Annotated in this window: 340 protein-coding genes, 4 tRNA genes, 4 pseudogenes and 1 riboswitch (1 of these 349 running past the window's edge); of the genes and pseudogenes, 129 read left to right on the top strand and 219 right to left on the bottom strand. The window is 29.3% G+C overall.

The window, feature by feature from the left end; genetic code table 11:
• Positions 1-174 precede the first annotated feature (174 nt).
• Positions 175-1113, bottom strand: a complete 939-nt coding sequence (locus MARPI_RS11210) for a GAF domain-containing protein (protein ID WP_014297563.1) — start codon at positions 1111-1113, stop codon at positions 175-177.
• Between the two features lie 129 nt (positions 1114-1242).
• On the opposite strand from MARPI_RS11210, the gene MARPI_RS10455 reads away from it, so the two are divergent.
• On the top strand, positions 1243-2013 hold the full coding sequence (locus MARPI_RS10455; protein WP_014297562.1) for a Rossmann-like domain-containing protein: 771 nt from the start codon (positions 1243-1245) through the stop codon (positions 2011-2013).
• Here MARPI_RS10455 and MARPI_RS10450 read toward each other — a convergent pair.
• Positions 2005-2661, bottom strand: a complete 657-nt coding sequence (locus MARPI_RS10450; RefSeq protein WP_014297561.1) for an HAD family hydrolase — start codon at positions 2659-2661, stop codon at positions 2005-2007. The genes MARPI_RS10455 and MARPI_RS10450 overlap by 9 nt on opposite strands.
• Positions 2662-2822: 161 nt before the next feature.
• On the opposite strand from MARPI_RS10450, the gene MARPI_RS10445 reads away from it, so the two are divergent.
• From MARPI_RS10445 to MARPI_RS10435, 3 genes are read left to right on the top strand one after another with little or no spacing between them, the layout of a single operon-like run.
• On the top strand, positions 2823-4031 hold the full coding sequence (locus tag MARPI_RS10445) for a 2,3-bisphosphoglycerate-independent phosphoglycerate mutase (protein WP_041639183.1): 1209 nt from the start codon (positions 2823-2825) through the stop codon (positions 4029-4031).
• Entirely contained in the window at positions 4031-5329 is a 1299-nt protein-coding gene (locus tag MARPI_RS10440; RefSeq protein ID WP_014297559.1) for a ComEC/Rec2 family competence protein, read from the top strand. The genes MARPI_RS10445 and MARPI_RS10440 overlap by 1 nt, the downstream gene beginning before the upstream one ends.
• A complete protein-coding gene (locus MARPI_RS10435) occupies positions 5329-5883 on the top strand; it encodes a thymidine kinase (protein ID WP_014297558.1) in 555 nt (184 codons plus the stop codon). The genes MARPI_RS10440 and MARPI_RS10435 overlap by 1 nt, the downstream gene beginning before the upstream one ends.
• A gap of 348 nt (positions 5884-6231) precedes the next feature.
• On the opposite strand, the gene MARPI_RS10430 is transcribed toward MARPI_RS10435, so the two are convergent.
• From MARPI_RS10430 to MARPI_RS10880, 3 genes are all read right to left on the bottom strand, one after another.
• Positions 6232-7188: an ABC transporter permease gene (locus MARPI_RS10430; RefSeq protein WP_014297557.1), complete on the bottom strand. Its 957-nt coding sequence runs from the start codon at positions 7186-7188 to the stop codon at positions 6232-6234.
• Positions 7160-7816, bottom strand: a complete 657-nt coding sequence (locus MARPI_RS10425) for an ATP-binding cassette domain-containing protein (RefSeq protein ID WP_014297556.1) — start codon at positions 7814-7816, stop codon at positions 7160-7162. The genes MARPI_RS10430 and MARPI_RS10425 overlap by 29 nt, the downstream gene beginning before the upstream one ends.
• Positions 7817-7892: 76 nt before the next feature.
• On the bottom strand, positions 7893-8441 hold the full coding sequence (locus MARPI_RS10880; protein ID WP_014297555.1) for a hypothetical protein: 549 nt from the start codon (positions 8439-8441) through the stop codon (positions 7893-7895).
• A gap of 1496 nt (positions 8442-9937) precedes the next feature.
• Here MARPI_RS10880 and MARPI_RS10410 point away from each other — a divergent pair.
• A pseudogene (locus MARPI_RS10410) lies at positions 9938-10381 on the top strand (hypothetical protein); the annotation flags it as partial.
• Between the two features lie 102 nt (positions 10382-10483).
• On the opposite strand, the gene MARPI_RS10405 reads toward MARPI_RS10410, so the two are convergent.
• The 5 genes from MARPI_RS10405 to MARPI_RS10385 form a co-directional block, all read right to left on the bottom strand.
• The gene (locus MARPI_RS10405) at positions 10484-11410 is read right to left on the bottom strand and encodes a magnesium transporter CorA family protein (protein WP_014297553.1); all 927 of its coding nucleotides are present in this window, start codon (positions 11408-11410) and stop codon (positions 10484-10486) included.
• Between the two features lie 141 nt (positions 11411-11551).
• Positions 11552-12376, bottom strand: coding sequence for a metal ABC transporter permease (locus MARPI_RS10400; RefSeq protein ID WP_014297552.1), 825 nt, complete (start codon positions 12374-12376; stop codon positions 11552-11554).
• Positions 12369-13115 carry a metal ABC transporter ATP-binding protein gene (locus tag MARPI_RS10395; protein ID WP_014297551.1) on the bottom strand — a complete coding sequence of 249 codons (747 nt, stop codon included), beginning with the start codon at positions 13113-13115 and terminating at the stop codon, positions 12369-12371. Before MARPI_RS10395 ends, MARPI_RS10400 begins: the two co-directional genes overlap by 8 nt.
• Positions 13112-13495 carry a Fur family transcriptional regulator gene (locus MARPI_RS10390; RefSeq protein ID WP_014297550.1) on the bottom strand — a complete coding sequence of 128 codons (384 nt, stop codon included), beginning with the start codon at positions 13493-13495 and terminating at the stop codon, positions 13112-13114. The genes MARPI_RS10395 and MARPI_RS10390 overlap by 4 nt, the downstream gene beginning before the upstream one ends.
• Positions 13496-13500: 5 nt before the next feature.
• Positions 13501-14331: a metal ABC transporter substrate-binding protein gene (locus tag MARPI_RS10385; RefSeq protein WP_014297549.1), complete on the bottom strand. Its 831-nt coding sequence runs from the start codon at positions 14329-14331 to the stop codon at positions 13501-13503.
• 154 nt (positions 14332-14485) lie between these two features.
• Here MARPI_RS10385 and MARPI_RS10380 point away from each other — a divergent pair, with 154 nt between their 5' ends.
• Together MARPI_RS10380 and MARPI_RS10375 are read left to right on the top strand one after the other, a co-directional pair.
• Positions 14486-15997 carry a YifB family Mg chelatase-like AAA ATPase gene (locus tag MARPI_RS10380; protein WP_014297548.1) on the top strand — a complete coding sequence of 504 codons (1512 nt, stop codon included), beginning with the start codon at positions 14486-14488 and terminating at the stop codon, positions 15995-15997.
• The gene (locus MARPI_RS10375) at positions 15981-17105 is read left to right on the top strand and encodes a GNAT family N-acetyltransferase (protein WP_014297547.1); all 1125 of its coding nucleotides are present in this window, start codon (positions 15981-15983) and stop codon (positions 17103-17105) included. The genes MARPI_RS10380 and MARPI_RS10375 overlap by 17 nt, the downstream gene beginning before the upstream one ends.
• Positions 17106-17127: 22 nt before the next feature.
• On the opposite strand, the gene MARPI_RS10370 is transcribed toward MARPI_RS10375, so the two are convergent.
• Genes MARPI_RS10370 through MARPI_RS10345 form a run of 6 tightly spaced genes read right to left on the bottom strand, consistent with a single transcriptional unit; the run spans position 17128 to position 23996 of the window.
• A complete protein-coding gene (locus tag MARPI_RS10370) occupies positions 17128-18108 on the bottom strand; it encodes a LacI family DNA-binding transcriptional regulator (RefSeq protein ID WP_014297546.1) in 981 nt (326 codons plus the stop codon).
• Between the two features lie 14 nt (positions 18109-18122).
• A complete protein-coding gene (gene mggS / locus MARPI_RS10365) occupies positions 18123-19421 on the bottom strand; it encodes a mannosylglucosylglycerate synthase (protein WP_014297545.1) in 1299 nt (432 codons plus the stop codon).
• A 4-nt stretch (positions 19422-19425) separates the two neighbouring features.
• Complete coding sequence (locus MARPI_RS10360; protein ID WP_014297544.1) at positions 19426-20517, bottom strand: ABC transporter ATP-binding protein; 1092 nt, start codon at positions 20515-20517, stop codon at positions 19426-19428.
• 26 nt (positions 20518-20543) lie between these two features.
• A complete protein-coding gene (locus MARPI_RS10355) occupies positions 20544-21851 on the bottom strand; it encodes a carbohydrate ABC transporter permease (protein ID WP_014297543.1) in 1308 nt (435 codons plus the stop codon).
• Positions 21852-22724, bottom strand: a complete 873-nt coding sequence (locus tag MARPI_RS10350; protein ID WP_014297542.1) for a carbohydrate ABC transporter permease — start codon at positions 22722-22724, stop codon at positions 21852-21854.
• Between the two features lie 60 nt (positions 22725-22784).
• Entirely contained in the window at positions 22785-23996 is a 1212-nt protein-coding gene (locus MARPI_RS10345; RefSeq protein ID WP_014297541.1) for an ABC transporter substrate-binding protein, read from the bottom strand.
• Between the two features lie 219 nt (positions 23997-24215).
• Between MARPI_RS10345 and MARPI_RS10340 the strand changes: the two genes are divergently transcribed.
• Positions 24216-24926 carry a hypothetical protein gene (locus tag MARPI_RS10340; protein ID WP_014297540.1) on the top strand — a complete coding sequence of 237 codons (711 nt, stop codon included), beginning with the start codon at positions 24216-24218 and terminating at the stop codon, positions 24924-24926.
• Positions 24927-24952: 26 nt separating this feature from the next.
• Complete coding sequence (locus tag MARPI_RS10335) at positions 24953-25927, top strand: dipeptidase (protein ID WP_014297539.1); 975 nt, start codon at positions 24953-24955, stop codon at positions 25925-25927.
• Between the two features lie 247 nt (positions 25928-26174).
• Here MARPI_RS10335 and MARPI_RS10325 read toward each other — a convergent pair whose 3' ends face one another.
• The 10 genes from MARPI_RS10325 to MARPI_RS10280 form a co-directional block, all read right to left on the bottom strand.
• Positions 26175-26531 (bottom strand): hypothetical protein, encoded by a 357-nt coding sequence (locus MARPI_RS10325; RefSeq protein WP_014297538.1) that lies wholly within the window; start codon positions 26529-26531, stop codon positions 26175-26177.
• Positions 26532-26625: 94 nt separating this feature from the next.
• Positions 26626-27120, bottom strand: a complete 495-nt coding sequence (locus MARPI_RS10320) for a hypothetical protein (protein WP_014297537.1) — start codon at positions 27118-27120, stop codon at positions 26626-26628.
• A 163-nt stretch (positions 27121-27283) separates the two neighbouring features.
• Positions 27284-28027 carry an ABC transporter permease gene (locus MARPI_RS10315; RefSeq protein ID WP_014297536.1) on the bottom strand — a complete coding sequence of 248 codons (744 nt, stop codon included), beginning with the start codon at positions 28025-28027 and terminating at the stop codon, positions 27284-27286.
• Positions 28020-28865: an ABC transporter ATP-binding protein gene (locus MARPI_RS10310; protein WP_014297535.1), complete on the bottom strand. Its 846-nt coding sequence runs from the start codon at positions 28863-28865 to the stop codon at positions 28020-28022. The genes MARPI_RS10315 and MARPI_RS10310 overlap by 8 nt, the downstream gene beginning before the upstream one ends.
• Before the next feature lie 17 nt (positions 28866-28882).
• Positions 28883-30163: a hypothetical protein gene (locus tag MARPI_RS10305; RefSeq protein WP_014297534.1), complete on the bottom strand. Its 1281-nt coding sequence runs from the start codon at positions 30161-30163 to the stop codon at positions 28883-28885.
• Positions 30164-30344: 181 nt separating this feature from the next.
• Positions 30345-30656, bottom strand: coding sequence for a hypothetical protein (locus tag MARPI_RS10300; protein ID WP_014297533.1), 312 nt, complete (start codon positions 30654-30656; stop codon positions 30345-30347).
• Between the two features lie 30 nt (positions 30657-30686).
• Positions 30687-31973, bottom strand: a complete 1287-nt coding sequence (locus MARPI_RS10295) for a hypothetical protein (protein ID WP_014297532.1) — start codon at positions 31971-31973, stop codon at positions 30687-30689.
• Between the two features lie 339 nt (positions 31974-32312).
• Entirely contained in the window at positions 32313-33209 is an 897-nt protein-coding gene (locus MARPI_RS10290; protein WP_014297531.1) for an ABC transporter transmembrane domain-containing protein, read from the bottom strand.
• Positions 33210-33233: 24 nt separating this feature from the next.
• Positions 33234-34160 (bottom strand): ABC transporter permease, encoded by a 927-nt coding sequence (locus MARPI_RS10285; protein ID WP_014297530.1) that lies wholly within the window; start codon positions 34158-34160, stop codon positions 33234-33236.
• Positions 34161-34283: 123 nt separating this feature from the next.
• Entirely contained in the window at positions 34284-35534 is a 1251-nt protein-coding gene (locus MARPI_RS10280; protein ID WP_014297529.1) for an MFS transporter, read from the bottom strand.
• Positions 35535-35966: 432 nt separating this feature from the next.
• Between MARPI_RS10280 and MARPI_RS11165 the strand changes: the two genes are divergently transcribed.
• Positions 35967-37406 carry a hypothetical protein gene (locus MARPI_RS11165; protein ID WP_014297528.1) on the top strand — a complete coding sequence of 480 codons (1440 nt, stop codon included), beginning with the start codon at positions 35967-35969 and terminating at the stop codon, positions 37404-37406.
• A 108-nt stretch (positions 37407-37514) separates the two neighbouring features.
• Here the strand turns inward: MARPI_RS11165 and MARPI_RS10270 are convergent, their stop codons facing one another.
• The 6 genes from MARPI_RS10270 to aroH all read right to left on the bottom strand — a co-directional run bounded on the left by MARPI_RS10270 (position 37515) and on the right by aroH (position 44735).
• Positions 37515-38657 carry a KAP family P-loop NTPase fold protein gene (locus MARPI_RS10270; RefSeq protein ID WP_014297527.1) on the bottom strand — a complete coding sequence of 381 codons (1143 nt, stop codon included), beginning with the start codon at positions 38655-38657 and terminating at the stop codon, positions 37515-37517.
• A 193-nt stretch (positions 38658-38850) separates the two neighbouring features.
• Positions 38851-39423, bottom strand: coding sequence for a TetR/AcrR family transcriptional regulator (locus MARPI_RS10875; protein WP_014297526.1), 573 nt, complete (start codon positions 39421-39423; stop codon positions 38851-38853).
• A 1-nt stretch (position 39424) separates the two neighbouring features.
• Positions 39425-39874 carry a flavodoxin domain-containing protein gene (locus MARPI_RS10260; RefSeq protein ID WP_014297525.1) on the bottom strand — a complete coding sequence of 150 codons (450 nt, stop codon included), beginning with the start codon at positions 39872-39874 and terminating at the stop codon, positions 39425-39427.
• Positions 39875-39876: 2 nt separating this feature from the next.
• Positions 39877-42426 carry an efflux RND transporter permease subunit gene (locus MARPI_RS10255; protein WP_014297524.1) on the bottom strand — a complete coding sequence of 850 codons (2550 nt, stop codon included), beginning with the start codon at positions 42424-42426 and terminating at the stop codon, positions 39877-39879.
• Positions 42427-42552: 126 nt separating this feature from the next.
• Complete coding sequence (gene hcp / locus MARPI_RS10250; protein WP_041639173.1) at positions 42553-44214, bottom strand: hydroxylamine reductase; 1662 nt, start codon at positions 44212-44214, stop codon at positions 42553-42555.
• A 176-nt stretch (positions 44215-44390) separates the two neighbouring features.
• Positions 44391-44735: a chorismate mutase gene (gene aroH / locus MARPI_RS10245; RefSeq protein WP_014297522.1), complete on the bottom strand. Its 345-nt coding sequence runs from the start codon at positions 44733-44735 to the stop codon at positions 44391-44393.
• Between the two features lie 44 nt (positions 44736-44779).
• On the opposite strand from aroH, the gene MARPI_RS10240 reads away from it, so the two are divergent.
• Positions 44780-45949 carry a hypothetical protein gene (locus MARPI_RS10240; protein ID WP_014297521.1) on the top strand — a complete coding sequence of 390 codons (1170 nt, stop codon included), beginning with the start codon at positions 44780-44782 and terminating at the stop codon, positions 45947-45949.
• Here the strand turns inward: MARPI_RS10240 and MARPI_RS10235 are convergent.
• From MARPI_RS10235 to MARPI_RS11340, 4 genes are all read right to left on the bottom strand, one after another.
• Positions 45946-46692 carry a TIGR03915 family putative DNA repair protein gene (locus MARPI_RS10235; protein WP_014297520.1) on the bottom strand — a complete coding sequence of 249 codons (747 nt, stop codon included), beginning with the start codon at positions 46690-46692 and terminating at the stop codon, positions 45946-45948. The two genes, MARPI_RS10240 and MARPI_RS10235, sit on opposite strands and share 4 nt — an antisense overlap.
• Before the next feature lie 4 nt (positions 46693-46696).
• Complete coding sequence (locus tag MARPI_RS10230; RefSeq protein WP_014297519.1) at positions 46697-47950, bottom strand: putative DNA modification/repair radical SAM protein; 1254 nt, start codon at positions 47948-47950, stop codon at positions 46697-46699.
• Between the two features lie 122 nt (positions 47951-48072).
• The gene (locus tag MARPI_RS10225; protein WP_014297518.1) at positions 48073-48729 is read right to left on the bottom strand and encodes a DUF2202 domain-containing protein; all 657 of its coding nucleotides are present in this window, start codon (positions 48727-48729) and stop codon (positions 48073-48075) included.
• 12 nt (positions 48730-48741) lie between these two features.
• A complete protein-coding gene (locus tag MARPI_RS11340) occupies positions 48742-49017 on the bottom strand; it encodes an SHOCT domain-containing protein (RefSeq protein WP_014297517.1) in 276 nt (91 codons plus the stop codon).
• Positions 49018-49195: 178 nt separating this feature from the next.
• On the opposite strand from MARPI_RS11340, the gene MARPI_RS10215 reads away from it, so the two are divergent.
• The 4 genes from MARPI_RS10215 (at position 49196) to MARPI_RS10200 (ending at position 53141) form a co-directional block, all read left to right on the top strand.
• Entirely contained in the window at positions 49196-50284 is a 1089-nt protein-coding gene (locus MARPI_RS10215) for a PfkB family carbohydrate kinase (RefSeq protein WP_014297516.1), read from the top strand.
• A complete protein-coding gene (locus MARPI_RS10210; RefSeq protein ID WP_014297515.1) occupies positions 50281-51189 on the top strand; it encodes a pseudouridine-5'-phosphate glycosidase in 909 nt (302 codons plus the stop codon). Before MARPI_RS10215 ends, MARPI_RS10210 begins: the two co-directional genes overlap by 4 nt.
• Positions 51190-51405: 216 nt before the next feature.
• Complete coding sequence (locus tag MARPI_RS10205) at positions 51406-52665, top strand: MFS transporter (protein WP_014297514.1); 1260 nt, start codon at positions 51406-51408, stop codon at positions 52663-52665.
• A 113-nt stretch (positions 52666-52778) separates the two neighbouring features.
• Positions 52779-53141, top strand: a complete 363-nt coding sequence (locus MARPI_RS10200; protein ID WP_014297513.1) for a NifB/NifX family molybdenum-iron cluster-binding protein — start codon at positions 52779-52781, stop codon at positions 53139-53141.
• 26 nt (positions 53142-53167) lie between these two features.
• Here the strand turns inward: MARPI_RS10200 and MARPI_RS10195 are convergent, their stop codons facing one another.
• Genes MARPI_RS10195 through MARPI_RS10175 form a run of 5 tightly spaced genes read right to left on the bottom strand, consistent with a single transcriptional unit; the run spans position 53168 to position 58003 of the window.
• Positions 53168-54052 (bottom strand): glycoside hydrolase family 130 protein, encoded by an 885-nt coding sequence (locus tag MARPI_RS10195; protein ID WP_014297512.1) that lies wholly within the window; start codon positions 54050-54052, stop codon positions 53168-53170.
• Between the two features lie 10 nt (positions 54053-54062).
• The gene (locus tag MARPI_RS10190) at positions 54063-54881 is read right to left on the bottom strand and encodes a carbohydrate ABC transporter permease (protein WP_014297511.1); all 819 of its coding nucleotides are present in this window, start codon (positions 54879-54881) and stop codon (positions 54063-54065) included.
• Positions 54878-55756: a carbohydrate ABC transporter permease gene (locus tag MARPI_RS10185; RefSeq protein WP_014297510.1), complete on the bottom strand. Its 879-nt coding sequence runs from the start codon at positions 55754-55756 to the stop codon at positions 54878-54880. The genes MARPI_RS10190 and MARPI_RS10185 overlap by 4 nt, the downstream gene beginning before the upstream one ends.
• A 4-nt stretch (positions 55757-55760) precedes the next feature.
• The gene (locus MARPI_RS10180) at positions 55761-57011 is read right to left on the bottom strand and encodes an ABC transporter substrate-binding protein (RefSeq protein WP_014297509.1); all 1251 of its coding nucleotides are present in this window, start codon (positions 57009-57011) and stop codon (positions 55761-55763) included.
• On the bottom strand, positions 57011-58003 hold the full coding sequence (locus MARPI_RS10175) for a LacI family DNA-binding transcriptional regulator (protein WP_014297508.1): 993 nt from the start codon (positions 58001-58003) through the stop codon (positions 57011-57013). Before MARPI_RS10175 ends, MARPI_RS10180 begins: the two co-directional genes overlap by 1 nt.
• A gap of 415 nt (positions 58004-58418) precedes the next feature.
• On the opposite strand from MARPI_RS10175, the gene MARPI_RS10170 reads away from it, so the two are divergent.
• On the top strand, positions 58419-59765 hold the full coding sequence (locus MARPI_RS10170; protein WP_014297507.1) for a hypothetical protein: 1347 nt from the start codon (positions 58419-58421) through the stop codon (positions 59763-59765).
• Positions 59766-59816: 51 nt separating this feature from the next.
• The gene (locus MARPI_RS10165; RefSeq protein WP_014297506.1) at positions 59817-62009 is read left to right on the top strand and encodes a glycoside hydrolase family protein; all 2193 of its coding nucleotides are present in this window, start codon (positions 59817-59819) and stop codon (positions 62007-62009) included.
• Here the strand turns inward: MARPI_RS10165 and MARPI_RS10160 are convergent, their stop codons facing one another.
• Both MARPI_RS10160 and MARPI_RS10155 read right to left on the bottom strand, forming a co-directional pair.
• Positions 62010-62315, bottom strand: a complete 306-nt coding sequence (locus MARPI_RS10160; RefSeq protein WP_014297505.1) for an AzlD domain-containing protein — start codon at positions 62313-62315, stop codon at positions 62010-62012.
• Positions 62308-62976 (bottom strand): AzlC family ABC transporter permease, encoded by a 669-nt coding sequence (locus MARPI_RS10155; protein ID WP_014297504.1) that lies wholly within the window; start codon positions 62974-62976, stop codon positions 62308-62310. The genes MARPI_RS10160 and MARPI_RS10155 overlap by 8 nt, the downstream gene beginning before the upstream one ends.
• 257 nt (positions 62977-63233) lie before the next feature.
• Between MARPI_RS10155 and MARPI_RS10150 the strand changes: the two genes are divergently transcribed.
• The 15 genes from MARPI_RS10150 to MARPI_RS10080 all read left to right on the top strand — a co-directional run bounded on the left by MARPI_RS10150 (position 63234) and on the right by MARPI_RS10080 (position 77247).
• Positions 63234-64238 carry a LacI family DNA-binding transcriptional regulator gene (locus MARPI_RS10150; protein WP_014297503.1) on the top strand — a complete coding sequence of 335 codons (1005 nt, stop codon included), beginning with the start codon at positions 63234-63236 and terminating at the stop codon, positions 64236-64238.
• A gap of 37 nt (positions 64239-64275) precedes the next feature.
• Entirely contained in the window at positions 64276-65526 is a 1251-nt protein-coding gene (locus MARPI_RS10145; protein ID WP_014297502.1) for an ABC transporter substrate-binding protein, read from the top strand.
• A gap of 49 nt (positions 65527-65575) precedes the next feature.
• Positions 65576-66502, top strand: a complete 927-nt coding sequence (locus tag MARPI_RS10140) for a carbohydrate ABC transporter permease (protein ID WP_014297501.1) — start codon at positions 65576-65578, stop codon at positions 66500-66502.
• Between the two features lies 1 nt (position 66503).
• Positions 66504-67319 (top strand): carbohydrate ABC transporter permease, encoded by an 816-nt coding sequence (locus tag MARPI_RS10135; RefSeq protein WP_014297500.1) that lies wholly within the window; start codon positions 66504-66506, stop codon positions 67317-67319.
• A 14-nt stretch (positions 67320-67333) separates the two neighbouring features.
• On the top strand, positions 67334-68920 hold the full coding sequence (locus MARPI_RS10130) for a glycoside hydrolase family 36 protein (protein ID WP_014297499.1): 1587 nt from the start codon (positions 67334-67336) through the stop codon (positions 68918-68920).
• A complete protein-coding gene (gene galT, locus MARPI_RS10125) occupies positions 68913-69875 on the top strand; it encodes a galactose-1-phosphate uridylyltransferase (RefSeq protein WP_014297498.1) in 963 nt (320 codons plus the stop codon). Before MARPI_RS10130 ends, galT begins: the two co-directional genes overlap by 8 nt.
• Positions 69871-70926 carry a galactokinase gene (locus tag MARPI_RS10120; RefSeq protein ID WP_041639164.1) on the top strand — a complete coding sequence of 352 codons (1056 nt, stop codon included), beginning with the start codon at positions 69871-69873 and terminating at the stop codon, positions 70924-70926. The genes galT and MARPI_RS10120 overlap by 5 nt, the downstream gene beginning before the upstream one ends.
• Positions 70926-71810 carry an aldose epimerase family protein gene (locus MARPI_RS10115; RefSeq protein WP_014297496.1) on the top strand — a complete coding sequence of 295 codons (885 nt, stop codon included), beginning with the start codon at positions 70926-70928 and terminating at the stop codon, positions 71808-71810. Before MARPI_RS10120 ends, MARPI_RS10115 begins: the two co-directional genes overlap by 1 nt.
• A gap of 92 nt (positions 71811-71902) precedes the next feature.
• Positions 71903-73618: a M3 family oligoendopeptidase gene (locus tag MARPI_RS10110; protein WP_014297495.1), complete on the top strand. Its 1716-nt coding sequence runs from the start codon at positions 71903-71905 to the stop codon at positions 73616-73618.
• A 58-nt stretch (positions 73619-73676) separates the two neighbouring features.
• Positions 73677-74825 carry an MFS transporter gene (locus tag MARPI_RS10105; RefSeq protein ID WP_014297494.1) on the top strand — a complete coding sequence of 383 codons (1149 nt, stop codon included), beginning with the start codon at positions 73677-73679 and terminating at the stop codon, positions 74823-74825.
• A gap of 95 nt (positions 74826-74920) precedes the next feature.
• Positions 74921-75622 carry an MBL fold metallo-hydrolase gene (locus tag MARPI_RS10100; RefSeq protein WP_014297493.1) on the top strand — a complete coding sequence of 234 codons (702 nt, stop codon included), beginning with the start codon at positions 74921-74923 and terminating at the stop codon, positions 75620-75622.
• 128 nt (positions 75623-75750) lie between these two features.
• Complete coding sequence (locus MARPI_RS10095; RefSeq protein ID WP_014297492.1) at positions 75751-76278, top strand: hypothetical protein; 528 nt, start codon at positions 75751-75753, stop codon at positions 76276-76278.
• A gap of 11 nt (positions 76279-76289) precedes the next feature.
• Complete coding sequence (locus MARPI_RS10090) at positions 76290-76691, top strand: DUF2089 domain-containing protein (RefSeq protein WP_014297491.1); 402 nt, start codon at positions 76290-76292, stop codon at positions 76689-76691.
• Between the two features lie 4 nt (positions 76692-76695).
• Positions 76696-77073 carry an SHOCT-like domain-containing protein gene (locus tag MARPI_RS10085; protein WP_014297490.1) on the top strand — a complete coding sequence of 126 codons (378 nt, stop codon included), beginning with the start codon at positions 76696-76698 and terminating at the stop codon, positions 77071-77073.
• Between the two features lie 85 nt (positions 77074-77158).
• Positions 77159-77247 (top strand) — tRNA-Leu (locus MARPI_RS10080).
• Positions 77248-77320: 73 nt separating this feature from the next.
• On the opposite strand, the gene MARPI_RS10075 is transcribed toward MARPI_RS10080, so the two are convergent.
• Positions 77321-78862, bottom strand: a complete 1542-nt coding sequence (locus tag MARPI_RS10075) for an ATP-binding protein (protein ID WP_014297489.1) — start codon at positions 78860-78862, stop codon at positions 77321-77323.
• A gap of 264 nt (positions 78863-79126) precedes the next feature.
• Here MARPI_RS10075 and MARPI_RS10070 point away from each other — a divergent pair, with 264 nt between their 5' ends.
• Both MARPI_RS10070 and MARPI_RS10065 read left to right on the top strand, forming a co-directional pair.
• Positions 79127-80089, top strand: coding sequence for a 2-hydroxyacid dehydrogenase (locus tag MARPI_RS10070; RefSeq protein ID WP_014297488.1), 963 nt, complete (start codon positions 79127-79129; stop codon positions 80087-80089).
• Positions 80079-80732: an endonuclease III domain-containing protein gene (locus tag MARPI_RS10065; protein WP_014297487.1), complete on the top strand. Its 654-nt coding sequence runs from the start codon at positions 80079-80081 to the stop codon at positions 80730-80732. The genes MARPI_RS10070 and MARPI_RS10065 overlap by 11 nt, the downstream gene beginning before the upstream one ends.
• A 16-nt stretch (positions 80733-80748) precedes the next feature.
• Here the strand turns inward: MARPI_RS10065 and MARPI_RS10060 are convergent, their stop codons facing one another.
• Positions 80749-81567 (bottom strand): M55 family metallopeptidase, encoded by an 819-nt coding sequence (locus MARPI_RS10060; RefSeq protein WP_014297486.1) that lies wholly within the window; start codon positions 81565-81567, stop codon positions 80749-80751.
• Between the two features lie 109 nt (positions 81568-81676).
• Here MARPI_RS10060 and MARPI_RS10055 point away from each other — a divergent pair, with 109 nt between their 5' ends.
• Positions 81677-82522, top strand: coding sequence for a DMT family transporter (locus tag MARPI_RS10055; protein ID WP_014297485.1), 846 nt, complete (start codon positions 81677-81679; stop codon positions 82520-82522).
• Complete coding sequence (locus tag MARPI_RS10050) at positions 82519-83475, top strand: MJ1477/TM1410 family putative glycoside hydrolase (protein ID WP_014297484.1); 957 nt, start codon at positions 82519-82521, stop codon at positions 83473-83475. The genes MARPI_RS10055 and MARPI_RS10050 overlap by 4 nt, the downstream gene beginning before the upstream one ends.
• Before the next feature lie 117 nt (positions 83476-83592).
• Here the strand turns inward: MARPI_RS10050 and MARPI_RS10045 are convergent, their stop codons facing one another.
• Positions 83593-85821: a fibronectin type III domain-containing protein gene (locus MARPI_RS10045; RefSeq protein ID WP_014297483.1), complete on the bottom strand. Its 2229-nt coding sequence runs from the start codon at positions 85819-85821 to the stop codon at positions 83593-83595.
• 297 nt (positions 85822-86118) lie between these two features.
• On the opposite strand from MARPI_RS10045, the gene MARPI_RS11160 reads away from it, so the two are divergent.
• The 3 genes from MARPI_RS11160 to MARPI_RS10035 are packed head-to-tail and all read left to right on the top strand — an operon-like array spanning position 86119 to position 89001.
• Positions 86119-86295, top strand: coding sequence for a hypothetical protein (locus MARPI_RS11160; RefSeq protein WP_014297482.1), 177 nt, complete (start codon positions 86119-86121; stop codon positions 86293-86295).
• Between the two features lie 47 nt (positions 86296-86342).
• Positions 86343-87071, top strand: coding sequence for a metallophosphoesterase family protein (locus tag MARPI_RS10040; protein ID WP_014297481.1), 729 nt, complete (start codon positions 86343-86345; stop codon positions 87069-87071).
• Between the two features lie 19 nt (positions 87072-87090).
• Positions 87091-89001 carry a BMP family ABC transporter substrate-binding protein gene (locus MARPI_RS10035; RefSeq protein ID WP_014297480.1) on the top strand — a complete coding sequence of 637 codons (1911 nt, stop codon included), beginning with the start codon at positions 87091-87093 and terminating at the stop codon, positions 88999-89001.
• Positions 89002-89055: 54 nt separating this feature from the next.
• Here MARPI_RS10035 and MARPI_RS10030 read toward each other — a convergent pair whose 3' ends face one another.
• From MARPI_RS10030 to MARPI_RS10020, 3 genes are read right to left on the bottom strand one after another with little or no spacing between them, the layout of a single operon-like run.
• Positions 89056-90654: a hypothetical protein gene (locus MARPI_RS10030; protein ID WP_014297479.1), complete on the bottom strand. Its 1599-nt coding sequence runs from the start codon at positions 90652-90654 to the stop codon at positions 89056-89058.
• 34 nt (positions 90655-90688) lie between these two features.
• Complete coding sequence (locus tag MARPI_RS10025) at positions 90689-91456, bottom strand: outer membrane lipoprotein-sorting protein (protein ID WP_014297478.1); 768 nt, start codon at positions 91454-91456, stop codon at positions 90689-90691.
• The gene (locus MARPI_RS10020) at positions 91453-94185 is read right to left on the bottom strand and encodes an efflux RND transporter permease subunit (RefSeq protein WP_014297477.1); all 2733 of its coding nucleotides are present in this window, start codon (positions 94183-94185) and stop codon (positions 91453-91455) included. The genes MARPI_RS10025 and MARPI_RS10020 overlap by 4 nt, the downstream gene beginning before the upstream one ends.
• 166 nt (positions 94186-94351) lie before the next feature.
• Here MARPI_RS10020 and MARPI_RS10015 point away from each other — a divergent pair, with 166 nt between their 5' ends.
• Positions 94352-95101 carry a transposase gene (locus MARPI_RS10015; protein ID WP_014297476.1) on the top strand — a complete coding sequence of 250 codons (750 nt, stop codon included), beginning with the start codon at positions 94352-94354 and terminating at the stop codon, positions 95099-95101.
• Positions 95102-95133: 32 nt separating this feature from the next.
• On the opposite strand, the gene MARPI_RS10010 is transcribed toward MARPI_RS10015, so the two are convergent.
• Positions 95134-96474: an NCS2 family permease gene (locus tag MARPI_RS10010; RefSeq protein ID WP_014297475.1), complete on the bottom strand. Its 1341-nt coding sequence runs from the start codon at positions 96472-96474 to the stop codon at positions 95134-95136.
• Positions 96475-96638: 164 nt separating this feature from the next.
• A riboswitch (purine riboswitch) is annotated at positions 96639-96740 on the bottom strand.
• A gap of 8 nt (positions 96741-96748) precedes the next feature.
• The gene (locus tag MARPI_RS11205) at positions 96749-98458 is read right to left on the bottom strand and encodes an HD-GYP domain-containing protein (protein WP_014297474.1); all 1710 of its coding nucleotides are present in this window, start codon (positions 98456-98458) and stop codon (positions 96749-96751) included.
• A gap of 225 nt (positions 98459-98683) precedes the next feature.
• On the opposite strand from MARPI_RS11205, the gene MARPI_RS10000 reads away from it, so the two are divergent.
• From MARPI_RS10000 to MARPI_RS09965, 8 genes are all read left to right on the top strand, one after another.
• Entirely contained in the window at positions 98684-99778 is a 1095-nt protein-coding gene (locus MARPI_RS10000; RefSeq protein ID WP_014297473.1) for a CheR family methyltransferase, read from the top strand.
• Between the two features lie 10 nt (positions 99779-99788).
• Positions 99789-100532 carry a hypothetical protein gene (locus MARPI_RS09995; protein WP_014297472.1) on the top strand — a complete coding sequence of 248 codons (744 nt, stop codon included), beginning with the start codon at positions 99789-99791 and terminating at the stop codon, positions 100530-100532.
• Between the two features lie 5 nt (positions 100533-100537).
• Positions 100538-102295: an ATP-binding response regulator gene (locus MARPI_RS09990; protein WP_014297471.1), complete on the top strand. Its 1758-nt coding sequence runs from the start codon at positions 100538-100540 to the stop codon at positions 102293-102295.
• On the top strand, positions 102296-102841 hold the full coding sequence (locus MARPI_RS09985) for a chemotaxis protein CheB (protein WP_014297470.1): 546 nt from the start codon (positions 102296-102298) through the stop codon (positions 102839-102841).
• 4 nt (positions 102842-102845) lie between these two features.
• On the top strand, positions 102846-104246 hold the full coding sequence (locus MARPI_RS09980) for a GGDEF domain-containing response regulator (protein WP_014297469.1): 1401 nt from the start codon (positions 102846-102848) through the stop codon (positions 104244-104246).
• Between the two features lie 2 nt (positions 104247-104248).
• Positions 104249-105538: a methyl-accepting chemotaxis protein gene (locus MARPI_RS09975; RefSeq protein ID WP_014297468.1), complete on the top strand. Its 1290-nt coding sequence runs from the start codon at positions 104249-104251 to the stop codon at positions 105536-105538.
• A gap of 125 nt (positions 105539-105663) precedes the next feature.
• Positions 105664-107325, top strand: a complete 1662-nt coding sequence (locus MARPI_RS09970) for a formate--tetrahydrofolate ligase (RefSeq protein WP_014297467.1) — start codon at positions 105664-105666, stop codon at positions 107323-107325.
• A gap of 18 nt (positions 107326-107343) precedes the next feature.
• The gene (locus MARPI_RS09965) at positions 107344-108156 is read left to right on the top strand and encodes a bifunctional 5,10-methylenetetrahydrofolate dehydrogenase/5,10-methenyltetrahydrofolate cyclohydrolase (protein WP_014297466.1); all 813 of its coding nucleotides are present in this window, start codon (positions 107344-107346) and stop codon (positions 108154-108156) included.
• A gap of 30 nt (positions 108157-108186) precedes the next feature.
• Here the strand turns inward: MARPI_RS09965 and MARPI_RS09960 are convergent, their stop codons facing one another.
• Together MARPI_RS09960 and MARPI_RS09955 are read right to left on the bottom strand one after the other, a co-directional pair.
• Positions 108187-109452, bottom strand: a complete 1266-nt coding sequence (locus MARPI_RS09960; RefSeq protein WP_014297465.1) for a hypothetical protein — start codon at positions 109450-109452, stop codon at positions 108187-108189.
• 1 nt (position 109453) lies between these two features.
• On the bottom strand, positions 109454-112591 hold the full coding sequence (locus MARPI_RS09955) for a hypothetical protein (RefSeq protein WP_014297464.1): 3138 nt from the start codon (positions 112589-112591) through the stop codon (positions 109454-109456).
• Between the two features lie 164 nt (positions 112592-112755).
• On the opposite strand from MARPI_RS09955, the gene MARPI_RS09950 reads away from it, so the two are divergent.
• Both MARPI_RS09950 and MARPI_RS09945 read left to right on the top strand, forming a co-directional pair.
• Positions 112756-115344, top strand: coding sequence for an ATP-binding protein (locus MARPI_RS09950; protein ID WP_014297463.1), 2589 nt, complete (start codon positions 112756-112758; stop codon positions 115342-115344).
• On the top strand, positions 115341-115697 hold the full coding sequence (locus MARPI_RS09945) for a response regulator (protein ID WP_014297462.1): 357 nt from the start codon (positions 115341-115343) through the stop codon (positions 115695-115697). The genes MARPI_RS09950 and MARPI_RS09945 overlap by 4 nt, the downstream gene beginning before the upstream one ends.
• 29 nt (positions 115698-115726) lie before the next feature.
• Here the strand turns inward: MARPI_RS09945 and glmM are convergent, their stop codons facing one another.
• Positions 115727-117043 (bottom strand): phosphoglucosamine mutase, encoded by a 1317-nt coding sequence (glmM, locus tag MARPI_RS09940; RefSeq protein WP_014297461.1) that lies wholly within the window; start codon positions 117041-117043, stop codon positions 115727-115729.
• 113 nt (positions 117044-117156) lie between these two features.
• Here glmM and MARPI_RS09935 point away from each other — a divergent pair, with 113 nt between their 5' ends.
• A complete protein-coding gene (locus tag MARPI_RS09935; RefSeq protein WP_014297460.1) occupies positions 117157-118644 on the top strand; it encodes a carboxypeptidase M32 in 1488 nt (495 codons plus the stop codon).
• A gap of 39 nt (positions 118645-118683) precedes the next feature.
• On the opposite strand, the gene fliD is transcribed toward MARPI_RS09935, so the two are convergent.
• The 9 genes from fliD to rsmH all read right to left on the bottom strand — a co-directional run bounded on the left by fliD (position 118684) and on the right by rsmH (position 130816).
• Positions 118684-120552 carry a flagellar filament capping protein FliD gene (gene fliD, locus MARPI_RS09930; RefSeq protein WP_014297459.1) on the bottom strand — a complete coding sequence of 623 codons (1869 nt, stop codon included), beginning with the start codon at positions 120550-120552 and terminating at the stop codon, positions 118684-118686.
• Between the two features lie 18 nt (positions 120553-120570).
• Positions 120571-120963 (bottom strand): flagellar protein FlaG, encoded by a 393-nt coding sequence (locus tag MARPI_RS10870; RefSeq protein WP_014297458.1) that lies wholly within the window; start codon positions 120961-120963, stop codon positions 120571-120573.
• A gap of 82 nt (positions 120964-121045) precedes the next feature.
• The gene (locus MARPI_RS09920; RefSeq protein ID WP_014297457.1) at positions 121046-121873 is read right to left on the bottom strand and encodes a PHP domain-containing protein; all 828 of its coding nucleotides are present in this window, start codon (positions 121871-121873) and stop codon (positions 121046-121048) included.
• A 2-nt stretch (positions 121874-121875) separates the two neighbouring features.
• Positions 121876-125877, bottom strand: a complete 4002-nt coding sequence (locus MARPI_RS09915) for a diguanylate cyclase (RefSeq protein WP_014297456.1) — start codon at positions 125875-125877, stop codon at positions 121876-121878.
• Between the two features lie 20 nt (positions 125878-125897).
• Positions 125898-126986 (bottom strand): HD domain-containing protein, encoded by a 1089-nt coding sequence (locus MARPI_RS09910; protein ID WP_014297455.1) that lies wholly within the window; start codon positions 126984-126986, stop codon positions 125898-125900.
• Between the two features lie 4 nt (positions 126987-126990).
• Positions 126991-127956 carry a DNA polymerase III subunit delta gene (locus MARPI_RS09905; protein ID WP_014297454.1) on the bottom strand — a complete coding sequence of 322 codons (966 nt, stop codon included), beginning with the start codon at positions 127954-127956 and terminating at the stop codon, positions 126991-126993.
• Entirely contained in the window at positions 127953-129632 is a 1680-nt protein-coding gene (locus MARPI_RS09900) for a penicillin-binding transpeptidase domain-containing protein (RefSeq protein ID WP_014297453.1), read from the bottom strand. The genes MARPI_RS09905 and MARPI_RS09900 overlap by 4 nt, the downstream gene beginning before the upstream one ends.
• A gap of 4 nt (positions 129633-129636) precedes the next feature.
• The gene (locus MARPI_RS09895) at positions 129637-129912 is read right to left on the bottom strand and encodes a hypothetical protein (protein WP_014297452.1); all 276 of its coding nucleotides are present in this window, start codon (positions 129910-129912) and stop codon (positions 129637-129639) included.
• 16 nt (positions 129913-129928) lie between these two features.
• On the bottom strand, positions 129929-130816 hold the full coding sequence (gene rsmH, locus MARPI_RS09890; protein ID WP_014297451.1) for a 16S rRNA (cytosine(1402)-N(4))-methyltransferase RsmH: 888 nt from the start codon (positions 130814-130816) through the stop codon (positions 129929-129931).
• A 264-nt stretch (positions 130817-131080) separates the two neighbouring features.
• Here rsmH and pulA point away from each other — a divergent pair, with 264 nt between their 5' ends.
• The gene (pulA, locus tag MARPI_RS09885) at positions 131081-133675 is read left to right on the top strand and encodes a type I pullulanase (protein WP_014297450.1); all 2595 of its coding nucleotides are present in this window, start codon (positions 131081-131083) and stop codon (positions 133673-133675) included.
• 41 nt (positions 133676-133716) lie between these two features.
• Here the strand turns inward: pulA and MARPI_RS09880 are convergent, their stop codons facing one another.
• The 6 genes from MARPI_RS09880 to MARPI_RS09855 all read right to left on the bottom strand — a co-directional run bounded on the left by MARPI_RS09880 (position 133717) and on the right by MARPI_RS09855 (position 139384).
• A complete protein-coding gene (locus MARPI_RS09880; RefSeq protein ID WP_014297449.1) occupies positions 133717-133992 on the bottom strand; it encodes a hypothetical protein in 276 nt (91 codons plus the stop codon).
• Between the two features lie 82 nt (positions 133993-134074).
• On the bottom strand, positions 134075-135226 hold the full coding sequence (gene rlmD, locus MARPI_RS09875) for a 23S rRNA (uracil(1939)-C(5))-methyltransferase RlmD (protein WP_014297448.1): 1152 nt from the start codon (positions 135224-135226) through the stop codon (positions 134075-134077).
• 15 nt (positions 135227-135241) lie between these two features.
• On the bottom strand, positions 135242-135718 hold the full coding sequence (bcp, locus tag MARPI_RS09870; protein ID WP_014297447.1) for a thioredoxin-dependent thiol peroxidase: 477 nt from the start codon (positions 135716-135718) through the stop codon (positions 135242-135244).
• 304 nt (positions 135719-136022) lie between these two features.
• On the bottom strand, positions 136023-137897 hold the full coding sequence (gene mnmG / locus MARPI_RS09865; protein WP_014297446.1) for a tRNA uridine-5-carboxymethylaminomethyl(34) synthesis enzyme MnmG: 1875 nt from the start codon (positions 137895-137897) through the stop codon (positions 136023-136025).
• A 41-nt stretch (positions 137898-137938) separates the two neighbouring features.
• Positions 137939-138634, bottom strand: a complete 696-nt coding sequence (locus MARPI_RS09860; RefSeq protein ID WP_014297445.1) for a rhomboid family intramembrane serine protease — start codon at positions 138632-138634, stop codon at positions 137939-137941.
• Between the two features lie 90 nt (positions 138635-138724).
• Positions 138725-139384, bottom strand: a complete 660-nt coding sequence (locus MARPI_RS09855; RefSeq protein WP_014297444.1) for a phosphatase PAP2 family protein — start codon at positions 139382-139384, stop codon at positions 138725-138727.
• 252 nt (positions 139385-139636) lie between these two features.
• On the opposite strand from MARPI_RS09855, the gene MARPI_RS10865 reads away from it, so the two are divergent.
• From MARPI_RS10865 to MARPI_RS09825, 6 genes are all read left to right on the top strand, one after another.
• Complete coding sequence (locus tag MARPI_RS10865; RefSeq protein WP_014297443.1) at positions 139637-140485, top strand: 50S ribosomal protein L11 methyltransferase; 849 nt, start codon at positions 139637-139639, stop codon at positions 140483-140485.
• Entirely contained in the window at positions 140452-140973 is a 522-nt protein-coding gene (locus MARPI_RS09845; protein WP_014297442.1) for a DUF501 domain-containing protein, read from the top strand. The genes MARPI_RS10865 and MARPI_RS09845 overlap by 34 nt, the downstream gene beginning before the upstream one ends.
• Positions 140927-141742 (top strand): GGDEF domain-containing protein, encoded by an 816-nt coding sequence (locus MARPI_RS09840; RefSeq protein WP_148265173.1) that lies wholly within the window; start codon positions 140927-140929, stop codon positions 141740-141742. Before MARPI_RS09845 ends, MARPI_RS09840 begins: the two co-directional genes overlap by 47 nt.
• Positions 141732-143465 (top strand): excinuclease ABC subunit UvrC, encoded by a 1734-nt coding sequence (gene uvrC, locus MARPI_RS09835; RefSeq protein ID WP_014297440.1) that lies wholly within the window; start codon positions 141732-141734, stop codon positions 143463-143465. Before MARPI_RS09840 ends, uvrC begins: the two co-directional genes overlap by 11 nt.
• 15 nt (positions 143466-143480) lie before the next feature.
• Positions 143481-144947, top strand: a complete 1467-nt coding sequence (locus tag MARPI_RS10860) for an ATP-binding cassette domain-containing protein (RefSeq protein WP_014297439.1) — start codon at positions 143481-143483, stop codon at positions 144945-144947.
• Positions 144948-145026: 79 nt separating this feature from the next.
• Positions 145027-146406, top strand: coding sequence for a Do family serine endopeptidase (locus MARPI_RS09825; RefSeq protein WP_014297438.1), 1380 nt, complete (start codon positions 145027-145029; stop codon positions 146404-146406).
• Between the two features lie 23 nt (positions 146407-146429).
• On the opposite strand, the gene MARPI_RS09820 is transcribed toward MARPI_RS09825, so the two are convergent.
• Positions 146430-147140, bottom strand: coding sequence for a tetratricopeptide repeat protein (locus MARPI_RS09820; protein WP_014297437.1), 711 nt, complete (start codon positions 147138-147140; stop codon positions 146430-146432).
• Between the two features lie 147 nt (positions 147141-147287).
• Between MARPI_RS09820 and MARPI_RS09815 the strand changes: the two genes are divergently transcribed.
• From MARPI_RS09815 to MARPI_RS09790, 6 genes are all read left to right on the top strand, one after another.
• Positions 147288-147728: a Fur family transcriptional regulator gene (locus MARPI_RS09815; RefSeq protein ID WP_014297436.1), complete on the top strand. Its 441-nt coding sequence runs from the start codon at positions 147288-147290 to the stop codon at positions 147726-147728.
• 321 nt (positions 147729-148049) lie between these two features.
• The gene (locus MARPI_RS09810; protein WP_014297435.1) at positions 148050-148826 is read left to right on the top strand and encodes a transporter substrate-binding domain-containing protein; all 777 of its coding nucleotides are present in this window, start codon (positions 148050-148052) and stop codon (positions 148824-148826) included.
• Positions 148827-148829: 3 nt separating this feature from the next.
• Positions 148830-149570, top strand: a complete 741-nt coding sequence (locus MARPI_RS09805) for an amino acid ABC transporter permease (protein ID WP_198029613.1) — start codon at positions 148830-148832, stop codon at positions 149568-149570.
• On the top strand, positions 149567-150265 hold the full coding sequence (locus MARPI_RS09800; protein ID WP_014297433.1) for an amino acid ABC transporter ATP-binding protein: 699 nt from the start codon (positions 149567-149569) through the stop codon (positions 150263-150265). Before MARPI_RS09805 ends, MARPI_RS09800 begins: the two co-directional genes overlap by 4 nt.
• 83 nt (positions 150266-150348) lie before the next feature.
• On the top strand, positions 150349-151614 hold the full coding sequence (locus MARPI_RS09795; protein ID WP_014297432.1) for an AAA family ATPase: 1266 nt from the start codon (positions 150349-150351) through the stop codon (positions 151612-151614).
• Positions 151615-151686: 72 nt separating this feature from the next.
• Complete coding sequence (locus MARPI_RS09790) at positions 151687-153096, top strand: RNA-binding domain-containing protein (protein WP_014297431.1); 1410 nt, start codon at positions 151687-151689, stop codon at positions 153094-153096.
• Positions 153097-153156: 60 nt separating this feature from the next.
• Here MARPI_RS09790 and MARPI_RS09785 read toward each other — a convergent pair whose 3' ends face one another.
• Both MARPI_RS09785 and MARPI_RS09780 read right to left on the bottom strand, forming a co-directional pair.
• A complete protein-coding gene (locus tag MARPI_RS09785; protein WP_014297430.1) occupies positions 153157-153912 on the bottom strand; it encodes a hypothetical protein in 756 nt (251 codons plus the stop codon).
• A gap of 4 nt (positions 153913-153916) precedes the next feature.
• Positions 153917-156304 carry an LVIVD repeat-containing protein gene (locus tag MARPI_RS09780; RefSeq protein WP_014297429.1) on the bottom strand — a complete coding sequence of 796 codons (2388 nt, stop codon included), beginning with the start codon at positions 156302-156304 and terminating at the stop codon, positions 153917-153919.
• A 263-nt stretch (positions 156305-156567) separates the two neighbouring features.
• On the opposite strand from MARPI_RS09780, the gene MARPI_RS09775 reads away from it, so the two are divergent.
• From MARPI_RS09775 to MARPI_RS09765, 3 genes and pseudogenes are all read left to right on the top strand, one after another.
• On the top strand, positions 156568-158325 hold the full coding sequence (locus MARPI_RS09775) for an AAA family ATPase (RefSeq protein WP_014297428.1): 1758 nt from the start codon (positions 156568-156570) through the stop codon (positions 158323-158325).
• Between the two features lie 11 nt (positions 158326-158336).
• Positions 158337-158786 (top strand): putative DNA binding domain-containing protein, encoded by a 450-nt coding sequence (locus MARPI_RS09770; protein ID WP_041638626.1) that lies wholly within the window; start codon positions 158337-158339, stop codon positions 158784-158786.
• 108 nt (positions 158787-158894) lie between these two features.
• Positions 158895-160159: pseudogene (locus MARPI_RS09765) on the top strand (IS256 family transposase).
• 380 nt (positions 160160-160539) lie between these two features.
• On the opposite strand, the gene MARPI_RS09760 reads toward MARPI_RS09765, so the two are convergent.
• Together MARPI_RS09760 and MARPI_RS09755 are read right to left on the bottom strand one after the other, a co-directional pair.
• Positions 160540-161295 carry a hypothetical protein gene (locus MARPI_RS09760; protein WP_014297427.1) on the bottom strand — a complete coding sequence of 252 codons (756 nt, stop codon included), beginning with the start codon at positions 161293-161295 and terminating at the stop codon, positions 160540-160542.
• 52 nt (positions 161296-161347) lie between these two features.
• On the bottom strand, positions 161348-163558 hold the full coding sequence (locus MARPI_RS09755) for an LVIVD repeat-containing protein (protein ID WP_014297426.1): 2211 nt from the start codon (positions 163556-163558) through the stop codon (positions 161348-161350).
• 528 nt (positions 163559-164086) lie between these two features.
• Between MARPI_RS09755 and MARPI_RS09750 the strand changes: the two genes are divergently transcribed.
• From MARPI_RS09750 to MARPI_RS09720, 7 genes are all read left to right on the top strand, one after another.
• Entirely contained in the window at positions 164087-165211 is a 1125-nt protein-coding gene (locus tag MARPI_RS09750) for a citrate/2-methylcitrate synthase (RefSeq protein WP_014297425.1), read from the top strand.
• The gene (locus MARPI_RS09745; protein ID WP_014297424.1) at positions 165204-166451 is read left to right on the top strand and encodes a 3-isopropylmalate dehydratase large subunit; all 1248 of its coding nucleotides are present in this window, start codon (positions 165204-165206) and stop codon (positions 166449-166451) included. The genes MARPI_RS09750 and MARPI_RS09745 overlap by 8 nt, the downstream gene beginning before the upstream one ends.
• A 2-nt stretch (positions 166452-166453) precedes the next feature.
• Positions 166454-166951 carry a 3-isopropylmalate dehydratase small subunit gene (locus MARPI_RS09740; protein WP_041639145.1) on the top strand — a complete coding sequence of 166 codons (498 nt, stop codon included), beginning with the start codon at positions 166454-166456 and terminating at the stop codon, positions 166949-166951.
• Positions 166952-166957: 6 nt separating this feature from the next.
• Positions 166958-167737: a pyrroline-5-carboxylate reductase gene (gene proC, locus MARPI_RS09735; RefSeq protein ID WP_014297422.1), complete on the top strand. Its 780-nt coding sequence runs from the start codon at positions 166958-166960 to the stop codon at positions 167735-167737.
• A 14-nt stretch (positions 167738-167751) separates the two neighbouring features.
• Complete coding sequence (locus MARPI_RS09730) at positions 167752-168996, top strand: glutamate-5-semialdehyde dehydrogenase (protein ID WP_014297421.1); 1245 nt, start codon at positions 167752-167754, stop codon at positions 168994-168996.
• A gap of 3 nt (positions 168997-168999) precedes the next feature.
• Entirely contained in the window at positions 169000-170049 is a 1050-nt protein-coding gene (gene proB, locus MARPI_RS09725) for a glutamate 5-kinase (protein ID WP_014297420.1), read from the top strand.
• A gap of 813 nt (positions 170050-170862) precedes the next feature.
• Positions 170863-171975 carry an NADP-dependent isocitrate dehydrogenase gene (locus tag MARPI_RS09720; RefSeq protein ID WP_014297419.1) on the top strand — a complete coding sequence of 371 codons (1113 nt, stop codon included), beginning with the start codon at positions 170863-170865 and terminating at the stop codon, positions 171973-171975.
• A gap of 39 nt (positions 171976-172014) precedes the next feature.
• On the opposite strand, the gene MARPI_RS09715 is transcribed toward MARPI_RS09720, so the two are convergent.
• From MARPI_RS09715 to MARPI_RS09675, 10 genes and pseudogenes are all read right to left on the bottom strand, one after another.
• The gene (locus MARPI_RS09715) at positions 172015-173199 is read right to left on the bottom strand and encodes an ABC transporter ATP-binding protein (protein ID WP_014297418.1); all 1185 of its coding nucleotides are present in this window, start codon (positions 173197-173199) and stop codon (positions 172015-172017) included.
• Positions 173199-174206, bottom strand: a complete 1008-nt coding sequence (locus MARPI_RS09710; RefSeq protein WP_014297417.1) for an ABC transporter ATP-binding protein — start codon at positions 174204-174206, stop codon at positions 173199-173201. The genes MARPI_RS09715 and MARPI_RS09710 overlap by 1 nt, the downstream gene beginning before the upstream one ends.
• 17 nt (positions 174207-174223) lie before the next feature.
• Positions 174224-174970, bottom strand: a pseudogene (locus tag MARPI_RS11410) (ABC transporter permease); the annotation flags it as partial.
• Positions 174971-175483: 513 nt separating this feature from the next.
• A pseudogene (locus tag MARPI_RS11405) lies at positions 175484-175594 on the bottom strand (ABC transporter permease); the annotation flags it as partial.
• A 10-nt stretch (positions 175595-175604) separates the two neighbouring features.
• Positions 175605-176642 (bottom strand): ABC transporter permease, encoded by a 1038-nt coding sequence (locus tag MARPI_RS09700; RefSeq protein ID WP_014297415.1) that lies wholly within the window; start codon positions 176640-176642, stop codon positions 175605-175607.
• A gap of 141 nt (positions 176643-176783) precedes the next feature.
• Positions 176784-178619, bottom strand: coding sequence for an ABC transporter substrate-binding protein (locus MARPI_RS09695; protein ID WP_014297414.1), 1836 nt, complete (start codon positions 178617-178619; stop codon positions 176784-176786).
• A gap of 235 nt (positions 178620-178854) precedes the next feature.
• On the bottom strand, positions 178855-180711 hold the full coding sequence (locus MARPI_RS09690) for an ABC transporter substrate-binding protein (RefSeq protein ID WP_014297413.1): 1857 nt from the start codon (positions 180709-180711) through the stop codon (positions 178855-178857).
• Between the two features lie 28 nt (positions 180712-180739).
• Positions 180740-181543 (bottom strand): L,D-transpeptidase, encoded by an 804-nt coding sequence (locus tag MARPI_RS09685; RefSeq protein ID WP_014297412.1) that lies wholly within the window; start codon positions 181541-181543, stop codon positions 180740-180742.
• Between the two features lie 14 nt (positions 181544-181557).
• Positions 181558-182718, bottom strand: a complete 1161-nt coding sequence (lysA, locus tag MARPI_RS09680) for a diaminopimelate decarboxylase (protein ID WP_014297411.1) — start codon at positions 182716-182718, stop codon at positions 181558-181560.
• A 17-nt stretch (positions 182719-182735) separates the two neighbouring features.
• Complete coding sequence (locus MARPI_RS09675; RefSeq protein WP_014297410.1) at positions 182736-183806, bottom strand: D-alanyl-D-alanine carboxypeptidase/D-alanyl-D-alanine-endopeptidase; 1071 nt, start codon at positions 183804-183806, stop codon at positions 182736-182738.
• A gap of 269 nt (positions 183807-184075) precedes the next feature.
• On the opposite strand from MARPI_RS09675, the gene MARPI_RS09670 reads away from it, so the two are divergent.
• Entirely contained in the window at positions 184076-184720 is a 645-nt protein-coding gene (locus MARPI_RS09670; protein ID WP_232223937.1) for a class II glutamine amidotransferase, read from the top strand.
• 41 nt (positions 184721-184761) lie between these two features.
• Here the strand turns inward: MARPI_RS09670 and MARPI_RS09665 are convergent, their stop codons facing one another.
• Genes MARPI_RS09665 through metG form a run of 20 tightly spaced genes read right to left on the bottom strand, consistent with a single transcriptional unit; the run spans position 184762 to position 203348 of the window.
• Positions 184762-187029: a BamA/OMP85 family outer membrane protein gene (locus MARPI_RS09665; RefSeq protein WP_014297408.1), complete on the bottom strand. Its 2268-nt coding sequence runs from the start codon at positions 187027-187029 to the stop codon at positions 184762-184764.
• Positions 187030-187578: an ATP-binding protein gene (locus tag MARPI_RS09660; protein WP_014297407.1), complete on the bottom strand. Its 549-nt coding sequence runs from the start codon at positions 187576-187578 to the stop codon at positions 187030-187032.
• Positions 187566-188291 (bottom strand): PHP domain-containing protein, encoded by a 726-nt coding sequence (locus tag MARPI_RS09655; protein ID WP_014297406.1) that lies wholly within the window; start codon positions 188289-188291, stop codon positions 187566-187568. The genes MARPI_RS09660 and MARPI_RS09655 overlap by 13 nt, the downstream gene beginning before the upstream one ends.
• A 4-nt stretch (positions 188292-188295) precedes the next feature.
• Entirely contained in the window at positions 188296-188628 is a 333-nt protein-coding gene (locus MARPI_RS09650) for a hypothetical protein (protein WP_014297405.1), read from the bottom strand.
• Positions 188629-188638: 10 nt separating this feature from the next.
• Positions 188639-189574 (bottom strand): CBS domain-containing protein, encoded by a 936-nt coding sequence (locus MARPI_RS09645; RefSeq protein WP_014297404.1) that lies wholly within the window; start codon positions 189572-189574, stop codon positions 188639-188641.
• The gene (locus MARPI_RS09640) at positions 189574-189942 is read right to left on the bottom strand and encodes a DRTGG domain-containing protein (protein WP_014297403.1); all 369 of its coding nucleotides are present in this window, start codon (positions 189940-189942) and stop codon (positions 189574-189576) included. Before MARPI_RS09640 ends, MARPI_RS09645 begins: the two co-directional genes overlap by 1 nt.
• Complete coding sequence (gene thyX / locus MARPI_RS09635; protein WP_014297402.1) at positions 189939-190622, bottom strand: FAD-dependent thymidylate synthase; 684 nt, start codon at positions 190620-190622, stop codon at positions 189939-189941. The genes MARPI_RS09640 and thyX overlap by 4 nt, the downstream gene beginning before the upstream one ends.
• Positions 190609-191811 (bottom strand): tetratricopeptide repeat protein, encoded by a 1203-nt coding sequence (locus MARPI_RS09630; protein ID WP_014297401.1) that lies wholly within the window; start codon positions 191809-191811, stop codon positions 190609-190611. The genes thyX and MARPI_RS09630 overlap by 14 nt, the downstream gene beginning before the upstream one ends.
• Positions 191812-191821: 10 nt before the next feature.
• Complete coding sequence (locus tag MARPI_RS09625; RefSeq protein WP_014297400.1) at positions 191822-193201, bottom strand: DUF342 domain-containing protein; 1380 nt, start codon at positions 193199-193201, stop codon at positions 191822-191824.
• Between the two features lie 3 nt (positions 193202-193204).
• On the bottom strand, positions 193205-193615 hold the full coding sequence (locus tag MARPI_RS09620; RefSeq protein WP_014297399.1) for an ATP-binding protein: 411 nt from the start codon (positions 193613-193615) through the stop codon (positions 193205-193207).
• Positions 193616-193626: 11 nt separating this feature from the next.
• On the bottom strand, positions 193627-194427 hold the full coding sequence (locus tag MARPI_RS09615; RefSeq protein ID WP_014297398.1) for an epoxyqueuosine reductase QueH: 801 nt from the start codon (positions 194425-194427) through the stop codon (positions 193627-193629).
• Positions 194420-194941, bottom strand: a complete 522-nt coding sequence (locus MARPI_RS10855) for a ComEA family DNA-binding protein (protein WP_050899167.1) — start codon at positions 194939-194941, stop codon at positions 194420-194422. Before MARPI_RS10855 ends, MARPI_RS09615 begins: the two co-directional genes overlap by 8 nt.
• The gene (locus MARPI_RS09605) at positions 194928-195710 is read right to left on the bottom strand and encodes a hypothetical protein (RefSeq protein ID WP_014297396.1); all 783 of its coding nucleotides are present in this window, start codon (positions 195708-195710) and stop codon (positions 194928-194930) included. The genes MARPI_RS10855 and MARPI_RS09605 overlap by 14 nt, the downstream gene beginning before the upstream one ends.
• A complete protein-coding gene (locus MARPI_RS09600; protein WP_014297395.1) occupies positions 195707-196705 on the bottom strand; it encodes a dehydroquinate synthase/iron-containing alcohol dehydrogenase family protein in 999 nt (332 codons plus the stop codon). The genes MARPI_RS09605 and MARPI_RS09600 overlap by 4 nt, the downstream gene beginning before the upstream one ends.
• 7 nt (positions 196706-196712) lie before the next feature.
• Positions 196713-197681, bottom strand: coding sequence for a histone deacetylase family protein (locus tag MARPI_RS09595; RefSeq protein ID WP_014297394.1), 969 nt, complete (start codon positions 197679-197681; stop codon positions 196713-196715).
• Positions 197678-198121: a ribose 5-phosphate isomerase B gene (gene rpiB, locus MARPI_RS09590; protein WP_014297393.1), complete on the bottom strand. Its 444-nt coding sequence runs from the start codon at positions 198119-198121 to the stop codon at positions 197678-197680. The genes MARPI_RS09595 and rpiB overlap by 4 nt, the downstream gene beginning before the upstream one ends.
• On the bottom strand, positions 198099-198563 hold the full coding sequence (locus MARPI_RS10975; RefSeq protein WP_075780755.1) for a LexA family protein: 465 nt from the start codon (positions 198561-198563) through the stop codon (positions 198099-198101). Before MARPI_RS10975 ends, rpiB begins: the two co-directional genes overlap by 23 nt.
• A gap of 2 nt (positions 198564-198565) precedes the next feature.
• Positions 198566-198940: an archease gene (locus MARPI_RS09580; RefSeq protein WP_014297391.1), complete on the bottom strand. Its 375-nt coding sequence runs from the start codon at positions 198938-198940 to the stop codon at positions 198566-198568.
• Positions 198933-201362, bottom strand: a complete 2430-nt coding sequence (gyrA, locus tag MARPI_RS09575; RefSeq protein ID WP_014297390.1) for a DNA gyrase subunit A — start codon at positions 201360-201362, stop codon at positions 198933-198935. The genes MARPI_RS09580 and gyrA overlap by 8 nt, the downstream gene beginning before the upstream one ends.
• Before the next feature lie 21 nt (positions 201363-201383).
• A complete protein-coding gene (gene metG, locus MARPI_RS09570) occupies positions 201384-203348 on the bottom strand; it encodes a methionine--tRNA ligase (RefSeq protein WP_014297389.1) in 1965 nt (654 codons plus the stop codon).
• Between the two features lie 187 nt (positions 203349-203535).
• Between metG and MARPI_RS09565 the strand changes: the two genes are divergently transcribed.
• The 3 genes from MARPI_RS09565 (at position 203536) to MARPI_RS09555 (ending at position 205516) form a co-directional block, all read left to right on the top strand.
• On the top strand, positions 203536-205287 hold the full coding sequence (locus tag MARPI_RS09565; protein WP_041639135.1) for a proline--tRNA ligase: 1752 nt from the start codon (positions 203536-203538) through the stop codon (positions 205285-205287).
• Between the two features lie 29 nt (positions 205288-205316).
• Positions 205317-205406 (top strand) — tRNA-Ser (locus tag MARPI_RS09560).
• A 33-nt stretch (positions 205407-205439) separates the two neighbouring features.
• Positions 205440-205516: transfer RNA gene (locus tag MARPI_RS09555), tRNA-Arg, on the top strand.
• Positions 205517-206118: 602 nt separating this feature from the next.
• Here the strand turns inward: MARPI_RS09555 and MARPI_RS09550 are convergent.
• Genes MARPI_RS09550 through MARPI_RS09515 form a run of 8 tightly spaced genes read right to left on the bottom strand, consistent with a single transcriptional unit; the run spans position 206119 to position 213862 of the window.
• Positions 206119-207540 (bottom strand): HD domain-containing phosphohydrolase, encoded by a 1422-nt coding sequence (locus tag MARPI_RS09550; RefSeq protein WP_014297387.1) that lies wholly within the window; start codon positions 207538-207540, stop codon positions 206119-206121.
• Between the two features lie 11 nt (positions 207541-207551).
• Positions 207552-208871, bottom strand: coding sequence for a sensor histidine kinase (locus MARPI_RS10850; RefSeq protein WP_014297386.1), 1320 nt, complete (start codon positions 208869-208871; stop codon positions 207552-207554).
• Positions 208872-208881: 10 nt separating this feature from the next.
• Positions 208882-210309 carry a substrate-binding periplasmic protein gene (locus tag MARPI_RS09540; RefSeq protein ID WP_014297385.1) on the bottom strand — a complete coding sequence of 476 codons (1428 nt, stop codon included), beginning with the start codon at positions 210307-210309 and terminating at the stop codon, positions 208882-208884.
• A gap of 45 nt (positions 210310-210354) precedes the next feature.
• The gene (gene prmC / locus MARPI_RS09535) at positions 210355-211140 is read right to left on the bottom strand and encodes a peptide chain release factor N(5)-glutamine methyltransferase (RefSeq protein WP_171814215.1); all 786 of its coding nucleotides are present in this window, start codon (positions 211138-211140) and stop codon (positions 210355-210357) included.
• Positions 211141-211175: 35 nt separating this feature from the next.
• Positions 211176-211481, bottom strand: a complete 306-nt coding sequence (locus MARPI_RS09530) for a metal-sulfur cluster assembly factor (RefSeq protein ID WP_014297383.1) — start codon at positions 211479-211481, stop codon at positions 211176-211178.
• A complete protein-coding gene (locus tag MARPI_RS09525; protein WP_014297382.1) occupies positions 211465-212505 on the bottom strand; it encodes a peptidyl-prolyl cis-trans isomerase in 1041 nt (346 codons plus the stop codon). The genes MARPI_RS09530 and MARPI_RS09525 overlap by 17 nt, the downstream gene beginning before the upstream one ends.
• Positions 212502-213200, bottom strand: a complete 699-nt coding sequence (locus MARPI_RS09520; RefSeq protein ID WP_014297381.1) for a MazG family protein — start codon at positions 213198-213200, stop codon at positions 212502-212504. Before MARPI_RS09520 ends, MARPI_RS09525 begins: the two co-directional genes overlap by 4 nt.
• Entirely contained in the window at positions 213200-213862 is a 663-nt protein-coding gene (locus MARPI_RS09515; protein ID WP_014297380.1) for a ribonuclease HII, read from the bottom strand. Before MARPI_RS09515 ends, MARPI_RS09520 begins: the two co-directional genes overlap by 1 nt.
• A 154-nt stretch (positions 213863-214016) precedes the next feature.
• On the opposite strand from MARPI_RS09515, the gene MARPI_RS09510 reads away from it, so the two are divergent.
• The 5 genes from MARPI_RS09510 to MARPI_RS09490 all read left to right on the top strand — a co-directional run bounded on the left by MARPI_RS09510 (position 214017) and on the right by MARPI_RS09490 (position 222504).
• On the top strand, positions 214017-215204 hold the full coding sequence (locus MARPI_RS09510) for a pyridoxal phosphate-dependent aminotransferase (RefSeq protein ID WP_014297379.1): 1188 nt from the start codon (positions 214017-214019) through the stop codon (positions 215202-215204).
• 11 nt (positions 215205-215215) lie between these two features.
• Positions 215216-215848: a class II aldolase/adducin family protein gene (locus tag MARPI_RS09505; RefSeq protein WP_014297378.1), complete on the top strand. Its 633-nt coding sequence runs from the start codon at positions 215216-215218 to the stop codon at positions 215846-215848.
• Positions 215849-215959: 111 nt separating this feature from the next.
• Positions 215960-217945: a methyl-accepting chemotaxis protein gene (locus MARPI_RS09500; RefSeq protein ID WP_014297377.1), complete on the top strand. Its 1986-nt coding sequence runs from the start codon at positions 215960-215962 to the stop codon at positions 217943-217945.
• 180 nt (positions 217946-218125) lie between these two features.
• Complete coding sequence (locus tag MARPI_RS10845; RefSeq protein WP_014297376.1) at positions 218126-220312, top strand: methyl-accepting chemotaxis protein; 2187 nt, start codon at positions 218126-218128, stop codon at positions 220310-220312.
• A gap of 206 nt (positions 220313-220518) precedes the next feature.
• Complete coding sequence (locus MARPI_RS09490) at positions 220519-222504, top strand: methyl-accepting chemotaxis protein (RefSeq protein ID WP_014297375.1); 1986 nt, start codon at positions 220519-220521, stop codon at positions 222502-222504.
• Between the two features lie 45 nt (positions 222505-222549).
• Here MARPI_RS09490 and MARPI_RS09485 read toward each other — a convergent pair whose 3' ends face one another.
• The 7 genes from MARPI_RS09485 to MARPI_RS09455 all read right to left on the bottom strand — a co-directional run bounded on the left by MARPI_RS09485 (position 222550) and on the right by MARPI_RS09455 (position 230153).
• Positions 222550-223542 carry an ABC transporter ATP-binding protein gene (locus MARPI_RS09485; protein ID WP_014297374.1) on the bottom strand — a complete coding sequence of 331 codons (993 nt, stop codon included), beginning with the start codon at positions 223540-223542 and terminating at the stop codon, positions 222550-222552.
• Positions 223539-224501: an ABC transporter ATP-binding protein gene (locus tag MARPI_RS09480; protein ID WP_041638620.1), complete on the bottom strand. Its 963-nt coding sequence runs from the start codon at positions 224499-224501 to the stop codon at positions 223539-223541. The genes MARPI_RS09485 and MARPI_RS09480 overlap by 4 nt, the downstream gene beginning before the upstream one ends.
• A gap of 3 nt (positions 224502-224504) precedes the next feature.
• Positions 224505-225377, bottom strand: coding sequence for an ABC transporter permease (locus MARPI_RS09475; protein ID WP_014297372.1), 873 nt, complete (start codon positions 225375-225377; stop codon positions 224505-224507).
• A gap of 9 nt (positions 225378-225386) precedes the next feature.
• The gene (locus MARPI_RS09470; protein ID WP_014297371.1) at positions 225387-226394 is read right to left on the bottom strand and encodes an ABC transporter permease; all 1008 of its coding nucleotides are present in this window, start codon (positions 226392-226394) and stop codon (positions 225387-225389) included.
• A 53-nt stretch (positions 226395-226447) separates the two neighbouring features.
• Entirely contained in the window at positions 226448-227950 is a 1503-nt protein-coding gene (locus MARPI_RS09465) for an ABC transporter substrate-binding protein (protein ID WP_014297370.1), read from the bottom strand.
• A 153-nt stretch (positions 227951-228103) separates the two neighbouring features.
• Positions 228104-228934: a DUF4382 domain-containing protein gene (locus MARPI_RS09460; protein WP_014297369.1), complete on the bottom strand. Its 831-nt coding sequence runs from the start codon at positions 228932-228934 to the stop codon at positions 228104-228106.
• 73 nt (positions 228935-229007) lie between these two features.
• Positions 229008-230153, bottom strand: a complete 1146-nt coding sequence (locus MARPI_RS09455; protein WP_014297368.1) for an MFS transporter — start codon at positions 230151-230153, stop codon at positions 229008-229010.
• 815 nt (positions 230154-230968) lie between these two features.
• Between MARPI_RS09455 and MARPI_RS09450 the strand changes: the two genes are divergently transcribed.
• Complete coding sequence (locus tag MARPI_RS09450; protein ID WP_014297367.1) at positions 230969-231670, top strand: class I SAM-dependent methyltransferase; 702 nt, start codon at positions 230969-230971, stop codon at positions 231668-231670.
• A 17-nt stretch (positions 231671-231687) separates the two neighbouring features.
• Here MARPI_RS09450 and MARPI_RS09445 read toward each other — a convergent pair whose 3' ends face one another.
• Positions 231688-233616 carry an ABC transporter ATP-binding protein gene (locus MARPI_RS09445; RefSeq protein ID WP_014297366.1) on the bottom strand — a complete coding sequence of 643 codons (1929 nt, stop codon included), beginning with the start codon at positions 233614-233616 and terminating at the stop codon, positions 231688-231690.
• A gap of 1 nt (position 233617) precedes the next feature.
• On the bottom strand, positions 233618-235330 hold the full coding sequence (locus MARPI_RS09440) for an ABC transporter ATP-binding protein (protein WP_255370598.1): 1713 nt from the start codon (positions 235328-235330) through the stop codon (positions 233618-233620).
• A 122-nt stretch (positions 235331-235452) separates the two neighbouring features.
• Here MARPI_RS09440 and MARPI_RS09435 point away from each other — a divergent pair, with 122 nt between their 5' ends.
• A complete protein-coding gene (locus tag MARPI_RS09435; protein WP_014297364.1) occupies positions 235453-236190 on the top strand; it encodes an MBL fold metallo-hydrolase in 738 nt (245 codons plus the stop codon).
• Here the strand turns inward: MARPI_RS09435 and MARPI_RS09430 are convergent.
• The 16 genes from MARPI_RS09430 to MARPI_RS09350 form a co-directional block, all read right to left on the bottom strand.
• Complete coding sequence (locus MARPI_RS09430) at positions 236173-236808, bottom strand: hypothetical protein (RefSeq protein WP_014297363.1); 636 nt, start codon at positions 236806-236808, stop codon at positions 236173-236175. The two genes, MARPI_RS09435 and MARPI_RS09430, sit on opposite strands and share 18 nt — an antisense overlap.
• Positions 236805-238181 (bottom strand): flagellar motor switch phosphatase FliY, encoded by a 1377-nt coding sequence (gene fliY, locus MARPI_RS09425; protein WP_014297362.1) that lies wholly within the window; start codon positions 238179-238181, stop codon positions 236805-236807. The genes MARPI_RS09430 and fliY overlap by 4 nt, the downstream gene beginning before the upstream one ends.
• Positions 238182-238195: 14 nt before the next feature.
• On the bottom strand, positions 238196-239224 hold the full coding sequence (gene fliM, locus MARPI_RS09420; RefSeq protein WP_014297361.1) for a flagellar motor switch protein FliM: 1029 nt from the start codon (positions 239222-239224) through the stop codon (positions 238196-238198).
• A gap of 23 nt (positions 239225-239247) precedes the next feature.
• The gene (locus MARPI_RS09415) at positions 239248-239796 is read right to left on the bottom strand and encodes a flagellar basal body-associated FliL family protein (RefSeq protein ID WP_014297360.1); all 549 of its coding nucleotides are present in this window, start codon (positions 239794-239796) and stop codon (positions 239248-239250) included.
• A gap of 14 nt (positions 239797-239810) precedes the next feature.
• Positions 239811-240692, bottom strand: coding sequence for an OmpA/MotB family protein (locus MARPI_RS09410; RefSeq protein WP_014296329.1), 882 nt, complete (start codon positions 240690-240692; stop codon positions 239811-239813).
• 5 nt (positions 240693-240697) lie between these two features.
• The gene (locus MARPI_RS09405; RefSeq protein WP_014297359.1) at positions 240698-241468 is read right to left on the bottom strand and encodes a motility protein A; all 771 of its coding nucleotides are present in this window, start codon (positions 241466-241468) and stop codon (positions 240698-240700) included.
• Entirely contained in the window at positions 241469-241672 is a 204-nt protein-coding gene (locus tag MARPI_RS09400; protein WP_014297358.1) for a flagellar FlbD family protein, read from the bottom strand. It abuts the gene before it with no gap.
• A gap of 13 nt (positions 241673-241685) precedes the next feature.
• Positions 241686-244310, bottom strand: a complete 2625-nt coding sequence (locus tag MARPI_RS10840) for a flagellar hook-basal body complex protein (protein WP_014297357.1) — start codon at positions 244308-244310, stop codon at positions 241686-241688.
• Between the two features lie 28 nt (positions 244311-244338).
• Positions 244339-245007: a flagellar hook assembly protein FlgD gene (locus MARPI_RS09385; RefSeq protein WP_014297356.1), complete on the bottom strand. Its 669-nt coding sequence runs from the start codon at positions 245005-245007 to the stop codon at positions 244339-244341.
• Positions 244997-248554, bottom strand: a complete 3558-nt coding sequence (locus MARPI_RS09380) for a flagellar hook-length control protein FliK (protein WP_014297355.1) — start codon at positions 248552-248554, stop codon at positions 244997-244999. Before MARPI_RS09380 ends, MARPI_RS09385 begins: the two co-directional genes overlap by 11 nt.
• Positions 248555-248564: 10 nt before the next feature.
• Positions 248565-249233: a hypothetical protein gene (locus MARPI_RS09375; protein ID WP_014297354.1), complete on the bottom strand. Its 669-nt coding sequence runs from the start codon at positions 249231-249233 to the stop codon at positions 248565-248567.
• A 138-nt stretch (positions 249234-249371) separates the two neighbouring features.
• On the bottom strand, positions 249372-250859 hold the full coding sequence (locus MARPI_RS09370) for a YfcC family protein (RefSeq protein ID WP_014297353.1): 1488 nt from the start codon (positions 250857-250859) through the stop codon (positions 249372-249374).
• Between the two features lies 1 nt (position 250860).
• The gene (locus MARPI_RS09365; protein WP_014297352.1) at positions 250861-252207 is read right to left on the bottom strand and encodes a M20 family metallopeptidase; all 1347 of its coding nucleotides are present in this window, start codon (positions 252205-252207) and stop codon (positions 250861-250863) included.
• Between the two features lie 321 nt (positions 252208-252528).
• Positions 252529-254148 carry a chaperonin GroEL gene (groL, locus tag MARPI_RS09360; protein ID WP_014297351.1) on the bottom strand — a complete coding sequence of 540 codons (1620 nt, stop codon included), beginning with the start codon at positions 254146-254148 and terminating at the stop codon, positions 252529-252531.
• 14 nt (positions 254149-254162) lie between these two features.
• Positions 254163-254432, bottom strand: coding sequence for a co-chaperone GroES (groES, locus tag MARPI_RS09355; RefSeq protein WP_014297350.1), 270 nt, complete (start codon positions 254430-254432; stop codon positions 254163-254165).
• A 166-nt stretch (positions 254433-254598) separates the two neighbouring features.
• Complete coding sequence (locus MARPI_RS09350) at positions 254599-254874, bottom strand: hypothetical protein (RefSeq protein WP_014297349.1); 276 nt, start codon at positions 254872-254874, stop codon at positions 254599-254601.
• A gap of 506 nt (positions 254875-255380) precedes the next feature.
• Between MARPI_RS09350 and MARPI_RS09345 the strand changes: the two genes are divergently transcribed.
• From MARPI_RS09345 to MARPI_RS09325, 5 genes are read left to right on the top strand one after another with little or no spacing between them, the layout of a single operon-like run.
• Positions 255381-255881: an NADH-quinone oxidoreductase subunit NuoE family protein gene (locus MARPI_RS09345; protein ID WP_014297348.1), complete on the top strand. Its 501-nt coding sequence runs from the start codon at positions 255381-255383 to the stop codon at positions 255879-255881.
• A gap of 12 nt (positions 255882-255893) precedes the next feature.
• Positions 255894-256292: a (2Fe-2S) ferredoxin domain-containing protein gene (locus MARPI_RS09340; RefSeq protein WP_014297347.1), complete on the top strand. Its 399-nt coding sequence runs from the start codon at positions 255894-255896 to the stop codon at positions 256290-256292.
• Positions 256293-256304: 12 nt separating this feature from the next.
• Positions 256305-258095 carry an NADH-quinone oxidoreductase subunit NuoF gene (nuoF, locus tag MARPI_RS09335; RefSeq protein ID WP_014297346.1) on the top strand — a complete coding sequence of 597 codons (1791 nt, stop codon included), beginning with the start codon at positions 256305-256307 and terminating at the stop codon, positions 258093-258095.
• Positions 258096-258111: 16 nt separating this feature from the next.
• Positions 258112-259845, top strand: coding sequence for an NADH-dependent [FeFe] hydrogenase, group A6 (locus MARPI_RS09330; RefSeq protein ID WP_014297345.1), 1734 nt, complete (start codon positions 258112-258114; stop codon positions 259843-259845).
• A 56-nt stretch (positions 259846-259901) separates the two neighbouring features.
• Positions 259902-260327 carry a hypothetical protein gene (locus tag MARPI_RS09325; RefSeq protein WP_014297344.1) on the top strand — a complete coding sequence of 142 codons (426 nt, stop codon included), beginning with the start codon at positions 259902-259904 and terminating at the stop codon, positions 260325-260327.
• A 34-nt stretch (positions 260328-260361) separates the two neighbouring features.
• On the opposite strand, the gene MARPI_RS09320 is transcribed toward MARPI_RS09325, so the two are convergent.
• The 3 genes from MARPI_RS09320 to dnaB all read right to left on the bottom strand — a co-directional run bounded on the left by MARPI_RS09320 (position 260362) and on the right by dnaB (position 264709).
• Positions 260362-260871 (bottom strand): ferritin, encoded by a 510-nt coding sequence (locus tag MARPI_RS09320; RefSeq protein WP_014297343.1) that lies wholly within the window; start codon positions 260869-260871, stop codon positions 260362-260364.
• A 221-nt stretch (positions 260872-261092) separates the two neighbouring features.
• Positions 261093-263297 carry a ribonuclease R gene (rnr, locus tag MARPI_RS09315; RefSeq protein ID WP_014297342.1) on the bottom strand — a complete coding sequence of 735 codons (2205 nt, stop codon included), beginning with the start codon at positions 263295-263297 and terminating at the stop codon, positions 261093-261095.
• A gap of 11 nt (positions 263298-263308) precedes the next feature.
• Positions 263309-264709 carry a replicative DNA helicase gene (gene dnaB, locus MARPI_RS09310; protein ID WP_014297341.1) on the bottom strand — a complete coding sequence of 467 codons (1401 nt, stop codon included), beginning with the start codon at positions 264707-264709 and terminating at the stop codon, positions 263309-263311.
• Between the two features lie 75 nt (positions 264710-264784).
• On the opposite strand from dnaB, the gene MARPI_RS09305 reads away from it, so the two are divergent.
• Positions 264785-264979 carry a hypothetical protein gene (locus tag MARPI_RS09305; protein ID WP_014297340.1) on the top strand — a complete coding sequence of 65 codons (195 nt, stop codon included), beginning with the start codon at positions 264785-264787 and terminating at the stop codon, positions 264977-264979.
• A gap of 92 nt (positions 264980-265071) precedes the next feature.
• Positions 265072-265545, top strand: coding sequence for a QueT transporter family protein (locus MARPI_RS09300; protein WP_014297339.1), 474 nt, complete (start codon positions 265072-265074; stop codon positions 265543-265545).
• Between the two features lie 78 nt (positions 265546-265623).
• On the opposite strand, the gene MARPI_RS09295 is transcribed toward MARPI_RS09300, so the two are convergent.
• The 5 genes from MARPI_RS09295 to MARPI_RS09275 form a co-directional block, all read right to left on the bottom strand.
• Positions 265624-266358 (bottom strand): ABC transporter ATP-binding protein, encoded by a 735-nt coding sequence (locus tag MARPI_RS09295; protein ID WP_014297338.1) that lies wholly within the window; start codon positions 266356-266358, stop codon positions 265624-265626.
• Positions 266342-267187 (bottom strand): ABC transporter ATP-binding protein, encoded by an 846-nt coding sequence (locus MARPI_RS09290; RefSeq protein WP_014297337.1) that lies wholly within the window; start codon positions 267185-267187, stop codon positions 266342-266344. Before MARPI_RS09290 ends, MARPI_RS09295 begins: the two co-directional genes overlap by 17 nt.
• Positions 267184-268275 carry a branched-chain amino acid ABC transporter permease gene (locus MARPI_RS09285; protein ID WP_014297336.1) on the bottom strand — a complete coding sequence of 364 codons (1092 nt, stop codon included), beginning with the start codon at positions 268273-268275 and terminating at the stop codon, positions 267184-267186. The genes MARPI_RS09290 and MARPI_RS09285 overlap by 4 nt, the downstream gene beginning before the upstream one ends.
• A 4-nt stretch (positions 268276-268279) precedes the next feature.
• Positions 268280-269188 carry a branched-chain amino acid ABC transporter permease gene (locus MARPI_RS09280; protein WP_014297335.1) on the bottom strand — a complete coding sequence of 303 codons (909 nt, stop codon included), beginning with the start codon at positions 269186-269188 and terminating at the stop codon, positions 268280-268282.
• 61 nt (positions 269189-269249) lie between these two features.
• A complete protein-coding gene (locus tag MARPI_RS09275; protein WP_014297334.1) occupies positions 269250-270356 on the bottom strand; it encodes an ABC transporter substrate-binding protein in 1107 nt (368 codons plus the stop codon).
• A 319-nt stretch (positions 270357-270675) separates the two neighbouring features.
• On the opposite strand from MARPI_RS09275, the gene MARPI_RS09270 reads away from it, so the two are divergent.
• The 4 genes from MARPI_RS09270 to MARPI_RS09255 all read left to right on the top strand — a co-directional run bounded on the left by MARPI_RS09270 (position 270676) and on the right by MARPI_RS09255 (position 276400).
• On the top strand, positions 270676-272478 hold the full coding sequence (locus MARPI_RS09270) for a TIGR03960 family B12-binding radical SAM protein (RefSeq protein ID WP_014297333.1): 1803 nt from the start codon (positions 270676-270678) through the stop codon (positions 272476-272478).
• Positions 272475-273239, top strand: coding sequence for an inositol monophosphatase family protein (locus MARPI_RS09265; protein WP_014297332.1), 765 nt, complete (start codon positions 272475-272477; stop codon positions 273237-273239). The genes MARPI_RS09270 and MARPI_RS09265 overlap by 4 nt, the downstream gene beginning before the upstream one ends.
• Positions 273236-274309, top strand: coding sequence for a glucose-1-phosphate thymidylyltransferase (locus tag MARPI_RS09260; protein ID WP_014297331.1), 1074 nt, complete (start codon positions 273236-273238; stop codon positions 274307-274309). The genes MARPI_RS09265 and MARPI_RS09260 overlap by 4 nt, the downstream gene beginning before the upstream one ends.
• Positions 274310-275047: 738 nt before the next feature.
• Positions 275048-276400: a glutamine synthetase family protein gene (locus MARPI_RS09255; RefSeq protein ID WP_014297330.1), complete on the top strand. Its 1353-nt coding sequence runs from the start codon at positions 275048-275050 to the stop codon at positions 276398-276400.
• Positions 276401-276430: 30 nt separating this feature from the next.
• Here the strand turns inward: MARPI_RS09255 and MARPI_RS09250 are convergent, their stop codons facing one another.
• The 3 genes from MARPI_RS09250 to lgt are packed head-to-tail and all read right to left on the bottom strand — an operon-like array spanning position 276431 to position 278441.
• A complete protein-coding gene (locus MARPI_RS09250) occupies positions 276431-277192 on the bottom strand; it encodes a TatD family hydrolase (protein WP_014297329.1) in 762 nt (253 codons plus the stop codon).
• Positions 277193-277195: 3 nt separating this feature from the next.
• Positions 277196-277555 carry a cupin domain-containing protein gene (locus MARPI_RS09245; RefSeq protein WP_014297328.1) on the bottom strand — a complete coding sequence of 120 codons (360 nt, stop codon included), beginning with the start codon at positions 277553-277555 and terminating at the stop codon, positions 277196-277198.
• A gap of 1 nt (position 277556) precedes the next feature.
• Positions 277557-278441, bottom strand: a complete 885-nt coding sequence (gene lgt, locus MARPI_RS09240) for a prolipoprotein diacylglyceryl transferase (protein WP_014297327.1) — start codon at positions 278439-278441, stop codon at positions 277557-277559.
• Positions 278442-278491: 50 nt separating this feature from the next.
• Between lgt and MARPI_RS09235 the strand changes: the two genes are divergently transcribed.
• Positions 278492-278567, top strand: a tRNA-Gly gene (locus MARPI_RS09235).
• 16 nt (positions 278568-278583) lie between these two features.
• Here MARPI_RS09235 and MARPI_RS09230 read toward each other — a convergent pair.
• From MARPI_RS09230 to MARPI_RS09200, 7 genes are read right to left on the bottom strand one after another with little or no spacing between them, the layout of a single operon-like run.
• A complete protein-coding gene (locus tag MARPI_RS09230) occupies positions 278584-279876 on the bottom strand; it encodes a tetratricopeptide repeat protein (RefSeq protein ID WP_014297326.1) in 1293 nt (430 codons plus the stop codon).
• A complete protein-coding gene (locus tag MARPI_RS09225) occupies positions 279852-282392 on the bottom strand; it encodes a hypothetical protein (RefSeq protein ID WP_014297325.1) in 2541 nt (846 codons plus the stop codon). Before MARPI_RS09225 ends, MARPI_RS09230 begins: the two co-directional genes overlap by 25 nt.
• A 2-nt stretch (positions 282393-282394) precedes the next feature.
• Positions 282395-283246, bottom strand: a complete 852-nt coding sequence (locus tag MARPI_RS09220) for a polyprenyl synthetase family protein (protein ID WP_014297324.1) — start codon at positions 283244-283246, stop codon at positions 282395-282397.
• Positions 283236-283784: a bifunctional nuclease family protein gene (locus tag MARPI_RS09215; RefSeq protein ID WP_014297323.1), complete on the bottom strand. Its 549-nt coding sequence runs from the start codon at positions 283782-283784 to the stop codon at positions 283236-283238. The genes MARPI_RS09220 and MARPI_RS09215 overlap by 11 nt, the downstream gene beginning before the upstream one ends.
• A complete protein-coding gene (locus MARPI_RS09210; RefSeq protein WP_014297322.1) occupies positions 283784-284557 on the bottom strand; it encodes a lysophospholipid acyltransferase family protein in 774 nt (257 codons plus the stop codon). The genes MARPI_RS09215 and MARPI_RS09210 overlap by 1 nt, the downstream gene beginning before the upstream one ends.
• Positions 284554-285777: a tRNA uracil 4-sulfurtransferase ThiI gene (thiI, locus tag MARPI_RS09205; protein ID WP_014297321.1), complete on the bottom strand. Its 1224-nt coding sequence runs from the start codon at positions 285775-285777 to the stop codon at positions 284554-284556. Before thiI ends, MARPI_RS09210 begins: the two co-directional genes overlap by 4 nt.
• 45 nt (positions 285778-285822) lie before the next feature.
• Positions 285823-286671: a YitT family protein gene (locus MARPI_RS09200; RefSeq protein ID WP_014297320.1), complete on the bottom strand. Its 849-nt coding sequence runs from the start codon at positions 286669-286671 to the stop codon at positions 285823-285825.
• Between the two features lie 149 nt (positions 286672-286820).
• Between MARPI_RS09200 and MARPI_RS09195 the strand changes: the two genes are divergently transcribed.
• From MARPI_RS09195 to ileS, 3 genes are read left to right on the top strand one after another with little or no spacing between them, the layout of a single operon-like run.
• Positions 286821-289574, top strand: coding sequence for an ATP-binding protein (locus MARPI_RS09195; RefSeq protein ID WP_014297319.1), 2754 nt, complete (start codon positions 286821-286823; stop codon positions 289572-289574).
• Between the two features lie 15 nt (positions 289575-289589).
• Positions 289590-289946 (top strand): response regulator, encoded by a 357-nt coding sequence (locus MARPI_RS09190; protein WP_014297318.1) that lies wholly within the window; start codon positions 289590-289592, stop codon positions 289944-289946.
• Between the two features lie 15 nt (positions 289947-289961).
• Positions 289962-292715 carry an isoleucine--tRNA ligase gene (ileS, locus tag MARPI_RS09185; protein ID WP_014297317.1) on the top strand — a complete coding sequence of 918 codons (2754 nt, stop codon included), beginning with the start codon at positions 289962-289964 and terminating at the stop codon, positions 292713-292715.
• A 40-nt stretch (positions 292716-292755) separates the two neighbouring features.
• Here ileS and MARPI_RS09180 read toward each other — a convergent pair whose 3' ends face one another.
• From MARPI_RS09180 to MARPI_RS09140, 9 genes are all read right to left on the bottom strand, one after another.
• The gene (locus MARPI_RS09180) at positions 292756-293487 is read right to left on the bottom strand and encodes an SDR family oxidoreductase (protein ID WP_014297316.1); all 732 of its coding nucleotides are present in this window, start codon (positions 293485-293487) and stop codon (positions 292756-292758) included.
• A gap of 36 nt (positions 293488-293523) precedes the next feature.
• Complete coding sequence (locus tag MARPI_RS09175; protein ID WP_014297315.1) at positions 293524-293856, bottom strand: hypothetical protein; 333 nt, start codon at positions 293854-293856, stop codon at positions 293524-293526.
• Between the two features lie 75 nt (positions 293857-293931).
• Entirely contained in the window at positions 293932-294348 is a 417-nt protein-coding gene (locus tag MARPI_RS09170; RefSeq protein ID WP_014297314.1) for a biotin/lipoyl-containing protein, read from the bottom strand.
• Positions 294349-294355: 7 nt separating this feature from the next.
• A complete protein-coding gene (locus tag MARPI_RS09165; protein ID WP_050899166.1) occupies positions 294356-294730 on the bottom strand; it encodes an OadG family transporter subunit in 375 nt (124 codons plus the stop codon).
• 12 nt (positions 294731-294742) lie between these two features.
• Entirely contained in the window at positions 294743-296293 is a 1551-nt protein-coding gene (locus MARPI_RS09160) for an acyl-CoA carboxylase subunit beta (protein ID WP_014297312.1), read from the bottom strand.
• Between the two features lie 24 nt (positions 296294-296317).
• On the bottom strand, positions 296318-296722 hold the full coding sequence (gene mce, locus MARPI_RS09155; RefSeq protein WP_041638618.1) for a methylmalonyl-CoA epimerase: 405 nt from the start codon (positions 296720-296722) through the stop codon (positions 296318-296320).
• Positions 296703-297635 (bottom strand): methylmalonyl Co-A mutase-associated GTPase MeaB, encoded by a 933-nt coding sequence (gene meaB, locus MARPI_RS09150; protein ID WP_014297310.1) that lies wholly within the window; start codon positions 297633-297635, stop codon positions 296703-296705. Before meaB ends, mce begins: the two co-directional genes overlap by 20 nt.
• Positions 297613-298011 (bottom strand): cobalamin B12-binding domain-containing protein, encoded by a 399-nt coding sequence (locus MARPI_RS09145; RefSeq protein ID WP_014297309.1) that lies wholly within the window; start codon positions 298009-298011, stop codon positions 297613-297615. The genes meaB and MARPI_RS09145 overlap by 23 nt, the downstream gene beginning before the upstream one ends.
• 31 nt (positions 298012-298042) lie before the next feature.
• Positions 298043-299725: an acyl-CoA mutase large subunit family protein gene (locus tag MARPI_RS09140; RefSeq protein WP_014297308.1), complete on the bottom strand. Its 1683-nt coding sequence runs from the start codon at positions 299723-299725 to the stop codon at positions 298043-298045.
• Positions 299726-299947: 222 nt separating this feature from the next.
• Between MARPI_RS09140 and MARPI_RS09135 the strand changes: the two genes are divergently transcribed.
• The 5 genes from MARPI_RS09135 to MARPI_RS09115 are packed head-to-tail and all read left to right on the top strand — an operon-like array spanning position 299948 to position 305363.
• Positions 299948-300559, top strand: coding sequence for a septum site-determining protein MinC (locus tag MARPI_RS09135; RefSeq protein WP_014297307.1), 612 nt, complete (start codon positions 299948-299950; stop codon positions 300557-300559).
• Between the two features lie 12 nt (positions 300560-300571).
• Positions 300572-301606: a M20/M25/M40 family metallo-hydrolase gene (locus MARPI_RS09130; protein WP_014297306.1), complete on the top strand. Its 1035-nt coding sequence runs from the start codon at positions 300572-300574 to the stop codon at positions 301604-301606.
• On the top strand, positions 301599-302633 hold the full coding sequence (locus tag MARPI_RS09125) for a M42 family metallopeptidase (protein ID WP_014297305.1): 1035 nt from the start codon (positions 301599-301601) through the stop codon (positions 302631-302633). The genes MARPI_RS09130 and MARPI_RS09125 overlap by 8 nt, the downstream gene beginning before the upstream one ends.
• Entirely contained in the window at positions 302633-303637 is a 1005-nt protein-coding gene (locus MARPI_RS09120; protein WP_014297304.1) for a M42 family metallopeptidase, read from the top strand. The genes MARPI_RS09125 and MARPI_RS09120 overlap by 1 nt, the downstream gene beginning before the upstream one ends.
• 25 nt (positions 303638-303662) lie before the next feature.
• Positions 303663-305363 carry a cache domain-containing protein gene (locus tag MARPI_RS09115; protein WP_014297303.1) on the top strand — a complete coding sequence of 567 codons (1701 nt, stop codon included), beginning with the start codon at positions 303663-303665 and terminating at the stop codon, positions 305361-305363.
• A 43-nt stretch (positions 305364-305406) separates the two neighbouring features.
• On the opposite strand, the gene eno is transcribed toward MARPI_RS09115, so the two are convergent.
• The 8 genes from eno to MARPI_RS09075 all read right to left on the bottom strand — a co-directional run bounded on the left by eno (position 305407) and on the right by MARPI_RS09075 (position 312925).
• A complete protein-coding gene (gene eno / locus MARPI_RS09110) occupies positions 305407-306699 on the bottom strand; it encodes a phosphopyruvate hydratase (RefSeq protein ID WP_014297302.1) in 1293 nt (430 codons plus the stop codon).
• Between the two features lie 41 nt (positions 306700-306740).
• Positions 306741-307439 (bottom strand): UMP kinase, encoded by a 699-nt coding sequence (gene pyrH, locus MARPI_RS09105; protein ID WP_014297301.1) that lies wholly within the window; start codon positions 307437-307439, stop codon positions 306741-306743.
• A 53-nt stretch (positions 307440-307492) separates the two neighbouring features.
• Entirely contained in the window at positions 307493-308092 is a 600-nt protein-coding gene (gene tsf / locus MARPI_RS09100) for a translation elongation factor Ts (protein ID WP_014297300.1), read from the bottom strand.
• A 64-nt stretch (positions 308093-308156) separates the two neighbouring features.
• Positions 308157-308645, bottom strand: a complete 489-nt coding sequence (gene coaD / locus MARPI_RS09095; RefSeq protein WP_014297299.1) for a pantetheine-phosphate adenylyltransferase — start codon at positions 308643-308645, stop codon at positions 308157-308159.
• A 1-nt stretch (position 308646) separates the two neighbouring features.
• Positions 308647-309738, bottom strand: coding sequence for a tRNA 2-thiouridine(34) synthase MnmA (gene mnmA, locus MARPI_RS09090; RefSeq protein ID WP_014297298.1), 1092 nt, complete (start codon positions 309736-309738; stop codon positions 308647-308649).
• Complete coding sequence (locus MARPI_RS09085) at positions 309698-310177, bottom strand: RrF2 family transcriptional regulator (RefSeq protein ID WP_014297297.1); 480 nt, start codon at positions 310175-310177, stop codon at positions 309698-309700. The genes mnmA and MARPI_RS09085 overlap by 41 nt, the downstream gene beginning before the upstream one ends.
• A gap of 4 nt (positions 310178-310181) precedes the next feature.
• Complete coding sequence (locus tag MARPI_RS10835) at positions 310182-312269, bottom strand: LysM peptidoglycan-binding domain-containing protein (RefSeq protein ID WP_014297296.1); 2088 nt, start codon at positions 312267-312269, stop codon at positions 310182-310184.
• Positions 312269-312925 carry a DUF2225 domain-containing protein gene (locus tag MARPI_RS09075; protein WP_014297295.1) on the bottom strand — a complete coding sequence of 219 codons (657 nt, stop codon included), beginning with the start codon at positions 312923-312925 and terminating at the stop codon, positions 312269-312271. Before MARPI_RS09075 ends, MARPI_RS10835 begins: the two co-directional genes overlap by 1 nt.
• Positions 312926-313074: 149 nt before the next feature.
• Between MARPI_RS09075 and ftsY the strand changes: the two genes are divergently transcribed.
• Positions 313075-313983: a signal recognition particle-docking protein FtsY gene (gene ftsY, locus MARPI_RS09070; RefSeq protein ID WP_014297294.1), complete on the top strand. Its 909-nt coding sequence runs from the start codon at positions 313075-313077 to the stop codon at positions 313981-313983.
• 28 nt (positions 313984-314011) lie between these two features.
• Here the strand turns inward: ftsY and MARPI_RS09065 are convergent, their stop codons facing one another.
• Genes MARPI_RS09065 through aroQ form a run of 4 tightly spaced genes read right to left on the bottom strand, consistent with a single transcriptional unit; the run spans position 314012 to position 317720 of the window.
• Positions 314012-315229, bottom strand: a complete 1218-nt coding sequence (locus MARPI_RS09065) for a peptidase U32 family protein (protein WP_014297293.1) — start codon at positions 315227-315229, stop codon at positions 314012-314014.
• A gap of 29 nt (positions 315230-315258) precedes the next feature.
• Complete coding sequence (locus tag MARPI_RS09060) at positions 315259-315684, bottom strand: FKBP-type peptidyl-prolyl cis-trans isomerase (protein WP_014297292.1); 426 nt, start codon at positions 315682-315684, stop codon at positions 315259-315261.
• 2 nt (positions 315685-315686) lie between these two features.
• On the bottom strand, positions 315687-317288 hold the full coding sequence (locus MARPI_RS09055; RefSeq protein ID WP_014297291.1) for a DEAD/DEAH box helicase: 1602 nt from the start codon (positions 317286-317288) through the stop codon (positions 315687-315689).
• Positions 317289-317291: 3 nt separating this feature from the next.
• Entirely contained in the window at positions 317292-317720 is a 429-nt protein-coding gene (gene aroQ, locus MARPI_RS09050) for a type II 3-dehydroquinate dehydratase (protein WP_014297290.1), read from the bottom strand.
• A 290-nt stretch (positions 317721-318010) separates the two neighbouring features.
• Between aroQ and MARPI_RS09045 the strand changes: the two genes are divergently transcribed.
• Together MARPI_RS09045 and MARPI_RS10830 are read left to right on the top strand one after the other, a co-directional pair.
• Positions 318011-319975 (top strand): methyl-accepting chemotaxis protein, encoded by a 1965-nt coding sequence (locus tag MARPI_RS09045; RefSeq protein ID WP_014297289.1) that lies wholly within the window; start codon positions 318011-318013, stop codon positions 319973-319975.
• A gap of 120 nt (positions 319976-320095) precedes the next feature.
• Positions 320096-320785, top strand: a complete 690-nt coding sequence (locus tag MARPI_RS10830; protein ID WP_014297288.1) for a hypothetical protein — start codon at positions 320096-320098, stop codon at positions 320783-320785.
• A gap of 11 nt (positions 320786-320796) precedes the next feature.
• Here the strand turns inward: MARPI_RS10830 and MARPI_RS09035 are convergent, their stop codons facing one another.
• The 3 genes from MARPI_RS09035 to MARPI_RS09025 all read right to left on the bottom strand — a co-directional run bounded on the left by MARPI_RS09035 (position 320797) and on the right by MARPI_RS09025 (position 323369).
• Complete coding sequence (locus MARPI_RS09035) at positions 320797-321165, bottom strand: VanZ family protein (RefSeq protein ID WP_014297287.1); 369 nt, start codon at positions 321163-321165, stop codon at positions 320797-320799.
• Between the two features lie 108 nt (positions 321166-321273).
• Entirely contained in the window at positions 321274-321669 is a 396-nt protein-coding gene (locus tag MARPI_RS09030) for a hypothetical protein (protein ID WP_014297286.1), read from the bottom strand.
• A 113-nt stretch (positions 321670-321782) separates the two neighbouring features.
• Complete coding sequence (locus tag MARPI_RS09025) at positions 321783-323369, bottom strand: Gldg family protein (protein ID WP_014297285.1); 1587 nt, start codon at positions 323367-323369, stop codon at positions 321783-321785.
• A 109-nt stretch (positions 323370-323478) separates the two neighbouring features.
• Between MARPI_RS09025 and MARPI_RS09020 the strand changes: the two genes are divergently transcribed.
• From MARPI_RS09020 to MARPI_RS09010, 3 genes are all read left to right on the top strand, one after another.
• Positions 323479-324255: a DUF368 domain-containing protein gene (locus tag MARPI_RS09020; RefSeq protein WP_014297284.1), complete on the top strand. Its 777-nt coding sequence runs from the start codon at positions 323479-323481 to the stop codon at positions 324253-324255.
• Between the two features lie 618 nt (positions 324256-324873).
• Positions 324874-325620, top strand: coding sequence for an undecaprenyl-diphosphate phosphatase (locus tag MARPI_RS09015; protein WP_014297283.1), 747 nt, complete (start codon positions 324874-324876; stop codon positions 325618-325620).
• A gap of 35 nt (positions 325621-325655) precedes the next feature.
• Complete coding sequence (locus MARPI_RS09010; protein WP_014297282.1) at positions 325656-326096, top strand: nucleoside-triphosphatase; 441 nt, start codon at positions 325656-325658, stop codon at positions 326094-326096.
• Positions 326097-326120: 24 nt separating this feature from the next.
• On the opposite strand, the gene MARPI_RS09005 is transcribed toward MARPI_RS09010, so the two are convergent.
• The 19 genes from MARPI_RS09005 to MARPI_RS08915 all read right to left on the bottom strand — a co-directional run bounded on the left by MARPI_RS09005 (position 326121) and on the right by MARPI_RS08915 (position 342996).
• Positions 326121-327038, bottom strand: coding sequence for an MJ1477/TM1410 family putative glycoside hydrolase (locus tag MARPI_RS09005; RefSeq protein WP_014297281.1), 918 nt, complete (start codon positions 327036-327038; stop codon positions 326121-326123).
• Complete coding sequence (locus MARPI_RS09000) at positions 327031-327819, bottom strand: nitrilase-related carbon-nitrogen hydrolase (protein ID WP_014297280.1); 789 nt, start codon at positions 327817-327819, stop codon at positions 327031-327033. The genes MARPI_RS09005 and MARPI_RS09000 overlap by 8 nt, the downstream gene beginning before the upstream one ends.
• Positions 327820-327823: 4 nt before the next feature.
• Positions 327824-328363 carry a 5-formyltetrahydrofolate cyclo-ligase gene (locus MARPI_RS08995; RefSeq protein WP_014297279.1) on the bottom strand — a complete coding sequence of 180 codons (540 nt, stop codon included), beginning with the start codon at positions 328361-328363 and terminating at the stop codon, positions 327824-327826.
• Entirely contained in the window at positions 328329-330665 is a 2337-nt protein-coding gene (locus tag MARPI_RS08990) for a DUF2194 domain-containing protein (RefSeq protein WP_014297278.1), read from the bottom strand. The genes MARPI_RS08995 and MARPI_RS08990 overlap by 35 nt, the downstream gene beginning before the upstream one ends.
• A gap of 1 nt (position 330666) precedes the next feature.
• Entirely contained in the window at positions 330667-332079 is a 1413-nt protein-coding gene (pelG, locus tag MARPI_RS08985) for an exopolysaccharide Pel transporter PelG (protein ID WP_014297277.1), read from the bottom strand.
• Positions 332079-333485, bottom strand: a complete 1407-nt coding sequence (pelF, locus tag MARPI_RS08980; protein WP_014297276.1) for a GT4 family glycosyltransferase PelF — start codon at positions 333483-333485, stop codon at positions 332079-332081. The genes pelG and pelF overlap by 1 nt, the downstream gene beginning before the upstream one ends.
• Before the next feature lie 14 nt (positions 333486-333499).
• Positions 333500-334003, bottom strand: coding sequence for a hypothetical protein (locus tag MARPI_RS08975; protein ID WP_014297275.1), 504 nt, complete (start codon positions 334001-334003; stop codon positions 333500-333502).
• Between the two features lie 6 nt (positions 334004-334009).
• Positions 334010-334948 carry a hypothetical protein gene (locus tag MARPI_RS08970; protein WP_014297274.1) on the bottom strand — a complete coding sequence of 313 codons (939 nt, stop codon included), beginning with the start codon at positions 334946-334948 and terminating at the stop codon, positions 334010-334012.
• Complete coding sequence (locus MARPI_RS08965) at positions 334945-336159, bottom strand: hypothetical protein (protein ID WP_014297273.1); 1215 nt, start codon at positions 336157-336159, stop codon at positions 334945-334947. Before MARPI_RS08965 ends, MARPI_RS08970 begins: the two co-directional genes overlap by 4 nt.
• Before the next feature lie 2 nt (positions 336160-336161).
• Positions 336162-336833, bottom strand: a complete 672-nt coding sequence (locus MARPI_RS08960) for a flagellar brake protein (protein WP_014297272.1) — start codon at positions 336831-336833, stop codon at positions 336162-336164.
• Between the two features lie 169 nt (positions 336834-337002).
• Complete coding sequence (gene rpmB / locus MARPI_RS08955; protein WP_014297271.1) at positions 337003-337197, bottom strand: 50S ribosomal protein L28; 195 nt, start codon at positions 337195-337197, stop codon at positions 337003-337005.
• 106 nt (positions 337198-337303) lie between these two features.
• Positions 337304-338818, bottom strand: coding sequence for a lysine--tRNA ligase (gene lysS / locus MARPI_RS08950; RefSeq protein WP_041638612.1), 1515 nt, complete (start codon positions 338816-338818; stop codon positions 337304-337306).
• On the bottom strand, positions 338805-339305 hold the full coding sequence (gene greA / locus MARPI_RS08945; RefSeq protein WP_014297269.1) for a transcription elongation factor GreA: 501 nt from the start codon (positions 339303-339305) through the stop codon (positions 338805-338807). The genes lysS and greA overlap by 14 nt, the downstream gene beginning before the upstream one ends.
• A gap of 16 nt (positions 339306-339321) precedes the next feature.
• Complete coding sequence (gene nrdR, locus MARPI_RS08940; RefSeq protein WP_014297268.1) at positions 339322-339786, bottom strand: transcriptional regulator NrdR; 465 nt, start codon at positions 339784-339786, stop codon at positions 339322-339324.
• Positions 339783-340676 (bottom strand): DNA-binding protein WhiA, encoded by an 894-nt coding sequence (whiA, locus tag MARPI_RS08935; RefSeq protein WP_014297267.1) that lies wholly within the window; start codon positions 340674-340676, stop codon positions 339783-339785. Before whiA ends, nrdR begins: the two co-directional genes overlap by 4 nt.
• Positions 340677-340708: 32 nt before the next feature.
• Positions 340709-341578 (bottom strand): RNase adapter RapZ, encoded by an 870-nt coding sequence (gene rapZ / locus MARPI_RS08930; protein ID WP_014297266.1) that lies wholly within the window; start codon positions 341576-341578, stop codon positions 340709-340711.
• The gene (murI, locus tag MARPI_RS08925) at positions 341575-342354 is read right to left on the bottom strand and encodes a glutamate racemase (protein WP_014297265.1); all 780 of its coding nucleotides are present in this window, start codon (positions 342352-342354) and stop codon (positions 341575-341577) included. The genes rapZ and murI overlap by 4 nt, the downstream gene beginning before the upstream one ends.
• Positions 342355-342367: 13 nt before the next feature.
• Positions 342368-342637 carry a hypothetical protein gene (locus tag MARPI_RS08920; protein WP_014297264.1) on the bottom strand — a complete coding sequence of 90 codons (270 nt, stop codon included), beginning with the start codon at positions 342635-342637 and terminating at the stop codon, positions 342368-342370.
• 20 nt (positions 342638-342657) lie between these two features.
• Positions 342658-342996, bottom strand: coding sequence for a hypothetical protein (locus tag MARPI_RS08915; RefSeq protein WP_014297263.1), 339 nt, complete (start codon positions 342994-342996; stop codon positions 342658-342660).
• A gap of 146 nt (positions 342997-343142) precedes the next feature.
• On the opposite strand from MARPI_RS08915, the gene yajC reads away from it, so the two are divergent.
• From yajC to secF, 3 genes are read left to right on the top strand one after another with little or no spacing between them, the layout of a single operon-like run.
• A complete protein-coding gene (gene yajC / locus MARPI_RS08910) occupies positions 343143-343526 on the top strand; it encodes a preprotein translocase subunit YajC (protein WP_014297262.1) in 384 nt (127 codons plus the stop codon).
• 18 nt (positions 343527-343544) lie between these two features.
• Positions 343545-344954: a protein translocase subunit SecD gene (gene secD / locus MARPI_RS08905; RefSeq protein WP_014297261.1), complete on the top strand. Its 1410-nt coding sequence runs from the start codon at positions 343545-343547 to the stop codon at positions 344952-344954.
• Entirely contained in the window at positions 344954-345862 is a 909-nt protein-coding gene (gene secF, locus MARPI_RS08900; protein ID WP_014297260.1) for a protein translocase subunit SecF, read from the top strand. Before secD ends, secF begins: the two co-directional genes overlap by 1 nt.
• Positions 345863-345981: 119 nt before the next feature.
• Here secF and MARPI_RS08895 read toward each other — a convergent pair whose 3' ends face one another.
• Both MARPI_RS08895 and MARPI_RS08890 read right to left on the bottom strand, forming a co-directional pair.
• Positions 345982-347169, bottom strand: coding sequence for a flagellin N-terminal helical domain-containing protein (locus MARPI_RS08895; RefSeq protein ID WP_014297259.1), 1188 nt, complete (start codon positions 347167-347169; stop codon positions 345982-345984).
• Positions 347170-347297: 128 nt separating this feature from the next.
• Positions 347298-348485 (bottom strand): flagellin N-terminal helical domain-containing protein, encoded by a 1188-nt coding sequence (locus tag MARPI_RS08890; RefSeq protein ID WP_014297258.1) that lies wholly within the window; start codon positions 348483-348485, stop codon positions 347298-347300.
• Between the two features lie 252 nt (positions 348486-348737).
• Here MARPI_RS08890 and MARPI_RS08885 point away from each other — a divergent pair, with 252 nt between their 5' ends.
• A complete protein-coding gene (locus tag MARPI_RS08885; RefSeq protein ID WP_014297257.1) occupies positions 348738-349511 on the top strand; it encodes an alpha/beta hydrolase in 774 nt (257 codons plus the stop codon).
• A gap of 15 nt (positions 349512-349526) precedes the next feature.
• On the opposite strand, the gene MARPI_RS08880 is transcribed toward MARPI_RS08885, so the two are convergent.
• Together MARPI_RS08880 and MARPI_RS08875 are read right to left on the bottom strand one after the other, a co-directional pair.
• Positions 349527-350402 (bottom strand): hypothetical protein, encoded by an 876-nt coding sequence (locus MARPI_RS08880; protein WP_014297256.1) that lies wholly within the window; start codon positions 350400-350402, stop codon positions 349527-349529.
• A 13-nt stretch (positions 350403-350415) separates the two neighbouring features.
• Positions 350416-351831 carry an Rne/Rng family ribonuclease gene (locus MARPI_RS08875; protein ID WP_014297255.1) on the bottom strand — a complete coding sequence of 472 codons (1416 nt, stop codon included), beginning with the start codon at positions 351829-351831 and terminating at the stop codon, positions 350416-350418.
• Between the two features lie 140 nt (positions 351832-351971).
• Between MARPI_RS08875 and MARPI_RS08870 the strand changes: the two genes are divergently transcribed.
• From MARPI_RS08870 to MARPI_RS08805, 13 genes are all read left to right on the top strand, one after another.
• On the top strand, positions 351972-352853 hold the full coding sequence (locus tag MARPI_RS08870) for a hypothetical protein (RefSeq protein ID WP_014297254.1): 882 nt from the start codon (positions 351972-351974) through the stop codon (positions 352851-352853).
• Positions 352854-352944: 91 nt separating this feature from the next.
• Positions 352945-353604 carry a fructose-6-phosphate aldolase gene (gene fsa / locus MARPI_RS08865; RefSeq protein WP_014297253.1) on the top strand — a complete coding sequence of 220 codons (660 nt, stop codon included), beginning with the start codon at positions 352945-352947 and terminating at the stop codon, positions 353602-353604.
• A 23-nt stretch (positions 353605-353627) separates the two neighbouring features.
• A complete protein-coding gene (locus MARPI_RS08860; protein ID WP_014297252.1) occupies positions 353628-354215 on the top strand; it encodes a hypothetical protein in 588 nt (195 codons plus the stop codon).
• A 2-nt stretch (positions 354216-354217) separates the two neighbouring features.
• Positions 354218-355045 carry a hypothetical protein gene (locus MARPI_RS08855; protein WP_014297251.1) on the top strand — a complete coding sequence of 276 codons (828 nt, stop codon included), beginning with the start codon at positions 354218-354220 and terminating at the stop codon, positions 355043-355045.
• A complete protein-coding gene (locus MARPI_RS08850) occupies positions 355032-356075 on the top strand; it encodes an Rpn family recombination-promoting nuclease/putative transposase (protein ID WP_014297250.1) in 1044 nt (347 codons plus the stop codon). The genes MARPI_RS08855 and MARPI_RS08850 overlap by 14 nt, the downstream gene beginning before the upstream one ends.
• Positions 356076-356099: 24 nt before the next feature.
• The gene (locus MARPI_RS08845; RefSeq protein ID WP_014297249.1) at positions 356100-357122 is read left to right on the top strand and encodes a phenylalanine--tRNA ligase subunit alpha; all 1023 of its coding nucleotides are present in this window, start codon (positions 356100-356102) and stop codon (positions 357120-357122) included.
• Between the two features lie 13 nt (positions 357123-357135).
• Entirely contained in the window at positions 357136-359496 is a 2361-nt protein-coding gene (gene pheT / locus MARPI_RS08840; RefSeq protein WP_014297248.1) for a phenylalanine--tRNA ligase subunit beta, read from the top strand.
• Positions 359497-359566: 70 nt separating this feature from the next.
• Positions 359567-359854 carry a flagellar biosynthesis anti-sigma factor FlgM gene (gene flgM / locus MARPI_RS10825; protein WP_014297247.1) on the top strand — a complete coding sequence of 96 codons (288 nt, stop codon included), beginning with the start codon at positions 359567-359569 and terminating at the stop codon, positions 359852-359854.
• Between the two features lies 1 nt (position 359855).
• Entirely contained in the window at positions 359856-360338 is a 483-nt protein-coding gene (gene flgN, locus MARPI_RS08830; protein WP_014297246.1) for a flagellar export chaperone FlgN, read from the top strand.
• A 10-nt stretch (positions 360339-360348) separates the two neighbouring features.
• Entirely contained in the window at positions 360349-363273 is a 2925-nt protein-coding gene (gene flgK / locus MARPI_RS08825) for a flagellar hook-associated protein FlgK (protein ID WP_014297245.1), read from the top strand.
• Positions 363274-363290: 17 nt separating this feature from the next.
• Entirely contained in the window at positions 363291-364196 is a 906-nt protein-coding gene (gene flgL, locus MARPI_RS08820; protein WP_014297244.1) for a flagellar hook-associated protein FlgL, read from the top strand.
• A gap of 14 nt (positions 364197-364210) precedes the next feature.
• On the top strand, positions 364211-365191 hold the full coding sequence (fliW, locus tag MARPI_RS11200; protein ID WP_014297243.1) for a flagellar assembly protein FliW: 981 nt from the start codon (positions 364211-364213) through the stop codon (positions 365189-365191).
• Between the two features lies 1 nt (position 365192).
• Positions 365193-365432, top strand: a complete 240-nt coding sequence (locus MARPI_RS08805; RefSeq protein ID WP_041638606.1) for a carbon storage regulator — start codon at positions 365193-365195, stop codon at positions 365430-365432.
• Between the two features lie 29 nt (positions 365433-365461).
• Here MARPI_RS08805 and MARPI_RS08800 read toward each other — a convergent pair whose 3' ends face one another.
• The 10 genes from MARPI_RS08800 to MARPI_RS08745 form a co-directional block, all read right to left on the bottom strand.
• Positions 365462-367633: a methyl-accepting chemotaxis protein gene (locus MARPI_RS08800; RefSeq protein ID WP_014297241.1), complete on the bottom strand. Its 2172-nt coding sequence runs from the start codon at positions 367631-367633 to the stop codon at positions 365462-365464.
• Positions 367634-367802: 169 nt separating this feature from the next.
• Positions 367803-368156 carry a PadR family transcriptional regulator gene (locus MARPI_RS08795; RefSeq protein ID WP_014297240.1) on the bottom strand — a complete coding sequence of 118 codons (354 nt, stop codon included), beginning with the start codon at positions 368154-368156 and terminating at the stop codon, positions 367803-367805.
• Positions 368157-368275: 119 nt separating this feature from the next.
• Positions 368276-369931 (bottom strand): nucleoside kinase, encoded by a 1656-nt coding sequence (locus MARPI_RS08790; RefSeq protein ID WP_014297239.1) that lies wholly within the window; start codon positions 369929-369931, stop codon positions 368276-368278.
• 834 nt (positions 369932-370765) lie between these two features.
• The gene (locus tag MARPI_RS08775) at positions 370766-371005 is read right to left on the bottom strand and encodes a glutaredoxin family protein (RefSeq protein ID WP_014297238.1); all 240 of its coding nucleotides are present in this window, start codon (positions 371003-371005) and stop codon (positions 370766-370768) included.
• 141 nt (positions 371006-371146) lie between these two features.
• Positions 371147-371461, bottom strand: a complete 315-nt coding sequence (locus tag MARPI_RS08770; RefSeq protein WP_014297237.1) for an STAS domain-containing protein — start codon at positions 371459-371461, stop codon at positions 371147-371149.
• 49 nt (positions 371462-371510) lie between these two features.
• Positions 371511-373505, bottom strand: coding sequence for a glycoside hydrolase family 13 protein (locus tag MARPI_RS08765; protein WP_014297236.1), 1995 nt, complete (start codon positions 373503-373505; stop codon positions 371511-371513).
• 4 nt (positions 373506-373509) lie between these two features.
• On the bottom strand, positions 373510-375306 hold the full coding sequence (gene abc-f / locus MARPI_RS08760) for a ribosomal protection-like ABC-F family protein (RefSeq protein ID WP_014297235.1): 1797 nt from the start codon (positions 375304-375306) through the stop codon (positions 373510-373512).
• 2 nt (positions 375307-375308) lie between these two features.
• Positions 375309-377381 (bottom strand): sensor domain-containing diguanylate cyclase, encoded by a 2073-nt coding sequence (locus tag MARPI_RS08755; RefSeq protein WP_014297234.1) that lies wholly within the window; start codon positions 377379-377381, stop codon positions 375309-375311.
• A 79-nt stretch (positions 377382-377460) separates the two neighbouring features.
• Positions 377461-378471, bottom strand: a complete 1011-nt coding sequence (locus tag MARPI_RS08750) for a 6-phosphofructokinase (RefSeq protein WP_014297233.1) — start codon at positions 378469-378471, stop codon at positions 377461-377463.
• Positions 378472-378488: 17 nt separating this feature from the next.
• Positions 378489-380468: a sodium-translocating pyrophosphatase gene (locus MARPI_RS08745; RefSeq protein WP_014297232.1), complete on the bottom strand. Its 1980-nt coding sequence runs from the start codon at positions 380466-380468 to the stop codon at positions 378489-378491.
• 132 nt (positions 380469-380600) lie between these two features.
• On the opposite strand from MARPI_RS08745, the gene MARPI_RS08740 reads away from it, so the two are divergent.
• Positions 380601-380951, top strand: coding sequence for an STAS domain-containing protein (locus MARPI_RS08740; protein WP_014297231.1), 351 nt, complete (start codon positions 380601-380603; stop codon positions 380949-380951).
• A gap of 52 nt (positions 380952-381003) precedes the next feature.
• Here MARPI_RS08740 and MARPI_RS08735 read toward each other — a convergent pair whose 3' ends face one another.
• The 7 genes in view from MARPI_RS08735 to MARPI_RS08705 are tightly spaced (at most 60 nt apart) and all read right to left on the bottom strand, a layout consistent with a single transcriptional unit that may run on beyond the window.
• Complete coding sequence (locus MARPI_RS08735) at positions 381004-381438, bottom strand: hypothetical protein (protein WP_014297230.1); 435 nt, start codon at positions 381436-381438, stop codon at positions 381004-381006.
• Position 381439: 1 nt separating this feature from the next.
• Complete coding sequence (gene pth / locus MARPI_RS08730; protein ID WP_014297229.1) at positions 381440-382015, bottom strand: aminoacyl-tRNA hydrolase; 576 nt, start codon at positions 382013-382015, stop codon at positions 381440-381442.
• A gap of 7 nt (positions 382016-382022) precedes the next feature.
• Positions 382023-382646 (bottom strand): 50S ribosomal protein L25, encoded by a 624-nt coding sequence (locus tag MARPI_RS08725; protein ID WP_014297228.1) that lies wholly within the window; start codon positions 382644-382646, stop codon positions 382023-382025.
• A 29-nt stretch (positions 382647-382675) separates the two neighbouring features.
• The gene (locus MARPI_RS08720) at positions 382676-383632 is read right to left on the bottom strand and encodes a ribose-phosphate pyrophosphokinase (protein WP_014297227.1); all 957 of its coding nucleotides are present in this window, start codon (positions 383630-383632) and stop codon (positions 382676-382678) included.
• A 5-nt stretch (positions 383633-383637) separates the two neighbouring features.
• The gene (glmU, locus tag MARPI_RS08715; protein WP_014297226.1) at positions 383638-384987 is read right to left on the bottom strand and encodes a bifunctional UDP-N-acetylglucosamine diphosphorylase/glucosamine-1-phosphate N-acetyltransferase GlmU; all 1350 of its coding nucleotides are present in this window, start codon (positions 384985-384987) and stop codon (positions 383638-383640) included.
• 60 nt (positions 384988-385047) lie between these two features.
• A complete protein-coding gene (ruvA, locus tag MARPI_RS08710) occupies positions 385048-385605 on the bottom strand; it encodes a Holliday junction branch migration protein RuvA (protein WP_014297225.1) in 558 nt (185 codons plus the stop codon).
• Positions 385605-385923: the 3' portion of a bifunctional folylpolyglutamate synthase/dihydrofolate synthase gene (locus MARPI_RS08705; RefSeq protein WP_014297224.1), read on the bottom strand. It continues 998 nt past the right edge of the window; 319 of the gene's 1317 nt are visible here — the last part of the coding sequence; its start codon lies beyond the right edge, outside the window — the gene reads right to left on this strand; the stop codon is at positions 385605-385607. The genes ruvA and MARPI_RS08705 overlap by 1 nt, the downstream gene beginning before the upstream one ends.

Below are 385923 nucleotides of genomic sequence, written 5' to 3'. Positions count from 1 at the left end.
AAACTTAGTGAACTTAGGAATTATCAAAAAGAAATATGCACCCCATGACAATTAGAAAAAAATCCTAAAAATTTACACTTTAATATTTTTTTACTTTCATTAAGAATTGTATCTATTAAATAAGCTTTTTTTCTCGATTTTGTGAATAGGTTAAAAAACTAAATATTAATTAAATTAAACATATTTTTTAACAAATAAATTAATAATTTCTTCTAAAAATTGGGAATCTTCAATAGTAAATGGTTCCAACTTATGACTGTCTATATCCAGCTCTCCATATACATTTCCGTTATTATCAATAATAGGAATAACTATTTCTGATTTTGTTTTTTCACTACATGAAAGATAATTTTCTGCTTTAGAAACATCCTGAACAACAAAGGTATTTTTTGTTGCAGCAGCCTGACCACAAATTCCTTCACCAAAAGGTATCTTTACATGTTCTGTTGGTTCGCCAAGATATGGACCAAGTTTTAATATATTTTTTTCATTTTTGTCAGTTAAATAAAAACCTACCCAATTATAATAATCCACATTATCATATAATACTTTTACAATTTTTTCCATAGCTTTATTAATGTCTTTTGTATCATATATAATCTTTTCTATTTGTGATAGCAATTTACCAAAAAGCGCTTTTTTAGTATCCACCGGCCTATTATTAATAAATTCTAAAATCGCCTTATCAACAGTTTCTCTAATATCTACGTTATTTAAAAAATGATAAAATGAATCAACCATAATAACAGTTCCATAGTAAGTATCGATATAATAATGAGAATTTAAACCCAACATTCCCATAATAAATACAACAAAATCACCACGTTTTAATTGATAATGTTCAGCGTTTCTCGAAAGTTTTTGAACCATTTCTTTTTTTACACTGAGAAAATTGTTCTCCCAATCCTGCTTAAATAAATCAAAATCTTTTCTTCTAATATCTTGTAATCTTTCTTTTATTTTTTCTTCGTTTAAATCTTCTTTCTTTTCATATTCACTAATTAATCTGGGATGTTTTTGTTTATATTCCTTCCATCCTTCATACCAATATATTTTATCCATATTTAATATTTTCAAAAATTCTGGTGTTAAATCTTGTAAAATACTTCTCATTTTTTCAACCTCCTTCCAGTTTATTTAATTTTACCATTTTTATCTTACAGAATTTTTGAGAAATAACATTTGATATTAAATGTTAAAAATAGTATAATAGTATCACATAAAATGGTAGGGGGGATAAAGTTGAGTATTGCAAAAAAACTTTATAACAAAGCTCTTGAAAATTTAACAGATGATGTTATTATTGAAGATTTTATTATTGGTATTGGAGAAACAGCTGTAAAATTAAGCGATGGTAGAGTAGGTTTTGTTGCTACAAATCGCGAAGATACTTTAGGTAAATGTGAAGAATTTTACAAATGTATGGGATTAGACGGAAAACCAGAGAGTAAAGCTAATATTGGAATGAAAGCAAAAGATTTATTAGAAGTAGGATTATTTTCTGGTGATCCATTATTAAGATCTGTATCTTACGCTGCATTAAATGCTGTCTTTAATAAAAATCCAGAACGATTTGTTGGTGGAGATACTTTAGAATTAATGGAATTTAAGAAAAACGATGTTGTTGGAATGATTGGCGAAATTACGCCCTTTGTTGAAATATTAAAACCCAAAGTCTGGGATGTTCTTGTTTTTGATAGACAAAGGAGAAGTGATGAAGTACTTCCAGATTGGGCAATTATAGAGATGCTCCCAAAATGCAGTGCTGTTATTATCACTGGAACTTCAATTGTGAATGGAACTATAGATTGGATATTAAATTATGTTAACACAGATAGAGTTGCAATAGCCGGACCATCAACTATGATGGTGGAAGATGTATTTCCTGTAAAGATTTTATCAGGTGCATATGTTGAAAATGGCGATTTATTGTTTGATCTGATAAAAAAAGGAGCAGGAACCAGAACGTTATTTAGATCTGGTGCTGCTCGCAAGGTAAATTTATTATTTTAAATATCTATCCAATTCATATAATGATTTTATAGTTTCTGAATATTCATATTGACGATTTAACCTATTTATAAGAATTGATTTTATCCCAAAATTATTGCCGCCGAGAATATCAACATTGTAATTATCTCCAACAAATATCACATCGTCTTTTGATAATCGCATTTCATTTAATGCATATTCAAATATTTTAGGATCCGGTTTATATAACTTCGTGGCATATGAGGTAATAAGATAATCAAATGGAAAAGGATTTTTGTTTAAAGTTGGAATTACAAAATCATCATCAGCATTTGAAAGTATTGCTATTTTCATGCCATTTTCTTTTAAATATTTTAAATAATCGACATCTTCGTATGGTGGCAGGTTAATAAATGTTTTATACATTTCATCTATATAATATTCTGGTGAATTTTTTAATTCAAAAACATCTATTATTTTTTCAAACATTATTTTATAATATTCCCTTTCAGGTTTAAACGGTTTTAAATGATAGTCCTTAAATATCTCTTTATATGTTTCATTAATCTTTTTTTCGATTATCTTTGATGGATAATTACATTCCTTTGAAATAATTTTAGCGATTGGTAAAAATAAGTGATTTGCATTTATAAGCGTTCCGTAGAGATCAAATATTATACCTTTTTTCATTTTAAAAACCTCCTTGTTAAATTTTCAAATTAATTATACCAGTGTATTATTATCAAAAAGATAACGTCTTTAAAATTTTACTCAAATATTATAATTGCCAAAAGAAAATATGCTATAATTTTTATGAAATCAATTATTTGTTGGGGAGGGAGTAACATATGATGGTAGATAGACAGGAATTTTTACAAAAGCTTATTACAAAAACAGATTCAAAAATAGTAATGCTTGTAATGGATGGAATAGGAGACACAGTTATTAATGGAAAAACTCCTTTACAGGCTGCAAAAACTCCAAATCTCGATAAAGTAGCAACAGAATCAGACCTTGGTCAAACAATACCTGTTTTACCAGGAATAACTCCAGGTTCAGGACCTGGACATCTTGGTATTTTCGGATATGATCCTATTAAATACCAAATTGGAAGAGGTATCCTCGAAGCACTTGGTATTAATGTTGAAGTAGGAGAAAAAGACGTTGTTGCAAGAGCTAATTTCGCAACATTAGACGGTGATATTGTTGTTGACAGAAGAGCTGGAAGACCTGCATCAGAAGAATCAGCAAGAGTAGTAAAAATCTTACAAGAACACATAAAAGAAATCGATGGTGTTAAAATCACTTTCTATCCTGGAAAAGAACATAGATTCGTTGTAAAACTAACAGGAGAAGGATTAGATGACAGAATTGAAGATGCTGACCCACAGAAGGAAGGATTGCCAATTAAATGGGCACACGCATATGATCCTGCTGCAGAAAAAACTGCAGAAATAGTTACAAAATTAATGAAGGAAATTAGAGAAGTATTAAAAGACGAACCAAAAATCAATTTTGCATTAATTAGAGGATTTTCAAAATACCCTGCAATTCCAAAATTTCCAGAAGTTTATAAAATGAGAGCAGCTGCTATTGCTGTTTACCCAATGTATAAAGGCTTAGCTAAGTTGGTTGGAATGGATATTTTAGATGTTGACGGAGAAACACCTGCAGATGAATTTGAAACTTTGAAAAAACACTGGGATGAATATGACTTCTTCTATGTACATATTAAGAAAACAGATTCATACGGAGAAGACGGAAACTTTGATGCTAAGGTTCACGTAATCGAAATGGTTGATGAAGCATTACCAAAATTACTTGAATTAAATCCTGATGTTTTAGTGGTAACAGGAGATCATTCAACACCTGTAGCAATGAGCGGACACAGCTGGCATCCAGTTCCATTTATGATAAAATCCCCATATACAAGAGCTGGCTTATCAAAAGCATTTGATGAATTTGAAGCAGCAAGGGGCTCTATGGGAACAATATATGCTGTTGATCTTATGGGATTGCTTCTCGGTAATGCAAGAAAATTAGAAAAATTTGGAGCATAATGCCATTTTTTGTAACACTTTTTTCAGTAGCAATTACAATAATCCTTTTAATAAAAGTAAAAATGATAACTACAGCCATAATATTTATGGCTGTAGTCTTTTTTATTAACAAATATTCCTTAAAAACTAAAGCTCTTTTTTTAATTATAATAGGATTAATCGTATTTAGGACACTTTTTATTACTAATGTTTTACCCGATAATCTTAATAACATTGACCTGGGAATTTTAGGATATATTACAGATAAAAACTATAATCAATTTAAAGTAAAAACAGAAAAAATTTTCTTTGAAAACAAATGGGTTGATTATAATAAAACATTATATTTTAACTATAATAAGTTTTCTGTTGATCCATTTGAAATTGGAAATAAAGTATATATCTATGGGAGTTACCTGAATGGAAGGTTTAATGCGGAGTATATGGCAAATTCAAATGAAGGAAGCATATACTCTATTAGAAATTATTTCAAAAAACGTATTTATAATCATTATGATTATTCAACAAATAATATTTTATTTTCCATTCTTTTTGGTGGCATAAGCCCTACATACTCTAAAATTTACAAGGAAGCTGGACTTTTGCATTTATTTGCTGTTTCTGGTTTTCACGTATATCTTCTTTATTTTGCCATATATTATATATTTTCAAAGACCTTAATTCATATACATTATAGGCGCATTTTTACTATAATAATATTGCTTTTTTATCTTGCAGCTTCAGGTTTTTCTCCTTCAGCAACAAGGGCTGTGCTTTTGCTAATTTTTGTTGAATTATCAAAAATCTTTGGCTTTAATATAGACACATTAAATCTCCTTGGAATAGTTGGAATAATAAATTTATTATATAATCCATATAGTATATTATCACCAGGATTTTTAATGAGTTACTTTGCTTCATTTTCAATATTATTTTCTCTAAAATATACTAAAAACCCGTTTATAATTACATTATCAGCATATCTTGCTGTTGCACCATGGAGTATTATATTTTTTAATGGAATTTCATTACTTGGAATCTTTTTATCGATAATTATTACACCGATAATATATGCAATAATGTTTTTTGGAGTTATAGCAATCTTATTCCCAATACCACATTTTTTAGGGATATGGATTGATTATTCATTAAAAGGATTCAATGAATTTTTGATTTTTCTAAATTCTAAAATCCCATATATTATCTTTAATGATAATTCTGCAAAATTCATTTCATATTTTATCAGTATAATAATACTGTTCTTGTTTCATATGATAAAACCCCAAATTTTCTCAAATAGATTACAGGAGGTAATATAATGTCAGGAAAATTCATTTTAATTGTAGGTCCTATGTATTCAGGAAAAACTTCAGAATTAATTTCATTTATAGAAATCTATACACTTGGAAAGAAAAAAATCAAAGTATTTAAACCTATTATAGATACAAGATATGCTTCAGAATATGTTGTTTCACATACCGGTACAAAAGTAGAAGCAATTCCTATTAAAGAATCAAAAGAAATGTATAATTATCTTGATTATGATGAAAAAGCAGTATTTGTTGATGAAGTTCAATTTTTTGATGAAGGCTTAAAGGATGTTATAAATGATTTATTAAAGAAAGGAATAAATGTTTATTGTTCTGGATTAGACCTTACATATAAAAACAACCCATTTCAGACTACAATTTTGCTTTCAGCATATGCTGATGAAATTATTAAAAAGAAGGCTGTATGTCATGAATGTGGAGAATACAACGGAACTATTTCATTTAAATTAGTTGGAAATGGTGATGAAATAGATGTTGGAGGATTTGAGAAGTATATTGCAGTATGTAGAGACTGTTATGAAAAACTAAATGCAGAGAAATAATTCTCTGCATTTAGTTTTTATGAATTTTATTTACTCAAAAATTTTTTAGTATCCTTATTTTAGAAAATATACAGATTTCATTCTTATAGCAAATAATGGATCTATAAAAAATTGTACAACCAGTAAATTAGTTCTAAATTTATTTCTGACTTACTTTTAGTATGCAATATACCATATCAAAACAAAATGAGGCTTTTGCCTCATTTGATTAATTCCAGCAATTTTTATCAATTTTTATAGGTTTGGAAGTTTTTTATAATATTTTAATAAAACTTTTTACTTCCTTCTTGCTTTTTAGTATAAAATCTTTATTAAAGGATGATGTTGTCATATTATTTACGTCGCTATTCAGTCTATATATTTACTTTGGTTTTTTACTATTATATAAGTAAATAATGTACTTATAATAATATATGTAACTAATAAAATTATAGATACGTTTAACGAAATTTTTTCAGGTTTAAATAATATAAAATTTCCGTAAAAATCAAAGACTTTATGTCCTAATATAGAGATTAAATTTTTTAAATCATATTTTCCAAAAGTGGGGAAAATAAAATTATAAAGAACTAAAATTAATATAGGATAAATAACTCCTCTAAATAATAACCCGAGATAAAATCCAAAAGTTGTAAAAATAAATGAAAGAAATACACTTAATACAAATTGTAAAATAATGTTTGTATCTGAAGGTTGAACTGATAATTTAAATTCATTAACAGGAATATCAAAAAAAAGACTATTATAAAATATAAAGCCTATTATACTTGACAGAAATAATACAATAATAATCATTAAGAATGATAATATATACATTGATAACTGTTTTGATAATAATATATGCATCCAGTTATTCTGAACAGCTTTTATCTTTAAGGTTTTATATTTTATATCATATGTTGCAATATATACACCATATACACCAAAGAAAAATGAATAAAAAATAAAAGATAAATATTTCAAGGTATTAGTTATAACGCGGTTAGGATTTTTTAAATCATAAATTGCCAGGGCTACGTTTTCATAATCAAATTTCAAAGGATTATTTATTTTTTTTACTCCATTTTTTTCTTCTATTTTTAAAGGTTTTTTTAAAATTTCTTCGACATCCATTCCCATTTTTTTTGTTTCGTTTAATGTATGTATAAATAAATTATAATTTTGTATAATTAACTTTTTTTGATTATACAAATTTAGTCCGGAAAATATTAACAGGGTTATAATCATTAAAATAAAGACACCAGAATATATTTGATATTTTACTTCTTTGCCGATATTACTTAATAAGATTTTTATATATTGCACTCAAATCACCACCATATTCATTAATTTTAATAATTGAATGATCTTTTAAAATAAACAACTCATCAATAATACCATCATAAAATTCAAATTGATGCCCCGTCATAATAATTGTCATTTTTTTTGACCATTTTTTTATGAAATTCTTCAATAAAAGTTTTGTATTATAATCCAGGCCATTTGCTATTTCATCCATAAATAAATATTTTGGACTTGTAAGCATTGCGATAATTAAACTTAATTTTTTTCGCTGGCCATGAGAATAATATTTTACTTTTAATTTCAAAATTTCATCTTTCAAAAACATGTATGAGATTTCTTTTATTTGTTGAATACTGATTTTTTTATTCAATAATAACTCGATATTTTTATAACCACTGAGATTATAATATAATGGAGTATCATCATAAATTACATATATAGTGTCTCTTATTTCATTTAAGCATTTACCATCATATAAAATCTTACCTCTATAATCTTCTAAATTTAATAAACATTTAAATAATGTAGTTTTTCCACTTCCATTTGCACCTATAAACAATGTTACTTTATTTTCTGGAATCAACATATTAACATTCTTAAAAATTAAATTATTTTTATAATACTTTGTTAGATTTTCTATTGTTATCAATATTAATCACCCCCTTATATTATTATTAGGAAGGTATTTTCATACCTTCCTAATTTTTAATATTATAAAAATTTCTTCAATACCATTCAGCATCACCATTTGCATAAACGACGACATAATCCGTAACATCCTGACTATAAATTTTTACATCTCCCCAGGGCGTCACTACTCCCGCTCCTATTGTTTTTGTAGCACGATATTTATGAAATGTTGATGTTTTATATATTAATACAATGCCTTTTGCATGAGCTATATTTGGAAATACATATCCAACTTCCTGCCATCCGCTACTAGATATGATTTTTGTTCCATTACTTTGCCATTCAACAACATCTCTTGACCAGAGCATAAAACTTCCTCTATACAAACTTGTGCGATATGTATAAATATTAAAAGAATAATTTGTAAATTTTTTTATATTTTTATTAAAAAGTAAAGAGTCGCTTTCAATTTTATGTGTTTCATAGACTTTTAAAGTTTCCAATTGTTTTTTTGTTGGTTGTTCGAAATTACGAGGTGATATTTTATGCATTTTTTGATTAATAGCTTTTTCGCCTGAAGATGCAAAAACCATAATCATCGAAAAAATTAAAATAAAAAAAACTAAATAAATCCTTTTTTTCATTTTAATTTACCTCCTCGTATAATAAGTTATAGTATCTTTCGAAATTCCTAAAATATATTGTTTACAGAATTTCATCTTATTCTTAAAAGAGGTTTACCTCTCTGTTTTATAATTTAACTGTATTAAATTTTTATTTAATATAGTTAATTAAAACTAAACTTCCTAGCTGAGAGATTAAACCATGAGTAAGAATCCTAAACAAATTTATCTTGATTTTGTTTATTCTGAATGTATGAAATCTCATTCCTCTTTTGCTTATATTCTCTCTCTTTTTGCAAGATTAGAATCTATCCTTTCTCATACCAAATTACGCTTTATCAATTCAGTTTCTCTTGATGCTAATCTTATTAATCTCTTTTTTATCGCCTCTGCTTTCTTAGCTCATTCTATGAAGCGGGATGATTTAATTTTTTCTATTAAACAAACTAAATCTTCTTTTGTTCAGTCTTAATTTTTTTATTCTTTTTTTTTTTCATTTTTTTGTTTCCTTACCTGACTTTTTCTTATTTTTCTTTCCATTTCTTTCTATTTTCTTCTTCATTTTCTTTGGTTTCACTTTTCGTAATATTTTTTACTTCCTTTTTACTTTATTTTTTTCTATTTTTGAAGACACTAATAAATTAATTTTGTTTATTGAACGATTGTACAGGCTTCGTAACAACCACCTGGACCATTACAAGTACACAACCACCAGCAATCTAAAAACATACAGCTCCTTTATACGGACACCAAAATTCATTTTTTTCTCTTCTTCGACTTTCTCTATCCAATTCCTACCACCCATCCTCTCTAAATAAATTATTAAATTTTTTATAAATTCTTGGTACCAGAACAACTCAGCCGGCTGAGAAATGAAAATTTTTTGATTATAGAATTTGCTCAGTTATATTTAAATAATATTTCTAACCATGCACAAGTGTAATTCAAAATTATTTTTGAAATTTATTTAGGCATTATGTGATTTATTTAATAATACTAAAGATAATATTGTGAATTTTATAGCTTAACAATTCAAGATAAAACCCAATAAATGGATAATTTTTATATTATATTATTGTATAATTAAAAGATATTATTTTCACTTATTTAATTCACAATAATTTTAGCAGAAAAAAAAAAAGATGTCAATATATAATGTAAAATTCCAGTAAAATTTCAATTAATTTTTATTTTGACAAATTCGATAAATTTACATAATTATTATATCATCTGATATATTTTTATTGTTATTTTTTTTGTTTAATTCAAAGGACAATAATCATTAATTTATTTTATGATTTTTATAAAAAATGCCCTGATTATTAGAAAATAAATTTTCTTCCGGGGTTCATTTCAAATTTCATTCTTTCATCTTATTTTTTTATTTTATCCTTTCCAACACGACTTGCAAGTGTTTTTTCAAAAATAAAAATTCGCTATTTATCAATATTTTAGAAGGTTTATTTTATGCAAATAAAGTTATTTCGACAACAACAATGTTAAGAGAATTAGCAAGGGAGGATAAGATTATTAAATTCTTCTCTGCTAATTATGAGAAGATGTATTTTTTTAATGTTATGATGAGTGATTTTGATTTGAAGAAAGCCGAAAGAAGATTATTGAATTCTGAAGATGGAAAAGACATGAATTATAATATTTCACCATTTTATTTAGCAAGAAAAAAACTCATCACTGAGCTTTTTAAGAAAACAAAGAACTTTAAGGAGTTTGTTTTTAATTATTTTAAGCTCAGTGATGAGGAAATGAAAATCTTTGATGTGTTTTTAAGAAATTGTGTTCGATACGATATTAAATGGCCCATTACTCCTTATCCAAAAGGGAAGGTTCGTGATTTTGCAATTAAATATGGTTTCGGGCAAAAGCATGTTGTTTTAGGCTATTACTCTTTTGAAGATGATGAAAGAATTTTGCTTGATGATATTATTGATAGATTTCTCTGAATTTGGTAACTATTTTCCTTAAAATTGTCTTTTACTTTAGAGTTATCTAGAGACTGCTATGAAAAATTAAATGCAGAGAAGTAATTCTCTGCATTTAATTTATTACATCCATTTTTTACTTTTAAATAATAAGGCTGTTAGAATCATTATTATTATAGAAGAAATAATTATATTTACATATGTTAATGGATTTTCCTGAAACGGCAACTTTACATTCATTCCATAAAAACTGGTAATAATAGTTGGTATTTGCATTAATATAGTAACAACAGTTAAGATTTTCATTACTATATTAAGGTTATTGGAAATAACAGAGGCATATGCATCCATCATTCCTGAAAGAATGTTACTATATATATTTGTAACTTCTATAGCCTGTCTGTTTTCAATTAATGTATCTTCAAGCAAATCTTCATCATCTTCATATAATTCCAGAATTTTACCTTTTAACAGTTTTTCCATCATTATTTCATTCGATCTCAAAGAAGTAGTGAAGTACACTAAACTTTTCTCAAGATACATCAGTGTTTCTAATTCGTTGTTTTTCATAGATCTGTGTAGTTCTTCCTCAATTAAATCTATAGTTTTATTTATTTCTTTTAGATAATCCAAAAATAGTTTTGCATTTTTAAAGAATATCTGAAAAATCATTCTGCTTTTTTTGTGTGGATTTAATAAATGTGTTTCTATCATTTTTTCAATAAATGCAATTTCCTGTTTCATTGCAAGCAATGTATAATTTTTTCCAATTATTATGCCTAAAGAAACAGTTTTATATGGTATTTTATCGTCTTCTTCATTTTTCATTGGAACTTTTAAGATAAGCAATATTGTATCTTCATCTATTTCAATACGTGCTCTTTCATCTTCGTCCATTGAATCGGTAATAAAATCAGGATCAAAGTTCAAAAGGCTGGATAACATGTGTATTTCATCCTGTGAAGGATTTACTACCTTAATTAATGCATCTTGAGAAAAGCTTTTTGCCTCCACTAATTTGTGCTCAATTCTTTTGTAAAATTTTACCATTTTTATCTCCTCCTTTTTTTATTTTGTTATGGCGGTCTAGATAAAGGATCTTCGCTACAACTAAGATAATCCATAAAATTCACCCCTTTCGATTTTTAAATTGAAATACATTTAATTATAACATATTTTCTTACTAAAAAACTATTTCTTTTGTATTATAATCCTTTCTGTTAATTTCTTCAATAAATAACTGATTACAAAAATGGTGAATAATGTTACAACTATTGATGGTCCTGGCGGAATATTCAAATAATATGCAATTACTATCCCAAAAAATCCAGAGAATATTCCGATTATAGAAGAAATAATTAACATCTGGTTTAGTGTTTTAGCAAAAAGTTTGGCAATTACGCCAGGTGTTATAAGCAATGAAGTCACAAGGATTATCCCTATAATTTTAACGGTAGTAACAACTACAATTGATACTGTTATTAAAAATATATAACCAATTAAGTCAATAGGCACTCCATATATCTTGGCAATCCTCGGATTAAACGCATAATATTTAAGTTCTTTATTAAACAATATTACAAGGGATAAAATCAATATAGCCACAACGGATAAAATAATTACATCTTTCTGGGTTACCATTAATATGTCTCCAAATAGATAACTGGTAATTTCAGGTGTATATCCTGGTTTTAAATATAAGAATATAACTCCCAATGCCATTGAAAATGAAAGAAGCATACCAATTACACTATTTTCATTTATTTTTCCTTTTTTACCAATAAAAAATATAGTCGTTCCAAAAAGAAGTGCTACAATTATATTCATAATATCAATATTAAATCCAATTAAAATAGCTAAAGCAATTCCTCCAAAGGCTGTATGAGCAGCACCTTCGCCTATAAACTCCATTTTTTTCAAAACAATATAATTCGATAATAATGATGCACTAAAACCTGCCAAAACTGCAGATAAAATTGCATATACCATAAAATCATAACTGAATAATTCAATCATTTTTGCTCACCACTTTCAACGGCTGATTAATATGTACAAGTATTTCCATCTCTTCAGCGTATATATTCTTTAAATCATCAGCAGTTACATCAATTGCATTCTTATGACAATGTAAGGTTCTATTTAAACACATAACTTTATTTGTCTTTTTTACAACCATTGAAATATCATGACTCACAAGTATTATCGTTAAGCCGAGTTCATCATTTAATCGTTCAAGAATATCATAAATCATATTTTGTCCTTTTTTATCTACTCCTGCTTCTGGTTCATCAAGTATTAATATATCTGGATCGCTTACCAGTGCTCTTGCAAGAGATACTTTTTGATATTCACCACCAGATAACTTTCCAACATTTCTATCAAAAAGATACTCTATATTTAACTTTTTCATGGTTTCTCTAACCTTTTCAATATCGCTTTTTTTGTATCTTTTTAATAATCCAACGCTTTTGTACATTCCCATTAATACAACTTCATATGCCTTTATTGGAAAAGTCCTATCAAATTCATCTTTTTGGGGAACATATCCAATTTTTCCATTAATCTCTACTTTACCCTGATAATTTTCAATTTCTCCAATTAAAATTTTTATGAGTGTAGATTTTCCTGCACCATTAGGACCTATAATTCCAACAAAATCTTTTTTATATATATCAAAGGTAATGAATTTTAGTATCTCATTATCTTCAACAGAATAATTAAGGTTATTAACGCTTATAACCTTTTCCTTTTTCATTGCTTACCCTCCCCCTCATGCTGGCAATTAGAACATATGCCTTCAAAATAAAGAATATGATCTGTGATTTTAAATTTCAGTATTTCTTCAATATATTTACTGTATTCTTTTTCAAAACACATATCAAGTTTTTCAAACTTTTTGCATTTTATGCAGTAAATATAGTGAATATGACCATTTGGACGATAATAATAGGTTATTTTATCGGAAAATACTATGGACTTTAAAATATGATTTTTTTCAAAAAAATTAAGGTTTCTATATATTGTTGAAAGATCATATTTTTTGTTGAGTAAATTATAAATTTCTTCTGCATTTAATGGATAATCTATATTTTCATATAATTTAAGTATATCTTTTCTGGGTTTTGTTAGTTTCATAAAAATCACCTAATAGTATTTAAGATATTTAAAAAGTTAATAAGATATAACTCATCTATGCTATTAAAGGAATTTCCCAAAGGATCGAGCATTCCTAAGTTTACTTTAAGTGTCCTGGCAACTTTTTCTGCAATTTTTTGATTTAATTGCGGTTCAGAAAAAACACCTTTTATATTGTTTTTTCTCGCAGAATCGTATAATTTTTTCATATCTGCAATCGATGGCTCTACACCTGGTGATTTTTCAATAACTCCAGCTATTTTTATATTATAATGTCTTGCAAAATATGGAAATGAATTATGGAATGTAATAATACTTCCGTTTATTTCAGAGGATTTAATCTTCAAGTATTCATCCATTAATTCTAATTTTTTTATAAGTTTTTTAGAATTTTCGGAATATAATTCCTTTTTTTCAGGATTTAACAAAATGAGTTTATTGGTAATCTCTGGAATTATATATTTATACATTAATTCTGGATCTAACCATATATGAGGGTTACTACCTATAATCATATCCTCTGGAATAACCTCACCAGCAAAAATATAGCTGATATTCTTCTTTTTGATATTAGTTATAACTTTATTTAAGAACACTTCTGAATTAAGTCCGTTAAAAATTACAAGATCACTTTTATATATCTTTATTAAATCCTTCGAGGAAACAGAATAAGTATGGGGACTTTTACCTGCTGGTACAATGATGTTAATTTGATCCTCATTGGATACAATATCTTTCAAAACAAGATAATATGGATATATTGAAACGGAAATATTTAAAGAATATCCTAAAACACCAATAATTAAAATAACTGCCAAAAATAGGCTTTTTTTCATTACTACACCACCTCCATATTTTGTAATTGCAAACCATTTGCAATTATACATTGAAAATGTTAAGCAAATATAAAAATAGAAGAACTTAATATATAGCAATTGTGAATATCTGGTATAATAATAGAGGCTATTATTTTTAAAAAGGAGGTAAGGGATGAAGTATTCAAGAGTTAAAAGTGCTTTTGTAAGCGGTTTTGAAGTAAAAACTATACTTGTAGAAGTGGATATTAACTCTCGTTCAACACAACAGGTTTTTAAAATAGTTGGAATGCCAAATACTGCCATTCTTGAAAGTCAAAAAAGAGTTTTTAGTGCTATTAGAAATTCCGGTTTTAATTTTCCAAATGGAAACGTAACAGTAAATCTGGCACCAAGTAATTTAAAAAAACAGGGAACGCATTTTGATTTACCTATTTCTGTTGGAATATTATTAGCCTCTAAACAAATTAATTTTGATATAGATGATTATTATATTTTTGGTGAAATCGGATTAAATGGGGAAATAAGAGGAATACCCGGAATTACTTTATTGTTACTTGAATTAGCTCAAAAAGAAAAAAACGCTAAATTCATCATCCCTAAAGAGAATGAAGAGGAAGCTTTATTTTTAGAGGAAAACAATGAAGTTTATGTTATATCTCATTTATCTGAAATAATCTATATTTTCGATAATGAAAAAAAAGAAAAATATAAGGCTGCACCTGGGGAAAAATTTTATGAAGAAAATGAAGAACAAATTGATTTTTCTGATATTAAAGGGCAATATTTTGCCAAAAGGGCTGCTGAAATTGCTGCAGCGGGATTTCACAACCTTTTAATGAAAGGAAGCCCAGGATCCGGAAAAACAATGATTGCAAGAAGAATCCCAACTATACTTCCAGAAATGACACGAGAAGAAATAATTGAATCAACAAAAATATATTCTATATATGGTTATCTCAATAAGATTATCAGGAAACGTCCATTTAGAGCGCCTCATCATTCGGCATCAACAGCCTCAATTATTGGTGGCGGTTCTGATTCCAAACCTGGTGAAATAAGTTTGGCACATAATGGTGTTTTGTTTTTAGATGAATTTCCAGAATTTAGAACAGATGTTATAGAAGCTTTAAGACAACCACTTGAAGATGGCATTGTCACTATCTCTCGTGCAAAGGTTGTCGCAACATATCCAGCGAAGTTTATGCTTGTCGCTGCCCAAAATCCATGCCCTTGTGGTTATTATGGCGATCCTGAACATGAATGTACATGTTCTATAAATCAAATAATAAATTATAATAGAAAGATTTCAGGACCAATTTCAGATAGAATTGACATAAAAATCACTGTTCCTCGTGTAAAAATAGACGAATTATTAAATGACTTTTCAGAAGAATCATCTGAAGCTATTAAAGAACGAGTAGAACGTGCAAGCAAAATCCAGATAAAGAGGCAAAACAAATTAAATGGAAAACTTACACAAAAAGAAGTTAAGAAATATATAAAACTTGATGAAAAAGCTGAAGAATTTTTAAAAGAAGGTGCAAAAGCCTTTAAAATGACTGGCAGAGGAATAAATAGAGTTTTAAAGGTTTCAAGAACTATAGCTGATTTAAATGATTCAAAATATGTAACTGTTGAACATGTATCAGAGGCATTTCAATATAGAGGTGAGGAAAATTTATAGAAATGATTATGGTGATTTTTTCTTCCATGTAAAGGATAATACAGAAATAATAAATATTTTAGAAAATACTATTAATATCCCTAAAAGAAATATCTACTTCTTTTCAGAAGTAAAAAATGACACATTGTATATTAACAATATTGGTAAATTTTCTGTTTTCAAAATGAAAAATAAATATGTTCAAGGTAATACACAGACATTCCTCGATTTTATTATTGAAAATGAAATAATATATTCTATTCTGAAATTACTTAAAAAAATAAATATTCCATTTACAGTATGGGATCTTATAAACTTTTATAAAAGCGGTTATACTTTTAGATTTTTAGGAAATGAAAATGAAATCCTGGCATTTTATATTGTAAAAAATAACAAAGTCGAATTAATGGAATTCTCAGTATATAATCCGTCTCTTATTCTTCAGGCTTTAAATGATATAAAAAATTATACAGCAGATGAATATCTTATAAGCTTATATCCTTCACAGGAAAAACTAAAAAATGCCTTAAAAAAATATGGTGCTATTTTACAAAAGGAATATTATGTTTTTGTAAAAGGTAATCATGGAATTCATATTGATTATCCAAATAAAAATGACTCAAAGAATTTATTGGATTTTTTCAACACAATATTTGAAAATTCTGAAACACTTTTAACAACAGCTGATGAATTTGATCTTTCGGAAAAAGAAATAAAAACCTTAATTGATTTTTCAAATAAAAATTTTGGATTTAGAACATTAATTGCAAGATATAATGAAAATATTATAGCTAATTGTGATATTCAATGGAATTTAAAAAGAAGAAGAATTCAAAAAACGGCAAAACTGGGAGTTTCTGTTTTAGAGCGGTTTAGGGGTATTGGAATTGGCAGATTATTAATAAAAAATCATATTACGTGGTGTTTGGAAAATCCAAAAATACACAGACTTGAATTGGAGGTTTTTTCCAACAATCCAAAAGCATATGAGTTATATAAAAAACTTGGTTTTATAGAAGAGGGAAAACGAAGAGAAGCAGTTTACATAAAAAATAAATATTATGATATTATTATGATGGGAATAATTACAGAACCTAAAAATATTTTTTTAGAAAATAAAAGGGGATAACCTTCTCAGTTATCCCTTTTTATTATCCACTTTTTCTTCTTATAAACTTAGTATAAACGGAAATTCGCGTAGGATGAATATTTTCATTTAACATTAATTCATATAACCTTTTAAATGCTATACTTCCCATCTCCTGTTTAAATACCTTTACTGTTGTAAGAGGGGGATTAAACTTTTTAGCCATAGGAATATCATCAAATCCTATTATTTTAACTTTATCTGGAATCCCTATTTTATATTTTTTTAATTCACTTATTATCCTCATTGCAGTTATATCATTAGAAGCAAAAATAGCTTCTGGTATTTTACCTTTTATGATTTTTTGTATTACAACGTCAATATTATTTTTCACATCATCATATTCATAACATTGACTTTTAAGTTTCGCGTTTTTCATTGCATCAATATATCCATCATGTCTTCGTTTAAAACTATAAGATGTTAATGGTCCATGAATATGTATAATATCTTTATATCCTTTATTAATCAAATAATTCACAGCACAGAAAGCTCCATTATAATTATCTGAAAGTACGCTATCTATTTCTTCACCTGTAATATAATGGTCCAATAACACGATAGGTTTTTCTGTATCCTTAAATTTTTTCAATATTTCCCTCGTTACATCAAGGCCTACAAGAATAAAGCCATCAAATTTTTCATACAAATCATCTTCCAACCATAACTCCTTTACAATTGCTCCATGCATCATTGCCAATGCTTTTATTTCTCTAACAATTATTCCATAAAATTGTCCTCCAAGTTCATCACTTTCATCTCTCAATAGTTGCATTCTTTTCCCAAGTCCTAATCCTATTTTAAATCTTTTTTTGCTTTTTGCCAGAGCCTTCGCAGAAAATTTTGGTTTAAAATTCAATTTTTCTATAGCATATAATACTTTTGCACGAGTTTCTTCACTAACATTAGCAGTATTATTTAATACCCTTGAAACTGTTGCCGTAGAAACACCGGCTAATTTGGCAACATCGTCAATAGTTGCCATATTTTTTGCCCCCCTCATTTAAGTAAATTACGAATAATATTTTCTAACGTATTAAAACTAAAATATTTTTTCCCTACTTCAAAGTTTCTTTCTATTATACCATAATATTTCTCTTTGTTAAATAGAATTTCTATTAATTCATCTGCTGCTTTTTCTAAAATCTCCCTATTTACTGTCACAAAACCATCAATCATTTCATATTCATTTCCAAGATTAATATATTCAAGCCCTGAATTTTTAATATCGCTTAAAAATATTTCATATTCAAAGAGAACAACAGGTTTTTTGGCAACAATTGCTTCTAACAACTGATTCCCCCAACCTTCAAGAATTGATGGATATGTAATTATATCAGAAATATTGTACAAATCCCAAAAGCTCCATATTCCTTTTTCAACTGCATTATACATATCAAGAATCTTTACATTAAGCTCTTTTGCCTTTTTTTTCAATTCGTCAAAATATACATCATCTTCACACATTCCTGAAAATGCAAGAAGTATTTCACCATTAAACCTTTCTCCATTATACAAAATTTCACCTTTTTTATCTTTAACCTTTTTATTGAACACTTCAATTAAATCTATTGCCAATTCAATTGCTTTTCTTCTTGTTACACGAGTTGCTTGCAAAAAGATAATGCTATTCTTTGGAATATCATAATATTCCCTAATTTTTTTATTCAATCCCTCTATAATAAATGATTTTTCTTCAAAATCCATCACATTAGGAACTACAGTTGCTTCAACATTTTTTCTCTTTTTTAATTCTTCTTTTGCAATTGAATTAATTACCATATGTTTGATATTTTTTCCAACGGGAGGGCAATAATATTCCAACAATTTTTCAATTTTTTTAGAGGTTGAATTGAGAAAATACTCTCTTTCCCACCAGAAATCATGATGGTGAGCTATAAATAATTTTTCAGGATGTAAATCTGCATATCTTTTTAAAGCAATTGCTGTTGGAAGGAATGCTCCTAAAGACCATATATTATTTGGAAAAATAACATCATATTTTTCAAGTCCTTTTTCAAAATTTTTTAATAACTTATCACTTTCTAATTCTATAGCTTTTACTAGTTCATCTTCTGTAAAATCTTCTAATTTCTCAAATGCATTTTTATTTATAATTCTATATAATTTATTTTCAAAACCTATATCTTCAATGTAATTATCAACACCTTCCTTTTTATTGCCAGCCACAATATCGGCATTATGCCCAAGTTTTTCCAATACCTTTTTCCATTTATCCATCTCCAAAGATACTCCATCCATTAATCCACCACGATAATGCAACAATGCCATATTCATTTTTTCACTCCCTTATTCTCTTTTCTGTTTCTATATCAAATAACATTACCCTTTCTTCATCAAATGAAATATGTATAGTTTCACCAGAACTATATTTTGGAAACGATGGTGAAACAATTTTTATTATTTGCTCTCCAATTTCAATCGCTATAATTTGATGGGAACCTTGTGGTTCCACAACAAGTATATCCCTGCTAAATATAGCCTCATCTTTTGAAACTATTTTAAAACTTTCTGGTCTTATTCCAAGAATAATTTCATCTTTATTATAATTTTTTAGTAATTGCTTAATCTTATCTGACAAACTAAATTTTAATTCTTCATTATAGAAAACTATTTTATCCCCTTCATTCTTAATATTCATTCTAAAGAAATTTGTAGGCGGAGTCCCTATAAATCCTGCCACAAAAACATTTTCACTATCAAAATAAACTTCATCAGGTGTTCCAACCTGCTCTATATTACCATCTTTCATAATAACTATTCTATCTGCCATTGAAAGAGCTTCTGATTGGTCATGAGTAACGAATATTGTTGTTGCACCGGTTTTATTATGTATAGCCTTTAATTCTGTTCTCATCTTTATTCTAAGTTTAGCATCTAAATTTGATAATGGTTCATCCATAAGGAATATCTTTGGTTTTACCGCCAATGCTCTGGCAAGAGCAACTCTTTGTCTTTGTCCTCCAGAAAGTTGTCTGGGATATCTTTTTAAATATTCCTGTATTTTCACCATTTCTGAAACTTCCTGAACTATATTATCTATCTCCTTTTCAGGCAACTTTCTTAATTTTAAAGGAAAAGCTATATTCTCATATACGGTCATATGAGGCCATACAGCATAACTCTGAAAAACCATACTTACTTCTCGTTTTCTTGGTTCTAAATAAGTTACATCATTATTATCAATTAAAATTGTTCCTTCTGTAACTTCTTCAAGACCTGCTATCATTCTTAAAGTGGTTGTTTTTCCACAACCTGAGGGACCTAAAAATACTATAAATTCACCGTTATCTACTTTTAAACTAATATCTTTTGCACCCCATACACTCTTTCCATAACGTTTTGATAAATTTATAAGTTCAAGTGTAGCCATATTAATCTCTCCTTATATTTAAGATTTTAAACTCTAACGCCACCCCACATTTGAAGTATATATCTTCTTATTATTAAGGTGAATATTATAGCTGGTAATGCTAATGAAACACCTCCTGCAGCACTTAAGTTTATCAATCCCTTAGCTCCTACAAGAGTTTGATAAACAACAACTGGAAATGTAGGGTTAAATTGTGTAAGAACTATAGCCTGTGCAGTTTCTGCCCAACTTCCTATAAAAGCATACATAGCGCTTGCGGCTAATCCAGGTAATGCCAGAGGCAGAGTTACTTTCATAAATGCACCAAATCTCGTAGTACCAAAAATCATAGCTGCTTCTTCCAACTCAACAGATATACCCATAAATATACTTGCGGTAATCCATATTGTCATTCCAATTTGACCAACCGAATATACAAGAGACAATCCAATAGGTTTATCATAAAAACCCATATTTATCAATATAATTACCATTGGCATTGCTATTGAAATACCAGGAAACATTCTAACAAACAATACGCTTAATTTAAGCCAATTTTTACCTTTAAATGTATATCTTGCAAAAGCATATCCTGCCATTCCACCAATAATTAAAGAAATAAAAACCGTTAAAAATGCAACTTCTATACTTCTCAGTAATGCTGGTAATGCATCACTTGTAACTCTAAAAAAGGTTACATAATTATCAAAAAGTTTTTTGGGCACACTAAAATGAACCGTAGCTATTTGATCGTATTTTTCTTCTATTTTAGACAATTCTGATTCTATTTCATTTATTCTAGTATTTTTATTATTTATCTCTTCCTTTATCTGAGATATTAAATCTTCCATACCTCCAATTTTTTCTGCCATCGATATTTTATCCATTAATCTTCCAACATCTACATTCAATTGATTTAATTCCCGTTCTAACAACTTCCTTTGTTGAACAAGACTATCTATTTCACTTTTATTTTTCTCTATAATTTCATTTAATTTAACTATTTGAGCATCAAACTTTTCTTTTTTTATTTCACTATTTGTTTTTCTTCTTATAAACGTTTTTATATCTTCAAACTTACTTTCTTCAATAATTGTAATATATCTTTTTTTTGCCGGACTATATACGCTAATAAGCAATTTATCAGGATTATCCCATGAACGTTCTATTCTAAAATGATTATAAAATGATGGAACCAGTCTTGTTGGCCAATCATAAGCTTCCTGATCTGACATAAGAGAAATAGTAACAAGAAAATAAATTGGAGTAAGTATTACAAGAATTATTCCCGCTACAACAATATAAAATAATGTTGAATAAAGAATTTTTTTATACGTGTATTTAGAGGATTTCATTTAGGATTCCTCCTTTTCAAAGGCACCGGAAACCTTCAAATATATTATTGAAACTATAGAAACTATAACCGAAACTATTACAGAATATGCAAGTGCTACTCTATAAAAACCAAGAATTTGTTCTTTATAAAATACAACCTCTTCCAATAATACTGGTATTCTTCTGTATCCATATATCATAACAACTATCAACCATACCTGAATAGCTGAAATTATTCTCAAAATTAATGCTGTTTGAATACTCGGTTTTAACATGGGAATTGTAATTTTTCTCAAAACAGTAAACTTTGTCCCGCCGAATATATATCCTGCTTCTATTGAATCCTTCGGTATCCCTTGAAGTCCTGCTAATAAAATAACCATCATAAAAGGAATAACCTGCCATGCATCAATTAATATTATTAACATAAGTGATTGAAAATCATTCCCTGCAAGAAATACAATTTTTTGATTTGCATCTATTATACCAAGATGATAAAGAATACTATTCATCCAACCATATGACGCAAATCCACTTGACCACATAGCTCCAACTGCAACAGCAGGTAAAGCCATAGGAATTAAAGCAATAGATAAAAGCACCTGCGAACCTCTAAATTTTTTATTTATTATTAATGCAAGCATTAATGCGATTACAAATTCTAAAGTAACTGACACTATTACAAAAAATGATGTGTTAAAAACTGCCTGTTTAAAATATGGATCTTTAAAAATGGTAATATAATTATTCAAGGTAAATATATTACTTTCATCAAAAAAACTATATATAATAGCGGTTATAACCGGTCTTACCCAGAAGATTAAATAATATATAATTGTTGGAGCAATTAAAATGTAAGGTATCCATCTTTTTTCAAGTCTTTGTGTACTCAAAGGTATCACTCCTTTACTAAAGGGGCGTCCTGAGAACGCCCCATCATCAATAAATAATATTTATTTTCTCATTGCATCAATCTTAAATTGATATAATTCCATTAAATCAGGCTCAAACTTTTTATCTTCAAGAATCATCTTTTTGAATAAATCATCATATACTAATTTTACCTGTCCCCAGTCTTTCCAGATAGGTGCAATGTATGATAATACACCTGTATTCATAACTGTTACAGCATTCTTGATAATTTCATCTTGTGCATCATTCCCAAGATATTTTATAGCTTCGTCAACTGGAGGTATAAATCCACCTGTACCTTTACTTGCTTTAAGCATTATATCTGGTCTTGTCATATATTCTAAGAATTTCAAAGCAAGATTAAAGTGTTTTGTTCCTTTTACAATTGCAAATCCGCTTGTACCTGCTACAGAACCTCTTCCTGCTGGTCCTTTTGGTGCAGGTGCAACTATAAACTGTGTAGGATTGCTGTTATATACCTCTCCAACCCTTGCACAATGTGCAACTGTCATCCATGTTTCTCCTCTTTTCATTGGAGGTCTTGTATCGTCATATGTTTTTATTGCTGGTGAAAATGCATCTTTCATCTTATAAATAAGATACCATGCTGCCATTGAACCTGGATTGTCTAAATTTGGCCAGTCTGCACCATAAGATAATGCAATAGCACCAATTTGATAAATCAATGATTTCATAGGAACACCAGTAACAGCAAATTTTCCTTCACCTTCTGCTTTTGCTACAAGATTAGCCCATTCTGCAAGTTGTTCCCATGTCATATTGTTAATATCAATATTCTCTGGTTTGTACTTTAATGCTTTTTTATTAATAAGTGTAAGATATACATCAGCTCCTACAGGTAAGAAATACCTTCTTCCATTAAACATGGTCATTGAATCAAAACCTTTAGAAAATGTTCTATCTGTCCATTTTTCAACATAAGGAGTTAAATCATATACATATCCTTTATCTACCATTTTAGGCATGTTTGAAGCATATAATATTATTACATCTGTAGTTACCTTATTTGTTCTAACCTGAACATCTACTTGATCCATTATACTCTGGTCATCCATTGTCTGGAATTTAACCTTACAATTATACATATCTTCAAATGGTTTAATAATCTCGTTAATAATAAACTCCTTTTCTGTTGGTGGAGTCCATAATCTTGAAGATACTACTAATGTTTCAATAGCAAAAGAAAAAACAACAATTGAAATAATCAAAGATACCAAAATAATCTTCTTCATGTCTAACCCTCCCCTAAAATTTTTAGGCATAAATGCCCACTATATAAAATAATATCACTTTATGTAAGCGGTTACAAATACCAAAAATAATGATTATATACAATTACAGTTGATAATCCATCTTAAATATTAATTATTCATATAATATTCATATTATCGTGTATAAGGTTTAATGGTTAAATATGATAATATTTAATTAGAGAGAATGGAGGCGATTTTATGGAATATAATGATTATATAAACGAGCTTAATAAGATAAAAAAAGATTCTATAAATGGTTTAAACAAAGATTGGAAAGTATTAGAAAGTGTTTATTTAAAAGTAAATGAAAATGGTGAATATAAAAAGTTTATAGGAAATACAGTTGTTATTCCATTGAATAATGAAGACAAAAAAAAGGTTCAAATTATTCAAAAATTATTATACAGCGAATTAAATGGAATATTGGCTAATGAACTACCTGAAGAAACCTTTCATTTAACCATTCATGATTTGTGTAATTATTTTACTGCTGATAATCTGGAAAAATGCATGAAAAATTCTGAAAATAAGGTAAAGGAAGTCTTCCGAGAATTAAAGGAGATATATGAAAATACAACAATAACATTAAATTCCAATGGATTATTCAATGGTGGTGCTGCAATAGGAATACAATTTTATCCAAAGGATTTCCCAGATTTTAATGCACTCATAAATATGTACAATATTTTTGAAAAGGTATTACCTTTGAAAAAAATACTCATTCCTCATGTTACTCTTGGCTATTATTTGCCCAAAGAATATACCTATGATGAAATTCAAACAATTAAAAAAGTTTTAAATGACATTGAGTTTTCATTTGAAATTACACTCAGTTTAAATGCCTTAACTTTCCAGAGGTTTGAAAATATGATAAAATATATTGATCTCTTTTCACTAAAAGATATTTAATAATTTTTATACAGGGGGATTTATATATGAATACAGACAATTATCTTATTATCGATGCACATTTTGATTTACTTACATATGTAACTGAGAGAAGGAAAGAAGGAAAAAAACAGGTAATAATGAATAGATTTTATGATGATTTTAAAAAAGGAAAGGTTAATATTATAGTGTCTTCATTATTTATTTCAGAAAAATACATTCCAGAAATGGCATTGAGAAACGCTTTGGACCAAATAGCATCTTTACATTATGAAATTGAGGAATCTGAAGGAAAAATAATGCTATGCAGAAATATGAAGGATATTCAATACGCAATTGATAATCAAAAGCTTGGAATATTACTTTCATTCGAAGGTTTAGATCCCATTGGAAATGATTTATATTTATTAAAAGTGTTCTATGAATTAGGAGTAAGATTTGCTGGTTTAGTCTGGAGTCGAAGAAATTACGTTGCAGATGGTGCTTTTTTCTCTGAAGTAGAAACTGGTACAGAAGGAGGATTAAGCAGTTTTGGAGTTAAAATTGTGAAAGAGGCAGAACGATTGGGAATGTTGATTGATGTAAGTCATTTAAACGATAGTGGCTTTTGGGATGTAATTAAATTTACTACAAAACCTATTATTGCATCACACTCCAATGTCAGAAAACTTTTTAATTCAAAAAGAAATTTAACAGATGAACAAATAAAGGCTATTGCAAATAACAGTGGAGTAATTGGAATAAATGCAAATGGTATGTTTGTAACAGATAATAACTCTGAAAATAATATTAATGGCTTAATTAAGCATATAGATTACATTGCAAACCTTGTAGGAGTAGAACATGTGGGATTTGGTTTTGATTTATGTGATATGTTTAGAGATGAGCAAGTAGATTCTTTAAACACTCATAAAGAAATACCTGTATTAATTGAGAAATTAAAAGAACATGGATATACTGAAACCGAAATAAAGAAAATAACAGGTGAGAATTTCTTACGTGTATATAAATCTATTTTATAAACTATTCTAAAGGGAGTGATAAAAATTAATTTAAAGCAAATATCCTTACTCTCCGGTATTTTGCTGATATTATTTTCAATTTTGATTTTGGTAAAAGTGTTATTAAATCCAATAAATGGAGGAGCACTTTATCTGAGTTTAATGATAGCTTTTACCTTTCTCGGAGTAGCTTCTTCATTAATATATTATTATATAAAAAAAGAAAAATAGATTTTTAACCTAAATTTATTTAATACTATATAATTAATTACTTTGAAAGATTTTTATCATCTTTTATCTTATAACACAGAAATAGATCACTAAAAGCTAAAATAAATGCTATATCAAATCTTACTTTCAAGGAAATGCCTATTATATATCCAAAACCAAAAACTATTATTGTAGTTATTAAAATTTTAAAAAAAGTAGTTTTCCATTGGAAATCAACTCTCCTTCCAATTTCAAAAATTATAATGAACATAAGATAGACCAAAATAAAATTGACAATATTATTGTTATTATTTTCTATTGAATTTTTTATAGAAAAAAACCAAAAAATACTACTTATAATCAATATATATAATAGACTTTCTATTGATTTTAACATTTTTCTCAAGTGTTTCACCTTTATTTCCTCCATAATCTTGAATATATAAAATTCATAAACAATTTTACTTTGTTCATATCTATCCCTTTTCAAAATAATAAAAAATAATCATTTATAATAATATCTTACTTATTTTCTCCACAGCATTTTTTTCTCTACCATATAAAATAACAAGTTTGTTCTTATTTTTGTATATATAAAAATAAAGACCTTTATATTTTTGAGTAATAAAATAATAGTCTATAACTCTTATTTCAAATTTAGTCTTTAATTTTAAAAAATCACCTGAATTTAAAATTGTTTTTATTTTATCAAATTTTATTTTTGCTATTTTATTATTAAAAAATTCATAATATTCTATATATATTTTTTTGTATTCAGAATTTTCATCTATATATAATACCAAATTATTTTTGGTATTTTCATCATTAAACACGTGAATAAAATAACTTTTATTTAATGGATAATATTGAAATCCTTGATTATCCAGATTCCTCTTGAATTCATTAAATTCTCTTATTCTAATTTTTTTTACTCCACCTATAGTAAATATTATAACAATGAATAATATAAAAAAGAAAAATGTAAATTTAAGATTTTTTCCCATTTTTTCACCTCTTTTAAACCAAAATACTTAAATTTAAGATTTTTACGAATGTTTATTTAAATCTTAACAACTAACCAAATGAGGCAAAAGCCTCATTTGGTTAAATACATCCCCATCACAATTAATACTTCCATACACTTCTTTCTGGTTTCGTATAGCCCCCTCAATACTTTGGTTCATATTTCCTGAAGAATCTATATCCTATTGTGAATATTAACATTGTGATTGCCATTGGTATTATTATTCTCCACAATCCCACGTATATTACAAACTCTATCCCTTTTGAGCTTATTAATTTTTTTGTCATTAAATATACGTAGTTTAATGGATGATATATTTTGTTGTATCTTGGCAATAGGAAATATGTGTATATTACAAATAACGATACCATTATTGAGAATAGGTTGTTTTTTACTATTGTATATATCATCATTCCCAGTATTGCTGTAAATAGTATCGCTATTTCATAGTTTATATATATTACTATTGTCATTATTAAATCTTTTATTTCCGGTTTTCCTATTATTGTTATATAATAGTAGCTGAAAATTATCAGGTTATATATACTGTATATTGTTGTTATCCACAGTAACGATATGGCTTTTTTGCTGTAGAATTTTAATCTGCTGTTTTTCATGAATATGTATGTGTATAATCTGCTTTCTGTTGTTTCATGCAATACTTTTATTCCAAATATTATTGTTATTAGCTGTATTAATCCTAAGAAGTTCCACATGCCTCCAAAGTATTTTGCTGCTATATATGACATTTCTGGTTGCCCATAATATGATCTTGCTATTAGATATACTATTCCTTTGGCTTTTATTGTTGAGAAGAAGTAATATATTATTAGCGATGATAGAAAGAATTTGTCTTTTTTTATTTTTTGTAGTTCTGCTTTAATCATTTTTCCCATCTCCCGAGGATATTTTTATGAATGTTTTTTCCAGTATTGATGTGTTTTTTTCTATGTCTTTTATTTTTATCCCTTCCTGTTTTAATTTTTCCAGCGTTTCCATTATGTTGTCGCTTTTTATTATCGCTTTTCCATCTTCTATTCGGTATTCCAGCCATTCTGGATATCTTTTTGCCTCTGCGTCTATTATATATTCATTCTGTTTATCAAAGTCTTCTCTTGACATTATTTTCTGTATTTTTCCATCGTATAATATTCCCACTCTATCAGCCATTTCTTTTGCTTCTGATAATACGTGTGTGCTTATTATTATCCCTTTTCCTCTTTCTTTTAATTCTTCCATTAATTTCATGAAGTTTTTTCTTTCTATTGGATCCAGTCCTTCTGTTGGTTCGTCGAATATGTATATATCCGGATCTATCATTAATAATAACGATACTGCCAGTCTTTTTTTCATTCCCGTGGAATATTTACCTACTTTTTTCTTTGCATGTTGCTGTATTCCTGTTATTTTTAAATATTTATCCATTTCTTCTTTTGTGACTTTCTTATATATGCTCGAGCTAATATATTTCATATTTTCATACGCATTCATGGTTTTTATAAACTGTGGTTCTTCTACGAAGCCCAATAAATATTTCCCTTCTTTTATTTTTATTTCTCCTTCATCGGGATTATATACTTTTGTTAATATATAAAACAGTGTGGATTTCCCTGCTCCATTTTCCCCTAATATTACAAACTTTTCCCCTTCTTTTACGTCAAAATCCACGCCTTTTAATACTTCTTTTTCTTTGAAGCTCTTTTTTATCCCTTTTACTTCTATCATTTTTTCACCACCGTTCTTTACTCAATTTTTAATTCATAAATTTCAAATACTGAATAGTTCTTCCCATCTTTCTTTTCTGTTTCGTTTAATACTCCATAATATTTATCTTTCATTTTGAAAAAGATTATTGGTTTGTCTGTAATTTTTGTAATTTCACCAGTTTCAAAATTAATTTTGTAATTTTTTCCTTTATATAAAACTTCTTCAATTTCTGTCGGTAAATCCGGAATTAATAAAAAAATACTTTTTGTTGTTCGTGGAAAGAATACTCCATTTTTTTCTAATTCTTTTTTCCAGATTACTTTGAATTTATTATTTATTATTTCACCCATTACCAATTTCATAATATCTTCTTCATTTATTTCTATTAATACTTTTTTATTCTTATATGCAAAATATGAATATTCAATCTTTCCCTCCTTTAATAATGGATATATCTCTTCCATGTTTATATCCTCTACTTTTCCATTTTCAAGATTATATCTTTTTATGTTTATCTTCCCTCCATAATTTCCAAAATATGCATATTTCCCATCCTGATATATATAAACATAATATTTCATATCTGAAAATGCCTTTTCATCTTTTTTTAGAAGTTTATATGTCTTTGCATCAAATGTATGTTTTAGTTTTATGTATTTACTATTTGATCCAAAGAATGACGATACGCTTTTTTCCCCTGTGCTCTCAAATATATATAATTTATCCTTATACTCTGCCGTTTCAAGATATCCCGAAAAATCATTTAATGTAATTAAATCTTTATGCCACTCAAGATTTTTATCAACTACCATTATTTTTCTTTCAGACTCATTTACTCCTAAACTTATTATTAATCTATCCTTTAGTTCTTTATCAATCATCACTGCCCATGATTTTATTTTTAAATTCAACTTTTTATTGAATATATATTCATTATCCTTTTTTATATATTCATTTATTTCCATATCTCCATTCTTCTCATTTCCACATATTATCCAGAATTTATCATCAAAATTAAAAATTGTTATTGCTGTCACACTTCTAAGATCGCCTAATTCATATAATGCCGGTGATTCCTTTTTTATTATTTGTTCTGTGTTATCTTTTAATGAATATATGCGTATTTCAAAATATTTTCCACTTGCTACCCATGGCACGAGTACTACTTCATTTTTTGTAAATGCCGTAACTATTTTTGGTGGTTTTTGGACATTTTCTATTTCCAGCTCTATTCTTTTTATCATTTTCAGATTATCAGCGAATAATGAGATTGTTAGTATCATCATTAATAAAACTATTAATCCCCTTCTTTTCATTTTTTTAATCCTCCTATCTTTATTAAATTCCATAAATCTTTAGCTTGTTATTTTTCAACTTTTATTTCATATATTTCTATTTTAGTATCGATTTTATCTTCCTTTTTTTCTGTGAGTTTTATTATTCCGTAATATTTATCATCAACCTTATAAAAGACATATGGTTTGTCTGTTTTATATATTATTTCACCTGAAAACCATAACTAAAAACCAAAACTACTCTTCTATTACCATTTATATCGTATAACGCCGGTATTTTTTCTTTTATTATTTGTTCATTTTTATTTTTTAAGGAATAAATATATATGCTGTACTTTTCACTTGTTGGAACACCTTTTGTAATTATCATTTCATTTGAGGTAAAGTTTATTACTAAATGCTTTGGTATTACATTTTCTATTTTATACTCACCTATTTTATTTATTTTCACAGTTTCTGAATAAATTGTAATTGTTAATAATATAATTAATAAAAAAATTAATATTTTTCGCATAAAACTCCTCCAAATATAAATATTTAACTTCTATTCGAATTTCAATTCATAAATTTCAAATACAGAATAGTTCTTTCCATCTTTCTTTTCCGTTTTGTTTAATGCTCCATAATAATATTTATCTCTCATTTTAAAGAACCATATTGGTTTATCTGTTATTTCTGTTATCTCTCCTGTTTCGAGATTAACTTTGTAATTTTTTCCTTCGTCTATAAATATTTCTGTATTATCCATTAAATCAGAATCCAGTAAAAGTGCATTTTTCACATTTTTTACAAGAAATGCTCCTTCTTTTCTTTCTAATTCTTTTTTCCAGATTATTTTAAAATTATTATCTATTATTTCACCCATTACCAATTTCATAATATCCTCTTCATCTATTTCTATTAATACTTTTTTATTCTTATATACAAAATATGAATATTCAATCTTTCCTTCTTTTAATAATGGATATATTTCTTCCATGTTTATATCCTCTACTTTTCCGCTTTCAAGATCATATCTTTTTATATTTATCTTTCCTCCGTAATTCCCAAAATATGTATATTTTCCATCCTGATATATATAAATATAATATTCCATATCTGAAAATGCCTTTTCATCTTTTTTTAGAAGTTTATATGTCTTTGCATCAAAGGTATGTTTTAGTTTTATGTATTTACTATTTGATCCAAAGAATGACGATACGCTTTTTTCTGGTATGCTTTCAAATATATATAATTTATCCTTATACTCTGCTATTTCAAGATCACCTGAAAAATCCCTTAATGTAATTAACTCCTTATACCATTTAAGATTTTTATCAACCACCATTATTTTTCTTTCAGACTCATTTACTCCTAAACTTATTATTAATCTATCCTTTAGTTCTTTATCAATTATTACTATTCCAGATTTTACTCCTAAATTTAATTTTTTGTTGAATATATATTCATTATCCTTTTTTATATATTCATTTATCTCCATATCTCCATTTTTTCCATTCCCACATATTATCCAGAATTTATCTTCAAAATTAAAGGTTGTTATAAATGTCACACTTGTAAGTTCTCCGATTTCGTATAATGCAGGAGCTTCTTTTTTTATTATTTGTTCTGTATTATCTCTTAATGAATATATTCGTATTTTAAAATCCTTTCCAATTGCTACAAACGGCGTGATTATTACTTCATTTTTTGCAAATGTTGTGAGAAATTTTGATGGTTTTTTGGTATTTTCTATTTCTATCTCTATTTTCTTTATCATTTTTAAACTATCAGAAAACAACGAGATCGTTAGTGTCAATATAAATAAAATGATTAATCCTCTTCTTTTCATTTTCTCATCCCCCTATTTTTAATTTTTCAACTTAAATTTTATCATTTCTAACATGACTTTCAAGGTCTATTTCCAAAATAAAAAGTCGCTATTTATCAGTGTTTCAGAAATCAAAAAATGTTACTGTTTAATTAACTCATGTAACACACGTTTTTTTCACATTCTTTCTTTGTTATTTATAATATGCTTGTATTAAACTTTTTAACCAATTCCAATTATAAATCTTATGTTACAATGTAATGTTAAATTCAATGTTTCCAAGGTTTGGATTTTTACCGGTAAAATTTTGGTTAAAAAATAATTAAATAAATAAAAATCCCCTTTCGGGGATTTTGAATGTCAAATTATATACTTTTTTAATCTATTCCATGAAATTAATGCTTCTCTTAAAGAGTTCCAGATTCCAAATATAGAATTATTCATTATATTTGCTACATCTTTTACATACATGTATAATGCAATTAATGAACCAACATCTTTTAAAAGTAATCCTCTATATATTAGATATGCATATATCGAATATTGAAAAAAATCATTTATTGTAAAAGATAAAAGCCAATCCAATATATTTATTTTTATTGAAAAATCTCTATATTTATTAATGTTATTTTCAAAACGTGATATTTCAGAATTTACAGTATTAAATAAATGTATCTCTTTCAATCCCTCTAATTGGTCCATTGCATCTGATATGTTATTAAGATTTATCTCAATTTGTTTATCATAATTTTCATAAAAATATTTATTTGAAATCCATATGCTAACGAACGATAATATCGTATATATTATTGTTGCAATACCAGATTTTATATCAAGGTTAAATATAAAAATTATGAGAAATATCATCTTAAATATTATAGTGAAATTTTCCATTCCTGAAGAGCTTACTGCTTCCATTATTTTTTCAGGTAATCTTAATAAACTTTCAGAATAATATATTTCATCATATTCCTTGAATTCTAAATAATCGAATTTTAAAATGTTTGATAAACCTTTTATAGTTATTAAATATGATGCTTTCTTCTTATAATATTCTAAAAAGATTTTTACCATGGTTTTTAATAAAAAAGATATTATAATTATCAAAGTCATATTTAATAAAACTTTATAATTAATTATTCCAGATGTCAAAAAATCTATGAAATCCTTTGTATAAAGTGGAATTGTAGTATAGAGATATTCTGAAATAATTGAAATAATAGAAAGAACTATGATAACAAATATTATTTTTTTCATAATATCACCATTTTATATCTTGGTTTATTGAAAATTTTTAGAATATTCCTCATATACACTTATAATCTCTGGTATTACGTTAGTATAATTGCTTATAAAAATAGAATAAGAAGTGATAATTTCAACCATTTGAATGATCTTAATTCCTTCACCAAGAGAAATGTTTTTTTCTATAATTGAAATTCCAACAATATACAAAATTGCTGGAAAAACCAAAAAATTCATAATTTCAAAACCTGAAATAAATAATTCTATTTTCTGTTTTCGCTTTATAATATTCAAAATCTCTTTGAAATGATTTGAAATTCTATTGACCTCATTTTTTAAAATATTAAATACTCTAATTTCCACAAAACCTCTTAAAATATCCTCAATTTCTTTTATTTTCTTCGCTTCTAATCTGATAATTTCCAAATTTTTTGAAGAAAGATATTTTATTTTTAATCTGGATACTATATATAAAACAATTGTATTAGCAATTAATAGTACTCCCACTATTAGGGATCTTTTCAATATATAAAAAAGCAATATAAAATAAAAAATTATATAAACCACAAAATTGACGTTTGATTCGTAAAATAAAGATGCTATACCCTCTTCAGAAAGATTAAATAGTAAATCTATCTTTTCTGAAAAATTATTTATCTCTTTATTGTTTCTCAATAAAAATTCAAAACCTCGTTTTTTATAATAAGATGAAATCTCGTATATATTTTTTGTATAAAATATTCCAAAAAAAATATTTAAAAGTAATTGAAGAAAATATACAAACAATAATATCTGAAAATATTGAAAGGCTTTTTCGCTACCAAAATTATCAGTCAATCTCTGAAATATAAACGGAACTGATATATTTCCAAATTGAATAAAAATGCTTATTATAAACACAAAAAATGTTTTTAGCTTATTAGATTTTGGTAATTCTTTTAAAATATTAAAAAAAACTTCCATTTTTATCACCTTATAAAAAATTTCGTTTTCTATTATATCATACAGATAGTCTCAAATGAGTTTTTATCTCATTTGAGACTATTATAATTAATCAAAATGTTGTATATAAATAATTATCAAATTTTATTCTTCATATTCTATACTCATTTTTTCTTCAAAACTATTTAAATAGAAATTGTTGTTCAATAAGATATTCACAACAACAATTAACATTAATCCTATTGCTGAAAAATAATATACATAATTTACTGAATACACGGAAATTATAAATGCTGCTATTAAATTGGCAATTGAACCTGAATATCTGGAAATTATTCCATTATATGCAAATAATATATGCTTTTTCTCTTTCTCAAAGTAATTGTTTATTAATATCCTATAGGTTGGTAGTATAAAACCAGCGCTTAAACCATAAAAAAACATTACTATAATAAATCCCAAATAATTATTTGAAAATACTACAGATAAATATGTACATGCAGCTGTAAAAATTAATATTATATTTCTCAATCGCAAAACATTTTTTGTATAATATTCTGCTATTCTTCTGGTCATTAATAAGGTTGAAGATAATAACATCCCACCATTAAAAGCTGTAAAAAATATACTTGTGCTCAATGAATCTATTTGTTCTGCCAAATTATTGTGTTTCCATAATACTATAGTTGTCATTGTTGTAAATGATGAAACTACATATACTGCAAAAACTTCTGTTAAAACTCTTAAAAATGGCTTTAAATCTTCTCTATTATTTCTTTTATTTTTCCTTGTAAATCTTGAAGAATATGTAATTTCTTTGAGCTCTGGAATTTTTTTCTCCAAATTCAATGTTACTACTATAAGAGGTATAAAAGTAATAAAGTCAAACGCTAATAACCACTTAACACCACCAAATTTATCAATAATACCCGCTAATGGCCAACCACTTAACAATGCTATTCTCATTAATGTTGCATTTAATGAAGAAAAGCGTGTAAATTCATTTTTATCTTTTAATATTGTTGAAATTATTGAATTTACTGTTCCCGCTATTATAGTTCCACTTACAGTCATAAGAAAATATAATACCACCGTCAACAAATAATTATACGGAGGTTTTATCTGAACAAAAAAAACTATATTTAAGAAAACAAGAATCGCTTTAAAAATATTGATTTTATAATAAAAGCTTATTATAGATGTATTTTTAAAAAATCTCTGAATAAAAATAAAACTCACTAACGAAGTAAAAAGCGTTAATGTTCCAAATGCTCCAAGTCCTATAACAGGATGGTCTTTTAAAATTGTATAATACCAGAAGAAATTGTACGACATATCCCCCAAAAAAGAAATGAATATTGAAATTATAAAACTCAAAATATATATATTGTTCATACATCTTCCCCCCTCTCATAAGATAAAAATTCTAAAATTTTTCAAATACCTTTGCTATTCATTTTATTTATGAAATTAAGATTTTTTGATATAATATTTTCTGTATCAAAAACATAATATATTTACGATGTATCTTAAATAGTATTTTCTTTTATTTTATCATTTCTAACATGACTTTCAAGTGTTTTTTCAAAAATAAAAATCCGCTTTTTATCAGTATTTCAGAAGTTGATTTTCGTTACACTTTGATTAACTCATGTAACATCAGAAAATTTGGAAATTCATTTCGTTTTTTAAAATACTTTTATATTCGTTATTTTGTCTTTTTCTTAATTCTTTATTATGTTACAAGAGAATGTTAATTTTAAAGTTTCTTACTTTCAAAAAAGATTAGTAAAAATACTTTTAATTTTTTGTAAGTTGGAGGTTAAAATGGGGATTTGTATAAAAGATATTTTAAATATAGTTGAGTATGGTTATTTTTCAAAACCAATTGTTAATTATATTTATCCAAAGATTAGTGATGTAGCATTGAAATATTATCTTCTGTTATTAAAATCAATATGGAATGAAGATTTAGATAAAGCTTTATTTTATGCAAATAAAGTTATTTCAACAACACCAACAATAATGTTAAGAGAATTAGCAAGATTTGAAAAAATAGATATATTATTAAAACAAAATAAATTTGAAGAATCAAAAAAAGAATTCATAATTCTTAGAAAAAACATTAAAACACTTTCTGAAGATGCACGAAATATTATTTTACCTGGATTAAAACATATCTCTTCGAAATATAAAGATAACTATGATTATATAAAAGTATATGGTAAAAACTACAATGAAAGTTATGCTCAAAAATCATTATTGAAATATTCTCAGGCAAGAAAAAACTTAAATGATAAAAATTACAAAAAAGCATTTGAGATTTTTATTGAAGGTTACTTTATTGCAAAAAAATTTCCACATCCAACAATGATGAATGCAGGTTTAAATAGTGCAGCCTGGTGGATTCGAAAGATTGATAAAGAGAAAGCTTTAATCACTGCTAATTTATTGGAATATTATATGGGATATTATTATGATAATTTAAATTATACTTATAACTGGTTTGATACGATTTTTGAGGTATACAAAATAAATAAGTATTTAAATTTATTTGATATTTCGGTTATTGTTTTGGATTATAAAAAAAATGTATCTTTCGAAATAAATCCTGAATTTGAAAATGTTTATAACAATAAAAGTAAATTCAGAAATAGACGTTTTAGAAAAAACACTTCTCTATATTTTAAAAATAATCTATTCAAAATTAAAAAAACTAATATTTCTAAAATCCCTGTATTATTTTTTTCAACATATACAACATTAATAGAAAAACCATTTTTTACAAAGAATCATATTTTGAAATTGATTTTTGAAGGAGATAAAAATAAAATCATTAAATTCTTCTCTGTTAATTATGAGAAGATGTATTTTTTTAATGTTATGATGAGTGATTTTGATTTGAAGAAAGTTGAAAGAAGATTATTGAATTCTGAAGATGTTGAAGATTCGGAATATAATATTTCACCATTTTATTTAGCAAGAAAAAAACTCATCACTGAGCTTTTTAAGAAACCAAAGAACTTTAAGGAATTTGTTTTTAATTATTTTAAGCTCAGTGATGAGGAGATGAGAATATTTGGTGTGTTTTTGAGAAATTGCGTTCGATACGATATTAAATGGCCCATTACTCCTTATCCAAAAGGGAAGGTTCGTGATTTTGCTATTAAATATGGTCTTGGTCAAAAGCATGTTGTTTTAGGCTATTACTCTTTTGAAGACGATGAAAGAGTTTTGATTGATGATATTATTGAAAGGTTTTTATAATAAAATAAAAAAATCAAGCTGAAAAAATCCAGCTTGATTTTTTATTGATTATTAACTTCGACTTGGTCGACAACGTCGACAATTTTCGACAACCTTCGACAGGATAATTTAAATATATAAATATTTTACTTTGCCTGAGAGTTTATAAGTTCCGTTTTGCTCTATAATTATTCCCAGTTCTAATAGTCTATCAAAAATTGAATATGCAGTTGATCGAGGTAATTTATTTTTTGAAATAGCTTTTTTTACAATCTCTTCTCTACTTCCAGGATATAAACTTTCATCAATAAATGTTTTTTGCTTTTCTGTTAGCGAAATTTCATTTAAATATTCTTTTACAATGTTTCTCATTAGAGTTCTTACCAATTTTTCGTCAATTCTTATAATCTTTTGAGACAACGCTTCAAAAATAATCTTTTGTGTAATCCAGAATGCATCTCGTGGATTACCATCTGAAAAATCAGCAATTAATTCCAATGATTTATCATCAAAAAAATCAATATGTTCTTTTAACCTTTTAATAAGAATTTCCTTGATTTCAGATGAGGTAAATTCTCTTAAAAAAATTATATCTTTTATTATATTTTCAAGGTTTCCACTTTCATTTCTATGCATTCTATCATTTTTATATTCTCTATATATAGAATACGGCAATGAAACAATTACAATAAGTCCTTCTTTTTGCAATTCCAATTTTAAACTATCCAATACGATTAATACATCACGTTTTTTTTCTTTATCCAATTCATCAATTATTATAATCACTTTATTATATTTTTTTATCAATTCATCAGTTAATTTATTTAAATATTCTTTTGCTTTAAAATAATTAAAACGTGGTGCTTTTTGATTTTGAGAACCAACTGATGCATTTCCAATAAAACTTATTCCTAATGAAAATCCCTTAATATATGAAATTTCTTCAAGAATCCATTCTTTAATTTCCTTTGCAATTTTTATATCTTTTTCAGATACCAAAGATAAATTATAAAGTATATCATAAAGAATTGTATCCTGATTTTCTCTTTGAGTTAATGTTATTTTTATTGTATGAAAAGGTATTTCAATATTATTTATTACAGTTGTTTTTCCAATACCAGTTTCTCCGCAAATACCATAAATTCCATATGGCTGATACTGCGTCAAAAGATTTATTAATTCAAATTCTTTTTCTCTATTCACAAGCAATTTTTTATCTGTTTTATTTAAAGGTTTATCAACTACTTTTTCAATTATCTTCCCTAATTCCATAATCTCACCCCAGATATTATTATATCACATTAGTTCGACTTAATCGACAACGTCGACAATTTTCGACAACCTTCGATAGGATATTTAATCAAGCTGCTTCCTATTCCAAAAAATTGCTTGACAAAATTATCTATCAAGGAGTTTTTATAACAAAATCCCTAGAATCTAGGGATTTTGTTAATTTTATGATTTTTCATTTTTTATAATACTGCGAAATGTAATCATCAATAAAATCATTCCATAATCTTCTTACATCGATATTTTTTATTCCATAAGATATATATAATCCCAATGTGTCCATAGTTACAAAAATTTTTTGAGCTAATAAATTTATATCTACATCTTCTTTTAACTTTCCATTTTCCGATATTTCCTGTAATTTTTCTCCGATTTTATTTAGAACCTTTGTTATATATTCTTCAAGCAATTCCTTTATTTCTTTGTTTTTTAGTGATTGTTGAAATAATACCATAGTAATATTTTGAGATTTTTGATCCTGTTCATATATATCTATAGCCATAAAACCAAATTCTTTTATTTTATCAAGAGAATCAAAGGAATATTGGTCAAAGATTTTTACAAACTCTTCAAAATATGATTTTATTACATGATAAAATAATTCATCCTTACTTTTAAAATAATGATAAATAGCTCCTTTAGAAACTCCTGCAGTTTCCTTAATTTTATTTAAACTCGCATTTTCATAACCATTTTCTGAAAAAACCAGATATGCTGCTTTTAAAATCTTTTCATAAGTATCTTCCATATTAATCACCAAGCTTTTTTACTATTTCATTTACCCATTTCTTTACTTTATCTCTATCTTTCTCATTAATTTTTCTTATCCATCCCCAAAAAACTCCACTCTCAACAACTAAATCTCCAACTTTTTCTTCAAGCGGTCTTAAATAGTGATTTTTTATATATTTCTCTGTAGCTTTCCCAAATAATTGAGCCATACAAACAATAAATACAGCTGTTTTTTTCTCTTTTAAGATAGAACTGTTTTCTTCTAAAAATTTCATAATTCCTTTTAGGGGTTTTTCATAATAAATGGGACTTCCTATTATAAACAAATCATAATCATATTTATTGTTAAATTCATTATATTTAAATATATCCACATCTATATTGTGTTGTTGGATATCTTCTTTAATCCATTCTGAAAAGACCTTTGTTGAATTCTTTTTGGTATCATATATTACACATATTTTCATTATTAATTCGACTCCTTATTATCTTTGCTTTCCATATAACTGATAATAGACGTAATTACATATGCTGTAATTAAAAAACTAAATATAACTCCCATTAACAATAATAGCCCAAATCCTACGAATCCTCTATATTTAGCCAGAACAAATGAACCAAAAGCTGCTCCTGTTGTTAATGTTGTCATTGTAATAGCTTTTCCTGTACTTCTTAACGCTTCTCTTAAATTCTTTTCTCTTCTATATCTGTGTATCAAATGAATTCCATCATCAACACCTATACCAATAATTAATGGTAAGGCAATAATATTTACTACATTAAATTTAATATCAAACCAACCCATTATTCCTAACATTAATACAATTGCAAGTAGCATTGGTAATAACGCTAAAATCGAGTATTTCAAACTTCTAAGATCTATTAACAGAACAACAAATATCAAAATTAATGTTAATATCAATAGATTTTTTCCTTCTTCAGCAGAGATTTTCACAACCTTATAGAATAATAAGGAAGTACCAGTAACATTATCAACATTCAAGCCATCTAAAATCTTAAAATATTCTTTTTGGAAGTCTGCATTCCATATATCTCCTGCTGGATATACTGTAGTTAAAACTTTTCCATCATCACTGACATAATTGGATTTTATTTCTTCTGGAATCTTATCAATAGTAATAAATTCAGAATCATTTAAATCCTTTTTTAGTGAATTTATCTGGCTAATAATAGTTTTTTGAATTGCCAAGTAATCTTCATAATTCTTATCCATTAATTTATTTATAATTCCAGACTTTACAATTTCATTTACTTTTTTCCCTAAATCTTTGTATCCAAAAGTATTTAAGGATAACGAAGCTTTTAGCATATTAAGATTTAACCTTCTCAATTCATTTTTTAATTTATTCATATCAAAATTAATAGGTTCTACATATAATGATTTTACCGTTTTTGCATTTTTTAACCTAACAACCTGTTTTTCTGTTTCGGGAATAAATGGAATTATACTATCTACTTCTGAAAATACTTTTACATTTTTAATCTTTTCATATAGCATCTTTGCTTCAGCCAGATTATTACTTATAAATATTGTATTATCAGGTGAAAGCTCAAATTCTTCAAGAATTTTGTTATTAATAGCTATACTTTCTAAACCTTTTGCTTCAATTTCAAGCATATTTTTTTCAAATTGCACCTTAGTTATTTTTACGGCAGAAAAAATAATTAATACAACAAGAAGAATTATACTAATCATTCTATATTTTTTTATATCATAATCAATTACAAATGTTTTTCCAGGATCTTTAAAACTCTTACCAAACCATTTTAATAATATAGGCAATATTGTTATTGCAGAAATCAATGTAAAAATAATACCTGCAGATAAAACAATACCAAATTCTCTAAATCCTGGAAATTCACTTATCATAAATATTCCCATTACTATAGCCGTTGTAACAGCACCGGCAACAATACCTCTAACGTTCTTTTCAAAAACACCATATAATGCATCTTTTACATTATTTCCTTTACTTCTCAATTCAAGATATAGGGATATAATGTGAATTGAATAATCAATTCCTAATCCTGCAAGTATTGCACCCATCATTACTGTCATAATATTTAATGAACCTATAGTTATTTTTGCATATCCTAAAGCAAGAATAATGCCTGTTATCAACGGAATAATTGAAAGTATCATAAACTTAAAACTTCTAAATCCAAGATAGAATATTATAAGTATCAATATAACGGACACAGTTGTTGTAATTGCCATATCCCTTTCTGTAGTAACCATTTCATCTCTTTCAATAACAGCCGTTCCTGTTAAACCGGCTTTTACATTATAATTTTTTGCTTCATCCTTTACAACCTTTTCAATTTTATTAACCAATTCAATAGTTCTATTTAAATCATTAAAGGATATACCAGGTCTAACAATAACTATTCCAAACTTTCCGTCATCAGAAATCATATATTCTTTGCCAAATAACATTCCCTGGAAATTTTGTTTAACTGCTTCTATATCATTATTATTTATTGAAACAAGTAAATTATTAAAAGAATCAAGAATATAGTTAAATTGCCTCTTTTCCTGTTCTGAAATATGATAACCGTTATCAGGAGTTTCAAACATCTGGTTTAAAGAATCAAAAAAATCAACAATATTTTCCGAAGAATATAATTTTAAAAGAAATTTTTGTTGTTCGTCTGGTGACAACAAAAATATATTTTTTTTCATAAAATCCATGGGATTCCTGGCATATATTGCATCAACCCCATCCATTGTTTTTAATTTAGATGAAATAGCATCTATATACTTTATGATATCTTCTTTATTTCCTTCAATACCAATCATAATATTATCTATACTTTTAAAGCTCTTAGACGCTTCTTTATAAACCTGAACATATGGATCATCTGCTGGCAATAAATCCAAAAAGCCAGGTTTAATATATAACTTTGTCGTAAAATATAAGGCTACAAGAGTTAAAACCATCATTAAAGCAAATACAACTTTAGAGTGTTCAATGATTATTTTTCCAAGCTTTTTCACAAAATATCCCTCCTTCTAGACCGGCTGGTCGGTATAAAAAATACTACACCTATTTCTTTACAAAAAGATAAACATAAAATAAAAAACAGAGCACTAAAAATTTAGTGCCCTGCATTAATAATTATCTTACTTATTCAAGAAAAATTTTAAATCTTCTTCTACTGTTGTAATTGGATTAATTCCAAAATTATCTACTAATACTTTTAATACATTTGGTGAAATAAATGCTGGAAGTTTTGGACCTAATTTTATTCCTTTTACTCCTAAATAAAGTAATGCAAGTAATACTGCTACTGCCTTTTGTTCATACCATGCAATATTATATTCAATTGGTAATTCATTTATATCTTCAAGGCCAAATGCTTCTTTTAACTTTAATGCTGTTACAACTAATGAGTATGAATCATTACATTGACCTGCATCCAATACTCTTGGAATACCATCTATATCTCCAAGATCAAGTTTGTTATATCTATATTTTGCACAACCTGCTGTTAAGATAACTGTATCTTTTGGCAAGTTAGCTGCAAATTCTGTATAGTATTCCCTTTCCTTATGTCTTCCGTCACAACCAGCCATTACAAAGAATTTCTTAATAGCTCCTGATTTTACGGCATCTATAACCTTATCTGCAACCTTTGCAACCTGTTCATGAGCAAAACCTATAATTATCTTTTTACCTTCTCTTTCTGGGATTGGACCCAATTCTAATGCTTTCTTGATTACTGGTGAGAAATCTTTTGGTTTTCCATCTGTTCTATTTGGAATATGAGTTAATTTATCAAAACCAACAAGTCCTGTTGTGAATACCCTATCTTTATATGATTCTTTTGGAGGTACTAAACAGTTAGTTGTCATTAAAATTGCTCCACCAAATTCAGCAAATTCTTTATTCTGTTGCCACCATGCTCCTCCAAAGTTTCCAGCTAAATGCTCGTATTTCTTTAATTCTGGATATGCATGGGCTGGTAACATTTCACCATGTGTATAAATCTTTATGCCTGTTCCTTCAGTTTGTTTTAATAATTCCTCTAAATCTAATAAGTCATGACCACTAATTAATATAGCTGGTGTATTATATGTTCCTGTATAAACTTCTGTAATTTCAGGATTTCCATATGTTGATGTATTTGCTTTATCGAGTAATGCCATAACTTCAACAGCGTATTTACCAGTTTCAAGTGTTAAATTAATTAATTCATCTGCTGTAATATCTTCTCTTAATGTTTCAGCCATTCCTTTTTGTAAGAAATATAAAATATCATCATTTGTATATTTTAAAACATAAGCATGATCAGCATAAGCTGCAATACCTTTTAATCCATATATTACTAATTGTTTTAAAGATCTGATATCTTCATCTTTATCAGCTAATACTCCTACTTCAAAACCTTTTTGTGCATATAAATTAGCGTCGCCTCTTTTATCCCATTCTGCTGCTTCTGGTACTTTTTCATCAAATGATTTGCCTTCTTCTTTAGCATAAGCTTCAAGAAATTTATGCTTTACTCTGTCTTTTAAATCTAAAGCTTTTTCTATAAATTCAACCATTCTTTCAACAGAAAAGTTTACATTTGTGATTGTAATAAATAATGCTTCTGCTACAAATAAATTAGCTTCATCGTCTTTAATTCCATATTCTTTTGCTTTTAATCCCCAATACGATAAACCCTTGGTAACCCAAAGCAACATATCCTGTAAATTAGCTACTTCTGGTGTCTTACCACAAACTCCCATTGCTGTACAGCCTACACCTCTTGCAGCTTCTTCACATTGATAACAAAACATTCCCATATTAACACCTCCGTGTTCATTTAAAAAAAATTTGATTTAATATATAAGTTTGTGAATTTTTTTATTTTATCTACATATTAATTATAACCTTTTTTGTCGGTTTTTGTCCGTAACCTATGTTACACTTTTTGAATCTTAACATTTTTTACACAGAATTAAATTTATAATATTTACTTTATTATATCTTTTCTTAAATCTTTTGCTTTATGCAAGTAAACAAAATTTTGTGTATCGCCCTCACAGTGAATTAGTAATCTAATAATTGCTTTTGGAGAATTTTCAAAAACGGCTTCTTGAAGTGTAAATAATGCTACATTATCCAATTTGAAGTTTTCTCTAATAGCAGTGATAGGATTATAAGCAGTTATATCAGGAGTTACTGAACAAAATATACTAATAATTCTCTTTATGTTGTTTTTTTCTATAATTTGGGTGTATAATTCTATTGTACGAGAGATTATTTCTTCTTTGGTATTATTTTCAATTGAAGTTGCGCCACGTATTCCTACTATCATCAGAATTCACCTCCAAATTATTGAAAAATGAAAGAAGGGGTATTATGAATTTTGCCATTGTAATTAATACATATATTCGTACTAATGATAATAAAAGAGATTTTTTTGATCATCCTACACCTTTAAATGATTTTGAAAACAAAAATACATTACATAAAACTATTGATAGCATCAATAAATTAAATGTTGGTAAAAACGACAATATTAGCGTCTATATTTTCGCAGTAGCTGCACATGAAGATGTTTCAAAAGATGGAATTATAATCGAAAAAATTGAAAAAATAATGGAAGGTTTTAAATATAACTTTTATATATATACTAACACAGATATTCAATGTTGTAAAGAAAAATACAATTCCCTTTTTTTCTCTTCAAAAGGATATCCTGAAATTAGAAATCAGGGCTTTATTTTCCCGATTATGAATTGTGAAGATGTGATTATACAAATTGACGATGATGAGCTTTTACGTGAAAATTATATTTTAAAAACAAAAGAATTATTAGAAAAAAATCCTGATAAATATGTTTTTACAGCACCATATGAAAAAAATGGAACTATACGAATTACTGGAGAAGATAAATTGAAAACCTGGAAGAAAACTACCTCTATGGATATGGATATTGTTAGGTTTATGAAAAGTCCCAAACCGCAGGAATCTATTTTTGGATTCGGTGGGAATATGATTATACGAAAGGAATTTGCAGAAAAAATGTATTATCCACTTGATGTTCCACGTGGTGAAGATTTTTCTTTATTACTTGCTTCAAGATTAATATATGAAAATGGGAATGAGTATGCTGAAATTAAAGAAAAAAACCCTATTTTCAAAAGCTATTTTATTTATGATAAGGATATTACTATTATTCATGAACCGCCATATGAAGCTAATGACGATTTTCTATTTTATGTTGAAAAGAATTTAAAGCGATTTATTCTTGAATGGCTTATGATAAAAGGACAAAGTAATTTTAAGTTCAATGATCTAAAAAAATATTCTTATTATCTGTATGAAATGATTGGTTATGATGATTATATTTCTAAAATTTATGAAATTCTGGAAGAATTAAAAGAATTTTATCCAAAAGAATCAATCGAAAATCTCAAAAAAGAATTAATAAGTTTTTATAATAAAAACTACAGTGAAAATAGATTTGAAAAATTTAAAAAACTACAAAAAGAATATATTTCTCTTATTAATCGAATAAAAGTTTAGAATTCCGTTAAATATTTCCAATAGCGTATAGGCATAAATTGTTTTTGAAGTTTAGAATTGTTTCTTTCTGTAATCGCTGCACTATTAAAATATGTTTTCCATAAACTCTGGTATTCAATTTCATCTTTTGATAAATTTTCCAAATCTTTAAAAAAATACTGATTTGAAATATTTATATTAATTAAATCCACCTTGCCCTTTGAATAAACAAGGGCAAGGTTTCTTTTTATATCATGAATAATCCAATTTTGATTTGAAAATCGGTTTATAAAATGCCGGGCAAGTAGAATAATAATATTATGGTCGGGTTCAAACGGTGCATAATAAAGTCCATTTGATAATTCTCTAAAACGTAATAACCCTATAAATTTATGCTTTTCATTTGACACTTTATATATTACCTTTTTTATTTTCAAAATATAGTCCTTTTCTATATAATTTATGGGGTCTTTTTTCAATTTCAAAGCGATATTGACATATTTTATAATATCAACTTCTATGTTTTCATATTCCGAAAGATAGGCTAAAAATATATTTTTCAAAATTCCATTATTTATTTTTCTTTTTATAAAATTACTCACATATTCAGCTTTTTTAAAGTCGGTTTTTATAATATTACCGTTGCCAAAAATCCCTTTATTTCCTTCTTTTAAAATTAAGTCAGGTAATTTCCTTTTTTCAAAACAATAATATGTAATAGTAAGTAATCCCTGAAATGTTCCATCATATGTAAGTATATTCATAATTTCAGCTCCTTGAAACTTCAATTGCCGTTGTGGGAAATAATGGTATTTTCATACTTAAGTTTTCAGTTAATTTTTCCCTTATTGCGTCAGGAGATAAAAAAATATTACTATAATATTTACCGTTACAGGTAATAAAATATTTTGCTCGTTTTAGAACAACACCTATTTTTTTCAAATCATCAAAGGTTATAGGTGAATATTTTCTTGCTTTAATTATAGTCAATGCTGATTTTATTCCTATCCCAGGCACTCTGATTAATTCATCATAAGATGCTCTATTAATTTCTATAGGGAAAAAATGAAAATTTCTTAATGCCCATGACGTTTTGGGATCAAGCTTTTCATCTAAAAATGGATTTTTCTCATTAAGAATTTCAGAAGCTGAAAACTTATAAAATCTCAATAACCAATCTGCCTGATATAATCTATGTTCTCTTTTCAATGGTGGTTTTATATTTATAGGAAGACGCTTATCTTTATTAACAGGTATAAATGCTGAATAATATACTCTTTTCATATTGAATTTTTTATACATACCTTCTGCCAATCTCAAAATTTGATAGTCGCTTTCAGGTGATGCTCCAACAATTAACTGTGTACTATGGCCGGCTGGAACAAATAGAGGAGTTTTTTTATATTTCTTTCTATCTTCAACATTAGCCAGAATATTTGTTCCCAAAAATTTCATGGGTTTAATTATATTTTCTTTTTTCTTTTGTGGGGCCAATAGTTTTAAACTTTTTTCACTTGGCAACTCAATATTAACGCTTAACCTATCCGCATAAAAACCTGCTTCACGTATAAGTTTCAAATCTGCTCCTGGAATAGCCTTCAAATGGATGTAACCATTAAAATTTTCTTCTTTTCTGAGCTTTTTTACTACTTTCAACATTTGCTCCATAGTATAATCAGGACTTTTTATTATTGCGGAACTTAAAAATAAACCTTCTATGTAATTTCTTCTATAAAAATTCATTGTTAACTGAACAACCTCATCAACAGTAAATGTTGCCCTTTTTACATCATTACTTGCTCTATTTATACAATAAGCACAATCGTAAATACAGGCATTTGAGAATAAAATCTTCAAAAGTGAGATGCATCTTCCATCTGATGTCCAGCTATGACATACACCACTGGTTACGGCATTTCCTATACCTTTTTTTTCATTATTTCTATCAGAACCGCTTGAAGCACATGAAACATCATATTTAGCTGATGAAGATAATATCCTCAATTTTTCATTTATATCCATATCATCACCCTATAATATAAACTTGTTTATAATCTTACTACATATAGTATACTACAAAATAGTTGCTGTGTCAAGTTTTTAATTAAAAATAAAAAGGCCCCTCTCGGGACCTTTGATATAAATTATTTTCTACCGCCTCTATAACCATTTCCTGGTTGAGCATTTTCTGAACCGTTTAAAATATCGCTAAGTTCATCTGGTGAAATATATTGTGCTGAATATGTTTCATTATATCTTTCTAATAACCCCACAAATGCTCTCATATGATTTTCAGAACCGAATTTAAGATTTTCATATACCACTTTTATATCTTCATTATCTGTTTCTTTTATTAACTCTTCAAGATCATATATATCTAAGTCTTCTATTGTTGCTCCAACTTTTAAGGCATCTATGATTGAAGTTTTTCCCTGTTCAACAAGTTGATCATATAATTTTTTTAATTCTTCATTTTTAAAAACACCGACTGTATAATCTGTAATTGGATCTTCAATATCATATTTATCTAAAATAGTTTTTACTGCATTCATATGTGTTTGTTCTGATTGAGCAATGTTATAAAACGTTTGAACTCCCCAGATATCATATAATGTTAAATAAACATCTCTTGCTAATTTTTCCTCTTCTCTCATTTGTAATAAACCATCAATTTCACTTGCTGATAATTCTTGAACTGGTAATGCTTCAACAGCTGCTGCTGGATTATTAAAAAAGCCTCCTGCAAATGACATTATTACTAATATTAAAATCATACTTCCTAATAACAAACCTTTTTTCATAATACCGCCTCCTTATTCCTCGATTAATTTTCTTTTTCTTAAAAATTCTTCTTCACTAATTTCGCCTCTCGCAAATTGTTCTTTTAAAATTTCAAGAGCCTTGTTTTTCTGAGTTCCACCTGAAACATAATAAGCATCTCTATAATTATCTTTTCTGGTTAACCCTTTTATTAATAAATAAATGACTGCAAAAATTACAACTCCTACCAGAATCATTTCTATCCAACCATACCATCCATAACCTAATCCAAAAAATCCTGTATGATAACCTGGATAATACCCTCTCATTTTATCAACCTCCTCTTAAAATTTGTTATTTCATCTTCGACATCTTTATAATACTCTATAAACCTTAGAGGAGACTTAGAAAAAACTTAAAGTTACCTTAGAAAAACTTGATTTTCTTTCTTATTTGTGATATTATAAACAATAGACTAATCAAATAAACAAAAGTTTAGGTGATAGAATGACAAATAGAGAAAAGGAAATTTTAGAACTAATAAAAGAAAATCCTTTCATAACCCAGGACGAATTGGCTAAGCAACTAAATATAGCCCGTTCTTCTGTTGCTGTACATATTGCCAATTTAATAAAAAAAGGATATATTTTAGGTAGAGGATATATAATAAATAAACTTGATTATGTAACGGTAATAGGCGGAGCAAATATTGATATCAACGGATTTCCAAATAAAAAACTAAAATTAAAAGATTCAAACCCCGGTAAATTAAAAATCTCACCTGGTGGTGTAGGAAGAAATATCGCAGAAAATCTTTCAAGATTAAATATAAACACTAAATTACTAACAGCTATTGGAAATGACATATATGGCAAAAAAATTATTGAACATTCTAAAAATATAGGAATTGACATTAGTGACTCATTAATACTAAGTGACTTCTCAACATCAACTTATCTTGCTATACTCGATGAAAAAGGAGATATGGCTGTTGGATTATCCGATATGGAGATATGCGAAAAAATAGATATAAATTATATTAAATCCAAAAAAAATATTATTGAAAAGTCTAAAGCTGTTATACTCGATACTAATTTACCTCAAAAAACAATAGAATATATTACAAAAAACATTAACAACACATTTATTGTAGATACAGTTTCTACCGCAAAAACCGTTAAAATATTAAATATACTCAATTATGTCCATTCCATCAAACCTAATATATATGAAGCTGAAATACTTTCTGGCATAAAAATCGAAAACAAAAAAGATGCTGAAAAAGCTGTTAGAAATATTATTAATAAAGGAGTTAAAAGAGTATTTTTAACAATGGGAAAAGATGGAATTTTATGTGCTGACAAAAATAAAACGATATATATAAAAACACCGAAAATTAAAGTAATAAATGCAACTGGTGCCGGAGACGCATTTACAGCAGGAATAGTATTAGGATATTTAAACAACTATTCTTTAGAAAAAACAGCGAAAATTTCCATAGCTGCCTCGGCAATTACATTAGAGTCAGAAGGGGCAAATTCAGAACAATTATCAAAAGAAAACATAGAAAATAAATTAAAGGAGATGAAACTATGATTGAAAAATACCTTGAAATTTCACCAGAAGTAAAAAAAGCTTTAGAAGAAGGAAAACCTGTTGTAGCTCTTGAATCAACAATAATATCCCACGGAATGCCATATCCACAAAATGTTGAAACAGCTTTAAACGTTGAAAAAGTAGTTAGAGACAATGGAGCAATCCCTGCCACTATAGCTATTATTAATGGAAAACTAAAAGCTGGATTATCCGAAGAAGAAATTGAATATTTAGGTAAAAAAGGATATTCAGTAATGAAAGTAAGTAGAAGAGATATTCCATATGTAATTTCCAAAAAAATAGATGGAGCAACAACTGTAGCTGGAACAATGATTATCGCCGAAATGGCTGGAATAAAAGTTTTTGCAACCGGTGGAATCGGAGGAGTTCATAGAAACGCCCAGGAAACCTTTGATATTTCTGCAGACCTTCAGGAATTAGCAAACACAAATGTTGCAGTGGTTTGTGCCGGTGCCAAATCCATACTCGATCTTGGATTAACTTTAGAATATCTTGAAACTTTTGGCGTTCCAGTTATTGGATACCAAACTGAAGAATTACCAGCATTTTATACACGAAAAAGCGGTTTTAATGTCAATTTCAGATTAGACACACCAGAAGAAATTGCAGAATTTTTAAAAGCAAAATGGGCATTAAACTTAAAAGGTGGAGCTGTTATTGCTAATCCTATCCCTGAAGAATATCAAATGGATTATGACACCATAACCAAAGCTATCGAAGATGCTTTAAAAGAAGCAGAAAAACTTGGAATAAAAGGTAAAGAAACTACGCCGTTTCTATTGGCAAAAATAAAAGAAATAACAGGCGGCGAAAGTTTAAAATCAAATATTCAACTTGTATACAATAATGCAAAACTTGCTGCATTAATTGCTAAATCATTATAAATTACCTTATTATATAAATTTTAAAAATAAAAGTGCTTAATTCCTTCTAAATTTTGGAATTAAGCACTTTTTTTATAAATAAATTCAAGTCCATCTTTAAATTTATTAATTAAATTAAATATTTTTAATAAAAATCTTGATTTTATTATAAAAATATGATATACTATTTTATGATTTCTAAAATATGTTTTAGTTTTTTGAAAGGAAGGGATTAAAATGAACGAATCTGAAAAAAGAAATTTTATTCTTTTTGTTGTTGGAAGAATGGTTTCTTTAATAGGAAGTGGTATTCAAATGGTTGCAATGCCGTTATTTATATTAGATTTAACCGGTTCAGGTACAAAAATGGGATTATTTGCAACTATAAATATGGTTCCCGCTCTTATCTTGGCACCTTTTGCTGGAGTAATAGGAGATAGATTCAATAGAAAAAAGATTATGGTACTTATGGATTATTTAAGAGGTTTTATAATTTTATCCCTTGCATATTTGACATATATAAACAAATTGAATTTATTTGTATTATTTTCATTTCAGGTTGTTATTTCTTTACTTGATAGTTTTTTCGGTGCAGCAACCAGCGCTATGATTCCTGATCTTGTCCCCGAAAAAGATTTAATGAAAGCAAATTCAATCACCGAGAGCATTAGTAGCGCTTCAATGATAATAGGTCCTGTATTAGGCGGAGTTATTTATGGATTCTGGGGAATGCAATGGATTTTTATATTAAATGGTATTTCCTTTATCCTTTCAGCCATTAGCGAAATGTTCATCCGATATGAAAAAACAAGCAAATTAAAATCTCACGTAAATGCTAAAATTATTTTAAATGATCTAAAAGAATCCATTCTTTTTATTTTTAATAATGACATTTTAAGAAATCTCATTTTATTGGCAATATCTTTAAATTTTTTATTCAACCCACTTTTTGTTGTTCTTCTTCCATATACATTTAGAGAAATTATTGGTTTTTCTGCACAACAATATGGCTTACTAGAAACATCATGGACTGTTGGAATTTTAGTAGGAAATATCTTTTTAGCTATTTTCTTTTCAAAAAGAAATCCTCAAAAATTATTTAAAAATGGCTTTTATGGTATGATTGTTCTAAATTTTTTAATAGCAATAATGGTATTTCCTGACATATTAGCATATTTTGGTAATATCTGGACAATTTTTATTATAGTTAGTATAATCTTAATCATGATGGGAATTACAAATGCATTTGTCAACACACCTATAAGCGTTTATTTCCAACAAATAATCCCAAACGAAAACAGATCAAAAATTTTCTCTGCACTTGGCGTAATCTTTCAAGCAGCAACACCAGTTGGAATGTTAATTCTTGGCATTTTAATAGATCACGTGGCAGTTCATTGGTTATTTTTAGCAATTGGTATCCTATTGTTTATAGATATATTCTTATTCTCTGGAAAAATTAGTCAAATATCCTTTGTATTACCAGAAGAAGAGTAGCACTCTTCTTCTTTTTTTATAAAGATATTGAAATATATCTGTTATTTTTTTCTCATATAAAATAGTTATAATATACGTGAAATATATATCAAATATATATAGGAGGCGATACAATGAAAATTGTAATTCCAGTATTAGAAGACAATGGGAAATCTTCCCCTATAAGCGAACATTTTGGACACGCACCATATTTTGCTTTTATTACATTAAACGACAATTCTTATGAAGTTGAAGTAATAAAAAATCCTCTTGAAGAACACGGACCTGGAGATATTCCAAATTATCTTAACGACAAAGGAGTTAATATGCTTGTAGTAAGAGGTATAGGCGGAAGAGCAATAGCATTTTTTGAGCAGTTTGGAATTCAGGTAATTAGAGGTGCTGATGGAACCGTCGAAGAAATCATCGAAGCTTTAAAAGAACATAAGCTTATAGATAGAGAATATGAAGTAAAAGAAAAATTCCATAATCATTAATAACACCAGGGATAATCCCTGGTGTTTTATTCTAATATCCATTTAAATACTTCATCTTTAGAAATTGTAGCCAGTGCAATATAGTTATCAGCTGCGCCATAATAAATATAATATTCATCCTTATACTCAACTATTGCATCAGAAAACACAACAGTTGGAACGCCACCAAACTTTTCCCATGTTTCTTCAGGTTCAAGAATTGGTTTTTCAGAACGTTTTAATACTTTCGTTGGATCATCAAGATCAAGCAACATAAATCCTAATCTATATATATTTCTCGAAGCCTCCTCAACCCCATGATATAACATTAACCAACCATATTTAGTTTTAATTGGTGGCCCTCCAAGACCTATTTTTAAATTATCCCAATACCCTTCCCGAGGACTGGCTATTTTTACATAATTTCCCCAATGAATTAAATCGTCAGAATACGCAAACCATATATCAGGTTCTAATCTATGAATCATAATATACTTTCCATTAACCTTTTCAGGAAATATACCTGCATCTTTGTTTGGACTTTCAGGCAAAACAATTCCATATCTTTCCCATATAAAAAAGTTCTTTGTAGAAGCCAAAGCAACACTAATATTATCAGGGGAATATGCAGTATAACACATATAATACTTTCCATTAATAAAGGTTAATCGAGGATCCTCTACACCATATAATTCATTTAATTCCTGGGGCTCAAATACAGGTTTTTCCATTCTATTAAAATGCACACCATCAACACTCACAGCATATCCAAGTCTTGAGACCATATCTTCTCCTTGAGCTCTATATAACATATGGAATAATTCCCCGTCATAAACCACAGCAGGATTAAAAACAAATCTCGATTCCCACAAATGATCGGGATTTGGGCCAAACAAAGGATTTAATGGATGTCTTTTAAGTTTTAGTTCCAATATAAACACCTCACTTTAGTGTAATTGATATACCCTGTAAGAAATATTTTCTAAACAACAGGAACAAAATTACCATTGGTATAGTTTGAATAACTGCACCTGCTAATATCGGACCAATATACGCACCATATTCATGGTTAAAGCTTGCCAGAAGCACTGATAAAGGCATTTTATTATAATCTTTCATAACAATTAAAGGCCACATAAAGTTATCCCAAATTCCAATAAACGTAAATAAAGAAACTATTGAAATTGCGGATTTATTTAACGGGATCATTATTTTAAAGATAATCCATAAATCTGAAGCTCCATCCATCTTTGCAGCCTCAATATAATCACTGGGAGTACTCCTATAGCTTTGTGTAATCATAAATATTCCCCATCCACTCATTAAACTTGGAAGTATTATAGCCGAATATGTGTTTAATAATCCCAAATTTCTAATAAGTATATAAAGCGGAATTGTAAACATAAATCCCGGAAAAACCATTTGAAAAATAAGAAAGTTAAATATTTTCTCTCTTCCCTTAAATTCTAATTTTGCAAGCGCATAAGATATTATAGATGAAGTTAATATAACCGAAAGGGTTACGGTAACAGATATAAAGACGCTATTTAAAAAAGCTCTTATAAATGGGCGTTGCATTTTTTCAGCACTTTCTAAAATAAATTTAAAATGTTCCAATGTAAAATGCGTTGGCCAAAACCTTGTATATATTTCAGATGATGGTTTTAACGAAGACATTAATAACCATATATAGGGATATAACCATAAAACAGCCAGACTAAACATTATAATATGAAAAAATATATTTATAATCTTTTTCATACAATACTCACTTCTCTTTCAAATAATCTTCTTGTTATCCAAATTATGCTAAAACTGAGTATTGCAGTAAATATAGACATTGTTGCTGCATATGTTGGATCCAATTTTTGAAATGCTGATGTATACATTACCATCATCGGCATAAGAGTGCTTCTCATTGGTCCTCCACCAGTAATCATATAAGGTTCTGTAAAAATACCAAAGGAAAGAGAAATGGCAAATACTAAAACCATAATTATTGATGGATTTAATAGAGGCAATGTTATTTTAAAAAACTTTACTAATTTATTAGCACCATCAAGTTCAGCAGCTTCATATATACTCTTTGGAATACTAATTATCCCCGCATATAATATTAAACCATAATAACCTATAAACTTCCATACAACAATTATTGATATTGAAAACATAGCCAATTGAGGGTTAGTAAACCATGGAATTGTAGTATGAAAATATTTATAAATCATCTGGTTTAACGGGCCATTTTCGGCAAATAATTTAGAAAACATTATTGAATATGCTACTCCTGAAGATACATTTGCAACAAGGAACGATAAAGCAACAAATGTCCTTCCATATTTTAATTTACTTAATGCTAATGCGAATAACATAGAAAAAACCAGAACAATAGGAATATAATACATTAAAAAATTCAAAACATTAAAAAATGATTTCCAGAATATTGGATCATACAACACTCTTATGAAATTTCTTAATCCGGCAAATCTTGGCGAACCAACATATCGCCATCTTGAAAACGCAAGAATAAGAAGCCATACAAATGGATATCCCCAAAATATAGCAGCATATATCAAGTATGTTGAGGATATAAGAAGCCCTTTTCGGGCTTCTCTTTTTTTGATTTTTGATGCCATAAAATCACCATATAATTCTATTTATTTTCTTTACAGAATTCTTTATAGCTGTTTCTGCAGATGCTTTACCATACATCAAAGGTTCTATCAAGCTAACAGTCATTTCATCCTGAACATCCACAGTTTTTGAAATTAATGCAGGTGGTACAGCATAGCCAACATATTCAGCATATTTAGCAGCTAATCTATTTTTAGCAAAGAAATCTTTAAATAAAGAATTTGTAAGCAAATCCGCTCTAGCCGGTGGCATTTTTGTCATTTCTAACCATAATTTATCGTTCTCAGGATTTGAAAATACCCATTTTACAAATTCCCATGCTTCCTTTTGATGTTTTGAACTTTTAAATATAACAAGCCCTTTTGTATCAGCAAATGTATAAATAGGCTTATCTTTTGGGTAATTATCAGGAACTATTGGTGGTGTAATAACAATATTTTTTATAACATCTGGAAATTGTTTTTCAGCATATGGTATTTCCCATGGACCTTTCAAGCTTCCTAATATCGCTCCGTGGTATAAAGGTGCATTCCCTAAATCTACAGCTGTCCAACCATTCTTAAACATTGTCTCAAAGAATTTTGCTACAGCTAATCCTGCATCATTGTTATAAACAGCTCTATATTTTTTCAAGTCGATATAAGGCTTTCCTTCACTTGCAGCATAATAATATGTAATATAATCAAACCATCTATCCCACCAGTTTCTTCCTGCAACAACACGCATTGTATATTGTTTTTTAGGAATTACAAATTTTTTTGATAATTCATAAACCTCAGAATATGTTCTTGGAGGTTTTGACCAACCATATTTTTCTAATAAATCAGCTCTCCACCATATTAAAATTGGATTTGAATATATTGGAAAAACATACGTTTTCCCCATGAAATTCCAACCTTTTATGATTTCTTCCATTTTACGCTTAGCAATTAAATCATTAAATCCTGGAAGCTTATTTAATTCCACAAGCTGATCTAATTCAATCAATTGAGCTGCAAAACCCGAAAAGATATTTGTACATATATCCGGTGTTCTTCCAGAAGCTATTGCACTTAAAATAGCTTCTTCAGAGCTTCCTGCAGCCGGAATTGTAGTCCATTCAATATCGATCTCAGGATGAAGCTTTTCATATTCTGCAACTAATTTTTTCCAATAGGCCTCTTGATTTGGATTTGGTGCTGTCCAAAATACTAATTTGGTTTTACCAAAACTCATGATAAAAATAAAAATAAACAAAAATACCATTAATTTCTTCATTATTTCGCCCCCTTTGTTGTTTCTCTCTCTATAAACTCCGTAAATAACGAAGTAACATATGGATGCAAATTTTTACCGTTAACAAGTTCTATAATTCTCTCTATGGCAACATTTCCCATTTCGTATTTAAATACTTTTACAGTTGAAAGTGCTGGTTCAATGGATGAAGAAAAAACAATATCATCAAAACCTATTATTTGTATTTCATCTGGAACTTTTATTTTTTTCTTCTTCAAAATATTTAAAACCATAACAGCAATAGGGTCGTTGGAAGTAAAAATAACTTCTGGATTTTTAGATAAAACAAGATCAATTATGTAATTTACGGATTCCTGAGTTTCTGAAACTTCATATGTAATAGGTAATAAATTATTATTTTTCATAGCTAATTCATAGCCTTCATATCGTCTTCTAAAACCATAGAATTCTAACGAACCATGAATATGAATAATTTTTTTGAAATTTCTTTTTATCATTTTATCTATTACATAGTACGCTCCATCAAAACCGTTAGAAATAATAGCATTTATTTTTTTACCAACGATATAATTATCCACTAAAACTTTAGGAATATCCAAATTAAGTATTTTTTCAGGAATTTCATCGGAGCCTATAATTAATATACCGTCACACCACTTTTCCTGAGGTAAAAATTCCTCAAAAGTCATAATTCTTAATTGTGATTTATTTTCTTTTGCTCCATCACAAATTCCTTTTAATACGGTTGAATAAAAATCCATTTCTCCAAATTCATTCTTTCTTTTTTCCAAAATTTGTTTTATTCTTTGACTGATTAAAACACCTATTTTAAATCCATACTTTGTTTTTGCAAGATGTTTTGCCTGACTTGACGGTTTATAATTTAGTTCTTCAACTGCTTTCAGTACTCTCAATCTTGTTTTTTCAGAAAATTTACCCTTATTATTTAATACTCGTGACACTGTTGCTATAGAAGTTCCTGCAAGTCTAGCTACATCTTCAATATTAGCCATACCATCACCTCTCGAGTAAGCGCTTAACCTATTCAAATAATAACATATTTTTCAAAAAATCTAAAAAGTTAAAAAAGTATATTTACACACTGTTATCTATAAATATTTTAAATTGTTTTACTATTTCTTGTATTTTTATATATTTCATTTAAATATCTTTTATACCATTTCAAGCTAAATTTTATAAAAACCTCTATATTAGCGTATAATCTAAATTCAATACATTATAGACAATTAATAATAGGTTAATATTTATATCAATCAATCGATTTTTAAACCTAATAAAAAATAATCATCTTATTTCTTTCTTAATAATGCAAAAACTCCTTTTTTGCATTTTGAAAGAATCATTATTATATTATATAATTGTTTTGAGTAAGCGCTTAACCTATAAAATAAAAAGGGGGGAATTTCTGTGAAAAAATGGTTTTTAATTAGTTTAGTAATGCTATTGGCTTTTTCTTTATTTGCAGCTGAAAAAACAATCAAGATTGAAACAACACAAATGACATGGGTAGATGTTCCATATTCCATATCATTTTCAAAAATTTTAGACATAATAGGTGATGATTTTGAAGCAAATTGGTATTCTATAAGAGTTATAGATGAAAATGGAAATAATATACCTTACCAAATAGAAGATATGGATAATAATAAAAGAATATCATCAAAAGATATATTGTTATTCACTTTTAAAAAATGTGCCAAAATAGTTATTTCAGATGATTCTAATATGGATTTATTAACTTTCAAACCATACTTCAAGCTTACTAAAAATAATGACGAATATCTTATTACATCAAAAGATTTCGATGTAACTGTAAACAAATACGGTCTTGTAAACTTTGTAAGGTACAAAGATATAAAAGGAAATCTTTATAATGAAATTGGTATTGCAAGAATTGCTGGATGGTCTGGAAGTACATATTATGTAAATGGAAAATTGGGAAAACATGTAGAAATGACATCAAATGGTTTAAGTATCGAAAACGTTCGTGTATTGGAACCTGGACCAGTAGGTGTAACAATTATAGCTGACTTATATTCAAGACTATTACCAGGTTTAAATCAACACATTGTAACTCATATATTTAAAACTGGAGATGTTTTAGTAAAAAATACTTTCACATTTACAAATTATGTTGATATTATGAAATTACAAGTAATGGCAACTGCTCCTATTACAAGTATAGACGATAATGCCTTACATATTTTACCTATGTTCAGAAGAATGGTATGGGCTGAACAATTAAATGAAACACCACTTGATTATTGGATGGAAAGGAATGCTGTTAAATATGTTGACGGAAAACCATATATAGAATTTTCTGCAATTGATTCAATGAAACCACTATGGTGGGGTGCAACATATGCATTTGTTTCACAGGAAAATTGGAGAGCTAATTTCTCACCAAAATACGGTATTGGTGCAGCAGAAATATTGCCTGAAAAACCTGTTTTATATTCTGATTTAAAAGATTTTGTATTCCATGATTTCTGGTTCTATGAGAGTAGAGAATTTAGAGATGGTATTTTTAGATGGTTACCAGGAGAAATGGATAATTATGAAGCAACAAAAGGAATATTCCCGCCATATTCAGAGGAAAATGTTGGAAAATATTGGATGGCAAGATTCAAAGCTGGTGATGTTGTAAAATATACACGATATTATTCTATTTTCCAATCAAGGGATACTGAAGAAGCTATTAATTATCTTGAAAAAAGAGCTAAAGAAATTCAAAGCATCTCAATTTCTGAATAATAATTTAAAATATTTGGGCACGTAAGTGTGCCCATTTTTTTGGAGGTGAATATGAAAAAATCCTTTATTTTACTATTACTAATATCTTCAATAACTGTATTTCCTATTGATATAAACTTATCACATTTAGAATTTCTTAGAGATACCTTTAATATAAATAAAAAAGAAGTTGTTGGATATTGGATTTATGCAGATAAAATTGGAAATAAATATATAAGAAAGTCAGCAAAAGAAGAAGGCGTAACCTGTGTTGATGATGTTGCAAGAGTAGCTGTACTGTATACAGAATTATATAAATTAGAGAAAAAAGAGCTCTATTATGAAAGAGCTAAAGAAGCTTTAGATTTTGTTATATCGATGCAGGATACAGATGGAGACTTTTATAATTTTATATTTGAAAATGGAAAGATTAACAAAATAGGAATTACAAGCAGAAAATCGGCTGGTTGGTGGGCTTCAAGAGCTTTTTGGGCGTTAAGCAATGCTATTAATACTTTTCCCGATGAGTCATTTAATAAAAAAATAATTGAAAGCTCAAAAAAAGCACGAAAAGTATTAATAAAAAATTTGGATAATGAGTATTTACTCAATAAAAGTACAGATCTAACCTCAATATTCTTATTAGGATTAACTAAATATTATAATTTTTCCAAAAGTTCTGAAGATATTGATTATATTACTAAAATCGCTAATTCAATTTTAAATTATCAGATAAAAGATGGTCCTTTTAAAGGTGCTTTTAATGAATCCCAAAACAAAAATAAATTTATATGGCATTCATGGGGTTCAAGACAAGGTGAAGCATTATTAGAAGTTTATAATATCACTAAAGACAAAAAATATTTGGAGTCTGTAAAAAAACTTGTTGATTTTTATGATATGTTACTTTCTATTGGTCCAGTATACGAAATAAATGATTATATAAAAAAATATCCTTATCTTTCATATGGTGTAGAAGTAATTGTATCAACGCTTTCCAAGTTGTATTTACTTACACAAAAGGATATATATGCAATAAAAGCATTTTTATTTGGTTCATTTTATAATGGAAATAATCATCTTAACTTTCCTATGTATGGAAAAAACGGCGAAGGTTATGATGGTATGCATTCGGTATATGTAAATCAAAATGCTGGTGCTGAATCAACTGTTTCAGCATTATTAGCATTAACCAATTTAAATAAATTACCACTTAGATTTCAAATCTATTATAATTCAAAGTTATTGGATAAAGGAAATAGAGCATTACTATTAGAAGCAGAAAAAATGGATACAGGAATTTACTATTATGAATTAGATAATAGAGGAAATATTCAAATAAAAACAAACGAAAAAATATCATTAAAAACACAAATCGATATCGAAGGAAAATATTATATTTATTTAATAGGAAATATACCTCCAGAAACCAAAATAAAAATTTATTCTGGAAATTCTAAAGTTTCAACTTCTCAACAATTTATATTAGCAAATTTATCAAAAGGAAAATTAACTATATCTCTTATTCCTGAAGATGATTACCTATATCTTGATCAAATACTTATTATTCCTGAAAACTATTCATTTCTTTTTTCAATCAATAATAATTTCTATAAAATATCAAATGATGAAATTTATAAAATCAAGAATAATAAACCTATTAATAATGAAAAAAAATATATGCAAAGCGCTGAAATTGCAATACTTGAAAAAGGAAACATAAAAATATTAGAGCTTAATAAAATATTTAATAATAACGGAATAGTTAAATTTTCAGAAAGAAAAGAAGGAAACTTCGATAATCCAGATGGTATATTTGGTGCAAAATATCCTGCTGAAGAAATAGGAAAAGTTTTAAAAAATGGGTATTTGGAATATGAAGATATTTTATTTAAAATTAATATTGATGGAAAAGATAATATCATTTGTTCAGGACAAGAACTAAAATTTGAAAACTTAAAAGGAAACAAAATCTATATATTAGGTTCATCAGAACATGGAAGCTATATTGGAAAAATTGTTATTGAATACAATGATGGTACTACTCAAATAGAAGAATTAAAATTTTCTGATTGGTGTCAACAACCTGTATTTAATGAAAAAATAGTAGTTGATACAATATACAGATATAATAGCCTTGGCATCAAGGAAAATATAAATCCTAAAATATTTTTAAATATATTTACTTTGAAAAATAAAGAAATAAAAAGTATTTATTTACCTAAGATTCCTACAATGCATATTTTTGCTATCACAATAAAATAATTATATTACAAATAAATTTAATACATAAACTATAAGAACAGTGGTTATAACAACCACAATAGAATTAAACCTAAAAAATGACAATATTACTGCAGCAAAAAAACCTATAATTCCTGTAATAACATTACCTGTTGAATAAAAAATATCCGGTATAATCAACATTCCGAGAATAGTATAAGGAATATACTTGAAAAACTTTTTTAACTTTTTATTCTTTCCTAATGTATCCGAAAATATAAATGGCAATATTCTTGGAATCATTGTAACCAGACTCATTACCAATATAATAATTACATATCTACTCATCTTCATCACCTTCTAAAATTGAAAAAACAAAAGAAACTAAAATTGATGTAATTATAATAGAATAGTATTTTGGTATAAAACTTTTTAAAAATATATAAATTATTATTGAAGATAATACACTTAAAGATGGAAGTAAAGACTTTTTCAAATTTGGAATTAATATACTTACAAACATTGCATATAAAGCTATACCAAGACTGTTTTGAAGATCAGTTGAAAATAAAGAATAAAACTCTGTCCCAATGATAGTTCCAATAATCCATCCAAAATAAGATATAAGAATAACACCAGATAAGTATTCAAAAGAAATTCTTTTAGGATTGTTAAAATATGAAACAGAAAAGGTTTCATCGGTGATGCCAAGGGATAATAAGATATTCTTTTTATCCTTTGGCATTTTTGTTGCAATAGTCGATGACATTAATATATGTCTTAAATTAAGAAAAAAAGTAGTTAGTCCTATTTCCAAAATAGAGGCATTTTTTATCATATCAATAGCCACAAATTGGCTTGCTCCCGCAAAAACAAAAATAGACATTAACCATCCAACATAGGATGGTATTTCATTTGATTTTACCAACAATCCAAAAGTAACAGCTATAGTAAAATAACCAAGACAAATTGGTATTCCGTCTTTTATTCCTCTATAAAATTCTTTCATAGTATCTCTCCAATTTTTTATAATTATAACATAAAATTATTCTGATTTTAACGAATTTTCATTAGTAAATATTATGTTAATTTCAAATTAATAAAAATTATGAAAAATTCTTTGATAATTAGATATAACCACATCTATTTTTATTTTATCCGGGTAAATTAACTCAAATACCATTTTGTCAAGAATGTAAAATGTGCTTTAATTAAATCGGTAACGTTACCGATAACGTTACCGAATAAAAATCCGAGGTGGTTTTTATGGGAAAAAGGTATGTAACAATAAAAGATATTGCAAAAGTTGCTAATGTTTCTATAAATACAGTTTCAAGAGCTTTAAATAATAAACCAGATATTAATGAAGAAACAAAAAAGAAGATCTTAAAGATAGCTGATGAATTAGGATATGTAAAAAATGCAACAGCATCATCTTTGAGAAATAGGAAAACAAAAACAATAGGAGTTATTTTCAAAGATATTACAAACCCTTTCTTTGTTGAGGTTTTAAAAGGAATTGAAAAAGCTACTAAAGAAAATGATTACAGTCTTATTTTAATAGATGTTGAAAAAAATTATGAAGTTGAAAAAAAAGCTCTAAAATTAATGTTCGAAAAACGTGTAGATGGAATATTAATTAGTCCTGTTAGAAATCAAAAACAAAAATCTGATAAATTTCAGGCATTGGTAAACCTCAATATTCCATACGTTATAGTTGGTGATCATTTTGAAGGAATGGATGCCGATGAAATATATGCTGATGATTTTAAAGGCGGATATTTGGCTACAAAACATTTAATAGAAAACGGAAAGAAAAAAATTCTTTTTCTGGACGTGTATAATCATAATTTTGTTTCATATTCAAGGTTTTCTGGTTATAAAAAAGCTTTAAAAGAATATAACATAAGATTCAGCAAAAAAATGGTCTATACAATAGAAGAAGATATGATTGCCGCATACGAAAAGATAAATGAATTAATAAAAGAAAAGGTGGATTTTGATGGAATATTCTGTTTTAACGATATTTTAGCTTATGGTGCATTAAAAGCCTTAAGAGAACATAATATTAATGTTCCAGAAAAAGTAGCTGTAGTGGGATATGACGATATTATTTACTCCTCAATTATAGATTTAACGACAATAAAAATACCAAAATTTGAGTTAGGTTTCAAAGCTTTCAATTTATTATTGGAAAAGATTAATAACAAAAGGCATAAACCGGAAAAAATTATATTAGATATTGACTTAATAAAAAGAAAAACCACATAGTGGTTAAATATCAATCCTAAACAGGGGGTGTGAAGGTATGAAGAAGTTTTTAGTAGGTTTCATTGCTGTATTATTATTGGTAAGTAGTGTATTTGCAGCATCTAATGATTTAGAGATTTTTAGTTGGTGGACCGGTGGAGGAGAAGAAGAAGGTTTATTAGCCTTGTTCCACAGATTTAATGAAATATATCCAAACATAAATATCATCAATGCAGCTGTAGCAGGTGGCGCAGGTACTAATGCAAAAGCAGTTTTAAAAACAAGAATGCTCGGTGGTAACCCTCCAGATTCATTCCAGGTACATGCTGGTATGGAATTAACAGATACATATGTAATTCCTGGATTAATGGAACCATTAACACAATATTTAAAAGACTGGGGCGTATATAATAAATTCCCAAAAGATGTTATGAATATTTGTAGCTATCAGGGAGAAGTATATTCTATACCTGTAAATGTTCATAGAGGAAATGTTGTATTCTATAACAAAAAAATATTCAGAAAATTAGGTTTGACAAAAGAACCAACAACATGGTCAGAATTTTTTGCAGCATTAAAAAAGGCTCAAGAAGCAGGATACATTCCTCTTGCCTTAGGAGATAAAAATAAATGGACAACAACACATTTATTTGAAAACATAATGCTTTCAACATTTGGACCTGAAGGATATAAAGGATTATTCACAGGAAAAACATCTTTCGATTCTCCAGAATTAGAAATGTCATTTGTTATCCTTGAAAGATTAATTCCATACTTCAATAGAGACCATTCAGCATTAACATGGCAGGATGCTTCAAGACTTGTATTTGAAGGAAAAGCTTTATTTAACGTAATGGGTGACTGGGCAGAAGGTTATTATAAAACATTAGGTTGGAAACCTGGCGTAGACTTTGGTTGGTTTGCAGTACCAGGTACAGCAGATGCATTTATGTTTATTTCAGATACATTTGGACTACCAAAGAATGCACCACATAGAGAAAATGCTTTAAAATGGTTAAAATTCATCTCAACAAAAGAAGCTCAGGATATCTTCAATCCAATTAAAGGTTCTATCCCTGCAAGAATTGATGCAGATAAATCAAAATATGATGTTTACTTAACATGGTCAATGAATGATTTCTCAAAAGTTGCAGTTGTTCCATCAATTATTCACGGTTCAGCAGCACCAGAAGGATTTGTAACTACATTAAACGATACATTAAACAGATTCCTTGTTAAAAAGAACGTATCTTCTGCTTTAAGAGATATTATGTGGGCTGCAGAAGACCAGGGATATCTCACTGAATAATAGACAAACCCGGCTTCACAGCCGGGTTTTATAAAAAAGAGGTGAAAAGATGAGCATTCAAAAAAGAAAATCGAGGATAGGTTTTTTAATAATTCTTCCATCATTGATTTTAATAGGTATATTTGTATACTATTTTATTTTCTGGACAATAAGGACCTCTTTTTCCAACTGGAATAGCTTCAGCAGTTTATTAAGAGGTGTATATAAATTCGTTGGATTTAGAAATTATCAAAGAATATTTATGGATGCAAGATTCCAGACCGATTTGTGGAATACATTGTTTTTTACAGTATTCTTTATAGCAGGTTCTGTTGGATTAGGCTTATTCTTAGCAAATATGATTGACAAAGGATTAAAAGGATCACGTTTTTTCCAAAATCTCTTTTTATTTCCAATGGCAATTTCATTTGTAGTTACAGGTACTGTATGGAGCTGGATTTTTGCACCTGGAAATATTCCTAATGACCCTCAGGGAATTAATTTGTTATTAAAAAAATTTGGTTTAGAAAATCTTCAATGGATGTGGTACACAAGCACAGAAAGTATAGGTCACTTTAATCTTGCTTTAATAGCAGTTATAATAGCTGCCATATGGCAAATGTCAGGATATATTATGGCAATGTATCTTGCAGGATTAAAAGCTATCCCTGAAGATATTCTCGAAGCTGCAAGAGTTGACGGTGCTGATGAAAGATATATATTCTGGAAGATAAAAATGCCTTTACTAAAACCTATTACTTTAAGTGCCATGATAGTTCTTGGCCATGTTTCATTAAAAATATTTGATTTGATATATGCAATGACTGGAAGCGGACCTAATAATGTTACGGACGTTCCTGCTATATATATGTTTGAACTTACCTTCAGATCAAACAGATATGCAATGGGTTCGGCAATTTCTGTAATAATGTTACTTATGGTTGCAGTAATAATTATACCTTATCTCTACTCTTCCCTGAGAAAGGGGGCTGAATAATATGACATTAAAAAAGATGTGGATATATTCATTGCTTATTCTGATTTCAGCATTTTTTATTTTACCTTTTTATGTAACGATAATTACCAGTTTTAAACCTCTTAGTGAAATTTCAATTGCCACAATGTGGGATTTTCCAAAACATTTTTCACTTGAAGGTTTTAAAGGAGCATTTGAAAAACTTGCTCCAAATATGAAAAATAGCTTTTATTTAACAATTCCTGCAACTATAATCTCAGCATTATTGGGTTCTATAAATGGGTTTGCTTTATCAAAATTAAGATTTAGATTTTCAAATTTAATATTTGCTTTAATATTATTCGGTATGTTTATTCCATATCAAAGTGTTTTATTTCCTTTAATTCAATTTTTTCAAAAAATAGGATTATATGGAACAATTCCGGCTTTAATTATAATTCACGTTATTTACGGTATTCCTATTACAACTTTAATGTTCAAAAATTATTATGAGGAAATTCCTGATGAATTAATTGAGGCTGCGTCGATAGATGGTGCTGGATTTAGAAAGATCTATACACAAATTCTTCTTCCAATATCTATCCCTGGATTTGTAGTTGTGGCAATATGGCAATTTACAAATATATGGAATGAATTTCTATTTGCAGTTACAGTAACAAATAATCCTTCAAAACAACCAATTACCGTTGCTCTTGTAAATCTGGCTGGTAGTCAGGTCGTAGAATGGAATATTCAAATGGCTGGTGCATTAATTGCTGCATTGCCAACATTAATAGTATATATACTCCTCGGAAAATATTTTATTAGAGGTTTATTGGCCGGTTCCGTAAAAGGATGATAGGAGGTCCCTATATGAAAATTTTTAATATGAGTTACGAAAATAATTATTTTGAAATTCAAAAAGATAATTATATGGTTTTATTAAAAATGGAAGAAATTCCTGAAGGATATATTCTCAGAGGAAAAATAAAAGGAAAAATTGACAAAATAAACATCTTTGAGGATATTATAGATGAAAATATTATCGTCAATGATTGGCATAGCTGGGGTGAAACAAAAAGTATAAACATAAAGGATTATCCGGAAATAAATTCAGATTATTTTATTCTTTCTGAAAAAAAATTAATAGGATTTTTATCCTCAAATATTTCTCATAATTACTTTGAGGTAAAAAATACAACTGTCTATGGATACATGAATTTCTTTGAAAAAAAATTAGATGATTATATTGATTTTGACCCTTTAATAATTATTGAAGGAAAAAATCCGGAAGATTTACTTGAAATATATGCTGATTATGTAAAGTTTGAAAATAATATAAAATTGAATAAAAAAAGACCTGTAGGATGGTCTTCATGGTATCAATATTTTGACAAATTAAACTGGGAGGATGTGAAAAAAAATCTTGAATTATCCCAAAAATATGGTTATGAAGTATTTCAAATAGATGATTCATGGCAAAAAGATATTGGCGACTGGGAATCAAAAAATAATTTCCCATCTTTAAAAGAAATGGCAGAAAAAATAAAATCACATAATATGACGCCTGGAATCTGGACCGCGCCATTCAATGTTTCTGAAACATCTCAAATATTTATAAATCACCAGGATTGGCTCATAAAAGATGAAAATGGAAATCCAAAGATAGCTTATAAAAACTGGAATAAAAACATCTATACACTTGATATAACAAATCCTGATGTACAAAAACATCTATATACATTATTTAAAAATATGTATAATGCCGGTTTCGAATACTTCAAAATAGACTTTCTCTATTCAGGTGCAATAGAAGGAAAAAGATTTGATAATAATATAACTCCAATTGAAAGCTACAGAAAAGGACTAGAGATAATAAGATATGCAGTAAAAGATTCTTTCATATTAGGTTGTGGTGCTCCATTATTACCTTCTCTTGGTTATGTAGATGGAATGAGGGTTAGTGAAGATACAGCGCCTATATATACCACAGATGAATCTGTAAAATTAAATGCATATATCGCTTTAAAAAACAGCATTAACAGGTTTTTCATGAATGAAAAATGGTGGTGGAATGATCCAGATTGTTTAATCTTAAGAAAAAAGGATACTCAATTGGATTCAATTGTTCGCCAGATGTATGGTTATGCCACAGGATTATTGAATTATATGATTATACAAAGCGATAATCTCTCTCTGGATATTGAAGAAGATATATACTTTAAAGTATTAGAGCTTCAAGGTGGAATAGTAAAAGTAAAAGGTATTATGGACGGAAATTATATTATAGAGTCAATTCATCCAAAATATGGAAAGATAACACTAAAAATGAACCTTGAAGAAAAAAGATATAATATAACATTTGAAGACAATATTATTTCATTAAACAAGAAAACAATAGTCAATGAGGATAAAAGACTGTTCCATTTTTATACATTAGAAGGTGAAAATAATGCTTGAAAGACGTTATAATCCTATAACAGATGAGTGGGTAATGATATCCTCTTCCAGGCAGAAAAGACCTAACCTTCCAAAAGACAGCTGTCCTATTTGCCCGGGAGTACTGGAATTACCTGAAGAATATGATTTAGTTAGTTTTGAAAATAGATTTCCTGCTTTAAAAAGAGATGCTGAAAGTGTGGAAAACAATAGTGAAATATTAAAAAAAGCGTCTTCACAGGGAATTTGCGAAGTGGTTGTATACACCAAAGAACATAATTCCGAATTATCAAAAATGCCATTAACTCAAATAGAAAAATTAACCTCAATGTGGGCTGATAGAACTTTAGAATTATCTAAATATGAATTCATAAAATACATTTATATATTTGAAAATAAAGGAAAAGAAGTGGGAGCAACATTACCTCATCCTCATGGTCAATTATATGCCTTTCCTTTTTTGCCTCCAAGAATAAAGGTAAAAATAAATGCATTAAAAAAGTGGTATTCCGAAAGGAAAACATGTTCAATATGTGAAATCATAAATGAAGAAAAAAAACTTAACGAAAGAATCATATACGAAAATGAAACAATGATAGCTATAGTCCCATTCTATGCAAGATATCCATATGAAGTCCATTTATATCCCAAAAGGCATATTAGTTCCATATATGAAATGACCGGAAAAGAAAAGAAGGATTTTTCTAAAGCTCTAAAAATCATTACTTCAAAATATAATGGCCTATTTAATATGCCATTTCCATATATGATGATGTTCTTTCAAAAACCCTTTAATCTACCTGAAAATATGCATTATTTCCATTTTCATGTAGAATTTATCTCACCAATGAGAGGACCAAATCTTATAAAATGGATAGCGAGTGTAGAAAGCGGCACCTGGGCTTTTATAAACCCCATTGAACCAGAAAAGGCTGCAGAACAACTGAGAAATATCGAGGTGAATATAAATGATTAAATACAGATCGCCGGGAAGAATTAATATAATTGGAGAACATACTGATTATAATGATGGATACGTATTTCCATTTGCAATAGATAAATACATATATATAAATTTAGAAAAAAGCGAAAAATTTGAATTTTATTCTGAAAGCGAAAATAAAATAATAATTCAGGAAAAACTCGAAAAAACAAATACATGGGCAGATTATATTATAGGTGTAATAAAAGAAATCGAAAAGATTCTTCATATAGGTATACCTCCTTTTAAGATTAACATATCTTCAACGCTTCCAATTGGCGCAGGGCTTTCAAGCTCTGCTGCTTTGGAAGTGGGAATTGCTTATGGAATAAACGACATTCTCAATTTAAATTTATCCCGGGTTGAAATTGCAGAAATTGGTTGGAAAGTTGAAAATGAATTTATTGGTTTAAGGTGTGGAATTATGGATCAATATGCCTGTTCCCTTTCAAAAAAAGACAATGCCATTTTGCTTGATACTTATACAAAACAATTCCAGCATATTCCTCTAAAACTTGGAGAATATAACTTTTTTATCATCAATTCAGGTGTAAAACATGAATTAGGGAATTCCGAATACAACAAAAGAAGGCAGGAATGCGAAGAAGTTTTAAATAAATTAAATAAAAAAACATTTAGAGATGTAAATAAAAATGATCTAGAAAAACTCAACGGAACATTATTTAAACGTGCAAAACACGTCGTTGAAGAAAATGAAAGAGTGTTAAAAACTGTAGAAGCTTTAAAAAACAGCAATATACAAGAGGTGGGGAAATACCTTTTTGAATCACATGAAAGCTTAAAAAATCTATATGAAGTTTCCTGTGAAGAAACGGATTTTATAGTTGATTTTCTAAAAAATAATGTTTTAGGTGCAAGAATGGTTGGAGGAGGATTTGGCGGAAGCATTCTTGTTTTAAGTAAAAAAAATGAATTTTATAATTTAATAGATGAACTAAATAAAAGATACCATGAAAAATTTGGTTTGAATATAGATTATTTTGAAGTTAATTCAGCTAATGGAGTAGAAAAGATAGGTGACTGATGTTGAAATATTTAAATATGGAAGCAATTGAATTGGAAAATGATTTTTTAAAAATTCATATATTGCCAGAATTGGGTGCTAAAATAGCTTCTATATTCTACAAGCCCCAAAACTTCGAGGTTTTATTTCAACCAATAAAGGGGTTTTATGAAAAAACAAAATATGGAGATAATTATGACAAATACGACACCTCAGGCATTGATGAAATGTTTCCAAATATTGATCCCGGAATATATTTAAATGGAAAAGAATTACCGGATCATGGCGAATTATGGTCAATTCCGTGGAAATGTAAAAAAGAGAATAATAAAATTTCCTGTTGCGTAAAAAGTCCTGAATTCAATTATATTTTTTGCAGAGAAATAATACTTTTTAATAATTCAATTAAATTATATTATTCAGTTAAAAATACCGGAAATGATATATTTTATGGTTTTTGGACTTTTCACGGATTACTTGCAATAGATGAAAAAAGTGAAATATTTCTGGAAAATGTGAATCAAGTTCTAAATGTCCATAACAGCAAATTCCTTGGAAAAATTGGAAATATATGTACATATCCAGAATATAATAACTACAAATTAAATAAATTTTTACCGCCATCAAGCCAAAATACAGAAAAGTTTTATATAATAAACAAAATCAATAAAGCAGAGATTACTTTAAACAATAATAAATTAAAATATACAATAGAATTTCCTGACATTCCCTATTTTGGAATCTGGAAAAACGAAGGCGGCTTCAAAAACGAATACAACTGCGCCCTTGAACCTTCAAACGGCTTTTACGATTCATTTGAGATTGCATATAAAAACAAGAAAATTCTAAAAATCCTGCCGAATCAAGTATTAAAATGGGATATAGTTATTAATCTTTCAGAATAAAAACAGATCTTCAAAAATCTGCTTTTATTTTTTAGATTTTATATGCTATAATTAGTATAGCTAACATTTACAAAAAACAAGGAGGCATATAGATGATAGTAACTGATGAAAAAATTACAAAAAAACCCAGAAAATACTTCAAAGAAGAAATAAATTTAAATGATTGGAATGAAGTAAAAAAGGTACTTGAAGATTTATTAAGCACAGAAATCAAATCTAAAGATGAATTAATTGAATTTTTAGAAAAATGGTCAGAACTTGAAAGTATTATATCAGAAGAAATGGCATGGCGATATATAAAAATGACATGTGATACAAAGGAAGAAAATTCAAAAGCTTTTAATGAATTTTATGCAAATATAGTATCACCAGCACAGGAATATGATTTCAAATTAAAAAAGAAATTCTATGACAGCCCATATAGAAATGAACTAACTGGTGAATCATTTGAACATATGAATAGATTAATATCCAGGGATATTGAATTATTTAGAAAAGAAAATCTGCCATTAATGGTAAAAGAACAGGAATTAGGTTCTAAATACGGTGAAATAATCTCAAAGATTACAGTTACATTTGACGGAGAAGAAAAAACATTATCACAGATGGGAGTTTACTTAAAAAATCCAGACAGAAAAGTAAGAGAAGAAGCATGGCGTTTAACAATGAATGCAGTTGCTGAACATCATGAAGAGCTCGAAAAGCTTTTTGATGAATTAAAAGAAATTAGAATTAAAATTGCCAAAAATGCAGGATATGATAATTATAGAGATTATATGCATGATGCTAAAAAACGATTTGATTTCACACCGGAAGATTTATATGAATTCCATAAATCTGTTGAAGAAGTTGTAGTACCAGCCTTAAAAAAATTAAATGAAGAAAGAAAAGAAAAACTCGGTGTTGAAAGCTTAAGACCCTGGGATACAGAAGTAGATGTTGATGGTAAAGTCTTAAAACCTTTTGACAACGTTGAAGAATTCATCGATAATGCAATTAAAATATTATCAAAAGTGGATATTGAATTTGCTAAAAATCTTGAAAAAATGAAAAATACAGGATTTTTGGATCTAGAAAACAGAAAAGGAAAAGCACCAGGTGGTTATAACTATCCTTTATCAGAAACAGGTGCAGCATTTATATTCATGAATGCTGTTGGACTAAGCGGTGATGTTCGAACATTATTACATGAATCAGGACATGCTCAACACACATTCAGGTCAAAAGATATAAGCATCTCCTTCTTAAAAGATTTTCCAAGCGAAATTGCCGAGCTTGCTTCAATGTCTATGGAATTATTAACCCTTGAATATCTTGATGAATATTATAAAAATGAAGAAGATTTAAAAAAAGCTAAAAGAGAACAATTGGAAAGCACGTTAAAGATTTTGCCATGGGTTATGATTGTTGATGCATTCCAGCACTGGATATACACAAACCCAGATCACACCATTGAAGAAAGAGATGAATATTTTGGCAGTTTAATGGATAGATTCAATACAGGAATAGACTGGAGCGGATTGGATAAAGAAAAAAGAATAAGATGGTTAAGACAATTACATATCTTTGAAGTGCCATTCTACTATATTGAATATGCAATGTCACAACTTGGAGCAATAGCGGTATATAAAAATTATAAAGAAAATGGACAAAAGGCTATTGAACAATACAAAGAATTCTTAAGTTCCGGTTATAAGTATCCTGTTAAAAAATTATATGAAATTGCTGGAATTAAATTTGATTTCTCAAAAGAATATATTAAGGAATTAACAGACTTTATAATCTCAGAAATTGAAAAAGTAAAATAATATTGAGGGCCTTTTTAAAGGCCCTCAAATAATAATTACAATCACAGGAGTTGATTTCATGAAAAAAGCGGAAACCTATTTTGGATTCAGCACATTTTACCTATTCGGTTTTTCATTAATTCTTGTCAGTACTTTAATTCCAATAATAGAAAAGAGCTATCATATCGATCATTCATTAATAGGACTTGCATTTTCAGTTGGTTCAATTGCATTTTTCTTCTCTTCTATAATTTTTGGATATATACTTGAAAAGTATAATATGTATTACACCATAATATTTACCTTATTGCTATTTATAATTGGAAATTTCTTTTTGTTTTCCATGACAGGTTATATACATCTTTTACTTGGAATATTTCTAACAAACTTTGCAGGTGGAGGCTTAGAATTATCAATTCCATTTTTAATAGGACTATCTCAAGAAGAAAAAAAGAGCAAAACCCTTAATTTATTACACTCTGCTTTTGCCCTTGGAGCCGTATCAAGTCCTATAGTATCCTCATTAATACTGAGATACACTAATCAATGGAAATTACCATTTTTAATTGCAATTATTCTAAACATAGTTCCATTTATACTTTTCTCATTATCAAAACATGATATTTCTAAAAAACATACTGAATATCTGGCAAATCCACACAAAAAAGAATCAAAATTTATTATCACCAAAACGCTTATAATATTAACGCTATCTCTTGGAATTTATGTAGCTTATGAGATGAACTTCACATCATGGCTTGCAACATTCTTATATGAATATAGAGGCTTTAAAGTATCAGATGCGGCCATGTATCCTTCATTTTTATGGATAGGCCTTTTCCTTGGAAGAACATTGCTTTCACACATGCCAGAAAAATATGGTTATAAAAACTGGCTCGTTATAGCTGTACTCATGTCATTAATCTTTTCAACATTTACGGTATTTCTTGGAAAAACACTTTTATTATCTTTAATTGGAACACTTTTAACAGGTATTGGGTATGCAACAACATATCCAACAATTCAGGCATTATTAATTGAAAAATTTAAAAACAATAAAGGTTTTGCTCTAAGTTTTGCTTCTGCTTCAACATCAGTAATTTCGGCTATAGGTTCGTCAAGTGTTGGATATATAGGAAAATTATTTGGTATTTTCTTTGGATTGCTCTTTTTAATCGGATTGAACTTTATTGAATTTCTGCTTATTTTTAGAATAGAAAAACAATAATTAATTTAGGTATTCAAATTATTTAAAAAGAAATATTATTCAAAGACCACTATATAATAAATATATTAGAAAAAGACAGTTAAAGGGGGAATACCATGAAGATAACAGGAATTGTAGATAATTACAAAGTACATCCTTTACTAAAACGCGACTGGGGGCTTTCCATACTCGTTGAAAATAACGGAAGTCTCACATTGTTCGACACAGGAAACGATTATAGAATCTTAGAACACAACATCACACATCTTGGTTTAAGATTCAAAACAATTGATAATCTTTTTTTGAGCCATTACCATGACGACCATACTGGTGGACTGGAATATATAATGGAAAACTATACTGTTAAGAGAAGCTTTATACCTTCGCGATTTCCTGAAAGAATGCTTAAATTACTCAGAGAAAAAAGTGAAGTAATAATTTGTGATTCACCAAAAGAAATTGAACCTAATATATATTCTACAGGAACTTTTGAAGGTGATATTCCAGAACATTCAATGGTTTTAAAAACTCCAAAAGGTCTTGTAGTCATAGTTGGATGTTCTCACCCAAAGGTTGAAAACATTCTTGAATTTGCTAAAAAAGAATTTAAAGATAAACTTCACGCAGTAATTGGCGGATTTCATTTTTATAAACTATACGAAGAAAAATTATTTGTTAGAATTGATAGAATTAAAAAAACAGAAGTAGAATATATTTTACCTTCACACTGTACTGGAACAGATGCATTAAATGTATTAAATGTAGAATTCAAAGGCAGGATTATGAAATTTGGTGCTGGAACAATTTTAGAAATATAATTTTTCAATAAAGGGCTTTTGCCCTTTATTTTTTTTTATAATTTATAATATAAATTTATAAAATTATAAAATATCACTTGACAATTTATAAATTTTGTTTTATAATTATAGTAGAAAGGGGGATGAAAATGTTTGGTGCAATTATTTTAATAATTATTGGATTGTCTCTAATCTTTGGTGGCGCAAAATTTTTCTGGGCTTCACTCTTTATTGGATTGGGTATTTATATAATCTACTCATACTATGAAATTTCAAAAAGAAAAAAAGAAAACAAAAAAATATTAACAAGAAATATTGAAAAGATCATTGAAACACATACACCTCAAGAAGCAGCTAAAATTATCTCTGAAAAAGTTAAAGATCCTGTTGGTTCAAAATTTGTTATTTTAGTGGATACAGAAGATGCTAAAGTTAGATTATTCTTCCCTTTTGGAATCCTTATGTCATTTAAACCCTTACTTATATTTACGAAAAAGATCATAAAAAAGAAAATAGAAGAGGAATTTTCAAAAAAAGACAAGAAAATACCTATTGATGTCGATGAAATAGTAGATTTAATCATGGAATCCATGGATTTGTTATATCAATATTATGGTGATTTTATCGATGTTGAAGCAGATAATGGAAAAACTAAAGTAAAAATATTTATTGCGTAGGAGTGATTAATATGTATAAAGCACCTGTTATATGTCCAGTATGTGGTAACAAATTACACATTGAAAAATTAAAATGTTCAAACTGTAATTCCAAAATAGAAGGTGAATTTGAATTAAATGAATTTGCAACTTTAAGTAATGAAAATATAGATTTTTTAAGGCTTTATCTTTTAAACAGAGGGAATTTATCAAAAGTCTCAGAAATACTCGGGATTTCATATCCAACTGCATTAAACAAATTCAACAAATTACTTAAAGATTTAGGTTATATTCAAAAAGAAACTTTCGAAGAACCAAATGAACAACCTCAAAATACAGAATTAGAAAAAAAGAAAATTATTGAAATGCTTGCTAACGGTGCAATTTCTTCAAAAGAAGCAATTGAAAAACTTAAAAAATTAAAGGGGGAATGAAAAAATGAAAGAAGAATTATTGAAAATCCTTAATATGGTTAAAGACGGTAGCATTGTAGTAGAGGAAGCTGCTGAATTAATAGAGGCATTTTATGATAATCCACAACCAAAAAGCACAAATCAAAATCCAAGAAAAAAACTTGTTATTAAGGTTAATTCATCAGATGGAGACAAAGTAAATGTAAAAATACCTATGGGATTAATAAAAATTGCGAAGGTTATGATACCTTTAGCATTAGCGAAAGAAGGAAAAATGAAGGATGAGGAAATAAACCAGATAATGCAATTTATCAACAATATAGATTTTGACCAATTTGAAGGAGAAGAATTAATAAATGTAGATTCTGCTGATGGTGATGTAGTAAAAATATATATAGAATAATAAATTACTATGGTTTTTAGAATACTTTAATTTTTCCATCTAGTCTTGACTAAATGTAATTTTAATGGTATAATATTTTTGCTGTGCCGAGATGGCGGAATTGGCAGACGCGGTAGACTCAAAATCTACTGAGGGTGAAACCTCGTGTGGGTTCAAGTCCCACTCTCGGCACCATGTAACCGGCTTATGCCGGTTTTTTTTATACCATAATAAAATCCCCATTAAAACGGGGATTTTATTATATCTATTAAATTTTTTCAATTATATAATCCTCAATATTCCTTTTTTCTGAATTTATATTTATTCCTATCAAATAGACTTCTTTTCCTGCATACTTTTCATAATACTTCATTTCTTTTATCTGTTTTAATGCTTCGTCGCTACTTTGATCCAGTTTTATCTCAAATAAATATATCCTATCTTCAAAATCTATTACTAAATCGCTTCTTCCTAAGTTTGTCAATTCTTCTGCTTTTACATCTATTCCTGCTGAGGCTATTATTGTGAACATCAATGAATGATAATACTTTTCTTCTTTTTTGTGTAGATTATACGGCACTGCACTTATTATTTTTTTTATTTCTTCTATTAATCCTTTTATGTCATTTTCTTCTATTTTTAAATATATCTCACTTACCCTGTTTATTTCTTCATCATTAAATCCATAATTGGCTTCTAATATTAGTGTTGAAAAACTGTTTTTTACTTCAAAATTTGGATAGTCCAGTATATATTTTTCTTTAAATCCATATTTTTTTATTCCTTTAAAGGTTAAATATCCTGCCTGCGTAAAGAAGATATTTGCTTTTGCATCTTCTATTTCTCGTGTTGAGAAGTCTTCTGCACTTACTGGTGTTTTTACTAAATCCTCATATTCTATTTTTTTGCCTTTTATGTATTCATACAGAAAACTCGGTGATCCACTTTCAAACCAAAAGTTCTGGAATTTTCCTTCGCTAAAAAATCTCAATATTGAATATGGATTATATACATAATGTTCTCCGTCAAATGAAAAGCCATTATAATATCTCTTCATTTCTTCAAGCAATTCTTTTTCTGTTATACCCATTTCTTCTGATAATTCTTTTATGTAATCTTTGAAATAATATTCCAATTCTTCCTGCGTATATCCAAACATCTGTCCATATTTCCTGTTTAATGATATATCGCTTAAATTGTTTAATGCTGAAAATACTCCTGTTTTGGTAAATTTTGTTATTCCGGTTATGAATACAAATTTTACATATGCATCCTTTGTTTTTATCTTTTTATAGAATTCCCTTAAAAATCCTCTGAATTTTTCAGCTTTTTTCTTATCATTTATATGTTCCAATATTGGTGATTCATATTCATCTATTAAAATGACAACTTTTTCTTGATATTTCTCATTTAACTTTTCTATTAAATTTCCAAACTTTGTTGGTATGTCATCTATATCAGGAATTATCCTATATGCTTTATAAATTTTATCAAGCATATTATCAAGAGATTTTTCAAATGATTCTATATTCCTCAATGTATTATCCGACATATCCAATTTTATTATTGGATACTCTTTAAATTCCCATTTGTCATATATATATGTATCCTTAAATAATTCCTTTTCCCCTTTGAACAAATAATAAAATGTTGATACTGTTAAGCTTTTTCCAAATCTTCGAGGTCTTGACATAAAATAAAACTTTCCACTATTTATTAAATCATATAAATATTTTGTTTTATCCACATATATATAATTTTCTTCTATTATTTCCTTATAATCTTGTATTCCTACTGGTAATTTCTTCATCGTTTCACCTCCATGGCTTTCCACATCTTTTTCTAAAAAATTTCTTCACGCTTTCACAAAGTAAGCTATTTTATATTATTCTTTCTATTTTAATTATATCATATTATATTAAGAGGTAATGTTTGGTAAAGGATAAATATCCATAATCAAAATTAAAAACAAACATAAAGAGTAAAGAAAAAATTATTTCAGTGTATAAGTCTTTTTATTATTATATAGTATAATAATTACGAATACAATTATAATAACTCTGGAGGTGGGAAAATGCCAAAGGTTTCATTTACATATGAAATTCCGGAAATCGCAGAAAAAAAATTAAAGGACGCTGGTTTCGATGTATGGGTTAACAGAGAAGAGAGAACATTAACCCATGAAGAAATAATAAACCTTGCAAAAGAATCAGATGCATTAATAACATTATTAAGCGATAATATTAACAAAGAAGTATTGGAAGCTGGAAAAGGAAAATTAAAAGTTGTTTCCAATTACGCTGTTGGATATAATAACATAGACGTGGAATCAGCTAAAGAATTTAGCATCTACGTTACCAACACACCAGGTGTATTAAGTGATGCTACTGCTGATTTAGCATGGGCTCTTTTATTTGCAGTTGCAAGAAAAATCGTCGAAAGCGATAAATTTGTAAGAGAAGGAAAATTCATAGGCTGGAGACCTCAATTATTTCTTGGCTATGACATAAAAGGAAAAACACTTGGAATAATTGGAATGGGAAGAATCGGAAAAGAAATGGCAAAACGTGCTTTAGGATTTGATATGAAGGTTTTATATTATAAAAGAAATAGATTAAGTGAAGCTGAAGAAAAAGAATTAAATGTCGAATATGCACCTTTAGAAGAATTAATTAAAAAATCAGATTATATATCATTACATACACCTTTAACTCCAGAAACACATCACTTATTAGATGAAAAAGAATTCTCAATGATGAAACCAAATGTTATAATCATAAATACTGCAAGAGGTCCTGTAATCAATGAAAAAGTTCTTATAAAATATTTAAAAGAAGGAAAAATAGCTGGTGCTGGATTAGATGTATATGAAGAAGAACCAAAAATTCCAGAAGAATTATTAAAATTGGATAATGTAGTTTTAACCCCGCATACTGGAAGCGCTACATTTGAAACAAGAGACAAAATGGCAGAAATGGTTGCCGATAATGTTATTGCAGCCTTAAAAGGAGAGGTTCCGCCAAACAATGTTTATTAATCTAATTGAAATATACGAAACTTTAAAAAAAGAATATACAATTCCTGAAGGTTGGTGGCCTGGCGAAAATCAATTTGAAATAATGCTCGGTGCATTATTGACACAAAATACAAATTGGAATAATGTAGTAAAATCCCTGGAAAACATTAAAAACAAAAACCTTTTATATCCAGAAAAATTATATGTTTTAGATATAGAAGAACTACAGAAATTAATAAAACCAAGCGGCTTTTTCAAGGTTAAAGCTAAATACGTGAAAAATCTATTAGAATGGTTCAAAAAATATGATTTTTCATTTGAAAAACTGGAAAAAATAGATAAAATCACCTTAAGAAACGAATTACTTTCTGTAAAAGGTATAGGGAAAGAAACTGCCGATTCTATACTATTATATTCACTCAACAAGCTAAGTTTTGTTATTGACGCATATACAAAAAGAATGTTTTCGAGATTAGGGTTAAATATAAAAAGCGATTATGATGCATACCAAAAATTTTTTGAAGAAAACCTTCCCGAAAATATAATGATATATAAAAATTATCATGGATTAATTGTAGAACATTCGAAAAATATCTGCAAAAAGAAACCTTTATGTGAAAATTGTATATTCAAAGATCTATGTAAATATAATAAAGGCGCTTAATTTAGCGCCTTTATTATTATATATACTTAGCTGCCATTGTTATATATGTCATTGCAAGTAATCCTTCAAAGATCGTACTATAATCTTCACTAACAAGCTTCACCTTTCTTCCGTCTATTCTCTCAACTAAAGGCATAGATTCCACCATATCTGCCCTTAACGTATCAGAAAATTCGACAATCATTTCAACTGGTGACTCAAACTTAAATAATTCAAAATCTTCCTTTTTCATGCTTAGCATCTTCCTCGTTGCATCCTTTATTTCTTCAATCAATTTTTTCATTGGCTTAAATTTTGCAGAAAATCTTCCGAGAGACTCTTTAGTTGAAACATATACAAGTTTATTATAATGCTCTTTTAATTCCTCACCAAGTTTATCATCACCAACAACCATTGCAAGCGGAACATTATACAAACTTCCATATGCAGCATTAATCAAAGTTTCATTCACTCTTACACCATTAATCCAGACATTGTGTATTGAAGAACTGGAATAAGTATGATCCATTGTGGCATATCTTGTTCCAACACCTGCATGATAACCAAAGAATATCATTCTATCAAACGTTGAATCCAATCCAGCCATCATATAATATTTCCTTATTCCTCCGCTAATTAATTCCACATTTGGAAATTCATCAGTAACACTCCATAAAATATTATCCCCCATTGCATGAGAATCTGAAATTACTACTTCATGTTCTTTTAATTCTTCAAGCATAGCTCGTAACTGTATCATTGCATAATTCTGCTTATAATCTCTTCCTTTTGAAACATCGTTCCAGTGATTAACACCAGCCAATCCTTCAAAATCAAATGAAATATAGATTTTCATTATATCCCTCCCAAATTTTATTAATACTACAATTAAATTATACTATATCTTATAACTTTTATGCATATTATCATGCTATAATATCAAAAACAGGTAACGGAGGTTAAAAATGAAAAAATCCATCTTTTATATAATACTTGCCGCATTATTAATGGGAAGCACATTTCCTATTCAAAAGCTTGGATTAAACAATATAAATCCTCTGGCATATACAACATTAAGATTTTTCATTGCTTTTATTTTTTCTTCGATAATATTTAAATTTGGTAATTTCTTTTATTCTTCGATATTGGGAATAGTTTTATCAATTGGTTATATTTCACAAATTGTAGGTATAAAATACACCACAGCAACCAAAGCAGGTTTTATTACCTCACAATATATAATTTTTATTCCTATATTTGCATATTTAATCAACAGAGAAAAAATCAACAAATTTCAAATAATCGGATTAACCTTTTCCATAGTGGGTTCTTACCTGTTATCTGGTGGAATTAATGGATTTAATATAGGAGATATGCTAATGATAATATGTGCTATCAGCTTCGCTTTGCATATAGTACTAATAACAAACTTCAGTCAAAAAGTGGAAGAAAAATCGCTTTTAACATTTCAGTTTTTAACTGTAACTATTATCAGTGGAATTTTCTCTTTAATTTTCAAAGCATCATACAATATAAATGCTATTTCATTATTAACAATATTTTATTCTGCAATAATTGGAAGTATAATCGTTATCTTTCTACAGCTAAAACATCAAAAAAATATAGGAAGTAACCTAACAGCTATTCTATTCCTTACCCAACCTATATTTTCAGCATTACTATCTTTTATTATTTTAAAAGAAACTTTAAATGCTACACAATTTTTAGGAGCTATTATATTGATATTAAGTATACTTACCGCTAATTCAAAATATATTTTTCAAAAAAATAACAAGGGGGAATTTCAATGAAAATAAAGGTTATAATTGTTATTATATCCACTTTAATTATTTTACTAAGTTGCTCTTTTTTAAAACCCAATTATGAAAATAGATACTTCGTATATCAATTACAGAATATAAACATTCAGGAAATAATCACATATCCTGTAAATTTTCTTGTAATGGACTATTCCAGAACTGGATTAGAAGATGGAAAATATACATATGATGAAATAAAAAAATTAAAAGGTGTTGGAATGGCACCAATCTGCTATCTTAGTATTGGTGAAGCTGAAGATTATAGATACTATTGGCATGATGAATGGAAAACTAATCCTCCTTCATGGCTTGGACCTGAAAACCCTGATTGGGAAGGGAATTATAAAGTAAAATACTGGAACGAAGACTGGAAAAAGATAATTTACGATTATCTTGATAAAATAATTGACATGGGCTTTTCAGGTGTATATCTCGATATAATCGATGCATATTATTATTGGTCAAATGAAGGTGAAGCACCACAAGTTGATCAAAGACCTATTGAAGAAACAGCAAAGGACATGATAGATTTTGTTGTGGAAATAGCAAATTATGCCAGAAGTAAAAAAGAAAACTTCTTGATTATACCTCAAAATGGTGAAGATATACTGGATTACGATAATAATGGAATATATTTAAAAACCATTTCTGGAATTGGAATTGAAGATTTATTTTATGATTCAGAACAACTCGACAACGGAAATTACTTAATACAAAAAAGCACTGAAACAGAATATAAGCTAAAATACATAAACAAAATCCTATCTTCTGGAAAAGTGGTATTGAGCGTAGATTATGTGGTCGATGAAGATAATATAAACATCGATATAATAGATGATTATATCAAAAATTGCAGAGATAGAGGAATAATCCCATATCCAGCATATGTTGATAGAGAATTAGACAGACTATCCACAATTATTTATGATATAGAAATACAATAAAAAACATTTATTATCTTTTTCTCATGTTTAGGCTTAAATACGGAAAAATACAAAAACATTCCCTGATAGAATTGTAATATAATTCTATCAGGGAATTAAAGAAATTAAAAATTATTTTTACCAGATTAAAATTGCCCCAAAATCTGACATTGGTATCTTCCAATTAATTCTTACAGAATCTGGCTTTAAAACATTTATCTGCATATATCCCATTGACCCTGCAACATAAACAACATTATTATTTGAATCAAATTTCACATCATAAATATAACCATAATCATAATTTTTAATTTTAACAGGCGATGTTATCTCAGAAATATTTTTTGTATCATAAGCTGCTATTTTTGTTGGATTTGTTTTGTCGCTTATATCTACTATTACAAACTCTGAATTTCCAGCTGCAAGATATGCGTAATTCCCATCTACATATACTTTCTCTACATTATAAAAATAACCTGGACTATACGCCCCCACCTTTACTGGATTTGTCTTATCACTTATATCCACTATTTCTAAGCCTTTATAACTATTTGCAACATATGCATAATCACCATCCACATATATTCCTATAGCAAAACCTAAACCAGTAGTATTATACTCCCCTATTTTTCTTGGATTTGTTTTATCACTTATATCCACTATTACCAGACCTTTATCAAAACCTGCTATATATGCATAATCACCGTCCACATATACTCCGTAAACCTTAGTAAAATTATTATAACTTCCTACCTTTTTGGGTTTTGTTTTATCACTTATATCTACTATTACAAGTCCAGAATCTCCAGCTGCAAGATATGCATAATTTCCTTCCACGTACACTCCCTCTACACTATAAAAATAACCGGGATCATAATCTCCTACTTTTTTAGGATTCGTTTTATCACTTATATCCACTATTTCCAAACCATGATAATAATTTGCTACATATGCATAATTATCATCTACAAAAACATCTCTTGCTGTACCTTCAAGATAAAGAGTATATGTTTTCCTTGTTGTTTCATTATATATAGCAAGTCCACTATCTCCCGCTGCAATAATATCATAATCATCCACATGAACACCGCTATATGCAGAAGGATTTGAATATTTATCTACATATTCATAAATTGGTTTATCAAAACTATATTGATTACTAATATCAACTACCGCATACCCATCCCCTGTTACATAAGCATAATCACCTGAGATCACGCCATGATGTACTGAAAAATCATCAAAATATGAATCAATAAGATACGCTTTGTTTAAATCAGTTATATCAACAGCTTTTAATCCTCCTTCAGTTCCAAGAAATATATTTTTTTGAACACCATATATTTTTATACCAATAATTTCATATGCAGAACCATTTGTTGAAACTGACGTTACCTTTATTGGATTTGTTTTATTTGTTATATCAACTATTACCAACCCATTATCATAATCTGCCACATATGCATAATTTCCATCTATATATACTCCATAAGCTGTCCCTGTATCATAATTTCCCACTTTTTTAGGATTTGCTTTATCGCTTATATCCACTATTTCCAGACCTGAAATACCAGCTGCAAGATATGCATAATTTCCATCTACATATACTCCATAAACATATCCTGTATTATACATCCCTATCTTTTTAGGATTCGTTTTATCGCTTATATCCACTATTTCCAGCTTATCAAAAGTTGCTATATACGCATAACCATTTGTTACTACAATATCTCGAGCATCCGATGGCATATACGCACCATCATGCTTTTCTATTAATTCTGGATTTTTTACATCGCTAAGATCAATTATATCAAGATCTTCGGTATACAAATATACACCGTCAAAACAGAAACTTGTAGATTCATGCGGCAAATCTATTGATGATACAAATACCGGATGTTCCGGATCTGAATTTACATCATATATTGCAAGCATACCATCACCATACACAAACATATAACCATTTTGAATCATTTTCTTTTCTGTTGTAAATGACCATACTTTACTTGATATTTCCTCTCCTTTACGATTTTTCGCAACCACTTTCCAATAGTATGTTTTACTTTTTTCAAGTTCAGGTATATTTACAGAAGTTTCATCTAAATCTTTATAAACTAGTTTCATCGAATTCTGTGATTCTCCAAAATACACATCATAACTTATAATATCTCCTTCTGAACCTATTGATCCTTTCCATTTCAAACATAGGTGATTTATACTTACATTTTTTGCTCCATCTACAGGCTCTGGAGTAGTTGGTGCTATTGTTTGAATATTTTCTTTTGCTTTTTCCGATTGGTGAAAACAGGATACCATAAAAAACAGCATAGTTATTGTCACCATCAAAAATACAATGACTCTTTTCATCATCCTGCCCCCTTATTTTCAATTGAATAAAATATTAAATTACCAACTATAATGTATCATTTTTTTTTTTTTTGTAATTTTTATTAACTAAATATTTTAATTTAGAAAATTTTTTGTTTTTATGATGATTTCACAAATACTAAATGGTTTCAATAATAATTGAAAGATTTCATTCAAAATTTAGAAGTATCATAATAAATATGGTATAATATTTGCAGAGTAAGTGAAATAACTTTATATTATATTGAAAATAATACTATTTCTATAAAACCACCAATTATACCAGGAGATGATTGTATGGAAAGAATAAAGGTTAAAAATTTTATAGTTCTTAAGGATATAGATATTGAGTTAAAACGGTTAAATGTTTTTATAGGAAAACAGGAAAATAGAATGAAAATATTAAAATATTTAAAATTTAGTAATTTTATAAGCGAAGCCTATTGGCTTCGTTTTTTTATTAGCATGTTATAATTAATTAAGTGGAAAAGTTATAGTTGACAGCAGGGAGACAGATATTGATGATAGAAATTGTAGCAGTTTCTGATGAAGAAAAGGGAAGTATTCATAAAATAATTAAAAAATGCGACATTTTGCTTGGTTGCGGTGATTTATCACCGGGATATTTTGATTTTTTATTGAATACATTAACCCCTAAAATTAGCCTAATGATTTATGGAAATCACGATAAAAAATATTTCAAAAAGTTTGAAGATATAAATTTAAATGATTTTTCTAATATTTATACAGGAATTAAAGTAATCCACAATGAAATTATAAATATCAAATCAGCTCTTAATATTTCTGAAGATGTGTATATCACCGGATTTTCCGGTGCATTATCTTATGGTAAAAAACCATTTCATTTTAAAGAAAAAGATGCAAGGGCTTTTTGCCACAAGTTAAATCGCAGCAAATTTTTAAATAGATTTAAAAAACTGGATGTGATTATCTCCCATTCGCCACCGGGAATTTCAAATATTTTTGATGATATGGATGATTATCACAAAGGTTCAAAACAATTAGCAAAAATTTATTTAAAATATTTTCCAAAAATCTGGTTTTATGGCCATATTCATCCAAGATATACCAGCAAACCTTTAAATTTCAAGATTTATTATAAAGGGAGAATTTCATATTTACTTAATACAGTTCCTTTTAAGTATGTATTATATGATGAAAATTTGCATGATATTGTAAAAATAAAAGGTGAAAATGGAAGGATTAAATTAAAGGAAATTTATTTATGATTTTCGGGGAGAGGATATAATGAATCGATTTGACAGCGCAAAGGAATACAAAAATGCAAAGAAAAAAGGGGAAAGGGAGTTATTATACTGGGAAGGTAGAGGGAAAGATGGATATTTACCTTCTTTAGAACATTTGCTTCAAAAATATGAAATTAGTGGAGAACAATATCTTGGAACAATAGAAATACCGCTAAAAAAGGTTAAAGGCACTTATTACGAATCCCGAAGAAGTGCATTTTCAAAAAACTTTCTTCCATTGTTAGAAGAAACAAGTGAATTTGCAATTAAATGGATGAATCTTTTTGAAGCACAGCAGGAAGAAGGCATAAGGGAACCTATAGTAGCTTATGAATTTTTAAATTATTTTTATGTTGTAGAAGGAAATAAACGAGCAAGTGTTTTAAAATATCTCGAAGCACCTTCAATTGTAGGAAATGTAAGAAGGATAATACCAAAATATGATGAACTGGACCCTAAAATCAGAATTTATTATGAGTTTCTTGATTTTTATGAAAAAACAAAAATAAATATGATATGGTTTAAAAGGGAAGGAAGCTTTAAAGAGCTTGAAGAAATCCTTTTAAAACATATAAAGGAAACCAATCAAAATCCAAATGAATTTTTCAAATATTTTGAAAAATTTATATACTGGAACTTTAGAAAGGTGTATCATTCTCTTGGTGGCGAAAGTCTTCCTTTGACTACCGGCGATGCCTTTCTTGAGTATATAAAAAAATATGGAATTGAAGATAATATTTTAGACAAAGAATTAAAAGCAAGAGTAAAAGAATTAATTAAGGAGCTTGAAACTGTTTATTTAGAAGAAAAAAAAGATTTACTACATGAAATGTTAGCTTCTTTTATTAAATTGTCAGCTGCACAGGAAAAGACTTTAAATATAGCTTTTGTGTATAGAAATACTATTAATGAAAGCACCTGGGTTCAGGCTCATGAAATTGGAAGAAATTATATTGAAGAAAAGTTTAAAGATAAAATTCATACTACATATATTGAGAATGTAAAAAAAGAAGATTCATATGAAGTTATTCAAGAATTGGTGGATAAGAATTATAATTTAATTATTACTACAAGTTTTGATTTTATGGATTCAACTTATAAAGCAGCTGTAAATAATTTGTCTGTAAAGTTCTTAAATTGTGCGGGATATAAGAGTTATAGAAATCTTTCTGTATATTTCGGAAGAATATATCAACCACAATTTTTAACAGGAATGATAGCGGGAATTATGACGAAATCAAATAAGATAGGGTTTATTGCGCCTTATCCATTACCTTTATTTGTAAGGAATTTAAATGCTTTTGCTATAGGAGTTAAAATGGTAAATCCATCAGCTGTTATTGACGTAAAATGGACAAAAGAATGGATAAACTATGAATTAGAAAAGGAATTAACGGTGAAACTTATAGAATCTGGAAATGATATAATAGCTTCTAATCTCGACACTCTTACTCCTCTGGAAATTGCCGATGAGCATAATGTATATAGCATAGGATATAATATAAAAAAAGATGAATTATTTCCAAAAACCAATATAGCAGCTGCAACATGGAATTGGGGACCTTTTTATGAAAAAATTGTAAAAAAACTTTTGAATGATGAGTGGGAAATTACCACTTCAAAACATCTAAAGGACTTAAGAAAGTACTGGTATGGAATGGATAGAAAAATTGTAAGATTATTTAAATCGAAGAATTTGCTTCCCGGACAAAGCGAGAATCTTATTGAATTAATGAAAAACGCAATAAAAAACAGGGAATACGATGTGTTTAGCGGTCCAATTATAGATGCAAATGGTAATATAGTAGCAACAAATGATGAAAGTATTACAGATGAAGAATTATTAAAGATTAATTGGTATCTTGATAATATAAAAGGAGAACTGGAAAAGATTATATTTACTACTGATTAAATTTAATAACAAAGTGCCGGAATTAATCCCGGCACTTTAATTTTATATTATTTATTAGAAATAAATTTTTATATTTAATGAGATTGAATTTAAATCTTCCATTGATTTTAATGAGTGTTGATCTGATTCGGCATATGCATATTTTAACTGTATTGACGGTTCGAAGTTATCAATCCCATTATATGCAATTTTCAATGTTCCCATATATCCAGGTTCATATTTATCATTGATTTTTGAAAACGCTGCTAATCCAAGACCTTCAAAGGATACATTGTTTATCTTTGCTTTTATATACATATCGCTTCCAAATGAAAGATGTCCTTTTAATTCCTCTGTTGGCAAGCCATTAAATCCTTCAATTCCCAATGTAAAGTCTTCTCCGTGTGTATATTCGATACCTCCTACAGCCTTTACATAATACTTTTCAAAAATGTCCACTTCTGTTGAATCTTTTGTCTGAACTGTTGTTGTTGGATTTTCAGGATTTGGAACATAATATGTTGTATCTACTTTTACATATGTTTTTTCTGGCATAATTAATGCTGCTTCGCCATGATAACCTATAGAATCAAAGAAATATGACACACCCTGGAAATCCAATGTTACTACATTTCTATATGGTCTGTATAATGTTGTTTTTGATGTTCCTGTTCCATCTTTTGAATAATTTATTTCTATTGTTTCTGGAACTGTAAAGTGATAATGGTCATGAGTATAGCCTAATTTAATATTGTAATTTGAAATATCCATTGAAACCTTTGCGCTATAATCGCTATTTACAGGCAATAATTCATCTATATCCTTTGTTTCTGTATAGGTATTCTTAACTTCATATGTATCTGGCAATGTCATTAATGTTTGACCTGCATATATTTCGCCAATTTGTTCCTGTGTAAAACCTAAATCAGTTAATGAAGCTGGATTTGATAAATAATATTTAACCTGAGCCTCTGTAAGTCCTTTAGATAATAATAACGCTACTAATTCTTCTGTTGCTTTTTCCACTTCTTCTTTTTTTGTTGTAAATGCATATGTAAGTGTTGCTGCGTTTTCAGAAATTATTGTTTCGTTTATTGTTTTTGGATATAGTATAAATGAAGGTATATCGTCATATGTTTTTGGTGTAAAGGTTAATTCATATGTATAGTCTGCAATGTAACCATTTAAATATATTCCATCTACAGGTAATGTTTTTAATGGTTCAAATGGATTAATTCCATCATGTGCTGGAATTGTTACTGAAGGGCTGTAAAATGTTGAACTGCCGCTATCAGGAATAAACCTTCCGACTCTTAATGTTGCTTCATCAAGATAAATATCTGCAAATGCTTCATTGAGTACATATAATGCCCATGGTAATGATGGAGATATTAAATATACTGATGATGGCATCAATGCTGCATACTGTGTTGTATCAATATCTGAGTTAACATTTAAATCAAAACCGTCTAATTTGAATAAATCTATTGAAAATCTATAATAAAGATTGTCGAGTTCATTTTCAAGTGTAATATTTGTTTTTAATCCACTAAATGTTGTTGATGCATTATTTGAGAAATTATAACCGTATATATAATTTAAATCACCAGAAAAGCCAAATAATGTCAATGATAGCAATGTAAGCAATATTATTGTTACTATGCTTTTTTTCATATTCTCGCCTCCAAAATCTTATTTTTTATTTTTATTATTGATACTTCAAAACAGGTTTTGAGATATTTCTCTTGTTAAAGAATTTCTTTGTAATTGGAATATCAAATTCAACATTTTTAATAATAAGTATTGTTGAGTGATTTTCTTCAATGTTGTTTAATTCTATTCTTGTTGCGAGAATATGACCCGAATAATCTTTTACATCGCTAAATGTCATTACCTTTATTAATTCTCCATTTTTGTTATAAAAATCTATTTTTTTAAAGAGCATGTTTTCTTTTTCTATTAACGCTACTATCTTTCCATAATCACTGTCCTTTTCATGTGGAATTATTTCTACTGTATATGATTTATCATCTTCATTTATAAGATTTGCATCGTAATCGCCGTTTTGTTCGTTGTATAATAATGAAATATCGTTGTATTTAAAGTCTGAACCTACAAATTTTCCATTTTTTGCACCGCCGGAAATCCTCTTTGTTTTTCTATATGCTGGCATATAAAGGTAAATTTCATCGTCTGATAATGTGAGCAATGTAATTCTTTTTACTTCTGATGGCTTATTAAATCTTACAAGCGCAAGTGTGTCGTCGCCATCATGCATAATATACATATCAAATTCCCTTTCCCTGATATTTCCATTAGCGTCTTTTAACTGCATGATCACAAGTGATTTTTCTGTTTTGAAATTATCGTGTGCATCTTTCAATTGATCCAATACTTCCTGCCCTGTAATTGCAAATGCGGAAACAACTGTTAAAATAATTACTGTGAGTAATACCAATCCCTTTTTGTAGTTCATGCTTTCTCCTCCTCCATTTTTAATTTTCTTTTTAGTAATGATTCTTTTGAGAATTTATTTAAAAGATTTTCATTAAGCATTGTCATTAATATAGGGAATATTGTTAAAGTCAATATAGGAGCCACTAACATAGCTGTTGCAGTTAAAATACCAAACTGACTTAACATACCTATTTCTGAGAATATAAATGTTGCAAATCCAAGAATAACTGCAAGAGAGTTAATTAATATAGCCCTTCCAGAGGTTGCTGATGTTCTTATTGCAGCCTTAAACTTATCCTTTGTAAGCCTATATTCTTTCTTAAATCTTGTTAAATAGTGTATTGTGTAATCTATACCTGTACCAATAGTAATTGATGCAATTGTTACTGTTGCTGCATTTAATGAAATACCTGTTAGCCCCATTATTCCAAAGTTGACAATTATAGTAAGAGTAATAGGAATTAATGCGAGTATTCCAAGAACCACAGAATGCATTTGAATTGCAAATAATATAAATACAAGTGCATAGGCAAGCATCATACTTTCTTTTTGATTGTCAAATACCATATCATTAACCTTGTTTGTTAATACCGGAATACCGGTAACCCTTACCAATAACTTCTTATTTCCCCCTGGAATTACAACTTCCTCATCATTTACATATTGTGAAAGTTCTTTTATATAATTTTCTTTTAATCCTGTATTTAATGATTTCAAAGTATTTTCCACATATAATGCCTTTAATGTTGGTTCGTAATCATATACAAAATATTCATAATATTCTGAAATATATTCATCCACTGATTTTGGATCTTTTAAATATGCATTGAATGTATTCATGTCAATTGTTTCTTCACCATATTCAGCAAGATAATTATTAAATAGATTTAATATCATTGTTTTATCCATTCCTGAAATTATCTCGTTTATATCAGCCTTTCTTGCTTTTAACATTGTATTTAAAACTTCTTCTGTATATTTTCCATTTCTTGCTACTATGAATTGTTTAAGTTCGTGTTCAAATGCTTTTATGTGTTCTGGATTTTCAACGTCAAATTCTTCTGTATTGTAATCTGTATAGATATAATCATTAATATATTTTCTTAAGTCATTTTCAAGGATTTTAACCTTGTTAAAACTCTTGGTGTTTACCATCATTTGAGAAATTCCCTCGTTCTTTTCAGCGGATAATATCTTATCTATTCCTTCACTACCTTCAATCATCATATAATCCTGTTCCATTGCTGCGTTTGAACCAGGAATGTACTTTACGCCTGTAAATCCTTCTGTTAGATTTGCAACAACATCACCTATATTTGAAATCTGTGAAATAACATCATAATTCTTTGCAAATAATGAAATATCTCTAATAGATCTATTAAAGTAGAAATCCCTGAATGTATTGTCTCCTTTAGCCACTAAATCAACGAATATATAATCATTTCCACCATAATTATTTCTTAAGAACTTAGAACTTTTAACCATTTGTGTTTTGTCGCTCATGAAATTTTCTATTTGCATATCAGATTTGATTTTTGGAATATAGAATGTTGTAAATAATACAAGAATTGCTATTATGGACAATGTAATGGCTCTATGATGTACAATCTTATCTGTAAAGTTTCTTAAAAACGGACTTTCTCCGTCTTCAGATAATGTTACCTTCGACTTTGGCTTGAAAATTAAAAGCATTGCTGGAACAAATATAGTTGCCATTAGTAATGCTAAAGCTATACCAAGTGAGGTAAATATTCCCAATTGCCACACAGGAGTAAGATCAGCTGTTAACAATGATAAGAATCCTGCGATAGTTGTTAATGCACTTAAAACAACTGCTGTTCCTACATGCTTCAATGTTTCATTTACAGCTTTTTCTGCTGAAATACCCTTATGCAATTCTTCATAATATTTACTGATAATATGAATTGAATATGCTGTTCCTATACCAACAACTGCAATTGGCACTGCTGATGTTGTTATGTTAAAGTCTATTCCCAACAATTCCATTATTCCAACTGTCCATATATCAGCAAGCAAAACTGAAATGATAGGCAATAACACACCTGCTATGTTCTTATAACTAAAATAAAGAACAGCCATAACGAGAATTAAAACAATAGGAATTAACTTTAATAAATTATCTTTTACTATTTCCTCTATTTCTCTATTCGCAATTGCTGTACCAAAGATATAATAATCAACACCTGCATCTTTAAATACATTTTCAACCTTTAAACCTGCTGATTTCTCTTCAACATCCTTTTTTAATCCAATTGCAAATAATACGCTTTTTTCGTTGTCTGATATAAATTTTCCTTTAATCATATCATCGTTTTTTAATTCATTTTTCAATTCTTCTGGACTATACGATTTAATACTTGAAAAATCAAATGTTGATTCAAGGTTTCCAACTGAAATATCTCCATCTTCTGTTGTGCTAATCCTTGGAGCATTAACAGGTGAAATAACATTATCAACTACATCAAGTTTCTTTAATTCTTCCGTGAGTTTATATATCTCTGGAAAGTGTTTATACACATCGTCATACTTTACAGCTGTTAAAATCATGCCGTTTAAACCAAATGTATCTGCCACTTCGTCATAAATCACCTTGTCAGGATCATCTTTTGGAACATAACTTGATATATTATCATGAACACTGACCTTTGCTGCATAGATACCAAACACAATTGTTAAAACCGCTACAAGAATAACTATAAATATAGAATTTTTACGGTTTAACTCCATCTTATCTCCTCCTCCTTTTGGTGGCAATTATTGAATACTTATCTTCACGTTTATAATATATACTCCTCAAATGTTTCAAAATTATTTAAGGATTAAGAATTTTTTGGTGGCAGATAATTAAGACTTAATTAATGTGATAAAATATAAAATGAAAGGAGAGATAAAAATGGATTTGATAAAAAAATTAAAAGATGATAGCAGCGCAGAAAGATTTTTAATAGAAGCTGGAATATTGAATATAAAAAGCGAATGTCCATATTGCGGAAGCAAAGAAGTTTATACAATAAGAAGAAATCATTTTAAATGCAAATCATGCAGGAGAGAATGGTCAAGATACAATGGTACTATTTTCAAGGATATAAGAATTAAACCTTTGAAGTTTGTAAGAATTGTTCATGAATTAGCCGAAGGAAAGATGATAAAAAAAATCTCTGAAGATTTAAATGTTTCCTATAATACCGTTTTAAAAATACGAAAGCTTATTTTAAAACGATTTATAAAAAGGATATTTGGTGTCGAAGATGTAGGAGATTTTTTTGCTGTTGGTATAAAATATAAAGATAATAATATAGATATGAAATATTTCGAGGAATGTAATATTGAAAACTTAAAAAATATTGAAAACGAAAAGCTTGGAAGGTTGTATATTTTTAAAGATATAAATAATTACGATGTTTTCATAATCTTTTCTGAAAAACCCATTAAAATACTCGAAAAAAATTCCAAAAAAATTAATTTACAGGAAGCTCGTAAAGAATTCCATGAGTTTATAAAACATTTCTCAGATAGCGTGGTAAAAGGAAAACTATCCAATGGTAATTCACTGTTGTTTGCACTGGCACAATCTCATGTTGTAAGCACTCATGGTAATGAACGCTTATTCTATATTTTTTTAGAATTATTAAAACAAAAATAAGGGCTGTTTCAAAAGAAACAGCCCTTGATTTATTAATGTTGTAAATATATAAGGTAATATACAAATGCAATTGCAAGTACCCAGTTTAACCAGTGAATTTCCTTACCTTTTCCTGATAATACCTTAACTAATGGATATGCTATTAAACCAAGAGCAATACCATTAGCAATAGAATATGTCAATGGCATCATTATAATTGTTATAAATGCTGGAACAGCTTCTGTTGTATCTTCCCATCTGATTTTTGTTAAGTTTTTCAACATTAAAGAACCAACAAAAATCAATGCTGGAGCTGTTGCTGCAGCTGGAATTGTTAATCCTAAAGGTGAGAAGAATAACATAAGAAGCATTAATACAGCTACAGTTACTGATGTTAAACCTGTTCTTCCACCCTGTGCAATACCTGTTTCACTTTCAATATATGTTGTAACTGTTGAAGTTCCAAATAATGCACCTACAGAAGTACCTATAGCATCAGCCATATATGCTCTATTTGATCTTGGGAAGTCTTCTCCATCTTTTATAAATCCAGCACTTTGAGCTAAACCTGTTAATGTACCAAGTGTATCAAAGAAGTCAACAAAGAAGAAGGTTAATACCACAACCCAGAATGAACCACTTACTAAATCACCCCATGAAAGTTGAAGTTTCATAAATGTTGGTGAAATATCAGGAATCTTTCCGATTATTCCCTGATAATGTGTAACTCCAAAAATTGGGAAAGCACCTATTATTGTTGATATAATAATACCAAGAAGAATCGATCCTGGAACTCTTAACGCAAATAAAACAGCTGTTATAATTAAACCAATTATTGCAACTAATGCATTTGGATCAGTTAAATCTCCCAATCCAACAAATGTTGCAGGATTAGCTACTATAATACTTGCATTTTTCATACCGATAAATGCGATAAATAAACCTATACCTGCACTTGTGGCAAATTTTATATTTTGAGGAATAGCTTTTACAACAAAACTTCTTGCCCCTGAAGCTGTTAATAAAATAAATACAAGACCTTCAACAAAAATTGCACCCAATGCAACCTGCCATGGAATCCCCATTTTCAAAACTACAGTATAGGTAAAATATGCATTTAAACCCATACCTGGAGCAAGAGCAAATGGATAATTAGCATATAATCCCATTACCAATGTTGCAGCTGCTGCACCAAAAATTGTAGCAACCATTACAGCACCAAAATACTGAGTATAAACATCGCTTCCAACTTCTGCACCTGGAGCCATAGCTGTTACCAGAATACTTGGATTAACAAATAAAATATAGGCCATACTTAAAAAAATAGTAATACCAGCAAGGATCTCAGTTGTTACAGTTGTACCGTTTTCTCTTAACTTAAAGAACTTTTCCACCCCATAACACCTCCTGAGTTTTAAAAAATATAATATACCTTTAACATTATTGTATAAGTAATAGTTTACAAAATTATTTCTAATTTATTTAAATTAAATAAAATTTAATATTTTAATCATAAAAAACAAAAGCATCCCCCAGGAAGAGAGATGCTTTATTACAATTATATTATCTCTCTTCCTGTAGTCAGACAGTTTACGGCTGTCTGGTAGAGACTCCCGAGCCATATTCCCGGGATTATACAGGAAGAATCCTTGTTCACCTATTTACTTTTCATACCTTACCATTTTCTGTTTCGCCATGATCTTTTATATCATTATTTTTTTCCTTTTTAACTTCATATTTTTCCTGATATTCTTCAAAAATTTTATTAAATTCTTCATGATACTTTTTAAACACTTCTAATACCTCTGGATCAAATATAGAAGGTTTGGTTTTAAAATCACCGTTAACTATAATATTATAAGCTTCTTCATGAGAGTATCCAGCTTTATACGGTCTATCGCTTCTCAATGCATCATAAATATCAGCAAGCGCAACAATACGAGCTTCAATAGGAATCTCCTCTCCTTTTAACCCAAAAGGATATCCAGAACCATCATATTTTTCGTGATGATATAATGCTATATTTTTAGCCATCTGGAAATATTCATCATTTCCAAATATTTCTTCAGCATATAATGTATGTTTTTTCATTTCCTCGTATTCTTCAGCCGTCAGCCCTCCAGGTTTATTCAATATATCATGATTTATCATCAATTTACCAATATCGTGTAAAGGTGCGTATGTTTCAATATCATTTACAAATTTCGCATCAAAACCCATTTTTTCTGCTATTAACCGCGAATATTTTGCAACCCTATCAATATGAAAACCTGTTATTTCATCATATTTTTCAGCTATTGCAGAAAGATGCGAAGAAAATTTTCTATAAGAAACCCCAAGATCATTATATGCATCTTCCACCTGATTATATAAATCTTCAAGTTCTTTATTTGTAGCTTCTAATTCTTCTGTTGATGCACTAATTTCATCAAATAATTCTATCATTTCTTTTATAGCTAAAAATTCAACTTCTTTTAATTCTTCTAATTCAGTAAAATGGAATTTTTCTTTTTTTATTGGTTCCAGAATATTCACAAAATCATTTTCAGACAAAATCATAAAACTCTGTCTATCCATAATTCTTAATTCTTTTAAGAAACTTTCCATGCTCTTTATTATTTTATTAAATTCCTGTTCAAAGGTTTCCATAAGACTTAAATTTCTTTTTTTGAACCACAGATTCACATAAATCAATAATAATATAATTATCGAAATAAAAATATTGTATATAACATATTTTGTAATATCAATAGAGGTCACAAGAGTTATATTTTTCCATTTCTTCTTTAAGTTAAGATATATCCTGAAGTTATCAGTTGTAATAAAATTAAATTTATTAATATTCAAATCAGATAAAATCAATTCTCCTGATTCATCAATTATCGAAAAATAGTATGTTGAATTATGCAGTAAATTTAAAGCATTTAATTCACCTATTAAATATAAGGAATTATATTTACTTACAATATATATTTTCTCAGGTTCATTTGAAAATAGCTCAGTTTTTAAAATTAATGTATCCATATTCTTCATATTTTGCAGTTTAAAAAGAAGTATCTGATTAATATATTTATCTTCAAACAATTCATCTGGTAGCGTTTTTCTAACCTTTCCTGTTTGTTCAACAGCATAAAATCTTTTAATGTTAATGTCTTTAAGCAACTTTTCATCATCAATAATACTAATATACTTTAAATGATAAAAATAATGATTCATAACATCTGAAAAAGCGTCATAATTATTCTGCGAGTAATTAGAAAGATTGCTATATGACATATAAAACGAAAAAGTCCAGATTAATATAATAATTGCGAAAAATACAACATTCTGGATAATAGATTTTTTAATATAACTATGCAAGATATCTCCAAACTTCATTCTTGAGCCCCTTTGATTTTTATATTAATATATCATTGATATATTAATTCAGTGTAAATTATAACAAAATCCCCCGCAAAAAAAATTACGGCATGGAAACAAAAAATTTAAATCTGTTCCAAAAATAGAAAATATTTTCTTTTTTATCTATTTGCAAAAATAATTTATTATTTTTAATATTCTTGGTATAATAGAAGTGGAGATGAATTTTTAGAGGGGGATAATATGATTGATACTAAATTAAAACATATAATAAATAAATATAGCTTAAGTTTTGATGAAAAAAAATTTCAAAATGTAAAAAAAATTATTCAATATTTAGGAGAATTGGACGAAGAAATACTGGAAAATATAATTCTTGAAAATTATACCATTGGAGAATCCTATTTTTTCAGAGATGAAAATCTATGGAATATATTAAAAAGAAAAATCCAGACAAAAAATAATTGGGATATTTTAAGCCTTGGTTGTTCAAGGGGAGAAGAGGTTTATACAATGTCTTTTATATTAAATGATTCTGGAATAAATTATTCCATAAAAGGTGTTGATTTATCTTATGAACGCATCCAACAGGCAATAAAAGGGGAATACAAATTCTGGAGTGTTAGATTTCTTAAAAAGGATTTAATTGAAAAATATTTTGAAAAAAAAGATAACTTTTTTTATGTAAAAAATAATTATAAAAGGGATATATCCTTTATGCAAAGAAATATAATATTGGAAGCAAAGGATAATTCGAAAACATATGACATTATATTTATTCGTCGAGTTTTAATATATTTTGAAGAATATCAAATTAGCAAAATTTTAAATGATTTAAAGTTACTATTAAAAAAAGATGGTTATTTAATTCTGGGTAAAGGGGAATTTTATCCAGAATTGTTGGAATTATTTGAACCGGAATTTTATGATGATATTGTTCTGTGGAAAAATTCAAAAAATAAAATATTAAAAAAGAATACTAAAACTTCGCTATTTAAAAATAAAATCAACTTAAAATATCCGGAAAAAAAGAATTTACAACCTTCAAAAAATAATATTGAAAAAAACATTTTAAAAGACAAAATATTAAAAACATATACTCATGTTACTTTAGAAGAAGAGCTTGAAATAATTGAAGAAATGCTTAATAAAGAAAATTTCATTATGGCCTATGAAAGAATCTCACATGCTATTGAAAAATATCCTTTAAATTATCTTTTATGGAAATACAAAGGTTTTGTAGAATTAAGGCTTGGAAAAAATTTTAAAGATTCAATATCAAAAGCTATATATTTAAATCCTGACGATCCAGAATTATGGCATTTAAAAAATAGTTGAGGTGTTATAGATGGAATATTATATATGTGAAATAAAGGATATTGAAAACAGAACACGAAAAATAGCTATCGAAAATAATATCATAGGGATTTCAACATCTTTTATCCCTGAGGATACAGGAAAACAGTTTATAGGTTTTTCAGAATTTAACGGGAATTTATACCCTGTTGTAACCCTTCCGCTGGAAGAAAAGCTCGTTTTAAAAATCTTTCTAATATATGAAAAAATGGCTTTTGGCGTAACCTCAATAATAAAAAAAACAAAAATCGACAAAGTGCACATTATTTCTGAAAAAATGCTTGAATTATTCCCTGAAATGAAAATATATTCCGGATATTTTGAAGACGAAGGGGAAGATATACTTGTATTTAATATTGAAAATGCATTAAAACAGGATATGCCAGACGTAATAGTAAAAAACAGAAAAATTAAAAGAGGGACACATCAAAAATTATTACAGGATTTCTTTATTATAGATGGCAAATATGCTGTTGAAAGATACAAAATACTTAATATTTCCGGTATTGAAAAATTTGCCCCTTTTTCATTTAAAGAATTTGACGGATTTGTTGAATATAAAAATGAAATTTTCCCTGTATTGAAAACTGACGAAGAATTTAAATGGCTCGTTATAAAAAAAGGTTTTAGCCTTTTATGTAAAAATATCCAGACAACAAATGGTGAAGTTATATCAGATGAAAAGAATAAAAAGTACTTAAAAGTTGGCAAAAATATATATGAAATTCTGGAGTGATATAAATGGAAATGGATTTTTCTCAGATATATTTTGATGAAATGGAAGAACGATTAAACGAAGCTATTGAATTATTGAAAAAATATCTTGAAACTCATGATCCCATTATAATAAAGGATTTACATAGAATCTTTCATACACTAAAAGGTTCTGCTGGGCTGGTGGGATTAAATAATATACAGAGCTTTATGCATGTTCTCGAAAGTGAATTTAAAAAACGTTTAGACAATGAATTGGAAGAAGATTTTGTTGCCAGGATAATGAAGATTTCAGCTGAGATTGTAAATAAAAAAAAGGATTTAACTCCAGATGAAGTTAAATATTTTTCTTCAATTCTTGAGGGTAAAGAAGATATTGATAGTTCATCTGGAAGAGTTTCCATTGACTCAGTTCACATAGATTACTTTGAAAAAATCTTCGAAGAAATACTTAAAGCAGAAAATCTATTAATTCAGGGAAATAAAAATAGCGCTTTAAAAAATTTAAAACAACTTAGAAAATCCATACAAAAAATTATAGAAGATTCGAAGTTCATTTCTTTAAACAAAGTACTTGAAGATTTTGAAAATCTTGTTTATCAGGAAGCAGTTTTTAATAAAAAGAAAGTCCGTTTAGAACTTTTTGTGGAAGATGAAAAAATAGGAAAAAAAGACGCAAAATTTTTAAGAAATATTCTTGTACATCTTGTAAAAAACGCAATTGCACATGGCATTGAATTACCCGAGGAAAGAATTAAAAATAATAAAAAAGAATACGGAAAAATAACCATAAAAAGCTATTCAAAAGGCGAATTTTTATATATAGAGGTCACAGATGATGGTAAAGGTATAGATATAGAAAAAGTCAAAGAAAAAGCAAAAGAAAAAGGAATTACTTATGAAGATCCATACGAAATAATTTTTGAATCTGGATTTTCAACAAAAGAAACTGCTGATTTGTCTTCTGGAAGAGGTGTTGGTCTTGATTCTGTAAAAGCTTTTGTAGAATCAAGAGAAGGATTTATAAAGGTAAAAAGCACTCCTCAAAAAGGAACAACATTTATAGTTTCATTTAAAACAGAATTAACTTCAAAAAAAGTTTTAATTGTAAAAAGGCAACATGAAATCTTTGCAATTTTTTCAAATGAAATCCAGGAAGTCCTTAAAGATGCCGAAATTATTAATGACGAAAAAATAAATTACAAAGGAAAAATTATGGATTTAATAGACTTTAAAGAAGGTGATTTTAAATTTATAATCGCCGGAAGAAATAAAGCTATTGCTGTAGATGAAATAATAGGTTATTTTGAAACATTTGTACTACCATATGAAAAAGATTACATTGTTGGGTTTGCCAAAAATATATTTTCTTATCCCGTTCCAATAATTTCAATTGAAGAAGTAAACATCAATAAAAAACGCATTTCAAACAAAGAAAAAACTATTCTTGTTTTAGACGACTCCACATTAACCAGATTTGTTATTTCAAAACTAATAAGAAACGCTGGATTCAGAGTAATTGAAGCAAAATCAGGGGAAGAAGCAATAGAGAAAAAAGGATATGATGCCGCAATATTAGATGTTGAACTTCCTGGAATTTCAGGTTATGAAGTTGCCAGAATATTGAGAAATAGAAATAAAGATTTACCAATTATTATGTTAAGTACAAAAGACTCACCAGAAGATATCAAAAAAGGTCTTGATTTAGGAATAAATGCATATCTATCAAAAAGCGATGATCCAGAAAAAATCGTAATATTATTAAAAAAATTTCTGGAGGTGTAAATTATAAAAAAAATTGTAATAGGTGCATCTGCAGGCGGACCAAATACATTAAAAAAGATATTTGATATAAAAGAAGAATTAAAAATACCTGTTGTACTTGCAATGCATAATCTTTCAAGTCAGGTGGAAAACTTTAAGGACTTTATTGAAGATTTCACCAAACAAAAAGTATATATTATAAATAACATAACCTCCTTAAATGCTGGAATATACATTCCAGAAGGCGGGAAAGACATTATTTTTGTAAATGAAAATACAATTTCCGCAGTTGATTCACAGGATATCATTGCACCTTCAATAAACCATCTATTCAAGAGTTGCGAAAGCTTTGTAAATGATGACTTTTATTTTATACTCCTTGGTGGATTGGGGCAGGATGGAACAAATGGCTTAAAAGTATTGGAAAAGAAAAATGCAAATATATATATTCAAAAGCGTGCGAAATTTCCATATATGACAAATGCCGCAATGAGAAGTCTCAAAAGATACAACAAATTAGATATAGAGGGTATTAAAAATCTTATTTTAAAAATAAACAGGGGTTGATTGTATGAAAAAAGTACTGGTTCTTGACGATAGTATTTCATGGCGTATTTTCTTAAAAAAAAGTCTGGAACAATATGGGTATGATGTTGAAGTAGCTGAAAATGGACTTGAAGGAATTAATAAATTTTTTGATTTTCTTCCTGATATTATAATTTCGGATTATGTAATGCCGCAAATGAACGGAGTTCATCTTTGTAGATTTATAAGAAGCTATGCTGCATTTTCCAATGTTGGAATTATAATTCTAACAGGAGCAAATGAATCAATTAATGAATTTTGGGCAAAAAAAAGCGGCGCAAACATGTTCTTAAGAAAAGACGCTGACCCAGAAGAACTTATGAATAAAATCAAAGAGTTCATTGAAGATGGGAATTATTCAATTGAGTGGACAAGAGAATTTCATAAATTTAGAATGGAACCGTTTAGAGAGTTAGTTGATATTCTTGAAGAATCCTTAAAAATGGAAGTAATAAAATCATCGATATTAAATTTAGTAGAAAAAATGGACGATGAAGAACATATAATGAGAGAGATTTATTTAATTCTTGAAGAATTTTTTAATTTTGAAAATGCCTTTTTTATGCTAATTTCTACAAGTTTTGGAAGAATGTATTCCTTTTCAAAAGATAAAAACTACTCATGCAGTGTTTTAAAAGATTTTCTATTTTCGAATTTTAAAAAACCTACCACACCATCTGAATGGATAATAAAAGGAATGTATGATGATGCCGTTTCAAAAGTGCCTGACAATTATTCAGTTTTTAACATTGAATACAACAAAATAGAACAGGGATTAATTCTCTTTGAAAATGTAAAAAATGAACATAATATGGTATATGTTATGAATATGATATCAGAAACGCTTGGTATATTATTCAAAACATTAAACAATTTCTATGATTACAAAACAGCAGCTGAAAATGATGGTTTAACAGGATTACTCAACAAAAAGAACATACTTGACAAATTAAAAGAATTTCTCATTACATTTAGAAGAAAGAATTATCCACTATCAATAGCAATGATCGACATTGATGATTTCAAAAAAATAAATGACACTTATGGGCATGTAACAGGAGATAAAGTTCTCAAAAATATTGCAACAATAATAAATTCAGAAATGAGGGAAAATGATTTTGCCGGTAGATTTGGCGGAGAAGAATTTTTAATACTAATGCCGGGAACCTCCTGCATCGAAGCCAAAAAAGCTCTGGAACGTATATTAGAATCTGTAAGAAATTATAATTGGAAAGATTTAGGTATAAATCTTCCTGTTACATTTAGTGCAGGTGTTGCCTGTAACTATCAAAATAAAAGTGCAACAATATTTATCAATACTGCCGATAAATTATTATACAGAGCCAAGAAAAAGGGTAAAAACAGAATAATTATTGAGGAGGAATAAATATGAAACTTGAACTAAAGTATTCTTTAGCCATTTTAGGGATTTTCGCCATATTCTTTGTTGCTTTTTTCATAATTAGCTGGGATTTATTCTCAAACAACTTAAGAACAGAAATTCTGGATTCGTTTTTGTATTCATTGAAAATTGAAAGATATTCAATAAAAGACATTTCAAAAATTACAGAAGATTATTTTATAGAAGAATTCACAAAAGAAAACTCCGGATATTATTATGTAATAGATGAAAAAGGATATGCAATACTACATACCGACCCGACAAAAGTAGGAATTCATATTGTCAAAGACGCAAAACTTGATGATTTATGGAAATATATGAGAGAAAATGATGCAGGAACATATGAATATATCTTTGAAGGTGAAAAAAGATATGTATCCTTTGTAAAAATCACCTCAGAAGGAAAAACATATTATCTTGCCCATGCAATAACATATGGCGAATTATTTGCTGACTTAATAAAAACCAGATATTATATACTAAACATATTTATAATCTTCATGGTAATATTCTTTATTATTTCATATTATCTTGGAAAATGGCTAACACTGGCAATAAAAAAACAGGTAAAGAGTATAGAAGAATTCTCTGCAAATGTTGCTTCATTTATAGCTGAAAACAGTGCAGCTGCAGCTGAAATGGAATCTGTTACTAAAAACACGCAAAAAAATATAAATGAACTTGACGAATTAATTCAAAACTTTGCATCTGCAATAGAAGAAGGAAGAAGCGAATTAAATTCTATTTTGAACAATGTAAAATCATTCTTCCTGAATATTCAGGACATGACTCAAATGACAATGAAAATAGCAGATTTCATAAATAATCTTTCAGATTTAAACTATAAAATCAAAGATATATCAGAAACAGTTTCAATACTTTCAATAAACTCATCAATCGAAACAAGTAAAGAAGAAATAGACAGAGAGGGTATTTCGAGAATCGCTGATATGATAAACGAACTTGCATATGACGCTAAAAAAACATCAAGAGAATCAGAAAAAGTTTTAAAAAACATTGAGAGCAGCATAACCTCAAGCGTATTGCTTTCAGAAAAAACATTAAAAGAATTATCAAACGTTGAAAATTCCTTAGATTCTATTGATCAGGTTGTCGAAAGCTTTGTAAACAACATCGATACATTATCTTCTTTCTCAAATTCAACAAAAACATTAATAAAAGGTGTTCTTGATGGAATAAAACAAACATTTGAAGCACTCGAAGAAATAAAAAATAACATTGATGAACTTGTTAATATGGCTAAAAAAATCGAATGAAGTGGATTTCCACTTCATTCTTTTTTTTAAATAAAAAACCGATAAAAATTATCTTTTTTAAAAAATTATGGTATAATAATATTAGAATGTGAAAAATTCACAAACTAACAGAAGGAGGCGGGAATATGTTAAGTGATATTGAAATCGCAAGAAAAGCAAAATTAAAAAAAATAACTGAAATTGCTAAAGACATCAATATTAAAGAGGATTATGTTCATCAATGTGGAAATTATATTGCAAAAATTTCTCATCACTACTTAAGGGAATTAAAAGACAAAAAAGATGGAAAATTAATACTTGTTACAGCAATTAACCCAACACCTGCCGGTGAAGGGAAAACCACAACAAGTATTGGATTATCAATGGCTATAAACAAATTAGGAAAAAAGTCAATAGTAACCTTAAGAGAACCTTCATTAGGGCCTGTAATGGGAGTAAAAGGCGGTGCAGCAGGTGGAGGATATTCTCAGGTATTACCTATGGAAGATATAAATTTACATTTTACAGGAGACATCCATGCAGTAACAACTGCTCATAATCTTGTTTCTGCTGTAATTGACGCTCATATAAAATATGGAAACGATCTCGATATAGATGAAACAAGAGTATTCTGGAAAAGAGCAATGGACATGAACGATAGAGCTTTAAGGCAAATAGTTATAGCCCTTGGCGGCCATGCAAACGGAAATCCAAGAGAAGACGGATTTATAATCACTGCAGCATCAGAAATAATGGCTGTATTATGTCTTGCTGAAGATATACCAGATTTAAAAAGAAGACTTCAAAATATTGTAGTTGCAAGAACAAGAAAAGGAAAACCTGTAACAATTGGCGATTTAAAAATTGAAGGTGCTTTGGCTGCGGTATTAAAAAATGCTATAGATCCAAACCTTGTTCAAACAATTGAAAATACGCCTGCATTTATTCATGGAGGTCCATTTGCAAATATTGCACACGGAACCAATTCATTAATAGCAACAAAAATGGCTTTAAAATTAACTGATTACGTTGTTACAGAAAGTGGTTTTGGAGCAGATTTAGGTGCAGAAAAATTCCTTGACTTTGTATCTCCAACCGCAGGATTTAAACCAGACGTTATTGTTTTAGTTGCTACAGTAAGAGCATTAAAATACAACGGAGGAACAAAGGATTTCGAACAGGAAAATATGGAAGCATTAAGAAACGGAATAGAAAATCTAAGAGTTCATATAGAAAACTTAAGAAAATTTGGTATTCCTGTTGTTGTTGCATTAAACAGATTCAGCACAGATACTGATAAAGAACTGGAATTTGTTATAAAATTCGTAGAAAATCTTGGAGTGAAAATCGCATTAAATGAAGCATTTGCAAAAGGTTCTGAAGGTGCCCTTGATTTAGCAAAAAAAGTTTTAGAAGAGTCAGAAAAAGAAAGCGAATTAAAACCTATATATAACTGGCATGACCCACTTGAAGTAAAAATCATGAAACTTGCAAAAGAAATATACAGAGCTTCACATGTAGATTATGAAATGGCAGCAAGAAATAAAATTAAATTCTTCAAAAAATATGGATATGATCATTTACCTGTTATAGTCGCAAAAACACAATATTCAATTTCAGATGACCCTAAAAAACTCGGAGCTCCTTCAAATTACAACTTTACAATCCGTGATTTTGAACTCTCAGCTGGAGCAGGATTTATCGTTGCACTTGCTGGAGAAATTATGAGAATGCCCGGATTACCAAAAGTCTCAAATGCAGTAAATCTTGATGTTGACGCAGATGGAAACATAACAGGATTATTCTAATAAAAGAGGTGATTAATTATGATAATAGATATTGAACCTCTTGCTGAATCCATAAGAAATAAAATATCTGAATTTACAAAAAATCATGAAGTAACTCTGGCAAGTATTTCATGTAATCCAGATCCTGCAACAAAAGCTTATTTAAAATCACAAAAACGTCTATCAAAAAAATTCCGTATTAATTACATATCAATTGAAACAAAAAATAAAGAGGAAATGATTAAATCTTTAAAAAATCTTTCTCAGGATAATAATATTGATGGTATATTTATTGCGCAACCTTTACCATTTGATATTAAGGAAATTATAGAATATCTCAATCCTCAAAAAGATGTGGAAGGAATACACCCATATAATCTTGGTAATTTAATATATGGCAATGCTTATTTCAAACCATGTACCGCTGACTCTGTTGTAAGGATAATAAATCATTTTACCAATCCTGATGGTAAAAAAATCACAGTAATAGGACGTAGTGTAATAGTTGGAACACCAGTTTCCATTATGTTGTCTGGTCATGAAAACAACGCCACTGTTTCTATATGCCATAGTCATACAAAAAATATTGAAGAATACACAAAAAAATCTGATATCATAGTTTCCGCAGTGGGAAAACCGGCATTTATAACAAAAGACCTGGTAAACGAAAAAAGCGTTGTAATAGATGTTGGAATAAATGTTGTTAATGATGAGATCGTTGGAGATGTTGATAAAAACTTATATGATTATATTTACGTTACCGAAGTGCCTGGTGGTGTTGGCGAAATAACCTCCTTAATACTCTTAGAAAATACAATAAAAGCTTATAAATTAAAAAGAAGAGATAGCTAAAAAGCTATCTCTTCTTTTTAATTAAACCCATTAAATTCCAGCTGCTACATTAACTTTAACTGTAAACCCTTCAAACTTCCACATTCCACCAAAAGTATCTGAAGCTGATCCTATTGTAAAATTAACATCTGCAAGATGAATATTTAGCCCAAATCCTGTATTTAACGACCATACATTCTGATTCTTGCTTATATCCATCCAGAATGGAATTATCCAGAGATTTCCATCAATTGAAACTCCATAATCAAGTCCTTTTCCCATATAATACTGAAAATGTGGTGTAAAATCAAATAACATATGCGTTGTAAAGAAATAACTAATGCTCATAGGCATATCTTCTGGTGAATTTGGATATTCCATAACCAATGCATCTTCATCCTCTTTAAGCATTGTACTTCCTTCTTCTGTTTCTATATTCATATTTTCTATTGTTATAGAAGATGTTGAAGAAAGGGTATATGCATAATCTGCCTGAGCTGGTTTTAAAACAATATCATTTATTGCTATTCCCCATTTTGCCTTTCTATTATAACCATTAACATATCCTATACTCATTTTAAATCCTGCGCTTTCACTCTTAAATGTTTCCATTAAATCCTCATTTAAATCTGGGCCATAATAATCTTCAGAATCTCCTAATAGTGAAGATAAAGATTGCAAAGAACTATTTACATTTCCAACAACAGCATAATCTATCTTCATAATTCCCTTATCTGCATCTGCAGTCTGCGAAAAATCTATACTGCTTCTCATAATCATAACTGGATAAAATTTAGATAACATTATTCCGTATGAATAATTCTTATTACCAAATGAATAATAATTACTTGACTGAGCTATAATATCAACATTAAATATTCCATCTTTACCTTCTAAATCCTTAAATTCTCCATCCTCAACATTTCCCTCTGCAAGAAATTCCACTATTGCATTTGGAATAGACACATCTATATTTCCATCAATTGAATATTCTTTGGCATATGAAAAAGACCATAAATGCAACTTTAAATACAATCCTGTATCAAGATCAAGGGTTATAGGCAATGGATTTCCATCTAAATTATCATATATTTCATTTAAATCTATAACTATCTCTTCTTTAAACAAATCACCCATGGAAATAACAGGATTTGCCAAATCAAGATTTGCGTTTACTCCTATATCTATAAAGTTTCTCGTGCCAAAATCCAATAAAGCTGGATTAAATTTATAATTCCATGGTTTATTTATATTGGGATTTGCAAACAATGAAATGGAAAATATAAAAATCAAAAGTAATATATATAATTTCTTCATATTATTCACCACCTTCCATAAGGTCCATATCTACATCTGTTTTTACTTCTAACCATATTTTTATATCTACTTTTCCATTATCAAGAAAACTCTGTAAATCACCTGGATTAATTTGAACTTTCGTATCGAGATAATACGGAATTGTATTCATAATAGTTTTTATATCTTCCGATTTAATTTCAATAACATCTTCATGAGAACCGTCCTTTAATGTAAATGTTTTTTTCATTAGCTGTTTATCAAATTTATTTCTTCCTATTAAAATAACTTCCGGTGAAAGACCTGATGTATTATTATATTTTATATGTATCTTAATTGATCCATCATCTCCTAATATAGAATTAATTAAAGTATCATCGCTTTCAGAATTTTCATCTCTGCCCAAAACATCATTTTCGCCTTTTATTTCCAAAAGTGTTAATGGCTCATTTCCTAAAATAGTAAAACTCAAAGGTACTGTCATATCAATTTTAAATGAGAATTTAAAATTATTCAGAGATGTAATATTTGCAGTAATATCATTTGATTTCATTGACATTACAACATCTTTTCCTTTTAAAACTTCCAGCAAGAAATCAGTAATATCTTTTTCTATATTAGTTTTATCCAATACAACATCAACTGATTTAACCTTTTTAACATTATCAACTGTGTATGTTGCTGTTAAGGTTATTTTATTATTTGCACTAACCAGATCCTGAGGAATATTTCCAAGTATCTTTGCTGAAAAACCATCTAATTCTATATCATTTAATGTGAGTGTAGTCTCTTCAGAAATTGGAATTTCAAAATTCAAAGGATTATCCTCTGTAATTATATTTGTATTAATTGGTTTTACACTTGCATTAAGATTATAATCAAGGGAAACTGTTGCTTCAAGTGTATATTTAGATCCCATTTCCAAATAATCATCTTCATTTGAAATATCTATTGTAAGAACTTCGCCATCGTAATTTTGCGGCGATGCTTCAAAGGTAAAGTTTAATCCGTTATCAAGATTTACTTCTCCACTAAAATTAATAACTTTACTTGATTCACCACTAATTACAAATTGATCGTTAACATTTAATTCAGGAATAGCTATTTTTGAATTAATATCAACTGGTAATTTATTATCCCATTCAATTAAAATTGTTGATGGATCCGTAAAGGTTATGGAATTTAAAACCTCTTTTAATCCTGCAAAATCTACAAATTGAGACTCTGAAATATCCATACTATCAGATGATTTTATTTCCACATGTTTTATTTTTGGTTCTTTTAATTCTACGTTTGCAGTAATGTTATCTCCAAGAGATATACCTGCATCTGACTCAATAGCAATTGAAGTAATGTTTATTTCGGCACTTGGTGCTCCTAATTCCAGATCTGTCATATCTATCGTTGCAGATCCTTCTGATGTAAGTTGAAGAGGTGTGCTATTAGTCTGATATATTAAATTACCACTAATACCTGTAAATTTAGCATTTAATAATGTTATTTCTATTGTACCAGAACCAAAAATAACGCTTTTAATATCCTCTGGAATTGGGATATCCTGTTTTATTTCTTTATTTACTGTTACTCTGGAAATTTTTGGCTCTGAAAAGTTTACCTCTGCATTTAATGTGTCTGAATTGCCTGAATCAAAATCAAGTGAAATTTTATCGATTAAAACTGTTGCATCAACTGATAAATTTCCAGACATGGTAATACCTGCTAAATTTAAAGTTGCTTCTCCAGTGTCTTCCACATTAAAATATACTTTATCTGTTGTTCCATCTCCTTTGTTGTATTCAAAGGAGGCTACTATAGAAGCAATCTTTGTATCAGTAATTTTCAATTCAAAACTTCCACTCATAAATGTAACAGATTCTATTTCATCTGGCAAATCCATAGTTTGTGTATTTTCAACCTCAAAGCCTTCTATTGAATTAATTGTTATATCTGGAGTAATTGTAAATGTTGGCGAATCTTCAAAATTTACATTGGCTTTTTGACCTGATTCATTTGTATATGTTGAATCTACTGTAAATTTAAAAACTCCATTTGCATCATATGGTATAGAAACATTATCAAAATTAAGAGGTCCATTTTCTGAAACATCTTTATGCGCAATTAAAATTTCCTTTGTATCATTTGAATATGAATATACTATTGTTGCTTCATATTCTGTTGAAATATTTTGCCATGTTGAAGGGAATTGAATTCCAACGTCAAAGCTACCGCTTATTGTAACTGTGGAAAATTTTGTACTTCCAAAACCGGGATTAATTTCCTGGGTTATTGATTTTCCAGTTTCAAACTCAATACCTTCTGCTGCTTTGATTTTAGTGTCTGGAGAAAAACCATTTAAAGTTACATCTAAAGTTTTAGTACCATCGTCATTTCCATCACCATAGGTTACACTAAGAGTAAGAGTTATACTTGAAGTAAGCATTTTATCAGTTAAGTCTATATCTATCTCCTGATCAGTTGTATTTGCAGCTACCTGAACCGATCCTGTTCTGAGTTTTGTTCCATCGCTATTTTCAACTATAATTTCTATTGTTGCATCAGTAGTAATTGAATTATTTGTAGCATGAAATACCAGATTACCCTGAGAAAAATAAAGCTTCGAAAATGTATCTGAAGTTAATGTAGTATTTGCTTCTCTACTTTCATTAGAAACCACCGGAACATATAACGTAGTTGATGGCAATGATACACCTTCTGGAATAGAAATAGCTCCAATATTTGCCTGGGTAGATTCAGGAGTTGAACCAAGATCGGGAAGATTCATAGTAATTGATTGAGGATCAAAATCCATGGAAGGAACTTCAATATTTATTGGATCTATATCATCAATAGAAGGAATGGAGATTTCCTGTATTATTGAAGTACTGAAAGAATCTATTTCTTTAAACGATTCTCCTCCATCTACAACCAATCCAGTTGCATAACGTATTGCCTTTGTTCCATCTACAGTAATTATTTCAGCACCTGGAAGAACGGATTTTATTCCATCTTCAATACCAACTGTAAAATCACTAACTGCTATACTTGTAGCCGAAACTGGAACACCTAAATCCGGTTTGGCTTTTACTTTTACATTTTGCACACATGACGCTAATAGTACCAGCATTAAAATCATAATTCCAATGATAATACTCTTTTTCATAAAATCACCTCTCTTTAAAATTTCTTTTTTTATATTATATCACATTTTCATTAAGTGTTCGCTTTATAACTTTAGACTTATTATATTTTACTAAGTTCTTAATATAGCCATATTTTATGGTATAATATTATATACAGATATAATATAGTAGTTAGGGGGATAATATGTTAAAAAAATATTCCTTATTTTTCTTTTTGTTTTTATTATTTTTCACTTCAGCTTTCTCATATATTAAGTTATATGATGGCTGGGAATATAAATGGGAATCCGAAAAAGAATGGCACAAATATGAAAATCCCGGTATCCCCATTGAAAATAAGGGCGAAGAACTTTTGCTTCGTTATAAGCTTCCAGATGTGACCTTCGAGGAACCTGCTATTTATATACGCGGAATCCTGAATTTTTTTACCCTTTATATTGGTGATAAGGTAATATATAGCAATATTTCTGAAGAAAGTTATTTTAGCCCTAAAAGCATTTTTAAAATCCCTGATAACTTCCAGAACAAATATCTTCTTTTAAAGATAACTTCTAAAAAAAGGGATGTTGGTTTTTTCGGAGAATTTTTACTTGGCAACGAAAAAGAATTATTAACTCATCAAATAGTTTATGAATCGGATAGATTGATTTTAATAGCATTTAATATCTTTATTGGATTTTTGGCTTTTATTTTTGCCATTTATTTCTGGACAATGAATAAAAGCTTAAATGAAGGAAAATTATTTTTATATCTTGGAATCTTTTCTATTTCTCTTTCAACATTTATTATGGGACAAAATCAAACCTTTAAATACTTTTATGATAATCCTGTTTTCTGGGCATATTTAATGGATATTGGAAAGTATTTATCTCCAATTGGCATTCTGGGATTTTTTTATAATATATTTGACTATTCATCAAAAAAATATATTCGAATTCTCATAAAGGCTCATCTTATTATTTTTGCAGGAATTACATTAATTCAGATTTTTACAGGAATAGAACCAAATTATTATGTAAAATATGTATTATTGCTATATTTATTGATGATTATTGATATAATGCTGATGATGTACTATATGTATATTGGAATTTCCAGATTTAAAGATAGAAAAGCTTATATTTTTTCTTTTTCAATTGTTACTGTTTCTATTTTTACCATTTATGAAATTTTAGGGGATTTTAGAATAATAAAATGGGAAAGGCCTTTAATACAGTGGTCCATTTTTATATTAATAAATTCAATGATTATTATGTCCTTGAAAAATATAAAGGATTTAAACCTTGAACTTTCTGTAAAAAACAAAATTCTTGAAATATGGAACGAAGAACTTGACAAAGAAGTATCAAAACGCACAAAAGAGATTAAGATGTTACTTGATAATTCTGGTGAAGGATTTCTGGCTTTTGACGAGAATTTTATAATTGATGATACATATAGTAAAGAGTGCCTTAAGATTTTTGATGGAGATATAGGAAAGAAAAATATTCTGGATTTATTGTTTTCTGAAGATAAGGATTTTGTAAAACGTATTTTTGAAGATATTTTTGCTGAAAATGATTCTTTAAGAAAAGAAGTTTATTTTTCATTTCTTCCTGAAGAAATATTATTTAAAGAAAAGTATTATAATCTAAGATTTAAAGAAATAGATTTTGATGATAAGAAAAAGATAATGCTTGTATTAAAAGATATTACAAACGAAAAAGCACTTGAACAGGCAATTCAAACAGAACGAGAAAATTTAAATAAAATTATAACTGTTATTCAAAATTACGATGCTTTTATGTATAACTTAAAGGATTTCAAATATTTTATATCACATGGTTATATTGAGATTTTTGAATCTAAAGATTCAAAAAATGAAAAGAATTTTGAAATACACAGAGCCATTCATACATATAAAGGAGTTTTTGCTCAATTTTATCTAACTCAAATCTCATATACTCTTCATTTAATCGAAAATGAGATTATAAAGGCTATTGAAAAGAAAACATTTTCTCAAAAATACTTTGAAAAACTATTATTTGAAAAATTCAACATTTATGAAAAGTTATCCTCTGAATTAGATATTTTGAAAGAGGCTCTGGGTGAGGAATTTTTAAATGACGAGGAAAAACTTAAAATACCAAAAAGCAAGATTATAGAATTAGAAAATAAAGTATTAAAATACTTTGAAAATGAAAAGGCTAAAAAAATATTAAAGGATATACGAAAATTAAGATACAAAAAAATCGATGATTTATTAAAACCTTATTTGCAATATTCTAAAGAATTAGCAACTCGCTTAGGTAAAGTTATAAACTATCCTCAAATTATACAGGATGAAGATGTATATATCGATCCGGATAAGTATTTTGAATTTATAAAATCACTTGTTCATGTTTTTAGAAATATTATAGATCATGGTATTGAAATACCCGAATTACGTATTGAAAAAGGGAAAACTGAATATGGAAATATTACAATACGTATTTTTAAAGAAGACGGACTATTGAAAATTGATATTGAAGATGATGGAAGCGGTATTGACAAAAACCAATTAATTGCTGTTGCCAATCGAAAAAATATCCCCTATGACAAAGAGAAAATTTTTGATATAATATTCCATGAAGGTTTTTCTACAAAGGTTGAAGTTACTGAAATCTCTGGAAGAGGTATTGGGTTAAATGTTGTAAAAAAAGAGGTTGAAAAACTCAACGGAAAGGTATATGTCGAAAGTGAAATAGACAAAGGAACAATATTCCATTTTGAAATACCGGAGGAAGATATATGAGAATACTTATTGTAGATGATGCACCATTTATAAGAAATCAATTAAAAATGATATTAGAACCTTTAAACTTTGAAATTATAGAAGCTTCTGATGGTGAAGAAGCTGTTGAAAAATATAAGCAATTCAGGCCAAATATAGTTACAATGGATATTACAATGCCTAAAGAAAACGGTTTAAAGGCTCTACAAAATATTTTAGCTTTTGATCCAAAAGCTAAAGTAATTATGGTGACCTCTTTGGGGCATAGAACAAGAGTTTTAGAAGCTATTGAAAAAGGTGCAAAATATTATATTGTAAAACCTTTTTCTCCAGATAAGGTTAGAGATGCAATTTTAAAGGTATTAAATTCGTAAGCCCCGAATTATCGGGGCTTACGTTTATTTTAATATTTTTCTATTTCTTCTATCATGGCATATAATTCATTAACAACATCATGCACTAATTTTTTATCTTCACCTTCAGCCATTATCCTAATTTTATGTTCTGTTCCAGATGGTCTTACTACAAGTCTGAAATTATCAAGTTTTGAAAATTTCTCTATTGCTTCTATTAAGTTTTTATTCCTCATAACAGCTTTCTTATCTTTCACAGAAACATTTTTTAATAATTGAGGATATTCTGGAATATCTTTAATAAGTTCATCGATATTTTTGTTATAATGAAGCATTGTTTCCAGAGTTTCAAGCGCTGTTATTATCCCATCTCCTGTTGTAGCTTTATCGAGGAAAATAATATGTCCCGATTGTTCCCCACCAAGATTCGCCTTTGAAGCCAACATTTCTTCCAATACATATTTATCCCCAACTGCTGTTCTCATTAATGAAATATCATGTTTTTCAAGAAACTTTTCTAAACCTAAATTACTCATTATTGTTGCAACAACGAGATTACCTGATAATCTTCCTTTTTCTTTTAATTTTAAAGCATTTATTGCCATTAATTTATCTCCATCAATTAATTTACCATTTTTATCAATGAATAAACATCTGTCACCATCACCATCAAATAATATTCCAAGATCATATTCTTTTTCTTTTACTATTCCTGCAAGAACTTCTGGATGCGTAGAACCACATTTTTCATTGATATTTAAACCGTCAGGTTCATTAAAATACAAATCATAATCAATATTAAATGCACCAAAAATCTTATCTATTACCGCACCTGTTGCACCATTTCCAACATCAACAGCAATTTTATAATTTAAATTATTTATTTCAAATAAAGATACTATATATCCTGTATATTTGTCCTTTAAATGCGATGACGTCATCTTCCCTATTTCGCCATATGGAACATAGTCAGGATGTTTTTCAAGAATAATATTTTCTATATCCACTTCATCTTCATCTGATATTTTAAATCCTTCTGCAAGAACCTTTATTCCATTATAATTTGCAGGATTATGTGACGCTGAAATCATAACTCCCAGACTTTTCTCGCTTTTGGTTAAATATGCCAAAGCCGGTGTTGTTATAACACCACAAAATTCAACATTTAAACCGGCAGATAATGCTCCAGCGGCTAAAGCTGCTTCAAACATTTCTCCTGAATTTCGTGTATCTCTTCCAATTAATAATTTTTCATATTTACCTGCATACATTCTTCCCAATGCATTTCCCACTTTATATGTTAAATCTACAGTTAACTCTTCATTTACCAAACCTCTAATACCATCAGTTCCAAATAATCTTTTCATAATCCACCTCCACATAATTTATATATATAATTATATCATATATTTATATTGACAAAGAAAATTTAATGTAGTAATATAATATTATATGAAATTTTTTTCAAGGGGGTATTTTAATGAGCGCATTAGAAGATTTAAAAAAACGATTAAGATTAATATCGAGGTATAACACAGCCGCTGCATTGCTTGAATGGGATTTTGAAACTATGATGCCAGAAAAAGCTGCTGAAGAAAGAGCTGAGGTAATTGGTGAAATTTCAGGTCATGCTTTTGAAATGTCTGTTTCTGATGAAACATGGAATCTTGTTTTAAATGCAGAGAAAGAACTTTTAGAAAGCGAAGTTGATAAAGCTATAGTCAGAGTTGCAAAAAAGGAACTTGAAAAGTCTAAAAAAATTCCTCCAGAACTATACAAAGAATTAAGTATTGAAACCTCAAAAGCTCAGGCTGCATGGGAAAAGGCAAAAACAAATAATGATTTCTCTATTTTCCAACCACATCTGGAAAAAATTGTTGAATTGACAAAACAAATTGCCGATAAATTAGGATATGAAGAAAATAGATACGATGCCTTATTGGATATGTATGAACCAGGACTTAAAACATCAGAACTTAAAAAGATTATTGAACCTTTAAGGGATTTTCTGGTAAATTATCTCGCTAAACTCGAAAAAGGCGAAAAACCAGATAATGAAATTTTAAAGCAATTTTTTCCTGTTGAAAAACAGAAAGAACTATCTATACGTGCTTTAAACTTAATGAATTATGACTTTAAAGCAGGAAGAATGGACGTGGCAATGCACCCATTTACAACAACAATAGGATTAAATGATGTAAGAATCACAACAAGATACAACGAACACGATTTAAATGATTCATTATATAGTACAATTCATGAAGGAGGACACGCATTATACGAACAGGGAATCCCTGCAGAATTTTCAGGATTACCTATTGGTGATGGTGCTTCAATGGGAATTCATGAAAGTCAATCAAGATTCTGGGAAAATATTGTAGGAAGAAGCCCGGAATTCTGGGAATATTTTTATAACGATCTTGTTGATGTATTTCCAGAATTAAAGAAATATACACCTGAAGATATTTTCAGAGCAACAAATTACGTTGAAAGATCATTAATAAGAACAGAAGCCGATGAAGTTACATATAATCTTCACATTATGTTGCGTTTTGAAATTGAGGAAGCTTTAATAAATGATAAGATTAAAGTAGCGGATTTACCAAAAATATGGAATGAAAAAATGGAAAAATATCTTGGCGTTGTTCCTGAAAAGGATAGCGAAGGGGTTTTACAGGATGTTCATTGGGCACATGGCTCTTTTGGATACTTCCCTTCATATATGTTAGGAAACCTTTATTCAGCACAATTATTATATACAATGAAAAAAGATATTCCAGATTATAATGAAGCTATTAGAAAAGGAGATTTTAAACCTCTTCTTAAATGGTTAAGAGATAAAATACATTCAAAAGGAAAGATGTATGAACCAGGAGAATTAATAAAAATGGCAACTGGGGAAGAATTAAATCCAGAATATTTCATGAAATATATAGAAGAAAAATTTAATAAAGTTTATAAAATCTAAAATAAAAAGGGCTGTTAAATTTAACAGCCCTTAATTTTATTATTTTGCAAATGCTCCTAATATCCATGAACCCTGTGATTGCATTTGAGATACAGATTGCTCCATAGCTGAGAATTTCTGCCAGTAATATGCTTCTTTTCTTTGAAGTTGATCTACAAGCGAAACCATTCTTTTTGCTATATCTCTCATTTCAAGTCCAATAGTGCCTGTGGTTCCAGAAATTTGATCTATAGTTCCACCAAACTTTGTTGTATCCCATACATAATCCTTAAACTGTATTGCTATCCCTTTATTATTATCATCTTCATATGCAAACAATTTCCATACTTCTTCTGCATTATCCTGTATAGCAGCCTTTAATTTATCCTCATCAATTGAAAGAACACCTTTCATTGTATTTTCATACGTCCCACCAGCATCACCAGAAGATATTCCTATATCATATAAAGAACTATATTTTCCTTTTACATCAGAAGTCCAATCAACAACTCCATATGCAATATCTCTTAATTTATAAAAGATATCTCTTAGATTTTGATCATCTTTTAAAACACCTTTCATTTTATCTTCTTCGCTTAATTCTTTCCCTCTTTCTGGTTTTACTGGCTCTTCATTTAATTTTTCATATACATAACCAATTACTTCATTGTATTTATCTACAAATTCTTTTATTTTATCATATGTAGCATCTGCATCCTGTGTAACCTGAACATTTACCCAATCTGTAGATGTTGATTTCAAATCAATGGTAACATTATTATATTCAACTGTATTACCCCATGTTGTTTTTGTAAGATCAGCTACACCATCGCCATCTATATCTATTTCAACATTTGCAGCAGTACCAGGAGTTACTTTTCCCATATAATTTCCTGTTGCATCTACCCAGGACAAATCATCTAAAACATTAGTTTTATTATTTCCATCTGCATCTCCATCCTCTATTGTAATAGACTGTGGACCGCCTTCTTTATTTCTTATCATTAATTTATCTTCATTCTCATCATACCATGCAATAACCCCTGCATTTGAAGCATTTATTCTTGAAATTAAACTTCCTATTGTATCATCTGCACTTACTGTAATTTCTGTTCCGTTTATTCTGATTATTCCAGAAGTTACATCAGAACTTATATCTGACAATGTTGTTCCGGTATTTACTGCACCTGCATGTACAGTACTTTCAATATAACCAGCACTTCCACCACTGCCAGCAACATAATCAGCACCCTCAAGATTGAATACTTCTGTAAAATTACTTGTATCAGAAGCATCGCCCAATAAAATATTTGCAACGGAACCTTCCTGTCCGGCCTTTTCATGTATTTTTAATTTCCCATCAACTAATTCAGCTGTAAAATATGTGGAATTTGAATCGATTTTATTTATTATATCCTGTATTGTATCTGTACCTGCAAAATCAATATTTACTGTTTCAAGTGTATTACCATTTGAATCTAAAGCTTTTAATGTAAATGTCCCTGCTACCGGTGTTGTCCTTCCAGTTAATTTATAATATTGCGTATTTAAATCAGGTACATCACCTAAAGTATTATCCGGAGTTAAAATTGTTGATGAGGATAATGAATTAACCTTAACTTTGAAACTTGAATTTGTGGCTGAAGTTGCAGCTGTGGCACTTAATACATTTTCATCACTTACACTTACACTTTTTGGAATAAGTTTGCTCTTTAATTTAAAAGTTGCAAGGAAATCCCAGAAGTCACTTAATTTTTCATCTAATTCCTTCCACGCCTTTTGCTTTAATTTTAAATTTTCATAATCATTTTGAAGCCTTTCTAACGGCTTTCTTTCAACTTCCATTAATTTATCTATCATACTTGCTGTATCAAGACCACTGGCAACACCGCCAAATTGAAATGATCCAAGATAACTATTTTCACTCATTTAAATCACCTCCGCGCTTTAAGCACGTTCATCTAATAATATTCCCTCCAACTTATCAAGCATTTCTGCAATTTTTACTGCAGTTTCCGGAGGAATCTGTCTTATAACCTTTTTGGAATCTTTATCTATTATTTTAACTATAACCATATCAACATCATTGTTTACTTCAAATTTTACTTCACCTTTAAAGATTTCTCTTAATTTATTTAACTTTTCTTCTATCATTTTTGATAAAACTTCCGGATCCTTAATTTCATTGTTCTTCTGTTGATTCTGATTACTCTGTACTCTTTGATGCTCTTCACCAATGTTATTATTGTTTTTCGATAATCTTCTGCTATTTTCGGCATCTCTTGTTATTGAATCTATAAAACTTCCAAAGTCCCCACTTATTCTGTTTAAGTCTCCCATAAAAACACCCCCACAGAGATTGAATATTTCTTCCCTACCATTTCTATTATCGGCTATTTTTATAATAACATAAGTTATTTTATTAATATTTTGTAATAAAATAGTTAATTGTATCTTGCAGAATAAAATCTTCAACAAAAACTCCAAGGGATACAAATGGTTTGTTAGTACCGTGAAAATCACTTCCAGCAGTTATTAAAAGCCCCAATTTTCTTGCTAAATCAATTAGAAAATTAGTATATTCTGGATCACTGGAATAATGAAATGCCTCTACTCCATCCAATCCATAATCTTTTAATTCATTTAAAAGCGTCTCAACCTGTATTTTTGATAATCTAAGTTTTCTTGGATGAGCTAAAACTGCAATTCCACCTGCTTTTTTTATAGCCTTTATGGTTTTTTTGGGAGAAAATTTAAATCGTTCAACATAGCATTTTTTTCCTCTTGTGAGATATGTATTAATTATCTGACTTACCGATGTTCCATAGCCTTTTTTTAATAGCATGCGTGCAATATGGGGACGACCTATTGTATGAAGAGAAACTCCTTCAAGATCTTCAATATCAATATTAAAACCTTCTTCTTTCAGCAGTTCTATCATTAACCTGTTTCTTTCTATTCTTTTTTCAAATATTGTGTTTAGTATATTTAACAAATAATCATTATTTATATCTATATTGTATCCAAGAATATCCATTAATGTAGGAAATTCTGCATTTATTTCAACACCTGGTATATAATTGAGATTGAGTTGCTTTGAATACTCAATTGCTTCCGGTTGAGCGTTTATTGTATCGTGATCAGTAATGGAAAAATATTTTAATCCAAGATTTTTGGCTTTTTTTATTAAAGATTTTGGAGAACATGTACCATCAGAATATGTGCTATGACAGTGTAGATCCAGTAACATCGCTAATCTCCTCTCGATATAACAACTTTATTTTTTCCAGTATTCTTAGCCTTATACAATGCATCATCTGCATTTTTTATAAGATGTTTTGCTTTTGGTTCTTTCATTATGTTTTCTATAGATGAAACTCCAAAACTGCATGTAATATCAAGACCTGTTACATCTAATAAATCTCTATTTACCTCTATTCTTAATCTTTCTGCTATTTTTCCGGCTGCATTTAAACTGGTATTTGGAAGAATAACTATAAACTCTTCTCCACCATATCTACATACTATATCAAAGTCCCTTAAATTATTTTTCAGACTTCTTACAAGTTCTATTAATACTTCATCACCTTTTTGATGCCCGTATGTATCGTTTATTCTTTTGAAATTATCAATATCAAGCATTATGATGGAGAATGTAAATTTGTATCTTTCATTTAATCCTATTAATTCATTTAATTTATTTTCAAGATATCTTCTTGAAAATGCAGATGTTAATGGATCAACTATACTGTTTTCATAATGTACTATTTTATCAAGTATAGAAGTTAACAATTGCTCAATTATAATTAATGAATCAAGTATATAATTAGCTTCACTTTTTTCTAATTCTATATTTTTATTGGCAAAATATATATAATAGGTAAAATCTTTATATTCAGCTTTAAATGAGACAGTCAATGGATTTAATAAAAATATATCGTTTTTATACATAACAGGTTCTCTTGCATTAAATGCATATTCAACGTCATATAAATCTGTTTTTAATTTTAAAAATACAGTATCTACAGGAAAATTATTCTTTAAAAAGTTCCCTATTTTATTTATTACGTATTTCGGAGAATTTGATTTTAACAGATTTAAAGAGAGTTCATTTATTTTTTCATAGAAGTTAATTTTATTCTGTAATTTTTCAAATATTTTTCTGTTAGTTTCATCTTCAATTTCAATATCTGAAAAATCAAAGGCAAAACTTGGCATATTAAATTTATTCGTTAAATAATCATTTATTTTATCAAACTTGTTTTTCATAAAGAACATTTCATAGTTCATTTGAGCTGTTCTTAAATATTTCAATGACTTGAGTTTTTTTCTTTTTATATCGTAAAAATATCCCAGACCTTCATAAATTAATGTTAAGGATAATTTTTTCTCTTTTAACTCTTCTTCAAGAGATAATGCCCATTTTTCAAATTCATCTGCAAATGAATAATGCGCAATCTTAGGAGCAAGTATATTTATTAATTCTTCTTTTAAATACAAAAATGGATTATTTTTGAAGAATAGCCAGTGTTTATATACTTTTTCTTCTTCATCTTCTTTTAGAAGATAATAAAAATGCCTATAAAAATCATCTTTTTCAATAAACTCCATTAATTTCTCATCTTTTAATGTATCAAAATCATGTTCATAAAAAGCCTTTAAGATTATTATATTATTAATAACGTTTTCTATTCTTTCTTTTAAATAATAATTTTTATTTAAAACATTCAATGATTTAATAAGTGTATTTAAATTTGAAAAATCTATTCCATATAAATAATATATATTTTTTAATTCATATATTGAAATAAGATTTTCATAATCATTGTTTATTCTTGAATATTCTTCCGCTTTATTAATTAAATAAAAGAAGTCTTTTACATTTCCTTTGTATAATTCGGTATTTGCAATACTTACCAATGTTCTATTATAACTTGAAAAATCCCCTATACTTTTTGAGATTTCAAGCACCTTTTTAAAATAATATTCATTTAAAGGTGAATTTAATACTTCATATAACGAAGCCATATTGCTATATAAAACCTGCAATAATCTATTATATTTAATTTCCTTAGCTATTCTCAATGCATCGTTGAAATAATTTAACGCCAGATCAGGTAAATCTTTCTGCATTTTTAACGCAAGTATATTTAATAATAATCCTTTTAATGTCTGAAATTTCCTTAAATTATGATGTTTTGAAAACACATAGCTTTCAAGATATAAATAATAATCATAAATTTCTTCTCTTTTTAGCTCATCAAATTTAAAATAAAAATAGAAATAAGTATATAGCGCTTTTTTATAATCCGCTATACCTTTTTTGTTAATTAAAAATTCAAAGTGTTCCTTTGCAACATCAGGATTTTTAAACTTAAAGAATATTATATATATATAATTATAAACCTTCGAATTTTTTAATTTGTCAAGATAAACTTCGAGTTCTTGAGAATACTCATTTAAAAAGAATTTCTTTGTTAAATAAAGGGCTATAGCTGAATTTGGTATATCTTCCACTAAATCTTTTAAGCGTTCAAACCATATCTCTATTAAATTTAAATCTTCCCAGTTAAAAATCTTCTTTTTCATTTCTTTTATTATAAGAGCTGCTGCATTCTTATTTTTTCCCATACTAACAAGATGGAATATCTTCTTATCTATGTCCTTTGTTTTACACAACAAATATCCATGTACATTCTCTATTTCTTCCTGAGAAAGCATTTGATGCAATCGTTCTTGATATACCAGATTAAAGAATTTATAATTTTTCCCTTCTACGAGAATAATTCCTTTTTCTATTGCAAAATCTATTACTTCTTTAAAATCTTTGTTCAGAAAATCAGAAAGAGTTTTTAATTCTTCGCTATTAAACATAAATCCCAGAGTAGAAATATATTTTAAGCAATTTATATATTTTTCGGGAATATGTTTTATCTGTTCGAGAATAAAATCATATATCTTCCTGTTTTTTATCTTTTCTATATTAAATACCCATTTTTCATTTTTATATTCCAGAATATTCTGTTCATAAAAGTTTTTTATTATATGGAACATATTCCCCGGTAATCCACGAGAATATGAATATACAATTTCCACAAAATCAGGATTTTCTTTTATAAATTCACTTGATAATATTGTTTTCAAAAATATAGTTGCAATTTCCTTTGAAAACGGTTTAATTTCTAAATATTTTATCTTGTCGTTATCAAAATCAAACTTTTCATGAGAAATTATAAATATAGAAAATGGGAAATCAAATTCTTTTAATATCAAGGTTTTTATAAAATTTTTAAATGTTGTGGATGTACTCTGATAATCATCTATTAATATTATCAGTTTAAAGTCTTCATTCTTACCTTTTAAAGCCTTAAGAAACTCTATAAAATGAAATATATTCATAGAATTTGTCATTGTTTCCGGTAAACCAGGAACAATATCCTTAAAGTTTTTAGCATATATAACTTCATACCCCAATTCTTTGAATTTTGGGGTCAGAAAATTTATAAGTTGTGTTTTTCCAACACGCTGTTTTCCATAGATATAAAAATGTGTATTTCCTTTTAAATTTTCAAGGATAAAATTTCTTTCTTCAACTCTATCCAGAAAATGTGGTATCTTTAATGGATGTATTTTTTTTGAAATATAATAATTAGATAATATAATATAAAAATCATGAACACATTCAAATTTATATTCTTTTATTTCCTTGATAAAGTCTTTAACTGTTTTATTTTTAGATTCCAGAAGATTATATATCTCAAGTGTAGCTTTTTTTAAAATGTCAATTACACCTGCTTCTGCATCTAATTCACTTGTTATAATATATTCATTTTCTTCTTCTGTTTCAAAAAAAGGTAAAATTATTGAGACATTTCCCAATTCATCTATAAATATATCTTCCAGATATATATAATCAACATACCATTTTGTTGCATGAGTAATTCGATCAAATAAATCGTATAATGTATATAAAACCTCAAAAAATTCATTTTCTGTTAGTTTTTTTCTTGTTATTGAAACTTCATTCCAGTAATTAAAATAAATCTCATATGTTCCATTTGTATTTTCTATTTTAACAGGCAGGTCAACACCAAAGTCTTTTAAGGAATATATATCATTATATATCTGATAATATAAAGTATTATCAAAATTATCGCTACTTGTTTTTCTAACGCGATATGTCTTATTTTCTATTATTTTTAAATAATCAATTCCAAAAGCATTTTTATTCAAATAAGTGGTAAGTTCATCCATAATATAATCACCTCAAAAGGTTAAAAAAAGGTTATTTTTTCTATTTCATCTATTAAGTCATACATAAAATCAAAATTAAATCTTTTTAATTCCTTTTTAATACTGAAAAATGCTTCTCTAAATAGATTCTGTGAGTTTCCTGTTTTTATTTCTATTGCACTTTCAAGAAATGCATTAAATAGATCTGCAGCTCTAACATATCTTCCATATTCCTTTTCAAATGGCATAATCATATAATCTTTTAGATTTTTAAATAACTCTTCTGTATCCTTTTCTTTCTTTAACCATTCTTCTATCATTTCATTTTCCACATCTGTAATTATTTCTTCAAGACCTTCTACTTTTTTCTTTGTAGGAGTTATAACATCTCCTGTAAACGCTTCTGGAAAATCATGCAAAATAGATGCAATTATTATTTCATTAAGCAGATTTTCATCTTTCTGATTATCAAGATAATAAAATACAATCGCAGTGGAAACAACCATAAATGTATGCGCAGAAACAGAACTTCTTACATTTCTATGATTTTTGTTCCATCTATACATAGTTGTCATTCGAGTTGATGTCGTTAAAACATAACTGAGTATATTTTCAAGTTCATCAATATATTCAAGGTTTCTTAATTCTTTTATTTTGTTTTCTGTTTCCGTTTTGGGTTCACTAAAATATTCAGGAAACACTCTATAATTCACTTCAATTTCTTTCAATGCAACCATTAAATCTATAAAACTTGAATACTTTTCAAATTTTTCATCATATTCTGATTTAAAAATATCAACCACAATGCCTTCTTTTAGTTCTTTATAACTTTTATCGAGTACTTTATCCCAGATACTTTTATCTTTTTTTAATATTCTTTTCTTTGTATCCAGCGAAACATCGGAGAGTATTATCTTCGGCAATTCCTTATAAAGTTTTGCCTTGATATTTTTTGATATGGATAATTTATACCCATGATTTTGATTTAAGTATTCAAGAGCAATTAATTCAAGCAACAAACTGTGAAAAACATTATCTGCCTCTGTAAATCTCACCAATGCCGGTCTATTATTCCACCTATATATAGTGAATAAATTAGTTAAATCAAATAAACTTTTACCTATTCCCATACTATCACCCACATATATAAGATATTAAATCAAATATTAATATTTCCTGTTTTTCCCCAAGCTTTGCTTTTCTATCCATCTCTTCAAGTTTTATAATGATATCCATAATATCTTTTTTTGTATACAATACGCTATGATTGGCATAAAACTGTGTTTCATTCTTAAACTTTACTCCTAAAAACTTTTTTACGCGCATTTTATTTACACCGGAAATTTGTGATATTTTTTGCACTTCAGGCCAGCTAAATCTTTTTTTAGGCTCTATATTTATTATAACACGATAAAGGTCAAAAAAGTATCTAAAAATATAACTTATAAAAGAAACTATATTAAAATCATGCATCTGTGAAAAATTTTTAGCCATATTTATAACTTCATCACATCTTTTTGTGGATAACATATAAGCAAACTCTTCAAAATTAACATTTACAGCTGCAAATCCTATTTCATTTATAGCTTCTTTCGTTATTATACCTTCAGAATAAATAGATATTTTTTTCATTTCTTCATATAAAATAGTATCTGTATATCCATAAATATCCAGAATGTATTTTATTGTTTCATCATTTTCAAATTTACACTTTAAGTCTTCTGCAAGTTCTTTTATAAATTCAATCCATTTATCTTCTTCCCAGGGTTTTGGTAAATTGCATTCTTTTTTTTCTTCAACTTCCACCTTAACTTTTGATGATGCTGTAATAATAATATTTTCTATACTTTCAGAAGATACCTGAGATAATAATTTTGTAATTTCAGTAAATTCTTTTTTCTTAAATTTATCTATATTATTTATAATTAATACTTTTTTTCCACCGAAAAGGGAATTTGAAAATAAATTATGTTTTAAAATTTCTACTGCATCCTGCACAGAATTATCTATTTTTACCACTTCTGCATCTTCTATCAAATAATTTTTTATCTCAATACTCTTTTTTATTTCCGAATCTCCATATATTAAAATTCTTCTCATTGTTTTTCATCTCCTAAATATAAAATTACTATATCTGTATCTTCAATTTTTTTTGCTTCTTTTGGATATTGCGAAATAATATATCTACCATTACCTTTTATAACTATCTTCCTACTGTCAACACCTATTGTTTCCAATTCAAATAAAGCTTCATAAAGAGACTTATTAACAAGGTTTGGAATATACCCTTCAACAATCTCAGGTTTATTATTATATTTGAAATTTTCAAGCCTATAAAAAATATTTGTAGCAATAGGAGCTGCAACTTCACCACCATAATACTCGTGTTTTGGATCATCAACAATAGAAACAATTGTATATTTGGGTTTTGATGCTGGATAAAACCCTACAAATAATGAATAATATTTTTCCGAGTATCCTTTTCCCGCTTCAGCTTTCTGTGCGGTTCCTGTCTTTCCGGCGATTAAAACTCCGGGTTTATATGCTTTTCTTGCAGTTCCTTTTACCATTGTATATCTCAACCAATCTTTCATCAAATCCGCCGTTTCAGGTGAAAATATTTGTATATCTTTTCCTTTTTTATTTTCAAGAAAGGTTGGCTTAATATATTTTCCTTCATTGGCAAGTATATTAAATATAGAAACAAGCTGTATTGGAGTTACACCTATTCCCTGCCCAATAGCTATCTGATATGGTGTAATTTTATACCATTTATCCGGCGGCATAAAAACCCCGGAAATCTCTTTTGAAAATTCAACCCCTGTTTTTTCACCCAATCCCATTCTTTTGAGTTTATCATATAACCATTCTTCTGAATAATTCTCAAGTATTTTCTTCATTACCATTGTAACTGCTACATTGGAAGAATAAGCAATTGCATCCTTTACATCAACGCTATTAAAATAATGACCTTCAACTTCAGAAATAGTAAAATTTACATCAGGAACAGGTTTTATTCTCGGCTTTAAATTAAATTTTTGATATGGAGATATAATATTTTCTTCAAGAGCTATTGAATAAATTATTGGTTTCATTGTAGAACCGGGTTCAACATAACCCATAAATGCCATATTATAAGGATAATTAGAAGCAACCGCTCTTATTTTCCCTGTTTTAGTCTCCATTATAATTACAGTTCCACCAACTGCATCCTGTTCTTTTATTGTTTTGGATAATTCTTCATAGGCTATCCTTTGCATTTTTAAATCTATTGTCAATTTAATTTCAGATTTATTTATCATATTATTATTTTTCAAATATGGCTCTATTCCATATTCTGTTTTATTTATTTCACCAATATTCTTTCTCATGCCATATGAAGTATTATATATTCGCTGATACGTCTTATAAATCCTTGAATATTTTAATATTTCAGCTGGAATATATGTTTTTACTTCCAGCATGTCTTCATATTGTCCAAGATCAACAAAATCTCGCTGTAAATCCTTTTCAGAAACATATCTTGAAAGAAGCATCTTCATTTTATCCATTTTTCCTCTTTTTCTAATAGTTTTTAAATCAAGCCACACTTCATAAATAGGTTTATCAATAGCAATAATGCGACCTTTACTATCCAGTAAGGTCGCTGTTTTTTTATTTTTTTCATTAATTACATATGAGCTTTTTGAATTTTCAACATTTAAAAACAAAACATAGGAAATTATAAAAACATACAGAATTATTATAACAAGAAAGGTTAATCGTATACGTGCCACAAGGTTATTCATCCTCCATTACAACAAGAGCCTGTTTATATATTTCTAACTCTGTAGAAACAGTTTGTATCTTGTTTTGATAATCAAGAATCCTTTGATTTAACGCATAAACGTTATTTTTAAGATTTTGAATTTTATTTCCAAAATTCAATGTAGTTGATACAAATAATACAGCCACAATTAATAAAGCTGAAAATGTAACAAAAGCTATAGATATATCCTTTGCCTGCTGTAACGTTCTTTCATTAACAGTTGAAAGATATTTAATTCTCTTTTCCATAAGCTATGGCCCCCTTTCAAATCCTTTCGGCCACCCTCAGTCGAGCACTCCTTGCTCTTGGGTTTTCATTCACCTCTTCTTCAGAAGGTAATATCGGCTTTTTTGTGACTAACTTTAATTTTTCATTATTTCTAAAGAAATTTTTTATTATTTTATCTTCCAATGAATGGAATGATATAACGCAAATTCGACCACCTGGATTAAGAAAATCAGGAAATTTTTCAAGTGCTGTTCTGATATTATCAAATTCCTTATTTGTTTCAATTCTGATTGCCTGAAATGTTTTAGTTGCAAAATGCCTTCTTTTATTATAAACAATCTTTGCTGGCAAAGCCTTTCTAATTGCTTCTACAAGCTCAAAAGTTGTGTTTATTGGTCTCGAATTAACAATGCTTCTGGCAATTCTTCGTGCAAACTTAAATTCTTCCCCATACTCAAAAATTATTTTCGAAAGCTGTTCTTCAGGATATTCATTTACAACATTCCATGCATTAAAATCAGAGTCAGGATCCATTCTCATATCAAGCGGTTCATCTTTTCTAAATGTAAAACCCCGATTTTCACCTTTTAACTGAAACGTTGAAACGCCTAAATCCATTAAAAAACCATCAACCTTTGGAATTCCCAATCCATGAAGAACAATATCAATATCTCTATAAGAAGCTTTAAAAAATTCTATATCATCAGTAATTTCTTTGAGACGAGTTTCAGCTATTTCAAGAACTTCATAATCCACATCAACACCTATTATTTTTGCTTTTCCATTAGTTTTTTCATAAATAGCTTTAATATGTCCTCCTTCACCTGCTGTACAGTCTACATATATACCATCGTCTTTAGTTACTAAAAACTTTAGTACTTCTTCCACCATTACACTTTTATGATAATCTTCATATTTTCTCATCTCTTCTCTCCCTTTCAAATCCTTTTATGCTCAAAAAGCTATAGTATACTTGATTATAACGTAAAATCGAAATAAAGTCAATTATATAACATCGAAAAATCAAAGTTTGTTCTTATTATAATAAAAGTCAATTATTTGCGTTTATTTCAGAATTATCATTAATTATCTCATTATTTCTTTATGTAATAACAGATATTACCGCTTTTTTCATTTATATTAATTGATATAATTTTTATATAAAAATTTAATTATAGGAGGGTTTTTATGAGAAAAAAAGCATTTTTAATCATTTCATTACTTATCTCTGTTTTTATTTTTGCTACATTTCCTTCTTATTCTCAGGGAAAAAGTGCTGAAGACTTCAATGCAAAAACAGTATTAATTATCCATTATCATCGTTTTGATAATAATTACAACGGATGGAATTTATGGATATGGCCACATAAACCACAATCACTTGAGGGACACGCCTATCAATTTACAGGAAAAGATGATTTTGGTCCATATGCAATTATAACTTTTGATGAAAAATATACAGAACTTGGATATATCATAAGATTAAATGAATGGCAGGCAAAAGATGTTGCAAAAGACAGATTTGTTAAAATTCCAGAATCTGGAATTGCCGAAATCTGGGTTGTTACCAGTGTAGAAGAACCGTATTTGAAAGCTTCTGACGTTGATATACGCCCAAGAGTATTAAGCGCAATAATGGATTCTTCAACTGAAATCAAAAGTGTATTAACCACTCCTTTTGATATAAAAAATTGGAAAGGGAAAATAAATGTAATTTCAAATGGAAAATCACTTGAAATAAAAAATGTTGAAAAATTGGATCCTACTGATATTTCAAAAACCAATAAAATAAAGATTATTTTGAAAAATCCTTTTAAAGAAGTAGATTCAAATATAGAAGTAAATATAAATGGATACGTTGGGAAAAATGTAATAATGAGAAATATATTAAATGATTTTTATTATGATGGAAATGATTTAGGAGTTACCTATACTCATGAAAAATCTGTATTTAAAGTCTGGTCTCCAGTTTCAAAAAGCGCTGAATTATTATTATATAAAAAGTATAATTCAAATACTCCTGATGAAAGATATAAAATGAAGAAAGACAAAAACGGAGTATGGAGCATCTCAATTAATAAAGATTTACAAGGCTGGTTCTATAAATATAGATTCTATTCATACGGAAAATATAGAGAAACTGTAGATCCTTATTCAAAAGCTGTTTCAATTAATTCTGAAAAGTCAGCAATAATCGATTTAAATGAAACTAATCCAGATAATTGGAATAAAGACATTAAACCTCCATTCGTAAACCCTGAAGATGCAATAGTATACGAAATACATGTAAAAGATTTTACAATCAATGAAAATTCAGGTGTCTCCGAAAAGCTAAGAGGCAAATACCTTGGACTTGTAGAAGAAAATACTAAAGGTCCCGATGGAGTAAAAACAGGTTTATCTCATTTAAAAGAATTAGGAATAACTCATGTCCATATTATGCCAATTCAGGATATATACTTTATCGATGAAACGAAATTCAGCGAACAATACGGTTGGGGATATGATCCAAAATTATATAACGTTCCTGACGGCTTTTATTCAGTAAATCCATTTGATCCAAAATCAAGAATATATGAAGTAAAGGAAATGGTTAAAAAATTCCATGAAAACGGTATAAGGGTTGTTCTTGATGTTGTATATAATCACACAGCAGTTGTAGGAGAAGGTTCTGCATTTGATCAAACTGTTCCTTACTATTATTATAGAACAGATGACATGGGACATTATACAAATGGATCAGGTGTTGGAAATGAAATTGCAACAGAAAGACCTATGGTCAGAAAATTCATTGTAGACTCAGTAAAATACTGGGCAAAAGAGTATCATATTGACGGTTTCAGATTTGATTTAATGGGATTAATAGATAAAAAAACTATGGCTAAAATTTCTGAAGAATTACATAAAATAGATCCTGATATTTTATTATATGGTGAACCATGGACAGGAGGAGGAAAATTATTATTTGGAAAAGGAGATCAAAAAAATCTTCATATAGCAGTATTCAACGATGACATAAGAAATGCTATTAGGGGTAGTGTTTTTGATGCAAAGAAAAAAGGTTTTGGATTAGGTTCTCTTGGAAAGGAAACAAAAATCAAAAGAGGTGTTGTAGGCTCTATAACTTATGATTCAAGAATTAGATTATGGGCTGCAGATCCAGAAGAAACAATAAATTATGTTTCAAACCATGATAATCACACATTATGGGATAAAAATGCAATTGCACTTGGATATGAGCCATGGAAGGAAAAAGTTCCTGAAAACATTGAAGAAAAACTTAAAAAATCACAGAAATTTTCAAATGCGATAATCTTAACTTCACAGGGAATTGCATTTTTACATGGCGGTGTTGATTTTGCAAGAACAAAAATGGGCGAACACAATCCTTATAACAAACAATTACCAAATGAATTTGACTGGTCACGCAAAGCAAAATATTATGATATTTTTGAATATTACAAAGGATTAATTCAATTGAGAAAAGAACATCCCGCATTTAGAATGACCAATGCAGAAATGATTAAACAACACCTTGAATTTTTAAAAACTCCAAAAAAGAGAATGGTTGCATTTATCTTAAAAAACAATGCAAATGGAGATAAATGGAAAAATATACTCGTAATCTACAACGCTAATTCTTCAAAGGTATCTTTTAATTTACCTGAAGGAAAATGGAATATAGTTGTAAACGGAGAAAAGGCTGGAACAGAAATAATCAATACCTCAGAAACCAAAATCACCTTAGAACCTTTATCAACATATGTTTTATATCAACAATAAAAAAATGGCAGGTCTAAAAACCTGCCATTTTTATTTATTATTTAATATATGTATTTTAATCTATAATAATTTTCACCACTTACGACATATAAGGTATCGTCTTTATTTAATTTATATGGATTCTCATTTACTTTAACTTCTGTTTCTAATAGTTCACTAATTTTTTTTGCACATTCTGCATCTCTTACGTGACTTTCAAAACCTTCTTTTATCCCGTGTTTTAATTCTTCAAGAGAAATTCTTTCAACCCTTAAATCTTCCACGGGCTTTACTAATATCAAATCTAAATCAACCCTATCAGCAACGTATTTAGCCATATATATCCCTCCCTGATTAATTTTGACATATATATTATACCACATTTTAATGAAAATGAAAAATTAAATTAAAAAAAGATTTCTAAGCTTTTTTCTTCAGGAGCGCTACTGATTCAAGATGTTTAGTGTGAGGGAACATATCTACAAAAACAAAATTTTCAATTTCATACAATTCTTTAAGCATAATCATATCCCTTACAAAGTTTTTGGGATTACATGAAACATATACGATATTTTCAAATTTATTGTCTAAAAGGAATTTAATAACGTTTTTATGCAATCCTGCCCTTGGCGGGTCAACAACCACACTATCAAATTTAATATCCAATTCCTTTACTACATCCTTTGCATCTCCAAGATAAAATTCAACATTTTCAACATTATTATTTTTCGCATTTTCCCATGCTGCATCAACAGCCTCTTTTATTATTTCCACGCCAACAACCTTTTTTAATGTTTTTGCCATTAACAATGTAATTGTTCCTGCACCACAATAAAGGTCTAATCCTGTTTCTGCAGTTTTGTTTAAATATTCCAGAACTTTTGAATATAACACTTCAGATCCCAATGTATTTGTTTGCAAGAAAGAAAAAGGACCTATTTTAAAGGTTAAATCAAGTACTTTTTCCTCAAAATAATCCTTTCCATAAAGTTTTCTTACTTCATCAGGTCTGACTACCGTTGATTTTGCATCTGTAATGGTATGATATATACTTACTATATTTCCTTCAAGTTCTATTTTTCTTACTTCTTCAGTCCATTTTTCAACATATGAATGAAAATCTTCTGAAGATGTTGCAATATTTAAAAGAATCTCATTGGTTTTAAATCCTTTTCTCATAACAAGATGTCTTAAATAACCAGTATGTTTTCTATAATTTCTAAATGGTATATCCTTAAAAAACTCTTCTGAAAATTCTATTATTTTCCCAAAGTCTTTTGGGGCTATTTTACAGTCTTTAGCAGAATAAACATCATAAAATCTCCCTTTACCTCTTAAACCTATTGTAAGGGGACCGTCTTTATATTCATTACCAAATGAATATTCCATTTTGTTTCTGTAATGATATTTAATAGGTGAAGTAATTACACCTTCATAATTTTTTATTTCCATTTTGCTTTCATTGAAAAGTTCTAAAATCTCTTCTGTTTTTTTCTTCAATTGCTCATTATAATCTATATCTAAATAAGTACATCCTCCACATTTACCAAATGCATTACATATATTTTCCATCAATAAACCTCCACTTTATTTTTGTAATTCTTTTAATTTGTTTAAAACATCTTCCACATGCCCTTTTACTCTAACCTTTTCCCAGACATGTGCAATTTTTCCTTCAGGATCTACTAAAACTGTTGTTCTTACAACACCATAATATTCCCTGCCATACATCTTTTTCAATTGCCACACACCAAAATCTTCTAAAACCTTTTTTTCTTCATCACTTAATAACTTAACCTTTAGATTATGCTTTGTTTTGAATTTTTGATGTTTATCTATACCATCAGGACTTATACCAACAATTTCTGCATTTAATTTCTTGAATTCATCAAGCATTTCTGTAAAATCTATTGCTTCTGTTGTACAGCCTTTTGTATTGTCTTTTGGATAAAAATACACAACAACCCATTTTCCTCTGTAATCGTTTAATTTAAATTCCTTTCCTTCATCATCCAATAATGTAAAATCAACAACATCACCTACATTGTATTTTAAATATTTCATGAAATCCCCCCTTTAAATTTTTACATGTTGATTTTTTTGAAAATGTGCAATTAAGTTATATATATCAGAAAACCTCATAAAAAGATTCACTCATGCAGCTTGATTGCTAATCCTCAAAAATTACTCGTTCTTGGGGGTCGTTGCAGACTCACATCCATGTTCGTCTTCACTCAAAATCACATCCATGTGATTTTGACCCCCGCCACTCGCAATTTTTTCGGGCAATCTTCGAGCATTCGTTCATCTTTTTATTCGGTTTTCTTCTCTGAATTAATAATTTTTTTGTTTACAGATATTTTTAATTTTATTTTGTCTTTAAGTACATGGTTAGGTTCATAATGTCTGATGGTGTGATGCCCGGTATCCTCATTGCCTGGCCTACAGATTTAGGCCTTACCCTGGATAATTTCTCAACAGCTTCAAATGCAAGGTTTGGCACCTTTGAAAAGTCTATATTCTCAGGTATTTTTTCCTTTTCCAACCTCTTCATTTTTTCCACATCTTCCATCATTCTCTTTATATATCCACCATATTTTATTGCAATCTCAACCTGTTCAAGTAATTCTTTGTCTTTTATTGGCTGTGGATCAAATTCCATAATGTCTGTATATAATACCTGCGGTCTTTTGAGAATATCGTATAAACTCATTCCCATTTTTATAGCCGATGTTCCTTTTGAAACAAGAATATCGTTTATTGTATTATTTGGTTTTACTTTTATATTTTTCAATCTTTCAATTTCTTCATCAATATTCCTTTCTAATTTCAATACCTTTTCATAGAATTCCTTTGGAATAAGACCGTACTTATATCCATACTTCGCCAATCTCAAATGTGCATTGTCATGTCTTAATAAAAGCCTGTATTCAGCACGTGAAGTAAGTAATCTATATGGCTCATTTGTTCCTTTGATTATCAAATCATCAATTAAAACTCCTATATAGGATTCGGCACGTGAAATAATAAACGGTTCTTCACCTCTTAATTTAAGCGCAGCATTTATACCTGCAATTAAGCCCTGCCCTGCAGCTTCTTCATATCCACTGGTTCCGTTAATCTGCCCGGCAAAATATAACCCTTCAATAATCTTTGATTCAAGCGTATGTTGAAGTTGATCTGGATATGCAAAATCATATTCAACAGCATATGCAGGTCTTACAATTATTGCATTTTCCAAACCAGGTACACTTCTCACCATTTGTATCTGAGCTTCATAAGGTAAAGAGGTACTTAAACCATTTATATAATATTCCTGTGTATTTCTTCCTTCCGGTTCTACAAATAATTGATGTGAATCCTTATTAAATTTTACAACCTTATCTTCAATTGATGGACAATAACGTGGCCCTATACTTTCAATTAATTTTACTTCACCATATAATGGAGAGAACATCAGATATTTTTTTATGATATCATGTGTTTCTTTTGTAGTTCTTGTAAGCCAGCATGGAAAATCTTTTTCAAGAACCTTCGGTTCACTGAAATATGAAAATGCCAATGGTTCGTCAGCAGTATCCTGTCTTTCCATTTTTTCAAAATTAATACTTTCTTTTAAAACTCTTGCTGGAGTTCCTGTTTTAAACCTACCGAGTTTTATGCCATGCTTTTTCAATGATTCGCTTAATCCATTAGCAGGAAAATCTCCCATTCTTCCTGATTCAAAAACACTTCTTCCAACAAAGATTTTCCCTCTTAAAAATGTCCCTGTTGTTAAAATTACAGCTTTTGCTTCGTACTTTGCGCCGAGTTCAGTTACAACACCTTTTATCTTTCCATTTTCCACAACCAATTCTTTTACAAGACCATATCTTAATAATAGATTAGGTGTTGTGTGAAGTATATTTTTCATTCTCTGTGAATAGTCATATTTATCTATCTGCGCTCTTAATGCTCTTACAGCAGGTCCTTTTTTGGTATTTAACATTCTGATATTAATCATACTCTGGTCAGTTACCTGCGCCTGTAATCCACCAAGCACATCTATTTCTCTTGTAACTATACCTTTAGCTGGACCACCAATTGCTGGATTACATGGTGCCCAACCAACATTATCAAGATTTATTGTTAGCAATAACGTTTTCATTCCCATTTTAGCGGAAATATATGCAGCCTCTATTCCAGCATGTCCGCCACCAACAACAATAACATCATAAATCAGGTCATCTTCAAACTTTCTCACAAAAGGTCCCTCCACTCTATAATTTTATTTTTAATCAATACCTATAAATTATCGTCAAAATAAATCTTCCATTTATATTTTTTAGCCAGATGTGCTCCATATACAAATCCACCTATATGAGCCCACCATGCTACTCCCGAACCATAATAAGGCCCTATTAGCGATAATACACCATTAAATATCTGGGACATAAACCAAATTCCAATAAATATAAATGCAGGAATATCTATAAAAAACGGAAATACAATTATTATGAATAACGTCTGTATTTTTGCAAATGGGAATAATACAAAATACAATCCTATTATTCCTGCAATTGCACCTGATGCACCTATGGTAACCACAGGAGAAGTTATATTAAAAATATAATGTGTAAATGCTGCTATATAACCACTTATAATATATACCATTAGAAATTTAAAATGTCCCAATGTATCTTCCACATTATCCCCAAATAACCACAACGACCACATATTTCCCAAAATATGCAAAAAACTTCCATGCAAAAACATACTTGTGAAAATCGAAAATAGGTTTAATATTATATATTGAATATTTCCTGTTACTATTCCTTTTGTTAATTCCCCAGGAATAAAACCATAATAGTTTATGAAATGCTCTCTTATTCCAGAAGGTAATGATAACTCTACAAAAAACACTATGGTATTTATGATAATCAAAGTTATAGTAACTACCGGGATTCTTTTACTGGGATTTATATCTCTTAGTGGAAACATTTTATTCTCCTTTCGTCATATCAGATTAATTTATTTTATTTCATTTACTTAATGATGTTTATTATAGGAAAAAGACTAATGCAAAAAGCATTAGTCTATATATTCTGAAGCGTATTTTTTACTTTTAATAATGCCAATAATATCAATCTCGTAGATTACAAAATATAATATAAAACTCAACGCTATTCCATAAATTATATCTATAATTGAATGCTGTTTAATCATAACCGTTGAAGCAATTATTAAAGACATTATTATAAAAGAAACGCTTCTCATTATCTTATTATCTTTAAATTCATTGCTTTTTATTATACTAAAATGCACTGCCAATGAATCCAGAACATGGATGCTTGGAGCTGTATTAGTTGGTGTATCATTTAGATAAATATTCTTTATTAAATTTGAAAAAAAATCATTTGATTGAATTACAGGTCTTAAATTTTGACCATTGGGATATATCATATAGATAAAATAACATGCTGTCATTCCCACAAACATAAAAGAAATCAATCTATAATAATCTTCTTTTGATTTAAAACCAAAATAAATTATTGCCATAAGTATATAGATATACCAGAATAAATAAGGAACTACCATTTCTTTAACAAAAGGAATATAATAATCTATTTTAGAGGATATTACATACTTTGGAACAGCATTTATTGTTTCTGTATATTTATACAAATGATAAATAACTATATAATATAATAAAAATAAGAAATGACCATATTTTCTTAGTTTATCTAGCAATGTGGTAATCCCTCCCATAACAGAAATTATAAAAATTTATTCATATATAAAAAAACTGCAATTTTTATTATACAACATTTTCTTTTCATTTCGTAATAATGTTTGTGAAAATTTATTTTTCACATATATTTAAACAAGCTTCTCAATAGAAATTCCATTAATAACAACAAATTTCATCTTATCTTCTGAAAAATTTTAAAAGATAATGATATACTATAATTGAAGAGATTTTAAAAATAGGGAGTTGATAATATGAATTTTATAGAATATATTTTCATTTTACCAGAAAATCAGGAGGAAGATGTAGAAACTTTCCTTGCAATTAATGAATTTCAAAATTACTATATAGACAAACCAACAAAAGGTCAGGAAGCTATAAAACTATATATAAATCCCAATTATCCAGAACAAGAAGTTTTAAACTTTTTTGAAGATAGATTTGAGCTCATTTCCAAAAAAGAAATTTCAGAGCAGGAATGGCTTAAACCCTGGGTTGAATCCTTAAAACCATTTGAATTTTTGGAAAATATCTGGATTTTACCTGATCCGGAAAAATCTGAAGGTGTTCCCAAAAATGCAAAAATAATAAAAATTATTCCCGGAACAGCTTTTGGAACCGGATTGCATCCTACAACAAAGCTAGCTGCAAAAAATTTACTAAAGGTTATAGGTGAAGGTGCAGAAGTATTGGATGTTGGCACAGGAACTGGAATATTGTCTATCATCGCATATTTATTTAACGCAAAAAACATTGTAGCAATTGATTACGATATTCTTGCTGTAGAAAAAGCTATAGAAACATTTAATTTAAACGGAATAGAAAATATAACAGTTAAGCAATCTGATTTACTTTCAAATATAGACAATTCCGAAAAATTCGATATTATAATTGCCAATATAGTTGTTCCAATTTTATTGAGATTATTAGATGACGAAAAGCTCGACAATATTTTAAATGACAATGGTTATTTAATTCTTTCTGGAATTAATGCAGAACGCGAGAATGAAATTCTTTCAAAAATAACAGAACACGAATATAATATAATTTCAAGAGAGGAAGATGCTGGATGGATATCAATTCTCCTACAGAAAAGGATTTAAATATAATAGAAAAACAGATAAACAGGAAACCTCATAAGGTTATTGACATACCTAAACGCTGTTCTTATGGTTATCCTATAGTTATAAAAAGTTATCCTGTTAAGGATAATGAACCATTTCCAACATTATACTGGCTTACATGTCCTCATTTAATTAAAGCTGTAGGAAAACTTGAATCGCTTGGTAAAATCAAAAAATGGGAAGAAGAATTAAAAAATAACGAAGAATTATTAAATTCTTATCTTAATGCCCATAAAGAAGAACAGGAAGAAAGACTCAAAATCCTGGATAATAGCACAGAAGAATGGATTAAAAATGCTTTAAAAAAGGTAGGAATAGGTGGCATTAGAAATTTTGAAACGATAAAATGTTTACATCTGCATCTTGCATCGTATTTAGGAGGAACACCAAATCCAATTGGCGAAAGGGTGTGGCGTGAAATTGAAAAAGAGGCGGAATGTCCGAACTGCATCTGTTGTTTATTATAGGGATTTTAGAACACATTTTGTAATCTTCATATTGATTTTATTTGGAATATTATCTATAGTTAGAAATATTCTATTAAATGACTATACAGCTGCTATGAATATTGGCATGAAATTCTTTGCCTTATTAGTAGCAAGATTTGGTTTGTATATAACTTCACCTATGACAGATTTTTCCATTTATACCTTTAGTATATTAAATCTATTTAATATCAACACATTATATCTTGGAGATATATCCTTTTTTATGGCTTTTGCATTTACACTTCATGACATGCTAAGGGCAAGAAGATATATATTCACAGATTCATTGACTGGACTTCTTAATAGGCGTTATTTTGTTGAAATTGTTCCAAAGGTTGTTAAATTAAAGGAATATATTGGAAAAGACTTTGGAATTATTGTTATTGACGTCAATAATTTTAAACCTGTAAACGATAAGTTTGGCCATAAAACAGGAGATTATGTCCTGAAAAAAATTGGTGAAATAATCGCTTCTTCTGTGAGAAAAAGCGATTTACCAATTAGATACGGCGGTGATGAATTTTTAATAATAGTATCTTCAGATAAAGAAGAAGTTCTTGATGAAATTATTGAAAGAATCAACAAAAAAATAAAAGATACTTTAAAAGCTTCCTTTAATGTATCAGTTGCCGCTGGAAAATACATAAAAACCAAAGACGATAATATTACTTTAGAAGAGATGTTTGAAACTGCTGATAAAAATATGTATATAGACAAAAGAAGGAGCAAAAGAGAAGATGCTCGATAGAAAGGTTTTGAAAGATATACCAAATGAACCTGGAGTATACATATTCAAAAACAAGGATTCAAAACCTATTTATATCGGAAAAGCAAAAAAATTAAAAAACAGGGTTTCATCATATTTCAATCCTTCAAATCAGGAAAAAAATGAAAAGATAAAATTAATTGTTGAAGAAGCCGAATTTCTTGATTATATTGTAGTTAGAAATGAAGATGAAGCCTTGATTTTAGAATCAAATTTAATATTCAACCATAAACCTAAATATAATATCTTATTAAAGGATACACGTGTTTATCCTTATATTGCTATTACAAAAGAGGATTTTCCCCTTATAAAACTGGTTCGTACCAAAAAAGGGGAAAATGCTTTTTTTTATGGACCATATTCAAATGTATCAATGGTCAGGGGGATAATTGAAATAATTCAATGGGTATATAAGGTAAGAACCTGCGAAAGAAATTTAAACAAAAAGTCCAAACCATGCTTTTTATATCATCTTGGAAAATGTTTTGCACCATGTTATGTTGACGTAGATAAAAAAGAGTATAATAAAGCCGTTAGGAAAGTTAAGAAATTCTTAAACGGAGACGTAAAATCAATAAGAAAATATATTGAAGATTCAATGAAACAATATGCCAAAATACTCAATTTTGAAAGAGCTGCCCAATTGCGAGATTTATTATTTAAACTCGATAAGCTTTTCATGCCTATAGGCGTTGAAATAGCCCATAACAAAGATGTTGATATAATAGCCATTGATAATGAATACCCTATTGCCGTTTTAATAATAATAAGGCATGGATATGTGATATCAAAACTGACCTTTACAATAGAAGGAAACATTAACGATTTTCTTCATCAGTATTATATCGTAAGAAAAAATATATTACCCGAAGAAATATGGATTAAAGACCTCAACATAGAAAAAATAGATGAGGACATAAAACATTTCTTTATTTCCAATGGAATTAAAGAACTTTCCAATCTTTCCGAAAAAAGCTCTGAATTACTTGAAATAATTAATAGAAACTTAGAGGAAGAAGTAAAAAAACAAACGGATTTAGGCAATACGTTAAAACAGGCAAAGGAAATTTTATCCCTTAAAAAAATCCCATATAGAATGGAAGGCATTGATATTTCACATTTACAGGGATTATATACCGTTGCGTCATTAATTACATTTGAAAACGGAAAGCCTAAAAAAGATGATTATAGAAGATACAGATTAGACGAATTCAAAGAACCAAACGATTTTGAGTCAATAAGAACAGTAATTAAAAGAAGATACACAAAACATCCTTTACCTGACTTATTATTTATAGACGGCGGAAAAGGCCAGGTAAATTCCGCAGTTGAAGCTTTAAAAGAAATTGGTTATACACTTGATGACGTTGATGTCGTTGGTATTGCAAAAGAAGATGAAAGAATAGTCTTTCCAGGAGACATTGAAGATTTACATTTGCCCTTAGACCATCCTGTACTAAGAATGCTTATATTCATGAGAGATGAAACACATAGATTTGCCATAACCTTTAATAGAAAACTCAGGGCAAAAAGATTTGAACGTTCAAAATTAGACGATATTCCAGGTATTGGTCCAAAAAGAAAGAAGGCTTTAATAAACCACTTTGGAAGTATTGAAAATATTTCCAAAGCTTCCTGGCAGGAAATAAACAAGGTTATAAACAATGAAAAGGTCGCAAAAAAAATAAAGGAATTCTTCGATTGAGGTTGGGGGGATATAATGAAAAAATATTCTATTTTAGGATTCTTAATTATTTATCTTGTCTGGCACATGGCTGCATATTATTTGCATAATGAATTACTCGTTCCATATCCTCATAATGTCTTTTTAAGATTATTATCTTTTTTCAAAACAAAAGATTTTTATATTGACTTATTCAGTACAATTTCAAAAATTATCCTTGGATTTATAATCTCAACAATAATAGGCATTCCATTTGGAATATTATCTGGTTTAAGTGAAAAATTCTTTAAAATCTTTCGACCAACGTTAATGATTATCCAAAGCTCTCCTGTTGTTTCATATATTGCCATAGCCATGTTATGGTTTGGAATAGGATTTTACACACCTGTTTTCGTTTCATTTATGGTAGTCTTCCCTATTGTAGTTTTAAACATATCAGAAGGCATAAAATCTACAGACAAAAAATTGCTCGAAATGGCAAAAGTTTTTGAAATTCCAGACAAAAAAATACTTACAAAAATCTACATTCCATCTCTCGTTCCTTTTCTAAAATCCACGTTAAACCTTATTTCGGGAAATCTCTGGAAAGCTGTTGTTATTGGTGAATTTTTAGCTGGTGAAAGAGGCATAGGTGTTGGTCTTTCTTTCAGTAAAATAGCCCTCGATACAGAAGGTGTCTTTGCCTATTCTGTATTACTCGCTATTTTAGGATTATCTTCAGAAAAACTACTTAAAAATCTCTCTCATCTTAAACGTAAAGATAGAGGGAAAATACCTCATATTAAGAATTCTATTAACATAAAAAAAGAAAGAAATTTACAAAATATTATCATAGAAGATTTGAACAAACAGTTTGATGGCAACGTCATATTGCAAGGATTCAACATTACTTTCTATCATAACAAAATAAACATAATGCTTGGTGAATCAGGAATTGGAAAAACAACTATTTTGAATCTCATAGCGGAACTTTTAAAACCCGATAAAGGAGTTATTATAAAAAAAGGAAAAATTGGATATATATTTCAGGACGATCGTCTAATTCCATGGCTTACAGTATATGAAAACCTTGAGTTGGTAAATGAAAAAATCGACACAGAAGAGCTGGAAAAACTGCTGGAATTTCTAAATCTATCAAAAGATGTATTGTTAATGTATCCCGATGAATTATCTGGAGGGATGAAAAAACGAATAAACATATTACGCGCTATAGTATATGAACCGGATATTATATTAATGGACGAGGCATTTTCTTCACTTGATATTTCAACAAAATACAAAGTAATGAATGAATTATTAAATATACAAAAAGAAAGATTATATACCATAGTAATGGTTACCCATGATCCATTTGAGGTTTCTGTTTTAGGTGAAATTGTATATATCTTAAAAGAAAAACCCATAAAAATACACAAAAAATTCGAATTCAGAGAAAGTTATAAAAGAAATTCCGAAGAAAATCATCACATTCTTTATGAAATCAACAAAATTTTGTTAGCGTAACTTAATCTGATTCTAAGTTTTTTTTAAGGAAACTGCGCAAAAATAATTATGGTAATGATTGCAACAGGAGGTGGTAGTGATGAAGAAATTAGTAATGGCATTGATGATGGTAGTTCTAACAGTATCAACTTTTGCATTTGTTAATCCAGATTATGTTTCACCAGTAGTAAAAGTTGTTAATGAGGCTGCACCTGCAGTGGTTAATATTGAGGCAGTTGGGCATAAAAAGGCTTCAATAGACCCTTTCTTTGAAGATTTTTATAAAAGATTCTTTGGAGAAACACCATGGACACAGGATAGGGAATTTAAAGCTTTGGGAACAGGTTTTATCTTTGACAAAAGAGGATATATATTAACAAATTTTCATGTTGTAGAAGATGCTGACGAAATCACAATTACAACACTTGAAGGGAAAAAATACAAAGCAAAATATGTTGGTGGAGACAAAGACCTTGATATCGCGGTATTACAGGTAAAAACAAATGATAAGCTTCCTGTAATTGAATTAGGTGATTCAGATAATATTCAAATTGGCGAATGGGCAATAGCAATTGGTAATCCTTTAGGATTTAAACATACAGTAACCTTAGGCGTTGTAAGTGCTGTTCATAGAAAATTGCCTAAACCAGATGGACAGGGCGCATATGCTGATTTAATCCAGACAGACGCAGCAATAAATCCTGGAAATAGTGGCGGACCATTATTAAATATTCACGCACAGGTAATTGGTATTAATACAGCTATAGTTAATCCACAGGAAGGACAAAACCTTGGTTTTGCAATCCCAATTAATTTTGCAAAAAGATTCGCTGAAGCTTTAATTAACAATGGTAAAGTTTCAAAAGCATATTTAGGCGTATATGTTCAGGACGTAACAGAATCACTTGCCAAAACATTTGGATTAAATACAACAAAAGGTGCTTTTGTTAGCGATGTTGTAAAGGACTCACCTGCTGAAAAGGCTGGTATAAAACCAGGAGATGTTATCTTAAAAATCGACAACAAAGAAATTGACAGTGCTGATGAATTGGTATATATTGTAAAAACATATCCAGCTGGAGAACATATCAAAGTTGTTGTAAACAGAAAAGGTAGAGAAATTGAATATGAGGTAATACTTGCTGAAAGAGAAGAATTTGCAAAGACAACAGATAAATACTATCTCGGTATAAAAGTAAGAGACTTAACACCAGAAGATATAAATGAATTAAACCTTCCAAAAGAAATGTACGGTGTAATGGTTGAAGATGTAGCAGACAACTCAGAAGCTCAATATATCAATATCAAAAAAGGCGATATTATCATGGAACTTTATATAAACGGAAAAGGTATAAAATTAAAATCAGTAAAAGACTTCCAGAAATATGCAGCAAAAATCAAAAAAGGCGATTATATTGGGTTCATCTTATATAGAGATGGATATAGAAGATCAATATACTTCAAATATATGGGCAAATAATAAAAGGGGCGTTCTGCCCCTTCTTATTTTAAAGAATCCAATTCTTTTTTAGCATCTATTTTTGCCTGTTTTCCCTGTTCAATCCAATCAGGATGTAATGGCATTTCAATAACCTTTTCAAACATTTCTCTTGCCCTGTCATATTTCTTCCATACCTTATACAATACACCTAATTCATAATAGGCATTTACATATCCTGGTTCTATTTCAGCAGCCTTCTTCAAATAATATTCCGACTTTTTATAATTATTCATTGGCCATGGAACATCTCTATATCTCATTCCCATTGCAATATATGCTGTATATAGAGATGGATCAAGTTCAATAGCTTTTGAAATATGTTTATCAAAATCCCCAAGCATAAATAAACTTTGAACTATCCCTTTAAACTGTGCCAACCTTCCAATAGCTGCTCCTAAAACATAATGCGCATAACCATTATCAGGATCAATTTCTACTGCCTTTTTACCAACTTCAACAGCCTGAGAATAAATTTTTTCCTTTTCTTCCTCTTTCACACCCCAATTAGCATATTCTGTTAAAGCATTACAGTAAACTGCTAAAACAGATGCATCAGATGTTTCTTTGCTTAATTCATCAATTAATATTTTTATCTTCTCTACATCATGCAAACTATTTGCATTTTTAAAATCAGTATAATATTCTGTAAAACTTTTACCAAAAAGGCTTGAAAAAAGAAAAAGTAGTAGTAAAATAAAAGTAGCTCTCTTCATAGTCCCCCTCCTTTTCAAAATATTTTATTAATACAATTATATCATAAATTTTAAGTTTTGATGACAGGACTTGATTTTTTAACGAAAATGGTATAAAATTAATATTGAAATAAAAACAAAATAAAAATCAAAAAAGGAAGTGGTTTTATGAGTGAACAGGAAAAAATTGAATATATCAGTGAAGTGTTAAGAAGCCACAAAATATCCCCTTCATTACAGAGAATTCAGGTTTATAAATTCTTAATGGAAAATCATATACACCCCAATGTTGACACTATTTACAAAGAACTTGTTGTGAAAATCCCAACATTATCAAAAACAACCGTTTATAACACATTAAAACTTTTCCAGAGCAAAGGGATTGTCTCTGCTATCACAATTGATGAAAATGAAGTTAGATATGATATTAACACACATCTTCATGGTCATTTTAAATGTATTAAATGTGGTAAAATTTTTGATTTTGATATCCACGAAATTAAAATTGACTCCAATTTGGAAAAAGAAAACAAAATCCTTGATCAACAATTGTACATTAAAGGCATTTGTAAAGAATGTCTTGCAAAAGAAGAAAATACAGATGAATAATATTATTAAGGCTCCCATTGGAGCCTTATTTTATTTAAGAAATTTATATTTCATTTTAATTACTATTATCTTAGTGTTGACAAACAGGAAAAATTATGTTATACTTACAAAAAATTCTGAAGGAGGATATTAACATGATGAATTTAATAAATACATTAAATATAAATTCAATAATATTAAGACATCACTCAAGGTGTGGCCTGAGGCTAACACCTTGAGTTGTCGTATTGACTCAAGGAATCCAAAGGGCCACACTTTAAAAAGTGTGGCCCTTTTTTATTATCAAAAATTCTAAATTTTTATATATGGGAGGGAGAGATTATGAAAAAGGTATTTGTTATGATGGTTGTTGTAATTTTAAGTATGGTGATATTCGGAGGAAAAATTGAGGAAATTCAAAAACGCGGTGTGTTACTAATTGGTCAGGATCCTGCTTATGCTCCATTTTACGGTGTAAACACAAAAGGCGAAAGAATTGGTTATGAAGTTGAACTGGCAAAAATGATGGCTGATGTTTTAGGTGTAAAAGTAAAATTTGTAATTACTAATTGGGACGGTATTATTCCTGCATTGTTAGCAGATAAATTTGATTTCATTTTAGCTGGAATGACAATAACACCTGAAAGGGCTTTAAAGGTTAATTTCACAACTTCTTATTATGAAACAGGTCAGATTATATTCTACAATAGCGATAAATATCCCAATGGTTTAACTGAAAACGATCTTAAGAAAATGGGAAACAAAGCAAAAATAGCTGTCCAGCTCGGTACAACAGGGGAATTTGCAGCAAGAAAGTTTTTCCCGGAAGCTAAAATTCTTACATTTGAAACTGTTGATGCTGCAGCATATCAAATAATCACCAAAAAAGCTGATGCTATGGTCTTTGATGAATTATACTACGGCTCTATATCAAAAAAATATCCTGCTATAAAAACAACAGAAAATCTTTTAAACAAAGAAAAATTAGGAATTGCTGTAAAAAAGGAAAATATTGATCTATTATTATGGTTAAACACATTTATAGAATGCGTAAAAACAGACGGAACATTAGATCAATTAAAACAAAAATGGATGATTGAATACGATTGGGGTGAATAAACTTTGGACAGAAGATATATGAAAAAAATATTCGCATATTTTATTATAATAATGATTTTCGCACTTTTCTATTTTCAGATGTCAAAAACCTATCCTTTTAATTGGAGCAAGGTGCCTTTTAAATATATGAATCTTTATTTAGACGGATTCTATATGACTTTAAAAATTTCAGTTTTCTCAATCTTTTTTGCATTGATAATAGGTGTAGTAGTGGGAATAATGAAAACATCAAAATTTGAACTCTTAGAAGATTTTGCGAATACATATACAACCATATTTAGAAATATTCCATTACTTGTAATAATCTTAATAACCTATTATGGCGTTGGTTCAATAATTGATATAAGTGCATACGTTGGAGCAATAGTATCTCTCGCATTATTTGAAGGTGCCTATATTTCCGAAATAATCCGTGGAGGTATAGAAGCCGTTCCAAAAGGACAGATAGAAGCAGCAAAAAGTATAGGACTAAACACATTCTTCTTATACATTGACGTATTATTGCCTCAGGCATTTCGAACAACATTACCTGCATTAACAGGACAATTTATCAGTCTTGTAAAAGACAGTTCTTTAGCATCTGTAATTGCTTTACAGGAATTAACGATGGTTGGTAGGCAAATTGCCACCTCCTCGTTTGCTTCCTTTGAATCATATATCACAATAGCCGCATTTTATTTCACGGTCACAGCCTTATTACAACTACTTGGAAAATATTTTGAAAGGAGGTTCGCAATTCCATGATAATAAAAATTAAAAAACTTGTCAAAAGCTTTGGAGATTTAGAAGTATTAAAAGGAGTGGATTTAACGGTATTAAAAGGTGAAGTTCTTGTAGTTATGGGACCTTCTGGCTCTGGAAAATCAACATTATTAAGATGTATTGCCGGTCTTGAACCATATCAAGATGGAATAATAACCCTGGAGGAAAAAAATATATTAAATTACGATAGAAAAAAACTTGTTCAAAAAATAGGTTTTGTATTTCAGCAACACAACCTATTTCCTCATTTAAAAATTATAGACAATATCTCATTGGGATTAATAAGAACAAAAAAAATGACAAAAAAAGACGCTTATGATATAGCTTTGAAAGTGTTGGAAGAAGTTCATTTAAAAGATAAAGCATATAATTTTCCTTCACAATTATCTGGCGGACAACAACAACGTGCAGGAATAGCAAGGGCTTTAGCAATGGATCCGGAAATTATATTATTTGATGAACCCACATCAGCACTTGACCCAAGTCTGGTATATGAAGTAAAAGAAACAATGGTAGAATTGGCAAAAATGGGAAAAACCATGATAGTTGTAACCCACGAAGTAGATTTTGCAAAAAAAGCAGGAAACAGAATTATATTTATGAAAGACGGAAAAATCCTTGAAAATATGGATCCTGAAACTTTTTTTAAAACAGAAATGAAATATGAAATTGCATGATACATAATCAATATCCCCTATATAAAGCAATTATGATATAATATAGATAAGTTATAATGTTCTTATTTTTGGAGGGGATTAAAATGAAGAAGAAAATACCATACGGAGAACAGAATTTTGAAAGATTAAGAAAAGATAATTATTATTATATAGACAGGACACAATATATAGAAAAATTAGAAAACTTAGATGAAAAATATATAGTATTTTTAAGACCAAGAAAGTTTGGAAAAACATTATTTTTAGATACACTTGGAAAATATTATGATATCAATTATAAAAATAAATTTGAAGAATTATTTGGAGATTTATATATTGGCAAAAATCCAACACCATTAAAAAATGAATATTATATTTTAAAAATGAACTTTTCTGGAGTTCAGACAGAAAATAAAGATATATTAGTAGAAAGCTTTAAAAATAAAGTTATAAGAGCGCTTAAAAATTTCAAAAATGATTATAATTTAAAAATAAAAATAGAAAAAGAGTTAACAGAACCGGCAGATATAATAGGTTCATTTTTAGATGATGTAAAGGAAGAAATAAACAAACCAATATACTTATTAATAGATGAATACGACCATTTTGCAAATGAGTTATTGAGTTTTAATCTCGATTTATTCAGAGATAGCGTAACAAAGCATGGATTTGTAAGGAAGTTCTACGAAGAAATAAAAAAAGGAACGCAAACAATAATAGAAAGAATATTTATGACAGGAGTAAGTCCAATAATGCTAGATTCATTAACCAGTGGGTTTAATATAACAATGAATATTACAATAGAAAAAGATTTCAATAGAATGTTGGGATTTACAAAAGAAGAAGTAATTCAATTACTTGAATATTATGAGATATATTCAGAAAAACTTTTTAAAATAATAAAAGAATATTATGGTGGATATAAATTCAGCTGGGATGCAACTGAAACAGTATATCATCCAAACATGATATTTTATTCTATTAAGGAGTATTTATCTAAAGGAAAAATACCAGAAAAAATAATTGATGATGATACAGAAAAATATTATGAAAGAATTAAAAATCTTTTTGAATTTGCAATATATTCAGATGATGAAGAAGAAAAATCTAATATTCCATTAAAAGAATATGGATTGAGAAGAATAATAGGAGATAAGTTAAAGGAAATATGTGAAAAAGAAGAAATTTTTACAAACGAGCTTGCAACAAAAATTTATTCTGATTATATGCCGAATGCAAAAGAAATAAAATCATTGTTGTTTTATGAAGGATTCCTGACTCTTGAAAAAGAGGGAATAAAAACGTATTTAAAAATACCAAATCATTCAATGAAAAATGTATTTTTAAAATTTAGTGAAAAATATTATTGAAAATTTAATCTTTGTTGGAAAAGAGGCTAAATTTGTTGAGGAAGTGAAATAAAATTACAGTGGGTGAGTCAAATGCTTTTAGATGAAATAAAAAAAGGTGAAAATAAGAGACTTGAACTGAAAGAAAAGCTTCCTTCAAACGAAGCTATCGCCAAAACTGTTGTTGCATTTAGCAATACCAGTGGCGGAAAATTAATTATTGGAGTAAATGATAACAGAGAAATAGTAGGGATTGAAGAAGACAAAATTTTTGAATATGAAGAAAAAATTTCATCTATCATTAATGATTTATGCTATCCGACTATTTTACCAGAAATTTACGCTCAAAATATTAATGGCAAAGTAGTTCTGGTTATAGAAGTTTTTCGCGGTTCATTATTGCCATATTATCTTAAAAATAAAGGAAAATTAAAAGGAACATATATAAGAATTGGCTCAACAAACAGAATCGCAGATGAAAATATGATAGCAGAACTCCAAAGACAAAGACTTAATAAAAGTTTTGATGAAGAAATAAATTTTGAATTTGAAATCAAAGATATTGATTTAAATATCATTTATAACGAATTCAAAAAAATAAATAAAAAATGTGATTATGACAAATTAAAAAATTTAAAACTCATAAAAAATATAAACGGTAAAGATATGCCCACAAATGCACTTTTAATAACTCTTGGAAAATTTGATAATACAATGATAAAATGTGCGAGATTTAAAGGGATCACAAAAGAAATATTTATAGATAAAAAAGAATTCGATGGAAATTTATTTTATAATCTGGAAAACACCATTAAATTTTTACAGAACCATCTTAATTTAAATGCAGAAGTTGAAGGATTACAATTAAAGGAAGAGCTTGAAATTCCACTTTTGGCTCTTAGAGAAGTGCTAATAAACGCAATAATTCATAGAGATTATTTAAGAAACAGTGATATTAAAGTAGCTATTTATGATGATATTGTGGAAATTGTTTCACCTGGAGGATTTCCAAATGGATTAACTTTAGAAGAAGTAATGAATGGAAGAAGTGAAATAAGAAATAAAGTTTTGGCTAATCTTTTTAGAGAATTAAATTATGTAGAAACCTGGGGAAGTGGAATTGGAAAGGTTAAAAAAATTTGCGAAGAAAAAAACATCAAATTTGAAATAAATGAAACAGGGAATTTTGTGAGTATTGTTTTTTACAGACCAAAAATAAATACCGTTGAAAAACCAGCGAATAACCAGCGAAAAACCGACGGAAAACCGACAGAAAACCGACGGAAAACCGGCGGAAAACCGACGGATTTAACAATTCAAGAAGAAATAATTTATGATTTTGTAATTAAAAACAAAAAAATTAATGTAAAAAATGCTGAAAATATATTAAATATAAAATCAACAAGAGCAAAGGAAATTCTTAAGAATTTAACTAAAAAAGGTATTTTAGAAAAAATCGGCAAAACAAAAGGTAGTTATTATATCTTAAAAAATCAACATTAAAAAATAAAATCCTCCTCTTCCTGGATAATAGAAACAACTCAGGAAGAGGAGGATTGTTTTTTAGTTTATACCAAAGAAATATTCAAGAATTAGGCTATATACCTTTTCTGCAGCATCTTCTCCAATTTTTCCTAAAATCTTTTTTCCACCCAATTTCAAAAGATCTTCCAGATATTCTTTTGGTTCCTTCTTTTCTAAAACCTTTTCTGCTTTAAACTTTGAATATATTTCCTTAAATTCAGAGTTTATATTCATCAAAGCTTTTTCAAAATCTTTTATTTTTATTTCTTCACCTTTAGAAAAGATTACTGTTAAATGATATAAGTCGATAACCATTAAGTCCCTATTAAATGAATAATCAGCATATATTCCATTTTCATAGAACAATTGTTCAAGTTGCTCCTTCAATAATTTATTATCTACAACAATTGTTATTTTTCCGCTTTCCAGAACCCTTTTCACATTATGTTTTGAATTTTTCAAACTATCAATCAATATTTCTTTTAATTCTTTTCTTCCGCTTTCTTCACCTGAATACCACATATTATATGACTTTTTTAAAAGGTTTTGCGCCGTGTTTTTATCTACTTTTAAATGCCTGGAAATCTCGCTTGCAAGAGCTCTTCCATCTCTTAAATATGCTCTTAAAACTTTTTCTTTATCTTCACTTTCAACTTTTCTTTTTACTATTTCATCTATTAGTATGAGATTTATTGTATTTTTTACAACACCGCTATAACCATATTGATTATATACTGCAAAAACCCTTTCTCCTATGTTTTTATAAAATTCACTATCCCGAGATCGATTGTTCATTCAATCATCTCCCAGTTACCGCATAAGAAATTGGAAGAGGCATAACTCTATTCACTTTATCATTATCTGTATCAAAATCTATTATTATATATGAATATTTTAAATAAATATATATTCCTGAATCTTCTTTTTCAAAAATACTGAAAAATGGTCTTATATATTTAGCTAATTCTATTTCTTTAATCTTTTTTATTTGAGTTATATCTGATATATCATAAATATCTATAAAAATATCAGCATAATCTCTATTAATAGATTTCATTAATTTTAATACATAAAATTTACTATCATTCATAAAATATTCATTGTCATCAGAACTGTATAAATTTTCTTCTCTTGTAAAAGTAAACTCTGATTCTTTTATATTATTTATATCACTAAAATCAATAAAATATTTTCTATTATTATTATATTTAAAATATACCATTTTATTTTCACTTATCTCCCAGTTTGAAAAGTCTCCTTTTAATTCTATTGTGTTTGCTATCTCAGGATTATTTTTATCTGATATATCTATAAATACTAATTTATCTGTAAGAGAAAATCTTCTTCCGCTTGAATCCTTTTTTCCTTCCTGAACTATTAAATAATTTCCGCCTTTTCCAAGAATATACCCAGGTGTATTAATTTTTCCTACAATAGATGGATTTTCTGATAATTCCACTATATATAAATTATCTGTTGTTGAAAGATATAAATATTTACCATCTGTGCACCTATTCCATTCACCATCTCTTATACCACCTTTTACATTTAAATCTCTAACCATAGGCCAATCATATCCATAAAATTTTTCATTTTCTATTTTCAATTCACCTACTACTTCTGGAAAATCTTTATCGCTAATATCAAGAACCTTTATCATAACAGGTTCTCTAAAAATTATATATACATAATCTTTATTCCTGTCCACCAAAACTCTATTTGTTTTCCCTGAATTTTTTAATTCGGGAATTTCAGAAAATTTAATAACAGTTCTTTTTATATTATTTTCATCTTTCATTTCATTAATAACAACTCTATCTTTACCAACATATATTATTTCATTATTTTTTCTTACAAAATATTTATAAAAAGCATAATTAGTTGGCCTAAGAATTTGGGGTATTGATGATAAACTTTTATTTTTCAAATCAACACGAGTACCTGTACTATAATCATCATTTTTATAAAAAACATACAAATTATTTTTATATATTTCAAAATTAAAATATTCAAAAGAAAAGGTTTTATATTCCAATTTATCAACATTTATGTTACTTATATTAAATATCTTCAGGAAACCAGAATTATCAACTAAATATAAACTATATAGATAATCTCCTATAATTATTTTCCTATTAGAATAAACAGTAAATGCTTTAATAATTTTCTTTTTATTTAAATCTATGAAAAAGAGATATTTAAAATCCCCTGCTACAATATAATTCTTATATTCATCAACAAATGCTTTTCCACTTTTTAGACTGCTATCATAAAAAGATCCACTATAACCACCTACATCAATATTCTTTACTGATCTTATATTGCTTTTACTGCTTATATCAACAATTTCTATTTTATCTGGTTCTAATATTATTGCATAATTATCTTTTATATATATATTATACCCCACTTGATCATAATCATGCTCTTCATGCTTATTCCTATATTTCCCAATTATTTTAGGATTTGTTTTGTCTTTAATGTCAACAATTAATAATAGGTATGCCTTATCATCAATTTCAAATTTTCCACTTATATACATATATCTATCTTTTATAAAATAGTTATAAATACCTTTTATATTAAATTTTCCCAATTTTTCAGGCTTATTTTTATTGCTTATGTCATATATTAAAATGCCTTTATCTTTGTGATATATATACGCATAATTTTTATCGATTTTTATTTTTGAAAATCCTGCAATATTATATCCTTTGTATGTAATTTCAGGTTTTTCGATATTATTCCAGTCAATAATTGTCAAATTAGGTGTATATGTGTATCTTCCATCATAAACTATATCTTCTGGCTGAAAACTGATTGGCAATTTTACAGATTGAATAAATTTAAGAGAATATTTTTCTGATATATCATATGCGCCTATATAATTTCCTTTTGCTACAAAAAAATATTTACCTTCATTTAATTTTTTTACATTTAAATTTTCTGTCTCTATTTTTTCATTTTCTGTTGTCTCTTCTTCATATGTTTCTTCATCAGTTTCCTCTTCTTCATAATTCAAATCTGTTTGTTCATCATTTGAAGTATCGTATGTTTCCTCCTGTGTAGAACTGCTTGTTGAACTAATTGAAGATTGTGTTGTTTCTTCATCATCGCCCGGAAGAATTGCAACAATAACCGCAAGTGCAATTACCACAAGTAAAAAAACTTTTAGCGCCTTCTTCATCACTCTGCCTCCTTTGTTTTTAGTTTAATAAAATATTAAATTACCGACTATAATGTATCTTATTTTTTTTTTTTTTTTGAATTTTTATTAACTAAATATTTCAATTTAGAAAACTTTTTGGTTTTATGCAGGTTTCAGGAATGCTAAATGGTTTCAATAATAATTGAAAGGTTTCATTTAAAACTCAGATGTATTATAATAGATATGGTATAATATCTGTATAAGAAATGAAAATAGGATTAATTACATATGAGGTGATTGAAATGAAAAAGAAAATACCATATGGAGAACAGGAATTTGAATTATTAATAAAAGATAATTATTATTATGTAGACAGAACAGAATATATAGAAAAATTAGAAAACTTAAATGAAAAATATATAGTTTTTTTAAGACCGAGGAAATTTGGAAAAACCCTTTTTATCAATACACTAATGGCATATTATGATGTAAATAATAAAGAAAAATTTGAAAATTTATTTGGAAAATTATACATAGGAAAAAATCTAACTCCATTGAAAAATAATTATTACATACTAAAAATGAATTTTTCCGGAATTCAAACAGAAAATAAAGACATATTAATAAAGAGCTTTAAAAATAATGTAATAGCCTCACTTGTAGATTTTAATAATAGATATAAATTAGAACTATCAATAAAAGAAGAATATAGCGAACCAGCAGATATAATAAGAGCGTTTTTAACTGATGCAAAAGATATTTTAAACAAACCAATATACCTATTAATAGACGAATACGATCATTTTGCAAATGAGTTATTGAGTTTTAATCTCGATTTATTTAGAGATAGCATAACAAAGCATGGATTTGTAAGAAAATTCTATGAAGAAATCAAAAAAGGAACAGAAACAATAATAAAAAGGATATTCATGACAGGAGTAAGTCCAATAATGCTTGACTCATTAACCAGTGGGTTTAATATAACAATGAATATTACAATAGAAAAAGATTTCAATAGAATGTTGGGATTTACAAAAGAAGAAGTAATTCAATTACTTGAATATTATGAGATATATTCTGATAAATTATTAAAGGAAATGGAAGAAAATTACAATGGATATAAATTCAATGAAAATGCTTCAAAAACAGTATATAATCCCGACATGGTATTTTATTTTATAATAAAATATCAAAAAGAGAAAAGACCTCCACAAAAAATAATAGATGATAACATATTAAGCGATTACAAAAAAGTTCAGAATCTATTTAATTTAGGAGAATTACTCGGAGTAACAATAGAAAAAGAGAATGGAAAGGAATTAACAAAAGAACAAAGAGAAAAAGAAAGCTCAAAAAGAACAATAGGGAATCTATTGAATGAAATACTATTAACAGGAAGAACGGAATTAACAGAATTAACCACCATATTCAATCCTGGAAAAAGGATAGACATAAAAGACATAAAATCATTATTATTCTATCTTGGATTTATGACATTTGAAATGGAAAACTTAAGAACATATTTAAAAATACCAAATTATTCAATGAGAAAGATATTCTCAGATTATTTCACAGAATATATAGAAGAAAAATTAACAGAATATATCGATTCAGAACCAATAGAAATAGCTGTAAGAAATATATTATTGGATGGAGAAATAAATACATTTGCAAAAGAAATAGAAAATCTATTAAGCAAACTGGATAACAGAATATTCATGGGATTTGATGAAAAATATATAAAAATACTGATGTATAGCTACTTAATATTAACACCATTTGCAATGGTAAAGATGGAGTATCCAGTAGAAGGCGGATATGTGGATATAGCAATGTTCAAAAGATATGAAGAAGTGCCATATGAAGCGATAATAGAAATAAAATACATAAAACAGAATGAATATACCGAAAGTAAATTCAAAGAAAAAATCGCTCAGGCAAGAGAACAGATAGAAAGATACAAAAAATCATACGAATTAAATTCAAAAAATGAGAGAATGAAAAAATTCATAATAATCTTTGTTGGGAAAGAAGCTAAGTTTGTTGAAGAAGTGAAATAAGAAATAAAGTTTTGGCTAATCTTTTTAGAGAATTAAATTATGTAGAAACCTGGGGAAGTGGAATTGGAAAGGTTAAAAAAATTTGCGAAGAAAAAAACATCAAATTTGAAATAAATGAAACAGGGAATTTTGTGAGTATTGTTTTTTACAGACCAAAAATAAATACCGTTGAAAAACCAGCGAATAACCAGCGAAAAACCGACGGAAAACCGACAGAAAACCGACGGAAAACCGGCGGAAAACCGGCGGATTTAACAATTCAAGAAGAAATAATTTATGATTTTGTAATTAAAAACAAAAAAATTAATGTAAAAAATGCTGAAAATATATTAAATATAAAATCAACAAGAGCAAAGGAAATTCTTAAGAATTTAACTAAAAAAGGTATTTTAGAAAAAATCGGCAAAACAAAAGGCAGTTATTATATCTTAAAAAATGGTAGTATAATAAAAAGTGTGTAAATAAAAAAATAGAAAAATAAAAAGAATGAATATGTGAAAAAAGGAAGCCCAGTAGTGTGGTGAAAGAGAAAGGGGATTTTGAAAAAAAGGTTACATGGGGGGATAGTAATGCCGAGAAAAAGAAAAGAGGAAAATGAACAGATTCTTGGCAATGTGGATAGGAATTTCATAAAACAATATATAAAAGAAAATGGAATTAAGGATTGGAATGATGTTGAGGATATAAGCAAAAAGCTTGTAAAAATAATGCTTGAAGAAATGTTGAAAGCAGAAATGGATTATGAACTTGGATATGAAAAGTATTCCAGAAAACCTGAGGATAACGATAATTATCGAAATGGTTATTCTAAAAAAACTGTAATAACTAAAAATGGTGAGATGGAATTAACAGTTCCAAGGGATAGGAATGGAGAATTTGAACCACAAATTGTTAAAAAGAGACAAAGACATATTTCTGTTATTGAGGATTTGGTATTATCGCTATATTCAAAAGGATTAAGTGTCAGGGATATTAGAGACCATATTAAAGAAATATATGATGTGGAAGTTTCTCCAGAGAAAATCAGTATGATTACTAATTCTGTAATGCCTTTAATAAATGATTGGAGAAATAGACCTTTGGAAGAGATATATGCTATTGTATATCTGGACGCTTCATTTTATTCAGTAAAAGAAGATGGTGTTGTTAAAAGAAAGGCTATATATAACGTCATAGGTATTAATCTTGATGGATATAAGGATATCCTTGGTATATACATAGAAAAAACTGAATCCTCAAGATTCTGGATGAATGTCTTGAATGATTTAAAAGCCAGAGGTGTTAAAGATATTTTAATCGCTTCTGTTGATGGGTTAAATGGTTTTGTTGATGCAATCCATACCGCTTTCCCTAATGCTGAAGTTCAAATGTGTATTGTCCATCAATTGAGGAATACATTTAAATATGTCCCTCATAAGCATAGAAAAGCTGTTGTTAAGGATTTAAAACCTATATATCAAGCTCCAAGTCTTGAAGCTGCTGAAGCTGCACTTGAAGATTTCGAAAAAAATGGGGCGAAACTCACCCCTTGGCAGTACAAATATGGAAAAATAATTGGGATAAATTATCAGCCTATTTTAAATATTCAGAACCAATAAGAAGGCTGATATACACAACCAATCCAATAGAAAATGTTCATAGACAATTTAGAAAAATAACCAAAAACAAAAGCGTATTTCCAACAGATGACTCATTGATAAAAGCAATATATTTTGCAGCAATGAGAATAACGGAAAAATGGACTACAAGAATTAGGGATTGGGGACAAATATTAAATGAGTTAAGAATATATTTTGGAGATGATAGAGTGCCTATTTACAGAACAAACGATTAAAAAGAAAATTCAAAATTCTGTATATATTAAACTTTGAAAAGTGAATATTTCTTAAAAGATTGCACTAAATTGTGCAAAAGGAGTGAAAACTCAAAAATTAGCTTCTTAAAAAACAAAAAGATTATTAAAAAAATTATTCAAACAATTTTTAATATCTCATTAAAAATTATAACTCTAATATTTTGATTTCACAAAGTATTGAATTTTCTTGAATTATTAAGAATAAACATCATATTTATTCCTAAACACAAATAATCTCTTATAACCAACTATAATTAATTTACACAGTATTTTGGATAGTCCCTAAAAAATCAACATTAAAAAATAAAATCCTCCTCTTCCTGGATAATAGAAACAACTCAGGAAGAGGAGGTTTGTTTTTAGTTTATACCAAAGAAATATTCAAGAATTAGGCTATATACCTTTTCTACAGCATCTTCTCCAATTTTTCCTAAAATCTTTTTTCCACCCAATTTCAAAAGATCTTCCAGATATTCTTTTGGTTCCTTCTTTTCTAAAACCTTTTCTGCTTTAAACTTTGAATATATTTCCTTAAATTCAGAGTTTATATTCATCAAAGCTTTTTCAAAATCTTTTATTTTTATTTCTTCACCTTTAGAAAAGATTACTGTTAAATGATATAAGTCGATAACCATTAAGTCCCTATTAAATGAATAATCAGCATATATTCCATTTTCATAGAACAATTGTTCAAGTTGCTCCTTCAATAATTTATTATCTACAACAATTGTTATTTTTCCGCTTTCCAGAACCCTTTTCACATTATGTTTTGAATTTTTCAAACTATCAATCAATATTTCTTTTAATTCTTTTCTTCCGCTTTCTTCACCTGAATACCACATATTATATGACTTTTTTAAAAGGTTTTGCGCCGTGTTTTTATCTACTTTTAAATGCCTGGAAATCTCACTCGCAAGAGCTCTTCCATCTCTTAAATATGCTCTTAAAACTTTTTCTTTATCTTCACTTTCAACTTTTCTTTTTACTATTTCATCTATTAGTATGAGATTTATTGTATTTTTTACAACACCGCTATAACCATATTGATTATATACTGCAAAAACCCTTTCTCCTATGTTTTTATAAAATTCATTATCCCGGGATTGATTGTTCATTTTATATTCCTCCAAAATAATCACCTATGTAAATTCAAATAAATATTAAAAATCAATATATTCTAATGTTTTCAATACGATTTGGCATTATATATTTTATTTTTTCATTTCCTGGATTGGATATATCTATTACAACTATACCTTTATATGAAAAACCATATGCCAATTTTTTGGATTCATCTATATTTACTGCAACAATACCAAAGTTACTTGGGATTTTTAGAGTTGATAATATTATAGGATATTTTGGATTATCAAATCTTAAAGTTATAATTCCTCCATTAGCAATATATGCATATTTTCCTGTTATATACATATCATAAATATTTTTTATATCTTCAATTGTTCTTATTTTCTCTGGATTTGAAATATCTGACATATCATAAATATATATTCCACCTCTTGATAATATATACATTATATTTTTTTCTTGATTTATTTTTATATATAATCCCTTTCCTCTATTATCAATATAAAAATTATCATTTAATTCGGAAATTTCTTTAAAATTTCTTTTATCTGAAATATCTATTATTTCAATATCTCCTTCATAAATTGATTTTTTTGATTTAAATAAATACATATAATTTTTATCAAATTTCAGTATTTTTATTCTTTGATTATATTTACTTGGAAATTCTGGTTTATATTCTGCAACCTTTACAGGACTTGCAATATTTGAAATATCATAAATTTCTAATTCTTTTTTATAGTTAATATATGCATAATTGTCGTATACATTAATGTCAAACGGAATATTTTCATTGTCAAATTCAAAAATTTTTTCTGGCATGAAATTTTTGACTTTATCCAGGTCATAAATTTCTATTTTTTTAGAGTTCTCATTATATTTCCATATATAATTTTTATCAAAATATTTTATAGAATCTCCAATATTTTTATCTAAATATAAAAATTTATGATTATTATTTTTTATATTGTATATTTCTATCATATCAACTCTTTTATGGGTATCGTTTATATATACACCTTCCTTTAAAATTATAAAATCATTTTTATAAGTTTTAATCATAGAAGCTCTTTTATTTGACCAAAAATTTATTATTTCAGGGTTATAGATATCATTAATTTTAAATATCATTAACCCGCTATTCCCATTTGTATATACATAATTATTATACACATCTATTCGAGAAAAACTATCTTTTATTTCTCCCAAAACAAATCCCATATCATAAATTGCCCCTGGATTATTTATATCTTCTATTTTTATAACCCTTATACCTTTATTAGTTGCAATCAACAAATAATCCTTAAATTTTGCCATATCTTTAGAAGTAGCATTAAATTTGAAACTTTTATATAATTCTATTTTATCGCTTTTCCAGTTTTTATATATATATAGCCCTCCATATTCAGCAACATACATATATTTATCATTTTCAGGTATTATAATCTTCTCAACAATATCTGTCCTCTTTTTATATAATAATTTTGGTTTTTTAGGGTTTGAAAGACTATATACAAAAAAGCCACTATTACCATTTTCGTTATTTCGATACAACCTTATTAAATATTTATCATAAATTATTAAATTATTTCCCCTATCCTGATGCCATATGTCTAAAGTATTATCTTCTAACACAGATATTAATTTTGGATTTTTCTTGTTTGATATATCATAAACTCTAAATTGATAAACAAATTCCTCTGTTTCAGGTATATAATCCCCAGAAACAGCATATAGGTATTTTCCATACACAGCTATATCTTTTATTGAATCCTTTGTCTTAGGATCCCCATATTTATATACCGGTTTTGGATTTTTCGGGTCTTTATAATCTATAATTTCAAATTTACTTGTATATAAATACCTTCCATCAAAATAAGAAATATTTCCATATGAATTACTATACCTTCCATCGCCAATAGAAGCTTTTAATTTTTCATCTGTAAAATATATTGTTGAAACAATTTCAGGATTTTCCGGATCTCTTTTTAAATTATATAAACTATACACCTGTTGATCATAGTATAGTTCAAAATCACCAAACATATATCCGCCCTCTAATTTATATTTTTCACCATCATCTGAAACTTCTTTTTTTGAGACAACTTTTTCTTCTTCATAACTCAAATCTGTTTGTTCATCATTTGAAGTATCGTATGTTTCCTCCTGTGTAGAACTGCTTGTTGAACTAATTGAAGATTGTGTTGTTTCTTCATCATCGCCTGGAAGAATTGCAACAATAACCGCAAGTGCAATTACCACAAGTAAAAAAACTTTTAGCGCCTTCTTCATCACTCTGCCTCCTTTGTTTTTTGTTTAATAAAATATTAAATTACCAACTATAATGTATCATTTTTATTTTTTTTTTTTTTTTGTAATTTTCGTTAACTAAATATTGCAATTTAGAAAACTTTTTGTTTTTATGAAGCTTTAAGGAAGGATAAATAGTTTCAACAATAATCGAAAGGTTTCATTTGAAATTTTGAATTTTATCATGGAGAGTTTTTTATAATACTTCTTTACAACATTATTGATTTTTATATACAGAAATATTATTGTAAAAAATCACTTGACAATTCATAATTTATATGTTAGAATTTATTCAAATAATAGTATGGAGGAGTTTAGTATGTTTTTGAGATCGCTATTAAACACAATAAATAACAATAAAACATTAAATAATCAGCCCGAACCCAAAGGTGTGGTCTTTACACAACACCTTAAGTTCGGTGTATAATGCTATTTGTATAACTTAAGGGATTAATGTAAAGGCCACACTATAAAAAGTGTGGCCTTTTTTCTATATCAGGAGGTGATTTGATGAAAAAAGAAGATTTAAAGCACGGTCTTGAGGGTGTTGCTGTTGCAATAAGTTCCATATCTTATGTAGACGGTGAAAAAGGTAAGCTCGTGTATAGAGGATTTGAAATAGAAGATCTCGTTGAAAACTCATATTTTGAAGAGGTAGCATATTTAATCTGGTTTGGCTCTTTGCCAAATGAAAATGAAGAGGATTTTATAAAATCAATGTTATCAAAAAAGAGAAATCTTCCAGAAAACATTGTGGAAATGATGAGGTTATTCCCGGAAAACGCTCATCCCATGGCTGTTTTACGAAGTGTTGTTTCAATGCTTGGAATGTATTCAAAAGAAGATAATTCAACGCTTGAAAATGCTATTAATTTAACGGCAAAGATTCCAACAATTATTGCATATTGGTATAGGATAAAAAATAATTTACCTATTATTTATCCTGAGGAACATCTCAATCATTCTGAGAATTTCCTGTATATGATGTTTGGTGAATTACCTGAATATTCAAAATGTTTTGATAAGGCTTTGATACTGCATATGGAACAGGGAATGAACGCATCAACCTTTGCTTCAACGGTAACCTCATCAACATTGTCTGATATTTATTCAGTTATCACAACTGCAATAGGCACATTAAAAGGACCATTACACGGCGGAGCAAATGAAAAGGTGCTTGAAATGCTGGAAGAAATAGGAGATATAGAAAAAGTTCCTGAATATATTGATAATCTCATTAGAAACAAGAAAAAGATAATGGGATTTGGACACAGAATTTATAAAACATATGATCCAAGGGCAAAAATTCTTAAAAAATGGGTTCAGGAAATTTCTGCTCATGAGAAGGTTGATTTTTTTGATATTGCCCTAAAGGTTGAAGACGTTGTAGTGGAAAGATTTAAGGATAAGAATATTTATCCAAATGTGGATTTTTATTCTGGTATTCTCTATAACCACTTTGGCATTCCAAAGGAATTTTTCACAACGATTTTTGCCATGGCAAGAATTGTAGGTTGGACTGCACATGCAATGGAATACAGAAAGAATAACAGAATTTTCAGACCGCGCTCTATTTATAATGGACCAAAAGATTTGAAATATAAGGATATGAAGGGAGTTGAAATAAATGGGTAAAACACTTGCAGAGAAAATACTCAGCATGCATGTAGGCAAAGATGTAATACCCGGCGAAATTATAATTGCCAATGTTGATCTTGCTTTTGTTCAGGATGGAACCGGGCCTTTAACTGTTGATCAATTTGAAAATATGAATTTTAAAAATGTAAGCACTAAATCTCTCGTTTTTATAGATCATGCTTCACCAAGTCCAAGAAAAGAACTTTCAAATACGCAGAAAAAATTAAGAAATTTTTGTAAAAAAACAGATGCGGAAATATATGATATTGGCGAAGGAATATCACATCAAATTGTAGCTGAGGAATATGCAAAACCAGGAGATTTAATTGTCGGTGCCGATTCACATTCATGTACCGCCGGGGCATTTGCTGCTTTTGCAACAGGAATGGGTTCAACAGATATTTCTCTTGCATATGGTCTTGGAAAGGTATGGCTAAAGGTTCCTGAAACATATAAGATTGTATTAAAGAATAAATTAAACAAAGGTGTATATGCCAAGGATATAATTCTTTATCTTATAGGCATGATAGGTGCTGATGGCGCCACTTATAAGGCTTTGGAATTTTCAGGCGATGGTATAAAAACATTATCAATGGAATCAAGACTAACCATTTCAAATATGGCAGTTGAAGCAGGTGCAAAGGTTGGATTGTTCCCTGCTGATGAAATTACAAAGGAATATATGAAAAATCAGGGAAGAGAAGATGAATTTAAGGAATTATTCCCCGATGAAGATGCAAGTTATGAAAAGGTTATTGAAATTGATCTGTCTGAAATAGAACCTCAGGTTTCATTCCCTCATACTGTAGATAATACAAGAAATATAAACGACGCAAAAAGTGTTAAAATTGATCAAATATATATTGGAACGTGTACAAATGGAAGGATGGAGGATTTGAGAATTGTTGCTTCAATATTAAAAGGAAAGAAAAAGGCTGAGGATATTAGATTAATAATCGCCCCTGCCTCAAAAAAGATTTATTTACAGGCATTACAAGAAGGTTTAATTTCCACATTTATTGAAACAGGAGCTACTATATTGCCTCCAGGTTGTGGCCCATGTGTTGGCGTTCATGCTGGCGTCCCGGCTGACGGTGAGAAAGTATTATCAACACAAAATAGAAATTTCCACGGAAGAGCGGGAAATCCTAATTCTGAAATATATCTTTGCTCTCCTGCCACGGCTGCTGCCAGCGCATTAACAGGATATATTACAGATCCAAGGGAGGTAATATAATGATTTTTAAAGGAAAAGTCTGGAAATTTGGCGATAATATTTCAACTGATCACATAGCACCGGGAAGATATTTCCATTTAAGATCAAATCTTCCGGAATTGGCAAAACATGTTTTAGAGGATGCAAGAGAAGACTTTGCAAAAAGTGTTGAAAAAGGAGACATTATTATTGGTGGAAATAATTTCGGGCTTGGTTCTTCAAGGGAACATGCACCAAGGATTATAAAAGTTGCAGGAGTTTCATGCGTTATTGCAAAATCATTTGCAAGGATTTTTTACAGAAATTCAATTAATATTGGACTGCCTGTTATTGAATTAAAGGAAGTCGATGAATTTAACGAAGGGGATATTATCAAGGTTGATACAAAGCTTGGAGTTATTGAAAATATTACTCAGGATAAAAAGTATCATTTTATTCCTTTTCCTGAATTTGTTAATAAAATACTCGAAATTGGTGGAATTGATGAATATATAAAAAAATATGGAGATTATGGAGTGTGATATGATATGAAGATTGGAATTATAGGCATTGGAAATATTGGAAGTATGCTTGTAAAAAGATTTTCAATTAATAAAGAATATGAATTGTATATCTATGATGTGAACAAAGATAGAATTAAAAAATATGAAGACGAAAATATCCATATAGAAGATGAAATTTCAAAGGTATACGAAAAGGCGATATTTACTTTTGTTTCTGTAAAGCCTAATCATCTAAATGACGTGTTTGATAAAATCAAGGATTTATCAGAAGAGAACAGATATATTATCAGCACCGCTGCTGGAAAGACTTTAGCTGATTTATATGAATTATCGGGCAAAAAGAATATTTTCAGAATAATGCCAACTGTTATTTCAAATTCCGGATTGGGCACTACTGCAATTGCATATAATCCTGCAATATCGGAAAATATAGTTAGCGATGTAAAATCAATACTTTCAAACCTCGGAGAAGTGCTTGAAATTGAGGAAAAGAAGTTTGATGCATTTACTGTTTTAAATAGCAGCGGTCCTGCTTTTGTTGCATATATAATAGAAAGTTTTCTTGAAAGCGGTATAAATATTGGATTGTCCCACGATGATTCATTAAAGATTGTAGCAAATACTTTTATGGGAACATTGGAATATTTAAAAAATGAAGAGTTAAAACTCTCGGAGTTGAAATATATGGTTTCTTCACCAGGTGGGGTAACCATAAAAGGATTATATGAAATGGATAAAGCGGCAGTAAAAGGTTCAATAATGAAGGCAATTGAAGAGGCGTATTTAAAAAACAAAAAATTGTAAGCGAGGTGATTATAATGAATGAATTAATAGAAAAAGCAAAAAAATTGAAATCTGCTTCTGATTTTTTAAAGAAAACAAAGGCAAAAGAAAAAAATGAAGCTATTCGCCAGATTGCTATAGCTCTTGAAAAAAATATGGATTATATATTGTCTGAAAATAAAAAAGATGTTGACATTGCAAGAAAAAATGGCGTTAAGGAAGCTTTAGTTGACAGGCTTGCCTTAAATGAAAAAAGGATAAAGGGCATGATTGATTCATGTAATACGGTTATTAATCTTAAGGATCCTGTTGGTGAAATATTTGATTCATTTTTAAGAGAAGATGGAATTAGAATAAGCAAGATGAGAGTTCCACTTGGAGTAATTGGAATAATATACGAGTCAAGACCTAACGTTACTGTAGATGCCACAATTCTTGCTTTAAAATCAGGAAATACAGTTTTGTTGCGTGGAGGTTCCGATGCAATTAATTCTAACAAGGCACTTGTTAAGGTTATTAAAGAGGGACTGAAAAATTCCGGCATTCCTGAAAATTCTGTTGAATTAATAGAAAATACAGACAGAGCATTGGTAAATGAAATGCTTAAATTAAATGAGTATCTTGACCTTGTTATTCCAAGAGGCGGAAAGGGGCTTATTAACTTTGTTGTAAAAAATTCTACAGTTCCTGTTCTGGAAACCGGCGTTGGAATATGCCATATTTTTGTTGATGAAAGCGCTGATGTTATGAAATCCATTGATATTATAGACAACGCAAAGACACAAAGACCTGGAACATGCAATACAGTTGAAACTGTGCTAATTCATAAAGATATTGCTTCAAAGATATTGCCTGATTTGAAGAAAAGGCTTGAAGAGAAGAATGTTGAAATAAGAGGATGTGAAGAGGTATTAAAACATATTGATGTAAAACCTGCAACAGAAGAAGATTGGGCTACGGAATATCTCGATTTGATTCTGTCAATTAAGGTTGTAAATGATTTAGATGAAGCTATATCGCATATCAAAACCTATTCAACTGGACATTCTGAGTCAATTCTTACAGAAGATTATTTAAATGCTATGAAATTTGTGGAAGAAATAGATTCTGCAGCTGTTTATATAAATGCTTCAACGAGATTTACAGATGGCGGTGAGTTCGGAATGGGTGCAGAAATGGGAATTAGCACTCAAAAAATGCATGCAAGAGGTCCTGTTGGATTAAAGGAACTTACAACATATAAGTTTGTTATACAGGGCAATTATGATGTGAGGGGTTAATATATGGAAAAGATTGTAATAAAGGTTGGAAGTAATTTATTAATAAAGAACAATGATATAAACAAAAAGTATATAATAAAACTCAGTTATATTATCTCAGAACTAATAGAAGAAGGCAAAAAGGTTGTGCTTGTTTCTTCAGGGGCCAATGCAGCGGGATTGCAGTATTTAAAGTTGCATCCTTTAAAAAGCCTTGCGCAAAAACAGGCTTTATGTGCTGTGGGGCAGGTACAATTAATGAAGATATATGAAAATGCTTTTGATTTTCATAATAAGAAAATCGCCCAAATTTTATTGACTGCAGATGATTTTTATAATAGAAAAAGATTTATAAACCTGAAAAATACGCTCATTGGATTAAATCAATTTGGGATTATTCCTATAATAAATGAAAATGATACTATTTCAACTGATGAGATTAAATTTGGCGATAATGACAGGCTTTCTTCACAATTTGCAATTGGCTGGGGCGCAGATGGATTAATGCTTTTAACCTCTGTTGATGGTGTTTTGGACGAAAATGGAGATGTAATTAAGGTTTATGATAAAAATATTCAGATAAAAGAGTTTAAAAAAACATCTTTGGGAACAGGAGGAATTTCAACAAAAATCGATGCTGGATTATCTGCAGCAGCTTCTGGAATAAAGACATGTATTTGTAATGGAAATAAACTGGAGAATATAAAGGAGTTTGTTTCAGGTAAAAATGTTGGTACTGTTTTTATGCCTGATAAAAAATTGAAAGGGAAAAAAGCATGGATTGCTTTTTTGTCAAAAAGCAGAGGAAAGGTGTTTATCAATAAGGGCGCAAGGGATGCGTTGATGAATAAGAAGAGTTTGTTGCCTGTTGGAATTGAAAAGATAGAAGGAAATTTTGAAAAGGGTGAGCCGGTGAATATTTATTTTAATAATAAGCTTATTGGGAAAGGGATTCCTAATTATTCGGCTGAGGATGCTGTTGTGATTTGTGGAAAAAAAAGCGGGGATATTGCTAAAATTGGAAATTTTGATTATGATGAGTTTATTCATGTTGATAATATGGTGATTTTTTGAAATTGTCAATGGTCGTTCTTTTATTTTCAAAAAGAAATAATAATATTCGTTCAGACAGGTGAAATTTTTTATCATTGTGAAAAATAAAAACTCTTTCAGACAGCTCGAACGCTGATCCTCAAAAACTGCTCATATACGCTGGGGCGCTCAGATTCCCCATCCCTGGGGAAGCTTCGCTCAAAAAAACATCCTGTTTTTTTGTCCCTCTTCATTCGCAGTTTTTTCGGGCGTTCTTCGAGTATTCATTCGTTTTTATTTTTCCCAATATTTTTGTTGTTCCGGCTCACGCAATATCTCCGTTCAGGAAATTTCAAGCCTTCACTCATATTATTATTTCTATTTTCTTATTATATAATTTTCCGCAGTGGAAATATACAAATAAGTTGAAAAAAATAAAAGTGAATGAATACTCGCAGAGCGCCCGATTGTATATATAAAGAAAAAAGAAAAATAATGTGAATGAAAACTAAGAATTTCCCGAAGCGGAATGCAGAAAATTCGGGTTGGAAAAACAGGAGGTTTTGGAAAGCGAAGCACTTCATGGACGAAGTGTCTGAGCGTGCCCGAATTTTCAAATGGAGCAAGGATCAGAAATTCTTGCCGTTTGAATGAACATTATTTTTCTTTTTTCAAAAATATTTTCAAAGATCAACACTCAAGTCGTATGAATGAACTTTTATTTTTTCAATCTACAACCAAAAGGGCGAACATGGAGGTGAGTCTGCAACGGCCAATAAGTTTTTATTTTTCTACTTTCAAAGAGCATCACAACTTTTTTTGGAAAAAATTTCCAATTTTAGGGAGGGAGAAATCATGGAGATAATTGATATTGTTTATATAGAAGGAGACGGTATTGGGCCGTTTGTTATGGAAGCGGCTATGAAGGTATGGAATGCCGCTGTTGGGTATGTTTATAATGGTTCTAAAAAGATTAACTGGATAGAGGCTTATGCCGGGAAAAAGTCTTTAGAAAAAAATGGTTCTTTGTTGCCAGATGAAACGCTTAAAAAATTAAAAGAGGTTAAGGTTGGAATAAAAGGACCGCTTGAAACACCTGTTGGAAGCGGTTATAGAAGTTTAAATGTGGCTTTAAGGCAAAAACTCGATTTATATGCATGTATTAGACCTGTGAAATATATTCCCGGTATAAAAGCTCCTGTTAAATCTCCAGAAAATGTGGATATTGTAATTTTCAGGGAGAACACAGAGGACGTTTATGCTGGAATAGAATGGGAAGAAAACAGCAAGGAGGCAATTGAGGTTATAGAATTTCTTAATGAAAAATTTAAGATTAATCTGCATAATGCCTCAATTGGAATAAAGCCAATAAGTGAGTTTAGAACAAAAAGACTTATGAAAATGGCAATTGATTATGCAGTAAAAAATAACAGAAAAAAAATAACTATTGTTCATAAAGGAAATATAATGAAATATACAGAAGGTAATTTCAGAAAATGGTGTTATGAGATTGCTGAAGAACATAAGGATTTAATAGATAAAAATTCAATTGAAATAAATGATGTAATTGCCGACAATATGTTCCAGCAATTATTGTTAAAACCCGAAAAATACGATATTTTAGTTACTCCAAACTTAAATGGTGATTATCTTTCTGATGCGGCAGCTGCTCAGGTAGGTGGAATTGGTATTGTTCCGGGAGGAAATATTGGCGATGAAATTGCCCTTTTTGAACCAACCCACGGCACTGCACCGGCAATTAAAGATCCAAAAATGGCTAATCCAACTTCATTAATATTATCAGGGGTTATGATGTTTGAATATCTTGAAATGAAAGAAGTTTCGAGTTTAATTGAAAATTCGTTGAAAAAATGTATAAAATCAGGTATTGCAACAAAGGATATTATGCCTGATAATCCTGTGTCTGCAGTTAAATTTGCTGCGAAGATTATAGAAAATTTTAATTAAAAAAATAACTCCCGATTTTTTCGGGAGTTATTTCTATTATTATCCTTTAAATTGTCCTGCGAAGTGACATGCAACCTGATGTCCATTTTCAAGTGTAACAAGTGGTGGTTCCTTTTTAGCACAGATATCCTTTGCAATTGGACATCTTGGATGGAATCTACATCCACTTGGTGGATTAATAGGACTTGGAACGTCCCCTTTAAGTATAATTCTCTTTTTCTTGTATTCAGGATCTGGAATTGGAATTGCTGACATAAGTGAAACTGTATATGGATGCATTGGATTGTCAAATAATTCCTTTTTATCAGCAAGTTCAACGATTTTACCGAGATACATAACTGCAATTCTGTCACTGATGTGTTTAACAACTGCTAAGTCGTGAGCAATAAATACATATGTTAATTTAAATTCTTTTTGTAAATCTTCTAATAGGTTTATAACCTGTGACTGAATTGAAACGTCAAGAGCTGAAACAGCTTCGTCAGCTACAATAAGTTTTGGATTTAATGCAAGTGCCCTTGCAATACCAATTCTCTGTCTTTGACCTCCTGAGAATTCGTGTGGGAATCTGTAAAGGTATTCTGAGGATAATCCAACCTTTTCAAGAAGGTCTTTTACTATTTCTGTTGCTTCTGCATTGCTGCTTACAAGACCGTGTGTGTGCAATCCTTCAGCAATTATATTTTTAATTCTCATTCTTGGGTTTAACGATGAATATGGATCCTGGAAGATGATTTGCATATTTCTTCTGAACCATTTTCTTTTATCTCCTAAATCTGAGAGCATTTCATGTCTTAATCCATGTGCTCCTTTATCAAAGTAAATCTTTGCATATTTTCTATCAAGTTCATCATCTAATGATTTAATTACTTCATCTTCTGTTTTCTTTTCGTGTAATAATTTATTGAATCTATCTACATACCATTCTTTGATGTATTTGTTTGCCCTTGATCTTGGTAAGAATAATGGTGTGGTATCAAGGCCATCAACTATTATTCTACCTGCTGTTGGGTTTAATAATCTTAAAATTGTCATACCAGTTGTACTTTTACCACAACCTGATTCACCAACGAGACCTATTGTTTCTCCTTCATATACTTTAAATGTAATATCATCAACAGCTTGAACATGTGCAACTACTCTTTTAAAAACACCTGCTCTTACAGGGAAGTATTTTTTTAGATTATCAACCTGTAATAATACTTTTTTATTTTCCTGAGACATTAATTTTCACCTGCCCTTGCTTTTTCCACTTCTTTAACCAATTCATCGATGTAGAAACATCTTGAATAATGGCCTGGTTCTACTTCTACTAATTCAGGCATTTCATCCTTACATCTTTCTTTAGCAAGGAAACATCTGTTTGAAAATCCACATCCTTTAGGGAATCTTCTTGGATTTGGAACTGTTCCCGGAATTGAAACCAATCTATCTACTTCTTCATTGATTTTTGGTATTGATCTCATTAATCCCCATGTGTATGGATTTCTTGGCTTTTTGAATATGGATACAATATCACCATATTCAACTATTTTACCTGCATACATAACTGCTGCTTTATCTGACATTTCAGCAACAACACCAAGGTCGTGTGTGATGAAGATAATAGCCATTCCATATTCTTTCTGTAATTCCTTCATTAATTCAAGAATTTGAGCCTGAATTGTAACGTCAAGCGCTGTTGTAGGTTCATCGGCAATTAATACCTTTGGATTACATGAAAGAGCCATAGCAATCATTGCCCTTTGTCTCATACCACCAGAAAGTTCATGTGGATATTGGTCAACACGTTTTTCTGGTTCAGGAATACCAACCTTTCTTAAAAGGTCAATTGCTCTTTCCCTTGCAGCCTTTTCGTCAAGGCCTAAATGCAACATAACCATTTCTATTATCTGATCACCAATTGTAAATACAGGGTTTAAAGCTGTCATTGGTTCCTGGAAGATCATTGCAATTTCTTTACCTCTAATATGTCTCATTTCTTCGTCTGAAAGCTTTGTTAAATCTGTACCTTTATATAATATCTGACCATCTGCAATTCTTCCATTTTCATCTAATAATCTCATTATACTCAATGAAGTTACAGATTTACCGGAACCTGATTCACCAACTATAGAAATTGTTTCTCCTTCATATACTTCAAAAGAAACGCCTCTTACTGCTCTTACTTCTCCGTCTTCTGTATCGAAATATGTATGTAAATTATCGACCTTTAAAATTGGGTCTTTCATTGTTTGCCTCCTTTCAATTATCCGCGTAATTTCGGATCAAAGATATCCCTTAATGCGTCACCAACAAGGTTCCATGCCAAAACGAATAATACCATTGCTGTACCTGGATATGTAACAGTATACCAGTACTGCAATGCACTATCAGAACCACCTAATATCCAGTTTCTTGCATAGTTAAGTATTGATCCCCAGTCAGCATATCCCTGTGGAGCACCAACACCCAAGAAACTCAATACAGCAGCTGTGATAACCATAGAACCAATTCTCATTGATGCCTGAATTACAACAGGGAATATTGTATTTGGAAGAATGTGTTTTATGATTATTTTCCAGTCAGGTACACCAAGTGCTTTTGCAGCTAAAACATATTGATCATTTTTAGCCTGAAGGATATTACCCCTTATAAGCCTTGCTGAACCCATCCATCCAAATACAATCATGGCAATCATAACTTTATCAAGACCTGTTCCAAGTATTGTTGTCAAAACCATAGCTGATAGCATAAATGGAACTGACATAAAAATATCTGTAATTCTCATTAATATTTCATCAACCCATCCACCGAAATATGCGGATACTGAACCTATAAACAAACCTATTATTGTTGCAATGGTAACAACTGTCAAACCAATTTTAAATCCTGTTCTTGTACCCCAAACAACACCATAATATATGTCCCTTCCATTACTTATACCAAATGGATGTTCTTTTGATGGTGGCACTGGAGCACTTTCATATGTAATAATAGGCATAATATATGGATCGTAATTAAGACTTTTTATATAGTCCTTTTTGAGTTTTTTAAAGTATGACTTAACTGCTGGAAGGAATTTATCAACTGATGATTTTTTTGTTTTTAATTCATCTAATTCTTCACTCATTTTTATTGCAATATCATATTTTTTCTCAAATGAAGTTATAGCTTTTTCAAGATCCTTTATTGCTGCATTTAATTCTTTTGGTTTATCAACATTTTTTTCAATATTTTCAATATATGATGTATCGAGAATATAATCTTCTGTTAAAGGTGTGAGTTGTTCTATAAGTTTATTATAATTCTTTTCGCTTTTTGTACTTTGATATGCTTTTAATGTTGATTTTAAGTTTTTAATATCATCTATATAATCTCTATAAAATCCATATGTAAATTCATAATAATCATCAAATGATGCAATTAAATCATCTATAATTGCAGGATCCTTTTTCTCTTCAAGCTGAGAAATCATGCTTTCCATATTTTCTATTTCAGGATCTATTGGTATTTGTGGTGGAGCCAATAATGGTGCAAATGCTGCAACAAGAATAAAGAATATTAATAATATTAATCCCAACATCGCTGAAGGGTTTCTATAGAACTTTCTTAACGATCTCTTGATTTCTTCATTCACTTCAATCACCTCACTCGTATCTAATTCTTGGATCGATTAATGCGTATGATATGTCGATTATCAAATTACCAAGAATCAAAATCAATGATGAGAATAACAACATACCCATTATAGATGCATAGTCAAGCTGTCCTGCTGCTTTTGCAGCAAAACTTCCTATACCAGGTCTTACAAAAATTGTTTCAACGATAATAACCCCCATTATAAGACCGATAATCATTGAACCTGCAACGGTTGCAACAGGGATTAATGCATTTCTTTTAGCATGTTTGTGAATAACAACCTTTTCTGGTAATCCTTTTGCCCTTGCAGTTCTTACATAATCTTTTCTTAATACTTCCATCATTGATGAACGAGTGATTCTAATAAGATATGCCCACCATAAATATGATAATGTGAGGATTGGGCCTATTAAATGTCTTAAGCCATCCCAGAATATATCAAATCTTCCATTTAATAATGCATCAATAGTTACAAGCTTTGTATATTGATGAAAGTCCGGGGAGTTAATAACTCTTTCTGCCCACAGACTAATTTTTCCAGGGGGGAACCATCCAAGAACACTATAAAATACGAGAATTATAAGCAAACCAAATACAAAGTCTGGAAATGACCACCCTACAATTGAGAAAATTCTTATAACGTGATCCTGCCATTTATTATGATGCAGTGCCGCCTGAACACCAAGCCATATACCAACTCCAATTATTGGGAATATTGCGTATAATGCTAATTCAACTGTAGATGGTAATCTGTGTAAAATAGCGTCTTTAACTGGTTCTTTACCAACTATTGACCAGCCAAGATCACCTTTTGCTACACTTTCCATCCATTTTAAATATCTTGTTACTGGATCCTGATCAAGCCCATATTTGTGTTTGATCAATTCCATTTCTTCAACAGACATTTTATCCAATGTATTTGGATCAACATATGCAGCAAGTAATTGGTCTTCACCAAGAAGCTGCATCATTCCGAAAACTATTAATGTTACCCCAAATACTATAAGAGGCAACAATAATAATCTCCTTATAATATACGCCGTCATAACTACACCTCCATCTTAATAAATTAAAAACCATTTTATTATATCATATAAACATAACATTAAAAATTCAAAAAAATAAGGAGAGGGTTCAACCCCTCCCCTTTATACGAATTTAATTATAAATAATGAAATATTTTTCAATTATTCGTCTGATTTGTAATATCTGTAATAATCGTCACCTGGTCTAATTGCGTTTGGATACCAACCTTTTAACCATTTTCTGTGTACCCTTACACCAATTGGCTGATAAAGAGGTACGCCTAATCCTTCTCTAATTACAAATTCCTGAATCTTAATGTATTTTTCTTCCCTAACTTTTGGATCTGTTGCAGATGCAGCATCGATAATCATCTGGTTCAATGATTTACCGCCAAAGAATGCCTGTGGTTTGTTTGCAAATTCTGCATATTTATCTCCAAAGTAGTAACCATAGTCACCATCACTGTGGTAGAATGTGTAAATAAAGTTGTTTGGATCTGGATAGTCAGCTAACCAACCAAGGATGTATAATGGCATTTTACCGTTCTTTCTTGCATCTAAGAATGTTGGCCACTGAACACCTCTTGCTTCAACCTGGAATTTAGGATTGATTTTCTTTAATGAGTCTGCTAATAATTCTGCTGATTTCTGTCTTGCTTCGTTACCTGTATTGTAAAGAATTGTCATTTTGAATCCTTTTCTCCAGAGTTGTCCTCTGAATGCTCTCTTGAAGTATCTTGTTGCTGCTGTTAAGTCATATTTTGGTTTTGGTAAGTTATCATCGTAACCCAAGAATCCTTTTGGTAATGCTGTAGGTACTAATTCACCAAATCCGTTTAATACTTCATCAATCATCTTCTGGTAATCAAATGAAGCAATGAAACCTAATCTTACGTTTTTGTCTGCAAAGAAGTCTACAGGAATACCCTGTCCGTCTAATTTTCCGCTTCCGATATATGGTGAATCTGGTTTTACCTGCCAGTTGAAGTTAAGTGTTGTAACTGATACGCTTGGTAATCCTTCAATAACTTCTAAATCAGGATTTCCTCTTACCTGATCTAAGTATTGTGTTGGAACTGCTGCGATATCTGCTTCACCTTTTTCTAACATAGCTTTTCTTGTTGACCATTCGTCAACACCCCAGATAACTACATTCTTTATCTTAGCTGGACCTCTCCAGTATTCATCGAATGCTTTTAAGATAACTTTCTGTTCTGCTCTGTTCCATTCAACTAATTCATATGGACCTGAACCGATTTCTTTTGCGTATAATGGTGAAGATTCTTTTTTCCAGTCGTGGAATTTCCACCATCCATCTGCTTTACCGTCCCATAATCCTAAGTCCTTAGCAGCTTTGCTGTCTAAAATTGCTCCCCATGATGAACCCTGAGCAATAACGTTTAAGAAGTAAGCTTTTGGTGCTGCTAAATGGAAAATTACATAATCTCCCTGAACTTCAACTTTTGAATCGATGTATTTTTTGTAGAAGTCTAATAAGATCTGTTTTGCTTCATCGTTAACAGGTTCTTTTGTTTCTGGATTTACTAATTCATTCCATGAGTGACCTGTTAAACCTTTAACTGCTGATTTTAAACTGAAGTAATCTCCAAAGAATACTTCGTAGAACATCCAGATAGGTCCTCCACCAGGATTTCCTATTAATGCTCTTTCGAATGTGTATTCAACATCGTATGGTGTTAATTCGTTTCCGCTGTGGAATTTAACACCTTTTCTAATTTTAAATTTAACTGTGTTTCCGTTTACTTCCCATGATTCAGCTATTCTTGGAGCAAATTCGCTCAAGCTTGAACCAACATATTCAATAAGGTTGTCATAAACGTTAAAAATAACTTCTCCACTAGCTGTATCATAAGCCTGATGTGGATCTAATGTACTTGGTTCCCCGATTGTTAAGTCAACGATTGTATCGGGGTTCATAACTGTAGCAAATGCAAACACTGAAACTACCACTAAAAGTGCCACTAAAAGTTTCTTCATACAGTCCCCTCCTTGTATAAAATTTATTCCGGATATATTTTACCACAAAAATTCAAAAATTACAAATACTTTATCAAAGTTTCTTATAGATTAAGAAGGGACAACATTATTTTCGTTCGTATTTCATTATAATAAATCTAAATAAATTAAAAAAACTTATTATAATGAAATTTCTTTCATATTCTCCTTATTTTATAAAAAGAGGCGGATTTTCCCGCCTCTTTTGCGTTAAAAATTATTTATCTGATTTCCACATTTTGTAATAATCGTCACCTGGTCTTATAGGATTTGGCACCCAACCTTTAACCCAAGATCTCTGAACTCTTACTCCTATTGTCTGGAATAATGGTGCTCCTATACCTTCTCTTATAACAAATTGCTGAATTTTTACATACATTTCCTGTCTTTTAGCCGGATTTGTTTCTGCAACTGCATCTTCTATCATTTGATTTAATGATTTTCCGCCAAAGAATGCCTGTGGTTTATTTGCAAATACCTTATATTTTTCTCCAAAGAAACTTCCATATGTTCCATTACTGTGATAGAATGTGTAAATAAAGTTGTTTGGATCTGGATAGTCTGCAACCCAACCACCTATATAAATAGGTATTTTACTGTTCTTTCTTGCATCAAGATATGTTGGCCATTGAACTCCTCTTGTCTCTATCTGGAATTTTGGATTTATCTGTTTTAATGTATCTGCTAATAATTCTGCTGTTTTCTGTCTTGTTTCGTTTCCTGTGTTATACAATACTATCATTTTAAATCCTTTTCTCCATAACTGACCTCTAAATGCTCTCTTGAAGTATTTTGTTGCTTCTTCAATGCTAAATCTTGGTTTTGGTAATGAATCATCATATCCCAAGAATCCTTTAGGCAATATTGCAGGTACAATCATACCATATCCATCCATAACATCATCTATTATCTTCTGATAATTTATTGACCTTAAGAATGCCAATCTTACATTTTTATCTGAGAAGAAATCAAGTGGTATACCTTTACCGTCAAGTTTTCCACTTCCTGCATATGGTGAACCTGCTTTTACCTGCCAGATAAAACTTATTGTATTCACTGTTGCTCTTGGTAAGTTATCTATTATTTCTATATCCGGATTATCCCTTAATTGTGACAAATACTGGGTTGGAGCTATAACAACATCTGCATCACCTTTTTCAAGCATTGCTTTTCTTGTTGACCATTCAGATACAACCCATATTACTATATTCTTTAATTTTGCTGGTCCTCTCCAGTAGTCTTCAAATGCTTTTAATATAACTTTACCTTCTGTTCTATCCCATCTGTCAAGAATATATGGTCCTGAACCTATTTCTGTTAAATGTAACGGTGAATCTTCTTTTTTCCAGTCATGATATTTCCACCATCCGTCTACCTTTCCATCCCATAATCCAATTTCTTTAGCCTTTTTACTATCTAAAATTGCACCCCAGGAAGAACCTGTAATAATGTTTAAAAAGTATGCTTTTGGTTCTGCTAAATGAAATACTACATAATCTCCATCAACTTCTACTACAGGATCGATATATTTTTTGTAGAAATCTTCAAGAATCTTTTTTGCTTCAGGACTTGTTGGTTCTCCGGTATCAATATTAACTAATTCTGACCAAGCATGACCTGTTAATCCCTTTACAGCATCTTTTAATCCAAAGTATTTACCAAAGAATACTTCATAGAACATCCAGATAGGTCCTCCCCCTGGATCACCTATTAATGCTCTTTCAAAGGTGTATTCAACATCATATGGTGTTAATTCGTTTCCACTGTGGAATTTAACACCTTTTCTAATTTTGAATTTGTATGTTTTTCCATCTGGTGAAATTAATCCATTTTCAACTGTTGGCACTTCTTCTGCTAATCTTGGCAAAAATTTGCTTAAACTGGATCCATCATATTCAAGAAGCATATCATAAACATTGTATATAACCTCTCCACTTGCAAGGTCATATGCCCTATGTGGGTCCAATGTACTTGGATCACCAATGGCTAAGCTTACTAATGTTTCTGGATCCTTTACTGCAGCAAAAGACAAAATAGCAATAATCAAAACCCCTACCAATAAAAACTTTCTCACTTTTACCCCTCCCTTTTTAATATGGCACTCAAGGTATCCTTCTTTTTATGAATACAATACCTGTATAAAACTCCACATATTTTGTTGGCATTATATATGGATGTTTTATTTTTTCTATCATTATTTTTTGCACTTTTAGTACATTATCGTTATGCATTACAACGCAACCATGAGATCTTCTTAAATCCTCATTTGTAGTTCCAGAATGTATTAATATCCCATCTCTATTTACTTTATAAATATCATAAGCATAGCCATATAATGGATACCATAATCTAAAAAGCCCTCCTGGACCATAATCTTTCACATTATTTTTTAATATCCCTGATTCATATGAAGCGATATATATACCTATTGGAGTGTCTCCATCTTCCATAGCCTGACTTTTCTGTGTTTCAACGTCATGTTGTCCATGCCCCCTAACCTTACATGAAAACAACATATTGCCTGTATTATCATATAATTTAAATATTCCTGGATTTTCTCTGTTATCAGGAAGTTCAACTTCAACGAAGAAATAAAATTCTTCGTTAACATTATCAAGGAGTTTTTTTATTGCCTCTCTGTTTATAATTTCTGAATTTATATTATTTTCTTTCATAAAATTTTTAAAACTACTAAAGAAATTTTCATCAAGCTCATTGTTTATAATGTAATCTGTCCCTTTTCCTTTATAGAATAGATATCGTGAATATAAATATTTTAACCTCCATACATCTGATCCTTTATCTTTTAAGTTTAGCTCACGATAGAAAGGTTCATATATATTAAATCCCGCTATTTCCTTTTTAAAACCAAATGTTTCTTTTTTATCATAAAAATATTCATTCATTGTAATCCCCTCTTTTAAAGTATTATATTTTTGTATAAATCTTCATAGCTTTCTCTTTTTCTTATTAATTTTATTTCTTCATTTTCGGTAATAAGAACTTCTGCAGGTTTTAAGGTTGAATTGTAGTTATTAGACATTGAAAAGCCATATGCACCTGCGTTTTTAAAGTAAACAAGAGAATTTTCTTCTGGTATTGGCAGCTCTTTATCCCATAATAACTTATCTCCACTTTCGCATAATGGTCCAACTATGTCTATTTTAGCTTTTTTGCCTGTTGGATTTAAGAATACCGGTTCATGATATGCATTGTATAACACCGGTCTTATTAATAGATTCATTCCACCGTTAGTTACAACAAATACCTTATCAATTCCCTGTTTCACGCGTGTAATATTGAGCAATAATATTCCTGATGGCCCCATTATATATCTTCCCAATTCCAGTATTACTTCATCATAATATTTTAAGATCGGAATAACTTTTTCTTTGTATTCATTTAAATTAATTTCTTTTCCATCATAATTTATTCCCCAGCCTCCGCCTATGTTTATTTTTTTGAAATTATATTTTTTTGAAATTTCCAATCCGATTTTAAACGCATCTATAAATGGTGAAATTTCAGTAATTTGAGATCCTATATGAAAATGTATTCCTTTTATTCTATTATCGTTATATTTGTTCATAAATTCTTCCAGTTTAACAGCTGGAATACCAAATTTATTTTTCTTTAAACCTGTGGAAATATGCGGATGTGTTTTGGCGTCAACATCTGGATTAACTCTTAAAAAGAATTCAATATTTTCTGTTTTAATGTTTTTCCATAATTCCATTTCTTCAAAGGAATCTATATTTACATACTTTATCTTATCTTTTAGAAATTTCATATCTTCTTTGCTTTTGCCATTTCCATTCCATACTATTTTTTCTTTTGGAACTCCTGCTATTTCTGCTCCTTTATATTCACCAACTGTAACTATATCTGCCCCAAAACCAGATTCGTACATAATTTTAATTAAAGCAGGATTATTGTTTGCTTTTAATGCAAATGTTGGTATAAGGTTTATTCCTTCAAAGATTTCCTTAACATTTTTAATGCGATTTTTTATTTCCTTTTCAAAATATACATAAACAGGCGTTCCATATTCACTTTCAATCTTTTTTAATATTTCTTCCATGTTAGCCCTCCCGAAATTTAAAAAGTATTATATAAATAGTTAATTATGTCATTCTCAAAAATTTTTCCATAAGTTTTTTCATAAACATAATTATTTTCAAATAATGAAAAAATAAATTTTCTCCCTTTTTTGGTAATCAGTAATCCAGTTAATCCTGAAACACCTGTTAAGGTCCCGGTTTTTCCCCATACATCAAAATTAAATCTATTTTCCAGTGTTCCATAACTTTTGGTATATGCAAGAATGTTTAAAAATCTATCCCCGTATTTTTCCAGCATATATTCAAATACTTTTACTGCTGTTAATGGTGAAATCAGATTGTATCTTGATAATCCTGCTCCATCTGTAATTACATAATCTTCTTCATATTCGAGACCAAGATTCTTATATAATTCTTCTTTTAAAACTTCTATACTTTTTTCAATTTCGCCCTTGCCATATTTTTTTACAGATAACATTCTAAAGAACATTTCTGCAATATAATTATCACTGTTTTTCATCATAATTTCTGTGATTTTATCTATTTCAGCAGATTTATGAATATAAAAAGGAGTTTCTTTTTCTTCTACATTACCACTGTTAATACACTCAATTGGAAATCTATGTTTTATAAACAACGGTTTTAATAATTCCAGTAATTCTGCATAATAGTTATTTTCCGGAACAAAGTCTTTTATATTAAATGGCTTTATATAAGGATTTTCTTCATCGTTATACATCCATCCATATCCAAAAAATTCATTGTTATTAAATAGTGAATCATCTATTACTAAGGTGTCAAAAAAAACCTTTCCTGATCTTTCTTTTATTTTGTTTAAAATCATATCAAATGTCTTTAAATCAATAGTTGGATCTCCACACCCCTTTACTATAAGATCGCCATTTGTGAAATAAAATTTTGTGCTAAATATATATTCTTTTTTAAAAATTTCAAATACCGCAAATGTGGTAAATAACTTTGTCACAGAAGCAGGTGTAAAGAATTTATTCTCATTATAAGAATAAATTATTTCATTCTTTTTTAAATCTTTTACTAAAATACCACAAAATCCCTTGAATTCTTTTATCTTCTTTTCAATATAAGTCATTTGAAACCCCCAAATAATATTAATAGTTATATGATAATTTTAATTTTTATTTAAAAGAAGGTTAATTAAATCTCCCTAAGATGATAATATCCTTATTTTATTTTTAATTCAACCTCAAAAATCTCTGAAATTTATCCAATATTTCCAATAAAAATTAAAATACTCTTACTTTCTTAAATTTTCGTATAATTTATTATTTTTTTACATTTTGTAAAGAGAAGATAAAGTTGTATAATTCAAAACTAAAAGGGGGGATTTTTTTGTGTAGAATGATTGGTTATTCATTTAAAAAAAATGAAAATATAAATTTTTTGTTTAATCATTTGAAGACTATGGCGAAGGATGGAATTAAAGCTCCTCATGATGATGGCTGGGGGATTGCAGCTTTTGTTTCTGATAAGGAAGTGGTTTTTCATAAATCCATGCAACCGGTTTTTAATGAAGATGATTTAAATATAGAATCATACCTTGGTATGATTCATGCAAGGAAAGCTTCTGATAATCTTGAAAAAACTTTTTTACAGTTGCATCCATATTTTATAAAAGATACCTTTTTTTCACATAACGGGACAATATATCTCGATAAGATAGATAATGTTTTTGGTACAGATAGCTTTGAATATTTTAAGGCTTTGTATGATTTTAACAATTTCAATGATTTAAAGGAAAAGATTAAGGAGTTTATTTCTAAAAATTCTTATTCGGGTATAAATTTCTTAATGATTAGAAATAATGAATTATATGTATTTTGTAATTATACACGCACAGAAGATTATTTTACTCTGTGGTATACAGAAAATGATACAGGGTTTATTGTTGCTTCTGAAAAAATGGATAATTCATTTATCCCTTTTGAAAATGGTATGCTGGCAAAAATAGTTAATGGAAAAATGGAAAATATTCTTTATATTTAATTAAAAAGGGTTGTTCTTTCGAACAACCCTTTTTCTTTTTATTAAAATACAGGACCAAATCCAAATGCCCATTTAAATTTATTCTCTTTATCAAATACACCTTCAAATCTAACTGGACCTATCATTGGTAAAGTAATTTTTATACCAGCGCCATATGCCCATAGAGGATCATAATTTAGATTGTCCCCAGCATTTCCTATATCAAAGAATATATATGCATCTACTGGAACTGCCTCTTTCTGTATTTGATATTGAATTTCAGCATTGTTTAAATACATGATATTTCCTTTTCTTTCTGAGAAATTATATCCTCTTACTGTATACATTCCGCCTATATAAAAATCGTATAGGTTAAAGTCATCTTTTACATATCCTGCTTTTAATCTGTCAGCAAATGTAAATTTGTATAATGTATAGAATTCTTTAAATTCTGTATATCCACCATAATAATATTCTTCTGTGTTTGATATATTTAAACCACCAAATGATTGTAATGTATAATATGTTCCATTATATGGTCTAAATGGATAGTCGAGACGTGAATATGTGTATCCCAGACCACCTGAAATCTCTTCTTTTTTGTCTATTATTAGTGAATTGTATTCTGTTTTACTATAACTTAAATTCATATTTAAATTATTAAAGCTATTAAAGCTATATGATGGAGAAAAGCCTATTGAAAATTTATTTGTTACTGTAGCTAATCCGCTTATATTCTCTTCGGGAATACCTGCATTTTCATCATATAAACCATAATTGAAGTTAACTTTCATGGATAAAGGTGTATTATTTATTTTGGTAATACCATAACCCAAATTGAATAAATATGTTTTTGAAAGAGGATTTATATTTGTTGTTATATTGTAAGATTGTCCATATCCAAGAGGATTTTTCCATTGTAATTCTAATTGACCAAAGAATCCCATATACCATGGTGCATTTTCAGGCATGGTATATGTAATACCACCTACAAATTTTCCAGGTTTGTTTTTTTCTGTAATATCAATTTTAAAGTCTATTTTGTCTTCGTGTTGAGCATACGGATATACATTTACTTTATCAAAAAACCCTGTTCCTGATAAAGCATAATATGTATCCTGAATTGCTTTTGTAGTAATAACTTTACCTGTTTTGAGTTTTATTCCTGAATTTATTAAATAGTCTTTTGTTTTCTTTTCTGGAGATACATTTATATCGATATTTCCAACTTTGTATTCCAATATTTTAATAATAAGCTCTCCATTTTCAAATGATGTATTTATATTAACAAATGGATATCCAGAATTTGTATAATATTCTTTTAATCTTTTTATTCCATTTAAAACTGTTATATTATCTACTGTTGCATTATTACTAATTCCAACTTTATTCAATTGTTCTAATAATTCAAATGTTTTTAAACTTTCATTATTTATAATTTTTATTTGTTTTATCTTTTCCGGTTTTTCTATGATTTTTTTTAATTCACCACCAATTACCAGTACAAGATCTCCTCCTGGAGTTTTTGAAATATTTGTGGCATTCATGGTTATTTGTGTTTTTTCAGAAAAGTATGGTAATTCTCTTAATTTCTGGAATATTTTTTGCATATCTTCCATTGAAGGATATGTTTCTTTTGAATCTTCCCTGAATAAGAAAAACTTATTTTCCCAATCTTTTCTAAATTCAAAACCAAATTCTTTTTTTAATTCTTTTTTATCAAGTTGAGAAATTTCATCCTTTAATTCTATATCCCAGAGATCATATTCTTTTATTACATATACCAATGTATTTTTATCTGTTTCTTTTTTGTCTATCATCGTTGATTCCAATGTCAACGAATCTGAGGAGATTTTTATATTACTTGATATCTCAATGTATGGATATCCCTGTTCATTATAATATTTCTGTATTTCTCCAAGCCCTTTTTTATATTCATTTAAATTTAAAGGTAATTCTTTTTCAGTATAAACTTTTGTGGCAATTTTGCTTAAATCCAATAATTTATCTCCAAGAACCTTAAATTCCACTTTTTTTACAACAGGATTTGTTTTGAAAGTAAAGGTTAATTCACCACTTTCTTCATCATATTTATAATTTATATATGAAAAATATGGATATTTTTTTTGAATACTTTCAATGGCCAATTTTAAGTCTATATCTCCCACTATAGAACCATCTTTAATATCATAATCACTTAATACTTTTTCAATATCTTTTTTGAGGAAATCAACATTTCCATCATATACAACTTTCTTTACATTCATAAGAGCAAAAACGTTTAAAGCTCCTATAAGAAACACAAGAATCAACAATAAGCTTTTCTTCATCTAAATACCTCCCTTTATTTCTTTTTCCAGTTCAATTATATATTTTTTTAATGTCATTATTTCTTGCGGTTTTGTTAAATCAAAGTTATCATTTATTATTTGAGAATTTAAATAATATCCTTTTTTTTCATAATATCTATAAATCTCCCAATTAAATTCATATGACATGGTTAATACATTAATCAGCATTGATGGGATATCACCTATTGGCTGGCAATCTATATTTTCGAGATTAAAATCCGCTATTACAGTTGTCCCAACGTCTTTTTTTGAGTTTATTATAAAAGTTCCATCTGTTTGTTCCAATGATTGTTTTAAAAATGCAAGTCCTAATCCAAATTTTTTCTTTCTCTGTTTTTTAGTAGTATAAAATGGATCAAGAGCCTTTTTTAATGTCTCCTGATCCATCCCTCTTCCATTATCTGAAATTGTAAATCGAAAATGATTTTTTGTTTCAATGATTATTAAATATCCTTTATTTCCTCCAGATTTAACTGCATTTTCACCAATATCCATAATATGATCTGCTATTGTTCTTAAGGTTGCCAAAGTGGTTCCACCTTTCCATTTAATAATGCTTTTTTAAATTCTTCATATGTTCTTCTTTCCGATTCTATTATACACGAAGGTATAAGCTGTTCTGGAAAATGTGCATCGGTGTTATGTATAAATCTATTAAATCCCAATTGTTTTGCCATCTGTTTTTCTTTTTCAGATTTTACTTCTACGATTTTTATATTTATATTCTCAGGAGGTAACCCAAGATTTGTTATCAAACCTGCATATCTAAATATATGCGCAGGAATAAACATACTTTCATATTTTTTAGATAGATTATAAACCTCTTCTATTGTTAAATCTGTTGAACTGCCTAAATACGGCGTCTTAATTATTTCTATTAACTCACCTTTTTCATTTGCCAATACCTGATACCCAAGTTTTTCAGGGTCATATTCTTTTATAATAAGTTTAGATTCTATTATTTTACCAAATTCTTCTGCATCATCAATTTTTTTAAAATAAACAAGTATGTGTATTTCTTCCCTGGTTGTAACTTCAATCCCGGGAATAACCTTAACATCTATTTTAGATAAAACGTTTTTATATGTTTTTATGTGTTTTGTTGTATTATGATCAGTAATTGCTATCCAGTTTAAGGTTGTTTCAGAAATTTTTTCAAGAAAAATGTCTGGAGTCATTGTAATATCAGCACATGGTGATAAAACTGTATGTATATGAAAGTTCCCATAAAATTTTGCCACTTTATCACCTGTTAATTAAGTTATATATTTCACCAGTTGTTTCGAAAATATTCTTTTTGCTTTTTAAAAGGGTTATTTGATTTTCTTTTGCCTTTTCAATTGTTTCTTCAGCAAAGTTAAATCCTTCTGGAATTATAATAACTTTCGCTCCAACAATAGAAGCAACAGCTATTATATTAGGATGTGTTTGATGGGTAAGCCATATGCTTTCTTCTGGCGCATTTCTCATTATTTCGCTTAATAAGTCACCTATATATCCATTCTTCACTTCTGTTTCTTCATCATGAACATATATTTTTTCTATATATTCTCTTTTTAATATATCTTTTATTTTCATAAAATCACCCCTATTTAAAGAATAACATTTCTATTATTACCCCTTTTCCACTTTCTGATATTATTGTCATTTTATCAGAAAATCTTTTCATGTTTGGAAGACCCATTCCTGCACCAAATCCCTGCGCTCTTACTTCTTCTGTTGCTGTTGAATATCCTTCTTGCATTGCCAGTTCAACATTTTCTATTCCTTTTCCATAATCTTTTATAAGCAATCTTATACTATCTTCAAGCTCCCAACAATATATTTCACCATATGATTCAGAATGTATTACAACATTTGCCTCTGCTTCATATGTAGCTATGGAAATTTTTCTCACTAATTTTTCATCTATTCCTTTTTTCTTTAAAAATGATTTAAGTCTTGTTGCTCCTATTCCTATTTTTGTGATATCATTATAATCTATTTTAAATTCAAAAGACGCCGTTTTATTCTGTAATATATCTCCTGTAAGTTTGGATATATATTCTTCCCTGTTAAGAACCTTTTCACGTCTCTGATCATGTACGTATATACTTCCTAACTTACCAAATAACCATGTTATTACATCATATTTGGTAATTATCCCAACAACCTTCCCTTCATTGTTTAAAACAGGATATCGACCATATTTATGGCTTTGTGATAATTCAACAAATTTTGATAATGTATCCTCTTCATTTATTGTTACTACACTTTTTGTCATCCATTTTAATACAAAATCTGATAAGTTTCCTTTTTCAAGAACTTTTATTATATCTTCAATGCTAATTATCCCAACAAGTTTTAACCCTTTTTTTACAACAGGTAATCCGGATATTTTCTTTATTTTCATAATATCCTTTACCTGTCTTATTGATGTTTCAGGAGTTACTACTATAGCCGGTGATGTCATTATTTCACCTATTTTGGTGTTTGAAAATATTTGCAATAATTTTTCAACTAATTCCGTTGGTTCGCCGGGCATTATAAACTCTCCTCATCTGTTTTCATTGCATCTTTTATTCCCAATTTGTATAATTTTACACAAGCATAAAACATTGAATAATCTGTTGTTAAGAGAGGTATTTCACAATCTTCTATATTTTCTAAAAATGTTTTAGGTATTGTTTTACCTCTTACAAATAATATAGCTCCTGCCTCTATTACAGAGGCAGTGGTTAATGTTTGTGGTGTTGTTAAACCAGTAACAAGCAGCATTCCCGGTGTTGAGAATGCTAAAAAGTCACTCATTAAATCTGATGCTCCTGCAAATTTTATATCTATATCTTTATAATTTTCAGGTATATGTATAAACTTCGCTTTTAGTTCTTTTGCAAGTTCTTTTAGTTTCATTTTAACAAATCCCCTCTATATTCAAATTTCATAAATGCCTCATATGTCCATGGAAGTTTTTCTTTAAATATTTTTGCAACAGCTATTGCGTATTGTTGTATTTCCCATTGAGCATGAGAATCTGCCCTTAAATTTAAGAAATTCATTAAACTTCTTGTATTTACTGTCCAGTAAAACTGCGTGTATTGTCCAACAGGCAAAACCATTCTTGCCATTTCCCTTGCAACACCTAATTCCATTAATTTATTATATGCATTATATGTTTCTTCATATATTTTTTGTATTATATCCAGAGCTTCTCTGGTTAAATTTTCATCTTCAATTTTATTTGAACCCTGTTTATTTTTTGTATCCTGAACTCTGATATGGTCAGGAATATAAAATTCTTCTGCATATTTTGTGGTATATCTTCTTGAGATTTCATTATAACTGCCTATTCTATGTCTCATCCATTGTCTTGCAATAAATATTGGTGTTTTTATATGAAATGTAAATACCTGATGTTCAAATGGACTGTGATGTTTGTGTTCCATTAAATAGAAAATAAGCTTTTTATCTCTTTCATCTGTAGATAACTCTTTTCCGTATGAAACACGTGCTGCTCTTACTGCAGCTCTATCGCTACCAAGCATATCAACAAGTTTTACCAATCCTTTATCTAAAATCTTAATTTCTTCCATCTTCGTTTTCCCCTTCTATTTCATTTTGAAGTTTTTCCATTTCTTTTTTTTCTTTCCATTTTTCATAGAATATTATTATCCCCAATGCCACTACAACAAAAAGAACAAGTGGCAGAACATAATTTAACATAACATGTATTTTAATTTCATTTCTCAAATCTTCTAACGCTTTTTCTGCTTCATCTGATAGTTTTCCATCTATTGTTAATGCTTTATTTAACGATATTCTTGCAAGTGTTTTGTATTTTTCTCTATCAACTTTTAACATTGCAAGAGCCCATTTTGACAATACCCTTCCATTATCAGGTATTATTTGAAGGGCTTTTTTATAATAATTCATTTTTTGTGTATATGTTTCTGATATATCACCCAGTAATTCATAACTTAAAGCAAGTATTTTGGAATTACGTGTATTTGGAATAATTATTTCTTTTAAGGTTTTTTCAGCTTTTTGTGTATCATTAAGGTAAATATAGTAATTAACTATTATAAGCATTAAATCCATTGAAGGTTCTGGCATGTCTATATATGTATGAGCTATTTCTCCAAATAATTCTTTATCTTCTTTATATTTTTCAAGATATCCAGCTATTTTTATATAAGTTTCTATTATTTTTCTATTATCCGGATATGTTTTTACACCGTTTTTTATAAGATTATATGCATCTTCTTTGTTTCCATATATTCTGGATTTAAATAAAAAATTCGATTTATAATAAATCGAAAATGGTGTGTTACCATATTTTTTTTCAATATATTCTATTTTATTTAATATTTCTTTTGCTAATTTTGGATCCCCTGTTATTTTCCATTGTTTATATTCAAATTCCAATAATAATATGTTTATAAGTGGATCATCTGGATATTTTTTTAATAATTCTTTAAATCGTTCTATTGGCTTTAATGTTGTTATTGGATTTACACCGGACATTATATCGAATATTTCTTTTTCTCTGTAGGTTAGAAGATTGTTGTATTTTGCTCTTAATTCATTTGCAGCTTTTAAATACCCGCTATAATTTTTTTCGTAATAGAGTTCAAAATATGCAAATGTTTTTACCGCTACATTTTCAGAATCCATTAATTTTGTTATATCAAATGTTTTTAAATATGTTTCAGCAATGTTTTCAGCATTTATCCCTATAACCACATACACCGTTATTAATAATAATAAGAACGCTTTTTTCATACCATCCCCCTTAACTCTCGCTGTATCCATACATTTGAATTTTATTGTCTATATTCATAAGTTTAACCTTACTAATAGGTTTTTCTGTTGTAAATTTCTTATTATTAATAGTAACTTCTACCCCAGGATATAACATCTTCCTTGCAATTACAACACCTGCATTTTTTGATTCCTCTATCGCCTTTTTTAATTCAAGAATTCTCTTTTTATTTCCTTCTATTTTTGCTTTTAATAATGTTGCTCTATCTATCATTTTTTTAGCATACATTATATTTTCATTTTTTACTTTCATCTTTTTTATTTTTGACATTATGCTGTTTAGTTGTGGAGTTATTGCTTTAAGTTCTTCAGCGTTTTTCTTTGTAATCTCAATAAGTTGTTTATATTCATTATATAATTTAGGATCAATCCCAACTTCTATTACTGTTCCAACACCCATAGGACTTCCTAAATAATATGCATCAACCATATTTAAAGCTTTTATTTCACCACCAACTATTTTGCTGTTGTAACCATCGAGTATAACCTCTTTTGCAGAAGTTACCTGACAATTTATAAGTGATTTATCTATTTCTATTTTTTCTTCAGCTTCTAAAATAGCATTTTCCGCAAATTTCGCTGTAATATTTTTTGCTTTTATAAAACCTTTATTTCCACCTTTTATTCCATTTATTTTTACATTTTTCTTAGATACAACTTTTGCAGCTTCTACTTCTCCATATATTTCTATATCTCCTTCAGCTTCAACAATAAACCCCGGTTTTACTGAGCCTCTGATTACAACTTTACCCGGGAAATTGATATTTCCTGTACTAAAATCAACATCACCATTAACTTCATATACTTCTTCTATTTCAATATGAACTGTTCCATCCATATCTTTGCTTATTCTTAATTCTCCTGATGCCATTGCTATAATATTTCCATCTTCATCTTTATCCACATTTTTTTCAAGAACGACTTTTGCTTTAGGTCCTGGTAATCCCGGTATTTCTTCGCCGGTTACATCTTTCCCGGGTTCTCCCAGCGTAGGTGGATGAATTACCCCTATCTTATCACCTAATTTTACTGTAATTATATTTTTTGCAAATTCCCTAAAGTCTATTTTTTTATTATGGGTTAAATCCTGTTTTTCCTCTGAGAGATCAAAGATTTCAACATATCCAGGTTTACCTTTTTTTGGGGGTATTGCTTCAGCAACAACTATGCTCTCGTTATAGGTTGGTTTGAGAGCCAGTTCTCTTAGAACATCATATTTAATACCATGCTTTATGCCTGCCTGTTGTAAAGCACGCAATAATTCGCCGTCTGATGAAATTCTTCCATCGTATATTAGAGTAAGATATGCTTTTAATCTGTCATCTGATATTTTTATTTTAGTTATAGCCATTTGTTAATCCCCCAGACTTTTTTCTAAAATTAGCAAATTCCCTTCCTCATTTATATCTTTCCACATCATATGGTCAAAAACCTGAGAAATTATGTGTACTCCCAATCCATGTTCCTTAATATCGTCTAAATCCCTTGATTTAACCTCTTCCAGATTTATTTTTTCTCCATAATCTCTAATATATACTTTAAAATTCTTATTTTCAATTTCAAATATTATATCGACTGTTTTTGTATTATCATAATTATAAGTATGTTCTATTACATTGGCTACAGCTTCATTTAAAGCCAATTCCATAAAGAATATCTGTTCTTCATCTTCATAATCATTAAACTTTAAAAAATACTTCATGGCTTCTCTTAAAATTTTTATATACTTCACATCGCTGTTTATAGTTATTTTCAATCTTTCCATACCTATCACCTTTAAATTACTATAAATTTTGATTTCCAATTTCCTATTTTATTTCTACCATTTTTGATCTTTAAATCTCTCGCTATATCCTTTTTTATAATGATTATTCTTGGTTTTAAATCCTTTATTATTTCAAGACCGTTTTCATATAAATATTTAGGATATAGTTCTTCAGGGATTTTCAGAAGTTCTTTGTTCATTAGATGCTCAAAATCAAAATCAAGCACTTTTTTGAGTCTTTCCTTTCTTTGTTCGTAAGACTTTTTTCTTAATTGTTCTGCTTCAATTAATGAAAATTCACATCCACAATATTGTTGCCTGTATATATTATTAGCCTTACAAAATTTTGCTCCCTCTGAAATAGCATTGTTTGATCTAAAATTATTGTAATAGAACATTATATTATACTTGTTGGCCAGTTCATTACCTATTCTTTTTATTTCATCATGGCTTTTTCGGGGGCTTGACAGCAATGTTGTGGAAAATATTTTATATCCTTTTTCTTTTGCAAGTTGAGCTGTTTTTTCCATCCTTTGATACATGCATTTATAGCATCTTTCTTTTTCATTTTTTACATCAACATTTTTCATTAATTCTAAAAATTCTTCATGATTATATTCGCTTTTTAATTCTTTAAATTTCCACATTTTTTTTAATTGTTTAAATGCTTCATATCTTTTTATGTATTCTTTTTCAGGATATATATTGGGATTATAAAAAAAAGTATCGTATTCGATATTTTCTTCTTTTAATCTTTTATGCGCAAGAACAAGATCCGGGGCACAACATACATGTAATAGAATTTTATTCAAACTCTACAACCCCCTTTAATTTGTTTATCTGGCTATTTGTAAGTCCTATATTTTTTAAGTCTTCTTCATTTCTTATTTTTGTGTATTTTCTGTATTCTATAATTTTTCCGGCACTTACCGGTCCTATTCCCGGTATTTCAATTAATTCTTCATATGTAATATTATTTATATTTTTTTTCTCTTTTTTCTTTAAAATGATTTTGCTTTTTGAAAGATATACGTATTTCCTTATTTTTTCATATGTTTTTTCACCTATTCCTTTTATTTTCATTAAATCTTTTACTGATGAAAAACCATATTTTTCTCTGTATTGAATTATTTTTTTTGCTGTTTTAGGACCTATTCCTGGAATTTTTGTTAATTGTGTTTCACTCGCTGTATATAAATCTATTTTTATTTCACCGTTTAATTCTTCTGTTCTTTTATTCCCAGTTTGAATATAAAATATTCCCCCAAATATTGTTAAAAAGAATATAAGACTTATGATAAAAATTGTTTTGCTATTCCTGAACACCATTCTCACCTATTAATGTAAAACTCTTTAAAAATCTATCTTTTACACTTATACCTGTTAATTGTTTTATTTTTTCATCATCTATGCTTTCAAGATAATTTTTGGCAAGGGTTATATCAGGAAATAATCCTGCACAAATTGCAAAATAACTTTTCCCACTGTTTTTAAAATGCCCTTTGTAAACAAAAACAGGAATTCCAGCATTCCTTAATGTTAATGTCGTGAAAAATGCATCTTCTTCTTTTAAATATAATCTCATTTGAACTGTAAATACTTTTTGAATATTATCGTTATTTTTGTTTTTTATGCTAAAATCTTCCGAATATACTGAATATAGGTTTGTTGCTATATTGGTGATAAAATATTCTTTATTGAATTCAAGGTTAGATACACTTTTTCTGAAAGCTTCTTCATAATTCATTAATTTTAATCCACCAAATGTATTATCTTCGAAACTACTTTTTGCTTTTTTTACAAGATAAAAATAATCTATTTTCTGATTTTCATAGATTCCTTTTGGTTTTATATTTAAAAATTTTTCTATTTCTTCTATATTTAATTCGTAGTTCATATTATTTTCTATTTTTTTATTTCTTCCATTACTGGAAATTATATCTTTATCTTTTAATTCATAAATTTTTAATTCGAGATTTTTTATTTTGTATTTTAGATATATTGTATACGAAGTAAGCAATGCGACAAATGTTGGTAATAATATAACCATTATTGTTATAAATATAAGAGCATAATTTTTTTGTTTTTTTATCACAAAAATCCACCTCTAAAATGGTTCTTGATTTCTTTTAAAACTATATTAAGTTCATCATATGTGGTTTTATAATTTATTATTCTTCCTGAGGATGTAAATAAAACAAACTCATTGTTGAAATTTGCTTCGTCAAAATTAAGATATTCTATATTTTTGTATTGTATATCAAAATTCTCTATTAATTCCTTTTTTATTTCTTCAAATAATTCATATTCTAAAAATCCAAAATACCATGACATGTATAACTCTATTAAAAAGCTCAATCCAAAAATATCAAGAAAATTTCTATTAATACCTGTTTTTTTATTATAAAATAATTTAATTATATTTTCCCCCGGAAAAACTTTTGACTCATTTTCTATATAATATACCCATTGTTTCAGAGAATAATATATAAACTCCTCCAGATCTATATCGGAAAAGTTTAATTTTGAATAATTTAGAGCTATTTTAGATATTCTGGAATTTAAAACCCTTCCCAATAGATAAGGAATAACAAATCCTTTTTTTAGTTCCTGCGGAGATAAGCTTTCAAAAAAGGTTGTATCTATTATTATTGCATCAGGATATCCTTTCTGCACTAAAAAATCCTTTTTCCAGTTAAAATTTAAATAATATTTTCCTCTTAACGGTGGCATTATTGCTGATTGTAATGTTGAAGGAAAATATATATATTCATTTCTTCTTTCAAAGCTTTCCATGGTATATCCAAGTAAATCTATTACGCTATATCCTCCTACTATCACAACATTTTTTATATTTTTATCAGATAATTTCATTATTAAAGACAGATATTTATCAAAACTCTTCAAATTTTCATTACCTATTACAGAAATGCTGTTAGAAAGATTTAATTCATCTATGAGTTTTATTTTTTTATCATATATAATGATATTACTTTTCTTGACGTTTATATATTCTTTGTATTTCCCCTTTTTTATTATTATTGGAATACTTTTTCCTGTGCCAGGGTTATAATAAATACTTTTCAACATTTCCACCTCATGTTTTTAATCCGTCCATAAATCTGGTTATAACTTTTTCATTTATATTTATATTAAAACCACCTTCGTGTACAATTAATTTTGGTACATTTAAATACGAGAGCATATTTCCCATTTCTTTATAATCCTCTTCTTTTAAGTTAAATGTGGTATCTGGATCTTCATAATGTGTATTTGTTCCAAAAGAGATTATAAGAAAATCTGGATCAAAATCATCTATTTCCAGCAATGCTTTTTCAAGCACTCTTAAATATACTCTTCCATTTATTTCATCTTTTAATGGAAAATTTATATTATATCCTTTTCCTTCACCTTCACCAATTTCCCATTCATAACCCGAAGTATACGGATAATGGTTTGAAGGATTTCCATGTATACTTATTGTTAATACAGTATTGTCTTCATAGAAGATTTCCTGAGTTCCATTGCCATGATAGAAATCCAGATCAAGTATTGCCACGTATATATCTCCGTTTTTTTGAAGATATCTTGCTGCCAATGCTGCATTATTGAAGTATGAATATCTTCCACAATGGGCAATACCTGCATGATGCCCCATTGGCCTTGAAAGTGTATATACAAGTTCTTCGTCTTCTAAAAGATAAGATGCGCCTGTTAGTGCACATTTTGCACTAATCCAGGCCATCTCAAATGTATTTTTGCTTATTGGTGTAATTGAATCCATACACATGTCATATCCAACTACTGTTGAAAAATATTCCTGATTTTCATTTAAAGTATATTGTTTTTCTTTAAGCCAGCTTACATAATCCGAAGAATGCACAAAGTATAAATAGGATCTTGAAAAATCCCTTGTACTTTTAATGATGTTGCCATATTTTAATTGAATTACTTCTTTTATTACTTCAACTCTTCCTGGTTTATCTTTATTATCTACTATTTCAAATCCATTAAATTCATTTTTGGGAGAATAAAATACATGACGGGGATCATAGATTACTTTCATAAGTTTTCCTCCATTTCGGATATAAGGTTTATCCTTCTTTCGTGTCTCCCTCCTTCAAAATCTGTTGATAAGAATGTATCTACTGTCCATTCTGCCAGTTCAAAACCCATTGTTCTTCCACCAAGAACCAATACGTTTGCATTATTATGTTGTCTTGCTAGTTCTGCCATTTTTGGATAGTATGCAAGTGTAGCTCTAATCCCTTTTACTTTGTTAGCTGCTATAGACATTCCTAAACCTGTTCCACACATTAGTATACCATAATCAACTTCATTATTTACAACCTTATCACAAACTTTTTTTGCATATACAGGATAATCCACTCTTTCTTCTGTTTCCGGTCCCATATCAATTACTTCAATACCTTTTTTTGATAAATATTCTTTTAAATGTTCTTTCATTTTAAATGCTGCATGATCAGAACCTATAGCTATTTTCATCTAAAATCACCTCACTAATTTTTATTGTTCCTATTATTTCAAGATTTTCATTTACAATTAGAATAAAATCGCTACTAAAATCTTTATATTTTTCAACTACAAAAACATTATAAAAATTATTGATTTTTCTTATTGTTAAACTACTTATAGTTTTAAGGTAAAATGGTGTGGAATAAAGTTTTAATTTATTTTCAGCAATTTCTCCATGAACTTCTATAAATCCACTTTTTTCGTTCTTTAATATATTTATTCCTCTTGATTTTCCTGATAATTCTATATATCCTTTTTTTTCAAGGGATTTTAATTGAGAATATACCGTCGATACGCTTTTTAAATTTAAATATTCCGCTATTTCCCTCATCGACGGTGGATATCCCTTTACATTAATATAAAAATTGATATATTCATATATTCTCTTCTGTTTCTCCGTTAATCCTTTCATAATCACACGTCAAATATTACCCTGATTTTTTTGCTTTCTTCATCAATTATTTTTGGATATGCTACAGCTTTAATTTCAATGTCAGAATTTATTTTATATATTTTTGAATATGAAATTTTTATAATTTCATTATCAGTTTCTATTTTTGAGGGAAATTCCCCTTCCATTATCGCTCTTAAAAATTCATTCCCAAGGTCAAATAATATATCATCTATTTCTTTTTCGCTGATAGTATATTCATTTTCTCTATTTATTCCTTCGACAACTGGACTATAGATTTTATTTAATACTTCAACGAAATCTTCTAATATTTCTTTTATATCTTCACCAGAAATTTCATACATAATATCTGCTGGATGTTCTAATTCTTTATTCATCTTCTATCACCACTGCTGCATCTGCTACTATATCTTCTTTGTCAAGCCTTATTGCTCTTACACCTATGGCATATCTACTTAATGAGGAAATTGTTGACACCTCTTCTCTTATAGCCTTTCCAAGCTTGGTAAATACTATTACATGACTTTCATCTGTAACTGCAAGTGCTTTTACTATATCACCTATTCTACTTGTTTCTTTCACACATTTTAATCCTACACCACCACGATTTTGAAGCCTGAAATCTTTAAAATCTACTCGTTTGGCAAATCCATATTTTGTAATTAGAAGAAGACTTTTTTCATTATCAACCATTACTGCATTTACCACTTCATCATTTTCCCTTAATTTTATGGATCTTACACCTGCAGCACTTCTTCCCATAGGTCTTACATCACTAACCCTGAATCTTAAACTCATCCCTTTTGCACTTATTACAAGAACTTCATCCTTTTCTTCTACAATAAGCGCATCTACCACTGTATCATCTTCTTTTATTGTAATTGCTTTTAATCCATTTCTTCTTATATTAGAAAATTCTTCAAGCGCTGTTCTTTTTACCGTTCCTTTTTTTGTAAAGAGCATTATATATTTATTTTCTATATCTTTTTTGTTTTCAATTGGAATTATTGTTTTTATCTTTTCATCATTTTCAAGATATAGATATGTGCTTATATGCTTTCCTTTTGTATCTTTGCTGCTTTTTTCTATTTTATATGCATTTAACTCAAAAGCCTTTCCTTTTGAGGTGATAAATAACAATTTTGAGAGACTATTTGTCTGTAATACCTGAATAATAAAATCATTATCTGATTTTTTTATAGCCTTAGCACCTTTTCCGCCACGATTTTGAACTTTATATTCACTGCTTTTCATTGCTTTTATGTATCCCCATTGGGTTAAGACAATTACAAGATCTTCTTCTTCAATGTTGTCTGATTCTTCTATTTTGGCCCCAGAATTTGTTATTACCGTTCTTCTTTCATCACCAAATTTTAGTTTTATTTCCTCTGTTTCTTCTTTTATTATTTCCATTAATTTTTCTCTGTTGTTTAATATTTCAAGTGCGATTTTTATTTTTTCTGTTAATTCAGCATATTCTTTTTCCAATTTCTGTCCTTCTAACTTAGAAAGGCTTATTAATCGCATATCAACAATAGCATTTGCCTGTTCTTTTGTTACATTAATTATTTCCATTAAGCTATTTATTGCTTCTTCTCTTCCTTCGGACTGTCTGATTATTTCAATTACCGCTTCAATTCCTTCTGAAGCTTTCATTAAACCTTCTACAATGTGTGATCTTTTTCTTGCTTTATCAAGTTCAAATTGAGTTCTTCTTGTAATTACATCTACCCTGTGATTAATAAATGCCTGAAGTATTTCCTTTAAATTCATTACCCTTGGTTTTCTGTTATCTATAACAGTCATCTGAACAGGGAATGAAATCTGCATTTGTGTATGCTTTAATAACTGATTTACAACTCTCTGTGGATTTACATTTTTCTTTAACTCTATTACAACTCTTATTCCTTCTTTATCTGATTCATCTCTAATATTTCTTATTCCTACATCTTTTTTATTTTCCTTTTGCTTTGTAACATAATTTGCTATTTGAGTTATAAGATCAGCTTTTGAAACACCATATGGTATTTCTTTTATAACTATGCTCATTCCATTTTTGTTTTCTTCAAATTCGTACTTTGATCTTATATGGAATGTTCCTCTTCCTGTTTCATATATATCTTTTAATTTATCTCCATCAACAATAATACCACCAGTAGGAAGATCAGGTCCTTTAATAAATTTCATAAGTTCTTCAACTGATGCATCTGGATTATCTATAAGATATTTAATTCCTTCTGCAAGCTCTGTAAGGTTATGTGAAGGGATATTAGTTGCCATTCCAACAGCAATACCGTTTACACCATTCATTAGCAAGTTTGGTAATCTTGTTGGCAATACCCATGGTTCCTTTAATGAACCATCAAAGTTGTCCATCATTTCAACGGTATTTTTATCTATATCCATTAACATATATTCTGCAAGTTCATGCATTTTAGCTTCGGTATACCTCATTGCTGCAGCAGGGTCTTTATCTATTGACCCAAAGTTTCCCTGCCCTATTACAAGCGGATATCTAAGGCTAAATGGCTGCGCCATTCTTACAAGAGCATCATATATTGCAGCATCACCATGTGGATGATATTTACCCATAACTTCTCCAACAATACGGGCACATTTTTTATATGCTGCATTATGTTTTAAATTCAATTCATCCATAGAATATAATATTCTTCTTTGAACAGGTTTAAGGCCATCCCTGACATCCGGGATAGCCCTGCTTGTAATAACACTGAGAGAGTATAACAAATATGACTCTTTTAACTCTTCTTCAAAGGATTTATTTAAAATTTCGCTCATTTATTGCTTACCTCCTGGTTTTTACGATATTTTTGCTCCCGGTTCTATATCTTCATCTGTTGTTAAGAGGGTTAATTTATCCCCTATTTTTGCTGCCAATAACATTCCATTTGATTCAATTCCCATTAATTTTGCTGGTTTTAAATTAGCAACAACTATTATTTTCTTTCCTACAAGATTTTCAGGTTCATAATAATTCGCAATACCTGCTACAATCTGCCTTTTACCTAATTCTCCAAGATCAAGCTGTAATTTTACAAGCTTTCTTGATTTTTTTACTTTTTCTGCTTCTAAAATTTTAGCTACCCTTAAATCAACCTGCGCAAAATGATTTATATCAATTAAAACATTTTCTGTTTTTTCTTCTTCTTTCTTTACTTCTTTTACTTCTGTTTTCTTTTCTTCCATTTTCTTCTCCTCCTTCATTTTTATAACTTTTTCCCATTTTTTTACATCTATTCTTTTGAATACTGGTTCTCCAATATTTACCTTTACACCGCTTTTTAATAATCCAATTTTTATATTTTCATCTTTTATGTATTCTTCTACATTTTCAATACCTAATTTACCAAGTATTTTCAATGCTGTATCTGGCATTACAGGTGAAATTAATAATGCAATTATTCTAATTGAATCCATGAGGTTATACATTACAGTACCAAGCCTTGATTTTTTGCTTTCGTCTTTTCCAAGTAACCATGGTTCTGTAAGATCTATGTATTTATTTGTAAATCTTACCAATTCCCATAAACTTTCAAGCGCATTGGTGAATAAGTATTTATCCATGTAATTTTCGTATTTTTCCACTGTTGAGTTAATGAGATCTTTAAGTTGATTGTCAACTTCCTCCGTTTCACCGATTTCCGGTATAACTCCATCAAAGTATTTATTAACCATGGATAATGTTCTATGAACAAGATTACTTAAATCATTTACAAGATCAGAATTGTATCTTGTAATTAAATTATCTTCTGAAAAATCTCCATCTTTTCCAAATACAATGTCTCTTAATAAATAGTATCTTATTACATCATTTCCATATGCTTCAACAAGAATTCTTGGATCAATTGCATTTCCAAGAGATTTTGATATTTTCTGTCCATTTACAGTAAGCCAGCCATGAGCAAATATTTTTTTAGGTAGAGGCAATCCTACTGACATTAACATTGCCGGCCAGATTAATGAATGGAATCTATTGATTTCTTTTCCAATTAAATGTAAATCAGCAGGCCAATATTTTTCAAATTTTTCCATATTTTCCGGATAGCCCAATGCACTTACATAATTAATTAATGCATCTACCCATACATAAATTACATGTTTTGGATCATCTGGCATTGGAACGCCCCAATTAAATGTGGTTCTTGTGATACTTAAATCTTTAAGACCGCTTTCAAGTATTTTAAGCATTTCATTTTTTCTAAATTCAGGTTCAAGAAAATCTGGATTCTCTTCAAAATGCTTTTTTAACGGTTCATTGTATTTTGATAATTTAAAGAAATAATTTTCTTCTTCAACCCAATTTACTTCTCTTCCACATGAAGGACATACTTTTTTGCCGTCTTTTTCTTCAATTTCATCTTCTGTCCAGTATGTTTCACATGGAACACAATACCAACCTTCGTATTTTCCTTTGTATATGTCACCATTTTCAAGCATTTTTTTCACAAAAAATTGAACTGTTTTCATATGTTGCTCGTCTGTTGTTCTTACAAAGTAATCATTGGTGATTTTTAAATCTTTCCATAATGTTTTAAATTTTCCCGATAATTCATCACATAATTCCTGTGGTGAAATCCCTTTAGCTCTTGCTGCCTGAAGGATTTTTTGACCGTGTTCATCTGTTCCTGTTAAATAAAATACATCGAATCCTCTCATTCTTTTATATCTTGAAATTATATCTCCTACTATTGTGGTATAACTTGATCCTATATGCGGTTCTGCATTTACATAATATATAGGCGTTGTTACATAGAATTTTTTCAATTTAATCCCTCCTAAAAAAGTTTTTTGTCAGTTATACGTATTATATCACTTTATAATTAAGAAGATTTTAAATTTTTCAGCAAATTATTTTTCGAATTTTCGTAATATAAACGTTATCTTTTTATTCAAGATTATATGTTAAAATTAAGGAAAATCAAAAATAATCGATTTAAGGAGGTTATACATGATGCGAATGTCAAAATATTACGCACCAACATTAAAAGAAGTTCCAAATGACGTTGAAATAAAAAGTCATGAATTGTTAATTAGAGGAGGTTTTATAAGAAAAACAGCTTCTGGGGTATATACATACTTACCTTTAGGAACAAAGGTATTGAAAAAGATAGAAAATATTGTAAGGGAAGAAATGGAAAAAATCGGCTCTCAGGAAATATTAATGCCTATAATACAACCTGCTGAAATATGGCAGCAAAGCGGAAGATGGGATGACTATGGACCAGAAATGATGAAGTTAAAAGATAGACATAATAGGGATTTTACATTAGGTCCTACACATGAAGAGATGATAACTACAATAGTAAAAAATGAATTGAGATCATATAAACAATTGCCAATTTCATTATTCCAGATTGCTAACAAATACAGAGATGAAATAAGACCACGTTTTGGAGTTTTAAGAGCAAGGGAATTTATAATGAAAGATGCATATTCTTTCCATAATTCAGAAGAATCACTCGATGAAACATACGAAGATTTTTACAGGGCCTATGAAAATATTTTAAAAAGACTTGGTGTGGATTATAGAGTAGTTGAAGCAGATACAGGTGCAATTGGTGGAAATAAATCCCACGAATTCCAGGTATTGGCAGAATACGGAGAAAGCACTATATATTATTGTGATTGCGGATATTACGCAACAGATGAAAAAGCAGAATCAAAACTTACATTTGAAGTAGAAAATGAAGAAGAAAAAGAAATTAAAAAGGTTTCAACACCTGATGTAAAAACAATTGATGATGTTGCAAACTTCCTTAACTCTTCAAAAGAGAAGATTATAAAATCCCTTTTATTTAAAGGAAGAGATGGTTGGGTACTCGCTTTGATTCGCGGCGATTATGATCTTAACATTGCAAAATTAAGAGGATTATTAAAGGATCAAACACTTGAAATGGGAGCACCTGAAGAAATAAAAGCGGAATTTGGTGTGGAAACTGGATTTATTGGTCCTGTTGGAATTAAAAAAGATAATTTGAAAATTGTTGGCGATTTAAGCATTAAAGGTATAAAAAATGGTATCACAGGTGGCATGGAAAAGGATACACATTATGTTAATGTGAATCTCAATAGAGATTTTAATGTGGACATTTTTGCTGATATTAGAATGGTTAAAAAAGGAGAACCTTGTCCAAAGTGCGGAAAACCTTTAAAAGAAGCAAAGGGAATTGAAGTTGGACAGGTATTTAAATTGGGAACAAAATATTCTGAAAAACTTAACGCCTATTATACAGATGAAGACGGTAGATCAAAACCATTTATTATGGGTTGTTACGGTTGGGGTGTTTCAAGAACTTTAGGTGCTATTGTTGAACAATTACACGACGATTATGGCATGTTATGGCCAAGAAGTATTGCTCCATTTGAAATTGTTATTATACCTGTTTCAATGAAAAAACCAGAGCTTGTAGAGAAAGCGGAAGAAATTTATAATCTTTTAAAGGATAAATACGATGTATTATACGACGATAGAGATGCATCACCAGGATTTAAATTTAAAGATGCAGACTTAATAGGTATTCCAATGAAGGTTGTATTGGGTAAAAAGATGAAAGACGGTAAGGTTGAAGTGAAGTTAAGATATGAAAAGAATGCTGAAGAGGTTGAAATTACAGAATCTTTCGATAAATTATTAGAAATCATTGATAAAAAATTAAAGGAATACGACCCAAAAATTTACCTTAACAGTATTGACAAAGAATAATCTTCATGTTATAATAATGATTGTGCGTCGGAGAGGTGGCCGAGCGGCCGAAGGCGCTTGCCTGCTAAGCAAGTGTGGGGGTAACTCCACCGTGGGTTCGAATCCCACCCTCTCCGCCATTTTTTTTACCAATTTTTATAGTTTTTACAAATGTGCCCGTAGCTCAATTGGATAGAGCATTGGACTGCGGATCCAAAGGTTGCTGGTTCAAATCCAGTCGGGCACGCCAAAACTCCCTCATTTTTGAGGGAGTTTTTATCTTTTATGATGAAAAAAAGTTTTCTCGAATACTTCGAACGTTTCTCTACAAAAGTCTTTTCGAAAAATAGAAATAATAACATTTGCTCAGGAAAGTGAAATTTTTTATAATTGAGAAAAATAATGTGAATGAAAACTAAGAATTTCCCGCAGCGGGGATTACAGGATAGTTGGAAAAAATAAAAGCGAGTGAAGGCTCGCAGAGTGTCCAAGGTAAAATTACAAACGATTGAAAAAATAAAAGTGAATGAATACTCGCAGAGCACCCGAAAAAAACTGCTAATGAAGAGATGTAAAAGAAAATAGAAATAATAATATGAGCGAAAACTTGAAAATTCCCGAAAAAATTCGAAGTGGAGCCGGACAAAATCACACGGATGTGATTTTGAGTGAAGACGAACAAGGACGTGAGTCTGCAACGGCCGGCGGGAACGAGAATTTTTGAGGATTAGAATTTTCTACCTGTTTGAGCGATTATTATTATTTCTATTTTTCATAAAACTTTCTAAGATCAGCTCTCAAGTCGTATGAATGAACTTTCTATAAAAAAAGACTCACCTAAGTGTGAGTCTTTTAAAATTTATCAACAATTTTACTTAAGAAAATATCCAGCAATTCGGGATCAAATTTTTTACCTTTCATATCCTTCATATACTTTATAACCTTTTCTTTTGGCCAGCCAGGTCTATATACCCTATCAGATACAAGCGCATCATAAACATCTGCTATAGCTGTAATTCTTGCTTCTATTGGTATTTCTTTTCCTTTTAATCCTTCAGGATAACCACTTCCGTCCCAATTTTCATGATGATATTTTGCAATTGATGCAGCTATTTTAAATATATCTTTATTTGAAGATGCAAGTATTCTATAACCTATAACTGTGTGTTCTTTCATTATTTCAAATTCAGAGTCTGTAAGCTTCCCTGGTTTATTTAGTATATAATCAGGTATTCCAATCTTTCCAATATCGTGTAACATAGAAGCTATTTTAAATTCAAATGCCTTATGTTCTTCTATTCCTGCAGCCTGTGCAATATCATATACAATATTTGAAACTCTTAAAACATGTTCACCTGTTTCTTCAGAACGTGATTCAAGTAATTCACCAAGGGTAAATATTATTTCATATAGCGTTTCATTTAATTCATTCGAAATTCTCATTTTTTCAACAGTAGTAATTATATGCAACAAGAAAAGGTTTAGCAGGTTTTTTAAATTTTCAGGAATTGGTTTTTCCGAACTTACACAAAATACTTTTTGCCTTTCTGTATCAGAATTAAATATAACAAAGAACTCCTTCTCATTTTCCCAGTGTATAAAATTCTTTTTATTACTATGAAACTCCGGATAATCTTCACATATTTTTGTATTTAATATAATATCATAGTTTTCTGCCATATTTCTTACCACTTTACATGAACTCTCTAAAAATATATCTTCATTGGTTTCACTGGTTGATTCTGTAGCAAATCCAAATATTGTTTTCAAAGATTCGGCTTCTTTTTCCAGATTTACTATATCTCTATATGACCTTAATCCGGAAAGGATTACTGTAATTAGTCGTTCTGATGTTAATTCTGTTTTTTCTCTATAATCGTTTATATCATAATTTAAAACAACTTCTTTGTTAGGGGCATATCCCGGCTGTCCTGTCCTGATTACAAGACGTGTTTTATGATTTTTTAAATTTTCACGAATATATTTTACAAGATCAAGACCTGCATGTTTATCTTCCATTACTACATCAATTATTGCAAGTGCAATATCTTTATCTTTCCTTAAAATTTCAAGCGCTTCTTCTTTAGAATATGCACTGATTAACTTTATAGGTCTTCCTTCAAAGGTTAGTCCTTTTAATACTATTCTTGTTACTCTATGAACATCTTTTTCATCATCAACAATAAGTATTTTCCATGGTTTTGATTCTATGACATTTTCAGCAGTTTCAGCATCATTATCTACGAATTTTATAAACTCTTCATTGAAGTCCATTGTATCACCCCCTATTTCGACTCAGAGACAACCTTTGGAAGAATAACTGTAAATTTCACACCTTTTCCCGGAGCGCTTTCTACATATATTTGGCCCTGCAACACAGTGTTTACAAGGTTATATACGACATTCATACCTATACCACTGCTTTCACCGGAATTGTCAGTGGTAAAGAATGGTTCAAATATGGCACTTTTAGTTTTTTCATCCATACCCCTACCATTATCTGAATATATAATTTTCACACTATCTTTTTCATTAAATACCTCTATATTTATTCTACCATTTTCTTTATAATTTTTAAAACCATGCTTTAAAGAATTATCAATAAAATTGGTTATTATTTGAGCAATAGCTCCAGGATATGTAACCATTTCTATATCATCAGGACATTTTAAACTTATTTTATGTGATGTTTTTCTGATAACAGGGTTTAATGATTTTAATATTGCTTCTAATTCCTCTTTTAGATTTACTTTTAATTTTATGTTGGAAACTTCCTGCGCTGATACTTTTTTAAGACTTTTTATTAAATCAGACATTCTCATTAAATTGGCAAGTATAATATCCAATAATTCGTTTCCTGAATTTAAATAATCTTCAAACAGTTTTTTAGATACCTGCCCGGATATATATCCTTCTTCAAGTTTTTTGAAATCTTTCATTAATTGTGTAACCGATGTATATGCAATTCCAAGAGGTGTATTTAAATCATGAGAAATATTCGCCACAAGTCTACCCAATGACGCCATTTTTTCTGAGTTTATAAGCAATTCCTGCGTTCTATTTAGATTTTCTATGGTATTTTCCAGTTCTTCAAGCGTATCTTCAAGCTCTCTATTGGATTTTTCAAGCTTTCTTTTTGTTTCATTTATAACAACCATCTGATTATATAAAAAGGCTAATAATACATAAATTAAAAACCCCAACAATTTTACATAAAAACTTCTATTGACCATTTTTACATACATTTCACCTATATATATTCCATTGTTGTCCAGTGATTTAGATAATGAAACTTCATGAATAAAATTCATTTTTTCAAAAAAAAGATCTATTTTATTTAATTTTTTGGGATTTTCCATTTTAAAGAATAAATTTCCTGACTCATCATAAACAGCTATTTCTCTATATTCAACATTCTTAAAAATTATATTAGATATATCTTCCATAGCCTTATCATTATATTCCCACAGATAATTTTTAAATAACAGGCTTATGTAATTATAAAAATCATTTATATAACTTTCTGTTCTCTGGGTATAATAAAGCATAAATATAATATATAGTAAAAATATCAGAAGATTTATAAATATTGTTTTTAACTTCATTAAATCACCTCTATTGCCATAAATCTTCATATGTAATGTTATATTTTTTCAATATTTCCCTGTATTCTTCTGTTTTCTTAAATCTTTTTAATTCTTCATTAAACATTTTTATTATTTCTTCAGAGAATTCATTCTTTCTGGAAAGCCCTATATAATACATATTTTTTTTACTAATTGGATAAAAATAAACCTGACCTTTATAATTAAATTTTTTCAAATAATATAAAGCCACATTTTTATCTATTACATATATATCAAATCGATCATTAATAAACCCCTTTATTCCAATTATATCATCTGATACAGCATAATATTGTAGATTAAAATCTTTTAATCTGTCATTATAATTAAATCCCTTTACATATCCACATTTATAATTGCTTATATCATCTTCAAAGTTTATATTTTTATTTTTATATATAAATACATCTGCACCTGTACTTAATGGTTCTTCTGAAAATAACATATACTTTCTTCTCTCATCTGTAACAGAAAGAGAAAAAGTTCCATCTATAATACCTTTTTTTATATAATCCAATACGCGCAACCAGTTTAAATAAATAATATCCACCTTAAATCCCATGTTTTCAAAAACTCTTTTTAAAACCTCGGTGTCTATTCCTTTCCATTCACCATTTTCATACCATTCATATGGCGGCCAATCAACATTGGCTAATTTAAGATAATTCCCGGGTTTTGCAAATTCCTTTAAACCATATTTTTCCAGTATTTTTTCAACAGTTCCATTAATTACTATTTCTTTTATTTCCTTATCTACAATATTTTTTATATCTTCGGAAACTTTCCTGGAAAATCCTATATAATGATAATATTTAGGCATCGGCATATTAACAATTTTCGAGATTTTTTTTAAAGATTTATTGTAATAATATCCAAGCGTAAGAGAGTTATAAAATACACCCTCTATTTTATTTTTCAAATACGGATTAATTGCTTCTTCTATATTTTCAAATTCAATAGCTTTATTTTTGTTTTTGGTTACCTCAAAAAACAGCTGTTCTGTCTTAGTTCCTTTAATTACACCAAGTTTTAATTCGTTTAGCGATTTATTAAAATCCTTATTTGTAAGAATCATATAGGTTACAGAATATAATGGAAAATCTGAAAAATTCATTATATTTTTCCTATAATCATTTTTTGCTATTCCAATAAAAATATCAATAAATCCTTTTGATAATTCTTCTGTGATATATGTCATGTTTTTAAATTTTCCATCCCATTGAATCTCTATATTATATTTTTCAAGTCTTTTATTAAGCTCTTCATATATTTCATAGCATATACCTTTTACTTCATTATCTTCAATATAATATTTTGGCGGGGCAATTTGAAAGGTGGTCTTTAAAATTATTTTATCTGAAAAAGCCATTATTACAGCTAAAAAAAATACAATTAATACATACACCTTTTTTTTCATATTGCCACCCCCAATATTTATATTGATAACATTATTTAAATTATATCACTTTTTTAATTTTTCAACAAATCTATTAATTTCAAATGAATCTCTGTAAATTTTTATAATTCCAAATTCAGACAAAATCTCTTTTGTTTTTTCTATATTAAATTCAGTTGTTTCAAATAAATAATGCTTTTCAAACAATAAATCTGGAAACTCATTTGATAATCGCAGAAAGAAATCCTGACCATCTTTACCTGCAACCAATGCATTTTCAGGTTCATACTTTAATGAATTTGAGTTTATATAAAATTTTTCCTCTACATACGGGGGATTGGAAACTATAAAATCTACTTTTTTTAAAACTTCTTCTGGAATGTTATAAAAAATATCACTTTCAAAAAATTCTATTTTCACATTAATTTTATCAGCATTTTTTTTAGCAACTTTTAAAGCCTTTTCAGAAATATCAGATGCATAAATATTAATTTCCGGAAAGCTTTTTTTTAATGCTATTGCAATTGCTCCACTACCGGTTCCAAGATCAAGTATATTTTTATATTTATTTTTTTCTATTATTTTCATTGCAATTTTAACAAGATCTTCTGTTTCTATCCTCGGAATTAATACATTTTCATCAACATATAATTCAAAATCCATAAATTCTGCAGATTTGGTGATATATTCCACAGGATAATCTTCAATAATTATCTTATTCAGGAGTAATAGCAATTTATCATCTATTTCAAAATCACGATCGAGGATAATCTTTGAAAATTCTATTTTTTTTATTTTTGAAATTAATTTTGCAACAAAAGAAAGGGGATTAAATATCCCCTTTTTTAACATTATTTCCCTATTATTTTTTATATATTCATTTAATCTCATATTCCAAGTATTGTTCTTACTTCATCTGAAGCTTTTGAAGGATCCCATGGAGGATCAAAGGTTAATTCTACTTTTACGCTTTTTACACCTTCAATTGATCCAACTTTATTTTTCGCATCTTCTGTAATCATCCCTGCGAGAGGACACATTGGTGTTGTTAATGTCATTAATACATGAACGTTATTTTCCTCATCAACATTTACGTCATATATAAGCCCTAATGAGACTACATCAAAACCTATTTCCATATCATATACATTTTTTAAAGCATTCATTACATCTTCTTTAGTTATTTTTGCCATTGCTTTCATCTCCTTTGAAATATTTTGAATTAATTATTACCGTTGAATTTGATTTAAATTTTTCAAATTCTTCAGCGACCAATTTATCAAATAATTTCTTTGCTTTTTCATCTTTTAATTTGTTTATTATTCTTTCCTTTGCCTCATCAATAGTTAAAGATCTTTTAGGATATTTCTTTTCAATCTTTATAAGAGAATAAATAGAGCCACTGTATTTCATTGGTTTTAATATTGCGCCTGGAAAGGAAGATTTTATTTGATTAACCAGATCATTTGTATTATCTTCAAGAGAAATAGTCAAAGACGTTGCTTCTGAACTTTCCAATTTTGTTTTATATACATCATCATATGTATAATACCCATCTATTATTTTCTGATATACAAGAGAAGCCTCTTCGCTTGTTTTAAAAAGAATCAAATCCAATGTTGCTCGTTGAGGACTATAATATGAATCTTTATTAGCTTCATACTCCGCTTTTATTTCCTCATCTGATACTTCTACATTTTCAAGAAGATATTGATAAATCGCTGATATTGCTTTTTTATATAACTTTTCATGATATATACTATAAATATATTGCTCTTTATTTTCGAAACCCTTTGATAATAAATAAAGCTTTATTTTATCTTCTGACAATCCTGAACTTTTAAATACATTATTTATATCATTTGAAATGCTATTAAAAAGTTCTTCTTTTTCAAGATTTATCCCTTTTTCTTTTTCTGTAAATTGAATAAATAATATTTCACCACTTAATTTATCCAATTTCATTTTTTCATATTTTTGAATTGTTTGGTTTCCTTCTTTGCTTCCAACGAGCACTTTGTAAAATTCACCATTTAAATTGTTTATTCCTCTTAATAATTCAAGCGTCTTTGCCTGTGATTGGAAATAATCGTAATTTACAGCTTCACCATTGATTTTCACAATGGTTTTATCCTCTAATTCCTGATAACTAACTACACCAAAAACAGATACAATAGCAAATACAATCATCATCAAAATCAACAAACCTTTTTTCATTCCTTATCCTCCCCGTTTTCAAATTTCTTATATTTTTCAAAATATTCCTTTGCAGCCTTTGATAACAGTGAATCTATATTTCTTTCTTTTTTTACAAAATAATAGATTAAATGCGTTAATAATTCTATTTCATTATTTTCGTTACCTTCATTTTCAAGACTTTCCAAATCTCTCTTTAATAATTCAAATATATTTTTTTCTTTATATGGGTCATAATCCACTGCAAATGAATTTTCTATTAATCTTCTTAAATTCATTAATGGTGGAAGTCCTTTATTTATCTCACCTATTTTTGAATATTGCTTTTTCCCTTTTTCTTTAGCCTTTATTTTTTCCCATTGTTCATATGAATATTCCCCTTCATTTTTAAAAACATGTGGATGACGACGTATCATTTTTGAATTAATTCTTTCAAGCACATCAACAATTGTAAATTCATTATTTTCTCTTGCAATTTGTGAATGAAATACAACCTGCAACATTACATCTCCTAATTCTTCAATTAATTCATCCATATTATTTTCGTCTATTGCATGCACCACTTCATATGCTTCTTCAATCATATATGGTTTTAAGCTTTCGTGAGTCTGTTTTCTATCCCACGGACAACCATGTTCAGAACGTAACTCTTCCATTATTTCAAGCAATTGTTCAAACTTTTCTCTGGCTTTATCCCTCATATTATCCCCTTTCATTAAAGTACTCCTATTCTCATTAAACGCATGGTGGAAAATTCTTTTTTATTAATTGAAACGTTTTTTTCAATAATCATTCTTTTTATTGGATTAAAGGTTATTCTATGAAATTCTTTTATTCCATTTTCTTCTATTAGTTTTATATGTTCTTTTGTTGGATATCCTTTATGTTTTTTCATGTTATACTCCGGATATTGTTTATCAAGTTCTACCATTAATCTATCCCTATAAACCTTGGCAAGTATTGAAGCAGCTCCTATTGTTTTAGACTTTGCATCTCCTTTAACAATACATTCATAATTTTCAATACTTAATTTGAAATTCTTGCCATCTATTATAACATAAGCATTTGAAAGATTATATTTTTTTAAATTCCTTTCAATTGCCAGTGTCGTTGCTGAAAATATGTTATAAATATCTATTTCTTCAGGTGTAGCAATTTCTATTGAATAATTAAAGTTTTTTATTAATATTTCATAAATCTCTTCTCTTTTCTTTTCTGATAATTTTTTTGAATCATTTGAAATCTCTTCAAGTATTTTAAGTTGATTCTCATTTTCCACTTCAATTGCAGCAGCAACAACAGGTCCTGCCAGCGGTCCTCGCCCAGCTTCATCAACCCCTATTATTTTACCATATTTTTTTAAATACTCAATATCCATTGCTCTCACTCTTTCATTCTTATATTATTATGTTTTAAGATTTAATAAATGCTACACTTAATTATTACAAATTTATATGAAAAAAAGCTTAACATTTATGGTAAAATTAGTTATGAAAAAAATATCAAAATTTTTAATACCGGGAGGGAAAAAAATGAATTTCTCACAAAGGGTTTTAAACATGCAGGCATCACCTATTAGAAAGCTTGTTCCATATGCAGAAGAAGCAAAAAAAGCTGGAAAAACTGTTTTGCATTTAAATATAGGACAACCAGATCTTGAAACTCCAAAAGCATTTTTTGATTACATTGAAAATTATAAACCTGAAGTTATTGCCTATACTCATTCAGCAGGATTAATGGAATTAAGGGAAGCATTTTCAAAATATTATAATAAGCATGACATTCCATTTACACCAGAAGAAATTATCGTTACTAATGGCGGAAGTGAAGCTATTGTATTTGCATTGGCTGCTATTGCTGATCCAGGAGATGAAGTAATTGTAATTGAACCATTTTATGCAAATTACAGAGGATTTGCCGAAATGATTAACGTAAAACTCGTTCCTGTAAGAGCTTTACCTGAAACAGGATATGCAGTTCCTTCCACAGAAGAATTTGAAAAAGCTTTATCTTCAAAAACAAGAGGCATTATTTTCTCAAATCCTTCAAACCCAACAGGAGCTGTATACTCAGAAGAAGAATTAAAAAGAATTGTAGATTTTGCTAAAAAACACGATTTGTTTATTATTTCTGATGAAGTTTATAGGGAATTTACATTTGACGGAACAAAACATATTTCTACAATGGCCTTTGAAGAATACGATAGAACAATTGTTGTAGACAGTATTTCAAAAAGATATAGCGCATGTGGTGCAAGAGTAGGTGTTTTCGCTACCAAAAACAAAGAATTATACAACCAGGTAATGAAAATGGCTCAATCAAGGCTCTGTCCTCCAATGACAGCTCAATTAGGAACTATAGGACTTCTTGAAATGGATGATTCATACATAAAAGAAGTTTACGAAGAATATGATAAAAGGAGATTAGCTGTTTATGAAGAGTTGTCAAAAATAGAAGGTGCTGTATTTAAAAAACCAAAAGGTGCATTTTATGTTTCTGTAAAGTTACCTATTGACGATAGCGAAGAATTTGTAAAATGGATGCTTACAGATTTTGCTATTGACAATACTACTGTAATGGTTGCACCACTTACAGGTTTTTATGCTACAGAAGGTTCTGGAAAACAGGAAATAAGAATTGCTTATGTTCTTGAAAGTGAAAAATTGAAAAAGGCAACATATATACTCGCTGAAGCTGTTAAGGCTTACAATAATAGGTAGGTGAAAATATATTGAAAAAAGAAATTATTTATGCAATTGAGTATCTGGAAAAAAAAGGGTTAATTAAAGGAACATGGGGAAATGTTAGTATTAGAGACGGAAACAGGATATATATTACTCCATCAGGTGTTCCATATGATGTTTTAAATGTGGATGATATATCTGTTCTTGATTTTGAAACAGAAAAACATATAGACGGTTTAAAACCATCAAGCGAAAAAGCTTTACATCTTGAAATCTATAAGAATTTTCCTGAAATAACAGCAGTAGTTCATACACACAGTCTTTATGCTTCAATTTTTTCAGCTTTGAGAAAACCTGTTCCATGTTATATTGAAGACCAGGCACAAATTATTGGCGGGGAAATACCAGTGGCTGAATATAAGCTTCCCGGAACAAAGGATCTTGCTATAGAAGCAGTTAAAAAGTTTAAGTTAGGAGTTTATGGAATTTTATTAGCAAATCACGGAATTGTGGCAATAGGAAGAACTTTAAAAGAAGCTTTAATAGCAGCTGAAATAACAGAAAAAAGCGCTAATATAGCTTTTAATGTTGAATTAATGGGCGGAGGACATAAATTATCAGAAGAAGATATTAAATGGATGAGAAATTTATACATTGCTTCTTATAGTAAGAACTTGTAAGGATAATTTTTATTATTTATCTTAGATATCCCAAAAAGCTTTTGCTTTTTGGGTAATTTTTTGGGATTAACTTAATTAAAAAAATAACAATCTAACAAAAGGAGGTTAAATATGAAATCATTAAAAGCTCAAATGATAGGTATTATTATCTTAATCTCTATTCTTCCAATGGCTATATTTACCGGAATTAGCACATATAACAACTATAACAAGAGCTTTGAAAATTATAAAAAACATCTTCGTTCAGTTACCGATACCAATGCAAAGTTATTAGAAACATATTTTGACCCAATTATAAACCTTTTAAATACATTATCCAATGACATTAATGTAAAGTCGGCATACAGCAATCAACATGATGAAAGAACCAATATACTTAAAATATTTAAAAATATTGTTGATAATTACCACTATGCAGCAGTATATATGGGATTAAAGGACAAAACTATGTTATCCATCCCAAGTGATGATTTGCCTGCTGATTATGATCCAACATCAAGGCCATGGTATAAGGCTTCAATGAAAACGCCGGGAAAAATCATAATTTCTGAACCATATGTTGATGCAGGAAATAATGACGTATTAATTACTGTATCAAAAACAGTTACAGATCCACAAACAAATGAGATTATTGGAGTAATTGCAATTGATTTATCAATAAAAGAACTGGTTGATACATTCTTTGGTGACGATAAAGTATTTAAGGAAGAATATTCTTACCTTGTAAACAGCGAAGGTATTACTTTAATGCACACAGATCCTGAAAAATGGGGAGTTAATGTTAAAGATTCGGAATTTTTCAGAAAATCCACAAACAATAGCGGTTTAATTGAGTATACTCAAAACGGAAAAAGAATATATACATTTTATTCGAAGGTTAAAGGTATAAACTGGATAATCTACACAGCAATACCTAAAAAAGCAATTACAGACGCAGTATGGAAGGAAACTTCAGTATTAATTGTTGTATTCCTTGTAATAATGATTGGTGCTTTTGTAATTGGTATTGTATTTGTTAATAAAGCAATTACAAAACCTATTTTAATTATGACAAAAGAAATGGAAGAGGTTGGAAAGGGTAATCTTAACGTTAAAGTTCATGTTGATGCAAATAATGAATTGGGTGTTCTTGCTAAAATTATGAACCAAACAATTGCTTCATTAAGAACACTTGTTGAAAAGGTTCAGGAATCTTCAAAAACATTAATTGAAACATCTTCAGAAGTTTCTAATTCTATTGATAAGAATTATGAATTAAACTTGAGAATATACGATGAAATTGAAGAAATTAACTCCAAGGTTCAGGACGCTTCTTCTTCACTTGAAGAAACAACTGCCGGTGTTGAAGAAATTGCTGCTGCAGCACAAAACGTTTCAAGATCAACTCAGGAAATAATGGAAAGATCAACTCAGGTTTCAGGACTTGCTAAAGAAGGTTCAAAGAACGTTGAAGAAGTTAAAACAAAAATGATTGACGTTAATGAAAAAGCAAAGGAAAACGCAAAAACAGTTAAGGTACTTGCAAGTGAAACTGCTAATATTCAGGAAATTGTTGAAACAATTAACTCAATTACAGAACAGACAAACCTCCTTGCATTAAATGCAGCTATTGAAGCAGCAAGAGCTGGAGAAGCAGGAAAAGGATTTGCTGTTGTTGCTGATGAAATTAGAAAACTTGCAGAAGAAAGTAAAAAAGCCACAGAAGAAATTGCAAATATACTTGGAAAAATACAAAACAGCGCTTCAGAAGTTGATAAAGAAACAGAAAATGTTGTTGAAAGTATAAATGAAGCAAACAAGATGGTATTTGAAATTGCAGAACAATTTGAAAGTATCACACAGGAAATTGAAGGTATTTCAATGATGATTGACAGCACTGCATCATCAGCAGAAGAGCAAACAGCATCAACAGAGGAAATTGCAGCTGCTGTAGATACTGCAAATAAAGCTGTTACAAGCGTTGCTGAAGATGTAATTAACTTCAAGAATGAAATAAAAGCACAGAACGAAGACTTTGCAAAGATTACAAAGGTTGCTAATAGACTTGAAGATTTAAGTGAAGAACTTAATACTCTTATTAAACAATTTAAAATCTAAAATCTAAAATTTAAAGCACTTCGGATTTCAATACCGAAGTGCTTTTTTTATTTAACTCAAAATCAAAAATATTTTTCGTTACGCAAATTTAAAGTTTTTCCATTGTATTTTTTTTAAAATTTAATGATATAATATTTACAAATATCTCTATATTAAAAAAAATTCAAAGGGGTGTGGAATATGAAAAAGGTAAATTTTCATCAAACGCTGGGGTTTAAGGTTATTTTATCTGTTTCAATTGTTATCATTGTCGGATTTTTGATAAACGGTATTGCAATGTATAAAAACCTTAAAAACTTGACAGATCAATATGTAAAAAACGGCGTATTAAAGCAAAGCGTGGAAAACATTGCTACAACAATGGAAACATATCGTACAGGAACAGAACAATTAAAAGAAGAGATGATGGATGCCTCTATTTTAAGGTTAAAAACCTTAAATGCTGTTGTGAAAGATATAATTAACAGCTATGTAGAAAAAGCAAAAAAAGGTGAAATGTCCTTTGAAGAAGCTCAAAATCTTGCAAAAGAAGCTGTTCGAAAAATAAGATATGACAATGGAACTGGATATTATTATATATACGATGAACACGGAGTAAATATTATGCATGCTGCTAAACCTTCTCTTGAAGGTAAAAATTTATATGATTTAAAAGATAAAACCGGAATATATATCCTTAGAGAATTAATAAACAGAGCCAAAGAGGCTTATAAAAATAATGATGATGGAATTTTGCTTTTCCACTGGTCAAAACCTGGAGAACCAGAAGATAAATTATTTCCAAAATTAGGTGTTGCTTTCTGGATTCCTGAATTTAAATGGATGGTTGGAACTGGAATTTATATTGATGATATAGATAAAAAATTAGATGAAAGAAAGAAAAAATTCCTTGATTCATTATATGAAAAATTATACTCAACATCATATATTGGAGATAATACATATCCTATAGTATATACAAAAGATGGAAAATATTTTATATATAAGGACAAATCTAAAATCGGAAAGGAAGCTACTGCTGTTGATCCAAAAAGTGGTAAAAAAATTGTTGATCTTGCCATTGAAAAGGAAAATGGTTTTTATGAATATTATTTTCCAAAATCTACAAATTCTGATAAATTATACAAAAAAATCGCTTATGTGAAAAAAATGAGCGGCGACTTATATGTTGTAATAACAGCCTATGAAGATGAGATTTATGAATCATTATATAACTCCACTATACAAAATATTCTTATTCTATTATTAATTCTTGTTATTATTGTATTTGTTATATTCTACATAATGAAAGTACTGGTTACAAAATCCATAAATAGACTTGTTGATAACATCAAAAAAATTGAAAACGGCATATTAAACGAAGAAATAAAAATTACATCAAAATCTGAAATTGGACATCTTGAACATTCACTTGAAAATATGAGAAAATCCTTAAGATTATTAATAAAATCAATAATCTCAGAAAATTCCAACTTGATTAAAGAAAAAAATAATCTTTTAAATGCCTCAAATAAACTAAAGGACGTTACACAAAAGGTCGAAGAAACCTTAAATATCGCTCTTACAGAATCTGATAACGCTGCATCATCAATTGAAGAAACAACATCTGGTGTTGAAGAAGTTGCTTCTGCGGCTCAAATGGTAAGTTCAGCAGCACAGGATTTAAGCGAAAAGAGTACAGATGTTGAAAATTCTGTAAAATCAGGAGAAAAGAGTATTGGAGAAATATTAGAAATAGCCACTGAAGCCAGAAATGCGGCAGTAGAAAATACAAAAAGCGTTAAAAATTTACAGGAAAAATCTGCAAATATCGGAGAAATAGTTGATACTATTATAAGTATCGCTGAACAAACAAATCTTCTTGCTTTAAACGCTGCAATAGAAGCAGCAAGAGCTGGAGAAGCAGGAAAAGGATTTGCCGTTGTTGCCGATGAAATTAGAAAACTTGCAGAAGAAACAAGAAACGCCACAGAGAATATTTCTGACTTATTAAAAGGCATAAAAGACGAAGCAGATGCTGTTAGCCAGAAATCATTAAATGTTTCAAAAATTATAGAAAGGGTTTCAGAAAAGAGTTCAGAGGTTTCAAAAGAATTTGAGGCAATTAAGAATTCTGTTGTAAATATTGTAAGTATGGTTGATAGCCTTGCTTCAAGTTCAGAAGAACAGAGCGCTTCTTCAGAAGAAATGGCAGCAGCTATGGATCAGGCGTCAAAAAATGTTCTTCATGTGAACGAGTATGTTAGAGAATCAAAAGACGAATTTGTTTATATAGAAAAAAGCAGCGAAGAACTGCTAAAAACATCTCAAATCTTAGAAGAATCTGTAAGGAAATTGGAAGATTTAATAAAAAAATTCAAGATATAAATGTACTGATATATATTTATATGTTAATACTTTTGCAAAACTCCCCTGTTTTTTTAAAAAAATAGGGGAGTTTTTTAAATTTATATTATTTCTTTTGATTTTTATTTTACCGGAAAATGTGATAAAATATTAATACATACACTCATATAAAGGCATCAATATTAATAATAAAAATCAATAAAAAATTTTTTAAAGGGGGAATCTTTATGAAGTCATTAAAAGCGCAGATGATTGCTATTATTATCCTAATTTCTGTTCTTCCAATGTTATTATTTACAGGTATCAGTACATATAATAATTACAACAAAAGTTTTGAAAATTACAAAAAACATCTTCGCTCGGTTACTGATACCAATGCAAAATTACTCGAAACATATTTTAAACCCATTATAAATCTTACCAACATGCTTTCAAACGATGCAAATGTAAGAGGTTCTTACAGCAATAAATATGACGAACGAAACTGGATGCTCAAAATGTTTGATAACATTGTTAATAATTATCATTATGCAGCGGTATATATTGGATTAAGGGATAAAACAATGCTTATGAAGCCAGACGCAGAATTGCCAGATGATTATGATCCAACATCAAGACCATGGTACAAAGCTGCAATGAAAACTCCCGGTAAAGTTGCTATTTCCGATCCATATGCAGATGCTTCAAGTGGAGATATATTAATTACCGTATCAAAAACAGTTACAGATCCACAAACAAACGAAATTATTGGTGTAATTGCAATTGATTTATCAATAAAAGAACTGGTTGATACATTCTTTGGCGATGATAAAGTATTTAAAGACGAATATTCATATCTTGTAAACAGCGAAGGTATTACTCTAATGCACACAGATCCTAAAAAATGGGGTGTAAGCGTTAAAGACATGGAATTTTTCAAGAAAGCAACGGATAAGAAAGGATTGGTTGAATATACTTATAATGGAAAAACTGTTTATGCATTTTATTCTAAAATTGCTGACACTGACTGGATGATTTACACAGCAATACCTAAAAAAGCAATTACAGACGCAGTATGGAAGGAAACTTCAGTATTAATTGTTGTATTCCTTGTAATAATGATTGGTGCTTTTGTAATTGGTATTGTATTTGTTAATAAAGCAATTACAAAACCTATTTTAATTATGACAAAAGAAATGGAAGAGGTTGGAAAGGGTAATCTTAACGTTAAAGTTCATGTTGATGCAAATAATGAATTGGGTGTTCTTGCTAAAATTATGAACCAAACAATTGCTTCATTAAGAACACTTGTTGAAAAGGTTCAGGAATCTTCAAAAACATTAATTGAAACATCTTCAGAAGTTTCTAATTCTATTGATAAGAATTATGAATTAAACTTGAGAATATACGATGAAATTGAAGAAATTAACTCCAAGGTTCAGGACGCTTCTTCTTCACTTGAAGAAACAACTGCCGGTGTTGAAGAAATTGCTGCTGCAGCACAAAACGTTTCAAGATCAACTCAGGAAATAATGGAAAGATCAACTCAGGTTTCAGGACTTGCTAAAGAAGGTTCAAAGAACGTCGAAGAAGTTAAAACAAAAATGATTGACGTTAATGAAAAGGCAAAGGAAAACGCAAAAACAGTTAAGGTACTTGCAAGTGAAACTGCTAATATTCAGGAAATTGTTGAAACAATTAATTCAATTACAGAACAGACAAACCTCCTTGCATTAAATGCAGCTATTGAAGCAGCAAGAGCTGGAGAAGCAGGAAAAGGATTTGCTGTTGTTGCTGATGAAATTAGAAAACTTGCAGAAGAAAGTAAAAAAGCCACAGAAGAAATTGCAAATATACTTGGAAAAATACAAAACAGCGCTTCAGAAGTTGATAAAGAAACAGAAAATGTTGTTGAAAGTATAAATGAAGCAAACAAGATGGTATTTGAAATTGCAGAACAATTTGAAAGTATCACACAGGAAATTGAAGGTATTTCAATGATGATTGACAGCACTGCATCATCAGCAGAAGAGCAAACAGCATCAACAGAGGAAATTGCAGCTGCTGTAGATACTGCAAATAAAGCTGTTACAAGCGTTGCTGAAGATGTAATTAACTTCAAGAATGAAATAAAAGCACAGAACGAAGACTTTGCAAAGATTACAAAGGTTGCTAATAGACTTGAAGATTTAAGTGAAGAACTTAATACTCTTATTAAACAATTTAAAATCTAAACGTTATAAAAATAAATCCCCTGTTTAACAGGGGATTTATTTTTATTATTTTGCGTATAAATGACAGCTTACTTCATGTTGATCATCAATCTTTATTACTGGTGGTTCTTCTGTTCTACATTTTTCTGTTGCATATGGGCATCTTGGATGAAATCTACAACCTTTTGGCGGATTTACAGCATTTGGCACTTCACCTTTTGGTATAATCTTTTCTTTGTTTAATTTTGGATCTGGTTCTGGCACCGCTGAAATTAACGCTTTTGTGTAAGGATGCGCAGGATTTCTATAAATATCCTCAAATGTTCCTATCTCTACGATTTTTCCAAGATACATAACAGCAATCCTATCACAAATATATTTTGTAGTTGCTAAATCATGTGTAATGAATAAATATGTGAGATTAAATTCTTCTTTAAGATCTATCATTAATTTTAAAAGCTGTGATCTAACAGAAACATCAAGCATGGCAATTGCTTCATCTGCAACAACAAATTCAGGCTTTAATGCCAATGCCCTTGCAATAACAACTCTCTGTCTTTGACCACCTGATAAATCACGAGGATATCTGTCATAATATTCCTCAGCTGGCTTTAAATTAACCCTTTCCATTATATTATATACAATTTCTTTCTGTTCTTTATATGTTTTTCCTATTTTATGTATTTGCAATCCATGCCGTATTGCTTCACCTATTTTCATATACGGATTTAATGCTGCCATTGGATCCTGAAAAATTATCTGAATTTTTTTTCTGAATTTTCTTAATTCTTCCTGAGATAATGATGTGATATCAACACCATCTATTTTTATTATTCCATCTGTTGGATCGAGCAATCTTAAAACTAAACGCCCTGTGGTTGTTTTTCCAGAACCGGACTCACCAACTAATCCCAATGTCTCTCCTTTATTTATAACAAAAGAAATATCATCAACAGCCTTTACAAATTTCTGCGGTTTTCTCGTTATAACCTCTGATATAGACCGTTTTAATGGAAAATATTTTTTTAAATTTTTTACTTCTATTAATGGAGTACTCATGCTTTCACCTTCTCATATAACCAACATTTTACTCTTGTTCCATCAACTTCAAAATCTGGTGGAACTTCATTATGACATTTTTCTGTAGCATATGGACATCTATTTGCAAATCTGCATCCTTTTGGTGGTTTAACAAGATTCGGTAAATCTCCAGGAATATACCTTAATTCTCTATCATCAATGTTAGTATTTGGAATTGATTTTAATAATGCCTGTGTATATGGATGTTTAGGCTCATAATATATCTTTTCTGCTGTGGATAATTCAACAAGATGACCTGCATACATTACACCTATTCTATCTGCCAGTTCAGCAACAACACCTAAATCATGTGTAATAAGAATCATGGACATATTGTGTTCATCTTTAAGCTTTTTTAAAACTTCCATAATTTGAGCCTGAACAATAACATCCAGAGATGTTGTAGGTTCATCTGCTATAACAAGATCTGGTTTTAAGACCAAAGACAATGCAATCATAACCCTTTGTCGCATACCACCAGAAAACTGGAATGAATATTCATTCATTCTTACAGGATCTATACCAACCTCTTCAAGTATTTTTGCTGACATTTTAAATGCTTCATCTTCCGGAATCTTAGGATAATGCGCCTTTATAGTTTCCAAAAATAAATCTTTTACCTTCATAATTGGATTTAATGAAGTCATTGGATCCTGAAAGATCATGGATATATTTTTCCCTCTTATTTTTCTCATCTGACGTTCATTATATGGAGCTATATTTTCTCCTTTAAATAAAATTTCACCATCAATTCTGGCATTTTTAGGCAATATTTTCAGTAAAGATTTACCCAATGTGGATTTTCCACAACCAGATTCTCCAACTAATCCTACAGTTTCATTTTCTTTAATAGATAAATTTACATTTTGAACGGCACTTACCCAGCCATTTCTTACTTCATAATTTATATTGAGATTTTTTATTTGTAATATCACAATGCTTCACCTTCTCTCACGAATAGTAGGATTGAGATATTCATTTAATCCTTCACTAAATAATGAGAATCCCAAAACTATTGTAATAATTGCCATACCGGGATATAATATTCCCCACCATGCTCTTGATAATACAAATCTCTGTCCATTACTTAAATCATAACCCCAATCTGGTGTTGGTGGAGCAATTCCCAACCCCAAAAAGCTCAATCCTGCTTCTGTCATTATTGCATCAGCAAGATTCATAGATAAAACAACTACAACAGATGGTAAAACATTAGGAAGTATATATTTAAACAATATTTCCCAATTTTTTGCTCCTAATGCTCTTGCTCCTTCTACATATAACTCATTTTTTATAGCTGTTACCTGATTCCTGATTACCCTATAATATGTTGGTGTATATACAACAGCTATGGATAACGCTATATTTATCATACCTGGTCCAAGCACTGCTGCTATTGCAATAGCAAGTATAAGTCCTGGAAATGAATATATTGCATCCATAATTAATGTTAAAACTCTGTCCAATGGCCCTCCTATATATCCTGATAATAACCCCAGAGGAATTCCAAATAATGATGCAAAACCAACAGAAATAAATGCTATGGATAATGCTATTCTTGCACCATATAATATTCTGCTGAATATATCTCTACCAAGATTATCTGTTCCAAATATAAATTGACTGTTTGGAGCGCTTAAAGCCCTTCCAACTCTTTGTATTGGATTATATGGAGCTAATTGAGGTGCAAAAATTGCCATTAAAATATAAAATATTAATATCATTGCACCTATAAATGTAATCCATCCTGTTCCACTTTTGAATAATTCCTTAAAAAAAGATGCTATTTTATGTGAATAAAATTCTTTATCCATATTATCACCTCAATATCTAACTCTTGGATCTATAAGTGCATTGATAATATCAACTATTATACTAATAATGACAACAAACAATGCAAAAAATGCTATTGTTCCCTGAATAGCAGGAAAATCTCTATACCTTATTTTCATTACCAGATAGCTTCCAAGTCCCGGCCATGAAAATGTTGTTTCTGTTAAAACAGCACCTGCTAATAATATAGCAAGCTGTAATCCCATAACTGTTAAAATAGGCACCATGGCATTTCTTAAAGCGTGTTTGTATAAAACCCTTCTCTGACTGATTCCTCTTGCTCTTGCCGCTGTTGAAAAATCCTGGGATAACATTAAAATTGTATTATTTCTAACCATTCTTAAAAATATACTTGAAATAACCAATCCTAACGTTATACCAGGCATTAATAAATGTTTTAATACATCTATTAATGCTTCCCAATTGCCTGTTATTATAGAATCTATTATAAAAAATCCTGTTTTGGTATCAAGAGATACTATTGGAGATAATCTACCGGCAACTGGTAACCATCTTAAGATCATTCCAAAATAATATTGCATCATTAAACCAAACCAGAAAACAGGAATGGCGTATATAAATACTGAATATACTCTTGCTGTAATATCTATAAATCCATCTCTATGTGCCGCCGCTTCACTTCCCCAGAATATACCTATTAACACTGCAATTAAAAAGGCAAATAAGGTTAACTCAACTGTTGCAGGAAATCTATCTTTTATTTCGTTCCATACCGGTCTTGAGGTTAATGTTGAAGTTCCTAAATCACCTCTCAATAATCCACCAAGATAATCAAAAAATTGTACTACAATGGGTTTATCAAGACCAAGTTCATGTCTTTTTTGATCAATTACGCTTTGGGGTGCTTTACCACCCATCATAGCCATAACTGGATCCCCCGGAATAATCCTCAAAACAAAAAAGATAACTGCAAGAAGTATAAAAATCATAGGTATTGCAAGTAATATTCTTGTAAGTATATAATCTTTTAAGGACAAAACTATCACCTCTCTAAAAACCCCGCCGCATGGCGGGGAGTTTTAATTAATGATTATTTTTTGTAGATTAAATAATATCTGAAGATCTGAGTTGGTTCAAGCAATACACCTTTTACATTCTTTTGTGATGCAACAACTGCTACTCCCTGCCATAATGGGATATTTGGAACATCAACAACAAGATGATTCTGTACCTGTTCATAAAGATCTGATCTTGTGTTTTGATCTACACAAACTCTTGCTGCTCTCATGAGATCTTCTGTTATTTTGCTTTCATAGAAACTACCCATTGATTTTGCACCGTTTATACTTAAGAATGGCCATAAGTAATCATCAGGATCAATATAATCTGGATACCAACCAAGTAAGAATAATCCCATTGCACCATTTAAGAAGTAATCAACATATGTTGACCATTCTGCATATTTAATATTTACCTTAATTATTCCTGTTTCTTCAAGAGCTTCTTTAAGAACCTGTGCAACATCTGCTTCTGTTGTACCATAATGTGTTGGTGAATACCATAAGTCTATTGTCAATGGTTTATCAAACCAATAACCAGCCTGCTGTAATAATCTCTTGGCTGCATTTAAATTTCTTTTTGGGAATATATCTTTATGACTCCACATTCCCATTGGAACCATTGAATATAATGGCTGTGCAAGTCCTACAAATACATCATCTACTAATCTTTCTCTATCAACAGCATACATTATAGCTTTTCTTACCAATGGATTATCAAATGGTTTTTGTTTTGTATTTAAAACAAGATATCTAATCTGTGGACTGCTACCTTTTAATACTGTGATATTTGGATTTGCTTCAAGATCACTAATATCCCTTGGATCAAGATGTCTAAATGCAATATCAATCTGTCCTGTTTCAAGAGCCAATCTTAATGTTGCTGCACTTTCATAGAATGTAATTATGATTTTATCTGTTTTTGGTGCTGGACCGTAATATTTGTCATTCTTTTCAAGAACAATTCTTACATCTCTAATCCATTCTGTTATCTTATATGGACCTGATGCTGATGGTGCTCCTTCATAGAATGAATTTTCTGGATACAATTTTGGATTTACCGGCCATGCTACTGTATATCCTAAAACTGATACAAATGCTGAGAATGGGTATTTTAATTTAATCTGGAATGTATAGTCATCAACAACCTTTGTGCTGTCAACTATATCTGTTAATAAGAATGCAGGATCACCATTTAATTTCATTGCCCTATCAATTGAGTATTTCATAACCTTTGCATCAATTGGTGTTCCATCTTCGAATTTTGCATCTTTTCTTAAATGGAATGTATAAGTAAGACTATCACTTGAAACTTCCCATTTTTCTGCAAGTGATGGAATAAGGTTTGAAGTATTCACTTCATAATCAACAAGACCTACCAATACATTTTGAAGAATGTTGCTTGAAAAATAATCATAACATTTTGCCGGATCAAGTGTTCTAATCTTATCAGTAGTTCCTACTACCACAACACTTTTAGCAAAAGTAAATACAACAAATAACGTAATCAAAACAAATAACAATACTTTCTTCATACTATCCCTCCCTTTAAAATATGATGAATTTAATCTTAAATAAAACAAATAGACATTTTTTGATAATATTATTATAACATAAAATAAAGAATATTTACAAGTTTTTATAAAAAAAATTTGCCCGCTTTTTAAAAAGCGGGCAAATTAAGTTTTTTACTGATTTGATATATCTATTTTTATATTTGTGATATCTTCACCGGATACGGTTATTTTTTCTGTTGCATCTGGAGTGTATTCACTAAGGTCTTTAGTTACATCAATATTTGAATATACTTCTATTGTATAGTTACCGTCTTCATATTTCCCAAGACAGAATACACCATTATCATCTGTTAATGTTGCTCTTAAAATTGTGGAATCATCACTAATTGTTACAACAGCCATAGAAACTGGATCTGTTCCATTAACAACTTCTCCTTTTATTAAATAATGATTGTCTGCTAAACCTCTTCTATATGTTGGTTTTAATACAGGGGATAATAAAATTTCTGGAGAAGTTAAATTTCCTTGCACATGTAATGATCTTACAACATCAAAATCAAGAACTAATTCTCCACCTTCTCCAATTTCAATGTCAACATTTTGAATTTTTATCTCGTTGAGTTTTAATTCAACAGGGTATTCCTGATCATTAATTGTTACTGTTGCATCTTTTACTGTCAATGTTATCTGAGAAAGTACTGCGCTTGCCGGTAATTCTATTGAAAATAATGATGTTTCAGTGCCTGCTAATGATAAAATGTCATATGCCTTATTAATTTCAACTGGTGTTCCATCATAACTTGTTCCATTTATTGAATATTTATAACCAAAACTTTCAATATAAACGTCTAATTTATCAATGGTGTTTAAAGGCATATCTGTTAATAATACTTTTACTGTAGATGTTTCTTCTGTTTTTAATTCTTCCTGTGTATTTACACATCCCACCAACGCAAAACTTAATATAAGCAATGCCACTAAAAGATATGATACTTTTCTCATATCAATCCCTCCTTCTGAATAAAATTCTTTTCAATTCTACTATACACCTCAAACCTTAAAAAAACCTTAGAATTTATCTGGAGGGATATCTTAACCCAAAGAAAGTTATTATTGAATTTGCAAATAAAACAATGAAAGATATTGTAAATACCATATCATATGAATATTGAGAAGCTATATACCCAGCTGCAACAGGTGTAAAGATTTTTGAAAATAATTGAATTCCATTAAAAAGACCTTCATATCTACCAAAATTAACAGGTGCATATTCCTGTTTTAACGGTTCTTTCGACGAAATCCATAATACAAAACCTATACCCAATAACACATGTGAGAAATAAAATGGTATCCATCCTTTTACCAGTAACATAGCATAAAACAATGACATTATAAATGTTCCAATTACAATGGCATCTTCATTTTTTAATTTTATATATTTTTTCCACAAAACAGATGTCAATACTGTGAGAGAAAATGCAACCTCATAAGTTAACATAACCTTTGCATCAGCATTTAGTATATCTTTGATATAATATGATATGATTAAGTAACTTCCAAAACCGAAATTTGCAAAAAAGATTATCTGGTTTAAAAGGACTGTTATATATTTTTTTATATTGGGTTTATGAATTTCCATATGTTCTTCGTGTAAATCACTTCCGCTTTTTACAAAAGGAAGATATTTAACCATTAAAACAGCATATAATATATTTAACGCCGAAACAGATAAAAAGACATTTCTATAAAAATTAAGAGATGTTTTATCGTAATCCATAAAGAATATTATTGGAACAAATAATAAAACCTTTACAAATTCTGATATAAGAGGCAATAGAAAATAGAATTTTTCTCTTTTATTTGGTGGAACAATAGCCCTTTCATACATGCTAACAAGAGGCCAGAATATATCTATACTTCCAATAACTATTTGTGCAATTAAATATATATAAGAATTAAATGCAAAAGCGAGAATTATATTACCAATTGCAAATAGTAGTCTTCCAGCTGCAAGACCATAATTAGGAGATTTTTTTTCAAAAAAATGTCCAAGAGCAAAGGTGAGTATTGCCTGTATTCCATATACTACAGAGAATACTATACTTGCTTCATATACGTTCAGGCCTATTTTGCTCGCATACATTGGCGAAAGCAATATTGTTATAAATGAAAATGCTGGTATTGAGTTTATTATGAGATATTTTCTTAAATTTGAATCCACAGGTATCACCTCATAAAAATTAGTTTTCCGAATTATTATATATTAAAAATTATTAAAAATCAAGGATTTTTTTATTATTTTCCTGGAAATAATAATATGTATGTTCGTCCTTTTGTGGTGTTGATTGAGAAAAATAAAAACAATGAAGACCAAAAATTTCTTATTAAGAAAACATTCATAAAAAGGTTCATTCAGGCGGTGAAATTTCTTATTCCTCACTCCAATATTGCTTGCCGCCGCCGCTCAGACATCACCTCCTGTGCTGCTTCGCTAAAAATCACATCCATGTGATTTTTACGGCTCACGCAATATCTCCGTTCGGGAAATTTCAAGCCTTCATTCACCTTTTTATTCATGTTTTCTTTCGAGTATATAAATGAAAGTAGAAAAATAATATGAACGAAGACTAAGAATTTTCCGAAATGGAGATTATAGGACAGTTGGAAAAAATAAAAGTAAATGAAGAGATGTAAAAGAAAATAGAAATAATAATATGAGCGAAAACTTGAAAATTCCCAAGGAGAAACAATGATGATTGAAAAAAATAAAAGTGAATGAATACTCGCAGAGCACCCGAAAAAAACTGCGAATGAAGAGAGTCAAAAAAACAGGATGTTTTTTTGAGCGAAGCTTCCCCAGGGATGGGGAATCTGAGCGACTCCGCGGATATGAGCAGTTTTTGAGGATTAGTGCTCAAGTCGTATGAATGAACTTTTATTTTTTTCAATCTACAACAGAAAGGACGAACATGGACGTGAGTCTGCAACGGCCGTAAAAATGAAAATTTTTTCTAATTTCGTTATGGAGGGAATTATATGAATATAGATAGAAGATTAAAAAATTCTTATGAGAAACTGGCAAATCATTATGAGAAGGATGTAGATACTAAAAGTTTTAATGCTTATTATGAAAGACCTGCTATGACCAGATTAATTGGTAATGTGAATGGGTTGAAGATTCTCGATGCCGGTTGCGGTGCAGGTTATTATATGGAATTAATGATAAATAAAGGTGCAAAAGAGGTTGTTGGGATTGATTTTTCAGAAAATATGGTTGCTGCTGCGAAAAGAAGGATTAAAGATAACGGAAAAGTATTTCTTCATAATTTAAACGAAGATTTACCTTTTGAAGATAGTTATTTTGATTTAATAATCTCATCACTTACTCTACACTATGTAAAGGATATAAATAAAGTTTTTAGAGAATTATCAAGGGTTTTGAAAAAAGATGGACATATTGTTATTTCTATACATCATCCTATGATGACTTACCTTTATTTTCAAATAGAAAATTATTTTGAAGAAGTTTTGCTGGAAGATAGGATTAATGGTATTCCTGTATTTTTTTATCATAGACCGCTTGAAATGATTATAAATGCTTTTGCTAAAAATAATTTATTTATTGAAAGAATTATTGAACCAAAACCCATAAAAAAATTCATGGAACAGGATGAAAAGAATTATAAAAAACTTATGAAAAAACCACAATTTATCCTTATTAAAGGAATAAAAAAATAGCCAGCTAAATTGCTGGCTTAATTTGTTTCGTACTGTAATCTATAAAGGTCATAATATATGCCTCTTTTTTCCATTAAATCATTATGTGTTCCTTCTTCAACTACTCTTCCTTTATGGACAACAAGTATTCTATTGGCTGTTTTTATTGTGGATAATCTATGCGCAATGGATAATATTGTAACTTTTCCTATGAGATTTTCCATGGCTTTTTGTATTAAATATTCCGTTTCAACGTCTATATTAGCTGTTGCTTCGTCTAAGATAATTATTTTTGATTTGAATATTACTGCTCTTGCAAGTGCTATTAATTGTCTTTCACCTGCTGATAATGTGCTACCTCTTTCAAGTATTTTTGTATAGTATTTATCCGGAAATTTTTCTATCATTTCATGAGCATGTACCTGTTTCGCTGCATTTATTACTTCTTCCTCACTAATACTTTCATCGAACATTCGTATGTTATCAAGTATTGTTCCTGTAAATAAAAATACATCCTGTGGAACAACAGCTATTTGCCTTCTTAATGCCTTTATATCGTAATCTTCAAGTTTTGTATTTCCTATGAATATATCTCCCATTTGCGGTCTGTATAGGCCATTTATTAATTTTATAATTGTTGTTTTTCCTGAACCTGTTTCACCAACTATTGCTATATTTTCATGTTCTTCAATTTCAAATGAAACATTTTTAAGTATATAATTGTCCTTTTCATATGCAAATGAGACATTGTGAAATTTTATACTGGCTTTATCAATCTCTTTTTTTAAACCTTTGCCATAATCCTCTTCTTCAAGTTCATTTAATTTGAATATTTTTTCTGCTGATGCAAATGCATTTTGCATAATATCGTATTTTTCTGCAATATCAAATAAAGGTCTAAAGAACATATCTATATATGAGGTAAATGCCACAAGAACACCAAATGAAACGAGATTTTGTTTAAATAATCCTGCACCAAACCAGAATAATAAAGATATGGTTATATAATACATAACGTTCATAAATGGTCTGAATAATCCGTTTAATATTATTTGCTGCATTCTTGCCTTATATAGTTTATGGCTTAAATCATAAAATTCCTTTCTTTTTCTTTCTTCCTGATTAAAGGCCTTGGTTACTGCTGCACCAGAAATATTTTCTGCAAGGAATGAGTTTGTAGCTGAAATCCTCGTTCTTGCTTTTACATATATCTTTTTATCCAGAACACCAAAAATCCATGTAACCAAAATTATAGCTGGAAACATTATGGTTACATATAAAGATAATCTAACATTCATTTTAAACATTACTATTATTACACCAATTATTATTGCAACGTCTTTTGTTAAACTGGTAAGAACGTCTGTGAAAAATTGCGATAGATTTTGAGTATCGTTTACAGTTCTAGTTGTTATTTTTCCTGTTGGATTTTTTGTAAAGAAGTCAAGAGGAACATGTAGCATATGTATATAGAGTTTTTCCCTGATATCATATATTACCTTTTGCCCCAGCAAATTGGAAAATATTACCTGCCCGTAATTAAAAAGGAATTGAAAAAAGAAAAGGGTTATTATTATTATAGAATATTTGGAAATTTCACTTAATGCACCTGTTTTAACGTTTTTTACAAATTCATCTTTAACGGGTATCTTTTCATTTGTTTTATCGTTTATCATGTAATATGAATCATTTTCATGTTTTAAAACATATTCACCGTTTGGTGTGCTTTTAAATGTATCATCGACTTTTTCAAATTTATATGCAGCATTTATAACATTATCAATTACATATCTCATTATTGTTGGTATGGTTAAATCAACTACTGTAGAGGCAACAAGAAAGATTAACGCAGCTATAAGTATTGCATAATATTTTCTTATATATTGCCATAAATCTTTGAATATTTTTCTATTTGAATAACTTCTTTGCTGTTCTTCTTTTAATATATCTGTATGAGCTGTTCGCATATTATTCCTCCTCTAACTTTTCTTCAATGAGCTGTTTCATATACATACCATAATATACGCCTTCAAGTGCCATTAATTCCTGATGAGTTCCTGATTCAATTATTTCACCATCATCAAATACAAATATTTTATCTGCGTTTCGAACAGCTTTTAGTCTATGGGATATAACTATCATTGTTTTGTTAATTACATTATTTCTTAAATTGTTTATTATTGCTTCTTCTGTTTCTGTATCAACAGCAGAAAGACAATCGTCCAGAATTATAAAGGAGGCATCTTTAGCCAATGCTCTTGCAATACTTACCCTTTGTTTCTGACCGCCGGATAATGTTACTCCTCTTTCGCCAACAAGCGTTTTATATTTTTCAGGTAATTCAAGTATATCTTCATGAACATTAGCTATTTTTGCAAATTCCGGCGCTTTTTCTACCTGTTCAGGATGGGCAAAACTTATATTATCTTCTATTGGCATTGAAAATAAAAATGATTCCTGAGGAACATATGCGATATTATCTCTTATTACCTTAGAATGTAATTTGTTAATGTCTATACCATCAATAAATATTTTCCCGTCTTCCACAGGATAGAATTTTAAAAGCAGTTTAGCTATTGTGGATTTTCCAGAACCTATCTTTCCAACAAAAGCTACCATTTCTCCCGGTTCTATATTCATATTTATATTTTTTAAGACTATTTTATCTGTTCCTGGATATTTAAAGTTTAAATTCTTTATTTCAATTTTCCCTTTAAATTTATAATTTTCATCTATTTTTTCTGGTTCAGGAACATTTGATTTTGATTTCATTATTTCCATTAATCGCTGGTAGGAAGCTTTACCTCTTTGTAATACATTTACTACCCATCCTATTGCCATCATAGGCCATACTAACATACCAATATATGAGTAAAACATTATTAACTGTCCAAATGTAATTTCTTCATTTATTACCATTTTCCCACCAAGATATATGGCAATTACACCTGACATTGAGGCTAAAAACTGAATTAATGGAAACATTAATCCCCATGTTTTTATTAAGCTCATCTGGGCATCATAGTATTTTTGAGATCTGTCATTAAATCTTTTTAACATTGTTTTTTCAAGAGAAAATACCTTTACAACATGAATACCCGCATAACTTTCTTCTGTATGGTCTGATAAATCAGAAATTGTTTTTTGTAAATGTTTAAATAATTTTCTTATTGTTTTTCCAAAGAATAGTGTAATTAAACCTATTATTGGCAATGGCAATAATGAATATATTGTAAGCTTTAAATTGACAAAGTTTATCATTGCATATATGGTTATAGAAGACATAAATAATGTGTCTATCATCATTACTATTGACGGCCCCATTGCCATTCTTACAGAATTTAAATCTTCTGTAAATCTGGTCATTAAATCTCCTGTTCTCCATTTGTCATAAAAGTCATATGACTGGTCCAATATATGACCAAACATTTTGTTTGCTGTTTTGAATTCAAATAATCTTGAAGTTCCAAATATAAAAAATCTCCATATAAATCTTCCTATCATTATTGAAACAGCAAGTGTAAGCATTGAAATAATATAGGTTTTAATGACATTCATATTTTCAATATTTTTCAGGTTGTCAATTATTCCACCTATTTTTTTAGGAATAAATATTTGAAAATAATCAATCATCAATAAAAAAATTATCCCTATTAAATAACGCCACCAATTTTTTTTCACAAATTCTTTGATTATAATATTCACCCCCTATTGTTTGTCTTACAAACAATTCTAACATTTTTAAGGAAAAAAATCAATATATAAAGAACTATTAAATGAAAATGATTAAGGAGGAGTCTATAATGCTGGAGGTAATTAATAATAAGGTTCTGGTGTTCTGGTTTGAAAATATGGCAAGTAATGTTACAGCTGTAGAATTAAATGAAGAGGTAATTTTAATCGATTCTTCACTTTATCCTGAAAAGTTAGAAAAAATTATAGAGTTAGTTGAATTGAGAACTAAAAAGAAGGTAAAAAAGGTATTTTTAACCCATTATCATCCTGATCATTCATTTGGAGCAATTTTTTATGGAAAATTAGAAATAATCCTATCAGAAAAGACTATGATAAAACTTTTTGATTATGACAATGAAATTCTTGAAAAAATTTCAAAGGAATCTGAATACGATTTTTCTGATTTACAGAAAAAACTTGCTAAATGCAAATTTAATATTTTCAGAAATGATACTTTAAATACCTCTTCAAAATCTGTAATTAGTGGTATTTCATTGGGAGGTCATACTGCAGATTCCACTATTTATAAGATTTATCCGGATAATATTCTTATTGCGGGGGATTTAATTGTTTCAGGAACCCATTCTGAACTTGATGATGGCAATATTGATAACTGGATAAAGATTTTAAATGAATTTAAATCACAGGATATAAATAAAATAATTCCCGGTCATGGAAAACCGGGAGGAAAAGAACTTATTGATTTTCAACTTGATTATCTTAATACATTTAAATCAGGTAATGTTGAAGAATTATTGAAAAAATTCAAAAAACTTAAATATCCTGAATTACTCAACAGAGAATGATAATAATTTTTCTTTTATGAAATCTGTATTCATAGGTGAGAAGTTGAAATATACTTCCACCTTTTTTTTATTATTTGAATTATAAAATTCCATCTTTTCAGCATAATATGTGTTATAAATTTTTTTCATATATATTTTTAACTGTGTATAATCAACACGCATTAATCTGAGAAGATTTTTTGTTTTAGGATAAAAATAATATATATTATAATTATCTGTCTCTATTTTTTTTATTATAAATTTTTCAGGTGTATAAGAAACAGAAAGCACTTTTATAAAATTAATAAATACTTTCAGGTTTTGTTTTATATTATCATAACTATCAGCCGGTTTACCGTTTAATTCTGTATAAAATTTATCTTTATGATAATCATAATAATAGCCTATTCCGGATAGTATTTCCGGTTCATGAATTTCAAAATAATAATATTTATAATTATCCACATATAAATCAAGAAAAATTGAGGTAGGTGTTGCATCTACCTCAAATTTCATTTTTATTGTAACTTTAAATTGCTGCAATTTTGAATATTCTGAAAATTCATCGTATATATTATCAGAAAACGATATTATAGAAATTATTATTATCAGAATTAAAAAGATGCTTTTTCTCATCATTTTAACGCTCTCAACCTTTCTTCTAAAGATACTATTTCTGTGATTCTAACACCAAAGTTTTCATCTATAACAACAACCTCTCCACGTGCAATTAATCTGCCATTTACATATATATCTACAGGTTCACCGGCCAATTTATCCAATTGAATCATTGATCCCTGATGGAAATTAAGAATATCTCTCAATGAATATTTCCTTCGACCAAGTTCAACAGATACATTTAATGGTACATCAAATAATAATTGTAATTTTTCATAGTCTATCTCTTCTGTTGGTTCAACTGTTTTTCCTGAAATATTCCCAAATGTTTTTGGTTGTACATTAACCTGTTGTTCCGGCGGGATATATCCCATTGGTTGTTGCATCGGCATTTGTTGTGGATATTGAGGATACATCATTGGCTGTTGCATTGGCATTTGTTGTTGTGGATATTGAGGATACATTGGTTGTTGCATCGGCATTTGTTGTTGTGGCATCATTGGTTGTTGCATTGGCATCTGTTGTTGCGGCATTGGTTGCTGCATCGGCATTTGTTGCTGCATTGGCATTTGTTGTTGCATTGGTTGTTGAGCTGGCATTTGAGCCGGAGCTCCTGCAGCCTGTTGTGCCTGTGCATTTTCTTCAAGATCAACCTGTTGTGCTGCAAGAACTTTTTCTTTTATATCATGTGCTATATCTATTGGAACAAATTGCCACATTTCCCCATCTTTCATTCCCTGAATCTTTAATATAAATTTAACAGCTATTATTGTATCTGCTGTTCCCTCAAAATCAGGTGGAAAGGTTAAATTGGGATCATCAAAATCCAGAACCTCTACCTGAGGTGGCGTTATATCAACTTTCGTTTGCAAAAAATCCGAAAGCGATGTAGCCGCTGCACCCATCATCTGGTTTATTGCTTCTGCTAATGCGCTTATTGATATTTCATCAAATGTTTCCGGTACATTTTCACCTGTACCACCCATCATTAAGTCTGCAATAATGGAGGAGATTTCAGCAGGGAATAAAAAGAAATTTGTACCCCGTAATCCATCTTTATAGTTTATGGATATCATTAAATATTTTCCACTAAATTGATTTTTTAATTCAGACTTTAATAATTTAAGCGGTGTTGGACTTGATATATCAACCTTTCTTTTTAATAAGGTTGATAATGTTGTTGCTCCAGCACCCATTGCAATATTTCCAACTTCTCCAACAAGGTCTAATAACACATCATCAACCTGTGCATTTTCACTTGAAGCAGTTGGTCCACTTGCTGATGCTGAAGCTGAACTTCCAGAATCAGCTGTATTTCCAGAACTATTTTCTTCCTGAGTTAATCCCTGTAAGAGCGCGTCTAACTCCTCTTGAGATAAAAATTCATCAGACATTTGTTACACCTCCATTATTGCAAACTCTCCAGATATCTTTCCACAAGCACTTTTTCAAGCAATTCAGGATCTTCTTTTTCTATTTTTATAGCATAATGTCCTTTATGTGTTCCAGGAGTTCCCTTGAATACAGGTGTATCCTGAATGGTTACATCAATTGGTTCATCATTAAATGAATCAAGTCTTATAACATCACCTATGTCTATATTTAAAAATTCACCTAACTGAAGCGTTGTTTTTCCCAATACAGCTTTAACATCTGCTTTAGCCATTAACACGGAATTTTTTAATTTTTCCATTTGTTTTGGTGATGTTTTTATATCTGGAGACCATAATCTTGTGGTCAATTTTTCATTTATTGGTTCTAATAACGAAGAAGGCCAACATACATTTATAAATCCCTGTATATCTCTGAAATTTATTGATAATGTAATTAACACTGTCATTTCGTTTGGAGCCGCAATTTGAACAAATTGCGGATTAAACTCTGTTTTTTCCAGAATAGTGTCAAATGGCACTATTGTGGCCCATGCCTTACTTAATGCTTTTATTAAAGATAATCCCTCTTTTCTTAAAATTGCAAGTTCTAATTCAGTAGGGGTTCTTAATGTTTCGAGAGGAATTCCAGGTCCTCCCAATAATTTATCGACTAAAACATAACCAATATCAAGCCCCATCTGAAATACTGCACTTCCTGGCAATATATCTGTTGAGAATACAGATATAAATGTTGGACTTGTTAGAGATTGCTGAAATTCACTAAATGTAATCTGGTCTACACTGGCAAAGGTAACATTTACATATGATCTTGCTCTTGAAGATAAATATGTTGAAACATCCCTTGCATAGTTTTCATGTATTAATTGCAATGTCCTTAGCTGTTCCTTGGAAAATTTCATTGGCCTTCGGAAGTTATACTCCCGAATATTGGCCATTATATCTTCTTCTTCATTTACATTTGAGACAGCTAAAGAACCCGCCTCCATCGCCTGCAATAACGCATCTATTTCCTCTTGTGACAACGTTTCATTTTCTGGAGGCATACTTTCACCACCTTTTTAATAAACTAATAGGCTGAAGTTATAACAACTATATCAATAATAACCTGTATCACTCCATATTTCTCTTTTTCTCCAACAAATCCTGTAATTTCATTTACAGCATTTTTTATCTGATTCTTTAAAATCTCTCTTCCTTCAACCGTAGTTAAATCTTCACGTGTTTTGGTAATAAAGATAAGGCCTATCGCTTCTAAAATTTCAACATTGTATTGGGCTACTGCCTCTCTACATTCATCACTTCCAACCTTTAATTGAAGTGCATTTACTATTGCTATTTCATTTCCACCTTTTAACATAAATTGTCTTTGATTACCAGGCCTTATTATTTCAGCTAATCCAACCTGTACAGCCTTTTCTTCAACTCCCTGAGCCTGCTGTTGTGCCTGTTGTTGTGCCTGCTGAGCAATATTCTTACCAAGCATATTTATTAAAACAAAAGCACCACCAACAGATAAAGCCACTGAAACAACTATTGCAATAATTAAAAGCAATATTATATTGGGACCTTTTTTACCACCCTGTTGCTCTTCTTCCTGGATTTCTTCTTCAGGCACTTAAATCACCTCTCTTATCTCAAGCGCTGTCTTAAAATCAATAAATCAATTCTTCTGTATAGATGTCTTAGTCTATCAAGATCATTTTTGTATTTTTCATCTAATTCTTTTTCTTTTGTTTTCAAGGTTGCAATATCTATTATACCTTTTTCAAATTCCTCTTTTAATTTCATCTTTTCTGCTTCGGTGTTTGATTTTAATTTTTGTATATCTTTTAATATGTCTTTATCTCCTTCTGAGATTGGATAGAATCTTTCAGGATTATAGTAATAATCAGGATCAAATTTCCCGGCTTTTACTTCTGCCAATCTTTCAAGTGTTCTTTTCTTTTTCATTTCTTCTGTAAAGAATTTTGCCACACTTGCTGCACGCGCGGCTCCTAAATGCCAGTTTGATGGATATATTAATTGTTCTTTTGGCGGTCTGTCATCTGTAAATCCATATATTTCTATTGCATTGTTTGAATGTTCTATTAGAATTATACCCAATTTATATAACAACTCTTTTGCATCTTTGGTTAATTGAGCGCTACCAGGCTCGAAAAATGCCATATCCTGCATTTTTATTATTGTTCCTTTGTCATTTTCTTCTATTGTTATTCTTCCTTTATACTTTGGATTGTCCTGTAGTCTGAAAAGTTCAACTCTAATTCCAGGATTTGATGTAATTAAGCTTTCTTCTGATAGACTTTTTCCACCCGTCAAAACACTTGGTGGCGTTCCGCTAAAGGGACTTCTAAAACTTACTGCTGCCTGCTGGAATTTACCGGGTGAAATTGTTGCCATGGAGAACAACATAACAAAGAATGTCATAAGCAACGAATTTAAATCACTGAATGTTGCCAGCCAACCAGGTGGTGGTGGTGGCCCTTCATCTTTTTTACATTTATCTGCCATTTATATCACCCTTCTTTTTCTGATTCATATTTTTTCTTTTCATCAGGGCTTAAAAATGCTTTTAGTTTTTCTTCCATTAATCTTGGGTTTTCACCTGAAACTATTGATAATATTCCTTCAGTTATCATCCTTAAAAGATTTACCTGTATTGATGTTCTTCTTCCTATTTTTTCTGCTATTGGCAAAGAGAATATATTTGCAACAAGAGCACCGTATAACGTTGTAATAAGAGCAATAGCCATTTTAGGACCTATAGTAGATGGATCGTTCAAACTACCAAGCATCAAAACGAGACCTATCAGCGTTCCAATCATTCCGTATGCTGGAGCTAATGTACCCCATGTGTTTAGGATACCCGACCATTTACTTTGTTCCGCTTCAAATAACTCCATTTTTATTTCAAGGATTTTCCTTATTTCTTCTGGATCAGTACCATCAACTGCAGCCCTTAAACCTTCTTTCATAAATTCGTTATCAAGGCCTTCAAGATCTGCTTCAAGGGATATTAAACCTTCTCTTCTTGCTTTTTCTGCAAATGAATATAATGTTTTTAAAATTTCGACCATATCCATTTTTGGTTCTTTTATTCCCATCATTATTGCACTAACTATTTTAAAGGAGATATCTTTTGGCGCGGCAATCATCATACCCCCAATAGAACCAATAACTGTAATAAAGAAGGAGTTTGTATCCCATAATTGTCCTAATCCTGATCCACCACCAATTAATATAGCAACAAAAGCCAAACCCAATCCTATTAAACTTGAGAGATCCATCTAATCACCCCTTGAGTATGTCCCGGAAAATATCCTGCTTTTAAAGTTTATTATTTCTTCTATTATTTTTTTTACATCTTCTTTTACTATATAGATATGACCATTGTTTAAAATTATTGTTGTATCTGGACGGGACTCTATCTTTTCTATCATATCAGGATTTATATAAAACTCTTTACCTCCAAGATTAGTTACTTTTATCAATTAAATCACCTCATTATCTCTTGAGGTTAACAAGCTCTGTTAAAATCTGATCTGATGTTGTTATTACCCTTGCTGCTGCCTGGAATCCTCTCTGGGCTGTAATCATTTTTGTAAATTCTTCTGATAAATCAACATTTGACATTTCTAACGCTCCTGATACAAGAGTTCCTGCACCTTCCTCACCAAAAGATCCTATTTTGGCAATTCCACTGTTATCACTTTGCATAAACATTGAGTTACCTACATCAAGCAATCCTCCAGGATTAGTGAATTTAGCAACAGCTACCTGAGCAATTAAATCTGATTTTCCATTTGAGAATATTCCCAACACTTCACCTAAATCATTAATTGTGAAATTCTGCAATACGCCTTTTGCATTTCCATCCTGATCTGCAATGTTTACTGAATTTGGTGCTGCAAATTGTGTTAAATCATACATGTTTAAAGATACTTTTACAGGTCCAGCCGCTGCAACTGATGATGGTGCAACCCTTTCATTTGGAGATTCACCTGTGCTTGCAGGATCAAACCAGAATCCAATAGCTCCATTGTTTCCATCTGATGTGTCATAATCAACATATCCAACTGAATCCAATCTCCATCTTGAACTTAAATATTGACCTTTTCCATCAAAGGCTATAACACCTTCTGCAGGGTCAGATGTTGTTGTACCATCTTCTGTTATTTTGTATAATGGCTGTCCGTCTACTGTTTCTGCTTTCCAGTACCATGTGTTGTCAGCAATTTTTGTGTATTTTATATTTATATCGTAATCATTTCCAAGTGAATCATATATTTTTGTTGAAATAACCACATTTGGATTTTCGTATTCTGCTATTTTATAATTCTGAGAATTTTCTGTATCTATTAATCTTAATTCACCTGAAACTGGAGTTTGAATTATTTTTCTTGCTGCAATATATCTAACTGTTCCATCTTCTGATGTTTCACCTGCTGTGTTTCCGGTTGTTGCAACAAATGTGTCTGTAGCATTTGCTTCTATTACTGATAATCCAGCTATTGTGTATTTTCCATCTGTTGATTTCCATCCACTTTCCATTTTTGCATTAAATTCTTCAACTGTATCTGCTGATGCGCTATCTCCATCTGCATCTGTAAAGGTTACTGTTTTTAATGAACCACTTTCTTCCACTTTTAATGTTATAGTTACATTTCCATTATTATCTACACTAAATGATATATCCCTTGGATCATAATATACTTCATTGTTCTGACTGTCTTTTAATGAAATACCGCCTAAGAATTTCACATTCCTTGTATTTGTACCATCTGTTAGTTGTAATCTATTATCTTCATCCTGATATTTTGGAATTAATTCTCCTTTTGTATCTGTCATGTATATACCATCAAGTCCCCACTCAGTGGCATCATCAGATGAAGATTGATATAATTCTATGGATAATGCGTTTGTAGAACCTACTGGTAATAATGCAACTGATTCTGAAACACCTGAATCTAAAATAAGATTTTTTAATGTTATTTCATTACCTCCACTATCGGTAAGAGTAACTCCCTGTGCAAAATTTCTGTTTAAATCATAAAATGTTCCGTCTGTAGAAATTGTTCCTGTATATTGTGTTCCTCCAGAATCTGTAACCTGGATTGTTACCTGATTTGGATTTGTTGCATCTCTATATATCGCTATATCAGGTCTGCTATCTCTTGTTGAATCCTGAGAACTTAATGTAACAGGATTACCGTTAGAATCTGTTACAGAAATATCTCCATATGCTCTTAATGGCCAATCTATTCCATTTTTACCTATATCTATTCTTGAATCTGCAGGATATGAAGAGTTAAAATCATTTGTTGCATTGGCTCTAACAACATGTCCTGGATAGTTAGACCATCTTAATACATTACCAACTTCATCAAGTTCAACTTCACCGTAATTACTTCCTCCAAGTAATGTATAGTTTTTATCTGGATCTATACTTTGAGCATGCCATCTATATACAATTCTATCTTTATATTGTTCTGACATTATTCTTTCAAAGGTAAATTTTACCGGAACAACATCACCTGATGAGGATTTTATTGTCATTGTTGTTTCTTTTATTCCAACATCAGAATTTAAATTGTCCGCTAAATTAAGGAATGTTGTTTCTCTTGCTTCCATAACAAGATTTGGAGAAATTGTTATATCCTGAATAGGTTCATTGGAATCTATATATCTTTTTCCTGTTTCTGTTATTTTTGCATTCCATCCCTGTAATTTCATACCACTTGATGGATTTACAAAATGCCCTTCTGAATCTAATGTAAAGTTACCTGCTCTTGAAAAGTATTTTGTTAATCCATCTGATAATACAAAAAATCCATCTCCTTTTATTGCCATATCTGTTTTATTTCCTGTATTCTGAAGTGACCCCTGTGTCATTATTTTATCTATTGATGCTATTTTTGATCCCAATCCAACCTGTGTAGGATTTATTCCACCAAATTGTCCACTTGCTCCTCTACTTTCAGATAATGTTTGTGAAAGTGTATTCTGAAATGTTACTCTTGAAGTTTTATAACCAACGGTGTTTACATTGGAGATATTATTACCTATAACGTCTAATTGTGTCTGAAAGTTTTTCAATCCACTCTGACCACTAAACATTGCTCTTAACATATAATCTCCTCCCAAATTTATTTTATTTTTATATTTCTGATATTTCCACTATTTTGTCTGTGCTATACTTTCTTCCATTTACCAAAACATAAAATTGATTGTCTTCAAATTGTACTGCATCTACCTTTCCTCCATCTAAACCTCCGATTTTTACCTTTTTCCCATCTTTGTACGTATATACGTCATACTTGTATGTTCCATCTGCAACCTGAGAACCATCTGTATTTCTTCCATCCCAGTTAAATGTTTTCATTCCTTCTTCCTGAATACCCAAACTCTTTGTAAAAACAAGATTGTCATTTTCATCATAAATATCCACAAATACCTTGGTTGGTTCTTCAAGATTATAAATTATTGCATCAGAAAATCCATTAACAAGATTTATTTTATTGTTTTCTACCACAACATTTTTACCTATTAAATTGGACGTTTGTACTTTAAATAAACTCATTTGGGAGTTAACCATATCCTGAAACGATTCACTCATATTCATTATTTGTTCTGTCATTGACAGTTCAGACATTTGCGAGATAAATTCTCTATCGTTCATTGTATTGGTTGGATCCTGATACTTTAACTGTGTCATTAAAATCTTTAAAAATGCATCTTTATCCAGTTCTTTTTTGGGTTCTGAACTTTTAGGCTTTGAATACTGTGAAAATACTAAACTTGCTGCTGGATCAACATTATTGATCATTTAGATCACCTCTCAAAAATTCCCAGAATGTATTTCTTTTATCTTTTCTCTTTTTTTCATTTTCGCTGTCATTTTCTTTATATAAATTCTCTTTTTGATTATTTTCTCTTTGCTGATTTTGAGAATTATCCTGATTTTGCTCATTTCTCTGATCTGTCTTTATATTTAATTCCATTTTTTCATAATTTTCCTTAAATACCTGTATAACATTTTCAAGCCGTTTTTCAATTTCTCTTCCGTATCTGTCATTTTCAACTGTAATATCAAGGGATAAATTTTTCATTGATTTTATTATTTTTATTTCAACTTCTCCAAGATCTGGTGGATTAACTTTTACTACAGTTTTTTCAAAGTATTTTGGAACATTTTCTATTTTCTTTATTGTATTAACTATACGATTTTGTAATTCATTTATTGTAATTGTTTTTGGAACATTATTGTTTGTTAACTGCCTTGTTTCCTGCGCTGATGTTTGTTTTAACAAATGCGGATGTAAATATTCCACTTTTTTCTCAAATATTGGAGATTTTAATTCTACTTTTTTATCCCTTTTTAAATTTCTAAAATTTTCTATTTTATTTTCTGGTATATAGGATATTTTGTTATTTTTCTTTATCTTAATATTTTCTACTGTTTTTAGTATTTCCCTTGCTTCATCTATTCCTTCTTTACTGTATTTAATCAGAACTTTTATGTCTTTATAATTTTTAACTAATGTATAATCCATTTTATTTTTCGATAATACTCCTTTTAAATCCTTGATATTATTTCCAGAGATATTGTTTTTTAATATATATCCTTCTGATTTTTCTGAAGAATATATTTTTTCAACATGTTTTTTGTTATTTTCCATAAAAGTCTGTATTTTGTGTTTTAATAGATTTACGTCTATATTATTCTGTGGTTTTTTTATATGAGCTTTGTTTAATTCTATACTTTTCAATAATGCTACGGCTTGTTTATTGTTATTAATTAATATTTTTATATTGATATTTTTATCTTTTATCTGCAATACTTTCTGTTTACTATCAAAGGTATTTTTTATTGAAACTTTATAATTATTACCTTTTTTTAGATTCAACGTATTTTTTAATTTTTTGTATTTTACAGATTTAGCCTTTAAGATTTCTGGAACTTTTTCATTTTTAATAAATTCCGCATTATCCACTTCTTTATTTTCCAGATATTTGAACTTTTCAGTATTATTTCTATTTATACGTATCCTTTCAAACTCATTGTTTTTATTATTTTGATCTATTTTGTTGTTTATACGCTTTTCTATCTTTCCTCCATTTTCTCTTTTTATATTATTTATATTATGAGAGGATTTGATTTTTTCATTTTTTTCAGGCGATTTAAAGAAAACTTTTTGAATATCTTTTATTAATTTTTTAAGTTCTTCTGGATATGTTTCAGGAGTTAATTTAGATTGTTCAACATCATGAAAAATATCTTTTATTAATTTTTCTATTTTATTTTGTAGTTCATTTAAATTATTCTCTCTTCGAGTAATATTACTAAGATCTTTTTCTTTTTTTTGTCCAATTGGTGATTCACTTTTTTTATTCTGATTATCTATAATTATTTTCTTTATTTCCTTTATTTCTTCTCTGGTATCTTTGGATAATATTTCATCTTTTTCTTTATAAGATAATATAAATCTTATAACCTTTTTTACATCTTCTTTTGTAAAATTTAATTTTTCATTATGATTTTCTGTTGTTTTTTTATCTATATTGAGCTCTTTGACATCGCCTTCTTTTATTTGTTTATTTATCTTTTTTATCATGGATTCAATTTCTTTTTCAATTTTTATTTTTAAGTCTTTAGTTTTACCTTCATTTTTCTGAAATGGATTTATGTTTAATTCTTTAATTATACTTTCGGTAATTATCTTTGCCGTTTCCTTTTCTTCTGAATTTTCTTTGTTATTTTTTACCGCTTCTAATATTAAATATTCTATTTTTTTTATGTTTTTATCTTCATATTTTATATTATGATTATTTTTTAATATATTAAATATTTTTCCAGCGGTTTCATTTATTATTTTCTTTATTTCTGGATTTTTTATTTCTTTTTTCACTTTATGAAAATCAAAGAGATTTATTAAGCTTTCTAAAAGCTTTTCATTATCTTCATTTAATTTATTGATATTAAGATTATTTATCCCAGATTCTTTAATTTTTTTATAAACTTTCTCTTTGATTTCATCTTTATTTGATATTTTTGTTTTAGTATAAGATTCTACTGTATTAATTATTTCCTCTGCTATTTTCATTATTTTTTCTTTGTGTTTGGTATCAGGATTTCCTTTATTGATTTCAGTTAATTTCAAATCTGATTTTATTAAAATTTTTCTTATTTTATCTTTTATCTGATTTTCATTAAATTCATTATTATTAATTACCTCTATCTTCTTACTTTCTATTATCTCTGATTTCTTATTTTCAATTTCAATATTTATTAGTTTTATTTTTTCCAATGCTTTGCTTAACTCGTTTTTTATTTCTTTAATTTCATTGGATTTGTTTCTATCAGATATTTTATTTATTAAAGCAATTATAATTCTTTTTACTTCATTAATTTCATTTTTGTCTTCTTTTGAATTCATATTTTGTAATTTTTTGTGTATTTGCTTTAATTCCTTAATTAATTTTTCTTTATTTGCTTCGTTTATTTTACTTTCTTTCTTATTTATTAAATTATTACTCTTGTTTTCAACAATCACTTTGTTCATTTTTTCTGATAATTTATCCAGTTCATCAATTTTATTTTTTAACATTTCAATTGATTTATTTATTACTTCCAGTTTATTATCACTCTTATTGTCACTTTTTAATTCTTCCTTTTTTATATTAATCTCTCTGCTGAATTTCTGAGTTTCTTTATTCTCTGAAAATTTTATTAAATCAGAATCCTTTATATATATTTTTCTTATTTGCTTTGAGTTTTCTATATTTTTTATATCTTTTTCAAATATTTCTACTATCTGTTTTAACTTTTCATTTAATCCACTTTTATCTTCAGTCTTTTTTTCTAAAGAAAATATTGCTTTTTTTATATTATCTATTTCTTTTTTTATCTCTATTAAAGCTTTTTTATTTATTTTTTCTGGTTCTATCTTTAAATATTTTATATTTTCTTCTACACTTTTCAGTATTTCTATTATCTTCTTATAATCAACATTTTCTTTATTTTCTATTTTCAAATTGTCATTTTTTAAGCTTTTCTCCAGTTTTGTTAATTTAACCTTCTTTATGGCAAAAGACTTTAAATGGCTATTTCCAGTTTCATAGCCATTTATTTTTTTTATATTTATCTTTTTTATATTTAATGATTTAAGAATCCTGGATTTTTCATTATCCCGGAAAGCTTCTTTTTTAACGAAAGAATTTATTTTTGAAGCGTGATTTAATGAAGAATTTTTATTTTCCACAAATAGTTTGTAGAAAGTTTTATTTGCGGATTTTATTTCATTATTTTCATTGGCGAATAATGCCTTTTTCTCTTTTTTTATCGAGAATAATAAAGGAAGACCGGATATCATTTTTTCCCTCCTATTGACTTTTCACCTCCCCTATCTTTGAAATAACATTTGCAGCTTTTGTTGGATTTACCTGTGCTAATGCTTGCACTATTTCTGCTGCTGTATCAGAAGGCAGCATTAATAACGCATTGACTATTAAATCTATGCTTACTTCATCTCTGGAAAGCGCTAACGCTATTTGAGATGGTGTAGAGGAGGCGAACCATTCGGATAATTTTTTTATTCTATATTTATAATCTTCAAACATTTCCTTTTCTTTTTCAAATTTCTTTTTTTCTTCTTCCAGCTTTTGTTTTGCAATAGCAAGTTCACTTGCTTCATTGCTAAGTTGAACTGATAATTTATTCAACTCTTCAATTTGTGATTTTAATTTTTCATTTTTTATATCTATTTCTTTCATTCTATCTTCAAGTAATTTTTCTTGGATAACGTATGCATTTCCTACATCTAAATATTCATATTTTACTTTATCTTTTAATACAGGCACTTTTTGTAGCATATATGCTACAAAACTTTTCCAGTCTTCCTTTATACTTAAATTTAATGTTTTTAATCTTCCAAATTCAAAATTTATATATATTATTGTGATTACAATACCTGTTATAAATATTGACCAAAAAAATAAACCGAATAATCTCTTAAATCTACTTGGCTTTTTTACATTTTCTTCTTCTGGCATAATCCATTCCTCCTTTATTATTCTCAAAGTATAGTATATCAAATTTTTTCCTTTTTTAAAACAAATATACAAAAAAATCACACACGAAAATAAATTCGTGTGTGATTTTTCTACTTTAACTCTATATATTAAATATCATTATATATATACAGCTATTGTTAATGCTGCCATTACCACTAATGAAACTATTATAAGTAACTTCCATACAAATTTGAAGTATATTTCATATGGAACCTTTGCTATAGCCAATGCACCCATTATTACAGCACTTGTTGGGGTAAATAGATTTATAACTCCTGATGCTGATTGATACGCTGTTATAACAAGATCTCTTCCAACACCGGCAAAATCTGCTAATGGTGCCATAATTGGCATTGTTAATGTTGCAAGACCTGAAGTTGATGGAACAAGGAATGACATAGGTAAATAGAATAAATATGCAATATTTACAAATGCTACAGAACCAAGTTTAGCAAGTGTTTCTTCTCCCCAATGCAATATAGTTGCTGTCATTCCACCATCATTCATAACAACTGTAATACCTCTTGAAACACCTATAATTAATGCAACACCCAATAAATCCCTTGCGCCACTTACAAAAATATCTATGTATTCGCTTTCACTCATTTTATAAATCCTTGCAATAATTAAACTTGCTACAAAGAATAACATTGTAATTTCTCCAAACCACCAGTCACCCAATGGTATAGGATGTCCTATTATTTTTCCCAAAACAGGTATATTCATTAAAAAGTTATTAAAGTTTTCAAATATATGGATATCAAATTTCCATGCCCAAGGAATTACACCCAATACCATTACAATAAATGTTAACCCAAATATCCATAATACCTTTTTTCTTTCCTTTGTTAATTCAACTTCAAGATTTGTATTTTCATTATTGAAATGTTCTTCATGCTCTTCTTTTAAATGATATACTAATGATTTTGTTGGATCTTTTTTTACCTTATCCGCATATCTCATTACATATATAATTCCTATAATTTCAGAAGCTATTAAAATAATCAACCTTAATCCTATACCATCTCCAATAGAAATATTGGCAAAGCCGGAAGCTATTCCTGTAGCAAAAGGGTTAACAGTTGAACCGAGAACACCAAGCCCAGCTCCCAAGGCTATTGTCGCAACAGCTGTTAAAGCATCAAAACCCGCTGCAATAAATACCGGTATAATTAAAGGATAAAAGGCTATTGTTTCTTCTGCCATTCCATATGTTGTTCCTCCAAGACCAAATAATACCATTAATATTGGTATTAACAGCTTTTCTCTTCCATTTAATTTTTTCAGTACACTTGCAATTCCAGCATCAATAGCACCTGTTTTCATTACTACAGACAAAAAGCCACCTATTACAATAACAAATAACGCAATATCAACAGCATCATAAAAACCTTTAATAGGTGCATTAAAAATTTCCCATAATCCCTGAGGATTCTGTTCTATTCTATGATACGTTCCAGGAATAGGTTGTGGCTTTGATGCGTTTGGATCAACATAATCATATTGCCCTGCTGGAATAATCCATGTAAATATTGCTACAATAACGATAATGGAGAATAAAATCGTATAAGCAGTTGGCATTTTAAAACCCTTTTTTCTTTCCATTTTATACCTCCTCACAAATTTTATATATTGCTTTTGCATATATTTTTATTGCTTTGAGTAAATCATCTAATTTAATACTTTCATTTGGCTGATGCTCAGTTTTAGCGGAATCTGGAAATGTCGCACCAAAGGCTATACAATTTTTTAACGCTCTTGCATATGTTGCACCACCTGAGGATATTGGCAATGATTTATAATCTCCTGTTTCTTCTCTATATGTATTTAAAAGAATCTGATACAAAAAGTGCTCTTTTGAAAAATATACAGGTGCTAACCAATCAATTTCTTCAATTATTAAATTATATTTCTGTGCTTTTTCCTTTAATTTTTCCATTACAAATTCTTTTTCTACTGTAACGGGAATTCTTATATCAACGCCTATTTCCTGTTTATTTCCTTTAAATTCAATCTTTCCAATATTAAACTTTAAATATCCAGAATCTTCATCTTTACATTCACCAAAAATCTTCGTTGCATATGGATCTTCACCAACTTCATTGACAATAAAATCTATCATATTTGATCTATAACCTATTTTATTTAATGTTATAATTAATCTTATGATAGCATTAACCCCTTTTTCTGTATCTTTGGCATGAGCAGATTTTCCTAATACAACTAATTTTCCATTTTTTACAGTATATTCATATCCTGCATCTTCGAGTTCATTTTGTAATTTTTCCTGATCTTTGCCAGAATATTCCATTTCATCTGGAACTGCATTTAAAGCGCTTCCACCAGATATATTTAAATCACATTTTTCATTTCCAGATATTTTAAGTTGTAATAAACCTTTTTCAGCATATACTAAAGGAAATTGCGAATCAGGAGTAAAGGATATTGTTGGAATTTCTTCTTTTTCTTTATATTTTTCAATACCTCTCCATAACAATTCTTCATCGGTACCAAAAATAAATCTTATTCTCTTCTTAAATTCATAACCCATATCCTTTAAAATCTTAACAGCGTAAATTGCAGCCAGCATAGGACCTTTGTCATCCTGAACTCCACGACCATATAATATACCATCTTTTATTTCAAGAGAAAATGGATCTGTTTCCCAGTTATTTAAATCACCAGCCGGCACTACATCAAGATGCCCCAGAACACCTATTAATTCTTTTCCTTCTCCAATTTCCGCATATCCATAATAAGGATTATAAAATGTTTTAAACCCCATTCTTTCACAAATTTCAAGTGTTTTTTTCAATACATTATCAATATTTTTTCCAAAAGGAAATTCTTCTGATTCTTCTTCATTTACACTTGGAATTTTTATAACCTCCTCCAAGTCGTGAATAAAATCACTTTTGTTTGCAGATATTAATTTTTCAATATTTTCTAACATAACACACCTCCTTTGCCCAGCTTATTATACAATTAATTATAATTAACTCAAAATCCCAAAAAGGAATAAAAATAAACTTATTAAATCAAAAATAATACTCATGGTCATTTATTATATTATTTTATAAGTATGCATGAGTATGCATGAGTATGCACGAGTATGCGTATGATTATCATTTTATTATTCCTGGCGTATTTTATTATTAATATCAGAATACACTTATTAACCTATATTTTTTGTTTCTAATTAATAAAATATAAATATTGATATATTTTTTTATAAAAAAACTGCCCCGAAATTCGGGGCAGTTTTATTTATTTATTAATATGCTGGCATATCTGGCATTTCTGGTGCTTTTTCTTCTTTTGGTTCATCAACTACTAATACTTCTGTTGTTAAGAGCATTGAAGCAATTGATGCTGCATTTTGTACTGCACTTCTTGTAACTTTTGCTGGGTCGATAATTCCTTTATCGAACATATCTACAAATTCATCATTTAATGCATCATAACCGTAAGCTACTTCGTCTTTTGCCAATACTCTATCGATGATTATTGCTCCATCTACTCCAGCATTTTTAGCAATTTGTCTAATTGGTGCTTCTAATGCTTCATATACAACTTTTGCACCGATTTTTTCGTCTCCTTCTAATTCTTCTAATAATGGTTCAATAGCTTTTTTAGCTCTTAATAATGTTACTCCACCACCAGGAACTATACCTTCTTCTACTGCTGCTCTTGTAGCTGATAATGCATCTTCAATTCTGTGTTTCTTTTCTTTTAATTCTGTTTCTGTTGCAGCACCAACTTTAATAACTGCAACTCCCCCAGCCATTTTAGCAAGTCTTTCCTGTAATGTTTCTTTTTCATATTCTGAAGTTGTATTTTCAATTTGTGCTTTTATCTGTTTAATTCTTTCTTTGATGTTTTCTTCGTCACCTTTTCCACCAACGATAATTGTGTCATCTTTTCTTACTTTTACCATATCTGCTCTACCAAGGTCGTTTAATGTTACATTTTCCAATGTTAATCCAACTTCTTCACTGATTACAACGCCACCTGTTAAGATAGCTATATCCTGTAACATTGCTTTTCTTCTGTCACCAAAACCAGGTGCTTTAACTGCAACTGATTCTAATGTTCCTCTTAATTTGTTTAATACTAATGTTGATAATGCTTCACCTTCAACATCTTCTGCAATAATTACTAATGGTTTTCCAGCCTGTGCAACTTTTTCTAATACAGGAATTAATGGCTTTACTGTTGAAATCTTTTTATCTGTAATCAAGATATATGGTTCTTTCATTATTGCTTCCATTTTTTCTGTATCTGTTACAAAGTATGGTGAAATATATCCTCTATCAAATTGCATACCTTCTGTGAAATCTACAAATGTTTCCATTGTTTTTGAATCTTCAACTGTGATTACACCATCTTCGCCAACTTTGTCCATTGCATCTGCAATTAAGTTACCTATCTGTTCGTTGTTTGCTGAAATTGATGCAACATGTGCAATATCTTCTTTACTTGATAATTTTTTGCTCATGTTCTTGATTTCTTCAACAGCTTTTTCTGCTGCTTTCTGAATTCCATTTTTCATTAACATTGGATTAGCACCAGCAGCTACATTTTTCAATCCTTCTCTTATCATAGCCTGTGCCAATACTGTTGCTGTTGTTGTACCGTCACCAGCCACATCATTTGTTTTTGAAGCTACTTCTTTTACTAACTGTGCACCTAAGTTTTCAAATTTATCTTTTAATTCGATTTCTTTTGCAATTGATACACCATCATTTGTAATTGTTGGTGAACCCCAGCTCTTTTCCAATACAACATTTCTACCTTTTGGTCCTAAAGTTATTTTAACAGCATCTGCTACCTTATTAACTCCTCTTTCTAATGCTCTTCTTGCTTCTTCTGAGAATAACATTACCTTTGCCATTTCACAACACCTCCTTAGTCTTCATATTTTGCTAAAATATCATCTACGTCGATTATAATATAGTCTTCATCGTCAATTTTTATTTCTGTTCCTGAATATTTAGCAAATACTACGTGATCACCTACGTTTATTTCAACATCATCGTCAATAGTTCCAATAGCAACAACTTCTGCTCTCATTGGTTTTTCTTTTGCTGTATCTGGTAATACTATACCGCCTTCTGTTTTCTTTTCTTCAATAACAGGTTTTATTAATAATCTGTTACCAAGTGGTTTTACTTTCACACCAATCACCCTCCTTGTCCATATTTTTTATTTTTTTAGCAGTCAAGTTATCCGAGTGCTAATTTCTATTTGTATGATACTCCTTCTTGAAAAAAATTTCAAGCATTATTATAAGCGTTTATTCCTTTTTATTTTCAATTAATCGTGATTATAATTAAAATTCTAATCATTCTTCCTTTTTCCATAATATTTTATTTGCCCGATCATCAAAAATCTCTTTTATATCCTCTGGTACAGTTAATTCTTCTTTATATGTTTCAATAACCTCTATAATCAAATCCTTTGGCAATGATGAAATTACCCATAAATCACTTATTAAAACCCTGCCTTCATTTTTTACAGGAGCCTTAATAATCGAACTTTCAACTGCTTTTAAAAATATTCTTAAATCTTCTTCTTTATAAAAACCCTTACCTGTATCATTTCCATAATTAATAGGCATTTATACCCCTCCTTAAATTTGTTTTTTGTATTGTTTATTATAACATCTTTTAATTGCTATTAAATTAAAAAAGTTTTTTATATTATTTTATCTTCTTCAACCATACAAAATAACAGGTTATATATACCATTTGTATATATTGAGTATATTATATATAATGATTACTTTTTTGTAAATTACACATGTTTCTAAATCTTTTATTCGATATTCATTAATCATGATTTAACATTTCACAAATAGAAAAACATTTATTTAACACTTTCGTTTTGCTAATGTAATAAAATTGCCTGTAAATTAAATCAAATTATTTTATAATATAGTTGAAGATATTTATTTCTCCATCTTAACTCCGGATTGTGAAAAAAATAATAATATAAGATAATTTTAGTCAGAATTTAATTATTTTTAACTATAACTTAAATATAATTTGTGAAAAAAATAGCTATAAAGTTTATATATATTCATAAAACATATAAATAAAAACTTTATCTTGAGGAGGGAACGGAATGTCCGTAGAACTTGAAAGTAAGTTAAAAGAAGTAGAAGAATATATTGACTCTCTGGAACTCGAAGGGAAGGACAAAGTTACAAAGAGAAGTTATCTAATCCATGTGCTACATAGAGCACAGGAAATAATTGGTTATTTACCAATTGAGGTTCAAAAATTAATCGCTAAAAAATTAGACGTTCATGCTTCTGATGTTTATGGAGTAGTAACGTTTTATAACTTTTTTTCAATGAAACCAAAGGGAAAATATCCTATAAGTGTATGTTTAGGAACAGCATGTTATGTTAGAGGATCAGGAGATATTTTAGAAGAATTTAAAAAACAATTAGGCATTAAAGAAAACGAAACAACAGAAGATGGATTATTCAGTCTTCATGCTGTTAGATGTGTAGGAGCATGTGGTCTTGCACCAGTTGTTATGATTGGTGACGAAGTTCATGGAAGATTAACGAAAAACGATGTAAAGAAATTAATAAAAGAATACCGTGAAAGAGGTTAAGGAGGGAAATATATGCCTAAAATTAAAAGCCTTGAAGATTTATTAAAACAGAAGGAAGCTGCAAAAAATAAATTGAATTTAAGAAAAATTGCTGATAAAGACAATATAATAACTTTAAAGGTTGCAATGGGAACATGCGGAATTGCAGCTGGCGCAAAAGAAACATTTAACAAATTGGTTGAAATTGTTGAGGAAAAAGGACTTGATAATATTAGAATTATTCAAACTGGTTGTATGGGGTATTGTCATGCAGAACCTACTGTTGAAGTTTCTGAACCGGGAAAGGAACCTATATTATATGGAAAAATCAACGAAGAAAGAGCTGTTGAATTAATTGAAAAACATATATTAAACGGAGAATTGCTTCAGGATTCAATAATAGGAGAAACACACAAATCCATTAACGAGTAAGGAGGGAATATAATGCCATCATATAAATATCACATATTAATCTGTGGAGGTACAGGTTGTACATCTTCTAAAAGTGAACTTATAAAGGATAATCTTGAAAAGATTATAAAGGAAAAAAATCTTGAAAATGATGTTCAGGTTGTTAGAACAGGTTGTTTTGGATTCTGTGAACAGGGACCTATTGTAAAGTTCTTACCTGATAATACATTTTATGTTAGAGTTACACCGGAAGATGCAGAAGAATTGGTTAATGAACATATTATAAAAGGTAGAAAAGTTGAAAGATTGTTATACGTGGAACCTACAGAAAAGGAAAAAATCGACGAATCAAAGAAAATGCCATTTTATAAAAAACAAATCAGGGTTGCTTTAAGAAACGCCGGTTTAATTGATCCTGATGATATTGATGAATATATTGCAAATGATGGTTATCAGGCTTTAGCAAAAGCATTATCAATGACTCCAGAAGAAGTTGTTGAAGAAGTTAGAGAATCCGGTCTTAGAGGAAGAGGTGGAGGAGGATTCCCAACAGGATTAAAATGGGGATTTGCCCAAAAAGCAAAAAGCGATGTAAAGTATGTTGTATGTAATGCAGACGAAGGTGACCCGGGAGCATTTATGGATAGATCCGTTTTAGAAGGTGATCCACATTCAGTTATTGAAGGAATGGCTATTGCAGGTTACGCAATAGGAGCAAATCAGGGATATATTTACATAAGAGCAGAATATCCCCTTGCAGTTAAAAGACTTCAAAATGCTATTAATCAGGCAAGAGAATATGGACTATTGGGTGAAAATATTTTAGGAACTGATTTTTCATTTGATCTCGAAATAAGACTTGGTGCTGGAGCTTTTGTTTGTGGTGAAGAAACTGCTTTATTAGCTTCAATTGAAGGATACAGAGGAGAACCAAGAACAAAACCTCCTTTCCCTGCCCAAAAAGGTTTATGGGGCAAACCAACTATTATAAATAATGTTGAAACACTTGCAAATATTGCTCCTATTATTTTAAAGGGTGCAAAATGGTTTAGAAGTCTTGGAACAGAAAAATCTCCTGGAACAAAGGTTTTTGCACTAGCAGGTAAGGTTAACAATGTTGGACTTGTTGAAGTTCCAATGGGTACAACATTAAGAGAGGTTATTTTTGATATTGGTGGTGGAATTAGAGATAACAAGAAATTTAAAGCTGTTCAAACAGGTGGACCATCAGGAGGATGTATTCCTGAAGCATATCTCGATACTCCAATTGATTTTGATACATTAACTGCATTGGGTTCTATGATGGGTTCAGGTGGTATGATTGTTATGGACGAAAATACATGTATGCCTGATGTTGCAAAGTTCTATCTTGAATTCTCCGTTGAAGAATCATGTGGTAAATGTACTCCATGTAGAATAGGTAACGTAAGATTACTTGAAATATTAGAAAAGATTACTTCTGGTAGAGCAACAATAGAAGATTTAAATACACTTGAAACTTTAGGAAAAACTATAAAAGATTCTGCATTATGTGGTTTAGGTCAAACATCACCTAATCCAATATTATCCACTCTGCATTATTTCAGAGATGAATATGAAGCACATGTTCTTGATAAAACATGTCCAGCTGGAGTATGTAAGAATTTAATTACATATGTAATTGATAAGGATAAATGTGTGGGATGTACAGCATGTGCGAGAGTTTGTCCTGTAAATGCAATTAGTGGTGAAATTAAGAAACCACATGAAATAGATCAGGAAAAATGTATTAAATGCGGCGCCTGTTATGCAACATGTAGATTCGGCGCTATAGAAAAGATATAAGGAAGGAGGATGCAATATGCCAAAAATTACTATAAATTGTAAAGAGGTTGAAGTTCCTGAAAATTATACAGTTTTAGATGCTATTAATTCAATAGGTGCATATGTTCCAACATTATGTTATATGAAACTTGAAGATATAGGAATTGAAAATAAACCTGCCTCATGTAGGGTTTGTATGGTTGAAGTAGAAGGAAGAAGAAACCTTGCTCCAGCATGTGCTACTCCAGTTTTTGATGGAATGGTTGTTAAAACACATTCAAGAAGAGCTATTCAGGCAAGAAGAACTGCTGTTCAACTTTTATTATCAGATCATCCTCAGGATTGTTTAAAATGTCCTAAAAATGGTGACTGTGAATTACAGAGCCTTGCTCACGAATTAAATATTGTTTCAAATCCTTTTATGGGTAAGATGTCAACTCACAGAATTGACGAATCAGCTGCTATTATAAGAGATCCAAATAAATGTATTATGTGTAGAAGATGTGAAACTGTATGTAATGAATTCCAGACAGTTGGTGTATTATCAGCAGTTAATAGAGGATTTGATGCTGTTGTGAAACCAACTTTTGACTGGAATTTGGAAAATACCGCATGTACTTTCTGTGGTCAATGTGTTGCAGTATGTCCAACAGGAGCTCTTGTTGAAAAATCATATATTGATCAGGTCTGGGATGTAATTGAGGATCCAACAAAACATGTTGTAGTTCAAACAGCTCCTGCAGTAAGGGTTGCTCTTGGTGAAGAATTTGGTTATGAACCTGGAACAATTTCAACAGGGAAACTTGTTTCTGCATTAAAGGTTTTAGGTTTTGATAAAGTATTTGATACTAATTTTAGTGCTGATTTAACTATAATGGAAGAAGCTTCTGAATTTAAAGAAAGACTTGAAAATGGTGGATATATGCCTATGCTTACAAGTTGTTGTCCAGGCTGGGTTAAATTCTTAGAACATCAGTTCCCTGATTTATTAGAAATGCCATCAAGTGCTAAATCACCTCAGCAAATGTTTGGTGCAATAGCAAAAACATATTATGCACAAAAAGCAGGAATTGATCCAAAGGATATAGTTGTAGTTTCAGTTATGCCATGTCTTGCTAAAAAATATGAAGCAAACAGGGAAGAAATGAGAGATTCAGGTTATAAAGATGTTGATTATGTAATTACTACAAGAGAATTGGCAGATATGATCAGAGAATCAGGTATTAACTTCCAGAATTTACCCGAAGGTGAATACGATAATCCATTAGGCGAGTCAACAGGTGCTGCTGATATATTCGGTAGAACAGGTGGTGTTGCAGAAGCTGCATTAAGAACTGCTTATGAATGGATTACAGGAGAAGAATTAAAAGATGTTGATTTTGAAGCTTTAAGAGGTTATGAAGGAGTAAGAATTGCTGAAGTTGATATTAAAGGTCAAAAAATCAGAATTGGTGTTGCTCATGGTTTAGGTAATGTTAGAAAATTGTTAGAAGATATCAGAGAAGGTAAAGTTGAGGTACATCTTATTGAAGTAATGGCATGTCCTGGCGGATGTGTTGGTGGTGGAGGACAACCTTATCATCACGGAGACTTTAATATCATCAAAAAGAGAATGGAAGCTATTAATAAAATCGATAAAAGCAAACCTATTAGAAAATCACATGAAAATCCATCTATTAAAAAATTATACGATGAATTCCTTGAAAAACCTCTCAGTGAAAAATCACATAAATTATTACATACAAGATATTTTGAAAGAGAATGGTTATGATATAATAAAAGCGGGGATTTCTACCCCGCTTTTTATAAATATTAAGGAGGGATTGGATGTATACTTATAGTCTTATTGTTATTGCAGACTCTGAAGAAGATGCTATTAAAAAAGCTTCTAAATACGCTGGAAGATATGGTGATCATAATGTATCTTCATGTATTTCATATGCAAGTGAAAGCAAATTATTTGAAGATACCGTCCAGGAATTAATTTCTTTATATAAAGGTTTATACAATGCATCTGAAAATATGATTAAGCGTTTTGAAGGAAAGGTCCCTGAAGATGATTTTATTTTTAATACTTTAAAGGAAAATCTTGAAAGATATGAAAGAGGGAGTTATGCTTATCCCGAAGAATGGAAGCTTGTCTTTCATGATGGTAGAGATTTTGAACATATAGACGATTATTCTTTTTTTGAAAATATAAAAAATAATACAAATCATGAAAATTTATATCTTTTAATAATTGATATACCATAATATATAAATAAAAGGGGGATATCCCCCTTTTATTTTATTCTGCGGCAGGTTCATTAAATGTTCTTCCTGCTAATTCTCTATCAAGCATAAATAATCCATTTGGACTATCTTTAATCATTTTTAATTTAGCTATTATTTCTTCATCATTTGCTTCTTCTTCAACCTGTTCATCAATATACCATTGTAAGAAATTAAATGTAGCTCTATCTTTCTCTTTTTCTGCTAAATCAACTAACTCATTTATACATTTTGTTATATGCTTTTCATGTTCCAATGTTTCCTCAAATGCATTTAATGGTGATTCCCAGTCCTTTTTAGGTTCTTTTATAGTATATAATTTTACTTCTCCACCTCTTGAAAGTAAATAATTATAAAACTTCATTGCATGAAACATTTCTTCTTCATACTGAACCTTCATCCAGTTTGCAAAACCTTTTAATCCTATTTTTTCAAAATATGCTGACATTGATAAATATAAATATGCAGAGAACATTTCTTCGTTAATTTGTTTATTTATAGCTTCTTCCATAACTTTTGAAATCATACTATCCCTCCCATTTAGTTTTGAATCCTAATTAATTATACCATGATAATAATATGTATTTATTATTAACCCCATATTTTTTGTTACAATTTTTCATTTTACCGTATAGAAGTGTTACTTTTTTGTATTTTTATGGTATAATATGTAATGAAAAAAATACCTAGGGGGGTATAGGGGCCGCCGCAACGGTAACGTCTGCCGTGCGGCTCTCTTTTTTATTATTACTTTTTATTTTTCTTCTTTTTTCTTTTTACTTTTATCTTTGCATTTGGATATTTCCCTTTTAATTCTTTTTCCATTTCTTCATCTGTTTTATCAACTATTTCAAAATCTATTTCCGCTGTTAATTTATTTGCATTTTTTACCCTTACCTTTATTTTATCTCCTAATTTATAAACTTTCTTTTTTCTATCTCCAACAAGAACATTTAATTTTTCATTATAAACATAATAATCATCCATAGAGGATACATGAACAAGACCCTGTATAAATTTATCCGGTATTTCCACAAACAAACCAAATTTGGTTACATTAGTTATGTATACTTCAAAGATTTCATTCATATGGTCTAAAATATACTCTACCTTTTTCATATCCGCAAGATCCCATTCCGCTTCATTTGCTACTCTTTCTCTTTTTGAACTGTGAGAAGCTATTTCAGGAAGCTTTTCTGTATATTTCTCTATATCTTTTTTTGAAAGCGTTCCTTTTCCTTTTAGATATTTTTTCAATAATCTATGTACAATCAAATCAGGATATCTTCTTATTGGTGATGTAAAATGCGTATAATTTTCAGATGCAAGACCAAAGTGTCCTACATTTAAATCTGAATATACTGCTCTTTTTAAAGAGCGAACCAATAATTTCTGTATACTTTTTTTCAATGGATGATCTTTAAGATGTTCCAATAAATCCTGTAATAATTTTGGATGTATATTCTTTGGAAATCTGTATCTCAAACCTATAATTTCAAGATAATTTTTTAGTTGTAAAAGCATATCCGGATCAGGTTCTTCGTGAATTCTATATATAAACGGCAATCCCTGCGAATCAAATATAGAGGCTATAGTTTCATTAGCTTTAATCATAAATTCTTCAATTATTACTTCTGAAATGCCTCTTTCAACAGGAATTATATCCTTTACGTTGCCATTTTCATCAAATATAAATTTTACTTCTCCACCTTCAATATCAAGAATAGCTCCTCTTCTTCTCCTGTTTTCCCTGATTATCTCCATTAATTCTTTCATCATTTCTAATTGTGGTCTCAACCAGCCTATTTCCTTTTCAAGTTCCTCATCTGCTTCATTTGATAATAGTTTATTTACTTTGCTATATGTAAGCCTTTTTTTACTCCTGATAACTCCGTTATATACATTAAAATCTACAACATCACCATTTTCATCTATTTCCATAAGCAATGACATGGTGAGTCTATCTTCATTTTCAACAAGAGAACATATCCAATCTGAAAGCTCATGAGGCAACATTGGAATTACAGTATCTATTAAATAAACACTTGTTCCTCTTTTAAATGCTTCTTTGTCAAGGTTGGAATTTTCCTTTACATAATGAGAAACATCAGCAATATGAACACCTAATAAATAATTTCCATTATCTAATTTCTTTATTTGAACTGCATCATCAAAGTCTTTTGCAGTATCTCCATCTATTGTAAAGATAATTTCATCTCTAAAATCTTTTCTACCTTTTAAATCCTTATCCTGTACTGTATTTGGTATCTTTAAAGCTTCATTCATTACATTTTTTGGAAATACTCCAGGCTCAGGAAGCTCATGTTTTATAATAACTATTGGTAAATCTACTTTTGGATCATTTGTGTCACCTATTATTTTTGTTATCTTTACCTCAGGATTTTTACCACCATATTTTATTATTTCAGCTTCTACAACCTGTCCTGGTTTAGCATCATTAAAGTTTTCAGGAGCTACATAAAAATCTGTGTTTATTTTTTGATCTATAGGAATAATAAAACCAAATAATTTTTTCTTTTCAAATATTCCTACAACCTTTTTCATTCCTCTTTTTAATACTCTTACAACTTTTCCTTTTGGCAAGTCTCGCCATGTTCCAATTATTTCCACCAATACTGTATCTTTATGCATTGCGTCTTTAGCATTTTCAAGAGTTATGGCTATTTCTTCTCCACCTTTTATGGTTACAAATGCCATACTTCCTCTTCTTGTAAATTCTATAATTCCTATTTTCATATTTTTTCCTGGTAAACAATATTTGTTTTTAGAATTTTTGTAGATTTCTCCGTTATCCATCATTTCTTTTAACGCATCTCTTACCTTTTTTCTTTCTTCCTTTGTTTTAGCCTTTAATTTATTATATATTTCTTTTTGTAGTAATGGCTTTTTTTCAATTAACTGTATAACTTTTTTTTGTATATTTTTTACCATTTTTCTTCCTCCTAATACGGTTCGTTATGTAAATTATCTTTTTCATAAAATAATGTTATTTTTGGATCGAACATTAATTTTATTGTCCCAACTGGACCATTTCTCTGTTTTCCTATAATTAACTCTGACTCATGTGGGTGATTTAATATAAGATTTTCTCCATTATCATCCTGATTCTCTTTTTTATTATCCTTCTTCCTTTTATAATATGCATCTCTGTATAAAAACATTACCATATCGGCATCCTGCTCTATAGCCCCTGATTCCCTTAAATCACTTAAACGCGGTCTTTTATCTTCTCTCTGCTCTACTGCTCTTGAAAGCTGAGAAAGAGCAACTATAACTACATTTAATTCTCTTGCCAGCAATTTCAATGAACGTGAAATTTCCGAAATTTCCTGTTGTCTGCTTTCACCACTTCTTGATTTAGATGACATCAATTGAAGATAATCTATAAAGATTGCTTCTATTCCATATTCTCTTTTCATTCTCCTCGCTTTTGCTCTTAATGTTCTTGGATCAAGCCCCGGCTCATCATCAACCACTATTTTTGATTGGGATAATTTATGTGCGGCATTAACCAATTTATTCCAATCTTCATTGTTTAACATACCTGTTCTAACTTTTTGTAAATCCACATGTGCTTCAGCACATAATATTCTTTGCACAAGCTGTTCTTTCGACATTTCAAGGTTAAACATTGCTATTGGGATTTTATATTTTATTGCAAGATTACTTGCCACATTTAATGCAAATGTTGTTTTACCCATTGATGGACGAGCTGCGATAATGATTAAATCAGATTTATGAAATCCCGAGGTAAGGCGATCTAAAGAAATGAACCCTGTAGGTAGACCTGTAACGAGAGCATTTGGTTCAACTGAAGCACGTTTTTTTAATTCATCAAGTTTTTCAAAAACATCGTGAATTATGTTCGGAACTGAATCATATGTTCTCGTTGCTCGTGATTCCGCTATTTCAAATATCTTTTTTTCTGCAAAATCAAGAATTTCTTCCGCTTCACCAATTGTTTTTGTTGCTTCAACTATTTCTGAACTTGCAGTTATAAGGCTTCTTAATAATGACTTATCCTTTACGATTTTTGCATAATATAAAGCATTTGCAGGTGTTGGAACAACTTCAGCCAGATAAATAAGTTTATCTTCTCCACCTGCTCTTTCAAGCAAATTTGCATTTCTTAAACTTTCCATAACAGAAATTGCATCAACAGGCAATCCTCTATCAAATAAATCCTCTATAATTTTAAATATAATTTGATGTTGTTGATTATAAAAATCATGTGAACGTATTTCTTCCAGAATATCCGGTAATATTTGCGGGTCAAGAAAAATACTACCTAAAAGCGCCTCTTCTGCTTCCTGACTATGGGGTGGAGTTAATTCTTTATTCAATGTTAATACCTCCTTTTACAACTCATGATATAATTATAATACTTAATTGTAAAATTTACAAGGAGGAATAAGTGAATGATTGCCAATATATTATTCTACGCTGGTGTAATTTTAATAATTAACTCTATGTATTTATTTAATAGTTCTGCTAAGGAATTAAGAAAAGGTTACTTAAAAAAAGAATCTGTTATACAAAAAAATGATAAACACGCTTTCATCTCACTTGTCATAGCTATTGTATTGTTTATAATTGTTGCTATTTTCTTTTAAAAGAAATATTTTTTTAAAAATAATATGTTAAAATTCTTTGCTATTCATGGCGGTCGCGGCACCCGCCTTAACAAAACAAGGAGGTGTTTTCTTTGAAAACTAAAAACATGGTATTGGCAGGTGTAGTTGCGGCATTATATGTCGCATTAACTGTGGTATTACAACCTATTAGTTACGGTCCTATGCAGGTAAGGATTTCAGAAGCTTTAACCGTTTTACCTTTTTTAAATCCTATTTTTATTCCTGCATTGTATATTGGAGCTATGTTAGCTAATATTTTTGGTGGATTTGGCGCAATTGATATCTTTCTTGGCAGCGCTTTGACTTTAGTAGCCGCATATTTAACCTATAAAATGCCAAATAAATATCTTGCACCATTGCCACCTGTAATTGTTAATGCATTTGGTGTTTCTGCTTATGTTGCTCCTCTTGCACATGTTCCATATTGGTCAACTGTATTATGGATTGGTATTGGAGAAGCAATAGCATGTTATGCACTTGGATTACCTCTTTTAATTCTCTTAGAAAAAAGAGGAATATTAAACTTTAATAAAGCTACAGAATAATGCACAAAGGCTCCCGTAAGGGGAGCCTTTGATTTTTAAGCATTATGAGGTGCAACTATGACGGCGTATCAATAGTTGTCAGGCCATTCCAAGATAGGCTTTTTGTACACTTTCATCCTTCAATAATAAATCTGAATCATTTTCAAGTATAATATTTCCTGTTTCAAGCACATACCCATAATGGGATACTCTTAATGCCTGAGCAGCATTTTGCTCAATTAATAAGATAGTTCCTCCATTTTCATTTATAACCTTTATAATATCAAACACTTCAGAAACAAGTACAGGTGCTAATCCTAACGATGGTTCATCCATCATTATAATTTCAGGTTTACTCATAATTGCTCTACTAATAGCAAGCATTTGCTGTTCTCCACCTGATAATGTTCCTCCTAATTGTTTTAAACGTTCCTTTAATCGCGGGAATAAATTATATACCCATTCTAAGTCTCTTTCTATACCTTCTTTATCTTTTCTATTATATGCACCCATCATAAGATTTTCATATACTGTTAAATTCGGGAATATTCTACGTCCTTCTGGAACAAGAGCTATACCCATTCTTGTAATTTCATGTGAACTTTTTCCTGCAATATTATTTCCCTTATAGAGTATTTCACCGCTTTTTGGTTTTACAAGCCCGGCAATAGCTGAAAGGGTTGAGGTTTTTCCGGCACCATTGGCACCAATAAGGGTTATAATCTTCCCTTTTGGAACCTTTATGTTAATTCCTTTTACAGCATGTATAGCTCCATAATATATGTTTAAATCTTTAATTTCAAGTACTATTTCATTATTATTCTGCTTTTGCATTCTTCCACTCCTCTCCAAGGTATGCCTCAATAACCCTTGGATTCTTTTGAATCTCTTCAGGCTTACCTTCAGCAATTATTGCACCATAATCGAGAACAAGTATTCTTTCACACACTCCCATAACAACCTTCATATCGTGTTCTATTAAAAGTATGGAAAGATTAAACTCATCTCTTATTTTTCTAATAAAATGCATTAATTCTTCAGATTCCTGTGGATTCATACCTGCTGCTGGTTCATCCAATAACAATACTTTTGGATGCGTTGCCAGAGCACGTGCAATTTCTAATTTTCTCTGTAACCCATAAGGTAATGCTGATGCTTTTTCCTCTGCAAGATGTAATAATCCAACCTTTTCTAATAATAACAATCCTTCTTTTATCATTTCTTTTTCTTTACTTAAATATCCAATTTTTGTAAGAGCCTTTATAAACCACATTGGCGAACTACCCTTTGGCTTTTTACCATGCTTTTTCATTATTTTATCCACATCGCTATTTGAAAGCATATGATGTTGAGCAACTATAACATTTTCTAAAACTGTCATATCCTGAAATAATCTAATGTTCTGAAATGTCCTGGCAATTCCAAGATGCGTAATTTCATGTGGTCTAAATGGCGTGATATCAATACCATCAAAAATTACCTTGCCTTTTGTAGGGATATAGATACCTGTAATAACATTAAATGCTGTTGTCTTACCGGCTCCATTAGGACCTATTAAGCCCAATAATTCTCCTTCATATAATTGATTATGAAAATCGTTAACTGCTATAAGCCCTCCAAATTGCATTGTTATGTGATTCATTTCAAGAATTTTTTTCATCATTCATCACCTTCTTTACCTAAATAAACCTCTGCTAAGGAAGGTTTTTTCACTTCTATTTTCAAGAATTTTAATATTCTCTCCCATGTAAGTTCGCTTCTTCCCATAATACCCTTCTGCCAGAATATCATCAGGAAGATAAATATTGCAGAAATAACAAGCATTCTCATTCCGGGAATACCTGGAACATGCATACCAAAAATATCAAATGGTTCTTCTAAAGCTCTTAAATATTCAAACATAAGAGCAAATACTCCTGCACCTATAACAGAACCTGTAATACTTCCTAAACCTCCAAGAACAACCATTATTAATACATAGAATGTCAATAACGGACCAAATGTTGTAATCCTTGGATCAATTGTTGTAAGCCAATGAGCATATAATGCTCCTGAAATACCTGCAAAGAATGCACCAAAAACAAAGGCCAATAACTCATGTTTAAATACATTTATACCCATTGATTCTGCAGCTATTGAGTCTTCTCTTATAGCAATCAAAGCCCTTCCATATGAACTCTTAACAAGACTGATAATAGCGATTAATGTAACCAATAACCAACCCCATGCCCAATATACATTTGTGTAATTAGGAAGTCCTTTTAATCCAAGAGGACCATTGGTAACGCTAATCATATTATTTGCTGCAACCCTTGCTATTTCAGCAAAACCCAAACTTGCAATTGCAAGGTAATCACCTGATAATTTCAAAGTAGGCCATCCAATTAGAAATGCAAATACAGCTGCAATTACTCCTCCAGCAATTGTTGCTACCAAAAATCCTGAATGAAGATTTAATAACCATGGCTGAATTGGCATAATTATATAAGACATTTCCTTTTGCATTGGTTCAAGGGTTAATAATGCTGATGTATAAGCACCTAATAACACAAATCCAGCATGTCCCAATGAGAATATACCTGTAATACCATTTATTAAATTCAAACTAACTGCCATTATTGCATAAATAGGTATTAAAGTAATAATTCTTAATGTGTAATCATCAAAGCTATTATTGGCATAAGATAAAAAAAGCGTAAATATAACAATAGCTATTATATTTAATATCCAGTTTAATTTTTTCATACTCATGCTATCACACCTTTACCACAGATTTTTTACCCAATAATCCATCGGGTTTTATTAAAAGAATGATAATAAGGATAATAAAAGCAAAGGCGTCCCTGTAACCTGCTGCAGATGGCATTAATGCAACAAGGAATATTTCCATAATTCCTAATAAAAATCCACCAACAACAGCACCAGGAATAGAACCTATTCCACCAAGAACAGCTGCAATAAATGCTTTAAGACCGGGCATAAATCCCATATATGGAAATACGTTAGGATATCTCATAGCCCACATAATACCTCCAGCTGCTGCCATTGCTGAACCCAATGCAAATGTAAAACCAATTACCATATCCACATTAATACCCATTAATGATGTTGTAGGTATATCTGAGGAAATTGCCCTCATAGCCATACCAATTTTTGTTTTATATACTATCCAGAAAAGGATTAAGAACAATACAGCTGTTATTATGAAAACCATAAAGGTTAAAACTGGTATTCTTGCCCCTCCAATTGTAAATGTTTTATTTAATATCCATTTGTTATTTTCATTAAAAACTGCTGTAAATGATTTTGGAACTGCACCAAAAACAACAACAGCTATACTTTCTAAAAAGAAACTCATACCAATTGCTGTGATTAACGCGGAAATTCTAGGAGCGTTTCTCAAAGGTTTATATGCAATTCTATCTATAAGGAAACCAAGAAATGCAGCTCCTAAAACACCAATAATTACGGAGAGCCATAGGGGAGAACCTACCAATGATGCATAAAACGCAAAATAAACACCCATCATCATAATGTCACCATGGGCAAAATTTATAAGTCTTAAAATCCCATAGACCATTGTATATCCAACGGCTAATAATGCATATAATCCTCCAAACATTAAGCCATTAAATAAATTTTGAAGAAAAATTGAACCACTCACAAAAACACCTCCATTTCAATCAATAAAAAACCCCGGAGTGACCGGGGAATTAAAGCTAAAATTATTTTTCAGCAGGATTTACTGTAGTTACATATGTAAATTCTCCATTTTTAACCATATCAACTACAACTGATTTTTCAGCATCACCATTTTTGTTAATAGTAATCATACCTGTTGCACCAGGGAAGTTTTTAACTTCTCTAATTGCTTTAGCAATAGCTTTTGGATCTGCTTTCCCGGCCATCTCAATAGCTTTTCTCATAACTAAGTATGCATCAAATCCCAAAGCATGCATAGCACCTGGTTTTGTTCCAAATTTTTCTATAAACTTTTCAACAAATACCTTTGTCATTTCTGTTGCTGCACCATCTGGATGGAAATGTGTTGTGTAATATAATCCTTCTACTGCATCTCCACCGATTTTTATTAATTCTTCTGCTTCTGCACCGTCACCAGCAAGTATTGGACCATTGTATCCTAACATTCTTGCCTGTCTTGCAAATAATGAAATTTCTGGATAATATCCTGTGATATATAATACATCTGGATTTTTATTTAATGCATCTGTTAATTGAGCACTAAATTCCTGGTCACCTGTTTTAAAGAATTCAATAAAGTAATTTCCGCCAAGTTCTTTAAATTTCTTTTTGAAGAAATTAGCTAAACCAACACTGTAATCCTGTTCAACATCAATAAATACTGCTGCTTTCTTTGCTTTTAAATTATCAAATGCGAATATTGCTGCTGCAGCACCTTGATATGGGTCGATAAAACATACACGTGAAACATATTTTTTACCTGTTGTAACTAATGGATTTGTTGATGAAGAAGTTAACATAGGAATATGTTTTCTTTCGGCAACTGCACCACCTGCTAATGAATGAGCACTTGCAACTTCACCAATAATTGCTACAACCTTGTCTTTGTCAATTACCCTACTTACAGCATTTGCAGCTTCTGTTTTTTCGGATCTGTTATCAACAAGTACTAAATCAATTTTCTGACCCAATACTTCTGGATACATTTCATGTGCTAATTCAATTCCCTGCCAGCTCATTTCACCAAATGCTGCAATACCACCGGTCATTGGTAAAACAACACCAATTTTAATGTTTGCAAATACAACGAGACTTAAAACTAAAACCATCGTCAATAAAAACTTCTTCATAGAATCCCTCCCTTAATATTACAAATGTAAAATCTTGGTTATATTTTACCACACTTTAATATAACTGTCAAGTATGAAAAAAATTTCATTTATTTTATTAACAATCAAAATATTTTATTAACATAGCGAACCTTTTTATCCAAAAAAAACACATAATATTCTTTATATATATGTTTTATGTATATACAAACTTCAAAGGAAATCTATTTATTCTAAACAAAGCAGCAAAAAAGTAATATAAAAAATAAAAAGAATTTCATAAACTTTAAAAGATTTATGATATACTTAGTTTTTGAATAGATTAGAGGGAGGATTTATTTTGAATATACAGAAATGGTTATTTTCAAGCGGTGTATTACATAGAGTAAGAAAACCTGCAAGATATATTGGCGGAGAATATAATATTATAAAAAAAGATTTAAATAATAAAATAAGAATAGGTCTTATGTTTCCAGACCTATATGAAGTTGGTATGTCTCACACAGGGTTTCAAATATTATTAAATGAATTTAATTCTTTTGAGAATGTGTATGCTGAAAGGATTTTTTTACCCTGGAAAGATATGATTGAAGAGATGAAAAAACACAATATTCCTTTATATTCTCTTGAAACATTTACTCCTATAAAAGATTTTGATTTAATAGGAATTACCTTGCAATATGAGCTATCTTATACCAATCTATTACATTCGTTAAAACTTGGAAATATACCTGTCTGGTCAAAAGATAGATCCGAAAATGATCCTATAATTATTGCCGGAGGACCGAGCGCTTCAAATCCTGAACCATTAAGGGATTTTATTGATGTTTTTTTTAATGGTGATGGCGAAGAGGTTTCTGAAGATATTATAAAAATAATTTCAAGTGATGTTTCAAGAGAAGAAAAACTTAAAAAATTTCACGAAACGGAAGGATTTTATGTGCCAAAATTTTATCCTGTTGAAGAAAATAATTATGGTTTTTATATTCCAAAATTTAAAGATAGAGTTAAAGTAAGAAAGGTTAGAGATTTAAATACGGTGAAATTTCCGGTTAATCAAATAGTCCCAAAGATTAAAACTATTCACAACAGGGCTATAATAGAGGTTATGCGTGGTTGCGATAGAGGCTGTAGATTCTGTCACGCGGGTTTTTATTATAGACCTGTAAGAGAAAGGACAGCCAAGAGCATAATTGATTTATCCTACAAAACACTTGAAAGTACCGGTTATAATGAAATTTCACTATTATCTTTGAGTACTCTGGATTATAGTGATTTAGAAAGTGTTCTTGATGAATTAAATGATTTTTTAAAAGAAAACAGAATTTCAATTTCTTTACCTTCAAGCAGGGTTGATAGATTTGGTATAGAAATTGGAAGTAAGATTTCTGGAGCCCGAAAAACAGGGTTAACCTTTGCTCCCGAAGCTGGTTCACAGAGATTAAGAGATATAATAAACAAAAATTTAAGTGAAGAAGAAATTATTAATGTCGCTAAATTTGCCAAAGAAGCTGGCTGGAGAAGAATAAAACTATATTTTATGATTGGATTGCCAGGAGAAACCGATGAAGACGTAAAAGCTATTGTTGAATTAGCTCGAAAAATAAAAAAAGAGGCCAAATTAAAGGATATTACTGTTAATGTCTCGATTTTTATTCCAAAACCACATACTCCTTTTGAAAAAGAACGGTTTGTACAACCAAAAGAGGTTAAGGAAAAAATAAAAATATTAAATGAAGTAAGGAAATTCGCAAGATTAAACATCCATGACCCTTACGAAAGTTTAATTGAAGCATTGTTATCTCGTGGAGATAGTAAAATTGGAAAGGTTATTTATGATGCAGCCTTTGAAGAAGGTGCCATTTTCGATGAATGGGAAGAAGAATTCGATTTTAGAAAATGGGCAAGAGCTATAAACAAAAATAATATAAATACATCTCTTTATTTAGATGAAATAAATACAGATGAATTGCCATGGAAAATCGTGGACATTTTAATAACCGAAGAATTTTTAAAATTTGAAGAAAAAAAAGCTGAAGAAGCAAAAACTACTGAAGACTGCAGATGGGATAAATGTTCTTTATGTGGTGTGTGTATAAAGACTGGATTAAATAATATATTAATGAAGCAGGTGAAAAGATGAAAGAGTTTGAATATTTAAAGGATCTTGTCTTTAATGCTGGAAGAAAGCTTTTGGAATGGCGTGAAGAAGAGTTTTCTGTTAATACTAAATCTTCGAAATTTGATCTGGTAACTTCTCTTGATTTTAGAGTTCAGGATTTCTTATATAATGAATTAACTAAAAAATTTCCTGAAATAGGATTTTTGGCTGAAGAAGATGGTTTTGACAAAAAACCTTCAACTAAAGGATACTGGGTTATTGACCCAATAGATGGAACTGTTAATTTTGCAAAAGGAATTCCAAATTTCTGCATTTCCGCTGCATATGTTGAAGATGATGAACCATTATATGGTGTTATATATGCACCTGTTATGAATCAATTAATATATGCTGAAAAAGGAAAAGGAGTATATGAAAATGGCAAAAAGGTAATTCCTCATTGGAATAAAGATATTGAAAGTTCTATGATATCTTTAGGAAATTTACGTGGTCATACATATAAATTTTTCCGTGCTCTTGAAAACAATGTAATGAGAGTGAGACTGTTAGGTACTGCTGCTTTACAAATTGCATATGTGGGAACTGGAAATCTTGATGCATTTATTTCTGTAAAAGGAAATTCATGGGACGTTGCTGCAGGATATATTATTGTAAAAGAAGCTGGAGGAATAATTACAGATTATTCCGGAAACAAAGCTACAATCTTTAATAAAAAAGCTATTTATTCTAATCCATATATACATGAAAGATTATTAAAAATTATACAGGGGGTGCAAATATGAAGGCGTTGATATTGTGTGCTGGTAAAGGTACAAGGTTAAGACCTTTAACATTTACAAATGCAAAACCATTAATTCCTATTGCAAACAAACCAACTATTGTATATAGTCTTGAAATGATTAAGGAAGCTGGTATTACAGAAGTTGGTATTGTTGTAAACCCAGATAATAAAAAGGATTTTGAAGCCACTTTAGGAACTGGAGAACAACTTGGTTTAAACATAACATATATCGTTCAAGAAGAACCTAAAGGATTGGCTCATGCTGTTGCTATCTCAGAAGATTTCTTAAAAGATGATGAATTTTTAATGTATTTAGGTGATAATCTGGTAACTGTAGATTTAAAAAAGTTCGTTGAAGAATTTAATAATGAAAATATGGATTCATTTATTCTTTTAACTCCTGTAGAAGATCCTTCAAGATTTGGTATTGCTGTTTTAAAAGATAATAAGGTTATAAAGGTTGTTGAAAAACCAAAGGATCCTCCATCGGATTTAGCAATTATCGGTGTATATATATTTAAACCTGTTGTTTTTGAAGCTATTAAAAATATTAAACCATCATGGAGAGGCGAATTGGAAATTACAGATGCTATTCAATGGCTACTTGATAATGAAAAAAATGTAGGGGCACATATTATATATGGCTGGTGGAAGGATACAGGAAAACCAGAAGATTTGATTGAAGCCAATAGAAAAATATTAGAACAGTTAAAAGATAGCAGAAATGAAGGTATTGTTTATGAAAACTCTTCAATTCACGGTAATGTGGTAATTGGAAAGGGTGCAAGAATTTTAAATAGCGTTCTTAGAGGTCCAATAATTATAGGAGATAATGTGCTTATTTCAGATTCATATATAGGTCCTTATACAAGTATAGGAACAGGAGTTACAATTGAAAATGCTGAAATAGAAAATTCTATAATACTTGATAATGCAACAATTGCACATCTTGAAACAAGATTGGATTCAAGTATAATTGGAGCAAATGCAACAGTGGTTCACAGCGATAGAAAACCAAAAACTATAAGACTTGTTGTTGGTGATTATTCAAAAATAGAAATACCAAGATAAATATATTCAATTCCCGGCTTTATTGCCGGGAATTTTTATTTCTTGAAAATTATAATAATTGAGAAAAATATAAGTTCATGATTTGATTTCGTTGTAGATTGAAAAAAATAAAAGTTCTTTAAAAATATCATTCTAGAAAACTTCCTGTTTTTTTGTCCCTCTTCATTCGCAGTTTTTTTCGGGCAATCTTCGAGCATTCGTTCATCTTTTTATTCAGTTTTCTTTTATGTTTTACTTATATAATAAAATATAATAAGAAATAAGAAAATAGAAATAATAATATGAGCGAAAACTTGAAAATTCCCGAAAAAATTCGAAGTGGAGCCGGACAAAATCACACAGATGTGATTTTGAGTGAAGACGAACATGGACGTGAGTCTGCAACGGCCGGCGGGAACGAGAATTTTTGAGGATTAGAATTTTCTACCGTTTGAGCGATTATTATTATTTCTATTTTTAAAAAAAGCTTTTGAGGATTAGTGCTCAAGTCGTATGAATGAACTTTTATTTTTTTCAAACTATTCTATAATCCACTCGCGAGAAATTTCTATAAAAGCATATATATTCTCAACTCCGTAATACCTTCTAAATAAGTAAAAATCAAAAATTAGATAAAAATAGCGCGTAATATTTTATAAATAGCTTTAATAGCCTTGAGTAACTGTTTTAATGATTATGTTTTTTATTAAAGAAGTGATATAGTACACATGGTGAAAATATATTATTGGAGGTGCAGCTATGATTAACTTTTTTAAAGTGGATAAAATTCCTGAAGAGTATGATTTTTTAGATATTATGGTTGTTGATATTTTCGGAAGATTAAAGCACGTTACTCTTCCAAAGAGTTATGTTTCAGAAAAGACTTTTAAAGAAGGTATCGGTTTTGATGCTTCTAACTTCGGTTTTGCCAAGGTTACTGATTCAGATATGGTGGCTATTCCTGATTTATCAAAAATCTTTGTCGAAGAAAATGAAGGAATGAAAATTGTTCATGTTTTATCAGATGTAATCAGTCCTTCAACCGGTAAATTTTTTGCACAATATCCAAGAAGCATTGCTAAAGAAACTTTAAAATATATAAAAGAAAGCGGCATTGCAGATGATGCAAAAATGTTAGTTGAATTGGAATTTCATATATTTGACGGTATAACCTTTAAAACTGGCGAAACAGAATCATATTACTTCCTTGAAAATGATGAAGGACTCGGTTATGAAGACAATCAGCCAAAAACTTATGGTTCATCATATCATTTAAATGAACCTTATGATATTCATTTCACTTTAAGAAATGAAATTGTTAAATCACTTGAAAATGCTGGTATTCCTGTAAAATACCACCATCACGAAGTTGGTATTGCACAACATGAAATTGAATTGAATTTCATGAGTCTCGTTGATGCTGCAGATAACGTTACTTTGGCAAAATATATAATAAGAAAAATAGCTGAAAGATACGGATTATATGTAACCTTTATGCCAAAACCTATGTTTAATATGGCAGGAAATGGTATGCACGTTCATCAATACCTTGAAAAAGATGGAAAGAGCTTGTTTGTTGGTGATGAATTGTATAATTTAAGCGAATTGGCTTTAAATTATACTGCCGGTATTTTAAATCACAGTTTAACAGGTTCGTTGTTATCCTGGTCAAATCCTTCAACTAATTCATACAAAAGACTTGTTCCAGGTTTTGAAGCACCTATTTCTGCTTCATTTTCAAAAGGTAGCAGAAGCGCAGCTGTAAGAATTCCTGGATATTTAAGCAAGGCTGATACAAGAATTGAATTTAGAACTGGCGATGGCTCAGCAAATGTTTATTTCTTCCTTTCTGCAATGGTTTTAGCAGGTATTTCTGGCATAGAAAAGAAGCTTGATCCCGTAGAATTAGGCTTCCATTCTAAAGGAGAAAATGAAAAGGTATTCCCTCTTGATTTAAGATTGGTAATGAAAGGTCTTAAAGATGACAAAGATTATTTAAAAACATTCCCTGAAGAATTAATTAATAAATGGTATGACACTAAAATGAAAGAAGCAAATCTTATTTATTCAATTCCTGTTTCAAAAGAATTTGAAATGTATTTTGAACTTTAATAATAAAATAAGGCTGGCTTTAAGCCAGCCTTATTTTATTGAAAATGCTTTTTTAGCATTGTTTAATAGTATTTCCGATGTTTCATCAATTGATATTTCCTTTATTTCTGCTATTTTTTCAATAACGTATTTTACATATAACGGATTGTTTCTTTTGCCTCTATATGGAACAGGGGTTAAAAATGGGGAATCTGTTTCCGGTAATATCATTTCAATTGGCGTATTTTTTACAACTTCTACAAGCTTATGATTGTTTTTAAATGTAATTGGTCCATCTATTCCAATATAAAATCCCAGATCAAGGAATTTTCTTGCCGTTTTCCAATCTGAAGAGAAGCAATGAACTACACCTAATTTATCTGGAATCCCATTTTCAACTAATAGATTAAATGCATCTTCATATGCTTCCCTGATATGTAAAATAACAGGCAAGCCAATTTCTTTTGCAATTTCTAATTGATTTATAAAAGATTTATACTGATCTTTTTTTGTTGTGTATTCCCTATAATAGTCAAGACCTATTTCACCAATTGCAATAACCTTTTCATTTGATGCAAGAATTTTTATTGTGTCAAAATCTTTATTGCTTAAATTAGATGAATCATTTGGATGAATACCAACAGAGGCATATATTTTTTCATATGTATTTGCGAGCTCTACTGTATTAAATGAATTGTCTATATCTATTCCAACCTCTATAACAAATTCCATATTTTCATTATCAAATTTCTTTATTATTTCATTTCTTTCTTCTATTAAATTTAAATGACAATGTGTATCTACTAATCTCACTTATTATTCTCCTCCACTTTTTGGAATTACACAAATAAATTGACTTTCTCCATCATTTATATTTTTAAATTGATGTTCTACATTTGGTGGAACAAATACAAAATCTCCTTCTTCAGCGATAACTGTTTCTTCGCCATTGAATACCTCTAATTTTCCTTTTACCACAAAAACCTCATGTTCCCAATTGTGTGTATGTTTAGGTGTAAATCCACCTTTTTCTATTGTAAAAAGTCTCATTACAAAGTTAGGTGCACCCAATTTATTACCTATGAGCACTCTTTTGTGAGCACCTTTTACATTCACACCATCATCATATGTAATTGGCTCTACTTCCATAGCTTTTCCTACATAAGCCTTTTCCATTTTATCCCTCCTGTTTAGCTTTTTTGGATAATATTATGTATAAAGATATTCCTATTATTATAAATAAAATACTTATTAATACTGCTACCTTCATATTTAAGAACATTAAAGAATCTGTTCTTAATAATTCTATTACTCCACGTCCTGCTGAGTATAATATCAAATACAATGATATTATTTCACCGTCAAACCTTTTTTTATTCCTTGCATAATAGAATAAGAATAAAAATATTAATAAATCCCATGTTGATTCATACAAAAAGGTTGGATGGAAGTATTCATAGCTTTCATATCCTGGCATTCTAAATTGTGGCGGTATATACATCTTCCATGGAAGATTTGTGGGAGAACCATATGCTTCATAATTAAAAAAGTTTCCCCATCTTCCTATTGCCTGCCCAAGCGGGAGCACATGTGCCATTAAATCCAATCCCTGTAAGAAATTAAATGTTATATTCTTTTTTATTTTTGTATATAAATATACTGCTATTAACGCCCCCAGAATTCCACCATGAATTGCCATTCCACCATGCCACGTTTTAAATACTTCACTAAAAGGTAATTTCGAATAATAATCCCAATTAAATGTTACATAATATGCACGTGCTCCAATAATGGAAAATATAATCCCTATCATCACAGCATTTGAAAGGTCATCTTCTGAAATATTCCATTTTTTTGCAGTATCATTTGCAAGATAAAAACTTAAAAAAACACCTGTTGCAATTAATAAACCATACCATCTTATTTGTAATGAACCAAAATTCAATATAACCTGATTTAATAAGATTTTTCCTGAAAACACTCCGGGTAATAGAAATATTACAGCTAAAAGATATATTGAAATTGAAATTATAAATACTTTTTTAAATAATCTATCTTTCATAATTACCCCCTTGAAATCATCTTTTAAAAATGGTATAATTTGTATCGGTTGCGGGTGTAGCTCAGCTGGTAGAGCGTCAGCTTCCCAAGCTGAATGTCGCGGGTTCGAATCCCGTCGCCCGCTCCATTTTTTTATTTTTCTTCTATTCTATCATCAGTTCATCTCTATTTCTTTCCGCGAAAATTTCCTTGAATATTGTATGTAAGTCTCCTTTTGAATAAACTCCACCCTTGTTTGCAACTTCCTCATCCAGATTTTCTAAACTTTCTATTCCTTTTACATTTGAAGCTACTATTGCCCCACCTGGTTCTTTCATAATTTTATTATATTTCGCGACAACTTCCATATGTGGTTTTACAGTTTCTATTTCATCTAAGTTTTTTACTTTATCTTTTTCTATAACTTCATCAATTGTATTATCGCCCTCATCAGTATCAGTTTCATTTTCAGCTTCTGTATTTTCTTCTTCACCTGTTTCCTGATTTTTTTCTTCGATTAAATCCTCTATATCTATGTTCTTTTCCTCTACTTGCTCCTCTATATTTTCTTCTATATTTTCCTCTGTCATATTTTCTTCTTCTATATTTTCCTCAACATTTTGAGGCGGTTCGCTTTCTTCAAGCAGATTATCCACATCTAATTCTTCCAGATTTTCCTCTGTATTGTCCTGAATTTGTGGTGCAGGTGGTGGAGGTGGCGGTGGTGGTGCATTTTGCGGTTCAGCTTCTGGCAAAACTGATTCATTGGATATTTCTTCTTCATCAATATCCATTTTTTGTTTCATCTTTTCATATTCCTGCCATAATTCCTCTAATTCATCAACCTTTACTTCAAGTATTTCTTCTACAGGAATTACTTCTTCTTCAACTTCAACTTCTTCAATAGTTTCTTCTTCTTCTTTTTCAACCTTTGCACCTTTAGCACCTAATGAGTATTTTCTAAATACAAAGAAATATGATAAACCTACTAATAATAAAATAATTAAAAGTATAATGGCAGAGGCTATAATATAAGCAGTAATTGGAATTTTTATCTTTTCTTCTTCTGTTCCAGTTGCTTCTTCGGTGGTTATGTTTGCACTTTTAAAATGTAAATCTTCTTCTATATTACCTTCTCTTATACTTTTCAAAGCTAATTGAACTTTTTCATCATTGGGATAATATTTTAAATATTTTTCAGCTTCAGTATATTTTTTTAAATAGAATTTTGTCCATCCAAGCATATATCTAATATCAGGATATTTTATCTCTATTTCAGCTGTTAAACTTAAAGCTTCCTGAAAATATCTTTCTGCAGCTTTGTATTCGCCAGACTGAAAAGAGCTTTTCCCATTAAAATAATACACTTCAGCCTTTTCAAGAAGTGTCTGGGAAAAAATCACTATATTCAAAATTATAAAAATTAATAATATTAAAACTTTACTTTTGCTTTCCATAATTCAAATCCCCCGTCTTTTTTTATAAGAAGCAAAAACGTATCTTTTTCTATTCCTATTATATCTATAATTTCAAAATCTGTAATTGAATCATAAACACCTGGAAACACCTTGTTTTTTAAATCTATATATGTTGCAAAATTTCTATCAAATATCCATAATCTATTGTTATTTTCAAGTAACTTCATCTTGCCTACATCGCCATCTCCAACAAATTGAACTTTTGAGTTTTTAGTATCATATACCACCAATCTATAATCAGATGTAAGCAGGAAAATATAATATGATCTTGAATAATAATCAATTATATTACCTATAGGTTTTCTTGTTAAATCTTCTATACCAGCTCTGGTAACTACTGTAACCCATTTATCTTCTTTTCTTTTTAAGACCTTATTTCCTAAAATTATATAAAAGTCATTATTTATTACTTTTATAGAGTCAAAAGGGGTCTTTTCAGATATAAGTTCATTATTTTCATATACTTTTGCAAGACCATCCTGATAATCAACATATATATATTTCCTGATTTCCGGAAGGTAATAAACGTTATTATGGACTTCAAAATCTATATTTTTTATTTTCATAAATTCATTTGAACTGGCATCTATAGCATAAACCCCATCTATTGTAGTTACATATAAACGTTTTTTATATTCTATGCTTCCAAGTATTTTTTTATTTAATATATTCCTTCCATCAAGATCATATACCCCATTATCTGAAACCACAAAGGCATTATCTCCAAGCATATATATTTTTCCATAAGTTAATTTAGAAATATATAACAATTGTTCTTCTAAATCTATCATGTGAAGTTTCATATAGGAGCTGGATTTTACAAATATATTTGCCAGTGATTCTTTTTCTGTTTTTAATTCCATTTCTTTTTTCTTTTCTTCTAACTCTTTTTGTGATTCAACAAAATCATCGTCTTTTATTTGAGGGATTTTTACCGTTTTTATATCTTTTGACAATAATTTTTGAACAGTTTTTAAAACATTGTTGTCAGAATATAGTTTGTCATAGGATAAATCAAATGTAAACATCCTGGCGTTTTTTAATTCGGCACTTTTTAATGTAACAAGCCCATCTCCTATACCATCAATTAATTCTGGATAAAAATCTTTTAACTTTGAATTTTTTAAATAAGCATTTAAATCTGGTTTTGTTCCCATTATTACATAATAGTCAATATCTTTTCTTGTTTTCATATTATTTAATTTTCTTATAAACTTTGAATCCGGAAGCAAATCTTTATAATATGATGCATACATTTCGATTTTGGAGCTAATATTTAAAAATAATGAATTATAATCCTCTTTGTTTATACCATAAGAGAGCTCCATAACCTCAGGATTCTTCTTGTATATGATGTTGTAATATATAGGATTAACTATATTCATTCCTTTATTTGGTGGTGAAAATAAGGTTAAAGTTCTAACATTTTTTATTTCAGGATGTGTTTCTAATGCATATCTTACAATTAATGCTCCTATCCCCTGAGCAATAATATCAAATTGTTTATTCTGTTTTGCTTTTAATTCTGCGGCAAATCTTTCTGCTTCAAACTCTAAAAAACTATTACTTCCAGTTCTTATATAAAATCCAAAATATGAATCCATATAATTTTTTGGTTTGGATTCAAGAATTGGGTATTTATAATACCATATTGTTCTATTTGGGAAATACAAGCTCCATACATTTTCACCATAAAGGTTATTAATAGTTTGTGTGTTTGGAATATATCCAAGAAAATCATTGTCAACTCCAGGCACCAGCAAAAGATCAGGTTCCAATGATGGCGGTTTTTCTATTAATGTTTTTATACCATATGAAACCTCTTTTGGATTTGAATCTACATACAATCCAAATTTTGAAAAATGGAATACATTTGCCTGAACTATATATTGCCCAAGACTTTCGTCTTTAAATATTTCGCATCCTGGTAATTTTTTTATTATTGGCGGATCATCATTTGAGGCATACATAATCGCAAAATTATTAAAATTATCTCCATAATATAAATCCAATGGTATTCTATATTTTATTTTTATGGGTTTTAACGAAGATTCTTCTTTATTATCATCTGGTATTATTTCATATATTGGACCATAAAAATTACCAAAGGTTTTAAGATTCTGATATTCTGCAGAATTTTCCTTCAATGCCTTTATAGTAAAGGTTTTTCTATATTGAAATGCTCCAGGCGGAACATATAAAAAGAGATTGGATACAGATGCAGACTTAGCTTCATCTTCAACCTGTAATTTTTTTGTTCTAAATGTTGGAATTAAGATTAAAGAGATTATAAATATAATAAAAACCAAAAAACCTCCAAGCAACGTGATTTTCTTCTTTTTAGGTAGTTGCTTGAAGTTTTTTATATCTGCTATTAATTGTTTTATATTTATTTTTTTTATTATTCCAGTTATCTTGGAAAAATCTATTTTTTTCTTTTTTCCTTCCTTTTTTTCTTCCTTTTCTTCCTTTTTTTTCTTCTCTTTTTTGGCCATTTTTACTTCCTTTCAATTAGCTGTTTTATTTTTAATATCTCATTTGAAAAATCTTTAAGACCTAATTTCAATAATATATCATTTGCCTCTTTGAAAAGAAATTCAGCATAATTTTTAGCTTTTTCGTCTGAATATAGTGCTATTAAAGTAATTTTGTTTTCGTCATTATTTAAATCTTTTCCAACCTCTTCGAATTTGCCATATTTATCTTTTAAATCATCATATATTTGAAATGCAAGTCCAAAGTTTTTACCTGCTTTTTTCATTAATTGATATTCCTCTTTAAGATCCTTTAAATAAGGAATTACACCAAACGAAAATTCAAATAACGCCGATGTTTTTTTTCTATACATTTCTTCAACAGATTTTTGCGATGGTAATATCATGCCTCTTTCAAATGCTACATCAAGAGCTTCTCCTTGTATAAGATCTAACATAATTTCACTGAAAAATCCTGTTAATTTATATGATTCATCTATAGAAAAATTATTGGAAAACACCTTAAATGGAATAACAAATCCTGCATCCCCTGTAAGTATGGCCTGCCATTCTGAAAATTGCTTGTGATTGGTTAATTTTCCACGCCTATAATTACTATTATCTATTGCCGGTAAATCATCATGAATTAACGATGCAGTATGTAATATTTCTACAGCAAAACCTATTCTAAGCAATTTTTCCTCTTCTATATTATAATATCGTCCAATATTATATATTATCCATGGCCTTAATCTTTTTCCTCCAGCAAAAAAAGAATATTTAAAAGGTTTTTCTATTTCTTCAAGCAAATTTAGTTCAGAAAAAATCTCTTCTGCCTTTTTTTCAAAAATCTCTTTAAACTCTTTAATCTCCATCTTCTTTCTTCCCTTCATCAAAGAAATGTTTTTTTATCATATCAATATCAAAATTCTCTATAAATTCTTTAAATTCCTTTCTTTTTTCTCTCTCTTCATCTGTTTCTTCATCATCACGTTCACCAATTGGAATAAAGGATATATCTATGCCATTTTCTATGATTATAGAATCTTTAATATATATTGGAACTCTCGTTTTTACAGCCATTATTATTGCATCTGAAGGTCTTGAATCATATATTAATTCATCACCATCTTTTTCAAAAACTATATTGGCATAATATATGTCTTTCTCCATATTTATTATTTCTACTCTTTCAACTGTATATCCCTCATTCTCTAAAAATTTTAAAAATAAATCATGTGTAAGCGGTCTTGGCGTTTTTTGCTCGTTTATAGATAATGCAAGATAAGTTGCTTCACAGGCTCCTATCCATATTGGAATTCCTATATTTGTATTTTCTATTCTTAAAAAGATTACCGGAGAGTTGGATACTTTATCTAACCCCATTGTAATTACATCTACCTTTTTAAACATTAAACCACTTCCTCAAATTCTTCCTTTTTATTCACTTTTGAGGCAATTAATTTATATATATAATCCCTTAATTCAGCTTCGCTACCAAATTCTTCAGGATTTACAGGCTTAAATATAGTGATGTTTATTGGGTGTGGTGTAATATATAAACGTCCCTTTTTAGCAATTTCATAGGCTCCATCAATTGCAACAGGTAATATTTTTACCTTATATCTGTATGGAATCATCAATGAGCCACGTTTAAATGGCTTAACTTCACCATCTAAGGTTCTTGTCCCTTCTGGAAATAAAACAAGTTTCTGGCCATCTATTAATTTTTTTCGCAGTTCTCTTAATGCTTTTGCACTTTGAGTTGCATTCCCTCTTTCAATAAATACAGATCCCAATGCCTTAATAAAAAATGAAACAATAGGAACTTTAGAAAGCTCTTTCTTTGCTATAAACGCTGTTGGGAATACATATCCTATTATAAGAGGAATATCAAGTAAACTTTGATGATTTGCCACTATCATATACGCTTCATCGCCCATTTGAGACAGATCAAATTCACTTTCTACATATACCTTAACTCCCATTAACTTAAATGCATTTTTCCCAAATTTTTTTAAAACATTTATAATATATTCTTCTGCCTTTTCTTTTCCTTTTGTTTTTTCTATGATTTTAGATCTGATTATAACCCAGGTACCATAAATTCCAACATACCATATTAATCCCAGATAAAACCATATTGTTAATAAAATCCTTTTAAAAAACAGCCCTATTTTATTCACTTATCCACCACCTCTCTCTCATGAAAGATGTATTTTTCCTCTACTTCCCCGTTTTTAATAACATATACAATGCTATTTTTTATTGCTTCTTCTTCTAAAATTTCAAGATTTTCTATTCTTTCTTCGTATTTTTTCATTTTGTCCGGAAATGATTTTGTAGCTGGTTTTTTAGGTAAAAATGCCACACAGCTATCATTATATGGCCATATAGAAATGTCATAAGTTCCAATTTCCTTTGATTTATTAACAATATCAAGCTTCTCAAAAGCCAATAATGGCCTTAAAATCAACATATCAGTTGCGTCTGAAATGGATATCATATTTTCCAGTGTTTGTGAAGCCACCTGACCTATATTTTCACCTGTAATTAATGCCTGAGAACCACTTTTTTTAGCAATAATTGTTGCAATTCTCATCATTGATCTTCTCTGCAAAATCAACGAATATGATTCAACGTTAATATTCTTTATAGCCTTTTGAACTTCAGTGAAAGGAATTATATAATGATAGAATTTAAATGGATAATACGTACTTAAAACTTTACTCAACTCCACTAATTTCATAACAGTTTTTTCACTATTATTAGGCGGACTATAGAAAGAAATAGCATTCATTTTCATTCCACGTTTCATCATCATCCATGCAGCCACAGGACTATCAATACCACCAGATAATAAAATACTTGCTTTTCCTCCTGCACCTACAGGATATCCAGCATGACATTCAAGATTTTCAAAATACACAAATGCCATTTCATGTCTTATTTCAATTCTTATTAAATAATCAGGATTATGAACATCAACCTTCATCCCAGGAAATTTTTCAAGTATTTCTGCACCAATATCTTTATTTAAATCAAAGCTTCTAATAGGAAACATTTTATCAACACGTCTCGTATCAACCTTAAATGTACCTGATTCTATATTTTTTTCTTTTAATAAACTTATTATTTTATTTTTTATATCTTCATAATCCTTTTCAACCTTTACAGCTGGAGATATTGACTTTATACCAAAAACCTTTTTTATTCTATTTAACATTTCATCATTTATTTTTTTATTATCCTTTGGAATAATTATGATTCTACCATAAATCTTCTTTGCATTTACTTCATGATTCAATTGAAGTACTATATTATTCATTAATTTATTCTCAAACACATTTCTATTTTTCCCTTTCGTTCCTATTTCACTATATTTTATAACAACAAAATCGTACATTAAAATATTCCTCCTTAATTTTATTTCATATTAATTATATCATATTTAAACTCTCAATTTTTCAAATCCAAAACCATAAACACCTGTTGCAGAAGTCATGGAAACAAATGCATTTTTATCGTTATTTTTTATTATTTTTAATACAGTTGGCAATTCGCGTCTTCTTACTATTGTAAGAATAACATTTTTATTTTCTTTTGTATACCAACCCATGCCAGGTAAGATTGTTACCCCTCTTCCAAGAGTTGATGTAATTTCATCTGCTATAGCTTTATAATTATTGCTGAATATGAAGAGCTGAACAGAAGATTTTTCACCTTCAAGCACAAGATCTGTTGCATACCCAGCAATAGCCATCGTCACATAACCATATATAATTTTTTCAAATGAACCAAATACAAAAAATGAACTACCTATAATCAATACATCAAATAAAAATAGTGTTCGTCCTGGACTGAGATTTTTATATTTATTTATAATCATAATAATAATTTCTGTTCCACCAGTGGTTCCTCCTGCAAGAAAAACTATACCTACACCACTTCCAAGTAGTATTCCGCCAATAACCACTGATAAAAATTGATCATTTATAATAGGAGAATGAAAATAGTTCTGCAGCAAGGTAATGAAAAATGAAGAAGCAGCAATTCCATATATAGTTTTAAAACCAAAGGATTTGCCTATAATTCTCATTGCAATGAAAATAAGAATTACGTTCATGGCGAGATAACTTAAACCAACTGGAATACCGGTAATGTAATAAATCATTGTACCAACACCATTTAATCCCCCACCAACTATTTTCCAGGGAATTAGAAACAATGTCCAACCAAGAGCATTTATAAATGTACCTATTGTTATTAACAATACCTCTTTTAAAACTTCTTTTTTCACTAAAATCACCTCCAATAAAAAATACAATTAATTATATCAAAATAATTTTAATTTATGATTTTTATTGTTAAAAAATTGCTTTTTTTATAGTATAATAAAGACAGAGAGTTTAATTTGTCCCTTAATTTATAAAATCCGGGAGTGATTATATGCTTAATAACTTACTCAGAAGTTTTTCAAATGAACCTCCTACTAAACTTTTAAAAACCATATTGAATAATACTGCAAAAAGTCTGGCTGAAAAGTTCAATACAGATATTTTTATATTTATCCATGAACCGCCAAGAAATCTAATAAAACTTCTTGGTGCATCAAATGATTGTCAGGCAATTGAAAAATTTAAAATTTATTTTTCTGATAATAAGGGATTATATGAGTCTCTTTTAAAAAATCAGATTTTTAAAATAACTGTAGGTGATTTTGAAGAATTGCATTGTTTAAAATATAATGAAATTTTTTTAATTCCTATTAATATAAATGATTCTTTAATAGGTGCTTTCGGTGTCCCAAAGCACTTTTCAGAAAAAGAATTGGAAAAATTTCACGAAGAAACTATAAGCTATAGCGTTATTCTGAAAATGACCATGGAGTTTCTTGTACTTGAAGAAACAAGAAACAGACTTGATTACGTGGAAAAAATAACTGATTTATTTGAAAATATCCTTGATGAAAAAAAATTAATGAAAGAAATATTAAAAACAATTCAAGATATGCTTCATGCTGAGGGGGTTATTTTCTGGAAATATGAGGGAAATAAACTTATATTAAAAGAATATACTGGATTTAAAGAAGAAGTTATTTCAGATATGATGCTTGATACCGAATCTTCTCTTGAAGGAATGGCAATAAAAAATAAAAAACCTTTTCTTGTTGTTGGAAGAAAAAGATTTAAAGAGTTTAAAATTCCTATAGCTAAAGAGTTACTTTCAGCATTATACGCTCCTATATTAATTGATAACATTGAATATGGAGTGATAAGTGTATATAATCGTGAGGAAGGATACGGATTCAGACCTTATAAACATTTTGATGAATTTGATTTATCTTCATTAAGAAATATCACAAGACGTCTTGGTCTGGCTTTAAGCAGGATATATTTATATGATAAATTAAAAGACGAAATAGAAAAACTTATTACATTAAAACAAAATCATGAAAATCTTATAAAAGTGCAACGAGACCATCTTGATAAACTTAATTCACTTCATAAAATCAGTCAGGCTGTTAGAACAACTTTCGATAAGACTAATGCTATAAAAATTATGCTTATGGGGTTAACAAGCGTTAGAGGTTTAAAATTTAACAGGGCTTTATATTTAGAAAGAGATAGAGTTCGAGGAATTTTAATACCTAAAATATGGATTGGTCCCGCAGATGATGACGATGTTGAAGCAATATGGAAAAACGCCAATAAAAGAGCTTTAAAATATGGTGATATTGTTCAATATTTAAGAGAAGAGGCAATACAATTACCGACTAATAATAAATTAACCGAAAGTGTTAAAAACAAGGTTATTGTTTATAAGGGACAGACAATTTTAGAAAGAGCCGTAACCAAAAAACATATTATTCATGTTGTTCCGCAAATGCTAAAATTTAAAAAAGATGAATTGCAATACTTATATGATATTATTCAGTATGATGAATTTGTTATTATTCCAATTACAGGAAAATGGGAAACAAAAGGTATTGTTATTGCAGATAATAAATTCACAGGACAGGAAATTTCTGCTACGGATATTGAAATTTTAAGATTATTCCAGGATAGTATAGGGTTATCTATAGAAACCATTGAAAATTACGAAGAATTAAAGGAAAAAACAAAGTCACTTGAAGAACAAAAAAATCTTATAGATTTTTATAGACGTTTTAATGAAAATATACTCCAAAATCTCGCCATGGCTGTTATTGTTATTGACAGAAAAGGTAAAATATTAGAATGGAATAAAAAGGCAGAAGTTTTTTTTGATAAGCCTCGCGAGCATGTAATAGGAGAGACAACTGATATTTTATATGAAAAACTTGGAGCAGATGTTGTTAATTCAATTGAAAGCATTTTTTTCACCCGTGAAGAAATGAAAATGCCAAAATATATAATCTCCACAGGCGATGAAGAAAAAGTTTTCGATATTCAACTTTCACCTTTATGGAACAGAGATTTAGATGTAATCGAAGGAGTTATTGTTACTTTTGATGATGTTACTGAAAATTATAAAATGGAAAAGGAAATTGCAAGAAGAGAAAAATTAGCGGCAATTGGTGAAATGACAGCAAGAGTGGCTCATGAAATAAAAAATCCTTTGACTATTATAGGCGGTTTTGTAAATAGGATGATGAAAAAACTGGATAACCCTGAAAAAATAAAACAGTATTCAAATATTATAAAAGATGAGTTAGAGCGTCTTGAAAGCATTGTTTCTGAAATTTTAGAATTTAGTAGAGGTAGTAGAATACCGACATTTGAAATTGTTGATATGAATGAAATGATAGATGAAATAATAATAATGTACCATGATTTTTTAAGTCAAAAAAATTTAGATTTGAAATTTGAGAAAATGTTTGATAAAATAGAGGTAAAATGTGATAGAAGCAGAGTAAAACAGGTACTTATTAATTTAATAAAAAATGCCATAGAGGCCACTAATGATGGTGATTATATTAAAATAAAAACAGGATATGAAAACAATTACGCATTTTTTGAAATTGAAAATAATGGTGATCCAATACCAGAAGATGTACAACAAAAGATATTCTCTCCGTTTTTTACCACAAAAGTTCAGGGAACAGGTTTAGGATTGCCTATATGTAAAAAGATAATAGAAGAAGAACATAAAGGTAAACTTTATTTAGTAAAATCAGATGAACAATCTACTGTATTTAGATTTGAAATTCCTTTAAATTAAAAGGGAGGGGTTAAAATGGCAAGAATTTTAATCGTTGACGACGAAGATAATATAAGATTATTATTAAAGGAAGAATTGGAAGATTCCGGTTTTGAAGTTGTAGAGGCAAATGGCGCAAAAAAAGCTCTTGAAATTCTTTCAAATGATCAGAATTTCGATGTTATATCTCTTGATATTGAAATGCCAGAAATGAATGGCCTTGAACTTGCAAGCGAAATTAGAAAAAAATACCCGGATAAAAAGATCGTTTTAATGACAGCTTATAGTCATTACAAAAGCGATATGGCTTCATGGGCTGCAGATGCATATGTTGTAAAATCACTTGATCTTACTGAATTTAAAGAAACAATAAATAGACTTTTAAATATGTGATGGAGGTGTGTTAAATTGGATTATAAGGATACTTTGAACTTACCAAAGACGCCTTTTAGTATGAAGGCAAACTTAAAAAAGAAAGAACCAGAAACATTAAAAAAATGGGAAGAAATGGATCTCGAACATTATGTAAGAAAAGAAAGAGAAAAGGCTCCTGTGTATATTTTGCACGATGGACCTCCATATGCAAATGGTCATATTCATATTGGACACGTATTAAATAAGATTTTAAAGGATATAATTATTAAATATAAAACTATGCAGGGGTTTAAAGCTCCTTATGTCCCTGGCTGGGATACTCATGGATTACCAATAGAACATAAGGTTACAACAGAACTTGGCGACAAAGCAAAACAAATGTCAAAATTAGAAATAAGAAAATTATGTGAAAAATACGCTCTTGATTTCGTAAAAATTCAAAAAGAAGAATTTAAAAGATTGGGAGTTAGAGGAGATTGGGAACACCCTTATGTAACTCTTGAACCTGCTTATGAAGCAAAAGTACTTGGAATAGTAAAAAAACTTACTGAAGACGGAAATATTTTTAGAAGCAAAAAACCTATATATTGGTGTCCAAGTTGTGAAACAGCATTAGCCGAAGCAGAAATAGAATATCATGACCATACATCCCCATCAATATATGTAAAGTTTGAAATGGAAGATGAACCAGGTACATATATTGTAATCTGGACAACAACACCATGGACATTACCTGCTAATGTTGCAATTGCCCTTCACCCTGAATATGATTATGTAAAAATCTCTGTTGGTGAAGAAAAATGGATTCTTGCAGAAGCATTAGTGGAAAATTTAATGAAGGTTGCAGGTATTGAAAAATATGAAGTACTTGAAAAATTCAAGGGAAAAGATCTCGAATACAAAAAGGCTAAACATCCATTTATGGATAGAGAATCATTAATTGTATTGGCTGATTATGTAACTCTTGAAGATGGTACAGGGTGTGTTCATACAGCTCCTGGACATGGTGCTGATGACTATCAAACTGGTTTAAGATACAAACTTCCTGTATTGTCTCCAGTAAACCATGAAGGCGTATTTACAAATGAAGCTGGCAAATATGCTGGCTTACATATATGGAAAGCAAATAAGATTATTATTGAAGATTTAAAAGAATCTGGTCATTTAATTGCAAGAGCAGATATTACTCACTCTTATCCACATTGTTGGAGATGTAAAAACCCTGTTATCTTCAGAGCTACAGAACAATGGTTCATCTCTGTAGACTCTAATAATCTCAGACAAAAAGCTCTCGATGAAATTAAAAATGTAGAATGGATTCCAGAATGGGGAGAAAATAGAATCACCGCCATGGTTCAGGACAGACCTGATTGGTGTATTTCAAGACAGAGAGCATGGGGTATTCCAATACCTGCATTATACTGTGAAGATTGTGGTGAAACATTCCTCGATCCAGAAGTATTGGATAAAGTAATAGAAATAGTTGAAAAAGAAGGTACAAATGCATGGTATGAAAGACCTGTAGAGGATTTCTTACCAGAAGGCTATAAATGTCCAAAATGCGGAGGAACACATTTCAAAAAAGAAGAAGATATTCTTGATGTATGGATCGACTCAGGTTCATCATGGGATGCTGTAGTAAATGTAAGGGAAGACCTTGGTAAATATCCTGTTGATCTTTATCTTGAAGGTACAGACCAGCATAGAGGTTGGTTCCAGAGTTCATTATTCCTTTCAGTTGCAAAAAATGGCAAAGCACCATTTAAAGCTGTATTAACTCATGGTTTTATAAAGGATAAAGATGGAAGAAAGATGTCAAAATCCCTCGGTAATGTTATAAGCCCATTTGATGTTATAGATAAATATGGTGCAGACATTTTAAGACTCTGGGTTGCTTCAAGTGACTATAGAGGTGATATAAAGGTTTCATTTGAAATTTTAAAACAACAAACAGAAGTATATAGAAAATATAGAAATACAATAAGATTCTTATTGGGTAATACCTCTGACTTTGATCCTGAAGTAGATGCTGTTCCATACGAAGAAATGGAAGAATTGGATAAATGGGCAATGATGAAGATTCATCAGTTAATTAAAAAGGTAACTGAAGCCTATGAAAATTATGAATTCTTCAGGGTTCATCATTTAATCAATAATTTCTGTACAGTAGAAATGAGTTCTATGTACCTTGATATAATTAAAGACAGAATTTATACAGAATTACCAAAATCAAGATTAAGAAGATCCGCACAAACTGTAATGTATGAAGCTCTTGTAGCTTTAACAAAATTGATGGTTCCATTACTTGCATTTACAACAGAAGAAATATATTCTTATTTACCAACTAAAAAATATGAAACTGTTCAGCTTGAAGAATGGCCAGAAGTAAACGAAAAATACTTTGATAAAGAACTTGAAGAAAAATGGAATAAAATATTCCAGTTGAGAGAAGACGTAACAAAAGCACTTGAAGAAAAGAGAAGAGAAAAATTCATTGGACATCCACTTGATGCCAAAATCATTGTTGAACCAAAATCAGAAGAATTAAAAGAAATTTTGGCTTCTTACGATCCATACTTCGTTGCTGATTTATTTATTACTTCACAATTTGAATTGGGAAGTGTTGATGAAGGTTATGAAGGTGAATTTGCAAAAGTTAAAGTTGTAAAAGCAGAAGGAAAGAAATGTGAAAGATGTTGGAAAATACATCCAGAAGTTGGAAATAACGAAAAGTACCCTGACGCTTGTCCAAGATGTATTGCTGTTTTAGAAGAATTAAATAAATAATAAAATAAAAAATGCTGGTCTTTTGACCAGCATTTTTATTTTATAATGGAAACTTTGCCAATCCACCATCAACTAATAATGTTTGACCATTTATATAAGATGCTTTTTCTGAGGAAAGGAAGATTACTGCATTTGCAATTTCTTCAGGTTCTGCCATTCTTTTTAAAGGTATGTTATTTGCTATTTGAATTTCCTTTTCCTTGTTTACCAATTCCTTTACCCTTTCTGTTTTTGTCCAACCTGGTGCAACAGCATTAAAGGTTATATTATACTTTCCGTATTCTAATGATAATGTCTTCATTAAACCTGTTATTCCCAATCTAATACTATTTGAAACATACAGATTTTCTATAGGTGTTTTTACAGATAACGAAGTTAAAAAAACAACTCTTCCCCAATTTTTTTCTTTCATTTTAGGCAAAAAATAATTCAATATTCTCACAGTACTCATAAAATTTTGTTCAAATGCATAATACCATTCCTTTTCTGAAGTTTCCTCAAAATATCCGGATTTTGGACCTCCGGCATTTAAAAATATTACATCAGGAACACCATATTTTTCTTCAAATTCCTTCATCATAAAATCTATTTCTTCTTTTTTGGATAAATCACATTTTATATAAGGTAATCCTGTATTTTTTAATTTTTCTTCATTTCTTGATACTACAACCGGTTTAGCATTTTCCAATTCAAATCCTTTTGCTACTGCTTTTCCTATGCCAGAACTCCCTGCTGTAACCAACACTATTTTATCTTTTAATCCTAAATCCATATTGTTCCCCCCTTATTTTGATAAAAAAGAGCGAGATTATAAAAGTTCTCGCTCTTTTTTTAATAATTCATCTGTATTTACTCTTGTCCCAAATTTTATAATTCTCGTATTGTTATTACATTTTGGACACGGAATAGAACTGCTTATATCTATCTTTTCTAAATATTCACCACTTTCACACTTTGGACATACAGGATTATACTTTTCCACAGAACCTGTCCAATAACTTGACTTTACCTTAAAAGAAAATATTTCTCTACATCTTTTGCATTTATAATGCGAAAACTCTTCCTCTGCATGTTGCTCTTCCTGTTCCAGTGTAAATTCATATCCACAAAGATCGCATTTATATGTAAAGAAGACGCTCACTTATTTACATCCCCCTTTCTTTTTGCGAAAACTACTTTAATTGTAATAGAAAGGGGTTAACAAAAGTTTAAAATCTTATGAAATAATTATTAAATCCTGATCTCCTTCTATGCTATCTCCTTTTTTAACAAGTATGCTTTCAACAACTCCATCATAATCACTTAATATTTCGTTTTCCATTTTCATTGCTTCAATAACCAATAACTTTTGCCCTTTTGTAACCCTTGCACCTTCTGCAACATTTATATCAACAACAACTCCTGGTAATGGAGCTTTAACTACATTTTTACCAGCTGGTGCTGTTGAAGCAGGTTTTGATGGTGCTGGCTGTGGAGCTGGTTGTGGTTTAGGTGCTGGAGCAGGTGCTGTTGCTGGTTTTGGTGCTGGAGCTACTGGTTGTGAAACTGTCTGTGATGAGCTTTCTACTCCTAATTCTTCAACTTCAACCTCGTATGATTTTCCATTTACCTTTACATTGAATTTTCTAATCATCTCTATTCTACCTCCCGATCTTTTTTACTCGCCAAACTGTAGCGGCTGGTAATTTTCCCCACATGCTTACGGTTCTTGATTTTAAATTATTTTTATTTACTTTAATATTATTTATTTTAAATCTATTATGCCCTAACATGGCTGTAATAGCTCCCATAATAGCTGCAACTACTTCTTCATCTTCATCAAATTCTTCAGACTTTATTGCTGCTGGAGCTGTTACAGGTTTTGGATTTGTATGTGGTATATTAATTTCACGTTTTACTTCTCTATTGTTCCCTTTAGAAAAATATTTAAATAGAATAAAGAAACCACTCAGGATTGCAAGAACTAAAAATACTATAATAATGCCCACTATTGTTATTCCCAATACATCACTCATAATATCACCAACTTATAATGGAATATTTCCATGTTTTTTATTCGGTCTTGCTTCTGCCTTGGTTTCTGCAACAAACAATGATTGAATTAATATTTTTCTTGTATCTTTTGGATCTATTACATCTTCAATATAACCTCTTGATGCTGCTACATATGGATTTGCAAATTCTTTTTTATATTCTTCAATCTTTTCTTTTCTTACCTGTTCAGGATTTTCTGCATTCTGTATATCTTTCCTGAAGATAATATTTGCAGCACCTTCAGATCCCATAACGGCTATTTCTGCTGTTGGCCATGCATAGACAAAGTCTGAACCTATATGCTGTGAAGCCATTGCAATATATGCTCCACCATATGCTTTTCTTAAGATAACTGTTAATTTTGGCACTGTTGCTTCACTATATGCATATAATAATTTAGCTCCATGTCTGATTATTCCACCGTGTTCCTGACTTACCCCTGGCAAGAATCCCGGAGTATCAACAAATGTTACAATTGGAATATTAAATGCGTCACAGAATCTAATAAATCTTGCAGCTTTATCTGATGAGTTTATATCCAATGAACCTGCAAGAACCTTAGGCTGATTTGCTATAATTCCTACACTTTTTCCACCTAATCTTGCAAACCCAACTACAATATTCGGTGCAAAGTATTTGTGTACTTCAAAAAATGTTCCTTCATCCATTACTAAATTTATTATATCCCTTACATCATATCCTTTTTTAGGATTAGGAGAAACAATATCATATATTTTTTCAGGTAGTTCCACGCTGTCAAAATCTGTTTCCTCTGGTGTTTCAAGATTATTTGAAGGTATATATGATAGTAGTTTTTTTATTATTTCTGTTGCTTCCTGATCTGAAGAAGCTACAAAGTGTGCTACACCACTTTTTGCATTGTGAGTCATAGCCCCACCCAATGCTTCTTTATCAACACTTTCTCCTGTTACCGCTTTTATTACCTGAGGACCTGTAATAAACATCTGCGATGTGTTTTCAACCATAATTATAAAATCTGTTATTGCTGGTGAATATACTGCACCACCTGCACATGGACCGGCAATAACAGTAATCTGTGGTATTACACCAGATGCAAGTGTATTTCTATAAAATATTCCACCATAACCATATAAAGAATCTACACCTTCCTGAATTCTTGCTCCTCCGGAATCATTAATACCTATTATTGGCATTCCATATTTCATTGCCATATCCTGGAGTTTCATTATTTTCTTGGCATGCATTTCACCAAGAGAACCACCCTGAACTGTAAAATCCTGTGAATAAATAGCAACTTTTTTACCGTTTATTGTTCCAATTCCTGTTACAACACCATCATATGGAAATGACTTTTTATCCAATCCAAAATTTGTACTTCTATGTTTTACAAATAAATCTGTTTCTACAAATGAACCTTCATCTACTAGTAACTCGATTCTCTCTCTGGCGGTTAATTTACCCAATTTATGTTGTTTCTCGATTCTTTCTTTTCCGCCACCTTCGTAGAGCTTTTCTCTTCTTTTCAGGAATTCTTCGTAAATTTCCTGGAATTTTTCGTCCATTAAACAACACTCCTTTCGAGGTAATTATCTATGTTCAACTAATTCTGTAAGCACTCCATTGGTTGTTTTTGGATGTAAAAATGCAACCTTTGTATTGTGTGCTCCATCTTTTGGCTCATCGCTAAGCGGTTTTATTCCCAACTCTTTTGATTTATTTATCATTTCCTGAACATTATCAACAGCATATGCTATATGATGAATACCTTCTCCTCTTTTAGCAAGAAATCCAGAAATTTCAGAGTTTTCATTTAATGGTTCTAACAATTCAATTCTTGTCTCACCAACCTGAACAAAAACCACTCTAAGCCCTCTATCTTCTAAAACTTCTTCACCAGTAACTTCTAATTCAAGAAGATTTTTATAGAGATTTAATGCTTTATCAATTGATTTTACAGCTATACCAATATGATCAATCTTTTTCATTTTCATCCACCTCACAGATAGATTTTAGTATTTCTTTTTTTAATTCTACCATATTTTCAAAATTAAAACTATAGTTTTCTATCATATTGTCAATATTTCTTATTATTGAACTCCTTACTCTTCTTTTCATTCTTCTTTTTTTTCTATATTCGTATTCTCCAGAGAGTTTTAACTCTTCAAAGTGTTTATTTATCCAGCTAATGCTCTCCTTTATTCCTTCATTTCTGATAGAACTTACAGGAAGTATTGTTCTTGATTTCGACTCATTTTCAAGAGCAAGTGTATTTTTTAATTGTATCATAAATTTATTTGATTCTGGCAAATCCATTTTATTTATTACATATGCATCTGCTATTTCCATTATTCCTGCTTTAAACATCTGTATTTCATCGCCAGTATTTGGAGATAATACCAGCATTATGGTATCTGCAACGAATATTATCTCTATTTCTGACTGCCCTGCACCAACTGTTTCTATGATTATTTTGTCAAAACCAAATGATTTCATTACATCAACTATATCATAAACTGAATCACAAAGTCCTCCAACACTGCCTCTTGAAGCAACACTTCGAATATAAACATTTTCCTTGCTTGAAATATTTCTCATTCTTATTCTGTCGCCAAGAAAGGCTCCACCTGTAAAAGGACTCGAAGGATCTATTGCCAGAACTCCTACCTTTAATCCTTCTTTTGCCCATTCATTAACAAGTTTGGAAACATATGTGCTTTTTCCTGCACCTGGACTTCCCGTTATTCCAATAATTTGAGTATCCTTTGAAGGTTCTGGTAATTGTTCTATTATTTCCCAGGCGTAATTTATATTATTTTCAACAAGTGAAATTATCTTTGCAAGCGCATATTTCTCACCATTTTTAAAGTTTTCAATCAGGTTTTCAAGCTTTTTTTGAATTTGCAATTTCCCTCACCTTGCTAATAATTACTTCTAATGATGTACCTGGACCAAACACTTCTTTTATTCCCATTTCTTTTAATGCCGGTATATCGTCTTCAGGAATAATTCCTCCAAGAAATACCGGTATATCTGCATTTTTTTCTTTTAATAAGTTTAAGACCTTTTCACATAATTTCATGTGCGCTCCAGATAAAATAGAAAGACCTATAATATCAACATCTTCTTCCATTGCTGTATTTACTATATCTTCAGGTGTTTGTCTTATACCTGTATATATTACTTCCATACCTGCATCTCTTAAAGCTCTTGCAACTACTTTTGCACCTCTATCATGACCATCTAATCCTGGTTTTCCTACCAAAACCCTGATTTTTTCCATTTTTATGTCCTCCTCTTATTATTTATATAAATTATAATATTACAGCTTCATGATATTCGCCATATACTTCTCTTAAAACATCTGTAATTTCCCCAAGTGTAGCATATGATTTTACTGCTTCTAAAATATATGGCATAACATTTTCTTTGCTTTCTGCTGCATTTCTGAGCTTTTCAAGATTCTTTTTAACTGCTTCATTATCTCTTTCTTTTCTTAATTTCTTTAATTTTTCTTTTTGTCTTTCTTCAACTTCTGGATCAACTTTTAATATTGCTTCGTTTTTACCTGTTTCTTCAACAGTAAATTTATTTACACCAACTATTACCTGATCACCATTTTCTACAGCTAATTGTGATTCATATGCTGAATTTAATATTTCTTTCTGTATATATCCTTCTTCTACTGCTCTTACCATACCGCCCATTTTTTCAATTCTATCTATATATTCCATTGCTCTCTTTTCTATATCGCTTGTAAGAGCTTCTATCACATAAGAACCTGCAAACGGATCTATTGTTTCTGTAACTCCAGATTCATACGCAATAATCTGTTGAGTTCTTAATGCAATTGTTGCTGATAATTCTGTAGGTAATCCCAACGCTTCATCATATGAATTTGTATGTAATGACTGAGTACCGCCAAGCACAGCTGATAGCGCCTGTAATGTAACCCTAATTATGTTGTTTAATGGTTGCTGTGCTGTTAATGTTGAACCAGCAGTTTGAGTGTGGAATTTAAGCCTTAATGCTGCAGGGTTGGTTACTCCAAATTTATTTTTCATCAATTTTGCCCATAATCTTCTTGCTGCTCTAAACTTAGCAATTTCTTCTATGAAATTATTGTGAGCATTGAAGAAGAATGAGAGGTTTTTACCAAATACATTTGGATCAAGCCCTGCTTTTATAGCCGCTTCAACATATGCAAGACCATCTGCAAGTGTAAATGCAACTTCCTGCACAGCATTTGCACCTGCTTCTCTTATATGATAACCACTTATACTGATTAAATTAAACTTTGGAAGATTTTTTGAACCGTATTCAAATATATCTACAATAATCTTCATTGAAGGTTCTGGTGGAAATACATATGTTCCCCTTGCAATATATTCTTTTAAAATATCGTTTTGAATTGTACCTCTGAGTTTTTCCTGAGGAACTCCCTGCTTTTCTGCAACAGCTATTAACATTGATAATAATATTGAAGCTGTTGAATTAATTGTCATTGAAACACTAACTTTATCAAGCGGAATTCCATCAAAGAGAATTTCCATATCTTTTAATGAATCTATTGCAACACCAACTTTACCAACTTCTCCTTCTGACATAGAATGATCAGAATCATATCCTATTTGTGTTGGCAAATCAAAAGCTACTGATAATCCTGTCTGTCCCTGTTCCAATAAATATTTATATCTCTTATTTGATTCTTCAGCAGTAGCAAATCCTGCATACTGTCTCATTGTCCAGAATCTTCCTCTGTACATTGTTGGTTGAACACCACGTGTAAAAGGATATTCTCCTGGAAATCCTATATCTTCAAGGTAATCTATATCCTTAATGTCTTCAGGAGTATAAAGGCGTTTTAATTCTTCACCATAAGTTGTTTTAAATTGTTCCTTCCTTTCTGGAAATTTTTCAAGCGTCTTTTTTAACGTTGTTTCTTCCCAGTCTGTTTTTTTCTCGTTAATTTTCTTCAAATATTCCTCTGAGTACATAATGCACCTCCAATGGATTAATGAATTTATTTTTCAGAAACCATAATATATTTTACAATATTTTTCACTATTTTTCTAATAAAAAAATCAGCAATAAAAGCTAAATTCAGGCAATAATTAAGGATTATCAATCTTATATTAAGAATAATAAATTGGAATTAGCTTCATTTATATGTTATTATAGTATATAGAGATTAATTATTTTTTACGGGAGGTTTTTATATGACGTCAAATAAAGAGTTTGTCTATCCTAAGTTTATCGATGGAGACATCATTTTTTTCATGGAATCAAACGTTACTCAAAAGCAACTTCTAGAAGAACTTTCTGTTAACTTGGATAAATTAAGCAATTTTTTCTCAGAAGGTGACGGTTTTTATGTATTAATTAAAAATCCAGAAATGTATTCTATTGTTCCTAAAATAGGTAAAATCGCAAAAGAAAAAAAGCTACAATTATTAGGTGCATATTTTGAAGACCTTCCCGAGGTAAAAAAGAAGAAGAAAGAATTTAGATTAAGTGCTACAAATATTTATAAAAAACATGTACGTTCAGGACAGATTTTAGATAATCCCGGTGATATAATAATATTTGGCAATGTAAATCAGGGGGCAGAAATTAGAGCCGGGGGAAGCGTTATTGTATTCGGAAAGGTAAAAGGCACTGTTAGAGTGGGTATGACTCAAAAAAAGAATACCTTTATTGTAGCAGCAGAAATGGATTCTCCACTTGTTGAAATATCAGGAATAGTTTTAAATAATTATGCCTGGCCTCAGGGTCCGGTTTCTATACATTACGATGATGATCAAATTAGTGTGGAACCTATTGAATTATAATGGAGGGATAAAATGAAAACAGGAGAGATTTTAAAGGATTTGAGCAACGCTTTCGGGGTATCCATGTATGAGAATCCTGTTAAGGAAAAAATTATAGAATATGCAAAAAAAATCTCTACAGATGTAGAGATTTTTGATGCAGGAAAGGGTTCTCTTGGTTTAAAGCTTGGTAATGGAGAAAAAAGATTTGCATTATTTGCACACATGGACGAAATTGGTATCGTTATTACCAAAATTGTCGATGAGCAATTTGCAATGGTTCACACTATTGGAGGTGTGGATCCAAGAACATTAATTTCAAAACGCGTAAAATTCAAAACAGAAAATGGAGAAAAAATTGGTGTCGTTGGAATGTTAGCTCCGCATCTTCAAAAACCTCAACATCGTTCTTCTTCGCCAGATTTTGATAATATCTATATAGATTTTTCGATTTCTGGTGGAACCAAAGACATTGAGGTTGGAGATATTGGAACTGTAGATATTGAAGCTATAGAATTAAACGGAAAAATTTCCGGTAAAGCTTTAGATAACAGAGTTGGATGTGTTGTATTATTAAAAACACTTGAAGAATTAAAGAAATTTAATCTTGAAGGAAAAAGCATATATTTCCTCTTTAATCAGGGTGAAGAAATTGGTTTGAAAGGAGCAAAAAGAACTGCTGAGGATATTGCTCCTGAAATTGGAATAGTTATAGACGTTACCTTTGGTAGCGATATACCTCCATATTATGAAAAGGTTGAAATGGGCAAAGGTCCAGCTATCGCGCTTGGCCCAAGTATGCATAATGAAGAGACTCAAAAAATGATTGATACAGCAAAGAAATATGGAATTAATCATCAACTTGAACCTGCTCCAATGAGAAGTGGAACAGAATCTGATATTGTACAGATAGTAAAAGAAGGAGTTAAAACTATTCTTATTTCAATACCAATATTAAATATGCATTCTTCCGCAGAGGTTGTAGATCCTTCTGATATAGATACGTCAGCTATATTAATAGCAAATTATATTGCTAATTATTTAGAAGAAGGTGAAAATAATGAATGAACTTCTAAAATATCTTCCAGAAATAACTGAATTACCAGGAATTTCCGGAAAAGAAGATAAAGTAAGAGAATATATAATCGAAAAAATTAAAGATAAAGTTGATGAATATCATATAGATGTTATGGGAAATCTTATAGCTAAGGTTTCCGGCAAGGATTCTTCAAAAAAGATTATGGTTCTTGCTCATATGGATGAAGTTGGTTTTATGGTTACAAAGGTTAATGATGATGGAACTTTTCATATTTCTCCGGTAGGTGGAGTTGACCCAAGAGTTGTATTTTCACAAAGATTGTTGGTTAATGGCGAAATACCTGGAGTAATACAGGTAAAACCCATACATCTTCAGAAGCCTGAAGAAAGAAAAGCAAAACCTGACTATTCACAATTTAAGGTTTATACTGGTTTAAGCAAAGAAGAAGCAAAGAAAAAAATAAAGGTTGGAGATATGGTAACTTTTGATACAAAATTTTATATAGAAGGAGACAGAGCTGTTTCAAAGGCTTTTGATGACAGAGCAGGTTGTGCGTTAATGTTAAACCTTATTGATAAGATTGAAAAAGAAGGAAAACCTCAATATGATACATATTTCGCTTTTGTTGTTCAGGAAGAGGTTGGACTCAGGGGAAGCGGTGTTGCAGCTTATCAGATAAAACCTGATGTTGCTCTTGTTCTTGAAGGTACAACGGCAGGGGATTTTCCATTGCTCGATGAGGATAAATGGGCTACTCATCTTGGAAATGGACCTGCTACATTCTTTATGCATTCTGGAGTTGTTTTATCAAAAGAAATATTTGAAAAGATTGTTTCTCTGGCAAAAGAAAATAATATAAAGTTACAATTTAAGATGAGGACTGCTGGTGGAACAGACGCAAGAAGACTTGCCACTACATTGGATGGTATTCCTTCTGGTATATTGGCTGTTCCTTCAAGATATATTCACTCGCCAAATACAATCATAGATGTAAATGATTATATAAATGCTTATAAACTTGTTGAACTTTTAATCTTTGAAGGGAGGATTATTTAATGAAAGAATTAATAAAAAAATTAACTGAAATAACTTCACCAAGTGGAAGAGAAGATAAAATAAGAGAAGCTATTATTGAAGAAATAAAGGATTATGTAGATGAAATAGATGTTGACAAACTTGGAAATTTAATTGCTATAAAAAAGGGAACAGGAGATAAAACAATTTTATTTGATGCACATATGGATGAAATAGGACTTGTTGTTACTCATATTACAGATGATGGTTTCTTAAGGATAGAACCTGTTGGCGGGGTAAATCCAAGGGTATTAATTGGAGCAATGGTTCAGTTTAACGGTTATGTGGGTGTTGTTGGATTTGAAGGAGAAACTGTTGAAGAATATTCAAAAAATCAAACAAATCTCACTTTTGATGTATTATATGTTGATCTTGGCTTTAAATCAAGAGAAGAGGCTGAAGAAAAAACACCAATTGGAACATTTGGAACATATTATGCACATTTTAATGATCTTGGAGATAAGGTAGTTTCAAAATCTCTTGATGATAGAATTGGTTGTGTAGCATTAATTGAAACTATTAAAAAGCTTGATAAACCAGAAAATAATGTAATATTTGTATTTTCAGTTCAGGAAGAAGTGGGATTAATTGGAGCTTCTGTTGCTGGATTTAATTATGATGTGGATATGGCAATTGCTGTTGATGTTACAGCATCTTCTGATACACCAAAGTACTTTAAAAGAATTTCTATGAAGCTGGACGAAGGTCCAACAATAAAGGTTAAAGATTCTGCTACAGTAAGTGACAGAGTGGTAGTTGAACACCTTAAGAAAATAGCTAAAAAGGAAAATATTAAACATCAGATGGAAGTTTTAATTTTTGGGGGAACAAATGCTGCCGGTTATCAATTAACAAAATCAGGAATTCCATCAGGTACAATTTCAATTCCTACAAGATATATACATACACCTCATGAAATGGTTTCAATGTTTGATGTTGAAGAAACAGTAAAATTCCTTGTTGCATTGGCTAATAATAGTTTGTAAAAATACTCTTAAATCTGGTGATTAAATGGAAGATTCAAAACTTTTTAAAAACTTTTTTATAGTAAGTTTAATATTTTTTGCAGCAACATATTTAATAATATTATATTCAAATATTCAGTTTATAAATAGAACGGTTGAAAACATCGTCAACCGTTCTTCTGTTATTGGTATAAATTTTATAAAAGAATATAAAAACAGATATATAAATTTCATAAATACATTTAAAAATGATATAAAAATAAGTAGTTACGCAAAAATACTCTCAAATATGAAATCAAATGAAATTATTATCGATTATGAAAACTACTCAAGATTATACAAAAATCTTGATCTATATATTAAAGAGAAAAAAAGTATAATAAATTTTACAGGTAATATCTATATTACAGATTTTAATAAAAACTTTATTTTCCAGGAAACAAAAAGTATTTCAAACTATACCGCTTTTAATAATTCGCTTGAAAAACTTGAAAAAACCTCTTCTGATTTTGTTTTTTCAAATCTATTTGAGAAAAACGGAAAATTAAAATTTTATATCTCCTCTATATTATATGATACATCTCAAACACCCATTGGATATATTATTTTTGAATTTAATTTTGATTTTTCTTTGTTAAATACATTAATCGAAAATACAGAAGAAATGGATATGATAATTGTTGATTCAGAAACAAATCTTATGTATCCTTCAAAAAAACTTCCATATTTTATATACTCTAAGATTTTTCTGGGAAAAAATTTAGAAAATATAGTCTTAAATTACAATGGTATTGCCTATTTTATTAAAAATGTAGATTTTTCAAATTCAACATATTTAATCACTGTATATAACAAATCCAGATTTTTTACATTCTCAATTATATATGTTATGGCTATTACTATATTTTTTGTTGCTATTTTAAATGTATGGCTTAAATCATATTTTAGATATAGTCAATATATTTCAAAAGAATTATTAAATCTTACAGAGATTTTAGAGTTAAATTCTTATAATGAATTAATGCCGACTCTTAATAATATTAAAAAATTAGAAGGTTTATTATTTAAAGAAATATATTATCCAAAGGATATATCAGATATAATTTATAAAATTTCTGACATATATGGCGATATTATCTTTATTTCATTATTTAAAAAATCTGCATTTAATATAAATTATCTTTCATGGATTTTATTTAATTCGCCAAATTATACTATAAGCAATGAATCAATCTCTCTAATCATGGAATCAAAAAATACTTATATATATGAATTTAATCGAAAATTCGTTGATACCGATGGATTTATAATCATAAAAGAAAATCCCATGAGTCAATTGGAATATAATCTCTTTAAAGACGGTATCATTTTTATGTTAAATTCACTTGAGAAAAAAATAGGAAAGATTTATGATTTTGAAAGTTTTTATGATTATTATCTTTCATATGAATTTTCTTCTATTTTAATTGCAAAATTCCAGAATGAATATATTTACCTAAAAGATCCTCTATTTTTCAGGAGTTATATATTTAAATACAAAAATAATCTAATTTTCTTAAATACTTTTGATTTTAATTATAACAAAGAATTAATAGATTATCTAACAATAATCGGGGAATTCAATGAAAACTTTCCAAAATTCATGTATTCAAAACTTTCAAAATATCCAAGCAGAAAAAAGAAACTTTTTTCTGAGATTGAACTTATTTTAAATACTGAATGGGAAGATTTTAAAGATATGTATTAAATGAAAAAGGCAGCCTTAACAGGCTGCCTTGATTTTTAATAAATTACTTTTTTATTGAATAAAATGATTTTAATCCTCTGTATTCTGCAACTTCTCCTAATTCTTCTTCAATTCTTAATAATTGATTGTATTTTGCAATTCTTTCACTTCTTGATAATGAACCTGTTTTTATAAATCCAGCATTCATTGCAACTGCTAAATCAGCAATAAATGTATCTTCACTTTCACCTGATCTGTGTGATACAACATTTGTCATATTGTTTTTCATTGCTAATTCCATAGCATCTAATGTTTCTGTTACTGATCCAATTTGATTTAATTTGATCAAAATTGAATTTGATGCTTTCATATCAATACCTTTTTGTAATCTCTTTACGTTTGTAACATAAAGGTCGTCTCCAACAATCTGTACTTTCTTTCCAACCTTTTCTGTAAACTTCTGATAAGCTTCCCAATCTTCCTGATCAAATGGATCTTCTATTGAAACAATTGGATATTTATCAACTAACATTTCATAGTATTCCATAGCTTCATCAGCAGTTAATTCTTTTCCATCAATATTATATACTTTCTTTTCTTCATCGTAGTATTCAGAAGCTGCACAATCTAATGCAATAAATACATGTTCTCCTGCTTTGTATCCAGCATCTTCAATAGCTTTAATAATAAACTGAATTGCTTCTTCGTTTGAATTGAGATTTGGTGCAAATCCACCTTCATCACCAACTGCTGTTACATGTCCTTCTTTCTTTAACAATGATTTTAATGAATGGAACACTTCTGCACCAGCTCTTAATGCATCAGAGAATTTTTCAAAACCTGCTGGAACAATCATGAATTCCTGAATATCAAGATTGTTATCAGCGTGTTCTCCTCCATTGATTATATTCATTAAAGGTACAGGTAATACCTTTGCATTTGGTCCTCCAAGATATTTATAAAGTGGAAGTCCCAATGAATCTGCTGCTGCTCTTGCCACAGCCATTGAAACAGCAAGAATAGCATTTGCACCAAGACCAGATTTATTTTCTGTTCCATCTAATTCAAGCATTACTTTGTCAATTAATGGCTGGTCAAATGCATTTAAACCCACTAATTCTTTTGAGATTTTTTCATTTATATTTTTAACAGCAGTTAAAACACCTTTTCCTTTAAATCTTGATTTGTCTCCATCTCTTAATTCTAATGCTTCAAATTTTCCTGTTGAAGCACCTGATGGAACAATAGCCTTTCCTTCTGCACCACTTGCTAATTCTACTACTGCTTCTACTGTTGGGTTACCCCTTGAATCCAATACTTCTCTTGCATAAACGGAAACGATTTCATCATACCACATGTTTCTCTCCCTCCTTCAATTATAAAAAATGCATTTATTTATCAGGGTTTGACAAATGTGCCAACTCTATTGTTTGATAATGCTTCAAGTAAATTACCTTCTTTAAAGAAATTTAATACTATTATAGGCATATGATATCTTTTACATATGGAAAACGCCTCTGTATCCATTATTTTAAGCCCAAGATTTATTGCATCATCATAAGTAATTCTACTATATTTTTTCGCATCTTTAAACTTTTTAGGATCTCTATCATAAATACCATCAACCTTTGTAGCCTTTATCAAAACATCTGCTTTCATTTCAACTGCTCTTAATGCAGCTGCGGTATCTGTTGTAAAGAATGGATTTGATGTTCCACCTGCAAAAATTACCACATATCCAGCATTAAAGTATAATTCTATATCGTCATAATGTATAATTCTTACAGATGGAAGATTAACAATTTGAGATACAACTACAGTTTTAATTCCTTTTTTCTCAAAGTAATCTTTTAAATAAAGGGCATTTATTACTGTCCCTAACATTCCAATATGGTCACCTATACTATTAGTTACATCCTGCAACTCTCTTCCTCTAAATAAATTTCCTGCTCCAATTACCATTCCAAGCTTAATTCCATGTTGAACAACCTTTTTTATTTCATTAGAAAGATACTCAAGCGCCTTTTCATCAAAACCTTTTTTATCCTCACCGGATAACACTTCACCACTGAGCTTTAATAATATTCGCTTATACATACTCCTTCCCCCTTTTTCTCAAAAAAAAGGGTGGACAAAGACCACCCTATATATTATTCACCTATTTCGTATCTTACAAATCTTGATACTTTTATGTTTTCTCCTATTTTTGCAATTGCATTTGTAATGAGGTCTTTAATCTTTGTACCTTTTTCATCTGCAAATACAAATTCCTGTTCTAATAAACAATTTGTTTCGAAGAATTTATTTAATTTGTTTTCAACGATTTTTTCAATTACATGTTCTGGTTTTCCTGAATTTTTCATTTCTTCTGCATAAATTTCCTTTTCTTTTGCAATTATTTCTTCAGGAACATCTTCTTTCTTTAACCATTTTGGATTCATTGAAGCAATCTGTAATGAAATCTGTTTTGCTAATTCATGGAATTCATCAGTTCTTGCAACAAAATCTGTTTCACAGTTCAATTCTAATAATACACCAATTCTTTCATTGTGGTGAATGTATGAATAAATAATTCCTTCACCTGTTGATCTTCCTGCTTTTTTAGCAGCTTTTGCAGCACCCTTTTTTCTTAAGATTTCAACTGCTTTGTCAAAATCTCCATTAGCTTCTTCTAAAGCTTTTTTACAATCCATCATACCTGCGCCTGTAGCATCTCTTAATTTTTTTACTTCTGCAGCACTTATAGCCATTTATATTCCCTCCCAGTATTATCTTATTTTCCTGAACTATTTTAACACAATTATTTTTCTTTTTTTAAACATTGTTATTACTAATTTTTTTAAATATTGCTTCTTCAACATTTTTAGGTACCCACTGAGAGATATTTCCATTAAATCTCGCAACCTCTTTTACAATTGTTGAAGATACAAATGAGTATTCTGTATCTGTCATTAAAAAAAGGATTTCTATATCTTTATTCAAAGAACGGTTTGAATTTGCCAATTGCAATTCAAATTCAAAATCCGAAACTGCTCTTAATCCTCTTATAATAACATTTATATTTTTCTGTTTTGCATAATCTACTAATAGTCCTTCATAACATTCAACCTTTATATTTTTATAATCTTTTAATGATTCTCGTGTTAATTGCATTCTCTCTTCACAATCAAAAAAATATTTTTTATTTATATTATGCATAACCACAACATATAATTCATCAAATATTTTCGCTGCTCTTTGTATTATATTTATATGACCATATGTAATGGGATCAAAACTTCCAGGATATATAGCTTTCAACATTTCATACCTCCAGATATTGTTCTATTTTACCTGCTCCTAAAATCACTCCTTCATTATCATAAACAACGGCAAATTGGCCAGGAGTTACAGCAAAAATAGGTTCTTTAAATATAACTTCCACTTTATTTTCGCCTATTTTTCTTATATATGCATCTTTTTCCTCATTTCTTTTTCTTATTCTACATCTTGCTTCAATTTCGTTAAAATCAACCAAAAATTCAAAATCCGTACTAATAAGCCCTTTAAAGTAAACCTTTTCTGTTGGAGCTACTATTATTTGATTTTTTTCTGGAATTATTTTATACACATGCATTTTTATATTTGGATTTTTGAAATATTTTATTCCTGTTCTTTGACCTATAGTATAATTGGTATAACCAGTATGTTCTCCTATTATATTCCCTTCCAAATCAAGCACTTCACCTGTTGATACATTTATTCCATTTTCTCTTAAAAATCTTCTATAATCGTTATCTGGAATAAAGCACAATTCCTGACTATCAACTTTTTTAGCTATATTTATATCTAATTTTTCTGCTATCTTTCTTATCTCATCTTTTGTATAAGTTCCATTCGGAAAAATAATATGTGGTATTGCTTCTTTTTTCATATATGCAAGAAAATAAGATTGATCCTTGGACACATCGATCCCTTTTTTTATTACCTCTGTATTGTATTTTTCAGAAAATTCTCTAATTGCATAATGCCCTGAAGCAATATAATCTGCATCATATTCTTTTAATATATCAATTGCCAATCCAAACTTAAAATATTTATTACATAGCATACATGGATTAGGAGTTCTTCCTGCTTTATATTCTTTTATAAAATAATCTATTATTTTTTCCTTAAATTCCTCATATATTTTTATTACCTTTAATTCAAACCCCAATTTATCAGCAATTCTCATTGCATCATAGGTATCAGATGGACTACAACATATTTTCTTTTTTTCAGGAATCTTTATAAATACTTCATCTGGTATTGTTTTAAAATGAATTCCTATTACTTCATAACCCATCTCTTTCGCAAGATATGCAGCAACAGAACTATCAACCCCGCCGCTCATCAGCATTATTAATTTTTTCTTCAACTGTATTTCCTCCCATTAATTCCAGTTTTTCTCCTATTTTTAATAAATCTGCAAGTGTAATCTTTGAAAGTTCGCTCATAAGAATTGTATTTATTTTTTTCCAGACATATCCCACTGCGCATTCAGAACCAAGTGTTTCACATTTTCCGGTAACAACGCACTCATATGATTGAAATGGTCTATCTAAAATATAAATTACTTCACTTAATTTTAAATCTTCTGGTTTTCTACTTAAAGCATATCCTCCGTATCTTCCGCGCACCGAATCAACAATTTTATATTCCCTTAATTCACTGAATATTTTTTCCAGAAAATCCTTCGGTATTTTTTGCTTTGCCGATAATTCATTTATAGAAACTCTTTTCACTCCATTTTTATGAAATAAAGCAAGTTCATACAACGCTCTTAATGCATAACTGCTTTTTACTGTTAGTCCCATTTTATTACCTCCTGGCCTTTTTCCCTACTACATAAACACTAACTTCCTGTGTATTTTGCGCAAGTCTTACATCATTAATATATATATCCAATCTATTTCCAACAATTTTCGAACCAATATCTTCCACTTCAAAAAATCCCATATTAGGGGTATTTCTAAATTCTGGAATATATACCACAGTTCCAAGAGGTAAATACTTCGGATCAGCAGCTACTGTTACCCATGGTCTTGGAACATTTCCAGACTTTGTTAATCTAAATGCTGGATAATATATAATTTTATCATCCCATTCTGTGTAAAAAGTTGCTCTGAAATTCCCTGCAAATTTAAAGAATAATTTCATAGGATCTCGCGGCTCACCATTTTTCCAGATTTCAAAATTAAACAACTTATCCTTTTTCACCTTTCCCATTAACGTTTCTGTATCCACCCATTTTCCTTCTTTAATAGAAGGATCAATATTATAAATATTGGAATAAACTGTCATTACCCCATTCCCATGATCTATCTTTACATATTTACTCTCATTAACAGCCTTTCCTATTTCAACAACTCTTCCAGGCAATGTAGGCCTTACATATTCATCTTTTAATGGTAATATTCCCAATCCAACTGATACACCCGTTGAAATTCTATCTCCAAACCTTACAACTATTCTATCGTAATCAGAAGGTTTTGTATATGTAAGAGGCCATGTTAAAAACTCTTCTATATTGTTAACAGGAATTATTATTTTTTGTCCTACTCTTATACTCCTTGGATCATCAATGTTATTCGCAACTTTTATTAAATCTACTCCATTATACCCCAATCCAAAAGCCAATGCTATTTGGCTTAAAGTATCACCTGGTTTTACCTGATAAATTATTTGGTCTGTTGAACCAAAAAGATCTTTTATTTCAGCTTTTGAAAAACTTATTAATGCATTTGTTAATTTTCTTTCCAGTTCATCCAGCTGTGTTTTGTATTTTTCATCAAATGTACTAATAGGTCGTGATGTTATCATTTCAAATGAATTTTCAAGATTTTTTATATTCTTCTCAAGCTGCGCCATCTGATTTTCAAGACCTTTTATTTTTAATAGTTCATCACTTTTGGTTTTATAAAACAACTTTGCAACTTCTCTCTGTGTTTCTGCAGAAACGGATTCATATACGTATTTTTTCAAATTTTCCTCATCTATAATTGCTCCAACTTTTCCTTTAAATGAGTTATAATCATTTTTTAAATTATCAAAATCCTTTTCTAATGTTTCAAAATTAATCTGCCACACCTTATCTAAAGAATTAACAGTTTTCAACAATTCGTCTATATTATTTTTAACAGCAACATCTATGTTGTTTTTTATTTCAGTTGAAGATAATGTTATACCCGCAAGGGTTTTTTCTATATTATTTATTTTTCCTTCCAATATTAATCCTTTATTTTGCATATTTTTTAGAGATACTTCTATATTTGTAATAGAAGAAGAAGTTGTATGTATCTCTCTTTTTAAATCATCTATTCTTTTTTCTTCATTTGTTATTTTGATATTTAATGCTTCAAACTTTTGCTGTAATTCTGTTGAGTCTCTGGTTATAAATTCATTCTTTAGTGTATTTAAATCGGAAATCCTTACAGCTTCATTATTTAATATTTTTATGTTATTTTCAATATTTGTGATCCTTTGATTAATATCAGACAATAAATTTGAATATACACCTTCATTATCAATATTCTGAATATCTCCAATCTTTTTTTGAAGATTATTTAATGTATTTTGATATAAAATAAGCTCACTTTTATATTTATTTAACTCATTTGCAATTTCTGCATTAGAAGCAGATAATGTATCTTCTATTTTTTTTATTTTCGCTCCTAAATTTGTTATATTTCTATTCAAATCTTCTATTCTACTATTGTATGTTTCTACAGTTTCCTTATAATAATTTAATTCAGATTCATAATTTGTCAATTTTAATTTCAATGTTGAAACTTCTGTTTCTAAATCATTCAATCTTTCGTTGTCTGATGCAACTCCCTGTAATAACGAACAGGATGAAAAAAACTGTACTAAAATTATTAATAGAACTATGTAACTCAATCTTTTCATCACAGATCCCCTTTCAACTTTTCTGCCTGTTTTACATATGGATTCTTTGAATTTTTATATCTTCCAACCAATTTATTAAAAAATTCTTTGGCTTCTTTTTTCTTTCCTATCCTATAATTTGTATATCCTTTAAAGAAGTAATACATTATTAAATCCTCATCAGAATTTAAATCCTTAAAATTCTTTTCAAGGATTTCAACTGCAGAAACCAGCATCTTTAATTCTGCCATTTCTTTTCCTTCTTCTCTGAATATCCATGCTAAACGTATAAACGTTCTCGCTATTCTTCCAGGATTATTTACTATTTTATACACAATTCCAGCAAGTGCATACTGTTTTTTCAAAAAATCTATACTTTTATTCTTACTATTATCTATTTTCCCCATTTTATCTCTAACTCTTTTTAAATATTCTTTTAAATCTTTTTTTGTATCCTTACCTATTCTCTTAAACAGGTCATCATCACCATTAAAGTAAGTAAATCCACATTTAGGACATGTTAAAATTGAAAAATGAAGAGGATTAGGACCTCTATACGTCGGCTTTAAATCATCATCGTACTTTTCAATTCTAATACTATCAATTTTTATTTTTGTATATGGAAACGCTTTGCCGCACAACGGACAGGATGTGGTATCTTCCCAGAAGTCACCCATAGTATTATCTCCTTCTTATTTTTTTTAATACTCTCATAATCATATTTTACCATAATAGTCATAAAATTCAAACTATAATGTTTGCAAAATTATTATCTTAATGGTAAAATATATCCGAAGTTAACAAATTAGATGTAGGAGGATAAAGCATGGGATTCTTTAATAAAATTGCAGAAGGACTTAAAAAAACAAGAGATAAATTTTTTGGAAATATTAAAACACTCTTTGCTGGAAGAAAACTTGACGATGAAGTCTTAGAAGAATTGGAAGAAATTATGATTCTTTCAGACATGGGAGTCGAAGCAACAGAAGATATTCTTAAAGAATTAAAAGAACGATATAAAAAAGAAAACTCAGACGATCCTTTATTACTATTAAGAGATATTATGGTTGAACATTTAAAAGATGAACCTTTGTCATTTAATCCAGATAAAAAACCGTTTGTAATACTTGTTGTCGGTGTAAACGGAACAGGAAAAACCACTACCATTGCAAAACTTGGAAAATTATACAAAGACAAAGGACATGATGTGGTATTTGCTGCAGGTGATACATTTAGGGCAGCTGCTATTGAACAATTAAAGGAATGGGGTAATAGATTAGGTATTGATGTAATAGCCCATACACATGGTGCTGACGCTGCTGCTGTAGCTTTCGATGCATTAAATCATGCTGTCGCTAAAGGAAGAGATATAGTAATAATAGATACTGCCGGAAGATTGCATACAAAACAGAATCTTATGGAAGAGTTAAAGAAAATAAAAAGGGTTATTCAAAAGGTTATTCCAGATGCTCCACATGAAACCTTACTTGTACTCGATGGAACTACCGGCCAAAACGGTATTATTCAGGCAAAGGTGTTTAAAGAAACAACTGATTTAACCGGAATTGTGGTTACAAAATTAGACGGAACAGCAAAAGGCGGTATTGCTTTTGCTATTAATCAGGAATTGGATATTCCTATTAAATTAATAGGCGTCGGAGAAAAAGCCGATGACCTTCAAATTTTTGATCCAAAAACATATTGTAATGCTCTCTTAGGAATTGAAGAAAAATAATAATAGAAAAAAATAAAAGCTCCAGAATTTATTTCTGGAGCTTTTTTCTTAATATATCCATTTCTTCTAGATCAAGATCGACTTTTACTATTACATTTGGATTAGCTATTTCTATTTTTCCTTCTTCCTGGCCCTTTCTCATTTTAATCATTTCCGGCATTTTTATTTTTATTGGATCGCCAACTGGTTTTATAATTTCAACTTCTTCGCCTACTGCAATCTTACTTCTAATTTCAAGTATTGATTTACCATCTCGGCTTTTACCAAGGACCTTTGCAACAATTTCATGTGTTTTATTATATGATGAAGAATCATAATTTTGACCTTCTGCTCCAGGATTGCCAAAGAAGAATCCTTTTGTATATTTTCTGTTACTTACAGAATTTAAATACTCCATCCATTTAGGATCATATTTAAAATTACCTTCATAATATTTATCTATTGCTTCTCTATATACTTTTGTTACTATTGCACCGTAGTATATTCCCTTCATTCTTCCTTCTATCTTTAAACTATCAATACCAGTATCCAAAATCTGATCAATAAACTCTATTGTACAAAGATCCCTGGAATTCATTATAAATGTTCCTCTTTCATCTTCATAAATAGGATAGTATTCACCTGGTCTGTTCTCTTCAACAAGATGATACTTCCATCTGCAAGGTTGAGCACATGCTCCTCTATTGGCATCTCTTCCTGTTAAATAATTACTCAACAAACATCTTCCTGAAATAGACATACACATTGCACCATGTATAAAAACTTCCAACTCAACATCAGGTACTTTTTCCCTTATTTCGCGAATTTCTTTTAATGATAATTCACGAGCTAAAATAATTCTTTTTGCTCCCATTTCATGCCACACTTTTACGCTCATCCAGTTGGTATTACTTGCCTGAGTACTTACATTTATTTCAAGATCTGTATTGTCCCTAACTATTTTAAAAACACCTAAATCTGCAACTATAACAGCATCTACACCAGCAGATTCGAGAAATTTAGCATAATCTGCAACCTTTTCAATTTCATTATTATGAGCTATTATATTTAAAGTAACATATATCTTTTTCCCAAGAGAATGAGCATATTTTACAGCTTCTACTATCTCTTCATTTGAGAAGTTTCCAGCCAGAGCTCTTAAATTGAAAAATTTTCCGCCAAGGTAAGCTGCATCAGCACCATAGCGGAAAACCATTTTTAATTTTTCCATATTTCCGGCTGGAGAAAGAAGTTCAACCTTTTTCATACTTTCTCCTCCAGTGATTTTAATTATTTTTAGTTAATTTCTACAATTTCAATTTCAAAGGTTAAATCCTTACCTGCAAGAGGATGATTTGTATCCATTTTTACCATTTCATCTGTAACTTCAAGGATTTTAGCAAGGAATACATTTCCTGATTGATCTGCAAGTTGTACTGTTTGGCCAACTGCTTCATCTATATTAGGTGGAAAACTCTGTCTTGGTAATTCAAATACTTTTTCTTCAGAATATTCTCCATATGCCTCTTCAGCAGGAATAGTGAATGTCTTTTTTTCTCCAACTTCCATATCCATAACAGCTTTATCAAATCCTGGAATTACCTGTCCTGCACCTGCTGTAAATTCTAATGGTTCTCTTCCTTCTGATGAATCAAAAACAGTTCCGTCATTTAATGTCCCTTTGTAGTGTAACTTTACAGTATTTCCTTTCTGTACTTTCATAATTATTCCGCCTTTCTGCTTTTTTCTTTTGCTTTCGCAATTATTGGTTTTCTTCCTCTTCTTTTCTTTTTAAAAGATTCAAGTATAATCTCTGCATCTTCAAAAGACACAGTAATAAAAGAAAATTTATCGAGTATCCTTACATCTCTTAATCTAACATTATCAAGTTTTGTATAATCTTTTATTAATTTTAATATTTTTTCCTTTGTGATTCCGTCATCTTTACCAAGGGCTACAAATAATCTTGTTTTACCTTTCTTATCAACAAATGATTTTCCTTTAACTTCTCTAATTTCATTATAATTTCTTTCATCAAGTTCATCCTGAAAAGCATATTTTAATACTGCTGCAAGTACTTCATTTGCATTTCTATTTTCGAGCATTTCATTTGCTAATTCAAGATAGTTTTCATATGTTTCGCTTTCAAGGATATTATTTATTTCTGTTTTTATTCTATTTTTCTTTGATTCTATAACATCCTTTATTTTAGGAATTCTCTTTTTCTTTATATCGCTTTTTGAAATTCTTTTTATAAACAATAACTTTCTATATTCTTCTGGTGTAACAAAAGTAATAGCTGTTCCTTCTTTTCCTGCCCTTCCTGTTCTTCCAATTCTATGAACATACGATTCAGGATTTTGAGGCAATGAATAATTTATTACATGTGTCAAATCTGAAATATCAATACCTCTTGCTGCAACATCTGTTGCTACAAGAATATTTGCTCTCTTTGTTTTGAATTTCCTTAAAATTCTTTCTCTTTGATATTGGGATAAATCTCCATGTAATGCCTCTGCACTATATCCCCTATCAATAAGTCTGTTTGAAACAGTATCAACATCTACCTTTGTTCTACAGAATACAAGACCGTAAAACTCTGGTTCTATATCTATAATTCTACATAACGCCTCAAATTTATCTGATTCATTAACCTCAAAATATATCTGCTCTGTTAATTCCGTTGTTAATTGTTCTGGTTTTACAGAAATTATCTTGTAATTGCTCATATATTTTTTTGCAAGCTTTAAAATTCTTGATGGCATTGTAGCTGAGAATAAAAGTATTTGCTTTTTTTCTGGTGTATTTGAAAGTATTTCCTCTACATCATCTATAAATCCCATATCAAGCATCTCATCTGCTTCATCAAGAATTACATAAGAAACATGTTTTAAATCCAATGTTTTTCTTCTAATATGATCCAATATTCTTCCCGGTGTTCCAACTACGATATCAATACCTTTTTTAAGTCTTGAAATTTGGTTTTCTATTGATTGTCCACCATAAATAGGAAGAATATTTAACTTTTTTCTTCCTTTTAAAGAATTAATCTCCTCTGCAACCTGAATAGCCAATTCCCTTGTAGGAGTTAAAATTAAAGCCTTTACCTTTTTTGAAGGTTCTAATTTTTCAATTAACGGTAATCCAAATGCTGCTGTTTTACCTGTTCCAGTCTGCGCCTGACCAATTACATCAATACCTTCCTGTAAAAGAATTGGTATAACCTTTTCCTGAATTGGTGTTGGTTCCTCAAACCCCTTTTTCTTTAACGCCTTTAATGTACTTTCTGATAATCCTAAATCCTCAAACTTTACTAGCTTTTCCATTTTCTACCTCTTTCCTATGATTTTTTTCAGGTATTCCAATGCCAGGATATACCCATCGAGTCCTAACCCTGTAATCTGTCCATCGCATACAGGGGCTATTACACTTTTCTTTCTAAATTCTTCTCTTTTATATATATTAGAAATATGCAATTCGATTTTAGGAACATCAATTATTTCCAGAGCATCCTTAATTGCATAACTATAGTGTGTATAAGCACCTGCATTAATTATAAGCCCATCAAAATCCATTTTCTGAAGTCTGTTAATAATTTCTCCTTCAAAATTTGACTGAAAAACTTCTGTTTTTATTTTGTTCTTTTCAGACCAATCTTCGATCAATTTCAAAAGATCCTGATATGAAAAATTACCATATATTTCTTTTGGGCGTTTGCCTAACATATTAAGGTTAGGACCATTAACTATTAATATCATACCATAATTCCTCCATAAAAAAATTTTATATTTCCATTCTTAACTCAACCTTTCCAATATTGTTACTGCAACTCTTTAAAAACTCATAACATAGTATTATATCATAATAATCTTTCAATTAAAGACAAATCCTTCCAAATCCAGAACACCCGTTAAACTTATTAATATAACATTAATAATAAATAATGGATATTTAATATTAATATATTTTTTTTGAAATTTTTTATCATATATTTTATGATATAATTTCCTTGCAAAAATTCGAATTTTTAACAATCGGAGGTGTAATTGTGAATTCTATTAGAAGAAAAATACTTATAGTATTCTCAACAATTATAATTTCTGCTGGAGCTTTTGTTGGATTTTTTCTGTATTTTTATTTATCAGCATCACTTGAAAGTCTAATTGAAGAAAATTCATTTTCCATTTTAGAACAACAGGCATCACAGGTAGAAATGTTCTTTAATTCGTTAATTCATGAAATGACACTTATCTCAAACAAAAAAATCTTTAAAAATATGAACATGACTGATTCAATTGCAATCTTAAAAAAAGATAATGAAATTTTAGATGATTACAGCATGTTATTTATAGCAGATAAAGATGGAAATGCCTACACAACAACAAATGTAAAAACCAATATTGCTGATAGAGATTACTTTAAAAAAATAATGAACGGAAACGATATTGCTATAAGCGACGTTTTAATATCAAAAGCCGACGGAACATCTATAATAGTTATTGCACATTCGATTAGAGATGAAAATAATAAAACCATAGGTTTAGTTGGTGGTACAATTTCTCTTGAAAAATTTCTGAATTTTGTTAGCACTTCAGCAGAAGGTAATTATAGTTTTATCTTAGATTCACACGGAACAATGATTGCACATACAATAAAGAAATTTATAGGAAGCAGTGTTTTTAATTTAAATTATAAAGGTTTAAGTGAAATTGCGCAAAAGATGATCAATGGTGAAAAAGGTTATGGTGAAATTACTGTTGAAAACAATCAAAAAAGAATATTAATCTATGCACCTATAAAATCAATGAATTGGTCTGTTGCAGTTTCAATTCCAAAAAGCGCTTTACTTGCAAAACTAAGAGGTATTGTTAATTTCTTTGTATTAATTGTAATTTTAGCTGCTTCAGTTGCAGTTATTGTTTCAATACTACTTGGAAATTCTATTGCTAAACCTCTTGAAAAACTCTCAAATGATGTTAAAAAATTTGGCGAAGGTGATTTAACCATTAAATTTAGCGCAAGAGGTAAAGATGAAATTGCAAGAATTGCAGAATCATTAAATTACATGGCAAATAATCTCAGAAATTATTTAATTAGTGTAAGAAAATCTGCTTCTGATCTGGAAGAATCAGCCGTAGAACTTGAAGAAAATGCAAGAATTCAGTCAACACAAATGGCAAAAATTACAGAAAAGACTGAAGATATGGATAAAAGCTCAAATTTAGTTTCTTCTTCCATTGAAGAAATGAATTCCGGAGTAGAAGAAATTTCCGCTTCAGCACAAAATATATCAGAAAATTCACAGAACTTATATGAAGAAGCAAAAGATGTTTCTCAAACTGCTACTGAAGGTAGCGAATCAATTTCAAAAATAATTACAACAATAACAAATGCTGTTAAACAGTCTGATATTACAATAAATACCGTTCAAAATCTCGCAAACAAAGCACAAAATATTGAACAGATAGTAGAAACAATAGAAAATATCACAGAACAAACTAATCTCCTTGCTTTAAACGCTGCAATAGAAGCAGCAAGGGCTGGAGAAGCCGGGAAAGGATTTGCTGTTGTTGCTGATGAAATAAGAAAATTAGCAGAAGAAAGTAAGAGGGCTACAGAACAAATTGCTGAAATATTAGGAGAAATAAAAGACGGTGCAGACGATGCAAGCGATGCTACATCAAAAACAGGTGAAATCATAAAAGATGTAGAAGCTGAGGCTAATATTGTTGCAGAGAAATTCTCAAATATTACTCAAAAAATCCAGAATATCACCGTAAATATAGAAAATCTCAGTGCAAGTGCTGAACAACAGGGTTCATCTACAGAAGAAATTGCAATGGGAATGGATAGGATTACACGGGAAATTATAAATATCTCAGATGAAATCACAGAAATTGCCGATTCAATTGAAAATCAAAATATAAGCTTGCAAAAATTAGAAGATATTACTGAAAGACTTTCTGAAAAAGCTCAAATCCTTGTAGATGGTTTAAAGAAATTTAAGATTTAACCCTTTTAATCAAGTCTCAAAAATGAATCTCCCTGATTTTCAGGGAGATTTTTTATTTATTATGATATAATATTAATATAACAGTAAAAATAGACGAATTATATAAAGGAGGTGATTCTGATGAGAATAAACGGAGAAAATTTTAATTATTTTAAGTACACTGAAATAACAAAATTAGAAAACACAAAGGAATTTGAAGAAAAAAATAAATCAAAAAACAATGAAAACAATAAATCTGCAAATAAATCCCCTAAAGGCGATGTTTATGTAAAGACAGAAATAGAGTATATGAAAGCTACTTATTCCAGCGTAGTTGGAAAAAAGATTGAAATTGATCCTTCAAAATGGAAGGATATGAAGGAAGAATCTCAACAGATGTATGATAAGTTTAAAGCATGGGTTGAAGATAAAATAAAAAAGCAATTAGGTATTACAGAAGATGAAAGAGCAGAGATGAAAAAAGAACTTGAAGGTGATGGGTATTGGAGTCCTGAGTCTGTTTCAGATAGGCTTATTGAATTTGCAAAATCCATATCTGGTGGTGATAAATCAAAAATCGATTTATTGAGAAATGCCGTAAAAGAGGGATTTCAGAGCGTTAGAGATATGTTAGGAGGAAAACTTCCAGAAGTTAGCGAAAAGACTTATGATCTGGTTATGAAAAAATTTGAATTGTGGGAAAAAGGTGAAGACGAGAATATGGAAATAACAACAGAAAGCGGAGGAGTCGAATACATAAAGGTTAATCAGGAAGTTATAATTGAAAACAACAATGAAAATAAGGATAATAATTTACCAGAAAATAAATAAAGAAAAGCTGCCTACGCAGCTTTTCTTTTATAGTTAATGAATTTTTTTGAAATATAAAACACCAAAATAATTGATAAAATACCAAGATAACTTGCAAAAGAATCATATAATGAAAATTGCCTGTATGGAGAAAGCGCTTGAATATACTCACTTGCAACTGGAAGCGTTAATATTAATCCTATTGAAGGTATAATATACCATTTTTTGTTAATCAATCCTTTTAAAAATAAAAACATCCCTCCAGCATATGCAAGAAAATGCCATATTTTATCTTCTCCATAAAATCTCGAATAATTAAACGGTGGTTTTGGAGTTACTGAAAAATATATTAATACTAACAGATATAATACAAATAATATATTCCATATAATCTTTTTCATAACCAAAACCTCCAGAATATTTTTTATATATTATAACATGTTAATATTTCAAATAATTAAAAAATATAATAAATAAAAAAAGCTCCCGAAGGAGCTTTTAGTTTTTTATCAATAATAAACATCCAAATCAATTGAAGTATCATCAGGATTTACCCATTCAGAATCAAATGCTTGATCGTCATCAGAATATTTTTTGTCTCCATCTTTATCCTGATATACAAAAACTGTTGCATTTCCTCCAGCTGGTACCGATACTTCTATGCTATATTCAGATTCATCTGGAGTTATTTCTTTTAAATTAGTAACACCTTCTTTTGGAATATTATCTAATGTTGTACTGAATGTTCCTACTACATACGCGAGATAATAAGTGCTATCATCTGTATAATAACTTCTATCATCCCAATTAATTTTTACAGTTGCATTTACCTTTGCTGGCCCCAAACAACTTGTTAAACTCAAAGCAAGAATTAAAATACCTAAAAATACCAATGTTTTTTTCATAAAAACCACTCCTTATAAATTTAAAGTAGATATGTATTAATATTACTCTAAAATTATTAAGGAGTGATGTCTTTTTGGTTAATTTTAAAGATAGTTAATCTTTTTTTAAAAAATTAATAAATAAAATATTTGATTACATTTATTGCTAACTTAGCATCATCGCCCCATTGCCAGCCATTATGCAATAAATCACCAGAAGCTCCTGTTCCATCATCAAAAGGCGAGCTATCTCCTATTGCAACAACCTTACCTTTGCCATAATTAGTTACTATCATATATGGTTTATTTTCAGAATTAGCAATTAATACTTTAATATTATCATTTAATAGTTTAATTGATGAACCATTCCATACTCCTATTTTTCTAATTCCTTCTGTAATTGGATGATTGTAAATATGTGCAAGTGGTGCTTCTTCAAGGTCATCGCCTGTAAATTTAAATCCAAAATTTTCTACAAATGTATTAAATATCTTAGGTGAATCCCAACCATTGCCATTTCTATCAGAACCACCATGATCAGATATAATAAATAATGATCCGCCATTTTTTACAAAATTCAAAATTGCTTTAATTTCTGTTTCCTTAAATGGTTTATTTGGTTCTGGAATTACAAGCACATTATACATATTTAATATTTCTTCTGTTATATCCTCTTTTATTTCATTAACCTTTAATCCCATATTTCTTATTACATCTGCAAAATCCGAATATCCCCCATCAATAACCCAGTCGGCATTTCCAGCAGTTTGGCCATGATTATTATCAAATAACACTCTATTTTTATATGAATCCTTTTTAAGATCTAATTTTATTATCTTCATACCCATTTTATTATTGTTTTTATCCGCTACTGATCTCAATACAAGCTTTGTAGCTTTATTTATGTCTTCCACTTCTAATTTCAATATTTTTTGTGTTTTGTCCAATTTATAATCTTTTATATTGGTTTTTAATATTCTAATGGTTTTATTCAATACAACTGATTTTTCACTTATTGGTTCATTGAATTCAACATAGATATAATTTCCTTTTATTGCATAATCCTTTACTTCAGGCGGGAAAACATCATCAACAACTATATCGTTTATATCCCTTGGCCACAATTCATATGCTGACATATATTGTCCAAGCACCCCTACAACTTCCATTGTAATTCCAACTTTATAGTAAGCAGGATTAATCCCTGTATTTTCTCTTATAAACACCATTCCTTTACCGCTTCCATCGTCAATGTATATCTTCCTCATATCAAATTTGTCAATTTCTACAATTTTTCCTTTTGTTTTAAGATATAATCCTTCATACTTTTCATTATTGATATCTGCAGTTTTTATAATCAATGGTTCTGGCAATGGATTATTATGAGATATTATTTTATAATAATGTGAAGGATTATCGCTCTCAAGAATTAATTCTTTATTATTTTTATGAGTCCAGAGATATCCTTTTGCTTCAACTAAATCCCCTCTTTTTACATCTTTAAATTGGCCGCCTCTATAATATAGATTAATTCCTCCTGTTTTATCCTGCAAGAAAATTATATTAACATCAAAAGGTCCTGGTTCAACTGTTACAACACCTCTAACAACAACTGTTTTTAAATCCTTTAAATTTCGAGCATCAGAAATACTGGTAATAGCAGAAAATGCGAAAATACCTATAAATAAAAACACAACTAACATTACTATACTTCTTTTCATTCTTAATCCTCCCTTTTTAAATTTTTAAATTTAACATAACATTATATCATAAAAATAGCTGAATAATAATGTATAATAAATAAGAAATATTTTGATTGGAGGGATATTATTGAAGGATTTTATTTTAGGAATTTTAATGGGAATTGCAAATTTATTACCTGGTATAAGTGGTGGAACTATTGCTGCTATTTCTGGAAGATATGAAATAATTTTAAAAGCTGCTTCTGATATAATTTCTTTTAAATGGAATAAAGAAGCATTTAAGATTTTGACCTCATTAATTGTAGGTATGGGCGTTTCAATAATATTCCTTTCAAAAATTTTATCTTTTTTGTTTGAAAAATATCCTGAATATTCATATGGAATATTTATAGGACTAATTATTGGAGGCCTTTTTTACCTTATTTCACAGATAGAAATTAAACAAAAATCCAATATATCAATAATAACTATATCTTTTGTTTTAACATACTTTTTATTAAGATTTGCCGAGAATCTGGAAACATCAAACGGAAATGTTAGTATGTGGTATTTATTTATAGGAGGCATAATAGGCGCTGCAACAATGGTACTTCCTGGAATAAGTGGCTCTTCAATGTTGTTGATTATGGGAATATACAAACCTATTATTGATGCTATATCTAATATGGACTTTTCTATTTTAATTCCTTTTGCATTTGGTGTTGGTGGGGGATTGATTTTTGTTATACTTGTTCTTGAGAAATTACTTGAGAGGTTCAGGGATCAGGTTTTGTCTTTTTTAATTGGTCTAACAATAGCGGGAATGGTGATTATCTTCCCAATAACCTCAAAATTATTGACTTATGTGTTTTTAATTGTGGGTATTTTTCTTTCAAAATATCTTGAGAGGATTCTTAATGAGTAGAAAAGTTGCAATTGAAAAAATAAAAGTTCTTTAAAAATATCGTTATAGAAAACTTCATAAAAAGATTCATTCAAGCAGGTGAAATTTCTTATAATTGTGAAAAATAAAAACTCATTCAGACAACTCGAACGCTAATCCTCAAAAATTCTCGTTCCCGCCGGTCGTTACAGACTCACGTCCATGTTCGTCCTTTTGTGTTGTTGATTGAGAAAAATAATATGAGCGAAGACTAAGAATTTCCCGCAGCGGGGATTAAAGATAGTTGGAAAAAATAAAAGCGAGTGAAGGCTCGCAGAGTGCCTGAGAAAATTGCGAGTGGAAGGGGTCAAAATCACACGGATGTGATTTTGAGTGAAGACGAACATGGATGTGAGTCTGCAACGACCCCTGAGAACGAGCAATTTTCGAAGATTAGCACTCAAGTCGCCTGAAAGAGCTTTTATTTTTTCCAACACAAAAATTTTTCAAGGATTAGAAATTCTTGCCGTCTGAGAGAATATTATTTTTCTACTTTCAAAAAAAATTTTCGAGGATTAGCAACCAGCTTGTTTGAGGGAGTTTTTATTTTTCTCAATTATCAACAAAAATAACAATTATATAAAAAGAGAGGTGGAGGATGTGCAGGAAATTATTTTGGGTATAATTCAGGGATTAACGGAGTTTTTGCCAGTTTCAAGTTCAGGACATCTTGCTTTATTTTCAAAACTCATTAACTTTAATCCCGACGTTTCTTTTTTCGCTTTTTTACATTTAATGACATTTTTCGCAGTTTTATTGTTTGTTTATAAAGAAGTGTGGTTTATTTTAAAAGGTATGTTTACAATGGATAAAAGTGCCTGGAATCTTGCTTTGAAAATTATTGTTTCTTCAGTGCCAGCTGCAATAATTGGTATTTTATTTGAAGATCAGATTTCTGAGGCATTTTCTTCGCTTAGACTGGTTGGATTATTCTTTTTATTTACATCTGTTGCAATGATTCTATCCGATAGATTTGATGGGAAAAAGGAATTAATGGATATTTCATATATAGATGCTATTATAATTGGTTTATTTCAAGCAGCTGCTATTTTTCCTGGTATTTCAAGAAGTGGATTTACCTTATTCGGTGCTTTGCTTTTAAATACAAAAAAAGAAGCAGCTTTAAAATATTCCTTTTTAATGAGCCTTCCTGTAACCTTTGGTGCTGGATTACTTGAAATAAATGACGTTACATTTACAGCACCTGTAATATATTCAGGAATATTTACCTTTATTTTTGGCGTTATAGGATTGTTTATTTTAAAGAAAACCGTTATAAATGGAAAGCTTAAATATTTTGGTTATTATACTGCTCTCGCAGCAATAGTAAGTTTTATTGTTGGATAATTTTTAATTATTAATAAAAAAAAGGGGGGCTGGTTTTGAAGGTATTGCTAACTGGAAAAATGGGGGTTGGAAAAAGTACTATATTAAATAATGCAATAAAAAAATATAATATAGAACATGGGATTTTCACCAGAAAAATAGACGATTATGTTTATGCCTGGTTTTTGAATGATGAAAATCAAAGATTTATTATAGGCGAAAAAAGCATATATGGAATGAAATCCGTTGATAAAGGTTTTGAATCTTTAATAAAGCAAATGAAGAATATCAATAAACCAGATTTTTTTGTAATTGATGAAATTGGTTATATTGAATTATCTCAACAAAAATATCTTGAAGAGCTAAAAAGAATTATCGACGAAAGCCAGAATTTTATTGGCGTTATAAGATTATTTTTCATTGACCGATATGAATTTTTAAAAAATTTGGAGATTATTGAAATTACAGAAGAAAATCGAAATAATATTATTATATAAAAATAGAGAAGGAATATTCCTTCTCTATTTATTTTGATTAAAATATTTTATTCCTGGCGATATAGTATATAACTTTTGGTCTTTTGTTGCAGGATAGGCTAAAAATCCATATTCTTCACATAAGGAAATAAAATCTTTTACTTTCTCTATATCTGACTCTTTTTCATTATAAATATAATCTATCACTATAATTGTTTTATTATGCTCTTTAAACTTCGTTATATAATTTAATCTATAATCTATTTGTTTTTCTTTCCGTTTTTTCCCTTTTATATAAAACAAACTCTCAATTCCCAATCCATCTATAGATTCCATATATTTTCCGTTATAATCATAATCAATTATGGATTCCGCATTTTGAACAAATATTTTAAAATTTTTCCTTTTACTCTTTGCATATTCTGATAAATCTGCTATAAGGTTTATCATCTCTTCTGCTGTTGCATATATATCATAATCATGGTCAGCCCAATATAAATATGAATCAACAAGATCTATATAAACTCCATCAAATCCCTGATCTATTATTTTATCTATATATTGGTGCATAATTTCCTTCCATTCCCAATGCCAGTATTTTACCTTATAATTACCAGGCCACTTTGAATTCTCTTCACCTATAAAATCTGGAGGACTATTATTCCACCATTTTTCCCAATAAAACCTGTAGTCTTCTGCTTCTCCTACGCTGAGATAAGACAAAACTGTACTTCCATTTGTTTGTAACTTTCGTATTTCATATCTGGAAAATTTGTTTTTTTCACTACCATCATGTGAATAATCAATTATTATATATTCTGGTTTGTAATATAATGTAATTTCATTTATATCAACATTACCAAGCTGATAGATAACAGGAACTTCCTGTTTTTCAATAAATAGCGGCATTAAAAAAGGAATCGTGAGTACCGAAATTAAAAGTACTATAAATATTCTATCCATTGAAATAAAATTCCGGCCTCCTGTCTTCGAAGATATTATTCAATTTATTTAATTGCTTGTTATTAGCTTCTTCAGGATTAATTTCAATAGCTTTCACCATATCTCCTTTTTCCGGAAATCTAATTATTACTTCTCCTTTTGGATTGGTTATCTGACTCATACCAGTAAAATTATTTGTATTTAATGCATTTATCTCTTCGCCCCATCTGTTTGAGGTTACTATAAACACATGATTTTCAAGAGAGCGGAATTTATTTGCTTCCTGACAATATGGCATAACAAGATTGGCACTATGCGCTATAACCTGTGCACCTTTTAATGCAAGCGTTCTAAATGATTCTGGATAAAACCAATCAAAACATATTGCAAGTCCTACTTTTACTCCATTAACTTCCTCTACCCAAAACCCTGTATCCCCTTTTTCAAAAAACACCTTCTCTTCATAGAATAAATGTGTTTTTCTATAAATTCTTGTTTCTCCTGTACTTTTTATTAAAACAGAAGAATTATACAATTTACCCTCGTCTTTTTCAACAAATCCAAAAACTATATTGGTATTTTTTTCCTTAGCTATTTTCTTAAATGTTGTGATAGAATAACCATTTTTATCTTCAGCAACCCATTCAACTTCTGTATGTGTATTAAATGTATAACCTGTAAATGTCAGTTCCGGAAATACAAACAAGTCTGCTTCTTTATTTTCTATTAACTTTATCGCTCTTTCTATATTATCTTTTACCTGAAATAATTCCGGTTTAAATTGCACAAGCCCTATTTTCATATCTTTATCCTCCTAAAATTCGTTTTTCAGTTATCACAAGATTCATCTGTATATCATGGTCATCAACAGGCAATTTTTCTAATATCTGGAAGTCAAATCCAACTCCTATTAACTGAGTTTTTTTGTGTACTGAAAAATATCTGTCAAAAAACCCTCCACCATATCCTAATCTATATAAATCAAGGTCAAATGCCACTCCTGGAACAATATAAATATCTATATATTCAGTATATTCCGTTCCTTCTGGTTCCATTATTCCAAATTTTCCTTTTTTCAGTTCATTAATATCATTAACAGGAATAAAAATCATTTTTTCATCGCTTATTACTTTGGGAAAAAGGAATATCTTATCTTTGAATAATTCCATTAAATTTAATACGTTTACCTCTTTCCTGTATGGATAATAAATCGCTATTGTTTTGAAATTTTTGGATTTTAAATAATTATATATTTTTTCAATGATTATTTTATTATTTGATTCATATTCTAATTTAGAAAGATTTTTCCTTTTAGCGATTATTTCCTTTCTTATTCTGCCCTTCATAATAACTATCATCTCCACTGAATTTTATATTCATAATGTTATCATCCATTTCAATAACATATAATTTTGATTCTGGATAATAGTCAATTATTTTTCCGTTTATAATATCATCAATGCCACTCTGGGATTTTACATAAAAATACTTTGGAAATATGGAAGAATCAGGAATTACAACTGTTAAATTATTTTCATTCCATTTATATTTTACATTTTGTGTTAAATAATCAAAATATATTTGATATGCTTCTGAAGCTGTATGATTTCTTAACCATGGGAATTTTTTCTTAATAGTTAAATAGAATGTCCTTAAACTGCTGTACATCTCCATCCATGTTTTATTTTCCGGATTTCGACCTTTATCAAATAAATCATCAGGATGAATAAAATGCTGAAATGCACCAAAATTTGCAAGTGTATTTATTGTAGCTATATATATTCTTTTTAAAGGATAATATCCATATGTAGACCTCGGAATTACAAGTGTAAAATTATTTATAATCTTATACTCAGAAAATTCATCTTTTGCTTCATATGATGTACCTATTGTTTTTATTTCCGGAATTGCTTTTAAAAGCTGATTTGCCCCAAACTCATCTATTATGTTATTAGGAGCAACATAACTTGATAATTCTATTGGATGTCCCAATATTTTTTCTATAAATGTTTTTGCTGCTCTTAAACTGAGTAATATATTGTTTGGATTTGGCCATCTGTCTTTTGTTAATGAATTATGATTATAACCATGTAATCCTAATTCAAACTCTGATTTATCTATTTCTCTAAGTGCTTTTAACGGAGAATTGGTATTACTCATTAAAAATTCCGAAAATTCAAATGGTGGATTGCTTGAACCATTATAACTTAGAGGTGTAACAAAGGTATATTTAATATTGAATTCTTTGGAAAATTTCTTTATAGACGGCCACCAGATTGTATAGTAATATTCATCATCTGTGATGTCTTTCCCATTAATCTTTGCACGAACAACATTATATGATGGCAATGGAAAATCATCTATATAGAACATAAATGAATTCAAAAATCCACTTATGCTATTTTTTTGCATTGACATTATTGACTGAAAAATCAATCCTCTTATATTCTTTAAATATACATCTGGATTTATATAACTTCTATATCCCTTTCCTTCTTTTTGATACCATATCACCGGAACACTTTTTCCATCTCCACAGAAAAATGCCAGAGGTTTTATATTTCCCGGTAAGTCTATATGATAATTTAATTCAAAATACATATTTATATATGATTCTGTTGCTGTATTAGTTAAAGGGAATAAGTCTTTTGTAAATGAAATTTTGTTTATATTGATATTATCTTCTTTTACATAGCTGCTCCATGGCGTATTAAATAATTGTGTGGAATATATAAATGTTCCCCCACTATTTATAAATTTCTTTATTGTTCTTGTTTCAACATATTTTGCATCTGTATTCCATATTATATATTTATATGGAATAAGGTCAAAGAAAGAGAGTTTATAAAATTGTTCTACGCTTATCACATCAAAATTTTGTTTTGCATATAATAATATCTTTTTTATTTCATATTGAGAATCCAGGTATTTTTGATTGTCGTATTTTGTATTGACTATCAAAAATTTATTCAATGTTCCAACTTCATGATTTATAAATCTATGTATAAGTTTATTAATATTGATTATGAGATTTCCATTTTTATCAACAAAACTATTGAATATTGCGGCACCACCATTATCTGTCAGAAATATCATTGGATACTCTTCATTGTCAATTTTATAGGTTAATATATTTTCCATATGATTGTCAAAGGTAATATACTTTTCAACAGGAACTTTATATTCACTATCCGGTTTTTTTAAAAAATAGTCTGAAATACATTCAATTGTATAATCTTCTAATTCTCTATATCCATATTTATACTGAACACCAATTTTATTTAATAAATTATTCATTTCCGAAATATCTGCACTTGCACCTATATTGTTAAAAAAGAAGTATATTCCTCCATCTTCAACAAATGTTGCCAGTTGCCTTAAATATAATTCGGGTTTAGCCATCTCAGAAGAATAATACCATGTAATTACTCCAAAATACTTTTCATTTGTTATCTTATAATAATTCATCTCTTCAACATTCTTTAATTCATATCTAATATTATTTTTTTCCAGAATAGGAATAATATGATATTTAAACATCATTTCACCATAGTTTTCTGATTGTTTATATAGCAATAAAAGTTCCTTTTGAGAAAAGGATAAAACCGCAATAATAATTAATATTAATAATAAAATTTTCTTTTTCATATTATTCCTCCATTAAATGTTTTATATCTTTAAAATGCATATAAAAACCATCTTCAACTCCTATTTCCTGTCTAAAATATTCTATTCTTATTATATCATCAACTTTTTTTATTAATATTTTATATCCTATAAAAGTTCCAAGAGTAAAAGCTATAGAATATCCTGCTCCAAGAGAATAATATCCAATTTTATCAACAAATATAAAACTTAATATTATATTTGAAAATAGAGTAAATAGATTTAATTTCAGGGCATCATCTCTAAAATCAAAATATAATAATAATAGCATTATCATTAAATAAAAAGAATTCATCATTGCACCTATGAATCCAAGCCTTAAAATAGGTTTGGATATTTCACTTACAAATGGTAATAAGTTTAATTCATTAAACATTAATAGAATGGATGTAATTACAACCTGAACTTTTATTGTAAGGGATATGTTCAATTTTAATTCCTTAAACATTTCTTTTTTTCTTAATTCTATTTCTGAATAATTATAACCATTTATCAACGAATCATAGAATAATTTGTATTTTTTATAAAATCTTGTCTCTAAAATTAAAATAAACATAGTAGCAGTTGGAATTATCGTTAAATATGCAAGAAACATAGGATAATCATATATATATGAAAAATGAAATCCTTTTAATGGTTCTTCACCATAAATAGGAGATGTCCATGTAATAAAATCATCTGCCCATAATGCCAGATAATATGTAACTCCAATAAATATATTCTGCCAGTATTTTCTTAAATCATGTATCCATTCAACAGAAATTTCTATATTTGTTCCAAAATGAAATATAATAATTAAATAATGAATAAAACTACCTATATTAACGCCAAACGCAAATCCCATTAAATACCCTATTTGATTATTTTCATCTCCAAGAATTTTAGATAATATAATAGATGAAAATCCCATAACTATATATGCAAGAATATACCAGTTTACAGCATCTGTTGAAATAGAAGCTATGGAAATTATCCATAATATTAATAAAGAAATAGTTAAATAAGAGAAAGAAAAAATAAACCACCATTCATGAGGATTAATAAGAAAAAATATAGCCAATAATATTATCGTAAAAAGAGATGCATAAAGGATAATTCCAAATACTTCAGGCAATATTTTTTTATATTCTTTTAAATATATTAAATCCGATAATCTTCGTGATTCAAACATAACAACAAGACCGGATATTATTATGGAAAACACAAAAGAATATACTATTCCTATATTAAAGTACATGCTGTTAATATTCATTATATTGAGTATTATCCATAAAGATGTTGTTGTGATTATCCATGGTCCGGAAGATACCACAACGGAATAGGCTATTGCAAGTAAATCTGTTGATACTCCTCCTTTATGAAACATCTTTGTAAGTCTAAAACCTACACCAGCCATTATTTCACCGCCGATATGTATAATTTTTTATAGTTCTTTATCATTTGATCAAGTCTATATCGTCTTTTAACCCGTTCTCTTGCAATTTTTGAAGCATTTAATCTAAACTCATCATCTTCATATAGTTTCATAATTCCTTCAGCTAATCCTACAAAATCCTTAGGTTTTACAACAACTCCTGCATCACCTATTATATCTTCTTTAGATCCATATATCATTTCTGAACATGCACCAACATCTGTTGTAACAACTGGAATTCCAGCTGCAAATGCCTCTAAAATTACAAGCGGCTGTCCTTCACTAACGCTTGATAATAATAATACATTTAATTTAGGATAATAATCAAGAACATTTACTTTACCTGTAAACTCTATAGTATCTTCCAATTTAAACAATCTAATCATCTGTTTACATTCTTCATAGTATTCTTTCTCTTCATCTGTTGGACCTATTATATACAATTTAAAATTTTTTATTTTTTCCTTGACCATTTTGGCTGCTTTTATCGCCGTTTTTATATCTTTTATTTCAACTACTCTCCCAACAAGTCCTACAATAAACGGATCTTTTTCTTCTCTATATTTTAATTTTGAAAATCTATCGTAATCTATGCCATTTGGGATTACCTGCATTTTGGATTCATCTTCACATAATTCCTTTTCAAACATTTGATTTTTGCTAAATAATGTTGTTATCTGTTTTGATCCTTTATATACCAGAGAACTAATAGTATTAAATAATTTTATCCATGCTGTTCTATATTCATCCTTTATCCAATTTGCCTTTAATACTTCTAATTGCCTTTCCCTGTGATATATACCATGTTCTGTCAAAATCACAGGAATATTGTATTTCAAACCATTCATAATTGCACTAATTCCAGCATAACCAGTAGTAATTGTATGATAAACATCGCATTTTGGAAGATCTACTGTCATGGAGTTTAAAAAAGGAAGCAACATTGATTGCAATGTCCAGTAATAATTTGTAAAGTTTTCATATGGAATATATGATTTATAGAAGTTTAGCATTGTTTCCCAATAATATTTTGTCTTTAAGATAGAAGTAAAATCATAATCGGAATAATCCTTAAACAAATTATACAATTTCTGAGCCATAACCCTTTCGTCAAAGGGATAAATAATAATCTTTCCCAATTTATTTAAAAAATCATCAGGAATTTTTTTCTTTTTGGAAAAATCATATTTGGCAAATAAAAAGTATTCAAAATAGTCTACAACATTTTCTGGAAATTTATATTTTGGATATCGTAATTTAGGAACATCCCCAATTTGTATTACACAAAAATCAACGTCTTTCATTGATTTCATTAAAGTATTTCCCCAGCTGGATACCCCACCTGTAACATATGGATATGTTCCTTCAAATATTATTCCTACTTTCATATTTTCCCCTCAATTCAATGTTCTGTTAATACTTCGAGAATTTTAGAAAATTTTATTTTTTCAAATTCATTTGATTTTTCTATTATGTAATTCATTAACCTTTCATCCTTTGTTAAAAGATACAGAGAAACCTTTTCATTAAAGGATAAATCATCTATATACTCATAATTTTTTGAATCTTCCAATAATTGTTTTATATGGCTCAAAAGATATTTTATTTTTAGATCATGTGCATATTCAAGAGTTTTATTATCCTCAAGGTTTTTTGATATCAATATAAGCTGATTAATATAAGTTAATACATTTTCATCATTTAAAGATATATGTTTTAATTTTGATAATAATTCAAGTTGTTTTATATACACACTTCTTTTATTCCACGGAAAATCATTTATTTGCCTGGAACTTAAAGATGTATTGGCATTTTTATTTATTATTATTACAAGAAATATCAATCCCAGAACTACTGCAAATAAAAGATTATATGCGCTAAATATCTTTTTAAGATTTTCTTTCATTTTAATTTATCCTCCCAATAAGAATTTTAATGCTTCACTTTCAGGTTTAAAACCCAATAATATATAATCAGACACCAATCTTTGAACATTCTTTGGCTTTTTTCGTTTTATATAATAAAATATAGCATATTCCATTATTTTTTGTGCTTTGAAGTTTTTTATTTTATCTTCAAGTACCTCTTCCAGTTCATTATATTCCTCTAATAATTCCAGCGTTTTTAAAAGATATAATATTAGTTCCGGACTTTCTGGAAACACATGAACTGCTGTTCTGAGTATTAAAGCACTTTGCCATAAGATTTCCTGTTTATGTTCTCCTGCTAAAAATCCAGATTTTGCATAGTAATATGAAAATTTACCAAAATTTATATAATCCTCCAGCGTATTTAAATTTTCATAATAATATGATATCTTCTCAATAAGAAAATTCTCAAGATTTGTAATTGCATCAGATGCATATAACACTACATCAGGATGTTCATCTATTTTTATTGCTTCATTTAATAAATGAATCCCTGTAGAAAAATCTATAGCTTCATTTTTTATTGCATCATACACCAATCTTACAACAAATTTTCTTTGTTCAGGATCACCGTATTTTAAAACTATCATAAACGGTGCAAGATCCACCGAAGAAAAATTTACCCTTTCGTTTTCCTCTTCTTTTTTTTCTGATATTTCAACTGGTTTATATCTGGATTCTATTTTAATATTCTGCAAATATTGAATAAAAGGAAAAAACGGAAAGAAAAGAACAAAAAAAGGAAGTTTTTTAAAAATATCAGAATATCTTTTTTTATATGAATACGAAATAATTATTGCTAAAAGAAAATATATGGCTATAAATAAATAGCCATATTTGTTATTTTTTATTATAAAAATTAACCCTAAAGTTCCAGATAATATAGAAAGGATAAGTATTATAATTTCTTTTCGCATTTTCATTCTTTTGAATAAGCCTCCAAAACCTTTATGCTTTTTATTTTTTCAATATTTTCGAGAACTCTTTTTAATCCTGTTTTACCACATGATGTTAAAATAATAGCGCCTTTTTTATCTTCTGGATCATAAAAAACAAAGTCTGTATCTCTAATTATCTTTCTATATTTTTCTATTTCAACATTTTGAGTAACTGTAAAATAAATTATAGAATAAGGAATTTCAAAACGTTTTCTCCTCTCTTCTATGTATTTAAGGGTAATTTCAAACTCCTCATATGGTTTTATAAACATTTCCTCATCTGATTCTGCCAATTCTTTAGATGCCATTAACAACGTGCTAAGCCAGTCTGATAATATCTTTAAATATGTTTCTGTATTTTTATTAACCTTTTCTGGATCAATAAGTTCAATAATAACAAAACCGAGAATATTCTTTCCAGCTGAAATAGATACAGCCATTGCCGGTTCAAACTCAAAGTTATACTCCATTTCTGTAAGATAAAGAACATTTACATTTGCAGCACCAAATTCTTTTGCCATTGAGATAACGACAGATTTTTCAATATCAAATGAATTTGGAAGATACTGTGGCCCTTTTCTAACTCTCATTCTTAAAAAATTATTTTTACTTAACGTGTAAATTGAAACTGTCGTAGCTTCAATAAAATCAAAGATAAGGTCTATGGATTCGTTAAATATATCTTCTGCACTTTCATAATCTATTTCCTTTAATCTTTCAACTAATAGTGAAACTCCCTTTCTTTCAAGAACAAGCTTTTTCTCAAGATCTACAGTAACGTTTTTATATTTTCTAATTTCATTTTCAAGATCTTTTACCTTTTCATTTAAAACCTTTATTCTTTCATCTCTATTTTCAATTTCCTGTATATACATATCTCTAAAAAAACCTATTATAAAACTCAATGAAAATGTAAAAAGCGGTATTTTTAAAATTTGCCAGCTAACTATAAGCCCCGTAAAATTTTCCTTTGCCTGAATATATAATGAAAAAAAGAGATATGCTGTACTTAAAAAACCTGAAACCAGCGCAAGGTTAATACCATATCTTATAGCTATAAACAAAGAAAAAATAAAATACGGATTTGGATCAATAAACGCATATCCAAAATATTTTCCATATATGTCAACGATTAATATTAATGTATATATAATAAATAATTCTATATAACCATAATAACCTTTCTTCTTCGCCATTATTATTCCCCCACAGCACCATGTCTTGCTTTTATCGAATATAAATTAGCAAATCTTACTATTTTCTTCTCCAGTTTATAATTAACATTTAAAAATTTCATTCCATATATATTTTCTTTATATAAATTCTGCCCTAAACTTCTAACAACCATCGTTTCAATATCCTCTAGTATTAAATCATCTGTTATTGTCAGGTTTTTTAATATATATCTTTTATCTTTTTCCAGCGTACTTTTTGTTATAATTTGCATTCCACCAGCACTAAAATCCCTTGTCTCAAATCTAATTTTTTTATTATTTTCTTCATCAAGTAATATCCCCTCTCTTATTATGGAAACTCTAAAAAACATTCTTTTTTGAATTCTATACGCAATACGTGGAAGATAGATAATAATACCTTCCATACTATTTTTTAAAATATGAGATTTAAATACAACACTCGCTGAAAAATCATAAAATCTAATTATTATTTTTTCCCTGCTATATGTTTCTATCTTTCGATTTTTATGATAAGGTGGAAGTATTACTGCGATCCTTTTCTGAAAACTCATATCAAGTATTCTGCTATTTGCTACAATATGTTGTTCGGGAAATTCAACATCTATTAAATCCCCAGGATACAGTAATTTTCTTAGATTAACTTTTTCGATAAATACATTTTCGTTGTAAGTCATTCTATCCCGCCTTTTTGTAATTATATCATTTTAATGTTAATCATAGTTCTCCAATTATACATACTAATATATTTTTCTATTTAAATCATACTCTATCCTTTTATTAATCGTAGATTTTAATCTATATATTTAATAAAAAAATGCCCCAAAAGGGGCATTATTATTTTTGTTATATTGCTCTTTTTACTTTACCAGCCTTTAAACAACTTGTACATACATTCATTCTCTTAATTGTTCCATCTTCTAAAACAACTTTAACCTTTTGAATATTTGGTTTCCACCATCTTCTTGTGGTTACCTTTGAATGAGCAACATAGTTTCCAGCTGTTGGTCTTTTTCCACACACTTCACATACTCTTGCCATTTTCATCAGCCTCCTGTTTATGTTATTTTATTTTATTATTTTTTGAAAATTATACCGTATATATTATATACAAAAAGATGAAATTAATATTTAAATAAAGTTAATTTTATTCGTCGGATTCCATTAATTTTTCTTCATCTTCAAATTTCATTGGTCTAACAATTGGATACGGGATAACATCCCTGATTGTTTCAGCACCTGTTAAGAACATAATAAATCTGTCTATACCTATTCCCAATCCACCTGTTGGAGGTAATCCATATTCAAGCGCTCTAATGAAATCAAGATCCATCATTTGTGCTTCTTCATCACCTTTTTCCTTCATTTCAACCTGTTTTTTAAATCTCTGAAGCTGATCAACTGGATCATTTAATTCACTAAATGCATTTGCAAGTTCTCTTCCATATATTATTAATTCAAATCTTTCTGTAACCCTTGGATCTTCCCTATGTCTTTTTGCAAGAGGTGAAATTTCAACAGGATGTTCTAAAACAAATGTTGGTTGTACAATTTTATCCTCTACCAATGACCATAATTCATCTATATAATGTGCTTTATCTTCAAATTCCACTTCCACTCCATGATCCTTTAATACCTGAGACAACTTTTCATCTGGATCTTCTAATATATCAACACCAAGATGTTCTTTTATAAAATCTCTCATTTTTACTCTTTTAAACGGAGGTTTAAAATCAATCTCTACACCATCATACACAATTTTTGTTGTTCCGTGTATTTTTTCAACAACATATGATAATACTTCTTCTGTTATTCTCATCATATCTGTATAATCAGCATAAGCCTGATATAATTCCATCATTGTAAATTCTGGATTGTGTTTATATGAAACACCCTCATTTCTGAAATTCTTACCAATTTCAAATATTTTTTCCATTCCACCCACTACTAATCTCTTTAAATATAATTCTGGAGCAATTCTCAAATACATATCAACATCATAAACATTTAAATGTGTTACAAATGGTCTTGCATTTGCACCACCAAGTATTGGGTGTAATGTTGGTGTCTCTACTTCTGTAAATCCTTTTGAATATAAAAATTCCCTGATATATCTAATTGCTTTGAATCTTGTAACAAAAGTTTTTAAACTTTCATCATTTGCTATCATATCTACATATCTCTGTCTATATCTAACTTCTCTATCCTTTAAACCATGCCATTTTTCCGGTAATGGTCTTAATGCTTTTGATAAAATTTCAAAATCAAGAACAAGTATTGTTAACTCACCTGTATGAGTTTTAAATGGGAATCCTTCTACTCCAACCCAATCTCCAATATCCATATATTTCTTAAATTCATTGAATTTTTCTTCTCCAACTTTATCTTTTCTAATATACGCCTGAATTCTTCCTGTATCGTCTTTTAAAACCAAAAATGCTGATTTACCGTGTTTTCTAATTGACATTACTCTTCCGGCAAATTTAAAAACTTCCTCTTCTTTTAATTCACCAGATTCAATATTTCCATACTTTTCTTTAATTTCTTCAACTTTCATTTCTTTATCGAATCTGTAAGGGTAAGGATTCTTCCCTTCTTTTCTAATTTCTTCAATTAATTCTAATCTCTGTTTTCTTACGTCGCTCAAATCAAGCACCTCCATATTTCAATATAGCAATAATTTCAAGTTCCTTTATCTTATTAGATGGAGTTTTGAACTTTACCTTATCTCCTATCCTCTTTTTCAACAATGCCTTACCTAATGGTGAATCTGAACTGATCTTTTTTGGTTCTGAAAAAATATCTGCTTCCTGAGAATTAACTATTTTATATGTTTCTTCTATATTCTTTGATAAATCTCTAACTATAACAGTATTCCCAAGATTTATCTCTTCAGTGTTACTTTCTGACTCATCAATTATTTCAGCATTTTCAAGTATATAATCAATTTCTTTAATTCTTGAATCTATTTTACCCTGTTCATTCTTTGCTTCTTCATATTCACTATTTTCTGAAAGGTCTCCCAATTCCCTTGCTTCTTTAATTCTTTCTGCAATTTCTGTCATCAATTTATTTTTCAACTCTTCTTTTTCTTTAACAAGACTTTCATAACCTTCTCTGGTTAATTGTATTTTTTCTCCTGGAACCATATTTGAACCTCCTTAATTAATTATTTTCTTCTTTTTTTCTTAAATCATTGATTATTTTAACGAAATGATCTAAATCTCCAAATTCCTTATATACCGATGCAAATCTTACATATGCAACATGATCCAATTCTTTTAACCTTTTCATCACAAGATCTCCTATTTTAGCGCTTTCTATCTCAGAAGTTCCCATCTTTCTAATTTCTTCTTCTATCTGACCTGCAACATTTTCCAATTGTTCATAACTTATTGAACGTTTATGACATGCTTTGATTAATCCATCTAAAATTTTCTGTCTATCAAACAATTCTCTTTCTCCATTTTTCTTTATAACAAAAACCTTATGCATTTCATATCGTTCATATGTGGTAAATCTACTATTACATTTTAAACATTCTCTACGCCTTCTTGTAACAGTTCCATCTGCAATTGTTCTGGAATCAAGCACTCTTGTTTCATCATGTCCACAGTAAGGGCATTTCATTCTATTTCACCCCTTTTTATTTTCGAAGCAATTTTTGATATTTTCTTCATTTTATAATAAAGCGTAGATTTTGAAATGTTCAAACTTTCTGCCATTTCACTTAAACTTTCGCTTTCATTATCCAATCTATAAAGAGCTATTTCTCTTAAATCATCAGGAAGATTTTCCAGCCCCATCTTTTCAGCTATTATTTCTATATCTTCAATCTGTTTAGAAGCGCTTTCTGCTGTTTTTGTCGCATTTGCTGAAATAAAGTTAAAGGTTCGCGAGACATTGCTTTTTAATTCGCGAACTTTTATTGTATTTGATATCTTTTCCACTGATTTGTGGGCTCCAAGTAATTCAAGTGTATTCAATATATCCTTAGACGATTTCACGTATATCTTTATTTTATTATTTTTTGTTATATAATTGGCTTTGATTCCAATAAGATTTTGTAAATTTTCTATTATAATTTGCGCAAACTCCTCAGAAAAATCTGAATAAAACTCAAGATGATAATTTTTTGTAATGGAAACCGAACCACAACTTAAAAATAATCCCTTTAAAAATATACCAAAAATATATGGATCATCTGATATATATTCAGGCACTTTATCTGAAAATAAATCTATCCCCTTTTCTTCAAAAATCATTTTAGCATGCATCAAATTAAAAATCAATTCCCCCATTCGTCCAATATGTAAGCGTTTTTCATTCTTTATATAAGTTGTTATCCATTCACCAAATATTTCTTTGGAAATTTTATATAATCTTTTTAAAGTATTCATTGAAGAAATTGATATTTTTAAATATCTGTTATTTTCCTCAATAACAAAACTTCCTTTTCCTTTTATAAATCCATATAATTCAACTTCAGGATATTCTATTTTCGACATTATCAATTCCATTTTTACCTCTTCAGAAAAAACAGACATTTTTATCACCTATTAATATCTCTATGTTCAATAGAAGCTTTTACACCTTTTTTAATTAATGCTGAGTATAATCTTTCTGCAATATATACAGAACGATGTTTTCCACCTGTACATGCTATTCCAACATTAATTGAAACACGTCCAGTTGAAGAATACCATTCCTGAACCTTTGAAATAAAATCAAATATTTTTTCAAAAGTTTCATTGGTTTCTGGGAAATGTTCCAGAAACTCCTGTATTTCCTTATCCTTCCCGGTTAAAACATACAATTCTTTTATATAATACGGATTCGATAAAAATCTAACATCAAATAAATAATCCAGATCATTTGGAACTCCATATTTAAAACCAAAACTTATTATCTTTACAGCTGTGGAATATTTCTGTTTCTTTTGCTCTATTAATTCAAGAACCTTTTCTCTAAAATCTTTGGGTTCAAGATTGGTAGTATCTATAATAATATCAGAAATTTCCTTTATTGGTGTCATTAATTCAATTTCTTTTTCTATTGCTTTTTCAAGTGATGGTTGTAAATCCTGCAAAGGATGCTTCCTTCTTGATTTTTTAAATCTTATTTTTATTGTTTCAGGTGATGAATCAAGAAAAATTACCCTGAAATCTATATTTTTATTTTTTTTCTTTTGAAGCTTTAATACTGCTTTTTTCAATTCATCAGGTGCATTCCAGCGAATATCACTAACAAAAGCTATATTTTCTATATCGGTACTTCCCAAAATCATGTTCATAAATTCTTCAATTAGATGTGGTGGAACATTATCAACTGTATAGAATTTTATATCTTCAAGTATCTTTAAAATAGTTGTTTTGCCTGCCCCGGACAAACCGGTAATCAACAATACATTTCTCTGTTTCATATTTTCACCCCCATCTCCCCAAAAACTTTATGAATATATGAAATTTTATAATTATTCTTCCCTAAAATTCTTTCAACATTGTATTTAAATTTATTAATATATCCCGAAACATAAAAAGTAATTTGCGGTATATCATTAAAATACGGAATATCATTTCTTACATAATCAACTATATAATCAGCTGGGTCAATTATTTCTCCTATTACTGCTTTTTTTATGTGTTTTTCCAATATTGGATAATGGGTACATCCTAACAAAATTTTACTAAATTTTTTTTGATTTTTCAAATAAAAATTTACTATAGACTCTGCTATGGGTCCATGCCAGATCCCTTCTTCTATTAATGGTACAAATAAAGGACATGGAATCTCTTTAAGCTTTTTTACATCTTTTGACAATATTAATTCTCTATATGTTCCCGTATTAATAGTATTTTCAGTTGCCAGCAATAAAACTTCATCATTTTTTTTAATTGACCTTACTGCATTTTTTAATATGCTAATATACTTAAAATTATATTTATTCATATTCATATATCCACGAGTGATTAAAGAATCCGATGTATTACATGCAGCAATAACAATATCCAGGTTGTTTGAATCGTAGAATTCAAACAACTCCTCTAATACAGATATTATTTTATTTACAGGTTTTGAACCATAAGGAACATTTAATGTATCTCCAAAATAAAAATACTGGTGGCCTCCAAAATTCCCGACCACCTTTTTTAATACGGTTAATCCGCCTATTCCAGAATCAAAAAAACCTATTTTCATTGTTTACACCCCATTATTCCTTTTTGCGGGAGACATCAGAGGCTTTGGAAATTAATTTTTTTAATCCTTTCTTTAATTCTATCTTTTCAAGATGCTCATTTAATAGCAGGTAAAGCAATATGTGCACAGGCTCCATATTGCTTGCTTGACTGTATATATTTTCAACATCTTTTTTTATATTATCAAGAATTTCATTTACAATTTCTTCCGGTTCATCAGTAAGAAATTCATATGTTTGTCCAAGGAAATCAAAATGTATTTTTTTCAGCCTCTTATCTCCCACAAATGTCACCGCCTAAAATTTTACCATTTCTGTTCTTCATATCCCTGATTTTCGTGAGATTCTGCAGAAGGATTTTCAACAGTTTCTTCAACAACCTCATTTACAACCTCTTCCACTTCATCACCAATAATTTCCTTTAACTTATAATTAATTTCCTGAATATACTTTTCTGTTTCTTCTTCTTTTCTTTTTAATTCTTCAAGTTGTGATTTCAATTCATCTCTTTCTCTTGATAATTTTTCATATTCAGCATATAATTCATCATTTTCCTTTTTTAAGGCTTCTTTTTCTTCTTTTACCTTTTTATATTTTTCTGCGAGATTTTCAATAACCTTTTCTAATTCTTTTAAAAGTTCCATAATAATCAACCCCCTTAATTTTTTCGTCATTAAATTTTTCTATATTTTTTTAAGAAATCCTGGTAGAATTATACCACAAAAATTTTCAGAAATCATAATTCTGTGTTATAATATTGTAGAAAAAATATATCGGAGGTGAAGTTTTCATGAATTTTAATAGCATAAAAGAAATTTTATTATTTGGTCCACCAGAAGCAGCTGCGGCTCCACAAACCGCAACAACAGCGCAAACAGGAAGTATTTGGGGGTTACTATTCCCATTATTACTTATGTTTGGTTTAATGTATTTCTTAATTATAATGCCACAGAAAAAACAGGAAAAGAAACACAAAGAAATGATCTCAAAGTTAAAAAAGGATGATAAAATCCTTACACAATCAGGTATCATTGGTAAAATTGTAAACATAAACAACGATTTCATAAGAATTAGAACTGCAGATAGAACAGAACTTGATATTACAAAAAATTCTGTAGTAGCAGTTTTATCAAAATCCAACAAAGAAGATAATAAAGAAAACAGCAAAAAATAGTCAAGGGGGTAGATTTTCTTGAAAGCACACAAAGTTAGAGTAACCGTTTCAGTACTTGTTTTTGTAGCAGCTTTATTGATGTTTTTCTGGCCAACAGGCACTAACAACAGCGAAGAAGGTATTTTAAAGTATTTTTCAAATATCAAGCTCGGGCTTGATATTAAAGGCGGAAGTATGCTTGAATATGATATGAAGCTGGATGAAGGAACAGATCCTAACGAAATTATTGACAACGTTATCCTCGTATTAAGAAAAAGATTGGATGCAGCTGGATATACAGAAGCAGTTGTTTCAAAAGTTGTTAGTGGAAACAAAATAAGGGTTAGGGTGGAAATCCCCGGTATTACAGACATAGAAACAGCAGAAAAATTAATTGGTAGTAGAGGTAAATTATATTTTGCCGAAGTTATTGATGTTCAAACCTCAGATGCAAAACCTGAAATTAGAAGAAATAGATATGTAACCATAAATGGAAAAGATGAACCTTTATATGATTATGTAAGAGATATGTATGATGAAACAACATGGTATAAAGTACAGAAGATATTTACATTTGGTAAAGAACCATTTGAATTTACAGGAACAGATGTTGTTGATGCAAATGCAGATATCAACACAAGAGAAAAAGGTTTTCTTGTTAACTTAAAATTCAGTTCACAGGGAAGCAAAAAATTCGAATTAATTACAGGTAATCTCGTAGGAAAAAGATTGGCTATTATTCTTGATAACAGAGTTATAATTGCTCCAGTTGTTAACCAGAAAATAACAAGCAGTTCTGCTGTTATTGAAGGAATTCAGACTATTGACGAAGCAAGAAATGTTGCTGCTTTAATTAAAGCTGGAAATCTTCCTGTAGATCTTGTTAAATTCCAGGAAAGAACAACTGGACCAACATTGGGTAAAGATGTTGTTGAAACAATAGTAAAAGCAGGTTTATTAGGACTTGCAGTTGTTATGGTTTATATGATTGTATTCTATGGTTGGATGGGTGTAGTTGCAGATATTGCTTTAATATTCAACTCTGTATTATTACTCGGTGTTTTAGCCGGAACACACGCAATTCTTACATTACCTGGTCTTGCTGGTATTATCTTAACTTTTGGTACAACAGTTGATGGTAATGTTATTATTTATGAAAGAATTAAAGAAGAATTAAGACACGGAAGACCTCCTCTAACAGCCGTTAGATTTGGTTTTGATAAGGCTTTCTGGACATTATTTGATGCTAACTTAACCACAGTATTAGCCGGTGTTGTATTATACTACTTTGCAACTGGTACAGTAAGAGGATTTGCTATTACTTTAATTATTGGTGTTCTTGGTAGTATGTTTACAAACCTCGTTGTATCAAGGTCTATTCTTGAAACAACAAGTCATCTAATCAACGTGAAGAAGTACCAGAAAACGGCTGTAAAGGAGGGAAACTAATGATTGATTTCGTTGGAAAAAGAAAACTATTTATAACGCTCTCTCTATTATTAATATTGGCAAGTTTAATTTTTGTATTTACAAAAGGTTTTAATCTCGGTGTTGATTTTGCCGGTGGAACAGAATTTGTTATTTCAGCTGACAAAGAATTAAAAATAGATGAAATAAGAAATGTATTAACAGATATAAATTCTAACTATGCAACAGCAAAGATAGTAAAACTCAAAAACCTAAATGTTGAAAATGCAAGTTTATTTCAATATTCAATTGTTTTAAAAGAATCATTATCAGGTTCCACAGCATTAAAGGAAAACTTAATAAAAACAATGAAAAATTCATTTAAAGAAAAAGGCATAACAATAGATTTTCTTGAATTCAACGATGTTTCAGGTTATGCTGCAGAAGAAATTAAGTCATATGCATGGTATGCTGTTATTATTTCTTTAGTATTATTATTGGCTTACATCACATTAAGATTTAAATTCTCATTTGGTGTAGGTGCTATTATTGCTCTTGCACATGATATAATAATTACTCTTGGTTTTTATTCATTATTCGGCATTGAAATTAATGTAGCAGCCATTGCAGCATTCCTAACACTTGCAGGTTATTCATTAAACGATACTATTGTTGTATATGATAAAATCAGAGAAAATATGAAGAAATTAAGAGGTAAAAAAGATATAGAAGAAATAGTTAATATTAGTATAAACGAAGTTATTGTTAGATCATTAAATACATCTATTACAACATTCCTTGTTGTATTGCCAATTCTTCTCTGGGGCGGAAAGGCAATTGCTCCATTTGCATTTGGTCTTGCAATAGGTGTTATAGTTGGTACATATTCATCACTTTACATTGCAAGTCCTATTGTTATTAACTGGATCAAAAAATCAAAGGTATATTGATATTTATTACAAAAACCCTCCTATTGGAGGGTTTTTTTATTTTTATTATATAAAAAGAAAAAGGGCGAATCCCTTCGCCCTTTTATTACGCCTGGATTGAATTATTAAATTAAATATTATTATCTCAATAATTGTAAAGCCTGTTGTGGTAACTGATTTGCCTGTGATAACATTGCTGTTCCACTCTGTAACAAGATCTGCTGTCTTGTATAATCTGCCATTACCTTTGCAACATCTGCGTCTCTGATACGTGATTCTGCTGCTGTTAAGTTTTCTGATGCTACTCCTAAGTTCTTAATTGTATGTTCAAGTCTGTTTTGAGCTGCACCAAGTTTTGCCCTGAATGCCGATACTTTATATACTGCAGCATCTATAGCACTTATTGCAAATTCTGCATCTTTTTGTGAATCAATCTTTATTTGAGTTGTAATTCCTATATCATCTGCTTTCATACTTTCAAATCCAATTGTTATTGTTTGACCTTCATTTGCACCTATATGGTAATTTAACGGATCTACATCTGAGGAAACCTTACCGTATACAGCAACTGCTCCACCATCTACCTTTGTTCCTGTTGCTAATGTTCCACCATAATCCTCAATTCTTGCAATCTGGGTTGTATCCCAGGTAATCTGAACGTTAGCTGTTCCACCGGCAACTGTTACGTTTGCAGAACCAGCAGTAACTGTTTTTGTAGTAACCATTGTTTTACCGTTTGAATCTACTCTCCAAATTCTTACTTCTAATTCAGAATCTGCATTACCAGTAAATTGTCCAACTTCCATTACAAAATTAGCATCTGCTGTAATTCCTGAAGAATATGCCCCTACTGCAAAATGTGCTGAACCTGGATTTACTATCTTTGCATCTGCATTTCTTGTTGCCTTTAATGAACCATCTAATAAATTCTTTGTGTTAAACTGTGTTGTTTTTGCTATTCTGTTAATTTCGTCTCTTAATTCTGTAAATTCATTCTGTAGCTGTACCCTATCTGCATCTGTGTTTGTATCTGTTGATGCCTGTACTGCTAGTTCTCTCATTCTCTTAAGAATTGAATGAACTTCGTCCAATCCACCTTCTGCTGTTTGGATCATTGAGATAGCATCCTGTGCATTTCTTACTGCTGTGTCTAAACCTTTTATCTGGTTTCTCATCTTTTCAGAGATTGCCAATCCTGCTGCATCATCTGCTGCTCTGTTAATTCTTAAACCAGATGATAGCTTTTCCAATGATTTTCCCATGTTTGTCTTTACATTACTCAATGTTCTCCAGGCGTTTAATGCCTCCATGTTGTGATAAATTCTCATAATTCCACCTCCGTGTGAAATGTTTTGATTTGGGAATCCTCCCTAAATTATTAATCGACGGTAATATATAAAACTTTAGTCTATGCAGAAAATCGGGCGAAAGATTCCGCCCGAAATTATATTATTTATTATCTCAATAATTGTAAAGCCTGTTGTGGTAATTGATTTGCCTGTGATAACATTGCTGTTCCACTCTGCAACAAGATCTGCTGCCTTGTGTACTCTGCCATTACCTTTGCAACATCTGCGTCTCTGATACGTGATTCTGCTGCTGTTAAGTTTTCTGATGCTACTCCTAAGTTCTTAATTGTATGTTCAAGTCTGTTTTGAGCTGCACCAAGTTTTGCCCTGAATGCTGATACTTTATATATTGAAGCATCTATAGCACTTATTGCAAATTCTGCATCTTTTTGTGAATCAATCTTTATTTGAGTTGTAATTCCTATATCATCAGCTTTCATACTTTCAAATCCAATTGTTATTGTTTGACCTTCATTTGCACCTATATGGTAATTTAACGGATCTACATCTGAGGAAACCTTACCGTATACAGCAACTGCTCCACCATCTACCTTTGTTCCTGTTGCTAATGTTCCACCATAATCCTCAATTCTTGCAATCTGGGTTGTATCCCAGGTAATCTGAACGTTAGCTGTTCCACCGGCAACTGTTACGTTTGCAGAACCAGCAGTAACTGTTTTTGTAGTAACCATTGTTTTACCGTTTGAATCTACTCTCCAAATTCTCACTTCTAATTCAGAATCTGCATTACCAGTAAATTGTCCAACTTCCATTACAAAATTAGCATCTGCTGTAATTCCTGAAGAATATGCCCCTACTGCAAAATGTGCTGAACCTGGATTTACTATCTTTGCATCTGCATTTCTTGTTCCTCTTAATGATCCATCTAATAAATTCTTTGTGTTGAACTGTGTTGTTTTTGCTATTCTATTGATTTCGTCTCTTAATTCTGTAAATTCATTCTGTAGCTGTACCCTATCTGCATCTGTGTTTGTATCTGTTGATGCCTGTACTGCTAGTTCTCTCATTCTCTTAAGAATTGAATGAACTTCGTCCAATCCACCTTCTGCTGTTTGAATCATTGAAATGGCATCCTGTGCGTTTCTAATTGCTGTATCTAAACCCTTTATCTGGTTTCTCATCTTTTCAGAGATTGCCAATCCTGCTGCATCATCTGCTGCTCTGTTGATTCTTAAACCAGATGATAACTTTTCCAATGATTTACTCATGTCAGCTTTTACATTACTCATAGTCCTCCATGTGTTTAAAGCCTCAATGTTGTGATAAATTCTCATAATTCCACCTCCGTGTGAAATTTATTTAATTTTTTATTTTCATCTCAATTTGTGTTCACAATATATTTCGTCGGAAATTTTTTTTACTTTAGTTTTTCTTTAAAAAATTTTTTAATTAAGTCTAAAAACTGATATTTTCGTTGTTTTATATGTCTTCATATTATATTTCGTCATTTTTTCTGGGGACTTTAATAAATTTTATAAAATATTCTGTGATATAATAAAATCAGATAATCAAAGGAGAGTGATATTATGTTTTTTGATAATATTCCAGAAAATTCCCATATACTTTATGAAAATTCTCAACCTTTGTTTTTAGAAGGTGGAAAAACTGCTGTTTTAATTATACACGGATATACTGGCACTCCACATGAAATGTATTATCTTGCTCATAGACTAAATGAGGAAGGATTTACTGTATATGTACCAAGATTACCAGGCCACGGAACAAATTTTGAAGATTTTTTAAGTACTTCATGGAAAGACTGGTTAAGAAGGGTTACTGATGCATATATCGAATTGAATTCAAAGTATGAAAAGGTTTACATCACCGGACTTTCTATGGGAGGAGTATTAACATTAATACTTGCATCTAAATTTAATCCTGAAAAGATTGCACTTGCAGCACCTGCCATAGAAGCGAGCGATTGGAGATTAAAATTCACCCCCGTATTAAAATTCTTTACAAAAAAAATAAAAAGAAAAAAGGTTGAGCATTTTGAAGAAGAAGGATTAAATAAAATTGCTAAAGAATATTGGAGCTATGATTGTCCTCCAAAAGCTGCTGATTTATATTTCTTACAAAAAATGGCAAAGCGTAGGCTTATGAGTGTAAAAAGCGATACATTAATTATTGTTTCAAAAAAGGATAAAGCTGTACCAATGAGTGTAGCCAGTACTATAAAAAATAAAATCTCTTCAAAGGTTATAGAAACAGTGGTATTAGAAGAAAGTCCTCATGTTGTTACTAATGATATTGAAAAGGAAAAGGTTGCTGATGAAATTATAAAGTTCTTCAAAAAATAAAAAGATGGAAATGGTTCAACCATTTCCATCTTTTCTTTTATAAAATTCTTCATATAATAAGTTTCTTGATATTTGTTTTCCTTTATTTTCAACAGCATATGAATAGGCTATATTTCCAAGAAGTAGTGAATCTTTTAAATTTTTCCCATCTAACAATGAATTAATAATTATACTTTTAAATGCAGATTTTGCTTCAAAAATATACTCTTTTTTTTCAGAAAAAGGTATTATTTCTTCTTTTATGTCATCAAATTCAAAAACAATATTTCCATTTTTCATAAATGTTATTTTATATAGATATTTTACATTTTTCAATTCCAGTTCTTCATTTATAAAGATGAAATCTCCAAATATTTCAGAATCTTCAGGGAAATTTATTGTTTCTTCAAAATCCAAAAAGATAAATTTGCCCAATAATTTTAGATTCCTTATTAATTTTGTATTCCAGTTGCTTAAAATAATATATACGCTTTTTACTTCATTTATTATTTCTGAAAGATTGTTTAATATAAATGTATAGTCAATATTTTCTATGTTTCTATAATCTTTATAGACTTTATTGAACCCATCACCATATAGCTTTAAAATTCTTCTGGTTCCATATGGCTGTCTTGACCAGAAAAATAATATCTCCTTTTTTTCAAAATAGCTATTTATTAATTCATTAAATTCATCATTGCCAATATAATCAAATAACACAGGACTTATTCCTATTTTTCTTAAATGAGTGGCTATTCTCGTTCCTATTCCATCAACAGCTAATTCAATATGTGGAAGCGTTAAATCAGATTTTATAACTATCTCCACACCCCCAACAATTAAAACATCTGCCTTTCTTTTCATTTCATATACAGAAAACATCTGTTCCTGTATCTGGTAATGGATTCTCATATACATCCCTCTTTTACTTTCTATATCTTATATTATATGAATTAGGATCGGGCCAATTGAAATCAAGATCTAATTTTACATCAAATTTTTCTTCTATTTCTTTTTTCTTCTCTTTGGTGAAATAACCTGAAAGATTATGATATACACTTGTATATACTTCTTTAATATTATGCCCTCTCTTTAAGTCCTCCAAAGATTCTTCTAACTCTTTTATAACCCTTCTAAAAACAATCCTTGGCGATGCTATTTTTCCTGTCCCCTGACAAATTGGACATTGTGTAAATAACAAAGCATCAATTGAAGGAGTTGTTCTTTTTCTTGATAATTCCAATAACCCTAATTTTGTAAATCCAGAAATTGATATTTTCGCTTTATCTTTTTTTGATTCTTCTCTAAAAAGATTTATTATTTCTTCTTTATGTTTTGCATCTTTCATATCTATAAAATCTATTAATATAATTCCCGCTATATTTCTCAGCCTTAATTGTCTTGCAATTTCAACAGTTGCTTCTAAATTTGTTTTGTATGAAGTGTCTTCAACATTTTCTCCAAGCACATTACCTGCAGAATCTATATCAAAAACAGTAAGCGCCTCTGTTTTATCTATTGTTATAACCCCTCCACCTGGAAGTTCTATTTTCCTTGCAAACATATCGTCCATCTGTTCATATACATTAGTCCATGAAAATGCATCTATATCGACTTTTCTTATTTTCACATTTTCATTTATTTCCTTTATCTCTTTATTAAATCTCTTAAAAAGCTCTTTATCATCTGTTATAATCTCATTTACCGAATGATCAAATCGTTCCCTTAATATATAATCAACAAAATTTTCGTCTTCATATAAAAGTGCCGGTTTATTTGAATTTTTAGCTTTTTCCTTTATATTCTCCCAGATTTCCTTTAATTGAAAAAATTCTTCTTTTAAACTTTCAAAATCAACATTTTCGCTGTTCGTTCTAAAGATTATACCTTCTTCTTCGTTTTCTATTAACATTTCCCCAATTTCCCTCAGTCTATCTTTTTCGGATAATGACATAATTTTTTTTGAAATTCCTATGCTATTTTCGCCAAATGGCATATATACCATATACTTTCCGGGAATATTAATGTGCATGGTAAGCTGTGGCCCTTTTCTGACATCGCCATCTTTTTTTACCTGCACAATTATAAATGATCCTCTTCTTAATGTATCAGGATCTATAGTTGTATCTTTAAATCGCAGAAAACCGTTTTTTTTCGCTCCAATATTTACAAAAAAGGATTCAAGAGCCGGAACAACATTTTCTATTCTTCCGTAAAATATTTTTCCTGTTAATTTTCCAACTTCCAGATCTTCAAAAAAGATTTCCATTAATTTTTCATTTTCAAGTAGTGCTACGCGCATTTCGTCTGAATGATTGCTAAATACAAGAGTCTTTTTCATCTGTATCACCTACTCAATATTTTTCCTTATTATTATAACATCAAATTTCGTATTTTTAAAATTAAAAGTATTAAAAAAATCCGCCGATATATAATTCGGGAAAATATTATTTAATTATATCTTTCAAGGAGGAGGATATTATGAGGAAAGGATTTCTGTTTGTTGTTCTGATTTTATTAGGAACTATGGTATTTCCAGAAACATATTATGTTATTGGAAATACTGTTTTTAGAGGCTCTTTACTGGATTCATCAAATCAATATGAAGTTACCGTTGTATCGCCAGAAAATGATTTAACAGGTTTTTCTGATAAAAGAATCATAGTTATCGATGATAATGTAAAAGAGCTGTTAAATCAATATTATCTTGTAAATGGAAACGATATGGCAAAACAAGCTGTAAAAAAAGGAGATATAACTGTAAATGGAAATATTGTTCCAGAATCTGCAAATATGAATTTAAAAACCATTTATCATGAATTTAAATTCTTCATGCCAAAAGATTATTCATTATGGAAAATTGGCGGAAGAAGAGAAGATGAAAATAAAAATGAATTATCTTCTTTAAATAACACGGTATGGTATAGAATCCATAAAAATGGTTTTTCTGAAAATAATTTATATAAAGATTTTGAGTTACCTTATTGCGAAGATACACATGTAGAATTTTATGCAGAAATTGCAGGATTGGTCACAAAAGGAAAAAATCTTGATCAAAAAGCTTATAGCGTTGCAGGGATTATTTTTGCATTTTTAGATGAAAACAAAAATACTCTTGATAAAATTGCTTTTGTGTGGAGTTCTTCAGATTATCCGTTTAAAGAATACTTATGGATTAACCCAATGCCTTTAAAAAATTCTACTGATTTTAGAGTAAAATTTAATGTTAATGATCTTGCATATAAAAAACAGATTAAATATTTAAGAGTTATTTTCTGGACTTTTGGAAGCTCTCATTCTAAAACATTAAACGCTGATTTATGGATTAGAAATATAAGATTAGTTGTTGCAAAAGAAAAATAATTTTAATACTATAAAATATAAGGGTTCGCATTTGCGAACCCTTATATTTGTGATATAATAAATATATACAAACTATTGCGGAGGTGGCAATATGAAGATTTTTCTGGATACTGCAAATATTGAACAGATTAAAATAGCAAAGGATTGGGGCATTATTGATGGAGTAACCACAAATCCAACACTTGTTGCAAAAGAAGGAAATATTGATTTTGAAACAAGAGTAAAGGAAATTTGTGATGTTGTTCAGGGACCGGTAAGTGCTGAGGTTGTATCAATGGACTATGAAAATATGGTAAAAGAAGCAAGGGAATTAGCTAAAATAAGTGAACATGTTGTTATAAAAATTCCCATGACAAAAGATGGAATAAAAGCTGTAAAAACTCTCTCTTCCGAAGGAATAAAGACAAATGTTACTCTTGTCTTTAGTCCTTTACAGGCTCTATTAGCCGCAAAAGCCGGTGCTACATATGTAAGTCCGTTTATAGGTAGAGTTGATGATATTGGAAACCAGGGACTTGAATTAATAGAAGAAATTTTACAGATTTTCTATAATTATGGCTTTGAAACTGAAGTTATTGCCGCAAGTGTAAGACACCCATATCATGTTGTTGAAGTTGCAAAGATGGGATGCGATGTTGCTACAATACCATTTAGTGTTTTAGAAAAACTTTTTATGCATCCATTAACAGATAGAGGTATAGAAAGATTTTCAAAAGACTGGGAAGAATATTTAAAATTAAAAAACAAATAATAAAATAGTATGAGGAATGATAAATGGAAGAACTTTTATTAAAAATTTCAAATACATCTATAGAATTTCCTGATATAGAATTAAATACAGGAGAAAGGTTAGGGATTTTGACAAAAAATCCCTCTTTTCTCTTTGAAAAATTATTTAAGATAATTATTTCTCCAAAAAAATATACCGAAGAATATCTTTTAGAAGGAATAGATGCTGAAAATCTTTCTTTTTTTAGCCATAGAATTTTTCATATTATTTCAAAAGAATTATGGAACACAACAGATTTTATAAAAATATTAAAAAATAAAACAAAATTTAGAAAGATTATAGTTTTAGTATTAAATGAAATAGATATTGAAATTAAACAATTAATTGCCTTAAAAAACTTTTTTGAAGAAAAAAATGATCTAAGTGTACTAGTTATTACAGATTCTAAATTAGCAATAGAAGCAATATGTAATAAAGCTATTGATGAATCTGGAACTTCTTTGGAATTTAATGAAAAGCTGTTATTTGAAGATATAATTTCCGGCGAAATCTTTGAAAATTTTGAAGAAATAAATAATAATTTTGCTCTGGGCATTTTAAAGAAAAGAAGCATTTCTGAGGGGCGAATATAAATATGCATTTAAAAAAAGAATGGGTTACTTTTATAATTATGCTATTATCTTTTACTGGAATCATGCTACTGTCGAATATGATATTTGATCACATATTCCAAAAAGAACCATATTTGTATTATGGTTCTTTGCCTATTGAAAGTAAAAATTTAAAATATACAAAAACATTTCCCAAAAAAGCAAAGGCAGTTTTAAGCCTGGAAGATAATATTATGAAAATATATATTCCCAAAAATACCAGATATTTTGATAATATTTTTAAAGATATAAAGGTTTTTTTATACGATGCATCGTTGAAGAAAAATACAATTGTAAAACCATATTTTATAGATTCTCCATTATTAAAACCACCAGATATATATAATCGATATATTAAAATACTGGGAATAATAATATTTGTGTTTATTTCATTGAGTGGATACATATTTTCCTTTTTCAACAAAAATAATCTAAGATTATTGTTATTACATTATTATCCAGAAATTCTAAAAAGGTTTCTTATATTTATCGCTATTACTTTTAGTTACATTGGAATACTTTTTATACTCAGAAATGACTTAAATCTCTTTCTATTATATATTGTGATGGCATTTGTAGCAATATTATTAACCACAATTTCTAACAAATCTTTCTTAAATTTAATTATCTATGTAGCTGTGTATAATAGCCTATATTTCTTTGAATTTTATAATCCAAACATTAAAGCTTTGACAGCAATTTTAATTGTTGCTCTTGTTATAAATATATCTCTAAACTATTTTCAAATAATAAAAACAAATAATAAGCCAAACAACAAACTTAATAAGGGGGATGCAAATGGGATATTATGATCAACTATTCAAGGAAATATTTTCCGATAAAGAGATGTTAGTTGAATTTATAAACCTATTTGTAAAAAAACTAAAAAATTACGACATACAACCTGAAAATATAACAATAGAAAAAACAAAATTCACAGATTTAAAATATGGAGATAGAGAAAGTGATTTATTGTTTAAAATAAAATATGAAGAAAATGAATTATTTCTATATTTAATAATAGAACATCAATCAAGTGTAGATTATTTAATGCAATTTAGAATACTTGAATATATGGTAAGAATATGGAAAAAATATATAAACGAAAATAAAGAACAATCTAAAAGGAAAAGTTTCAAGTTACCGCCAATAATACCAGTAGTATTCTATAACGGAAAAAGACGATGGACAGCAGAAAATTGGTTTATGAGAAAAATAATTAACTGGGAAGAATTTAGCGTATATGTACCACAATTTAAATATGAAATAATAGATTTAAGTCAAATAGAAGAAAAAGACTTATTAAAAGCCAAAAATGCATTAAGCTTATTATTAGCTGTAGAAAAATTGGATAAAGAGGAAATATCAAAATCCTTAAAAGAAATAAAAGAAGTACTTGAAAAACTACCAGAAAATGAAAAAGAAAAGTTTGGTGAATACATAAACGGAATAATAAAAGTATTGGTAAAACGAGAAAAGATAATAGACACGGATATAGAATTTGAGGAAATTAAGGAGGTGAATTATATGTTTGAAAATTTTGTAAGAACTGTTGAGGAAGCAATAAAAGAAAGTAAAGAAAAAGCTAAAATAGAAGGTTTAGAAGAAGGTAGAAGAGAAGGTTTGGAAGAAGGTAGAAAAGAAGGTAGAAAAGAAGGTAAAGAAGAGAGTAGAAGAGAGATAGCTAAAAAATTATTATTGAAAAAATTTGGAAATAAAATCGAATCTATAATCTATAAATTGGATTACGCCGATAATGATGTTATTGAAAAAATTATTGATAACATTTTTGATATTGAATTTCAGGATATAGAAAAAATTCTAAAAAAAATAGAAAATTAATTATTAGTAAGGAGGAAAAGCACATTGAATGATATAAGAGAAAGGATTATTGAACCACTAAAAGGGGAAATTGATAAAATTAAAAATATTCAAGAATTTCAGGTTCTAAAATCAAAATATGTCGGTAAAAAAGGCGAAATCTCAAAATTAATGAAAGAAATTGGAAAAATCGAACCTGAAAAGAGAAAGGAATTTGGTGCCTTTGTAAATAACTTAAAAAAAGAGGCAGAAGCAATACTTGAGGAAGGTCTGGAAAAGGTTAAACAACACTTAAAGGAAATGGAAGAAAAGAAAAGTTGGGTTGATATAACCTTACCAGGTGCTAAAAGAAAAATTGGGTATGAACATATATTAAAACAAACAATAAGAGATGTATATGAAATATTTTCAAGTATGGGATATAAAATTGTTGAAGGTCCAGAAATTGAAACAACATGGCATAACTTTGATGCATTAAATACACCAGAATGGCATCCAGCAAGAGATATGCAGGATACATTTTATATTGAAGGAAAGGATAATATAATATTAAGAACACACACATCACCTGTTCAGGTTCGTACTATGTTAAACACCGAACCTCCATTGGCTATTATCTCACCTGGAAGAGTTTATAGAAAAGACGAACCAGATGCCACACATTCACCTGCTTTTAATCAATTTGAAGGTTTATATATAGATAAAAATGTAACTGTTGGTCATTTAAAGGCAACTCTTGAACAATTTTTAACTATGTATTTTGGCGGTTCAAGAAAGGTATTATTAAGACCAAGTTATTTCCCATTTGTTGAACCGGGTTATGAAGTTGATGTTGATTGTATGTTCTGTGGCGGAAAAGGTTGTAATGTATGTAAAGGGACTGGTTGGATAGAAATACTCGGTGCAGGTCTTGTTCATCCAAATGTGTTGAAAAATGTTGGATACGATCCAGAAAAATGGCAGGGATTTGCTTTTGGAACAGGAATAGAAAGAATAGCTATGTTAAAATATGGAATTTCAGATATGAGAGAATTTTATAGGAACGATATGAGATTTTTAGGGCTTTAAAGGAGGAATTCTGGTGAATATATCAAGAAATTGGATCTCAGATTATATAGATTTAAAGGTTGATACTGGAACACTTATTGATAAAATAAAAAAACATTCAACTAATGTGGAAGGTGTGGAATATTCCGGCAGAAATCTAAAAGGTGTAATTGTAGGCCGTGTTGAAGAAATAACGGATCATCCTGATGCAGATAGAATCATAATATGTAAAATCAATGTCGGAGATAAATATTTACAAATCTTAACTGCTGATAAATCGGTAAAGGTTAATGACCTTGTACCAGTTGCAGTTGATGGTGCTGTATTACATGGAAACTTTAAAATAAAGGCGAGAAAAATGAGAGGAATTCTTTCAGAAGGAATGCTATGTTCTCTTGAAGAGCTTGGACTTGAAGAAAAATCAGAATTTGTCTATAGAATTCCTGAGGAAGTTGCACCGGGAACAGATTTTATTGAATATTTAAAATTAAAAGATGATATAATTGATATAGAGATATTCCCAAACAGGCCTGATCTCTTATCCTATTTAGGTGTAGCAAGGGAATTTATAGTTATAGATGCAGCAGAAAATTTAAAATTACCTTTAATTGAAAAAATTGAAAAAGGTAACGGATTTCCTGTTAAAATCGAATATGAAGGTTGTAAAAGATATGCAGCTTTAGTTATAGAAGATGTTGAAGTAAAACCTTCACCTTCATGGCTTGTAAAGAGACTAGCTACTGCTGGAATAAGAAGTATAAATAATATTGTAGATATCACAAATTATGTATTGCTCGAAACTGGACATCCTGTTCATGCTTTTGATCTTGATCTAATTGGAAACGAAATTGTTGTAAAAAAAGCTGTTGCAGGTGAAAAAGTATTATTATTAGACGGAAATGAATACGAATTAAACGGAACAGAAACCTTAATTACAGATGGCAATAAATTCCTTGCACTTGGTGGAATTATGGGTGGAGAAGAATCAGGCATAAACGAAAATACAAAAAGAGTATTATTGGAAGTAGCTTATTTTGATCCTGTAAATATCAGAAAAAGCGCAAGATATCATAAAATCTCAACAGATTCATCATATAGATTTGAAAGAGGCGTTGACCCAAATGATACAGAATTTGTAATGGGACGTTTAGCCTACTTAATTAAAGAACTGGCAAATGGAAAAATCAGTGGTCCTATGACAGATGCATATCTAGAATATATAGAACCAAAGAAAATCTTTGTAAGATCTTCTTATGTTTCAAACAGATTGGGAATTGAAATTTCAGAAAATGATATAGAAAACTCTTTATCAAAACTCGATTTTATATTTGAAAAGAAAGAAAACGGATATGAAGTTACTGTTCCTACAAGAAGACCTGATATTTTTGAAGAAATAGATCTTGTAGAAGAAATTGGAAGAATTTATGGTTATCATAATATACCTTCTGTATTGCCTTCCCATAACCTTGTAGGAGGTATTTCAAAATACATTAAATTCAGGGAAAAACTTTCTGAGTTAATGAGATTAAATGGTTATAACGAAGCTTTCACTTTTGCTTTTATGGACAATTCAAGAATGTGGTTAAAAAAAGGAGAAGTATTCCTTGAAAATCCTATTTCATCAGAATTAGGTACAATGAGACCTTTACTTGTATACGGAATTCTTGAATCTGCATCATATAACTTTAGAAATCAGAGTAGAAATATTAAATTATTTGAAATTGGAAAAACATTTTTAAATGACGAAAAATCAGAAACCTCTGTAAAAGAAATAGAAAAACTGGCCTTTGTCGCTGTTGGTGAAGAAAATCCATATGACTACACAGATAAAAGAAATGTTTCATTCTATACATTTAAAGGCACTTTAGATAATTTATTCGATTATTTAAATATTGATGTAGAATATAAAAGAGAAAATATTGAAGGATTATCCTTTGCGCAAAGCGCAAAAATTTATTCTGGTAAAGAAGAAATTGGTTTCTTTGGAAAAATAGAAAATGAAATTGCTGAAAATGTGTATAGCATAAATCAACCTGTATTCATAGCAGAAATAGATATTGAAAAATTATTTGAGTTATATTCTGGAACAAGAAAGTATTCTGTTGTAAATGCTGAATATCCTTCGATGAGAAGAGATTACTCATTACTGGTTGATGATAAAATAACCTTCTATGAAATAAAAGACGCTATTTTAAAAGCAGGAAAAAAACTTGTAGAAGAAATAAAGGTTTTTGACGTATATAAAGGAAAAAATATAGAAGAAGGCAAAACAAGCATCACAATAACTGTTACATATAGAGCTAAAGATAGAACCTTAACAGACGATGAAATAAATAGAATAGCAGAAAAAACTATAAATTTATTTGAAAAAATGGGAATATCTATAAGACATTAATATCCGATGCATTTTAGACGATATATAGTATGACCGGGATTCGAACCGAACCGTTACTGGAGGTGTAATTATGGATATAAACAGATTAGGCGGAGCTTATCAGCAATATGTAAAAAATGAATCATTAAAAAATGAAAAGGTTGGGAAAAACCATAATTCAAATAGAATAATTAATCAGGATACAGCTCCTGTAAAGTTGTCAGTTGACGGTTCTTCTAAAAAATATATAGAAATGGCCAAAAATGAAATCCCTGATATCAGGGAGAACCTCGTGGAGGAGATGAAAGAGGCCATAGACCAAGGACTATACAAAATAGATGCTGACAAGATTGCAGAAAAACTTCTTGGAGGTTTCTAAAATGCATCAGGATATTGATATAAAGAAAATAATCCACGAGGAGTTGTCTATCCTCGTGGATATTTTTTATTATATGGAAAGTTTAAAGGACAAAATTTTAAAAAGCGAAAAGATTGAAAAATTAAACAGGGATATTTCCCAAATTAGCAAATTGGCTCTCCAGCTTTCAAAAGTTGAAAAGGAGAGGATTTTATTATTTGACAATTTTGCTAAAGAAAAAGGTATTAAAGACTCTTTAGATGATTTTATTGAATATTTTAAAGAAGATAATGAAATGACAGACATACTTTTAGATCTAAAAGATAAATTAGTTGATGTTTCAACGATTTCTGAAGTATTAAAGGAATTATTAAAGGCAAAAATGGAATACAACGATATATTAATAAAGCTATTTATGGAACCTGCAAAACCTGCTCCTACATATAACAAAAACGGAATATATAAAAATGTGGGGCAGTCCAATAAAATTAACTGGCAGGGTTGAGGTGATTTAAATGTCATTATTCGGAACGCTTCACACAGGAATGTCTGGGATATTTACAAACAAAACAGCTATGAATGCAATATCTCAAAATATTGCAAATGCCAATAATCCAGAATACTCCAGAAGAGAAATAAATATTACCACCAATGTTACAGTAACCCAGGGTGGTCTTGAACTTGGAACCGGTTCAAAGATTGAATCCATAAAAAGGGTAAGAGATAAATTTCTTGATGTTCAATATAGAAAATATAACAGTGAATATGGATATTGGAAAACAATGAATTCCAATTTAAATTATGTGCAATCACTTTATAACGAACCATCAGAAGACGGAATAAGAAAGTCTTTTGATGAATTCTGGGGTTCTATCCATAAAATTTTATCTGAACCAACAGTTCCTGAAAATAAAAGGGAATTAATATACAAGGCTCAAAATTTAGCTAAAAATTTAAAGAGTCTATATGTTGATATTGAAGGAGTAAAAGATAACCTGAATTCTGATATAGAATCAATGGTAAAGGATATAAATTCAAAATTAGCAGAAATTTCCGGATTAAACAAACAGATTAAAGAATTAACTTCTGTTGGTATGACTGCCAATGATTTAATGGACAAAAGAGATGCCATATTAGATGATCTCTCTGAAAAATTTGGATTTACCGTAAAAGAAAAAAATGACGGTCAAATTAGCATAATGCTCAAAAATTATGAAATACTAAATGGTGAATATTACACAAAAATGAGCGTAAAAAATATTGACGGAAAAAACTATGTATATATTAATAGTGGACTATTGGAAATAAAAGATGGGGCATTAGGAGCCACCTTCGAATTAAGAGATAATGTTTTAAACGATCAATTAAGTAGATTAGATGAATTGGCTGCAACATTTTATGACACGTTAAATTTAATTCACGAAGAAGGATACGATTTAACAGGAACAATTAGAGGAATGAACTTCTTTAATGAAATACCAGAAGGTAATCTTGCCACAGATAAATTAAGAAGAATTGCTGGAAATATAATGTTAAGTGGACAACCTAAAAACTATATAGATAGCTATTTAAAATTTAATCAAAATACAATAGATGACATAAAAGTTAATTTTGATCTTGGTTCTGCAGAGTTAATAAGTGTGGAAGATGGCTTTGAAGATACTTCTGATTATGTAGCAACAATAAATTCTGGAAACTCTCTTGATACATTAAATACCGGTTCAAAATTCAGAGCCAATTTTAATTATAAATACAGCGCTCAAAATGGAGGATTGCTTACCTTTGCAAATGAAGGTGGTTCAGCTTTTAGTGATCGTCTAATAATAGACTTTAATAGAAATCTCTTTAAACAATTGGGAATTCCAAGTAAGGATATAAACGCTTTAAAATGGACAAAAATTCCTCCTCAGGAAATGCAGGGAATTATGACATTTAAAGGTCCGGGAAATTATACAGAAACCTTAAATCTTGATGGAGTTACATCTTTAAATGATATAGCAAATAGAATTAACACAGATGCTGATGGTGACGGAACAAAAGACGGAGGATTAAAACTTGTAAGAGCTTTTGTAAGAAATGGAGAATTATATGTAGTACCTACAAGCTCTGCATATTCAGATATGAATAACGTTGTAATAGACGATCCAAATGGAATGTTACATGAAATGAATTCATCAAATGTAAATTTATCTGTTTTAGACACTTCGGAAAACTCATTAAAAAATGCTCTTGGATTATATGCATATAAAACAAAAAGCATTGATTTATCAAAATATTCAAATTCAGATACTGTTAGTTTTACAATAAATTATAAAGACTCCACCCCTTCTTATTCTGGAAGTATTACAAAAGGGGCATTAAATGGTTCAACAATTGGTACAAATAATGAATTTCAAATTGTGCAAAATGGAGATGAATTTGAAATATTACCTGGCGCTGATGGTTCGACTTTCAGCTGGGCAAATGTAGATAGCATACAAATAAATATTGGAACAGATACAATAAAAATAGAAAACTTTTATTATGATGAAGACTCTGCTGCAAGAAAAATCGTTTCACAGGGTTGGGCAGCAAATACAACTGCCGCTAAATTAACCTTAAAATCAGATGATGACCTTAAATGGAGAATGGACTTCCTTGATTTTGGCGCATTTATGTCCATTCAGGGGAAAAAGGTCCAAATTGATTTTCATAGAGATACTCTTGATTCATTGGTTAATAAAATCAACGAAACAAATACCGGACTTATCGCTTTTTACACTCCAGGAGGAAGACTTGCGCTTAAAGCAGATAAAACTTTAAATTATGATTTAAAAAATGTAGAAATAAAAGGACCTGAGAGATTGTTTGAATTATTAGGATTATGGAAACACGATGATCCATCACAACCATATTCGGAACATTTTTCATTAATTGATAAAACTATGGATATATCAGATTTAGCAGAAAGATTAAAATATACATCTAAATTTATTTTATCAGATGATACCAGCGTTGCAAAAAATCTAAGTGTAAAGGATTATCTACTTAATAACCCGGATATGCTTGCAATGGACCTTGGAAAAATGGTGGATACAGATTATGACGGAGATATTGACAGCATTATACCTTCCGGGGAACATTCATCGACATTATGGGAAGATGGTTATTTGCTTAAATCTACAAAATTATTATCAGATGGACGCCATGATTTTGAAGATTATCTTTCAGATATAATTACTGATGTTGGTATTTCAGGAGAAAAAGCAAAAAGAATGGAAATAAATAGTGATAGTTTAAAAACGGAATTTTATAATCAAAGAGAAAGCGTAAAGGGCGTGTCGCTTGATGAAGAAATGACAAATCTTATAAAATATCAACAGGCATTTAATGCCGCTGCCAAAGTTATCAATGTTGTGGACAATATGTTAGACAGAATTATCAACGGGCTTATGCGATAGAAAAGAGGTGAGTTAATATGAGAATAACTCAATCAATGATAGCTAACAGAGCTTTAAACGATATAAGGAATTCTATGCTTAAAAGAGAAGAATTAAGTGAGCAGCTTTCCACTGGAAAAAGGGTAAGAAAACCTTCTGATGATCCTGTGGCAGCTGGAAAAAGCAGTTATCTTATGGGAAGAAACAGAGTATTAAATGAATACATAAACAATATAAAAAATACACGTTCAGTACTTGTCTATTATGACACTGCTTTACAGGAAATGCAGGATGTCAATCATAGAATAAAAGAATTAACTGTAAAAGCTGCAAATGATACTCAAACACTGGAAGATAGGCAGCATATAGCTGAAGAATTAAAGCAATTAAAGGATCATTTATATAAAATCGCAAATACACAAATTAATGGAAAATATATCTTTGGTGGAGCTAAAACAGATTTACCTCCAGTAAGAAAAGATAACAATAAAATTATTATAAATACTCCACGAGAAGCAAATGTTCGTGCAAAACTTCCATTAGAACATGTGGAAATAGAATACGGAGTCACCGTTTATGATGTTTTTAGAACAGATTCAGGCGAAACGGTATTTGGAATTTTAGACAGATTAATTGACTCTGTTGAAAATGCCGATAAAAATAGCGATGAAAATATAGAAAGAGATCTTGGATCTCTTGATGAAATATTAAACAAAGTAAATGCAAACCTTGCAAGAGTTGGTAGTACCGATAACATGCTCGAATCAATGGAAAAAAGGTTTGAAAGAGTTGTTGATAACAATACAGATATAATAAATGAACTTATTGGAACAGATATGACAAAAGCATTTAGTGATTTTACTTTAGAACAAAATATATTACAGGCAGCATTAAAAACTACAGCACAAATACTTCCACAATCCCTTGTGGATTTCATTAGATAAGGGGGAAAGACAAAGTGGCATTAAAAATGTATAAAACACGTATAGGAGAAATTGAAGTAGATGATAGCGAAGTAATAGTTTTTGATAAAGGTATTCCTGGATTTGAAAATTTAAAAAAATTCGTTATATTAACTGCAGAGGATACTTATCCAATAATGTGGCTATTATCACTGGAAGATGAACTTGTTGCATTTCCTATTATAGATCCAAAATTAATAAAGGTTGATTATGTTGCAAAGATTCCTGAAAATGTTGTAAAAACACTTGGAATAGACTCACCAGAAGATGCTGCATTATTTGCCATTATGACTATACCTCAGGAAAATCCTGAAAATGCAACTGTAAATTTAAAAGCTCCTCTGGTAATATCCAAAAAAACAAATAAAGGTTTACAGTATATATTAGACGATGAAAATCTTTCAGTAAAACATAGCGTTAATGATGAGATATTATTAAGCCAGAAAATGCTTGAAAGGCAGATAAAAGAAGTTTCAAAATTCACTGAAAAAAAGAAAAAATACAATACAAGATTTGGAGAATTGGAAATTGCAGATGAAGATGTAATTACATTTGAATTTGGAATTCCCGGATTTGAAAACCTCAAAAAGTTTTATATACACTTTTCAAAAGATACATTCCCTATACAATGGCTTTTATCACTTGAAGATGAAGCTATTTCATTCCCTGTAATTGATCCGGTACTTGTACGTGTGGATTACACATTTGATTTACCAAAAGACATGGTTGAATATCTCGAGATTTCCAAACCAGAAGATGCTCAGATATTTGCAATTATGACCATTCCTCAGGGCGATCCAGACAATATAACAGTCAATTTAAAAGCTCCTCTTATTATCTCAAAAATAAATAAAAAAGGTGTCCAGTTAATTTTAGACAATGATGAATATCATTTAAAACACAATGTAAAAGAAGAAATAGAAAGAAGCGACAAAATACTTAAAAATCAGGCACCTGATAATGAAAGGGGTGCGTGATATGTTAGTCTTATCAAGAAAAATAGATGAAGGTATAACAATAATGATAGACAATAAAATTTTAAAATTAAAGGTATTATCTGTTGAAGGGAATGCAATAAAATTGGGATTTGATGGTCCAAAAGACTTTAAGATCTACCGTGAAGAGGTTTATGATAGCATTATGAAAGAAAATATTTCTGCTACACGTGTAGAGGATATTTCAGGTTTAAAAAATATTTTCGATAAAAGCAAAAAATAAAATGGGGCTATCATAAATGCCCCATTTTTTTATATCCTGAATTTCTTTGTAATAGAATGTAATTGTTCAGCTAATTCACTTAATACCTGACTTTCCTTTGCGACTTCTTCTGCTCCATCACGTTCTTCTTCAATTGCCTGAACTATATGTTTTATCTTTTCTGTTATTTCAGCAATACTCTTACTTACATTTGTAACAGCGCTTGCCATTTCTTCTGTTGATGCGCTCTGTTCTTCAGAAGCTGCAGTAATATTTTCTGATAATTGTTTAACCACATCTATCTTTTCTGCAATTTCATGGAACTGTTTATTTGCCACTTCAATAATTTCATTGGTTTTTTCAACCTCTTTCTTAGCCTTTTGAGTGGCTTCATTTGCTGTATTAGCACTTTCCTGAATTTCTTTTAAAATATCTGCTATTTTATCTGTTGCATTTCTACTTTCTTCTGCAAGCTTTCTAATTTCATCAGCAACTACAGCAAAACCTTTTCCTGCTTCTCCAGCCCTTGCAGCCTCTATTGCAGCATTTAATGCCAATAAATTTGTTTGTTCTGTAATGCTACCAATTGTTTCAACAATTTCACCAATATTCTGAGCTTTTCCTGCTAAATCAGAAACTATCTTTGCTACATTAGATGTTTCTTCCGAAACACCTTCCATACTTTTAACAACATCATTCATACTCTTTTGCCCTATATGAGCAAATTCTGTAGTTTCTTCTGCACTCTGACTCATTTCCTGTGTTGATTCAGAAATATTCTGTGAACTTGTTGCTATTTCTTCTATTCCTGAAGATACCTCTTCAACTGCTGAAGAAAGATTTTCTGTATTCTCGCCAATAACCTCTGCCTGAGATGAAATTTCCTGAACATTTGCGCTGTTTTCTTCTGAAACTGCTGCTAAATCAGTTGAAGAAGAATTTAATTTCGTAGAAATATTAATAAGCTCTTTCATTGTATCATTAAGATTTTTAACCATTGAATTTAAACTTCTTCCCAATTCAGCAATCTCATCATTACCTTTTACATCAATTTTAACTGTAAGATCACCTTTAGCAATTTCCGCAAAAGCTCCAACAGCCATTTTTAATGGTTTTAATAAATTTTTTGTAAATACATAACTAACCACTATACTTATAACAATTATTATCACAAGAGTTATAATACTTATTCTAATTAATGCTTTAGCATCTGCTGTACTTTCATCATAATCAATTTCACCAATTAACGCCCAGTTTAATTCTGCATGTTTAAAAGGCATATAAGCACTTATTACCTTTATCCCTCTATAATCTTTAATTATATTCCAGCCTTCTTCACCATTTAAAGCCTTTTGAACAGAAACAGTGTCAACCATTTGCTTTAATATTGTTCCTTCTTTAAACCTTGAATCACTTCGCATTAATTTATCAGGTCCCACAACATATGTTTCTCCGCTTTCTCCCATACCAGCTGATTCATGCAAGACCTTATTTATTTTATTAATTGGCAATTGAACCACAAGATATCCAATTGTGTTTCCCTTACTGTCTTTAATAGAAATACCTGCAAACCCTGCTGGTATCCCATTTGAAGGAGCATAAGATGCAAAATCAACATAGTGCACATTATTATCGTCTTTTTCTTTTAATAATCTCACAAGACTTCCTAAATTTGTATCCTTCCATTTGCCTTCAAGTATATTAGTTGCAAAATCTCTTTCCTTATAATATGTATACGGAATATCCCCATCAGCACTAATTAAGAATAAATCATAAAAACCATATGTATCTATCATATTTTTGACTATTGGATGTAAAACCTTATGTATTTCATTATATTCCTTTAATTCCTGAGCATGCACCCCTGATAATTCTGTCAATTTGTATTTTTCACCAACAGGATAAGGATTATCATCAATAAAAGCTTTTTGTAATATTTCATCAGGTTCTCCTAATTCTTCTATATGATGAAAAGCTTCTTTTAATTCTCCAAGATTTTTAATAAACAAATTTCGCTTAGAATTTAATCTTAGAAAATCATCTACCTGCCCCAAATACATGTTTAGTTCATTTGACGATTTTTTTGAAACCAATATAAGTTTTTCAGCATCAGAGTTAATCATTGAATTAACAGACGATTTAACTGTAAAAAAAGTCAGAGAAATCAGGGAAAGTATTGTTATCCCCAAAACCATAGTGAGAACTTTGCCAGTTAATTTCATACTCTCTCCCTCCTTTTAATCCTTTCATTAAAAATTATAACATATTTTCATCTTTTTGAAACACTTTAATTTTTAACCCGGAGTTGCAATACGGTAAATAAATAAATAAATAAATAAATAAATATGATAAAAAAATAAAAAATAAGGGCTTAAGCCCTTATTTTTTATTTTACAACCTCTCCACTCTATCAATAAACACATCAATTATATGTTTAAACTCTATAAAATCCTTTTTTGAATTTTCAAGGAATAACATTCCATCATGTGTAATTTTATAAATCTTTTTTGATGGACCTGGTTCTGAGGTATCCCAATCTGTAACAACAAGTCCCATCTCTTCCAGTTTTGCAAGGGTTCTATATAAATTACCCATTTGCCCTATACCGTTGAGCATAACACCAAATTCAGAGAGTTTATTTGCTATTTCATAGCCATGAGATGGCTTTTCAGCTATTATTAATAATACAAAGGATTCTATCCAGCCTCTTCTAAACCTTCCCTGTCCTCTACCTCTTCCAGGCATTTAATTACCTCCTACTGAAAAAATTAATACAAAATATTAATTAGCAATTTGAAATAACTTTTATTTACCCAATCATAAAAACTTCATTTTTATTATATCATAAAATTTTTTCAGTAATATTAATATTCAAATGTGCTATCGCCTATAAACTCCCTTAAAACTGAGATATTTGGTACATGTTTTATTGCTGGAAGAGGAAGGAAATAATCTAAGAATCTTAGCAATCTTTTTGCTTCTGTATATTCAGGTAAAGTATTGTCTATTTCAAGCAATAATGGTTCTGCATATAATTTTAGTATTGGCAATTCATATATTAAATATGAATTGAACATAATATCTGCTTCTTCCTGATATGGAAAGATATTTGCTTCTTCACCTTTTCTTACTTCTGGCCATAATTGTAAAGTTCTTAATGCTGTTGCGCCTCTAAAATTATAATCTCTAACTATTCTTCTTATTAATCTTGTGTCTGTTGTAGGTATTCTATTCATTTCATCAAGATTCATCTGTATTAAAGCGCTAACATATACCTTGAATTTTTGATCTCTTGGTATGCTTTCTGTGAGTTTTTCATTTAGACCATGAATTCCTTCAATAATAATAGGTTGATTTTTCCCTGCTTTTACTTTCTTTCCTGTCCACTCTCTTTTTCCAGTTACAAAGTTATATCTTGGTAATTCAACTTCTTTACCTTCAATTAAATCCTTAAGATTTCTATTTAATAGATCAAGATCCAGCGCCTCTATTGATTCAAGATCTTTTTTCCCTTCTGGAGTCAAAGGTATTTTTTCATAATCCATATAATAGTCATCAAGAGATATTTGCAATGGTTCTTTACCGTTTACCTTTAATTGTAAAGCTATTCTTTTTGCACTTGTTGTTTTACCAGAAGAGGACGGACCTGCAAGACATATTAATCTTACATGTTTTCTTTTCATAATTTGATCTGCTATATTTGCATATTTTTTTTCATGAAGGGCTTCTGCTATTCTTATTAATTCTCCACTTTTATTTACACCTTTTGCAATTAATGAATTTAATTCTCCAACATTTTGTATATTTAATATATCAAGCCATTTTTTATATTCAATAAAGGTTGCTGAGAGTTTTGGCAAAGGTTTAAATTCCGGAATCTTATCTGGTGATGATTGATTTGGATGCAATAATACAAATCCTTTGTCATATGCAATAACATCAAATAATTCTATATACCCTGTTGAAGGCGGCATGTATTCATAGAAATAATTTATATACTCGCCACATTTATAAACCTTTACTGTTGTTTTTTTTCTGTATTTAAATAAAATAGCCTTATCCTTTTCGTCATTTTCATCAAAATATTTTATGGCATCGAATTTGCTTAATGTTATTTTTTCAAATAACAAATCCTCTTCTATTATCTTTTTCATTTCAGCTTTTAATTTCTCAATATTTTTTTCTGAATTTTTTACTCCTTTTATTTCAAAATACAATCCGCTACCAATAGAATGATGTACAACAAGTTTTGATTTTTTAAATTTTCTTTTTAATGCAATATATATAATAAATAATAAAGCCCTTCTATATATCCTCATACCTTCTGTTGAAGTTACATCAACTGGTTCAGCATATCCGCTTCCATGAACCTTTTTCCATAATTCTTTAATTTCATTGTTGAATTTTACTGCAAGTACAGTATATTTATTTTTCTTTTGCAATTCTTCAGCTATCTTAAAAAACTGCTCTCCTTTTTTTATTTTAAATTCCCCGTTTTTAGTTTTTACTATATAACTCATCTTATCCCTCCCTAATAATGATTTTATTTATATAAATTGAAAAATTTAGCTTAAAAAATAAAAATGAACGAAGACAAAAATTTCCCACAACGAGGATTTATAAAGAATATAGTCAAGAAAACTTCTTAAAAAGATTCATTTATGCTATTAAATATTTGTATATCAAAAACTTTTTTCGAAAATAGAAATAATAATAATCGCTCAAACGGTAGAAAATTCTAATCCTCAAAAATTCTCGTTCCCGCCGGTCGTTGCAGACTCACATCCATGTTCGTCCTTTTGTGTTGTTGATTAAGAAAAATAAAAACTCCCTCAAACAACTTGGTTGCTGATCCTCGAAAATCACTCATTCCCGGCTGTCGCTTAGATTCTGCATCCCTGCAGAAGCTGCGCTCAAAAAAACATCCTGTTTTTTTGACAGCCTCCATTCGTGATTTTCTCGGGCAACCTGCGAGTTTTCGTTCGTTTTTATTTTTCTCAATCATAGTTGTTTCTCTTCGGAATTTTCAAGTTTTCGCTCATATTATTATTTCTATTTTCTTATTTCTTATTATATTTTATTATATAAGTTAAACATAAAAAACACGAGTAAAAAGGTGAATGAAGGCTTGAAATTTCACCGCCTGAATGAACCTTTTTAGGAGTGTTTTTTATAGAACAAGGATCAGAAATTCTTGCTGTTTGAATGAACATTATTTTTCTTTTTTCTACATCACAAACTTTTATAAAAAAAGGTGACATTAATTATACTACAAAATTTCTTCAATGTCAAAACCTAAAACAAAAGAAGTCCGCTTCACCAAAATTAGTGAAGCGGACTTCTTTTGTTTTAACTTATATTCCAAGCAATCTTTCAATTTTTGCTTTGTCAAATCCTACAATTGTCTGATTTCCTATTTCAATTACAGGAACACCCATTTGCCCTGTTTTTCTCACCATTCTTTCAGCTGCCTTTTGATCCTTTTCAACATTATATTCTTTAAAAGGAATACCCAATTGCTTGAAATAATTTTTTGCTTTTCTACACCATGGACATCTGGATGTTGTGTATATTGCTATTTTTACATGTGGCATTATTATACCCCTCCTTTATATACAATTTGTATATATTTACAGATAATTTATGCCATATTTGGGTTAAATCTAAAAGTCTATTTATGTAAAATTTTTATAAAAATAAAAAAAGCTGCTTTAAAGCAGCTTTAGAATTCAAATTTATTCAACATCATATTCTCTTACAGGGATGATTTTATCTAATTTTACTATTTCAATTACTTTTTTCACGTTTTCATTTCTTACATTATGCAATTCCATTGAACCACCTTTTTTCTTGTAGTTCATAAAGAAATATAATATTCTACCCAATCCACTACTATCTATATAGTCAAGTTTTGACATATCAATAAATATTCTTTTTATTCCGTTTTCTGCTAATTCGTTTAGTTCATCCCTTAATTCTTCTGAATTAGTTATATCAATTCTGCCTTGAAGAAATATTGTTGCACTGTTTCCATAAATTTCTTTTTTCATGTTTTTTCCTCCTCTCATTTTCCTTTATACATATTATAACACATTTTTATTATTTTCCAAGAAAAATAATAAAACTTTTTTTGTTTATTGTACCTTTTATACTCCCGTTTTCCACATTTATTTCATCAATTTCATTATTTTTTATTGATATGCCTTTTTTCATTTTCTTTTCTTTTACTTCGCATAACCATACTGGAATTTCAAAGTCTTTATCTTTATCTGATATATTCACAATTACAACAATTTTTTCGTCATTATTCCATATTCCATAAGAAACAAAATCCTTTTCCCATTTTAAAAATTCTATTGAACCATTTCTCAAAACCGGGTGTTTTTTATAAAAATCAATTACTTCTTTAAAAAAATTCAGTTTTTCCTGCGATTCTTTTTCCTTTAATTTATCCCATGGAAATGTTCTTCTATTGTCAGGATCTGTCCAGCCTGGCAATCCTATTTCATCACCATAATATATTCCCGGAGAACCCGGCAATGTAAATAACATTATAATTCCAATTTTAAAGATATCCCAATCTATACCTTTTTCAGCTTCCTCTGGACCTAAGGAATAACTCCTTCCTACTTTTTTAGTAGTTCTTGTTGCCCATCTTGAATGATCGTGATTGCTCAATTGATTCATGGACAAATATTTTGAATTCATTGGCATTTGACTCCATGCCCAACGCAATTGTTCAATAAACCATTCAGAATTTCCCAACAATTCTGGCTTGTAATCATCATTATGTTTTTCCATACCGGTTAAAAAGTAACTTATAGGATCCATAGCTCCAATATAATTCATTATACCATCCCATGATAAATTCTCAATCCATTCTTTAGGAGATTCATAATCTTCAGCAAATATTATGCTTTCAGGATTTTTCCTTTTTACAATTGTTCTGAAATATTTCCAGAAATTTTTATTGACCTGTTTTGTTTTTCCTAAATCTCTTGCAACATCTAATCTCCAACCGTCAGCATTATACGGATATGAAACCCATTTTTCCCCGATTTGAGATATGTATTTCCATAGTAATAATGTTTTGTCGTAATTTAACTTCGGAAGTGATTTATATCCCCACCAGCCTTCATATTCATTATTTTTGTCCCAATAAAAGTATTCGCTTTCTGGCACTTCTTTGTTATTTGCAACGCCAACATCTTCACCATATATTTTATATTCATTTACCCATTTATGATATGAACCACAATGATTAAATACACCATCAAGAATTATTTTTATATTTCTTTTATGAGCTTCTTCAACTAATTTAGCAAACAGTTTATCACTGGCTTCAAGATTTTTTTTAGATGTTGTTCTTATTTTGTATTTTTCTGTTAAATCCTCTGTATCTTCTACTATTACTCCTAAATGGGGATCTATATGTTCATAATCCTGTGTATCGTATTTATGAGGACTTGGAGATACAAATATTGGATTTAAATATATTACTTCTATTCCTAATTCCTTCAAATAGTCCAGTTTATCTATTATTCCCTGTATATCCCCACCATAAAATTCTGTGTGTCCTTTTGTAGGATGTGGATATTCATTCCATTCTTTTTTTCTTATTTTTTCACCATCATATATATATTCGCCATCTACTGGATCATTTGTTTTGTCTCCGTTGTTAAATCTATCCGGGAATATTTGATAGTAAATTGCTCCTATTGACCATTCTGGCACTTCAAAATTTGGAATTATAATAAAATCTTCTACGTGCCTGTGCTCAACTATTCCTCTCGAATCGTATTTTATTGTTCTGTTATCGTTTTCAAAATGTATTTCAAAATGATAGCGTATAATCCTTTCTGTTAATTTAAACTTTGTACTGAAATATTTAAAGTATTCATCTTCTTTTTCAAGGTGCATTACTGTATGTTTGTATTTATTATGATGCTTTTGAACAAGAAAATTTAATCTCCCCTTTACTTTACCATATTTTTTTGGTATTCTTATTTTTATTGTTATTTCGTCACCAACTTTGGGATTTACTGGCATTAAAAAGTTTTCGCTTTGATCGGAATATATTCCGAAATAATTCATGCAATCATCCTCCAATTTTTACTAATTCTTTTAGTTCTTTATTTATTTCATCTTCTTCTAAGGTTATTTCATCCATTCTTTTTTCAAGTTGTTGTTTTTCATTTTCAAGTTCCATTAATTTTTGATAGTTTTGAGAATATTTTACCATTTCATTTTCAATTTTTTCAATCTTTTCTATTAATTCTTCAAATTCTTTTTCAAGATTTATTTTTTTTCTTTCCAGTGTTTTTATTCTATTTTTTATCCTTTTGGCTTCTTTATATTCAAGATTCTCAGAAGAGGATTTTTTTATTTTAAATGTTTCATTTTGCTGTTCGTTTATTATATCTTCAAATTTACTATACTCTTTAATATACCCGTTTTTTATTACAAAAAATCTATCTGTTATGTTTTTTATTAGTTTCTCATCATGCGAAACCATAATAATTGAACCTTTAAATTCTTTTAATGTTTCTTCAAGGGTTTGAACTGTAAAAATATCAAGATGATTGGTAGGTTCATCAAGTATAAGCACATTTGGTTTTTGAAGTATTACTTTTGCCAGCGCAAGTCTGGTTAATTCCCCACCACTGAGATTTTTAATACTTTTAAATACATTATCTCCCGAAAAGCCGAATCTTCCAAGATATTTTCTTACTTCAAAATCCTGCCACTCAGGTACATCTTCCCATATTACACTCATAATATCCTTTTCTTTTCCCAAAGAAGAAATAACCTGATCAAGATATCCGATTTTTATGTTATATCCCCAATTTATTTTCCCTTTTTCAGTTTTTAATTTTCCCATTAATAATTTTAATAATGTTGATTTTCCAGAACCGTTTTTTCCTATTATTGTTATTTTTTCTTTTTCATTTATTTCAAAGGATATATTGTTTAAAATTGTTTTTTTATCATATGAAAACTCAAGATTTTTAACTTCCAATACTTTATATCCCGTTCTTTTTGGTTCAGGAATCTTTATTTTTATTACCTGTTCTTCTTTTAAGGAATCTATTTCTTCATATTCTTTAAGTAATTTATCTCTTAACATTTCCCTGAACTTGGCCTGTTTCATCATTTTTTCGGTTCCCCATTTTCGGAAACGCTCTATCATTCTGTTTAATCTTTCTATTTCCTTTTCCAGATTTTTCTTTCTATTTTCTATGTTTATAAGCATATTTTCCCTTAATTTTAAATATTCTTCATATTTTCCATGAAAATCCCATAATTTAAAATTATTTATTTCAAAAAAGCGATTTGCTAATTCTTTTATGAATTTTCTGTCATGAGAAACAAATATCATTGCACCTTTGTAATTTTTTAAATAATTTATCAGCCAATTAATAGAATAAATATCAAGATGGTTTGTTGGCTCATCTAAAATTAAAAGATTATAATCTCCAGCCAATACTCTTCCTAAGGCTAAACGCGTTAATTCTCCACCACTTAATGTGCTGATTTTTCTATTCCACTCTTCTTCCTCAAATCCCATTCCTTTTAATACAGAACGAACTATTTTATTTTTCATTTCTTCTTTTATATTTGATTCAATTTCTTTTAAAACGTATTCATATAGATTTAAATCCATTTCGTCTGCTCTAAATTGTTTTAAAAATCCTATTTTTAGATTTTTGTTTTTTATTATATTTCCTTCTAATGGCTCTAATTCATCATTTAATATTCTTAATAATGTTGTTTTTCCTGAACCATTTGGACCTATTAAAGCTATTCTATCGTGCTCATAAATTGAAAATGAAACATCGTAAAAAAGATCTTGAGTACCAAAATTATACGATATATCCTCAACTTTTAGTAGCATATTTATTCCTCCGGCTTTTTTCTTTTATTTATATACATTCTTTTATCAGCAATATCAAGTAAAATATCAATGTTTTTTCCTTCATCTGGATATATACTATATCCAATACTTGAACTTATATTTATTTTTATATCCTCAAAAATAAACGGTTTTTCTTTGAAAACTTTTTTCATTCGTGAAATAAATGATTCTATTCCCTCTTTATCTGTATCCATTAAAGCGACGGTAAATTCATCTCCGCCTATTCTTCCAAATAAATCGCTTTCTCTAATCATTGAGGAAACCTGTTTTACAAAGAATTTTAAAACTTCATCTCCTACTTTATGTCCATATGTATCGTTAATATGTTTAAATTTATCTATGTCTATATACAACAATCCCATTCTACTGCTGTTGTGTCTTGACAGGTATGACATCATCATTTTCACTCTTGAAAAGAATGCCTGCCTGTTGTATATCCCGGTTAAATAATCAAGTTCTGCTGATTTTTTCAGCTGTAATTCAAGGAATACTTTTAAAATTAGATATTCAAGATTACTTTTTATTATATTGGCAAAATTAAGATCTATATCTGAAAATTTCTTTTTTTCATCAAAGATATCCAGTGTAAGTAAGCCATATAATTTTCCTCTTAAATAAAAAGGTATGATTAAACTCTGTTTTATCTCTTTTAATCTTCCGTATTTTATAAGTAATTCATATTCGTATTTTGGTGGAATATATATATCATCCCAATCATCTATAATTATTGGCTTTTTTATGCTTAGCGGTAATTCCGGGTACTTTATTTCTTTTAATTTTTCAAAGTTATACCCCTGAACAGCTTTATATGTGAATATTCTTTGATTTTCCTCTATTGTAAGTAAACTACCTGCTTCTGCAGATGGGATAATATCTATTACCGTATCCAATATTAATTGATACATACTTTCATTCCATGGTTTTGTCAGAATTTCATTGTTTAGATTAAGAAATTTTGTTGCGAATTTTGCATTGTATTTTAGTGTCTCAAGATATTTCTTTTCTGCTGTTATATCAAGCCCTGAGCTAAATGTCTTATCTATATTTCCATCTTCATCTAGTAAATATGTATTATGCCAGGATATATTTAATATTTCCCCATCTTTTGTTATTATTTCGTTTTCAAAATACTCTACACCCTCAAGCTCACCGGACATTATTTTATTAAAAACTTCTTTTACTTCATCTCTAATATTTTCCGGTATAAAATTTTCAAACCAATTTTCTCCTATAACCTCTTCTTTTTTTACTTTTAATATTTCACAGGCTTTGAGATTTAAGTCTTCTATATTTCCATTTTTATCAAGAATAACATACATTACCTGTGCATATTCAAAATACATTCTGAATTTTTCTTTTTCTCTATATAATTGTTCTTCAAGTTTTTTTCTGTCAGTTATTTCATGATCAATTTCCTGGAAATAATATTCACCATTTCCTTCCTGAACATTTATTGCATGAACTTCAACCCATTTTATTTCTCCATTTAATGTTTTATATTTCCTTTCATACGGTTCAATTTCTTCTTTATTATCCAAAAGTTTTTTTATTTTATTTACATGTTCATAATCTTCCTTAAAGACGTGTTTTTCAACTTCCATCCCAACCATTTCTTCAGGTGAATTATATCCCAATAATTTTGCTGCTCTTGGATTGGCTTTTATTAATTTTTTGTCTTTACCCCAGAAAAATATGGCCTCGTTTGAACGCTTAAATATTCCGTTGAATGTTTTTTCTAATTCAAAATATTTTTTATAGAATTTATACAATCCAAACATCAAAAATACTGTTCCATATATAATTAAAATATTTTGCCAGAAAAAGATATTAAAAGGTTTAAATTCATTTATAATTTCAAGGGTGTTTTCTACTAAAAACATTATTATTCCGGCGGTAAAAAATTTATTTACATATTTTACAGAAAATGCTGCTAAAAAAACAAGTAATATGGAAGTTAAACCTTCCATTATATAATAAGCATAATTAATATTAATAAAAGATATTATACTTATTATTAACAGAAATAGAAGAAAATAAAAATGTGGTTTTTTCATTTTATCACCGCCTTCTATCCATATTATACCATAAAAAAATATTGGACAGCTGTTAAGCTGCCCAATATTTTTTACTTAATTAAAAGAATATTTTAGCCATATCATATATTTTTGGTTCAATATCTTTATTTTCTAACAATTCTTTTGAGAATGGTACATCTGTAATTTCAAATCCTTTTAAAGATAAAGCTACATTAACTTTTCCTTTTTTAACATATTCTATTGCCGCTGTTGAGAACATTGTAGCAATAAGCCTATCAAATGAAACAGGTGCTCCACCTCTTTGCATGTATCCAAGGTTTACATTTCTACATTCCACTGTTGGTAATTTTTCTTTTATATATTTTGAAATTATGTCTGAAGGGGTTGAACCTTCTGGCAACTTTTCTTTTATATCCTTTAATTTTTCGTCAAGAGGGCATTTTTCTTCAACTACTACTATTGAGAATTTTTTTCCTTCATCGTATCTTTTCTTTATGTTTTTTAATAAATTTTCCGGATTAAATTCAATTTCTGGTATAAGTATATAATCAGCTCCTCCTGTTAACCCTCCTATTGTTGCAAGCCATCCTGCTTCATCACCTGCAACTTCAACAACAATAACTCTATGTCCTGCACTTGCTGTTGAATGAAGTGCATCCAATGTTTTAGTAACAGTTTCCAATGCTGTAAAGAAACCTATGCTAAAATCTGTCCATGGAAGATCATTGTCTATTGTTGCTGGAATAACTACAGATGGCATACCTTCTTCAGAAAGCTTTAAAGCTATTGATGTTCCTGTATGCCCACTCATAATAACAAAAGCTGTAATCTGGTATTTTTCAAAATTATCTTTCAATTTTTTAAAGTCTTCAGGATTTTTTGTGGGATCGAATTTTGAAGAACCTAAAATAGTTCCTCCTCTTTCCAGGATACCCGAAACGTGTTCTTTTGTCATTATAAATACCCTATCTTCAATAAATCCCTTAAACCCATCATATACTCCAAGTACTTCAATATCTTCAATTGCAGATTTTCTTACTAAAGCTCTAATTGCAGAATTTAATCCCGGACAATCTCCACCTACATTCAAAACAGCTATTCTTTTCATCTTAATCCCCCTTTCATTTATTGAAAGATTTTTATTAATATAGGAATAACAACAATAGAAACTATAGACATTAATTTAATAAGTATGTTAATAGCAGGGCCTGCGGTATCTTTAAATGGATCTCCTACAGTATCTCCAATAACTGCTGCCTTATGTGCAAATGAACCTTTACCGCCAAATTCGCCTGTTTCAATATATTTTTTTGCATTGTCCCATGCACCACCAGAATTTGCCATGAATATTGCAAGCATTACACCTGATACTGTTGTTCCAACTAACATACCGGCTACTGCCTCTTTTCCAAGTATAAAGAACATTATTATTGGCATAAATACAGCTAATAATGAAGGTAATACCATTTTTTTCAAAGCGCCTTTTGTTGCTATGGCAACACATGATGAATAATCAGGATCAGCTTTTCCTTCCATTAATCCTACAATTTCTCTAAATTGTCTTCTTACTTCTTCAACCATTATTTCTGCAGCATCACCAACAGCTTTCATTGCCATTGATGAAAAAAGAAATGGTAACATTCCACCAACTAATGCACCTATAAATACCTGCGATTTTGCAAGATCTATTATTTCAAGGTTTACAACCTTTGTATATGAAGCAAATAATGCTAAAGCAGTTAATGCAGCTGAACCTATTGCAAATCCTTTACCTATTGCAGCTGTTGTATTTCCAACTGCATCTAAAGCATCGGTTCTTTCTCTTACATATGGTTCAAGCTCTGCCATTTGTGCAATACCACCTGCATTATCGGCAATAGGGCCATATGCATCTATTGCTAAAGTAATTCCAAGTGTTGCAAGCATTCCTACACCTGCAAGCGCTATTCCAAATAATCCAAGAAGATTATACGATACTATTGTTGCCAGAGATATTAATATTACAGGAATAGCTGTAGATTCCATACCAACAGCCATACCATTTATTAGTAATGGCGCAGCTCCGCTTACTGCACTTTTAGCAAGATGTTTTACAGGTTCTTTTGCTGTATAGTATTCTGTTATTGAACCTATTAACATTCCCACTACCATCCCCAGAAATATAACATAAAAAGGTTTTAATGTCTTTAAGAATATTAATGATAGAAAAAATACTCCTATTAATGTGAGTATATTTGCTATATACATTCCAAAATGTAAAGCTTTTGAAGGATCTACATTTTCTTTGTCTTTTAGATTAAAATTAAACACCAAAATTCCTATAATTGCAGATATTATACCTATTGATACTACAATAAATGGAAATGTTGCACCTTTTTCGCTGAATAATATAACCCCTAATGCAGAAGCAGAGAATATTGAACCTACAAATGATTCATATAAATCTGCTCCCATTCCAGCAACGTCACCAACATTATCACCAACATTATCAGCAATAACAGCTGGATTTCTTGGGTCGTCTTCTGGAATTCCTGCTTCTGTCTTTCCTACAAGGTCTGCACCAACATCTGCAGCTTTTGTAAATATACCTCCTCCAACTCTTGCAAATAACGCTACCAATGAAGCTCCCATTGCATAGCCACTCATTGATATGGTATCGCCATTTGTGAGATAAAAAACGAGTCCTAAACCAAATAATCCCAATGAAGCTACTGTCATTCCCATTATAGCTCCACCATTAAATGCTATTTTTAATCCATTACTCAAAGAATGAATTGCTCCCTGAGCTGTTCTGGTATTTGTTTTTGTAGCAATACTCATACCAAAGAAACCTGATAAAACTGATAAGGTTGCACCCAGGAAAAATGCAAGCGCCATCATCCAGCCATTGGTAAGTCCCAATAATATAAATATTATTCCAACAATTACATAAAGGATTTTATATTCTGAAATCAAAAATGCTCTTGCACCTGTCTGAATGGCACCAGAAATTTTTTGCATTTTTTCGTTTCCCGGTGAATTTTCAAGTACTTTAAAGGTTAAAAAGATTGTAAATACAATCCCCACAAGACCAAATACAATTCCGCTTAGATTTAGTATTGTCATTTTGCCCCTCCTTTTCATTTTGTTATTTTTTATAGAAATATTATATCATAAATTATATAATTATTTCACTTTTTTTGTTTATTAAAGCAACTGATTTTATAGACGATATATTTAATGTCGGAGGTGATGGAAATGAAGAAATATTGTGATATAGAAAAATTTAATAATTATTATCTTTTAAAATTTAATGATAATTTGAATATAGAAAATGGAAAATTTGTAAAAAAACAATTAGAGGAAATTTTAGATATAAAGGATAGTAATATTATTGTGGATTTTTCAAATGTATATTATATGGATAGTAACGGACTTGGAATAATTATTACTTTAATTCAAAAAGCCAGACATTTTAATAATAAATTGATTTTTATAAATATAAATTCTATGATTAAAAATATCTTAAAAATTACCAAGGTTATTAATCTTATGCTTATTTTAGATACAATAGAAGAAGCTAAACGTTATAGTAAAACTGCTATTTAAATTTAATATTTATAAATCCCCTCTATCTGGTTTTCCAAATAGAGGGGATTTTTTATTTAAGCATTCTTTTTAATTTTTTTATAATCTTTTCTATTGCTTCCATTTTATCTATATCGTTGTTTTTTCTGGCTGCCTCATATTCTTTAGATAAATAATATAATGTTCTTTCAATTACTGTTTGCGTATCTCGTATTTTTGAGTTTTCATCTTCTTTAAATATTAAACGCTTTGAATGTATAGGCCCTTCTGATAATACCCATGTTTTTACCCCGCTAATTTCAACCGAGGATTCCATAAATTTTGAATGGTTTTTAAAAAAAAGTTTTGTAGTAAAGAATTTTATCGTTGTTTCATTTACTGGAGAAAGATGAAATTTCATAATTTCCTTCATGCATTTTTGACAATATCCAATTTCAGTCATTATTCCGTCATAATCAAATTTCTGGACTATTTCCGCTTCATTGGTTTTGCATAATTGACATTTCAATTTAATCATCTCCAGTTAAATCACGATTGTTATATTTGTTCATTGCATCTGTTATTTTTCCTCCGAGAATAATGTTTATTGCATCTACTGTTTTATCTATTACTTTGTATAATTTATACATTTCTTCATTTGTAAACTCACTTAATACATAATCTGCAAGGTCTATTCCTTCTGGTTTTGGCCCTATTCCAACGCGTATCCTTGGAAAGTCTTTTGTACCAAGTACGGAGATAATGGATTTTAATCCATTATGGCCTCCAGCAGAACCATTTGGTCTTATTCTAATCTTCCCAAGATCAATGGATATATCATCATATATTACCAGTATATTCTCCGGTGATATTTCTTCTATATAATTTTTCAGTTCAAAAAACACCTTTCCGCTTAAATTCATATATGTAAGCGGTTTTATTAATATTATATCATCATTTATATATCCTTCAAAGGTGTTTTTTTCAATTTTTTTGAATATCTGCTTATTTAACTCATAATATCTATCGATAACCAAAAACCCCACGTTATGCTTTGTAAAGACATAACGTGGGCCTGGATTACCTAATCCTATTATTATTTTCATAGTTTAATTAAGCTTCTTCTCCTTCTGCTTCTTCTGTTTCTTCTTCACCTGTTGTTTCAGCTGCTCTTGGTTCTGTAACAGCTATAACAACTTCTTCTGGGTCAAGTAATACATCTATTTCTTCAGATATGTTGAGGTCTTTTACTGTAATATGATCTCCAAGATCTAATTCTGAAATATCTACTACGAATTTTTCTACAATATCTTTTGGTAATATTTCAACTGGTAATTCGTGGTAGTGGATTTCTAACATACCGCCTCTTGATAATCCTTTTGCTTCACCTGTAAATTCAATAGGAATGTTAAGGTGCATTTTATGTCCTGCTGATGGAACATAGAAATCAATGTGAATTGGTTTATCTGATACTTTGTGTCTCTGTAATGTCTTTAAGAATGTTGTTACTGAATATGTTTCACCATTTTCCTTTTCAATGTTTAATTGAATAGGTGTTGTTTCTTCAATTTTTTCAATCATTAAGAATGCATCAACAGAAGAAACCTTTAAAGCAATATTTCCGCCTTCTAAACCAGGTCCATAGACTATAGCGGGAATAAAACCTTCTTTTTTGATGTGATTTGCTTTTTCTCCTTCTTTTCTTTCAATAGCTTTTAGCTGGTATACTTTTGCCATTTTAATCCCTCCTATGTTAATAAATTATTTTATTTAAAGAGTATACTTACTGATAAATTATTTTTGATCCTTGCAATTGTTTCACCGAGAATTGAAGATACGCTTAATACTTCAAATTTGTCCGGCAAATCATTATGATATATTGTATCTGTAACATATATTTTTTCAATTACTGAATTTTGTAACTTTTCCTTTGCATTTTTGGAAAGAACTCCATGAGTTGCACACGCTATAACCTTTTTAGCGCCATTTTTTACGAGCATTTCTGCTGCTCCAACTAACGATCCTCCTGTATCTATTATATCATCAAATATTATAGCTACTTTATTATTTACATCACCAATTATATTGACTATCTCTGCTACATTATCTTTTGGTCTTCTTTTATCGAGTATTGCAAGTGGTAAATTCATTTTTTCTGCAAATTTCCTTGCTCTTTTTACTCCACCAACATCTGGTGAAACAACAACGGAATTTTCTTCATCAAAATCTTCGCATTCATTTCTAAAATAATTTACAAATACAGGAAATCCCATAAGATTATCAACAGGTATATCAAAGAATCCCTGAATCTGTTCCGCATGCAAGTCTATTGTTACTATTCTTGTTGCTCCTGCAACAGTCAATAGATTGGCTACAAGTTTTGCTGATATTGGATCTCTACCTCTTACTTTTCTGTCCTGACGCGCATAACCAAAATATGGAATTACAACAGCTATTGAATTTGCTGATGCTCTTTTTAATGCATCAATCATTACAAGTAATTCCATTAAGCTTTCATTTACAGGTGAAGAGGTTGACTGAATAACAAATGTATCAAGTCCTCTAACTGTTTCACCAATTCGAAGATTTACTTCACCATCAGCAAATCTTCCAAGTTCTACTTCACTTAATCTTGTTCCAAGATACTGAACAATTTTTTCAGCTAATGGCTGATTAGCTGAACCGGAAAATATTTTAATTTCGTGGGCCATTGAAAAAGGCATAATTTTTACTCTCCTTTCTCCCTCTTATTAAATACCCAATTTTCTTTTGTTACCTGCCTTGCTCTTCCAAGTGCAAGTGAACCTTCAGGTATATCTTCTGTTATTGTTGAACCAGCACCTATTAAAACATCATTTTCTATTTTTACTGGAGCTACCAATGCTGTATTGCTACCTACAAAAACTCTATCTCCAATAAATGTTTTATGTTTATTTTTTCCATCATAATTACATGTAATTGTTCCAGCACCTATATTTACATCTTCACCTATTGTCGCATCACCAAGATAGGTTAAATGTTGTGCTTTTGAACCTTTACCCACTATTGTTTTTTTCGTTTCAACATAATTTCCTATTTTTACCTTTTCATTTAATACTGTTCCGGTTCTTAATCTGGAGTATGGCCCAACGGATACATTATCTTTCAATATAGCATCTTCACATTCTGAACGTAATATTTTCACGTTATTTCCTATTTGACAATTATTTATTCGTGTCATAGGACCTATTTCGCAATCTTCACCTATTTCTGTTTTTCCATATATAAATGTCATTGGATAAATTATTGTATCCTGCCCTATTTTTACGTCAGGACCTATATATACTGTATCGGGATCTGTTATTGTAACTCCGTTTAGCATTAAATTTTCAAGTATTCTTTTTCTTAATATTTTTTCAGCATTTGCCAGCTGAATTCTATTATTAATTCCCAACGCTTCTGAAAAATCTTCTAAAACATATGTTTCCACATTTTCTAGCATTTTAGGAACATCTGTTAGATAATATTCACCTTGATTATTATTTGGTTTTAACTCTTTTAATGCATTTTTTAGCTTATCTCCCTTAAATATAACGAAACCTGAATTTATTTCTTTTATTTTCTTTTCTTCTTCTGATGCATCAGCATCTTCTACAATATTTATGAACTTTCCATTTTCATCTTTTACTATTCTACCATATCCAGCAGGATTATCTAAAATTGCGGTTAGAATTGTAGCATCTGCATTTGTATTTTTATGTTTATCAATTAACTTCGACAATGTTGAAGCGGTAATTAATGGTGTATCTCCATATAATATTAATATATCTTCGTCATTTAAAAATTCTTCAGCTGACATTACAGCATGACCAGTTCCCAATTGTTCTTTTTGATAATATATTTTTATTCCTTCTGGAAGTATTTTTTCAACAAGTTCTCCTTTATATCCAAGAACAACTCCTATTTCTGTAGGATTTAATTCTTTCGCAGTATCTATTACCCAATTTACCAATTCTTTTTCAAGAATTTTGTGCATTACCTTTGGATATTTTGATTTCATCCTTTTTCCAAGACCAGCTGCCAGAATTAATACTTTCATAGCACACCCCCGACATTCTATATTTTAACATTATTTTCATTAATTAAAATTAAGATATTATCACAATTTCTTCAAAGCTTGTGTAATTATATTCTCAAGCGTCAATTTTTCTATATCTATTTCCTTTAATACATTAAATACTTTGTTTTTTTCAAATCCCAGAGCTTCAAGAGCTTCAAGAGCATCTTTTAATTTTGTACTTTCTCCACTTACAGGTAAGGTTTCAAGATTTTCACCCAATTCGTTGATTATTCTTTCTGCTGTTTTTTTACCTATTCCAGGAAGTTTAGATAATCCCTTTACATCCTGAGAAGCTATCATATTTATTAATTGTTCTACATCTATTTTCTGAAGAATTTTCAATGCACTTTTTCCACCAAGTTTTGAAACCTTTTTTAAATTAAGAAATATATTTCTTTCAATATCATCATAAAACATATAAAAAGCTATGTTCCATTCTGATATTTCAAGATGTGTTTCAAACACATATTCTTTTCCTATTTCACATCTTTCTAAAATCCTGTATGTTGGAATACTTTCAAAAAACATATTTCCAGATTCTATTATTATTTCGTCTGGAGTTAATTTTTCCACTTTTCCTCTTACTTTTCTAATCATTATATTTCCTCCAGATTTAACATATATCCTCTTATTTTTCCAACCAAATAAAGAGAACCTGTAACAAAATAATAATCATACGGAATGGTAAGTAAATAATCAAAGGCTTTTATTGGATCCTGAATATATGTAACGTTTCTTGAGTATTTTTTAAATGCTTTATATACTGCTTCTGGATTTGAAGATCGTTTATTTGGAACCTGAGTAACTATTATATAATCAAAGTTATCTGCCATTAACTTTACCATTCCTTCAAAATCTTTATCATCTAATATTCCAATTAAAGCTGCTTTTTTGAAGTTTTTTGTGTATATTTTA

The sequence above is a fragment of the Marinitoga piezophila KA3 genome, assembly GCF_000255135.1.
Taxonomy (GTDB): domain Bacteria; phylum Thermotogota; class Thermotogae; order Petrotogales; family Petrotogaceae; genus Marinitoga; species Marinitoga piezophila.
The sequence above is the reverse complement of the archived record's forward strand: the minus strand, read 5'-3'. Positions and strand labels throughout refer to the sequence as shown.

What these genes read in the sequence shown, in the direction of transcription:
- MARPI_RS11210 (WP_014297563.1), bottom strand. Translation starts at nt 1,113, where the DNA reads ATGAGAAGTATTTTACAAGATTTAACACCAGAATTTTTGAAAATATTA.
- MARPI_RS10450 (WP_014297561.1), bottom strand. Translation starts at nt 2,661, where the DNA reads ATGAAAAAAGGTATAATATTTGATCTCTACGGAACGCTTATAAATGCA.
- MARPI_RS10445 (WP_041639183.1), top strand. Translation starts at nt 2,823, where the DNA reads ATGGTAGATAGACAGGAATTTTTACAAAAGCTTATTACAAAAACAGAT.
- MARPI_RS10440 (WP_014297559.1), top strand. Translation starts at nt 4,031, where the DNA reads ATGCCATTTTTTGTAACACTTTTTTCAGTAGCAATTACAATAATCCTT.
- MARPI_RS10435 (WP_014297558.1), top strand. Translation starts at nt 5,329, where the DNA reads ATGTCAGGAAAATTCATTTTAATTGTAGGTCCTATGTATTCAGGAAAA.
- MARPI_RS10880 (WP_014297555.1), bottom strand. Translation starts at nt 8,441, where the DNA reads ATGAAAAAAAGGATTTATTTAGTTTTTTTTATTTTAATTTTTTCGATG.
- MARPI_RS10405 (WP_014297553.1), bottom strand. Translation starts at nt 11,410, where the DNA reads ATGGTAAAATTTTACAAAAGAATTGAGCACAAATTAGTGGAGGCAAAA.
- MARPI_RS10400 (WP_014297552.1), bottom strand. Translation starts at nt 12,376, where the DNA reads ATGATTGAATTATTCAGTTATGATTTTATGGTATATGCAATTTTATCT.
- MARPI_RS10395 (WP_014297551.1), bottom strand. Translation starts at nt 13,115, where the DNA reads ATGAAAAAGGAAAAGGTTATAAGCGTTAATAACCTTAATTATTCTGTT.
- MARPI_RS10390 (WP_014297550.1), bottom strand. Translation starts at nt 13,495, where the DNA reads ATGAAACTAACAAAACCCAGAAAAGATATACTTAAATTATATGAAAAT.
- MARPI_RS10385 (WP_014297549.1), bottom strand. Translation starts at nt 14,331, where the DNA reads ATGAAAAAAAGCCTATTTTTGGCAGTTATTTTAATTATTGGTGTTTTA.
- MARPI_RS10380 (WP_014297548.1), top strand. Translation starts at nt 14,486, where the DNA reads ATGAAGTATTCAAGAGTTAAAAGTGCTTTTGTAAGCGGTTTTGAAGTA.
- MARPI_RS10370 (WP_014297546.1), bottom strand. Translation starts at nt 18,108, where the DNA reads ATGGCAACTATTGACGATGTTGCCAAATTAGCCGGTGTTTCTACGGCA.
- mggS (WP_014297545.1), bottom strand. Translation starts at nt 19,421, where the DNA reads ATGAATATGGCATTGTTGCATTATCGTGGTGGATTAATGGATGGAGTA.
- MARPI_RS10360 (WP_014297544.1), bottom strand. Translation starts at nt 20,517, where the DNA reads ATGGCTACACTTGAACTTATAAATTTATCAAAACGTTATGGAAAGAGT.
- MARPI_RS10355 (WP_014297543.1), bottom strand. Translation starts at nt 21,851, where the DNA reads ATGAAATCCTCTAAATACACGTATAAAAAAATTCTTTATTCAACATTA.
- MARPI_RS10345 (WP_014297541.1), bottom strand. Translation starts at nt 23,996, where the DNA reads ATGAAGAAGATTATTTTGGTATCTTTGATTATTTCAATTGTTGTTTTT.
- MARPI_RS10340 (WP_014297540.1), top strand. Translation starts at nt 24,216, where the DNA reads ATGGAATATAATGATTATATAAACGAGCTTAATAAGATAAAAAAAGAT.
- MARPI_RS10335 (WP_014297539.1), top strand. Translation starts at nt 24,953, where the DNA reads ATGAATACAGACAATTATCTTATTATCGATGCACATTTTGATTTACTT.
- MARPI_RS10320 (WP_014297537.1), bottom strand. Translation starts at nt 27,120, where the DNA reads ATGGGAAAAAATCTTAAATTTACATTTTTCTTTTTTATATTATTCATT.
- MARPI_RS10315 (WP_014297536.1), bottom strand. Translation starts at nt 28,027, where the DNA reads ATGATTAAAGCAGAACTACAAAAAATAAAAAAAGACAAATTCTTTCTA.
- MARPI_RS10310 (WP_014297535.1), bottom strand. Translation starts at nt 28,865, where the DNA reads ATGATAGAAGTAAAAGGGATAAAAAAGAGCTTCAAAGAAAAAGAAGTA.
- MARPI_RS10305 (WP_014297534.1), bottom strand. Translation starts at nt 30,163, where the DNA reads ATGAAAAGAAGGGGATTAATAGTTTTATTAATGATGATACTAACAATC.
- MARPI_RS10300 (WP_014297533.1), bottom strand. Translation starts at nt 30,656, where the DNA reads ATGCGAAAAATATTAATTTTTTTATTAATTATATTATTAACAATTACA.
- MARPI_RS10295 (WP_014297532.1), bottom strand. Translation starts at nt 31,973, where the DNA reads ATGAAAAGAAGAGGATTAATCATTTTATTTATATTGACACTAACGATC.
- MARPI_RS10290 (WP_014297531.1), bottom strand. Translation starts at nt 33,209, where the DNA reads ATGAAAAAAATAATATTTGTTATCATAGTTCTTTCTATTATTTCAATT.
- MARPI_RS10285 (WP_014297530.1), bottom strand. Translation starts at nt 34,160, where the DNA reads ATGGAAGTTTTTTTTAATATTTTAAAAGAATTACCAAAATCTAATAAG.
- MARPI_RS10280 (WP_014297529.1), bottom strand. Translation starts at nt 35,534, where the DNA reads ATGAACAATATATATATTTTGAGTTTTATAATTTCAATATTCATTTCT.
- MARPI_RS11165 (WP_014297528.1), top strand. Translation starts at nt 35,967, where the DNA reads ATGGGGATTTGTATAAAAGATATTTTAAATATAGTTGAGTATGGTTAT.
- MARPI_RS10270 (WP_014297527.1), bottom strand. Translation starts at nt 38,657, where the DNA reads ATGGAATTAGGGAAGATAATTGAAAAAGTAGTTGATAAACCTTTAAAT.
- MARPI_RS10875 (WP_014297526.1), bottom strand. Translation starts at nt 39,423, where the DNA reads ATGGAAGATACTTATGAAAAGATTTTAAAAGCAGCATATCTGGTTTTT.
- MARPI_RS10260 (WP_014297525.1), bottom strand. Translation starts at nt 39,874, where the DNA reads ATGAAAATATGTGTAATATATGATACCAAAAAGAATTCAACAAAGGTC.
- hcp (WP_041639173.1), bottom strand. Translation starts at nt 44,214, where the DNA reads ATGTTTTGTTATCAATGTGAAGAAGCTGCAAGAGGTGTAGGCTGTACA.
- aroH (WP_014297522.1), bottom strand. Translation starts at nt 44,735, where the DNA reads ATGATAGTAGGAATACGTGGCGCAACTTCAATTGAAAATAATACCAAA.
- MARPI_RS10240 (WP_014297521.1), top strand. Translation starts at nt 44,780, where the DNA reads ATGAATTTTGCCATTGTAATTAATACATATATTCGTACTAATGATAAT.
- MARPI_RS10235 (WP_014297520.1), bottom strand. Translation starts at nt 46,692, where the DNA reads ATGAATATACTTACATATGATGGAACATTTCAGGGATTACTTACTATT.
- MARPI_RS10230 (WP_014297519.1), bottom strand. Translation starts at nt 47,950, where the DNA reads ATGGATATAAATGAAAAATTGAGGATATTATCTTCATCAGCTAAATAT.
- MARPI_RS10225 (WP_014297518.1), bottom strand. Translation starts at nt 48,729, where the DNA reads ATGAAAAAAGGTTTGTTATTAGGAAGTATGATTTTAATATTAGTAATA.
- MARPI_RS11340 (WP_014297517.1), bottom strand. Translation starts at nt 49,017, where the DNA reads ATGAGAGGGTATTATCCAGGTTATCATACAGGATTTTTTGGATTAGGT.
- MARPI_RS10215 (WP_014297516.1), top strand. Translation starts at nt 49,196, where the DNA reads ATGACAAATAGAGAAAAGGAAATTTTAGAACTAATAAAAGAAAATCCT.
- MARPI_RS10210 (WP_014297515.1), top strand. Translation starts at nt 50,281, where the DNA reads ATGATTGAAAAATACCTTGAAATTTCACCAGAAGTAAAAAAAGCTTTA.
- MARPI_RS10205 (WP_014297514.1), top strand. Translation starts at nt 51,406, where the DNA reads ATGAACGAATCTGAAAAAAGAAATTTTATTCTTTTTGTTGTTGGAAGA.
- MARPI_RS10200 (WP_014297513.1), top strand. Translation starts at nt 52,779, where the DNA reads ATGAAAATTGTAATTCCAGTATTAGAAGACAATGGGAAATCTTCCCCT.
- MARPI_RS10190 (WP_014297511.1), bottom strand. Translation starts at nt 54,881, where the DNA reads ATGAAAAAGATTATAAATATATTTTTTCATATTATAATGTTTAGTCTG.
- MARPI_RS10185 (WP_014297510.1), bottom strand. Translation starts at nt 55,756, where the DNA reads ATGGCATCAAAAATCAAAAAAAGAGAAGCCCGAAAAGGGCTTCTTATA.
- MARPI_RS10180 (WP_014297509.1), bottom strand. Translation starts at nt 57,011, where the DNA reads ATGAAGAAATTAATGGTATTTTTGTTTATTTTTATTTTTATCATGAGT.
- MARPI_RS10175 (WP_014297508.1), bottom strand. Translation starts at nt 58,003, where the DNA reads ATGGCTAATATTGAAGATGTAGCTAGACTTGCAGGAACTTCTATAGCA.
- MARPI_RS10165 (WP_014297506.1), top strand. Translation starts at nt 59,817, where the DNA reads ATGAAAAAATCCTTTATTTTACTATTACTAATATCTTCAATAACTGTA.
- MARPI_RS10160 (WP_014297505.1), bottom strand. Translation starts at nt 62,315, where the DNA reads ATGAGTAGATATGTAATTATTATATTGGTAATGAGTCTGGTTACAATG.
- MARPI_RS10155 (WP_014297504.1), bottom strand. Translation starts at nt 62,976, where the DNA reads ATGAAAGAATTTTATAGAGGAATAAAAGACGGAATACCAATTTGTCTT.
- MARPI_RS10150 (WP_014297503.1), top strand. Translation starts at nt 63,234, where the DNA reads ATGGGAAAAAGGTATGTAACAATAAAAGATATTGCAAAAGTTGCTAAT.
- MARPI_RS10145 (WP_014297502.1), top strand. Translation starts at nt 64,276, where the DNA reads ATGAAGAAGTTTTTAGTAGGTTTCATTGCTGTATTATTATTGGTAAGT.
- MARPI_RS10140 (WP_014297501.1), top strand. Translation starts at nt 65,576, where the DNA reads ATGAGCATTCAAAAAAGAAAATCGAGGATAGGTTTTTTAATAATTCTT.
- MARPI_RS10135 (WP_014297500.1), top strand. Translation starts at nt 66,504, where the DNA reads ATGACATTAAAAAAGATGTGGATATATTCATTGCTTATTCTGATTTCA.
- MARPI_RS10130 (WP_014297499.1), top strand. Translation starts at nt 67,334, where the DNA reads ATGAAAATTTTTAATATGAGTTACGAAAATAATTATTTTGAAATTCAA.
- galT (WP_014297498.1), top strand. Translation starts at nt 68,913, where the DNA reads ATGCTTGAAAGACGTTATAATCCTATAACAGATGAGTGGGTAATGATA.
- MARPI_RS10115 (WP_014297496.1), top strand. Translation starts at nt 70,926, where the DNA reads ATGTTGAAATATTTAAATATGGAAGCAATTGAATTGGAAAATGATTTT.
- MARPI_RS10110 (WP_014297495.1), top strand. Translation starts at nt 71,903, where the DNA reads ATGATAGTAACTGATGAAAAAATTACAAAAAAACCCAGAAAATACTTC.
- MARPI_RS10105 (WP_014297494.1), top strand. Translation starts at nt 73,677, where the DNA reads ATGAAAAAAGCGGAAACCTATTTTGGATTCAGCACATTTTACCTATTC.
- MARPI_RS10100 (WP_014297493.1), top strand. Translation starts at nt 74,921, where the DNA reads ATGAAGATAACAGGAATTGTAGATAATTACAAAGTACATCCTTTACTA.
- MARPI_RS10095 (WP_014297492.1), top strand. Translation starts at nt 75,751, where the DNA reads ATGTTTGGTGCAATTATTTTAATAATTATTGGATTGTCTCTAATCTTT.
- MARPI_RS10090 (WP_014297491.1), top strand. Translation starts at nt 76,290, where the DNA reads ATGTATAAAGCACCTGTTATATGTCCAGTATGTGGTAACAAATTACAC.
- MARPI_RS10085 (WP_014297490.1), top strand. Translation starts at nt 76,696, where the DNA reads ATGAAAGAAGAATTATTGAAAATCCTTAATATGGTTAAAGACGGTAGC.
- MARPI_RS10075 (WP_014297489.1), bottom strand. Translation starts at nt 78,862, where the DNA reads ATGAAGAAATTACCAGTAGGAATACAAGATTATAAGGAAATAATAGAA.
- MARPI_RS10070 (WP_014297488.1), top strand. Translation starts at nt 79,127, where the DNA reads ATGCCAAAGGTTTCATTTACATATGAAATTCCGGAAATCGCAGAAAAA.
- MARPI_RS10065 (WP_014297487.1), top strand. Translation starts at nt 80,079, where the DNA reads ATGTTTATTAATCTAATTGAAATATACGAAACTTTAAAAAAAGAATAT.
- MARPI_RS10060 (WP_014297486.1), bottom strand. Translation starts at nt 81,567, where the DNA reads ATGAAAATCTATATTTCATTTGATTTTGAAGGATTGGCTGGTGTTAAT.
- MARPI_RS10055 (WP_014297485.1), top strand. Translation starts at nt 81,677, where the DNA reads ATGAAAAAATCCATCTTTTATATAATACTTGCCGCATTATTAATGGGA.
- MARPI_RS10050 (WP_014297484.1), top strand. Translation starts at nt 82,519, where the DNA reads ATGAAAATAAAGGTTATAATTGTTATTATATCCACTTTAATTATTTTA.
- MARPI_RS10045 (WP_014297483.1), bottom strand. Translation starts at nt 85,821, where the DNA reads ATGAAAAGAGTCATTGTATTTTTGATGGTGACAATAACTATGCTGTTT.
- MARPI_RS11160 (WP_014297482.1), top strand. Translation starts at nt 86,119, where the DNA reads ATGGAAAGAATAAAGGTTAAAAATTTTATAGTTCTTAAGGATATAGAT.
- MARPI_RS10040 (WP_014297481.1), top strand. Translation starts at nt 86,343, where the DNA reads ATGATAGAAATTGTAGCAGTTTCTGATGAAGAAAAGGGAAGTATTCAT.
- MARPI_RS10035 (WP_014297480.1), top strand. Translation starts at nt 87,091, where the DNA reads ATGAATCGATTTGACAGCGCAAAGGAATACAAAAATGCAAAGAAAAAA.
- MARPI_RS10030 (WP_014297479.1), bottom strand. Translation starts at nt 90,654, where the DNA reads ATGAAAAAAAGCATAGTAACAATAATATTGCTTACATTGCTATCATTG.
- MARPI_RS10025 (WP_014297478.1), bottom strand. Translation starts at nt 91,456, where the DNA reads ATGAACTACAAAAAGGGATTGGTATTACTCACAGTAATTATTTTAACA.
- MARPI_RS10020 (WP_014297477.1), bottom strand. Translation starts at nt 94,185, where the DNA reads ATGGAGTTAAACCGTAAAAATTCTATATTTATAGTTATTCTTGTAGCG.
- MARPI_RS10015 (WP_014297476.1), top strand. Translation starts at nt 94,352, where the DNA reads ATGGATTTGATAAAAAAATTAAAAGATGATAGCAGCGCAGAAAGATTT.
- MARPI_RS11205 (WP_014297474.1), bottom strand. Translation starts at nt 98,458, where the DNA reads ATGAAGTTTGGAGATATCTTGCATAGTTATATTAAAAAATCTATTATC.
- MARPI_RS10000 (WP_014297473.1), top strand. Translation starts at nt 98,684, where the DNA reads ATGATTGATACTAAATTAAAACATATAATAAATAAATATAGCTTAAGT.
- MARPI_RS09995 (WP_014297472.1), top strand. Translation starts at nt 99,789, where the DNA reads ATGGAATATTATATATGTGAAATAAAGGATATTGAAAACAGAACACGA.
- MARPI_RS09990 (WP_014297471.1), top strand. Translation starts at nt 100,538, where the DNA reads ATGGAAATGGATTTTTCTCAGATATATTTTGATGAAATGGAAGAACGA.
- MARPI_RS09980 (WP_014297469.1), top strand. Translation starts at nt 102,846, where the DNA reads ATGAAAAAAGTACTGGTTCTTGACGATAGTATTTCATGGCGTATTTTC.
- MARPI_RS09975 (WP_014297468.1), top strand. Translation starts at nt 104,249, where the DNA reads ATGAAACTTGAACTAAAGTATTCTTTAGCCATTTTAGGGATTTTCGCC.
- MARPI_RS09970 (WP_014297467.1), top strand. Translation starts at nt 105,664, where the DNA reads ATGTTAAGTGATATTGAAATCGCAAGAAAAGCAAAATTAAAAAAAATA.
- MARPI_RS09965 (WP_014297466.1), top strand. Translation starts at nt 107,344, where the DNA reads ATGATAATAGATATTGAACCTCTTGCTGAATCCATAAGAAATAAAATA.
- MARPI_RS09960 (WP_014297465.1), bottom strand. Translation starts at nt 109,452, where the DNA reads ATGAAGAAATTATATATATTACTTTTGATTTTTATATTTTCCATTTCA.
- MARPI_RS09955 (WP_014297464.1), bottom strand. Translation starts at nt 112,591, where the DNA reads ATGAAAAAGAGTATTATCATTGGAATTATGATTTTAATGCTGGTACTA.
- MARPI_RS09950 (WP_014297463.1), top strand. Translation starts at nt 112,756, where the DNA reads ATGTTAAAAAAATATTCCTTATTTTTCTTTTTGTTTTTATTATTTTTC.
- MARPI_RS09945 (WP_014297462.1), top strand. Translation starts at nt 115,341, where the DNA reads ATGAGAATACTTATTGTAGATGATGCACCATTTATAAGAAATCAATTA.
- glmM (WP_014297461.1), bottom strand. Translation starts at nt 117,043, where the DNA reads ATGAAAAGATTATTTGGAACTGATGGTATTAGAGGTTTGGTAAATGAA.
- MARPI_RS09935 (WP_014297460.1), top strand. Translation starts at nt 117,157, where the DNA reads ATGAGCGCATTAGAAGATTTAAAAAAACGATTAAGATTAATATCGAGG.
- fliD (WP_014297459.1), bottom strand. Translation starts at nt 120,552, where the DNA reads ATGAGTGAAAATAGTTATCTTGGATCATTTCAATTTGGCGGTGTTGCC.
- MARPI_RS10870 (WP_014297458.1), bottom strand. Translation starts at nt 120,963, where the DNA reads ATGGGAGACTTAAACAGAATAAGTGGGGACTTTGGAAGTTTTATAGAT.
- MARPI_RS09920 (WP_014297457.1), bottom strand. Translation starts at nt 121,873, where the DNA reads ATGTTACTGGATCTACACTGTCATAGCACATATTCTGATGGTACATGT.
- MARPI_RS09915 (WP_014297456.1), bottom strand. Translation starts at nt 125,877, where the DNA reads ATGGATGAACTTACCACTTATTTGAATAAAAATGCTTTTGGAATTGAT.
- MARPI_RS09910 (WP_014297455.1), bottom strand. Translation starts at nt 126,986, where the DNA reads ATGGGAATAGGTAAAAGTTTATTTGATTTAACTAATTTATTCACTATA.
- MARPI_RS09905 (WP_014297454.1), bottom strand. Translation starts at nt 127,956, where the DNA reads ATGAGAAGAATTTTAATATATGGAGATTCGGAAATAAAAAAGAGTATT.
- MARPI_RS09895 (WP_014297452.1), bottom strand. Translation starts at nt 129,912, where the DNA reads ATGGAAAAGAGAATTAAATATCTTTCAACTGTTAATGAAAGAACGTTA.
- rsmH (WP_014297451.1), bottom strand. Translation starts at nt 130,816, where the DNA reads ATGAGAAAATATGAAGATTATCATAAAAGTGTAATGGTGGAAGAAGTA.
- pulA (WP_014297450.1), top strand. Translation starts at nt 131,081, where the DNA reads ATGAGAAAAAAAGCATTTTTAATCATTTCATTACTTATCTCTGTTTTT.
- MARPI_RS09880 (WP_014297449.1), bottom strand. Translation starts at nt 133,992, where the DNA reads ATGGCTAAATACGTTGCTGATAGGGTTGATTTAGATTTGATATTAGTA.
- rlmD (WP_014297448.1), bottom strand. Translation starts at nt 135,226, where the DNA reads ATGGAAAATATATGTAATGCATTTGGTAAATGTGGAGGATGTACTTAT.
- bcp (WP_014297447.1), bottom strand. Translation starts at nt 135,718, where the DNA reads ATGAAATATTTAAAATACAATGTAGGTGATGTTGTTGATTTTACATTA.
- MARPI_RS09860 (WP_014297445.1), bottom strand. Translation starts at nt 138,634, where the DNA reads ATGTTTCCACTAAGAGATATAAATCCCAGTAAAAGAATCCCGGTAGTT.
- MARPI_RS10865 (WP_014297443.1), top strand. Translation starts at nt 139,637, where the DNA reads ATGAATTTTATAGAATATATTTTCATTTTACCAGAAAATCAGGAGGAA.
- MARPI_RS09845 (WP_014297442.1), top strand. Translation starts at nt 140,452, where the DNA reads ATGGATATCAATTCTCCTACAGAAAAGGATTTAAATATAATAGAAAAA.
- uvrC (WP_014297440.1), top strand. Translation starts at nt 141,732, where the DNA reads ATGCTCGATAGAAAGGTTTTGAAAGATATACCAAATGAACCTGGAGTA.
- MARPI_RS10860 (WP_014297439.1), top strand. Translation starts at nt 143,481, where the DNA reads ATGAAAAAATATTCTATTTTAGGATTCTTAATTATTTATCTTGTCTGG.
- MARPI_RS09825 (WP_014297438.1), top strand. Translation starts at nt 145,027, where the DNA reads ATGAAGAAATTAGTAATGGCATTGATGATGGTAGTTCTAACAGTATCA.
- MARPI_RS09820 (WP_014297437.1), bottom strand. Translation starts at nt 147,140, where the DNA reads ATGAAGAGAGCTACTTTTATTTTACTACTACTTTTTCTTTTTTCAAGC.
- MARPI_RS09815 (WP_014297436.1), top strand. Translation starts at nt 147,288, where the DNA reads ATGAGTGAACAGGAAAAAATTGAATATATCAGTGAAGTGTTAAGAAGC.
- MARPI_RS09810 (WP_014297435.1), top strand. Translation starts at nt 148,050, where the DNA reads ATGAAAAAGGTATTTGTTATGATGGTTGTTGTAATTTTAAGTATGGTG.
- MARPI_RS09800 (WP_014297433.1), top strand. Translation starts at nt 149,567, where the DNA reads ATGATAATAAAAATTAAAAAACTTGTCAAAAGCTTTGGAGATTTAGAA.
- MARPI_RS09795 (WP_014297432.1), top strand. Translation starts at nt 150,349, where the DNA reads ATGAAGAAGAAAATACCATACGGAGAACAGAATTTTGAAAGATTAAGA.
- MARPI_RS09790 (WP_014297431.1), top strand. Translation starts at nt 151,687, where the DNA reads ATGCTTTTAGATGAAATAAAAAAAGGTGAAAATAAGAGACTTGAACTG.
- MARPI_RS09785 (WP_014297430.1), bottom strand. Translation starts at nt 153,912, where the DNA reads ATGAACAATCGATCTCGGGATAGTGAATTTTATAAAAACATAGGAGAA.
- MARPI_RS09780 (WP_014297429.1), bottom strand. Translation starts at nt 156,304, where the DNA reads ATGAAGAAGGCGCTAAAAGTTTTTTTACTTGTGGTAATTGCACTTGCG.
- MARPI_RS09775 (WP_014297428.1), top strand. Translation starts at nt 156,568, where the DNA reads ATGAAAAAGAAAATACCATATGGAGAACAGGAATTTGAATTATTAATA.
- MARPI_RS09760 (WP_014297427.1), bottom strand. Translation starts at nt 161,295, where the DNA reads ATGAACAATCAATCCCGGGATAATGAATTTTATAAAAACATAGGAGAA.
- MARPI_RS09755 (WP_014297426.1), bottom strand. Translation starts at nt 163,558, where the DNA reads ATGAAGAAGGCGCTAAAAGTTTTTTTACTTGTGGTAATTGCACTTGCG.
- MARPI_RS09750 (WP_014297425.1), top strand. Translation starts at nt 164,087, where the DNA reads ATGAAAAAAGAAGATTTAAAGCACGGTCTTGAGGGTGTTGCTGTTGCA.
- MARPI_RS09745 (WP_014297424.1), top strand. Translation starts at nt 165,204, where the DNA reads ATGGGTAAAACACTTGCAGAGAAAATACTCAGCATGCATGTAGGCAAA.
- proC (WP_014297422.1), top strand. Translation starts at nt 166,958, where the DNA reads ATGAAGATTGGAATTATAGGCATTGGAAATATTGGAAGTATGCTTGTA.
- MARPI_RS09730 (WP_014297421.1), top strand. Translation starts at nt 167,752, where the DNA reads ATGAATGAATTAATAGAAAAAGCAAAAAAATTGAAATCTGCTTCTGAT.
- proB (WP_014297420.1), top strand. Translation starts at nt 169,000, where the DNA reads ATGGAAAAGATTGTAATAAAGGTTGGAAGTAATTTATTAATAAAGAAC.
- MARPI_RS09720 (WP_014297419.1), top strand. Translation starts at nt 170,863, where the DNA reads ATGGAGATAATTGATATTGTTTATATAGAAGGAGACGGTATTGGGCCG.
- MARPI_RS09715 (WP_014297418.1), bottom strand. Translation starts at nt 173,199, where the DNA reads ATGTCTCAGGAAAATAAAAAAGTATTATTACAGGTTGATAATCTAAAA.
- MARPI_RS09710 (WP_014297417.1), bottom strand. Translation starts at nt 174,206, where the DNA reads ATGAAAGACCCAATTTTAAAGGTCGATAATTTACATACATATTTCGAT.
- MARPI_RS09700 (WP_014297415.1), bottom strand. Translation starts at nt 176,642, where the DNA reads ATGACGGCGTATATTATAAGGAGATTATTATTGTTGCCTCTTATAGTA.
- MARPI_RS09695 (WP_014297414.1), bottom strand. Translation starts at nt 178,619, where the DNA reads ATGAAGAAACTTTTAGTGGCACTTTTAGTGGTAGTTTCAGTGTTTGCA.
- MARPI_RS09685 (WP_014297412.1), bottom strand. Translation starts at nt 181,543, where the DNA reads ATGAATGAATATTTTTATGATAAAAAAGAAACATTTGGTTTTAAAAAG.
- lysA (WP_014297411.1), bottom strand. Translation starts at nt 182,718, where the DNA reads ATGGAAGAAATATTAAAAAAGATTGAAAGTGAATATGGAACGCCTGTT.
- MARPI_RS09675 (WP_014297410.1), bottom strand. Translation starts at nt 183,806, where the DNA reads ATGACTTATATTGAAAAGAAGATAAAAGAATTCAAGGGATTTTGTGGT.
- MARPI_RS09670 (WP_232223937.1), top strand. Translation starts at nt 184,076, where the DNA reads ATGATTGGTTATTCATTTAAAAAAAATGAAAATATAAATTTTTTGTTT.
- MARPI_RS09665 (WP_014297408.1), bottom strand. Translation starts at nt 187,029, where the DNA reads ATGAAGAAAAGCTTATTGTTGATTCTTGTGTTTCTTATAGGAGCTTTA.
- MARPI_RS09650 (WP_014297405.1), bottom strand. Translation starts at nt 188,628, where the DNA reads ATGAAAATAAAAGATATATTAAAAAGAGAATATATAGAAAAAATATAT.
- MARPI_RS09645 (WP_014297404.1), bottom strand. Translation starts at nt 189,574, where the DNA reads ATGCCCGGCGAACCAACGGAATTAGTTGAAAAATTATTGCAAATATTT.
- MARPI_RS09640 (WP_014297403.1), bottom strand. Translation starts at nt 189,942, where the DNA reads ATGAAACTAAAAGAACTTGCAAAAGAACTAAAAGCGAAGTTTATACAT.
- thyX (WP_014297402.1), bottom strand. Translation starts at nt 190,622, where the DNA reads ATGGAAGAAATTAAGATTTTAGATAAAGGATTGGTAAAACTTGTTGAT.
- MARPI_RS09630 (WP_014297401.1), bottom strand. Translation starts at nt 191,811, where the DNA reads ATGAAAAAAGCGTTCTTATTATTATTAATAACGGTGTATGTGGTTATA.
- MARPI_RS09625 (WP_014297400.1), bottom strand. Translation starts at nt 193,201, where the DNA reads ATGGCTATAACTAAAATAAAAATATCAGATGACAGATTAAAAGCATAT.
- MARPI_RS09620 (WP_014297399.1), bottom strand. Translation starts at nt 193,615, where the DNA reads ATGGAAAGATTGAAAATAACTATAAACAGCGATGTGAAGTATATAAAA.
- MARPI_RS09600 (WP_014297395.1), bottom strand. Translation starts at nt 196,705, where the DNA reads ATGTTGAAAAGTATTTATTATAACCCTGGCACAGGAAAAAGTATTCCA.
- MARPI_RS09595 (WP_014297394.1), bottom strand. Translation starts at nt 197,681, where the DNA reads ATGAAAGTAATCTATGATCCCCGTCATGTATTTTATTCTCCCAAAAAT.
- rpiB (WP_014297393.1), bottom strand. Translation starts at nt 198,121, where the DNA reads ATGAAAATAGCTATAGGTTCTGATCATGCAGCATTTAAAATGAAAGAA.
- MARPI_RS10975 (WP_075780755.1), bottom strand. Translation starts at nt 198,563, where the DNA reads ATGAAAGGATTAACGGAGAAACAGAAGAGAATATATGAATATATCAAT.
- MARPI_RS09580 (WP_014297391.1), bottom strand. Translation starts at nt 198,940, where the DNA reads ATGAATAAAGAATTAGAACATCCAGCAGATATTATGTATGAAATTTCT.
- gyrA (WP_014297390.1), bottom strand. Translation starts at nt 201,362, where the DNA reads ATGAGCGAAATTTTAAATAAATCCTTTGAAGAAGAGTTAAAAGAGTCA.
- MARPI_RS09565 (WP_041639135.1), top strand. Translation starts at nt 203,536, where the DNA reads ATGCGAATGTCAAAATATTACGCACCAACATTAAAAGAAGTTCCAAAT.
- MARPI_RS09550 (WP_014297387.1), bottom strand. Translation starts at nt 207,540, where the DNA reads ATGGACTTCAATGAAGAGTTTATAAAATTCGTAGATAATGATGCTGAA.
- MARPI_RS10850 (WP_014297386.1), bottom strand. Translation starts at nt 208,871, where the DNA reads ATGAAGTTAAAAACAATATTTATAAATCTTCTGATATTTTTACTATAT.
- MARPI_RS09540 (WP_014297385.1), bottom strand. Translation starts at nt 210,309, where the DNA reads ATGAAAAAAAAGGTGTATGTATTAATTGTATTTTTTTTAGCTGTAATA.
- prmC (WP_171814215.1), bottom strand. Translation starts at nt 211,140, where the DNA reads ATGTTAAAAAAGGGGATATTTAATCCCCTTTCTTTTGTTGCAAAATTA.
- MARPI_RS09530 (WP_014297383.1), bottom strand. Translation starts at nt 211,481, where the DNA reads ATGGCAAAAATAACTAAAGAAGATGTAATGAATGCTTTAAAAAATGTA.
- MARPI_RS09525 (WP_014297382.1), bottom strand. Translation starts at nt 212,505, where the DNA reads ATGAAAAAAGGTTTGTTGATTTTGATGATGATTGTATTTGCTATTGTA.
- MARPI_RS09520 (WP_014297381.1), bottom strand. Translation starts at nt 213,200, where the DNA reads ATGAAAGGGGATAATATGAGGGATAAAGCCAGAGAAAAGTTTGAACAA.
- MARPI_RS09515 (WP_014297380.1), bottom strand. Translation starts at nt 213,862, where the DNA reads ATGGATATTGAGTATTTAAAAAAATATGGTAAAATAATAGGGGTTGAT.
- MARPI_RS09510 (WP_014297379.1), top strand. Translation starts at nt 214,017, where the DNA reads ATGAATTTCTCACAAAGGGTTTTAAACATGCAGGCATCACCTATTAGA.
- MARPI_RS09500 (WP_014297377.1), top strand. Translation starts at nt 215,960, where the DNA reads ATGAAATCATTAAAAGCTCAAATGATAGGTATTATTATCTTAATCTCT.
- MARPI_RS10845 (WP_014297376.1), top strand. Translation starts at nt 218,126, where the DNA reads ATGAAAAAGGTAAATTTTCATCAAACGCTGGGGTTTAAGGTTATTTTA.
- MARPI_RS09490 (WP_014297375.1), top strand. Translation starts at nt 220,519, where the DNA reads ATGAAGTCATTAAAAGCGCAGATGATTGCTATTATTATCCTAATTTCT.
- MARPI_RS09485 (WP_014297374.1), bottom strand. Translation starts at nt 223,542, where the DNA reads ATGAGTACTCCATTAATAGAAGTAAAAAATTTAAAAAAATATTTTCCA.
- MARPI_RS09475 (WP_014297372.1), bottom strand. Translation starts at nt 225,377, where the DNA reads ATGGATAAAGAATTTTATTCACATAAAATAGCATCTTTTTTTAAGGAA.
- MARPI_RS09465 (WP_014297370.1), bottom strand. Translation starts at nt 227,950, where the DNA reads ATGAAGAAAGTATTGTTATTTGTTTTGATTACGTTATTTGTTGTATTT.
- MARPI_RS09460 (WP_014297369.1), bottom strand. Translation starts at nt 228,934, where the DNA reads ATGAGAAAAGTATCATATCTTTTAGTGGCATTGCTTATATTAAGTTTT.
- MARPI_RS09450 (WP_014297367.1), top strand. Translation starts at nt 230,969, where the DNA reads ATGAATATAGATAGAAGATTAAAAAATTCTTATGAGAAACTGGCAAAT.
- MARPI_RS09445 (WP_014297366.1), bottom strand. Translation starts at nt 233,616, where the DNA reads ATGCGAACAGCTCATACAGATATATTAAAAGAAGAACAGCAAAGAAGT.
- MARPI_RS09435 (WP_014297364.1), top strand. Translation starts at nt 235,453, where the DNA reads ATGCTGGAGGTAATTAATAATAAGGTTCTGGTGTTCTGGTTTGAAAAT.
- MARPI_RS09430 (WP_014297363.1), bottom strand. Translation starts at nt 236,808, where the DNA reads ATGATGAGAAAAAGCATCTTTTTAATTCTGATAATAATAATTTCTATA.
- fliY (WP_014297362.1), bottom strand. Translation starts at nt 238,181, where the DNA reads ATGTCTGATGAATTTTTATCTCAAGAGGAGTTAGACGCGCTCTTACAG.
- fliM (WP_014297361.1), bottom strand. Translation starts at nt 239,224, where the DNA reads ATGCCTCCAGAAAATGAAACGTTGTCACAAGAGGAAATAGATGCGTTA.
- MARPI_RS09410 (WP_014296329.1), bottom strand. Translation starts at nt 240,692, where the DNA reads ATGGCAGATAAATGTAAAAAAGATGAAGGGCCACCACCACCACCTGGT.
- MARPI_RS09405 (WP_014297359.1), bottom strand. Translation starts at nt 241,468, where the DNA reads ATGGATCTCTCAAGTTTAATAGGATTGGGTTTGGCTTTTGTTGCTATA.
- MARPI_RS10840 (WP_014297357.1), bottom strand. Translation starts at nt 244,310, where the DNA reads ATGTTAAGAGCAATGTTTAGTGGTCAGAGTGGATTGAAAAACTTTCAG.
- MARPI_RS09385 (WP_014297356.1), bottom strand. Translation starts at nt 245,007, where the DNA reads ATGATCAATAATGTTGATCCAGCAGCAAGTTTAGTATTTTCACAGTAT.
- MARPI_RS09380 (WP_014297355.1), bottom strand. Translation starts at nt 248,554, where the DNA reads ATGATATCCGGTCTTCCTTTATTATTCTCGATAAAAAAAGAGAAAAAG.
- MARPI_RS09375 (WP_014297354.1), bottom strand. Translation starts at nt 249,233, where the DNA reads ATGCCAGAAGAAGAAAATGTAAAAAAGCCAAGTAGATTTAAGAGATTA.
- MARPI_RS09370 (WP_014297353.1), bottom strand. Translation starts at nt 250,859, where the DNA reads ATGGAAAGAAAAAAGGGTTTTAAAATGCCAACTGCTTATACGATTTTA.
- MARPI_RS09365 (WP_014297352.1), bottom strand. Translation starts at nt 252,207, where the DNA reads ATGTTAGAAAATATTGAAAAATTAATATCTGCAAACAAAAGTGATTTT.
- groL (WP_014297351.1), bottom strand. Translation starts at nt 254,148, where the DNA reads ATGGCAAAGGTAATGTTATTCTCAGAAGAAGCAAGAAGAGCATTAGAA.
- MARPI_RS09350 (WP_014297349.1), bottom strand. Translation starts at nt 254,874, where the DNA reads ATGCCTATTAATTATGGAAATGATACAGGTAAGGGTTTTTATAAAGAA.
- MARPI_RS09345 (WP_014297348.1), top strand. Translation starts at nt 255,381, where the DNA reads ATGTCCGTAGAACTTGAAAGTAAGTTAAAAGAAGTAGAAGAATATATT.
- MARPI_RS09340 (WP_014297347.1), top strand. Translation starts at nt 255,894, where the DNA reads ATGCCTAAAATTAAAAGCCTTGAAGATTTATTAAAACAGAAGGAAGCT.
- nuoF (WP_014297346.1), top strand. Translation starts at nt 256,305, where the DNA reads ATGCCATCATATAAATATCACATATTAATCTGTGGAGGTACAGGTTGT.
- MARPI_RS09330 (WP_014297345.1), top strand. Translation starts at nt 258,112, where the DNA reads ATGCCAAAAATTACTATAAATTGTAAAGAGGTTGAAGTTCCTGAAAAT.
- MARPI_RS09325 (WP_014297344.1), top strand. Translation starts at nt 259,902, where the DNA reads ATGTATACTTATAGTCTTATTGTTATTGCAGACTCTGAAGAAGATGCT.
- MARPI_RS09320 (WP_014297343.1), bottom strand. Translation starts at nt 260,871, where the DNA reads ATGATTTCAAAAGTTATGGAAGAAGCTATAAATAAACAAATTAACGAA.
- rnr (WP_014297342.1), bottom strand. Translation starts at nt 263,297, where the DNA reads ATGGTAAAAAATATACAAAAAAAAGTTATACAGTTAATTGAAAAAAAG.
- MARPI_RS09305 (WP_014297340.1), top strand. Translation starts at nt 264,785, where the DNA reads ATGATTGCCAATATATTATTCTACGCTGGTGTAATTTTAATAATTAAC.
- MARPI_RS09295 (WP_014297338.1), bottom strand. Translation starts at nt 266,358, where the DNA reads ATGCAAAAGCAGAATAATAATGAAATAGTACTTGAAATTAAAGATTTA.
- MARPI_RS09290 (WP_014297337.1), bottom strand. Translation starts at nt 267,187, where the DNA reads ATGATGAAAAAAATTCTTGAAATGAATCACATAACAATGCAATTTGGA.
- MARPI_RS09285 (WP_014297336.1), bottom strand. Translation starts at nt 268,275, where the DNA reads ATGAGTATGAAAAAATTAAACTGGATATTAAATATAATAGCTATTGTT.
- MARPI_RS09275 (WP_014297334.1), bottom strand. Translation starts at nt 270,356, where the DNA reads ATGAAGAAGTTTTTATTGACGATGGTTTTAGTTTTAAGTCTCGTTGTA.
- MARPI_RS09265 (WP_014297332.1), top strand. Translation starts at nt 272,475, where the DNA reads ATGAAAGAGTTTGAATATTTAAAGGATCTTGTCTTTAATGCTGGAAGA.
- MARPI_RS09260 (WP_014297331.1), top strand. Translation starts at nt 273,236, where the DNA reads ATGAAGGCGTTGATATTGTGTGCTGGTAAAGGTACAAGGTTAAGACCT.
- MARPI_RS09255 (WP_014297330.1), top strand. Translation starts at nt 275,048, where the DNA reads ATGATTAACTTTTTTAAAGTGGATAAAATTCCTGAAGAGTATGATTTT.
- MARPI_RS09245 (WP_014297328.1), bottom strand. Translation starts at nt 277,555, where the DNA reads ATGGAAAAGGCTTATGTAGGAAAAGCTATGGAAGTAGAGCCAATTACA.
- lgt (WP_014297327.1), bottom strand. Translation starts at nt 278,441, where the DNA reads ATGAAAGATAGATTATTTAAAAAAGTATTTATAATTTCAATTTCAATA.
- MARPI_RS09230 (WP_014297326.1), bottom strand. Translation starts at nt 279,876, where the DNA reads ATGGAAAGCAAAAGTAAAGTTTTAATATTATTAATTTTTATAATTTTG.
- MARPI_RS09225 (WP_014297325.1), bottom strand. Translation starts at nt 282,392, where the DNA reads ATGGCCAAAAAAGAGAAGAAAAAAAAGGAAGAAAAGGAAGAAAAAAAG.
- MARPI_RS09220 (WP_014297324.1), bottom strand. Translation starts at nt 283,246, where the DNA reads ATGGAGATTAAAGAGTTTAAAGAGATTTTTGAAAAAAAGGCAGAAGAG.
- MARPI_RS09215 (WP_014297323.1), bottom strand. Translation starts at nt 283,784, where the DNA reads ATGTTTAAAAAGGTAGATGTAATTACAATGGGGTTAGATAAAGTATCC.
- thiI (WP_014297321.1), bottom strand. Translation starts at nt 285,777, where the DNA reads ATGTACGATTTTGTTGTTATAAAATATAGTGAAATAGGAACGAAAGGG.
- MARPI_RS09195 (WP_014297319.1), top strand. Translation starts at nt 286,821, where the DNA reads ATGCTTAATAACTTACTCAGAAGTTTTTCAAATGAACCTCCTACTAAA.
- MARPI_RS09190 (WP_014297318.1), top strand. Translation starts at nt 289,590, where the DNA reads ATGGCAAGAATTTTAATCGTTGACGACGAAGATAATATAAGATTATTA.
- MARPI_RS09180 (WP_014297316.1), bottom strand. Translation starts at nt 293,487, where the DNA reads ATGGATTTAGGATTAAAAGATAAAATAGTGTTGGTTACAGCAGGGAGT.
- MARPI_RS09170 (WP_014297314.1), bottom strand. Translation starts at nt 294,348, where the DNA reads ATGATTAGAAAATTCAATGTAAAGGTAAATGGAAAATCATACGAGGTT.
- MARPI_RS09165 (WP_050899166.1), bottom strand. Translation starts at nt 294,730, where the DNA reads ATGAGTGATGTATTGGGAATAACAATAGTGGGCATTATTATAGTATTT.
- MARPI_RS09160 (WP_014297312.1), bottom strand. Translation starts at nt 296,293, where the DNA reads ATGGACGAAAAATTCCAGGAAATTTACGAAGAATTCCTGAAAAGAAGA.
- mce (WP_041638618.1), bottom strand. Translation starts at nt 296,722, where the DNA reads ATGAAAATGAAAAAGATTGATCATATTGGTATAGCTGTAAAATCAATT.
- MARPI_RS09145 (WP_014297309.1), bottom strand. Translation starts at nt 298,011, where the DNA reads ATGGAAAAAATCAGGGTTTTGGTAGGAAAACCAGGATTAGATGGTCAT.
- MARPI_RS09140 (WP_014297308.1), bottom strand. Translation starts at nt 299,725, where the DNA reads ATGTACTCAGAGGAATATTTGAAGAAAATTAACGAGAAAAAAACAGAC.
- MARPI_RS09135 (WP_014297307.1), top strand. Translation starts at nt 299,948, where the DNA reads ATGACGTCAAATAAAGAGTTTGTCTATCCTAAGTTTATCGATGGAGAC.
- MARPI_RS09130 (WP_014297306.1), top strand. Translation starts at nt 300,572, where the DNA reads ATGAAAACAGGAGAGATTTTAAAGGATTTGAGCAACGCTTTCGGGGTA.
- MARPI_RS09125 (WP_014297305.1), top strand. Translation starts at nt 301,599, where the DNA reads ATGAATGAACTTCTAAAATATCTTCCAGAAATAACTGAATTACCAGGA.
- MARPI_RS09120 (WP_014297304.1), top strand. Translation starts at nt 302,633, where the DNA reads ATGAAAGAATTAATAAAAAAATTAACTGAAATAACTTCACCAAGTGGA.
- MARPI_RS09115 (WP_014297303.1), top strand. Translation starts at nt 303,663, where the DNA reads ATGGAAGATTCAAAACTTTTTAAAAACTTTTTTATAGTAAGTTTAATA.
- eno (WP_014297302.1), bottom strand. Translation starts at nt 306,699, where the DNA reads ATGTGGTATGATGAAATCGTTTCCGTTTATGCAAGAGAAGTATTGGAT.
- pyrH (WP_014297301.1), bottom strand. Translation starts at nt 307,439, where the DNA reads ATGTATAAGCGAATATTATTAAAGCTCAGTGGTGAAGTGTTATCCGGT.
- tsf (WP_014297300.1), bottom strand. Translation starts at nt 308,092, where the DNA reads ATGGCTATAAGTGCTGCAGAAGTAAAAAAATTAAGAGATGCTACAGGC.
- coaD (WP_014297299.1), bottom strand. Translation starts at nt 308,645, where the DNA reads ATGTTGAAAGCTATATATCCTGGAAGTTTTGATCCCATTACATATGGT.
- MARPI_RS09085 (WP_014297297.1), bottom strand. Translation starts at nt 310,177, where the DNA reads ATGGGACTAACAGTAAAAAGCAGTTATGCATTAAGAGCGTTGTATGAA.
- MARPI_RS10835 (WP_014297296.1), bottom strand. Translation starts at nt 312,269, where the DNA reads ATGAAAAGATTGAGTTACATAGTTCTATTAATAATTTTAGTACAGTTT.
- MARPI_RS09075 (WP_014297295.1), bottom strand. Translation starts at nt 312,925, where the DNA reads ATGGGTGACTTCTGGGAAGATACCACATCCTGTCCGTTGTGCGGCAAA.
- ftsY (WP_014297294.1), top strand. Translation starts at nt 313,075, where the DNA reads ATGGGATTCTTTAATAAAATTGCAGAAGGACTTAAAAAAACAAGAGAT.
- MARPI_RS09065 (WP_014297293.1), bottom strand. Translation starts at nt 315,229, where the DNA reads ATGAAAAAGGTTGAACTTCTTTCTCCAGCCGGAAATATGGAAAAATTA.
- MARPI_RS09060 (WP_014297292.1), bottom strand. Translation starts at nt 315,684, where the DNA reads ATGAAAGTACAGAAAGGAAATACTGTAAAGTTACACTACAAAGGGACA.
- MARPI_RS09055 (WP_014297291.1), bottom strand. Translation starts at nt 317,288, where the DNA reads ATGGAAAAGCTAGTAAAGTTTGAGGATTTAGGATTATCAGAAAGTACA.
- aroQ (WP_014297290.1), bottom strand. Translation starts at nt 317,720, where the DNA reads ATGATATTAATAGTTAATGGTCCTAACCTTAATATGTTAGGCAAACGC.
- MARPI_RS10830 (WP_014297288.1), top strand. Translation starts at nt 320,096, where the DNA reads ATGAGAATAAACGGAGAAAATTTTAATTATTTTAAGTACACTGAAATA.
- MARPI_RS09035 (WP_014297287.1), bottom strand. Translation starts at nt 321,165, where the DNA reads ATGAAAAAGATTATATGGAATATATTATTTGTATTATATCTGTTAGTA.
- MARPI_RS09030 (WP_014297286.1), bottom strand. Translation starts at nt 321,669, where the DNA reads ATGAAAAAAACATTGGTATTTTTAGGTATTTTAATTCTTGCTTTGAGT.
- MARPI_RS09025 (WP_014297285.1), bottom strand. Translation starts at nt 323,369, where the DNA reads ATGAAAAGAAGTATAGTAATGTTAGTTGTGTTTTTATTTATAGGTATT.
- MARPI_RS09005 (WP_014297281.1), bottom strand. Translation starts at nt 327,038, where the DNA reads ATGGATAGAATATTTATAGTACTTTTAATTTCGGTACTCACGATTCCT.
- MARPI_RS09000 (WP_014297280.1), bottom strand. Translation starts at nt 327,819, where the DNA reads ATGAAAATAGGGCTTGTGCAATTTAAACCGGAATTATTTCAGGTAAAA.
- MARPI_RS08995 (WP_014297279.1), bottom strand. Translation starts at nt 328,363, where the DNA reads ATGAAGGGCAGAATAAGAAAGGAAATAATCGCTAAAAGGAAAAATCTT.
- MARPI_RS08990 (WP_014297278.1), bottom strand. Translation starts at nt 330,665, where the DNA reads ATGAAAAAGAAAATTTTATTATTAATATTAATTATTATTGCGGTTTTA.
- pelG (WP_014297277.1), bottom strand. Translation starts at nt 332,079, where the DNA reads ATGGCTGGTGTAGGTTTTAGACTTACAAAGATGTTTCATAAAGGAGGA.
- pelF (WP_014297276.1), bottom strand. Translation starts at nt 333,485, where the DNA reads ATGAAAGTAGGAATAATATTTGAAGGAACATATCCATATGTTACAGGT.
- MARPI_RS08975 (WP_014297275.1), bottom strand. Translation starts at nt 334,003, where the DNA reads ATGAAAGAAAATCTTAAAAAGATATTTAGCGCATATAATCTTTTATTT.
- MARPI_RS08970 (WP_014297274.1), bottom strand. Translation starts at nt 334,948, where the DNA reads ATGAAAATGCGAAAAGAAATTATAATACTTATCCTTTCTATATTATCT.
- MARPI_RS08965 (WP_014297273.1), bottom strand. Translation starts at nt 336,159, where the DNA reads ATGGCGAAGAAGAAAGGTTATTATGGTTATATAGAATTATTTATTATA.
- MARPI_RS08960 (WP_014297272.1), bottom strand. Translation starts at nt 336,833, where the DNA reads ATGACTTACAACGAAAATGTATTTATCGAAAAAGTTAATCTAAGAAAA.
- rpmB (WP_014297271.1), bottom strand. Translation starts at nt 337,197, where the DNA reads ATGGCAAGAGTATGTGAAGTGTGTGGAAAAAGACCAACAGCTGGAAAC.
- lysS (WP_041638612.1), bottom strand. Translation starts at nt 338,818, where the DNA reads ATGGAGGTGCTTGATTTGAGCGACGTAAGAAAACAGAGATTAGAATTA.
- greA (WP_014297269.1), bottom strand. Translation starts at nt 339,305, where the DNA reads ATGGTTCCAGGAGAAAAAATACAATTAACCAGAGAAGGTTATGAAAGT.
- nrdR (WP_014297268.1), bottom strand. Translation starts at nt 339,786, where the DNA reads ATGAAATGCCCTTACTGTGGACATGATGAAACAAGAGTGCTTGATTCC.
- whiA (WP_014297267.1), bottom strand. Translation starts at nt 340,676, where the DNA reads ATGGAATTGATAATGTCGAAAATAGAATATCCTGAAGTTGAATTATAT.
- rapZ (WP_014297266.1), bottom strand. Translation starts at nt 341,578, where the DNA reads ATGAAACAGAGAAATGTATTGTTGATTACCGGTTTGTCCGGGGCAGGC.
- murI (WP_014297265.1), bottom strand. Translation starts at nt 342,354, where the DNA reads ATGAAAATAGGTTTTTTTGATTCTGGAATAGGCGGATTAACCGTATTA.
- MARPI_RS08915 (WP_014297263.1), bottom strand. Translation starts at nt 342,996, where the DNA reads ATGGAACTTTTAAAAGAATTAGAAAAGGTTATTGAAAATCTCGCAGAA.
- yajC (WP_014297262.1), top strand. Translation starts at nt 343,143, where the DNA reads ATGAATTTTAATAGCATAAAAGAAATTTTATTATTTGGTCCACCAGAA.
- secF (WP_014297260.1), top strand. Translation starts at nt 344,954, where the DNA reads ATGATTGATTTCGTTGGAAAAAGAAAACTATTTATAACGCTCTCTCTA.
- MARPI_RS08895 (WP_014297259.1), bottom strand. Translation starts at nt 347,169, where the DNA reads ATGAGAATTTATCACAACATGGAGGCATTAAACGCCTGGAGAACATTG.
- MARPI_RS08890 (WP_014297258.1), bottom strand. Translation starts at nt 348,485, where the DNA reads ATGAGAATTTATCACAACATTGAGGCTTTAAACACATGGAGGACTATG.
- MARPI_RS08885 (WP_014297257.1), top strand. Translation starts at nt 348,738, where the DNA reads ATGTTTTTTGATAATATTCCAGAAAATTCCCATATACTTTATGAAAAT.
- MARPI_RS08880 (WP_014297256.1), bottom strand. Translation starts at nt 350,402, where the DNA reads ATGAGAATCCATTACCAGATACAGGAACAGATGTTTTCTGTATATGAA.
- MARPI_RS08875 (WP_014297255.1), bottom strand. Translation starts at nt 351,831, where the DNA reads ATGAAAAAGACTCTTGTATTTAGCAATCATTCAGACGAAATGCGCGTA.
- MARPI_RS08870 (WP_014297254.1), top strand. Translation starts at nt 351,972, where the DNA reads ATGAGGAAAGGATTTCTGTTTGTTGTTCTGATTTTATTAGGAACTATG.
- fsa (WP_014297253.1), top strand. Translation starts at nt 352,945, where the DNA reads ATGAAGATTTTTCTGGATACTGCAAATATTGAACAGATTAAAATAGCA.
- MARPI_RS08860 (WP_014297252.1), top strand. Translation starts at nt 353,628, where the DNA reads ATGGAAGAACTTTTATTAAAAATTTCAAATACATCTATAGAATTTCCT.
- MARPI_RS08855 (WP_014297251.1), top strand. Translation starts at nt 354,218, where the DNA reads ATGCATTTAAAAAAAGAATGGGTTACTTTTATAATTATGCTATTATCT.
- MARPI_RS08850 (WP_014297250.1), top strand. Translation starts at nt 355,032, where the DNA reads ATGGGATATTATGATCAACTATTCAAGGAAATATTTTCCGATAAAGAG.
- flgM (WP_014297247.1), top strand. Translation starts at nt 359,567, where the DNA reads ATGGATATAAACAGATTAGGCGGAGCTTATCAGCAATATGTAAAAAAT.
- flgN (WP_014297246.1), top strand. Translation starts at nt 359,856, where the DNA reads ATGCATCAGGATATTGATATAAAGAAAATAATCCACGAGGAGTTGTCT.
- flgK (WP_014297245.1), top strand. Translation starts at nt 360,349, where the DNA reads ATGTCATTATTCGGAACGCTTCACACAGGAATGTCTGGGATATTTACA.
- flgL (WP_014297244.1), top strand. Translation starts at nt 363,291, where the DNA reads ATGAGAATAACTCAATCAATGATAGCTAACAGAGCTTTAAACGATATA.
- MARPI_RS08805 (WP_041638606.1), top strand. Translation starts at nt 365,193, where the DNA reads ATGTTAGTCTTATCAAGAAAAATAGATGAAGGTATAACAATAATGATA.
- MARPI_RS08800 (WP_014297241.1), bottom strand. Translation starts at nt 367,633, where the DNA reads ATGAAATTAACTGGCAAAGTTCTCACTATGGTTTTGGGGATAACAATA.
- MARPI_RS08795 (WP_014297240.1), bottom strand. Translation starts at nt 368,156, where the DNA reads ATGCCTGGAAGAGGTAGAGGACAGGGAAGGTTTAGAAGAGGCTGGATA.
- MARPI_RS08790 (WP_014297239.1), bottom strand. Translation starts at nt 369,931, where the DNA reads ATGAGTTATATAGTAAAAACTAAAAACGGGGAATTTAAAATAAAAAAA.
- MARPI_RS08775 (WP_014297238.1), bottom strand. Translation starts at nt 371,005, where the DNA reads ATGCCACATGTAAAAATAGCAATATACACAACATCCAGATGTCCATGG.
- MARPI_RS08770 (WP_014297237.1), bottom strand. Translation starts at nt 371,461, where the DNA reads ATGAAAAAAGAAATTTATGGAAACAGTGCAACAATATTTCTTCAAGGC.
- MARPI_RS08765 (WP_014297236.1), bottom strand. Translation starts at nt 373,505, where the DNA reads ATGAATTATTTCGGAATATATTCCGATCAAAGCGAAAACTTTTTAATG.
- abc-f (WP_014297235.1), bottom strand. Translation starts at nt 375,306, where the DNA reads ATGCTACTAAAAGTTGAGGATATATCGTATAATTTTGGTACTCAAGAT.
- MARPI_RS08755 (WP_014297234.1), bottom strand. Translation starts at nt 377,381, where the DNA reads ATGAAAAAACCACATTTTTATTTTCTTCTATTTCTGTTAATAATAAGT.
- MARPI_RS08750 (WP_014297233.1), bottom strand. Translation starts at nt 378,471, where the DNA reads ATGAAAAGAATAGCTGTTTTGAATGTAGGTGGAGATTGTCCGGGATTA.
- MARPI_RS08745 (WP_014297232.1), bottom strand. Translation starts at nt 380,468, where the DNA reads ATGACAATACTAAATCTAAGCGGAATTGTATTTGGTCTTGTGGGGATT.
- MARPI_RS08740 (WP_014297231.1), top strand. Translation starts at nt 380,601, where the DNA reads ATGAAGAAATATTGTGATATAGAAAAATTTAATAATTATTATCTTTTA.
- pth (WP_014297229.1), bottom strand. Translation starts at nt 382,015, where the DNA reads ATGAAAATAATAATAGGATTAGGTAATCCAGGCCCACGTTATGTCTTT.
- MARPI_RS08725 (WP_014297228.1), bottom strand. Translation starts at nt 382,646, where the DNA reads ATGGCAAAAGTATACCAGCTAAAAGCTATTGAAAGAAAAGAAGGAGAA.
- MARPI_RS08720 (WP_014297227.1), bottom strand. Translation starts at nt 383,632, where the DNA reads ATGCCTTTTTCAATGGCCCACGAAATTAAAATATTTTCCGGTTCAGCT.
- glmU (WP_014297226.1), bottom strand. Translation starts at nt 384,987, where the DNA reads ATGAAAGTATTAATTCTGGCAGCTGGTCTTGGAAAAAGGATGAAATCA.
- ruvA (WP_014297225.1), bottom strand. Translation starts at nt 385,605, where the DNA reads ATGATTAGAAAAGTAAGAGGAAAAGTGGAAAAATTAACTCCAGACGAA.